We start from the raw sequence: 461,373 nt of genomic DNA, 5'->3' as shown, positions 1-461,373 counted from the left end.
TGCTGAACCGCGGCGTTTCTGTGGTCGTTATCCCGGGCGATGTGGCCCTCAAAGCTGCGCCTGAAGGGGCCAGCACGCACTGGTACCACGCGCCGCAGCCGGTGGTTACGCCTGCCGAAGAAGAGCTGAAAAAACTGGCGCAGCTGCTGCGATACTCCAGCAATATCGCCCTGATGTGCGGCAGCGGCTGCGCGGGCGCCCACAAGGAGCTGCTTGAATTTGCCGGTAAGCTGAAATCGCCGATTGTCCACGCCCTGCGCGGCAAAGAGCACGTCGAGTACGATAACCCTTACGACGTGGGAATGACCGGGCTGATCGGTTTCTCCAGCGGTTTCCACACCATGATGAACGCCGACACGCTGATCCTGCTCGGCACCCAGTTCCCGTATCGTCCGTTCTATCCGGCGGATGCCAAAATCATTCAGATTGATATCAACCCGGCCAGCATCGGCGCGCACAGCAAGGTCGATATGGCGCTGGTGGGCGACATCAAATCTACCCTTGCCGCCCTGCTGCCGCTGCTGGAAGAAAAAACGGACCGCAAGTTCCTTGATAAGGCGTTGAGCGACTATCGCGATGCCCGCAAGGGGCTGGACGACCTCGCCAAACCGAGCGACAAAGCCATTCACCCGCAGTATCTGGCGCAGCAGATCAGCCATTTCGCCGACGACGATGCCATCTTTACCTGCGACGTGGGCACGCCAACCGTCTGGGCGGCCCGCTATCTGAAGATGAACGGCAAACGCCGCCTGCTCGGCTCGTTCAACCACGGCTCGATGGCCAACGCCATGCCGCAGGCGCTGGGCGCAAAAGCGACAGCCCCGGAGCGTCAGGTGGTGGCGATGTGCGGCGACGGCGGGTTCAGCATGCTGATGGGGGATTTCCTCTCGGTGGTGCAGATGAAGCTCCCGCTGAAAATCGTGGTCTTTAACAACAGCGTGCTGGGCTTCGTGGCAATGGAGATGAAGGCCGGTGGTTACCTGACGGACGGCACCGAGCTGCACGATACCAACTTCGCGCGCATCGCCGAGGCCTGCGGCATCACCGGTATTCGCGTGGAGAAAGCCTCAGAGGTGGATGAAGCCCTGCAGCGCGCCTTCTCCATCGACGGTCCGGTGCTGGTGGATGTCGTCGTCGCCAAAGAGGAGCTGGCGATCCCGCCGCAGATCAAGCTGGAACAGGCCAAAGGCTTTAGCCTGTATATGCTGCGCGCCATCATCAGCGGGCGCGGTGACGAGGTGATCGAACTGGCAAAAACCAACTGGCTCAGGTAAAACATCTGGCATCGCCTTTTTAATAATAAGGACATGCCATGATCGATTTACGCAGTGATACCGTAACCCGCCCGAGCCGCGCCATGCTCGAAGAGATGATGGCCGCCCCGGTCGGGGACGACGTCTACGGCGATGACCCGACGGTCAACGAACTGCAACGCTACGCGGCTGAACTGAGCGGCAAGGAGGCCGCCCTGTTCCTGCCAACCGGTACGCAGGCTAACCTGGTCGCGCTGCTCAGCCACTGCGAGCGCGGGGAAGAGTATATCGTCGGCCAGGGCGCACATAACTATCTGTATGAAGCAGGCGGTGCCGCAGTGCTCGGCAGCATTCAGCCGCAGCCGATTGACGCCGCGCCGGACGGCTCCCTGCCGCTCGATAAGGTCGCGGCGAAAATCAAAGCCGACGATATTCACTTCGCCCGCACCAGGCTGCTCAGCCTCGAAAACACCCACAACGGCAAAGTGCTGCCGCGCGAATACCTGAAAGCCGCATGGGAGTTTACCCGCGAGCGTAAACTCGGCCTGCACGTGGACGGCGCGCGCATCTTCAACGCCGTGGTGGCGTACGGCTGCGAACTGAAAGAAATTGCGCAATATTGCGACTCGTTCACCATCTGCCTCTCTAAAGGTCTGGGCACGCCGGTGGGCTCTCTGCTGGTCGGTAATGCAGACTACATCAAGCGCGCCAACCGCTGGCGCAAAATGACCGGCGGCGGCATGCGTCAGGCAGGTATTCTGGCGGCTGCCGGGTTGTATGCCCTGAAAAACAACGTGGCGCGCCTGAAGGACGATCACGACAACGCCGCGTGGATGGCTACGCAGCTGCGCGAAATTGGCGCCGACGTGATGCGCCATGATACCAATATGCTGTTTGTTCGCGTGGGCGATGACCACGCCGCTTCGCTGGGTGAATTTATGAAAGCGCGTGGCGTACTGATCAACGCCTCACCTGTCGTGCGCCTGGTCATGCATCTCGACGTGAGCCGCGAACAGCTGGCGGACGTGGTGAAACACTGGCAGGCTTTTTTACAGCGTTAAGGAGCATCACGTGCCGCAACGAATTCTGGTGCTCGGTGCCAGCGGGTATATCGGTCAGCATCTCACCGCGGCGTTAAGCCAGCAGGGACACCAGGTGCTGGCAGCGGCACGCAATACCGAACGGCTGCAAAAACTCAGCTTGCCCGGCGTCACCTGCCACAGCGTTGACCTCAACTGGCCGAAGGAGCTTCCCGCGCTGCTGGATGGGGTCGACACGCTTTACTATCTGGTGCACAGCATGGGTGAAGGCGGGGATTTTATCGCCCACGAGCGGCAGGTGGCGATGAACGTCCGCGATGCCCTGCTGCAAACGCCGGTGAAGCAGGTGATTTTTTTAAGCTCGCTCCAGGCGCCCGAGCATGAGCAGTCCGATCACCTGCGCGCCCGCCAGCTGACGGCTGACACCCTGCGCGGCGCCACCATTCCCGTCACCGAACTGCGCGCCGGAATTATCGTCGGCGCAGGCTCCGCCGCCTTCGAAGTGATGCGCGATATGGTCTACAACCTGCCGGTACTCACGCCGCCGCGCTGGGTCCGTTCGCGCACCACGCCGATTGCGCTGGAGAATTTACTGCATTATCTGGTGGCCCTGCTGGATCACCCGGCGGAGCGACACCGCGTGCTGGAAGCCGCTGGCCCTGAAGTCCTGAGCTATCAGGAGCAGTTCGAACATTTCATGCGCGTCAGCCGCCGCCGCCGCTGGCTGATCCCCATCCCCTTTCCAACCCGCTGGATTTCGGTGTGGTTTTTGAACGTGATCACCTCCGTGCCGCCAACGACAGCCAAAGCGCTGATCCAGGGGCTGAAGCACGATTTGCTGGCGGACGATCGCGAACTCCGGGCACTCATTCCCCAGGATCTGATCCGCTTTGATGATGCCGTGCGCAATACGCTGAAAGAGGAAGAGCAGCTGGTGAACTCCAGCGACTGGGGCTACGACGCCCAGGCGTTTGCCCGCTGGCGGCCGGAGTACGGCTATTACCCAAAACAGGCGGGCTGCACGGTGAAGACTTCCGCCAGCCTTGCAGATCTGTGGGAGGTCGTGAACCAGATTGGCGGCAAAGACGGTTATTTCTTCGGCAACATCCTCTGGCAAACGCGCGGGGCAATGGATCTGCTGGTGGGGCACAGGCTGGCAAAAGGCCGCCCGGCTCGCCCGTATCTTGAGGTGGGCGATGCGGTCGACAGCTGGAAGGTGATCATCGTCGAGCCGGAAAAACAGCTGGCGATGCTGTTCGGTATGAAAGCGCCGGGGCTGGGCCGACTCTGCTTTACCCTCAAAGACAAAGGCGATCATCGTGAACTGGACGTCCGCGCCTGGTGGCATCCGCACGGAATGCCGGGTCTGTTCTACTGGCTGTTGATGATCCCCGCCCACCTGTTTATCTTCCGGGGGATGGCGAAACGCATTGCGCAACGGGCAGAACAAAAGATGAAAATAAGTTAATAAAACTCTTTTTCTTTCACCTTTCCCATTGCATAGCGTCGTAATTCACGAAAGAATGCGCACGAAATTCTTTTCAACACAGTGGATAGCTATGAAGGTACTGGTTACCGGGGCGACCAGCGGCTTAGGCCGAAATGCGGTCGAATTTCTGCGCAACAAGGGCATCAGCGTCAGGGCTACCGGTCGCAACGAAGCGATGGGAAAACTGCTGCAAAAAATGGGCGCAGAGTTCGTCCATGCTGACCTGACGGAGCTGGTCTCCTCTCAGGCGAAAGTGATGCTCGCCGGTATCGACACGCTGTGGCACTGTTCCAGTTTCACCTCCCCGTGGGGTACCCAGGAAGCCTTCGATCTCGCCAACGTGCGGGCAACCCGCCGTCTGGGCGAATGGGCCGTTGCCTGGGGCGTGCGTAACTTTATTCATATCTCGTCACCGTCACTCTATTTCGACTATCACCACCATCGTGACGTGCAGGAAGATTTCCGCCCGGCTCGTTTTGCCTGTGAATTTGCCCGCAGCAAGGCGGCCAGCGAAGAGGTGGTTGACCTGCTGGCACAGTCGAACCCGCATACCCGCTTTACCGTGCTGCGCCCCCAGAGCCTGTTTGGGCCGCACGACAAAGTCTTTATTCCCCGTCTGGCGCAGATGATGCACCACTATGGCAGCGTGTTGCTACCGCGCGGCGGTGATGCGCTGGTGGATATGACCTATTACGAAAACGCCGTTCACGCCATGTGGCTGGCAAGCCAGCCGGACTGCGACAAGCTGATTTCTGGTCGTGCGTACAACATCACCAACGGCGAACCGTGCACGCTGCGCAGCATTGTGCAGCGGCTGATCGACGAGCTGCAGATCGACTGCCGTATCCGTTCTGTACCCTATCCGATGCTGGATATGATTGCCCGCAGCATGGAGCGCTTTGGCAGTAAATCGGCTAAAGAGCCTGCGCTGACGCATTACGGCGTATCGAAGCTTAACTTTGATTTCACGCTAGATATTTCGCGGGCGGAGAACGAGCTGGGGTATAAACCGGTTGTGACGCTGGATGAAGGGATTGTGCGCACGGCGGCGTGGCTGCGGGATCACGGGAAGCTTCATCGCTAGCCTTTTTGCCCGGTGGCGGCTTCGCCTTACCGGGCCTACAACTGCACCGTACTGTTACCTCGCTCCTTTGGGGAGAGGGTTAGGGTGAGGGGAAAGAGCAAACACTAAAACGGCAACCCGAGGGTTGCCGTTTGCTTTTACAGAGCCGTCCAGGCGTCCGACCATGCCAGGCCTGCCCCCGGTTCATAGTATGCCGGGGCGTTGTTACACCAGCCGCTGTACGGGAACGGTTTGCACTGGAACAGTTTACCGTGGTTGTTCACGATATCACCTGCGTTGTACTTGCTGTTCGCGCTCCACGCCGGGTAAGCACCGTCGTCCTGAGAAGGTGTTGATGCTTTCGCCTTCACGTTCAGAAGATAAGACGTGGTACTGCTCAGTTCGCCATCGCTAACGGTGAGGCTGATTTCAACCTGCTGAGCCGTCGCCGCTTCTGGCGCCTTGAAGGTCACCACCGCTTTATCCTGACCGGTGACAGTCTGACCATCCTGTGAACGCCAGGTGTAGGTCAGCTTGTTGCCATCCGCATCCGTAGACCCTTCCGCGCTCAGAGAAACCTGTGCACCGGCGTCAACCGCACCGATTGGACCGGCAATATGGGCAACCGGTGCATGGTTAACTGCGACAGGTTCGGCCGGGGTTTCATCCGGAACGGGCGCTGGCGTGACCGGGGTTTCGTCCGGCTTAGTGGCAGAACCATCGTCGTTGATGATGTTCACGTTATAGAATTTCTTAACGCAGTTGGTGTAATCCCCCTCTTTGAACGCGCTGAATGGCGTCTGGTAGCCCACCAGCTGGCAAGAGTAGGTCTTGCCGTCTGGCGTGTCGGCACTCCATCCCCAGTCCTGTTCCCAGTAGATCTTCAGCGCGCCAGCGCCGCCTTCATCGAACTGTTTCATGTTGGCGCAGCCCAGCACTTCATTTGCCGGAACAGGCACTTTCAGGTAGTTCGCGAACTCTTTGTAGTACTTGATGCGGTTCTGAGACTGCGCAATTTCAGTCGGGCCGCCGCACTCTACGCCGCCGTTGATAATCTGGGTGGTCACACCAAAGCCCGGAACCAGACCGTTGGCTTTATCGCGATCGTTCGGCTGCCATGTACCGTCAATCACCTGCAGCATGCTTGGTTTTGGCGGCTGCGGGTAGGCGAAGAAGAAAATCGCACTCGCCAGATTCAGCCAGGTATCCGCCACCAGCTCAGGTTTGTCGAGCAGGGTGCGAACGGTACCGAACATCGCCTCAGAGAATGGACCGTAGTTGTAGTTGTAAGACAGCTGTTTCGCCCCGCGGCCAAAGTAGCTTACGAAATCGCCATCTTTGTCTTTACCGCACGGCCAGGTCTGCCCCTGCCAGATATCTGGATTACATTCGCCGTTGTAGCCGCCCTTCTGGCCTTCGGTCCAGCCCATTTCACGCACGTGAACCAGCGCCTGACGCCACTCGGCCTCCGGACGCCAGCTTTCGTGGCCGCCGGTTTCCTGGGCAAAGTGGGCAAACATGGTTGCCAGTTCTTTACGGCAGATAACGTCGCTGTCGCGACCGTCGTTGTAGGTCTTACACAGCGCCGGGAATTTACCTACCGCCTTCAGGAAGTTGCTGTAGGTGTACGCCTGCGCGCGCAGTGGGAAGAGATATTCCCAGTCGCTGGCCTTGACGATCCCTTCCACGCGCTTCACGTTTGCAGGGTTCGCCGCGCGGCCTGGCTCAATCATTTCTACCTGAGCATTGTCCAGCGTCTGGATGGTCTCTTTTACCGAGGCCATCAGCGGGAAGCTGGTCAACTCTTTTTCTTTTTTCGCCAGATCGCTGGCTTTCATGGTGTACGGCTCACTGGGGGTCGCTTGCAGCGAGGCAGCCTGCGCCATAAACGGGGCGACGCATGCGCCGGCAACGAGTACACTCAGTAACGTCCTTTTGTTCATTTCTGTATTCCTGTTAATAGAAGTTAAATTATAAAATCCCGGCTTATGTATTAATCCGTTAATAAATAAACCACAGACAGCTGTTTTCACTTTTCGAAGAACACCCTCGGGAATTCTTCAAAAATAAAAAACCTTAATAACGTGCCGCTAATTTCAATTGCTGATATTTTGCCCAGACTTTATGGGCATATTTCATACGTTGCGGATAATTCTCTTTTTTTAACCCGGCGTTATACGCGCCAACTGCCTCCCAGTTATACCCATAGACCTTAATCATCCCGGACAGGATGGAAGCGCCGACCATGATGGAGGTACAGGGCTCGGTCATCAGCCGGTATTCATCGATCCCCCTGCTCCCAAGCTCCGCAAAATGGGAGCTGTTAATTTGCATTAGCCCGACATCACGGGTGCCGTCGTGGTTTTTCCCAACCGCATACGGGTTCATCCCGGATTCAACGTTAGCAATGGCATACAATAAATAGGGATCGACATGATAATAATGCGCCGCTTTATCCCAACAGTTTGCCAGTGCGCTTTGGCTTATTATCAATAGCAACAATATTAACTTTTTCATTTTCACCTGCTGACAGTTTCGGTTATTTCTCCTTGCCCACATCCTGTAAAATGATTTTGAATCGCTCACCACCCTCTCAAGAGAGCGGTGAGCGTTTTATCGGGTAAGATTATTTGCAGTCTGTTGCTGCGCCTTCTTTCACCCATACGTCACTGTTCGCCGGGTTATCACCGCGGGTCCACCATTTGGCACGGTAAACGTTGCCCTGGTAAGTGGTAGTTTCACCGCCGTTGTAGACCAGGTCAGAGCGCCAGTTCATCTTCACGTTGCTCGCCAGTTCCCATGCATCCACACCGAATCCAGGCTTGTTGCCCTGCGTCCAGTACTTCGCTCTCCACACCAGGTGGTCGGCACTTACGGTGTCGCCATTGTTGTAGATTTTGCTGGCATCCCAGGCGGCATATTTGCTGGCGTTAGCATCGACAGGATTGTCGCAGCTACCGGTTGCCGTTCCTTCGTCAGATGGCGGAGTGACGTCATCTGACGGAGGGGTTACTTCGTCAGTGGGTGGGGTGACATCGTCAGCAGGCGGCGTGACGTCAGCCGGTTTCGGGTTCACGGTCACCTGGACGTTAGACTGCACGCTGGTTTTGCCGTCGCTCACCACAACGCTCAGGGTGTAGGAAGAGGCAGAGCTCACTTCCGGCGCGGTGATGTTCACGTTCGCCGTGTCGGTACCAGTCGCGTGCATATCCGCTGGAACGCTCCAGGCGTAGGTCAGCGCATCGCCGTCTGGATCCGCAGCCTGCGCATGCAGGGCGTAGGTTTCACCCGCCTGTAGCGTTACCGCTTCCATCTGGTTCACAACCGGTGCCTGGTTGGCTTTCGGTGCTTTGTTCACAACCTGAACATCAATCGCGTTGCTCAGGCCTTTAGCGTCCGTCACCGTCAGGCGGAACGCCAGGGTCTGGTCGGTGGTTACTGCCGCAGCGTTGAAGGTCGCTTTCGCTTTGGAGCTGTTGGTAAGGGTCACCGATGGGCCCGAAATCTGGGTCCATTTGTAGGTGATGGCATCGCCATCCGGGTCGGTAGAGGCAGAGCCATCCAGCGTAACGGTGGCCGGACCGGAGATGGTCTGGTCTACCGATGACGCGATTGGCGCGTGGTTAGTCACTACAGGTTCAACTGGCGTAGAGCTACCCAGCAGGCTTTCGTTCATGGCGTTCAGAATGTCGCCGTTGTCAGAGTCAATAGACCAGGAGAACAGACCGCCCAGTTTATTGGCCAGAACGTATTTACCTTTCGCCGCCGCGGAGCGCGCATCTTCATAGGAAATTAGATCGCCCGTTGATTTGTTAAATACGTAAGGCGCTTCCGCAGTCGCATCGTAGCCATACTCCCAACCCGGCTTGCCTTTGTACTCATTTACGATCTGGCGATAGTCGACAACCCCCGATTCCCAGGTCCCTTTCACTGGACCGGTTGCGGTACCGGTGAACGGGTTGTCGCCCGTCTGACCGTGTACGCCGGTCCAGCCGCGACCGTACATGCCCGCACCCACCACAATTTTGCCCGGCTGTACGCCCTGCTGGAGCAGCGCATTCACGCCGTTTTCGGTGGTGTAGTCGGTATCAGGTCGCCATGCAGGTGCATGCAGCGCCGCCTGGTGACCCAGTACCGTGTTGCTCCACGCGCCGTAGAAGTCGTAGCTCATCAGGAAGATATGATCGAGGTACTGCTGCGCGGTGGTGTAATCCACATCTTCAATCTTGTCTTTACCGGAACCAATCGCGGTGGTCAGTTCGTAGGTACGGCCCGTCTGCGCAGACAGTTCATCCATCATCGCGCGCAGGTCGTGCATCAGCGCGGTGTAGGTTGCCTTATCCTGCTGCGGGTTGCCCAGCGCCGCGTTCTCACCGCCGCCGCCCGGGAATTCCCAGTCGATATCCACACCGTCGAAGAATTTCCAGGTCTGGAGGAACTCTTTCACGGAGGAGACAAAGCGTGCACGAATGGCCGGGTCGTTCATCTGATAGAACGGGTCAGACAGGGTCCAGCCGCCGATAGACGGCAGAACTTTCAGACCTGGATGCGCTTTTTTCAGCGCCATCAACTGACCAAAGTTGCCTTTGTACGGGTCGTCCCAGTTAGAAACGCCGGACTGCGGTTTTTGCAGGGCTGCCCACGGATCGTGGATCGCCACGGTGTAGTCCTGACGACCATTACAGGCGCGCTTCAGGGCTTCAAAGCTATTGCCGCCTTCGATGGATTTCAGGCTGTCGTTGATGCCGTCACCGCCGCAGATTGGAATGAAGCCGTACAGAATGTGGTTCAGGTTAGCAGCAGGGATTTTATCAACCGGGAAGTTACGACCGTACACGCCCCACTCAGGGAAATAAGCACCGACCACTTTATCGGTGTGCTTCGCGAAGGCTTTGTTGTTTTCCAGCAGCGGGGTGTTCAGCGGCAGCAGGTGGCTTCCGTCGGTGTCCGCAACGATAATCAGCTTGCTGGGGCTTTTGCTACAGCCACTGGCATTACAGAGTTCAACCTGTTCCTGGTAGCGTCCGCCTTTTTTCACCTTGAAGGTAGCAGAGCCGGCCGCGCTGCCCGCGCCCGACCAGACCGTGGTGCCGTCCAGCAGCACTTTCGCTGAGGTTGGTGCATCACCGCTCCAGACATTCCACTCAACCTTCACGTCCACGCCGTCAGGGTGAACTTTGACAAGGCTGTTATAGTCCTGTGCCGCCTGGTCTACTTCTACCAGCGCAAATTTGTCATTACCGCTGCTAATAGTCGGCGTACCCGGTGCCGCTGCAAATACTGAGCTTGTTGCGGCTGCAACAAAAAGCGCCAGATATTTAGGCTTCATAAATTTCATTTTTATTTCCTGATAAATTTACTTATAACGTTAATAACCATGTCTTCCGTGAGAGCATGGGTGCGAATTTAACCAACCTGAAAACCGTGACAAAAAAATGTGTTGCTGCGCTGTATTCCTCCATAAAAAGATACAAGCCCAAATTCCGTATAGCTTATATCCCTTACAATACACAGAGCGCAAAGAGACGTCCTTCTCTTCCACCGTCGAAAAAATCTATAAAAAAACTTGACCTGAACATTTAAAATATAAAAAAAACTGCTGCGCACTAAACACCACTATTCCAGCAAATGAGAGATACGGTCCAAAAGAAATAATGAGGTTATTTTTATTTAAATGAGTTAACGCGAAATAACCGACAATACCACTTAACGCGGCGATTAATTCCAGCGAGGGCAATGCCTGCCAGCCGCACCATGCGCCTAAAGCCGCCAGCAGCTTAAAATCGCCATATCCCAGCCCTTCCCGCCCGGTGGTCAGTCGAAACGCCCAGTACAGCAGCCAGAGAGACAGATAGCCCGCCACGGCGCCGAACAGCGCATCACGTAGCGGCAGCGTATGGTCAAACGCATGGAGCAGTAATCCAGCCCACAGCAGGGGCTGGGTCAGGCAGTCCGGCAGCAGCTGTTGCCGCCAGTCGATCATGGCAAGGGGCAATAAAAATACCGCCAGCAGCCACAGGGAGAACAAGGCCTGGACATTCGGCATACACCAGGCAGTGATGCCAAAAAACAGCGCGGAAAAAAGTTCGATTAAAAATATCCGCAATGGAATCGCGGTACCGCAGCGGCTACAGCGTCCGCGTAAAACAAGCCAGCTGACCAGCGGGATATTCTCCCAGGCGGCAAGCGTATGCTGACACGCCGGGCAGTGCGAGGCCGGGAACAGCAAATTGCCGCCACCCTCGTCGTCCATCACCATGCCCGGTACGCGCTCGGCGACGACGCCCAGAAAGCTCCCCACAATGCCGCCCAGGATCGCACTCATCACCGGGAACCCCACCGGATAGACCTCCCGCATTAGCGCGAAGGTATTCATGCGCTTTTGCTCCAGGTAAGCTGTACCTCTGCTTTCACGTCGCTGAGATGATCGACCGGGGTGAGATTCATTTTTTGCAGCCTGACGCCGGAGGTCTGGTTAATTTCCCGCAGCCAGCTCTTTAGTTCATACACGTTTACGCGATTTACGATGAACGATAATGTTTGCCCATCCTGACGCACATCCGTCAGACGCAGATTAATTTCCTGCGCGCTGCTCTCTACCACCGTGCGCGGGTTATCCGTTTTGAGCAGCTGAACCTGGAGATGGTTTTTATCTATTTCACTGCGCATCCAGTTCAGCGTCTCTTTTTGTCTGATCAGCGTGGCTTTACTGTTTTGAATCATATTATCCAGAGGGATCACGCCTGCGTAATAGATGGCCGCCCCCGCCAGGGCCGCGGCACATATTTTAATAATGACTTTTTCCCTGGCGCTGTAATTCTGATAACGAGACTTAAGCTGCGCGATTCGCTCTTTCATTTATATTTCCCTGCGATCATGGCGGTATAAGGTGCAGCGGTGGAAACAGGCTGCAGGGTGAAATCAAAACTCTCACCGGCCTGATTCACAAACGTCTGCAACGCGGTTTGGTTTTGCGAACTGACGCTCAGCGTCAGCGTGTTCTGCTGGGCGTCGTATTCCAGCAGATCGATTTCCATTGCCGGCACGGCCTGTCTGGCTTTCTCCAGCTCTTCAAGCTGCAAAAAGCCCCCTTTGGTCTGCTTCTTCATGTTTTGCCCAAAGTGATATTTGATGTTGGTCTGCTGGCGCATGCTGGGGAAATGGTGCTGATAAACCTGAAGGATCTCCTGCTGTACCTGATTTTCCTGCTGCACGAGCATCCAGGCCATGGCGATACGCGGCCCCAGCAACAGACCGAGAGACAGCAGCCCCGCGGTGGCCATCGCCACTTTCATACCCTTCGCTGCACGGCCATTCCCCGCTTTGGGGCTAAACTCACCGTGCAGGAGCGTGACGCGGCAGGCGTGCCACTGCGGCTGGATCAGGACCAGCGGATGCTGCCAGGGGTGCCCGACGTCAACGTCGACGCCAGCAGGCGCGTCGCCGTAGCAGCACACGTCCCCCTCTCCGGCTTTCTGCATCAGCAGCGGCAGCAGGCTCGCCTCCATTTCGCTGGCGACATGCGGCGATAAACGCAGCCAGTAGCCGTCGTCCAGAGCGACAAGCGTGCTTCCGCCCGCCGTCACGGGCAGCAGCCAGGCATCCGGCAGCGCCTGAATCACCTTCAAACCGGCCTCCTGACAGTAGCTTAACCACCCGCGCAGGCAATCGGCGTCGATGGCCACCGCGTCAACCTCGGCGCCCTTTTTGTTGAGCACCGTCCAGTGAAGGTTATCCACGTCACCAATCAGCGTCTCTTCCGCCATCCACGAGAATGCCGTCGCCTGCGAGGCAATTTTCTTCGGCAGCGTAAAGTGGCGGAAGATCATGCTGCTGGCGGGCAGCAGCAGACAAACACGGGCGGCCAGAGGATGGTCCGCCAGCGCGTCCAGGCTCTCCAGCACCTCAACCTGCTCGCTGCCGGAGACACACCACATTATTTTCCCGCTCTCGCGGCTGTCGGGACGAACAAAAAGGACCTGTTTCATAGCGTTCTACTTTTCTTATTCAATCATTCGGTAACGACGTTGCCACGTCACGATCTCACCGGCTTCGTTATTCACCTGAAGCTGACTCACCACGCGAAGCGTTAATTCATCGGTATTGCCGGTATAGTTCACGCGGAAATACCGGCTATTAATGGAGAGATAGTCGGCCACCTGCGGGAGGTCGTCTTTTAACTGCGGGAAGGCCTGCTCCAGCGCTTTGCTGAAGGTTTCCATATTTTCCCAGCCGGTTTCAGGACGCGATTCAATCAGGCGAACGGCATCATCTTCATTGAGTTTTCCGGGGAACAGGGCGGCCAGTAAGGCGGCCTGCTCTGGTTTCAGGGTGTTCACATCCACCTTACTGGCGGAGTCCGGCAGCGCGCACAGCAGCTTGCTCACCTTCGGATAAGCGGCAGCCGGGAACGCAGGCAGCAGCGTGATCTCGGCAATGGTGCGCATCATCTGGTTCGCCGGCGGGCGGGCGGGTACCACGCCTGCCCAGGCATCGGTCTCGGCGCCCTCTTTGGCCGTCGTCGTGTCGCCATCGAGATAGTCCACCAGTTGCAGATACACCTCTTCCGCGTTGGTCTGGCTCAGGCCGCTCTCCGTCAGAAGCCGTTCAACAATCTGCTCTCTGTGCGGCTTTTCCGGCACCGTCGGAGCGCTTTGCCCCTGGGCCATTTTTTCGACCGCCAGCAGGTTGTTGACGTTAAAGCAGTCCTGCGCGTCCTCCACCTGGCTGACCACCGTGTAGTCTTCGCCCCGGGTTTCCAGCGGCTGATGCCAGTCGCCGTCGAGGGTGAGCGCTTTGCTTTCCCCGCTGGCGTCGGCCTGCAGCCGGTCTTTCACCACCTTTTCCTGGGCCTGCATCGCCCAGCGCAGCTGCTGCTGGCTTACCTGGTAATGCGTTTTTTGCAGGTTGCGGCAGAACTGCTGGCTGATTTTGGCGGCCAGCGCCGACATCATCACCAGCAGGATCAGCACCACCAGCAGGGCAACGCCTTTCTGTTTCTGTAATCGGCTCATGGCTTCACTTCCGGTGCAGGCTGCGGCGCAGGCGCTGGCGCTGGCGCAGCGGCCTCAGGCAGATCGCCCGGGGTCGTAAACACCCAGCGCCAGGTATCACCGTTTTCCATGGTCAGCGTCAGCTCTACGCCGTCCGGCAGGTGCGCCGGGTCGCTCCAGCTTTTCTGCCAGCCCTGACGGTAAAAACGCCACTGGAGTGATTTTACCTCGCTGACAATCGGCACCTCGTCGGGTTTGGCGTCCGCCGGGCCGTCAATCACCGGCCAGACGTCGCGATACAATCGCCCCGCGTCCAGCCGCCAGCGCACGCGCTCCAGCTGGACCGTTCCGCTCACGCCGTTCAGCGTAGTCAGCTCAAGCGCATCGCCCACCTGGCGGAACAGATCCGGCTCGTTGCGCGGCGCGCGCGCCTGCAGCTGGTAGAAATCGCGCTCCATCAGGTTCCAGGCCCGCTGGAGCTGATTGAGCTTCGCCGCGCTGGCATCGGTGGCCGAACTGGTGCGCATCGCGCCGTCCAGAATTTGCCAGGCCAGGGTGCTGATCACCGCAAAGATGGTCAGCGCAATCATGATCTCCAGCAGGGTAAAACCGCGCTGGCGTCGGGTGTTCTTCACTTGCTCTCTCCCGGCGGAGCGATCTGCAGCGCGATGACCGGCTGGCTGTCATCGCCTTCCGCATACACGCGGATGGCGTTAGCCCAGCCGCTGTCGGCAGTTTTGACCCGCTGCTTGCGCCAGTTCCAGCTGCGTCCGCCCATAATTTCCGTTCCCTGCTGCTCAGCATCCGGGAAGTCGGTTTTCGCGAGCTGCGCTTCTGCCAGCTGATTTTCCGCCACCCAGCTCGCCTGCAGCGTGTCGGCCAGTCCGTGGGTGAAACGCACGTTCAGGGAGACGGAGTTCATCAGCGCCAGCGCGGCGGTGGAGAAGATCGCCAGCGCGACCATCACCTCCAGCAGGGTCATCCCCGTTTGCTTTTTCTTGCCGTTAGCCATCGTTTTCTACCGATACCGGGGCCGCGCCTTGCGACACCACGCGGAAATGGTGCTGTTTGTCGTAGCTTTGCAGCGCCAGCGTGAAGCGGCTGATTTCGCCGTCAGGCAAAAAGAGCACCTGCGGGTCGGACGTTACCGTGGCGGCCAGACGCTGCGGTGAGAGCGAAATGTGCATCTCCTCAGGGAAATCGCCTTTGGTGGTAATACGCCCCGCGGATAACGGCACCCAGCGGCGCTCGCCGTTTTTATCTTCAAGCGTCACCAGCTGATAGTTATCCGTGGTCAGCACCAGCCCCACAATATTTCCGTCCATCACCGCGCGGTCAGAACCATAATCAACGAGGGCTTTTAATTGCTGGCCAAATATATCCGCACCGCTGCGCGAGGGTATTGTTGACACCACCATCATGGCGCAGCTGGCAAATATCACCAGCGCCAGAATAATTTCCAGCAACGTAAAGCCGCGTTGATTTTTCATTATTTCTCTTTCTTATCCAGAGACCAGTTCGTAATATCGTCAGCGGTATTGGCTTCACCGTCCGGACCGGCAGAGAAGACGTCAACCGCACCGTGTTCGCCCGGGCTCACCAGGATATAATCCCCGCCCCACGGATCCTGCGGCAGGCGGCGAATATAGCCGTCGGCGCGGTAACCGTTCGGGATGGGCGCGATTTCAGGCTTGGTCACCAGCGCCTGCATGCCTTGTTCGGTGGTTGGGTAACGGTGGTTATCCAGCTTGTACATATCCAGCGACCCTTCGAGCGCGACAATATCGCTGGTCGCTTTTTGCATATCCGCTTTTTCTTTATTACCCATTAAGTTTGGCACCACCATACTCGCTAAAACGCCGAGAATAACGATCACCACCATTAATTCGAGCAACGTGAAGCCCGCCTGGCGAGCCAGGTGTTTTCTTTTTATAGCCATGATTTAACCTACCATATTATTAAGTTGCAGAAGCGGCTGTAATATTGACAGCACGATGAATAAAACAATCGTCGCCATGGATACCACCAGCGCCGGTTCAAATACCGACAGCGTTAACGTAATGCGATGTTGTAATGCCGATTCCTGGTTTTCCGCCGCGCGGTCCATTAAATTACCCAATTCCCCGCTCTCTTCGCCGGAGGCAATCATGTACAGCATGGTCGGCGGGAATAGCTTCGCCTGCTCCAGCGCCGCGTAAAGCGATGCCCCCTGGCGCACGGTATCCGCGGCCTGCTCCAGCACCTGCCGGGCGTAGAGGTTTTCGATACCGTCCATGGCGATATACATCCCCTCCAGCAGCGGCACGCTGCTGGCCTGCAGAATGCTCAGGGTGCGGATATAGCGGGCGCTGTTGATGGCGCACACCAGCTTTTTAATCGGCGCGCCGTTCACCAGCCAGCGGTTCCAGCGAAAACGGTTTTTGGCATTTCTGAGCCAGGTTTTAAAACCGACAACCCCACCGCCCAGAAGCCCGACAATATAGATGCCGTACGCCTGCAGGAAATCGCTCACCGCAATCAGCGTGCGGGTAGTGAGCGGCAACTGTTGCTTCATGTGGGTGAACTGCTCGATCACCTGCGGCACCACCGCCACCAGCAGAATGCTGATCACCGCGATGGCCACCACCGTCAGGGTAATCGGGTAGACCATCGCCTGCGTCAGCTTGCTTTTCATCTTCTGGCGCTGCTCGTTGTACTCCGCCAGCTTCTCCAGCACGTCGCCCAGGTGGCCAGTCTTTTCACCGGCCATCACCAGCGTGCAGTAGAGCTTGTCGAAGGTCCGCGGGAACTGGCTAAAGGCGTCGAAGAGCGTATGCCCTTCCACCACCTTTTCACGAATTTCCACCACCATTGTCGCCAGCTTTTTGTCTTCCGTCTGCTTCGAGATCGCCTTCAGCGCGCTCTCCAGCGGCAGCGCGGCGTTGACCAGCGTGGAGAGCTGACGGGTAAACATCGACAGCACCGGCGTGGAGAGCTTTGCCCCGGTTTTTGCTTTACCGGACGCCGCCGCCTCGCAGGTTTCGGTGATGCTGACGGGCATCAGCTTTTGCTCGCGAAGCATCTGGCGAACCTGCTTTTGCCCCTCGGCCTGCAGGGTGCCGCGCTGGGTTTTGCCCGCCGCATCCGTCGCCGTCCAGACGTAGAAGGCCATTACGCATCCCCCCCGCGCTCGGCGGTGACGCGCATCACCTCTTCCAGAGAGGTTACGCCGCTAATCACCTTCAGCAGCCCGTTTTCGCGCAGGCTGTAGGCCTGCTTAAAGAGCTGCGTTTCGATGAACATTTCGTCCTTATCTTCATGAATGGCGCGGCGCATGGTGCTGTCCACGACGAGGAACTCATGAATACCTGCACGACCCTGATAGCCGCTCTGGCGGCAGTGCTCGCCGCCCACCGCGCGGTAAATCGCTTTGGGCGGCGCGTCCATAAAGCTGAACAGCGCTTTTTCATTGGCGTCCAGCGGACTGGTGGTCCGGCAGTGGGTACACAGCCGCCGCACCAGACGCTGGGCAATGACACCGAGCAACGATGAACCGATTAAAAAGGACTCCAGCCCCATATCGCGCAGACGGGTAATCGCCCCTGCGGCGCTGTTGGTGTGCAGCGTAGACATGACCAGGTGACCGGTGAGCGACGCCTGCACCGCGATTTGCGCGGTTTCGCCGTCGCGAATTTCCCCGATCATCACCACGTCCGGATCCTGACGCAGAATGGCGCGCAGCCCGCGGGCAAAGGTCATGTCCACGCGCGGGTTAACCTGCGTCTGCCCCACCCCTTCCAGCTCGTATTCAATCGGGTCTTCAACGGTCAGGATGTTGCGCTCGTGGCCGTTCAGCGCCGAAAGAATGGCGTACAGGGTGGTACTTTTACCGGAGCCCGTGGGCCCGGTGACCAGGATAATGCCGTGCGGGTGGTCAATCAGCCCTTTCAGCTTCTCCAGCTCTTCATCAATCAGGCCCAGCTTGTTGATGTCGGGCTTCAGGTTGCTTTTGTCGAGCAGGCGCATGACTACGCGCTCGCCGTACTGGGATGGAATGGTCGACACGCGCACGTCGATCGCCTTGCGGCCAATGCGCAGAGAGATACGACCATCCTGCGGCAGGCGCTTCTCGGCGATGTCGAGTTTTGACATGACCTTGATGCGCGACACCAGCAGCGGCGCGAGCTTACGCGCCGGCTGCAGCACCGGGCGCAGCACGCCGTCAACGCGAAAGCGGATGCTCAGCGTGCGCTCGAAGGTTTCGATATGAATATCCGACGCGCCGTCTTTTACCGCCTCGCCGAGAATGGCGTTGATCAGGCGGATAACCGGGGAGTTTTCGTCGTTATCGAGCAGATCCTCGTTGTCCGGGATCTCCTCGGTTAACGCCATCAGGTCGATATCGGCGTCCATATCGTCCACCAGCTGCTGCGATACGCCGCTGCTCTGCTGCCAGATTTTGGCCAGCAGCTCGTCAAAGGCTTCAGGCGTAAGGGTGACCGGGACGAATGCGCGTCCCAGCACCCGGCGCACCTCCAGCAGTGCAAACGCCGGGGTGTCTTCACGGATATAGACGTCGTTGTTGTAAAACAGAACGCCGTTATCTTTTGCGTAGCTGCTGCTACACAGGGTTTTAGTCAGTTCGTCCACGGTGCCCTCTCCGCCTTAGTGTTTAAACGGATTGCGCGGTGCGCTGGCGCTGGTTTTTACCGGCGCGGCGCTGGCGTCAACGGGAAACGCGGGCAGTACCGCGTTATCCGCTGGCTCAATAATCCCGAGCTTTTTCTCCTCCACGCGCTGCTGCTGGCGGGCGCGGATCTGGTCATATTTCTCTTTCGACGCCGCGCTGTAGTTGTCGTCGTCGCGCAGGACGGTAGTATGGATAAACACCATCAGGTTGCGTTTCGACGTATCCTGCGAGGTGTAGCGGAACAGCTGACCAACCAGCGGGATATCGCCCAGCAGCGGCACTTTGGAGACCGACTGCTTGGTAACGTTTTCCATCAGGCCGCCGAGCACCACCGTCTGCCCGCTGTGCACCATCACTTCGTTGTTGATGGTGCGCGTGTTAAAGGTTGGGCCGAGGCTGGCGTCTTCCGTCGCGCTGTTGTCGACGCTGGAGACTTCCTGCTCAATCTTCAGGTGGATCATGTCGCCGTCGTTGATTTGCGGCACAATTTTCAGCTTGGTACCAACCGTCTTACGCTCAACGGAGTTGAAGACGTTGTCGCCGCTGGTGGTCTGGGAGCCGGAGAGCACCGGCACGTCCTGACCCACTTTGAACGATGCCTCTTTGTTATCCAGCGTGACTACGCTTGGCGTGGAGAGAATGTCGTTTTTGCCGTCGGTCGAGAGCGCGGTCATCAGGGCACCGAAATCGCCGTTAAAGAAGCCGGTCGCCAGGCCAGTGAAGCTCGCCCCCTTCATGGTGCCGTTCTTAATCTGGCTGATTGGCAGGCCGGTAGAGCCGAACTGCACACCACCGTGCTTGCTGGTCCACTGCACGCCGAGATCCAGGCCGTTACCGTCCTGCACTTCAGCAATGATCGCTTCCACCAGCACCTGCGGACGGCGGATGTCGAGCTTGTCGATCACCTTCTCCAGAGAGTTCATCACGTTAGGCTGGGCGGTGATCACCAGCGAGTTGGTTGACTCGTCGGCGCTGATGTTCAGATCGCTGGACGCAGTGGCGGTTTTCGCCTTCGGCGTGCCGGCTTTGTCTTTCAGCTGTTCGCCGATCCCGGTGAGAACCGGCACCACCTTCGTGGCGCTGGCATATTTGAGGTAGAAGACGCGGGTATTCCCCTCGTTGTTCTGCTCGCGATCCAGCTGATGGATCAGGGAGCGGGTACGCATGCGCGCATCTTCCGAGCCGCTGATCACCAGGCTGTTGGTTTCGTCATCCGCCACCACTTTGGTCGCCAGCTGCGGCGCGTTCTGCCCCTTCTGCTCTTCGTTGTTGAGGTTGTTCAACATGTCCGAGAGCTCTTTAGCAGAGGCAAAGCGCAGCGGCACAATCTCGCGGCGCTGAGTACCGTCTTTATCGACGCGCTGCACCAGATCCACCAGGCGGTTCACCACCGAGGCTTTACCGGTCAACAGCAGCACGTTGGAGGGCTCGAAGTGCACCACATTGCCGATGCCGGTGGCATCGTTGAGCTGACGCAGCAGCGGAGCGAGTTCGCGTACCGGCACATTTTCCATGCGCACCACGCGGGTGATGATCTCATCACCTTTGCCCGGGTTTTTGCTGTCTGCCAGCGGCGCGCCGGCAGTGCGGGCGACGCTGGAGCGCACCACTTTCACCATGCCGTTATCCATCGGGATCACCGACAGACCGTACAGGTCCAGCACGCTCAGGAAGAACTGGTAATACTCATCTTCCGTCAGCACGTTGTAAGTTCGCACCGACACCGAGCCCTGAACGGACGGGTCGACGAGAATGGTTTTATTCAGATTGCGGCCTACCGTATCGATAAACTCGCGGATATCGGTATTTTTAAAGCTCGCGCTAAAGTTGGCTGCAAGCAGCGAACTTGAATATAACGACAATGCGGTCAGCGCCACGCACGCCCAGGGAAATTTCTTCATGTCTGTACACTTGTTAATTGTTTAGAACATTAATCCGAATATTTTCAAGGTGAGCGTGACGTCTGACGACGACCTCCGCTTCTTTCATTTTCGACCAGTTGGCAATAATATTTTTTGCCTTTGCTTCGTCGGTCATATCGACAGAGTTGACTTCTACTGCCACGTCACCCTTTTTCAGCCCTGAATGGCTGTAGAAGGAGGAGGCATTCCTTGGATTAATGTTGTAGCCTTCCAGCTGGCCCTTTTCGATTAACGGCTTTAACACCAGATAATCATTCAGATGCACGCTTTCCGCGCCTGCATCTTTCATCGATTTGGTCACCGGACCGCTGTCAACGCCGCCCTTAAAATAATCAGGTTTATTTAACGCCAGTACCTGCGTAGCACCTTCGTAATTAACCACCACATTGCCTTTGTTTATTTCCTGAATAATGGCATCGTTGAAACCGGTTAGCGACTCGCCCTCACGGTAGCTCTTCTGACCACCCGGCGTTTTGATAACGGCGAAGGAAAGCCAGGCCTCATCGCTGCGCACGATACCTTCGATCTCCGCTGCCAGCGGGGCGTTTACCGCCGTTGCCGTGTTGTCCTGACGTACCGCCGCCGTGAAAAGGGTGAATATCTTTTCGTCACGACGATTTTTCAGCGGCTGCGCATCAGAATTAGCCAACTTATTCGTAACTTTTTTATAATCTTTAAACGTCAGATATCCTTGCTGGCCGCAAAAAATTAACAGCGCAAACATAATGCAAGGTGTTATCCACCGTGACAGAAATGAGAACCTCATTTTTCATCTGGCCTTTAACAAAGCGAAAATAAGCAGCATCGTGCTGCGCCAATATGTGAGCAAAGAGTAATTTCCCGCTGTAAAAACGACCACTGACTTTGCCGCTAACTTTCATACCGAAAAATATTGACCGTATAAAATCCAGATGTTAGGCCTCCCCGGCAGGATATTTTTACCCTGTGCGCAAATTGACCACCCTATAGCGTTGCTTTACTTTCTCGTCCTGTTGCTATTCCTAATCAGAGACGGTAAGTCGTTATGTATCAGAGCCACTTTAATTTTAAAAATCCGCCCTTTCGGAAAATAACCCGTGTATCCGGGGATTTTCTGGTGCCTTATCATCAGGACGTGTTCAACCTGCTGAAAGAGAAAACCCAACGGGCGGGGATTACTGGGCTCTTTGCTGACGATGCCCCGCTGCTGGGCCAGTTCAGCGATGCCCTGAAGTCCGCGAGTCCTGGCGCGCTTGCCATCAACGCGTTTCCAAAACTGAGTGCCAGTAGCCTGCTGTACAAACTCAACCCGGGAACGAAAGAGAGCAAGAACCGGCTTCAGGCGGTGGATGCCGTGTTGCGTCAGTGGCAGGAAGGGAAAGCCAAAGTGCTGGCGATCACCCATACCGAAGCGATGAAAGACAACTGCCGGGAAGTGCTGGCGATGCTGCTCACCCGCGCTCACGAGCTGGATTTCCGGTTATCCGTGGTGTTGATGGGCACGGCAGATCAGGAAGCCGTCCTGATGCAGCAGCCTGAGCTGCGCGAATACACGCACACACATCATGTCTTGCGTCCCCTGACCTGCCGCGAATTCCTGAGCTATGTTCAGGCGCAGTGTGAAGAGCACGGGTGCGAGACTTCGCCGTTAACGCCGGCGCGCGTGCGCAAGATGCATGCCCTGACCAAAGGGAATATCAGCAAGCTGAACGAGCTGGCGCACCTGTCGTTGCTGGCGGCCTGGACCGAACGTGCAAGACAGGTCAGCCCGCGTCATTTACGCCTGGCGGCGGGCGAGACGCTGCCCGAGAAAAAACACGGCAAGCGCCTGACTACCGTCGGTTTATTCGCGTCCGTGCTGTTTGCCGCCTGCGGCTGGTATTTCACCTCTTCGATAGGTGCAAAACTTCCGGTTCCGCTCCCGGTACCTGTGAGCTGGAAACAGCAGACGCCACACGTTCAGGCGCCGGTGGTGCCTGTTATCGACAACGAGGTGGTGAATCAGCCGGATGCGATGCATCAGCTCTATCTGATGTGGGGGTATGACGCCTCAGCGGACGATGCCCTGTGTCAAAACGCCGCGAAGGTGAGCCTGATGTGTAAGCAGGGGAACGCCTCACCGGACGCGCTGGCGCAGGAAGGCTATCCGTGGGTTAGCGAACTGAAAACCGGTAACCACCTCAACTATGCCGTGGTCGCCCGCATCGGGGATAACTCGCTCGACCTGCTGATGAACAACCGTACCTGGCAGGTAAGCCGCCGCTGGTTTAACCAGCATGCCACCGGGAACTATACCCAGTTGCACCGCCTGACGCCGGAAGGCAAAGACGCCATCAGCGCCGCCAGCGATGCGAAAGACATGGGGTGGCTTGACCAGCAGCTGAGCGTGGCCCTTAACCAGCCGGAAACCCATGCCCGGACCTGGACAACGGAGATGATGAAACGCACCCGTGAGTTCCAGCAACAAATGCATCTGCATGTGGATGGCATTCCAGGGGAAGATACGCTGATGCAGTTAATGCGTGAAACCCATTCCACGCCGAGCGTAGTAATACAGGCCTCGCGTTCCACACCGGACGCTAAAAAGCAGGAGAAGCATTCCTGATGTCTACCATCTGTCTTGCTGCCCAGCGCAGTTACACTACCGGGGAAGCGGTCTGGTTTTCGTACCGCCTCCCCAGCCTGAAAAAAATCTTCGGCAACGCCTTTTTATGGACCTTGGGCCTTTGCGCCATGCTGATGGCGGGCGTGTATGCGCATACTTACTGGAGCCTACGCCATCCTGCGCCGGAACTGGTAAAAAAAGCGAGCGTCGCGAAACCCGAAACGCAGCTTTCCGATATGCATTATGTGTATGTAAGCAAGCCGTTCCCGCATCCGCATCCAAAACCGGCACTGGTGCAGGCCGACGTCCCTGCCATGCAGGATCTGCCGATTAACAGCGACGATGCCGACTGGCAGCAGGCTCCCGACGGCGCCGAATCGCACGATACGTCGCGGGATACGTTACCCGGCACCGAAGCGCATGATGTCGCTCCCGCCAGCGCAGGCAGTGAGGATACCTCGTTAACCGAGTTGTTTAAGCAGGCGTTAAAAGAACAGGAGCAAGATTATTCGCAAGGCAAAATTCCCGCACCGCCGGTGGACGAAACGCAGGATAATTCACAGTCGAGGGTGCTACATAAGGCGGATAACCGATCGCCTTTGAGTCAGAAAGGCGACCAGCTGGAGTAATTAATATTTTTCAGGCAACGTTGTCAGGTTAAGGAGTCGTCCTTTTTCCACAACAATATATTGACCTTTTTTCAGATCGGAGAGGATTTTAATAATGGTACTGCGCGCCAGGTTGGTGTATTCCTGAATATAATCGTAAATATTAATATCACGCTGATGATGAACAATCAGTTCATTAATCTCGTACAAGAATTCACGCACAACGGCGTAAGCGCTACGGGCAACCAGTACATCGTCACGTTTGCTCAGCATGCAGATGTACCAGGAGAGCACTTTGGTCAGTTCAGGCCATAAATTGTTGTCCGTCATCAGCTGCGCGAAGACCTCTTTCTTGATCGAGCGTACCACGGTGGTGGCGCGAACGAGGCCGTACATATGAGTTGCGTTATAGTACATAGACGAGAGACCAAAAATGCACTGGCCCGTCACCGTGAACATACATAGTTCGTCGGATTCGCGTCGGAATTCAACTTCACCGCTGACGATAATATGAATATATTTTGAATCAGAGGTGGATATTTTCTGCCATTTCTTTAAGGTTTTCTCTTCAAACCCTGACGTTGCAGAAATAATGGCTTCCATTTCATGTTGTGGACGTAATTTTTTTGCATAGATGCTTAACATTGTTATACCCGATTTAAGATGTGAAATTTAAAAATGCAGGCGCAAGGCAAAATAAAACCTTAAACCTGGAATATTTTCCTGATGAAGTTCTCAAGGAGAAAATAAAGAATCAGTGCGATATATTTATTTGCCGCATTACTTAGCAAGCTATGTGTCTATCTTAAATCCGGATAATTTTAAGTCAATTAACTAAAAATGAATTGAGTTTGTACTTGAGATTAATCTGAAGAGAGTCAGGATGAGCTAAGGCATTCGGGGGCGTCCGAAGGATCACCCCTGCCCGTATTTCTCCAGAAGGGCTTCGGCAATGGCCATCGTTTCGACGTCGGCGACGCCGTTCCACAGGTCAGGCCGGAAATGCATCTGGAACGCCGTGATGATGCGCTTTTGCTGCGCCGGCGTGCTGTCAACCGGCACCTCATAGCCATACCGCGCGAGGAGATCGAGTAATGCTCCGATATCCACCTGCTGATAGCGCGGACGACCGTTTATATAGAACGCGACGCGCGCCGGATCGGGCCACGCGCCAATGCCCTGCAGAGCAAGCTGGTGCCACGGGAACAGCGGACCAGGGTCGTCTTTGCGCTGCGGGGCGATGTCCGAATGGGCCACCACGTTTTCAGGTTTGATGTTGTAGCGGGTAATAATGTCTTTGGCGAGCGGCACCAGCGCCGCAATTTGCGCAGGCTCAAACGGGGTAAAGCGCTTTACGCCCGACGTTTTTTGCCAGCCGCGGTTCTCCAGCTCAATGCCGACAGACGTATCGTTGATGCGGTTGGTACCGCGCCAGAAGCTGATGCCCGCATGCCAGGCCAGCTCGCTTTCGGGTACCAGCTGCCAGATGCGCGGTTTACCGTCCGGTGCCGGGGGTTTAGCCGGAATCAAATAGTGAGAGCTGACGTTCTTATCCGTCAGCGTGGCCAGCGAGCTGTCAAAATCATCCGCGGTGTAGTGGATAACCAGCACCTTGATGCGCGGGTAAGCCGCCTGCGCCTGATGACGCGTGTCCAGTTCGTAGGCACCTTTGTCGATGATCCCTTTTTCGGTGGCACACCCTGCCAGCAGCAGCGCCAGCAAGATTGTGGCAAACGAACGCGTCATCGGAGGGTTTTCACCGCCGTACCGCTTACGCTCACCATCAGCATGCTGGCATCTTTCCCGACCGTTTCGTAGTCGATATCAATCCCCACAACCGCATCAGCGCCGAGGGCTTCCGCCTGCTCGCCAAGCTCTTTAAAGGCGATTTCGCGCGCTTTCCGCAGCTCTTTTTCGTATGCGCCCGATCGGCCGCCAACGATATCGCGGATACCGGCAAAAAAGTCGCGGAAAATATTGGCGCCGAGAATCGCTTCGCCGGTAACCACACCGCAATACTCGGTTATTGTCTGCCCTTCCAGGGTTGGCGTTGTTGAAAACTGCATGGTTTCTCTCCTTCTTTAGCGTTCAATGCCTTAGGCACGGCATTATCGGTTCGTTACGCTATGATTGAAAGGATAGTTAATAAATAAGGAAATCAACATGCGCTATTCTGCTTTAACACTTTTCGTGCCCTGCGCGCTGGTGCTCAGCGCCTGTACCACCACGGTCACGCCAGCCTTTAAGGATATCGGTACCCGCAGCGGCCCCTGCATCGAGGGCGGCCCGGACACCGTGGCGCAGCAGTTCTTTGATTATCGCATTCAGCACCGCAGCAACGATCTCACCGGCCTGCGCCCGTATCTTAGCGACGGTCTGGCAAAACTGCTTAACGACGCCACCCGCGATCCGCAGCATAACGCGCTGCTGAAATCCGACCCGTTCTCCAGCCGCGCCACGCTGCCAGACAGTGCCGAAGTGGCCAGCGCGTCAACCATCCCGAATACCGATGCCCGTAATATTCCGCTGCGCGTGAAGCTGACGCAGGGAACCCAAACCTGGCAGGATGAAGTGCTGATGATCCGTGAAGGTCAGTGCTGGGCGGTAGACGACGTGCGCTACGTTGGCGGCAGCGTTCATGCCCCGGCAGGCACGCTTCGCCAGTCGATTGAGAATCGCTAAACCCGCCGATACAACCTGGTAACCCCCGTAAAATGTGCGGCATTTCATGCGGAATGCCGACATTTATACTCGCCGACCTTACCGTTCGCTATTTTGTGCTATGTTTAAGAGGAAATACGGGTTATATTTAACTTTTAACGCATAAATATTGCATAACTATTCTGTCAACGGTACTATCTGCGGCCTCAATTGCTATAGATTGCCTGGATGAGTAAAGACTGCCCCGATGAGTATTAAACTAAACGGCATTAACTGCTTCTACGGCGCACACCAGGCGCTGTTTGACATCACGCTGAACTGCCCGGAAGGCGAAACGCTGGTTTTGCTTGGCCCAAGCGGTGCAGGCAAAAGCTCCCTTCTGCGCGTCCTTAATCTGCTTGAAATGCCCCGTTCAGGTACGCTGGCGATTGCCGGTAACCATTTTGATTTCGCGAAAACGCCGTCCGATAAAGCGATTCGCGAACTGCGTCAAAACGTCGGTATGGTCTTCCAGCAATACAATCTCTGGCCGCATCTGACCGTCCTGCAAAACCTGATTGAAGCGCCGTGCCGCGTGCTGGGGTTAAGCAAAGATCAGGCGATCGCCCGTGCCGAAAAGCTGCTGGATCGTCTGCGTCTTAAGCCTTACAGCGACCGCTATCCGCTGCACCTTTCCGGTGGTCAGCAGCAGCGCGTGGCCATTGCCCGCGCGCTGATGATGGAGCCCGCAGTACTGCTGTTTGATGAACCCACCGCGGCGCTGGACCCGGAAATCACTGCCCAGATCGTCAGTATTATTCGCGAGCTGGCGGAAACCAATATTACGCAGGTTATCGTCACCCACGAAGTGGAAGTGGCGCGTAAAACCGCCAGCCGTGTGGTCTACATGGAAAACGGTTATATCGTTGAGCAAGGTGATGCGAGCTGCTTCGCGAACCCGCAAACCGATGCCTTCAAAAACTATTTATCTCATTGATTGTGTCAGGGGAAATATAATGAAAAAAGTATTACTTGCCGTGCTGCTTGCTGGCGTTACCCTTTCCGCTACCGCAGCCCAGACCATTCGTTTCGCCACGGAAGCCTCTTACCCTCCGTTTGAGTCCATTGATGCGAACAACAAAATTGTTGGCTTCGACGTGGACCTGGCTAACGCCCTGTGTAAAGAGATCGATGCGACCTGTACCTTCAGCAACCAGGCGTTCGACAGCCTGATCCCAAGCCTGAAGTTCCGCCGCATCGACGCCGTGATGGCCGGTATGGATATCACCCCGGAGCGTGAAAAGCAGGTGCTCTTCACCACCCCTTACTACGACAACTCCGCCCTGTTCATTGGTCAGAAAGGTAAATTCACCTCTGTCGATCAGCTGAAAGGCAAAAAAGTTGGCGTGCAGAACGGCACCACGCACCAGAAATTCATCATGGATAAACATCCGGAAATCACCACCGTTCCGTATGACAGCTACCAGAACGCGAAGCTGGATCTGCAAAATGGCCGTATCGACGGCGTATTTGGTGATACCGCGGTCGTGACCGAGTGGCTGAAAGCGAACGACAAGCTGGCGCCAGTGGGCGACAAAGTGACCGATAAGGATTACTTCGGTACCGGTCTGGGGATTGCCGTTCGTCAGGGCAACACTGAGCTGCAGCAGAAATTCAACGCTGCGCTGGAAAAAGTGAAGAAAGACGGCACCTACGAAACCATCTACAAAAAATGGTTCCAGAAGTAATTCCTGATGAATGAAATTTTTCCTTTAGCAAGCGCCGCCGGGATGACCGTCGGCCTTGCCGTTTGCGCACTGATTATCGGCCTCGTGCTGGCGATGTTCTTTGCGGTGTGGGAATCCGCGAAATGGTTCCCCGTCGCCTGGACAGGTTCCGCGCTGGTCACCGTGCTGCGTGGGCTACCGGAAATTCTGGTGGTCCTGTTTATCTATTTCGGCTCTTCGCAGCTGCTGCTCACGCTGTCAGACGGCTTCACCCTCAATCTTGGTTTTGCGCAGATCCCGGTGCAGATGCAGATTGAAAACTTCGACGTCAGTCCGTTCCTGTGTGGCGTGATTGCCCTCTCCCTGCTCTACTCCGCGTACGCGTCGCAAACCCTGCGCGGTGCGCTGAAGGCCGTGCCGCAGGGTCAGTGGGAGTCGGGTCAGGCGTTAGGCCTGTCGAAGTCAGCCATCTTCTTCCGTCTGGTCATGCCGCAGATGTGGCGCCATGCCCTGCCGGGCCTCGGCAACCAGTGGCTGGTGCTGCTGAAAGATACCGCGCTGGTGAGCCTGATCAGCGTTAACGATCTGATGCTGCAAACCAAAAGCATCGCCACCCGTACCCAGGAGCCCTTTACCTGGTACATTGTGGCGGCGGCTATCTACCTGGTGATCACGTTGCTCAGTCAGTACATCCTCAAGCGTATTGACCTGCGTGCGACGCGCTTTGAACGGAGACCAGGCTGATGCTTGAATATTTCCCCGAGTTGATGAAAGGGCTGCACACCAGCCTGACGCTGACCGTGGCGTCCATTATCGTGGCGCTGATCCTGGCCCTTATCTTCACCATCATCCTGACGTTAAAAACGCCGGTGCTGGTGTGGATTGTGCGAGGTTACATCACCCTGTTTACCGGTACGCCGCTGCTGGTGCAGATCTTCCTGATTTACTACGGCCCGGGCCAGTTCCCGTCGCTGCAGGAGTATCCGGTTATCTGGCATCTGCTTTCTGAACCGTGGCTGTGTGCCCTGATTGCCCTTTCGCTCAACAGTGCGGCCTATACCACCCAGCTGTTCTACGGGGCGATCCGCGCCATTCCTGAAGGTCAATGGCAGTCCTGCGGGGCGCTGGGCATGAGCAAGAAAGATACGCTGGCGATCCTGCTGCCGTACGCCTTTAAGCGCGCACTCTCCTCCTACTCTAACGAAGTGGTGCTGGTGTTCAAGAGTACCTCTCTGGCCTACACCATCACCCTGATGGAAGTGATGGGTCACGGACAGCTGCTGTATGGACGCACCTATGACGTGATGGTGTTCGGGGCGGCGGGTGTGGTTTACCTGGTGGTTAACGGTCTGTTGACGCTGATGATGCGCCTGATCGAGCGTAGAGCGTTAGCGTTTGAGCGCAGAAATTAACTACGCGAGTGCATAAAACGGTATTTATGGAGCGGGTAACCTGATGGGTTATCCGCTTTTTTTTTGCCATCAAATAATATTTAATCATTTTTATTGCATATAAATTCATTAAATGGCATTGTACATCCATGCCGCAGACACGGCGCATAAATAAGACAGACGGGAGCATTACAATGAAAAAGTTAGTTCTGGCCGCATTACTCGCCACCTTCGCCGCTGGCGCATCCGCAGCTGATAAAATCAATTTTGGCGTTTCCGCCACCTATCCGCCGTTTGAATCGCTGGATGCCAGCAACCAGATCGTCGGTTTCGATATCGATCTGGCGAAAGCGCTGTGCAAACAAATGCAGGCCGACTGCACCTTTACCAACCATGCCTTCGACAGCCTGATCCCGTCGCTGAAATTTAAAAAATACGATGCGGTGATCTCCGGGATGGACATCACGCCTGAGCGCAGCAAGCAGGTTGCGTTTACCGACCCGTACTACGCCAACTCGGCGGTCGTGATCGCGAAGAAAGGTGCTTATACCTCTTTCGATCAGCTGAAAGGCAAACGCATCGGGATGGAAAACGGCACCACGCACCAGAAGTACCTCCAGGACAAGCATCCTGAAGTGAAAACCGTAGCCTATGACAGCTATCAGAACGCGATTATCGACCTGAAAAATGGCCGCATCGACGGCGTGTTCGGCGATACCGCCGTGGTGAACGAATGGCTGAAAACCAACCCTCAGCTGGGCACCGCAACGGAAAAAGTGACCGATCCACAGTACTTCGGTACGGGCCTCGGCATCGCGGTACGTCCGGATAACAAAGCCCTGCTGGAAAAACTGAACGGCGCGCTGAAGGCGATTAAAGCGGACGGTACGTACCAGAAAATCAGCGAGCAGTGGTTCCCGCAGTAACCCTTTTTGCCGGGTGACCTGGCCTACGGGGGTGGTAGTCTATAGGTCGGGTAAGGCGAAGCCGCCACCCGGCAATTTCTTAAAGCGGCACAAAGAACCTGAACCGTGCCCCACTCACCGACTCCATCAGCCTGATCCCGCCCCCGTGCAGCTCCAGCATTCGCTTCACAATCAGCAGCCCTAACCCGCCACGATTCTCCCGCGATGCCTGGGTATTCAACGCCGACGGCCGCTGGAACAGATCGTCGCGCAGCGCGGCATCGACGCCCGTTCCGCTGTCTGCCACTTCGACCTGGAGCCGTTCATTCTCCTGCCAGACCGCCAGACGAATTTCCCCGCCAGAGGGCGTATGGCGCATCGCGTTATCGAGCAGGTTGGTCACCACGCGTTCGATCATCGACACATCGGCGTTAATCAGCGGCAGCGGTCCCGGCACGTCAATATGCAGATTCACCTCGCGTGTGCGGGCGGTGAGCTCAAACTTCTGCGCCACGTCGGAAATCAGTTCCCCCATCGCGAAACGCTCGCGCTGCGGCTTAATGCCGCCGTGTTCAAGGCGCGCCAGCTCAAACAGCTGCTGCGAAAGATGACGGACTTTTTGCCCCTGACGCAGCGCGGTGGCGAGATACTGCTGGTGCTCCTGCGGCGTCAGCGTGGCGGATTTTAGCGAAAGGGTTTCCAGATAGCCCAGCAGCGAGGTCAACGGCGTACGGAGATCGTGGGAAATGTTGGCGATAAACTCCCGGCGCTGGCGATCGCTGTCGGCCAGCTGGTCCCACTGGCGGGTGATTTTGCGCGCCAGCTCGATAAAGCTGTTGCGCAGGATCGCCACTTCATCCTTTGCCGCCGCGTCCGACGGCTGAGCCGCCAGCTGCCTGATAGCGCTTATGCTGTCCTGCTCCAGCCCGGCAACGTCGACCGTCAGCTGTCTTACCGGGCGCGTGACCCAGTACCAGACCAGTAAACCTGCCAGCAGGCCAAACAGCGCAACCCACAGCAATGACCACAGCACCGTGCTCCACAGCGCCTTATGCCAGGCCATCTCCGCCAGCGCGTTGGACTCCTCACCCTGCAAAATAATGTACAGATAGCCTTTTAGCTCGCCGTCCTGCCGCAGCGGCGTGGCGCTAAAGACCTTTTTATTTTGACTGCGCGGGTCGTCGCCCAGGATCGGTATGGCGGTACCGCTCAGGAAAGTCTGAACCGGCGCCAGGTCGATTTTTTGCCGCTGAATATGCCCCGGCGGTGCGGCATCGGCCAGGATATCGCCGTCCGGGGAGACGACGTACAGCTCAACGCTCGGATTAAAGGTCATCAGCCGGTCAAACAGCGGCTTGAGTGCCGCTCGGTCGACCCTGCCCTGCGCGTCCAGAATCGGTTCACGCTGGACTATCTGCTGCGCCAGCCCGCCCGACAGCCGCTGCACCATCGCGTTACCGTACTGCGTACTGCTGTAGAGCTGTACCGCACAGGCAACGGTGGCGCAGAGCATCATCAGCAGAATGAACAGCAGCGTCAGGCGCTGGCTCAGGCTAAAGCGGCGCATCATGATTTGGCTCCGCAAATTTATAGCCCTTGCCCCAGACGGTGCGAATCATCTCCGGCTCGGCTGCGTCCTTCTCAATCTTGATGCGCAGACGGTTGATATGGGTGTTAACGGTGTGCTCATAGCCTTCGTGCTGATAGCCCCAGACCTGCTCCAGCAGCGCCAGACGCGAAAAGACCTCGCCAGGATGACGAGCAAAGAAGTAGAGCAGCTCGAATTCGCGCGGGGTGAGATCCACCACCTGACCGTGAAGCAGCACGCTGCGCGCCAGCGGATCGATGGTCAGACCGTGGGCCTGAATTTGACCGTCGGTTTGCGCCTGCCCCATCGCCTGCTGGCGGCGGAACAGCGCTTTGATGCGCGCAATTAATTCCTGCACCGAAAACGGCTTAGCCAGATAATCATCGGCGCCGGTTTCCAGCCCGGTAATGCGGTCGATTTCGCTGCTGCGGGCGCTGATGATGATCACCGGCAGGTAGCGCGTCATCTGACGGATGCGGCGGCAAATCTCCAGACCGTCAACGTTGGGCAGCATCAGGTCGAGGATCACCGCATCCCACGGCTGTTTTTCAAGGCGCAGTAAGGCATTGCCCCCGTCGGGCTCGTGGGTGATGGCGTAGCCTTCGTCTTCTAAATTGAGTCGCAGAAGCGCCGCGATATCGTGGTCGTCTTCCACCAGCAGGATCTGCTTCATGGGTAAGCCTTCAATCATTTCTTATGACGTAAGCTTACCTGATTTCGAGCGGGGGAAGAGTTCACATTTTGTTGAACATTGTGCGGGGTTCATGCCGGGTGGCGGCTACGCCTTACCCGGCCTACGGGTTAACAACGTCAACACTTCATAATGCGCGGTATGTGGGAACATATCGAAAAGCTGCACGCGTTCAATGCGGTAGCCCGGAAGATGAGCGATATCTTTCGCCATGGTCTGTGCGTTACAGCTGGAATAGACGATGTACTCCGGTGCCATCTGGCTCAGGTAGTCGCACAGCGCGTTCCCGATGCCGCGGCGCGGCGGGTTCACCAGCACCAGCTCCGGCACGTTGCCCTGGCCGGTCGCAAACTGCGTGGAGTCCAGCGCCTGGAAGTGCAGATTCGTTAACCCCAGCTCGGCGGCGGACTGTTTCGCGCAGGCAATCGCTTCGGCAGAGATCTCAATTCCGGTGAGCTGCATTTCTGGCGTGGCGCAGTGCAGGCCAAAGCCGCCCACGCCGCAGAAGAGATCCCACATATGCTGGATGTTTAATGCACGAACCCAGTCGCGGGCGGTGGCGTACAGGCTGCTTGCCACGGTCGGGTTGGTCTGGAAGAAGCTGTGCGGGCGGATCCACAGCGGCACGCCGTTGAAGCTTTCGGCCAGCGCATGCTGTTCGGTGAAGAAAACCTCTTTCTCCCCTTCCATGATTGCCATATGCACCGGCTGAATATTCGCCGTAATCACCTTAAGTTGCGGCAGCTGTTCCTGCAGCCACGGCAGCGCCGCGCGCAGCTGCTCCAGCTTGGCTTCCGAACGCAGCACGAAGCGCAGCATCATGCCGCCGTCTTTCTGGCTTTCGGTCAGCAAAAGGTATTTCAGCTCGCCGCGCCTGCGGGCGACGTTGTAAGGCGTTAACCCTGCACGCGCAATAAACGGTTTGAGCGCGGCAAAGACGGGCTCAAAGGAGGCGGGATACAGCGGGCAGTCGGTTAAGTCTTCCGGCGTGCCGTCGCGGTGCAGCATCCCCAGCAGCGGTTTTTCAACGCTGCCGCTGACCACCATTTTGGCTTTGTTGCGAAAGCCCTGCTCCGGGCCGCTGACGGGTGCGCACCACTCGCCCACCGCGTGCGCTGCCAGCAGCTGTTGCAGGTCGGCCATTTTGGCGGTGAGTTGTTGAGAGACCGGCTGTTCTATCCACTGACAGGAGCGGCAGCGTCCGGCGTCATAGAGTGCGCACTGCATATGAAAACCTTAAGAATCACGAGGGCTGCGATTATACACATTATTGCAGGCGGAAGAACCGTCGACTGGAGGCGGGGATAAAAAGCAGGAACAGAACCAGCATGTCCGGGAGTTTTTGCATAAACAGCGCGCGCAGGATCTCGCGTTTGGATTCACCGGCAATGCTGAACAGCTCCGGGTAGCCGTATCCCAGCGAGGCGGCCCACAGATAGCTGGCGGCGGTAATTTGCGTCAGCAGATAGACCCAGCGCGCCCAGTTGCGCCCTTTGACCAGCGAAAACGCGCAGTAGATCTCGATAAACACCAGCACCAGGCTGCTCAAAAAGACCAGCGTCAGATTCCACGTCTGCACGCTGCGGTGAATGAATTCACCGATGCCGCGCACGCCCAGGGTGTTCAGAATCATCAGCACGTCCAGGCAGCGGATCATAATAATGGCGAGCGCCGCCACCTGAACCAGTGCAGGTACGTTAGGTCGCGCGTGCGTAGTACGTGATTTTTTTAATAATCCCAATGTTTTACTTCCCTGAAAAACAGTGCCGCGTCATGCGCGGCACATCACTGGAAATTTTAAATCCTTCAGCCGCGTCTTGCACGCTGGATATCGCGCACGCGCTGTTTTTCCGCGCGCGCCATCAAATACCAGGCGATAAATCCGACAATTCCGACCACGCCGAGGATGATAGAGGCCAGGGCGTTAATCTCCGGGTTGACCCCCATGCGCACGCTGGAGAAGACCAGCATCGGCAGCGTCGTCGCGCCCGGTCCGGAGACAAAGCTGGCGATAACCAGATCGTCCAGCGACAGCGTAAACGCCAGCAGCCAGCCGGAGATCACCGCCGGCATAATCATCGGCAGGGTGATGATGAAAAAGACCTTCAGCGGCGTCGCGCCAAGATCCATCGCCGCCTCCTCAATGGAGCGATCCAGCTCGCGCAGGCGCGAGGAGATCACCACCGCCACGTACGCCGTACAGAAGGTGACGTGCGCCAGCCAGATGGTGAGCATGCCGCGATCCGCTGGCCAGCCGATGGCGTGCGCCAGGGCCACGAACAGCAGCAGCAGCGCGAGACCGGTGATCACGTCCGGCATGACCAGCGGCGCGGTGATCATAAAGGCGAACCCGTTCGAGCCGCGAAAACGCCCGAAGCGCACCATCACCAGCGCGGCGATCGTGCCCAGCACGGATGCCATTGTCGCCGCCAGGGCGGCAATGGTCAGGCTCAGTCCCACCGCGCTCATCATCGCATCATCGTGGAACAGCTCGCTGTACCAGCGCGTGGACCAGCCCGCCCAGACCGTCACCAGTTTAGAGCTGTTGAAGGAGTAGATCACCAGCATCAGCATCGGCGCATACAGGAAGGTAAAGCCGACAACGAGGATCGCTATCCGCCACGGGGAGCGCACTACCGGTAAGTTGTTCATCCGTGATCTCCCATCTGTTTCTGCTGATGCTTGTGGAACCACATAATCGGCACGATCAGCAGCAGCAGCATCACAATCGCCACCGCCGAGGCCACCGGCCAGTCGCGGTTATTGAAGAACTCCTGCCACAGCACGCGGCCAATCATGATGCTGTCCGGCCCGCCGAGCAGTTCCGGGATCACAAACTCCCCGACCGCCGGGATAAAGACCAGCATTGACCCGGCGATAATGCCGCCTTTGGTCAGCGGGACAATGACGCTGAAGAAGGTTTTTAACGGGCGGGCGCCGAGATCAAGCGACGCTTCCACCAGCGAGTAATCAATGCGCGTCAGGGCCGTGTAGATCGGCAGCACCATAAACGGCAGATAGGCGTACACAATGCCGATATAGACCGCGAGGTTGGTGTGCAGGATCGTCAGCGGCTGATCGATAACCCCGAGCCACATGAGAAAGTTATTCAGCACGCCGTTGTTTTTCAGGATCCCCATCCAGGCGTAAACGCGGATCAGGAACGAGGTCCACGACGGCAAGATCACCAGCAGCAGCAGGATGTTACGCGTCGATGGCTTGCTGTGAGCCACCGCCCACGCCAGCGGGTAGCCCATCACCAGGCAGCAGAGCGTCGAAATTGCCGCCACCTGCAGCGACTGCAGATACGCTTCGAAATAGAGCGGATCGTCGGTGAGCTGCAGGAAGTTGCCGAGATTAAGCGTCAGCGTCAGCTGCCCGTCGGCCCAGTCCAGCAGGTTGGTATAGGGCGGGATCGCCCGCGCCATTTCCGCCAGGCTTATCTTGAAAACAATCAGGAACGGCAGCAGAAACAGCAGGATCAGCCACACGTACGGCATGGCGATCACCAGCTTGCGGCCGTGTTTCATCTGCATGCGCGTCAGAAAACCGGCAAAGGCGCCCGGCTTTTCTGCGCGGGCTGGAGGTTCAAGTGTGCTCATGATCGCTCCTTATACCGTCAGCACGACGCAGCTGTCAGCATCCCAGCACAGGCGCACTTCGTCACCCCAGGTCGGCTGCCCCTTGCGATAGCGATGTTCGTTCTGTAGCTGCGCGCTGAGCATCTGCCCGCTTTTCAGGCGCACGTGATAGATGGACAGATCGCCCAGATAGGCAATGTGCACCACTTCGCCCACGGCAAAGTTATAGCCATCGGCAGGCGGATCCTCACAGAGCATGATCTTCTCCGGACGCAGCGCGACGTAGACCGGCACGTTATCCACCACCGAGTTATCAGGATCGACCTTAAGCGGATGCTGCAGCCCCGGCGATTCAATGACCAGCCCATCCTCCTGACGATCTTTCAGCAGCCCTTCGAAAACGTTAACCGAGCCAATGAACTCCGCACTGTAGCGGGTGGTCGGGTGCTCATAAATCTCTTCCGGCTCGCCAATCTGCACGAACTTGCCGCGGTTCATGATCGCAATACGACCGGCCATGGTCATCGCTTCTTCCTGGTCGTGGGTGACCATCACGCAGGTCACCCCCACGCGCTCGAGGATATCCACCACTTCGAGCTGCATACGGTCACGCAGTTTTTTATCCAGGGCACCCATCGGCTCATCGAGCAGCAGCAGTTTCGGGCGTTTCGCCAGGCTTCTTGCCAGCGCCACGCGCTGCCGCTGGCCACCAGAAAGCTGATGCGGTTTACGCTTCGCGAACTCCTGCATGTGTACCAGACTGAGCATCTCAGCCACGCGCGCGGTAATTTCGGCCTTCGGCAGCTTGTCCTGCTTCAGGCCAAAGGCGATGTTCTGCTCCACCGTCATGTGCGGAAACAGCGCGTAGGACTGGAACATCATGTTAATCGGGCGCTGATACGGTGGCACGCTGGAGAGATCCACGCCATCGAGCATGATTTGCCCGGCAGTAGGCTGTTCAAAACCGGCCAGCATGCGCAGCAGCGTCGATTTACCGCAGCCAGAAGCTCCCAGAAGGGCAAAAATTTCGCCTTTATAGATAGTCAGGCTGACGTCGTCCACGGCATGTTGACCGTCGAAAGATTTGGTGAGGTTACGAATTTCAAGAAGCGGGGTCAGCGCTTTACGGACTTTCGCCTGCGGGCGGGGGATCGCGTCATTCACGGGGTGTTCTCCGGTAGAGATCAAATCATGGTGCAGGCGCACCAGAGCGGTGCGCCTGTTGCCGGGTGCGCTAACGCTTGCCCGGCCTACGACTCACGGTAACTTATTTACCGCTTTTCACCTTGGTCCACGCGCGGGTACGCACGCGGTCAATTTTTGGATCCTGAACTTTCAGGGTGAAGAGCTTGGCGAACACATCCGCTGGCGGATAGATAGCCGGGTTGTTACGGATTTCTTCGCTTACCAGCGGCACGGAGGCCTTGTTACCATTCGCGTAGTAAACGTGGTCGCTGATGTGGGCGATCACCTCAGGACGCATCAGGTAGTTGAGGAACTGATAAGCTTCGTCTTTGTTTTTTGCGTCAGCCGGCATCGCGAAGACGTCGAAGAACGCCAGCGCCCCCTCTTTCGGAATGAAGTAAGAGACGTTCACGCCGTTTTTCGCCTCTTTCGCGCGGTTAGCCGCCTGCCACACGTCCCCTGCCCAGCCGATCGCGACGCAGATGTCGCCGTTCGCCAGGTCGTTGATGTACTGAGACGAGTGGAAGTAACGAATGTTAGGACGCAACTTCAGCAGCAGATCGGTCGCCGGGCCGGTGTAATCATCGGCTTTACTGCTGTTCGGGTCTTTGCCCAGGTAGTTCAGCACGGTGGCGAAAATCTCTTCCGGCGCATCGAGGAAGGAGACGCCGCAGCTTTTCAGCTTCTCAAGGTTTTCCGGCTTCAGCACCACGTCCCAGCTGTCCAGCTTGACGTCCGGGCCCAGCACCGCTTTGACTTTATCAACGTTGTAGCCGATACCGGTAGTCGCCCACAGGTAAGGCATGGCGTATTTGTTGTCCGGGTCATGCTTAGCCACCAGCTTCAGCACTTCGGGATCGAGGTTTTTCCAGTTCGGTAACTTGCTCTTATCCAGAGGCTGGAAGACGCCTGCCGTCAGCTGACGCTCCAGGAAGCTTGCGGAAGGCACCACGAGATCAAACCCGGTGCTGCCCGCCATCAGTTTTCCTTCCAGCACTTCGTTGGAATCGAAAACGTCGTAGACCACTTTAATGCCGGTCTCTTTCTCAAAATTTGCCACCGTGTCCGGCGCGATATAGTCAGACCAGTTGTAAACGTGCAGCGTTTTTTGTTCCGCAGCGAGCGTGCCGGCAGAGACGGCCATCAGAGCACCCGCAACCAGACCCGATAACCATTTTTTATTCAAGGCGATCATAGTGTTATTCCTTCTGAAAGCTCGTTAACAAACGAACTAAAACTGTGCAATCTGGATATATGCAAAAATCATGCATAGTTTGTCGCTCTGCCCAAAATAAAAAGAAACCTCTTTACCCGGCAGTTTCCGCTCGCTTTTTTAAGCACCGCAAGAATAACTGTAGCCCGTGTCTCCGGCTATAGCCCAGACGAAAAAACGCCTTTTATCAATTTTTTATGCAGGTTATGTCTACGTGATAAGCCGAAACGGCCTTCAGGGAGGTGAAAAATTCTTTAAAGAAAGGTTAAAAGCAGCAGAAAAAATGGCCTTCTGCAGCCGCTATGGCAGCGACTGCGCAAAAGTCAGACAGGCTTAGTGAAGAAAATTGGGAGATGCATCATTATTCTCTGCATCATCTTCCGTGTTATACAGCAGATGGTGTGCATTGGCTTCCATCATGACCATGGAAATTTGCTCTTCACTCAAGCGCATAAACCAGGAGAACTGCTTGAACGACAGCCCGGCACCGGAGAATAAAGACTGGCAAACAACCAGTTTTGGCAGATTATCATCCTGTATGTCGAGAAATGCTTTCACCGTCAAAGAACTGGCGTTGATCGCTGACAGGTCGGAGGCCAGCGCCAGCAGCGCAGACGGCTTCACTTCGGCCAGCGCGGAGAAAAGGATCACGTCGTTAATGAGATCGATTTTGGCATCGAAAATGCCGTCGAAATTCTGCATATGAGGCAGATGCAGCGCCTGGCAGGAATCACATTCGAAGAACGTAATTCCGGCATCATCAAGCCATTGACGTAATGTATCCAGTGTAGGAACGACCTGTAAATCCATCGCTGTGCAGCCTCTTCAATATAATCTGTGCATAGGGTACGCAAAAAGTGCGTTCAATACCATTTAACCGCCCGTTTTCAGACAGTAGCCTGGGGTCGCATGACGCTCGATCCATGAGATCATTTTACCCGCAATATCGACGCCTGTGGTTTTTTCCACGCCTTCCAGCCCCGGCGAGGCATTCACCTCCATGACCAGCGGCCCGCGCGTCGCCCGCAGAAGATCTACGCCCGCTACGTCCAGCCCCAGGGTTTGCGCCGCTTTGACGGCAATTTCCCGCTCCCGGTCGCTGATATCAGCGATTCTCGCAATGCCGCCCCGGTGAAGGTTAGAGCGGAAGTCGCCCTCTTTCGCCTGGCGCTCAATGGCCGCCACCACTTCATTGCCGACCACGAAGCAGCGAATGTCGCATCCTTTAGCCTCTTCGATATACTCCTGCACCAGAATGTGGGCATTCAGTCCCCGAAAGGCGTCAATCACGCTCTCCGCCGCCTGACGCGTCTCCGCCAGCACCACGCCAATGCCCTGCGTGCCTTCCACCAGCTTGATCACCAACGGCGCGCCGCCCACCATGTCGATAAGATCGCTGGTGTCGTCAGGTGAATGGGCAATACCCGTGACGGGGAGATCGATCCCCTGACGGGCGAGCAGCTGCAGCGAGCGCAGCTTGTCGCGGGCGCGGGATATGGCGACGGATTCATTGAGCGGATAGCTGCCCAGCATCTCGAACTGGCGCAGCGCGGCGGTGCCGTAATAGGTGATCTGGGAGCCGATGCGCGGGATCACCGCATCAAAGTGCGGCAGCTTGCGGCCTTTGTAGTGAATCGACGAGGCGGCCGGGTCGATGTTCATATAGCAGGACATCGGGTCGAGGATCTCAACCTGATGCCCGCGTTTCGCCGCCGCGTCTCGCAGGCGTTTACATGAATAGAGCGTTCCATCCCGGGACAATATGGCAATTTTCACCCTGCACCTCTCTGAAGACATGGAAAAAGCCTGCGTATCATATACGCAGGCAAGCGCAGGAGGAATGGACTATCGCGTCGCCCATCCCTGTTTGTGGAGGTAATCAAGAATAAACGGGCGATTTTCTTTAATGATGGTGCGACGAATATGGTCAGTCCAGGTATCACGGCGGTTATTGCTGCCGCGCGTCATGTAGTAGTTCGCCAGCTCTTCATCATATTGATTCAGGACGTCCTGATCGACCGGCTGGTAGTGGTTTTCGTGCACCAGCATCGCCGCAGGAATGCGCGGCTTCAGGTCCGGGTTATCCGCAGGCCAGCCGAGGCACAGGCCGAACAGCGGCAGCACGTGTTTTGGCAGCTTCAGCAGCTCGGTCACGCTTTCGATGTTGTTACGCAGGCCGCCGATGTAGACGCCGCCTAACCCCAGCGACTCCGCCGCCGTGAAGGCGTTTTGCGCCATCAGCGCGGTATCCACCACGCCCAGCAGCAGCTGTTCGGCCAGCCCCAGCTCGGCCTCAGGGCAGATCTGCAGGTGGCGGTTAAAGTCGGCGCAGAACACCCAGAACTCTGCCGCCTGAGCCACATGCTTCTGCCCGCCGGTCAGCGTGACCAGTTGCTCGCGCATGTCCGGGTCGGTGATGCGGATAATGGAACTGCACTGCAGAAAGCTGGAGCTGGAGGTCGCCCTGGCGCTGTCGATAATCGCGGCACGCTGCGCCTCGGTAATCGGCTCATCGGTGAAGTGGCGAATGGAACGGTGGGAACGGAGCAGGTCAATCGTTGGTGTCATCTTGTCTCTCTTTGTCTTGCTTAAACCTTATGCCAGCCAGTATAGGCAATGATTTGCGCGGTGTAATTGGCGAAACATAGCCTGACTGTATCAAAGCGACAGGCGAAACCTTCTTTAATGGCGGCAGGTTATCGGGCACTATATGTCCTATTCGCCGTCAGGCTTGTTTTTTGAGGAGAGAGAAATGTTTGCAGTAATTTTTGGTCGTCCAGGGTGCCCTTACTGTGTGCGCGCGAAAGAGCTGGCTGAGAAACTGACCGAAGAGCGCGATGACTTCAACTTCCGCTACGTGGATATCCACGCGGAAGGCATCACCAAAGCGGATCTCGAAAAAACCGTCGGCAAGCCGGTTGAAACCGTACCGCAGATCTTCCTCGATCAGAAACACATCGGCGGCTGCACTGACTTTGAAGCTTACGCCAAAGAGCATCTGGGCCTGTTTGCCGCTCAGTAATGCTAAGACGCCCTCACACTGAGGGCGTTTTTAATTGTGGTGCCGCCGATGTTTAATCAGACTGCACACAAACAAATAGCACAGCGCGCCAAGGGCGCACCAGAAGACGCCGCTCAGCAACCACGCCAGCTCCTGCCAGAAGCTTCTCGTCGACACATACAGCAAGCGCATCAGCAGCAGACACAGCGGTGCGGCCAGCATGGCGCCCAGCAGCGGTTTCGCCACCTCCCCTTTACGGGAGAGAAAACTGGCTGCGGCACCCGGCAGCGTAAAAAAGAGCAACCCCAGCTCCGGATGGCCCGACGCCCTGAATGCCCCTTTCACATTAAAAGCGAGCGACATGCACACGACAGTGAACAGCAAAAAGCAGCTGATCACCCCCGCCCAGTTTCGTTTAATGTTCAAACTATCCTCCTGACTTATCTCTATCAAATACACCTTCGTCGGGTAGACGCCCAGTCAGATAAAGCAGTGCGGCAATCCTTGCCAAAGTACGCACAGGGTGATGCGATAATCAGTAGCTGTCAGTAGCTAATGCGATTAAACTACACGCCAGCTAATGTTTTAGGGAATAAAGCAGGAAACAGGGAGCGTTAACGCCTTTCCCTGACCCAGAAAACAGTAGCCCAAAAAGCCCTTTCATTCAACAACTTACTGGTAAACAAGAAGTTAGCCTCCGTGAATATAAACGTCGCAGACTTGTTAAATGGGAATTACATCCTGTTATTATTTGTGGTACTGGCGCTGGGCCTTTGCCTGGGTAAATTGCGCCTGGGTTCAGTTCAACTTGGTAATTCCATTGGCGTTTTAGTCGTCTCCTTATTATTAGGCCAGCAGCACTTCAGCATTAACACGGACGCGCTCAACTTAGGTTTTATGCTGTTTATTTTTTGTGTTGGCGTGGAAGCGGGACCGAACTTTTTTTCAATTTTCTTCCGCGACGGCAAAAATTATCTGATGCTGGCGCTGGTGATGGTCGGCAGCGCGCTGCTGATCGCCTTAGGGTTGGGTAAACTGTTTGGCTGGGATATCGGGTTAACGGCCGGTATGCTGGCAGGCTCCATGACCTCCACCCCCGTGCTCGTGGGTGCCGGTGATACCCTACGCCATTCCGGCATGGCCGGCGCGCAGCTCTCTACCGCCCTCGACCACCTGAGCCTGGGCTACGCCCTGACCTATCTGATTGGTCTGGTGAGCCTGATCGTTGGCGCACGCTACCTGCCAAAACTGCAGCACCAGGATCTGCAAACCAGCGCCCAGCAAATTGCCCGCGAGCGCGGTCTCGATACCGATTCCAAACGTAAAGTCTATCTCCCGGTGATCCGCGCCTATCGCGTCGGGCCAGAGCTGGTGGCATGGGCAGACGGCAAAAACCTGCGCGAGCTGGGGATTTACCGCCAGACGGGCTGCTATATCGAACGTATCCGCCGCAACGGCATTCTGGCGAACCCGGACGGCGACGCGGTGCTGCAGATGGGCGACGACATCGCGCTGGTGGGTTACCCGGATGCCCACGCCCGTCTCGACCCGAGCTTCCGTAACGGCAAAGAGGTGTTCGACCGCGACCTGCTCGACATGCGTATCGTCACCGAAGAGATCGTGGTGAAAAACCATAACGCCGTGGGCCGCCGTCTGGCGCAGCTGAAGCTGACCGACCACGGCTGCTTCCTCAACCGCGTGATCCGCAGCCAGATTGAGATGCCAATCGACGATAACGTCGTACTCAACAAAGGCGACGTTCTGCAGGTCAGCGGCGACGCGCGACGCGTGAAAACCGTTGCCGACCGCATCGGCTTTATCTCCATTCACAGCCAGGTCACCGACCTGCTGGCCTTCTGTGCCTTCTTTATCGTCGGCCTGATGATCGGGATGATCACCTTCCAGTTCAGCAACTTTAGCTTCGGCATCGGTAACGCCGCCGGGCTGCTGTTTGCCGGGATCATGCTGGGCTTCCTGCGAGCCAACCACCCGACCTTCGGCTACATTCCGCAGGGCGCGCTGAACATGGTGAAAGAGTTCGGTCTGATGGTCTTTATGGCGGGCGTCGGATTGAGCGCGGGCAGCGGTATCGGCCACAGCCTGGGCGCCGTCGGCTGGCAGATGCTGGTGTCCGGACTTATCGTCAGCCTGGTGCCGGTGGTGATCTGCTTCCTGTTCGGCGCCTACGTGCTGCGCATGAACCGCGCCCTGCTCTTCGGGGCAATGATGGGCGCGCGTACCTGTGCGCCTGCGATGGAAATCATCAGCGATACCGCGCGCAGCAACATCCCGGCGCTGGGGTATGCAGGCACGTACGCTATCGCTAACGTACTGCTCACGCTGGCGGGTACGCTGATCATCATCATCTGGCCGGGACTCGGATAAGTCCTAAGTTTGCGCGTGGTGGAAAATATTTTCGTTACGCGCAGAACTTTTTTATCAGGGGGCAGTCATAACTAGTGCCACTGCTTTTCTTTGATGTCCCCAATTTGTGGAGCCCATCAACCCCGCCGTTTTGGTTCAAGGTTGATGGGTTTTTTGTTGCCTGAATTTGATAAACTAGCCATTACACAACGATATGCAGCATTAATACTTCGTCTGTCCCTGACACTGTAATGAGCCACTGATATGAGCCACATCACTATCTACCACAACCCCGCCTGCGGCACCTCGCGCAACACGCTGGAGATGATCCGCAACAGCGGCACGGAGCCAGAGATTATCCTCTATCTGGAAACCCCACCGTCGCGCGATAAGCTGACCATCCTGATTGCCGATATGGGCATTTCAGTGCGGGACCTGCTGCGTAAAAACGTGGAGCCCTATGAACAGCTCGGCCTGGCGGAAGATACGTTCACCGACGACCAGCTTATCGATTTTATGCTGCAACACCCGATCCTGATTAACCGTCCGATCGTGGTAACGCCGCTGGGCACCCGCCTGTGCCGCCCGTCTGAAGTCGTCCTCGACATCCTGCCTGATGCGCAAAAAGGGGCGTTTACGAAAGAGGATGGCGAAGCCGTCGTGGACGCCAGCGGGAAAAAAAACTCGCCAAAGTAACCCATTGATAATGGCGCAGTAAGGCCTGTCAACCGCATACCGCGCCCACCGGCCGAGTTGCAACAGTCGAAACCCGGCACATACTTCTGAGGGTTAATCCTGGTGAGGGTATGCAGGTATGGGCTTGAAAAACAAAACCGCCGTCATCTTCGGCGGCAGCGGTGCCATCGGGAGTTCAGCGGCATACGCTCTGGCGCGTGAAGGGGCGGATGTGTACCTCGCCGCACGCGACCACGCCAGGCTGGAGCAGGTCGCCAGCCGTATTCGCGCCTCCGGAGGGTCTGCCAGCACGTTCATGTTTGATGCGCTCGATGACTCCTCGCAGCTCCCGGACCTTGCCCGCATAGATATTGTCGTCAACGCCACGGGCTTTATGCACGATCAGGGTAAACGCCTTGCGGCATTAACGCTCGGCGAATTCCGTCAGGGCTTCGACCCTTTCCTGGCCGCGTACTTTAACATTGCAAAAGCCGCGTCGCCCCGCATGGGCGGCGAGCATGGCGGGACCATAATTACCGTCGTCGCCCCCGCCGCAAATATGGCGATGGCGGGCCACCTCGGGCATATCGTTGGCTGCGCGGGAACGGAAGCCTTGACCCGGGCGCTCGCGGCTGAGCTGGGGGCACAAAATGTTCGGGTACTCTGCGTGCGTTCACACGCGATAGCCGACGCGGTGCAGGCGGGTTCGTATGTGGGGACCATTTTCGCCGCCAAGGCGCAGGCGATGGGCATCACGGTCGAGCAGTTTCTCGGCGGTGCCGCGCACAGTACCCTGACGCATCGCCTGCCGACGCTGGCGCAGGTGGCAGACACGATTACGTTTCTGGCCTCAGATGCGGCAGGCGCCATCACGGGAACTACCGTCAATATGACCGCGGGCGCAACCTAGCAGCCGCCCTCGCCCGCAATCCTGCCCACCATCGCCCGGATCTCTTCGCGGGTTAACGGCGCCCGGTCGGTGACATAGTGCAGCGTCATCCCTTCGATAAACGCGTCCAGCGCGCGGGTGGTGACCGGGTCGAACCACTGCTCCAGCGTGGTCTGGCTCATCTTCATCCAGTCCTGCATCACCGTTTTGAGCGCCGCGCTGCGGTGCATAAAGGCGTAGAGCTGATACATCAGCGCCATGTTGTGCGGCGTGGTCACCTGGGAGCTGTGGATCAGCGTGGTGATGGATTCGCACGCCATTTCCGGCCCGGTGACGCCCGCAAAGAATTCCCGGTACTGCTGCGACATCTGCCGGGTAAACCACGTGAAGGCCTCCTCCAGCAGCGGCTCCATGCCGTCGAAATAGTAGGTCATCGACCCCAGCGGCACGCCCGCACAGGTGGCGATTTTACGGTGCGTGACGGCGTGAATACCGTGCTCGGCGATGGTATCGAGCGTTGCCTGCAGGATCTTCTCCCGGCGATGCGGATCGTTCGGTGGTCTGCTCATAAATTCCTCACGTGGTTTGTGTACAAATGTACACAAACTTGCTAGTGTTGTCGCTATTGTTGTACTTCTGGTGCTACCCCAATGACGCTGACCTCTCCCCGTAAAGCCCTGCAGCGACGCATGTGGGCGCTGTTTATGTTCTTCTTTATTCCCGGTCTGCTGATGGCCTCCTGGGCCACGCGCACCCCCGCCATTCGCGATATTTTGTCTGTTTCTACCGCTGAGATGGGCATCGTGCTGTTCGGCCTGTCGATAGGCTCCATGAGCGGCATTCTTTGCTCCGCGTGGCTGGTAAAACGCTTCGGTACGCGGGCGGTGATCCGCACCACCATGTGTGTTGCCGTGTTCGGGATGGGGATACTGAGCGTGGCGCTGTGGTTTGCCTCGCCGCTGCTGTTCGCCCTGGGCCTGACGGTATTTGGCGGCAGCTTCGGTTCGGCTGAAGTTGCCATCAACGTTGAAGGGGCGGCGGTCGAACGTGAGATGAACAAAACCGTGCTGCCGATGATGCACGGTTTTTACAGCCTCGGCACGCTGGCCGGTGCGGGCGTGGGGATGGCGCTGACGGCCACCGGTGTGAGCGCGAATCTGCATATCCTGCTGGCGGCGCTGGTGTGCATCATTCCTGTTCTGACCGGCATCCGGGCGATCCCGGACGGCACCGGTAAGAACTCCGCTGACGAGCAGCACTCAACCGAAAAAGGGCGGCCCTTCTACCGCGACTTCCAGCTGATGCTGATCGGCGTGGTGGTGTTGGCGATGGCGTTCGCTGAAGGTTCCGCCAACGACTGGCTGCCGCTGCTGATGGTGGACGGTCACGGCTTTAGCCCGACCTCCGGCTCGCTGATTTACGCCGGGTTTACGCTTGGGATGACCGTGGGTCGCTTCACCGGCGGCTGGTTTATCGACCGCTACAGCCGCGTGGCGGTGGTGCGCGCCAGCGCCCTGCTGGGCGGCCTGGGTATTGCGATGATCATCTTTGTCGACGTGGACTGGATTGCCGGGGTCTCGGTGATCCTCTGGGGACTGGGCGCGTCGCTCGGCTTCCCGCTGACCATTTCAGCCGCCAGCGATACCGGCCCGGATGCCCCGACGCGCGTCAGCGTGGTGGCAACCACGGGCTATCTAGCCTTCCTGGTCGGGCCGCCGCTGCTCGGCTTCCTCGGCGAGCACTACGGGCTGCGCAGCGCCATGCTGGTGGTGTTAGGGTTGGTCATCATCGCGGCGCTGGTGGCGCGCGCGGTGGCAAAGCCGGAAACGAATCAAACGACACTGGAGAAGGGATATGAGCGTTAAACTGATCGCCGTCGACATGGATGGCACTTTTCTGAGCGATGCCAAGACCTACAATCGCCCGCGCTTTCTGGCGCAGTACGCCCGCATGAAGGCGCAAGGCATTCGCTTCGTGGTTGCCAGCGGCAACCAGTACTACCAGCTCATCTCCTTTTTCCCGGAGATTGCGCATGAAATAGCGTTCGTCGCCGAAAATGGCGGCTGGGTCGTGAGCGAAGGTGAGGACGTCTTTAACGGTGAACTGTCGAAAGCCCATTTCGACACCGTCGCGAACTTGTTAAGCGACGTGCCGGGTATTGAGATCATCGCCTGCGGAAAAAGCAGCGCGTACACGCTGAAATGCTATGACGAAGGCTTTAAGGATATCGCGGCGAAGTACTACCACCGCCTCGAAATGGTCAGCGACTTCGACAACCTGAACGATATTTTCTTCAAGTTCGGGCTCAACGTTTCTGACGATGAAATTCCGCGGATTCAGGCGCTGCTGCATGAAAAGCTGAGCGACATCATGGTGCCCGTCACGACCGGTCACGGCAGTATCGACCTGATCATCCCCGGCGTGCATAAAGCCAACGGTCTGCGGATCCTGCAAAAGCGCTGGGGCATTGACGACAGCGAAGTGGTGGCCTTCGGCGACAGCGGCAACGACGTGGAGATGCTGCGTCAGTCCGGGTTCAGCTTTGCGATGGCGAATGCCAGACCGCATATTAAAGCGGCGGCGCGTTTTGAAGCGCCGCACAATAACGATGAAGGCGTTTTAGACGTGATTGAGAAGGTGTTGAACGGGGAGGCGCCGTTTAATTGACCGCGGGCGGTCTGGTGCCCTCGCCCCTCACCCTGGCCCTCTCCCCAAAGGGGAGAGGGAAAAAAGATTATGGTTGCAGGGCGTTTCCGACGCGTTTGTCTTTCAGGAACACCACCATCAATCCAACCCACAGCACGCCGTTGGCGAGGTTAAACAGGCTGAACAGCCCGTTGCCGCCCATCGCGTAGGCATGCTTGCTCACTTCGATACCGACGGTAAAAATCAGCATCTGCAGCATCCCCATCGCCGCTGAGACCGTGCCTTTACTCATCTCGCTGGCAAACAGCGTCAGGCGCACCAGCCCGGCGTTAGCCACGCCAATTCCGAAGGCATAGAGGCTCAGCCCCGCCGTCATCCACAGGTAGGCGTGGGATGACGCGACGGTCGCCACCGCCGCCAGAATCAGCCCTGCCGCAATCGGCCAGCCGCCCATGATAATCAGTGAACGCACGGTGCGGCGTGACGTCAAACGTGCCAGAACCAGGTTCCCGATAATCAGCGCGCCAAAGATCGGCACCTGCAGCAGGCCATACTCGTAGCTGCTGAGCTTTTCACCGCTGATGATAATGACCGGCGACTGCGCGATCCACGCCAGCAGCGGCAGGCTAACGAACCCGGTCGCCAGCGCACCCGCCACAAAGCGGCCATTCTTCAGCACCTCTTTGTAATCCCGACCCAGCTCTTTCAGCGAGAGTTTCTCGCCGATGCGGGTGGCCGTTTCCGGCATCGCACGGTGCAGGCCAAAGAACGCGAAGGCGGCGAGAAGCGCAAAGAGCACAAACATCCCTTCCCACGGCGCAACGTGCACCCACGCGGCCCCCACCAGCGGCCCGAGTAAGGGGGCGATCAGCGCGACGTTCGCCATCAGCGCGGTAATTTTGATACACACCGCCTCTTCAAACGACTCCTGAATGGCGGCATACCCCACGGCGCCGATAAAGCACAGGCTCACCCCCTGCAGGAAGCGCAGCAGGGTAAATTGTTCAATGTTTTGCGCCAGCAGCGTGGCGAGACAGGTGACGATGAACCACACCACGCCCGTCAGCATCACCGGACGGCGGCCAATACGATCCGACAGCGGGCCTAACAGCCACTGCAAAAACATGCCGCCGGCCAGATAGGCGGTCATGGAGGTCGGTACCCACTCGATTCCCGCGTTGTACTGCGCCACAACGGTCAGCATACCGGGCTGGATCATATCGTTGCCGATATAGGTAGAGAATTCGTAGAGCACCAGACACAGAGGGAAAAGCAACGCCTGACGACCCAGACGTGAACCAGAAGAAGAACGGTTTAACATGCAATCTCTTTTTAATGACAAAATCGCGACGAGTTTAATGAAATGCCGCAGCCTGAGATAGTGATTTATCGAGGATAAACAGAAATAAAGCACATATCGTCTTCGTTTAAGGTTTCCTTAATTTGACAGATTTATGATAGCCCGATTACTCGTCAACGACCCCAAATTATGGCACTCACTTCCAGCCGTTCAGAATTGTCTAACTTACAGACAAATAAGACAAAACGACTTTACCGCTTGCCGGGCCGCTTTTATGGTTATCAGCTTTTCGTACTGATCGCCCTTGCCGTGCTTTTCACGTGGCTATCGCGCAATGAAGCGCTCGACAGATGGATCACCGGTTTTTGGTATGACGCGGCAACGCAGAGCTTTCCGCTGCAGAAAGATCATCTGCTGGATCTGCTGAACCACCGTCTGGCGAAGTACATTGCCATCGCCTTAGGTGCCGTGGCGCTGTTTTACGGCGCTTACAAGCGTAACGCAAGGCTGGTCACCGCGGCGCTGCTGATGGGCGTTGGCGCGCTGGTGGTGGGCATATTGAAAAGCGTGAGCCATCACAGCTGCCCGTGGGATCTGGTGGAATATGGCGGGAAAGCTATGTCTTATCCCCTGTTCAGTTCCCCCCCTGCAGACAGCGGCCCTGGGCGCTGTTTCCCCGGCGGTCATGCCTCCAGCGGCTTTATGGTGATGGGGCTGTTTTTTGCCTTCTGGCGCGAGCGTCCGCGTATCGCCTGGTGCTTCGTTGTGCTGGGCGTGGTGTTAGGTCTGGCGATGGGTTACGGCCAGGTCATGCGCGGGGCACATTTTTTCTCTCACAACCTGTGGGCCGGGTGGTGGGTCTGGTTTTCCCAGGTGGTGGTCTACGGACTTGTTTCCACCCGGTTTGCTAAAGAGTGATAACGCTATGTTAGAGAATCTGAATTATCAGCTGTTTTATCTGATCAACGCCACGCCAGCCTCGCCTGAGTGGTCGATCGATTTTGCCACCTTTCTGGCAAAAGATCTGATCAGTATCGTGCCTGCACTGGCTGCGATTCTCTGGCTGTGGGGCCCCCGCAGCCAGGTGAAGGCGCAGCGCCAGCTGGTGATTAAAGTGGCGATGGCACTCGGGGTAAGCGTACTGCTGAGCTACATTCTGGGTCACGCCTTCCCGCACGATCGTCCTTTTGTCGATCATGTCGGCTATACCTTCCTGCACCACGCGCCGGATGACTCGTTCCCGAGCGATCACGGTACGGTGATCTTCACCTTCGCCCTGGCTTTCCTGTTCTGGCATCGCCTGTGGTCTGGTGCGGTCCTGATGGTGGCGGCCCTGGCAATCGCCTGGTCTCGCGTTTACCTGGGCGTTCACTGGCCGCTGGATATGGTGGGCGGTTTCCTGGTGGGGCTGATTGGCTGCGTGAGCGCGGCTATCCTGTGGAGCCTCTTCGGTGAAGCGCTCTACCGCACGCTGTCTTCACTCTATCGCGCCATTTTCGCTATCCCGATCCGCAAAGGCTGGATACGTGACTAACCCCAACCTGACAGGTTACACTTGAACCCCCGCCCTGCGGGGGTTCACTTTTTTTATCCCGAGGAATTATGGAAACACGTCGCGATGACCGCATTGCTCAGCTGCTACAGGCGCTGAAGCGCAGCGATAAGCTGCATCTTAAGGAAGCCGCCAACCTCCTCGGCGTCTCAGAGATGACCATTCGTCGGGATCTGAACAGCGAAAGCGCCCCCGTCGTGCTGCTGGGCGGGTATATTGTGCTTGAGCCGCGTAGCGCCAGCCATTATCTGATCAGCGACCAGAAGACGCGCCTGGTGGAAGAGAAACGCAAAGCCGCCCGGCTTGCGGCCTCACTGGTACAGCCACACCAGACGCTGTTTTTTGACTGCGGAACGACCACGCCGTGGATTATTGAAGCCATCGACAGCAGCATTCCTTTCACCGCCGTGTGCTACTCCCTGAACACCTTTCTGGCGCTTCAGGAGAAACCCGAGTGCCGGGTGATCCTCTGCGGCGGCGAGTTTCACGCCAGTAACGCCATCTTTAAGCCGCTTAACCTGCAGGACACGCTCAGCAATTTATGCCCGGATATCGCGTTTTATTCCGCCGCAGGCGTCAACGTGCGTCAGGGCGCGACCTGCTTTAACCTGGAAGAGCTGCCGGTGAAACACTGGGCGTTAAGCGCGGCGCAGTATCATGTGCTGGTGGTCGATCACAGCAAGTTTGGTAAGGTGCGTTCGGCAAGAATGGGCGAGCTGGCGCAGTTCGATGCCATCGTCAGCGACTGCCGCCCGGACGACGAGATCGTGGCCCATGCGAAGGCGCAACAGGTGAAGTTGATGTATTGAGGTTATGCCGGGTGGCGGCTTCGCCTTACCCGGCCTACAGCGGCTCAAACGTAGGCCGGGTAAGCGCAGCGCCACCCGGCAAAAAACTTAGCTGAACCAGCTGCCAAACCACCCGTGGAATTTCATCATCACGAAATCCCACATCCGGCTGAAGAAGCCACCCTCTTCCACCGCTTCCATCACAATCAGCGGACGCTGTTCAATTGATTTACCGTTTAGCTGGAAATCGATCGTCCCGACCACCTGACCTTTTTTCAGCGGCGCGGTGAGCTGCGGGTCGGTCAGGGTATAGCTGGCCTTCAGGTTTTTCAGCTGACCGCGCGGAATGGTTACCGAGCCGCCTTCACCTGCGCCCAGATTCACTTCGCTCTTGTCACCAAACCAGACGCGCTGGCTGATGAACGTGGCATCCGGTTTAATCGGCGTAACGGTTTCATAGAAGCGGAAACCCCAGGTTAGCAGTTTTTCTGACTCATTAAAGCGAATACGGTCGGTTTTGGTGCCCAGCACCACCGAAATCAGGCGCATGTCGCCCTGGGTCGCAGAGGCCACCAGGTTATAGCCTGCGCCCGCCGTGGTGCCGGTTTTCATTCCGTCCACATTGACGTTGCTGCTCCACAGCAGGCGGTTGCGGTTCGGCTGGCGGATTTTATTGAAGGTAAACTCTTTCTCTTTATGGATGGCGTATTCATCCGGCACGTCGTGGATCAGCGCTTTCCCCAGCAGCGCCATGTCGCGCGCGGTACTGAACTGTCCAGGCGAATCCAGACCGTGAACCGTTTTGAACGTGGTGTTGGTTAAGCCCAACTTCTGCGCATAGCCATTCATCAAACCAATGAAAGAATCCTGGCTGCCGGCAACGTAATCGGCCAGCGCGATACATGCATCATTTCCCGACTGAATAATTACCCCTTTGTTCAGATCGGAAACGGAGACCTGATCTCCTGGCTTCAGGAACATCACGGAAGACCCGCGCAGCGCCGGGTTGCCGGTGGCCCAGGCATCCTTCCCGATGGTGACCATATCGTCCAGCTTGATCTTGCCCGCTTTCAACGCCTGGCCTACCACATAGCTGGTCATGATTTTGGTCAGGCTTGCCGGATCGAGTTTCTCATCCGCATTCCCTTCCGCCAGCACTTTACCGCTGGAATAATCCATCAGGATCCAGGCGCGCGCATCCACAGGCGGCGCTTCGGGCGCAGCCTGTTCAGCTGCGTAGAGAGTTGGTGCAAACAGGAAAAGGAGCGCAGAGCCTGTCGCCAGGCTGCGCAGAGAAGTCATTTTACGCGTCATAAATGCCACCCGAGTGTCCATTCAAAAATTACGTCACATCACCGTGTCGCAAGAAGCGATGAGTAATAGCGCACTAAAACGGTTAAAGAAACCCAACGAGGGTAAAGTTATTAAAGTTTATGCAATAACATTCAGATACGCTTTGATTCAGACGATTTTTTTGTCTTCTGTTGCGTAATTGTTAGGTTTATCTCACCATGGCGAATGCTGACCCGGATTCACATCTCATCAGGAGTAAATATGATTACGCTTTGGGGCAGGAACAACTCGACCAACGTTAAGAAAGTGCTCTGGACGCTCGAGGAGCTGGATTTACCGTTCAATCAAATCATGGCTGGCATGTCGTTCGGCGTAAACAAAGAGGCCGACTATCTGGCCATGAACCCGAACGGCCTGGTGCCGCTGCTGCGCGATGATGAAACCGACGCGACGCTTTGGGAGTCCAACACCATTGTCCGTTACCTCGCCGCCCAGTACGGTCAGGGCCGCCTGTGGGTTGAAAGCCCGGCCCGTCGCGCTCAGGGCGAAAAGTGGATGGACTGGGCGAACCAGACGCTATCGCCAACCCACCGCGTGATCCTGATGGGGCTTATCCGTACGCCGGAAGCCGAGCGCGACTATCCGGCCATTCATGCCGCTCAGGACGCGTGCGAAAACCTGTTTGCGATGATGGATGACGAGCTGGCGAAGCACGCCTGGTTCTCCGGTGAGGCCTTCGGCACAGGCGATATCGCCGTGGCGCCGTTCGTCTGGAACCTGACCAATATGGGTCTGAAGTGGACGCCGCGCCCTCACCTTGAGCGCTGGCTAAAACAGCTGAGCGATCGCCCGGCATACCGCAACGTGGTGATGATCCCGGTCACCTGATTACGCACCGGACGGGCTGACTTTTAACAGCTGCCCGTCCGTCTCGTCGGTCAGCACATATAAATAGCCGTCCGGCCCCACCCGCACATCGCGAATACGTTGATTCCGATCGCCCAGGATTCGCCCGTCTTCCGTCACCTTATTGCCCTCCACGCTCAGCATAATAACGTCCTTTTCCTTCAGCGCCCCAATAAACAGCTTGTTTTTCCACTGCGGGAAAGCGTCGCTGTTGTAGAACGCCATGCCGCTCACGGCAGGTGATACTTTCCAGACGAACAGCGGTTTTTCGGTTCCCTCAACGTGCTCGCCTTTGGCTTCCGGAATTTTCAGACCGCTGTAGTTAATGCCGTGCGTCGCCAGCGGCCAGCCGTAGTTCTTTCCTTTCTCCGGGATGTTGATCTCATCCCCGCCGCGCGGGCCGTGCTCGTTCAGCCACAGCGTGTCGCTCCAGGGGTTCATCGCCATCCCCTGCGGATTGCGAATGCCGTAGGACCAGATTTCGGGTCGCGCGCCGGGGATATTCACAAAGGGGTTATCCGGCGGCACTTTTCCGTCTTCGGTGAGGCGCACCACTTTACCCTGCAATTTATCCAGATCCTGCGCCGTCGGACGCTGGTTGTTCTCGCCGAGTCCGATAAAGAGCGCGCCTTTGCCGTCGAACACCAGTCGCCCACCAAAATGGTTTCCGGTGGAGAGTTTCGGCATCTGGCGGAACACCACCTGGAAGGCTTCAATGCGCGTCAGATCGTCGCTCAATCGGCCATAGCCCACCGCCGTTCCGGCTTTGCCGTCACTCCCTGCTTCGGCGAAGCTCAGCCAGATGCGGCGCGATTTTTCAAAATCCGGGGCGAGGACCACGTCCAGCAATCCTCCCTGACCGTTTGCCCAGACCTTCGGCACGCCGACAATCGGATCGGACAGCCCTTTTCCGGCCTGCCAGCGTTTGAGCTGACCGTCCTTCAGAGTCACCAGCAGGCCTTTATTGTCCGGCAGAAACGCCAGGGACCAGGGGTGATCGAGTTTATTTTGCAGCACCTCAACCTTGACCGCCTCTGGCGCAGCAAGAAGCGAAAACGGAATGAACAACGCAGGCAGGGAAATTAGCGAGGATCGAGGCATAACGCGCTCCTTTATCGGCATATGGCATAAAGGTTAGCCACTGCATCCGGGCGCGTTACCACTTTTACAAAAGCTTAATCAGAAGGGGGAGTTGCCTCCCCCTGGGTTCAGTGCTGTTCAAGCTTCTCGTGCTCGTTCAGGCACATGATGCATAGAGAGAGCGTCGTCAGGCAGTTTTCAAGCTTCTCCGCGTTCACAGCGATAAAATTCGGGCAGTCGTGGCGTCCATTCATCAAACATACCCCAGCGATGGAAAGCACCTCAGCGGCGCGGCGCAGGGCGATTAGCTCACTTTCGCCGTATTTCGCCTTCAGGGTCGGTGCTTTTTCACGCATGAAATTGCAAAGTTCAAACAGGTTATCACGCAGATGTTCGCTTTCGCTGACTGACATATACCCTTTTGCCTTCCTCAACTGCAGGTACGCGGCCAGGTCGATTCGGGCGTTGATCAGCTTGTTAAGCAGATCGCGTTTTAGTCTGTCAACGGTCATGCTCTTTCCTCCTCTGTCAGCCATTGTGCATAATCAGGATAAGTACATTTTTTGTACAGTTTAATGCCTGGGATCAATTTTTATTAACTGATTAACATTATTTACAATGTTACAACGTCTGCCCGGCGCATCCGCCTTGCAAAGAGTGTATAAATCCCCCGCGATACGCTGTAAAATCCCGCCCTGACAACTCCATAATTGATGAATTTTTAACCTATGAGCAATGTTACGCACCAGCCGAAAATCGGCTTCGTCTCCCTGGGCTGCCCGAAAAACCTGGTGGATTCAGAACGCATCCTGACCGAACTGCGCACCGAGGGCTATGACGTGGTGCCAAGCTACGACAACGCCGATATGGTGATCGTTAACACCTGCGGGTTTATCGACAGCGCGGTTCAGGAGTCACTGGAAGCCATCGGTGAAGCCCTGACGGAAAACGGCAAAGTGATTGTTACCGGCTGTCTGGGCGCGAAAGAAGACCAGATCCGCGAAGTGCACCCGAAGGTGCTGGAGATCACCGGTCCGCACAGCTATGAGCAGGTGCTGGAACATGTTCATCACTACGTGCCAAAACCAAAGCACAACCCGTTCCTGAGTCTGGTGCCGGAGCAGGGCGTGAAGCTGACGCCGCGCCACTACGCTTACTTAAAAATTTCCGAAGGCTGCAACCATCGCTGCACCTTCTGCATCATCCCGTCCATGCGTGGCGATCTGGTGAGCCGTCCCATTGGCGAAGTGCTGGCGGAAGCTAAACGTCTGGCCGACGCGGGCGTGAAGGAGCTGCTGGTCATCTCCCAGGACACCTCGGCCTACGGCGTGGACGTCAAACACCGCTCCGGTTTCCACAACGGCGAACCGGTGAAAACCAGCATGGTCGGCCTGTGCGAGCAGCTGTCCAGGCTCGGTATCTGGACGCGTCTGCACTACGTCTACCCGTACCCGCACGTTGACGACGTGATCCCGCTGATGGCGGAAGGCAAAATTCTGCCGTACCTGGATATCCCGCTGCAGCACGCCAGCCCGCGTATCCTGAAGCTGATGAAGCGTCCTGGCTCCGTTGACCGTCAGCTGGCGCGCATCAAGCAGTGGCGCGAGATCTGCCCGGATCTGACCCTGCGCTCCACCTTCATCGTCGGCTTCCCGGGTGAAACCGAAGAAGACTTCCAGATGCTGCTCGACTTCCTCAAAGAAGCGCGTCTGGACCGCGTAGGCTGCTTCAAGTACAGCCCGGTTGAAGGCGCAACCGCCAACGAGCTGGCGGACCAGGTGCCGGAAGAGGTGAAAGAAGAGCGCTGGAACCGCTTCATGCAGCTGCAGCAGCAAATCTCTGCCGAGCGTTTGCAGGAAAAAGTGGGCCGCGAGATCATGGTGATCGTTGACGAAGTGGACGAAGAAGGCGCGATTGGCCGCAGCATGGCGGATGCCCCTGAGATCGACGGCGCGGTGTACCTGAACGGCGAAACCAGCGTTAAGCCAGGTGATATTATTCGCGTGAAGGTTGAAAACGCGGACGAGTATGACCTGTGGGGTAGCCGGGTTTAATCTCCCCACTCCGCTTTTGTAGATACTGTTATGCCACGCAAGCATTTTCCTGATGTAATGTGGCATCGAACGGGCGTCCTGATTTCAGGACGCCATACGCCACCTGCGCCAGCTTGCGCATCATCGCTCCGATTATCAGCTTCGCTCCCTTGCCGTTCTTTTCCAGACGCGTCCTGAACGCTTTTCCCCACTCCGTTTTGTACAGCGCCACCATCGCGGGCATATACAGCGCCCTGCGAAGCGAGACATGGCCAGCCTTACTCATCCTGCTTGCCCTGTGTACGCTGCTGCCGGATTCATGCTGCCGCGGTGTCAGTCCTGCGAAAGCCGCGAACTGCCGCGCCTGACCGAACCTGTCCTTCAGCCCCACATACGCCAGCAGCACCGCGGATGTCTTTTCACCGATACCCGGTATGCTGTCCAGCAGTTTTCGCCGGTGCTTCAGGTCCGGGTCATCATCCGTCAGGTCCTTTATCTGTTTCTCCAGCCGCTTCAGCTCCGCTTCCAGCCACAGAAGGTGCGCATCAATACTCGGCATCTGCACCTCCCGCGCCGTCTCACGACGGTTCAGCTCCTGCGTGTGCATGTCTGTCAGGGACTGGTGACGCAGCACCAGCGCCCGCAACGCGCGCTCCAGCGGATGAGGTGCCTCCCAGGCTACCGGACGCTTCTGCCGGCAGAACTCTGCCAGCATACGGGCATCAACGGCATCGGTTTTACTGCGCAGGCCTTCGCTCTGCGCAAAGGCTTTACCAAGAGCCGGGTTGATGATGGATACGGTGAAACCGGCATCGCTGAGGGATGCTGCTGCGTCTTCCATATAGGTGCTGGTCGCTTCCATGCAGACATGTGCTGGCGCCACATTATGGCTGCGGAGCCAGTTGAGCAGCTCATCGTGACCTTTAGGTGTGTTAGTAAACTTTTTGCTGCGGTGACGGCCATCAGGTCGCAACACATCGACATCCAGCTTAGCTTTGGAGACATCGATACCAATAAAGTGAAGTTCCTGTTCCATAGTGAAACCAACCTTGTGAATGCGGATTACCGGGAAAACCGGTCCATGATACTGTCCGGTTTGTCACTTGTGGAGAAGGTGCAGTCCACTGCAGGGATCTACAACACAGGCTCGTGGCCTAAGGCCGGGTACGGCATGTGGACTGCATGGCAGAAAGAACAGGCCGGTTCTTTCTGCACGGAAGGATAATACAAGGCCGGGTAAGGCGTAGCCGCCACCCGGCACATTTCACTGCACTACCCTTTAATCCTCGGATCCAGCGCGTCGCGCAGCCCATCTCCCAGCAAATTAAACGCCAGCACGGTCAGAAAAATCGCCAGACTCGGGAAGATCGCCACGTGCGGTGCAATCACCATATCTGCCCTCGCCTCGTTCAGCATCGCGCCCCACTCCGGCGTGGGAGGCTGCGCCCCTAACCCCAGAAACGACAGGCTGGCCGCCGAGATAATCGATACGCCGATACGCATGGTGAAATAGACCACGATGGACGACACCGTACCCGGCAGAATATGGCTGAACAGGATCGTGGCGTCGCTGGCCCCCATGCTGCGGGCGGATTCGATGAAGGTCTGCTGTTTCAGCACCAGCGTGTTGCCGCGCACCAGGCGAGCGAACGCCGGAATCGAAAAGACCGCCACCGCAATGATGACGTTTGCCATGCCGCTGCCCATTATCGCCACCACCGCTATCGCCAGCAGAATGCCCGGAAAAGCAAACAGCACGTCGCAGATGCGCATGATAATGCGGTCCCACCAGCCTTCATAATATCCGGCAACGAGACCCAGCACGGTACCGATGGCCGCGCCGATAAGCACCGCGACCACCCCGGCGGCAAGCGAGATCTGCGCCCCCACCAGCACGCGGCTAAAGATATCGCGCCCGAGGGAGTCCACGCCGAACCAGTGCAGCATCGACGGTCCGTCGTTCAGACGGTCGTAGTCAAAATAGTTTTCCGCATCAAACGGCGCTACCCACGGCGCAACGATCGCCACCGCAATCAGCAGCAGCACAAACAGCCCCGCGGTCATCGCGACCGGCTGACGGCGAAAACGCCGCCAGAATTCAGACCACGGGGTGCGGACGTGGTCCGGTTTTAGCCCCGGCATGGCGTTTAAAACGGCCTGACGTCGCCAGTTCAACAATCGCATCTTACTTGTACCTGATGGCCGGGTTAATGGCGGCGTAGAGCACGTCCACCACTAAGTTGATAAGAATAAACTCCAGCGAGAAAAGCAGGACTTCCGCCTGAATCACCGGGTAGTCGCGCATCTCGACGGAATCGACCAGCAGGCGTCCCAGCCCCGGCCAGTTGAAGACCTTTTCCACGACGATCGAGCCGCCGAGCAGGAAGCCAAACTGCAGCCCCATCATCGTCACCACCGGGATCATCGCATTGCGAAACCCGTGCTTGAGAATGACCCACTTCTCGCTGACCCCTTTCGCCCGGGCGGTGCGAATATAATCTTCGCTCAGCACGTCAACGAACGAGGCGCGGGTAAAGCGGGCCATTACCGCAGACACGGCAGCGCCCAGCGTCATGGAAGGCAGGATGTAATGCTTCCAGGTATCGGCCCCGACGGTCGGCAGCCAGCCCAGTTCGACGGAGAAGATCTGCATCAGCAGCATCCCCAGCGCGAACGCCGGGAAGGAGATGCCGGTCACCGCCAGCGCCATGCCGAGTTTGTCCGGCCAGCGGTTGCGCCAGACGGCCGCGACAATCCCGGCGCCAAGCCCAAACACCACCGCCCAGCTCATGCTGGCAATCGTTAACCAGAACGTCGGCATAAAGCGGCTGGCAATTTCCTCCGACACCGGACGGCGCGACACCATCGAGATACCAAAATCGCCCTGCAGAACGTTGCAAATGTAATGGATGAACTGCATATACAGCGGCTGGTCGAGGCCAAGCTGCTTACGCACCAGGTCAATGACGGTGGCATCCGCTTCAGGCCCGGCAACCAGACGCGCCGGATCGCCCGGCAGCATATGGACAAACAGAAACACCAGGACCGCCACAATCAGCAGCGTCGGGATAAGCCCCAGCAGGCGTTTACAAACATAATTCAGCATGAGGTTTATTTTAAATCCGCATCGTCAAAGCTAAAGCCCGTGTCCGGCATGATGTAGAACCCGGTCAACGCTTTGTTATGGGCTGACACCAGTTTCTCCACCACCAGCGGCACCCACGGTGACTCTTTCCAGATAATATCCTGCGCGTCTTTGTAGAGGTGCGCTTTCTCTTCCGGTTTGGTGGTTTTCAGGGCATCGGCCAGGTCTTTGTCCACCTGCGGATTGCTGTAAAACGCGGTGTTGAACAGGGTTGGCGGCCAGTTCTGAGAGGCGAACAGCGGCGACAGCGCCCAGTCGGCTTCACCCGTCGAGGCCGTCCAGCCGGTATAGAACATCCGAACCCCGCTCTCTTTCTGCCCTTTCCCCTCCACTTCTGCCGCACGCTGTCCGGCATCCATCGCGGTCACCTGCGCTTTAATGCCGACCTGCGCCAGCTGCTGCTGGGTAAACTGCAGCACCTTCTGGGCGGTACTGTGATTATGCGAGGACCACAGCGTGGTGCTGAAACCGTTCGGGAAGCCCGCCTCTTTCAGCAGCTCGCGCGCTTTGGCCGGATCGTAGGGCCATGGCTGATAGCTTTGCGCATAGGCGATAGCCGGCGGCAGAACGCCGGTCGCCGGAGTGGCATAGCCGGCAAAGGCGACCTTCACCAGCGCCTGACGGTTAATGGCGTAGTTGATGGCCTCACGCACCTTCGGGTTATCGAACGGCTTTTGCGTGACGTTCATGCTGATGTAGCGCTGCATGATCGACGGGCTGGCGACCAGCTCCAGCTTGCTGTTTTTCTGCAAAATGGCGGCCTGCTCATAGGGGATCGGGAAGGCAAACTGCGCCTCACCGGTTTGCAGCATCGCCGCGCGGGAGTTATTGTCCACCACCGGGCGCCAGGTGATGGTGTCCAGCTTCGGCAGCCCCTGCTGCCAGTATCCGGTGAATTTCTTCACCTTCACAAAATCGGTCTGGTTCCAGGTCACCAGTTCATACGGGCCGGTGCCCACCGGGTGGAAACCGATCTCTTTACCGTATTTTTTCAGCGCGGCAGGGGAAATCATCGCCGTTGCCGGATGCGCCAGAATATTGATAAACGCGGAGAACGGCTCTTTAAGAGTGATTTTTACCGTCGCCGGGTCGACCACTTCGGTGCTGGCGATATTTTTATACAGGTTATAGCGCTTGAGGCTATTTTCCGGATTGCTGGCGCGATCGAGGTTAACCTTCACCGCCTCCGCATTGAAATCTGTCCCATCCTGGAACTTCACGCCGGTTCTGAGCTTAATGGTATACACCAGCCCGTCGTCGGACACGGTGTACCCCTCCGCCAGCACGTTTTTGAGCTTCATCTCTTTATCCAGGCCGAAAAGGCCCTGATAGAACGATTTCGCCACCGCCTGAGAGAGCGTGTCGTTGGCGTCATACGGATCGAGCGTGGTGAAATTGGAGCCGACGGCAACCACCACATCTTTGGCAGCGAACGCGGGGGCAGCGGCCAGGGCTGCCGTCACGCTCGCGGCTAACAACCATCTACGCGCTACAAAAGTAACCATTGTGTTCTCCTGCCTGTTGTAAGTTATAACCGCGAAAACGCATTGTCCTGACGCGGGGGAGCGACGAAATGGCCCGGCCCGACCTCGCGCAGCGTCACGCGCTCCACGGCCTCGCCGCGTTTACGAATATTGCTCGGCATTTCATCCTGCAGCAGCACGCGCTGGCCGTGACGATGCGCCGGATCGGCAACCGGAACGGCCGCGATAAGCTTGCGGGTGTACGGGTGCTGCGGGTTTTCAAAAACTGCCCTTCGCGGCCCAATCTCCACGATCTGCCCCATAAACATCACCGCCACGCGATGGCTGATGCGCTCGACCACGGCCATATCGTGCGAGATAAACAGGAAAGCAATCCCCATATCCCGCTGTAAATCCAGCAATAAGTTGATGATTTGCGCCCGGATAGAGACATCCAGCGCCGAGACGGACTCATCGGCAATCACCACTTTCGGGTTTAACGCCAGCGCACGGGCGATGCAGATACGCTGCCGCTGTCCGCCGGAAAACTCGTGCGGATAACGCCAGGCGTGCTCCGGCTTCAGGCCGACGCGCTCCAGCAGCCAGGCCACGCGTCGCTGTGCCGCTTCACCGTCGAGCAGGTTATGTACCCGCAGCGGCTCCATGATCGAATACCCCACCGTGTGGCGCGGATCGAGGGAGGCATACGGATCCTGGAAAATAAACTGAATATCTCGCCGCACCGCCTGCAGCTTGCTGTCCGACAGGGTATCAATGCGCTCACCGTTAAAGGTAATGCTGCCTTCCTGTGATTCCACCAGACGGAGCAACGCGCGCCCGGTGGTGGATTTACCGCAGCCGGACTCCCCCACCAGCGCCAGCGTTTCGCCCGGCCAGAGATCGAAACTGACATTTTCCACCGCGTGCACTTCGCGCTTTACGCGGTTCAACACGCCGCTGCGCAGCGGAAAACGGGTGACCAGATCGCGCACTTCCAGAATGGGCTTACCCGGCACCACGGTGTTCTGCTCGCGTTTATCCTCCTGCTGCCCAGACGCCCCGAGAGAGATCAGGGGGAAGCGGCGCGGCAAATCGCTGCCGTTCATCGCCCCCAGGCGCGGAACCGCCGCCAGCAGCGCTTTGGTGTAAGGATGCACGGGCGCGTGAAAAATCTGCTCGACCAGGCCGGTTTCCACCGCGCTGCCCTTGTGCATCACCAGCACCCGATCGGCGATATCGGCGACCACGCCCATATCGTGGGTGATGAAAATCACCCCCATCTCCATCTCCTGCTGCAGCACTTTGATGAGCTGCAGGATCTGCGCCTGAATCGTCACGTCCAGCGCCGTCGTCGGTTCATCGGCAATCAGCACCGCCGGACGACAGGAGAGCGCCATGGCAATCATCACCCGCTGGCGCATGCCGCCGGAAAGCTGATGCGGATAGCGCCCCAGAATGGCCTGCGCCTCCGGAATGCGCACCAGCTCCAGCATCCGTCGGGCCTCGTTGAGCGCTTCATCACCGCTCAGCCCCTGATGCAGGCGGATGGACTCGGCGATTTGTTCCCCGACCGGAAAAACCGGGTTCAGGGAGGTCATCGGCTCCTGGAAGATCATCGCAATATCCGCCCCGCGTACGCCCTGCATCTGCGAACCGCTTAGCTCATTTAAATCAATAACCTGACGGTTACGGCGGCGCAGGAGCATTTTCTCGCTGCTGATTTGCCCGCCCGTCTGTTCCAGCAGGCGCATCAACGCCAGCGCGGTGACCGATTTACCGGAGCCGGACTCACCAACAATCGCCAGCGTCTCGCCGCGCCTCAGCGTGAACGATAAATTCTGTACTGCGGGGATGAACTGCCGCTCTTCCTGAAACGCAATATTGAGCTGGTGGACAGCCAGCACTTCGCGGTTGTCCAGTTCTTCACTGTGCGGCACGCGCTGCCCCCTTATTCACGATAGATACCCGTGCTCGGTTCATCACCGGCATAACCCCAGGCGCGATACATGCCTTCGCTGTTGAACGGCAAAGCCACGTTGCCCTCACGATCCACCGCAATGAGTCCGCCGACGCCGCCCAGGGCAGGCAGTTTCTCCATCACCACGCGCTCGCAGGCTTCACTGAGGCTTAAACCGCCGTAATCCATCAGCGCGGTGATGTCGTAGGCCGCGAGGGCGCGGATAAACACTTCCCCGGTTCCGGTACACGACACCGCTGCCGTCGCGTTATTGGCATAGCAGCCAGCGCCCGGCAGCGGGCTATCGCCGACGCGCCCGGGCAGCTTGTTGGTCATCCCGCCCGTTGACGTCGCCGCCGCGAGGTTTCCGGCCTTATCCAGCGCCACCGCGCCGACCGTGCCCATTTTGGTGGTTTCATCCAGCGGCGCACTGTGGTCAAGCTGCGTCATCCCCGCCGAACGGGCTTCCAGCAGCTGCTGGAAGCGCTCCTCGGTGGAAAACAGATCCGGCGATACCGGTTCCATCCCGTGCTCGAAGGCAAACGCCTCTGCCCCGGCCCCCGTCAGCAGAACGTGCGGGCTCTCCTCCATCACCAGACGCGCGGCCAGCACCGGATTGCGCAGATGACTCACGCCCGCCACGGCGCCCGCTTTCAGGGTGACGCCGTCCATTACGCAGGCATCCAGCTCGTGCGTTTCATCCCGGGTAAAGACCGAACCGATCCCCGCATTAAATAACGGACACTCTTCCAGCAGGCGCACCGCCTCGGTGACCACATCCAGCGCGCTTTCACCCGCTTCCAGCATTCTCTGGCCCGTTTCCACAATGGCGTACAGCGCGTCGATATAGCGCTTTTCCTGCTCGGGGCTGAGCTGTGCTCGGGTGATTGCCCCGGCGCCACCATGAATTGCGATTACCGCATTAACCATTCGCATCACCCGTTAGCCTGATTTGCGGCTTTTTCTATAAATATCATTATCGTCGATGAAACTTCAGATGATTTTTGAATATAGAAAGACGTAACTGTGATGTAAAGCGTACACCCATCGGGTCATACAGTTAGCCGCACTTTTCTGCCATAATGAGCGCTTTCGTTGTTACTGTGCAGGAGCCCACCATGGATTTTACCGCCGGACTGATGCCGCTTGAGACGGCACTCACGCAGATGCTTGACCGAGTTTCCCCGCTGCATGACGTTGAGACGCTGCCTCTCGTGCACTGTTTTGGCCGTATTGCCGCGCGCGATATCGTCTCTCCGCTTAACGTGCCGGGGTTTGATAATTCCGCGATGGACGGTTATGCGGTACGCCTGGCGGATCTCCAGACGGGTAATGCCCTGCCGGTGGCAGGTAAAGCCTTTGCGGGTCAGCCGTTTAGCGGTGAATGGCCTGCGGGCACCTGCGTGCGCATCATGACCGGCGCGCCGGTTCCGGCCGGTTGCGACGCCGTGGTGATGCAGGAAGAGACCGAGCAGACCGATGACGGCGTGCGTTTTACCGCGAACGTTAAAGCGGGCCAGAACATCCGCCGCACGGGCGAAGATATCACGCTTGGCGCAACGGTCTTTGCCGCCGGACAGAAGCTGACGGCAGGTGAGCTGCCGGTGCTGGCCTCGCTTGGCGTTGCGGAAATCGACGTGTTCCGTAAAGTGCGCGTTGCCGTTTTCTCCACCGGCGACGAGCTGCAGCTTCCGGGCCAGCCGCTGCGGGACGGCCAGATTTACGATACCAACCGTCTGGCGGTACACCTGATGCTGGAGCAGCTGGGCTGCGACGTGATTAACCTCGGCATTATTCCTGACGATCCGGAAAAACTGCGCGCCGCGTTTATCGAGGCGGATAACGCTGCCGACGTGGTCATCAGCTCCGGCGGCGTCTCCGTGGGCGAAGCGGATTACACCAAAACCATCCTTGAAGAGCTGGGCGAAATCGCCTTCTGGAAGCTGGCGATCAAGCCGGGCAAACCGTTCGCGTTTGGCAAGCTGCAACACAGCTGGTTCTGTGGCCTGCCGGGTAATCCGGTCTCGGCGGCACTCACCTTCTACCAGCTGGCGATCCCGCTGCTGGCGAAGCTTTCCGGCAACAGCGCCAGCCCGCGGCCTGAACGCCAGCGCGTGCGTGCCGCCACGCGCCTGAAAAAATCCCCGGGCCGTCTCGATTTCCAGCGCGGCATTCTGGCGCGCAACGCGGACGGTGAGCTCGAGGTGAGCACCACCGGGCACCAGGGATCACACATTTTTAGCTCCTTCAGCCAGGGCAACTGCTTTATCGTGCTGGAGCGCGAGCGCGGCAATGTTGAAGTGGGCGAATGGGTTGAGATCGAGCGTTTTAACCACCTGTTCGGAGGCTGACATGACGGTGGAGCTGAGCGACCCGGAGATGATGCGCTACAACCGCCAGATTGTGCTGCGCGGGTTTGACTTCGAGGGCCAGGAAGCGCTTAAGGAAGCAAGCGTGCTGGTTGTCGGTCTGGGCGGTCTGGGCTGCGCCGCCGCGCAGTATCTTGCGGCGGCGGGCGTGGGCAGGATGACGCTGCTGGATTTCGATACCGTATCGGTGTCCAACCTGCAGCGCCAGACGCTGCACAGCGACGCGACGGTTGGACAGCCGAAAGTGGACTCTGCCCGCACGGCGCTGGCGCGCATCAACCCTAATTGTGAATTCACCCTGATTGACGCGATGCTGGATGACGACGCGCTGTCGGCGCAGATTGCGCAGCATGAACTGGTGCTGGACTGCACCGATAACGTCGCCGTCCGTAACCAGCTGAACGCAGGCTGTTTTGCCCACAAAATCCCGCTGGTCTCCGGCGCAGCGATCCGCATGGAGGGGCAAATCAGCGTCTTCACGTACGCGGAAGGCGAACCCTGCTACCGCTGCCTGAGCCGCCTGTTCGGCGAGAACGCGCTGACCTGCGTTGAGGCGGGCGTGATGGCACCGCTGGTCGGCGTGATTGGCTCACTGCAGGCGATGGAAGCGATCAAAGTCCTGGCGCACTACGGCACGCCTGCCGCGGGTAAAATAGTGATGTATGACGCGATGACCTGCCAGTTCCGCGAGATGAAGCTGATGCGTAACCCGGGGTGTGAGGTGTGTAGCAAATAAAAAGTCGGGTGGCGGCTCCGCCTTACCCGACCTTGTATTATCCTTCCGTGCAGAAAGAACCGGCCTGTTCTTTCTGCCATGCAGTCCACATGCCGTACCCGGCCTTAGGCCACGAGCCTGTGTTGTAGATCCCTGCAGTGGACTGCACCTTCTCCACAAGTGACAAACCGGACAGTATCATGGACCGGTTTTCCCGGTAATCCGCATTCACAAGGTTGGTTTCACTATGGAACAGGAACTTCACTTTATTGGTATCGATGTCTCCAAAGCTAAGCTGGATGTCGATGTGTTGCGACCTGATGGCCGTCACCGCAGCAAAAAATTTACTAACACACCTAAAGGTCACGAGGAGCTGCTCAGCTGGCTCCGCAGCCATAATGTGGCTCAGGCACATATCTGCATGGAAGCGACCAGCACCTATATGGAAGACGCAGCAGCATCCCTCAGCGATGCCGGTTTCACCGTATCCATCATCAACCCGGCTCTTGGTAAAGCCTTTGCGCAGAGTGAAGGCCTGCGCAGTAAAACCGATGCCGTTGATGCCCGTATGCTGGCAGAGTTCTGCCGGCAGAAGCGTCCGGTAGCCTGGGAGGCACCTCATCCGCTGGAGCGCGCGTTGCGGGCGCTGGTGCTGCGTCACCAGTCCCTGACAGACATGCACACGCAGGAGCTGAACCGTCGTGAGACGGCGCGGGAGGTGCAGATGCCGAGTATTGATGCGCACCTTCTGTGGCTGGAAGCGGAGCTGAAGCGGCTGGAGAAACAGATAAAGGACCTGACGGATGATGACCCGGACCTGAAGCACCGGCGAAAACTGCTGGACAGCATACCGGGTATCGGTGAAAAGACATCCGCGGTGCTGCTGGCGTATGTGGGGCTGAAGGACAGGTTCGGTCAGGCGCGGCAGTTCGCGGCTTTCGCAGGACTGACACCGCGGCAGCATGAATCCGGCAGCAGCGTACACAGGGCAAGCAGGATGAGTAAGGCTGGCCATGTCTCGCTTCGCAGGGCGCTGTATATGCCCGCGATGGTGGCGCTGTACAAAACGGAGTGGGGAAAAGCGTTCAGGACGCGTCTGGAAAAGAACGGCAAGGGAGCGAAGCTGATAATCGGAGCGATGATGCGCAAGCTGGCGCAGGTGGCGTATGGCGTCCTGAAATCAGGACGCCCGTTCGATGCCACATTACATCAGGAAAATGCTTGCGTGGCATAACAGTATCTACAACGGCTCGGACGTAGGCCGGGTAAGCATAAGCGCCACCCGGCAACAGCGATGCGAACGTAGGCCGGGTAAGCGCCAGCGCCACCCGGCAACCGCATCAGATCGACGTCCGTCCAAACGCCCCCTGCCAGTCCTGCTCAAACTTCACAATCGCCGCATCCACGGCGGGTGATGTAATAAACTGCTGCGCCACGTCCAGCGGCAGCGTGATGGACTCACAGCCTGCCAGCAGGCAGTCCAGCGCCTGACGCGGGGTTTTAAAACTCGCTGCCAGCACTTTTGACTGCGGGGCGTGCAGCGTCAGCAGCTGCTGTAATTCTACTACGGTCTGGATCCCGTCCCCGCCCTGCGCGTCCACGCGGTTAACGTAAGGCGCGACATACTCCGCCCCCGCCAGCGCGGAGAGCATTCCCTGCGCGGCCCCATACACCGCCGTGCCCAGCGTCGGGATCCCTTCCGCTTTCAGCATCTTGATTGCCGCCAGCCCTTCTGCGGTCACCGGCACTTTCACTACCAGGTCGTTAATGATGGCGCGCAGCTTACGTGCGTCCTCCACCATCCCTTCGGCGGTGGTCGCCATCACCTGGGCGAACAGACGGCCTTTGCCGCCCATTGCGTCATGCAGCGCGGGCAGCAGTTCGTCGAGCGACGTTTTACCGGCAGCAACGATGCTTGGGTTGGTGGTCACGCCCGCCAGCGGGAAGATACGCGCCAGCTTTTTGACTGCCGCAACGTCAGATGTGTCGAGATAAAGTTCCATGATGTCACCCTCAAAATTAGCCTGCACTTACCCTATCACGACAAAACCTGCTCAGTAGTTGACCTGCATCAAGATAACTTTCATTCGAAAGTCATTTAATCTTCATATGCAATACGAGAGGCAAAAACATGATCTTCAATATTCAGCGTTACTCTACCCACGACGGCCCCGGTATTCGAACCGTGGTGTTCCTGAAAGGCTGCTCGCTGGGCTGTCGCTGGTGCCAGAACCCGGAAAGCCGCTCCCGCAGCCGGGACGTGCTGTTTGATGCGCGTCTGTGCCTGGACGGCTGCGACCTGTGCCAGCAGGCGGCACCGGGCTGCATCGAACGCGCGCTGAACGGGCTGGTCATCCATCGTGAGAAGCTTGATGAAGCCACGCTCGCTGTCCTTACCGACTGCTGCCCGACGCAGGCGCTGACCGTCTGCGGTGAAGAGCAGCAGGTCGAGGAGATCATGGCGACCGTACTGCGTGATAAACCCTTCTACGACCGCAGCGGCGGGGGGATCACCCTCTCCGGCGGCGAGCCGTTTATGAACCCTGAGCTGGCGCACGCCCTGTTTAAAGCCAGCCACGAACAGGGGATCCACACCGCCGTGGAAACCTGCCTTCACGTACCGTGGCACTACATTGAGCCGTCATTGCCCTACGTCGATCTGTTCCTTGCCGACCTGAAGCACGTCGATGGCGAGGTCTTCAAACAGTGGACGTACGGCTCAGCCAAACGCGTGCTGGATAATCTGAAACGCCTTGCCGCTGCCGGGAAAAAAATCACCATTCGCGTGCCGCTGATCCAGGGCTTCAACGCCGATGAGGCCTCCATCACCGCCATAACCAATTTCGCCGCCGACGAGCTTGGCGTCGAGGATATTCATTTTCTGCCGTATCACACGCTGGGCATGAACAAATACACCCTGCTCGGCCAACCCTACTCTGCCCCTGACAAACCGCTGGATAACCCTGCCCTGCTGGACTTCGCGCAGCAGTACGCCTGCCAGAAAGGGTTAACCGCGACCTTACGAGGATAAACCTATGACAACCCTGAATCTCAATACCCTCAGCGAGCGAATTAAAGCGCACAAAACGGCCCTGGTGCATATCGTCAAGCCGCCCGTCTGTACCGAGCGCGCGCAGCATTACACCGAAATGTACCAGCAGCACATGGACAAGCCGATCCCGGTACGCCGCGCCCTGGCGCTGGCGCATCACCTGGCTGAACGCACCATCTGGATCAAACACGACGAGCTGATTATCGGTAACCAGGCAAGCGAAGTGCGCGCCGCGCCGATTTTCCCGGAATACACCGTCTCCTGGATTGAGAAAGAGATCGACGATCTGGCGGATCGCCCGGGCGCGGGCTTTGCGGTGAGCGAAGAGAACAAGCGCGTGCTGCATGAGATCTGCCCGTGGTGGCGCGGACAGACGGTGCAGGATCGCTGCTACGGCATGTTCACCGACGAGCAAAAAGGCCTGCTGGAAACCGGCATTATCAAAGCCGAAGGCAACATGACCTCCGGCGACGCGCACCTGGCGGTGAACTTCCCGCTGGTGCTGGAAAAAGGCCTCGACGGCCTGCGCGCCAAAGTGGCCGAGCGCCGCTCGCGCATCAACCTGACGGTGCTGGAAGACCTGCACGGCGACCAGTTCCTGAAGGCGATTGATATCGTGCTGGAAGCGGTGAGCCTGCACATCAAACGCTTTGCCGACCTGGCGCGTGAAATGGCGTCTATCGAGACCCGCGAAAGCCGCCGCGACGAGCTGCTGGCGATGGCGGAAAACTGCGACGTGATTGCTCACGAGCCGCCAAAAACCTTCTGGCAGGCGCTGCAGCTGTGCTACTTCATTCAGCTGATCCTGCAGATTGAGTCCAACGGCCACTCCGTCTCCTTCGCGCGTATGGACCAGTATCTCTATCCGTACTACCGCCGCGACGTGGAGCTGAACCAGAGCCTCGACCGCGAACACGCCATCGAGCTGCTGCACAGCTGCTGGCTGAAGCTGCTGGAAGTAAACAAGATCCGCTCCGGCTCGCACTCGAAAGCTTCCGCCGGTAGCCCGCTGTACCAGAACGTCACCATCGGCGGCCAGAAGCTGGTCAACGGTGAGCCGATGGACGCGGTGAACCCGCTCTCCTACGCGATTCTGGAATCGTGCGGTCGCCTGCGCTCCACCCAGCCGAACCTGAGCGTGCGTTACCACGCGGGCATGAGCAACGACTTCCTCGACGCCTGCGTGCAGGTGATCCGCTGCGGCTTCGGCATGCCGGCGTTTAACAACGATGAAATCGTGATCCCGGAATTCATCAAGCTCGGCGTCGAGAAGGACGATGCCTATGACTACGCGGCGATTGGCTGCATCGAAACCGCAGTCGGCGGCAAGTGGGGCTACCGCTGCACCGGCATGAGCTTTATCAACTTCGCCCGCGTGATGCTGGCGGCGCTGGAAGGCGGGCGCGACGCCACCAGCGGCAAAGTGTTCCTGCCGCAGGAAAAAGCGCTCTCTGCCGGTAACTTCGACAACTTCGAGGAGGTGATGGCGGCCTGGGATAGCCAGATCCGCTACTACACCCGCAAATCCATCGAGATTGAGTACGTGGTGGACACCATGCTGGAAGAGAACGTCCACGATATTCTCTGCTCGGCGCTGGTGGACGACTGCATCGAGCGCGCGAAAAGCATCAAGCAGGGCGGCGCGAAGTATGACTGGGTCTCCGGCCTGCAGGTGGGCATCGCCAACCTCGGCAACAGCCTGGCGGCGGTGAAGAAGCTGGTGTTCGAACAGGGCACTATCGGTCAGCAGCAGCTGGCGGCGGCGCTGGCGGATGACTTCGACGGACTGACTCACGAACAGCTGCGTCAGCGTCTGATCAACGGTGCGCCGAAGTACGGTAACGACGACGACAGCGTGGACATGCTGCTGACGCGCGCCTATCAGACCTACATCGAAGAGCTGAAGCAGTACCACAACCCGCGCCACGGCCGCGGCCCGATTGGCGGTAACTACTACGCGGGCACCTCTTCCATTTCCGCGAACGTCCCGTTTGGCGCGGCGACAATGGCCACCCCGGACGGACGTAAGGCGCACACCCCGCTGGCGGAAGGGGCAAGCCCGGCTTCCGGTACGGACCACCTCGGCCCGACGGCGGTGATTGGCTCGGTGGGTAAACTGCCTACCGAGGCGATTCTCGGCGGCGTGCTGCTGAACCAGAAGCTGAACCCGTCAACGCTGGAAAACGACAGCGATCGCCAGAAGCTGATGGTGCTGCTGCGCACCTTCTTCGAGGTGCATAAAGGCTGGCATATTCAGTACAACATCGTCTCGCGCGAAACGCTGCTGGAAGCGAAGAAACATCCTGACCAGTATCGTGACCTGGTGGTGCGCGTGGCGGGCTACTCGGCGTTCTTCACCGCCCTGTCGCCGGATGCGCAGGACGATATTATCGCCCGTACTGAGCATACGCTGTAAAAAAACGCCCGGTGGCGCCAGGCTTACCGGGCCTACATTGTCCCCCCGTAGGCCGGGTAAGGCGAAGCCGCCACCCGGCTTTCTGACTTTCATTCGAAATTAAATTTGTGCTCCCCGTCACCTTGTTATTAGAATGTTTCAAAACGCAGTGACCCAGGAGCACAGTATGACCGTTAAAGTTATCGTCACCGATATGGACGGAACTTTCCTTGATGATGCCAAGCAGTACGATCGTGACCGCTTCCAGGCACAGTTTGATCAGCTTAAAGCCCGCGACATTGAATTCGTTGTCGCCAGCGGCAACCAGTATTACCAGCTCATCTCCTTCTTTCCGGAGCTGAAAGAGCGAATCTCCTTCGTGGCGGAAAATGGCGCGCTGGTGTTCGATCGCGGCGAACAGATTTTCCACGGCGAGTTGACGCGTCATGAATCGCAGATCGTGATTGGCGAACTGCTGAAAGACAAAGGGCTAAACTTTGTGGCCTGCGGGCTGGAGAGCGCCTACGTCAGCGACCAGGCCCCTGAAGAATTCGTCGCGCTGATGTCAAAGCACTATCACCGCTTAAAGCGCATCAGCGATTACCGCGACATTGACGACGTGCTGTTTAAGTTCTCCCTGAACCTGCCGGACAGTGATATCCCGACACTGGTTGATAAACTGCACGTCTCCCTGGACGGCATCATGAAGCCGGTCACCAGCGGCTTTGGTTTTGTCGATTTGATTATCCCCGGCCTGCACAAGGCCAACGGCATCAGCCGTCTGCTGAAACGCTGGAAAATCTCCCCGCAGGCGTGCGTGGCCATTGGCGACAGCGGCAACGATGCCGAGATGCTGAAGCTGGTGAAATATTCCTTTGCGATGGGTAACGCGGCGCAGAGCATCAAAGAAATCAGCCGCTACAGCACCGACGACAACAACCATCAGGGCGCGCTGAACGTCATTCAGGCCGTACTCGACAACCACTCTCCGTTCGACGCCTGATCCTCTCCTCGCCGGAGCCTTGCTCCGGCAGCCTCACTCTTTTTCCATCCTGTGGCTTGCGTCAAGTTTTTAAACTTGCATTAACTTATTTTTAACTTAAAGTATCACTTGTAGACACTTTTACTTTCGAATGAAAGATGCGAGGCAGTTATGACCTTTACCAGTGAAACCTTGCCGGCGGATCACAAAGCGGCAATCCGTCAGTTAAAACGTGAGTTACGCGCGCAGATCGGCGACGTGCAGGCGGTGTTCAATAAGCTCAGCGATAAAATCGCCACCCGCGTGGCGGAGATCAACGCCCTTAAAAATAAAGGCGAATCCGTCTGGCCGGAGATCCCGTTTGCGGACGTGAAAAACGGCACCATTACCGACGCACAGCGCGAAGCCGTTAAACGCCGCGGCTGCGCGGTGATTAAAGGTCATTTCCCGCGCGAGCAGGCGCTGGCGTGGGATCAGTCGATGCTCGACTACCTCGATCTGAACAAATTTGACGAAGTGTACAAAGGGCCAGGTGATAACTTCTTCGGCACCCTAACGGCCTCTCGTCCGGAGATTTACCCGATTTACTGGTCGCAGGCGCAGATGCAGGCGCGCCAGAGCGAAGAGATGGCGCAGGTGCAGTCGTTCCTGAACCGTTTATGGACATTCGAGAGCAACGGCAAGCAGTGGTTCAACCCGGACGTGAGCGTGATTTACCCGGACCGTATCCGCCGCCGTCCGCCTGGAACTACCTCGAAAGGGCTGGGCGCGCATACCGACTCCGGCGCGCTGGAGCGCTGGCTGCTTCCGGCTTATCAACAAGTTTTCGCCCGCGTGTTTGACGGCAACGTCGATAAGTACGATCCGTGGAACGCCGCGCACCGTACCGAAGTGGAAGAGTACACCGTCGATAACACCACCAAATGCTCGGTGTTCCGCACCTTCCAGGGCTGGACGGCGCTGTCGGACATGATCCCCGGTCAGGGGCTGCTGCACGTGGTGCCGATCCCGGAAGCGATGGCCTATATCCTGCTGCGCCCGCTGCTGGACGACGTGCCGGAGGATGAGCTCTGCGGCGTAGCGCCGGGGCGCGTGCTGCCGGTTTCCGAGAAGTGGCACCCGCTGCTCATCGAGGCATTAAGCAGCATTCCGGCACTCGAGGCGGGCGATTCCGTGTGGTGGCACTGCGATGTGATCCACTCCGTCGCGCCGGTGGAAAATCAGCAGGGCTGGGGCAACGTGATGTACATTCCTGCCGCGCCGATGTGCGAGAAAAACCTCGCCTATGCGAAAAAGGTCAAGGAAGCACTGGAAACCGGCGCGTCGCCGGGAGACTTCCCGCGCGAGGATTATGAAAAGAGCTGGCAGAACCGCTTTACCGTGAACGATCTCAACATCCACGGCAAGCGCGCGCTGGGCATGGTCTAACTGTCGTACAGCCCTTCCCGCTCCACGGCGGTGCGTCGTTTCCCCTGACGTATCCGCCGTACGGATCCCCGTACGGTCAGGGTTCCATTAAGCAACAGCGTGCCCACCGGCGCGTCCGGGCGCATCAGCCGCTGCTGGAGCATATATACCGCTTCTGTTCCCAGCTCATCGCGCGGAACGTGCACCGCCGTTAAGGGAACATCCTGAATCGCCGCCAGGTTAAAGCCGTCAATGCTCATCACCGACACGTCCTGCGGCACGCGCAGACCGTGGTTTTGTAATGCGCTAATAGTGCCCGCCGCCATAAAGTCGCCGCCAACCAGAAACGCCGTCGGCAGGTCTTTTCCCTTCTGCTGGTTAAGCCACTCGCTGACCATCTGTTCCGTTTCACGCGCGCTGAAGCTGGGCACCACCAGCAGATCGCGTTTATCGTTGAACGTCAGGTTATGAGACTGCCACGCATCGCGGATCCCCGACAGGCGCAGCTCCATGGTGTAGCGACGCAGGCACAGCACGTTCATCACCTCGCGGTGTCCCATCTCGAACAGGTACTCCGCCGCCCGCTCGCCAATGGCGCGATGATCCGGCGCGACGGCAGGCAGACGCATGTGGCGGTCCCGGCAGTTAATCAGCATGCAGGGTTTACCCACGTCCACTGCCAGATCGTGAATGTGCGGATCGTCGATGCCAAGAAGAATCGCAGCCTGGGTGTCCGCTTCGTTCATGCGCGCCAGAAACAGCTGGGCGTCGCTGTCGTTCTCTTCCAGCGCACAGTAGCGAAGTCGCACATCGTGGGACGCCAGGCCTTTACTCACGCTCTGAATCACACGGTAGTAAAAGATGTCGGACCGCTCGTCGAAGGCGCGCTGGGGGGCAAAAACCACCAGGCTATTGAGCAGCAAGCGCCCCGCCGCCATGCCCTCCATCACCCCCAACTCCCGCGCGCACGCCAGCACCTTTGCGCGCGCTTTTTCACTGGTATTCGCTTTCCCCGCCAGCACCCGCGACACGGTGCTGATCGAGAGCTGCGTACGGGCGGCGATTTCAGTGATTTTTAGCCTTTTGTCCATTTTGTGATCTGGCTCCATTTGCGAAATGAAAAATTTTTCATAGCGTATTGGTCAGGCAATAACTGACATAAATGCCATCATGCCAGAGGCTTTTCGTCAGTTATGAGAAATTTTGCACAAAATCCACTATTGCCCACTCATTTTCTCCCTTAAGGTGAACTTGTCACACAACTTCCATACTAGTTGTATACCAACTTAAGCAATTTAAACGGATAGAAATCAAAGCCATAACAATCCGTGTGACACCTGAACCTCCGTCCCCTTACCGTCCGTCTTGTGGAGAGTAAAATGAGTCAGGACATCAATAACACCGTTGCGACAAGCAAAACCCGTCGCGTCATCAAGAACCTGCGCTGGTACGTGCTGGTGCTGTTCTTACTTGGCGTCACCGTTAACTACATCACCCGAAATTCGTTAGGCATTCTTGCCCCCGAGCTGAAAGAGAGCCTCGGGATCACCACCGAGCAATACTCCTGGATCGTCGGCGCGTTTCAGATCGCCTACACCATTTTCCAGCCCCTGTGCGGCTGGCTGATTGACGTTATCGGCCTGAAGATTGGCTTTATGGTCTGCGCCGGGATCTGGGCGCTGATGTGTATTTTCCACGCGGGCGCCGGAAGCTGGCTGCACCTGGCGATTCTGCGCTTCTTTATGGGTGCTTCTGAGGCCGCCGCCACCCCGGCGAACGCCAAAACCATCGGCGAATGGTTCCCGAAATCAGAGCGCCCCGTTGCCGCAGGCTGGGCGGGCGTGGGCTTCTCCATCGGCGCGATGCTGGCCCCGCCTATCATCTACTTTGCTCACGCCTCGTTCGGCTGGCAGGGCGCGTTTATGTTTACCGGCGTGCTGGCGCTGCTGTGGGTGATCCTGTGGTGGGCGTTCTACCACAACCCGGAGCAGCACCCGAACCTGAGCAAGGACGAGCTGGCGTTTATCAAGCAGGATAACGAACCGCCTGCGGTGAGACTGCCCTTCCTGACCGCGCTGAAAACCGTTTCGAAAAACAAACGCTTCTACGGTATCGCCATCCCGGCCTTTATGGCGGAACCGGCCTGGGCGGTGCTGAGCTTCTGGGTACCGCTGTACCTCGCCAAAGAGCACGGCATGGATCTGAAGCAGATTGCGATGTTTGCCTGGCTGCCGTTCCTCGCCGCCGACCTCGGCAGCGTGGCGAGTGGCTACCTGACGCGTCTGTACACCCGTCTGTTCGGCTGCTCCCGCGTTAACTCGGTCGTTGCGAGTTCCGTGACGGGCGCGTTTCTGATGATCTCGCTCGGCATCGTGGCCATCACCCGCGACCCGTATATCACCATCGTGCTGATCTCCATCGGCGGCTTCGGGCATCAGATCATCTCCTGCATGCTGAGCGCCCTGGTCGTGGAGTCGTTCGACAAAGGCCAGATGGCGACCGTCAACGGCATGCGCGGCTCGGCGGCGTGGATCGCCAGCTTCCTGTTCTCGCTGTTAATCGGTGTGACCGCCGACAAAATCGGCTTTAACCCGCTCTTTATTGCCATGGGCTTCTTTGACCTGATTGGCGCTGTCTTCCTGGTAGCATTTATTGCTGAACGTCGCGCCAAGCGCGCCTGATAGTGGATGTATTGCATATGAAAACCCTGAAAAACTGGATCGTAGATAAGCAGTCGGCAAACCATCTGGAACTGCTGGTCGATAACCAGCACCGCCTGTGCCTGTATGTGCTGGAAGAGAACCTGTTCCGCGTGCTGATTAAGCGCAAAGGCGAGCTGGCGCTGGACCGCACCTGGAGCATCGCGCCGGAAACAGACGTGCCCTGGGAAGGCCGCCGTCGTGAAGACATAAGCGGTTTCTCCTGCCCGGCCTGGACCCTGACGCAGCAGGGCGAGACGCTAACCGTGGCCACCGAACAGCTGCGCGTGACGGTCCACCAGCCGCTGTGGCTGGAGTGGCACTACCGCAATGAGGCGGGCGAGTGGCAGCCGCTGGTCAATGACCGTCCGACCAGCGCCTACCTGCTGAACGCCCACGGCGACGGCGTGGCGCACTATCTGAGCCGTCGTAAGGACGAGCGTTTCTATGGTCTGGGCGAGAAAGCGGGCGATCTGCAGCGCAACGGTAAGCGCTACGAGATGCGCAACCTCGACGCGATGGGGTACAACGCGGCCAGCACCGACCCGCTCTACAAGCACATCCCGTTCACTATCGCCCGCCGCGATGACGTCAGCTACGGCCTGTTCTACGACAACCTGAGCAGCTGCTGGCTGGATCTGGGCAACGAGATCGACAACTACCACACTGCCTACCGCCGCTGGCAGGCGGAAGCGGGCGACATCGATTACTACATCTTTACCGGCAAACGCGTGCTGGACGTCACCAAAGCCTTCGTGCGCCTGACCGGGAAAACGCTGTTCGGACCGAAGTGGAGCCTGGGCTACAGCGGCTCGACCATGCACTACACCGATGCGCCGGACGCGCAAAACCAGCTGATGAATTTCATCCGCCTGTGCGAAGAGCACGCCATTCCGTGCGACTCGTTCCAGCTCTCCTCCGGCTATACCTCCATCAACGGCAAGCGCTACGTCTTTAACTGGAACTATGACAAGGTGCCGCAGCCGAAGGTGATGAGCCAGGCGTTCCACGACGCGGGGCTCAAGCTTGCGGCCAACATCAAGCCGTGCCTGCTGCAGGATCATCCCCGCTATAACGAAGTGGCGGAGAGCGGCCTGTTCATTCGCGATTCAGAAACCGATGCACCGGAACGTTCCAGCTTCTGGGATGACGAAGGTTCGCACCTCGACTTTACCAACCCGCAGACGGTGCAGTGGTGGCAGAACGGCGTCACCACGCAGCTGCTGGAGATGGGTATCGACTCCACATGGAACGACAACAACGAATATGAAGTGTGGGACGGGGAAGCGCGCTGCTTTGGCTTCGGCAAGGAGATCGCCATCAAGCACATTCGCCCGGTGATGCCGCTGCTGATGATGCGCGCCTCGCTGGAAGCGCAGCAGCGTTTCGCGCCGGAAAAACGTCCGTATCTCATCTCCCGCTCCGGCTGCGCCGGGATGCAGCGCTACGTCCAGACCTGGAGCGGCGACAACCGCACCAACTGGGACACCCTGCGCTATAACATCCGCATGGGGTTGGGCATGAGCCTGTCCGGCCTGTTCAACGTCGGTCACGACGTCGGCGGTTTCTCCGGGGATAAGCCGGACGCCGAGCTGTTCGTGCGCTGGGTGCAGAACGGCGTGATGCATCCGCGCTTTACCATTCATTCGTGGAATGATGACCGCACCGTGAACGAACCGTGGATGTACCCGGGCGTCACGCCAGCCATTCGCGGCGCGGTGGAGTTGCGCTACCACCTGCTGCCGTACCTCTACACCCTGCTCTGGCAGGCGCACGCCGACGACGAGCCGATGCTGCGCCCGACCTTCCTTGACCACGAGCACGATGCGCAGACGTTTGAAGAGTGCGATGACTTCCTGCTGGGCCGCGACCTGCTGGTCGCCAGCGTCGTCGAAGCCGGGCAGCGCGAGCGCCGCGTCTGGCTGCCGGATAACGAAACCGGCTGGTACGATTTTTACACCCACGCGTGGTATGCGGGCGGCCAGTCGATTGTTCTCGACGCGCCGCTGGAAAAACTGCCGCTGCTAGTGCGCGCCGGTGCCGGTCTGCCGCTAAGCGAGCGCATTACCCACGTGTCCGCTGAAAAAGACAACACCCGTGAGCTGAAGCTGTTCCCGGTGAAAGGCGTCGGGACGACCTCTGGCATGCTGTTTGAAGATGACGGAGAAAGCTGGGGCTATCAGAACGGCAATGCGCTGTGGGTGGACTGGGAAATGGTGTGCGACGGCGCAACCATCAATCTGAAGGTCAACGCGCGCGGGGATTACCGTCCGGCGTGGAAAGCGCTGAAGGTGTCGCTGCCTGTAGGGGAAAAACGTACGCTGCTGGTGAACGGGGTTGAAGGGGGCGAGTGGGTGCTTTGAGCATTGCCGGGTGGCGGCTTCGCCTTACCCGGCCTACAAACTGACCCGTAGGCCCGGTAAGCGCTAGCGCCACCGGGCAAGGTTTTTAGCCGTCGATACCTTTACTGCGCAGGTAATCTTCGTAGTTACCGGTGAAGTCCACCACGCGCTCTGGCGTAATTTCGATCACGCGGGTCGCCAGCGAGCTGACGAACTCGCGGTCGTGAGAGACGAAGATCAGGGTGCCCTGATACATCTCCAGCGCCATGTTCAGGGATTCGATAGATTCCATGTCCAGGTGGTTAGTCGGTTCGTCCATCACCAGGATATTCGGTTTTTCCATCATCAGCTTGCCAAACAGCATGCGGCCCTTCTCGCCACCGGAGAGCACTTTAGCCGGCTTCTTGATGTCGTCCTGGCTGAACAGCAGACGACCCAGGATGCTGCGCACCGCCTGCTCGTCGTCGCCTTCCTGCTTCCACTGGCTCATCCAGTCGAAGACGGTCAGATCGTTTTCGAACTCGTATTCATGGTCCTGCGCGTAGTAGCCAATCTGCGCGTTTTCAGACCACTTCACGGTGCCGTTGTCCGGCTGCAGTTCGCCGACCAGGGTTTTCAGCATGGTGGATTTACCTACGCCGTTGGCACCGAGGATGGCAATCTTCTCGCCCACTTCCAGCAGCAGGTTGAATTTTTTAAACAGCGGGCCGTTCTCAAAGCCTTTTGCCAGGGCTTCCACTTCCAGCGCGTTACGGAACAGCTTCTTGTCCTGCTCGAAGCGGATGAACGGGTTCTGACGGCTGGAGGCTTTGACTTCGTCCAGCTTGATTTTGTCGATCTGACGCGCACGCGAGGTCGCCTGACGCGACTTAGAGGCGTTAGCGCTAAAGCGGCTGACGAAGGACTGCAGGTCAGCAATCTGCGCTTTCTTCTTGGCGTTATCCGCCAGCAGACGTTCACGCGCCTGGGTGGCCGCCGTCATGTATTCGTCGTAGTTACCCGGATAAACGCGCAGCTCGCCGTAGTCCAGATCCGCCATGTGCGTACAGACCATGTTCAGGAAGTGACGGTCGTGCGAGATGATGATCATGGTGCTGTCGCGGTCGTTCAGCGTCTGCTCCAGCCAGCGGATGGTGTCGATGTCCAGGTTGTTCGTCGGTTCGTCGAGCAGCAGGATGTCCGGGTTAGAGAACAGCGCCTGTGCCAGCAGCACGCGCAGCTTCCAGCCTGGCGCAACTTCGCTCATCGGACCGTAATGCTGTTCAACCGGAATGCCTACGCCCAGCAGCAGCTCGCCCGCGCGCGCTTCCGCAGAGTAACCGTCCATCTCGCCGTACTGCGTTTCCAGCTCGGCCACTTTATAGCCGTCTTCTTCGCTCATTTCGGCCAGCGCGTAGATGCGATCGCGCTCCTGCTTCACTTCCCACAGTTCCCCATGCCCCATGATCACGGTGTCCAACACGGTGAACTCTTCGAAGGCGAACTGATCCTGACGCAGCTTACCGATACGCTCGTTAGGGTCGAGCGATACGTTGCCGAGCGTCGGCTCCAGGTCACCGCCGAGGATCTTCATAAAGGTGGATTTTCCGCTACCGTTGGCACCAATCAGGCCGTAACGGTTGCCGCCGCCAAATTTGACGGAAATGTTTTCGAACAGCGGCTTACTGCCAAACTGCATAGTGACGTTGCTGGTAACTAACACGGGGAGATTCCTGCGAAAAGTGTGATAAACACGGCATTATGCCACAATTCCGAATTGAGATCCCGTGTTGCGGCAATCCACTAAACTTTAACAAAATCGAAAAAAATGTGATTTCGTACACATCTGAATTCCCTGTTAGCGGGAATGCACATATAATGCGCTCCCATCACAGATTCAGACTTATCAACTCATCGCCTGAATGGCTTAGATACCTCGCACAACATGAACATGAAATTGACAACGCTTTTTGCGGCAGCGTTAGCCGTAGTAGGTTTTTGCAAGACCGCTTCTGCGGTGACGTATCCCCTGCCAACAGACGGTAGCCGTCTGGTGGGCCAGAACCAGGTTGTGACGGTACCAGAAGGTAACTCTCAGCCGCTGGAGTATTTTGCTGCGCAGTACCAGCTGGGCCTGTCTAACATGCTGGAGGCGAACCCGGGCGTTGACCCGTATCTGCCGAAAGCGGGTACGGTGCTGAATATTCCTCAGCAGCTGATCCTGCCGGATACCGTTCATGAAGGTATCGTGATTAACAGCGCCGAAATGCGTCTGTATTACTACCCGAAAGGCACCAACACCGTTATCGTGCTGCCAATCGGTATCGGCCAGCTGGGTAAAGACACCCCAATGAACTGGACCACCAAAGTTGAGCGTAAGAAAGCGGGCCCAACCTGGACGCCGACTGCCAAAATGCACGCGGAATACATTGCTGCGGGCGAACCGCTGCCAGCCGTTGTGCCGGCAGGCCCGGATAACCCAATGGGTCTGTACGCGCTGTATATTGGTCGTCTGTACGCTATCCACGGTACCAACGCCAACTTCGGTATCGGCCTGCGCGTAAGCCACGGTTGCGTGCGCCTGCGTAACGACGACATTAAGTTCTTGTTCGAAAACGTGCCGGTCGGTACCCGCGTGCAGTTCATCAACGAACCGGTGAAAGCGACCTCTGAGCCAGACGGCAGCCGCTACATCGAAGTGCACAACCCGCTGTCCACCAGCGAAGACCAGATCAACAATAACGAAATCGTCCCTGTTACGCTGAACAGCGCGGTGCAGGCGGTGACTTCTCAGCCAGACGTAGAAACGGCGATTGTTGACCAGGCCGTGCAGAACCGCTCCGGTATGCCGGTGCGTTTGAACTGATAAAGAAGCATTAAAAAAGCGGGCCTCGTTGCCCGCTTTTTTTTACCCGTTATTCACGATCACGATCCCGCCGTGGTCGTAACGATAGTGGCAGTGGGCATACTCCAGCGGCGTGCCGTCCTCCAGATAAATCACCTGCTCTACTTCCAGTACGGGATCGGTCTGCTCGCAGACCAGATGCTCCCTGTCCAGCGCGTTGGGCTTAAGCGCCCGCACCACCCGATACGACCCCATAATTTTCAGCCCCAGCGTTTCCTGCACGTACTGGAACACTGAACCTTCAAGATGGTTTTTCGTCAGGCCCGGCACCAGATTCATCGGCATCACCGTGGCATCCAGCGACATCGGTTCGCCGTTCAGCAAACGGAGTCGAATGAAGTCATAGATCGGCGCATCGGCGTTAATCATCAGCGACGCCTGCTCTTTTTCGTTCGGGAAGCGCAGCTCGAAATGCACCACCCGGCTAGTCACCGTGCCCAGATGTTCCCAGGTTTTGGTCGCACCAAAGTAGTCACTGCCGGAGAGATCCCACTGCGAGAGCTGAAGAAAGTTTTTGCGGATGAACGTACCCTGCCCCTGACGGGTATAGACCAGACCTTCGACGATCAGCTGGCGCATCGCTTGCTGAATGGTCATCCGGCTGGAGCTGAATTCCGCCGCCAGCGCAAACTGGTCCGGCAGGGGTTCGTTGGCGGCGTACTGCTGGCTGATAATGCGTTTCTTAATTTCCCGCGCTATGGTGATGTACTTCGCCGCCATCGTTCTTCCTTTCAGTTAGTTTTCTATCCCGCTGTTTTTCAACGCCACTCTCTCGGCAATCTTGAGGAAAGGCAGGTAGAAGAATACACCAAATACGATGATTGCCAACTGCACCACCACCGCCCGCCAGTCCCCCGCCGTGGCAAGCCAGGCGCTGAGAATTGGCGGCGTGGTCCACGGGATCATTACCACGCAGCGCGACATTAGCCCCAGCGTGGTACAGAGCCAGGCGAAGTAAATGCCGATGGCGGGCAGCAGCACAAACGGGATCATCAGCGGCAGGTTAAACACGATCGGCAGGCCGAAGATCACCGGCTCGTTGATGTTGAACAAACCGGGCGCCAGCGACAGACGCGCCACCTGCTTCGCCGATTTTTGACGGGAGAAGATAAAGATGGCGATCAGCAGCGAGATCGTGCTGCCCGTGCCGCCCACCATGCCAAACGTCGGCACGAAGATGTTATTGATGATATGCGGGATCGGCTGACCGTTGGCGAAGGCCAGCATGTTCTCGTTGGTGTTAATCAGCAGGAACGGCTCCAGCACCACGCTGTTCACCACCGACTGATGAATACCCAGCGTGAACAAGAAGTTACCGAAACTGTAGATGAAAATCGTCCCCGGTAGGCTGGTGTTGATCAGCCGCAGCGGCTGCTGGATAAAGGTGGTAATAAGATGGATCAGGTCCGTGTGCAGCACGTTTGCCAGCACTGCCGCCAGCACCGCGAACAGAGAGAGCGTGAGGATGGTCGGAATCAGCGCGGTAAAGGATTTGCTCACCGCCGGAGGTACGTTTTCCCCGAGGGAAATGTGCAGCGCCTTCAGGCGCGAAATAGCGATAAACAGTTCCGTTGAAAGCAGCCCGATCAGCACCCCGGCGAAAATCCCGGTTGAGCCAATATTGGCGAACGTCAGCACCTGGGTGACGTTCACCGCGGTATCGCTGCCGACGGGCGTAAGCTGCAGGCGCATCGGCATCATGATGATGAAGCTGCTGACGGCGATAACCACTGCCGAGACCGGATTGTCAAAATCTTTGTTGCGCGCCAGCGACCAGGCAATCATCGGCGCCAGCAGCAGCGCGGCGATGTTCAGCGTGCCGTTGATAATCGCCTCGCCCCACACTTTGAAGTGTGCGAGCGTGTCGCCGTGAAAAATCCACGGAAACACCACGTTGTTCACCAGCACCGCCAGACCGGCGAGGATGAAAATGGGCATCACCGTGGCGAAGGCGTCGCGCAGGGAGCGCAGGTGCACCTGGTTTGCCAGGCGCGCCGAAAACTCGACAAATTTATCGACAAAAGACTGCATGTGCGGTGTTATTTTTGTTTCAGACATAGCGGATAGTTCCCATCAATCAGTCACAAAAACGGCCCGGCAGCGTACGGCTTACATCTCGCGCCCGTTGGTATGGATAACCTGCTTTAACCACGCATAGCTCTTCTTCGGCACGCGCTTCAGGTCTTTCAGGTCGTGATTTTCACGGTTGACATAGACCACGCCGTAGCGCTTACGCATGTCGCCCTGAGAGCTGAGAATGTCGATCAACCCCCAGCCGAGGTAGCCGATCACCTCCGCCCCATCCTCGAACATCGCCTCCTTCATGGCCTCGATATGCGCCCGGTGGTAGTCGATACGGTAGGTGTCATCAATCGGGTTCACGCCGTCCCATGACTCAATCACCCCAATGCCGTTCTCGATCGGGAATACCGGCAGGCGCCAGTCGTTGGCGTAGCGGGTGATGATGGTGCGAAAGCCCAGCGGATCGATCTGCCAGTTCCACTCGGTGGCCTTCAGGTACGGGTTGTTTTTCTCGCCGTGCAGCAGGTAATAGTTCACCGGCGTGCCTGCCGGGATCGCATCGCTGTCCAGCGTTTTGCTGGCGTAGTAGCTGAAGGCCATATAGTCGTTTCTGGTGCGCGCCAGCAGCGCTAAATCCTCTGCGCGATAGATATCACCAAAGCCCTTCTGCTCCACCACCGCCATTACCGCCGGGCTGTAGCCCTGCCCGGCGAAGACGCGTAGCAGGTTCTGGTTGAGGAATTCGTCATACTGCTGGGCGCAGAAGATATCGCGCGGTTTGCAGGTAGCCGGGTAGATCAGCTGGTGCGCCAGCATGCCGCCCATCAGCTGGCCCGGTTTGGTCTGGTGCAGATACTCGGTCAGCGCCATGTGCGCCACCATCGTATGGTGCTGCAGCTCGTACAGCTCACGAAGGGTTTTCTCGCCTTTCATATAGCCCGAGATACGAAACGCTTCCGGCATATGGAAGATGTTCTGCTCGTTGAAGGTCAGCCAGTACTTCACGCGGTCGCCATAGCAGTCGATCATCTTTTTGCCGTAGCGGATAAAGGCGTCCATCACGCGGCGGTCGTTGAAGCCGTTGTACTCCTGCGCCAGCGCCAGCGGCATATCGAAATGGTAAAGACAAACCATCGGCTCGATGCCGCGGGCGCTCAGATCGTCGATAAAACGGTCGTAAAAGGCGATGCCCTCGTTGTTAAAATCGCCGTCACCCTGCGGGCAGACGCGGCTCCATGAAATCTGGAAGCGGTAGCAGTTCATGCCCAAATCCTGCATCAGGTCGAAATCATCCCGGTAGCGGTGGTAGGAGTCGGTGGCGACTTTCCAGTCGGAGATGTTTTCCCCGGCTTCACGAATGTCGTACACCGACATCCCCTTCCCGCCCTCATTCCAGGCCCCTTCTGTCTGCATGCTGGACACGGAGTTGCCCCATAAAAAGTTGGCCGGCAGCTGATTGTTCATGTTTCCCCCTATATGACTAGTCATTTAAAATTTCATGACTAGTCATATAGGCGAAGATGAAAGGACGATCAAAGAGGAGGATCGTTTTTTGTGAGATGGATTGAAATAATGACCAGGGAAAGTAGCCCCGGTAAGCGAAGCGCCACCGGGGAAGAAGGGGTATTACTGTACGAGCTGATTACGGCGATACTCTCCCTGCCGCTCCAGCATCCAGCCGGGATACTCGCGCGGCAGCGCGCTCACCGCATCGAGCTGCTTAAGCTCATCTTCGCTTAAGCGGATCCCGGTCGCGGCGATATTGTCGTCCAGCTGATCGACGCGTTTGGCACCAATAATCACGCTGGTCACCGCTTTCTGGTGCAGCAGCCAGGCCAGCGCGATTTGCGCGACGGAGACGCCCTTGCTTTCGGCGATAGTGCGCATTACGTCCACGCAGTCGAAGGCGCGATCTTTATTCACCGGCGGGAAGTCGAACTCCAGGCGGCGACCACCGGCTTCACTCTGCCCGTCGCGGCCATATTTTCCGCTCAGCAGGCCGCCCGCCAGCGGGCTCCAGACCATCAGCCCGACGCCTTCGCTCTGCATCATCGGCACCAGCTCGCGCTCCAGATCGCGCCCGGCAATGGTGTAATACGCCTGCAACGACGCGAAACGCGCCAGCCCAAGACGTTCAGAAATACCGAGCGCTTTGGCAATCTGCCACGCCGCCCAGTTCGAGACGCCGATGTAGCGCACGTGGCCGTGCTGCACCAGGTTATCCAGCGCGTAGAGCGTCTCTTCAATCGGCGTTGCAGGGTCAAAGCCGTGAAGCTGGTAGAGATCGATATGATCGAGCTGCAGGCGGCGCAGGCTCTCCTTCACGCTGCTGACGATGTGATAGCGCGAGCTGCCGCGCGAGTTCACCCCTGCCGTTCCCGTTTCGCCGAACACTTTCGTGGCGACCACCACGTTCTCGCGCGGGATTTTCAGGTTTTTCAGCGCCTGACCGGTGATCTCCTCCGAGCGCCCTTCCGAGTAAACGTCCGCGGTGTCGATAAAGTTGATCCCGGCATCCAGCGCGCGGCCCACCAGCTGCTCGGCTTCACTTTGCTGGAGCTGGCCAATCTTGCCCCACATGCCGCCCTCACCGCCGAAGGTCATGGTGCCGAGGCACAGTTCAGAAACGAACAGACCGGTGTTGCCCAGTTTTTGATAACGCATATGTTATTCCTCGCATGTCGATTGGGTACCCGATAGTTATACCCGCCCCTCAGCCATCGCGAATGTGGCGTTCCTGTCCGTTTCTTGCCCAATCCTCTGAATTTATCCGCGCGGGGCGTCGCCAAAGACGCTGTAGTCCGGTAATTGCACCTGCTGATACGGCTCCCAGCCGCCGCCGAGGGCCTTGTAGAGCGCCACCAGATCGAGCGCGCTCTGCACCTGCGCCTGCGCGCGCTGCTGCTGGGCCTGCGCCAGCTGTCGCTGGGCGTCCAGCACGTCGATAAAGCTGGCGATCCCCTGCCGGTAGCTGTCGCTTGCCAGGTCAAAGGCGTTTTGCAGGGCGTCGATCGTTTTTGCGAGACCCGCTTCACGCTGCTGGTCGGTGCGATAACTCACCAGCGCGTTTTCAACATCGCCGAGCGCGGTCAGCACCGTCTGGCGATAGTCCAGCACCGCCGCCCCCTGCTGCGCGCGCGCCACCTTCACGCTGGAGACCAGTCGACCGCCCTGGAAGATGGGAATAGAGACCTGCGGGCCGAAACTGTAGAAGTGGCTGCTCCAGTCGGTCAGCCAGTTAGTTTCGCTGTTGCGCAGGCCAAACTGCCCGGAGAGCGTAAAGCTCGGGAACAGCTCCGCCACCGAGACGCCGATTTGCGCCGTCGCGGCGTGGAGGTTCGCCTCCGCTTCGCGCACGTCCGGACGGCGGCGCGCCAGCGTGGACGGAATGCCCGTTTGCACAATATCCGGCAACGCGGGCATCGGCTGAGCAGACTGAAGTTCGCCATCCAGCGCCCCCGGCGGCTTGCCGAGCAGGATCGCCAGGCCGTTCATCGCCTGTCGCTCCTGCGCCTGATATTGCGGAAGCTGTGCTTCAAGGTTGCCTAACTGCGCCCGGGCGTTTTCCACGTCCATCTGCGGCGACAGCCCGCCCCGCTGGCGGCTTTCGGTCAGATCCAGCGTCTGCTGCGCGCTTTTAATCTGGGTATTCAGCGTGGCGATAATGCTCTGCGCCCCACGCAGCTGTAGCCACGCGCGCGCCACTTCGGCTTCCAGCGACACCAGCGCGTCGTTACGCTGCTCGATGGCCGCTTTCTGCTGTGCTTCAGCGGCCTCCACCTGACGGCTCACCTTACCCCACAGGTCGATTTCCCACTGGGCGTCGAAGCTCCCCTGGTAGAGGTTAACCGGCTGCGTCAGCGGCCCCAGCGCGCCTTTCAGGTTGGGATCGATGCTGTCCACCTGGTCGTACACGCCGTGGGATTTCAGCTCCCCTTCCAGCCCAAGCTGCTGGCGCGTCGCCTGCAGATTGCCGTTCACCGACGGATAAAACGCCCCGCCCGCCTGGTTAATCTGTTCACGCGCCCCGGCGATACGCAGCACCGTCTGCTGCAGCGTCAGGTTTCCGGCGATGGCGCGCTCAACCAGGCTGTCGAGCTGCGGCGAGCCGAAGGTTCTCCACCAGCGCGGGTTGGTCGCGGCGGAGGTGGTTTGCGACTTCACCGCGCTGTCGCCCTTGTCGTTCCAGTGCGTAACGGCGGGCGGTGCGGGCTGCTGGTAGTCCGGCCCGACGGCGCAGCCCGCCAGCAGCATCATTATTATCAGAGGGTGTAAACGTCTGTGTATCATCAATGTGCTCCTGCACTCCCCTCGCTCTTAACCGGCGAGAGCAACAAACAAAACGGAATCAGTAACAAGGCCACCGCGCTCAGGATGGTGAAGACGTCGATGTAGGCCAGGATGCGCGACTGCTCAATCATGGTCTGGTACATGCGCCCGGTGGCGATGCCGGTGGGATCGCCCACCTGGGTGGTGAAGTTCTGGATCGCCTGGGCGCTTTCACGAATCGCCAGCTGGAACTGCTCGTTAAACGGCGAGGCGTGGTACGCCAGATGGGCACTGTGCGCCTGCGAGCGCTCGGTGATGGCCGCCGTCGAGAGCGATATGCCAATCGAACCCGCGACGTTACGGAACATGGTGAACAGCGCCGCCGCATCGGCGTTGAGCCGCCTCGGTATCGAGATGAAGGCAATGGTGGTCAGCGGCACAAACAGGAACCCGAGACCTATCGACTGGGCGCTGCGGAACAGGACCAGCGTTTCGAAGTCGATATCCGGCGTCAGCGTGCGCGACCAGAAGAACGACACCGCCAGACAGGTAAAGCCAAAGGCAATAATCCAGCGCGTCTGCACCACCGGCATCAGCTTCAGCACCAGCGGGATAGTTAATACAATCAGCACCGCCCCAGGCGACAGCACCAGCCCGGACCAGGTGGCGGTATAGCCCAGGTCCTGCTGCGCCAGCTGCGGGATCACCACCGAACTGCCGTACAAAATCATCGCCATCCCCGCCATCAGCAGGCTGGAAATGGCAAAGTTGCGGTCCTTCATGCAGTGCAGATCCACCACCGGTTTTTTGGCATACATCAGCCAGTAAATCGCACCAATGATGCCGATCAGCGTTAATACCGCGAAAGTGCGGGTAAAGTTCGAGTTAAACCAGTCTTCGTCTTCTCCCCGGTCGAGCATCACCTGCAGACAGCCCAGCCCCAGCGCGATCAGGCCGATCCCCGTCCAGTCGATACTCAGCTTCTCTTTCGATTTGCTCTCCCACGGCGGATCTTCCAGCAGCTGGTAGATCGCCAGCACCGTCACAATCCCCACCGGAATGTTGATAAAGAACACCCAGCGCCACGAGTAGTTGTCGGTGATCCAGCCGCCCAGCGTCGGGCCGAGGACCGGCGCAACGATAATCGCAATGGAGGACAGACCAAACGCTTTGCCCCTGTCTTCGGGTTTGAAGTAGTCGAGCAGCACAGACTGCTGCGTGGGCTGCAGCCCGCCGCCAAAAAAGCCCTGCATTACGCGGAACAGGATGATCTGCCACAGCTCAGTGGCGATCCCGCACAGGAACGAGCAGACGGTAAACATCACGATGCAGATCAGGAAGAACTGCTTGCGCCCGAACACCCGGCTCAGAAACGCCGAGATGGGCAGCACGATGCCGTTCGCGACCAGATAGCTGGTTAATACCCAGGTGGATTCGTCATAGCTGGACGAGAGCGAGCCTGCAACGTGCGGCAGCGCCACGTTGACGATAGTGGTGTCCAGAATTTCCATAAACACCGCCAGGGTGACGACAATCGCCACCGCCCACGGATTACTGGCGGGTTTCCAGCTGTCGTGGCTGTGATCCGTCATTCCACCGTCACCTTCGGTGCAACCGAGAGCCCCAGCGGCAGCGGTTTGTTCGGATCGAGGCCTTTATCAATCACGATTTTGACCGGCACGCGCTGCACAATTTTGACGAAGTTACCGGTGGCATTTTCTGCCGGGAAGGCGGAGAAGCGTGAGCCGCTGCCCTGCTGAATACTGTCTACGTGGCCCTCAAGCTCCATATCCGGCCAGGCGTCGACGGACACGGTGACCTTATCGCCCGGCTTCATGCGCTCAAGCTGCGACTCTTTAAAGTTCGCGACTACCCATACGTTCGGGGAAACCAGCGAGAACAGCGCCGTTCCCGCCTGCACCAGCGTGCCGGGCTGCACGTTGCGTTTGGTGACAACACCGTCGAACGGGGCGCGGACTTCGGTGTAAGAGAGGTTAAGGTTGGCGGTTTCCAGCTGCGCTTTAGCCTGATCGACCTGACGCTCGCGCGCTTCGACGTTGGTTTCCTGCTGGCGGATTTGCAGTTGAACCTGCTCCGCCACTTCCAGCTGCGCCTGGGCGCTCGCCAGCCCTGCCTGTGCGCTACGCAGCTGTGCGTTCGCGGAATCAATGCTTTGCTGGGTGGTTGCGCGCGGGTCGACGCCGCGCTGACGGCGGTACTCCGCCTGGGCGTTTGCCAGATCGGCCTGCGCTTTCAGCACCTGCGCTTTGGCTTCGTCACGCTGGGCGGGATATTGCACCTTCGAGAGCGCCAGCTGTGCCTGCGCCTGATGCAGCTGAGCAAGCGCCAGCCCAAGCTGCGCCTGAGCCTGATCGCGCTGTGCGGTGGTATCGCGAGGATCGATAACCACCAGCAGATCCCCTTTCTTCACGCGCTGATTATCGCGCACGCGCAGCTCGGTGACGTAGCCTGCCGTCTTGGGGGCAATCGTCACCACGTCGCCGTCGGTAAAGGCGTCGTCGGTCGTCTCTTCGTTACGGGTTAAAAACCACCAGACCAGCGCCACGACGACCATTACCACCACGACAATACCGAGGATAATTAACGGTTTCTTGCCCGGGCGCTTACGCTCATTATTGTTTTTGTCCTGCTCGTCAGCAGGCGGGTTTTGATCTTCAGCCATAGGTCAGCAACGGTCCTGTCAGTGAGCGGCATCACACTATGCCGTTCACTAAAGCTAGGACGTTGCTATACGTTTGCCAGGAAAAACTGACAAATTGCGCACTATATGAGAAGGAATATTCCGAAACCGATCGCCGCGGCCCAAACCAGCATCGGAATCGACCAGACGTGGAAACGCCACCAGATACGACGGTCGTTGGCCATACGCAGAGCAATCAGGTTTGCCAGCGAACCGGGCAGCAGCCCAAACCCGCCGATGTTCACCGCCCAGGCCAGGAGCGTATCGGGCGGAACATAGTTGAGCAGCAGAATGGTGGACGGCACGTTGCTGATAAACTGCGACAGGCCAATCGCCGTCAGCCACAGTCCCGGCTGAGACAGCGTGCTGACGCTGTGCAGTACGTTTTGCAGCACCGGAAGCTGGATAAGGAGATGCACATCAATAAACATCGCCATAAAGACCAGCAGCAGCGTCCAGTCCACGCTCACCAGCACGCGACGCGCCAGGACGACAAAGCCCGCGGCAACGAGCAGGACGCCCGCCAGCTCATACTTCAGTTCCAGCGCGAACAGAAAGACGATGTATAACCCGAGACAGCTCCACACCAGACGCGGCTGCCACTGCGGGCCCGTTGTGCCGCTGTGGTACTGCAGCTTTTTATCCGGAAACGCAAACCAGCACACCGCCATCAGCGACAGCATCATCACCAGCGCCAGAGGGGCCATCTGCCAGGTAAAAGCGGCGAACGACAGACCGGACCGTCCCCAGAGAAGGATATTTTGCGGGTTGCCGATTGGCGTCAGAAGTGAGCCTGCATTGACGGCCAGCGCTTCAAAGATGATCAAGCGGCTTACCGGGATCTCGCACAGCTTACGCAGGGTAAGCGTGAGGGGCACGATGATAAACAGCGCCACATCGTTGGTCAGAAACGTCGACAGCACCGCGGCGGAGAACACCATAAACAGGGACAGCCTGCGTTCGGTGGCAAAGCGACGCACCATTTTACGTCCCAGGACGTCAAAATAGCCGCTCAGCTCAACCCCTTTGGTGAGCATCATCAAGCCGCTCAGGGTAATAATGGTGCGCCAGTCAATCGCGGCGGGCCAGGCGTGTGGGGCAAACGGCACAAAGAGGCTTAACGCTGCGCCAATGAGTAATAAGAGATGGAAAAAACGATCGCGTGCCAGGGCCTGCAGTCCAGGGATTTTCATTCAGCGGAGGGACCATATTTAAGGGTAAATTCACGAAACTTCACCAGCGTCTCTTCACTCACGTGGTGTTCCATTCCTTCCGCATCCCGGCGGGCGATCTCCGGGCTGACGCCCAGCACCAGTAAAAAATTCTCGACAAGCTGATGGCGCTCGCGGCTCTCCTGCGCGAGTTTCTCCCCTTCCGGCGTCAGAAAAACACCGCGCCAGGGGATCATTTCAATTAAGCCCACGGAGGCCAGGCGTTTTAACATTTTAGCGACTGTTGGCTGTGAAACCCCCAGCCTGGCGGCCATATCGACCTGGCGCGCTTCACCGACCTCACGGATCAGATCGGAAATGAGTTCAACATAATCATCAATGAGTTCACGCCGGTGCGCTTCACGGACCTGGCGAAAACCTTCGACATGTTCTTCAACATTCACCAGTTGCGTCGTTTTCCTCATTGTCGGATGACCTGCGCGACGGTTCATTGTACTTCCTCAGTGGGGTGACGCTTCCAGCGCCCGGTTTCGAGAGCGCACATTGTAAACCATAGCTCCGCAAGCACAAAAAATTAACGAAATAGCCATAGCTATACAATATAGCCTGTGCTATATCTGTATGTAATGCAGTCACCCTTCACGGATCGAAGGGATCAAAACTCAGGAGGTCTTATGAACGAATTCAAGAGGTGCATGACCGTGTTTACCCACTCTCCCTTTAAAGTGCGCTTAATGCTGTTGAACATGCTGTGCGATATGTTTAACAACAAACCGCACCAGGACGACAAACCTTCCCACTAAGCGGCGTTGCGGTACGCCGCTTCATTTTCCCGTCACAATCTCGCGGTAAACTGGCTTCCAGCCGCCTTATTCCCGATCTTTTTTACGGATTTGCAATCCCCTTCGCAAAACATCTGCGTAGCAACTGTTGATATTATTTAGCGCTCGCACTATCTTCTTGCAGCCCTGCACAATTTGCGGCTCGCTGAAGCGGACCCTCATTCCCTCTCCACGCACTGTCAGGCAGGTTATGACCCTTGACGCCAGGGTGAGCACATGGCGTTTTCATCCATGATAGTGACCTATGAATGTAACCCTGATAGATACCGTTGTGACCCGCAGTCGGGCCTTAAGCCCGTGGACGGGTTTTTACTTTTTGCAGTCATTACTGATTAACTTTGCGCTGGGTTACCCCTTTAGTCTGCTCTATGCGGTGGCGTTCACCTGCGTTCTGCATGTGCTGTGGCGAGCCGCACCGCGCGTGCAAAAAGCGTTAATCGGGATCTGTTCGCTGGTTGCTGCACTCTATTTCCCGTTTGGTCAGGCTTACGGCGCGCCAAACTTTAATACCCTGCTGGCGCTGCACTCTACCAACATGGAAGAGTCGACAGAGATCCTGACAATCTTCCCGTGGTACAGCTACGTGGTCGGGATCTTTATCTTCGCGTTGGGCGTTATCGCCATCCGCCGTCAGTCGGGCGAAAAAAAATCCTGGGGTAAGATCGAAATACTCTGTCTGGTGTTCAGCATTGCCGTGGCCTTTGTCGCCCCTATCCAGAATATTCCCTGGGACGGCAAGCTAAGGCTCATCAATATCGGCTATCCGGTTTTCCGCTTCGTGAAAGACGTCGTTGTGAATAATAAAGAGGTTCTCGACGAACAGGCCCGCATGGCTGAGCTTTCCAATATGAAAGACACCTGGAACGTGCTGGCCGTTAAGCCGAAATATCACACCTATGTGGTGGTGATTGGCGAAAGTGCACGTCGCGATGCAATGGGAGCCTTCGGCGGACACTGGGATAACACACCGTTTGCCAGTTCGGTCAAAGGCACACTGTTTACCGATTATGTCGCGGCCAGCGGCTCGACGCAGAAATCGCTCGGCCTGACGCTTAACCGGGTCGTCGACGGCAAACCTCAGTATCAGGATAATTTTGTCACCCTGGCAAACCGCGCGGGTTATCAGACCTGGTGGTTCTCCAATCAGGGGCAAATTGGCGAATACGATACGGCCATCGCCAGTATCGCCAAACGTGCCGACGAAGTGCAGTTCCTGAAGAACGGCGACTTTGAAGCCGACAAAAACACCAAAGACGAAGCGCTGTTGAAAATGACGGCACAGGTCTTCGCCACGCCGCGCACCCAGCCTCAGCTGATCGTACTGCACCTGATGGGGTCGCACCCGCAGGCCTGCGATCGGACCGGCGGGAAGTACGCGGAGTTTGTGCAGTCCAAAGAGACGTCTTGCTATCTCTACACCATGACGCAAACTGACGACCTGCTGAGCAAACTGTACGATCAGCTACGCAATACGGGCGACAGCTTTTCCATGGTCTATTTCTCGGATCACGGGCTGGCGTTTAAAGAGCGTGGTAAAGAGGTGCAGTACCTGGCGCACGATGACAAGTTCCAGCAGAACTTCCAGGTGCCGTTCATGGTGCTGTCGAGTGATGATAAAACGCATCGCGTTATAAAAGCGCGTCGTTCGGCAAATGATTTCCTGCAGTTCTTCGCGCAGTGGACGGGGATAAAAGCCGAGCAGATAAAAACTGCTTACCCGTTTGTCTCAAACAAGAAAGCTCCCCCAGTGTACGTTACCAACTTCAAGTTACAGAAAGTTGAATATAACCATCTGGGTACGGATATTTTTGATATTAAGAGTAAGTAGCGGTCTGATGGCCCTCAGCCCTGCGGGAGAGGGAAAAAGACAAAAAAAATCCGCCACATTGGGCGGATTTTTTATTAGCTCACCGGAGTGATTAGAAGCGGTAACCTACGCCCGCGATCCAGGTGCCAACGTCAACGTTGCGGATACGGCTCTGCTCATAGGAGAAGTCCAGAGCAACGTCCTGGATTGGGTTGAACTGCAGGCCTGCGCCATAGGAGAAACCGTAGTCGCTGTTGCTTGCAGTGCGGCTTTCGCTCTGGTTTTCAGTCTGCTGGAATTTACCGTAGCCAACACCTACAACACCGTAGATGCTCGCCCAGTCATTCAGACGGTAAGCTGGACCAGCGGTGATACCGTAGTACTGGCCTTTGTTGTATGCGCCGTTTTCAGAACGATCTTTCTCGGTGTAGGTGAAAGAACCGATCACGCCCAGTGGGTTGTTATCCTGCTCGTAGCGATACTTCAGGTTGAAACCGTTAGCTTTGTTCATCACGCCCTGATAGTCGCTCTGAGCGTAACCACCAGTAACAGTAGAAGTAGCAGCTACAGCGGTACCTGCGGAAACAGCCAGTACAGCGGCCAGTGCTGAAAGACATGCAATTTTTTTCATAACCACCTCAAATGTGATCCAAGTAAGTCCGTAAGTTTTAAATATATCAAAAAAATTTGCGAAACTCTTTGTGATTCGTGATGTCTAATGAAATCTTTCCTGTAACAGAACGTTTCCAGCGTCAGCTATCTCTTTCAAATCACATGCAATTTTCACTACTAAATGCGCATAGTGCGCGCTCGCGCCGTTACATTCATCCAGATTATTCCTAATCTATCAGGCGATAAATCCACCAGCGCTTAACCATTTTACGGATTTGACGAGGTTTTTTTTCAACAGCGCCTCAACCGTTGCCGCTTATTTCCTTTACACTGCAACCTTTACCTCATTTGACATAAGCTGACAGGAGAAAGGATGCCTGGGTTATCCCGCACGTCGTCGGTCTGGTTGCCGGTCGCAGTCATACTCATTGCCATGCTGTCCATTCAAAGCGGTGCTTCTCTTGCAAAATCGCTTTTCCCGCTGGTTGGCGCGCCTGGGGTCACCGCCCTGCGTATCGTGCTGGGCACGGCGATACTGGTGGTCATTTTCAAACCCTGGCGTCTGCGCTTCAAAAAGGAGCAGCGTTTACCTCTGCTGTTTTATGGGCTCTCCCTGGGGGCAATGAACTATCTGTTCTACCTCTCTATTCAGACGATACCGCTGGGGATCGCCGTCGCGCTGGAGTTTACCGGCCCGCTGGCGGTGGCGCTTTTCTCCTCGCGACGTGCGGTCGATTTTATCTGGGTCGTGTTAGCCGTTCTGGGATTATGGTTCCTGCTTCCCCTGGGCCAGAGTGTCGCTGAGATTGATCTGACGGGCGCCGCCCTGGCGCTGGGTGCAGGCGCCTGCTGGGCCGTCTATATACTCACGGGCCAGCGTGCAGGAGAAGAGCACGGTCCGGCGACCGTCGCATTGGGGTCACTGATCGCAGCCATCGTCTTTGTGCCTATCGGCATGGCGCAGGCCACCGAAACTATCTGGCAATGGTCCGTCATGCCCATCGGGCTGGCGGTCGCGATTCTCTCTACCGCACTCCCCTATTCTCTGGAGATGATTGCCCTTACGCGTCTGCCGACACGCATATTTGGCACCCTGATGAGCATGGAGCCTGCGCTAGCCGCCATTTCCGGGATGGTGTTTCTCGGCGAAACCCTCACATTGACCCAGACGCTGGCGCTCTGCTCGATTATCGCGGCATCAATGGGCTCGACGCTCACCATGTGCCCTGAACCTAAAGTTGAGAAGATTGATATCAGCTAAGGCCATATATTCTGCATGGCTTCCACACCATGCAGAATAAAGGCCAGAAAGGAAAATGTTATAATTTCTTACACACCTTACGCTATTTTCGAAATATCTCTCTGCATTTACATCCCTATCCGGCAATTAAGATTGATCTGTATCAACTTAAAAATTATCCATTAATTTCAATAAATTAAATTCTCAACCGCTTTCTCACTATTAAACCGATAGGCACAGCCAAACCGCAGACAAAAAATCCGGTGCTATACTTAGTTCCGTAATTACCTGGGACATAAACATCAAGAGGATATGAGATTATGAGTACCGCTAAACTGGTGAAAACGAAAGCGTCTAATCTGCTTTATACCCGTAACGATGTATCGGATAGCGACAAAAAAGCGACCATTGAGCTGCTGAATCGCCAGGTGATCCAGTTCATCGATCTTTCGCTAATCACCAAACAGGCCCACTGGAATATGCGCGGTGCAAACTTTATTGCCGTTCATGAAATGCTGGATGGCTTCCGCACAGCACTGGTTACCCACCTCGATACGATGGCTGAACGTGCCGTTCAGCTAGGCGGCGTGGCGCTGGGTACTACGCAGGTGATCAACAGCAAAACGCCACTGAAGAGTTATCCGCTGGATATCCATACCGTTCAGGATCACCTGAAAGAGCTGGCGGACCGCTACGCGATTGTGGCAAATGACGTGCGCAAAGCGATTGGCGAAGCCAAAGACGAAGATACCGCAGACATTTTCACCGCCGCGTCCCGCGACCTGGATCAGTTCCTGTGGTTTATCGAATCTAACATCGAATAATTTATACGTTTTTTCTATCAAACCCTCGCCCTCCGGTGAGGGTTTTGCACATCTATGGTGCACAGTTTTTGTCTGCACACCTGCAAAAGTGAACGAAATGTAATAATCACTTCACACAACCGTTAACGGAAGATTGTTTTTTCGTCAGAATTTACGCTAAATATCTCCCCGTCAGTTGAGCCAAACGAAGCGCACCAAAACAGTGCTTCACTTTGGTGCAATAAAAGCTCATTGCCCCATTTATTGTGCAATGCATGACATCATCCCCTTTGCAAAACAATAGCTTGTAAAGTTGGCACGATTTTTTCATTGTGCCACCTGTTCTCGCAGGGGATCGCCCCGTGGATATAAAAGGAAATGCTATGAAGTCTGTATTAAAAGTTTCACTGGCTGCACTTACCCTGGCTTTTGCAGTGTCCTCTCAGGCTGCCGACAAACTGGTTGTGGCGACCGACACGGCGTTCGTTCCGTTTGAATTCAAACAGGGTGATAAATACGTTGGTTTTGATGTGGATCTGTGGGCCGCTGTCGCAAAAGAACTCAAACTGGATTACACCCTGAAGCCTATGGATTTCAGCGGCATCATCCCGGCACTGCAAACCAAGAACGTTGATCTGGCGCTGGCCGGCATCACCATTACCGATGAACGTAAAAAAGCGATCGACTTCTCTGACGGCTACTACAAAAGCGGCCTGCTGGTCATGGTCAAAGCCGATAATAACGACGTAAAAAGCGTGAAAGATCTCGACGGCAAAGTGGTGGCAGTGAAGAGCGGCACCGGTTCTGTTGATTACGCGAAAGCAAATATCAAAACCAAAGACCTGCGTCAGTTCCCGAACATCGACAACGCGTATATGGAACTTGGCACCAACCGTGCTGACGCTGTTCTGCACGATACGCCTAACATCCTGTACTTCATCAAAACAGCCGGTAACGGCAAGTTCAAAGCCGTGGGTGAGTCTCTGGAAGCACAGCAGTACGGTATCGCCTTCCCGAAAGGCAGCGACGACCTGCGCACGAAAGTTAACGGCGCGCTGAAAACGCTGAAAGAGAACGGCACCTATAACGAAATCTACAAAAAATGGTTCGGTACCGAGCCTAAATAATAAGACGTAAAAATGACGTTCACTCGGGGGCGACCTTTCGCCCCTGCTATTTTTGAAACACGGTAACAGTAACAGGAAATTATCATGCAGTTTGACTGGAGCGCCATCTGGCCTGCCATTCCTATCTTGCTTGAAGGCGCAAAAATGACCCTGTGGATTTCGGTCCTGGGTCTGGTTGGTGGGTTGATTATCGGTCTTGTCGCCGGTTTCGCTCGCACCTACGGCGGCTGGATCGCAAACCACATCGCACTGGTTTTCATCGAAGTGATCCGCGGCACGCCTATTGTCGTGCAGGTCATGTTCATCTACTTCGCCCTGCCAATGGCGTTCACCGACCTGCGCATCGATCCGTTCAGCGCAGCCGTCGTCACCATTATGATCAACTCAGGCGCCTATATTGCGGAAATCACCCGCGGTGCGGTGCTGTCGATTCATAAAGGTTTCAGTGAAGCCGGTCTGGCGTTAGGTCTTTCTCGTCGCGAAACGATCCGCCACGTTATTCTGCCGCTGGCGCTGCGCCGCATGCTGCCACCGCTCGGTAACCAGTGGATCATCAGCATCAAAGATACGTCGCTGTTCATCGTTATCGGCGTGGCCGAGTTGACCCGTCAGGGTCAGGAGATCATTGCTGGCAACTTCCGCGCGCTGGAAATCTGGAGTGCGGTAGCCGTTGTCTACCTGATCATTACTCTGGTTCTGAGCTTCGTTCTGCGTCGTCTTGAAAGAAGGATGAAAATCCTGTGATTGAATTTAAAAACGTTTCCAAGCACTTTGGCCCAACCCAGGTGCTACACAATATCGATCTGAACATTAAACAGGGTGAAGTGGTGGTGATTATTGGGCCATCCGGCTCCGGTAAATCCACCCTGCTGCGCTGCATCAACAAGCTGGAAGAGATCACCAGCGGCGATCTGATCGTCGACGGCCTGAAGGTGAACGACCCGAAAGTGGATGACCGTCTGATTCGCCAGGAAGCGGGCATGGTGTTCCAGCAGTTCTACCTGTTCCCGCACCTGACGGCGCTGGAAAACGTGATGTTTGGCCCACTGCGCGTGCGCGGAGCCAGCAAAGCGGCGGCGGAAGCCCTGGCAAAAGATCTGCTGGCAAAAGTTGGTCTGGCAGAACGTGCGCACCACTACCCTTCCGAGCTGTCCGGTGGTCAACAGCAGCGTGTGGCGATTGCCCGCGCCCTGGCGGTCAAACCGAAAATGATGCTGTTTGATGAACCTACGTCCGCACTCGACCCGGAGCTGCGTCACGAGGTGCTGAAAGTCATGCAGGATCTGGCAGAAGAAGGGATGACGATGGTGATCGTGACCCACGAAATCGGCTTTGCTGAGAAAGTGGCGTCCCGCCTGATCTTTATTGATAAAGGCCGTATCGCGGAAGACGGTAACCCGCAGGAGCTGATTGCGAACCCGCCGAGCCAGCGTTTGCAGGAGTTCCTGCAGCACGTCTCCTGATCGTTAGCTTCTCACATAAGCCGGGCATGCCCGGCTTTTTTACGCCAGATTGTTCCCAAAAATCCTCCTCCTCGCCTCGACTTCTATACTTATCATTTTGTTCGACATTTTCACCGGAGGACGCCGTGCCGTGGATCCTGTTGCTGTTGATTAGCCTGTTTAGTGCGCCATCGTTCGCCGTCGCGATCCCCGGTGTGACCACCGGAACAACCGCCAGCCAGCAAAGTACGCCGCCGCCGGAGCCGGATGTTAAACAAAAAAAAGCGGCCTATAGTGCGCTGGCCGACGTCCTTGAAAACGACACGTCCCGACAGGAACTCATAGGTCAGCTGCGCAAAGCCGCCGCCACGCCGCCTCAGGAGTCGGTGCCAACCCTCACCCCTTTGCAGGTGGAGGAGCAAAAAACGGTGCTGGAAAACGTCACCGACGTGAGCCGCCACTACGGGGAAGCGCTCTCCTCGCGCTTCGCTCAGCTTTACCGCAACCTGATCGGCTCGCCGCATAAGGCATTTAACCCGCAAACGTTTACCGCCGCCGCCACGCAGTTCCTGATGCTGGCGGGTGCGGTATTTCTTTTTTACTGGCTGGTGCGCCTGTGCGCGTGGCCGCTGTACCGCAAAATGGGGCAATGGGGACGCAGGAAGAATCAGCAGAAAAGCAGCTGGCTGCACCTGCCGTTGATGATCGCCTCAGCGTTTATCATCGATTTACTGCTGCTGGCGTTGACGCTGTTTTTAGGCCAGATGCTGGCCGACAGGCTGAATGCAGGCAACAAAACCATCGCCTTCCAGCAGTCGCTTTTCCTGAATGCCTTTGCCCTGATTGAGTTCTTCAAGGCGCTGCTGCGGCTACTCTTTTGTCCGCACGTCCCGGAGCTGCGTCCTTTCTCTATTCGGGATGCGAGCGCGAAGTATTGGGCGCTGCGTCTGAGCGTGCTCAGCGGATTGATTGGCTACGGCCTGCTGGTTGCCGTGCCGATCATCTCCAACCAGGTGAACGTCCAGTTCGGGGCGCTGGCAAACGTGCTGATCATGATCTGCATTACCGTCTGGTCGCTGTACCTTATCTTCCACAATAAAAAAACAATTACCCAAAGCCTGCTGAATCTGGCCGATCGCTCCCTCTCGTTCTTTAGCCTCTTTATTCGCGCGTTCGCCCTGGTGTGGCACTGGCTGGCAAGCGCTTACTTCATCGTACTGTGCTTCTTCTCGCTGTTTGATCCGGGCAATAGCCTGAAATTTATGATGGGGGCGACGTTCAAAAGCCTGGCCATTATCGGCATCGCGGCATTCGTGTCGGGGCTGCTGTCGCGCTGGATCTCGAAAACCATCACCCTGTCGCCGCAGGTCCAGCGTAGTTACCCGGAACTGCAAAAGCGGGTAAACGGCTGGATGTCGGTATCGCTCAAAGTGGCGCGCATTCTCACCGTCTGCGTGGCGATTATGCTGCTCCTGAATGCGTGGAGCCTTTTTGATTTCTGGAACTGGCTGCACAACGGTGCGGGTGAAAAAACGGTTGATATCCTGATTCGCATCGCGCTGATCCTGTTCTTCTCCGCCGTCGGCTGGACGCTGCTGGCGAGCCTTATTGAGAACCGTCTGGTCTCGGATATTCACGGCAGGCCCCTGCCCAGCGCGCGGGCAAGAACGCTGTTAACCCTGTTCCGCAACGCGCTGGCGGTGATTATCAGCACCATCACCATCATGATCGTGCTGTCGGAAATCGGCGTGAATATCGCCCCGCTGCTGGCGGGTGCCGGTGCCCTGGGGCTGGCCATCTCCTTTGGTTCGCAAACGCTGGTGAAGGATATTATTACCGGCATCTTTATTCAGTTTGAGAACGGGATGAACACGGGGGATCTGGTGACTATCGGGCCGTTAACCGGCACCGTGGAGAGGATGTCCATCCGTTCGGTTGGCGTGCGTCAGGACACCGGGGCGTACCACATCATTCCCTGGTCTTCGATCACCACCTTCGCCAACTTTGTGCGCGGCATTGGTTCCGTTGTGGCGAACTACGATGTGGATCGCCACGAGGATGCGGACAAAGCAAAGCAGGCGCTGCGCGCTGCGGTAGAAGAACTGATGGAGATGGAGGATATTCGCGGGCTGGTGATCGGAGAGCCGTCATTTGCCGGCATCGTCGGGCTGACGAACACGGCATTTACCCTGCGCGTGTCGTTCACCACCCAGCCGCTGAAGCAGTGGACGGTGCGCTTTGCGCTCGACAGCATGGTGAAGAAACACTTTGATCTGGCGAACGTGCGGATGCCCGTGCAGACCTATCAGGTATTGCCGCCGCCCGCATCGCCGCTCCCTCCGCAGGAGCCGACGCTGTAACCGAGCCGGGTGGCGGCTTCGCCTTACCCGGCCTACGACGGAGTGCTATTTGCGACGCTTGTTGTTGTCCATAAACGACCATGCGATAAAGCGGCTCTGTTTCTGGCCCTGCGCCATCTCTTTTTTCACCACTTTTACGGCGCCCGCTTCGGTCAGCGCGCGATAGAGCGGTGGCAGGTTATCCCCCCGGGAAACCAGCGTCGTGAACCACTTCACCTGACGGCCAAACTGTTTGCTTTCCGCAATCATGCGCAGGATAAACGCCACTTCGCCCCCTTCACACCAGAGCTCCTGCTGCTGACCACCGAAGTTCAGCGCGGCGTCTTCAGCCTGGCCCAGGTTACGGCGCTTGCGCTCGCTGCCCGCACGGGCTGATGCCGCCGAATCATGGAACGGCGGATTGCACATCGTGGCGTCATAGCTTTCGTTTTTGTGAATAATGCCGTTGAAGATCGACGCCGCGTCTTTCTGACGACGCAGGCGAATGGCGCGGCTTAATCCCGGGTTAGCGCTGATAATCGCCTGGGCACTCGCAAAGGCCTCGTCACCGATTTCGCTACCGGTAAAGCGCCACTGATATTCATGCGCGCCGATCAGCGGGTAAATCAGGTTCGCCCCGGTGCCAATATCCAGAATGGTGGCCTGCTGCGGAACGACACCCTCATTGCCTTCGGCAAGAAGGTCGGCAAGGTGATGAACGTAATCAGCGCGACCCGGCACAGGTGGACAGAGAAAGCCTTCCGGAATATCCCAGTGAGCCACACCGTAAAAATGCGCCAGCAGGGCTTTGTTCAGCATTTTAACCGCCTGCGGGTCAGCAAAGTTGACCGAGGGTTCACCCGCTGGGGTCTGAACAAGATACTCCTGCAGCGGCGGGCAGCTCAGGCACAACGCGTTCATGTCGTAGCGGCTGCGGTGGCGATTTCGCGGGTGCAATCCCGGCTTTTGGGCAGTCATGGCATTCTCCTTTAAACAGCGGCGTAAGATACCCTTTGCAGGCCCCACGGTAAATCTTTCTCTGCGACGCTCAAAAATTCGCCATAAATCAAATACCTTTATGTCTATGATCCGTCAGCGAATTGTCAATTTACATCGTTCAAAAAATAAGCAGATCATCATCAAATATTTGCGCTAAGTCACACTCGTCAGGCTTCTAAACTTAAAGGGAATCACCTGATGTTTCCTCATGAGGATGTGATTATGAAAAAGTACCTGACCCTTGCTGTTATCGCAGCCGCCCTGGCGACCGCGTCCTTCTCTGCCATGGCCGTTCAGTCACTGACCCAGAATACCGATACGAGCCAGCTACGTCCTGCTGGCACCGTTTCGGTAAGCCGTGCCAGTAACCTTGACGATCTACAGGCTAAGCTCGCCGAAAAAGCCCGTCAGGAAGGTGCAAAAGGATTCGTGGTGAACTCCGCTGGCGGAGATAACCATATGTACGGCACTGCGACCATCTATAAATAACTGTCTCTTCTGCAAGACTGCATCTGCCCAACGGGTGCAGTTCTCTTCTCCCTTCGCCTTGATTGTTCATTTTTTAACCCCATAGTAAACGTATGGCCTAAACCGATTTCAGGAGGATGCTATGGCTTCCGGCTGGGCAAATGACGACGCTGTTAACGAACAGATCAACAGTACTATTGAAGATGCGGTTGCGCGTGCCCGCGGTGAAATTCCGCACGGCGAAAGCTTAACTGAATGCGAAGAATGTGGAGACCCCATTCCGGAGGCGCGCCGAAAAGCCATTCCCGGAGTGCGGCTTTGCATTACGTGCCAACAGCATAAAGATTCAAAAAATGCTTCACACTCGGGATATAATCGCAGAGGTTCGAAAGACAGCCAGTTACGTTGACTTTGCTTTACCAAAACTAACCGGGCACGCGCCTTCCTTTACGCTCACGATTTTTAGCCAGACGCGTAGCAAAACGTGCCCTTCATATCGCTTCTGTAAAGCGCATCCGCAAGAAGTGTAAAGCGGTGTTGTGAATTTATTAATATTCAATAAGTTATTTGTCATTCAATTTTTTTGAGAAACCACGTCAATTCTCTTCGATTTTATCACTCGCGAAAAACCGTGATACTTATCACATCGACGGAACATCGTCCCCTTAACAGAAACACCTGCGAGAGATTAATTATGAAAACCATCAAATATGCTGTAGCTGCTGTTGCCCTGTCCGCTCTGTCCTTCGGCGCTTTCGCTGTGGAGCCTGTCTCTTCGACTCAGGCACAGAACATGAACAAAGTCGGTGTGGTCAGTGCTGATGGCGCAACCACCCTTGACGGCCTGGAAGCCAAACTGGCTGAGAAAGCCGCTTCTGCCGGTGCTAGCGGATACACCATTACCTCCGCTAACGGCAATAACAAGCTGAGCGGTACTGCGGTTATCTACAAATAATCGACTGAATAAATGTTGTACCCTCGCCATACCCTCTGGTGAGCTGCTCCACCCTCATTGACCCTGTTGTTGTTACCCTTGCTTGCCCGTCCGCCACTGGACGGGCTTTTTTTTGCCTAAAATGCCTGCGCCACACGTTCAAGCCCGGCCTGGAGGGATTCCACTTCTCCGGTTGCCAGCAAACAGCAGGCCATCTGCAACTTGATCGAATGTGGAACAGGTACATTTCCGGCAAGGCACTGCTCAATCCAGTGGGCTGTAGTATGGGGGTCTTTTGCCTCAGGCAATATCACACCGGTATTCTCTTCCCCGCGTTCCAGAATGGCGCGCGTACCTGCAGAATCGATCAGCATCACCTGCGGGCAGCGCTGGGGGTTCGCATAAACCTCACCTTCCGTGCCGTGCATCAGCAACGCCCTTCCGCCAATAGCCTCAAAGAACTGCCCCACTCGCGCCACGTATTCCGGATGCGAAACGCTGGAAAGACGCAGGGCGGCATCTTCGCCAAACGGCGTGGCCAGTTTCGCCAGGGTGTGCGCGCTGTTACGCACGCCCATGCGCCAGCGCATATCGAGCTGCTTTTCCAGCGGCGGGCAGAGTGTGCCGACCGGGATATACACAGGTTGATGGCCATCCAGCTTCGCCTGCGCCTGACCGGCATGACGCGTTGGCTCAATGCCCAGCATCCCGAAAATGGTTTCCGTCAGCACGCGGGTGGGATCTTCGCTTACGCCGTGCACCACCACCGGGAACCCCAACTTGTGTAATAAGATAGCGAGCAACGGGGTTAAGTTTGCCTGCTTGCGCGCGCCGTTATAGCTTGGGATCACGATCGGCATGGGCTTTGCCACGGGCGGCATTAAGCGCAACGTTTGCGCCTGCATGGCTTCATAGAACCCGCGCATCTCCGCCTCACCTTCCCCTTTGATACGCAGCGCGATCAGAATGCCCCCCATTTCCAGATCGGGTACGTCACCCTCAAGCATCCTGGTATAAAGTGCACGCGCAGTTTCATGGTCCAGATCGCGGGCATGATTTTTCCCGCGCCCTACCTCTTTGATAATTTTGCGGTAATCCACGACTTCTCTCCTGACATCATCATCTTGTTAACAATATAGCCCTGATGATTGCCTGGCCGTTAGTGTTTTATCCCCTAACCCAACGCGCTGTTTTAATGAAAAAAAATAAACACAAGCAATTTTTCAATTATTTGTGATTTCTATAGAAGATTCTTGGTCATACATTTTTTGATTAAATAACCAGCGGAAAGTCATTAAGGGTCAACGGTGAAAACGTCCAGGCAACGTTCGCACCAGTCACATACCAGGATTTACTATGAACAAGGTTGCTTTAGGTTTATTCATCGCCGCAGCGGTGGGATGTTCTGCATCCGCAATTGCGGCAACAAACGGTGAAGGTCAGATCAACTTCACTGGGGAAATTATTGATTCAGCGTGTCAGGTGGTTAATGGGTTAAGCAACCCGTTAAACGTTCAGTTAGGCAAAGTCTCTAAAACGGTATTTACCGGTGCAGGCTCTACCAGCACGTTAACGAAGTTCGATATTCAGTTAAAAGACTGTCCGGAAACCGTTACCTCCGCCGCGATTAACTTCGGTGGAACGCCGGATGCGAATAACAACGCTACGCTGGCATTAACGCCGGATGTGGATGCGGCAACGGGTGTCGCCATCCAGTTGGTTGACGCGTCTGAGCAACCGGTGAGTCTTTACACCCCTTCTCAGCAATATCCGTTGGCCTCCGGTACGGCGGTTAACGACCTGATATTCGGTGCACGTTATATTCAAACCGGGGCCGCAATTACCGCTGGTCCGGCTAACTCCGTTTCGACCTTCACCGTTATCTATAACTGATATTATCAATCCTGAGATATTAACGCGTTTATACGCGTTAATATCTCTTCTATTATTGAGAAATATTTATGCGCCACGGTTATTTACTGAGCACGCTTTTACTGGCGGCCGCCAGTGCACATGCAGGTGTCATTATTAATGGCACACGTCTGGTCTACCAGGGAGATAAAAAGGAATCGTCTCTTGGTCTTTCAAACCCGGATGCAACGGATTATCTGGTACAGTCCTGGGTCGACTCTGGCGGTAAAAACCTGGCCAAAGCCCCTTTCCTGATCACCCCCCCGCTTTTTCGCCTTGATGCGAAAGAGGATAACGTTCTGCGCGTGGTGCGCACCGGCGGTAATTTACCGGAAGATCGTGAATCCTTGTACTGGCTGAATATTAAAGCCATCCCTTCGTCTAGGCACGTTGACGGGATGAATACCCTGCAAATTGCCATTAATACGCGCATTAAATTGTTGTACCGCCCATCGGCGGTTAAAGGCAAACCGGAAGATGTCGCCAATAAACTTGAGTGGCATCGCGAGGGTAACGATCTGGTCGTTAATAACCCGACGCCTTTCTATATGAATTTCCAGAAGGTGACGCTGAACGGCCACAAACTGGATAAAGCCACGTGGGCAATTCCGAAAACGGAAACGCATTTTGCCTTACCTGGCAACGTCAGCGGTTCAACCGTCGCGTATTCCATTATTACGGATTACGGCAGCATCAGCCAGACCTGGTCGAAATCAGTCCACTAATATCACACCCAGACAATTACGATAATCATGTACAGCCATAAAAAGCCGCTCACCTGCCGAATTTCATCCCTGCTGGTCATTCTCTGTGGCCTGGCACTGGCGATCTTTGCGCAGCAGGTTATGGCTGATGATTATTTTAACCCGGCGCTGCTGGATATTGATAATCCGCAGCAGGGTAAGACCGACCTGTCGGTTTACGAAAAAGGGCCAGGGCAGGCACCGGGTAAATATCAGGTCGCCATCTTTATCAACAATAATAAAATTGATACCCGCGACGTCACGTTCACATTGCAAAAAGATTCACACGGCAACAGTTCACTTCAGCCCTGCTTTAGCCTGAGCGATTTAAAAAGCCTGGGTATCAAAACCCGAAAATATCCGGCGCTGATGGCAAAAGGTCAGTGCGCTGATTTAACCGCCATCCCGGCAGCCTCCGCGTGGTTTCACGTTCGCAACCAGCAGCTGCTGCTCAGTATTCCTCAACTTGCCCTGGGCCAGGTTCCACGCGGCTATATCGACCCGAAAGAATTCGACGAGGGGATCACCGCAGGCATTCTTAACTACAGCGCGACCGCCAGCCAGAGCCATGCGCGTCAGCCGGGCGAGGAGAATAACAGCAGCCAGTACGTTAACCTGCGTCCCGGTTTTAACGTCGGTGCCTGGCGCGTACGCAACTACTCCACGTGGAATCGCAGCACCCAGGGCAAGGAAGAGCAGCAAAAATTCTCCTCCGTTTATACCTATGCCCAGCGCGATATCGTGGCGATGAAGAGCGACCTCACCGTTGGGCAAAGCTCTTCGCCTTCTGATGTTTTTGACAGCGTGCCCTACACCGGCGTGGAGCTGAAATCCGACAGCGACATGCTGCCGGACAGCGAGAAAGGCTATGCGCCGATCATCCGCGGCACCGCACACAGCAATGCGCTGGTGATGGTTCGCCAGAACGGCTACGTCATTTATCAGAATACAGTCGCCCCCGGCGCGTTTGAAATAAACGATCTCTACCCTACCGGCAGCAGCGGCGATCTGCAGGTCACCGTAAAAGAGACCGACGGCAGTGAAAGCCATTTCGTGGTGCCGTATGCCTCCGTACCGGTACTGCAGCGCGAAAAAAACCTGCGCTACAGCGTGACCGCCGGGCGGTACCGTTCTTACGACAAAGACGTCGAGAAGACGCCGTTTGCCCAGGGCAGCGCGATTTACGGCCTGCCCTTTGGTTTTACCGCTTACGGCGGCATACAGCAGAGCAGCCACTATCAGTCCCAGGCGCTCGGCGCTGGGAAAAACATGGGCGATTTAGGGGCATTCTCCATCGACGTCACCCGCGCGAAAGCCCTGCTGAAAAATCAGCAGGCCAGCAAGGGTCAGTCCTGGCGCGTGCGCTACAGCAAAGATTTTGCCGGTTCAGGCACCAACTTCTCGCTCGCGGGCTATCGCTACAACAGTAAAGGGTTTTACACCCTGGAAGACACCATGGAGTCATATACCCGCTCTGACGACTGGTCTGCCCCCCAGCAGCGCCGCGCCCGAACCGAGGCCACCATCGACCAGACGCTGCCTGAAGGCTGGGGGTCCGTCACCCTGAGCATGGTGAAAGAGACTTACTGGAGCCAGAACCAGGACATGACCTCCATGAGCGTCAGCTACAACAACAGCTGGCACGGGGTGAGCTACAGCCTGAGCTACAGCATGAACAAGAACACCCAGGACAGCGATGAGAACGGCGACGAAGTGACGAACGATAACCAGTTCTCGCTGAGTGTCTCCGTTCCGCTGGACCACTGGATGCATAACACCTGGGCCACCTACAACCTGAACAATACCAAAGACGGTACCACACAAAATATCGGCCTGAACGGCACGGCGTTGAAGGAAGACAACCTGAACTGGAATATCCAGCAGGGGCTGAGCAGTACCGGCAGCGGTAACTCGACCAGCATGAACGCCGATTACAAAGCGACCTATGGCGAAGTGAGCGCAGGTGTCAGTCAGGATAAATATCAACAGACCGTCAACGTCGGTTTGCAGGGCGGCGTGGTTGCCCATGCGAACGGCATCACCCTGAGCCAGCCGCTCGGTGAGACCATCGCGCTGGTGAAGGCGCCGGGAACGCACGGGACGCATATCACCAACCAGACGGGCGTTGAGACCGATTTCCGCGGCTACACCGTCGTACCGTTTGTTACCGCGTATCGCCATAACACCATTGCGCTGGACACCGAAACGCTGCCGGATGATGCCGACGTGACGCACGCGGCGCAGGTAGTGACCCCTACACGAGGCGCCGTAGTTCGCGCCAGCTTTACTACCCGTGTGGGCAATCGCGTGCTGATGACGCTCATGCACAACGGTAAACCGCTGCCCTTCGGCGCAACGGTGACCACTGAGGATAAGGACAGCGAATTTATCGTTGGCTCAGATGGCCAAACGTACCTCTCCGGCCTTCCCGCACGCGGAAAACTCTCCGTAGCGTGGGGTGAAAATGCCAGTGAACAATGCATCGTGCAGTACGCGCTGGCTGAAGAGACAGATAAATCCGGCATTATTACCACTGCCGCAACATGTCAGTAATGTACTGGCTGAGACGAAAGATGATGCAAATCGTTAAACAGAGTTTTTTATTGTTAGTGCTGGGAATATCCGCATTATTCATGCCGCACGCGAAAGCGTCATGCACGTCACCGGATATGCCAAAGATGATTGATGTGGCCTCCATCTCTGTTCCCACCTCGCTGGCCGTTGGCGCGACCATTCCGGGTTCAGAGCAGACGGTACACATTGCCGGAAATTGCTCCAGTACCTACAGCCCGGGGATGGAAATAGTGGCCTGCTATTATGGTTCCGGTTCAGAAATATCGGGCCTGCCGGGCGTATACGAATCTGGTGTCGCCGGGATTGGTATCGCCCTGATGAACGATCAGGGGCAACGCATCCAGGGGGCCGGTGGCGTCCACTGTGATTCCCGGAATACGCCAGTGGGGTATCTTTCGTCAGACGGGCAGCTCTCGTTCAACTTTGACGTGACTCTGGCGCTGGTGAAAACCAGCTCTACGGTGTCCTCTGGCTCACTTTCTCAGGCTCAGACGGAGTTCGGGCTTGGCGTTTACAATCACGAAGGAATAGGCAGTCCGAACACCATTTCCTATTCAGGAAATATCACGTTTAACGAAGTCACCTGCTCCGTTTCTCCAAAAAGCCTCACCGTGACGCTGGGCAATTTCCCTGTCAGCGACTTCACCGGGACAGGAACCCTGACGTCGCCTCAGACGTTCGACGTTACCGTTAACTGCAATGACACCGTGCAGCCTCAAGTGATGATCACCAGTGCAAACGGCTATGAAACGGATTTCCCTGGCGTCGTAAAACTGACTCAGGAGAGTGGCGTGGCAACCGGCGTGGGAGTGCGCATGATGTTCGACGGGGAAATTGCCAACTTTGATACTTACAAGAATACGGCGGCAGTTGCGCAAGCGAACGTTCCTCTGGCGATCCCGTTTGAAGTCGCCTACCAGCAAACGGCAGCCAGCGTCACTCCCGGCACGGCAAACAGCATTGCCACGATTACGTTGGGATATAAATGAAAAAAATCACCTTACTCCTACTGGCAGGCTTTATCGTGCAGACGCATGCTGATGAGATCGAGATCCAGATGAGAGGCAATATCATCGCCAATACCTGCTCCGTTGACAGCGCCAGCCAGGATCTGTTGGTTGACCTGGGGCAAGCCGCCTCAAGTGATTTTAAGGATGTGGGGGATACCGGGGAGTGGAAGAATTTCGATCTGACGCTGTCCAAATGCCCGTCCACTACCACGCTCGCCACCGCGACCTTTAACGGTCAGGCAGACAGCGCGCACCCGACAAAATTTGCCAGTACGGGCAGCGCTGGCGGGCTGGCGCTGGAGCTGGCAGACCGCCTGGATCGCATTACGATTGCCCCACAGGCAAGCTTCAGTGCCCTGGTCAATCAAAGCGATCATACCGTCGACTTCCCTATGTCGGCACGCTATTACGCCACCTCAATGCCGGTCACCGCAGGCACATTCAACAGCGTGGTGCAGGTGACCTTCACTTACCAGTAGGACCGCGCCCCTTAGCACGAATGCTTTTTTTACGCCCGGTGGCAAGCGTAGCCGGGCGTTTTTTTACCTCCGGCACTTCAGGTTGTTCGATCGGGAAGATCGGCAGCGCGTTGAGCAGCCGTTGGCCATAATTTTTGGTGAGCAGACGTTTGTCATAAATCACTACCTCACCCCAGCAGCTGTGGCTACGAATCAGACGCCCGACCTGCTGAATCAGGTTAAACGACGCCGCAGGTAAACTCTGCACCTCAAACGGATAGCGGTTGAGGCTTTTCAGCCACTCCCCTTCGGTGATCACTACCGGGCTGTCGATGGGCGGAAAGGCAATTTTATGGATGTGCACCTGCGTCAGATAGTCCCCTTTCAGATCCAGACCTTCGGCAAACGACTGCAGCCCCACCAGCACGCTGCGCTCGCCGCTATCAATGCGCTTGCGGTGGGTTTCCACCAGCCGGTAGCGAGGCTGATCGCCCTGTACCAGCAGAAGCAGACGCAAATCGGTGACGTGCTCCAGGAAGCGCTGCATGGCGCGCCCGCTGGCAAACAGCACCAGCATACCGGGGTACTTTTTACTCTCGACCTGTTCGCGGAAATAGGCCGCCATCTCCGCAATGTGCTGCTCTTCGTTGTCGATAAGCGGCTCGAAATTCATGCGCGGAATAACCAGCTTGCCCTGCTCGCAGTGGTTAAACGGCGAGTCCAGCGCCACAAAACGGTCGCCCGCTTTCTCTTTTAGCCCGCTCATCTCCTGCAGCCTTGCGAAACTGTTCAGGGAGCGCAGCGTGGCAGAGGTGACCACCACGTGCGGCACGCTGCGCCAGATCAGCTTTTCCAGCTGATCGGCCACGCGGATGCCCACGCAGTGGAAAAAGAGGTGAACCTGCCCGTCGCGCACGTCGCGGGTGGCCCATTTGGTGACCGGCGCGCCGGACGCCTGCGCCATCGAGGCCAGCCGCCAGAGCTTGCTCTGCGCTTCGAACATCCCCAGCGCGCGGTTCATCTGCAGCAGAATGCGGTGCAGACGCACCACATCATGCGAGCCGGTTTTCTCGCTCAGATCGTTTAAGAACATTTCCGCCAGCCCGCGCAGCTTTTCCAGATGCTTCGCCAGCTGCTGGCAGATCTCCATCACCTCTTCCGGTAGCTCTCCCATCGCAAAGCGGTGTTCAGCTTCCTGGGTTGCCGGAAGATAAAGATTCAAAATAGTGTTGAGCGATGAGATCAGGCCGTAGACCTCTTCGCAGTGGTCGCTCAGCCGCTCGGGCACCGCCAGCGGCGGCGTGGTTTTCGGGCGGAACTGCTCCATGCAGGTCGCCACCAGCTTGCAGAAGAGATCCAGCTGCAGGCGGAACCACGGGGCGGTAATTTCGGCGCTCATCTCCAGCGCATCCCGCGCCACGTCCGGCAGATGATGGCCCTCATCAAGCACCAGCAGCAGGTTTTTAGGCTCCGGCAGCACCGCTTCGCTCTCGAGCGCGGCCATCACCAGCGCGTGGTTAGCCACAACCACTTCCGCCTCCTGAATTTCGCGCCGGGCGACAAAGAACGGGCACTCGCGGTAGTAGTGACAGTTGCGGTTCAGGCAGCTGGCTTTGTCGGTGCTGAGCCTGCGCCACAGGTAGTCGCTGATGGCCTGGCTGGTGTGATCCCGCAGGCCGTCCCACTTATAGCCGTCGAGCTCGGCTTTAAGTTTTGCACACTGCTCCTGCTCGGCCTTATTGTTTGGCGTCAGCTCGTCATCCAGAAACGCGAGCAGGTCCTGCTGATTCGGCTCGCTGCTGGCAAGCGCTGCCAGGTTACGCGGACACACGTAACGCCCGCGCCCAAAGGCTGCCGTAAACCGCAGGTCGGGGATGATTTTGCGCAGCAGCGGTAAATCTTTGCTGAAGATCTGATCCTGCAGCGCCACGTTGGCGGTGCTGACCACCAGCGTTTTGTCCTCTTCCCGCGCAATCGCGATGCCGGGAATGAGATACGACAAGGTTTTCCCGACGCCGGTCGGCGCTTCAATCGCCAGATGTCGCCCGTCGTCCCCGGCGAGCGTTTTTGCCACGTCGGCAATCATCTGCCGCTGCGGCGCTCGGGGGATAAAGTCGGGGATCTGCTGCTGTAGCGCCTTGTACCATGCGCCAATTTGCGCTTTGAGCGCAGCGGTTAAAGCCATTGGAAAACCTGAAATACTGTATAAACAGCCACTATTGTGGCACTTTCTCTTCGCTGCCGCAAAAAGAAAAGCCCGGCTTTACGACCGGGCTTCCAGATTACTGCGGGTTAGCAGGTTTACGCGGGCGGCGTCGACGCTGACCTTCCCCTGCCGGTTTCCCTTCGCCGCTGCGCCATGGGCTTTCACCCGCCGGTTTGCTGTCGTTGGTGCGACGCGGCGGTTTGCCGGATGATTTCGGCGCGCCGCCTTCGGCACGACGCGGCTGCTGACCGCGACCGCCGCCGCCCTGACCGCGTCCACCGCCGCCCTGACGACCGTTCTGAATCGGCTCGGCTTTGATCGACGGATCCACTTCGTAACCCGGGGTTTCGATGCGCGGGATCTCTTTCTTCAGCAGACGCTCGATGTCACGCAGCAGCTTGTGCTCGTCCACGCAGACCAGAGAAAGCGCTTCACCGGTTGCCGCCGCGCGGCCGGTACGACCGATACGGTGAACGTAATCTTCCGGCACGTTTGGCAGCTCGTAGTTCACCACGTGCGGCAGCTCTTCAATGTCGAGGCCACGGGCGGCGATGTCGGTCGCCACCAGCACGCGGATGTCGCCGGATTTGAAATCCGCCAACGCACGGGTACGCGCGCCCTGGCTCTTATTGCCGTGGATCGCCGCGCTGCGGATGCCGTCTTTATTCAGCTGTTCCGCCAGGTGGTTGGCGCCGTGCTTGGTGCGGGTAAAGACCAGTACCTGCTGCCAGTTACCCTGACCGATCATCTGGGAGAGCAGTTCCCGCTTGCGCTTTTTATCAACAAAGTGAACGTGCTGGGTCACCTGCTCGGAGGCGGTGTTGCGACGCGCCACTTCCACTTCCAGCGGGTTATGCAGCAGCTTTTCCGCCAGCGCCTTGATCTCGTCGGAGAAGGTCGCGGAGAAAAGCAGGTTCTGACGACGTGCAGGCAGCTTCGCCAGCACGCGGCGAATATCGTGAATAAAGCCCATGTCGAGCATGCGGTCGGCTTCGTCCAGCACCAGAATTTCAACCTGGTCCAGCTTAACCGCGTTCTGATGCTCCAGATCCAGCAGGCGACCTGGGGTAGCAACCAAAACGTCAACGCCGCTGCGCAGCTTCATCATCTGCGGGTTGATGCTGACGCCACCGAAAACCACCAGCGAGCGAATGTTGAGATAGCGGCTATAGTCACGCACGTTCTCACCAATCTGCGCCGCCAGCTCGCGGGTTGGGGTCAGGATCAGGGCACGAACCGGACGACGGCCTTTGGCGTGCTGCTGGTTTTTTACCAGCAGCTCTAACAGCGGCAGCGTAAAGCCCGCGGTTTTACCGGTACCGGTCTGGGCGCTGGCCATCAGGTCACGGCCCTGCAGGACGGCAGGAATAGCCTGCTGCTGGATTGGGGTTGGCTCAACGTAGCCCTGTTCTGCGATCGCGCGCAGAATTTCCGGGTTCAGGCCAAGGGAATCAAAAGACATAAAAACTCCGAACCGCCCCGACCATCACAGGTGTAGTTTTCAGGGAGATATAACGAATAGGGGAGGACAAAAACCACAATGTCGCGAAGGAGCGGAGTGTAGCAGCTTTTGTGACGTGGCGCATAAAATATCCCTCAGCATTCCCTCGACGTTAGCGAGAATCAGGCATAATCTTAATCAATCGATTGATTAACTCTTAATGCCGCCATGAATACGACACCCACAACAACCAAAGGTGAACAGGCCAAAAATCAGCTTATCGCCGCCGCGCTGGCGCAGTTTGGTGAGTACGGGCTGCATGCAACCACGCGCGATATTGCCGCGCTGGCCGGGCAGAACATTGCGGCTATTACCTACTATTTTGGCTCAAAAGAGGATTTATACCTCGCCTGCGCCGAGTGGATCGCCGATTTTATCGGCACGCAGTTTCACCCGCACGTTGAGGAAGCCACCGCGCTGCTCGGCCAGCCGTCGCCCGATCGCACCGCCGTTCGCCAGCTTATTCTCAATGCCTGCCACGATATGATCCGCCTGCTGACGCACGACGATACGCTTAACCTGAGCAAGTTTATCTCCCGCGAGCAGCTCTCCCCCACTGCCGCCTACCAGCGGGTACACGATCGGGTGATTGACCCGATGCATACCCACCTGACCCGGCTGATCGCCGCCTATACCGGGCGGGATGCCAGTGATACCGAGACAGTTTTGCATACCCACGCCCTGCTGGGTGAAATTCTTGCCTTCCGTCTGGGCAGGGAAACCATCCTGTTACGCACCGGCTGGACACAATTTGATGAGGATAAAGCCGCGCAGATTAGCCAGGTCATCGCCTGTCATCTCGATCTGATCCTGCAAGGCTTAACGCAAAGGAGCCTGAAGTCATGAAAAAACCTGTCGCCATCGTTCTGGTGGTTGTTGTTTTGCTTGCCGCCGGAGTCGGTGGATGGCTGTGGTATCAGAGCCATCAGGATAAAGGCCTGACGCTGTACGGTAACGTGGATATTCGCACGGTGAACATGAGCTTCCGCGTGGGCGGTCGTCTCGCCTCGCTGAGCGTTGACGAAGGCGATGCCATTAAAACCGGGCAGACGCTGGGGATGCTGGATAAAGCGCCCTATGAGAATGCGCTGCTGCAGGCCAAAGCAGGCGTGTCCGTCGCCCAGGCGCAGTATGACCTGATGCTGGCAGGCTATCGTGATGAAGAGATCGCTCAGGCCGCCGCCGCCGTTAAGCAGGCGAAAGCCGCCTATGACTACGCGCAGAACTTCTACGCCCGTCAGCAGGGGCTGTGGAAAAGCCGCACCATTTCCGCCAACGATCTGGAAAATGCGCGCTCGTCCCGCGACCAGGCGCAGGCCACGCTGAAGTCTGCGCAGGATAAATTAAGCCAGTACCACACCGGTAACCGCCCGCAGGATATCGCCCAGGCGAAAGCCAGCCTTGAGCAGGCGCAGGCGCAGCTGGCTCAGGCAGAGCTGGATCTGCACGACACTACCTTAATCGCGCCGTCTGACGGCACGCTGATGACCCGCGCCGTGGAGCCGGGCAGCATGCTCAGCGCGGGCAGCACCGTCTTGACGCTCTCCCTGACCCGGCCGGTGTGGGTGCGCGCCTACATTGACGAGCCGAATCTCGGGCAGATGCAGCCGGGCCGCGAGCTGCTGCTCTATACCGACGGCCGCCCGGACAAGCCGTATCACGGCAAAGTGGGCTTTGTCTCCCCTACCGCCGAATTCACGCCGAAAACCGTTGAAACACCGGACCTGCGTACCGACCTCGTATATCGCCTGCGCATCATCGTGACCGATGCGGACGACGCGCTGCGTCAGGGCATGCCTGTCACCGTAAAAGTGAACAACGGGGAACGACATGAATGACGCGGTTATCCAGCTCAACAATCTGGTCAAACGCTTCGCGGGAATGGACAAACCGGCCGTCGCGCCGCTGAACTGCACCATCCAGAAAGGCTATGTGACCGGGCTGGTCGGCCCGGACGGCGCGGGGAAAACCACGCTGATGCGGATGCTGGCGGGGTTGCTCAAACCGGATGAAGGCTCGGCCAGCGTGCTCGGTCTTGACCCCATAAAAGACGACGGTGCGCTCCACGCCATGCTCGGCTATATGCCGCAGAAGTTTGGCCTGTACGAAGACCTGACGGTGATGGAAAACCTCAACCTGTACGCCGACCTGCGCAGCGTCACCGGCGAAACGCGACAGAAAACCTTCGCGCGTCTGCTGGAGTTTACCTCCCTCGGCCCGTTCACCTCCCGGCTGGCGGGCAAGCTCTCCGGTGGGATGAAGCAGAAGCTGGGTCTGGCCTGTACGCTGGTCGGCGAGCCGAAAGTACTACTGCTGGATGAACCCGGCGTCGGCGTTGATCCGATTTCGCGCCGTGAATTGTGGCAGATGGTGCACGAGCTGGCGGGCGACGGGATGCTGATCCTCTGGAGCACCTCCTACCTCGACGAAGCGGAACAGTGCCGGGACGTGCTGCTGATGAACGAAGGCGAACTGCTTTATCAGGGCGAGCCGACGACGCTAACGCAGAGCATGGCCGGACGCAGCTTCCTGCTGCACAGCCCGCAAGAGTCCAACCGCAGGCTGCTGCAGCGGGTGCTCAGGCTGCCGCAGGTCAGCGACGGGATGATCCAGGGCCGCTCTGTACGACTGATCCTCAAAAAAGAGGCCACCGTCGACGATATACGCCAGGCGCCCGGCATGCCTGAGATCGAGATAGAAGAGACCGCACCGCGCTTTGAGGACGCGTTTATCGACCTGCTGGGCGGCGCGGGCACCTCAGAGTCACCGCTTGCCGCCATTCTGCATACGGTGGAAGGCACGCCGGGCGAAACGGTGATCGAAGCGAAATCGCTCACCAAAAAGTTCGGGGATTTCGCCGCCACCGACAACGTCAATTTCGAGGTTAAACGCGGCGAAATTTTTGGCCTGCTCGGGCCGAACGGCGCGGGAAAATCAACCACCTTTAAGATGATGTGCGGTCTGCTGGTACCAACGTCCGGCAAGGCGCTGGTGCTGGATATGGACCTGAAGGTCAGCTCCGGCAAGGCGCGCCAGCATCTGGGCTATATGGCTCAGAAGTTTTCGCTGTATGGCAACCTGACGGTCGAGCAGAATCTGCGCTTTTTCTCCGGCGTGTATGGCCTGCGCGGGCGCGCGCAGAACGAGAAAATCCTCCGCATGAGCGACGCCTTCGGCTTAACCAACATTGCCTCCCACGCCACCGACGAGCTGCCGCTCGGCTTTAAGCAGCGGCTGGCGCTGGCCTGCTCGCTGATGCACGAGCCGGATATTCTGTTTCTGGATGAACCGACCTCGGGCGTTGATCCCCTCACCCGCCGAGAGTTCTGGCTGCATATCAATAGCATGGTGGAAAAAGGGGTGACCGTGATGGTGACCACCCACTTCATGGACGAGGCGGAGTACTGCGACCGCATCGGGTTGGTGTATCGCGGCAAGCTGATTGCCCACGGTACCCCGGACGACCTGAAAAACCAGGCCGCCGACGATGAGGTCCCGGACCCGACCATGGAACAGGCGTTTATCACCCTCATCCACGACTGGGATAAGGAGAATGCCCATGCGCAGTAAAGTCCTTTCCTGGCGCAGGGTGCGCGCGTTATGCATTAAAGAGACGCGGCAGATCGTGCGTGACCCCAGCAGCTGGCTGATTGCGGTGGTGATCCCCCTTCTGCTGCTGTTTATCTTTGGCTACGGCATTAATCTGGACTCCAGCAAGCTGCGGGTCGGTATTCTGCTGGAGCAGCAGAGCGAAGAGGCGCTGGACTTCACTCACGCCATGACCGGTTCGCCCTACATTGACGCCACCATCAGCGACAGCCGGCAGGAGTTGATCCAGAAAATGCAGGCCGGGAAAATTCGCGGTCTGATCGTCATTCCGGTGGATTTCGCCGCCAATATGGCGCGTGCGAATACCGATGCCCCGATCCAGGTGATCACCGACGGCAGCGAGCCGAACACCGCGAACTTTGTGCAGGGCTACGCGGAGGGGATCTGGCAGCTCTGGCAGATGCAGCGCGCGGAAGACCGGGGCGAGACGTTTGAACCTCTGATCGACGTGCAGACGCGCTACTGGTTTAACCCGGCAGCCATCAGCCAGCACTTTATTATCCCGGGCGCGGTGACCATCATCATGACGGTGATTGGCGCGATTCTGACCTCACTGGTGATAGCCCGCGAGTGGGAGCGCGGCACCATGGAGGCCTTGCTTTCAACCGAAGTGACGCGCGTCGAGCTGCTGCTGTGCAAGCTCATCCCCTACTACTTCCTCGGCATGCTGGCGATGCTGCTCTGTATGCTGGTGTCAGTCTTTATCCTCGGCGTGCCGTATCGCGGCTCACTGGTCGTGCTGTTCTTTATCACCAGCCTGTTTTTACTCAGCACGCTGGGCATGGGGCTGCTCATCTCCACCATCACCCGCAACCAGTTTAACGCCGCGCAGGTGGCGCTGAACGCCGCTTTTCTGCCGTCGATTATGCTGTCCGGGTTTATCTTCCAGATAGACAGCATGCCTGCGGTGATCCGCGCCGTGACCTACATTATCCCGGCACGCTACTTCGTGAGCACGCTGCAAAGCCTGTTTCTGGCGGGGAATATTCCGGTGGTGCTGATTATCAACACCCTGTTTTTAATGGCGTCAGCGGTGATGTTTATCGGGTTGACGTGGATGAAAACCAAACGCCGGTTAGATTAAGGAGCGCACATGTTTCACCGTTTATGGACACTGATCCGCAAAGAGCTGCAATCCCTGCTGCGCGAGCCGCAAACCCGCGCCATTCTGGTCTTGCCGGTGCTGATCCAGGTTTTACTGTTTCCGTTTGCCGCCACCCTTGAAGTGACCAACGCCACCATCGCCATTTACAATGAAGACAACGGCAAACACGCCGTCGAGCTGACGCAGCGTTTTGCCCGTGCGAAAGCCTTTACCCACATCCTGCTGCTGAAAAGCCCGCAGGAGATCCAGCCCACTATCGACACGCAAAAAGCGCTGCTGCTGGTGCGGTTCCCGGCGGATTTCTCCCGTAACCTGGACACCTTCCAGACCGCACCAATGCAGCTGATCCTCGACGGACGTAACTCCAACAGCGCCCAGATAGCGGCCAACTATCTGCAGCAGGTGGTGAAGGATTACCAGCAGGAGCTGATGGTCGGCAAACCGAAGCCCAACAACAGCGAACTGGTGGTGCGTAACTGGTACAACCCGAATCTGGACTACAAATGGTTTGTGGTACCGTCGCTGATCGCCATGATCACCACCATCGGGGTGATGATCGTGACTTCTCTTTCCGTCGCCCGCGAGCGCGAACAAGGCACGCTGGATCAGCTGCTGGTCTCACCGCTCGCCACCTGGCAGATTTTCGTCGGCAAAGCGGTGCCGGCGCTGATTGTCGCCACCTTCCAGGCCACCATCGTGTTGGGCGTAGGAATTTGGGCCTATCAGATCCCGTTCGCCGGTTCGCTGGCGCTGTTTTACTTCACGATAGTGATTTACGGGCTGTCGCTGGTGGGATTTGGACTGCTGATTTCGGCGCTCTGCTCGACGCAGCAGCAGGCGTTTATCGGGGTATTCGTCTTTATGATGCCCGCGATTTTGCTCTCGGGTTATGTTTCCCCCGTCGAGAATATGCCGATGTGGCTACAGGATCTGACGTGGGTAAATCCGATTCGGCACTTTACGGACATCACCAAGCAAATCTATCTGAAGGATGCGAGTCTGGATATTGTCTGGGGAAGTTTGTGGCCGCTACTGGTCATCGCGGCCACGACGGGTTCAGTGGCGTACGCGATGTTTAGACGCAACATTGCGTAGCTTTTTCTCTTTGGTCAGCAACGAGACGACCGCAGGCCCTGCGAGGATAGCCATACCCGCCAGGGCCAGCAGCAGGTTGTTTTGCAGCACGCGTGACAGCAGCCACAGGACAATCATCGCTGCACCAAAATACCAGGTGGTGGTGAGCTCTTCGAGCACATCACCCACCCCGCGCCAGCGCGCGTCATGGTGGCGCTGTAAGAACAGCATCGACAGCACGGTGACGCCATAAAGGACGCATAGCCCCAGGCCAACACGCACCAGCGTGCCGCTCATCCAGCCCATCACCAGTACGGCCACGACCAGTAAATGCAACATTATCTGCCAGCAACTCAGGCCAGTTGCGACACGAACACGTTGTTGCCACTTCATGGCTTCTCTCCTGAAGGATTTTTCTCTGCTTAATCAGACTACCGCACTTTACGGAAAATTCCGTAACGCCGCATCTTTTTGTGACGCCGACTACACTTTATTTTCATTGGGATAGTCACTCAGGAAGGAGCTTATGACTCAAAAAATGCAGCATTTCTCGCTTAAGGTGCTGACGATAAACATTCATAAGGGCTTCACAGCATTTAATCGCCGCTTCATTTTACCGGAGCTGCGCGACGCGGTTCGCACCGTCAGCGCGGATATTGTCTGCCTGCAGGAGGTGATGGGCGCACACGAAGTGCATCCGCTCCACTTTGAGAACTGGCCCGACACGCCGCACTATGAATTTCTGGCCGACACCATGTGGAGTGATTACGCCTACGGCCGCAACGCGGTCTACCCGGAAGGACATCATGGCAACGCGGTGCTGTCCCGTTACCCCATTGAACATTACGAAAACCGCGACGTTTCCGTCGGGGAAAGCGAAAAACGCGGCCTGCTTTACTGCCGTATTACCCCGCCCGACCTCGAGCGACCTGTGCATGTCGGCTGTGTTCATCTGGGTCTTCGCGAAGCCCATCGTCAGGCGCAGCTGAAAATGCTGGCCGAATGGGCCAACGCCCTTCCCGAAGGTGAACCGGTGGTCGTGGCAGGCGATTTCAACGACTGGCGACAGCGGGCAAACCATCCGTTGAAGGTGGATGCCGGACTGGAGGAGATTTTTACTCGCGCCAACGGCAGGCCTGCGCGCACCTTCCCTGTCCGTTTCCCGCTGCTTCGGCTTGACCGCATCTACGTGAAAAATGCTCACGCCAGCAGCCCGACCGCTCTGGCGCTCCTTAACTGGCGACATCTTTCCGACCACGCGCCGCTCAGCGCGGAGATCCACCTATGAAATGTTCCTGGCAGGAAGGCAACCGAATCACGCTGCTGGTCAACGGGGACGAGTATTACCCGGCCGTGTTTAAGGCGATTGATAACGCTCAGCAGAAGGTGATCCTCGAGACCTTTATCTGGTTCGAAGATAACGTCGGCAAGCAGTTGCACAGCGTGCTGCTGCGCGCCGCCCAGCGCGGCGTCACAATTGAAGTGCTTCTTGATGGCTATGGTTCGCCGGATCTCAGCGATGCGTTTGTCAATGAGTTGACCTCCGCGGGCGTGGTGTTCCGCTACTACGATCCCGGCCCTCGCCTGTTCGGCATGCGTACCAATCTTTTCCGCCGGATGCACCGCAAAATTGTGGTGGTGGACGAGACGGTGGCGTTTGTCGGCGGCATTAACTACTCCGCTGAGCATATGTCCGACTACGGCCCGGAGGCAAAGCAGGACTACGCCATTCGCATAGAAGGCCCGGTGGTGCAGGACATCTTACTGTTTGAGCTGGAGAACCTGCCGGGTAAAGAGGCCGTTCGCCGCTGGTGGAGACGCCGCCATCGCCCGGAAGAGAACCGGAAGCCCGGCGAAGCGCAGGCCCTTTTCGTCTGGCGGGATAACGGCGAGCACCGAGACGACATTGAACGTCATTATCTCAAGATGCTCGCCAACGCGAAGCGCGAAGTGATTATTGCTAACGCCTACTTTTTCCCGGGCTATCGTCTGCTGCACGCCATGCGCAATGCGGCCCGGCGCGGGGTACGCGTGAAGCTGATTGTGCAGGGCGAGCCGGATATGCCGATAGTCAAAGTCGGCGCGCGGCTGCTGTATAACTATCTGGTGAAGGGCGGCGTACAGATCTACGAATATCGCCGCCGACCGCTGCACGGCAAAGTGGCGCTGATGGACGATCACTGGGCAACCGTGGGCTCCAGTAACCTCGATCCGCTGAGCTTATCGCTCAACCTTGAAGCCAACCTGATCATTCACGATCGCCAGTTTAACCAGACCCTGCGGGATAACCTGCAGGCGTTGATCGTTAACGACAGCGTGCGCGTGGACGAATCCATGGTCCCCAAACGTACCTGGTGGAACCTGGGCATCAGCGTGGTGGTGTTCCACTTTCTGCGCCATTTCCCGGCCATGGTCGGCTGGCTGCCAGCGCATACGCCTAAGCTTGCGCAGGTCGACCCACCGGTACAACCGGAAATGGAAACCCAGGACCGTATTGAAGCGGAAGATGGAGGCAAACCCTGATGTCGAAATCGCATCCGCGCTGGCGGCTGGCAAAAAAGATCCTGACCTGGCTGTTTTTTATTGCGGTCGCGGTTCTGCTGGTGGTCTACGCGCAGAAAGTTGACTGGGAAGAGGTGTGGAAAGTCATCCGCAACTATAACCGGATGGTGCTGCTGGGCGCTGTAGGGCTGGTTATTGTGAGCTATCTGATGTACGGCTGCTATGACCTGCTGGGCCGAGCTTACTGCGGCCACAAGCTGGCCAAACGTCAGGTGATGCTGGTGTCGTTTATCTGCTACGCCTTTAACCTGACGCTGAGCACCTGGGTCGGCGGCATTGGCATGCGCTATCGCCTTTATTCGCGGCTCGGCCTGCCGGGCGGGACCATCACGCGCATTTTCTCATTGAGCATCACCACCAACTGGCTGGGTTATATTCTGCTCGGCGGGGTGATCTTCACCATCGGCGTGGTGCAGCTGCCCGCGCACTGGTATATCGATGAGGCCACGCTGCGCATTCTGGGCATCGTACTGCTACTGATCATCGCCGTTTATCTTTGGGCCTGCGCGTTTGCCAGACGCCGTCATATGACCATTAAAGGGCAAAAGCTGGTGCTGCCCTCATGGAAGTTTGCGGTGCTTCAGATGACCGTCTCCAGCGCCAACTGGATGGCGATGGGGGCCATTATCTGGCTGCTGATTGGCGAGGACGTGAACTACTTCTTCGTGCTGGGCGTGCTGCTGGTGAGCAGTATTGCGGGCGTGATTGTGCATATTCCGGCGGGGATCGGCGTGCTGGAAGCGGTATTTATCGCCCTGCTGGCCGGGGAGCATGTCTCTCAGGGCACGATTATCGCGGCCCTGCTGGCATACCGCATGCTGTATTACTTCCTGCCGCTGGCGCTGGCAACGGTCTGTTATCTGGTGCTGGAGAGTCGGGCGAAGAAATTACGGGCAAAGAATGAGAGGATGTTAGCGAAGTGAATAAGTCGGGTGGCGGCTTCGCCTTACCCGACCTACGGTTCGCGTTTCGTAGGCCGGGTAAGGCGAAGCCGCCACCCGGCAAAACAACCCTAGCGACGGTTGCCGAAAATACGCAGCAGCATCAGGAACAGGTTGATGAAGTCCAGATACAGCGTCAGCGCGCCCAGGATCGCGTATTTGCGCAGGTTTGAACTATCGCGTACGTCAATCTGCTCGCCGATGTTTTTCAGCTTCTGGGTGTCATACGCCGTCAATCCAACGAAGATCACCACCCCGATGTAGGTCACGGCCCACATCAGCGCGTCGCTCTTCAGCCACAGGTTCACCAGCGACGCCAGCACAATCCCAATCAGCCCCATAAACAGCATGCTGCCTAAACCGCTCAGATCGCGCTTCGTGGTGTAACCGTAGAGACTCATCACGCCGAACATCCCGCCGGTCACCACAAAGGTGCTGGCTATGGAGGAGTAGGTGTAGACGATGAAAATACTGGAAAGCGTCAGCCCGGTCAGCGCCGAATAGAGCATAAACAGCGTGGTCGCCATTCCGGCACTCAGCTTTTGCACCAGACCCGAAAGCACAAACACCAGCGCCAGCTGCGCGATAATCAGCCCAAAGAAGGTGATTTTGCTGGAGAAGATAAACATCATCAGTTCAGGCGTGTTCGCCGCATACCACGCGATAAACGCGGTAAGCAGCAGGCCAACCGTCATCCAGCCGTACACCTGAGCCATATACGTCTGCAGGCCGCTACGGGTCTGCTGTACTATTGAATCGGAACGCGGAAATCGGTCCATGATTCACTCCTGATTAAGTTTAAGTAGACACACACGTTAAGATTAACACATCCACGTAAACCGACTACCAACGGCTGGCGGCTTGTTTATCGCTGTCGCGAGATTCAACCCAGCGGTCACCTTCCGGCGTGGCTTCGCGCTTCCAGAACGGCGCTTTGGTTTTGAGGTAATCCATAATGAACTCCCCTGCCGCAAACGCGCTGCCGCGGTGTGCGCTGGTCACCCCGACGAAGACAATCTCCTCGCCGGGCCACATCTCGCCGATGCGGTGAATCACCGTGATGCGGCCAAGCGGCCAGCGGCCCCGCGCCTCGTCGACAATCTCCGCCAGCGATTTCTCGGTCATCCCCGGATAGTGCTCCAGCGTCAGTGCCTTCACGCTGTCGCCGAGGTTGTGGTTGCGCACCTTGCCGGTGAAGGTGACGACCGCGCCGTCTTCATCTCGTTCCGCCAGCCAGCTGTATTCGGTCCCCACGTTAAAACGCTCGGGGCTCACCAGAATTCGGGTTTCAGCCATCTTAGCCCCCCGTCACCGGCGGGAAGAAGGCCACTTCATCCCCTTCAGCCAGCGGGTGAGTGAACTCCACCAGCGTCTGGTTAACGGCGGCCAGCAGCTTGCCTTCGTCCAGCGCCAGCGCCCAGCGGTCGCTTTGTGCCGCCAGATGCGCACGCAGGGCAGCGACGTTTTCAAAGGACGCATCCAGCGTCAGGCTGTCGGTATTCACCAGCTCGCGCACCTGGGCAAAAAAGAGCACCTTAATCATGGCTGTCCACCTTAAAATCACCGGATTTGCCGCCGCTTTTTGCCAGCAGGCGAACCGGGCCAATGACCATATCTTTCTGCACCGCTTTGCACATGTCGTAGATGGTTAGCGCGGCAACGGAAGCCGCCGTGAGTGCTTCCATCTCCACGCCGGTTTTGCCGGTTAAGCGGCAAAGTGACTCAATGCGCACGCGGCTCTGCTCCGGCTGCGCCTGCAGGTTCACTTCCACCTTGCTCAGCATCAGCGGGTGGCACAGCGGAATGAGATCCCAGGTGCGCTTGGCGGCCTGAATACCCGCGATGCGCGCGGTGGCAAAGACGTCGCCCTTATGGTGGCTGCCGTCGATAATCATCGCCAGCGTTTCCGGCAGCATAGTGACGAACGCTTCCGCGCGCGCCTCGCGCACCGTTTCGGCTTTGGCGGAAACATCCACCATATGCGCTTCGCCGGCGGCGTTAATGTGGGTCAGTTGTGACATAGCTTATTTCTTTAAATGGGGATGAAAATTACACGGACGGGTACGGGCATCCAGCTGCGGGGCAATGATGTTTTCCCACGCGGTGCGGCAGGCTTTGGTCGAACCCGGCATGGCGAAAATCAGGGTTTTGTTAGCCACCCCGGCCACCGCGCGCGACTGGAGCGTGGAGGTACCAATCTCTTCAAAGGAGAGCATGCGGAACACCTCGCCGAAGCCTTCCACCTCGCGGTCAAACAGCGGGATAAGCGCTTCGGGGGCCTGATCGCCTGCGGTAAAGCCGGTGCCGCCGGTGATCAGCACCACCTGCACCTCATCGCTGGCAATCCACTGAGAAACCTGAGCGCGAATGGCGTAGCGGTTCTCCTTCACGATCGCTTTATCGACGATGTGATGCCCCGCGTCATGGGCCGCCTCGCGCAGCCAGTGGCCGGAGGTATCATCCTCTTCGCCGCGGCGGTCGGAAACGGTAAGGATAGCAATGCGTGTCGGGATAAATTCTGCGTTTACCTGACTCATCTTCTGATTCCTTCTTAAGCCTGATTACCCGCCGATGTAGGACAGGTTCTGAGTAATACCGGTATTGCCCTGATGCAGGAAGTGGGTCTGTTTTTTATGCGTCAGCGCTTCAGAAATACGTGCTTCAAGCGCGTCCTGCTGCGCATCGTCTTCCAGCAGATCGCGTAGGTCCACGCCGCCGTCGCCGAACAGGCAAAGATGGAGCTTGCCAACGGAGGAGACGCGCAGGCGGTTGCAGCTGGCGCAGAAGTCTTTCTCATAGGGCATGATAAGCCCTATCTCACCTTCGTAATCCGGGTGGCAGAAGACCTGCGCCGGGCCATCGCTGCGCTGGCGGATCTGGTGGATCCAGCCGCGTCTCAGCAGCGCGTCGCGCAGCACCATGCCGGAGATGTGATGGCGACGGAACAGCTCGCTGCCCTCGCCGGTTTCCATCAGCTCGATAAAACGCAGCTGTATAGGGCGGGATTTGATCCACGCCAGGAAGGTATCGAGCTGATGATGGTTCACATCACGCATCAGAACCGTGTTGACTTTGACCTTCTCGAACCCGGCCGCAAATGCCGCGTCGATGCCGTCCATAACCTGCTGAAATTTATCCTGGCCGGTAATGGCGTGGAACTGACGGGCATCGAGGCTATCGACGCTGACGTTGATCGCCGTCAGTCCCGCATCGCGCCAGTTCGCCACGTCACGCGCCATGCGGTAACCGTTGGTGGTCACGGCAATCTGGCGGATACGTTCGTTTTCACGCACGGCGGCGATGATGTCGGGAAAATCACGGCGCAGAGAGGGTTCACCGCCGGTCAGACGCACTTTTTCGGTGCCGAGCTCAGAGAAGGCGCGCGTGACGCGGCGCACTTCATCCACGGAGAGAAAGCCGTTATTGGTAACGCTGCCCGGTTTGTAGCCGTCGGGCAGGCAGTAGGTGCAACGGAAGTTGCACACATCGGTAATCGACAGACGTAAGTAATAAAACTTACGCGCGAAAGCATCAGTAAGTTGTGAAGCCATGTACACCTTTCCAGATCGGGAGGCACAGTCATTTCTTTCTGTACCCTGGTGGCAAATTCGCCACGGCCAGAGCGCCATATCTTTCGACACAGGCACAAGGGCTAGAGTGTATGTTTTCAATTTTGAAAACGTGGTTAGGGCGATAGTAGCGCGGAAATTCTGACGACGCCATTATCGCTTTTCGCTATATAATTAGCTATATAGCGATTCAATCCTGCATTTTCGCTACAGAATACCTAAAAACCACATTTTCACATTGATATACGTCATTTTGCATCGGGTGAGGCATCGTCTTTTAGGGGTAGTTAGGTTACTGTTACGCGATCGAACGTGATAAGGAATACCTATGCGCAATCGCACTTTTGCGGATCTTGACCGAGTGGTCGCTCTTGGCGGAGGCCACGGCCTGGGCCGCGTCATGTCCTCATTGTCGTCACTTGGCTCAAGGCTGACAGGGATAGTGACCACCACCGATAACGGTGGCTCAACGGGGCGGATCCGGCGTGCCGAAGGCGGGATTGCCTGGGGAGATATGCGCAACTGTCTGAACCAGTTAATTACCGAGCCAAGCGTCGCGTCGGCGATGTTTGAGTACCGTTTTGGCGGTAATGGCGAACTTTCCGGGCATAACCTCGGAAATCTGATGTTAAAGGCGCTTGATCACCTGAGCGTGCGGCCTCTCGAAGCCATCAACCTGATCCGTAATCTGCTAAAAGTGGATGCATTCCTGATCCCCATGTCTGAACAACCGGTCGATTTGATGGCTATCGACGCTGAAGGGCATGAAGTTTACGGCGAGGTGAATATTGACCAACTCCTCCTGCCGCCGACGGAGCTAATGACCTATCCGAGCGTACCCGCCACGCGCGAAGCGGTGGAGGCTATCGGGGAAGCGGATCTTATCCTGATCGGTCCAGGCAGTTTTTACACCAGCCTGATGCCCATTCTGCTGGTGAAAGAGCTGGCGCAGGCGCTGCGCCGCACCCCTGCCCCGATGGTTTACATCGGTAACCTGGGTCGTGAACTGAGTCCGGCGGCGGCGAGCCTGTCGCTGGCGGACAAGCTTGAATTAATGGAGCATTACGTCGGCAAGAAGATCATTGACGGCGTAGTCGTGGGCCCGAAAGTGGATGTGTCAGGGATTGGCGATCGTCTGGTGGTGCAGGAGCCGCTGGAGGCCAGCGATATCAAGTATCGCCACGACCGTCACCTGCTGCGCGAGGCGCTGGAGAAGGCGATTCAGGCGCTGGGTTAGCAAAAACCCCCCGGTGGCGCTGCGCTTACCGGGGCTACAAAAGACGCAACCCCGTAGGCCCGGTAAGCGCAGCGCCACCGGGCAAGAAACTACGATGCCGCGATGAAAAGATCCCGCAGCTGATGAAGCTGGTCGCGGATCTGCGCCGCCTCTTCGAACTCCAGATTCTGCGCGTGCTGCATCATCTGCCCTTCCAGCTCGTGGATTTTCTGCTGCAGCGCTTTCGGCGTCAGCACGACGGTATCTTCTTCCACCACTGAACGAGCCTTCCCGCGGCCTTTCGCTTTGGTTTTGGCAATGTTCTGACCCAGCGCCAGAATATCCACCACCTTCTTGTTCAGCCCCTGCGGCGTAATGCCGTGCTCTTCGTTGTAGCGCTGCTGCTTCTCGCGGCGGCGCTCCGTTTCGCCAATCGCTTTCGCCATCGACGGGGTGATTTTGTCACCGTACAGAATCGCTTTACCGTTGACGTTACGCGCCGCACGGCCAATGGTCTGGATCAGCGAACGCTCGGAACGCAGGAAGCCCTCTTTGTCCGCATCCAGAATCGCCACCAGCGAGACTTCCGGCATATCCAGACCTTCTCGCAGCAGGTTGATCCCCACCAGCACGTCAAACTCGCCCAGACGCAGATCGCGGATAATCTCCATGCGCTCCACGGTATCGATATCCGAGTGCAGATAACGCACCTTCTCGCCGTGCTCTTCGAGATACTCGGTGAGGTCTTCCGCCATGCGCTTGGTGAGCGTGGTCACCAGCACGCGCTCATTGATGGCGGAACGGGCGCGGATCTCCGAGAGCAGATCGTCCACCTGCGTGGCCACCGGACGCACCTCGATAATCGGGTCGAGCAGACCCGTTGGACGCACAACCTGATCGACAACGTCTTCACCGGATTTCTCCAGCTCGTAGTTGCCTGGCGTGGCCGAGACGTAAATGGTTTGCGGCGCGAGCGCCTCAAACTCTTCAAATTTCATCGGGCGGTTATCCAGCGCCGACGGGAGGCGGAAGCCGTACTCCACCAGCGTCTCTTTACGCGCCCGGTCGCCGCGGTACATCCCGCCGATCTGCGGGATCGTGACGTGGGATTCGTCGATCACCAGCAAACCGTCTGCCGGAAGGTAGTCAAACAGCGTCGGCGGCGGCTCGCCCGGCCCGCGCCCGGAGAGGAAGCGCGAGTAGTTTTCAATGCCGGAGCAGTAGCCCAGCTCGTTCATCATCTCAAGGTCGAACTGGGTACGCTGGCTCAGGCGCTGCTCTTCCAGCAGCTTATTGTTCGCCAGCAGCACCTTACGGCGCTCGGCCAGCTCCACTTTGATCTCTTCCATCGCCTGCACGATACGCTCGCGCGGCGTCACGTAGTGCGTTTTCGGGTAGATGGTGAAGCGCTGGATCACAGACTCAACGTGTCCGGTCAACGGGTCGAAGAGCGACAGGCGTTCAACCTCTTCGTCAAACAGCTCGACGCGCAGCGCCATATCGTCTGATTCCGCCGGGAAGATGTCGATCACCTCACCGCGTACGCGGAACGTCCCGCGCTGGAACGCCTGATCGTTACGGGCATACTGCAGCTCCGCCAGACGACGAACGATGGCGCGCTGGTCGATGATCATCCCCTGCGTCAGGTGCAGCATCATCTTGAGATAGAGATCCGGATCGCCCAGACCGTAGATCGCGGAAACCGATGCGACAACGACCACGTCGCGACGCTCCAGAAGTGCCTTCGTGGCCGACAGTCGCATCTGCTCGATGTGTTCGTTCACCGAGGCGTCCTTCTCGATGAAGGTGTCAGAGCTCGGCACATAGGCTTCAGGCTGGTAGTAATCGTAGTAGGAGACGAAATACTCCACCGCATTTTCCGGGAAGAACTCTTTCATCTCGCCGTAAAGCTGCGCGGCCAGGGTTTTATTGGGTGCCAGCACCATCGTTGGGCGCTGGAGATCCGCAATCACGTTGGCGATGGTGAAGGTTTTACCCGAGCCGGTTACCCCCAGCAGCGTCTGGTGCGCCAGCCCATCTTCCAGCCCCTCTTCCAGACGACGGATCGCCTCAGGCTGATCGCCAGATGGACGGAAAGCAGAATTCAATTTGAACGGTTTACTCATGGGCGACAACCTGATGACGTTATAAGCGGCAGGTGAGTAATTTTACTCGTTGTTGCCAGGAATGCCAGTAAAAAACACTGGATGAAAAACCAGTGGCATGTCAGGATATTTAGCATAGCGCCTTAAGGATTGGTGCGATATCGGCCAAAATTTAGGCTGTGACAATATAAAACACCAGTCAGGTCAGGTTATCCCCAGAACTTTTTCTTTTTTAACATTTGTCAAGCCAGGTAATGATAGTTTTGTGGCAACGGGTGACACTTTCATGACGGGAATTGCTTTTATCTAAGCAGTTAAATAATAAACGATATTTTCTAAAGCCGCGTTTCGCGTCAATTTGGGCGTAAGCCGCGTCTTCTCTCGCTTATCGCGTGTTTTCTAACTCTAATGCACATGGTTATCCACAGGAATAGTGGATAACTGCTTCCAGCCCATACAGCGTGGCGCTCGGCAAATTCCCGGATTTTCCCACGAGACGGCAGTAAAAAATTTTTATAGCTATTTTTTGATGATTAACAGTTGTGTCATTCATAACCAACTGATGAGATCTTGCTCACATTTTCATCATTTCGGGCACTGCACCACAACTCAACACCGCCAGCACCGTCGATGTGCAATCCCCTTTTTTCTCAGCCCCTCTCCGGTGACTTATTCCTAAAAAAGCCGTTTTTTTAAACACTTTTCGGTTTCTGGCAGGGGTTTTGCAGTCTCAAACTCGAGCCTCACCCACACACATTTTTAAGGAGAGAAAGATGTTGAGTCTGCGTGCTGTGAATCAGTTTTACGGAAGCCAACATACGCTATGGAACGTGAATTTGGATTTTCCGCAAGGGATGTGTACAGGCGTTGTTGGCCTGCCGGGAATGGGGAAAACCACCCTCATGAATTGCATCGCCGGGAGAGTGCCCGTCGAAAGCGGGAGCATCATCTGGCATGAAGCGGGCGCGCCGCCGCGTGATTTGCTTAACCTGCCGCCAGAACAGCGGTCAGGACCGGGGATAGGCTATGTCCCGCAGGACAGGCGGATCTTCTCCCAGTTAACAATTGAGGAGAATCTGCATATCGCCATGCGGGCGATGGGGAAACCCAACCCGGAAGCGAAAAGTGACGTTTACGATTTGTTTCCGGCGCTCTACGCATTGCGGCAGACCCGCGCCAACACGCTCTCTCCGGACGACCAGTACCAGCTGGCGCTGGCTAATGCGCTGGTGAACCGTCCTCACCTGCTGATCCTCGATGAGCCCCTGCACGGCGCAGGACACAGCTTCGCCCAGAAGCTGGGGCAGCTGCTGGTGCGCTTAAACCGGGAGTTAGGTATGACGGTGCTGTTAGCGGAGCAGCAGCTGTCGTTCATCCGCCGGGTTGCGGACCGTTTCTGTATGCTCTATCGCGGGCGTAACGTGGCGCAGGGCCACGTTAACGAACTGGATGACGAGCTTATCGCGCACTGGATGTCGCGGGAAGCAAGACGCTGAGATCGAGATAACGCCCGGTTTCGGCATTTTCCGCGCCGTCAGCAAGCCAGGGAATTTCTCCGAGGCACGGGTCGGGAAGGACGCGCCTGAGCGTCGCCAGATACTCCTGGTGTCGTTTACCCGGCGCAACCACGTCGTTGGCTATCCAGCCCGCCAGCGTCAGCCCGGCCTGCTGTACGGCCTGTGCGGTCAACATGGCGTGATTGATGCAGCCCAGTTTGACACCGACGACCAGAATGACCGGAAGCTGCTCGGCCTGCACCCAGTCAGCAAACGTCTGCGTGTCCGAAAGCGGCGTAAACCAGCCCCCTGCACCTTCCACCAGCACCCAGTCGGCCTGGCCTTCCAGCGTCCGTAACCCGGCAGACAGCACCGCGAAATCGATCGGACGACCTTCGTCAGCGCTGATAATGTGCGGCGAGGTTGGTTCGGCAAAGGTGTACGGATTGACCGCTGAATAGGCGAGTTCAAGCGTGCTGTTACGCTGGAGCGCCAGCGCGTCGGTGTTGCGTAACCCTTCCGCCGTCATCTCGCTGCCGGAAGCAACGGGCTTATATCCGGCGGTGTGTTTTCCAAGCTTCCGTGCCGCCTGCAGCAGCGCCGCGCTGGCAACCGTTTTGCCCACTTCCGTGTCCGTGCCGGTAACAAAATAACGTTCAGTCACGTTCGATAATCCCATGAAAAAGTTGATAAGAGAGCGGGAAATGTCCCCGCTGCTGCGGCCAGGCCAGTTCCAGACGCTGCAGCTGTCCCCGGGTCAGCGGTTTTCTCTCCCGCCCGGCATGCAGGTGCGTGGCCCCAATGCCCTTCAGCGAGCGCATGGCGCTGAGCGCATCGCTAAAATTGAGGGTGATGGTCTGCACCACGCTGCGATAGCGCCAGCCTGCCAGCGCCTGCGACACCTGGTCATGCGATAAAAAGCGGTTAGCGTGCGGCTGCTCATCCACCGCTTTCCACGCCTGATTCAGCTCCGGCAGCGAACTTTCCAGCAGGGTGGTAAAGGCCACCTGCCCGCCCGGTCGCGCCACGCGATAAAGCTCGCGCAGGGCCTGCGGCAGGCTGCTGCACCACTGTACCGCCAGATGACTCCAGACCAGATCGAACTGCGCATCCGCCAGCGGGATCGCCTCGATATCGGCCAGCAGATAGCGATCCGCTGCCTGCCGCTGACGCGCCTCGTCGAGCATCTGCTCTGAGAGGTCGATAGCCGTGACCTGGCTTCCCGTCCCGCGCCAGTAGCGGCTGTTGCTGCCGGGACCACAGCCCGCGTCCAGCACCTGCGGAAAGCGGTTGTCGCCAAGCGCGGCCAGAAGCCCCTGCGCGCTCTGACGCTGCAGTTCATCGTGCTTCGAATAGCTCTGCGCGGCCCGGCCAAATGCCGCCGCAACGGCCTGCTTATTCACCGGCATCATGGAGCGCCTCCAGCAGCGTCTGGATATCCCGTGCTTCATGCGCCGCCGTCAGGGTTAAGCGCAGCCGTGCGGTACCCGGCGGGACCGTTGGCGGGCGGATGGCGGTCACCCACATGCCCCGCTCGCGCAGCGCCTGTGCCTGCGCCAGCGCGCGGCCGTTTTCGCCGACAATCACCGGCTGGATGGCGCTCTGCGAATCGGGGCTGTGGAAGGGCAGCGCAGCTAGCCCCTGGCGGAAGCGAGAGATATGCTCCGCCAGCCGCTGACGACGTTCATCCCCATCTGCGCTGCGGATCACCGCCAGCGACGCAGACAGCGCCACGGCCTGCGCCGGGGGCATGCTGGTGCTGTAGATCAGGTGTCGGGCAAACTGCAGCAGATAGTCGGCGACGGACTCGCTGCACAGCACGGCGGCGCCGCTGACGCCAAAGCCTTTGCCGAAGGTGACAATCAGCAGCTCCGGCTTCACGTTTTGCTGATGCGCACTGCCGCGACCTTCGTTGCCCATTACGCCAATCCCGTGGGCATCGTCCACCAGCAGCCAGGCGTTTTGCCGCTTTGCGGCCCCGTGCAACGCGGCAAGCGGCGCGCTGTCGCCGTCCATGCTGAACACCCCTTCGGTGACCGCCAGCTGCTGTCCGTCGCAGGGTTTATCCAGCAGCGCAGCGAGCTGCCCCGCATCGTTATGGGCGAAGCGGCGCAGCTGCGCCGGGCTTAAACTTGCCGCCTCCAGCAGCGAAGCGTGGCTCAGGCGGTCAGCGACAATGCGGTCCTCTTTTTCCATCAGGGCGGTAATAACCGCCTGATTGGCGGCAAAGCCGGAGATAAACAGCAGCGCACGCGGGTAGCCCAGCCAGTCGGCAAGCGCCTCTTCCAGCGCCTGATGCGCCGTGGTGTATCCGCTGACGTGTCCCGAGCCGCCGCTGCCTACGCCAAACCGCTCTGCCCCCTGCTGCCAGGCGCGGATGATGGCCGGATGCTGGCTCAGCCCGAGATAATCGTTGCTGGAGAAATTACAAAACTGCCGCCCCTCGCGGGTAAGAAAACGACCCGCGCCGTTTTCCACCACCCTGCGAACGCGAAACGCCTCTGCCGCCCGGCGTTCGTCCAGTGCGGTATTCACTCGTGCCTGCCAGGTCATACGGCTGCCGCGTTGTAGAACTGGTCGGTGTCGGCGTTGAAAATCTGCTGCTCCAGCTGCTGCTGTTGCTCGTTATCGCCCGTCAGCACCTCGGTCTGATGCGGGTTAAGCCCCAGCTTGCGGAACAGCTGAACGTCTTTATCCTCTTCCGGGTTCGGCGTGGTCAGCAGCTTGCAGCCGTAGAAGATGGAGTTGGCTCCGGCCATAAAGCACATCGCCTGAGTTTGCTCGTTCATCTGCTCGCGACCGGCGGAGAGGCGCACGAAAGAGGTCGGCATCATGATGCGCGCCACCGCGATGGTGCGGATAAAATCAAACGCATCCACGTCGTCGTTGTCCGCCATCGGCGTGCCCTTGACCTTCACCAGCATGTTGATCGGCACGCTTTCCGGCGGGGTCGGCAGGTTAGCCAGCTGCAGCAGCAGGCCCGCGCGGTCTTTCACCGTCTCACCTAAGCCCACGATACCGCCGGAGCAGACCTTGATCCCGGCATCGCGCACTTTATCCAGGGTATCCAGACGCTCCTGATAGGTACGCGTGGTGATGACGTTGCCGTAAAACTCCGGCGAGGTGTCGAGGTTATGGTTGTAGTAGTCCAGCCCCGCCGCGGAGAGGCGTTGCGCCTGCTCGTCGTTCAGCGTGCCGAGCGTCATACAGGCTTCGAGGCCCATCTCCTTCACGCCCTTCACCATCTGCTCCAGATACGGCATGTCGCGATCGTGCGGGTTCTTCCACGCTGCGCCCATGCAGAAGCGGGTCGAGCCGGCGTTTTTCGCCTTGCGCGCCGAGTCGAGCACCTGCTCAACTTCCATCAGCCGTTCGGACTCCAGGCCGGTTTTGTAGCGCGCGCTCTGCGGGCAATATTTGCAGTCTTCAGGACAGGCACCGGTTTTGATCGACAGCAGCGTGCTGACCTGAACATGGCGAGGATCGAAGTGCTGACGATGCACCTGTTGGGCTTCGAACATCAGCTCAAGGAAAGGTTTGTTGAATAATTCAGTAACTTGCGACATCGTCCAGCGTGCGTGGTGAGCCATTGGGCTTCTCCAAAGGGTTTTGTTAATTTTCGGTTCGGTTTATACTCGTAAACCTAAAACTTTTCAAAATGGTTTACAAGTCGATTATGACCCAGGACGATCTCGCCTTCGACAAGCAGCATATCTGGCACCCTTACACCTCCACCACCCGCCCCCTTCCCGTCTATCCGGTGGCCTCGGCCCACGGCTGCGAGCTGCACCTCGCCAGCGGCGAGCGGCTCGTTGACGGGATGTCCTCCTGGTGGGCGGCCATTCACGGTTACAACCACCCGCGCCTGAATGCGGCGATGAAGGCGCAGATTGACCAGATGTCGCACGTGATGTTTGGCGGGATCACCCATCAGCCCGCGGTGGATTTATGCCGTCGCCTGGTGGCGATGACGCCTGACTCACTGGAGTGCGTGTTCCTGGCCGATTCCGGTTCCGTGGCGGTGGAAGTGGCGATGAAAATGGCGCTGCAGTACTGGCATGCGAAGGGCGAAACGCGCCAGCGCTTCCTCACCTTCCGTAACGGCTATCACGGGGATACCTTCGGGGCGATGTCGGTGTGCGATCCGGACAACTCCATGCACAGCCTGTGGAAGGGCTATCTGCCGGAAAACCTGTTTGCCCCGGCCCCGCAGAGCCGCTTCGACGGCGAGTGGAACGAGATGGACATGGTCGGCTTCGCGCGGCTGATGGCGGTGCATCGCCATGAAATCGCCGCCGTGATCCTGGAGCCGATTGTGCAGGGCGCAGGCGGAATGCGGATGTACCACCCGGAATGGCTGAGGCGTATTCGCAGGATGTGCGACCGCGAAGGCATTCTGCTGATTGCCGATGAGATCGCTACCGGCTTTGGCCGCACCGGCAAGCTGTTTGCCTGCGAACATGCGGGTATCGCCCCGGATATTCTGTGTCTGGGCAAGGCGCTGACCGGCGGCACCATGACGCTCTCCGCCACGCTCACGACCCGTCAGGTTGCCGACACCATCAGCGACGGCGAGGCGGGCTGCTTTATGCACGGCCCGACGTTTATGGGTAATCCGCTGGCCTGCGCCGTCGCAAGCGAAAGCCTGGCCATTCTGGAGAGCGGCGAGTGGCAGACGCAGGTGGCGGCGATTGAGGCGCAGCTGAAAGAGGCGCTGAGCGCCGCCTCAGGTGCGAATTTTGTGGCGGACGTTCGCGTGCTGGGCGCCATCGGGGTGCTTGAAACCACCCATCCGGTGAATATGGCGGCGCTGCAGCGCTTCTTCGTTGAGCAGGGCGTCTGGGTGCGGCCTTTCGGCAAGCTTATCTACCTGATGCCGCCGTACAGCATTACGCCGGCGCAGCTGCGTAAATTAACCGACGCGGTCGTAACAGCCGTTAACATTCCCGCGCATTTCACGATGTAACCCTATGCATTACACTTGCTGAACGAGCGATCAACGAGGGTAAACCGTATGAAAATCATCAGTAAAGATCTGCGCGACGGTGAAAAGCTGCCGGAACGCCACGTATTCAACGGCATGGGGTATCAGGGAGACAACATCTCCCCGCACCTGGCGTGGGACGAGGTTCCGGCCGGAACCAAAAGCTTTGTCGTGACCTGCTACGACCCGGATGCGCCTACCGGCTCCGGCTGGTGGCACTGGATTGTGGCGAACCTGCCAGCCGACACGCGCGTCCTGCCGCAGGGCTCCGGTTCAGACCTGGTTGCCCTGCCTGAAGGCGCCATTCAGACGCGCACCGATTTTGGTAAAGCGGGCTACGGCGGCGCGGCGCCGCCAAAAGGGGAAACCCACCGCTATATCTTCACGGTGCACGCGCTGGATGTGGAGAAGATTGAGGTCGATGAAGGGGCGAGCGGCGCGATGGTCGGGTTTAACGTGCACTTCCATTCGCTGGGCAGCGCGTCGATTACGGCGATGTATTCATAAAAAAAACCGGGTGGCGGCTATGCCTTACCCGGCCTACATTTCGCACGCGTAGGCCCGGTAAGCGCAGCGCCACCGGGCAAAAAATCACAGCACCGGCGGCAACAGCCCCACCAGCCGCCCTTCTTCCAGAAGCTGCATCGCCTTATCAATATCCGGCGCAAAGAAGCGGTCGTCATCGTAGTGCGATACATGCTCGCGCAGCGCATGACGCGCCTGCTCCAGCAGCGGGCTGGATTTTAGCCCTTCTCGCAGATCGACACCCTGACTTGCCGCCAGCCATTCCACCGCCAGCACGCCGCGGGTGTTGGAGGCCATTTCCCAGAGACGACGCCCGGCAGCCGGTGCCATCGAAACGTGATCTTCCTGGTTCGCTGACGTTGGCAGGCTGTCCACGCTGTGCGGGTGCGACAGGGCTTTGTTCTCGCTCGCCAGCGCCGCTGCGGTCACCTGGGCAATCATAAAGCCCGAGTTGACTCCGCCGTTACGCACCAGGAACGGCGGCAGCTGGGACATATGTTTATCCATCATCAGCGCAATACGGCGCTCGGACAGCGCGCCGACTTCGGCAATCGCCAGGGCGATGTTATCCGCCGCCATCGCCACCGGCTCGGCGTGGAAGTTGCCGCCGGAAACCACCTCGTTTTCCTGGGCGAACACCAGCGGGTTATCGGACACCGCGTTGGCCTCCACCAACAGGACCTCTGCCGCCTGGCGCAGCTGCGTCAGGCACGCGCCCATCACCTGCGGCTGGCAGCGCAGGGAATACGGATCCTGCACCTTTTCGCAGTTATGGTGTGAATCGGCAATTTCGCTGGTGTCGGTAAGCACGTGACGGTACATCGCGGCGGCATCAATCTGCCCGCGCTGACCGCGCACCTCGTGGATGCGGGCATCGAACGGGCGACGCGAGCCCAGCACGGCTTCGGTGGTCAGCGCACCGCACACTACCGCCGAGGCAAACAGATCTTCCGCTTCAAACAGGCCGCGCAGCGCGAAAGCGGTCGATGCCTGTGTGCCGTTCAGCAGCGCCAGCCCCTCTTTCGCCGCCAGCGTGATCGGATTTAACCCGGCTTTTTTCAGCGCCTCTTTCGCAGGAAGCCACTCGCCCTGCCAGCGCGCTTTGCCTTCGCCCAGCAGCAGCAGCGACATGTGCGCCAGCGGCGCAAGATCGCCGGAAGCACCAACGGAGCCTTTTGCCGGGATCCACGGATAGACTTCTGCATTCACCAGCGCCATCAGCGCCTGAATCACGCTCAGGCGAATACCGGAAAAGCCGCGCGCCAGGCTGTTGATTTTGAGGACCATCATCAGACGGACAATCTCATCGTCCAGCGGCTGACCCACGCCCGCGGCATGCGACAGCACCAGCGAACGCTGTAAGTTTTCCAGATCGTGTGTCGCGATGCGGGTCTGCGCCAGCAGCCCAAAGCCGGTGTTAATCCCGTAGGCGGTGCGCCCTTCGGCAACGATGGCTTCGACGCAGGCGACGCTGTCGTTAATGGCGGCATGGGCACTTGCATCCAGCGAAAGGGTGACCGGTTTACGCCAGACGTTACGCAGCTGTTTGAGCGTCAGCGAGCCGGGAGTCAGTGTTAATGCGTTCATTAATGCGTTCATTAATGCTTTCCTTGTGTGGCAGGGATCATCGGCAGGTTAAGGCCCTGCTCTTTGGCACAGTCAATGGCAATTTCGTAACCCGCATCCGCGTGACGCATCACGCCGGTGGCCGGGTCGTTGTGCAGCACGCGAGCGATACGCGCGGCGGCTTCATCGGTTCCGTCGCAGACGATGACCATCCCGGAATGCTGGGAGAAGCCCATCCCCACGCCGCCGCCGTGGTGCAGCGACACCCAGGTCGCGCCGCTGGCGGTATTCAGCAGAGCGTTCAGCAGCGGCCAGTCGGAGACCGCATCCGAGCCGTCGCGCATGGCTTCCGTTTCGCGGTTCGGGCTGGCGACGGAGCCGGAGTCAAGGTGGTCGCGGCCAATGACGATCGGCGCGGAGACTTCACCGCTGCGCACCATTTCGTTGAAGGCGAGGCCCAGTTTTTGCCGCCACTCCAGCCCTACCCAGCAGATACGCGCCGGCAGGCCCTGGAAGTTAATGCGCTCGCGGGCCATGTCCAGCCAGCGGTGCAGGTGTTCGTCATCGGCGACGATCTCTTTCACTTTGGCATCGGTTTTGTAGATGTCCTCCGGGTCACCGGACAGGGCAACCCAGCGGAACGGGCCGATACCGCGGCAGAACAGCGGGCGGATATAGGCAGGAACGAATCCCGGGAAGTCGAACGCGTTACTTACGCCCATCTCTTTCGCCATCTGGCGGATGTTGTTGCCGTAGTCAAAGGTCGGAATGCCCATCTGGCTAAAGGCCAGCATGGCGGAGACGTGTTCTGCCATAGAGCGTTTTGCGGCAAGCACCGTGCCTTCCGGGTCGGTTTCCGCTTTTTGCTGGTATTCTTCCCACGTCCAGCCTTTTGGCAGGTAACCGTGCAGCGGGTCATGGGCGCTGGTCTGGTCGGTGACCAGATCCGGACGCACGCCGCGGGCGACGAGCTGCGGGAGAATGTCCGCCGCGTTGCCGCACAGGGCAATCGACACCGCTTTGCCTTCGGAGGTGTATTTTTTGATACGCGCCAGCGCATCGTCCAGATCGGTTGCCTGTTCATCGACGTAGCGGGTGCGCAGACGGAAATCAATGCGGCTCTGCTGGCACTCAATGTTGAGCGAGCACGCGCCGGCAAGCGTGGCGGCCAGCGGCTGCGCGCCGCCCATGCCGCCGAGACCCGCGGTCAATACCCAGCGGCCTTTCAGCGAGCCGTTATAGTGCTGGCGACCGGCTTCCACGAAAGTCTCGTAGGTGCCCTGCACGATCCCCTGGCTGCCGATGTAGATCCAGCTCCCCGCGGTCATCTGGCCATACATCGCCAGCCCTTTCGCGTCCAGTTCGTTGAAGTGTTCCCACGTGGCCCAGTGCGGCACGAGGTTAGAGTTGGCGATCAGCACGCGCGGTGCGTTTTTGTGCGTTTTGAACACGCCCACCGGCTTGCCGGACTGCACCAGCAGGGTTTCGTCGTGTTCGAGTTCGGTCAGGGATTTTACAATTGCGTCATAGCATTCCCAGTTGCGCGCGGCGCGGCCTATGCCGCCGTAGACCACCAGCTCGTGGGGGTTCTCCGCTACCTCAGGATCGAGGTTGTTCATCAACATGCGCAGCGGGGCTTCGGTGAGCCAGCTTTTGGCGGTGAGTGTGGTGCCGCGCGCGGCGCGGACATCCTGCTGGCGGTATTTACCTGACGACATTGTGTGCTCCTCATACGGGACAGTGATGCATTTAGATATACTTGTATAGACAAGCACACACAAGGTCAGATTTAACAAAAAAGATACAATTTTGTTATATTGCGTTAGCTATCACGCTTTTAAAACTTATGACATAAAGTGGCCCTGCAGCCGGTAGCGGTTACCCGGGAAAAGCAGCCGGGCATGCGACACGATGTGCGACGAGGACCAGGTCCGACGGCGGATCAGCAGGCACGGATCGTGCTCTTTAATACGCAGCCGCTCACACTCCTGCGGCGTGGCGCGCACGGCTTCCACAATGTGCTCCCCTTCCGTCAGCGGTGCGACGAGCGAGAGATAGGCGTGCGGCGTGGTCTGGGTGTAATCCTGATTCAGGTAGTCCGGTATCCGCTCAGCGTTAACGCAGCGATCTTCAATCTGCACCGGAATGTCGTTCTCAAAATGCACCATCACGGAATGGAAGATACGGCTGCCTTCTTTGACATTCAGCTCTACGGCCTGCTCGGCGCTGGCCTGGGTCTCTTCGAGCACCAGCACCTCACAGCGGTGCTGATGATTTCGCGAGGTTATCTCATCGGCAATGCTGCGGATTTCAAACAGGGCGGATTGCCCTTTCGGTTCCGCCACAAACGTCCCCACGCCCTGCAGGCGCACCAGAAGCCCTTCGTCGGTCAGTTCGCGCAGCGCCCGGTTGACGGTCATCCGGCTAAAACCAAACTGCGCCACCAGCTCGGCCTCCGAGGGGATACGATCGTGCGGGCGCCAGACGCCGGTAGCGATTTTTTCGCTGATCGCCTGCTTCACCTTTTCGTAGAAAGGCGCAGGAGGGCTCGACGGCGGCAGAGGTGAGCGTGAAAACATCGTGACTCCTTGAATAGTGTTATGCCCACCAGTGAGCAATTTGCCAGGCCAGACGGGCGGCAAGCTTTGCGCCCTGTCCGTCCCGATCGTACTGCGGGTTAAACTCTACCAGATCGGCGGCCTGTAGCTTACCGCTGCGGCAGATTTGTTCGATAACCGGCAGAAGATCCAGCGCCGGTATGCCTAACGCAGCCGGGGCGGACACGGCAGGCATTTCGCTGGCGGGCAGGACGTCCAGATCGATCGTCAGATAGATACGATCGGCCTGCGTCAGCACCTTTTCCAGCGCGGATAGCGCATCGCGCCTGAAATGGAGATCTTCCACCAGCGTGACGTCCAGGCGTTCGGCCTCATCCCACAGCGCCAGCGTGTTCGCCGCCCGGCTCACGCCAAAGCAGGCGTACTGAAATTCCCGCCCGCGCTCATCGCAGTAATGCGCCAGCTGGCGAAACGGGGTGCCGGATGTGGCATGGTCGGCCTTGCGCAGGTCAAGATGGGCATCAAGGTTGATCACCGCCACGCGCTCGTTCGGGAACGCATCCAGAACGCCCCGACCGTGCGCCCAGGCGGTTTCGTGCCCGCCGCCAAAGACCAGCGTGCGCATCCCGGACCGCTGGCAGATCGTGACGGCATCGCTTAAAGCCTGCTGCGCCGCTTCCAGCTCGTGGCCTTCAACGTACACCGAGCCCATATCCGCCAGCCGTTCATGCCCCTGATGACTTGCCATATTCGCCAGCGCTTTTCGCAGCATATCCGGTGCCTGCATGGCGCCGGGCCTGCCCTGATTGCGTTTTACCCCTTCATCACATTCAAAGCCGATCAGCGCGATGCCGGATGCAAGCGGCGTGAACTGTCCCTGCTGCTTTATCGTCTGGAAAATGCGCGTTGCATTGCTGGCCTCGGCGCTGTCGTCGCGCCCCTGCCAGACCGTTTCGGCTACCGGCCGCCATAACCTCATACTGCCTCCCCACGGAAAATACGTTGATACAGCGGATTGCGTCCCGGCTCGTAGACCATCTCTACCGGATGGCGAGCATCCCAGACGATGAAATCAGCGACAAACCCTGCCCTGAGCTGCCCGTGGGTTGCGCCACGGCCCAGCGCCTGCGCGGCATGCCGCGTGACGCCAGCCCAGGCTTCTTCAGGGGTCAGACCAAACTGGACGCAGGCCATGTTCATCGCCAGGTGCAGGCTGGCAAACGGGCTGGTGCCGGGGTTATAGTCGGTCGCGACGGCCATCGGGACACCCTGTTTTCTGAGCCGTTCCACCGGCGGTCGCTGGCGCTCCTGAAGAAAATAGAACGCACCCGGCAACAGGACGGCAACCGTGCCGCTTTCCGCCATCGCCTGAACGCCTGCGTCGTCGAGATACTCAATATGATCGGCGGAAAGCCCCTTATACTGGCTGACCAGCGCCGCGCCGCCCTGATTAGACAGCTGCTCGACATGCCCTTTCACCGGAATACCGAGCGCGGTGGCAGCCTTAAAGAGGCGCTCGGTTTGCGACGGGGTGAAGCCGACGTTTTCACAAAACACGTCTACTGCTTCATATAACTCTTTCTGCCACAGCGTGGGCAATATCTGCTCGCAGACCAGCGTGAGATACGCATCGGGATCCTGCCGGTATTCCGCAGGAACTGCATGTGCGGCCAGCAGCGTTGGGCTGATATCGATCGGATTATTAAGGCTCAGCTGGCGCGCAACCTGCAGCATCTTCTCTTCGGCCTCGGGGTTTAGACCGTATCCCGACTTGATTTCAACCGTGGTGACGCCTTCATTCATCAGTCGCTGAAGCCGCTGCTGCGCCAGTTGAAGCAGGGTTTCGGGTGAGCTGCTGCGCGTCGCCGTCACGGTAGCGTTAATCCCACCCCCCTGGGCGCTGATGGTTTGATATGAGACGCCGTTCAGACGCTGCTCCCACTCCGCCGCGCGATCGCCGCCAAATACCAGGTGGGTATGGCAGTCAATCAGGCCAGGCGTGACCAGACGCCCCTGAAGATCGACACAGCGAGGGTGTCCGGCAGGAATATCAGATTCAGGGATCACGGCCAGAATAGTGTGGCCGCGCACGACCAGGGCATGTTGCTCTTTCAGTCCATAAGGCGCAGATACGTCCGGCACCATCGTAGCCAGTCGCGCATTTCGCCATATTACATCGTCGGGATGAATCTGCTGCATGGGGCGTTCCACTTGTCTTAGATTGTATAGACATTTATTTTCATCTGTTGTCTGCTGTCAACCGACTTTGCGGAAAATGTTATTTATTTGTGATCACTTACCTGCCGCTCCGGGGCTAAAAATGCAACTTTTACCCTTTTTATCTTCCCGTTTCGCTCAACTTAGTATAAAAAAGCAGGCTATTTCGTCTATCCCGTAAAGACTTGCATACCCAGGAGCTTCACCTTGAACATTTCCAGGATTTCCCGTCTGGCGTTAGCACTCGCCTTTGGCGTGACCTTATCCGCATGCAGTTCAACTCCACCGGATCAGCGACCTTCTGAGCAGGCTGCGCCCGGTACCGCCTCCCGCCCGATTTTGTCCGCTGATGAAGCGAAGAACTTCGACCGTGCGCACTACTTCTCAGCGATGGATCCTAACGCTGCGCCGTGGACCCCGTCGTCTATTAACCTGCCTAAACAGCCTGACTTCGTGGTTGGCCCGGCAGGTGCGCAGGGCGTAACGCACACCTCTATTCAGGCTGCGGTTGATGCTGCCATCACTAAACACAGCGCGTCTCGACAGTATATCGCGATCCTGCCGGGTGAATATGAAGGCACCGTATATGTTCCGGCGGCTCCAGGCAGCGTTACGCTTTACGGTCTGGGCGAAAAAGCGATCGACGTAAAAATTGGCCTGGCGATTGATTCCGAAATCGACAGCAACACCTGGCGTCACCTGGTGAACCCGGCCGGTAAATATATGCCGGGTAAACCGGCGTGGTACATGTTTGATAACTGCCAGAGCAAGCGTTCCGCCACCATTGGCGTGATGTGCTCAGCGGTGTTCTGGTCTCAGAATAACGGTCTGCAGCTGCAGAACCTGACCATTCAGAATACCCTGGGCGACAGCGTTGATGCCGGTAACCACCAGGCCGTTGCGCTGCGTAGCGATGGCGACCAGGTGCAGATTAACAACGTCAACATTCTGGGCCGACAGAACACCTTCTTCGTGACCAACAGCGGCGTGCAGAACACCCTGCAGAATAACCGCCTGACCCGTACCCTGGTGACCAATAGCTACGTTGAAGGTGACGTGGATCTGGTGTCCGGGCGCGGTGCGGTGGTGTTTGATAACACCGATTTCCGCGTGGTGAATTCACGTACTCAGCAGGAAGGCTACGTGTTTGCTCCGGCAACCCAGTCTAACCTCTTCTACGGCTTCCTGGCCGTGAACAGCCGCTTTAACGCTGCCGGTGACGGCGTGGCGCAGCTGGGACGCTCCCTGGACGTCGACTCTGCCACTAACGGCCAGGTCGTGATCCGCGACAGCGTGATCAACGAAGGCTTCAACATGGCGAAGCCGTGGGCTGATGCCGCGATCTCCAAACGTCCGTTCTCCGGCAATACCGGTGCGGTGGATGATAAAGGAAACGTGCAGCGCAACCTGAACGACGCTAACTTCAACCGCATGTGGGAATACAATAACCGCGGTCTGGGTAGCAAAGTGGTTGCTGAGCCGAAGCAGTAAGATGAGAGTAAAAGGGGGATGTTAATCCCCCTTTTTACTGCGACTGGATACGTCAGGCACCAAACTTAAGATACGCATCCAATAGTTGCATAATCGCAACCATGAGTTGCAGGAACAGAATTGCCCATTCCACACCGCTCATACGCCACTCCTTTGGTATAGAGCACTTCTCCTCTGATTTACCTTTCCGCTGCCTGTCACCAGAGGTGTGTTGGTTATGTTTTGATGTGCTCCGCAGTTTAGGCACCGTCGGCACCACCCGACAGCCAGGACTTAAAAAGGATCCTGAATTGCGGAACTGCAACACATCAAACCAACGGACAGAATAATATCAGACCATTACTGTACATAAAAACAGTTAAAGGGAGTTTAGGAATTTATAAAGAGAACATAAATAACTCACTGATTATATTAAATATTGATATCTACCATCGTCTCATAATCTCTTTTCTTCGTTGACGATGAATTTACATCACCTTAAGCCAATATTATGATGGACGTGTTGGTTACGTTTTGATGTGCACACCCGGCTACCACCGGGCATAAAAAAACCTCGCATTCGCGAGGTTTTTTGTTTTTAGCCGCTTAGTGAGCGTTTACCACGACCCACATTGGCCCCTGGCCGACGGCGTAACGTCCTTTCTCTTCCAGCAGCCCCTGCTCACCTTTAATTTCATACAGCGCGATGTGGTGGGATTTCTGCCCCGCCGCAATCAGGTATTTACCGCTGTGATCGATATTAAAGCCGCGCGGCTGGGTTTCCGTTGGCTGGAACCCTTCAATGGCCAGCACGCTGCCATCCTCGGAGACGCTAAACACGGTAATCAGGCTGGAGGTACGGTCACAGGCGTACAGATGGCGGCCATTTGGCGTAATGTGGATATCCGCCGCCCAGCGGGTGTCGGAGAAGTCAGACGGCATCATATCCAGCGTCTGCACGCACTCAATCTGGCCGTTAGGATCTTTCAGCTCCCAGACGTCCACAGAGCTGTTCAGTTCATTGACCACGTAGGCGTACTGCTGGTTCGGATGGAAGACCATATGACGCGGACCCGCGCCTTCAACGGTAGTCACTTCGGCAGGATGCTGCGCCACCAGGTGACCATCGTCGCTCAGGGTGAACAGGCAGATACGATCCTGCTTCAGCGCAGGCACCCACAGCGTGCGGTTATCAGGCGTGATATTCGCCGAGTGGCAACCTTCAAGCCCTTCCACCACATCCACGGTTTCGACCGGAATGCCATTTTCCAGACGCGTTACGCTGACGCAGCCCGCGTTATAAGAGCCGCTGAAGACAAAGTTGCCTTTACGATCGGTAGAGATATGGGTTGGGCTGCCCGGCAACGGGGCTTCGGCAGTGTACGTCAGCGCGCCATCGTCCGGAGAAATGCGATAGGCCAGCACGCGGAACTCCGGGCGCACACCCACGTACAAGAAACGTTTATCCGGGCTGATGACCATCGGCTGCACCTGGCCTGGCACGTCAACAACCTGAACCAGCGTGAGTGTCCCTTCGGTATTTAAACGCCAGACGTGGATCTGCTGGCTTTCAGGACTGGCGGTATAAACGGTTTGTTTCATGAATATTCACTCCTCACTGCGCATGAAAGTAGTTAACTTTTGACGGTGAATGCTGAATTGTCGACAGGAATTTTGAAGCGTTCGCCTCTCGGTGTACCATCCCATCAAAACGTAAATTCAATATTAACCCGGGAAAACAGATGACCTCGCGTGTGATTGCTCTGGATTTAGACGGTACCTTACTGACGCCGCAAAAAACCCTTCTCCCCTCCTCCCTTGAGGCGCTTAAACGCGCGCAGGAAGTGGGATATCAACTCCTTATCGTAACGGGTCGACATCACGTTGCCATTCACCCTTTTTATCAGGCACTGGCGTTAGATACACCTGCAATTTGTTGTAATGGCACTTATTTGTATGATTATCAGGCAAAAAAGGTTTTAGCCTCCGACCCGCTGCCGGTTCCCCAGGCGCTGCAGCTGATTGATCTGCTGGATGAGCATGCCGTTCACGGCCTGATGTACGTGGATAACGCGATGGTGTACGAGCGCCCTACTGGCCATGTGGTGCGCACCAGCAACTGGGCGTTGTCTCTGCCGGAAGCGCAGCGTCCGGTCTTTACCCAGGTTTCCTCCCTGCGTCAGGCCGCCCAGGACGTTGAGGCTATCTGGAAATTCGCCCTGACGGATGAAGACACCACCAAACTGAACACTTTCGCAAAACACGTGGAGCAGACGCTGGGGCTGGAGTGCGAATGGTCCTGGCATGACCAGGTGGATATTGCCCGTAAAGGCAACAGCAAAGGCAAGCGTCTGACGCAGTTTGTGGAATCTCAGGGCTGGTCGATGCAGGATGTGATCGCCTTTGGTGATAACTACAACGACATCAGCATGCTGGAAGCCGCCGGTACCGGCGTGGCGATGGGCAATGCCGACGACGCGGTCAAAGCCCGCGCCAACGTGGTGATTGGCGACAACACTACCGACAGCATCGCGCAGTACATTTATACCCACCTGCTGTAATCAGGCGGTAATCGAGACGCTCTTAATTTGCGCGTAAAGCCACAGGCCGGGTTTGATCCCTAACTCATCCCTGGCCCACGGGCTGATGCGCGCCCAGAGCGTCCTGCTGCCCACTTCAAGCTTCACTTCCACCTGCCCGTTATCATCAAAACATTCCGCGACTTTGGCGCGCAGAATATTTCGAATACTGGTTTGCAGCGGCGGCTGCAGCACCAGCGAGACGTCCGACGCCTGGATGCGAATTCTCAGCGCGGACTGTAACGGTTTGTCGATCTTATTGACCCAAAGATGCTGGTCACCCAGCGCCAGGGCGGTCATCGCGTAGTGTGGATGGTGTTCCAGAACGCTCACTTTCAGGATGCTGCTCTGCTGCTCCCTGGGTAACCACGGGTGCATGGCGCTGCTGCCCCACACCTCTTCCAGGTTGCCAAACGCCTTAACGCTGCCCTCTTCCAGCACCAGCACCTTGTCGGCCAGATGGAGGATCTCATCCAGCGAATGGCTGACGTAGAGCATCGGAATATTAATTTCGCGCGTCAGGCGCTGTAGATAAGGCAGAAGTTCGCGTTTACGCGGAATATCGAGCGAGGCCAGCGGTTCGTCGAGCAGCAGCAGTTCGGGTGCGGTCAGCAACGCGCGGCCAATGGCCACACGCTGTTTTTCTCCACCGGAGAGCGAGGAGGGTAGCCTGTCGAGCAGAGGTTCAATGCCTAACAGCGTCACCAGCTTATCAAACTGCCCGGCCATGCTTTTCGCCATGCCGTAACGCAGGTTGCCGCGCACGCTGTAGTGCGGGAACAGGCGTGCGTCCTGGAAAACATAGCCGATGCGGCGTTTATCCGGCGAGAGGTAAACCTTATTCTCTACGTCATTCAGGACGCGGTCATTCAGGACAATACGGCCAGACTGCGGGCGGGTCAGGCCGCTGATGGCATTAATCAGCGATGTTTTTCCCGCTCCCGACACGCCAAAGATGGCGGTGATTCCGCTTGCCGGCAGCGTTTCGTTAAGCGTCAGGGTATGATTTCCCAGCGTCTGGGTAAAATGGAGTTCCAGCATGCTTATTTCCCCATCCGCTCGCGGCTGATCCGCGCCAGCCATTCAGACACCATTAGCGATGCCAGCGCCAGCACAATTGAAATAATACACAGCCGCGCCGCCGCGCCTTCACCGCCCGGCGTTTGAATCAGGGTGTACATTGCCGACGGGATGGTTCGCGTCTCGCCGGGGATGTTCGACACAAACGTGATCGTCGCGCCAAACTCGCCCAGCGAGCGGGCAAAGGCCAGCACCGTACCGACAATAATGCCGGGTAACGTCAGGGGTAGCGTGATGGTGAAAAAGACGCGCCAGCGCCCTGCGCCCAGCGTGCGGGCCGCCTGTTCGAGCTTCATGTCCACGCCTTCCAGTGCGAGACGTATCGCCCTCACCATCAGCGGGAATGACATCACCGCCGCCGCCAGTACCGCACCGCGCCAGCTAAACGCAAACGTCAGCCCAAACCAGTCGTAAAGCTTCTCGCCGATAAAACCGCGTCGCCCCATCGAAATCAGCAGCAGATAACCGACCACTACTGGCGGCAAAACGAGCGGAAGATGAAGCACGCTGTCGAGCAGCGTTTTGCCGGGAAACTGGCAGCGAACCAGTAGCCAGGCAAAGAAGATCCCAAAGGGCAAACTCAGCGCAACCGCCAGGGAAGAGACTTTAAGGCTCAGCAGAACAGCCTGCCATTCAGGATCGGTCAATATCATCAGTGAGTCGTAAATCCATAACGTTTAAAGATTGTGGACGCCTCCGGGCCCTTCAGGTAATCGCGGAAGGCCGTCACGGTCGCATTTTTATGTCCATCAACAATCGCAACAGGATATTCCACTTTCTTGTGGGAATCTTCCGGGAACGTTGCGACCACTTTTACCCCTTTACTGGCAACGGCATCCGAGCCATACACAATGCCCAGCGGGGCTTCGTTGCGCTCAACCAGCGCCAGCGCGCCGCGTACATCTTCCGCCGGGGCCAGCTTCGGTGACAATGTCTCCCATGCGCCCAGCTTTTGCAGCGCTTCTTTGGCATAAATACCGGCCGGAACGTGCTCCGGATCGCCCACCGCCAGACGGCCGCCGTTCAGCAGGCTCGTCCAGTTAGTCTCTTTACTGATGGTGATGTCCGCCTGCGCGCTGGCTTTGGGCGCCACGACAACCAGGCTATTCCCCAGCAGCGTTTCGCGGGTTGTCGCATCAATCGATTTCTTCTCCGCCGCGTAGTCCATCCACTTCTGGTCAGCCGAGATAAACAGATCCGCCGGTGCGCCCGCTTCTATCTGACGCGCCAGCGTCGAGGAAGAGGCAAAAGAGGAGACCACCTCGACATTTTTCTCTTTTTTATACGCCGCCGCGATGTCCTGCAGCGCGTTGGTCAGCGACGCCGCCGCAAAGACCGTGATTTTACCCTCGTCCGCCAGCGCGTGTCCGGTAAGTGAAAGCGTCAGCATTGCCCCTGCGAAAAGGCGTACCCATGAACGTGCCATCTGTAACTCCTGTGAGTAGCGTTATATACATATTAATATAACGGTAACGTCAGGGAGATCCCAGCGTTTAATCTTACCGCTGAAGGGGTAAATCGGTGTGATGCGTTAAATATTATCGGCGAAAACGGGAAAATCTTGAGAGCAAAACGCCCGGGCTAGCCGGGCGTTTTGTGGGGAATCAATGCTGCTTTTTAGCCTGGTCTCTGTGACCAATGTTCGAAAAGACGTTGAACACTTCACCCAGGCCGTAGATGGCACCGAGGATGATGGCCATCACTACTGGTACCATGATCACGGCGAATACCAGACTTTTCAACAACTCTAACATGGTTTTCTCCAGATATTGTGAACAGCTTATTCTACCCTTTCAAGTGAGAAAAACATCCCCTTTTGTGCGGTACCCTTTGCGCCCTGCACCATTTGGGTCACAATACTCTTTTTGCCAGGACACTGTTATGCAGGCCGAAATTCTTCTCACTCTACGACTTCAGCAAAAGCTTTTCGCCGATCCGCGACGTATCGCCCTGCTTAAACAAATAGAACAAACGGGCTCGATTAGCCAGGGGGCGAAAAACGCGGGCATCAGCTACAAAAGTGCCTGGGACGCCATCAATGACATGAACACCCTGAGCGAGCATCCGCTGGTGGACAGAGCCACTGGCGGAAAAGGGGGTGGAGGTGCGGTCGTCACGCGCTACGGCCAGCGACTGATTCAGCTTTACGATCTGCTAGCCCAGATCCAGCAAAAAGCGTTTGACGTTTTGAGCGACGACGATAACGTTCCACTGGACAGTTTGCTGGCCGCCATTTCCCGCTTCTCGTTACAAACCAGCGCCCGCAACCAGTGGTTTGGAACGGTGACGGCGCGCGACAATCTCCAGGTACAGCAGCATATTGAGATCCTGCTTGCCGATGGCACCACCCGTCTGAAAGCCGCAATAACGGCACAGAGCGCAGAGCGCCTTGAGCTGGATGAAGGTAAAGAGGTGCTGGTGCTGCTGAAAGCACCGTGGGTCAATATCACGCGCGATCCCGACACCGCAAAGGCAGCCGATAACCAGCTCCAGGGCGCAATTAGCCATATCGAACGCGGCCAGGCGCACTGCGAAGTGCTGATGACCCTGGCAGACGGGCAACAGCTTTGCGCGACGATACCGCTTAGCGAAGCGGACAGTTTAGAAGAAGGTACTGTCGTCACCGCCTGGTTCAACGCAGACCGGGTGATTATCGCCACATTGTGCTGAGCGCATTGACAATCGCGCCGACAGTGCGTATCCCTGATATCTATTGCTGCAAAAACAGGGATAAATCATGTCATCATTGCATATTTCGCAAGGCACGTTTCGTCTTAGCGATACCCGAACGCTGACGATTGCTGATTTGACGATACGCGCGGGTGAAAGCTGGGCGTTTGTCGGCACTAACGGCAGCGGTAAATCCGCGCTGGCCCGCGCGCTGGCCGGCGAGCTTCCCCTCCTCAAGGGCGAATGCCAGGGCGATTTTACGCGCCTGACGCGCCTGTCATTTGAACAACTGCAAAAGCTGGTGAGCGACGAGTGGCAGCGCAACAACACCGATTTACTCAGCCCTGGCGAAGAAGATACCGGCCGTACGACGGCGGAAATTATTCAGGATGAGGTGAAAGATCCCGCCCGCTGTCAGCGCCTGGCAGAACGGTTCGGCATCACCGCCCTGCTGAACCGGCGCTTTAAATACCTTTCTACCGGCGAGACGCGGAAAACGCTGCTCTGCCAGGCGCTGATGAGCGAGCCTGAGCTGCTGATCCTCGACGAACCGTTTGACGGCCTTGACGTGCAGTCCCGTGCGCAGCTGGCGGCCCTGCTGGAGTCGCTTAATCAGCAGGGATATACCCTGGTGCTGGTGCTTAACCGCTTCGATGAAATTCCGGATTTTATCCAGCACGCAGGCGTACTCGCTGACTGTAACCTGACCGAGACCGGTGAAAAGACAGCGCTGCTTAAGCAGGCGCTCATTGCCCAGCTCGCACACAGTGAACAACTCGACGGTATTACCCTTCCGGAACCTGACGCCCCTGCGGCCCGCCACGCGCTTGATCCCCACCAGCCGCGCATCGTGCTGCGGGATGGGATGGTCTCTTATGACGATCGCCCGATCCTTAACCGTCTAAGCTGGACGGTCAATCCTGGCGAGCACTGGCAGATTGTCGGCCCTAACGGCGCGGGAAAATCCACGCTGCTGAGCCTGATAACCGGCGATCATCCGCAGGGCTATAGCAACGATCTTACGCTGTTCGGTCGGCGTCGCGGCAGCGGCGAAACCATCTGGGATATTAAAAAACATATCGGCTACGTCAGCAGCAGCCTGCATCTGGATTACCGGGTCAGTACCACGGTACGCAACGTGATCCTTTCCGGCTATTTTGATTCCATCGGGATTTATCAGGCGGTGTCGGACAAACAGCACAAGCTGGCCCAGCAGTGGCTGGATATCCTGGGCATAGACACCCGGATCGCTGACGCGCCGTTTCATAGCCTGTCGTGGGGGCAGCAGCGTCTGGCCCTGATCGTTCGCGCGCTGGTGAAACACCCTACGCTTCTGATCCTCGACGAACCGCTGCAGGGACTCGATCCGCTGAATCGACAGCTTATCCGCCGCTTTGTGGACGTGCTGATTAGCGAAGGTGAAACGCAGCTGCTGTTCGTTTCACACCATGCCGAAGATGCCCCCTCCTGCATCACGCATCGCCTGGAGTTTGTTCCGGACGGTGAGCACTATCGTTATCTGCAAAGCAAAATCGATTAACCCCCGGAGGGTACTGCCCTCCGTTTTTCAGATAACCTGCACTAAGCCATCGCTATCCCTTTGATCTACAATGCCCTAAAGCGGCTGAAAATCGGATTTTAAAAACAGTGTAAACGATTCCACTATTTTATCCCATGTCACACTTTTCGCGTCTCTGTTATGCTATGGTTATTACATACCATAAGCCCAATGGAGCGAAATATGCGAGTTCTGGTAACAGGTGGTAGCGGTTACATAGGTAGTCATACCTGCGTGCAACTGCTGCAAAACGGTCACGACGTCATCATTCTCGACAACCTGTGCAACAGTAAGCGCAGCGTGCTGCCTGTGATTGAACGTCTTGGCGGTAAACAACCCACTTTCGTGGAAGGCGACATCCGCAACGAAGCGCTGATGACCGAGATCCTTCACGACCACGCCATCGAAGCGGTGATCCACTTTGCGGGTCTGAAAGCGGTCGGTGAATCCGTTGCGAAACCGCTCGAGTATTACGACAACAACGTCAACGGTACTCTGCGTCTCATCTCCGCCATGCGTGCGGCCAACGTCAAAAACTTCATCTTTAGCTCCTCCGCCACCGTCTACGGCGATCAGCCCAAAATCCCTTACATTGAAAGCTTCCCGACCGGTACACCGCAAAGCCCGTACGGCAAAAGCAAGCTGATGGTGGAGCAGATCCTGACCGACCTGCAAAAAGCGCAGCCGGAGTGGAGCATCGCGCTGCTGCGCTACTTCAACCCGGTCGGCGCGCATCCGTCCGGCGATATGGGTGAAGATCCGCAGGGCATCCCGAACAACCTGATGCCGTATATCGCCCAGGTTGCCGTGGGTCGCCGCGACTCGCTGGCAATTTTTGGCAATGACTACCCTACCGAAGACGGCACCGGCGTGCGCGACTACATCCACGTCATGGATCTGGCCGACGGCCACGTTGCCGCGATGCAGCAGCTGGCCAACAAGTCGGGCGTGCATATTTACAACCTCGGCGCCGGAGTCGGCAGCAGCGTGCTGGACGTGGTTAACGCCTTCAGCAAAGCCTGCGGTAAGCCGGTGAGCTACCACTTCGCCCCGCGTCGTGATGGTGACCTGCCTGCTTACTGGGCCGATGCCACCAAAGCCGACAAAGAGCTTAACTGGCGTGTGACGCGCACGCTTGATGAAATGGCACAGGATACCTGGCACTGGCAGTCACGCCACCCGCAAGGCTATCCGGACTAAGGATCCGTCATGACGCAATTTAATCCCGTCGATCATCCGCATCGTCGTTTTAACCCGTTAAGCGGGCAATGGATTTTAGTTTCTCCGCATCGCGCCAAGCGCCCCTGGCAGGGGGCGCAGGAGACGCCTGCAAAACAGACGCTGCCACAGCACGACCCGGACTGCTTCCTCTGTCCGGGCAACACGCGCGTCACCGGGGATAAAAACCCGGACTACAAAGGCACCTTCGTCTTCACCAACGATTTTGCCGCTCTGATGACCGACACCCCGGACGCGCCGGAAAGCCACGATCCGCTGATGCGCTGTGAAAGCGCGCGCGGAACCAGCCGCGTGATCTGCTTCTCGCCCGATCACAGCAAAACGCTGCCGGAGCTGAGCGTGGACGCGCTGAAAGAGGTCATCAGCACCTGGCAGGCGCAAACCGCAGAGCTGGGGCAGAGCTATCCGTGGGTGCAGGTGTTCGAAAACAAAGGCGCGGCGATGGGCTGCTCTAACCCGCACCCGCACGGCCAGGTCTGGGCGAACAGCTTCCTGCCTAACGAAGCCGAGCGTGAAGACCGTCTGCAGAAAGCGTATTACGCGGAAAACGGTTCGCCGATGCTGGTGGATTACACGCAGCGCGAGCTGGCCGACGGCAGCCGCACCGTGGTGGAAACTGAACACTGGCTGGCCGTCGTCCCTTACTGGGCCGCCTGGCCGTTTGAAACGCTGCTGCTGCCGAAAGCGCACGTGCAGCGCATCACCGATCTCAGCGACGCGCAGCGCGACGACCTCGCCCTGGCGCTGAAAAAGCTGACCAGCCGTTACGACAACCTGTTCCAGTGCTCCTTCCCGTACTCCATGGGCTGGCACGGCGCCCCGTTTAACGGCGAAGAGAATCAACACTGGCAGCTGCACGCCCATTTCTATCCGCCGCTGCTGCGCTCTGCGACGGTGCGTAAATTCATGGTGGGCTATGAAATGCTGGCGGAAACCCAGCGTGACCTGACGGCGGAGCAGGCGGCAGAACGTCTGCGTGCCGTTAGCGACGTCCACTATCGCGAATCAGGAGTCTAAAAAATGAGTCTGAAAGATAAAACACAATCCCTGTTTGCTGAGAAATTTGGCTACCCTGCCACCCACGTTATCCAGGCGCCTGGCCGCGTTAACCTGATCGGTGAACACACCGACTATAACGACGGTTTCGTGCTGCCGTGCGCCATCGATTACCAGACCGTCATCAGCTGTGCAAAGCGCGACGACCGTAAGGTCCGCGTGATTGCGGCGGATTACGATAATGAGGCGGACGAGTTTTCCCTCGATGCCCCGATTGTGACGCACGACAGCCAGCAGTGGTCTAACTACGTGCGCGGCGTGGTGAAGCATCTGCAGAAGCGTAACAAGAACGTTGGCGGTGCCGATTTAGTCATCAGCGGCAACGTGCCGCAGGGTGCGGGCTTAAGCTCCTCTGCGTCTCTGGAAGTCGCCGTGGGAACCGTGTTTCAGCAGCTTTATCATCTACCGCTGGACGGCGCGCAAATCGCCCTGAACGGTCAGGAAGCAGAAAACCAGTTCGTGGGCTGTAACTGCGGCATTATGGACCAGCTGATCTCCGCACTGGGCAAAAAAGAGCATGCCCTGTTAATTGATTGCCGCTCGCTCGGTACCAAAGCCGTTCCCCTGCCGAAAGGCGCGGCCGTGGTGATTATCAACAGCAACTTTAAGCGCACGCTGGTGGGCAGCGAATACAACACCCGCCGCCAACAGTGCGAAACCGGCGCCCGCTTCTTCCAGCAGCCTGCCCTGCGCGACGTAACGCTCAATGAATTTAACAAAGTGGCGCACGAGCTGGATCCGGTCGTCGCCAAACGCGTTCGTCACGTGCTGACGGAAAATGCCCGTACCGTTGAAGCCGCGTCCGCACTGGCGAAAGGCGATCTGAAACGTATGGGTGAGCTGATGGCGGAATCTCACGCCTCCATGCGCGATGATTTTGAAATCACCGTTCCGCAGATCGACACCCTGGTGGACATCGTCAAAGCCACCATCGGCGACAAAGGCGGCGTGCGCATGACGGGCGGCGGCTTTGGCGGCTGTATCGTTGCGCTGGTGCCTGAAGAACTGGTCCCTGCCGTACAGGAGGCCGTGGCGAAGCAGTACGAAGCGAAAACGGGTATCAAAGAAACCTTCTATGTTTGCAAAGCATCACAAGGAGCCGGACAGTGCTAAACGAAACACCTACCCTTGCACCGGATGGTCTGCCGTATCGCCTGTTAACCCTGCGCAACAGCGCGGGGATGGTCGTTACGGTGATGGACTGGGGGGCAACCCTGCTTTCTGCCCGCGTACCGATGCCGGACGGCAGCGTGCGAGAGACCCTGCTCGGCTGCGCCTCGCCTGAGCAGTACATCAATCAGTCCGCCTATCTGGGCGCGTCCGTTGGGCGCTATGCTAACCGCATCGCGAAGAGCCGTTTTGAGCTCGACGGCGTGCAGTACGCCCTGCTTCCAAGCCAGGGTGAGAACCAGCTGCACGGCGGACCGGACGGGTTTGATAAACGCCGCTGGAAGATTGTTCGTCAAAACGACGGCGAAGTGCTGTTCTCGCTGGATTCGCCTGACGGCGATCAGGGCTTCCCGGGGAACCTTACCGCGTCCGCGCGCTTTACGCTGACCGACGACAACCGTATCGCCATCGAATACCGTGCGACGGCCGATAAGCCGTGTCCGGTCAACCTGACCAATCACGCGTATTTCAACCTGGACGGTAACCAGTGCGACGTTCGCAACCACAAGCTGCAGATCCTGGCGGATGCGTATCTGCCGGTTGATGAGATGGGCATTCCGCATCAGGGCCTCAAAGACGTGAGCGGCACCAGCTTTGACTTCCGCAGCGCGAAATCCATCGCCCAGGATTTCCTGAGCGATGACGATCAGCGTAAGGTAAAAGGCTACGATCACGCTTTCCTGCTGCAGGCCAAAGGCGATGTGAAACAACCTGCCGCGCAGGTCTGGTCTGCGGATGAGAAGCTGCAGATGACGGTTTATACCACCGCCCCTGCTCTGCAGTTTTACTCAGGCAACTACCTCGGCGGCACGACGGCGCGCGAACACGATGAGTACAGCGACTGGCAAGGCCTGGCGCTGGAGAGCGAGTTCCTGCCGGACAGCCCGAACCATCCGGAATGGCCACAGCCGGACTGCGTGCTGCGCCCGGGTGAAGAGTACGTGAGCGTTACCGAGTATCATTTCATTCCGCGCGCTTAATGCCCGGCGGCGCTACGCTTGCACGGGCCTACGGGTAGGCCGGATAAGCGAAGCGCCATCCGGCAAAAAACGCCAGCCCTCACAACGAGGGCTTTTTTCTGCGCGTCTTGCTGAAAATAGCGCCGATCGCAGACAAAATCATAACCCTGGATTCACAAGCATCTTACACTCAGAGACTATTTTCGCTATGGTTAGGGTTAAGCGTTGCTGGTGGCACCGCCACGGCAATATAATGAGAATTGTTATCATTCTAAAAATGCTTGAGGAGTAAGAGATGGCTATTACTAAGCTGGTCCTGGTGCGTCACGGCGAAAGCCAGTGGAACAACGAAAACCGCTTTACCGGTTGGTACGACGTTGATCTGTCTGAGAAAGGCGTAAGCGAAGCAAAAGCAGCAGGTAAACTGCTGAAGGAAGAAGGCTTCAGCTTTGATTTTGCTTACACCTCTGTGCTGAAACGTGCCATCCACACCCTGTGGAATGTGCTGGACGAACTGGATCAGGCCTGGCTGCCGGTTGAGAAGTCCTGGAAACTGAACGAACGTCACTACGGTGCGCTGCAGGGCCTGAACAAAGCGGAAACCGCTGAGAAATATGGCGACGAGCAGGTTAAACAGTGGCGTCGCGGCTTCGCAATCACCCCACCAGAGCTGACCAAAGATGACGAGCGCTACCCGGGCCACGACCCGCGTTACGCGAAGCTGACCGACGCTGAGCTGCCAACCACCGAGAGCCTGGCGCTGACCATCGACCGCGTTGTGCCTTACTGGAACGAAACCATTCTGCCACGCCTGAAAAGCGGTGAGCGCGTGATCATCGCTGCTCACGGTAACTCCCTGCGCGCGCTGGTGAAATACCTGGACAACATGGGTGAAGACGAAATTCTCGAACTGAACATCCCAACTGGCGTACCGCTGGTGTATGAGTTCGACGAAAACTTCAAGCCAATCAAACACTACTATCTGGGTAACGCAGAAGAGATCGCAGCGAAAGCAGCGGCTGTTGCGAACCAGGGTAAAGCGAAGTAATTTTCGCCAGACATAAAAAAAGCGCGGAGCCTTCCGCGCTTTTTTATTTGTGCATTCGAATTAACCGCGACGCGCTTTTACCGCATTCGCCAGCTGACGCAGGATGGTATCGGTATCGTCCCAGCCAATGCAGGCATCGGTCACGCTTTTGCCATACACCAGCGGTTCACTGCCTTCCAGGTTCTGGTTCCCTTCAACCAGATGGCTTTCGATCATCACCCCAATCACCGCCTTCTCACCGCCGGCAATCTGCTGACAGACGTCGGCACCCACTTCCATCTGCTTTTTAAACTGCTTGCTGGAGTTGGCATGGCTGAAATCGATCATCACCTGCGGTGGCAGCCCGGCTTTTTCCAGCCCGACTTTTACCTCTGCCACGTGTTTCGCACTGTAGTTTGGCTCTTTGCCGCCGCGCAGAATGATATGGCAGTCGCCGTTGCCGCTGGTGTTAACGATGGCGGAATGGCCCCATTTGGTCACCGACAGGAAGCAGTGCGGCGCGCCCGCTGCGTTGATGGCGTCGATAGCCACCTTAATGGTGCCGTCAGTGCCGTTTTTGAACCCCACCGGGCAAGAGAGACCGGACGCCAGCTCGCGGTGCACCTGAGATTCAGTTGTACGGGCACCAATTGCGCCCCAGCTCATCAGGTCTGCCAGGTATTGTGGCGTAATCATGTCGAGGAATTCACCGGCCGCTGGCAGGCCGCTGTCGTTGATCTCCAGCAGCAGCTTGCGCGCAATGCGCAGACCGTCGTTGATCTGGAAACTGTTATCCATATGCGGATCGTTAATCAGCCCTTTCCAGCCCACGGTGGTGCGCGGTTTTTCAAAATAGACGCGCATGACGATTTCCAGCTCTTCCTTCAGCTCTTCACGCAGAGTGAGTAGACGGGCTGCGTACTCTTTCGCGGCTGCAGGATCGTGAATGGAACACGGGCCAATCACCACCAGAAGACGATCGTCATTACCTTTCAGGATCTTATGGATCGCTTTACGAGCATGAGAAACCGTGTTTGCGGCATTTTCAGTGGCGGGGAATTTCTCAAGGAGCGCTACAGGAGGTAATAACTCATTGATCTCTTTAATGCGTAAATCGTCGTTCTGATAATTCATTTTCTTTCCAGCTCTGCCATATCTTTAGTAATGAAAGCAATCCTTTCAATCTATCTTGTCGACCAGGAAGTGTAAACACGGTTTTACACTTCACGCAGATAATTCCTGGAATTCGCCTAAAAATCGCCACAAAATAGCGAAAAATGAGATCTAACCTAAGCTTTTTAACTGTAACAACCAATTTTACACGCTTAAACGCGATTCCCTACTGACGAAAGTCCGTAAGGCGGAATCTTTCGCCTCTGAAAAAGATGCACTGTTGGAGAATGTTATCCAGCGTAACGACAAGAACAGGAGCACCATGATGAAAATGACAAAACTGGCAACCCTCTTCCTGACCGCCACACTCACTCTGGCCAGCGGCAGCGTCCTGGCTGCGGAAACGGGCACATCAGACAGCAACGGGGATGCGAATGCGGCTGCGGCAGCAGGCCAGCCCGCCCCTGATGCGAAACAGAATATTGCCCCGAATAATGTAGACAACAGCCAGATCAATACCGGCAACACCAACACCGGTGGCACGATGCTGCATCCTAACGGCAGCGGTTCCGGCACCATGAATCATGACAATATGAGTTCGGATGAGGTTCATAAGAACTCGATGTGTAAGGACGGCAAATGCCCCGATCCTAATGACAAAGTCGGAAACGACGCGAATACTAAAACCGACGGCACAACCCAGTAATGGGTTGTGAACGGGAATAAAAAGGAGAGCTCTGGCTCTCCTTTTTTTTGGAGTAACCTATTAAAAACGCTACACTAAAAACAATAACACATCAGGAAAGCAGACATGGCGCACTCCCATTCCCACTCGCACTCTCCCGGCAACGACAACGCTAAACGACTGATGCTGGCCTTTGGCGTCACGGCAACGTTTATGGTTATCGAGGTCGTTGGCGGCCTGCTTTCCGGCTCGCTGGCGCTTCTGGCTGATGCCGGACACATGCTGACCGATGCCGCAGCGCTGCTCTTCGCCCTGCTGGCGGTACAGTTTTCGCGTCGTCCTCCGAATGCGCGCCATACCTTCGGCTGGCTGAGGCTGACAACCCTGGCCGCGTTTGTTAACGCCATTGCGCTGGTGGTCATTACCGTTCTTATCGTCTGGGAGGCCGTACAGCGTTTCAGACACCCGCAGCCTATCGCCGGGGCGACAATGATGGTGATTGCCGTGGCGGGGCTGCTGGCAAATATCCTGGCCTTCTGGATTTTGCACCGCGGCAGCGGGGAAAAGAACCTCAACGTGCGCGCGGCGGCTCTCCATGTTCTGGGTGATTTGCTCGGCTCAGTCGGGGCGATTGTCGCCGCGCTGGTGATCCTCTACACCGGCTGGACGCCTGTCGATCCGATTCTGTCCGTACTGGTGTCGTGTCTGGTCTTGCGCAGCGCCTGGCGGCTGCTGAAGGAGAGCGTGAATGAACTGCTTGAAGGGGCACCGGCATCGATGGATATTGACGAGCTGAAGCGCAACCTGCGCCGTTCAGTCCCCGAAGTACGCAACGTTCATCACGTGCACGTCTGGCTGGTAGGGGAGAAGCCGGTCATGACGCTGCACGTCCAGGTGATCCCGCCTCACGACCACGATGCGCTGCTTGAGCGCATCCAGCATTTTCTTGAACATCACTACGAAATTGGCCACGCCACCATCCAGATGGAGTATCAGCCCTGTAACGGGCCGGACTGCCACCTTAACGAGGCGCAGTCCGGACATTCAGATCATCACCACCACTAGCTGGAAAGCGCGTGAGAGCCTCGCTCACGCGCGCTGTTAATCCACATCCGGCTGCCGTTCAGCGCGATAAAGGTCAGCAGCAGATATTCCAGCGACATCGCATAGACGCCCTGCAGGGCGAAGATCGCCACGCTAATCACGTTGATGATGACCCACAGCAGCCAGTTCTCAACGTATTTACGGGTCATCAGGATCATCGCCGCAATCGACAGCACCATCATGCAGGAATCCCAGAACGGGAAAGCATCCGGCTGGAGGACAGGCATCGTCACGTTCAGGCCGAAACCGGACATGACCGAAACGGCAACGCGGGTCAGGAACGCAAATACCGGGTTGATATAGACGGTCATTAAGCCAATGGCAACCACGCAGGCGACAAACCAGGCGATGGCTTTAGGCAAGGGCAGCCAGCGGATCTGCAGCTCTGCCTCCTGCTGACTGTTCTGACGCGACCACGCGTACCAGCCGTAGATATTGGCGGCGAAGAAGAACAGCTGTAAAAGCAGGCTGGCGTACAGCTGGATCTGGAAGAAGATAATCGCAAACAGCGTAACGTTAATCAGCCCGAACGCATAGTTGCTGATCTTCTCCAGGCTTGCGAGCCAGATACAGAGTAACCCCGCCAGCGTGCCAACGGCCTCAATCCATGACAGGTCATAGCCACCTGCACCAATCGGTATATGAACCAGAATGTTCTGTGTGCTAAAAAAATCCATCTTTTCCCCGGGGCGTGTTGAATTACGTACGTAGTGTAGCTGCAAAATCCAGCATGCGGTTAAGCGGAATTAACGCACCTTCACGCAAAGCAGCATCCACATGGATTTCATGTGCTGCACCGCCTGTTTCGAGCCCTTCGGCAATGGCCTTCAGGCCGTTCATCGCCATCCACGGGCAATGCGCGCAGCTGCGACACGTTGCGCCCTCACCCGCCGTTGGCGCTTCAAGGAGCTCTTTCTCCGGCACGGCCTGCTGCATCTTATAGAAGATACCGCGATCGGTTGCCACGATGAGCTGCTTGTGAGGCAACGTCCTGGCCGCGTTGATAAGCTGGCTGGTTGAGCCCACGGCATCCGCCATGTCGACTATCGCCTGCGGTGATTCAGGATGCACAAGGATCGCGGCGCCAGGATAAAGTGCCTTCATGCGCGCCAGCGCCTGGGTTTTGAATTCGTCGTGCACAATGCAGGCGCCCTGCCAGCAGAGAACGTCAGCCCCCGTCTGCTTCTGGACATAATTTCCAAGATGGCGGTCAGGCGCCCAGATAATCTTCTCACCCAGGCTGTCCAGATGTTCAATCAGCTCAACGGCGATGCTCGACGTGACTACCCAGTCTGCCCGCGCTTTTACCGCCGCAGAGGTATTGGCGTAAACCACCACGGTCCGGTCAGGGTGGGCATCACAGAAGGCCGTGAATTCGTCAATCGGGCAACCCAGATCCAGCGAACATTCCGCATTAAGCGTCGGCATCAGAATGGTTTTTTCAGGGCTCAGGATCTTTGCCGTTTCGCCCATAAAACGCACGCCAGCAACCAGTAGCGTGGAAGCGGGATGTCTTGCACCGAAGCGAGCCATCTCCAGTGAATCAGAAATACAACCCCCGGTCTCTTCCGCCAACTGCTGAATTTCCGGGTCGGTGTAGTAATGGGCCACCATCACCGCATCGCGTTCTTTGAGAAGACGTTTGATCTTCTCGCGATAGAATTGCTTTTCGTCCTGGCTCAGCGGGACAGGCTTAGGCGGAAACGGATAGATTGCAGCTTCAGGATCAAACATCACACTCATTATGGCTTCTCGTTTTACTGGCTTAACAATATTGCCTTTCTTTTGCATGACATAGCAAAACGCGTGGCAATTGTGTTTTGTATACTAAACAAGATAGCGAATATGAGCGGAAAAGTCACCGGAAATAGGTGCGGAAAGCATTTGTCGGGTGGCGGCTTCGCCTTACCCGACCTACAAAAACTGCAGATAGCAAAAAGGCGCCTTTAGGGCGCCTTTCTACACTGGTGGGTCGTGCAGGATTCGAACCTGCGACCAATTGATTAAAAGTCAACTGCTCTACCAACTGAGCTAACGACCCCTTGCGGGATTTTTTTCTTCGAAGTGGTGGGTCGTGCAGGATTCGAACCTGCGACCAATTGATTAAAAGTCAACTGCTCTACCAACTGAGCTAACGACCCATTCGGGTGCTGACTTCGAAGATTTTTACTCGGTACCACCGGAGAGTGGTGGGTCGTGCAGGATTCGAACCTGCGACCAATTGATTAAAAGTCAACTGCTCTACCAACTGAGCTAACGACCCGAGTGGTGGGTGATGACGGGCTCGAACCGCCGACCCCCTCCGTGTAAAGGAGATGCTCTACCAACTGAGCTAATCACCCACTCTGTACTGCCGATATGCGTTAAGTGGTGGGTCGTGCAGGATTCGAACCTGCGACCAATTGATTAAAAGTCAACTGCTCTACCAACTGAGCTAACGACCCACTTTTACGCTGTTTTCACGTTGTTTGATATCCCGTGGCAACGGCGGCATATATTACTGATTTAAGAATTCAGCGCAACAAAAATTTCGATGAAGATCACTTAACTGCTTACGAATCATGCTGCACGACCAGAAATAACGCGATTTCTGGTCATGCGGTAATCATCCCATCGAATTCAGACGTTTTTGCGCCTGCTTAGCACCTTCGGTACCCGGGAATTTAGAGACCACCTGCTGATAAACCGCTTTGGCTTTCGCAGTGTCGCCTTTGTCCTGCATGATGACGCCCACTTTATACATCGCATCAGGCGCTTTTGGCGATTTCGGGTAATTTTTTACCACGGAGGCAAAATAAAACGCCGCATCGTCCTTTTTACCCTTGTTGTAATTCAGCTGACCGAGCCAGTAATTCGCATTTGGCTGATAAGTGGAATCAGGGTATTTCTTAACAAAGCTCTGAAACGCAGCAAGCGCCTCATCCTGACGAGATTGATCCTGCACCAGGGCGATGGCCGCGTTGTAGTCCGTATTCGCGTCACCGCTCTGTACAGGCGCACCTGTTGAAGCAGATGCATCCGCTGCCGGCGCAGATGTCGCCGCACCGCTCTGATCGCCCGCGGCTGGCTGCGCTTGTGCTGCACCACCACCGCTGCTCAGACTATCCATCTGCAGCAAAATCTGCTTCTGACGTTCCACAACCTGGTTCAACTGATACTGGCTTTCCTGAATCTGGCCGCGAAGAGAGTCAATATCGTTTTGGTTATCGGAAAGTTGTTGCTGGAGTTGGGTTAAAAGCTGGCTGTGAGCGTTAGAAATACGCTCGAGTTGAGTGACCCGGTCTTCTACCGAGCCTGAGCCGACACTACTGATTGGTGCCTGAGCAAAAGCGGCCCAGGGGGCCGCTATTCCAACCAGTAACGACAGACTCAACAGATGATGTCTGAAGTTACTGCTCATGCAATTCTCTTAGTAAACCAGTACGGCACGACGGTTTTTGGAGTAAGCCGCTTCGTCGTGACCCAGTACTGCAGGTTTTTCTTTACCGTAAGAAACGATGGAGATCTGGTCAGCAGAAACGCCTTTACCCTGCAGGTACATTTTAACAGCGTTAGCACGACGTTCACCCAGGGAGATGTTGTACTCTGGAGTACCACGTTCGTCCGCGTGACCTTCTACGGTGACTTTGTAAGATGGGTTGCTACGCAGGAAGTTAGCGTGCGCATCCAGCATCGCAGCGAAGTCAGAACGGATGTCGTATTTATCCAGATCGAAGTAAACGATGTTGTTCTGCTGCAGCTGCTGCATCTGAAGACGCGCTTGCTCTTCAGAAGACATGTTGCCATTGCCGTTCGCGTCCATACCGGTGCCGGCACCCATCATGCCTTCGCCGCTCTGGTCATTGCTGGCGTTCTTGTTAGAAGAACACGCTGCGATTGCCATTACAGGCAGAGCGATCATCAGCCCCTTCAGCACTTTGTTCAGTTGCATTTCTATGATTCCTTTAGTAATCAATTAATTATTATTTACAGATACGGCGACCAGGCAGGTGATTTTACCTGTCCATCAGTTGCCGGAATACGCGCTTTGAAACGCCCATCTGTAGAAACCAGATTCAGCACAGATCCCATCCCCTGAGAAGAGCTGTAGATTACCATCGTGCCGTTAGGTGCCAGACTTGGCGTTTCATCCAGGAACGTTGACGACAGAACTTGAACGCCACCCGCTACCAGATCCTGTTTGGCAATGTGTTGCTGCCCACCGTTGGAGCTCACCATTACCATAAATTTACCGTCGCTGCTCACGTCTGAGTTCTGGTTCTGCGAACCTTCCCAGGTAATACGCTGCGGAGCACCGCCGTTGACGTTGACTTTATAGATTTGTGGACGGCCAGCCTGGTCAGAGGTAAATGCCAGGTTTTGACTGTCCGGGAACCATGAAGGTTCGGTGTTGTTGCTACGACCGTCGGTCACCTGACGGATCTGGCCAGAGCCAATGTCCATCACGTACAGGTTCAGGCTACCGGTTTTTGACAGCGCAAAGGCCAGTTTAGACCCGTCCGGAGAGAACGAAGGCGCACCGTTGTGACGTGGGAAAGATGCAACCTGACGAACAGCACCGTTTGCCAGCGTCTGGATAACCAGCGCTGAACGGCCGCTTTCGAAGGTAACATAGGCCAGTTTAGAACCGTCCGGAGACCAGGCTGGAGACATCAGCGGCTGTGAAGAACGTTTCACCAGGAACTGGTTGTAGCCGTCGTAGTCAGATACGCGCAGCTCATACGGGAACTGACCACCGTTGGTCTGCACCACATAAGCAATACGGGTACGGAACGCCCCTTTAATACCGGTCAGTTTTTCAAATACCGCATCGCTGGCAGCGTGTGCCGCATAGCGCAGGTACTGCTTAGTGACCTTGTAAGAGTTCTGTGCCAGAACGGTACCCGGTGCACCGCCGGTATCCACCAGCTGCCAGGCCACGTTGTAAGAGCCGTCCGGGTTAGGCGTAACCTGACCCACAACCACGGCATCAATACCCAGTGCAGACCACGCTGCAGGCTGTACTTCCTGCGCACTACCCGGCTGCTGAGGCAGACGAGAACGATCTAACGGGTTGAATTTCCCGCTGTTACGCAGGTCAGCCGCCACGATGCCACCGGCATCTTCAGGTGCAGCGCCAGGACCGGCCCACTGGAACGGAACAACGCCGATTGGGCGTGCCGAGTCCACCCCCTGGGTGATCTCGATACGTACTTCTGCGTGCAGTACTGCTGCCCACAGCATTAAAAAACCAAATGCTACACGTAATGCCTGCTTCATCATATCTCCCTTATCCGGGTAACCTTACCCACGATAATTTAGCAGAATGTTAACAAACTCAAATAGACAAAACTACCAGAACCCTGTGACTAAACCTGGTCTATTTTTCCCCGTTTGCACGGGGAAAATGTAACTTAAGGTTTGAAGTCCAGCGGCGCATTTTTAAAGACTTCGTAAACGGCCTGAGACGGCGGTTTAGGCATCTTCGCCTGACGCGCTGCTGCCAGGGCCGCAGTACATAAAGCCGGGTCGCCACCTTCAGACTTAATATCCAGCAGCATGCCGTCCGGTGCCAGTTTTATACGCAACGTACACGTTTTACCGGTATAGGAAGACGCATCATAGAATCGGCTTTCAATAGCGGATTTAATCTGCGCGGCATAACCGTTGATTTCAGCCCCGCTTGCACCGTTACTCTTAGTGTTACCACTTCCGGTCGGCGCTGCGTTGTTTCCTTTCGCCCCACCGCCCGCTTTCGGTGCATTCTTACCGGAGCTCAAATCGCCCAGCAGATCGTCAACGCCTGCGGCGGCGGCGGCTTTTTCAGCGGCGGCAGCCTTCTTCGCAGCGGCTTTTTCAGCTGCTGCTTTCTTATCGGCAGCGGCCTTCTCAGCTGCAGCTTTTTTATCAGCAGCGGCTTTTTCTGCGGCTGCTGCTTTTTCTGCTGCCGCTTTCTCAGCTGCAGCCGCTTTCTTAGCAGCCTCGGCAGCAGCTTTCTTCTCTGCGTCCTGAGCGGCTTTCTTCGCGGCTTCGGCTTCCGCTTTCTTCTGAGCATCAGCAGCGGCTTTTTTCGCAGCTTCCGCTTCGGCTTTCTTCTGAGCATCGGCAGCGGCTTTCTTCGCGGCTTCCGCTTCAGCTTTCTTCTGGGCATCAGCCGCGGCTTTCTTCGCAGCTTCTGCTTCAGCTTTCTTCTGAGCATCAGCAGCGGCTTTCTTCGCCGCTTCTGCCGCTAATTTTGCCTGGGCATCAGCCTGCGCTTTCGCGTCTGCTGCGGCTTTTGCTGCCGCCTCTTCCGCCTGCTTTTGCTGTTCCTGGGCTTTCTTCGCGGCCTCTTCGGCTTGTTTCTGCTGTTCCGCCTGCTCTTTCGCGGCTTCCTGCGCCTGCAAACGTTCTTTCTCAAGCTGCTTCAGACGCTCCTGCTCTGCGGCCTGCTTTTCACGCAGTTCTTCCGCCTGCTGTTGCGACTGTTTTTCACGCTGCTCTTCAGCCCGTTTGGCACTCGCCTTCTGCTGCTGTTCGCGATTATAGTTCTGTACTACCGCACCAGGATCCACCATCACGGCGTCAATGGAAGACCCTCCACCGCCGCCGGCTGATGCATCAATATGCTCGTCGAACGAACTCCAGATCAGCGCTGCAAAGAGAATAACGTGCAGCACTGCGGAGACGATTATCGCTCGCTTAAGCTTGTCGTTCTGTTCGGTTGCCTTTGACACTATCGGTTCCCAAAAACTACGCGGATGATCAAATAGGTTGGGTCATTAAGCCAACTGACTTAACACCCGCACTATGTAGCAAGTTCAGCGCTTTAATAATTTCATCGTAGGGTACGTCTTTCGCGCCACCGATTAAGAAGACCGTTTTCGGATTTGACTCCAGGCGACGCTGCGCTTCAGCAATCACCTGCTCAGGCGGCAGCTGATCCATACGATCTTTCTCGACCACGACGCTGTATTGCCCTACGCCGGAAACCTCAATGATAACCGGAGGATCGTCATTGGTGCTCACCGCCTGTGATTCTGTCGCATCCGGCAGATCCACTTCCACGCTCTGGGTAATGATTGGCGCTGTCGCCATGAAGATCAGCAGCAGTACCAACAGGACGTCCAGCAGTGGAACGATATTGATTTCGGACTTGAGCTCGCGACGACCTCGTCCACGCGATCTGGCCATGGTTTACCCCTTGTTGCTCTCGGTGCTGGTAAACGCCTGACGGTGCAGAATCGCAGTGAACTCTTCCATAAAGTTGTCGTAGTTCAGTTCCAGTTTGTTCACGCGCTGGTTCAGACGGTTGTAAGCCATAACCGCCGGAATTGCCGCAAACAGACCGATAGCGGTCGCAATCAGTGCTTCAGCGATACCCGGTGCAACCATCTGCAACGTCGCCTGCTTCACCGCGCCCAGCGCGATAAAGGCGTGCATGATCCCCCACACGGTACCAAACAGGCCGATATACGGGCTGATGGAACCGACAGTGCCGAGGAATGGAATGTGCGTTTCGAGATTTTCCAGCTCGCGGTTCATAGAGATGCGCATCGCACGCGAGGCACCTTCCACCACCGCTTCCGGCGCATGATTGTTTGCACGATGCAGACGGGCAAACTCTTTGAAACCGCTATAAAAAATTTGCTCGGAGCCTGTAAGGTTTTCACGGCGTCCCTGGCTTTCCTGATACAGACGAGAAAGCTCAATACCCGACCAGAACTTATCTTCAAACGCTTCGGCTTCACGGCCAGCGGCATTGAGAATACGCGTTCTCTGGATGATGATGGCCCAGGATGCGATTGAAAAACCAATCAAAATCAACATGATAAGTTTAACCAGAAGGCTTGCCTTCAGGAACAAATCAAGGATATTCATGTCAGTCACTGCTTAAACTCCGCGACAATAGACTTAGGAAGCGCACGAGGCTTCATTATGGTTGGATCAACACAAACAATCAGTACTTCAGCTGAGTTCAGTACGGTATTCTCTGCGTTGACTATCCGCTGCGTGAAAACCAGTGAGGTCCCGCGCATTGATGTAATTTCAGTTTGGACTTCGAGCATATCGTCGAGTCTGGCAGGCGCAAAATACTCAAGCGTCATCTTGCGAACCACGAAGGCAACTCGCTCAGCCAACAGTACCTGTTGACTAAAGTGATGATGGCGCAGCATCTCTGTGCGTGCCCGTTCATAAAAAGCAACGTAGCTGGCGTGGTAAACCACACCACCGGCATCGGTATCTTCGTAATAGACACGAACCGGCCATCGAAACAGCGTTGTATTCACTTTACATCCCGGTAATGCAACAAAAGTTAATGCTTTTAAACTTCGCTACTATACGCGCGGGAAAGAGGGTTGGGAATGGGAGAAAGTAAACGGAGAGTAAATTTTTATGGGCCAGGGTAAGCCCATAACGTTAACGGACATTTCTTATTCAGAAGAAGAAGAAAATCAAACCGGCGAGAAGCACCAGATCGGCAATCAGCGGGAAAAAAATTCCCTGCCAGTGAACGGCTTTCGGACGAAAGCCCACGCCGTGGATCACACCTGCACACACCGCCCACATAATGAGGAAGCCGTGCCAGATTTCAAGCTCGCTGGTTTTCGCTGCAAAGCGCGAAGGGTCCCAGAAGATACAACCTGCCAGCAGTAATGCCATCACTAAAGAAAGCGCCCGTAACGGGCGCTTATCCATTACCGCGTAAAGTTTCGCGATAATATTCATCAGTGTTTTTCTTCACCCGCTTTGGTCGCTTCGACGTGCTCAAGCGCCAGGGCAGTGATGACACCAAATGCACAGGCAAGAAGCGTCCCTAAAATCCATGCGAAATACCACATATTCAGCTCCTTACTTAGTACATAGAGTGGGTGTTGCTTTCGATATGTTCTTTCGTGATGCGACCGAACATTTTCCAGTAACACCAGATGGTGTAGGCCAGAACAATCGGAACGAACACGCAAGCAACATACGTCATCAGGTTCAGCGTCATATGGCTGGACGTTGCATCCCACATGGTCAGGCTAGCATTCAGCATGGTGCTGGATGGCATGACGAATGGGAACATCGCAATACCCGATGTCAGGATGATGCACGCCAGGGTCAGTGATGAGAACACGAACGCCAGAGCGCCTTTCTCCAGACGAGACGTCAGCACGGTCAGCAGCGGCAGCAATACGCCCAGAGCCGGGATAGCCCACAGCGCAGGAGTATTGTTAAAGTTAACCAGCCATGCACCTGCCTGACGCGCCACTTCTTTGGTCAGCGGATTAGACGGCGCAGTATGGTTGATTGCAGACGTCACCACGTAGCCATCAATGCCGTACACCACCCACACACCGGCCAGTGCGAAGCAGACCAGCGTGACCAGTGCCGCAACCTGAGCCGTCGCGCGAGAACGCAGGTGCAGTTCACCAACCGTACGCATCTGCAGATAGGTTGCGCCCTGAGTGATGATCATCGCCACGCTCACCACGCCTGCCAGCAGACCAAACGGATTCAGCAGCTGGAAGAAGTTACCGGTGTAGTAAAGACGCATATATTCGTCCAGGTGGAACGGTACGCCCTGCAGCAGGTTACCGAACGCCACGCCGATCACCAGCGGTGGAACGAAGCTACCGATGAAGATGCCCCAGTCCCACATGTTGCGCCAGCGGGTGTCTTCAATCTTGGAACGGTAGTCGAAACCGACCGGACGGAAGAATAAAGAGGCCAGCACCAGAATCATCGCCACGTAGAAACCGGAGAACGCAGCCGCGTAGACCATCGGCCAGGCAGCGAACAGTGCGCCACCTGCGGTGATCAGCCACACCTGGTTACCGTCCCAGTGAGGGGCGATGGAGTTGATCATGATTCGACGCTCGGTGTCATTACGACCGAGGAAACGGGTGAGCATCCCCACCCCCATGTCGAAACCATCCGTGACGGCGAAACCGATCAGCAGAACGCCGATCAACAGCCACCAGATAAAACGCAATACTTCATAATCGATCATTTGATGACTCCTGTCTTAGCGTGCCGGCTGAGTAGTCGCGGTGGACTGCTCGTAGTGATAGCGACCGGTTTTCAGGCTGCTTGGGCCAAGGCGCGCGAACTTGAACATCAGGAACAGTTCAGCCACCAGGAACAGGGTGTACAGACCACAAATCAGCAGCATGGAGAAGATCAGATCGCCCGCTGTCAGGGAGGAGTTCGCTACCGCCGTTGGCAGTACCTCACCAATCGCCCATGGCTGGCGGCCATACTCCGCAACAAACCAGCCGGATTCGATAGCGATCCACGGCAGTGGAATACCGTACAGCGCGGTGCGCAGCAGCCATTTTTTCTCACCGATGCGGTTGCGAATCACGGACCAGAAGGACGCCGCAATGATCAGCAGCATGATGATGCCGCAGCCCACCATGATACGGAATGCGAAGTACAGTGGCGCAACGCGTGGAATCGAGTCTTTGGTGGCCATCTGGATCTGCGCTTCTGTCGCATCAGAAACGTTCGGGGTATAGCGTTTCAGGAGCAGACCGTAACCCAGATCTTTCTTCACGTTGTTGAACTGGTCGCGAACGGCCTGATCGGTAGAACCGGCACGCAGCTGTTCCAGCAGCGAGTAGGCTTTCATACCGTTACGGATACGCTCTTCGTGCTGAACCATCAGCTCTTTCAGACCGGTCACCTGCTTATCAACAGAACGGGTGGCGATGATACCCAGCGCGTAAGGGATCTGAATAGCGAAGCGGTTTTCCTGCGCGTCCTGATCGGGAACACCGAACAGCGTAAAGGCAGCAGGCGCCGGTTGGGTTTCCCATTCGGCTTCAATTGCGGCCAGTTTGGTTTTCTGCACGTCACCCATTTCGTAACCGGATTCATCACCCAGAACGATAACAGAGAGGATTGCAGCCATACCGAAGCTTGCAGCGATAGCAAAGGAGCGCTTAGCAAACGCGAAGTCACGACCGCGCAGCATGTAGTAAGAACTGATACCCAGGATAAACATCGCGCCGCACACATAGCCAGAAGCAACGGTGTGAACGAATTTAACCTGCGCAACCGGGTTCAGGACCAGCTCGGCAAAGCTGACCATCTCCATACGCATGGTTTCGAAGTTGAAATCAGACGCGATAGGGTTCTGCATCCAGCCGTTCGCCACCAGGATCCACAGCGCGGACAGGTTCGAACCTAATGCCACCAGCCAGGTCACCGCCATATGCTGGACTTTACCCAGACGGTCCCAACCGAAGAAGAACAGACCTACAAAGGTGGATTCGAGGAAGAATGCCATCAGACCTTCAATGGCCAGCGGCGCACCGAAGATATCCCCTACATAGTGGGAATAGTAAGACCAGTTAGTCCCGAACTGGAACTCCATGGTCAAACCGGTTGCCACGCCCAGTGCAAAGTTGATACCAAACAACTTGCCCCAGAACTTGGTCATATCTTTATAAATCTGTTTGCCGGAGAGAACGTATACCGTTTCCATAATGGCCAGCAGGAACGCCATACCGAGCGTCAGTGGCACAAACAGGAAGTGGTACATCGCGGTCAAGGCAAACTGTAAGCGCGACAGTTCGACTATATCTAACATCATGACTCCTTGCTCATCGCATGAAGACTCCGAGAGTGAACCCCGTCAGAGAGAGATCCACACGCATGCCCCAATACAAATTATTCGCATCCTTGTCGTCGTTATTACCCTGAAGAAGGATAAAAACGATGACGTGAGGTTACAAATACGTTAATAAAAAACTCAAATTGATCCCGCAAATATAATACGCTGCAAAACCCTTACAATAAACAGGTTTTTATTGAATCACATTTACGTTTTTCGACGGTGATCAATTTATAGCAAAATTACCACTTTTCGGCCATTTTGATCGGGGACAATTTAGCGCTTTTCAGCGTCTTTTTCCAAGGATTAAACTTTGATTTAAATCAAAAACAATCATTGATGTTAACCATGTTTAATCATAGTGAGAATAGTAAAAACCATGTTAATGATATGTGCATGCAAAGATGAGATTGGTTATCGAAGACGGGGAAGAATATAAACAGAAGTGATTTTAATTAACGCTAAAGAGAGCAACATTTTAGTGAAGGACAAACAATAAAGCGTAGTCGGTCCAGGTTATTTTTCCATTGCATTTATGCAACCCTTCGAAATTACATTTAATTTACTTTTAATGCCTCATAAGTTAACACCGCTGTGTGACTATTTAATGAAAAAAGGCTGCTCTCTGCAGCCTTTTTTCGTATCACGGTGCTCAGGCGATAAGAATGCTAAAGGTTCGCGACTGCCCCGGTCTGAATGCCCCGACAATGCCCTCTTCTTCACACCGAGCCATTATCCGTTCGTTCATGTCCGTTTCGCACCACCGTTTCACCGTCGGATTCATCGATAGCGTTGTGTCACATGCGCTGGACGCCGAAGGGTTGAACAGGCGGAGAATGAGCTCATCACGATCTTCAGCCTTTTTGAGCGTACTGAGCACGCATCCCGTTGGCGAAAGTGCTAACAGACTGTAACTTTCCGGCGTGATAAACGACGCGCGATTCAGTTTCATCGCATCCCAGGGAATTTTGTTATAGCACTGCACCGGCGTTAACCACGATTTAGCCTGCTGTGCGACGCCCGCGTTTTCTGGCGTACCGCTGAAGCTGAAGAGGCTAAAGCGACAGGTTAACGGCCCGCGCACCTGAGAGTCAGGAACAGGCATTTTGATCCCAGAAGGTCTGCCTGGACGCAACAGCAAATCTTCTTTCCCGAGCAGCCCCACGCCGCGCAGCAAGGTTAAGGCAAATGCTTTTTTGTCATCGCCCACCACTTCAAACTCACGCAGTCCCTCGGTGAAGAGCGCCAGCCCGTTGCGCTTTTCCTGCAGGACGGCATAGTTGAGTAAATTCCAGACGGGAACCGGCGCTTCTTTCCAGCCCTCCTCCTGCCAGGTCGCCATCGCCGCGTCCTGCACCGGGCGGGTGAGCGAGCCAAACTGCGTATCCGCTAACACTTCCTCTGTCATAAACGGCGTAGGGATCAACACGCGAACGCGGTGGTCGTTAGCCTGGTTATCCAGACGCACGGCCACATCAATACGCCTGCTGTTATGGTTAAGCGTGACGTCAAACTCCACGTTGAGGGAGCCGTTTCGCTGGCGCGCCGCGCGTTCGGCCAGATTTGCCGGAACGGCGATCCGATGGCGTATCGCCGCCCTGCTCTGCCAGCCTTCTTGCGTGACCTCAACCTCATGTTCGCCCTGCGCTGAAGTGAGTCTCCACTCTTCCCGGGAAGGTGAATAGTCGTACTCATCGCCATCGTCCGAACTCTCTTCGATTTCCAGTACGCGGTCATAAATAAGCCCGGTTTCTTTGTCGCGCAGGCGCAGCGTGCCGTCATCGTTTAAATCAATCTGCCAGAAGGCATTTTCAAGTAAGGATTCGGTATTTTTCACCGCCGGGAGCGCCTTCCCGGCCACGTTCGGTTCGATATACAGCGTACGGTAGCCCATCGACGGCAGTATCTGGCTGAGTTGAATATCAAACTCCATAAACGGCTCGTAATTGCCGTAGTGAACAATCTGCCGGTCAATGATACCCGGGTCGAGCTCGCGCGCGCTGCGGATGAAATACGGGATCTCATTGCCTTTTTCATCGCGCAGTCGGAACTGGCTGGCCCGCAGCCGAATCGTGGTGTTCATTACCTCTTCACGCGGCCAGGGCATCAGGTTGAACATCACCAGCTTATCGGCGTCGCTTTGCGGCATGTTGTCGGCAATCTTGCGCATATAGAAACGCACCAGGTTGTCCGCCATGTCCTCAGCCAGCTCAAAGCGGGAGACAATCTCGCGGTGCACCTTATCGCTACAGCAGCAGCCGATGCTGTCGTGAGCGTGGTTTTTGAGGATCTCTTTCCACATCTTCTCCAGCAGGCCGTGGTGGTAGTCGAAGCCCAGCGTCCAGGCAAGCGCCGCCAGCGGCTCGAGGATATTGACAATTTTATTCTCAATACGCGCATGGGCGATTTTGATATCCATGCGCGTGGAGCCGATGGTCCGGTGGACGCGCATGTATTTCCCGTCGATAAACTCCCCTTTTAGCGTCGCCAGCTCATCGCGGTGCGCGTCGATATAATCAAACACCTCTTCGAACCGACTCATCACGAATTGACGCTGGGGATAGATTTCACGAAGCTTATCCATCACCGCGAAAATGTTCTGCTGCAGCGGCATCTGGTCGTGGCCGTTGGGCAGCAAAATCTCTTTGGTGACGGAGGCGTTTTCCAGGACCTCGAAATAGCTGTCGAGCCGTTTTCGCAGCCCTGCTTCGTCCTCCGGTAAGTACTTACCAATCGCGTAGCCCAGCGGCAGCACCTGCGCCGCCACTTCACTGCCGTCCTGGCTCTGCCAGAGAAACTCGGTTTTGTCGGTCCCGTGTCGTTCAGAACAGCCGCGCCAGAACATCGTGCGGGTAATGCCAAACCCGTTATAGATATGCGGTAGCTGGCCGGACATACCAAACGAATCCGGCAGATAGCCGATCTTCATCGGCTCGCCGAACGCCATGCAGTCGCGCATGCCGTACATCAGGTTGCGGACAATCGACTCGCCGCTGACAATCGTGGTATCGGTCTGGGTATACCAGGGGCCGATAATCAGCTTTCCGCGCTCTACAAGCGCTTTCACCCGAGAGCGGTTTTCAGGCACGACGGCGAAATAATCCTCCAGCACCGCCGTCTGTCCATCGAGGACATAATATTTATACTCGTCATCCTGCTCCAGACGGGTCAGGATCTCTTCCATATTATTGACCAGAAGAATACGCGACTCTTCGGTGGTGAAGTACCACTCACGGTCCCAGTGCATATGCGGCGTGATATGAACGCGAGATACAGCTTTCATCTTCGTTTCCTGTTTGTGCGTTGTTACGGTATGGCGTCTTCAGTGACGTAACTGCCCTTTTTCACCGCCTGGCGTCGCCAGAGCAGCAGAATAAAGGTGGAGATAGCGGTACCCACCAGCGCCGCGCCAAACCAGCCCGCCGCCGCAACCACACCGCTCAACCCGGCATCGTGAAGTAAAAAGAGAGAGAAAATACCGGCCCCCGGCGTGGACAACCCGATCCCCATCGCGCCGACAATTGCGCCTGTTACCATGGAGCCGAGCACAAATGAACCAATGACGCGAAGCGGATCCTCAATCGCCATCGGAATCGCCCCTTCGGTAATGCCCGCGAGGCCGAGCAGCCAGGTGGATTTACCGGTTTCAATTTCAAACGGTTTAAACAGTTTCGGTGCCAGCAACGTTGACGCCGTGACGGTAAAGGCCGACACCATTTTGACGGAGGCAAAGATCGCATAGGGACCGTATACCCCGTTAGCCATCGCACCCAGACAGAACGCGTAAGAGGCTTTGTTGACCGGGCCACCCAAATCGAATGAACACATAAACCCGAGGATCGCCCCCAGGAGCAGCGCGTTCGCGCCGGACAGACCATTAAGCCAGGCGGTGAGCGTAGTATTAAGCCAGGCCACCGGCTCACCGATCACGAACAGCATCAGGCTGCCCGCCCCCAGTACGCCAATAACCGGATAGAGATAAAAGGTTAAAAAGCCGTTGAAGCGGCTACTCAGGCGAATGTGATTTTTCACCCAGCGCATCAGGTAACCCGCGATCAGCCCGCCGACGATAGCGCCCAGAAAACCTGAGCCGATCATATTGGCCGCCAGACCGGCCGCAAAGCCCGGGGTCAGCGCAGGTTTATCCGCCAGCGAGTAAGCGGTATAGGCCGCCAGAACAGGGACCATCAAAATGCCGAGCATGCCGCCGCCAAGCTTGCGGTACATCCACAGCCATGAGTTTTCCTGGTCGAACAGATGCTGCAGGCCGAGGATTTGCGCCAGCAGTACCGACACGGCAAGCACCGTCCCGCCGGCGACGATCAGTGGCACCGCAAAGGAGATACCGCTAAGGAGCGCCTGCTTAAGCTCAGTTTTAACGCTCTTTTTCATTTCCGTATCGCCATGCGCATGATTCGCATCGGTAGAAGGCTGTAGCGCCAGAGCGCGCTCGATGAGCGCTTCAGCATGGCGCAGGGGTTCCGCGACGGGTACGAAGATGGCGGGGATCCCCTGAAAACGCTCGCTCTCTTTGATCGCCACTTCCGCCGCAAAGATGCACGCTTTGGCCTCCTGCAACTGCTGCGCGGTGATGCGCCCCTCAATGCCGTTCGCTCCCTGCTTTTCGACCACCACGTTGACGCCCAGCTTACGTCCCGCTTTTTCCAGGTACTCAGCTGCCATATAGGTATGGGCGATCCCGGCCGGACAGGCGGTGACGCAGATGACGGTTGGTGCGTTCACCAGTGTGGCAACCTCGTCTTCCTGCGAGACACCGTTCAGCGCATCAAGCAGATCTTCTGCCGTCGCTGCAGCCATAACGCGCTCCCGGAGTGCATCATCTGCCAGGCGAGACGTCAGCGCCGTCAGCACCTGGATATGCGTGGATCCCGCTTCAGCAGGCGGGATGGCTAGCAGGACGATCAGCTCAACGTTTTCAGGGCCGTCCACCCCCTCCCACTCCAGCGGTTCGCTCAGCGTAGCAACAGCAAAAGCCGCTTCGTTCACCACGCTCGATTTACCATGCGGGACAGCCAGCCCTTCTCCCAGTGCGGTTGGCCCCTGCGATTCGCGACGATAGACCTCCGCCAGAAATGCATCGCCATCGGTAATTTTGCCCAGCACCACCAGTCGCATCGTAAGCTGGCGAATTGCCTCATCACGGCTGGCATAGTGCGCCTGCACGCAGACAGCGCTGGGGTGGGTCAGAGTCGTCAGGTTCATAAGATCCTCACACGTAAGTTGTTATTGTCTGGCGGCAATTGTGGCAGGCCACACAATACATTTATGTGATCATTTTCACTAACGGCGCTAATTTGTATTTAAATTGTATTATTTACAAATTTTACGCTGAAGGCATAATTCCGTGAAAAGGTATTAGAAAGGCAGATTCTATGGGTAACAAACCGATGTACCGGCAGATAGCCGATGCCCTTCGCGAGAAAATCAATGCGGGTGAGTTAAAACCCGGCGATGCGCTACCGACGGAATCCAGCCTTCAGGAGGCGTTCAACGTTAGCCGTGTAACGGTGAGACAGGCGCTGAAGCTGCTTACGGAAGAGCAGATCGTCGAGAGCATTCAGGGCAGCGGCACCTACGTAAAAGAAGAACGCGTTAACTACGACATTTACCAGCTCACTGGGTTTTACGAAAAGCTGGCGGACCGAAACGTCGACACGCACAGCGACGTCAGCGTCTTCGAAGTGGTGAAAGCCAATGAGAGACTCGCAGCAAGGCTGGCGATCAACCCGGATGATAAAGTCTGGCACGTCAAACGAGTCCGCTTTATCAAACAAAAACCGGTGAATCTCGAAGAAACGTGGATGCCGCTGGCAATGTTCCCCGATCTTACCTGGGAAGTGATGGAGAATTCGAAATACCACTACGTTGAGCAGATCAAAAAGCTGGTTATCGATCGCAGCGAGCAGGAGCTGGTGCCGATCATGCCGTCAGAAGAGGCGATCGCCGCTTTGGGGCTCGCTCCGACAAAACCGATCCTGGAAAAAGTCTCCCGCGGGTTTCTGAAAGACGGACGGGTATTTGAATACAGCCGCAACGTGTTCAATACCGACGATTACAAGTTCACTCTCGTCGCCAAACGCAGGCAATAAAAAAGGCCGCTTTACAGCGGCCAACCATGTCGAAACGGACATTTTTATACTTCAACGCCCCCTTCCGGGGAGCAGAGAGGACTTACTTAATGATGGATTTCAGTGCTTCGCCGATATCCGCCAGGCTGCGAACGGTCTTCACGCCTGCGGCTTCCAGCGCTGCGAATTTCTCATCAGCCGTACCTTTACCACCGGCGATGATCGCGCCTGCGTGACCCATACGCTTGCCTTTCGGCGCGGTCACACCCGCGATGTAGCCCACAACCGGCTTGGTCACATGTTCTTTGATGTAAGCAGCTGCTTCTTCTTCCGCGCTACCACCGATCTCACCGATCATCACGATCGCTTCGGTCTGTGGATCTTCCTGGAACAGCTTCAGGATGTCGATGAAGTTAGAGCCCGGGATCGGGTCACCGCCGATGCCCACACAGGTGGACTGGCCGAAGCCGTAGTCGGTGGTCTGCTTAACGGCTTCATAGGTCAGGGTACCGGAACGGGACACGATGCCCACTTTACCCGGCTTGTGAATGTGGCCCGGCATGATGCCGATTTTGCATTCGCCCGGGGTGATAACGCCTGGGCAGTTCGGGCCGATCATGCGCACGCCTGCTTCATCCAGCTTCACCTTCACGGTCAGCATATCCAGCGTCGGGATGCCTTCAGTGATGGTGATGATCAGTTTGATACCTGCGTCGATCGCTTCCAGAATGGAATCTTTGCAGAATGGAGCCGGAACGTAGATCACGGTCGCGGTTGCGCCCGTCGCTTCTACGGCTTCACGCACGGTGTTGAACACCGGCAGGCCCAGGTGCGTGGTGCCGCCTTTACCTGGCGTTACGCCGCCAACCATCTGCGTGCCGTAGGCAATCGCCTGTTCGGAGTGGAAAGTCCCCTGGCTACCGGTGAAGCCCTGGCAGATAACCTTGGTATCTTTATTAATTAAAACTGACATTATTTCCCCTCCACTGCGGCAACAACCTGCTGAGCTGCATCCGTCAGACTTTTCGCTGCAATAATATTCAGGCCGCTGTCAGCCAGTTTTTTCGCGCCGAGTTCAGCGTTGTTACCTTCCAGACGTACGACAACCGGAACGTTAACGCCCACTTCTTCTACCGCACCAATGATGCCGTCAGCGATCAGGTCGCAACGTACGATACCGCCGAAGATGTTCACCAGAACAGCTTTCACATTGTCGTCAGAGAGGATGATTTTGAACGCTTCAGTGACGCGCTCTTTAGTTGCGCCACCGCCTACGTCGAGGAAGTTCGCTGGCTCACCGCCGTGCAGCTTAACGATGTCCATGGTGCCCATTGCCAGGCCCGCGCCGTTAACCATGCAGCCGATGTTGCCATCGAGCGCAACGTAGTTCAGTTCCCACTGTGCAGCCTGCGCTTCACGCGGGTCTTCCTGAGACTGGTCGCGCATTTCGCGCAGATCGGACTGGCGGAACAGTGCGTTGCCGTCAGCGCCCAGCTTGCCGTCGAGGCAGATCAGGTCGCCCTGGGTGGTGATCACCAGCGGGTTAATCTCGATCAACGCCAGGTCGCGCTCCAGGAAGATGTTCGCCAGACCCATGAAGATCTTGGTGAACTGCTGAACCAGCTTGCCTTCCAGACCCAGTTTGAACGCCAGCTCGCGACCCTGGTAAGGCATTGGGCCTGCCAGCGGATCGATAGCCACTTTGTGGATCAGGTGCGGGGTCTCTTCCGCTACTTTTTCGATTTCCACGCCGCCTTCGGTAGACGCCATGAACACCACGCGACGGGAGCTACGGTCAACAACCGCGCCCAGGTACAGTTCTTTCGCGATGTCGGTTGCCGCTTCCACCAGGATCTGGTTAACCGGCTGGCCGTTTGCATCTGTCTGGTACGTTACCAGACGCTTGCCGAGCCAATGTTCAGCAAACGCACGAATCTCTTCTTTGCTCTTAACGACCTTCACACCGCCCGCTTTACCACGGCCACCAGCGTGAACCTGACATTTAACTACCCAAGGGCCGGCACCGATTTTAGATGCAGCTTCTTCTGCTTCACGCGGGGTAGTACAGGCATAACCCACCGGAGCCGGTAAGCCATACCGGGCAAACAGCTGTTTGGCCTGATATTCATGTAAGTTCATGTGTTCTATCCATCCTTCAGGTAATCGTTAGGTATTGCTTTTGTAGGCCCGGCAAGCAACGCGCCGCCGGGCAAGACTGCAAAAACTAGACGTCCAGCAGCAGACGCGTTGGATCTTCCAGCAGCTCTTTAATCGCTACCAGGAAGCCCACGGACTCGCGGCCGTCGATCAGGCGGTGGTCGTAAGAGAGCGCCAGGTACATCATTGGCAGGATCTCAACTTTACCGTCTACCGCCATCGGGCGATCTTTAATGGCATGCATACCCAGGATCGCGCTCTGCGGCGGGTTAATGATCGGGGTAGACATCAGCGAGCCGAATACGCCGCCGTTGGTAATGGTGAAGTTACCGCCGGTCAGATCGTCTACGGTCAGCTTGCCGTCGCGGCCTTTAACAGCCAGCTCTTTAATGTTTTTCTCGATGTCAGCCATACCCAGGGTATCCACATCACGCAGAACCGGCGTTACCAGGCCGCGTGGGGTAGAAACCGCCATGCTGACGTCGAAATAGTTGTGGTAAACCACGTCATCGCCATCAATGGACGCGTTCACTTCCGGGTAGCGTTTCAGCGCTTCAACTACCGCTTTCACGTAGAAGGACATAAAGCCCAGACGGATACCGTGACGTTTTTCAAACGCGTCACCGTACTGCTTACGCAGGTCCATGATTGGCTTCATGTTCACTTCGTTGAAGGTGGTCAGCATCGCGGTGGAGTTTTTCGCCTCCAGCAGACGCTCGGCCACGCGCTTACGCAGGCGAGTCATTGGCACGCGTTTTTCGCTGCGGGCGCCCAGAGCAGGCTGTGCTGCCGGTGCCGCCGCAGGGGCTTTCGCTTCTGCCTGAGCAGGCGCTTTCGCCAGGTGCTTGTCGATGTCTTCGCGGGTCAGACGACCGCCCACACCGGTACCTTTGATGGCTGCCGGGTCAAGGCTGTGTTCAGCCAGCAGGCGACGGATCGCCGGGCTGAGGGCATCGTTAGACTGCTCTTCCAGAGAAGCCTGCTGGCGCTGAGCCGGCGTAGAGGCTTTCTCTTCAGATTTCGCGCTGGACTCTTTGCCCGCGCTGTTGCCTTCACGCAGGCGACCCAGGATCTGACGAGAGGTGACGGTGGTACCTTCATCTTCCAGCACCGCGTCCAGAACGCCATCCGCCGAAGCCGGTACTTCCAGTACCACTTTGTCAGTTTCGATTTCTACCAGCACTTCATCGCGCTTAACGGCATCGCCTGGTTTTTTGTGCCAGGTAGCGACGGTCGCATCTGCTACAGATTCAGGCAGGTCGGGAACAAGAATATCTACGCTACTCATTTTGTATCCTTTAATTAATCGACGTTCAGCGCGTCATTGACCAGATCTTGTTGCTGCTTCTGGTGAACGGACATATACCCTACCGCCGGAGAGGCGGAGGCCGGGCGACCTGCATAGCGCAGGGCTGACCCAAATGGAATCACTTCACGGAAATGATGCTGGCTGCAGTACCATGCGCCCTGGTTGAGCGGCTCTTCCTGGCACCAGACAAAATCATGTACGTGAGCATATTGTTTCAGCACGTCCTGCATCGCCTGATGCGGGAACGGATAAAGCTGTTCGATACGCACGATGGCGACATCTTTCTGATCGTTCTTACGGCGCTGTTCCAGCAGGTCGTAATAAACCTTACCAGAACACATCACCACACGCTTCACGGCCTGCGGATCCAGCTCGTCAATTTCGCCGATGGCCGGCTGGAAGGTACCGTTCGCCAGTTCTTCCAGGCTGGACACCGCCAGCGGATGACGCAGCAGGGATTTCGGCGACATCACCACCAGAGGACGACGCATACCGCGCAGCGCCTGACGACGCAGCATGTGGTACACCTGAGCCGGGGTGGACGGTACGCAGACCTGCATGTTCTGCTCGGCGCAGAGCTGCAGATAACGCTCCAGACGCGCGGAGGAGTGCTCCGGACCCTGGCCTTCATAACCGTGCGGCAGAAGCATCACCAGGCCACACATACGGCCCCATTTCTGCTCGCCGGAGGAGATGAACTGGTCGATAACTACCTGCGCACCGTTGGCGAAGTCACCGAACTGTGCTTCCCAGATGGTCAGGGTGCGTGGTTCAGCGGTGGCGTAACCGTATTCGAAAGCCAGCACCGCTTCTTCAGACAGCACGGAGTCCCAGACCTTGAACTGGCCCTGACCGTTGTGCACGTGCTGCAGCGGGGTGTAGGTTGAACCGTTGGACTGGTTGTGAACCACCGCGTGACGGTGGAAGAAGGTACCACGGCCCGCATCTTCACCGGACAGACGAACAGGAATCCCTTCGTCAACCAGCGTTGCGTAGGCCAGCGTTTCCGCACCGCCCCAGTCAAACAGCTTCTCACCTGCCGCCATGGACTGACGGTCAGCGTAGATTTTCTGCACGCGAGACTGCATCTCGATAGCGTCCGGTACGGTGCTGATACGTTTAGCCAGCTCCTGCAGGCGCTTCATCTCAACCTTGTTCGGGTAGCTCTCATCCCACTCGTGGTTGAGGTACGGCGACCAGGTAAAGGAGTGCATGTTCATCGGACGCAGTTCTTTCACCACGCATTCACCCGCATCCAGCGCGTCGCGGTAGAGGTTGACCATTTCGGTCGCATCTTCCAGCGTCGTCACTTTGTCGCTCTCCAGCTTGTCAGCATAGATTTTGCGCGGGGTTGGGTGTTTTTTGATTTTCTGGTACATCAGCGGCTGGGTTGCACTTGGCTCATCCGCTTCGTTATGGCCGTGACGGCGGTAGCAGAAGAGGTCAATGAACACATCGCGTTTAAAGGTATTACGGAAGTCCAGCGCCAGACGGGTAACGAAAGCAACCGCCTCCGGGTCATCCGCATTAACGTGGAAGATTGGCGCCTGCACCATCTTACCGATGTCGGTGCAGTACGGGGTAGAACGCGCATCCAGCGGGTTAGAGGTGGTAAAGCCCACCTGGTTGTTGATCACGATGCGAACGGTACCGCCCACTTCATAACCACGCGCTTTCGACATGTTCAGGGTTTCCTGAACTACGCCCTGCCCTGTTACCGCCGCATCACCGTGGATGGTGATTGGCAGAACTTTGTTGCTGCTTGGTTCGTCCAGACGATCCAGACGCGCACGCACGGAACCGATAACCACCGGGCTAACGATTTCCAGGTGTGATGGGTTAAACGCCAGCGCCAGGTGAACCAGACCGCCTTCGGTTTCGATATCCGACGAGAAGCCCATGTGGTACTTCACGTCGCCGGTGCCGAGGTGTTCTTTATGTTTGCCCGCGAATTCGTCGAACAGGTCCTGCGGTTTTTTACCCAGCACGTTGACCAGCACGTTCAGACGACCGCGGTGCGCCATACCCAGCACCACTTCACGGGTGCCGCTCTTGCCTGCGTGACGAATCAGCTCTTTCAGCATCGGCACCAGCGCGTCACCGCCTTCCAGCGAGAAGCGTTTTGCGCCCGGGAATTTCGCGCCCAGATAGCGCTCAAGCCCTTCCGCTGCGGTCAGTTCGTTCAGGAAGCGTTTTTTCTCGTCAGCCGAGAAGGTCGCGTGGCCCGCTACGGATTCGATACGCTGCTGGATCCAGCGTTTCTCTTCGGTAGAGGTAATGTGCATGTATTCCGCGCCGATGGAGCCGCAGTAGGTTTGCTTGAGCGCGTCAATCAGATCGCCCAGCTTCATCGTGTCTTTGCCGATGGCAAAGGAACCTACGTTAAAGCTTTCCTGGAAATCGGCCTCGGTCAGATCGTGATATGCCGGATCGAGATCGGCCACACGGTCTTGCTGCCACAGTCCCAGCGGATCGAGATTCGCATGCTGGTGACCGCGGAAGCGATAAGCGTTGATGAGCTGCAGGACTTTAACCTGCTTCGCATTGGTGTCAGGGTCGGAAATCGCAGAAGAGTAACGTGAGGCATCCTTCGCCAGACGACGGAAATAATCACGTGTTTTGGAATGGAATTGATCCGGTTTGACCCCTGTGCCAGGCAACTGCTGGAACATGGAACGCCAGTTTGCGTCCACTGAGTCAGGATCGGTTAAGAAGTCTTCATAGAGCTGTTCAATCCAGCTCTGGTTTGCACCAGAAAGGAAAGAAGAGTCCAGCCAGGCTTTCATTGCGCCGTTCTGCATCGTGATCCCTTAAGCATTTTTATGCTTACTTTCGCCGTAGAAACTACCACGCACACCACGTGTACGTGCCGGGGTTCACCTGCGAGCTCTTTTCATTTGGCCCGCGAAGGAACCTTTAGAAACTGTCTAGACTTCAGGGCAGTTTTTAAAGGTTTCTGCAATTTGCCCGGTGGCGCTACGCTTACCGGGCCTACTGTTACGTAGGCCGGATAAGCGCAGCGCCATCCGGCGTTTTTACTTACGCACTGCGCTGCAGCAGCATCGACTTAATATGGCCGATGGCGCGCGTCGGGTTCAGCCCCTTCGGACACACACTGACGCAGTTCATGATGCTATGGCAGCGGAATACGCTGAAAGCGTCACTCAGTCCTTCCAGACGGCTGTCGGTTTCGGTGTCGCGGCTATCGATCAGGAAGCGATAGGCAGCCAGCAGACCGGCCGGGCCGATAAACTTGTCCGGGTTCCACCAGAACGACGGGCAGGACGTTGAACAGCATGCGCAGAGAATACACTCGTACAACCCATCGAGTTTTTCACGCTGCTCAGGAGACTGTAAGTGCTCGCGAGCGGGTGGATTTTGCCCATTATTCAATAAGTAAGGCTTAATCTTCTCATATTGTGCATAGAATTGCCCCATGTCTACCACCAAATCACGTACGACCGGCAGGCCTGGCAGAGGACGGATAACAATTTTCTGACCAGGACGCTGCAACGCTGAAATTGGCGTGATGCAGGCCAGGCCATTTTTGCCGTTCATGTTCACCCCGTCAGAGCCACAAACCCCTTCACGGCAGGAGCGGCGGAACGACAGCGTTGGATCTTTTTCTTTCAGCTGGATTAACGCATCCAGCAGCATCATGTCGCGACCTTCTTCCGCTTCCAGGGTGTAGTCCTGCATACGCGGAGCGTCATCAACATCCGGGTTATAACGATAAACTGAGAATTCGAGTTTCATTATCCTGTCTCCGCATTAGTAAGTACGAATCTTCGGCGGGAACGCCGGACGCAGTTTCGGTTCCATATTGACGCTACGACGCGTCATGGATTCCGATTCTGGCAGATACAGGGAATGGCACAGCCAGTTTTCGTCATCACGATCCGGGAAGTCGAAGCGGCTATGCGCGCCACGGCTTTCGGTACGGAAGTTTGCCGACATCGCCGTCGCGAACGCGGTTTCCATCAGGTTATCCAGCTCCAGGCACTCAACGCGCTGGGTGTTGAACTCGCTGGAGGTGTCGTCCAGACGGGCATTTTTCAGACGCTCGCGGATCGCTTTCAGCTGCTCAAGACCTTTGGCCATCGCGTCGCCTTCACGGAATACCGAGAAGTTGTGCTGCATGCACTCCTGCAGCGCTTTACGGATTTCCACCGGATCTTCGCCGTTACGGTTACCGTTCCAGCGGTTGAGGCGCTCAAGAGAGGCATCAATTTCGTCATCGGTTGCATCACGCAGCGCGCCCTGCTCGGCAATGGACTCCTGCAGATGCAGACCCACTGCGCGACCAAACACCACCAGGTCCAGCAGAGAGTTGCCGCCCAGACGGTTTGCGCCGTGTACGGATACGCAGGCAATTTCGCCTACCGCGAACAGGCCCGGGATGACCACGTCTTCGCCCTGCTCGTTCACGGTCAGCGCCTGACCGGTCACTTTGGTCGGAATACCGCCCATCATGTAGTGGCAGGTTGGGATAACCGGAATCGGCTCTTTCACCGGGTCGACGTGTGCAAAGGTGCGGGACAGTTCCAGGATGCCCGGCAGACGGGATTCCAGAACTTCTTTACCCAGATGGTCGAGCTTCAGCTTCGCGTGTGGACCCCATGGGCCGTCACAGCCGCGGCCTTCACGGATTTCGATCATGATGGAACGCGCCACCACGTCACGACCCGCCAGGTCTTTCGCATTCGGGGCATAACGCTCCATGAAGCGCTCGCCGTGTTTGTTCAGCAGGTAACCACCTTCACCACGGCAGCCTTCCGTCACCAGAACGCCCGCGCCGGCGATACCGGTCGGGTGGAACTGCCACATCTCCATATCCTGCACCGGCACGCCCGCGCGGATAGCCATACCGACGCCGTCACCGGTGTTGATATGGGCGTTAGTGGTGGACTGATAGATACGGCCTGCGCCGCCGGTCGCCAGCACGGTAGCGCGGGCTTTGAAGTAAACCACTTCACCGGTTTCGATGCACAGCGCGGTACAGCCAACGACTGCGCCATCGGCATTTTTCACCAGATCCAGCGCGTACCACTCGGAGAAGATGGTGGTATGGTTTTTCAGGTTCTGCTGATAAAGGGTGTGCAACAGCGCGTGACCGGTACGGTCAGCCGCCGCCGCGGTACGTGCCGCCTGCTCGCCGCCGAAGTTTTTCGACTGGCCGCCAAACGGACGCTGATAGATAGTGCCATTTTCCAGACGGGAGAACGGCAGACCCATATGGTCCAGCTCCAGAATCGCTTCCGGGCCGGTTTTACACATATATTCGATGGCATCCTGGTCGCCGATGTAGTCGGAACCTTTTACCGTGTCATACATGTGCCATTCCCAGTTGTCTTCATGGGAGTTACCCAGCGCAACGGTGATACCGCCCTGCGCAGACACGGTGTGGGAACGGGTCGGGAAAACTTTAGAGAGCAGCGCACAGGTCTGGCCGCTCTGGGAAATTTGCAGTGCGGCACGCATACCTGCGCCACCGGCACCAATCACAACAGCATCAAATTCTCTGACTGGCAGTTTCATTACACACCCCACACCACAACGAATCCATAAATAACGTAAACCACCAGTGCAACGACAATGGCCAGCTGCAGCGGGAGGCGAATCGCCAGCGGTTTAACGTAATCGGTCAACACCTGCCACATGCCAATCCAGGCATGAATAAGGATGGAGAACAGAGCCAGCAGGGTGAACACTTTGGTGAAGGCGGAGCCGAAGAACCCACTCCAGATTTCCCACGTCAGCGTGCCGCTGGTCGCGAAGAAACCGATCATATAGATGATATAAAGCGTGAGAACGATGGCGGTAGCACGGACCAGGATGAAGTCATGTACGCCGTTGCGTCCTAATGCGGAGGCGTTGCTTACCATACGAGAACTCCTGCGAGAAGTGAAAGCACGACTGTAATCACAAATGAAATGTTAGCGGAGCGTTTCCCGGCTTCGAAAGTCTCTTCCAGGTAGCCAAAGTCCATCAGCATATGGCGAACACCCACGACGACGTGGTACGCCAGCGCGGTCAGAATGCCCCACATGATGAATTTCACGAAGAAGCTGTTCATGATGGCAGAGGCCTGGAGGAATCCTTCAGGAGAAGAGAGGCTGGTCCCCAGCAACCACAGCAGAATACCGACCGCCACAAACGTAATCACACCGGACACACGGTGCAGAATGGACGCTATTGCTGTTACAGGGAACCGGATCGTTTTGAGATCCAGATTGACAGGTCTTTGTTTTTTCACATTTCTTATCATGAATAACGCCCACATGCTGTTCTTATTGTTTCCTTCCTCCGGACTGCGATGCGGGTCAAGCAGCGTTCCTTTTCTATAACTGCGCGTCATGCAAAACATTGCTTCCAGATGCTAAAACGACACGTTACAACGCTGGGTGGCTCGGGATTGCAGGGTGTTCCGGAGACCTGGCGGCAGTATAGGCCGTTCACAAAATCATTACAATTAACCTACATACAGTTTGTCGGGTTTTCTCTGGAACAGTGATCAGGGTCACGATAACAACATCTTTTTAATTTTTAATCATCTGATTTGACAAATGTTAAACAATATTGTTACAAACGTCATCAGAAAAGGCATATAATGCGCAAAAGTTATGAGGTCTCACTTTCACCTGACAAATAGTTATGTAACAGTGTGATGGTATTGACCGAAGTTATCAGGACAGTTATTAGTGATATACAGGTTTGAATAATTCGGACTGCAAAAACGCTGATTTGCTGTTGTTTCACTGATATTTCATTCGTTTACCTGCAAGGCGCCATAGCTCTGTACCCTGGTTTGTCCTCGTGAGCTGAGCGGTAAGCCAAATAACAATCTGGTAACGGTGATCTACAGCTGAAAGCAAATCCGGTGAAGCGCAGTCTTAAGCATAAGGCGCTAAGGAGACCGTAAATGGCTGATACAAAGGCAACGCTCACCCTAAATGGTGACACTGCTATTGAACTGGATGTGCTAAAAGGCACGCTCGGTCAGGATGTTATTGATATCCGTACACTGGGTTCTAAAGGTGTGTTCACCTTTGACCCTGGATTTACCTCTACCGCATCTTGCGAATCCAAAATCACCTACATTGACGGTGACGAAGGTATCCTGCTCCATCGCGGCTTCCCCATCGATCAGTTAGCCACCGAATCCAACTATCTGGAAGTGTGCTACATCCTGCTGAACGGCGAAAAACCGACGCAGGCACAGTACGATGAATTCAAAACCACCGTAACCCGTCACACCATGATCCATGAGCAGATTACCCGTCTGTTCCATGCGTTCCGCCGTGACTCTCACCCAATGGCGGTGATGTGCGGGATTACCGGTGCGCTGGCGGCGTTCTACCACGACTCCCTTGACGTGAATAACCCGCGTCACCGTGATATCGCGGCGTTCCGCCTGCTGTCCAAAATGCCTACCATGGCGGCGATGTGCTACAAATATTCCATCGGCCAGCCGTTTGTGTATCCGCGCAACGACCTCTCCTACGCGGGTAACTTCCTGCGCATGATGTTCTCCACGCCGTGCGAAGAGTACGAAGTGAACCCGGTACTGGAACGTGCGATGGACCGTATTCTGATCCTGCACGCTGACCACGAACAGAACGCCTCTACCTCTACCGTCCGTACCGCGGGCTCTTCAGGCGCGAACCCATTCGCCTGTATCGCTGCGGGTATCGCCTCCCTGTGGGGACCGGCGCACGGCGGCGCGAACGAAGCGGCACTGAAGATGCTGGAAGAGATCAGCACCGTTGAGCACATTCCTGAGTTCGTGCGTCGTGCGAAAGACAAGAATGACTCCTTCCGCCTGATGGGCTTCGGTCACCGTGTTTACAAAAACTACGACCCGCGCGCCACCGTCATGCGTGAGACCTGCCACGAAGTGCTGAAAGAGCTGGGTACCAAAGATGACCTGCTGGAAGTGGCGATGGAGCTTGAACACATCGCGCTGAACGACCCGTACTTCATCGAGAAGAAACTCTACCCGAACGTCGATTTCTACTCTGGCATTATTCTGAAAGCGATGGGCATTCCGTCTTCCATGTTCACCGTCATCTTCGCCATGGCCCGTACCGTAGGCTGGATTGCGCACTGGAACGAGATGCACAGCGAAGGCATGAAAATCGCCCGTCCTCGTCAGCTGTATACCGGCTACGAGCAGCGTGATTTTAAGTCTGATATTAAGCGCTAATAAACACGCCCGGCGGCGCTTCGCTTGCCGGGCCTACAAGTGCGAAATGTAGGCCGGGTAAGGCGTAGCCGCCACCCGGCTTTTTTATTTCTGACAGTGCGGGCACCAGTAAAAAGGTCTTGAAGAGAGCATAATCCTGTCGATAATCCCGCCGCACCGCTCGCACTTTTTCCCCGCCCGATGAAACACCTTGAACCGGAACAGCGCCCCGTGATGCTTGTTCTCATCCACCACGCCGCGCGTGTTGTACGACAGCCGCGGAATATCCAGCAACGCGTGGGATAGCGCCTCCAGCTGTTCATCATTCAGCTGAGACGCTTTATGCTGCGCCGCCAGCCCGACTTCCCAGAGGATCTCTACCCGCAGGTAGTTACCCAGCCCGGCCAGAAAGGCCTGGTCGAGGAACAGACCGGAAAACTGTCGGTTACGGAATTTAGGTGATAACAGCCGGGCCTTCACGTCGCTCGCCGTCAGGCGCATGTCCAGCACGTCCGGTCCGACCCGCTGCAGAAACGGATGCGTCAGCAGCTGCTCCGGCGTTAACATTTCGATATCCGACGCGCTGTAGAGCAGGATCGCCTTATCCGCCGTTTGCAGCCTGACGCGCAGCACGCGGGTGGTTTGCGGCTGCTCGTCCGCTTCCACCACTCGCCAGACGCCGTAAAGCTGGTTATGGCTATATAACGTCAGGTTATGGGAAAAGTGCGTAAGCAAGGCCTTGCCGCGCGTTTCAATATGGGTCACCGACTGCCCCAACAGCTTTGATTCAAACGGTTTTAGCTGAGGAAAAGCAAACCAGACATCCGTCAACGGTTTGCCCTTTATCGCCGCCTCCAGGCTATCCGCCGCGCGGCGGATCTCCGGACCTTCAGGCATGTTATTGTCCTTTCATGATTATTCTGCGCTGACCAGAATGCCCTCTTCAGAGAACGCCGCCCGCAAGCGGCGCGCGAACTGGAGCGCATGCTCACCGTCGCCGTGTAAACACACCGTATCGGCCTGCACGTTTGCCGGTGTTCCGTCCACGGCAATCACCCGCCCGGCGCGCACCATCTCCAGCGTCTGCGCCAGCGCTTTAGCTTCGTCGGTAATCAGCGCCCCGGCCTGCGTACGTGGAACCAGGCTGCCGTCCGGCAGGTATCCCCGATCGGCAAACACTTCCTGACGGGTAGTCAACCCCAGCCGTTCTCCGGCGCGAATCAGCTCGCTGCCCGCAAGGCCTACCAGAATCAGCTGCGGATTACAGTCCCGCACCGCGCGGGCAATTGCCTCCGCCAGCGCCGGATCTTTCGCCGCCTGGTTATAGAGCATGCCGTGCGGCTTTACGTGGCGCAGCACACCGTTCTCGGCGCGCACCATCGCCTCCAGCGCGCCGATCTGGTAGAGCACCTGAGCGTAGACCGTCTCCGGCGGCAGATCCATCGCCGTGCGGCCAAAGTTTTCCCGGTCGGGGAAGCTCGGATGAGCGCCTATCGCGACGCCATTTTTAATGGCATTACGCACGCTCTCCAGCATGGTTTGCGCATCGCCCGCGTGAAAGCCACAGGCGATATTGACCGAGGTGACCAGCGTCATCAGCGCCAAATCGGCACTGCTGCCCTCCCCCAGATCGGCATTCAAATCAATCTTTACCATCAAGCCTCCACGCCAGCTGTTCGAGATAACGCTGCTGATCCTGCCGCGCCTTAAGCGCCTCCTCCAGCGAACACTGCACGAAGTGAATCGGCTGACCGAGGGGAATTTGCGCCAGATGGTAGCGATCGGCTTCAATGATGCAGGCAATTCGTGGATAACCGCCCGTTGTCTGCGCATCGTTCATTAACACGATGGGCTGACCGTTGCCCGGCACCTGAATGACCCCCGGCAATAACCCATGGGAGAGCAGTTCCCGGTCCGTCGTGCGGGTCAGCGGCTGCCCCTGCAGGCGGTAGCCCATGCGGTTACTCTGCGGGCTGAGCTTCCACGGCGAGCGCCAGAAGGACTCTTTAGACGCCTCGTCAAACTCATGATATTCCGGCCCCGGTAAGGCACGGATCTGGTTTCCCCACAGCAGCTGTTTTATGCCCTGCGTGGTGGAGAAATGGCGCGCGGAGGGCTTGAGTGCCAGCCGATCGCCGTCGCGCAGCAGGCGTCCTTCGTGACCGCCGATCCCGGCTTTCTGATCGGTACTGGATGAGCCCAGCACTTCCGGCACGTCGATGCCGCCCGCCACCGCGAGATAGCTACGTACACCGTGCAAAGGACGCTTTAAGGTCAGACGCTGTCCGGCTTTGGCCCGCAGCCGCCAGCCGGTCCACACCGCTTTGCCGTCCAGCGTCGCGTCACACCCTGCGCCGGTTAAGGCAAACCAGGTCTCCTGACTAAACTCAATGACGCACTGGCCGAGTGTAATTTCGAGTGCGGCCGTATTGCCGGGGTTGCCCACCAGCACGTTAGCAATCTCCAGCGCAGGCCTGTCCAGTGCGCCACAATAGCTCACGCCAGACTGGCGCATACCAAAGCGGCCGACATCCTGTACGGAGGTATAAAGCCCGGCGCGAATAAGCGTTAACATACCCCCTCCTTCTGCGGGATAAAGCGTAGGGTATCGCCGGGACGCAGGAGTATTGGCGTCTCCAGCCCCGGGTCAAATAACGCGGTAGCCGTATGCCCAATAAGCTGCCAGCCGCCAGGCGATGTCAGCGGATAAACGCCGGTCTGCTCGCCGCCGATAGCCACCGTCCCCGCCGGTACGCTCAGGCGCGGTTCGGCACGGCGTGGCGTATGCAGCTGAGGAGACAATCCCCCCAGATACGGGAATCCGGGCTGAAACCCCAGGAACCAGACCACGTAGTCAACCGAGCTGTGCAGCTCAACAACCTGCTTCTCTGTTAATCCACAGTGGTCTGCCACCACGCCGAGATCCGGCCCACCCGTACCGCCATAAACGACCGGGATCTCAATGGCACGCGATTCCGGCTCCAGGGCCTCACTCTCTTCCCACCAGCGCTGCAAACGTTCGATGGCGTCCAGCGCCAGGGTATGCGGGCTACGCAGCACCACGGTGATGTTATTCATCCCCGGAATGGCTTCAACCACCTCCGGTAGATCGACCAGACGCTGTGTTAGCCGCCAGATACGCTTTTGCGTGGCAAGGGTCACCGGTGGCTCGAGCTCCAGTACCACTGCCGTTTCTCCCAGAAGATAACAACGCGCTCGCTGCACTCAGGCACCTCTCATCAGGCCGGGTTAGGGATATCAATAAAGGTCACATCCAGATCGGTATTTTCCGTCAGCCACTCGCTGAGGGCGCGAATGCCGCCGCGCTCGGTGGCATGATGGCCTGCCGCGTAAAAATGCAGTCCCTGTTCACGCGCCGAATGAATGGTCTGCTCGGAAACCTCGCCGGTGATAAAAGCATCGACGCCGAAACGCGCGGCGCTGTCGATAAAGCCCTGACCGCCCCCGGTACACCAGGCAACACGCTTCACCGTATCCGGACCGGTATCGCCGCTCCACAGCGGACGACGCCCCAGGCGCGCTTCAATCCACGATGCCAGCTCCAGCCCCGGAACCGGCATCGCCAGTTCGCCCCACGGCACCAGCGGCTCAATTTCGCCCATCACGGTAATCCCCAGTAGCTGCGCCAGCTGGACGTTGTTGCCGAGCTCCGGGTGCGCATCCAGCGGCAGATGGTAACCGTACAGGTTGATGTCATTTGCCAGCAGCGTTTTCAGGCGGTTGCGCTTCATCCCGCGAATAATCGGCGATTCGTTTTTCCAGAAGTAACCGTGATGGACAATCACCGCATCAGCGTTCTGACGAACGGCCTCGTCCAGCAGCGCCTGGCTTGCCGTCACGCCGGTGATAATTTTTTGCACCGTCTCGCGACCCTCAACCTGGAGCCCGTTCGGGCCGTAATCGCTGAAGGACGTGCTGTTCAGTTTTTCGTTAATCAGGCTTTCCAGTTCGCTGTTTTTCATCATCACTCTCTTATGCTTTGCGGGCAGCTTCGTACGCCGCCAGCGTGGCGACGCGCGCCTGTTTATGGTCGACAACCGGACGAGGGTAATCCAGCTTTACACGCTGTTTATCCGCCCATGCCCACGGTTCGTGGATCGCTTTAGCAGGTATACCGTTAAGCTCAGGCACCCAGCGGCGAATAAACTCGCCGTCCGCATCAAATTTTTGTCCCTGAGTGGTCGGATTAAAAATCCGGAAATAGGGCGCGGCATCGGTGCCGGTAGAAGCCGCCCACTGCCAGCCGCCGTTATTCGCCGCCAGATCGCCATCGATCAGCTGAGAGATAAAATAGCGCTCTCCGATACGCCAGTCGATAAGCAGATCCTTCACCAGAAAGCTGGCGGTAATCATCCGCAGGCGGTTGTGCATCCACCCCGTCTCGTTAAGCTGACGCATGGCGGCATCGACTATCGGGTAACCCGTCTGCCCTGTTTGCCAGGCTTTCAGCAGCCGATCGTTCGATTGCCACGCCACTTTTTCCGTCCAGTTGATGAAGGGACGATGTTTACATAAATCAGGGTGATACGTCATCAGATGGCGGTAGAACTCGCGCCAGATCAGTTCATTCAGCCAGACGGACCCTGCGCCCCCCTCCAGCGCCTGCGGCTGCTCCGCCAGCAGGCGATGTAAACACTGGCGAGGAGAGATCGCGCCCTGCGCCAGACAGGCCGACAGGCGGCTGGTGCCCTCGATGGCGGGAAAATCCCGACGCGCGTCGTAACAGGCCGCGTCCTGTTTGCAGAACTGGCGCAGTTGGGCGATAGCCGCTTTCTCGTCGGCGGGGAACAGCGTTTCATCAAACGGCTGCTGAGGGTAATCAAACGTCAGTTCAGGCAGATTCTTTATGGCTTCGCCTCTCACGGCAGGCGCGGCAACGCACTCCGGCAGCGCCTCTTTCAGACGTTTGATAAAGGCATTTTTGAACGGCGTAAAAACTTTATACATCTCGTGGTTGCCGGTCATCACGCTGCCCGGTGCCAGCATCACGCTGTCATCAAACCCTTCGCAGACCACCTCTTCCAGCATCTTCTCCAGCTGACGGTCGCGCTGCTGCTCGTTGAATTCGTACTGATAGTTGTAAAAAAGATGCGTGACGTTGTGCTGCTTACAGATCTCCTGCACCGTCTGAAGCTGCGCGGCAAAATCACCCACCTCTTTATAGAGAAGCGGTATGCCTTTTCCGGCGAGCGAGTGCTGCAGGTCGGTCAGATACGCACGCAGCAAGGCCGCCTGGCGGGGGGCCATATTGTGCTGCCGCCACTGCTCGGGCGTGGCGATAAACAGAGCCAGTACGTTAGCGTCTTTGGCGCGACAGGCCGCCGCGAGTGCGATGTTGTCATGTACGCGCAGATCCGCGCGAAACCAAACCAGATGGGTGGGCATAAAACTCCAGGCTATTGTCCATTATGTCCATAAGGGCATGCCGTAAAAGGAAAAAGCATGCATTGAACTACTTTGCCATGAAGTGTAGACGGGATGAAATAAAAAAGGCCGCCCGAGGCGGCCTTAACGCTACTTGTCCTGCGCTATCGTGGTTAAAGCGACAAACACATTCGGTTCATCGCTCTTTACAACGAGTACGCTGGCGACAATGAACGCGATGCAAAAATAGCGTTTCATTATGCGGTCCCTGCAGCTAACCGCTCCACCGTTCACCACCGGTGATAAGTCGGTGGACACAAGCCCTGACGAGAGCCTGATTTACGGTTGTGGTGACGCCTTTCCCGGGACCGGTGCCCATGTGCGAGATGGCGGAAAGGGACGCTGCATAGTAGTTGGCCCTCGCGTAAAAGGTAATCCACTAAAATGATTTTTAAGAATCTATTTAGGGATTTGCCGTTTGATTACTTAAGGACCCGAGATATTCTTGTAAGCCTCTGACGAGGGCTTGAAGACCACCCAACGGACCGCGAATCCCGAGGGACAAAAAAACCGCCACATTGCTGTTGGCGGTTTTTTTATTGCTGTGTGTAATCTTAGTATCAGTAAAAATCGCAGGTCGCTTTCTCTGCCTGATCCATCCACACCGGCTTCTCGCTGGTTTTCGCCCAGACGCGGTGCAGATAGCTGTAAAAACGTGCACGATCTTTCCAGAACAGCATCACCGGCAGAGCCAGCACACCAGCCACTACGGCGAAAGTGCGACGCATGAACACGATATGAGCCGGATACTCTTTATAAAGATCCATATTTTCTCCCCTATAGTTGGCCGGAAACGTCATCCGGAAAATTCAAAATCTGTGACCTGGCTAAAATAATATCGCTTTATTTGTAATTTTACTACTCATCCGACCACTTATTTTTATCCATTTAGTGAATATTTACATTCACGCCGTAACTAAGTTACAAAAAAGTTAACAATTTACTTATCAATAGTTAAATTGTGGACTTTGCCATTTTTATACTTTTTTTACACCCGCCCTCCCCATTTTTGCGAAATCTTTGCGCCGGAAATCCTACCGTTAGCACAACAACGAAAGTCACCCGGAGGTGAATTGTGAGTGCAGGTCTTATTGCCGGCATCGTGCTGGTGTTCCTGTTATTGGGTTATCTGGTCTATGCCCTGATTAATGCGGAGGCCTTCTGATGGCTGCTCAGGCGTTTCTGCTTATTGCCAGCTTCTTAGTGGTACTGTTCGTTCTGGCAAGGCCACTGGGATCGGGACTGGCACGATTGATCAACAACGTCCCCCTGCCCGGCACGGGAAGCGTTGAAAAAGGGATCTGGCGCGTACTGGGAATAGACGATCGGGAGATGAACTGGCGTCAGTATCTTATCGCCATTTTGTTGCTGAACATCGTTGGGCTCGTTGCGCTTTTTGCCATGCTGATGCTGCAGGGCAGTCTGCCGCTGAATCCGCAACAGTTACCGGGCCTGTCCTGGCATCTTGCGCTGAACACGGCAGTCAGTTTTGTCACCAACACGAACTGGCAGTCCTATTCCGGCGAAACCACGCTCAGCTACTTCAGCCAGATGGTCGGGTTAACCGTGCAGAACTTCCTCTCTGCCGCGAGCGGTATTGCGGTGATCTTCGCGCTGACGCGTGCGTTTGCGCGCCAGAAAGTGAGCACGCTGGGTAACGCGTGGGTGGATCTGACGCGCATTACGCTATGGATCCTGCTGCCGATTGCGCTGCTGATCGCGCTGTTCTTTATTCAGCAGGGCACCCTGCAAAACCTGATGTCTTACGCGCCTTATACCTCGCTGGAAGGTGCAAAACAGCTCCTGCCGATGGGGCCAGTGGCGTCACAGGAAGCCATCAAAATGCTCGGGACAAACGGGGGTGGTTTCTTCAACGCCAACTCGTCGCATCCGTTTGAAAATCCTACCGCGTTAACTAATTTTGTGCAGATGCTGGCGATTTTCCTGATCCCCGCCGCGCTCTGCTTTGCCTTTGGCGACGTGGTCAACGATCGCCGTCAGGGCCGTACCCTGCTCTGGACGATGTCGCTTATCTTTGTGGTCTGCGCTGCGCTGGTGATGTGGGCCGAGTGGCAGGGTAATCCGCACTTCCTCTCGCTGGGTGCCGATAGCGCAATCAACATGGAAGGTAAAGAGAGCCGCTTTGGCATTCTCGCCAGCAGCCTGTATGCGGTGGTCACCACGGCGGCCTCGTGCGGGGCGGTCAACGCCATGCACGATTCCTTTACGGCGCTGGGTGGCATGATCCCGATGTGGCTGATGCAGATTGGCGAAGTGGTGTTTGGCGGCGTGGGCTCGGGTCTGTACGGCATGCTGCTGTTCGTACTGCTGGCGGTGTTTATTGCCGGTTTGATGATTGGCCGCACCCCGGAATACCTCGGTAAAAAAATCGACGTTCGCGAGATGAAATTAACCGCGCTGGCGATTCTGGTCACCCCGGCGCTTGTGCTGCTCGGCACCGCTCTGGCCCTGATGACCGAGACCGGACGCAGCGGCATCTTTAACCCCGGCATTCACGGCTTTAGTGAAGTGCTGTATGCCGTCTCCTCTGCCGCCAACAACAACGGCAGCGCCTTTGCAGGCTTAAGCGCCAACTCACCGTTCTGGAACTGCCTGCTGGCGTTCTGCATGTTTGTGGGTCGCTTCGGGATCATTGTGCCGGTTATGGCTATTGCCGGATCGCTGGTGAATAAAAAAATTCAACCGACCACCACCGGGACATTACCGACCCACGGCGCGCTGTTTATCGGCCTGCTGACGGGCACCGTGTTACTGGTTGGCGCCCTGACCTTTATCCCCGCCCTCGCGTTAGGCCCGGTCGCGGAATACCTCTCTTTACGCTGATTTTGCGGAGAAATTGTCATGAGTCGTAAACAACTGGCCCTGTTCGAACCGTCTTTAGTTCGCCAGGCGCTCATGGATGCGGTGAAAAAGCTGAGCCCGCGCGTGCAGTGGCACAACCCGGTGATGTTTATTGTCTGGGCGGGAAGCGTTTTGACCACCACCCTGGCGATTGCCATGGGAACGGGCCATATGCCGGGAAATGCGATGTTTACCGGCGCCATCAGCCTGTGGCTGTGGTTTACCGTGCTGTTCGCCAACTTTGCGGAAGCGCTGGCGGAAGGCCGGAGTAAAGCCCAGGCCAACAGCCTGAAAGGGGTGAAAAAAACCGCCTTCGCGCGCAAGCTACGTGAACCGAAATACGGTGCGCAGATGGACCACGTTCCGGCGGATGGACTACGCAAAGGCGATGTGGTGCTGGTCGAGGCCGGTGACATTATCCCTTGCGACGGAGAAGTCATCGAAGGGGGGGCCTCGGTGGATGAAAGCGCCATTACCGGGGAATCCGCGCCGGTTATCCGTGAGTCCGGCGGCGATTTCGCCTCCGTGACCGGCGGGACGCGCATTCTCTCCGACTGGCTGGTGATCCAGTGTAGCGTTAACCCGGGGGAAACCTTCCTCGACCGGATGATCGCCATGGTGGAAGGCGCACAGCGTCGTAAAACGCCGAACGAAATTGCTCTGACCATCCTGCTGGTGGCCCTGACCATCGTCTTCCTGCTGGCAACCGCGACGCTGTGGCCGTTCTCCGCCTACGGCGGCACCGCGGTCACCATCACGGTGCTGGTAGCGCTGCTGGTCTGCCTGATCCCAACCACCATTGGTGGCCTGCTGTCAGCCATCGGCGTGGCCGGCATGAGCCGTATGCTCGGTGCCAACGTCATCGCCACCAGCGGACGTGCGGTTGAAGCCGCCGGTGACGTGGATGTCTTACTGCTGGATAAAACCGGGACTATTACCCTCGGTAATCGCCAGGCGTCAGATTTCTTACCCGCCCCGGGCGTGGATGAAAAAACGCTGGCAGATGCCGCGCAGCTCTCTTCGCTTGCCGATGAAACCCCGGAAGGCCGCAGTATCGTTATCCTCGCCAAGCAGCGCTTTAACCTGCGCCAGCGCGACGTTCAGAGCCTGCACGCCACTTTCGTGCCCTTCACGGCGCAAACCCGCATGAGCGGCATTAACATTCAGGATCGCATGATCCGTAAAGGCTCTGTTGACGCCATCCGTCGCCACATTGAGGCTAACAACGGCCACTTCCCACCGGAAGTGGACAGCCTGGTAGAGAGCGTGGCCCGACAGGGGGCAACGCCGCTAGTCGTGGCCGAGGGCGCGCGCGTGCTTGGGGTAATTGCTCTGAAGGATATCGTTAAGGGCGGCATCAAGGAGCGCTTTGCCCAGCTGCGTAAAATGGGGATCAAAACGGTGATGATCACCGGGGATAACCGTCTTACCGCCGCGGCGATTGCCGCCGAAGCGGGGGTGGATGATTTTCTTTCTGAAGCCACACCGGAAGCGAAACTGGCGCTGATTCGTCAGTATCAGGCGGAAGGCCGCCTGGTGGCGATGACCGGTGACGGTACCAACGACGCCCCTGCTCTGGCGCAGGCTGACGTGGCAGTGGCAATGAACTCCGGTACCCAGGCAGCAAAAGAGGCGGGCAACATGGTCGACCTCGACTCTAACCCGACCAAGCTGATTGAAGTGGTACACATTGGTAAGCAGATGCTGATGACGCGCGGGTCGCTGACCACGTTCAGTATCGCCAACGACGTGGCGAAATATTTCGCCATCATTCCGGCCGCGTTTGCTGCGACCTATCCGCAATTAAACGCCCTGAACGTGATGCACCTGCACTCCCCGTCCTCGGCCATTCTGAGCGCAGTGATCTTTAACGCCCTGATTATTGTCTTCCTGATCCCGCTGGCGCTGAAAGGCGTGAGCTATAAGCCGCTCACGGCCGCCGCCATGCTGCGCCGCAACCTGTGGATTTACGGCCTGGGCGGGCTGGTGGTGCCCTTCATCGGTATCAAGGTTATCGACTTGCTATTGACGCTGTTCGGCCTGGTTTAAAAGGTGATTCAAATGACGATGTTACGCCCCGCTATACTTCTGTTTATTCTGCTGTCTCTTATTACCGGCGGGCTGTACCCGCTGGTGACCACCGCGCTGGGCCAGTGGTGGTTTAAGGATCGGGCCAACGGCTCGCTGATTATTCAAAACGGTGAAAACCGCGGTTCGCGTCTGATTGGCCAGAATTTTACGGATGCCCGTTACTTCCAGGGACGCCCTTCCGCCACTGCCGAAAGCCCGTATAATCCGATGGCATCCGGCGGCAGCAACCTGGCAGGCAGCAACCCTGAGCTGGACAAAGCCGTCGCCGAACGTGTGGCAGCCCTTCGCGCCGCCAATCCGCAGGCCAGCCGTGACGTTCCCGTGGAACTGGTCACCGCCTCGGCCAGCGGGCTGGACTACAGCATGACGCCAGCAGCAGCGGCATGGCAAATCCCGCGCGTCGCCGCGGCCCGTCAGCTGACTGTCGAACAGGTTAGCCAGCTGGTTGCAGAGCACACGCAAAAACCGCTGGTCAGCTTCATCGGCACGCCCGTGGTGAATATTGTTGAGCTGAATCTGGCGCTGGACGCGCTAAGGAAAAACTAAATGACCGACGAGCCCATGCGCCCGGATCCGGACAGGCTGCTTGAACAGACGGCTGAAGCCCATCGCGGCAAACTGAAAATTTTCTTCGGCGCCTGCGCAGGCGTCGGGAAAACCTTCGCCATGCTGACGGAAGCCCAGCGGCTTCGGGCGCAGGGGCTCGATATTTTGATTGGCGTGGTTGAAACCCACGGGCGTAAAGAGACGGCATCGCTGCTGAAGGGGCTGGCTACCCAGCCGCCCCGCCGCATCAGCCACCGCGGTCGGTTAGTTACCGAATTCGATCTTGATGCCGCCCTCGCCCGCCGTCCCGCCCTTATCCTGATGGACGAACTGGCGCACAGCAATGCGCCTGGCTCACGCCATCCAAAACGCTGGCAGGATGTTGAAGAGCTGCTTGAAGCCGGCATCGATGTTTTCACGACGGTTAACGTTCAGCATCTTGAAAGCCTGAACGACGTGGTGAGCGGCGTCACCGGCATTCAGGTGCGCGAGACGGTGCCCGATCCCTTCTTTGATTCCGCGGACGAGGTGGTGCTGGTCGACCTGCCACCCGATGATTTACGCCAGCGCCTGCATGAAGGCAAAGTCTACATCGCCGGCCAGGCCGAACGCGCTATCGAACATTTCTTCCGAAAAGGTAACCTGATTGCCCTGCGCGAGCTGGCCCTGCGTCGTACTGCCGATCGCGTCGACGATCAGATGCGCGCCTGGCGTGACCTGCAGGGTCAGGAACGCGTCTGGCATACTCGGGATGCCATCCTGCTGTGCGTGGGCCACGGCAGCGGCAATGAAAAGCTTGTCCGCACCGCCGCTCGCCTGGCGGCCAAATTTGGCAGCGTCTGGCATGCGGTATATGTCGAAACGCCGCAGCTGCATGCTCTGCCCGAAAACCAGCGTCGCGCTATCCTGAGTTCGCTTCGCCTGGCGCAGGAGCTGGGTGCCGAAACCGCCACCCTTTCCGATCCTCAGGAAGATAAAGCCATTCTGCGCTACGCCCGTGAGCACAATCTGGGGAAAATCGTGATTGGCCGTCGCCAGCATCGCCGCTGGTTTAGCCGCGAATCGTTTGCTGACAAACTGGCCCGCCGCGCACCGGATCTGGATCTGGTGATCGTGGCGCTGGACGACAAACCCACGCCCTTACCCAATCGCGCACCGGACAGCCGCACCTTCAGCGATAAATGGCGCATTCAGCTTCGCGGCTGTCTTGTCGCCGTCGTGCTCTGCGCCCTGATTACCATCATTGCCAGCCAGTGGCTGATTGCGTTTGATGCCGCCAACCTGGTGATGATCTACCTGCTCGGCGTGGTGGTGGTGGCGCTCTTCTACGGACGCTGGCCGTCCGTGCTGGCGACGGTCATCAACGTCATCAGCTTCGATCTGTTCTTTATTGCCCCGCGCGGAACGCTTGCCGTGTCCGACGTGCAGTACATTCTCACCTTTGGCGTGATGCTCACCGTCGGGCTGGTTATTGGTAACCTGACGGCGGGCGTGCGCTATCAGGCGCGTATCGCCCGCTATCGCGAACAGCGCACGCGCCATCTCTATGAGATGTCGAAATCGCTGGCGGTGGGCCGCACGCCGCTGGATATTGTGCAGACCAGCGAGCAGTTTATTCGCTCGACGTTTCATGCCAGCAACCTGATTTTACTCCCGGACGAACACGGCAAGCTGCGCCCGCTGACATCGGCCTCAGGCATGACGCCCTGGGACGAAGCTATCGCGCGCTGGAGCTTTGATAAAGGGCTGCCTGCGGGCGCAGGGACCGACACCCTGCCCGGCGTGCCCTATCAAATTCTGCCGCTGCGCAGTGCCGATAAAAATCAGGGGCTGGTGATTGTTGAGCCCTCCAACCTGCGCCAGCTGATGATCCCCGAACAGCAGCGGCTGCTGGAGACCTTTACGCTGCTGGTTGCCAGCGCGCTGGAGCGGCTGGCCCTCACCGCCAGTGAAGAGCAGGCCCGGCTGGCGAGCGAGCGTGAAAGCATTCGTAACTCGCTGCTGGCGGCGCTCTCTCACGATCTGCGGACCCCGCTCACCGTCCTGTTTGGTCAGTCAGAAATCCTGACGCTGGACCTGGCGGCGGAAGGCTCTAAACACGCCCTTCAGGCCAGCGAGATCCGCCAGCATGTGCTGAATACCACGCGCCTGGTGAATAACCTGCTCGATATGGCGCGTATCCAGTCAGGCGGTTTTAACCTCAAAAAAGAGTGGCTCACGCTTGAAGAGGTGGTGGGCAGCGCCCTGAAAATGCTCGAACCCGGTCTGGGTGGGCGACATATCGCGCTGAACATGCCCGAGCCCCTGACGTTAATTCATGTCGATGGTCCGCTGTTTGAGCGGGTGCTGATTAACCTACTGGAAAATGCCGGCAAATATGCGGGCGCCAGTGCTCAAATTGGGGTGGATGCGACGGTGGACGATGGCACGCTTCGCCTTGACGTCTGGGATACCGGACCGGGCATTCCTGTCGGGCAGGAGTTGGCTATTTTCGAAAAATTCGCGCGCGGCAATAAGGAGTCGGCCATTCCGGGCGTCGGGCTGGGGCTGGCCATTTGCCAGGCGATCATTGACGTTCACGGCGGGTCCATCTCCGCAGAGAATCGCCCGGAAGGCGGCGCGCGGTTTTGTGTTACACTTCCTCTGGAAACCCCGCCAGAACTTAATGAATTACCAGAGGATTTGTGATCAACGTCCTGATTGTTGAAGATGAGATCGCCATTAGCCGTTTTCTGCGCGCTGCGCTGGAAGGAGACGGTCTGCGCGTTCATGATGCGGGTACGCTTCAGCGGGGGTTAATTGAAGCCGCCACCCGCAAGCCGGACCTGGTAATCCTCGATCTTGGTCTACCGGACGGTGACGGCATCGACTTTATCCGTGAAGTGCGTCAGTGGAGCCAGATGCCGATCCTCGTGCTCTCCGCTCGTACGGAAGAGACAGATAAAATCGCGGCGCTGGATGCCGGTGCGGATGACTATCTGATTAAACCTTTTGGTATCGGCGAGCTACAGGCTCGCCTTCGCGTGGCGCTGCGTCGCCACAGCGCCACCACGCCTGCTGACCCAACCTACACGTTTGGAGATATCCGGGTTGACCTGGCCGCGCGCCGTATTGTGCGCGGCGATGAGGAAATTCACCTCACGCCAATAGAATTTCGCCTGCTCGCCGTACTGCTCAACAACCACGGCAAGGTACTCACCCAACGCCAGCTGTTAAGTCAGGTGTGGGGACCCAACGCTGTGGAACATAGTCATTATTTACGCATATATATGGGACATCTTCGTCAGAAACTCGAAGTCGACCCCGCTCGCCCTCGCCATTTATTAACTGAAACCGGCATCGGTTATCGGTTTATGCTTTGAATAACTATTCATTTTATTTTTAAATAAAAATAAACCCCCTCAGAAAATATTTCCAAAATAACCTATACGTTAATTTCACGGGTTATTTTCGCTCATTTAAAACATTGATAGCACAACCCATTAACGCATCACCAACAAATCAGAATTTTGATCTGAGATATTCATCAAAAACGAATATTTATTTCTGATTTGATCGGTTAACGGTGATCTCCTTCACAGTTAATCGCTTTTTCCTGGATAAAATGACCATGCTTTCAATTACTGAAAGGAAAATGAAACATGGAAAACAACAATCGCTTAATGCCCCATATAAGGCGGACAACACATATCATGATGTTTGCCCACCGAAACTGCTTTGACTTTCATCTCTTTAATGCCCGGTAGTCCTTCGACTTCTGGCGCACTCGCTTACAGGTTATCCTTAAACACCTTATTTTACAGGTTATTGCCTGTAATCTCGTGCGCCCATTCATCTTGATTCAGACTCATCCGCTCCGGTCGGACTGAATTTCAATCATCAAAAAAGCAATTCACTGATTTTAATCAGCGGCCACCCTTTGCTTTTTTTTCCGGAAAATTATCGATTTCTTTCTTGCAAGAAATCGAGGGACACTTATTACCTAAAATAAAGAGAGAAGAATGAAAAGTTTAAAAATCGCAGCCAGCCGTGCATGTCCGGACTGCTTTACTACCCAGCGTGAACTGGTGGATGTCCGCGTTTCTGATTATATTGATGTTGCCGCCATTGTTCTGGCGGTCACGGATATTGCCAGCGGCATCCTGGACGAAATTGAAGCCACTGGTTTTGGCATTCCTGTTTTTGTCGCGACGCACAAAGAAGAGTTCATCCCGGCAGACTATTTATCCCGCATTCATGGCGTATTTGAGTATTCAGACACCAGCAACGACTTTTACGGACGCCAGCTGGAAGCGGCAGCCCTGAAGTATGAAACCCAGCTGCGCCCACCGTTTTTCCGCGCGCTTGTCGACTATGTGAAGCAGGGCAACAGCGCGTTTGACTGCCCGGGGCATCAGGGTGGCCAGTTCTTCCGCCGCCATCCTGCCGGCAATCAATTTGTCGATTTCTTTGGTGAGACGCTTTTCCGCTCCGATCTGTGCAACGCCGACGTGGCAATGGGCGATCTGCTGATCCACGAAGGCGCGCCGTGCATCGCCCAGCAGCATGCGGCAAAGGTCTTTAATGCCGATAAGACCTACTTCGTACTGAATGGCACCTCGTCATCCAACAAAGTGGTGCTTAACGCCCTGCTTACACCGGGCGACCTGGTGCTGTTCGATCGTAACAACCACAAATCTAACCATCACGGTGCCCTCCTCCAGGCGGGCGCAACGCCGGTCTATCTCGAAACCGCGCGCAACCCGTACGGCTTCATTGGCGGCATTGACGCGCACTGCTTCGAAGAACGTTATCTGCGCGAGCTGGTGGCAGAGGTGGCGCCTGGTCGTGCACGCGATGCGCGTCCGTTCCGTCTAGCGGTGATCCAGCTCGGTACCTACGATGGCACCATCTATAACGCCCGTCAGGTGGTGGATAAGATTGGGCACCTGTGTGATTACATCCTGTTTGACTCAGCATGGGTGGGTTACGAGCAGTTTATCCCGATGATGGCCGACTGCTCTCCGCTGCTGCTGGAGCTGAACGAAAACGATCCGGGGATCCTGGTCACCCAGTCCGTGCATAAACAGCAGGCCGGCTTCTCGCAGACCTCGCAAATCCACAAGAAAGACAGCCATATCAAAGGGCAACAGCGCTATGTCCCGCACAAGCGGCTGAACAATGCCTTTATGATGCACGCCTCCACCAGCCCGTTTTATCCGCTGTTCGCTGCGCTGGATATTAACGCCCGTATGCATGAGGGCCAGAGCGGCCGCAACATGTGGATGGACTGCGTGGTGAACGGTATCGAAGCGCGCAAGCTGATCCTGGAGAACTGCCAGTATCTGCGCCCCTTCGTGCCGGAAACGGTGGATGGCCGCCCGTGGCAAAGCTGGGACACGGCGGAAATTGCGACCGATCTGCGCTTCTTCCACTTCGTGCCGGGTGAAAACTGGCACGCTTTTGAAGGCTACGCTGAGCATCAGTATTTTATCGACCCGTGCAAGCTCCTGCTGACCACGCCGGGTATTAACGCCCGCACCGGGGAGTATGAGAACTTCGGCGTGCCCGCCACTATCCTCGCCAACTTCCTGCGTGAAAACGGCATCGTACCGGAAAAATGCGACCTCAACTCGATCCTGTTCCTGCTCACGCCTGCGGAAGATATGGGCAAACTGCAACAGCTGGTGGCGCAGCTGGTGCGCTTCGAAAAACTGCTCGAGAGCGATGTTCCACTGAAAGAGGTCCTGCCTTCTCTCTACAAACAACATCCGGAACGTTACGCGGATTACACCCTGCGCCAGATCTGCCAGGAAATGCATGACCTGTACGCCCGCCACAACGTGAAACAGCTGCAGAAAGAGATGTTCCGCAAGTCACACTTCCCACGCGTGATGATGAACCCGCAGGACGCGAACTACGCCTATCTGCGCGGTGAAGTTGAGCTGGTCTCCCTGCGCGACGCGGAAGGCCGTATCGCCGCCGAAGGCGCCCTTCCTTATCCGCCAGGGGTGCTGTGTGTTGTCCCGGGGGAAGTCTGGGGCGGATCCGTGCTGCGCTACTTTGCCGCGCTGGAAGAAGGCATCAACCTTCTGCCGGGCTTCGCGCCGGAGCTGCAGGGTGTGTACGTCGAAGAGTGTGAGGGTCGCAAACAGGTTCGCTGCAATGTCATCAAACAACCCGCCGCTCAGCCCGCGCTGCTGAAAGGAGAGAAATTATGAGTAAGTCCAATAAGATGGGCGTGGTGCAGTTGACCATCCTCACCATGGTAAACATGATGGGCTCCGGGATTATCATGCTGCCCACCAAACTGGCAGAAGTGGGTACCATCTCTATCATCTCCTGGCTGGTAACGGCAGTCGGTTCAATGGCGCTGGCGTGGGCGTTCGCCAAGTGCGGGATGTTCAGCCGTAAGTCAGGCGGCATGGGGGGTTATGCCGAATACGCTTTTGGCAAGTCGGGCAACTTTATGGCCAACTATACCTACGGCGTGTCGCTGCTGATCGCCAACGTGGCGATTGCCATCTCCGCGGTGGGTTACGGTACGGAGCTGTTTGGCGCGACGCTCAGTCCGGTACAAATTGGGCTGGCGACCATCGGGGTTCTGTGGATCTGCACCGTGGCTAACTTTGGCGGCGCGCGTATCACCGGACAGCTCTCCAGCATCACCGTCTGGGGCGTGATTATTCCGGTTGTCGGCCTGTGCATCATCGGCTGGTTCTGGTTCAGCCCGACGCTGTACGCGAATTCCTGGAACCCGCACCATGTGCCGTTCTTTACCGCTGTTGGATCATCCATCGCCATGACGCTGTGGGCCTTCCTGGGTCTGGAATCCGCCTGCGCGAACGCGGAAGTGGTAGAGAATCCGGAAAAGAATGTGCCGATTGCGGTCCTCGGCGGCACGCTGGGCGCGGCGGTGATCTATATCGTCTCGACTAACGTGATTGCGGGCATCGTACCGAATATGGATCTGGCTAAGTCTACGGCGCCGTTCGGGCTGGCCTTCGCGCAGATGTTCACCCCGGAAGTCGGGAAAGTGATCATGGGTCTGATGGTCATGTCCTGCTGCGGCTCGCTGCTCGGCTGGCAGTTTACCATCGCACAGGTGTTTAAATCCTCGGCTGATGAAGGTTACTTCCCAAAAATCTTCTCCCGCGTGAGCAAAGCCGATGCGCCGGTGCAGGGTATGCTGGCGATTGTCATCTTCCAGAGCGGATTGTCGCTGATGACCATTAGCCCGTCGCTGAACAGCCAGTTCAACGTGCTGGTCAACCTGGCGGTAGTGACAAATATCATTCCGTATATTCTGTCGATGGCAGCGCTGGTGATCATTCAGAAGGTGGCGAAAGTGGATCCGCGCAAAGCGCGTGCGGCCAATATTGTGGCGCTGATTGGGGCAATCTACAGCTTCTATGCGCTCTACTCATCCGGCCAGGAAGCGATGCTGTATGGCGCGATGGTGACCTTTATGGGCTGGACGCTGTACGGTCTGGTGTCACCACGGTTTGAATTGAAGAACAAGCATAGTTAAAAAAAAAGCCCGGTGGCGCTAGCGTTTACCGGGCTACGATCGTTGTTATAGGCCGGGCAAACGCAGTGCCGCCCGGCACACAAACCGCACTTATGCGTTTTTCAGCACTTCACTGACAATCTCTACCGCTTCTTTCTCAATCTGCTGACGGTGCTCAGCGCCGAGGAAGCTTTCGCAATAGATTTTGTACGCATCTTCCGTACCGGACGGACGCGCGGCGAACCAGCCGTTCTCGGTCATCACTTTCAGACCACCAATGGATGCGCCGTTGCCCGGTGCTGCCGTCAGACGGGCAGTGATCGGATCGCCCGCCAGGGTGCTTGCGCTGACCATCTCCGGAGAGAGTTTGGACAGGGCTGCTTTCTGAGCTGACGTTGCGCTAGCCTGAATACGGTTATAGCTTGGTGCACCAAAGCGTGCCGCCAGGTCATTGTAATGTTCCTGCGGGTTCTTACCGGTGACCGCGGTGATTTCCGCCGCCAGCAGGCACATGATGATGCCGTCTTTATCGGTTGACCATGGCGTGCCGTCGAAACGCAGGAAGGATGCCCCCGCGCTCTCTTCACCACCAAAACCGAAGCTGCCGTCGTGCAGACCATCTACGAACCATTTGAAGCCCACCGGCACTTCCACCAGCTTGCGGCCCAGCGCCTCGACCACGCGATCAATCATCGCGGAGGAAACCAGCGTTTTACCGACAGCCACCTCTTTGCCCCACTGCGGGCGGTGCTGGAACAGGTAGTTAATCGCAACGGCCAGATAGTGGTTCGGGTTCATCAGCCCTGCAGGGGTGACGATACCGTGACGGTCATAATCCGGGTCGTTAGCAAACGCCAGATCGAATTTATCACGCAGCGCCAGCAGGCCCGCCATCGCACACTCGGAAGAGCAGTCCATGCGGATCGCACCGTCTTTGTCCAGGTGCATAAAGCGGAAGGTCTGATCGACGTGATCGTTCACGATGGTCAGATCAAGCTTGTAATGCTCGGCGATACGTTTCCAGTATTCGATACCGGAACCGCCCAGTGGATCCACGCCCAGCTTCAGGCCGGCTTTCTGAATGGCCGCCATATCGACGATATCGGCCAGCCCTTCCACGAACGGCTGAACAAGATCCTGCTCTTTCACGTGACCGGATGCCATAGCAGCATCCAGAGAAATGCGCTTCACACCTTTCAGACCGTCAGCCAGCAAGGCGTTCGCACGATCTTCCACCACTTTGGTGACGTTGGTGTCTGCCGGGCCACCGTTAGGCGGGTTGTATTTGATACCACCGTCTTCCGGCGGGTTGTGGGATGGCGTGATAACGATACCGTCAGCCAGCGCGCCACCTTTTTTGTTGTGCACCAGGATGGCGTTAGAGACCGCAGGCGTTGGGGTGAAGCCGTTGTTCTCCTGAACAATCACATCGACGCCGTTTGCTGCCAGCACTTCCACAACAGAGATGAACGCCGGTTCAGACAGGGCATGGGTATCTTTCCCCACGTAGCACGGACCGGTAACGCCGTTTTTAGCGCGCTCTTCCGCAATGGCCTGAGCAATGGCCAGAATGTGCGGTTCATTAAAGCTGTGGCGCGCCGCGCTGCCGCGGTGACCAGATGTACCAAACTTCACTGCGTGTTCTGCGTTGCCCACGACCGGTTTCAGCACGTAATACTGCGCGGTCAGCTGAGCGACGTTAATCAAATCGCTTTGTTGTGCAGGTTGGCCTGCACGGCTGTGATTTGCCATTACCGGGTCCTTCTGATGCAAGGGTTAAATTGTACCGCAAACCTTTTCAATCAATTCCGCCGGGAACTGCATGGACTGCATGATGTGTTCAATCATGCTGCACTTGCGGCCCGTATTGGTATTGGTGATCACCCAGTACGGGGTGCCAGGAACATGTTTGGGTTTGGTTTGATTGCCATTTTGCAGCAGCGTCTGCTCGTCGCCCGCGAAATAGACGCGAGTACGGCCGTGAAGCGACTCGGTCGCTTCAGCAAACGCTTTGTTATCCAGTGAATAAAGTGTAGACAGCACCAGCATAAAGCGGTTAACCGCCTTTTTCTGCTCCGCATATTCATCGGAGAGCAGCAGCTCGCGCATCGCGCGCACTTTATCTTTTGCCGGTGTCACGGCAGGTTTTGCTTGCGCAACAACGCTCGGCTGAGACACGACATCTTTAGTGACTGGGGTAGCAGGCTGTGAAGCGGCGGAAATTTTAAGCATACGCCGTAAAATGTCGGACGCGCTCTCCCCGATATGCCGCGTCTGGCTGGCAATATAGTGATAGAGTTCGTCATCAACTTCGATTGTTTTCATCTTAATCCAGTGCGATATCTTATCTGAATACAAGTCATTGGGATTATAAGGTCAAATCCCAACAGCGGATAGCGTCAAACCAGGTTGGCAGCAAAAGTCAGATTAAACTGGAACCTTGCAGCCGGGCGGCAGAATGGTCAACATGATACCCTAACCTGACATACGTAAAAAAAGAACTTTGCCATGAAATTGAATACCCGAGCGCAAACTGCACAATCGCCGAACAATAATTCTCCCATCGTACTGGTTCACGGGCTTTTTGGCAGCCTGGATAACCTGGGCGTGCTGGCGCGCGATCTGGTTACCGACCACGATATTTTACAGGTCGATATGCGCAATCACGGTCTTTCCGGGCGTTCCGACGAGATGACCTACGCGGCGATGGCGCAGGATCTGCTGGATACGCTGGATGCACATAGCCTGCAAAAGGTAACGCTGATCGGGCATTCAATGGGTGGCAAAGCAGTGATGGCCCTGACGGCGCTGGCCCCGGAGCGTATTAGCGGCCTGGTGGTGATTGACGTCGCGCCCGTGGATTACGACGTCCGCCGTCATGACGAGATTTTTGCCGCCATTAATGCGGTCACAGAAGCAGGTGTTGCGACACGCCAACAGGCGGCTGCCGTCATGCGTGAACATCTTGATGAAGAAGGCGTCGTGCAGTTCCTGCTGAAGTCGTTTGTTGACGGGCAATGGCGTTTTAACGTGCCGGTGCTCTGGGACCAGTACAACAACATCGTGGGCTGGGAAACCGTCCCGGCCTGGCCACACCCTAACCTTTTTATTCGCGGCGGAAACTCGCCTTACGTTACCGACGCGTTCCGCGACACGCTGCTGGCCCAATTCCCGCAGGCTCGCACCCACGTGATTGCCGGTGCCGGGCACTGGGTGCATGCGGAAAAACCGGATGCTGTGCTGCGCGCCATTCGACGCTATCTCGCTGATACTGCAAATTGATTAAAAAGAAAGCGACTGGAAGGCTGCGGGCTTCCAGTCGTTGGCGTGCCGTTTTTGGTGATGTATGATGGCGCGCTTATCGCCCGGGCATTAGCAGGGCGGCGTGTTTCCCCCGAAGTCTCAGAATCATGGCCAAAGAACAAACGGACCGTACGACACTAGATCTGTTCGCGAATGAGCGTCGCCCGGGACGACCCAAGACGAATCCGCTTTCGCGCGATGAACAGCTGCGTATCAATAAACGCAACCAGCTTAAACGCGATAAAAATCGTGGGCTTAAGCGTGTCGAACTGAAGCTTAACGCCGACGCCGTCGATGCGCTGAACGAACTGGCTGACGCGCGAAATATCAGCCGCAGCGAGCTCATTGAAGAGATGTTGATCGCCCAGCTTGAGACCTTACGCAGCCAGGCATAAGTCTGAAAATCCCCTTTATCGCCCTTTTCATGTAGCACAGAGTGCAGTCCTGCGCGATAGCTGTTTCCGCAGGGTTGCCAGTTCTGCTATTATTGCCCTTATCCGTGGCCAAATTGCGCCACCATACTATTAAGTTTCAAGAGGTTATTTTACTCATGGCAATCATCGGCATTTTCTTTGGCAGTGATACCGGCAATACCGAAAATATCGCAAAAAACATTCAAAAACAGCTCGGTAAAGACGTTGCTGATGTGCATGACATCGCCAAGAGCAGCAAAGAAGATCTGGAAGGCTATGACATTCTGCTGCTGGGTATCCCAACCTGGTACTACGGTGAAGCCCAGTGCGACTGGGATGATTTCTTCCCGACGCTGGAAGAAGTGGACTTCAACGGTAAGCTGGTGGCCCTGTTTGGCTGTGGCGATCAGGAAGACTACGCCGAATACTTCTGTGACGCGCTGGGTACCATCCGCGATATCATTGAGCCGAATGGCGCGGTTATCGTAGGCCACTGGCCGACTGCCGGTTACCACTTTGAAGCGTCTAAAGGCCTGGCCGATGACGATCACTTCGTGGGTCTGGCCATTGACGAAGACCGTCAGCCAGAGCTGACGGCAGAGCGCGTTGAGAAATGGGTGAAGCAGATTCGCGAAGAACTGCACCTGGACGATATTCTTAACGCCTGATTTTATCGCGGCGCAGCGGCGACTGCGCCCGTGCTCCAGGTCAAACCGATTAAATTAATCGCTACAATCTTTTAACTTTTTCGCCCAGACCTGTACAATGTCTCCCTGATAAAATGTGGTTTTCCATTGAGCAAGTTTGTTGGTGATACCCCATTTTTATAAGCATATTTTGCCTGAGACTTGCAGTTTTCATTTAGCCATGGCAGTTCTATAATGAGACGCATTATCCCAGGTGCATTTTCTGTCACTTCCTACAGAAGTGAATCGTTTAGCAACAGGACAGATTCCGCATGACTGACAACAATACCGCATTAAAGAAGGCTGGCCTGAAAGTTACGCTTCCTCGGTTAAAAATCCTGGAAGTGCTTCAGGGTCCAGACAATCACCATGTCAGTGCGGAAGACCTCTACAAACGTCTTATCGACATGGGTGAAGAGATTGGGCTGGCTACCGTCTATCGCGTGCTGAACCAGTTTGATGACGCGGGCATTGTTACCCGTCATAATTTCGAAGGCGGTAAATCTGTTTTCGAACTGACCCAGCAGCAGCACCACGATCACCTGATCTGCCTTGATTGCGGCAAGGTCATTGAATTCAGCGATGATTCTATTGAATCACGCCAGCGTGAAATCGCGGCGCGTCATGGCATCCGCCTGACGAACCACAGCCTGTACCTTTACGGTCACTGCGCTGAAGGCGACTGCCGCGAAGATGACCACGCGCACGACGCGAAATAAGCGAGTATTCATACTCTGAGCCAGCCGCAAGGTTGGCTTTTTTTTGCCTATAAAAAGCCCGGTGGCGCTGCGCCACCGGGCGTAAAACACTTATTTATTGTTATTGCGGATCTCTTTCCAGATCTGGTCGCAACGCTTCGCCACTTCCTGATCGTTACCGGTTTTACGCGCCTGAATGCAGGCCTGGTAATCCATCACGCGGACGTTCTCCTGCGTTGCGAACTGTTCATGCGCTTTCTCTTTTTTCAGCACATTCAACACGCTCTGACAGGCTTCAATCTTCTCCGGCGATCCTTCCGCAGTATTAATGCAGGCGCTATACGCCTCCTTCAACCGGGAGTCTTCTTTAGGTGCCTGAGTCTGAGCACACGCCACCAGCCCCGACGCCAGCAGCGCGATAATTACGATTTTTTTCATCATGTGCAGTCTCCGGTCCGGCGGGCGCTTACCCGCCGGACGATTCATCAGAAGATGGTGAATGGGGCGATAACCATGAATTTGACGTCACGTTCATCCTGGAAGATGTTGCCGTAGCCGCCCGCATAGCTCGGGATATCGGAGTGGTTGTCATACTGGGTGAAGTGCAGTTTGAACATCGTGCCTTTCGCGCGACCATCCTGCAGGGTATAGATAGCATCCAGGCTGTAGGAAGACTCTTTCAGGCGATAGTTTGGATCGTAGTATGCGTCTGGTGTTGCCATATCGGCAGGTTTTGCGTCCCAGGCGTAAGCGTAAGAAGCGCCCACCGCCCAGCCAGGCAGGTTCCAGTTTTTCAGGTCATACATTGCGCCGAAGAAGACCGCTTTCTCGCCGTCGGCGTTGAAGTCGGAACGGTTATCCCACCAGATATCAAGACGACCGTTGGAGGAGGCGTAGGTCGGGGTCATACGCTGCAGGAAATACCCCTGCTGCCCTTCCGCTTTTACCCATGTCCCTTCCAGGCGTAAATCAACCTGACCCACTTTGTAACCAAAGGTCAGCGCCTGCAGCCATGCAGTACCATCATAAATATCGTTAACGGTGCCATTGCTTGCTTTATCACGCGTGCCGTAGAACTGGTAGCTGGTGCTTAACGGCCCCCCAACGATATCGAATTTGTAGCTCGCTTTCGCAAAATACTGATCGATATACCCTTCAGCCTGACCAAATGCAGCTTCGAGCACCAGATCGTTTTTGAAGTCGTATTTCGCACCCAGCGAGTGCAGGTAATCGACTTTGGTTTTTTTATCGTTCTGGTAGAACTTGTCCATCTCGATGTGCCACGGTGCTTTATATTCGTTGGTCCACATATAGGAGAAGCTCAACGCACCCGCATCACCGTAATCAAAGTTAGCCCCGGCTTCCGCCCCCTGATAGGTGCCCGGCATAAAGCTCCAGTGCGGTGCTAACAGGGTCTGGCCAGTTGGCTGAATATAACCACCGCGCGCCCAGACCGGGCCGTATTTAAATTTCGCTGCGGCCTTATAAAGGCTGATGCCGCTCTTATCCCCGGACCAGTCTTCTTTATACGCTTTGTTGCTGGAGGAGAAGGCAATTTCGTTCGGGTGGGCGCTGTCGCCGTTTTCCGCCATTTCGATCGCGGTGAACGCAGCAATATCCAGACCGAACATATCCGCGGCATAGCCTGACTGGAAGTCCAGGTTGGCATTCCAGGTGGAGTGTGAAAGGTTGGTTTTATATTTGTCTTCAGTGACGTCTTTACGGTCACGTTCACGCTGCCAGTAATAAATACCGCCCGTGAGGGTCGAATCGTCGATAAAGCCCGCCGCCTTCGCCTCTGGTGTCACCACCAGGCCCGACATTGCTGTCACACCGGCGATAGCCAGCGCCAGCGCACTACGTTTGCCACTGAACGTACGCATAGATTATTCCTCTTTGACGAATTAAAACGCCTGAAACGGCGTAAATAAAAAAGACCAAATGGTCAGGGGTAGTTTTAAATACCCTCGAATTAACTACCGTCTTTAGGTTATTTTTCGCGACGCGAATTATCAATGCTTTTTAGCGGACAAAAGTCAGGATTATGACGAAGTGCACATAATTGGTAGTGATTTGTAACATTTACAGGGAGATGAGCTGTGACGGGAAATTATCAGGTATTTCAGTGGCTAGACGTGGGTTCTCTTTCCTTTTTTATAACCTTTTTGATTTTCATAATGACACAAACTTTTTTTTAAAAAATAAGTAGCACCTCATTGACCTGATATTTTCATGACACACCTTGAGGCCCTGGCTTAATACCCTGATCGTTAAATAAAAAAACGCCGCATAATGCGGCGTTTGTCTCTCATTGACCAGAGCAGCAATATTATTCGCCGATCTTCGTCCAGGTATCACGCAAACCTACGGTACGGTTAAATACCGGTTTTTCCGCCGTGCTGTAACGGCTGTCCAGGCAGAAGTAACCTTCACGTTCAAACTGGAACGCTTTGCCCGCTTCAGCGGCTTTCAGAGATGGTTCCGCATAGCCCTGCTTGATCACCAGAGATTCCGGGTTGATGGTCGCCAGGAAATCTTCCGCGGCACCTGGGTTAGGCACGCTGAACAGACGATCGTACAGACGAATTTCTACCGGCAGCGCGTGGGAAGCGCTCACCCAGTGAATAACGCCTTTCACCTTGCGGCCATCAGCAGGATCTTTGCTCAGGGTTTCTGCATCATAAGAACAGAAGATGGTGGTGATATTCCCTTCTGCATCTTTCTCTACGCGCTCGGCTTTGATCACGTAGGCATTACGCAGACGCACTTCTTTACCCAGCACCAGACGCTTGTACTGCTTGTTGGCTTCTTCGCGGAAGTCAGCACGGTCGATCCAGATTTCGCCGCTGAACGGCACGTCGCGAGTTCCCATCTCCGGCTTGCTCGGATGGTTAGGCATTGCAACCAGTTCGCTCTCGCCCTGCGGATAGTTTTCGATAACCAGCTTAACCGGGTCGATCACCGCCATCGCGCGCGGGGCGTTTTCGTTCAGGTCTTCACGAATGCAGGACTCCAGAGAAGCGATCTCAATGGTGTTGTCCTGCTTGGTGACACCAATACGTTTACAGAACTCGCGGATAGACGCGGAGGTATAACCACGACGGCGCAGACCGGAGATGGTCGGCATACGCGGGTCATCCCAACCTTCAACGTGCTTGTCGGTCACCAGCAGGTTCAGCTTTCGCTTGGACATCACGGTGTATTCCAGATTCAGACGAGAGAACTCGTACTGGCGCGGATGCACAGGAATGGTGATGTTATCCAGCACCCAGTCGTACAGACGACGGTTGTCCTGGAACTCCAGCGTACACAGGGAGTGCGTAATGCCTTCCAGCGCATCGCTGATGCAGTGGGTGAAGTCGTACATCGGGTAGATGCACCACTTGTTACCAGTCTGGTGGTGTTCTGCGAACTTGATGCGGTACAGCACCGGATCGCGCATCACGATGAACGGAGACGCCATGTCGATTTTGGCACGCAGACACGCCTTGCCTTCTTCGAAGCCACCTGCACGCATTTTTTCAAACAGCGCCAGGTTCTCTTCCACGCTGCGATCGCGGAACGGGCTGTTTTTGCCCGGCGCTGTCAGCGTACCGCGATATTCACGAATTTCATCAGCAGACAGTTCGTCAACATACGCCAGACCTTTGTTGATCAGTTCAACCGCGTAGGCGTACAGCTGATCGAAATAGTCAGAGGAGTAGCAGATATCGCCAGACCAGTTGAAGCCCAGCCATTGCACGTCATTCTTGATGGACTCAACGTATTCGATGTCTTCTTTTACTGGGTTGGTGTCATCGAAACGCAGGTTGCACTGTCCCTGGTAGTCTTGCGCAATACCAAAGTTCAGGCAAATGGACTTCGCATGCCCGATATGCAGGTAGCCGTTCGGCTCCGGCGGGAAGCGGGTATGAATTGTGGTGTGCTTACCACTGGCCAGATCTTCATCGATGATCTGACGAATAAAGTTACTCGGGCGGGCTTCTGCCTCACTCATCGTGGATTCCTCAAAGCGTAAACAACGTATAACGGCGTATGATCTTATAAGCCGGACGTAGTGACAACCCTTAGTTACGGAAAATACGTATCTGATGAAAATAATGGAGGCATTTGCTGCAAAAAAAAGCGGCGGAGGATATCCCCCGCCGCTTAAGGCATGACTCTACTCAGGAGCGATTACTTGCCTTTAATCTCATACAGCGGTGTTTGACCCGCAACAACCTGACCTTTCGCCTGAATGACCAGGCCACTGAAGTCATCGATATTGCTGCAAACGACCGGGCTTATCATGGAGCGCGCGTTGGCGTTCAGGAAGTCCAGATCCATTTCCAGAATCGGCTGCCCGGCCACCACTTCAGCGCCCTCTTCCACCAGGCGAGTAAAGCCCTGACCGTTTAGCGCAACGGTATCGATACCCATATGGACAACGATCTCCGCGCCATTTTCGGTTTCGAGGCAGAACGCGTGGTTAGTGTTGAAGATTTTCACGATAGTACCGGCAGCAGGGGACACAACGGTTTTTTCCGTTGGTTTCACCGCCACACCGTCACCAACCGCTTTGCTGGCGAAGGCTTCGTCAGGTACTTGCTCAAGGTCAACCACGTCACCCGTTACCGGAGAGACCAGCGCGGCCACCGTCACGGCGTTAGGCACGGCCTGCGGCTTCGCTACCGGGGCAGTCGTCGACGCAGGCGCGCTGTCGGCTGATGCCGCCGCTACCGGGCCACGGGCAACCACTTTCTTCATTTCGTCACCGATGGATTCCGCTTTGGCGCCCACGATAACCTGGATAGTTTGTTTGTTCAGTTTAACCACGCCCGATGCGCCAAGGCGTTTACACATTGCATCGCTTACGCGCGCAGAGTCACCCACCGTTAGACGCAGACGGGTGATACAGGCATCAATGGCTTTCAGGTTGTCAGTCCCTCCGACGGCAGCGATATAGCTGGTCGCCAGTTGGGTCAGCCCCTCCTCGGTATTGCTGTTGGCTTCGCTGGTTACCATTTCGTCGCTGGTATCTTCGCGGCCCGGCGTTTTGAGGTTAAACATACGAATAACCGCAGTGAACAGCACGAAGTAGATGACGAAGAAGACCAGACCCATTACCACCAGCATCCAGACGTTCTTGCTTGCCGCCGGCAGGTTGTACATCAACACGTAGTCGATCGCGCCTGCAGAGAAGGAGAAGCCAGCATGGATACCCAGCAGGGTTGCCACAAACAGGCTGATACCGGTAAGCACCGCATGCATGAGATACAGCACCGGAGCCAGGAACATGAACAGGAATTCCAGCGGCTCGGTAACACCGGTCAGGAACGCGGTAATCGCAACGGACAGCAGCATACCGCCAACCATTGGACGACGCGCTTTTGGCGCAGCCAGGTACATTGCCAGCGCAGCGCCAGGCAGACCAAACATCATGATTGGGAAGAAGCCAGACATGAACATGCCTGCGGTGCCGTCACCTGCATAGAAGCGGTTAATATCGCCGTGGAATATGGTGCCTGCGGCATTGGTGAACTCGCCAATCTGGAACCATGCGATAGTGTTCAGCACCTGATGCAGACCGGTTGGGATCAGCAGACGGTTGATAAAACCAAAGATACCTGAGCCAACTGCACCCGCTGAAACGATCCACTCACCACCCGCATGGATCGCATGCTGCACCGGTGGCCAAACGTAGCCAAAGATGGCGGCCAGAACCAGACAGAAGAAGCCCGTCGCGATCGGCACGAAACGTTTGCCGCCAAAGAAACTCAGGAAGTCTGGCAGCTTAATGTTTGCCCAGCGGTTGTACACTGCACCACCGACCAGACCGGTAATGATACCTGCCAGCACACCCATGTTGATTTCTGGGTTAATCGTTACCATCGCTTTCGTCAGGATGAAATAACCGACTGCCCCTGCCAGCGCTGCAGCACCCGCGCTGTCTTTTGACCAGCTTGAGGCCACACCGATGGCGAAAATCAGCGCCAGGTTGTCAAAAATAGCACCGCCAGCCTGGGCAATAAACGGTACGTTAAGAAGATCGGGTTGCCCGAATCGCAGCAGCAGCGCTGCAACCGGTAGCACGGCGATAGGGAGCTGCAAAGCCCTACCGAGGCGCTGGAAAAAACCTAAAATATTCATCCTATTCCCCCTACGAGACCCTTTTTTCAGGCTCGCGCATAAACTATGTTTTTATTGTGTCACGAACGATACATACCGTTGATAATTCACTGGCAGTCTGAGTGTGTGAAAAATTAATTCGTATCGCAAATTAAATGCGTATTTTTTGTGATTTTTGTCACCAAATATCGTTATCACCCCTCCCTTACACTGGCTAACAGCGAAAACTTATTTTATCATTCAAAAAATCAAGACGGATTGATCCGGCCTGAAAGTTTCCAGGTTACGCTTAAGTATCAGGTTCCGAAGCCATCCGCCCACTCTTCTACTTAAACTTTGAGGTGAACAATGAGACTGATTCCCCTGGCAACTGCTGAACAAGTCGGTAAATGGGCCGCTCGCCATATCGTAAACCGTATTAACGCGTTCAAACCGACCGCCGATCGTCCTTTCGTCCTTGGTCTTCCGACAGGCGGCACGCCGCTGACCGCCTACAAGGCGCTGGTTGAGATGCATAAAGCAGGCCAGGTTAGCTTCAAACATGTTGTAACCTTCAATATGGATGAATACGTTGGCTTACCAAAAGACCACCCGGAAAGCTACCATAGTTTTATGCACCGCAATTTCTTTGATCACGTTGATATTCCATCTGAAAATATTAACCTGCTGAATGGAAACGCGCCGGATATTGACGCAGAATGCCGTCAGTATGAAGAAAAAATCCGTTCTTACGGTAAGATCCACCTGTTCATGGGCGGTGTAGGTAATGATGGTCATATCGCGTTTAACGAACCGGCGTCATCTCTGGCTTCCCGTACCCGTATTAAAACGCTGACCCATGACACACGCGTGGCAAACTCCCGCTTCTTTGACGGCGATGTTAACCAGGTTCCAAAATACGCCCTGACCGTTGGCGTAGGCACCCTGCTGGATGCCGAAGAAGTGATGATTCTGGTCCTGGGCGGCGTGAAAGCGCAGGCGCTGCAGGCTGCCGTTGAAGGCAACGTGAACCATATGTGGACCATCAGCTGTCTGCAGCTGCATCCTAAGTCGGTCATCGTCTGTGACGAGCCGTCCACGATGGAGCTGAAAGTAAAAACGCTGAAATACTTCAACGAGTTAGAAGCTGAGAACATCAAAGGTCTGTAATTGAATAACCGCCTCTTCATCAAGAGGCGGCCGCTTTTTTTAACCGGGGGTCGTTATGTACGCTTTAACCCACGGTCGGATTTATACCGGCCATGAAATTCTGGATGACCACGCGATTGTTATCGCGAATGGCCTGATTGAACGTGTTTGTCCGCTGGCAGAACTGCCGCCGGAGATTGAACAGCGCTCACTCAATGGAGCAGTAATCTCCCCCGGTTTCATCGACGTACAGCTCAACGGCTGCGGCGGTGTGCAATTCAATGATACCGCCGATGCGGTAACGGTAGAAACACTGGAGATCATGCAGAAAGCCAACGAGAAATCGGGCTGCACCAGCTATCTGCCAACGCTCATCACCAGCAGTGATGACCTCATGAAACAGGGTATCCGCGTGATGCGCGATTACCTGGCCAAACACCCTAATCAGGCGCTGGGTCTGCATCTTGAAGGGCCATGGCTGAATATGGTCAAGAAAGGAACGCATAACCCGGATTACGTGCGTAAACCTGATGCGGAGCTGGTTGACTACATGTGTGCGAACGCCGATGTGATCACCAAAGTGACGCTGGCGCCTGAGATGACGGGTACGGAGGTCATCAGCAAACTGGCCGGCGCCGGGATTATCGTTTCAGCAGGCCACTCAAACGCGACGCTGAAAGAAGCGAAAGCCGGTTTCCGTGCGGGCATTACCTTCGCAACGCACCTTTACAACGCCATGCCGTATATCACAGGCCGTGAACCGGGTCTGGTCGGGGCAATTCTGGATGAACCAGACGTCTACTGTGGCATTATTGCTGACGGCTTACATGTCGATTACACCAACATTCGCAATGCTAAGCGGCTGAAAGGTGACAAGCTTTGTCTGGTGACGGATGCCACCGCACCGGCAGGTGCAAATATTGAGCAGTTCATTTTTGCCGGTAAAACAATATACTACCGCAATGGACTGTGTGTGGATGAAAACGGTACGCTGAGCGGTTCCTCTTTGACCATGATTGAAGGGGTGCGTAACCTGGTTGAACATTGCGGGATTGCGCTTGATGAGGTCCTCCGTATGGCAACCCTTTATCCGGCTCGCGCAATGGGCGTGGATAAACAGCTCGGCGGAATTGCACCAGGTATGGTTGCAAACCTGACGGCATTCACACACGATTATAAAATTATTAAGACCATCGTTAATGGTAACGAGGTCGTCACTGAGTAAGTAAAAGTATGACACCTGGCGGACAAGCTCAAATCGGTAATGTCGATCTCGTTAAACAACTTAACAGTGCGGCGGTGTACCGCCTGATTGACCAACACGGCCCCATATCGCGAATTCAGATAGCCGAACAAAGCCAGCTTGCACCTGCCAGCGTGACAAAAATTACCCGCCAGCTCATTGAGCGCGGTCTGATCAAAGAAGTCGATCAGCAGGCCTCCACCGGGGGCCGCCGCGCAATCTCCATTATCACCGAAACCCGAAACTTTCAGGCAATTGGCGTCCGTCTGGGCCGCCATGACACCACGCTCACGCTGTACGATCTGAGCAGTAAAGCCATTGCGGAAGAACACTACCCTCTTCCGGAGCGCACCCAGGAGACGCTGGAGCATGCGCTGCTGAATACCATCGCGCAGTTTATTGAAAGCTGTCAGCGCAAGATCCGCGAACTCATCGCCATCTCCGTGATTCTGCCCGGTCTGGTCGACCCGGAAAGCGGCGTGATCCGCTATATGCCGCACATTCAGGTTGAAAACTGGGGGCTGGTCGATGCGCTGGAAAAGCGTTTTAAAGTGACCTGCTTTGTGGGCCACGATATTCGCTCGCTGGCGCTGGCAGAGCACTACTTTGGTGCGAGCCAGGACTGTGAAGATTCTATTCTGGTGCGCGTTCACCGCGGAACGGGCGCGGGCATTATCTCTAACGGCCGTATTTTTATTGGTCGCAACGGTAACGTCGGTGAGATTGGCCACATTCAGGTTGAGCCCCTCGGGGAGCGCTGCCACTGCGGCAACTTCGGCTGTCTTGAAACCATTGCCGCCAACACGGCCATCGAGCAACGCGTTCGCCATCTCCTTGAACAGGGTTACCAAAGCCGCGTCACGCTGGACGATTGCAAGATAGGCACCATCTGCAAAGCCGCTAATAAAGGCGACGCGCTGGCCTGCGAAGTGATCGAGCAGGTAGGACGCCACCTGGGGAAAACCATCGCCATCGCCATTAACCTGTTTAACCCACAAAAAGTGGTGATCGCCGGTGAAATTGTGGAAGCGGAAAAGGTGCTGCTCCCCGCCATTGAAGGCTGTATTAACACCCAGGCGCTGAAAGCATTCCGCCAGAATCTCCCGGTGGTTCGTTCAAAGCTTGACCATCGCTCGGCGATTGGCGCGTTCGCGCTGGTCAAACGCGCCATGCTCAACGGAATTCTGCTGCAGCATTTGCTGGAAAGTTGATCGGACCTTATAGTAACGCCTTCTTTTTTTGATGTCGGACTGTCCATGACCATTAAGAATGTAATTTGTGATATCGACGGCGTGCTGATGCACGACAACGTTGCCGTGCCGGGTGCTGCGGAGTTTCTTCACCGCATCATCGACAAAGGAATGCCTCTGGTTCTGCTCACGAACTACCCTTCTCAGACCGGTCAGGATCTGGCAAACCGCTTTGCCACGGCGGGTGTCGACGTCCCGGACAGCGTGTTTTATACCTCGGCGATGGCCACGGCGGATTTTCTGAAGCGTCAGGAAGGGAAAAAAGCCTATGTGGTAGGTGAAGGTGCGCTGATCCATGAGCTGTATAAAGCAGGCTTTACCATCACCGATGTAAACCCTGACTTTGTGATTGTCGGCGAAACGCGATCCTTTAACTGGGAGATGATGCATAAAGCTGCATACTTTGTCGCCAGCGGCGCGCGCTTTATCGCCACCAACCCGGATACGCACGGCCGTGGTTTTTATCCAGCCTGCGGCGCGCTCTGCGCCGGTATCGAGAAAATCTCTGGCCGTAAGCCGTTTGTGGTCGGGAAACCTAGCCCGTGGATCATTCGTGCCGCGCTGAACAAAATGCAGGCCCACTCTGAAGAAACCGTTATTGTCGGCGACAACCTGCGCACCGATATTCTGGCCGGTTTCCAGGCGGGTCTGGAGACGATACTGGTCCTCTCTGGCGTCTCTCAACTTGATGACATTGATTCGATGCCGTTCCGGCCAAGCTGGATTTACCCCTCCGTCGATGAAATTGACATTATCTGATACCGAACCACGCCTCAGGGCGTGGTTTTTTATTTTCTCGCCTGTAAAACACAACTGTATCTAACGAAAAATCACTTTCATTGCACAATCATCAATAAAACCACTCCTGACATACGTATTTTTCACCGATCCACAACCACCATTGCACTATTTCCGTTTTCATCCGTAAAACGCTTGCGCGCCCTGCCCCTTTGCGGCATTTTCATAAGCAAGCAACATTACAAAGCAACAGGGTTAACGGAGAAGGTTATGTGTTCAATTTTTGGCGTACTGAATATTAAAACTGACGCGGGCGAACTGCGTAAAAAGGCACTCGAACTGTCCCGCCTGATGCGCCATCGCGGACCGGACTGGTCAGGCGTTTACGCCAGTGATAAAGCAATTCTGGCTCACGAACGTCTGTCTATTGTTGACGTCAACGCCGGCGCACAGCCGCTGTATAACGAGAAAAAAACGCACGCGCTGGCTGTCAACGGTGAGATCTACAACCACCAGGCGCTGCGCGCCGAATACGGCGACCGCTACGCGTTCCAGACCGGTTCTGACTGTGAAGTGATCCTGGCGCTGTATCAGGAGAAAGGGCCCGAGTTCCTGGACGACCTGCAGGGCATGTTCGCCTTCGCCCTGTACGACAGCGAAAAAGACGCTTACCTGATTGGCCGTGACCATATCGGCATTATCCCGCTGTACATGGGCCACGATGAACACGGCAACTTCTATGTTGCCTCTGAAATGAAAGCCCTGGTACCGGTCTGCCGCACCATTAAAGAGTTCCCGGCGGGCAGCTACCTGTGGAGCAAAGACGGCGAGATCCGTCAGTATTATCAGCGTGACTGGTTCGATTTCGACGCGGTAAAAGACAACGTCACGGACAAAGCCGAGCTGCGTCAGGCGCTGGAAGATTCCGTGAAAAGCCACCTGATGTCCGACGTACCGTACGGCGTGCTGCTCTCCGGCGGTCTGGACTCCTCCGTGATCTCCGCGATCACCAAGAAATTCGCGGCCCGTCGCGTGGAAGATCAGGAGCGCTCAGAAGCCTGGTGGCCACAGCTGCACTCTTTTGCCGTTGGCCTGGAAGGCGCACCGGATCTGAAAGCCGCGCAGGAAGTGGCGAACCACCTCGGCACCGTGCACCATGAGATTCATTTCACCGTGCAGGAAGGTCTGGATGCGATCCGCGATGTGATCTATCACATTGAAACCTATGACGTGACCACCATCCGGGCTTCAACCCCGATGTACCTGATGTCGCGGAAGATCAAAGCGATGGGCATCAAGATGGTGCTCTCCGGTGAAGGTTCTGACGAAGTGTTTGGCGGCTATCTGTACTTCCACAAAGCGCCTAACGCCAAAGAGCTGCACGAAGAGACCGTGCGTAAGCTGCAGGCGCTGCATATGTTTGACTGTGCGCGTGCCAACAAAGCGATGTCCGCCTGGGGCGTGGAGGCGCGCGTGCCGTTCCTGGATAAGAAATTCCTCGACGTCGCGATGCGTATCAACCCGCAGGACAAGATGTGCGGCAATGGCAAAATGGAAAAACATATCCTGCGCGAATGTTTTGAATCCTACCTGCCGGCGAGCGTGGCATGGCGTCAGAAAGAGCAGTTCTCTGATGGCGTAGGTTATAGCTGGATCGACACCCTGAAAGAGGTCGCGGCGAAACAGGTTTCTGACCAACAGCTGGAAACCGCAAGCTTCCGCTTCCCGTACAACACGCCGGGCTCGAAAGAGGCCTATCTGTACCGTGAAATTTTTGAAGAGCTGTTCCCGGTACCGAGTGCTGCGGAGTGCGTACCGGGTGGCCCATCCGTCGCCTGCTCTTCTGCCAAAGCGATTGAATGGGATGAATCTTTCAAATCCATGAACGATCCATCAGGACGCGCGGTAGGCGTTCACCAGTCAGCCTACAAATAATCACTCAGATCGCAATCGGGCCCCTCTGGGGCCTGATTTTTTTGCCTCACATTTCACCGTCTAAATCTGATTAATAACCAATAATTGCCGAATATTCGGTCACGCTGTTCGCAACCTAACCAAACAGTCACATTCCGGCTATTTTCGTTGAAAAAGGTGTTGACGCTGCAAGGGTCTATACGCATAATGCGCCCCGCAACGCCGATAAGGTAACGCGAAAAAAGATGGCTACGTAGCTCAGTTGGTTAGAGCACATCACTCATAATGATGGGGTCACAGGTTCGAATCCCGTCGTAGCCACCATCTTTTTTGCGGGAGTGGCGAAATTGGTAGACGCACCAGATTTAGGTTCTGGCGCCGCAAGGTGTGCGAGTTCAAGTCTCGCCTCCCGCACCATTCCCAGGTAAGCGTTGCACGGATGGGGTATCGCCAAGCGGTAAGGCACCGGTTTTTGATACCGGCATTCCCTGGTTCGAATCCAGGTACCCCAGCCATATTTCTTCGATTTTGCGGTTCTCCGCGGTATTGGGGTATCGCCAAGCGGTAAGGCACCGGTTTTTGATACCGGCATTCCCTGGTTCGAATCCAGGTACCCCAGCCATCGAAGATTGCAGTACTGGCTACGTAGCTCAGTTGGTTAGAGCACATCACTCATAATGATGGGGTCACAGGTTCGAATCCCGTCGTAGCCACCAAATTAGTAATCTGTCGAATTATTCGATAGACTAGAAAAAATTGTTGGGGTATCGCCAAGCGGTAAGGCTCTGGTTTCTGATACCAGCATTCCGAGGTTCGAATCCTCGTACCCCAGCCAATTTAAAAAGTCGTTAAGCAGTTTGTTTAACGCAATTGGGGTGTCGCCAAGCGGTAAGGCTCTGGTTTCTGATACCAGCATTCCGGGGTTCGAATCCCTGCACCCCAGCCACTTAAGTAACAAAAAAGCCCGCTCTGCGGGCTTTTTTTGTTTTTGTTGCTCAGAATTGTGTGGCCTGATGCCCTCTCCCACATGGAGAGGGAATAATGATTAGAGTCCTAAGGCGTATTTAAGCGCCTGGCGCTTCAGACCACCGGCACGCTCCGCTGCCATCAATCCAATATTACGCAGAATGCGCACCGGGGCCAGGTCATTGCTGAACCCGGCATAGAACAGATCCATCCCCGACTGCATAATGAAATTGTCCGCCATGCGCCGCGTCTGGTAACGCTTCAGGACCTGATGGCTGGCCCAGTTTTCCGCGTGCCCGCGGGCGCTGCCCAGCACATCCAGTAACGCATCGACATCACGATACCCCAGGTTGACACCCTGCCCGGCCAGCGGATGAATGGTGTGTGCCGCATCGCCCACCAGCGCCAGCCCTTCACGGGCATACTGCAAAGCGTGACGTCGCGTGAGGGGAAACGCCCCGGCAGCGACCGGTGTAACGTTGCCCAGACGGCTCGGGAAATGCAGGCGGATTTCCCGCTGCAATTGTTCCATTGAGAGCCCCTGCAGCTGGCGAATGCGCGCCGGTTTGTCATACCACACCAGCGACGCCCAGTTATCGAAGAGTGGTAAAAAGGCATGCGGGCCATTCGGCGTAAAGTGCTGCCAGGTGCTTTCTCCCGGCGCATTCTCACACTCAACGGTAATCAGCATGCAGGATTGCTCATACTGCCAGGCATGAACCCCGATACCCGCCATCTGTCTGACCTGCGAGTTAGCGCCGTCCGCCCCAACAACCAGCTTCACGGCCAGTTCATCGCCGCTGTCGAGCGTCAGTAAATAGCCGCTCTCGTAAGGATGCAGTGCCTTAAGCGACGCCGGAACACGCAGCGTCACCTTTGGATGCGTCTCCAGCGCCTGCCAGAGCGCCAGCTGGAGCACGTTGTTTTCCACCATATAACCGAGGCGCGGCAGCTTCAGCTCAGCGGCATCAAACGCAACGTGGGCATTTTCCCACTCCCAGGTTTCAAGACGGCTGTAAGGATGGGCGCGCATCGCCAGCACCGCCTCCCAGACGCCCAGCCCGCGCAGCAGATCGACGGACGCCGCGCTGATCGCGGAAATGCGCACATCCGGTTTGCTGGCCGGATCGAAGGCCGGAGGGGCAGCCTGTTCAATTACCGTTACCTCAAATCCCTGCTGCGCCAGCCCCAGCGCCAGCGCGCCGCCGACCATACCGCCGCCGACAACGGCAACTTCGGTGTGTAGGAGTGTCATGGTCATTTTTCCTTATTGGAGAATCCCTTAAGTTTACCGGATTTTTGCGGTCCTGAGACACATAACCTTCATACTGGTCACAACCCCACCAAAGCATTACAATACGCGGCTTGCAATCCTGAGCTGAGCAAGTCGATGACTAAAAAACTCCATATAAAAACCTGGGGCTGTCAGATGAACGAATACGATTCATCCAAGATGGCCGATCTGCTGGATTCAACCCACAGATACCAGCTGACAGAAAATGTGAAAGAAGCGGACGTGCTGCTGCTGAACACCTGTTCGATTCGTGAAAAAGCGCAGGAAAAAGTCTTTCACGTGTTAGGCCGCTGGAAGCTTCTCAAGCGAAAAAATCCGGACCTGATCATCGGTGTGGGTGGCTGCGTTGCGTCGCAGGAAGGCAAGCTGATCCGCCAGAGAGCCCCGTATGTGGATATTGTCTTTGGTCCTCAGACCCTGCACCGCCTGCCAGAGATGATCAATCAGGTTCGCGGCAACCGCAGCCCGGTTGTTGACGTCAGCTTCCCGGAGATCGAAAAGTTTGACCGTCTGCCGGAGCCGCGCGCCGATGGCCCAACCGCCTTCGTCTCCATCATGGAAGGCTGCAACAAATACTGCACTTACTGCGTGGTGCCTTACACCCGCGGTGAAGAAGTCAGCCGTCCGGCAGACGATATTCTGTTTGAAATCGCACAGCTTGCCGCCCAGGGCGTTCGCGAAGTGAACCTGCTGGGCCAGAACGTTAACGCCTGGCGCGGGGAAAACTACGACGGCACCACCGGCAGCTTTGCCGAGCTGCTGCGTCTGGTGGCCGCGATTGACGGTATCGACCGCATTCGCTTTACCACCAGCCATCCGATGGAGTTTACCGACGACATCATTGACGTGTATCGCGATACGCCAGAGCTGGTGAGCTTCCTGCACCTGCCGATTCAGTGCGGCTCTGACCGCGTGCTGAACCTGATGGGCCGCCCGCATACGGTGCTGGAGTACAAATCCACCATTCGTAAGCTGCGTGAAGCGCGTCCGGATATCCAGATCAGCTCCGATTTTATCGTCGGCTTCCCTGGCGAAACCGCTGATGACTTCGAGCGCACCATGAAGCTCATCGGCGAAGTGAACTTTGACGTCAGCTACAGCTTCATCTTCTCTGCGCGTCCTGGAACACCTGCGGCCGATATGGTTGACGATGTGCCGGAAGAGGAGAAGAAGCAGCGTCTGTACATTCTGCAGGAGCGTATCCTTCAGCAGGCCAACGCCTGGAGCCGCCGCATGCTTGGCACCGTGCAACGCATTCTTGTGGAAGGCACTTCGCGCAAGAGCATTATGGAACTCTCCGGCCGTACCGAAAACAACCGCGTGGTGAACTTTGAAGGCACCCCGGACATGATCGGTAAATTTGTTGACGTCGAGATTGTCGACGTGCTGACCAACTCGCTGCGCGCGAAGCTGGTACGCACCGAGGACGAGATGGGCCTGCGTATTGCCGAGTCACCGGAGTCCGTGATCTCTCGTACCCGCAAAGAAAACGATTCTGGCGTGGGGATTTACCAGCCTTAATCCTCCTGGCCTGCCTTTCCGGCAGGCCTTGTATTTCCTCTCATCGTCCCCAATATCTTCCGCAACGCTTGCGCCTTTATTCTGTGGCGTGAATAATTTCGGTAATGACCGTTTTATTACGCTCTATCGCAATGGGTCAGTTAACCAATTAAAGAGGAACAGTTTGAATATAGATACGCGTGAAATTAGCCTTGAGCCAGCAGACAACGCTCGCCTGCTGAGCCTGTGCGGGCCGTTTGATGACAACATCAAACAACTGGAGCGACGTCTGGGTATCGAAATCAATCGTCGCGATAATCATTTCAAACTTACCGGACGCCCTATCTGCGTCAACGCCGCTGCGGATATTCTGCGTAGCCTGTATGTTGATACCGCCCCAATGCGCGGCGAAACGCAGGATATCGAACCGGAACAAATTCACCTCGCCATTAAAGAGGCGCGCGTGCTTGAGCAGAGCGCGGAAAGCGTGCCGGACTACGGCAAGGCCATTAACATCAAGACCAAACGTGGCGTTATTAAGCCGCGTACGCCAAACCAGGCGCAGTACATCGCCAATATCCTCGACCACGACATCACCTTCGGGGTGGGCCCTGCGGGTACGGGTAAAACCTATCTCGCCGTTGCCGCTGCGGTAGATGCGCTGGAACGCCAGGATATCCGTCGTATTCTGCTGACCCGCCCGGCCGTTGAAGCGGGCGAAAAGCTGGGCTTCCTGCCGGGCGATCTGAGCCAGAAGGTCGACCCGTATCTGCGTCCTTTATACGATGCGCTGTTCGAAATGCTGGGCTTTGAGAAGGTCGAGAAGCTCATTGAGCGTAACGTTATCGAAGTTGCCCCGCTCGCCTACATGCGCGGTCGTACGCTGAACGATGCGTTCATTATTCTTGATGAGAGCCAGAACACCACCATCGAACAGATGAAGATGTTCCTGACGCGTATCGGCTTTAACTCGAAAGCGGTCATTACCGGTGACGTCACCCAGATCGACCTGCCGCGCAGCACCAAATCCGGCCTGCGCCACGCCATTGAGGTGCTGGCCGAGGTCGACGAAATCAGCTTTAACTTCTTCCACAGTGAAGACGTGGTACGCCACCCGGTGGTTGCGCGTATCGTTAACGCCTATGAAGCCTGGGAAGAGGCGGATCAGAAGCGTAAGGCCGAACTGGCCGCAGAACGTAAGCGCGAAGCGCAGGAGCAAGAACAGAAATGAGTCAGGTGATCCTCGATTTACAGCTGGCCTGTGAAGACAATTCCGGCATGCCAGATGAGGCACAGTTTCAGAAATGGCTGGATGCCGTTATTCCTCAGTTTCAGGAAGAATCAGAAGTTACGATTCGACTGGTGGATGAAGCAGAAAGCCATGAGCTTAACCTGACCTATCGCGGGAAAGATAAGCCGACCAACGTGCTCTCTTTCCCGTTCGAAGCACCGCCGGGCATTGAGATGCCGCTGCTGGGCGATCTGATCATCTGCCGTCAGGTGGTTGAGCAGGAAGCCAAAGAGCAGCAAAAGCCGCTTGAGGCCCACTGGGCGCATATGGTGGTACACGGCAGCCTGCACCTGCTCGGCTACGATCATATAGAAGATGACGAAGCGGAAGAGATGGAGTCCCTCGAGACAGAGATAATGCTTGCTCTGGGCTATGAGGATCCGTACATTGCCGAGAAAGAATAGTCCGTCACCTGACTGACTCACATGCCGCCACGAAAGGACATCGCGTGGCGGTAAACGTTGAACTAACAAGAGAACCCTTAACAAACGCCATGAGCGACGACAATTCACACAGTAGCGACACGACAACCAGTAAAAAGGGATTTTTCTCCCTCATTCTGAGCCAGCTTTTCCACGGCGAACCCAAAAACCGTGATGAACTGCTGGAGCTGATTCGTGATTCCGGGCAGAACGACCTTATCGATGAAGATACGCGAGAAATGCTCGAAGGGGTTATGGACATCGCCGACCAGCGCGTTCGCGATATCATGATCCCCCGCTCGCAGATGATCACCCTGAAACGTAACCAGACGCTGGACGAGTGCCTCGATGTGATCATCGAATCCGCCCACTCGCGTTTCCCGGTCATTAGCGAAGACAAAGATCACATCGAAGGGATTTTGATGGCCAAAGATCTGCTGCCGTTTATGCGCAGCGATGCCGAAGCCTTCAGCATGGAAAAAGTGTTACGCCAGGCGGTGGTTGTGCCGGAAAGTAAACGTGTGGATCGGATGCTGAAAGAGTTTCGCTCTCAGCGTTACCACATGGCGATTGTTATTGATGAATTTGGTGGCGTTTCCGGTCTGGTCACGATCGAGGATATTCTTGAGCTGATCGTGGGTGAAATCGAAGACGAGTACGACGAAGAAGAAGATATCGACTTCCGTCAGCTTAGCCGCCACACCTGGACCGTGCGTGCGTTGGCCTCGATTGAGGACTTTAACGACGCCTTCGGTACCCACTTCAGCGATGAAGAGGTCGATACCATTGGCGGGCTGGTGATGCAGGCCTTTGGCCACCTCCCGGCGCGCGGTGAGACCGTTGACATCGACGGTTACCAGTTCAAAGTGGCAATGGCCGACAGCCGACGTATTATACAGGTTCACGTCAGAACGCCGGACGACTCACCGGTGCCAAAACTGGAAGATTAATGTAAATGGCATTTGCCCCACTGCTTGAACGCCAGCGCGTCCGTTTGCTGCTGGCGCTGTTACTTGGAGCCAGCGGTACGCTGGCTTTCTCTCCTTACGATATCTGGCCTGCGGCCATACTCTCCCTGATGGGGCTTCAGGGCCTGACCCTGAATCGTCGTCCGGTACAGGCCGCTGCCATCGGTTACTTCTGGGGACTGGGGCTGTTTGGCTCAGGCATCAACTGGGTCTATGTCAGCATCGCCCAGTTTGGCGGTATGCCTGGCCCGGTAAACGTCTTCCTGGTGGTATTGCTCGCCGCGTATCTCTCGCTCTATACCGGTCTGTTCGCCGGCATCCTTTCTCGCCTGTGGCCAAAAACCACCTGGCTGCGCGTCGCTATTGCCGCGCCGGTGGTCTGGCAGGTCACCGAGTTCCTGCGCGGCTGGGTGCTGACGGGCTTCCCGTGGCTGCAGTTCGGCTACAGCCAGATTGACGGCCCCCTGAAAGGCCTGGCGCCGGTAATGGGTGTTGAAGCCATCAACTTCCTGCTGATGGTGGTGAGCGGCCTGCTGGTCCTGGCGCTGGTCCAGCGCTGCTGGAAACCGCTGGCCGTGGCGCTGGTGCTGTTCGCCCTGCCCTTCCCGCTGCGCTATATCCAGTGGTTCACGCCTGAGCCCGATCGCGCCATGCAGGTTTCCATGGTGCAGGGGAATATCCCGCAGTCCATGAAGTGGGATGAGAAAGAGCTGCTGAATACGCTGAAGATCTACGCCAATGCCACCGAAGAGGTGATGGGTAAATCCCAGCTGATTATCTGGCCGGAGTCTGCAATCCCCGATCTGGAAATTAACCAGCAGCCGTTCCTCAACATGATGAACGACCTGCTGCTGGCGCGCGGCAGCACGCTGATCACAGGGATTGTCGATGCGCGTCTGAATCAGCAGAACCGCTACGACACCTACAACAGCATCATTACGCTCGGGAAAGACAGCGAGTACAGCTACCACTCCACTGACCGGTACAACAAGAACCACCTGGTGCCGTTTGGTGAATTTGTCCCGCTGGAGTCGATTCTGCGCCCGCTGGCCCCGTTCTTTGACCTGCCGATGTCCTCTTTCAGCCGCGGCCCGTACGTACAGCCTCAGTTGCACGCGCACGGCTTTGCCCTGACGGCAGCCATCTGCTACGAAATCATTCTCGGCGAGCAGGTGCGCGATAACTTCCGCCCGGATACTGACTATCTGCTGACCATCTCCAACGACGCCTGGTTTGGTAAGTCAATCGGCCCGTGGCAGCACTTCCAGATGGCACGTATGCGCTCCCTGGAGCTGGCGCGTCCCCTGCTGCGCAGCACCAACAACGGCATCACCGCTGTGATTGGTCCACAGGGTGAAATTCAGGCGATGATCCCGCAGTTTACCCGTGAGGTACTGACCGCTAAAGTCACGCCAACCACGGGGCTGACGCCATACGCTCGTACCGGCAACTGGCCGCTGTGGATACTGACCGTGCTGTTCGGCTTTGGCGCGGTTCTGATAAGCCTGCGTCAGCGCCGTCGATAATCTCACCTCTTCCTGCCGGGTGGCGGCTACGCCTTACCCGGCCTACATTCTACATTTCCGTTCCCGTAGATACTGTTATGCCACGCAAGCATTTTCCTGATGCAATGTGGCATCGAACGGGCGTCCTGATTTCAGGACGCCATACGCCACCTGCGCCAGCTTACGCATCATCGCTCCGATTATCAGCTTCGCTCCCTTGCCGTTCTTTTCCAGACGCGTCCTGAACGCTTTTCCCCACTCCGTTTTGTACAGCGCCACCATCGCGGGCATATACAGCGCCCTGCGAAGCGAGACATGGCCAGCCTTACTCATCCTGCTTGCCCTGTGTACGCTGCTTCCTGATTCATGCTGCCGCGGTGTCAGTCCTGCGAAAGCCGCGAACTGCCGCGCCTGACCGAACCTGTCCTTCAGCCCCACATACGCCAGCAGCACCGCGGATGTCTTTTCACCGATACCCGGTATGCTGTCCAGCAGTTTTCGCCGGTGCTTCAGGTCCGGGTCATCATCCGTCAGGTCCTTTATCTGTTTCTCCAGCCGCTTCAGCTCCGCTTCCAGCCACAGAAGGTGCGCATCGATGCTCGGCATCTGCACCTCCCGCGCCGTCTCACGACGGTTCAGCTCCTGCGTGTGCATGTCTGTCAGGGACTGGTGACGCAGCACCAGCGCCCGCAACGCGCGCTCCAGCGGATGAGGTGCCTCCCAGGCTACCGGACGCTTCTGCCGGCAGAACTCTGCCAGCATACGGGCATCAACGGCATCGGTTTTACTGCGCAGGCCTTCACTCTGCGCAAAGGCTTTACCAAGAGCCGGGTTGATGATGGATACGGTGAAACCGGCATCGCTGAGGGATGCTGCTGCGTCTTCCATATAGGTGCTGGTCGCTTCCATGCAGATATGTGCCTGAGCCACATTATGGCTGCGGAGCCAGCTGAGCAGCTCCTCGTGACCTTTAGGTGTGTTAGTAAATTTTTTGCTGCGGTGACGGCCATCAGGTCGCAACACATCGACATCCAGCTTAGCTTTGGAGACATCGATACCAATAAAGTGAAGTTCCTGTTCCATAGTGAAACCAACCTTGTGAATGCGGATTACCGGGAAAACCGGTCCATGATACTGTCCGGTTTGTCACTTGTGGAGAAGGTGCAGTCCACTGCAGGGATCTACAACACAGGCTCGTGGCCTAAGGCCGGGTACGGCATGTGGACTGCATGGCAGAAAGAACTGGCCGGTTCTTTCTGCACGGAAGGATAATACAAGGTCGGGTAAGGCGTAGCCGCCACCCGACAATTCCCTCCAAATGCCCATTCTGGCACGCCTATTGCTTTGTTTATTCAGGTAAACGCAGTTTGGCTTAACGTGCAACTTTGTCGCACCAGCGTAGATCATCGGTAGCACCGAAACGGTGCAACGAGAGATATTTGCCTCTGAATGGTGCGGCGCGCTTCGCAAAAATAAACAATAACGCAGCAAAATCTTTACATTAAGCCAGACTAAATGTTAACAAGCTTGCATAACACTGCACTCGCATTGCGCGAGATATAACAACATCACAATGGGTATCAAAGCGTCTCTGGCGCTGATAAAAAAGGAGTTGGGTATGCAATTACGTAAACTGGCCACAGCAATGCTGGTTATGGGAATGTCTGCAGGCGTGGTTCACGCTGAAGATGCGCCGGCAGCAGGCAGCACTCTCGACAAGATTGCCAAAAACGGCGTCATCGTGGTCGGCCACCGTGAATCTTCTGTCCCGTTCTCTTACTACGACAACACGCAAAAAGTCGTGGGCTATTCACAGGATTACTCCAACGCCATCGTTGAAGCTGTGAAGAAAAAGCTGAACAAACCTGACCTGCAGGTGAAGCTGATCCCAATCACTTCACAGAACCGTATTCCACTGCTGCAAAACGGCACCTTTGACTTCGAGTGTGGCTCCACCACCAACAACCTCGAGCGTCAGAAACAGGCGGCCTTCTCTGACACCATCTTTGTCGTGGGCACCCGTCTGCTGACGAAGAAAGGCGGAGAGATCAAAGACTTCGCTGACCTGAAAGGCAAAGCGGTTGTTGTCACCTCCGGTACCACGTCAGAAGTGCTGCTGCACAAGCTGAACGACGAGAAGAAAATGGATATGCGCATTATCAGCGCGAAAGACCATGGCGACTCCTTCCGTACCCTGGAAAGCGGTCGTGCCGTCGCGTTTATGATGGATGACGCACTGCTGGCGGGCGAACGTGCGAAAGCGAAAAAACCAGACAACTGGGATATCGTCGGTACCGCACAGTCGAAAGAAGCCTACGGCTGTATGCTGCGTAAAGACGATCCGCAGTTCAAAAAGCTGATCGATGACACCATCGCTCAGGTGCAGACCTCCGGCGAAGCCGAAAAATGGTTCGATAAGTGGTTCAAGAACCCGATTCCACCAAAAAACCTGAACATGAATTTTGAACTGTCTGAAGACATGAAAGCGCTGTTCAAATCTCCAAATGACAAGGCTCTTAACTAATTAGAACAACAGGGGCGGGATCTCCTGCCCTCTCGATTGTCGGGAAGCATGGACAGACTATACGTTGAGTGGTCGTTCCCCACTCAGCGCGAAAAATGAGCTTCTCACCAATCTTCGAGGGTAGCGCTGCTACCCTTTTTTTTCTGGAGTTTATTATGTCAATAGACTGGAACTGGGGCATATTCCTGCAACAAGCCCCGTTCGGCAACACAACCTATCTTGGCTGGCTGTGGAGCGGCTTTCAGGTCACCGTGGCATTATCGATAACGGCGTGGATCATCGCGTTTCTTGTCGGTTCTTTGTTCGGTATTCTGCGCACCGTCCCAAACCGTTTTCTTTCAACACTTGGCACCCTGTATGTGGAACTGTTCCGTAACGTTCCGCTGATCGTGCAATTCTTTACCTGGTATCTGGTCATCCCGGAACTGCTGCCGGAAAATATTGGCATGTGGTTCAAGTCGGAACTGGATCCGAACGTACAGTTCTTTGTCTCCTCCATGATGTGTCTGGGGCTGTTTACCGCTGCGCGCGTTTGCGAGCAGGTGCGTGCCGCCATTCAGTCATTACCCCGTGGACAAAAAAATGCGGGTCTGGCGATGGGGTTGACCCTGCCGCAAACCTACCGCTATGTGCTGCTGCCAAACGCCTACCGCGTTATCGTTCCACCGATGACCTCTGAGATGATGAACCTGGTGAAAAACTCGGCCATCGCCTCGACTATCGGCCTGGTCGACATGGCTGCACAGGCGGGCAAGCTGTTGGATTACTCCGCCCACGCGTGGGAATCCTTCACCGCGATCACGCTCGCATATGTTCTGATTAACGCTTTCATCATGCTGGTGATGAACCTGGTTGAACGCAAAATCCGCCTGCCGGGTAATCTGGGGGGCAAATAATGTACGAATTTGACTGGAGTTCTATCGTTCCATCCATGCCGTACCTGCTTGATGGCCTGGTGATTACCTTAAAAATCACCGTTATCGCCATCATCATTGGTATCGTCTGGGGTACCCTGCTGGCCGTCATGCGCCTGTCGAGCTTTAAACCGTTCGCCTGGTTTGCGACCGCCTACGTTAACGTGTTCCGCTCCATCCCGCTGGTGATGGTGCTGCTGTGGTTTTACCTGATTGTACCCGGCTTCCTGCAGAACGTGCTGGGGCTATCGCCGAAAACCGATATCCGTCTGATCTCCGCCATGGTGGCGTTCTCTATGTTTGAGGCCGCTTACTACTCAGAGATTATCCGCGCGGGCATTCAGAGTATCTCCCGCGGGCAATCCAGCGCCGCGCTGGCGTTGGGAATGACGCACTGGCAGTCCATGCAGCTCATTATTCTGCCGCAGGCGTTTCGCGCCATGGTTCCGCTCCTGCTGACTCAGGGTATCGTGCTGTTCCAGGATACCTCACTGGTCTATGTGCTGAGTCTGGCAGACTTCTTCCGTACCGCGTCAACCATCGGTGAACGTGATGGTACACAGGTCGAGATGGTGCTCTTTGCGGGTGCGGTCTATTTTGTGATTAGTTTAAGCGCGTCGCTGTTGGTCAGTTGGCTGAAGAAAAGGACGGTATAATGATTTCCCTGAAAAATGTTTCTAAATGGTATGGGCACTTTCAGGTGCTGACCGACTGCTCCACTGAAGTCAAAAAAGGCGACGTGGTGGTGGTGTGTGGGCCGTCCGGCTCCGGTAAATCAACGCTGATCAAAACCGTCAACGGACTGGAGCCGGTGCAGCAGGGTGAGATTGTCGTCAACGGTACCAAAGTCAACGACAAGAAAACCAACCTCGCCCAGCTTCGCTCTCACGTTGGCATGGTGTTCCAGCATTTTGAGCTGTTCCCTCACCTCTCCATTATTGAGAACCTGACGCTTGCGCAGGTAAAAGTGCTTAAGCGTGATAAAAAAGCATCGCGCGAGAAGGGTCTAAAGCTCCTGGAACGCGTTGGACTCTCGGCACATGCCGATAAGTTCCCGGCACAGCTTTCTGGCGGCCAACAGCAGCGTGTGGCGATCGCCCGCGCGCTGTGCATGGATCCGGTGGCAATGCTGTTTGATGAGCCAACGTCGGCGCTCGATCCTGAGATGATCAATGAAGTGCTGGACGTGATGGTCGAGCTGGCGCACGAAGGGATGACCATGATGGTGGTGACCCACGAAATGGGCTTTGCCCGTAAAGTGGCCAACCGCGTGATCTTTATGGACGAAGGGAAAATTGTCGAAGACTCACCGAAAGAAGAGTTCTTCGCTAACCCGAAATCAGAACGTGCAAAAGATTTCCTCGCGAAAATCCTGCACTAATCTTCTCGGTGCGCAATCTGCGGATTGCGCACTGCTTCACGCTTTCACTCACTTCCTCTCGTCGGCGTCACATTGCAGCGTTAACCTTGTCACAAAATAACGCTACGTATGGAGAACGCTATGGCACAGCCTATTATTCTCGATTGCGATCCGGGTCATGATGACGCGATCGCACTCGTCCTTGCACTTGCCTCCCCTGAACTCGACGTGAAAGCCGTCACCTCGTCCGCCGGAAACCAAACGCCTGAAAAAACCCTGCGCAACGTGCTGCGCATGCTCACGCTGCTCAAACGCACCGATATTCCTGTCGCCGGCGGGGCCGTGAAGCCGCTGATGCGCGAGCTGATTATTGCCGACAACGTTCATGGCGAAAGCGGGCTGGACGGTCCGGCACTGCCGGAGCCGGGCTTCGCGCCGCAAAACTGTACCGCTGTCGAGCTGATGGCAAAAGTGCTGCGCGAAAGTGCAGAGCCGGTAACGCTGGTGGCTACCGGACCGCAAACTAACGTTGCGCTGCTGCTGAACAGCCATCCTGAGCTGCATAATAAAATTGCCCGTATTGTGATTATGGGTGGCGCCATGGGGCTCGGTAACTGGACGCCAGCGGCGGAGTTCAACATCTTTGTCGACCCGGAAGCCGCTGAGATTGTCTTCCAGTCCGGCTTACCGATTGTGATGGCGGGACTGGACGTTACCCACCGCGCGCAGATTATGGCGGACGATATTGAGCGTTTCCGCTCGGTGGGCAACCCGGTTGCGACAACCGTGGCCGAACTGCTCGACTTCTTTATGGAATATCACAAAGCCGAGAAGTGGGGCTTCCACGGCGCGCCCCTGCACGACCCGTGCACTATTGCCTTGCTACTGAAGCCTGAGATGTTTACCACGGTGGACAGATGGGTTGGCGTCGAGACGCAGGGAAAATACACCCAGGGAATGACGGTGGTGGATTATTACTCGCTGACGGGAAATAAACCGAATACCACGGTGATGGTGGACATCGACCGGGAGGCGTTTGTGGATTTGCTGGCGGAAAGGCTGGCTTACTATTCTGCGGCCTGATGCCCTCGCCCCGGCCCTCTCCCACCGGGAGAGGGTGCAAACAGTTTTGCTTTTACCTAGGGCTCAAACGGTCGACGCTGGAACTGATCGTGGCCGCATTTCGGACACTGCGGCAGGACATCCGGCGTATACACCGCAATATGATGGTGGCAATTCTCGCAGACCAGATTTCCCAACCCAACCACCTCACCACTGTGATACACACCGTGATGGTTCAAATCCTGAAAGACCTCGCGCCACTCCAGCTGCGTTTTATCCGTGATATCGGCCAGCTCTTGCCATAAGCTCTCTTTAATCACCCGCATAAAAACGCTGTCCGTGACCTCCTCCTGGCTCTCCTGGTAGCTGCGCGCGAACTCTTCCAGATCGCGACGCACGGCGCGCGTCACCTCTTCCACTTCGGTTCGCGTTAACTCACCCGTTTGCGTCACGCGGGCACGCGCTTGCTCCACCAGCACGTCGATATCTCGCTCGCCGTTACGCAGCCGTTCCGTCAGTGTCGCCACCAGTTCGCGGTAAAATTGAGCAACCTTGTTCATCATTTTGCCTCCCGGGTAAGTAACTATTTCTAATAATAGACCTTATTTCATCGCCGCTTTGTCAGGTGAAGCACAGACCCAGTAAATTCCTGCAAAGCGCATTTGTGCGAAAGGCTGTTTTGACGCGGGCGTTTGGGCTATGCTATGCGGATCTGAATTACCACATCCATTGGCTACATTTGTAGCTGTATTGAAAACAGGACCACTGGCTGCCATGCAAGAGCAATACCGCCCGGAAGAGATAGAATCAAAAGTCCAGCAACACTGGGACGAGAAGCGCACCTTTGAAGTAACCGAAGACGAGAGCAAAGAGAAGTATTACTGCCTGTCGATGCTTCCCTATCCTTCTGGTCGACTACACATGGGCCATGTGCGTAACTACACCATCGGCGATGTGATTGCACGCTACCAGCGCATGCTGGGTAAAAACGTTCTGCAGCCTATCGGCTGGGATGCGTTCGGTCTGCCTGCGGAAGGCGCGGCGGTCAAAAACAACACCGCACCGGCGCCGTGGACGTACGACAACATCGCGTACATGAAAAACCAGCTCAAAATGCTGGGCTTTGGCTATGACTGGAGCCGCGAGCTGGCAACCTGTACCCCGGAATACTATCGCTGGGAGCAGAAGTTCTTCACCGAGCTGTACAAAAAAGGCCTGGTGTATAAGAAGACCTCTGCCGTTAACTGGTGTCCGAATGATCAGACCGTTCTCGCGAACGAACAGGTTATCGACGGCTGCTGCTGGCGCTGCGACACCAAAGTTGAGCGTAAAGAGATCCCACAGTGGTTTATCAAAATCACCGCTTACGCTGATGAGCTGCTGAACGATCTGGATAACCTGGACCACTGGCCAGATACCGTTAAGACCATGCAGCGCAACTGGATCGGCCGTTCTGAAGGCGTAGAAATTACCTTCAACGTCGAGAACTACGACCAGACCCTGACTGTCTATACCACCCGTCCGGACACCTTCATGGGCGCGACCTACCTGGCTGTGGCCGCTGGTCACCCGCTGGCGCAGAAAGCGGCAGAGAACAATCCGGAACTGGCTAGCTTCATCGATGAATGCCGCAACACCAAAGTGGCCGAAGCCGACATGGCGACGATGGAGAAAAAAGGCGTTGCAACGGGCTTCTATGCCAAACATCCACTGACTGGCGAAGCCATTCCAGTGTGGGCGGCCAACTTCGTTCTGATGGAGTACGGTACAGGCGCAGTAATGGCCGTACCGGGCCACGATCAGCGCGACTACGAGTTTGCCACCAAATACAGCCTGCCGATTAAAGCCGTCATTCTGGCCGCCGATGGTTCTGAACCAGACCTGTCCGAACACGCGCTGACTGAAAAAGGCACCCTGTTCAACTCCGGTGAATTTAGCGGTCTGAGCTTCGAAGAGGGCTTCAACGCCATCGCCGATAAGCTGGCCTCTCTGGGCGTAGGCGAGCGTAAAGTGAACTTCCGTCTGCGCGACTGGGGCGTGTCCCGTCAGCGTTACTGGGGTGCGCCAATCCCGATGGTGACGCTGGAAGATGGCACCGTGATGCCAACGCCAGAAGATCAGCTCCCGGTGATCCTGCCGGAAGACGTGGTCATGGACGGGATTACCAGCCCGATCAAAGCCGATCCTGAGTGGGCAAAAACCACCGTCAACGGTCAGCCTGCGCTGCGTGAAACCGACACCTTCGATACCTTTATGGAATCCTCCTGGTACTACGCGCGCTACACCTGCCCGCAGTATCAGGACGGTATGCTTGATTCCGATGCGGCAAACTACTGGCTGCCGGTAGACATCTACATCGGTGGTATAGAACACGCCATCATGCACCTGCTCTACTTCCGCTTCTTCCACAAACTGATGCGCGATGCGGGTATGGTGAACTCTGACGAACCAGCAAAACAACTGCTGTGTCAGGGCATGGTGCTGGCAGATGCGTTCTATTACGTCGGTGCCAACGGCGAGCGTAACTGGGTTTCTCCGGTTGATGCGATCGTTGAGCGCGACGAGAAGGGCCGTATCGTTAAGGCGAAAGACGCCGCAGGTCATGAACTGGTCTACACCGGCATGAGCAAGATGTCCAAGTCGAAAAACAACGGTATCGATCCGCAGGTGATGGTTGAGCGTTACGGTGCGGACACCGTGCGTCTGTTCATGATGTTTGCCTCTCCGGCCGACATGACCCTGGAATGGCAGGAGTCCGGCGTGGAAGGCGCAAACCGCTTCCTGAAACGCGTCTGGAAACTGGTTTACGAACACACCGCATTGGGCGATGCCCCGGCGCTGAACGCTGCTGCACTGACTGAAGATCAGCAGGCGCTGCGTCGTGATGTTCATAAAACGATTGCGAAAGTGACCGATGATATTGGTCGTCGTCAGACCTTCAATACCGCAATTGCGGCTATTATGGAACTGATGAACAAGCTGGCGAAAGCTCCGCAGGACGGCGAGCAGGATCGTGCCCTCATGCGTGAAGCGCTGCTGGCCGTCGTTCGCATGCTGAACCCGTTCACTCCGCACGTTAGCTTTACCCTGTGGCAGGAGCTGAAAGGCGAAGGCGATATCGACAACGCGCCGTGGCCGCAGGCTGACGAATCAGCGATGGTGGAAAACACGACGCTGGTTGTGGTCCAGGTAAACGGCAAAGTCCGCGGTAAAATTACCGTGGCGGTCGATGCAACCGAAGAACAGGTTCGCGAGCGCGCGGGCCAGGAACCTCTGGTCGCAAAATATCTTGAGGGCGTTACTGTACGTAAAGTGATCTACGTACCGGGTAAACTGCTCAATCTGGTCGTTGGCTAAGCGCGGGAGGAAACGTGCGACAACTGGCAACAATACTCTTATCACTGGCGGTGCTTGTCACCGCTGGCTGTGGCTGGCACCTGCGCAATACCACGGCAGTGCCTGCCGAGATGAAAACGATGATTTTCGACTCATCAGATCCGAATGGCCCACTCAGCCGGGCAATTCGTAATCAGCTGCGTCTGAACGGCGTTGAACTTGTAGAAAAACAAACGCTGCGCCAGGATGTACCGTCTCTGCGTGTTATAGGAAGTGGTCTGTCGAGAGATACAGCCTCTATCTTCCAGGATGGCCGTACCGCAGAGTATCAGATGGTGCTGACGGTTAACGCGGCAGTCCTGATCCCGGGTAAAGATATCTACCCGATCAGCGCTAAAGTGTATCGTTCGTTCTTTGATAACCCGCAGACGGCGCTGGCAAAAGATGCCGAACAGCAGATTATCATCAACGAAATGTACGACAAGGCGGCGGAACAGCTGATCCGTAAACTGCCAGGTATTGCAGCGTCGACTAAACAAGGATCTGACATTGTTGAAAAACCGGTTGCCGGCACGCTTCCTGCAGCTACCTCTCTGGGTAAATGATGATCAGGCTGTATCCTGAACAACTCCGCGCGCAGCTCAATGAAGGGCTGCGCGCGGCATATCTGCTTCTTGGAAACGATCCGCTATTACTTCAGGAAAGCCTGGATGCCGTACGACACGCGGCAGCCACTCAGGGCTTTGATGAACACCACACCGTCCAGTTGGACAACAATACCGACTGGAACGCTCTCTTCTCGCTTTGTCAGGCGATGAGCCTTTTTGCATCGCGCCAGACCATTCAGATCCTGCTGCCGGAGAACGGTCCTAACGCGGCCATGAATGAGCAACTCGCCACGCTGGTCAGCCTGTTACACAGCGATCTGCTTTTTATTGTGCGTGGCAACAAGCTCACCAAAGCCCAGGAAAACGCGGCGTGGTTTACCCAGCTCGCAGCCCACGCGGTGCAGGTCACCTGTCAGACGCCTGAGCAGGCGCATCTGCCCAAATGGGTGGCCGCGAGAGCGAAGCAGAACAACCTTCAGCTGGATGATGCGGCGAATCAACTGCTCTGCTACTGCTATGAAGGAAACCTGCTGGCCCTGGCGCAGGCGCTGGACAGACTCTCCCTGCTCTGGCCGGATGGCAAGCTGACCTTGCCGCGCGTCGAGCAGGCTGTTAACGACGCGGCGCACTTCACGCCGTTCCACTGGGTGGACGCGCTGCTGTCGGCGAAGAGCAAGCGCGCCCTGCATATTCTGCAGCAGCTGCGTCTCGAAGGGAGCGAACCCGTTATTCTGCTGCGTACGCTGCAGCGCGAATTGCTGCTGCTGATTACGCTCAAGCGTCAGTCTGCCCATACGCCGCTGCGTTCGCTGTTTGATAAACACCGCGTGTGGCAAAATCGCCGGGCTTTGACCACGGAGGCCGTCAACCGCCTGAGTCATGAACAGCTTCGTCAGGCTGTACAGCTTCTGATGCGCGCAGAGCTCACCTTAAAACAAGATTACGGCCAGTCGGTCTGGACGGAGCTGGAAAGCCTTTCTCTGCTCCTCTGCCACAAGCCGCTGGCAGACGTTTTTATTGATGGATAGTATGCATTCTTTACAGGCCTTGTATGGCGGCACCTTCGACCCGGTACATTACGGGCACCTGAAGCCGGTTGAAATTCTGGCGAATCTGATCGGCCTTCAGTGCGTCACCATCATGCCCAACAATGTCCCGCCCCATCGTCCACAGCCCGAGGCGACCAGCGAGCAGCGAAAAGAGATGCTTGCCCTTGCCATCGCAGATAAACCGCTCTTCCGACTTGATGAGCGTGAACTGCGTCGCGACACGCCCTCCTGGACATCCCAGACGCTTCAGGAGTGGCGCGCCGAACAGGGGCCAGACCAGCCGCTGGCGTTTATCATCGGCCAGGATTCCCTGCTGAATCTCCCCACATGGCATCAATATGAAACCATTCTGGAGAGCAGCCATCTGCTCGTCTGCCGCCGTCCTGGCTATCCGCTGACTATGCGTGAAGAGCAGTACCAGCAGTGGCTGGAAGATCATCTCACCGATAATGTTGAAGATCTTCACAATCAGCCTGCCGGGAAGATCTATCTGGCGGAAACGCCGTGGTTCGATATTTCTGCGACCCTCATTCGTGAGCGTTTACAGCAGGGTTTAGCGTGTGACGATCTGCTGCCGACCCCGGTGCTGGCCTATATCTATACGCACGGTTTGTATCAGAAAAGCGCAGATGAATAGCCGGAGGGCATAAAAAGCGGCTTATTGTTTATCCTGCCTTGACAGGGTAAGCCATACTGTTATTCTCCGCTGCCAGACATTCCCGCCGAACATTGCTTTACAGAAATTGTTTTACAAAAATGGCGATGCAATCTCAGGCGGAGGGTGGGATGATACCCGCCTTCAAAAGCCCGGCCGGAGACATTTGTCCCGACACAGGCGTGAGTTCAGGTATACTGTCTGGCTACGAATTCAACGTTTTACAATCTCATTCACCCCAGGGGGAAAACTTGCAGGGTAAAGCACTCCAGGATTTTGTTATTGACAAAATTGATGATCTGAAAGGTCAGGACATCATCGCTATCGACGTTAAGGGTAAATCCAGTATTACCGACTGCATGATCATCTGCACCGGTACATCGACGCGTCATGTTGTTTCGATTGCCGATCACGTGGTTCAGGAATCGCGTGCAGCAGGGCTATTACCGCTGGGCATTGAAGGTGAAGCGACGGCTGACTGGGTGGTGGTCGACCTCGGCGATGTGATTGTCCACGTCATGCAGGACGAGAGCCGTCGCCTGTATGAGCTGGAAAAACTCTGGGGTTAATGCGTGAAGTTGCAGCTGGTCGCTGTCGGCACCAAAATGCCGGACTGGGTACAAACCGGTTTTACTGAATATCTGCGTCGCTTTCCAAAAGACATGCCGTTCGAACTGGTGGAAATTCCCGCCGGGAAGCGCGGCAAGAACGCGGATATCAAACGTATTCTCGATAAAGAGGGCGAACTGATGCTGGCTGCCGCAGGCAAAAACCGCATCGTCACCCTCGATATTCCAGGAAAACCCTGGGATACGCCGCAGCTGGCGCTCGAACTGGAGCGCTGGAAGCAGGATGGCCGTGATGTCAGTCTGTTGATTGGCGGACCAGAAGGGTTATCCCCCGCCTGCAAAGCAGCGGCTGAACAAAGTTGGTCCCTCTCCGCGCTGACGCTTCCCCACCCGCTCGTCCGGGTACTGGTGGCAGAAAGCCTGTATCGCGCGTGGAGCATTACTACCAACCACCCCTATCACCGCGAGTAATGACTGACCAGGGTAGATTAAGCAGCGGATGAAACTACAGAATTCTTTTCGCGACTATACGGCTGAGTCCGCGCTGTTTGTGCGCCGGGCGCTGGTCGCCTTTACCGGGATTTTGCTGCTTACCGGCGTGCTGATCGCCAACCTTTATAATCTGCAAATTGTCCGCTTTACCGACTACCAGACGCGTTCAAACGAAAACCGTATTAAGCTGGTGCCTATCGCCCCCAGTCGCGGCATTATTTACGATCGTAACGGCACCCCGCTGGCGTTAAACCGCACCATCTATCAAATCGAGATGATGCCGGAAAAAGTCGATAATGTTCAGGATACGCTGGAAGCGCTGAAAAGCGTTGTCGACCTTAACGATGACGATATCGCGGCGTTCAAAAAAGAGCGCTCCCGCTCTCATCGTTTCACCTCCATTCCGGTTAAAACCAATCTGACGGAAGTTCAGGTCGCCCGCTTTGCAGTGAATCAGTACCGCTTCCCCGGCGTGGAAGTGAAGGGGTATAAGCGTCGCTACTATCCCTACGGCTCCGCGCTGACGCATGTGATTGGCTATGTCTCCAAGATTAACGACAAAGACGTCGACCGCCTTGATAAAGACGGCAAGCTGGCTAACTACGCTGCAACGCACGATATCGGTAAGCTGGGGATCGAACGTTACTACGAAGACGTTTTGCACGGGCAAACCGGCTATGAAGAGGTTGAAGTTAACAACCGCGGCCGCGTGATTCGCCAGTTGAAAGAAGTGCCGCCTCAGGCGGGGCATGACGTCTATCTGACGCTCGATCTTAAACTTCAGCAGTATATCGAAACCCTGCTGGCGGGCAGCCGTGCAGCCGTTGTGGTCACCGATCCTCGTACCGGCGGCATCCTGGCAATGGTCTCCATGCCTAGCTATGACCCTAACCTCTTCGTTGACGGCATTTCCAGTAAAGACTATTCCGGACTGCTGAACGATCCGAACACGCCGCTGGTGAACCGCGCGACGCAAGGGGTTTATCCGCCGGCATCAACGGTTAAACCGTACGTGGCGGTCTCTGCGCTGAGTGCCGGCGTCATCAACCGTAATACCAGCCTGTTTGACCCGGGCTGGTGGCAGCTGCCGGGTTCAGATAAGCGCTATCGTGACTGGAAAAAATGGGGCCACGGTCATCTGAACGTCACCAAATCGCTGGAAGAATCTGCGGATACCTTCTTCTATCAGGTGGCGTATGACATGGGTATCGACCGCCTGTCAGAGTGGATGAGTAAATTCGGCTACGGGCATTACACCGGCGTTGACCTTTCAGAAGAACGTTCTGGCAACATGCCAACGCGTGAATGGAAGCTTAAGCGCTTTAAAAAACCGTGGTATCAGGGTGACACCATTCCGGTGGGTATCGGCCAGGGCTACTGGACGGCGACGCCGATTCAGATGAACAAAGCCATGATGATCCTCATCAATGACGGCGTGGTTAAAGTGCCTCATCTGCTGCAGAGCACGGTTGAAGACGGCAAAAAAGTACCGTGGAACCAGCCGCACGAGGCCCCGGTGGGCGACATTCATTCCGGCTTCTGGGAAATTGCGAAAGACGGTATGTACGGCGTGGCAAACCGCCCGAACGGTACCGCACATAAGTACTTCACCGGTACGCCGTACAAAGTGGCCGCAAAGTCCGGTACTGCACAGGTGTTTGGTCTGAAAGCCAACGAAACCTATAACGCGCACCGCATTGCTGAACGTCTGCGTGACCATAAGCTGATGACGGCGTTTGCCCCTTATGATAACCCGCAGGTCGCGGTGGCGATGATTCTGGAGAACGGCGGTGCCGGGCCAGCAGTAGGGACCATCATGCGCCAGATCCTTGATCACATTATGCTGGGTGATAACAACACCGAACTGCCGGCTGAAAACCCGGCCGCCGCTGCGGTGGAGGACCAATAATCATGACGGATAATCCAAATAAAAAATCGCTGTGGGACAAAATCCACATCGACCCAGCTATGCTGCTGATCCTGCTGGCTCTGCTGGTTTACAGCGCCCTGGTTATCTGGAGCGCCAGCGGCCAGGACATCGGCATGATGGAGCGCAAAATCGGCCAGATCGCCATGGGTCTGATCATTATGGTGGTGATGGCGCAAATCCCGCCGCGCGTCTACGAAGGCTGGGCGCCCTACCTCTATATATTCTGTATTATTTTGCTGGTTGCGGTAGATGCGTTTGGCGCCATTTCAAAAGGGGCGCAGCGCTGGCTGGATCTGGGCGTTGTCCGCTTCCAGCCTTCGGAAATCGCCAAAATCGCCGTTCCATTGATGGTGGCACGCTTTATCAACCGCGACGTCTGTCCGCCGTCGCTGAAAAATACCGCCATCGCGCTGGTGCTGATTTTCCTGCCGACGCTGCTGGTTGCGGCGCAGCCTGACCTCGGAACCTCAATCCTGATCGCCCTCTCCGGCCTGTTTGTCCTTTTCCTGTCGGGGCTGAGCTGGCGTCTGATTGGTATCGCGGTGGTGCTGATTGCGGCGTTCATTCCTATCCTCTGGTTCTTCCTGATGCATGATTACCAGCGCCAGCGCGTCATGATGCTGCTCGATCCGGAAACCGATCCGCTGGGCGCGGGCTATCATATTATTCAGTCCAAGATTGCGATTGGCTCCGGCGGGCTGCGCGGTAAAGGCTGGCTGCACGGCACGCAGTCGCAGCTGGAATTCTTACCGGAACGCCATACCGATTTTATCTTTGCCGTACTGGCGGAAGAGCTTGGGCTGGTCGGTATCCTGATACTCCTGGCGCTGTACGTTCTGCTGATCATGCGGGGATTGTGGATTGCAGCGCGTGCCCAAACCACCTTTGGTCGCGTCATGGCTGGCGGGTTGATGCTGATTTTATTCGTTTATGTCTTCGTAAATATTGGTATGGTGAGTGGTATTCTGCCGGTGGTAGGCGTACCGCTGCCGCTGGTGAGTTACGGAGGCTCGGCACTGATCGTGTTGATGGCCGGGTTTGGTATCGTGATGTCGATCCATACCCACAGAAAAATGTTGTCAAAAAGCGTATAAAAATAAGGGGATCGGAATGCGTAAGCAGTGGCTGGGGATCTGCATTGCGGCAAGTTTACTTGCGGCCTGCACAAGTGATGATGGTCAGCAACAGGCAACCGTCGCGCCGCCGCAGCCTGCGGTGTGTAATGGCCCAATCGTTGAAATCAGCGGTGCCGATCCCGTTTATGAACCGCTGAATGCCAGTGCCAATCAGGATTACGAGCGCGACGGCAAAAGCTATAAAATTGTTCAGGATCCTTCCCGTTTCAGTCAGGCGGGCTTTGCCGCTATTTATGATGCCGAGCCGGGCAGTAACCTGACGGCTTCCGGGGAAGCGTTCGACCCAATGCAACTGACGGCGGCACACCCAACGCTGCCGATCCCGAGCTACGCCCGTATCACCAACCTGGCTAACGGCCGCATGATCGTCGTGCGTATCAACGACCGCGGTCCCTACGGGAATGACCGGGTGATTTCTCTGTCGCGCGCGTCAGCCGATCGTCTGAACACCTCCAACAACACCAAAGTCCGTATTGACCCGATTATCGTCGCGCAGGATGGTTCGCTCTCCGGGCCGGGTACCGCGTGTACGACGGTGGCAAAACAGACCTATGCCCTTCCTGACCGCCCAAATCTTGACGGCGGAATGGGAAGCGTCTCGTCTCCGGCAGAGCCTGCTCAGCCGGGGGGAGAAATACGCCCGATCAGCAATGATACGCTGCAAAGCGAGGATGCTACCGGCGCGCCGGTAAAGAGTAGCGGCTTTCTTGGCGCACCGACGACCTTAGCCTCGGGCGTGCTGGAAGGCAGTGAGCCCACTCCAGCGCCTGCTCCCGTAGCTGCGCCAGCCGCCCAGCCAGCTCCCGTAACGGCGCCAGCGGCCACGCAAAGTGCGGCGGCGGCGACTCCGGCAGCGGCCAGCGGTAGCTATGTGGTTCAGGTAGGCGCAGTGAGCGATCAGGCCCGGGCCAAACAGTATCAACAGCGTCTGAGCCAGCAGTTTGGCGTACCAGGACGCGTTGAGCAGAACGGCGCGGTCTGGCGCATTCAGATGGGGCCGTTTGCCAGCAAATCGCAGGCAGCATCCCTTCAGCAGCGGCTGCAAAATGAAGCTCAACTTCAGTCATTTATCGCTGTTGCGAAATAATGAACCGGCGGCATCTGAATTGTCAGTTAGTGTAAAATACATTCACAAACTCATGCTTAAAGTCGGATGCCTGCCTGAATAGCATTTGCTATAGTAAGGCACTTTTTTTAATTCCATCACGGATGTCGTAGTTCTGACCATGAAGACCACTTTTTCTGCTCGTTTTGTGCAGCGCATGGCGCTGACCACGGCCCTTTGCGCTGCTGCGCTCTCTGCAGCTCACGCCGATGACCTGAATATCAAGACCATGATCCCTGGCGTTCCGCAAATCGACGCGGAATCCTACATCCTGATCGATTACAACTCTGGCAAAGTGCTGGCAGAACAGAATGCCGATGCCCGCCGTGACCCGGCCAGCCTGACCAAAATGATGACCAGCTACGTTATCGGTCAGGCGATGAAGGCAGGTAAATTCAAAGAATCGGATCTGGTCACCATCGGTAACGATGCGTGGGCAACCGGGAACCCTGTCTTCAAAGGTTCATCTCTGATGTTCCTGAAGCCGGGTATGCAGGTTCCTGTTTCCCAGCTGATTCGTGGTATCAACCTGCAGTCGGGTAACGATGCCTGCGTGGCGATGGCCGATTTCGCCGCCGGTAGCCAGGATGCCTTCGTGGGCCTGATGAACAGCTACGTAACCGCGCTGGGTCTGAAAAACAGCCATTTCCAGACCGTACACGGCCTGGACGCAGACGGTCAGTACAGCTCCGCACGTGATATGGCCCTGATTGGTCAAGCGCTGATCCGCGATGTCCCTAATGAATACTCTATCTATAAAGAGAAAGAGTTCACCTTCAACGGTATTCGTCAGACCAACCGTAACGGCCTGCTGTGGGATAACAGCCTGAATGTTGACGGCATTAAAACTGGTCACACCGACAAAGCGGGCTACAACCTGGTGGCCTCTGCCACTGAAGGTCAGATGCGTCTGATCTCTGCCGTGATGGGAGGCCGCACCTTTAAAGGTCGTGAAACCGAAAGTAAGAAACTGCTGACCTGGGGCTTCCGTTTCTTCGAAACCGTGAATCCACTGAAAGCAGGCAAAGAGTTTGCTTCTGAACCCGTCTGGTTCGGCGACAACGACCGTGCTTCTCTCGGCGTTGATAAAGACCTCTACCTGACCATTCCGCGCGGTCGCATGAAGGATCTGAAAGCCAGCTACGTGCTGAACAGCACCGAGCTGCATGCCCCACTGCAGAAAAACCAGGTTGTGGGCACCATCAACTTCCAGCTGGATGGAAAAACGATCGATCAGCGTCCGCTGGTTGTTCTGCAAGAAATTCCTGAAGGCAATTTCTTCGGCAAAATCATTGATTACATTAAATTGATGTTCCACCACTGGTTTGGTTAAAAATTGAACACTTGAAAGTGTGATTTTGATCCCCATATACTAAGTATCCTGATAACTCCCACCTGACGTGGGAGTTATTATTTTTTGACGTTACGCCGGAGCTGACATGAAAACCAAACTTAACGAACTGCTTGAATTCCCTACCTCATTTACCTACAAAGTAATGGGTCTGGCGAAACCTGAGCTGGTTGATCAGGTGGTTGAAGTGGTACAGCGCCATGCGCCGGGTGACTACTCTCCGTCAGTAAAACCAAGCAGCAAGGGCAACTACCACTCGGTTTCTATTACCATCACTGCGACACACATTGAGCAGGTGGAAACGCTGTACGAAGAGCTCGGCAATATCGAAATCGTTCGTATGGTGCTGTAGTCCCTTTGCGGTTACCCGGTTTGCCGGGTAACCCCTCTCCCCGCTGTGATATACTCCCCCACACCTTTTGTCCCTCGTCTTCGGAGACGCAGTTTTGTATCAGGATAAAATTCTGGTCCGTCACCTCGGGCTGCAACCTTATGAGCCTGTCTCCCAGGCCATGCATGACTTCACCGATTCACGCGATGACAGCACCCCAGATGAAATCTGGCTGGTCGAACACCTGCCGGTATTTACGCAGGGTCAGGCGGGTAAAGCAGAGCATCTATTAATGACGGGAGATATCCCGGTTATCCAGAGCGATCGCGGCGGTCAGGTCACTTACCATGGGCCAGGGCAGCAGGTGATGTACGTCCTGCTAAATCTGAAACGCAGAAAGCTGGGCGTGCGTGAACTAGTGACCCTGCTGGAACAAACTGTCGTCAACACGCTAGCGGAATATGGTATTGACGCGCATCCACGCGCCGATGCGCCGGGTGTCTACGTTGGGGAAATGAAGATCTGCTCTCTGGGGCTGCGTATTCGTAAAGGCTGCTCATTCCATGGCCTGGCCTTGAATATTAATATGGACCTCGCGCCATTCCAGCGCATAAACCCCTGCGGCTACGCCGGCATGGAAATGACGCAAATGTGCCAGTGGGTCGAAACCGCTACGCCAGAAAATATTCGTCCCGTGCTTTTGAAGAACGTGTTAGCACTACTTAACAATCCACCGCACGAATATATCCCTGCTTAATATATCGTACAACAGGGCTCGATAATTTGACGGGCCGCTGTTTATTTACCGCTTTTGCACTTTACAATAATCCATAGATTCTATATTTTCGAAGCGCCCGAATATTACCGCTACATATTATTTAGCCTCCAGCAAGCACGGCAAACACGGCATAAGTAACGTGAGCAATTATCACACAACTGTTTGCTTTTGATAAACAAGTGAAACAAAACCAACACTTTACGAATCTCTACAAGCATAATAAATAAATTCAACTATCATTCATATTGTGAATGTATACGGAGTGAAAGCGTGGAGTATAATAATTTACCAGCCAAACGACTGAATGAACCTGGTGGCGAAGACAAGCCGCAAATTTTTCGGACTTTACGTAATATTGATCTCAATTTACTGACTATTTTTGAGGCAGTATATGTCCACAAGGGTATCGTTAACGCTGCGAAAATTCTTAATCTCACGCCATCAGCAATAAGCCAGTCAATCCAAAAGCTACGCGCTATATTTCCTGACCCGTTATTTATCCGCAAGGGCCAGGGGGTAACGCCGACGGCTTACGCCACGCATCTCCACGAGTACATCAGCCAGGGGCTGGAGTCGATTCTGGGCGCACTGGATTTAACCGGGAGCTATGATAAGCAAAGAACCATCACCATCGGCTGCTCCCCTTCTGTGGGCGTGCTGGTGATGCCGGCGATCTTCCAGGCCGTGAAAGAGCATGCTCCGCAGCTCCTGCTTCGCAATGTGCCGCTCAATGAACCTGACATTCAGCTTGCGCAGTTCCAGACGGACCTGATTATTGAAAGCGGCAGCTTCAGTGCCAGAGCGCTGGGGCAAAATGTGCTTTATGCAGATAATCTGGTGCTGGTTTGCCGGCAGCAGCATCCGGTTCTCAGCGAACCGCTGACCATCGAAAACCTGCGCAACTACGACCACTCTTCTTTCATGACCGAAGGGCAGTCTAACCATGCGCTTCGTCAGCGTATTGATGAAATTTTCCCGGAACGTCAGATCAGCTTCAGCAGTTACAATATGTTCACCACCGCATCTCTGATTGGCAGCAGCGACATGCTGTGCGTTATGCCATCACGCCTGTATAGCCTGCTACGAAAATGCTGGCCGCTGGAGAGCATTCCGCTCAGTCAGCTTAATGCGGAATCTATCGAGATTTCACTGCATTACAACAAGCTGAGTTTGCGCGATCCGGTCCTGGAAAACGTCATCCGCATCATCCGTCAGGCCTTCTGACAGGTTTAGCCAGCACAAGTCCCTGCAACCCGCAGGGCAAAAGGCACAAAACAACAACTATTTTACAAATTGGCGATCTGGCAGGCTGCTTTAACGACCGTTTCAATGATATACTGCCTGTCGTTCGTTCAAAAATAGTTGATAAATACAACATTCCCTTGAATTGAAACGCTTTCCTTCGATATTCGCAACTGGAACACGCACGCTATGAGTAAACCCATTGTGATGGAACGCGGTGTTAAATACCGCGATGCCGATAAAATGGCCCTTATCCCGGTTAAAAACGTGGCTACAGAGCGCGAGGCGCTGTTAAGAAAACCGGAATGGATGAAAATCAAACTTCCGGCCGACTCTTCGCGTATCCAGGGGATCAAAGCGGCGATGCGCAAGAATGGCCTTCACTCCGTGTGTGAAGAAGCTTCTTGTCCGAACCTTGCTGAATGTTTCAATCACGGTACCGCGACGTTTATGATTCTGGGTGCTATCTGCACCCGCCGCTGCCCGTTCTGCGATGTTGCTCATGGCCGTCCAGTCGCACCTGATGCTAACGAACCCCAGAAACTGGCGCAGACCATCGCCGACATGGCGCTGCGTTATGTGGTGATCACCTCCGTTGACCGTGACGATCTGCGTGACGGCGGTGCTCAGCACTTCGCCGACTGTATTACGGCCATTCGCGAGAAAAGCCCTAGTATCAAAATCGAGACGCTGGTGCCTGACTTCCGTGGCCGTATGGACCGCGCGCTGGATATCCTCACCGCAACGCCGCCAGATGTGTTTAACCACAACCTGGAGAACGTGCCGCGTCTCTACCGTCAGGTCCGCCCGGGAGCTGACTATAACTGGTCTCTGAAACTGCTGGAGCGTTTCAAAGAAGCGCATCCGCATATTCCGACCAAGTCGGGTCTGATGGTGGGTCTGGGTGAAACCAATGACGAAATCATTGAGGTGATGCGCGATCTTCGCCGACACGGTGTAACCATGTTGACCCTGGGACAGTATCTGCAGCCAAGCCGTCACCACCTGCCGGTGCAGCGCTACGTGAGCCCGGACGAGTTCGATGAAATGAAAGCCGAAGCGATGGCGATGGGCTTCACCCACGCTGCCTGCGGCCCATTCGTTCGTTCCTCATACCATGCCGATATGCAGGCAAAAGGCGAAGAAGTTAAATAATGCTGTAATATTCTTTTACAGTAATACAAAAAAACCGGCCTCATGAGCCGGTTTTTTTTCGCAAGCCCTCAGGCGTTGCTGTCACTCTTTGTGAGAAAGCTTGTCTGCCGGGACGTCATCCTCGGCGCTTTTCTTCGCCGCTGCATCATCGTCGTTCATCGCTTTCTTAAAGCCTTTGATGGCAGCCCCCAGGTCACCACCCAGCGTGCGTAACTTCTTGGTACCAAACAGCAGGACGACCAGTGCGGCAACCACCAGCAGTTTGGTAATACTAATCTCACCCATAGATACCTTCTTTACTTAAAACAGGCTGCATTCAGCGCCAAAACCTGACTGTATTAACGGTCATTTAGCGCGTGCACACAATAGCAATCTGTAACAAGGTGAATCAAGCGTTGTTGAAAAAAACATCACAATAATTGCGGTGGCGCAAACCGACGATTGCGAAGAACAGGTAATTGCTGGCGCGCAAGCGCAATTCTTTCTAAGTTTATCTCCGCCACCAGCAAATGCGGGGCTTCAGCGGCGGCGGCGATCGTCACCCCCAGCGGATCAACCACCCTGCTTTGCCCGATGTTTTTCGTGCCACATTCCCCTGCGGCAACAACATAGCAGGTTGTATCCAGCGCGCGCGCCGCAAGCAGCGTTGCCCAGTGGTGCTCTTTTAACGGCCCTCTGACCCACGCGGCAGGCAGTACCAGTACGTCCGCCCCCTGCAGCGCCAGATGCAGCGCCAGCTCGGGAAAACGCAGGTCATAGCACGTCATTAACCCGATCTTAAATCCCTCAATCTCCAGCAGCGGGGGGATACTGTCTCCGGGGTCAACACGACGCGACTCCTGAATGCTGAACGCATCATAGAGATGAAGCTTGGCGTAGCGTGCGACAATGACCCCGCTACGGATAGCCACAAGCGTATTGACTGCTCGACCCGGCGTTGAGGGAACATGGATCGTTAAAATCGTCGTCATGGTATTACCCGCGCTCTGGGCGAGCAGTTGCTGTAAAAATTCGCCGTCCAGCGGCTGCGCCGACTTCACGGATAAATCCGGGTCATTATCATCCCTGGCCAGCAGCGCTTCAGGGAGAACCAGCAGCGACGCACCGTTCTGCCGGGCCTGTATCATCAGGTTGACACACGTGAGCGCATTTTTATGCCAGTCAGGCGTGACCACAAATTGCCCTACCGCAACATACATATTTGTCCCCTCATCATAAACGGCGTTAAACTCGCTTCTCTTACACATCAAATAGCAGGTATTTAGCGTGTTACAACTACTTTTAGCCGTTTTTATTGGTGGGGGAACGGGTAGCGTTGCGCGATGGTTTCTGAGTATGCGGTTTAACCCCCTGCATCAGGCGATTCCCATGGGGACGCTTGCCGCTAACCTGATTGGTGCCTTTATCATCGGCATGGGGCTGGCCTGGTTTAACCGAATGACGCACATCGACCCCATGTGGAAGGTATTGATTACCACCGGATTCTGCGGCGGTTTGACAACCTTCTCAACCTTCTCTGCGGAAACGGTTTTTCTCTTTCAGGAAGGCCGTATCGGCTGGGCACTGATGAATATGGCGATCAATATGTTCGGCTCCTTTGCGATGACGGGGATCGCATTTTGGCTATTTTCTTCCGCAAGCGCGCATTAACAGCCGAACCGTTAATGTTGGCTTAATTTTTCTCTGTCACTCTGGATGCAGTACTGAACGAGGGTGACAGAATGAAACAGAGTCTGATGAGCGCAGGAATGGTGTTGTTGAGCGTGCTGATCGTTGCCAGCTTCCTGAAAATGTATTTGCTTGGCTGATTCAAAACGAAAAAAAACCCGCTCAGTGAGCGGGTTTTGAAATTCTTGCTGACGCGTCTGAATTACAGAGCGATTACGTTAGCAGCAGAAGGGCCTTTGGCACCGTTAGTGATTTCGAACTCTACACGCTGACCTTCAGCCAGAGTTTTGAAACCATTAGTCTGGATTGCAGAGAAGTGTACGAACACATCTTTGCTGCCATCTTCAGGAGTAATGAAACCGAATCCTTTGGACTCATTAAACCACTTAACGTTACCTTTAATCTTAGACATCAAAATTACCTTTACATTAAAAAACGACACAAATGCTGTGTCGGTTACCAGTACATCAATTGTGGGACCTTTTGTCCAGCGGTTCTTTGATAAAAAGTGACTAAAGTCGCGTTAATTTTCACTGACAGATTTTTATCGCTTATGAATCAACACCTGCACGTTTTTTCACCGCCATGTAACGTTTTGTCAGTTAAAACTGAAAACGCATCCAGGCGAAGTAAACGTTTCCGTTGTTGTAAGTCCCCGGGATGTAGGTCATCTGGAACGTTGCAGGGCCATAGCCAATAGAAGCCAAAGGCAACAGCACCGGTATCGGGATGTATTTCCAGTTGTCACGTGCAGTGACCCCGGCGGTATAGCCCAAACCGATGTGGAAGTTCTCGTCCGCTAGCGGACGCCAGGTTTTCTCCCAACCATAACCCCCAATCGGCTCCCATTTATTAAACGAGTCTTTGAAGGCCATCAGATAGATGCCATTCCAGTTTCCGTTTTCATCCCAGCGAGACTGGCCAAAACCCGCGCCCCACGGACGCTCGTTGTATTTATCGGTTTTCTCTTTGTCATAAGCAAAACGCGCATGCCACGTTATTGCCGGAACATAGAGATCATAATGTTCAGGTGCCGTCCATGTCTGGGAAACATTATCCGTAAAGGTTGAAAACCAGCCTTTATCCGCCTCGTTGCCTTCTGCCTGTGCAACAGAAGAAAACGTTAACTGCCCAAAAATAAACAACAAAATAGAGAAAAATGTATTACGTGCGCTCACAATGCAATTACCATTCTTAGTATTCGAGGCAAAGTTTACCATAAAATAGTTGAATCAAGGCTTAACGGCATCGGCGTTATTCCTAATTATTCGGCCTCTTTCCGGGAATATTCTTAAAGAAAGCGAGAGATACGCACAAATAAGCCCACAAAGAGTGCGGTTTTCCACATTAAGCCTTGTTAATCAGCGACATGAAAAACCACACAAAATATTAACAATTTGTTATCATTAATAGGACATATTGCGCTATTTCTGATGGTCAAGGGCCTCATGACATAAATGTATGGACCATGGCAAAACACGGTGGTTCGGTTCTCTAGTCGTCTGTTTATTGATTTTAATCAGCAAGAACAGGCCAATTATTCGGCACATTTTCATCCTTCTTTTTTTATTGATTTTTTGTGCTCCATTGCAGCAGAGATACAGGGGAAATCATGCTTACGTTATTCGAGCTCCTTATTGGGGTCGTCGTCATTGTCGGCGTCGCTCGCTACATCATAAAAGGCTACTCGGCCACGGGCGTATTATTTGTTGGCGGTTTAACACTGCTGATTATCAGCGCAATAATGGGGCACCAGGTGTTACCTGCCAGCGCGACCAGCACCGGTTACACCGCTACAGATATTGTTGAATACATTAAAATATTGCTCATGAGCCGCGGCGGCGATCTGGGCATGATGATCATGATGCTGTGTGGTTTTGCGGCCTACATGACCCACATCGGCGCCAACGACATGGTCGTTAAGCTTGCCTCCAAACCCCTGCAGTACATCAACTCGCCGTATCTCCTGATGGTCGCGGCCTATTTCCTCGCCTGCCTGATGTCGCTTGCCGTTTCGTCGGCTACCGGACTTGGCGTACTGCTCATGGCGACGCTGTTCCCGGTCATGGTGAACGTCGGTATCAGCCGTGGCGCGGCCGCGGCAATTTGCGCGTCTCCGGCGGCCATTATTCTCTCCCCGACCTCCGGCGATGTTGTGCTGGCGGCAAAGGCGGCTGAGATGTCACTCATCGACTTCGCCTTTAAAACCACGTTACCGATCTCGATTGTTGCCATCGTGGGCATGGGTATCGCGCATTTCTTCTGGCAGCGCTATCTCGATAAGAAAGAAAATATCAGCCATGAAATGATGGACGTGAGTGAAATCACCACTACCGCTCCCGCGTTCTATGCCATTCTGCCGTTCACCCCGATCATCGGTGTGCTGATTTTTGACGGCAAATGGGGTCCACAGCTGCACATCATCACCATTCTGGTCATCTGTATGCTGCTGGCCGCCGTGCTGGAGTTTGTGCGCGGTTTTAACACGCAAAAAGTCTTCTCAGGTCTGGAAGTGGCGTATCGCGGTATGGCGGATGCCTTCGCTGGCGTAGTGATGCTGCTGGTTGCGGCAGGCGTTTTTGCCCAGGGTCTGAGCACGATCGGCTTTATCCAGAGCCTGATTTCTATCGCCACCTCGTTCGGCTCGGCCAGTATTATCCTGATGCTGGTTCTGGTGGTGCTCACCATGCTGGCGGCCATGACCACCGGTTCCGGTAATGCGCCTTTCTATGCTTTCGTTGAGATGATCCCAAAACTGGCCCACTCATCCGGTATTAACCCGGCCTATCTCTCCATTCCCATGCTGCAGGCGTCAAACCTGGGCCGTACCATTTCGCCGGTGTCGGGCGTGGTCGTTGCCGTTGCCGGGATGGCGAAAATCTCGCCATTCGAAGTCGTCAAACGCACATCGGTGCCCGTTATGGTTGGCCTGATTATCGTGATTATCGCCACGGAAGTGCTGGTACCCGGCGCGGCCTAAGCTAAATTAGGGATATCCAAAAAGCGCCTGCGGGCGCTTTTTGTGCTTTAATAACTTCCAGAAATTAATTGTGCTCATTCGATCAGGAAATCATATGTTCAGGAAGGATATCGTCATCCCGTCTGGCGCAATGGCGCTTGCACTCTGTCTCTTCTCCGCACAGGCGGAACCGCTGAAGGCAACACAGTATGGCGACTTCGATCGCTATGTGCTGGCGCTGTCCTGGCAAACCGGCTTTTGCCAGAGCATGGTCGAGCGCAACCGTAATGAACCTGACGAGTGTCGCCTGCAAAAAGAGCGCGAGAATAAAGCCGATTTTCTGACCGTTCACGGGCTATGGCCTGGCCTGCCGAAATCTATTGCCTCACGAGGCGTGGATGAACGTCGATGGATGCGTTTTGGCTGCGCCACGCGCCCCATTCCGAACATGCCGGAAGTGAAGGCCAGCCGAAAATGTAATGCCGCCGAAACCGGGCTGTCGCTTTCCGCTGCCGCAAAGCTCAACGACGTGATGCCGGGTGCGGGCGGGAATTCCTGCCTAGAACGCTACGAATATGCCAAACATGGTGTCTGTTTTGGTTTCGATCCGGATGCCTATTTCGGCACGATGGTGCGGATGAATCAGGAAGTTAAAAGCAGCGCAGTCGGTAAATTCCTCGCCGAGAACTACGGGAAACCCGTCAATCGCAGTGACTTTGACAGTGCCGTTGCCAAAAGCTGGGGCAAGGAGAACATTAAAGCGTTCAAGCTGACCTGCAACGGTAACCCGGCGTATCTCACCGAGATGCAGATTTCACTGAAGGCAGACGCCATTAACAACCCGCTTTCTGCGGCATCATTTGCACCGCAGCCACACCCGGGTAACTGCGGAAAACAGTTCGTGATTGATAAAGCTGGTTACTGATCCGCGCCCGGGCGCACCATATCAAACCGGTTTTCGTCACTGATGCCATAGTACGCCGTCGGCCCACCCGCACGCAGGATGGGCTGCGCTTTTGCCGTCTGGTATATCCCCTCTTCCAGCAGCGTTTCGGCAATATGAATACCGACCACCTCCCCCAATACCAGCCAGGTATCGACCGGCGTGCCGTCGGCACCGGTAAGCTGAATGCACTGCGACAGGCGGCACTCAAAATTCACCGGGCTTTCTGCGACGCGGGGGGCGTTAACCAACTGGCTGGCCGCAGGCGTTAGCCCGGCGAAGCTAAATTCATCCCGATCGTGGGGAAGCATTGCTGAGGTTTGGTTCATCGCTTGCGCGAGACCGCGCGTCGCCAGGTTCCAGACAAACTCACCCGTTTCGGTAATATTCCGCACACTGTCCTTCCAGCCGTTGCTGGAAAAGCCGATGATTGGCGGACGATAGTTAAAGCAGTTAAAGAAGCTATACGGTGCGAGGTTCAACTGACCGGCCCTATCGCATGAGGAGATCCAGCCGATCGGACGTGGACCAATAATGGCGTTCAGCGGATCGTGCGGCAGGCCGTGACCCTGAGACGGTTGGTAAAAGTACATAGTTATCTCTCGTTGGTGGGCAGACGCCCTGGTTCAGGATCTCAGCGTAACGTATTCCTCCCGGAATGAAGACTGAATAAATTTCAGCGAAAATTCATATGGACCATGAATGTGACCTTCATCACTTCAAACTTGTGCGCTCAGCCAGTATCATCGGGAGAGTTAAACCCTCGCTGCCAGACGGCGAGGGTTTTCTTTTGGATCGGTTTCTGCGTTACACGCAGCATTAACGACATGGAGTAAAAATGTCCAGACCTACAATTATCATCAATGAGCTCGACGCAGAACGTATCGACAGGCTGCTGGAAAAAGCAGAGTTTGCCTCACTTCCCGTGGCCGACGCCCTGAATGAGGAGCTCGACCGGGCACAGATGTGCACGCCTGAGTCGATGCCGCATGACGTGGTCACCATGAACAGCCAGGTAAAATTCCGCAATCTGACCACCGGTGAAGAGCTGACCCGCACACTGGTTTACCCGGCTCAGATGACCGACAGCAGCGCACAGCTTTCTGTTCTTGCACCTGTGGGTGCCGCACTGCTGGGACTTCGCACGGGCGATACCATCCACTGGGAATTGCCAGGCGGCGCCTCTGCCCACCTGGAAGTGCTGGCGTTGCTTTACCAGCCGGAAGCCGCGGGCGATTACCTGCGTTAACCTCTTCTGAACAAGCGCTTCCGCGTTGCACAGAGGATGCAGCCGCATCCTCTTTCCGCAAATTCACCCCATTTTCCTATATCGCGCTAAGCGGCCTTAATCCACGCTTAATCTGTTTTGGTGCCGCGGGGACGGTCATGAGTGAGATACTGGTTATCACACTTATTTTTCTGATTTTTGTGGCGATTATCGTCACGGCCGTGCTCTACCTTGAACGCCACAGGTAAGCGAGCCTTCTTATACAAACCCACCCGGAAAACCTCCACCAGCCCCTTAATGGTCTACTCAGCGGCAATTTATCCTGGCGAGAGAAGAAAACTGACGGGGTGCTTACAGAAACCATTAATATTTTGTGGTTGAATAAGTTCAGCGTTTATAAACAAGGAGAAACGGGTATGTATCAGAGAATCATTATGCCGGTTGATGTTTTTGAGATGGAGCTGAGCGACAAGGCCGTTCGCCATGCGGAGTTCCTGGCGCAGCAGAACGGTGTCATCCATCTGTTGCACGTACTGCCGGGCTCCGCCAGCCTGAGCCTTCACCGCTTTGCCGCCGATGTGCGTCGCTTCGAGGAGCATTTGCAGCATGAAGCGGAAACCCGTCTGCAGACCATGGTCAGCCACTTCAGCATCGACCCTTCACGGATCAAAACGCACGTCAGATTCGGCAGCGTACGCGATGCGGTAAACGAACTGGCGAACGAGCTGAAAGCAGATGTGGTGGTCATCGGTTCGCGCAACCCTTCCATTACCACGCACCTGCTGGGCTCTAACGCCTCCAGCGTGATCCGCCACACCCACATACCGGTGATGGTCGTAAGATAAAAAAAGAGGCCACCTTTCGGTGGCCTCTCGCTATTGCAGGTGTAACCTTACTTTCTTCTATTATGCGGTTTTGGTGCGGATCAGATAGTCAAACGAACTCAGCGACGCCTTCGCCCCTTCGCCCGTGGCGATGATGATCTGTTTGTACGGTACGGTAGTACAGTCGCCCGCCGCAAACACGCCTTTCACGCTGGTTTCACATTTCGCATCGATGATGATTTCGCCCATGCGGTTGCGCTCAATCGCACCTTCCAGCCAGGTGGTGTTTGGCAGCAGACCAATCTGCACGAAGATCCCTGACAGCTGAATGCTGTGAACGTCGCCGCTCACGCGGTCGCGGTATTCCAGGCCGGTCACTTTGCTGCCGTCGCCCTTCACTTCCGTGGTTTGCGCATTCAGTACGATGTCGACGTTTTTCAGGCTGCGAACTTTATCCTGCAGAACCTGATCGGCCTTCATCTCTGGAGCGAACTCCAGAAGCGTAACGTGTTCAACAATCCCCGCCAGGTCGATAGCCGCTTCCACGCCGGAGTTACCGCCGCCGATCACCGCCACACGTTTACCTTTAAACAGCGGGCCGTCGCAGTGCGGACAGTAGGTCACGCCTTTGGTACGGTACTGATCTTCGCCCGGGACGTTCATGTTGCGCCATTTCGCGCCAGTGGCAATGATAATGCTGCGCGCTTTCAGCACCGCGCCGGACGCAGTTTCAATCTGGTGTAAACCACCCTCGACCGCTGCCGGAACCAGCTTGCTGGCGCTCTGGCTGTCGATCACGTCCACGTCGTAGTCGCTGACGTGCGCCTTCAGCGCCCCCGCCAGCTTCTGGCCTTCGGTCTTCGGTACGGAGATGTAGTTTTCGATGTCCACGGTATCCAGCACCTGGCCGCCGAAGCGTTCGCCCATCAGGCCGGTACGAATACCTTTACGCGCGGAGTACACCGCCGCCGCCGCACCCGCAGGGCCGGAACCGACGATCAGCACGTCGTAGGCATCGCGTTTGTTCAGCTCTTCCGCCGCACGTTTTTCTGCGCCGGTATCCACTTTGGCAACGATTTCGGTCAGCGTCATGCGGCCCTGGCCGAACTCTTTGCCGTTCATGTAGACCGCCGGAACGCCCATCACGTTGCGATCGGTGATTTCATTCTGGAAGGTACCACCGTCAATCGCCGTGTGCTTAATGCGCGGGTTCAGGACTGACATCAGGTTCAGCGCCTGCACCACGTCCGGGCAGTTGTGGCAGGAGAGCGAGTAATAGGTTTCAAACTCGAAATCACCGTCGATATCGCGGATCTGCTCCAGCAGCGCCTGCGCCTCTTTTGACGGATGACCACCGGTCCACAGCAGCGCCAGCACCAGTGAGGTAAATTCGTGACCCAGAGGAGAACCGGCAAAGCGTGGTCCCTGGTCGGAGCCTGGGTTAGTAATCAGGAAAGAGGGCTTACGGACCGGCAGCGCGTTGTCTTCTTTGAAGGTCACCTTCGGCGACAGTTCGGCGATCTCCGCCAGCAGTTCCTTGATCTCTGCCGATTTGGCGCTGTCGTCAAGCGTAGCAATCAGCTCAACGGGTTTGGTCAGTTTCTCAAGGTAGGCCTTGAGCTGGGTCTTCATATTTGTGTCGAGCATTGTTCTTCCCTCTCTTAAGACGTCATCATGCAAGCTGCCTTAATCGGGCGGCCTGAATGCAACTTGCATCATGGTGCTGGAATGAAATGGGCGCGGGTGCGCCCATTGATTACCGGGTGGCACTTCGTTTACCCGGCCTTGTATTATCCTTCCGTGCAGAAAGAACCGGCCAGTTCTTTCTGCCATGCAGTCCACATGCCGTACCCGGCCTTAGGCCACGAGCCTGTGTTGTAGATCCCTGCAGTGGACTGCACCTTCTCCACAAGTGACAAACCGGACAGTATCATGGACCGGTTTTCCCGGTAATCCGCATTCACAAGGTTGGTTTCACTATGGAACAGGAACTTCACTTTATTGGTATCGATGTCTCCAAAGCTAAGCTGGATGTCGATGTGTTGCGACCTGATGGCCGTCACCGCAGCAAAAAATTTACTAACACACCTAAAGGTCACGAGGAGCTGCTCAGCTGGCTCCGCAGCCATAATGTGGCTCAGGCACATATCTGCATGGAAGCGACCAGCACCTATATGGAAGACGCAGCAGCATCCCTCAGCGATGCCGGTTTCACCGTATCCATCATCAACCCGGCTCTTGGTAAAGCCTTTGCGCAGAGTGAAGGCCTGCGCAGTAAAACCGATGCCGTTGATGCCCGTATGCTGGCAGAGTTCTGCCGGCAGAAGCGTCCGGTAGCCTGGGAGGCACCTCATCCGCTGGAGCGCGCGTTGCGGGCGCTGGTGCTGCGTCACCAGTCCCTGACAGACATGCACACGCAGGAGCTGAACCGTCGTGAGACGGCGCGGGAGGTGCAGATGCCGAGCATCGATGCGCACCTTCTGTGGCTGGAAGCGGAGCTGAAGCGGCTGGAGAAACAGATAAAGGACCTGACGGATGATGACCCGGACCTGAAGCACCGGCGAAAACTGCTGGACAGCATACCGGGTATCGGTGAAAAGACATCCGCGGTGCTGCTGGCGTATGTGGGGCTGAAGGACAGGTTCGGTCAGGCGCGGCAGTTCGCGGCTTTCGCAGGACTGACACCGCGGCAGCATGAATCAGGAAGCAGCGTACACAGGGCAAGCAGGATGAGTAAGGCTGGCCATGTCTCGCTTCGCAGGGCGCTGTATATGCCCGCGATGGTGGCGCTGTACAAAACGGAGTGGGGAAAAGCGTTCAGGACGCGTCTGGAAAAGAACGGCAAGGGAGCGAAGCTGATAATCGGAGCGATGATGCGTAAGCTGGCGCAGGTGGCGTATGGCGTCCTGAAATCAGGACGCCCGTTCGATGCCACATTGCATCAGGAAAATGCTTGCGTGGCATAACAGTATCTACGATACTGTAGGCCTGTGCAAGCGCAGCGCCGCCAGGCTTTACAGACTTAGATCTTACCGACCAGGTCCAGGGATGGAGCCAGCGTCGCTTCGCCTTCTTTCCATTTCGCCGGGCACACTTCGCCTGGGTGAGAAGCCACGTACTGAGCGGCTTTCACTTTACGCAGCAGGTCAGAAGCATCACGGCCGATACCTTCAGCGGTAACTTCGATAGCCTGGATAATGCCCTGCGGGTCAACAACGAAGGTGGCGCGGTCAGCCAGGCCTTCATCTTCACGCATGTTGTCGAAGTTACGGGTCAGGGCGCCAGTCGGGTCGCCGATCATCGCGTATTTGATTTTTGCGATGGTTTCAGAGCTGCTGTGCCATGCTTTGTGGGTGAAGTGGGTATCGGTAGAGACAGAGTAAACGTCTACGCCCAGCTTCTGCAGCTCGTCGTAATGATCTGCCACGTCACCCAGTTCAGTCGGGCAAACGAAGGTAAAGTCAGCCGGATAGAAGAAGAAGACGCTCCAGCGGCCTTCGGTATCTTTCTCGGTAACTTCGATGAACTCACCGTTTTTGAACGCCTGGTTTTTGAAAGGTTTAATTTTGGTATTAATCAAAGACATCTGTACTTCCTCCGTGTTTTCGTTGAGATGTAAGGTAACCAACTTTATTCATCGGGGCTAATGCGTATGCTTTATCAAATCAATCAGCCAAACCTTACAACGTCGACAAGACAACAAGATGAACCTTTTACAGGAAAGCCTGAAAGTAAAAAGGCCGCCTCAACGGGCGGCCCTGATACCTGAATTCCCCGCAGGTACATTCAGTGCCAGCCGTAACTGGCGTTGCGTTGCGCTCTACAACCCTTTATATCAAGGCGGTAACAGCCTTTTGATTACACCACCCGCGCAGGGATTGAGCAATCCATAAGAGAGGTATTCCTGCCTATGGCTGTGATAGGTTGTGTCGAACATCATTCCGGAGCGTTATAAATTTATTTTTATTATAAAACTATCGCAATATATAAATGACAATTGTCATTCTACGTGCTCCCTCTCACTTCTAAGATAAAAATATTTTAATCATCTTTGAAGCGCTATTTCAATAATCTGATAGCGTGATATATTTAGATGAATTTAATTTAAAATTAAGAGAGTTAACCGAAAGGATTGTAAATGGTTAACTTCAAACTATAGTTATCAGTGATGTGATAACCACAGCAAACACAGCATCCTCAGGACGTAACATGGCAAATCTCTACGACCTTAAGAAATTCGACCTCAACCTGTTAGTCATTTTTGAATGCATTTATCAACATCTGAGTATCAGTAAAGCAGCAGAGACGCTGTATATCACGCCCTCTGCCGTCAGCCAGTCACTGCAACGCTTGCGCAATCAGCTCAACGACCCCCTGTTTATCCGTTCTGGTAAAGGGATCACTCCAACCACTGTAGGCGTCAACCTACATCAGCACCTGGAACAGAATCTCAACCAGCTTGAGCAAACCATTAACATTATGCACAGCAGCGGGCTGAAGAAAAATTTTGTCATTTACTGCCCGCAGTTTATGACGCCTAAAATCATGCTTGACCCGATGAAAATCTTAATGGAGAAGCATAACTATCAAATTGAGCTGCATGATGTTTTTCTCGCTCCCGACTCAGCAGAAGACCTTCTGGCGTACCGAAAAGCAGATCTTGTCTTTTCTTTCGCGCCGCTCAATAGCCGCTCGACGGCCTGCAGCCTGTTTTATGATATGCCTTTTACGCTGGTGTGCCGCCAGGATCATCCCCGCCTGGGTTTGCATGCGACGCGTGACGAAATTCTTCAGGAAAAATTCACGGCCTACCTGAGTAATGAACTGAGCGTGAAGAATTATCAGGAGAATACGGAGCAACTGCTTCCCGAACGAAATATCCTTTTCCGCAGCGACTCATTTATCTCCTTACTGTCGATAATTAGCTATTCTGATATTATTGGATTAGTCCCCATGCCAGCCTTTGAACAGTACGGTCCGGCATTAAACCTGCGCAAGATCGAGACCACATTCACCTTGCCGACAATTCCAATTCATATGATGTATAACCGTTCGGCACTGAATAGCTCTGCATTCTCCAGTTTTATTGAAGAAGTCACCTTACCGCGATAATAATGTCCGATTATTATCGCGCAGTAGGATATTCTTTAATACATTCACTGAATTAATGTTATCAAACAATTACATTATACATTTTTATCTATAATCATTGACACACTGAGGGTATGCCCCCTAATTTATGCCGCAACCTGTTAATTATTACTCAGCAGGAGATTGAGATGTCAATTTACAAATACCCATTGGCTCAAAATGTACTTCATGCCACGCAAGAACGAATAGAATGGACTCTGGAAAATTTATCCAGGGTCTGTGTCTCTTTTTCAGGCGGGAAAGATTCCACCGTCATGTTACATTTGACGGCATTACGCGCCCGCAAGATGAAACGCAAAATAGATGTTCTCTTTATTGACTGGGAAGCACAGTTTACTTACACCATAAACCATGTCGAACATATGCGCGTCTTATACAACGATGTCATCGATCATTTCTGGTGGGTCGCGCTTCCCCTTACTACGCAAAATTCCCTGTCGCAATTCCAGCCGGAATGGCAGTGCTGGGAACCCAATACCACGTGGGTGCGGCAACCTCCCGCCGATGCCATCACCGATCCCAGTTTTTTTCCGTTTTACCAGACGGGTATGACCTTCGAGACCTTTGTGCGCAGTTTCTCCGACTGGTTTTCTCACAATCGCCCGGCTGCCGTGATGATTGGTATCCGCGCCGATGAGTCTTACAACCGTTTTCTGGCTATCGCGTCAGCGCGTAAGCAGCGGTTTGCCGATGATAAACCCTGGACAACCGTCGCCCCGGGCGGGCATACCTGGTATATCTATCCTCTCTACGACTGGAAAACAGCCGATATCTGGACCTGGTTCGCCAGATCGGGATGTTGCTATAACCCGCTCTATGATCTGATGTTCCAGGCCGGCGTGCCGCCCCGCTATATGCGTATTTGTGAGCCCTTCGGCCCGGAGCAACGTCAGGGATTATGGCTCTACCACGTTGTTGAGCCCGATCGCTGGGCGGCCATGTGCGAGCGTGTGAGCGGCGTGCGCAGCGGGGGGATTTACGCCGGACACGATAACCATTTTTACGGCCACCGGAAAATCCTGAAACCCGAACACCTCTGCTGGCGAGAATATGCCATGCTGCTTCTCGACAGCATGCCGCAAAATACCGCTGAGCATTACCGCAATAAAATCGCCATTTATCTGCACTGGTATCAGAAGAGAGGCATAGAGGATATTCCCGATACGCAGGACGGTGATATCGGTGCCAAAGACATTCCCTCCTGGCGCCGTATTTGCAAGGTTCTCCTTAACAACGACTACTGGTGCAGAGCGCTATCGTTCAGCCCAAATAAACCCAAACATTATCAGCGCTACAGCGAAAGAGTGAAGGCGAAACGCAAGGAGTGGGGCATTTTATGCGACAAAGACTAATTACCGAGATGGAAACGTACCTTCAGTCACTTTCCGAAGAGGATCGCATTAACGCCATAAATGCTTTTCGGGAAGCGCTCCATAAAAACAGTCCTTTTCGTGAGCAACCGATAGACTGCGTCCTCTGGATCAGACAGGACGCTATTACCGCTAACGACTACAACCCCAATAACGTTGCCCCACCAGAAAAACGTCTGCTCAGTAAGTCGCTGGAACTCGATGGATTCACCCAACCTATCGTTGTGACAGAAACTGAACCGCAACACTATGAAATTGTGGATGGTTTTCATCGCCATGAAATCGGCAAAAATCGGGCGGCGTTGAAGCATCAGCTTAAGGGATACCTCCCCGTCACCTGCCTGCGCCAGAACCGACAGGATAAACATGACCGTATGGCTGCCACTATTCGTCACAACCGGGCGCGGGGTCGACACCAGATTAACGCCATGTCGGAGATCGTTCGCGAGCTTGTGCAGCTTGGCTGGAATGACGAGAGAATAAGCAAGGAGCTGGGAATGGACAGCGATGAAGTCTTGCGCCTTAAGCAAATCAACGGCCTGCTGGAACTATTTGCAGACCGCCGTTACTCAGAAGCCTGGACGGTGAAATAATCAGAGCGTGTTCAGACGTTCTGCCGCCGCCAGCAGCGTCGATTCCTGTTTCGCAAAGCACAGTCGGATCAGCTTATGCGGGAAGGGATCGGCGCAAAACACTGACAGCGGAATGGCGGCTACGCCCACCTCTTTTGTCAACCACTGGCAAAAGCTGACGTCGTCGAGATCGGAAATGGCGCTGTAGTCTGCCAGCAGGAAGTAGGTCCCTTCCGAAGGCAAGATCTCCAGACGGCTTTTACTCAGCGCAGACACAAACAGGTCCCGTCGTTCGCGGTAGAAACGCGGCAGCTCGCGATAGTGCTCGGGTTCCGCGCGCAGCATATCCGCCAGCGCCAGCTGGGCGGGTGTGTTCACGGCAAAGGTCAGGTACTGGTGCACCTTGCGAAGCTCGGTGCTAATGGCGGTCGGGGCGACGCAGTAGCCCACTTTCCAGCCGGTCATATGGTAAGTCTTACCGAATGACGAGACGGCGATAGCACGCTCGCGAAGCTGCTGATGGGCCAACACGCTGGCGTGCCCTTCTTCTGCAAAGCAGATGTGCTCGTAGACTTCATCGCTCAGCACGTAAATTTCGCGTTCCGCAATCGCCTGCCACAGCGCGGCGAAATCGGCTTTCTGCCATACCGTCGCCGACGGATTGTGCGGCGTATTCAGGATCACCAGCCGGGTTTTGTCGCTCAGCAGCGCAGCAAATGCCTGCCAGTCAGGACGAAAATGCGGCGGCTGCAGCGCCACGCGCTTCACCAGGCCGCCGGAGAGTTCAACCGCAGGCGCATAGCTGTCGTAGCTCGGGTCAAAGCAGATGACTTCATCGCCCGCACGCACCAGCGCGGTGATGGCCGCAAACAGCGCTTCGGTCGCCCCTGCCGTCACCGTGATGTCGCTGTTCGCATCGGGCTTAAAGCCATACAGCTCCGCCGTTTTATCCGCAATGGCATCCCGCAGCGCCTGCACGCCCGTCATTGGCGCATACTGGTTTGCCCCCTGCGCCACGTGGTACGCCAGACGCTCCTGCAGATAGGTCGGGCCGTCGAAATCCGGGAACCCCTGCGAAAGATTAATGGCGTTGTGCTGCTGCGCCAGGGCGCTCATCTGCGTAAAGATGGTGGTCCCGAGATTGGGAAGCTTACTCTGCGGAATCAATGCGTTATTGCTCATTGTGTCGTGCCTGCTTGTAATACTTATGTTGCTGCCACTATAACACGATGTTAGTCTTTGGCAATCAAGACGCTTAGACGTCTAAACCATATGAATATTCCTGGCTGCGAGGGTAAAAGGAAATGACAGACAACCTGCAACTCACACATCTGGTCGACGCCTGCCGCTGGATTGGCGCCAAAGGCTGGGCCCCCGCCACCGGCGGCAACATGTCGGTGCGCCAGGACGAACGCCTCTGCTGGCTCAGCGAATCCGGCAAAGACAAAGGCAGCCTGACGACGAAGGATTTTCTACAGGTTGAAATCGCCACCAACCGCGCGCCGTCTGGTCGTAAGCCATCAGCCGAAACAGGGCTACACACCCTCATCTATCGTCTGTTCCCGGAAGCCAATGCCGTCCTGCACGTACATACCGTCAACGCCACGGTGCTGTCGCGTCTGGTGAAAGAAGCCGAGCTCAACATCAGCGGCTTTGAAATGCAAAAATCCCTCTCCGGGCAGACCACGCATCTGGATACGGTGGCTATCCCGGTCTTTGATAACGACCAGGACATCGACGCCCTCGCCTCGCGTATCGCCCATTACACGCAGGAACGCCCGCTTAATTATGGTTTTCTTCTTCGCGGTCATGGCTTAACCTGCTGGGGACGCGATGTGGCCGAGGCCCGCCGTCATCTGGAAGGATTAGAATTCTTATTTGAATGCGAAATGCGTTTACGACAACTGGAGAGAGTATGATTCGCGCAATTGTGACGGATATTGAAGGAACCACCAGCGATATCCGTTTTGTCCATAATGTTTTGTTCCCCTACGCGCGTGAGCGGCTGGCGGCCTTCGTGACCGCGCAGCAGTACGCCGAGCCGATCAAATCCATTCTGGACAACCTGCGTGATGAAATCGGTCACCCGCACGCCAGCGTCAGCGAACTTATCGACGCCCTGTTTGCCTTTATGGATGAAGATCGCAAATCCACGGCGCTCAAAGCCCTGCAGGGGATCATCTGGCATGACGGCTACGTGAACGGCGACTTTACCGGCCACCTCTACCCGGACGTACTGCCTGCGCTGGAAAAGTGGAAAGCGCAAGGGATTGATCTCTATGTTTATTCCTCTGGCTCCGTCGCCGCGCAGAAACTGTTATTTGGCTACAGCGACGAAGGTGATATTACTCATCTGTTCAGCGGCTATTTTGATACCCACATCGGCGCCAAGCGCGAGGTGCAGTCTTATCAAAACATTGCGGCACAAACGGGCATCGCCCCATCGCAGATCCTGTTCCTGTCCGATGTTCATCAGGAGCTGGACGCGGCTGAACAGGCAGGTTTTCGCACCCTGCAGCTGATTCGCGGCGATGATGACGGCGCAAGCCATCACCATCAGGTCCACCAGTTTGACGAGATTAATCCGGAGCAGATCCCTTCATGAGCGCATTGACCATTTATTCCGATAAAGACGCCAGTCAACACCAGTGGCACAGCACCGACGCCGCCGAGATCGCCCAACAGCTCAACGCTAAAGGGGTGCGCTTCGAACGTTGGGCGGCTGACCGTGATTTAGGCCACGATCCCGCGCCTGAAGCCGTGATCGAGGCGTATCAGCATGCGATCGACAAACTGGTGGCGGAGAAAGGCTATCAGAGCTGGGATGTGATCAGCCTGCGCGCCGACAACCCGCAGAAAGAGGCGCTGCGCGCGAAGTTCCTGAACGAGCACACCCACGGCGAAGACGAAGTGCGCTTCTTCGTGGAAGGCACTGGGCTGTTCTGCCTGCACATTGGCGATGAGGTGTATCAGGTGCTGTGTGAGAAAAACGACCTGATTTCCGTGCCTGCGGGCACGCCGCACTGGTTTGATATGGGCTCAGAGCCGAACTTTACGGCGATTCGTATTTTCGATAACCCGGAAGGCTGGGTGGCGCAGTTTACGGGTGATGCGATCGCGGATGCGTATCCAAGGCTGGCATAAACTTTTCTCCCTCTCCCGGTGGGAGAGGGCCGGAGTGAGGGCATCCGCGCACGTTACACCTTCAACCCCTTCACATACGCCACCAGCTGATCCACCACAACCCCCCACCCTTCGTGGAAGCCCATCTGCTCATGCTGCTCGCGGATTTCCTTCGTCGGATGGCGCGCTATCGCCGTGTAGCGGGTTTTGCCCTCGCCCACATCCTCAAGCAGCAGGATCGCCGTCATAAACGGTTTCTCAGCAGGCTTCCAGTCTTCCCCGTAACCGTCGGTAAAGACCAGCTTTTTTCCGGGATCGATTTCAAGAAATACGCCCCGGTTATCCATCCGCTGCCCGTCCACATCAAACACGGTGTTGAACCGCCCGCCCACGCGCAGGTCGAGGTCGCATTCGGTCACTTTATGGGGAGCAGGAATGAAGAAGTTTTTGATGTGCTCTGGCGTGGTCCAGCAGAGCCACAGCAGGTCGCGCGGTGCGTCCACCACGCGCTCCAGTTTTAAGTCTGTTTCAGGATCGAGCGTCACGATGTTGTCCTCTTAAGGGAACCCCTTAAAGGATAGCCGGACTCAGGCGAATTTGCCGCTTGCCACCGCTTCCGGCGTGACCACGCCCGTATCCAGCACCCAGCCGCTAATCAGCGAGGCAGGCGTAACGTCAAACGCCGGGTTATAGACCTGCGCGTTTTCCGGCGCCCACTGCACCGCGCCAAAGCGTCCGGCAACGCCCGTCACCTCGCTGGCGGCGCGTTGTTCAATGGGGATAGCGTCACCGTTCGGGCAGTCCGGATCGAGGGTCGTTTGCGGCGCGGCAACGTAGAACGGAATGCCGTGGAATTTCGCCAGCACCGCCAGAGAATAGGTGCCGATCTTGTTCGCCACGTCGCCGTTAGCGGCAATACGGTCTGCGCCCACCCACACGGCGTCCACTTCCCCTTTCGCCATCAGGCTGGCGGCCATGGAATCAGTAATCAGCTGGTACGGCACGCCCAATTCGCCAAGCTCCCACGCGGTCAATCTACCGCCCTGCAGCAGCGGACGAGTTTCATCCACCCAGACGTTGCTGACATTACCGTCCCGATGCGCGCGGGCAATCACCCCCAATGCGGTGCCAACGCCCGCCGTTGCCAGCCCGCCGGTGTTGCAGTGGGTCAGCAGACGGCTGCCGGGCTTCACCAGCGCGCTGCCGGATTTCGCAATGGCGTCACAGAGTCGTTTGTCTTCGTCAATCAGACGCAGCGCCTCCGCCACCAGCGCCGGAACATACTCTTCCTGCCACAGCGCCAGCTTCATGCGGTCAAGGTTGTTCATCAGGTTCACCGCCGTCGGGCGGGATGCGCGCAGGGTTTCCAGCGCCGCCGCCAGCTCGTCGCGGCTTTTGCCGTTTTCTGCCAGCAGCGCCAGCAGCAGGCTTGCAGAGAGACCAATCAGCGGCGCGCCGCGCACCCGCAGGGCATGAATGTGTCCAACCAGCGCCTCTACGGTCGAGGCATCCAGCCAGCGTTTCTCCTGCGGAAGCGCCTGCTGGTCGAGAATAAAGAGCTGATTATTCGCCACCCGCAGGCTGGTCGTCTGTAATGTCTGCATGTCGTTAATTCCCTGTTGCGTTGTTGTAGCACATTGTGTCAGGATGAAATCCAGATGTATAGACGTCTACATGTCTTTATTAGCAAACCCGTGAGGAACAGGCCATGTCGCAATACCGTACCTTTACCGCTCAGGACGCCGTGGAATATGCCAGGCAGTTCGGTGGCCTTGATGACCCATCATCGCTGGTGGAGGCGCATGAGGTAGGCGACGGCAACCTCAATCTGGTATTTAAAATTTTCGACAGCGCGGGCGTGAGCCGCATCATCGTCAAGCAGGCGCTGCCCTACGTGCGCTGCGTCGGGGAGTCCTGGCCGCTGACGCTGGACCGCGCCCGTCTTGAGGCGCAAACGCTGGTCGAGCACTACCAGCACAGCCCGCAGCACACCGTAAAAATCCACCACTTCGACCCGGAGCTAGCGGTGATGGTGATGGAAGATCTCTCCAGCCATCGCATCTGGCGCGGCGAGCTGATCAACAACATTTACTACCCGCAGGCGGCGCAGCAGCTGGGCGAATACCTCGCGCACGCGCTGTTCCACACCAGCGATTTCTACCTGCACCCGCACGAGAAAAAAGCGCAGGTGGCGAAATTCATCAACCCGGAGATGTGCGAGATCACCGAAGATCTGTTCTTCAACGATCCGTATCAGATCCACGAGCGCAACAGCTACCCGGCCGAGCTGGAAAATGACGTAGCGGCCCTGCGCGACGACGCCCAGCTAAAAATTGCCGTAGCCTCGCTGAAGCACCGTTTCTTTTCTCAGGCTGAAGCCCTTTTGCACGGCGATATTCACAGCGGGTCGATTTTTGTGGCCGACGGCAGCCTGAAGGCCATCGACGCCGAGTTCGGCTATTTCGGGCCGATTGGCTTTGACGTCGGCACCGCCATCGGCAACCTGCTGCTGAACTTCTGCGGCCTGCCGGGACACCTGGGCATTCGCGATGCCGCCGCCGCGCGCGAGCAGCGCCTGACCGATATTCAGGAGCTGTGGAACACCTTCGCGGAACGCTTCCAGGCGCTGGCAAACGAGAAAGCCCGCGACGCCGCGCTCAGCGCACCGGGCTATGCCTCCGCGTTCCTGAAAAAGGTCTGGCATGACGCCATCGGGTTCTGCGGCACCGAGCTCATTCGCCGCAGCGTCGGGCTTTCCCACGTGGCGGATATTGACACCATTCAGGACGAGGCGATGCGCCACGAATGCCTGCGCCACGCGATAACGCTCGGTAAAGCGCTGATTGTCATTGCCGACCGTATCGACAGCGCGGAAGAGCTGGTGGCAAGGGTTCGTCAGTACAGCTGAGTGCTTTTGCCGGGAGGCGGCTTCGCCTTACCCGGCCTACGATCCGCGTGTAGGCCCGGTAAGCAAAGCGCCACCGGGCAAAACTTACCCCAAATACTCAATCACCGACAACCCGCCGTTATAATCCGTGCTGTAGATAATCCCCTGCGCATCCACAAACACGTCGCACGACTGGATCACCTGTGGACGATTCGGCCGTGTGTCCATCATCCGCTCAGGTGCCGCTGGCACCAGCGCGCCGGTTTCAACCGGTCGATACGGATTGGAAATGTCATACGCGCGTACGCCCGCGTTCTGCCAGGTCGCAAAAATCAGCGTCGAGCTGACGAAGCTCCCCGGCCGGTTCTCGTGCAGGTTGTGCGGGCCGAAATGCGCCCCTTTCGCCACGTAGTCGGTTTCATCCGGCTGCGGGAAGGTCGAGATGCTCACCGGGTTCGACGGCTCGCGGATATCAAACAGCCAGATGAGCTTTTCGCCGTCCTCCTGGTTATCCAGCACCGCTTCGTCCAGCACCACCAGCAAATCGCGGTCCGGCAGCGGCAGCGCGGTGTGCGTGCCACCCCCAAACGGCGGGCTCCAGCTGCGGTGGCTAATGAGCTTCGGCCGGGTGCGGTCCTTCACGTCCAGCAGCGTCAGGCCGCCGTCGCGCCAGCTGCCGTACGCGGTATCCCCCGCGATAATCGCGTGGTGCAACGCGTAGCGCTTCCCTTCCGGCCACTCCGGCTTCTCCCCTTCGGCCTGGTTCATCCCCGGCAGCCACCAGCGCCCCGCCACTTCGGGCTTACGCGGGTCTGCCAGATCGATGGTCAGGAAGATGTAGTCGGTAAAGCCGTCGATCAGCGCTGAAACGTAGGCCCAGCGGCCGCCGACGTACCAGATGCGGTGAATGCCGATGCCGCTCAGCGACAGAAAGCCGATTTCGCGTGGCCTGTCCGGCGTGGAGATATCAAAGACGCGCAGCCCGGCGCTCCAGCCTTTGTCCTGCACGTCGCTGACGGTCTCCCCCACCTGGCGGGTGTAGTAGACCTTCTCGTCGGCAAAGCGGGCATCGGCAAACAGATCCCGGGCGTTAATCACCAGCAGCAGGTCGTCATGCGCCTGCAGATGCACGTTCCAGGTGCCGGGCGGCGCGGGCACGTAGCCTGCCGCTTTCGGGTTCTTCGGGTCACGCACGTCGACAATCGAAAAGCCCTGCGACACCATGTGGCCGATATAGGCGTAACCGCGGTGCACCATCAGCTGCACGCCGTCCGGACGGCCGCCCTGGTCGCTGTGGCCAATCAGCCGCATATTGCGGCTGTATTCAGGTTGAGGTAATGCAGACATATTGGAATCCTTTCGCCGGATGGCGGCTGCGCCTTATCCGGCCTACAACACCGTAGGCCCGGTAAGCGAAGCGCCACCGGGCATTATTTTGACCTGGCTTCCAGCGTCGCAAACCACGGGGCGATAAAATCTTCCGTCTGGCCCCAGCCCGGAATGATTTTCCCCAGAGACGCCACGTTCACCGGGCCCGGCTGAGCGGTCAGCAGCGCCTGTGGAATAGCTGCCGCTTTGAAATCGTAGGTCGCAGGCGTCGCTTCCCCGGCAATCTTGTTCGCCACCAGACGCACGTTGGTCGCGCCAATCAGCTTCGGATCCACCGCCACACTCACCTTCCACGGGCTGCCGGACTCGCGCATCAGCTGCAGATCCTGGTTGGAAATGTCGATGCTGTAGAGCTTGATTTCGGTGCGGCCGTTCTCCTTCAGCGCCTTATACGCGCCCTGGCTGAAGGCGTCCCAGGTGCCCCAGATGGCGTCGATTTTGCCTTTCGGGTATTTCGCGAGGATCGCACCCACCTTGTTGGCGGTATCACCCTGCACGTCAGAGGAGACTGCGCCGATGGACTCCAGCTCTTTGATGTCCGGATACTGCTTTTGCAGCACTTTATAGGCCGCCTGACGACGCTCCATCGGCGGGAAGCCCGCCACCCACAGCTTGACGATATTGGCCTTGCCGTTGAAATCTTTCGCCAGCTGGCCGAAGGAGAGGTTGGTCAGGGAGGCATCGTCCTGCTGGGTGACGGTCACGCCCGGGATCTCGCCGTTAACGGCAGTATCAAAGACGGCGACTTTAATCCCGGCATCCACCGCCTTCTTCACCAGCGCGGTGGAGTACGGATCGCGCCCCTGAGAGAGAATAATCCCGTCATATTTCTGGCTGATCGCCTGGTTCACGAAGTCCTGGAATTTGGCGTCATCCCCGTTGCTTAAAAACGTGCTGACCTTAAAGCCGAGCTTTTTACCTTCCTGAATTGCGCCAGCAATAAATTGCGTGGTGTTGTCGTCTGAGCCAAGGTTACGGATCACCGCGATGCGGATCGGGCCGTCATGGTTCGCAATGGCAGCCGGAAGCGGCGCGGGCGTAGCCGCGAAGCCTGGCAGCGCCGTGAGCAACCCAAGTGCCACCAAAGAGAGTGCAATCTTTTTCATTTTTTATCCCGTTGTGTTGTCAGCGTTTTTGTATGTAAGTAATCGCCAGTGCCACCGCGAGCACCAGCCCTTTTATAATGTCCATGGCGTAATACGGCACCGAGAGCATCACCAGCCCGTTCGACAGCACGCCAAGAATAACCGCCCCGACCAGCGTCCCCAGCGCGTTTGGCTTGCCGGACCCGGCCAGCGAGAAGCCAATCCAGGCCGCCGCCACCGCGTCCATCAGGTATCCGCCGCCCGCATTCACCTGCGACGAACCGATGCGCGACGCCAGCAAAATCCCGCCCAGGCCCGCCAGCAGCGAGGCGATTACGTAGGCCGCCACCTTGTAGCGCGTGGTGCGAATGCCGGAGAGACGCGCGGCTTCGGGGTTGCCGCCGATGGCGTACATCCGGCGTCCGTGAGTGGTCAAAGACAACCCCAGCTGCGCCAGCACGGTCACCACCAGCATGACGATCACAATGGTCGGCACCTGCCCCAGCAGGCTGAACGCCGCCGGAATGGTCCCTTCCGCCATGTCGCCGCTCGGCAGCACCATGTTCTCGGTAATCGACCCGCCGTAGCTGTAGGTCATCGCCACGCCCTGGATCACAAACAGGCTGGCAAGGGTCGCGAGCATGTCCGGAATACGCAGGATGACGATCAGAAAGGCGTTAAACAGCCCCACCAGCGTGCAGAGTGCAAGGGTGATCAGAATCGACTCGGTGGTACCAAAGCCGTGCCAGACGAAAAGGGAAATCACCAGCGCGTTCGCCAGCGAGGCGGTGGACCCGACAGAGAGATCGAACCCGCCGATGGTCAATGAAATCGACACGCCAATGGCAATCACCGTCACGATGGCAATCGAGCGCAGAATATTGATGATGTTGTTCGGATCGAGGAAGCTGTCCGACGCCAGGCCAAAGACGGCCACCAGCGCGACGACGGTCAACAGCATGCCCCACTTGTAGAGAAAATCGAAAATCTGCTGACGGCCAGACGCCGCCGCGTTCACTGAAAGGGCCTTGCTCACGACGCCGTTCCTCCGGTTGAATAATAAAGTAGTGTCTCTTCTCGGGCCTCGGCCCCGGCGATTTCCGCCACGATGCGCCCGTCCCACAGCACGCAGATGCGGTCGCACAGCCCGACCAGCTCGGCAAACTCGCCCGAGGCGTAAATAACCCCTTTGCCCTCGCGCGCCAGGCCGTCGATCAGCTGAAACAGGTCGGTTTTGGCCTTCACGTCCACGCCTTTGGTCGGCTCGTCGAATATCAGCACGCGGGCGTCATTGCGCAGCCATTTACCGATGGCGACCTTCTGCTGGTTGCCGCCAGATAAGCGGCGCAGCACCTGCCCCGGCCCACGGGCGCGCACGCCGACGCGGGCAATCACCTCTTCCGCCCAGCGCCACGCCTGACGATGGCCAAACAGGCTCCAGCGCGAAAAGCTGTTATCGGCGCACACGGCAAGGTTCATGCTCACCGGCTCGTCGATAAAAATGCCCTCTTTCCGCCGCTCCTCCGGCACCAGCGCCAGACCGCGCAGCACGGAGTCGGCCGGGTCGCGCGGCTGCCAGGATTGATGATTCAGCTCACCGCGCGCCACGCGGCTTTTGGTGGCGCCAAACAGCGCCTTGCAGAGTTCGGTTTTCCCAGCGCCCGCCAGCCCGGCAATTCCGAGGATTTCGCCTTTGCGCAGGTGCAGGGAGATATCTTTCAGCAGCGCGTCGTCGTGAAGCCCCTCAACACGCAGCAGCGTTTCGTCGCCGTGCGGCGGCCGCGCGGGCGGATAGATATCGCTCAGCACGTGTCCGAGCATCTTCTCGACGATCGCTTCGCCGCTAAGATCGGCCATCGGGCCGGACTCGATCAGCTTGCCGTCGCGCAGCACCGTTAAGGTGTCGCAAATGGCCTTCAGCTCGTGAATACGGTGGGAGATAAACACCACGCCGATGCCCTGCTGCTTTAAACGTCTCACCACCGCAAAAAGACGCTCGCTCTCGTGCGCATCCAGCGGCGCGGTGGGTTCATCAAGAATCAAAAAACGGCAGTGGTGGGACAAGGCGCGTGCCAGCAAAATCTGCTGCTTTTCGGCCAGCGAACAGCTGTCGATGGAACGGCGAACGTCCAGCGTAACGTCAAGCTGCGCCAGCGCCTGTCTCGCCTGCTGGCGGGTCGCGCGCCAGTTGAAGCGATGCCCCGGCTGCGCCAGCTGGTCGAGCATGATGTTTTCGGCAATGCTTAACCCCGGGATCAGCGCCACGTCCACCTCCTGCTGTACGAGGTGGATCCCCAGCCGTTTGGCGTCAAGCGGTTCGCGGATCGTCACCGGCTGGTTGTTAATGCTGATCTCGCCCTCATAGTGGTCGTGCGTGCCGCACAGCACCGCCATCAGGGTCGATTTCCCCGCGCCGTTGGCACCGGTCAGCGCATGCACGGATCCGCCGGTTAAGGTGAAATTCACGCGCGACAGCGCCTGAAAGCCGGAAAAGGCCAGGCTGATACCGCGCATCTCAAGGCGACTGGAAACCATCCGCGTAAATCCTTCATTACTCTTCTGATTTATCGAATTTTTCACAGCTCCGGTTGACTGACAACGACGGAAAAGGCATAACTTAAAGCGAAATATTATTAGCCATCCGGATGTCCAGACATAACATCGGGTTAGCGCTTGCTAAAAAAGGACAACACCATGAGCAACACCGATATCCGCGTCGTGCCTGGCCCGGCGAACTACTTCTCTCACCCCGGAAGCCTTGCGCAGCTGGATAATTTCTTTACCCCGGAACAGCTTTCCCGCGCGGTGTGGATCTACGGCGAGCGTGCTATCGAAGGCGCGCGCCCTTTCCTGCCGGAGAGCTTTAACGCGCCGGGGGCGAAGCACCTGCTGTTTAAGGGCCACTGCAGCGAGCGCGACGTCAGCCATCTGGTAAATGAATCCGGCAGCGATGCCAGCGTGGTGATTGGCGTCGGCGGCGGTGCGGTGATGGATACGGTGAAAGCCGTGGCGCGTCGTTTAGGGGTGCCGTTCGTGGGTATCCCCACCATTGCCGCCACCTGCGCGGCGTGGACCCCGCTCTCCGTCTGGTACAACGATGCCGGTCAGGCGCTACATTTTGAGATCTTCGACGACGCTAACTTCCTGGTGCTGGTGGAGCCGCAGATCGTCCTTAACGCCCCGGCGGAATATCTGCTGGCGGGCATCGGCGATACGCTGGCGAAGTGGTACGAAGCCGTGGTGTTGGCACCTGAGCCGGAGAACCTGCCGCTGACCGTGCGGCTGGGCATCAACGGCGCGCTGGCGATCCGCGACGTGCTGCTGGAACGCAGCGAAGAGGCGCTTGCCGACCAGCAGCGCGGTGACCAGACGCAGGCGTTCCGGGACGTGGTAGATGCGATTATCGCCGGTGGCGGGATGGTCGGCGGCCTGGGTGAACGCTATACGCGCGTTGCGGCGGCGCATGCGGTACACAACGGCTTAACCGTGCTGCCGCAGACGGAAAAATACCTGCACGGCACCAAGGTAGCCTACGGCATTCTGGTGCAGAGCGCCCTGCTCGGCCAGGACGACGTGCTGGCGCAGCTGGTGACGGCGTACCAGCGTTTTAACCTGCCGACCACGCTTCGCGAGCTGGACGTCGATATCAATAACCGGGAAGCGCTGGATAAGGTCATTGCCCACACCCTGCGCCCGGTGGAGTCGATTCACTATCTGCCGGTTGCGCTAACGCCTGACGTTCTGCGCGCCGCGTTTGAGAAAGTGGAATCCTTCAGCCGTTAATCGCGTCGACAGGCTATACCTAATGATGATTCTTACCACTCTCGTAACGAGGTCATCATGCAGATCGATTTAACAGGTAAAAAGGCGCTGGTTACCGGCGCCAGCCGCGGGTTGGGTCGGGCAATTGCACTCTCGCTGGCGCGCGCCGGTGCGGATGTGATTATTACATATGAAAAATCGGCCGATAAAGCCCAGGCGGTCGCCGATGAGATTAAGGCGCTGGGACGACACAGCGAAGCCGTGCAGGCGGACAGCGCCAGCGCGCAGGCGATTCAGGATGCCGTCACCCATGCGGCGCGTTCCCTTGGCGGGCTGGACATTCTGGTCAACAACGCCGGGATCGCGCGCGGCGGCCCGCTGGAGTCCATGACGCTGGCGGACATTGACGCCCTTATCAACGTCAACATCCGCGGCGTGGTGATCGCCATTCAGGAAGCGCTGGTGCATATGTCCGACGGCGGGCGCATCATCAACATCGGCAGCTGTCTGGCAAACCGCGTGGCGCAGCCGGGGATCGCGGTTTACTCGATGACCAAATCGGCCCTTAACTCCCTCACCCGAGGGCTGGCCCGTGATTTAGGGCCGCGCGGCATTACCGTTAACCTGGTCCATCCCGGACCGACCAACAGCGATATGAACCCGGAAGACGGCGAACAGGCTGACTCTCAGCGTCAGCTTATTGCCCTGGGCCATTACGGCCAGCCGGAAGACGTCGCGGCGGCGGTCACGTTTCTTGCCAGCCCGCTTGCCGGGCAAATCTCCGGAACCGGTCTGGACGTGGACGGCGGTTTGAACGCCTGATCGCATATTTCCTGCAAGCCTCTGTCGCCCGACAGAGGCCTTATCGAGCGCCCTCGACGGTTCACGTTTTGTCGCTTTCTCCCGTTTTTTCTCCGCTCTACATTACCCCATAAGAAATTCGGAATTTATCTAATAGTCTTATTATTTCCTTATATTTTGTGTGGGCGTACAGTGGAGGTACGGATGAAGATTGTCTGGTCGAATGGTGCAAAGAAGGCGTTTTCAAAGATTGACGAGCGGTATCAGCGTCGTATTGAGGTAAAGCTTGCTGAGCTGGATGACCGCTCGGCTCCCCGGCCCGATATCAAAAAAATATCGGCGACAGAAGATCATTTCCGGCTACGCATTGGCGATTACCGCATCATCTATACGCTTCGGGACGATCCCGATGACCATTGTTATGTTTTCGCCGTCAAGCGCAGAACTTCAACGACTTACCTGCATGAGGAGAGTGCCAACTATGGCTGTACAGCTAATCAAGGACGATAACGGGAAAACGCAGTATGTCGTTATTCCCTATCACGAATATTTTCGTATGCTCTTACAGATGGCAGAAATTGACGACGAAACCGACGACGATCTGGAGGATATTGAAGTTGAACACGATAGCCTGGATGACGTTGAATTGCCGGGAGAAGTATGCAGCATCATGACCTGGCAGAACGTCAGCCTGCAGGCCGCGTGGCGTATCCTGCGCGGCATGTCCCAGCAGGAGGTGGCGGAAAAACTCGGCATAACCCAGTCCGCCGTGTCACAGCTTGAGGCCCTGGACTCCCGTCCGCAAAAACGCACCCGTGAAAAGCTGGCGGCAATTTATGGCTGCAAGCAGGAACAGATCAGCCTCTATTTACCGAAAGAGGGTTAACAGCACTTCGCCCCGCCCTTGCCGCCGTAGCGGGCGTCCTGACGGTCGCGGAAAAATTCTTCGTAGGTCATGGGCGTCTGGTCCGGATGGTTGACGCGCATATGCTCGACGTAGTTGTCGTAGTCCGGCACGCCAATCATCATTTTGGCGGCCTGGCCCAGGTACTTACCTGCTTTGGAAAGGGTGTCGAACATAATTCTGGTCTCACAGGAAATGTAGGCCGGGTAAGCGCTAGCGCCACCCGGCACACAGGTTAATGCGCCCCTTTGGCCTGGGTGACAATTTCTTCCAGGTTTTCAGGCATCGGCTCGTACGGCGTCTCTTTCGCCGTTGGCTTATCGTTTTTCAACGCCGCCAGCGCGGTCTTGAGAGAATACAACGCCAGCACCACGACCACCACCATAAAGAAGATAGTCAGCCCGGCATCCAGACGGTTGTTAAACACCAGCTGCGACAGCTGGGACTCGGTGTACTGCGCCGGGATCTTGCCGCTGTCGATCATGGCCTGGAACTTGTTGGCGATTGCCAGGAAGCCCACCTTGTTGTCCGGGCTGAAGGCTTTCTGCCAGCCCGCCGTCAGGGTACAAATCAGCAGCCAGGCGGTTGGCACTAATGCCACCCAGGCGTAACGCTGGCGCTTCATCTTGAACAGCACCACCGCGCAGAGCATCAGCGCCATGCCCGCCAGCATCTGGTTGGCGATACCGAACAGCGGCCACAGGGTGTTAATCCCGCCCAGCGGATCGACCACGCCCTGATGCAGGAAGTAGCCCCACGCCAGCACGCACAGCGCCGTTGCCAGCAGGTTCGCCGGGAGCGAATCGGTACGCTTCAGGTTCGGGGAGATCACGCCAAGCAAATCCTGGAGCATAAAGCGCGCCGCACGGGTTCCCGCATCCACCGCCGTCAGGATAAACAGCGCCTCGAACAGGATGGCGAAGTGATACCAGAACGACACGTCCATCAGCCCGCCCAGCGCGCCGTGAAGAATGTAGGCCATCCCCACTGCCAGCGTCGGCGCCCCGCCCGCACGGGAGATAATCGACTGCTCGCCCACTTCACTGGCGATGCTCGTCAACGTATCAGGGGTAATCGCAAAGCCCCAGCCGCTCACCACCTGTGCAGCAGATGCCACCACGTCAACGGTTCCGGCAGGCGCCAGCACCGCCATCGGGCTGTTCATCGCGAAGTACACGCCCGGGTCGATGATACAGGCCGAGACCAGCGCCATGATGGCGACAAAAGACTCCATCAGCATGCCGCCGTAGCCAATCAGGCAGGCCTGATTTTCATTCGCCAGCATCTTCGGCGTAGTGCCAGAGGCAATCAGCGCGTGGAAGCCAGACACCGCGCCGCAGGCGATGGTGATAAACAGGAACGGGAACAGGTTACCGGTCCAGACCGGGCCGGTGCCGTCGATGAACTTGGTTAACGCAGGCATGGTCAGGGTCGGGCGCATAATCAGAATGCCGATCGCCAGCCCGATGATGGTACCGATTTTCAGGAAGGTGGAGAGGTAGTCGCGCGGGGCCAGCAGCAGCCACACCGGCAGCACCGCCGCCACAAAGCCGTAGCCCACCAGCATCCAGGTCAACTGAACGCCGGTAAAGTCGAAGAGCGGCGCCCAGGTCGGGCTTTCCGCCACCCAGCCGCCGGAGATAATGGCGAACACCAGGAATACCAGACCAATCACCGACACTTCACCAATGCGCCCCGGGCGCAGATAGCGAATGTAGACCCCCATAAACAGCGCCAGCGGAATGGTGAAGGCAACGGTATAGGTTCCCCACGGACTATGGGTCAGCGCTTTCACCACGATCATCGCCAGCACCGCAAGGATGATCACCATGATCATAAAGGTCGCCACCAGCGCAATCACCCCGGCGGTTGCCCCCATCTCCTCTTTGACCAGCTCACCCAGCGAACGCCCGTCGCGGCGGGTAGAGACGAACAGCACCATAAAGTCCTGCACCGCGCCCGCCAGCACCACGCCCGCGAGGATCCAGATCATCCCCGGCAGATAGCCCATCTGCGCCGCCAGCACCGGCCCCACCAGCGGGCCCGCCCCGGCAATCGCCGCAAAATGGTGACCGAACAGCACTTTTTTGTCGGTCGGCACATAGTCCAGCCCGTCGTTATGGCGGACGGCAGGCGTCATGCGCGTGGCATCAACCCCTAAGACGTTCTTCGCGATATAGCGGCCATAAAAACGGTATGCGATCAGATAAATGCAGACGGAGGCGACAACAATCCACAGCGCATTGATCTGTTCCCCCCGGTTGAGGGCGATATAGCCCAGGGCAAAGGCTCCCACAACGGAGAGCCCTGCCCATGTAAGGTATTTCCCTGAGTTGTTCATCGTGGTTATCCGTTGTTGTGAAACAGTGAGATGTTACATTTTGTTTCTAGAACAACGACGAAAATTTAACAACTATGAAACGCAATAATGCGTGGTCAAACCAGAGATTTACACCACATTGTTAAGCCGATCACTTTCAGCAGAATCACTTAGCCCAACACCATCGTACTCAACCGGCAGGTGCAGCACCGCCGCCCCTGCTCGTCGAATACCACAATCTCCCAGCTCTGGCTGGACCGCCCCAGATGCAGCGGCTGGCACACCCCGCGCACCTTTCCGTGAGAGACCGCGCGGTGGTGCGTGGCGTTCAGCTCCGTGCCCACCACGCTCTGCCCGTCGCGGGTCATCAGAAAACCGGCCATTGAGCCCAGCGTTTCCGCCAGCGCCGCGGAGGCCCCACCGTGCAGCAGGCCAAACGGCTGGTGGGTACGCGCATCCACCGGCATCTCCGCTTCCAGCGTGTCGTCCCCGATGCGGGTATAGACGATGCCGAGATGCGCCACCAGGGTGTTCAGGCTGGTCGCGTTCAGCTCCTCGAGCGGTACATGACGTTTCCAGATCATCTACGCCCCCAGCGTGGAGCCGCCGTCCACCACGATATCCTGCAGGGTGATATGGCTGGCGGCATCGGAGGCGAGGAACAGCACCGTACTGGCAATCTCCTGCGGGCGGGCGATTTTGCCGAGCGGAATGCCGAGCTTAAACTGCTCGCCAAAGCCGCGAATACGCTGCTGCTCCGCATCGTCGCTTTTCCACAGGGTGCGCTGCATGTCGGTATCCGTTGAGCCGGGTGACACCAGATTACAGCGCACGCCGCTGCCTGCCAGCTCCAGCCCGACGGTCAATGCCAGGCTTTTCAGCGCCGCTTTCGACGCGCCGTAGGCGCTCATGCCGATGCGCGGCGTGTGTGCCGCATCTGACGCTACCGTCACAATCGCGCCGCCCTGCTGACGACGGAACTGGCCCATCGTCTGCTGGAACAGGTTGAACGCGCCGCCGACGTTGACCGCGAAGGTCTGCTGCCAGTCCTCCAGCGAGAGCTGGTCCGTCGCCCCCATGCGCAGAATACCCGCCGCGTTGACCAGCACGTCCAGACGCTCAAGGCTATTAAGCAAACGGCCACACACCTCGCTGACCTGCGCATCATCCGCCACGTCCAGCGTTTCAGTGGTAAACGGATAATCACCCAGCGGAAACGCCAGATCGAAGCCGGTCACCTGCGCGCCCGCCTCAGCGAACGCCAGCGCCGTCGCATAGCCAATGCCTTTACCCGCCCCCGTCACCCAGACGGTTTTACCGGTGAAATCAAATCCCATTACTTCACCTCGCGGGAGAGCAGCGCCCACCAGGCGTCGATTGTTGGATTTTTTGCCAGCATCACGAAGTCGATATCGCCATGCACTTTTCGCCAGCGGGCGGCCAGGGCCATCATGCGCACCGAGTCCAGACCGTAGTCGATCAGGTTTTCGCCATCCATCGGCTCGTCGGACTCGTCCAGCAGCGGCAGGATCAGCTCGCGCAGCGCCACCTTTGAGGCAGGAACGGACGGCAGCAGCTCGTCGGTCATCACCACGCGGCCAGAGCGCCCGGCCACGTAGTTAAGGGACATCAGGTGCTCGTCGCGGGTGAAATCCGCCAGCGCGTCGGCAATAAAGAACGGTTTAATGTCGCGCATAAAGGCATCGGTGGCGGTGGTCATGCAGCCGATGTGGGCATACACGCCGGTAATCAGCAGCTGGTTGCGACCCGTCTCTTTCAGCATCTGCTCCAGCGGCGAGCGGTGAAACGCGCTGTAGCGCCACTTCACCAGCACGGTGTCCGCTTCGTCCGGCGTCAGCTGAGCGACGATACGCTGCTGCTCCGGCGATCGGGTCAGGCCCGGCCCCCACATGTCGTTGAGCAGGGCGCGGTCTTCGTCGCTCTGTTCTTTCGGCTGGGCGGTGTAGTAAACCGGAATGTTATGTTCTTTGCAGTACGCGCGCAGTCTGGCGATGTTCGCCACCACCTGCTGCATCATCGCGCTATTTTCGCCCCAGAAGTTCAGGAAGTATTCCTGCATATCGTGGATCAACAGCGCGGCACGTTCAGGCTCAAATGCCCAGTTCACTTTATTAGTCGGCAGCTCTGCGGCGGTCGGCAGCGCGTAAGCGGTTAATTTTGGAATGGTCATACTCTGTTCCTCAGCCCCGGGCGCGTTCAGCAAGCCACAGGCGCAACTGTTTCTTATCGACTTTGCCGACCGGCGTCAGCGGGAGCGCATCCACGCTCTCCACGCGGTCCGGCAGCTTGAATTCGGCAACGCCCTGCTCGCGCAGGAAGCGACGCACCTCGACCGCACGCAGGGGCTGTTTCACCACCAGATACGCGCAGCTTTTTTCGCCCAGCAGGCTGTCCTCCATGCTCACCAGCGCGGCGTGGATCACCGCCTCGTGGCGCAGCAGCAGGTTCTCGATCTCCTCGGCGGCGATCTTCTCGCCGCCGCGGTTGATCTGATCCTTCTCGCGCCCCTGCACGGTGATGTAGCCCTGCTCGTCAATGGCAATTAGGTCGCCAGAGCAGTAAAAGCCGTCGGCGTCAAAGGCGCTGGCGTTGTGTTCCGGGCTGTTGAAATAGCCGCGGAAGGTATAGGGTCCGCGCGTCATCAGACGCCCGACCTCTCCGCGCGGCAGCGGGTTGCCGTGCTCGTCCGCCACCCACACCTCGTCGTCCGGGCACATCGGGCGGCCCTGGGTGTTGATGATGCGCTCCGGCGCGTCGTCGAGCGCGGTGTAGTTCACCAGCCCTTCCGCCATGCCGAACACCTGCTGAAGCTGGCAGCCGATTTCCACCGGAATGCGCGCCGCGAGCGTGGCGGAGAGGCGTGCGCCCCCCACCTGTAGCAGCTTGAGGGAAGTGAGCTGCGCGCTCCCCGCGCCGTCGGCAATCGCCTGCAGCCACAGGCTGACCGCCGGGGGGACCAGCGAGGTAACGTTGATCTGATGCCGTTCAATCAGCGGGAAGCAGAGCGTGGCGCTCGGATCGTTCGCCAGCACCACGCAGCCGCCCGCGGTGAAAACGCCTAACGATCCCGGCGAGCTCATGGCGTAGTTATGCGCCGCGGGCAGCGCGTTCAGGTAACGCGTTTCAGCGGTAATGCCGCAAATTTCGTTGCTGCGGCGAATGCTGTAGTCGTAATCATTATGCGTGCGCGGGATCAGCTTCGGCGTGCCGGTGCTGCCGCCGGAAAGCTGGAAGAAGGCCACCTCGTCGGCGGGCGTCGGGTTCGGGATGAAGTTGTCCGCCGGACGCGCAATCGCAGCTTCCAGGGCGTGGTCAGCCTTATCGCCGCGCAGGAGTACGACGCGTGCCGAGCGGTGCGCATCCACAAAGGCGTTGAGAAAGTCATCGCCCGCAAACAGCGCGTGGTCGCGATCGGCAATCAGCACGGCGGGTTTGATCTGCTCCGCGTAAGCGTTCAGCTCGCTGCGCTGATGGCTAAAGAGCGCGTTGACCGGCGCGACGCCGATTTGCAGCAGCGCGAAGAAGGTGATGTAGAACTCGGCCACGTTGCCGAGCTGCACCAGCGCGGTCTCGCCGCGGCGCAGCCCCTGCGCCTGAAGGGCGGACGCGAGGTTGTTCACCGCCTGATTAAACGCGCGGTAGGTGATGTGCCGCTCGCCGTCGATTATCGCCACGGCATCGCTGTCCGCGCGATCCGTCAGGATGTGGGTCAGCGGCAGATCCTGCCAGTAGCCTTTTTCACGGTAGCGGCGGGCAAACGCCTCAGGCCAGCGGGTAAAAGGGATGGTCATGAGTCTTCCTTAGTGCAAACCAAACACGTTGAGCATGGTGGAGAGCTTCACGCCCGTTTCGCGCCACTCGCCCACCGGCGAGGAGGCGGGCACAATGCCCGCACCGGCAAACAGGCGAACGGTATTTTTATGCAGACGCGCACAGCGGATGGTCACCACCCACTCGCCGTTGCCTTCGCTGTCGCACCAACCGACGATGCCGCCGAACAGCTCGCGGTCGAACGGCTCCAGCTCGGCAATCAGATCTTTTGCCGCCTGATGCGGGAAACCGCTCAGTGCCGGCGTCGGGTGCAGCAGGCAGGCCAGCGTCAGGGCGTTTTCGTTTTCACGCGCCTCGCCTTCTACCGGCGTCGCCAGATGCCACAGCGTCGGGGTGGTGATCAGCTGCGGAGAAGACGGCATGCTGAGGTGATGACTGCGCGGTTCCAGAATCGTTTTCATCGCCTGGGTCACCAGGTCGTGCTCGTGACGGTCCTTTTCGGAGGCCAGCAGCTTATTGCCCGCTTCGCGATCTAATACGTCGTCCGGCTGACGACGCGCCGAGCCTGCCAGCGGCAGCGAGCTAAAGTGCGCGCCCTCTTTGCGCAGCAGCAGCTCCGGGCTTGCGCCCAGCAGCACGCCGCCGTCTTCCAGCGGCACGTGGAAGTTAAAGCTCGCCGGGTTCTGAGCGATCAGGCGCTCCATCAGCGCACCGCTATCCATGTTTTTGTCGGTCGCAATGTCAATCAGGCGCGACAGCACGACCTTGTTCACCTGCGGCGTGGCGGTCAGCGACGCGGCGCGGGCGACCATCTCTTCGAACACGGGCTGCGGGGGGATCTCGGTACGTTTTTCGATATTCAGTGACTGCGCACGGGAGAAATAGCGTGAAGACTGCTGACGCGCCGGGCGAGAAAACGTCTGCCAGCGTTCGGGAATAAAGAGCGACGACGGCTTGCGGGTATCGAACGGGATAGCCCCTACCATCACCGGGTGAGCAATACCGCTGGCTTTAGCATTCCGGAAGGCCTGAGCTAATTTCTGCTGGAAGTGCCCCGCCGGATCGTCGCCGCCGACGGCGGGTTCATTGAAGCGGGCAAAGCAGCCGGACGTGGTAAAGCTGCGGTAAGGCGACATAAAGAAAAAGCTGTCTGATTGCAGCGTGGTTGCGGTGTGCTGAACTTCCTCAGCCAGGGACGTATCCATATCATCCTCCTCAAAATGATAAAAGAAGCAATAATGATTATCATTTATATTTTCGTCGGCTAACCTAATCCCACATCGCTTCGCTGTCAACCGTCGGGCAAATAACTTGTGCGACAAAAGCTTGCATCCCTTCGCGGTAGCCATGAAAATGAGAAGCATTATCTTCAACGAAAACAGGATGTCGCGCTGTGAAATTCCCTGCCCTATTCCGTAATACCCTGCTTTTACCTGGACTTTTTGTTTTAGGACTTGCCTCAGCCGCTGCCGCCGAGTGGCCGCGTCAGGTGACCGACAGCCGCGGCGCTCACACGCTTGAGAGCAAGCCGACGCGCATTGTCTCCACCAGCGTGACCTTAACCGGCTCCCTGCTGGCGATTGACGCCCCGGTCGTCGCCAGCGGCGCCACCACGCCGAACAACCGCGTGGCGGATAAGCAGGGTTTTCTGCGCCAGTGGGGGGATATCGCTAAACAGCGCAAGGTCGCGCGGCTGTACATCGGCGAGCCGAGCGCCGAAGCGGTTGCCGCCCAGATGCCGGACCTGATTTTGATCAGCGCCACCGGCGGGGATTCCGCGCTGGCGCTGTACGATCAGCTCTCCGCCATCGCGCCAACGCTTATCATCAACTACGACGATAAGAGCTGGCAGGCGCTGCTGACCCAGCTGGGTACCATCACCGGTCAGGAAAAACAGGCCGCAGAGCGCATTGCCGCCTTTGATAAACAGCTCGCGCAGGTGAAAGAGCAGATGAAGTTGCCGCCGCAGCCGGTGAACGCCATCGTCTACACCGCCGCCGCGCACAGCGCCAACCTGTGGACTGCGGAATCCGCGCAGGGCAAGCTGCTGCACCAGCTGGGCTTTACGCTGGCGGAGCTGCCCGCCGGGCTGCAGACCTCCAAAAGCCAGGGCAAACGCCACGACATTATTCAGTTGGGTGGGGAAAGCCTGGCGACGGGGCTGAACGGCGAAGGGCTGTTTGTGTTTGCCGGCGACCAGAAAGACGTGGATGCGATTTACGCCAACCCGCTGCTGGCGCATCTGCCTTCAGTGAAGAACAAGCGCGTCTGGGCGCTGGGAACGGAGACGTTCCGTCTGGATTATTACAGCGCGATGTTGGTGTTGCAGCGTTTAAATTCAATTTTTAAATAAGTGGCACGTTCCCCGTAGGCCCGGTAAGCGCAGCGCCACCGGGCGTTTTGTCGGGTGGCGGCTACGCCTTACCCGACCTACAAGGTCAAGACGCTCTCCTGCCTGAATCGGCGCAATTCTGCCAATACCGCCAACAAAATCACGCCCACCATCGCTAACGCAAACCCGCTGCTGCTCGCCGAGGCCACCGGGGTCATTATCGCCCCCAGCCCGCCGAGGATCGCCGCGCCAATCGCATCCCCCGTGACGTTCTGCGCGGTCCACAGGCCGTTGATGCGCCCGAGCATCCCTTCCGGGGTCTGGGTCTGGATCAGCGTGTACTGCAAAAGCGAGCTGATCGCGCTCAGCCAGCCGAAAATCACCAGGCACAGCACCCCGAGCGCCCACATCGGCATCAGGCTGAAGAACCCAATGGCGACAAACGAGGCCAGCGTGGCAAGCAGCATAATCAGCCCCGGACGCGCGCTCTGCGCCAGGTTGCCGCTGGTCAGCGCCCCGCACGCCGCGCCGAGCGGAATGGCGGCGTAGAGAATGCCAATCTCCGAGGCGCTCATCTGCCACTCTCCCGCTAATGCCGGGTACAGCACGCGCACGGCGCTCGCCATGGTCAGCAGGCCGCCGAGCAGTGCAATGCCGCCAATCAGCGGGTTGCTGAACAGAAAACGAATGGCCGCCATCAACGATTTCAGCGGATGTTCGCGCGGCTGCGGCGGAGGCGGCAGCAGCGGCAGGCGCAGCAGGGTCAGCGTGGTAATGAAGGTTCCCGCCGCCGCCAGTCCGTAGTTCCACGCCACGTTGCCGGTCGCCAGCAGCAGGCCGCCCACCATCGGCGAAATCACCGAGCCGAGGCGCACGGTGAGCATGGTGATCGCCCCCGCCTGCATCAGGTTCTCGCGCCCGACCAGCGCGGGCGTTGCCGCCAGCAGCGCCGTCACGCCCAGCGAGGCGAAGAAACCGTCCCACAGCCCCAGGGCATAAATCGCAATCAGCGACGGCTCCGGCAGCATCGCGTTCAGACACAGCCCGATAAACCCCACGCCGCAGGTGCCGCGCGCCAGCAGGATCAGCTTTTTACGCTCGTAGCGGTCCGCCAGCACGCCGCCGACCATCAGGCCGATAAACATCGCCCCGCCGGTTAAGGTGACGGATAACCCCACCAGCCAGCTGGAGTGCGTCATGATCTGGATCTGTACCGGCACGGCCACGCCGAGCAGCCCGAGGGACAAAATGGAGATAAAGCGAGCGATAAAAACGGCGCGATACGCCGGGTGCGTTTTCAGCAGGCTGAGATTGAGCAGCCAGGATTTTTGATTCATGACAAAGCCTTGAGTCTATTTCTACCCTTTCCATGGGCGCACATGCTAACATAGCCAAATAAGATAGATAACGATAATCACTATCATTATCAAATCATGGATGTTGCTATGTCGTTTTCCTCTTCTGCGGTGCGCGCCGTTGCCGTGCCCGTTTTACTGCTGCTCCTGAGCCTTGCGGTTGCACTCAGCCTGCTGGTCGGCGCGAAGCCGCTGCCCGCGTCCGTTATCGTTGATGCGCTCTCCGGCACCTGCCAGAGCGCTGACTGCATTATCGTGCTCGACGCCCGACTGCCCCGCACGCTTGCCGGATTGCTGGCAGGTGGCGCGCTCGGCCTTGCCGGTGCCCTGATGCAAACCCTTACCCGTAACCCGCTGGCGGACCCCGGTATTCTCGGCGTTAACTCCGGCGCCAGCTTTGCCATCGTGCTCGGCGCGGCGCTGTTCGGATTGACCTCTCCGTCCGAGCAGCTGGTCATGGCCTTTTGCGGCGCGCTGGCCGCCTCGCTGGTGGTGGCCTTTACCGGCAGCCAGGGCGGCGGGCAGCTGAGTCCGGTACGTTTAACGCTGGCGGGAGTGGCGCTCGCGGCGGTGCTGGAGGGCTTGTCCAACGGCATCGCCCTGCTCAACCCGGACGTCTACGACCAGCTGCGCTTCTGGCAGGCCGGTTCGCTGGATATCCGCACCCTTGAAACCCTAAAAGTGGTGGCGATCCCAGTCATCATGGCTGCCGCCGTGGCGCTGTTTTTAAGCCGATCGCTCAACAGCCTGAGCCTCGGCAGCGACACCGCGACTGCCCTCGGCAATCGGGTAGCGCGCACGCAGCTGATTGGTCTGCTCGCCATCACCGTACTGTGCGGCAGCGCGACCGCGGTGGTCGGCCCGATCGCCTTTATTGGCCTGATGATGCCGCACATGGCGCGCTGGCTGGTGGGGGCGGATCACCGCTGGTCGCTGCCGGTGACGCTGCTGGCCACCCCTGCCCTGCTGCTGTTTGCCGACGTTCTGGGCCGCCTGCTGGTTCCCGGCGAGCTGCGCGTCTCGGTGGTCAGCGCCTTTATCGGCGCGCCGGTGCTGATCTTCCTGGTTCGCCGTAAACGCGGAGGTGGCGCATGATGGCCCCGTCCCGTCGTTTACTCACCAGCGTCTCGCTGCTGCTTATCGCCATTCTGCTGCTGGCAGTCTGGAGCCTGCGCAGCGGCGCGGTGACGCTCGATTTTGCGCAGGTGTTTAACGCCCTGCTCGGCAGCGCGCCGCGCAATATCACCATGGTGGTGACGGAGTGGCGACTGCCGCGCGTGGCGATGGCGATTCTGGTCGGCGCGGCGCTCGGCGTGAGCGGTGCGATATTCCAGTCGCTGATGCGCAACCCGCTCGGCAGCCCGGACGTGATGGGCCTCAACACCGGGGCCTGGAGCGGCGTGCTGGTGGCGATGGTGCTGTTTGGTCAGCACCTGACGGCCATTACCTTTACGGCAATGGCGGGCGGCATTCTGACGTCCTTACTGATCTGGGCGCTGGCCTGGCGCAACGGCATCGACACCTTCCGCCTGATCATCATCGGGATCGGCATCCGCGCCATGCTGATGGCCTTTAACACCTGGCTTTTACTGCAGGCCTCGCTGGAAACCGCGCTCTCTGCCGGGCTGTGGTACGCCGGTTCCCTCAACGGCCTGACGTGGGGCAAAACCTGGCCCGCCGCGCCGCTGATTTTGCTGATGTTTATTGGCGCGCGGCTGCTGGTGCGGCGTATGCGTCTGCTGGAGATGGGCGACGACAGCGCCTGCGCGCTGGGCGTGGGCGTCGAACGCTCGCGCCTGATGCTGATGCTGGTCGCCGTACTGCTGACTGCCGCCTCCACCGCCATCGCCGGGCCGATCTCGTTTATCGCCCTCGTGGCACCGCACATCGCCCGTCGTCTTAGCGGGACGGCGCGCTGGGGCTTAACCCAGGCGGCGCTGTGCGGCGCGCTGCTGCTGCTGGCCGCCGATCTTTGCGCCCAGCGGCTGTTTATGCCTTATCAACTGCCGGTGGGCGTGGTGACCGTCAGCCTCGGCGGGATTTACCTCATCGTCTTGCTCGTTCAGGAGTCACGCAGGAAATGACAGATTCAACCACCCGCTTGCGCGGCGAAAACCTTACCCTCGGCTACGGCAAAAAAATCATTGCCCGTGATTTAACCGTTGCTATACCCGACGGCCACTTTACGGCAATCATCGGGCCGAACGGCTGCGGTAAGTCGACCCTTCTGCGCACGCTGAGCCGCCTGATGACGCCGGTTGAGGGCAGCGTTTTCCTCGACGGCGAGCAGATCCAGCGCTTCGCCAGCAAAGAGGTGGCGAGGCGCATCGGGCTGCTGGCGCAGAACGCCACCACGCCGGGGGACATCACGGTGCAGGAGCTGGTCTCGCGCGGACGCTACCCGCACCAGCCGCTGTTTACCCGCTGGCGCAAGGAAGATGACGAGGCGGTCAGCCGCGCGATGGTAGCAACGGGGATTACCGATCTGGCCCAGCAGAGCGTGGACACCCTCTCCGGCGGGCAGCGCCAGCGCGCGTGGATCGCGATGGTGCTGGCGCAGGAGACCGCCATCATGCTGCTGGACGAGCCGACGACCTGGCTCGACATCAGCCATCAGATTGATCTGCTGGAGCTGCTGAGGGAGCTGAACCGCACGCAGGGGTATACCCTGGCGGCGGTGCTGCACGATTTAAACCAGGCGTGCCGCTACGCCACGCATCTGATTGCCTTGCGAGACGGTGAGATTGTGGCGCAGGGTGCGCCGAAAGAGATTGTGACGCCGGAGCTTATCGAGCGGATCTACGGCATGCGCTGCATGATTATTAACGATCCGGTGGCGGGCACGCCGCTGGTGGTGCCGTTGGGTCGGCGGTAATTGCCGGGTGGCGGCTACGCCTTACCCGGCCTACATTCTATTCTGCGCCCGCCATCCGGCGCTTTTGACGTTATCCCAATAACTCTCTCAACACCGGCCCTATCTTCTCAAACGCCTGCGGTGAAATGATATCCACGTGGGCGCAGTCCTGGCTGTACACCTCAAGCTCCGCCACCCACGGCGCCCAGGCGACCAGCGGATCCATCGTTCGGGTGCGCTCGGCGACAAACAGCGTCGCTTTGCCGTCAAACCGCGCGCTGTGCGCCGTGGTGAGCAGCCGTACCGCGTCGGCGTAGTTGCCTTCGATAGCGTTAAACAGCTCGCTGGAGCCCTGCCCCTGCTGGGCAGCGATAAACGCCTGACGCTCGCGCTCGATTTCCACCAGCACCTCCGGGTCGAGACCGTTGGCCTCTTTCTCCGCCCAGTTCTGGGTTTCGGGCGGCCAGGTATCCAGCAGGCCGAGGAACGCGACCTCTTCACCCTGCGCGCGCAGACGCGCCGCAATGCCCTGCGCCAGCGTACCGCCGAGGGAATAGCCGAACAGATAATACGGCCCCTGCGGCTGCTGCTGACGCAGCGTAGCCAGGTGGTGCTCAATGACTCCATCCAGATCCGCACGCTGCTGCATCGGCCCGTCCGGGCGCGGCGACTGAATGCCGGTAATCGACCAGCGCGGGCTGAGGTAGCGCGCCAGCACGCTAAACTGCCAGGCAAAGCCGGACGCCGGATGGAAGCAGAACAGCGTCGGGCCGTCGCCTTCCCTCAGCGGAAGAAGTGTTTCATACCCCAGACGCTGCGCCTGCTCGTCGCTCATCTGCGAGTCCAGCAGCGCGCTGAGCTTACTCACCGTCGAGGCGACCATAATCTGCCCCGGCGTCACCTTACGCTCGAACGCGCGGCTAAGCTGTGCCGCCAGGCGCATCGCCAGCAGCGAGTGGCCGCCGAGGGCAAAGAAGTCGGCCTCAACGTCGTTGACCTCGCAGCCCAGCAGCGCCGCAAACGCCTGCGCGACGACGGCTTCGGTTTCCGTCTCCGGCGCGCGGCCGGAGGTTTTACTCGTCAGCTCCGGCAGCGGCAGCGCCTTGCGGTCGAGCTTGCCGTTCGCGCTGAGCGGCAGCGCGCTGATTTGCAGCAGCACCACCGGCACCATGTGCGGCGGCAGCTGAGCTTTAAGTGCTTCCAGCAGCGTGTCGCGATCCAGCGGTAAGCCGGATTCGGAAACCACGTAGCCCACCAGCTGGCGGGCATCGCCGCCGGTGGCCGCCGCCTGGTTGAACACGCAGGCGTGCGCCACGGCCTGGGCCACGTCCGGCAGCGACAGCATCGCCCGGTCGATTTCGCCCAGCTCGATGCGCTGGCCGCGAATTTTCAGCTGATCGTCGCTGCGGCCGAGATATTCCACCGCGCCGTGGTCCAGCCAGCGGGCAACGTCACCGGTGCGGTACATGCGCTCGCCGGGGGCAAACGGGTCGGCAATAAAGCGGCTGGCGGTGAGGTCCGGACGGCCCAGATACCCCTGCGCCAGCTGAATGCCGGTGAGATAAAGATCGCCGGCCACGCCGAACGGCACCGGGCGCATCATCGCGTCCAGAATGCGCAGCCCCGTGTTCCACACCGGGAAGCCGATCGGCACGCTGTTGCCCTCCACCGCCGCCAGCTCGGGGCCAAACGCCGGATACCAGCTCACGTCCACCGCCGCTTCGGTTGGACCATAGAGGTTGTGCAGCGGCGCATGAGTCAGCTCTTCCCACTCGCGGCACAGCCCGGTAGGCAGCGCTTCGCCGCTGCAGAACACCTGCTTTAGGGTTTTGCAGCACGCCGCGTTTTCCGGCGTCAGCGAGGCGACAAAGGCGGCCAGCATCGACGGCACGAAGTGGGTGGTGGTCACGCCGTACTGCGCGAAGAAGCTCTGCATCGCCTGCGGATCGCGGTGCGCGTCCGGCTCCGCCATCACCAGCTTCGCCCCGGCGATAAACGGCCACCAGAACTCCCACACCGACACGTCAAAGCTGCACGGCGTTTTCTGCGCCACCACGTCCGTCGCGTCCAGCGGGTAATGGTCCTGCATCCACTTCAGGCGGTTAACGATGGCGGTATGGCCGACCATGACCCCTTTCGGCCGACCCGTCGAACCGGAGGTAAAGATGATGTACGCGGTCTGCTCCGGCTTCGCCAGCCGCAGCGGTTCCGCATCCGCAGCCGGTAACAGTGTGTTGTAACTAAACGAACTAATCGGCAGATCGCTAAAGCGCGAACGCTGTTCGTCGGTGGTAATGAGCAACGAAGGTTTGGCATCTTCCAGCATCATCCGCAGACGGTCGTCCGGGTAGCCGGTGTCGAGCGGCAGCCACGCGGCGCCGGCCTCAACGATGCCGTGCAGCGCCAGCGTCAGGAACACCGAGCGCGGGAGTGCCACCGCCACGCTGTCGCCCGGCTTCACGCCGCGCGCGCGCAGCAGGTTTGCCAGCGCGACCACCTGCTCGCGCATCTGACGATAGCTAAGTTCAATATGCGCATCCGCCAGCGCGGGGGCGTCCGGCGTTTTGCTCGCCTGCTCCGCCACCAGATCCGCCAGCGTGGTGGACGGCAGCGCCAGCCCGGTATCATTGATGCGGGCCAACTGAGCGTATTCCTGCTCCGAAACGGTTTCCACTTCGCCGCAGCGCAGGTCAGGGTTGGCCGCAAACTGCAGCAGCATCGCGTTCAGACGCGCGACGTGACGGGAAAGCGTCGCTTCATCGTAACGCTGTTTATTGGCGAGGATCTCAATGCTCAAGCCACCCTGCTCGTCCGGGAACAGCGCCAGCTCCAGATCGTTCACCGGGCCGGTTGCCAGCGTGTGGGTGATGGCCTCCACGCCGTCGATATCGAGCTGATAGTCGAACACCTTGACGTTCAGCACCGGGCCAAACAGCGCTTCGTCGCCTGCGGCACGCCCGCCGTCGCGCACGATTTGCTCGGCGTCGTAGCGCTGGTGACGGCGCATTTTTTTCAGCTGGTTCGCCAGGCGCAGCGCCAGCTCCGGCAGGCTCTCCTGCGGGTTGATATTCACCGCCAGCGGCAGGACGTTGAGCACCGGCCCGGTCGCGGTGAGCGCGGCGGAGCCCATGCGGCGCATAAAGATAAACCCGGCGGCGTAGTCCAGCCGTCCGGTGAGGCGGCCCAGCCACAGCGCCACCAGCGCAAGCGCCAGATCGGTGCGCTGCGCCTGCCCTGCCGCCTGTGCAAGCTGGCTAAAGGCCCGGCCGTCCATTGCAATTTTCAGGCGCAGAATGTCGGTAGTGGCGGCGCGTCCCGGCAGCGGCGCGGAAGAGAGCGAGACCGGAGAAGGAAGCTGCTTGCGCTGCTCTGCCCAGAAGGCACCGTCGCGCGCGTATGCCTCGCTGTCGCGATAGCGCTGATACTCATCCACTACTTCGGCAAACGGCGTAAACGGGGATGCAGGCGTCGGTTCACCCTTTTTCCAGGCGGTATAAATCACGGCGATCTGGCGGGTAATGGCCGGGAAGCTAAAGCCATCCACCACCAGATGGTGATAGCGCTGATACCAGTACCAGTGGTTTTCCCCCACCTGAATCAGCTGGTGAAACGCCAGCGGCTGCCCGCTGTCGACGCGCAGGTTCTGGTTAAGATCGGCCTCCATCAGCGCCACGGCGTCGTCGTGAGAGGTAGCGCGAACGATGGACGGCTCCGCCAGAACGAAGGTGTCATCCACCCACTGCCACACCTCGCCGTTATCCTCGGCAAAACGCATCCGCAGGGTATCGGCCTGCATCATGCCTTCAGCGATGGCTTTTGCCAGCAATGGCGCGTCGATATCGCCTTTCAGTTCGGTGTAGTGCGCCACGCTCCAGGCGTTTGGCAGGGAGGACAGCTGTTCCGCCATCCAGATACCCGGCTGGGCGGCGACGAGAGGAAGACGGTTCATGCGCTCCCCTCCGCAAAATGGGACGGTTCAAGCGTGTGCCAGTGCCCGGCCAGCCACTGCTGGCACGCCTCCTGAGACTGCGCTTCGCACACCACGCGCCACCCCGCCGGCAGTTCGCACTGCTGCGGCCACAGGCTGTACTGCCCCTGGTCGTTTTGCAAAATGGCGAACTGTCCCTGCGGATTATCGAAAGGATTGCTGAATTCCATACAGACTCCGTTATTGAATGAGCGGCTGCCAGAGGGTCATCAGCCCCTGCGTCAGCCCACCGCGCCAGCAAAGCGCATCGTGTCCACCGTCAACCTGACGCCAGGAAACCTGCTGCTGCGCGCGTAGTTCGGCGTAAATCGCCTGATTGGCATTGAAAATCAGCGGCTCGTTGCGCCCGGCCTCAAGAACGATACGTAGCCCGCTCGCGGCTAGCTCACCCGCTCTGAGCTGTTCGATGAGGCACCCGTCCTGCTGCCCGCCGCGGTGCGGCCACCAGTACGAGCCGGACTGGCTCAGCACGCAGCCAAAACGCTGCGGCCAGTTGAGGCCAGCATAAAGCGAAGAGAGTCCGCCAAAGCTCTGGCCCGCCACTACGGTACGGTCGGCGCGGTCGCTAAATGGCGCGAGATTTTTTACGAGCGGGAGAAGTTCTTCCTGCACCGCCAGCCAGAAATCGGGATTACAGGGCAGTTCCCGGCTGCGGTGTTCTGTGTCGATCGCATCAATTAATACGTAGACCGCAGGCGGCAGTTTGCGCTCGGCGGTAAGCGAGGCCAGCGCGGGCCAGACCGGCATGCTTTCGGCCCAGAACTGCCCGTCGAGCAGCACCGCCAGCGGGCGCTCGGGGTCGTCATCGCCGGTGGTAAAAATCCACACGCGGCGGCGGTTGTTCAGACGCGCGCTGTTCCACTCAATGCAGACAGGCGGCTGATACGGCGTATCGGGACGCTCCCAGCCGGGCTGAACGGGCGCGTCCGGCATCTCCAGCGCCGAGACGGCGTGACCGCGCCCTCCGCGCCAGCTCAGCGGATTCAGCGGGTCGGAGACCGCGTGCGGCAGCAGCTTGCGCCAGCCCTCGCGTAGCGCCATGCGGTCCGGCTGCGCGCCTTCAAACACTGCGCTGGCAAAATCATTTTCATTCACAGAAGGGATAAAACAGTAGCTCCCGCGCCACTCGGGGCTGAACTCGCCCTGCCACTGCCAGACGTCGGTGTCCGGGATGCGCTCAAGGGACTGCGGGCGGGCATTTTGATGGTGATCGGTCACGCCGGTAACGTAGAGCCAGACGCGTTTAACTGCTGACGTTTTCTGCGTTCCTGCCGGGTCACGCCACCAGAAGGTGACGCGATAGCTCGCCTTCAGACGTTCCCATTCTGGCCCGTTTTTCGACTGCCACCAGGCTTCACTTCCCGTTGTTAACGCCGTCACCCTTATAACCTCATGTTTAACAGACTTTTTTGTTTCAGGACAAATTTTATTGATAATATTATTGATAACTATTTGCATTTGCAATAGCGTAATGCCCGCGCTGTGGGAAGCGCGCTCATTAAATAACCATAAAAGCGGGACGTACAATGAATAAGAAGATTCACTCTCTGGCCTTGCTGGTCAATTTAGGGATTTATGGTGTCGCGCTGCCCGCTATGGCAGACGACAAGACCGCCTCTGCGCAGCACGAAGATACGATGGTGATCACCGCCGCCGAACAGAATTTACAGGCGCCGGGCGTGTCAACCATCACCGCCGATGAGATCCGCAAAAACCCGCCCGCACGGGACGTGGCTGAAATCATCCGCACCATGCCGGGCGTTAACCTGACCGGAAACTCCACCAGCGGCCAGCGCGGGAATAACCGTCAGATTGATATCCGCGGCATGGGGCCGGAAAACACGCTGATCCTGATCGACGGCAAGCCGGTAACCAGCCGTAACTCCATCCGTCTGGGCTGGCGCGGCGAGCGCGACACCCGCGGTGATACCGGCTGGGTGCCGCCGGAGATGATCGAACGCATCGAAGTGATCCGCGGCCCGGCGGCCGCGCGCTACGGCAACGGTGCGGCAGGGGGCGTGGTGAACATCATCACCAAAAAATTCGACGACCAGTGGCACGGTTCCTGGAACACCTACCTGAACGCGCCAGAACACAAGGACGAAGGCTCCACCAAACGCACCAACTTCAGCCTGAGCGGGCCGCTGGGCGGCGACTTCAGCTTCCGCATGTTCGGCAACCTGGACAAAACCCAGGCCGACGCATGGGACATTAACCAGGGCCATCAGTCTGACCGTACCGGCGCCTACGCCGACACGCTGCCGGCGGGCCGTGAGGGTGTGGAAAACAAAGACATCAACGGCGTGGTGCGCTGGGACTTTGCGCCAATGCAGTCCCTGGAGTTTGAAGCCGGCTACAGCCGCCAGAACAACCTCTACGCGGGCGATACCCAGAACACCAACAACGACAACAGCTCCAGCGGACTGGTGAAGAAAAACTACGGCAAAGAAACTAACCGTATTTATCGTCAGAACTTTGCGGTGACCTGGAACGGCGGCTGGGATAACGGCATTACCACCAGCAACTGGGCGCAGTACGAACACACCCGCAACTCGCGTCTGGGCGAAGGGCTGGCGGGCGGTCTGGAAGGATTGTTCAACAGCAATAAATTCACCGACACCGACCTGGCCGACGTGATGCTGCACAGCGAAATCAACCTGCCGATTGATTTCATCGTCAACCAGAACCTGACGCTGGGCACCGAGTGGAACCAGCAGCGCATGAAGGACTCGACCTCCTTTACGCAAACCCAGCAGGGCGGCACCATTCCGGGCATGAGTAACGATCGTAGCCCGTACACCTCAGCGGAGATCTTCTCCCTGTTCGCTGAAAACAACATGGAGCTGACCGACAGCACCATGCTGACCCCGGCGCTGCGCTTCGACCATCACACCATCGTCGGCAACAACTGGAGCCCGTCGCTCAACCTGTCGCAGGGTCTGGGCGATGACTTTACGCTGAAGATGGGGATCGCGCGCGCCTACAAAGCGCCAAGCCTGTACCAGACCAACCCGAACTACCTGCTGTACAGCAAAGGCCAGGGCTGCTACGCCAGCGGTGACGGCGTGGGCTGCTACATGATGGGCAACGACGACCTGAAAGCGGAAACCAGCATCAACAAAGAGATTGGTCTGGAGTGGAAACGCGACGGCTGGCTGGCGGGCGTGACCTGGTTCCGCAACGACTATCGCGACAAAATTGAAGCGGGCTACGCGCCGATTGGTCACACCTCTTCCGGTAAAGTGCAGACGGATATCTACCAGTGGGAAAACGTGCCGAAAGCGGTCGTCGAAGGGCTGGAAGGCTCCCTGAACGTGCCGGTCAGCGACACGATCAACTGGACCAACAACATCACCTGGATGCTGCAGAGCAAGAACAAGGAGACCGGCGACCGTCTGTCGATCATTCCGGAGTACACGCTGAACTCAACCCTGAGCTGGCAGGTACATCAGGACGTATCGCTCCAGTCGACCTTTACCTGGTACGGCAAGCAGCAGCCGAAGAAGTACAACTACAAAGGCCAGCCTGTGACCGGGTCTGAGAAAGACGAAGTCAGCCCGTACAGCATCGTTGGCCTGAGCGCGACGTGGGACATGACCAAAAACGTCAGCCTGACCGGCGGCGTGGACAATGTCTTCGACAAGCGCCAGTGGCGCGCGGGTAATGCCCAGACAACCGGAAATGCCACCACCGGTGCGTATATGTACGGTGCGGGTGCGTATACGTATAATGAACCGGGTCGCACCTGGTACATGAGCGTGAATACGCGTTTCTGATACAGGCAGGAACTCCCCCCTCTCCCTGTGGGAGAGGGCCGGGGTGAGGGCATCAGGCCGTACAATTAAAGAGGAAAAACATGCACACCACCCACAGCACGTTCATTCTCGCCGGCCACACCGTCCATCGCGTCACCTTTGATCCCACGACCTTCACCGACGCCGATCTCTTCTGGCTTCCCCACCACGCGCAGCTGGCTGACGCCGGACGTAAACGCAAAGCCGAACATCTTGCCGGACGCATCGCCGCCGCGCATGCCTTACCCGATCGCACCGTTCCCGGCATCGGCCCCAGCGGCGAACCGCTCTGGCCGGAAGGGGTTTCGGGCAGCATCACCCACTGCGGCACGCAGGCGATGGCGCTTGCCGTCCGTCATCCAGATGCGCTGGTGGGTATTGATTGCGAAGCCATTCTTCCAGACCCTGAAGCCCGCGAAATCCAGGACGGCATCGTTGATGCACAGGAAGCGATCTGCCTGAAGCGCTCGGGCTACCCTTTTGCGCTGGCGTTGACGCTCGCTTTTAGCGCCAAAGAGAGTTTGTTTAAGGCGCTCTACCCGCGGGTGAAGATTTACATGGGTTTTGAGTGTGCGAGAGTCACAGAGGTAACGGAAAAAACCATCACGCTGGCGCTTTCGCGCCCGGCTGGAGAATATCCTGAGGGTAACCGCTTCACCCTCGTCTGGCAGAATAATGATGGGAACGTGTGGACGCTGCTAAAAGCCTGATGGCGCTGCGCTTATCAGGCCTACGGTAAAGCGGTTGTGTAGGCCGGGTAAGGCATCTCCGCCACCCGGCTTGAGGGCGACGGTGATGCCTTTATAGGTTATTCAGCTCAAATCTCAAACATCCGGGAACATCACGCTATTCCCCGGCGCTTCCCTGTGCAGATGGATAAAGTTCAGGTGCCGTTCATACTGGTCCAGAATGTCCGTAATCACCTGCTCCTTGCTGTAGTCCATCAAATCATTCCCCTGGCTCCCTTCAAGCAGGAAGGTCTCAAGCCGGTAGTAGGTCGACTTCCCGCTGCGCGCCCGGTAGGTAAACCCGGGTACCGAATACTGCTGCGGCCAGATCTGATAAACAAAGTTCTGCTCGTCGCCCATGTGCACCAGCAGGTCCAGGTGCCCCAGGGTCTCGCCCTCCTCCGGCGGCAGGTTTTTCAGCTCCACGTACGCGCCGCGCAGCTTCAGCTCCTGCGCGACCTCTTCCATCGCCGGGAAGCAGACCGTCTCCATCATCTGTTTGGTGTAGCGCGTGCCCGGGTAGTTCATCAGCCGCGAGAGACGTTTCTTCCAGCTCAGCCTGTCCTGCGTGCCCATCGGACGCGGCGCGGTGTCGCGGCTGGCGCTGACGCGGCGGTAGTCTTCCACCTTGAGCGATTTATACAGCCCGGCCATCACAAAGAAGATCACGAAGCTGAACGGCAATCCCATGATCACCGTGGTGTTCTGCAGCGCCGAAATGCCGTTGGTCATCAGCATGCCGAGCGTCAGCAGGCCAATGGCGACGGACCAGAAGATACGCAGCCAGTTCGGCGCGTCGCTGTTGATGTCTTTGAGCTTCGAGGTGAAGTTGCCCAGCACCAGCGCGCCGGAATCCGCCGAGGTGACGTAAAAAAGCAGGCCGGTGATGGTCGCTACCGAGGCGCTAAAGGTAAACGCCGGGTACTGCGCCAGCAGGCTGTAGAAGCCGCGCTCCGGGTGCGCCATCGCTTCTTGCGCGAAGGTTGCATTGCCGTGGATGATCTCGTGCAGCGCGCTGTTGCCGAACACCGACAGCCACAGCAGGGTAAAGGTGAACGGGATAATCAGCGTGCCCATCACAAACTGGCGGATGGTGCGGCCACGCGAAATACGCGCCAGGAACAGGCCAACGAACGGCGACCACGCCACCCACCACGCCCAGAAGAACAGCGTCCAGTTGTTCATCCACTCGACCGGGCGATCGAAGGCGAAGCTGTTCAGCGTCATGCCCATAAAGCGATTTACGTAGTCGCCTACGTTGAGCACTAAGGCATTGAGCAGGAACGAGGTATCGCCCATAAACAGCACGAACAGGATCAGGCCCAGCGCCAGCGCCACGTTCAGCTCGGAGAGCACGCGGATGCCCTTATCAACGCCCGACGTCACCGAGATGGTGGCGATAATGACGGAGAGCGCAATCAGCGCCGCTTTGGCCGCCATCGAATCCGGGATATCAAACAGCACGCTCAGCCCGTAGTTGAGCTGCACCACGCCTATCCCGAGCGTCGTCGCAATACCGAAGATGGTGCCGATCACCGCCGCGATATCGACGCTGTGGCCAATCGGGCCGTTGATCTTTTTACCGAAAATCGGGTACAGCGCGGAGCGGATGGTGAGGGGTAAATTATAACGATAGCTAAAGTATCCGAGCGCCATGCCCATCAGGGCGTACATCGACCAGCCCGTCAGGCCGTAGTGGAACAGCGTCCAGACCATCGCCTGACGCGCGGCCTCCATCGTCTGCCCTGCCCCTTCCGGCGGCTGCATATACTGCGTGACCGGTTCCGCCACGGAGAAGAACATCAGGTCGATGCCGATGCCCGCGGCAAACAGCATCGCGGCCCAGCTCAGCAGGCTGAATTCGGGCTTGGACTGCTCCGGCCCGAGCTTCACCGAACCGAAGCGCGAGCAGGCAATGCAGACAACAAAAACAATATAGAGCGTTGCCGCCAGCAAATAATACCAGCCGAAGGTCTTCGACACCCAGTTGAGGGTGCGCCCAATCCACTCGGCAGAAAAATCACGAAAGAAGATGGTCGTCAGGGAAAACAACAAAATCAGCCCGGCGGAAGTATAAAAAACGACCGGGTTGATTTTGTCTTTTTCTCTGTCCTGTGAAAGGTCTGTCATCCAGTATCCCCACTGTTTTTGTAACTATTAAAATCCAAATCCGCAACAATTAAGACACATTTTATATTGAACGTCCAATCAAAAACCGCTTTAATGGTTAACCAACGCTGATGAATGGAGTGGCAAAAATGCCCAAAGTGGGGATGCAGCCGATCCGGCGCAGGCAGCTTATCGACGCCACGCTGGAAGCAATAAATGAAGTGGGAATGCACGACGCAACGATCGCGCAGATCGCCCGTCGGGCGGGCGTTTCCACGGGGATCATCAGTCACTACTTCAAAGACAAAAACGGTCTGCTGGAAGCGACCATGCGCGACATCACCGGCCAGCTGCGCGACGCGGTATTAAGCCGCTTACGCGCCCTGCCTAACGGCAGCGCGGAGCAGCGCCTGCAGGCAATTGTCGGCGGCAATTTTGATGAAACCCAGACCAGCGGAGCGGCCATGAAGGCCTGGCTGGCCTTCTGGGCGAGCAGCATGCACCAGCCGATGCTCTACCGCCTGCAGCAGGTGAGCAGCCGCCGCCTGCTGTCGAACCTGGTGTACGAGTTCCGCCGCGAGCTGCCGCGCGAGCTGGCGCAGGAGGCGGGCTACGGGCTGGCGGCGCTGATTGACGGGCTGTGGCTACGCGCCGCGCTGAGCGGCAAGCCGCTGGATAAGACCCTGGCGCAATCGCTTACCAGCCACTTTATCAGCCAGCATTTACCGACCGAATAACCGAGGAGAATTTATGTCCCGAATGGCAGAACAGCAGCTTTATATCAATGGTGGTTATACATCCGCCACCAGCGGTCGCACCTTCGAGACCATCAACCCGGCCAACGGTGAAGTTCTGGCGAGCGTACAGGCCGCCGGGAGAGAAGACGTCGATCGCGCCGTGGAAAGCGCAAAACGCGGGCAAAAAATCTGGGCAGCGATGACCACCATGGAGCGCTCGCGCATCCTGCGTCGCGCCGTCGATATCCTGCGCGAGCGCAACGACGAGCTGGCGAAGCTGGAAACCCTCGACACCGGTAAAGCGTTTTCTGAGACCTCAACCGTCGACATCGTCACCGGCGCGGACGTGCTGGAGTACTACGCGGGGCTGATCCCGGCGCTGGAAGGCAGCCAGATCCCGCTGCGCGACACCTCATTCGTCTACACCCGCCGCGAGCCGCTGGGCGTGGTGGCGGGCATCGGCGCGTGGAACTACCCGATCCAGATCGCCCTGTGGAAATCCGCCCCGGCGCTGGCGGCGGGCAACGCGATGATCTTCAAGCCGAGCGAAGTGACCCCGCTCACCGCCCTGAAGCTTGCCGAGATCTACACCGAAGCGGGCGTTCCGGACGGCGTGTTTAACGTCCTGCCGGGCGTGGGCGCGGAGACCGGCCAGTACCTGACCGAGCATCCGGGCATCGCGAAAGTTTCCTTCACCGGCGGCGTCGCCAGCGGCAAAAAGGTGATGGCCAACTCGGCGGCCTCGTCCCTGAAAGAGGTGACGATGGAGCTGGGCGGCAAATCCCCGCTGATTATTTTCGACGACGCGGATCTCGATCTCGCGGCGGACATCGCGATGATGGCGAACTTCTTCAGCTCCGGTCAGGTGTGCACCAACGGCACCCGCGTGTTCGTGCCTGCGAAGTTTAAGGCCGCGTTTGAGCAGAAAATCGTCGAGCGCGTGGGCCGCATCCGCGCGGGCGATCTGTTCGATGAACGCACCAACTTTGGCCCGATGGTCAGCTTCCCGCACCGCGACAGCGTGCTGCGCTACATCGCCAAAGGCAAAGAGGAAGGCGCGCGCGTGCTGTGCGGCGGCGATGCGCTGAAGGGTGACGGCTTTGACAACGGCGCGTGGGTCGCCCCGACCGTGTTCACCGACTGCACCGACGAGATGACCATCGTGCGCGAAGAGATCTTCGGCCCGGTGATGTCCATCCTCACCTATGAATCCGATGAAGAAGCCATTCGCCGCGCCAACGACACCGACTACGGTCTGGCGGCGGGCATCGTGACTGCCGACCTGAACCGCGCGCACGGCGCCATTCAACAGCTTGAAGCGGGCATCTGCTGGATCAACACCTGGGGTGAATCCGCCGCAGAGATGCCGGTCGGCGGCTACAAACACTCCGGCATTGGCCGCGAGAACGGGGTGATGACGCTCCAGAGTTACACCCAGGTGAAGTCCATCCAGGTTGAGATGGGTAAATTCCAGTCCATATTTTAACCGGGAGGTTTATTTGCAATTTGACTACATCATTATCGGGGCCGGCTCTGCCGGCAACGTGCTGGCAACGCGACTGACTGAAGATCCGAACACCACCGTCCTGCTGCTTGAGGCGGGCGGGCCGGATTACCGCTTTGACTTCCGCACCCAGATGCCCGCCGCGCTGGCGTTTCCGCTGCAGGGCAAGCGCTACAACTGGGCGTATGAAACCGAGCCAGAGCCTTACATGAACAACCGCCGCATGGAGTGCGGACGCGGCAAAGGGCTGGGCGGCTCGTCGCTGATCAACGGCATGTGCTACATCCGCGGTAACGCGATGGATCTGGACAACTGGGCGAAAGAAACGGGTCTGGAGCACTGGAGCTACCTCAACTGCCTGCCCTACTACCGCAAGGCAGAGACGCGCGACGTGGGGCCGAACGACTATCACGGCGGCGACGGTCCGGTGAGCGTCACCACCTCGAAACCGGGCGTGAACCCGCTGTTTGAGGCGATGGTCGAAGCGGGCGTGCAGGCGGGCTATCCGCGCACCGACGATCTTAACGGCTATCAGCAGGAGGGCTTCGGCCCAATGGACCGCACGGTCACGCCGCAGGGCCGACGCGCCAGCACCGCGCGCGGCTATCTGGACCAGGCCAAAAAGCGCCCGAACCTGACCATCCGTACCCACGCCATGACCGACCGCATCCTCTTCGAAGGCAAGCGCGCGGTGGGCGTCGAGTGGCTGGAAGGCGAAAGCACCATTCCGTCCAAAGCAACGGCGAAGAAAGAGGTGCTGCTGTGCGCAGGCGCGATTGCCTCCCCGCAGATCCTCCAGCGCTCCGGCGTGGGCAACGCGGAGCTGCTGAAGCAGTTCGATATTCCGCTGGTGCATGACCTGCCCGGCGTGGGCGAAAACCTACAGGATCACCTGGAGATGTATCTCCAGTACGAATGCAAAGAGCCGGTTTCCCTCTACCCTGCCCTGCAGTGGTGGAACCAGCCGAAGATTGGCGCCGAGTGGCTGTTTGGCGGCACCGGCGTGGGGGCGAGCAACCACTTCGAGGCGGGCGGGTTTATCCGCAGCCGCGAGGAGTTTGAATGGCCGAACATTCAGTACCACTTCCTGCCGGTGGCGATTAACTACAACGGTTCGAACGCGGTAAAAGAGCACGGCTTCCAGTGCCACGTCGGCTCCATGCGCTCCCCGAGCCGCGGCCACGTGCGCATCAAGTCCCGCGATCCGCACCAGCATCCGGCGATCCTGTTCAACTATATGTCCCACGAGCAGGACTGGCAGGAGTTCCGCGACGCGATTCGCATCACTCGCGAGATCATGCACCAGCCCGCGCTGGACAAGTATCGTGGGCGTGAAATCAGCCCGGGCATTGAGTGCCAGACCGACGAACAGCTGGACGAGTTCGTGCGCAACCACGCCGAAACTGCCTTCCATCCGTGCGGCACCTGCAAGATGGGTTACGACGAGATGGCGGTAGTCGACGGCGAAGGCCGCGTTCACGGGCTGGAAGGGTTACGCGTGGTGGATGCGTCGATTATGCCGCAGATCATCACCGGCAACCTGAACGCCACCACCATTATGATTGGCGAGAAGGTTGCCGACGCCATTCGCGGTCGCGAGCCGCTGGCGAAGAGCACGGCGGCGTATTATGTGGCGAACGGCGCACCGGTTCGCCAGGTAATGCAGAAAGCATAATTGCCAAACCCTCTCCGTAAAAGGAGAGGGTTTTCAACACCCCACGTCATTTAGATAATATTTTCTGTTATCTATAAGAATTAAATATTAACCCTGCAATGAATTTAATTATTTAAAACAGTGTTGACACTCTCTCCTGAACTCCATTAAGTTTTAATCTAAGATTATCCAGCCCGACATATACAATATATTCAAAATCAGAATGAAAGAATTTGTCATTATTCTTACATTCTTTCCTGCCTTTTATTTTTTGAATCACACAACAGTGAGATAAGATCATGAATAATAGTGCAAACAAAGTTGTCGTTATCACCGGAGCCAGCAGCGGGATTGGTGAGGCCATTGCCCTCCATTTAGCGAATAACGCGTATTCGCTGGTCCTGGTGGCGCGCCGTCAGGACAAAATTAATGCCCTCGTGGACAGGATAATCCAGCAAGGCGGCAAGGCCATCGCCGTCAAGGCCGATGTGACCCTTCAGGAGGAGGTCCAGCGCGCCATTGAGGCCGCCATCGCCGCATACCAGCGCGTGGACGTGCTGATCAACAACGCTGGCTTTATGGCTATCGCCCCCCTCAGCGAGCTGAAAACCGACGAATGGGACAAGATGATTGATACCAATCTGAAAGGGGTACTGTACGGCGTCGCGGCCGCATTACCGGTGTTCCAGCGCCAGGGAAGTGGACACTTTATTAACGTTGCCTCGGTGGCGGGCATCAAGGTCCTTGCCCCCGGCGGCGTGGTGTACAGCGCGACAAAATTCGCCGTTCGCGCGCTAAGCGAGGGTCTGCGCCTGGAAGCAGGTAAAACGATACGCACCACACTTATCTCTCCCGGCGCGGTCGAAAGCGAGCTGCAGTTCGGCAGCTCAGACGAAGAGAGTAAAAAATTTCTCCATGAGTTTTATAAGCAGGCTATTTCGGCTGATGCGATTGCCCGCTCCGTTTTATTTGCCATCGAACAGCCAGGCGACGTTGATATTAATGAAATTGTTGTACGTCCGACGCAGGAAGAATTTTAGCATGCCTTAAATAATACTGAATGAGGTGTCATTATGATTAAATCATTAACGTCCTTATCAGATTTAAATATGCGCTCCGGCGCCGATATTCTCCTGGAGGTGCTGGAGAGTGAAGGCGTGGAATATATTTTTGGCAATCCCGGCACCACCGAACTTCCGCTCATCGATGCTCTGCTTCGTCATGAAAATATTCACTATGTTCTGGCGCTCCAGGAGAGCAGCGTGGTCGCCATTGCCGACGGCTACGCAAAAGCCTCCGGCAAAACCGGCTTTATCAATTTGCATACCGCCAGCGGTCTGGGGCACGGCATGGGGAATCTGATTAATTCACGGATCATGAAAACCCCGCTGGTGGTCACCGTCGGACAGCAGGACACGCGGCACTACGTCCGCGACCCGCTTCTGTATGATGACATTGTCTCCATTGGTTCTCCGGTCATGAAGTGGGCGCAGGAGGTTACCAGCGCCGACCAGCTCCCGGTGCTGGTGCGACGCGCGTTTCACGCGGCCAGCTACCCTCCGGGTGGCCCGGTCCTGCTCTCTCTGCCGATGAACGTCATGGAAGAGCTGAGTGACGCCGGGATACAGACGGCGTCCAGAGTGGACTATCACAACGTCGCGGGCTCGCTGGACGAGCTCGCGCAGGCGCTCAGCGCGGTTCCCCCCGGCAGGGTTATGATTGTGGCGGGCGATGAAGTTCACTCCAGCGGCTCGACGCAGGAGATTGTCCAGCTTGCAGAAGCGCTCGGTGCCCACGTTTACGGCTCCTCCTGGCCGTTGAACCTCCCCTTTCCCACGCAGCACGCGCTCTGGCGCGGCAATATGCCCACCACCGCCAGTGAAATCGCCAGCGTCATCAATGCCTACGACGCGGTGTTTATCATCGGCGGCAGAAGCCTGATCACCATTCTGTACAGCGAAGGGGACGCTATCCCGGGGACGTGCGCGGTTTACCAGCTTTCTGCAGACATGAACGAGCTGGGTCGCACCTACGCCACCCGCCTCTCGGTAATGGGGGATATCAAACTCTCCCTGAAGGAATTGTTACCGAAGCTTGAGCAACGCCGGGTGGCAAGCAAATTGACGCATCAGCGGCTGCTCAAAACGGCACGCGCTGAACGTGAAAAAGAGTGGAAACAGCAGGAAGAGCGTCTGGCTGCCGAGCGGCTACGCCCGGCGATTTCGCCGATGGTCGCGGCCTACGAGGTGATAAAGTCCATTCCGCCGGGCACCACGATTGTCGACGAGGCGATTGCAACGGCCAGACACGTTCGCCGGTTTATTTCCGACCAGCAGCATCCGCGCTACTACTTTATGCGCGGCGGCGGTCTGGGCTGGGGGATGCCTGCGGCGGTGGGACACTCGCTGGGGCTGGGCCGCGAGCCGGTAGTGTGCCTGATGGGCGACGGCGCTTCACTGTATTCCCCGCAGGCGCTCTGGACGGCGGCGCACGAAAATCTCCCCGTGACCTTTATCGTTATGAATAACCTGGAGTACAACGTCCTGAAAAACTTTATGAAGAGCCAGCCCGCCTATAGTTCAACGCAGCTGGGACGCTTTATCGGAATGGATTTGGTTAACCCGCACATCGATTTTCAGTCGCTGGGCAGCGCCATGGGCATCCGCTGCTGCCGGGTTACCCAGGCGGCGGACATCGCCACGGCGGTGGCTCACGGGCTGCAATCCGGCAAAACCAACTTAATTGAAATCGTGATTTCGGCAGATTAATCACAGAATGTCGCTGTACCCTACATAAACGCTCTTATAACCGAAATGCCTCAAGCCTTTTAATCTGCCGCCCTTCCCCGTCAAAATTCTCCGCCGCCAGCCAGGCGCGCAGTTCGGCGTCTCTTTGCGGCCATTCGCCGTCAATAATAGAAAGCATATCGCTGTCGCGGTTGCGCCCCTTGCGCACCAGCTTCTGGCGCAGGCGTCCTTCCCAGACAAACCCCAGCCGCTCCGCCGCCCTGCGCGACGCCACGTTCATGGAATCGCACTTCCACTCGAGGCGCCGGTAGCCGTGCTCAAACGCATTTTTCAGCAGCAGCCACACCGTTTCGGTGCCCATTCGGGTCCCTTTCATCCTGCGCGACCAGGTCACGTGACCAATTTCCACCGACCCCAGCAGCCGCTCGTTAGCCATATAGCTCACCAGCCCCACCGCTCGTTCGGTGCGTAAATCAATGACGGCAAACGGCACCAGCTCATCGTCCATAACCTTAGCCATGATCCAGTGCGCGGTGGCTTCCACGCTCGCTGGCTGCGTGCTGGCAAGCCACGTCCAGTCGCTGTCGTCGCCCAGCGCGTAGGCCTCATAGAGATCGGCCGCGTGACGATCGGCGTCCAGCGGTTCCAGGCGGCAATACTGGCCGAACAGCGGCGTGCGGGTTAAGACACGCGCGCCTTTCCAGTCGGGAACGATATCGTTAACGGTTTGACCATGTTGATTGATTTCGGGCACGGCGGTGACTCCCTGAAAGGTAAGGAGTTTGTTATAGCAGGTTAAAAAGCGGGCGAAAAGCAGCGTATTCTAATAGCCCGAGCGCATGCGATATTCCCGGAAGATATAAGCAAAGCTAAATTTCGACTTTGCGGAATTTAAGAGTCGACCTAACGTAGCGGAGCATAAAACAATCACAATATATTCTTCTCAGGGATCGCTATGACGAAAAAACTGTTGCCGTTACTGGTGCTGGCTGCGCTCTCAAGCGCTGCCCACGCCGCTACTCCGCCCAACACGCTGGTTGTTGCCCAGGGGCTTGATGACATCGTAAGCCTCGACCCGGCTGAAGCCAACGAGCTTTCCAGCATCCAGACCGTGCCGAGCCTGTATCAGCGCCTGGTACAGCCGGACCGCGATAACCCTGAAAAAATCACCCCGATTCTGGCAGAAAGCTGGGAAGCGGACGCGGCAGCAAAAACGCTGACGATTAAACTAAAGCCCGATGCCAAATTCGCCTCCGGCAACCCGCTGCGCCCGGAAGACGTGATTTTCTCGTACACCCGCGCCGTAACGCTGAACAAATCCCCGGCATTCATCCTGAACGTGCTGGGCTGGGACGCGAGCAACATCGCCAGCCAGCTGAAAAAGGTGGACGATCATACCCTCACGCTTCACTGGACGGCGGACGTTAGCCCGTCGGTGGCGCTGAATATTCTCTCCACGCCGATTGCCTCCATCGTCGATGAAAAGCAGGTCGCGGCGAACGTGAAGGATAATGACTTCGGCAACGCCTGGCTGAAAATGCACTCGGCGGGCAGCGGCGCGTTCAAAATGCGCGTCTACCAGCCGCATCAGGCCATCGTGCTGGAAGCCAACGAGTCAGCGCCCGGTGGCGCGCCGAAGCTCAAAAGCATCATCATTAAAAACGTCCCCGACCCGGCTTCACGCCGCCTGCTGATCCAGCAGGGTGATGCGGACGTGGCGCGCGATCTGGGTGCAGACCAGATTAGCGCCCTGGACGGCAAGCCGGGCGTGAAGGTGCTGAGCATTCCGTCCGCCGAGCAAAATTACCTGGTGTTTAACACCGGCAACAGCGCCAACCCGCTGCTGAACAACCCGGCGTTCTGGGAAGCCTCGCGCTGGCTGGTCGATTATGAAGGCATCACCAAAAACCTACTGAAAGACCAGTACTTTGTTCATCAGAGCTTCCTGCCGGTCGGCCTGCCGGGCGCGCTGGAAGACAATCCATTTACGTTTGACCCGGCAAAAGCGAAAGCCATTCTCGCCAAAGCGGGCATTAAAGACGCGCACTTCACGCTGGACGTGGAGAACAAGCCGCCGTATATCACCATCGCCCAGTCGATGCAGGCGAGCTTTGCTCAGGGCGGCGTGAAGGTCGATCTGCTGCCTGCCGCCGGGAGCCAGGTCTATGCCCGCGTGCGCGCGAAGCAGCATCAGGCGGCGATTCGTTTGTGGATCCCGGACTATTTTGACGCGCACTCTAACGCCAGCGCCTTTGCGTGGAACGACGGTAAGTCCAGCACCGTGGCCGGGCTGAACGGCTGGAAAATTCCAGAGCTGAACAAAGCCACGCTGGCAGCAGTAGCCGAGCCGGATCCGACGAAGCGTCTGGATCTTTACAAGAAGATGCAGGAACAGCTTCAGCAGAATTCGCCGTACGTGTTCGTCGATCAGGGTAAAACCCAGATCGTGGTACGCGATAACGTGAAGGGGTATCAGCAGGGGCTGAACGCGGATATGGTCTGGTACGATCGCGTCACGAAGTAGCCCTTGTTGCCGGGTGGCGCTGCGCTTACCCGGCCTACGTTCTCGGTTTTTGTAGATACTGTTATGCCACGCAAGCATTTTCCTGATGTAATGTGGCATCGAACGGGCGTCCTGATTTCAGGACGCCATACGCCACCTGCGCCAGCTTGCGCATCATCGCTCCGATTATCAGCTTCGCTCCCTTGCCGTTCTTTTCCAGACGCGTCCTGAACGCTTTTCCCCACTCCGTTTTGTACAGCGCCACCATCGCGGGCATATACAGCGCCCTGCGAAGCGAGACATGGCCAGCCTTACTCATCCTGCTTGCCCTGTGTACGCTGCTGCCGGATTCATGCTGCCGCGGTGTCAGTCCTGCGAAAGCCGCGAACTGCCGCGCCTGACCGAACCTGTCCTTCAGCCCCACATACGCCAGCAGCACCGCGGATGTCTTTTCACCGATACCCGGTATGCTGTCCAGCAGTTTTCGCCGGTGCTTCAGGTCCGGGTCGTCATCCGTCAGGTCCTTTATCTGTTTCTCCAGCCGCTTCAGCTCCGCTTCCAGCCACAGAAGGTGCGCATCAATACTCGGCATCTGCACCTCCCGCGCCGTCTCACGACGGTTCAGCTCCTGCGTGTGCATGTCTGTCAGGGACTGGTGACGCAGCACCAGCGCCCGCAACGCGCGCTCCAGCGGATGAGGTGCCTCCCAGGCTACCGGACGCTTCTGCCGGCAGAACTCTGCCAGCATACGGGCATCAACGGCATCGGTTTTACTGCGCAGGCCTTCGCTCTGCGCAAAGGCTTTACCAAGAGCCGGGTTGATGATGGATACGGTGAAACCGGCATCGCTGAGGGATGCTGCTGCGTCTTCCATATAGGTGCTGGTCGCTTCCATGCAGACATGTGCTGGCGCCACATTATGGCTGCGGAGCCAGTTGAGCAGCTCATCGTGACCTTTAGGTGTGTTAGTAAACTTTTTGCTGCGGTGACGGCCATCAGGTCGCAACACATCGACATCCAGCTTAGCTTTGGAGACATCGATACCAATAAAGTGAAGTTCCTGTTCCATAGTGAAACCAACCTTGTGAATGCGGATTACCGGGAAAACCGGTCCATGATACTGTCCGGTTTGTCACTTGTGGAGAAGGTGCAGTCCACTGCAGGGATCTACAACACAGGCTCGTGGCCTAAGGCCGGGTACGGCATGTGGACTGCATGGCAGAAAGAACAGGCCGGTTCTTTCTGCACGGAAGGATAATACAAGGCCGGGTAAGGCGAAGCCGCCACCCGGCATGAAGAGATTTCCCATGCCACATCTTTCCACCCGCGTGCTTCAGGGTCTGCTGACCCTGCTGCTCACGCTCTTCGGGCTGCTGCTCGTCACGTTTGCGCTCTCGGCGTTTTCACCTGTCGATCGCGTGCTGCAGATCGTCGGCGATCACGCCAGCCAGTCCACGTACGATCAGGTTCGCCACCAGCTTGGGCTGGATCGCCCCCTGCCCGTGCAGTTCTGGCACTACCTGCAAAACCTCGCCCACGGTGATTTAGGCACCGCCAGCGCCACCGGGCAGCCGGTGCTGCAGGATCTGCTGCACGCCTTCCCCGCCACGCTGGAGCTGGCGACTTTGGCGTTAATCATCGGTGCCGTACTCGGCGTGATTGCCGGGGTGCTGTGCGCCCGCTACGCCGGTTCGCCTCTCGATCTCGCCATCAGAACGCTTACCCTGCTCGGCAACTCGGTGCCGATCTTCTGGCTCGGCCTGCTGATGCTGGCCCTGTTCTACGCGAAGCTGCAGTGGAGCGCGGGCCCCGGCAGGCTGGACGACATCTGGCAGTTTACCGTCGAGCCGCGCACCGGCTTTGCGCTTATAGATACCTGGCTTTCCGGCGACCGCGAGGCGTTCCGCAACGCCCTCAGCCACCTGGTGCTACCGGTGCTGCTGCTGGCCTATTACACGCTGGCGAGCATCACCCGCCTCACGCGCTCGGCCTGCCTGAGCGAGATGAACAAAGAGTACATCCTGCTCGCCCGCGCCAAGGGTGCCGGGGAGATGACCATCCTGCTGCACCACGTGCTGCCGAACATTCACGGCACCCTGCTGACGGTGATTGCGCTGGCCTACACCAGCATGCTGGAAGGTGCGGTACTGACCGAAACCGTCTTCTCGTGGCCGGGCATCGGGCGCTATCTCACCACCGCCCTGTTCGCTGGAGACACCACCGCCATCATGGGCGGCACGCTGCTGATTGGCGTCTGCTTTGTGCTGATCAATAACCTTACCGACCTGCTCGTGCGGGCAACCGATCCCAGGGTGCGCTAATGCCGTTTTATCTTTTCTTACGCCGCCTGCGCCGCTCCCCTGCCGCGTTTTGCGGGCTGGTTGCCATCGTACTGCTGGTGCTTATCGCCCTGTTCGCGCCGTGGCTCGCGCCGCTTGACCCGAACTGGCAGGACGCGGCCGCGCGCCTGCAGGCACCGAACGGCCAGCACTGGCTGGGCACCGACAGCTACGGGCGCGACCTGCTTTCGCGCCTGATTTACGGCACGCGACCGGCGCTCGGGCTGGTGGCGCTGGTCACCGTTATCACCCTGCCCGCCGGGCTGCTGGTGGGGATTTTGTCCGGCTACTACGGCGGCTGGATGGAGCGCATCCTGATGCGCTTTACCGACGTGGTGATGTCGATGCCGCGCCTGATCCTCGCCTTCGCGTTTGTGGCAATGCTTGGCCCGGGGCTGGTCAACGGCGCGCTGGCGCTGGCCTTAACCACCTGGCCGGCCTACGCGCGTCAGGCGCGGAGTGAAATTCAGCGCCTGCGCCACAGCGACTACCTGGCCGCCGCCGAGATGATGGGCATTCGCGGCCCGCGCCTGCTGGTCGGCCATATTCTGCCCCTGTGCCTGCCGTCCGCGATTGTGCGGCTGGCGCTGGATCTGGCAGGCATTATTCTGGCCGCCGCCGGTCTTGGCTTTCTCGGCCTTGGCGCACGCCCGCCAATGGCCGAATGGGGCGCGATGATTGCCGACGGCATGCAGGTGATTTTCGACCAGTGGTGGATTGCTGCCATTCCGGGCGGGGCTATTCTGTTTGCCAGCCTGGCCTTTAACCTGCTGGGCGACGGCCTGCGCGACGTACTGGAGCCACAGCATGACTGAACACCGCGTTATCGTCGATGCGCTGAATATCGACTACCCCGCCGCGCGCGTGGTCAACAACCTGAGCTTCACGCTTGGCAACGAGCGGCTGGCGCTGGTGGGGGAATCCGGCTCGGGCAAGTCGATGTCCGCCCGTGCCCTGATGGGGCTGGTGCGTAAGCCCGGCATCGTGAGCGCGAACCGGCTTAACGTGCTCGGCAACGACCTGCTGACCCTGAGCACACGCCGCTGGCAGGCGCTGCGCGGCAACGGGATTGCGATGGTCCTGCAGGACCCGCGCTACGCGCTGAATCCGGCGAAAAATGTCGCCGCTCAGCTTGATGAGGCGCTGACCCTGCATCAGCGCCTGCCCCGCACTGAACGCCGGGTGCGCATTCACGACATCATCCGCGCCGTCGGACTCAACGAACATGTCCTCCAGCGCTACCCCGGCGAGCTCTCCGGGGGCATGGGCCAGCGGGTGATGATTGCGATGGCGCTGATCAACAACCCGCAGGTGCTGATTGCCGACGAACCCACCTCCGCGCTGGACGCCCGCCTGCGCAACCAGATCCTCGAACTGCTGGTGCAGCAGTGCGAAGAACGCCAGATGGCGATGCTGTTAATCAGCCACGACCTGCCGCTGGTGGCGGAACACTGCGACCGCGTGCTGGTGATGTATCAGGGCGAAAAGGTCGATGAGATGGCGGCGAACCGGCTGCCGCAGGCGACGCATCCGTACACGCGCACCCTGTGGACCTGCCGTCCGAACGCCAACACCTTCGGCCAGATGCTGCCGACGCTGGACCGTTCGCAGCCGTGGAAGGAGACCGATAATGACGCTCGTTGACGTTAAGGATCTCCAGGTGAGCTTCGGTGAGAAAACGGCGGTGTCCGCCGCCAGCTTTGCCATCGAGAAAGGCGAAACCTTCAGCCTGATAGGTGAATCCGGCTGCGGGAAATCGACTATTCTGCGCGTGCTGGCGGGGCTGCAGCGCGAGTGGAACGGCCGCATTTCGCTCCTGGGAGACGCGCTACGGCCAGGATGGCGTTTTGAAGGCGAGCTTCGCCGCAATGTGCAGATGGTGTTTCAGGATCCGTGGGCGTCGCTGCACCCAAACCACACAGTTGCACGCACCCTGTCGGAGCCGTTAAACATCCACGGCGAAACGCAGGTTGCTGAAAAGGTGGCGGATGCGCTGCAGCAGGTGGGGCTTTCCGCCGACGCGGGCAAGCGTTATCCGCACCAGCTTTCCGGCGGCCAGCGTCAGCGCGTGGCCATTGCCCGCGCGCTGCTGCTGCGCCCGCAGCTTCTGCTGCTGGACGAGCCCACCTCGGCGCTGGATATGTCGGTGCAGGCGGAAATCCTGAACCTGCTTAACCGTCTGAAAGCCGAGCACGGCATGACCTATCTGCTGGTGAGTCACGACGCGGATGTGGTTGCGCACATGTCTGACCGGGCGGCGTTTATGGCGCACGGGGAGATCCAGCAGGTGTTTGACCGGGAGGCGATGCTCAGGGGTGAGCACAGGATGGGCTAAGTGCGTGCGGCTGTGCCCGGTGGCGCTGCGCTTACCGGGCCTACGTTTCGTGCCGCGTTGATGGTTTTTCGTAGGCCGGGTAAGGCGCAGCCGCCACCCGGCAAACAATCACTTCAGCAGCTTCACCGTGGCATCGATGTCGATCTCATCTTCGGTGAAGATCAGCGTCGTATTCTGGAAGGTGGTGATCGCCAGCTTCTTCACCGTGCGCATTTCGCCCGGCTTTTTCTCGGATTTCGGCTTGATGCTGTTCATCAGCAGCCCCACCGACAGCACCGCGTTCTCTTTGTCGATTTTGGTATCAACCGGTTCTTCTTCGTTAAACACCACGAAGGATTTGATAGAGGAGAGCTTCACGCGCTCGCCCGCAATAAAGAGATGTTTGCTTTCCGGGATCACCTTCACCGCGTAGGCGGAAAGGCCTTTGTTGTTGGTGGTTGGCTCAAAGGTCACCGCGGCATCTTTCTTAATCAGATCGGGGTTCGCGACCTTAATCACATGAAAATAGCGGTTGTCGCCGTTTTCATCTTTGATAAATCCAAAGCCTTTATCTTTAAACCACGTTGTGATTGTACCGTTCATCGCTGTTACCGCCTGTCAGATCGTAATGACTAAAGTTTTGCAGCGCGCAGTGTAATGCACAATGACGGAGGAGACAAAAAAAAGCCCCTGCACGGGTGCAGGGGAAAACTCATGTCAGAGCTTATTAGAATTTAATTAAACACCATTCCACCATCAATTAAGAGCGACTGGCCGGTCATGTAGTCGGAATCCGGGCCTGCCAGGTATGAGACGCAGGCGGCCACATCTTCCGGCTCGGACAAACGGCCAAGCGTAATGCGTTTGGCAAAGGTTTCAGTCCCGTAGCCGAGCGGTTTACCCGCCGCCTCGGAGACCTGACGGTCGATTTCCGCCCACATCGGCGTATTGACGATGCCCGGGCAGTAGGCGTTAACGGTGATCCCCAGTGGCGCGAGATCCCGTGCCGCGGTCTGGGTTAAGCCGCGCACCGCGAACTTGCTGGAACTGTAGACCGCCAGTTCAGGGTTGCCGGTATGGCCCGCCTGGGAGCAGGCGTTGATGATCTTGCCGCCGTGCCCCTCTTTGCGGAAGGCGGCAATCGCGGCCTGGATCCCCCAGATCACCCCTTTCACGTTGATGTTGTAGACCTTGTCGACAATGTCCGGCGTGATGGATTCGATGGGGGTGGACGGCGCGATCCCGGCGTTATTCACGATCACGTTGAAACCGCCCAGCGCGGTGCGCGCTTTCTCCACCGCCGCAAATACCTGTTCGCGGTCAGAGACATCGACCTTCACGGCGACGGCGTTGCCGCCGTTACGGATGATTTCATCGGCGACGGCTCTTGCCGTTTCAACGTTATAGTCGGCGATGGCGACGGCAAAACCATCTTTCACCAGGCGAAGCGCGATCGCTTTACCAATCCCCTGGCCTGAACCTGTTACGAGAGCAACTTTTTGCATTTCTCTGTCCTTATCGTGAGTCACAAAATCTGGCTGAGATGGAGCTGGCCCATCAGCAGCGGGTTATCGCTGTAGTCGACGGGAATGGCCACCACGGCCGGGCCATCCACATCCATCGCCGCGCGCAGCGTGGGTTCCAGCGCCTCGGCGCTCTCCACGGCAAAGCCTTTCGCACCGAAGGCGTCGGCATACACTTTGAAATCGACCGGGCCGAACTCCACGCCGGAAAGCCGCTGGTATTTTTTCTCTTCCTGAATGGCAACCATGTTGTAGGCGTTATCCACCCAGATGATGTGCAGCACGTTGGCGTTGAGGCGCACCGCGGTTTCCAGTTCCATACTCGACTGCAGGAAGCCGCCGTCACCGGAGACCGACACCACCTTGCGGCCCGGGTTGACCAGCCATGCGCCAATCGCCCACGGCAGGGCAACGCCCATGGTCTGCTGACCGTTGGAGATCATCACCTGACGCGCCCGGAAACTGTAGAGGTAGCGGGCGATCCAGATGTGGAAGCTGCCCATGTCCACGGTGAGCGTGACGTCGTTATTCACGATGTCCTGCATGGCCCGCACGATACGCAGCGGGTGCAGGGCAAACTGGTTGAGCGAGGCGCCGCGGCGATCGAGCAGATCGCGCTGATGCTGGCGATCGACCAGAATTTCGGAGGCCCGCTGGCTCAGCTCGAGCTTATGGTCGATGCGGCTGGCAAGCAGGTTCAGCGTTTCGGCGATGTCCCCCACCAGCTCCAGATCCGGCACGTAGTTACGTTCTTCATAAGCCGGCAGCACATCAATGTGCACCAGCGTCGCGTCGCCGCTGTTCCACATGGACGGCTCGTACTCCACCGGGCTGTAGCCAACGCAGATAATCAGATCCGCCAGATGCAGCAGCCTGTCGCCCGCCTGGTTATTGAACAGCCCCACGCGTCCGGCAAAGCGGGTGAAGTGCTCCTGGTTTACCGCACCGGCGGCCTGATAGGTGCTGGTAACCGGAATGCGGCTTTTCTCCAGCAGCTTGCGCAGCGCGGCGCTGTTCGCGGGCTGGCTGGCCATCAGGCCGAGTAAGATGACCGGATTTTTGGCGTTTTCGATAAGCTTCGCCACGTCGTTAATCGCTGACTCCGGTGCCGGGCCCATCAGCGCCGGACCGCTGGAGGGTAAAATCGCGCCCGTCGCGGGCTGGTCGACAATATCCTGCGGCAGGCTGACAAACGCGCCCCCCGGCCTGCCGTGCTCGGCCGCGCGAAACGCGTTCGATACCACCTCGGCAATCGCGTCCGGTGAACTCACCTCCACGGCGTATTTGGTAACCGGGCTGAACATGGCAACGGTGTCCATGCTCTGGTGCACCAGCTTGGCTTTATCCGCGCGCTTCACCGCCCCGCCCAGCGCCACGACCGGGTCGCCTTCGCTGTTGGCGGTGGCGATGCCGGTGATCAGATTCGAACAGCCCGGCCCGGAGGTGACCAGCGCTACCCCGGCCTTGCCGGTCAGCCGCCCTACGGCCGCCGCCATAAACGCCGCGTTGGCCTCATGGCGCACCGGAATGATCTCAATGGAAGAGTCCAGCAGGGAGTCAAAGACCTTGTCGATTTTCGCACCCGGGATCCCGAACACCTGCTTCACGCCCTGCGCTTCCAGCTGGCCGACAACCATATCGGCGCCGTGCGCCCACTGACGTGACTGTTTCTCACTGTTCACGGTAGTTCTCCTGTTAGTTTTCGACGGAACGGATCGCTGCATCAAGATTGCTGGGGTGAAGGTTGGCCTGTAAAAACGCGCTGTCCGCGGGCAGGTCAATCATTAGCTTGTGAATTTCACCGAAGGTGAGCACACCGCTCTCCAGCTGGTAGTCGAGCAGATGGCCCCCGCCCTGACGGTCGTCGGTGATGAAGTGTTCGTGATAGCCCGCCACGTTAATGCCCTGCATATGCTGCGGCGTGCGGAACCCGACCAGCACACCCTCGCGCTGGTTGAAGCGGAACACCGGCTGGTCGTCCAGCACGTCGGTCATCGCGCGGTACGGCGGCTTCTGGCGCGGTACGGTGCGGGTGTGGGCGTGACGGAAGTTGCCGTCAATGCGCAGCGCGCAGAACAGGTTGTCGGAGGGGATCTGACGGTCGATCGCGTCGTGGATCTGCTGGCGGCTGACCGGCGCATCGAAGGTGATACGATACTGCGGCTGGAACCAGGTCATCACCGCGAACGGCGTTTTCTGCTCTGGCTTCGCGGCCCGGGCGCTGCCGTCGGCGCGCAGCTGGTACACCTGGCTGCTGAAGGCGATCATTTCGCCGTCCAGCTCGTTGAAGGTGCCCAGACCAAAATCACCGTGTGCCAACAGATCGGCGATGGTGGTCTCTCCTTCGTACACGCCGCTTAGCAGGGCGCTCATTAGCGATGTCTGATAGATCACGCTGTCAGGATGCTGGGCGGAGAACCCACGCAGGGTCTCGCACAAACTGGCCTCACAGTCGCAGGCAGATGAATGCATCATCGTGCTCGTCCTCTTCAACTTTATTTAGAAAGGTTAAATAAATGTTGACCCGATTCAGCATAGAGTTCCAATATAGAAACCATGCTGGTTTGAGACGTTTTAGATATGGAACTTCGTTATCTGCGGTATTTTGTCGCGGTTGCACGCGAGCGACACTTCACCAGGGCGGCCGAAGCGCTGGGTATTTCACAGCCTCCTCTGAGTCAGCAGATCAAACGGCTCGAAGAGGAAGTGGGTACGCCGCTGTTCAGGCGCCTGACGCGGGGCGTAGAGCTGACCGAGGCGGGAGAAGCGTTCTATGAGGATGCCTGCAAGATTCTGGCGTTGAGCGATGCCGCGCTGGAAAAGGCCCGCGGCATCGCGCGCGGGCTGAACGGCAACCTGTCAATTGGCATCACCAGCTCCGACGCTTTTCATCCCAAAATTTTCGCGCTGATTCGCCAGTTTCAGGTGCAGAACATGGCGGTGCAGGTTCACCAGGTGGAAGCCAATATGTCCTCGCTGACGACGATGCTGGCGGAGGGTGAACTGGATATTGCCTTCGTGCGCCTGCCGTGCGAGAGCAGCAAAGCGTTCGAGTTAAAAGTCCTCGACCGGGAGCCGATGGTGGTGGCGCTGCATCGCGATCATCCGCTGGCGGCGTGCGATTCGCTGGCGTTAGAGCAGCTTCGGGATACGCCAGTGGTGTTGTTCCCGCAGGAGGTCGCGCCGGGGCTGTACGATCGGGTTCACGGCTGCTGCGAGCAGGCCGGAATTAACGTGCAGCGCGCGCTGCAGTCGTCACAGCTTTCGTCGTCCCTGAGCATGGTTTCCGCGGGCGGTGGCTTCGCGCTGGTACCGAAATCGATGGCGGCCATTTCCCCGCCGAATGTGACCTATCATGCGCTAAGCTCACCGGAGCTCTATACCGATATCGCGCTGTGCTGGCGGCGTTTTGAACGTTCGCGAACGGTGAAGCGATTTTTGACGATGATGAGCGAGGGTAGCGGCCTATAGGGGTTTTGTAGGCCGGGTAAGGCGCAGCCGCCACCCGGCAACATAGCCTCCGTCGTCAAATCCAGACGTCGTTCTCTGCGGTGCGCTCTCCGCCTTCGTGTCCGGTATTCAGGACCCCACAAGGTTCTATCATCATCATTTTTACCGTCGTTTCAGCAGACGTTTTATGCTCAACGCCTTTTGGCACAACGTACATTTCCCCTGGATTGACGAGCACATGCCCATCACGAAAATCAATACGTAACACGCCCTCGACCACGATGAATGCTTCATCGGTTTCAGGGTGCGCGTGCCATATAAAATCACCCGATATTTTGACGATTTTAAACTGATAGTCGTTCATCTGGGCGATGACTTTCGGCTGCCAGTGCGCGTCGAAGAGAGAGAATTTATTGTCTAAATTAACAGGACTATACATTGCGACACTTCCTATGGTTGAGAAGCGTCCAGGATAGAATAAGGTCGGCGTGTCGGTCTTGAACGATCGTGCAAATCAGGCAGGATGACCTTTAATGAATTTTTGCCAGCGCCCCGGCGACATCCCCAGCGTTTTGATGAACTGACGGGTCATGTGGCTTTGATCTGAAAACCCCGCTGCAGCGGCAGCCTCAGCAAGCGACAGGCCCGCCTGAATCAGGCGTCGACAGTATTCAAGTCGGCGCATGGTCACATAGCGATAAGGACTCGTTCCATAAAGCGCACGAAAATCCCGACTCAGGCTCCAGCGATCTCTGCCACTTACGGCAGATAAAATATCCAGCGTAATGTTCTGAATGAATTCAGCATGTATATATTCGCGCGCGCGTTCCGCGGATTGATAATCCACCCGATTCCGGTGAAAACGTTGCCCTCCCACGACGGCCAGCGTGTGGGCGAGATCGTAGAGCGCATCGTCTTCTTCCAGCGTATCGAACGATTCTTCTGGCGCTTTTAACAGCGGTTCGGTCGCTGCAAAAAGCCGGGGATCGGATGTAATTCCGCCAGGAATAAACGGCAAAGGCTTTCCGCCCAGAATTTTTTGAATTAACGCCGGATCGATATACAGCATCCGATACTGGAATCCGTCGTTCGTTCCCGCCTCTCCGTCATGGATTTCGTCAGGGTGCAGGACCATTGTCCCGCCCGGCAAGCTATGTTGTTTACTCCCCCGATAGTGAAAACTCTGCACCCCGGATAAGGTCCGGCCTATGGCGTAAGTGTCGTGACGATGCGGCTCATAGCCATGCCCGCTGAAATACGCCTCAATACGCTCTATTTTCCCGGGTTGCTGCGCCAGTCTGACCCAGTCTTTGTTGGCTTTTGCATTCGACATAGATGACACCTGATGCCCTGTGAGGGTGAAACAACACCATAAACGCTTAGGGTGCGGTTTGGAAAGTCGTCATTGGCTACGCGGGGGGCGGGCCCGGGATACCGCTGAAGGTAAGGACGGATAAACGGGACTCCTCCGCCCTAACATTCGCCAGACCAGGAATGCGCAAAGCACGGTGATGACGGCGAGGAGACGAAATAACCAGACATAGGCCGAGTCATAACTTTCCCTGAGTAATGGATGAGAAAGACCCGGCAAGAGAGCAGCGGCCCGTTCAATATTGCCACTTCCCAGCCATGAAGCGGCGCTATCAATACTTTCTGACGCATAACCGGAGAGGTTTTTTCTGAGATTGAGCGCGTTCATTTCCACTAAAAATGCTGACACCATAGCAAGCGCAATGCCCTCCCCCGCAACGCGAACAGTATTAAACAGGCCTGCTGCCATACCGGATTTTTCGACAGGCACGGAGGAAATGGCCAGGCCATCCATCAGCCCCCAGGGAAGTGCGGCACCTGCGCCGGTTAAAACCAATGAAAACACTAAAAGGCTGCTACTGGTGCTCTGTAAAGCCTGCCCGAGGATGAGCAATCCGGCTGCAGATAACATCAGTCCGGCGGCAGAAACAGCCCCAGGATTAAACCACCGGGTCAGTAAGGCGGCGAGCGAGGGAACGATCAGCATCGGCGTCGTCAGCGCCATGAGATAAAACGCACTCTGTGTCTCGCTCAGGCCGTCACCCCCCATGAAATGCAGCGGGAGGATAATCAACAGCACAACATAGCAATAGCAGGTTGCTACCGGCAGTAACAGGACGCCGGCAAAGCGCGGCGCGCGTACAAGAGATAAGTCGAATACAGGATTTTCGACGTTCAGGCAGCGCGCCACAAACGCGATAAAAAGCAGTAAAGCGGTAGCAAACAGAGCAAAGTTGGGAAGGGATAAGAATCCCCAGACAGGCACCAGCATTATCCCCGCAGTAAACAGAACCAGCGCAGCGGTAAACAGTGCTAAGCCTGCGTAATCCACCAATCTGTGCACGTTTTTTTCCGACACGGGAATAAACAACGTGCCCGCCAGCATGACCGTTCCGGAGATCAGCGCCATCAAGGCATATACCCACCGCCAGCCCAGAACATCAGTGATAAAACCAATCACCAGAGGGCCGAAGGCTAATCCTGCGCCAAACATCGTCCCCAGGATGCTGAATGCCCGGGTTCGGGCAACGCCCTCATAGAGTTGAGCCAGTACAGCACTCCCGCCCGCTAAAGTCATCGCTGCTGCGATACCCTGTACTGACCTGAGCACGCCGATTAAGGAGAGATTATTGGCTAAGAATATGAGCGAACTGCTAAGGCCAAAGATGACTAACCCGAGGATGAATACCCGTTTTCTGCCTGCTGCATCGGCCATTACGCCTGCTGACAGGAGAAAACTACCGAACGTCAGCATGAATCCATTCGTCAGCCATGAGAGTGCCGCAGCGGAACCGCCCAGTGCATGGCTGATTGCCGGGGTGGTCACCACGCCACCGGTAAAACTGACCGGCAGCAGTATGGCCGCCACGAAGATTGAGGCGGCGGCCGGGCTTCCGGCAGGCCGAAGAAATGACGTTATGAAAGAGCGCATCTGATTACCCTGGTTCGCGTGAAATACGTGAGCCATGTTATTGCGGACAATTACTAAGATAAATAGACTGAAAATACCAACTGAATAGAGATAAAGTTCATAATCAATGGATAGTTTGACGTCACTCACCTCGTTTGTCAGGACCGCGGAAACGCTGAGCTTTGTTCAGGCAGCAAGACTGCTTGGCATTTCAGCGTCAGCGGTTGGCAAAAATGTTGCCAGGCTTGAACAAAAACTGGGCGTAAGGCTTTTCAATCGCAGCACCCGGAGCGTAAGCCTGACGGCAGAGGGGGCGGTATTACTGGTTCGCTGCCAGCAGATCCTTGAACAATTGCAGGATGCAGAGGCAGAGCTGACCCGCCATATTGCCCTGCCCTCTGGTAAACTCAGGGTTTCTCTTCCGGTAACAGGCTATCGATTACTGCTTCCTCTTCTTCCTTCCTTCACCCTCCGCTACCCGGATATTGAGCTGGAGCTGGACTTCAGTGACCGGCTGGTAAACATCATTGATGAAGGGTTCGATGTGGCGATACGCAGCGGTGAAATTGCGGACTCCAGGCTCACCTCGAAGACGCTCGGCAGCTTCCGTTTTGTTCTCTGCGCCAGCCCTGCTTATCTGCTGGAGTATGGTTCACCGGCGTCCCCGGAGGATTTAAACAACCATAAGTGCATTCTCTACCGCTTTCCCTCGACAGGGTTACTACAGCCCTGGGAGCTACAAGGTGCGGATGGGGTAAGTAACTTCACACCAGTTTCTGTCTTAACCGCCAACAATATTGAAGCCGTGATCCGCATGAGCTCTGCGGGTATGGGTATCAGTTATGTCCCTGATTTTGTCGTCCGTGAAGCACTGGAAAAGGGAGATCTGAGAGATGTTTTACCGGGTGCGTGTGTCCGACAAGGGCAGTTTTCTGCGCTGTGGGCAACCCGACGCCACCTTTCTCCGAGAATTCGCTGCTTTATTGATTTCATGTCTGAGAACGGGCTCTTAAAGTCGTAAAGGTTTTATTGATGCGCGCTTCGGTACTACGTTTTCCTGGTAATTGTCTGCCGCAAACCATCTGTTACTCTGGCTGTGCTCACAGGAGGGAGGTTTTGATGACTAAGCGTTTTATTGCCTATTTGCTCTTAGTATGTGCATTTGCTGCAAATGCTGCGGATGGCGGTAATGGTGGGGACGGCGGTAATGGTGGAGATGGCGGAAACGGTTCGGATGGCACCGCCTCAACGCCGGGCCGCGCGGGTTGTCCGGGCGGAACAGATCCGGACCCGTCGGGAAAATTTTATCTTCCCGGAACAAAACAGCAGTGCAATCCGGGGAAGCAGGATGCAGTGAAAAGCGCCAGGCAATCAGATGCAGAGTGACAGTATGCTTACGCATCCTGATTCCACATCCTCACCTGCCTCCTGCTTCAGGCATTAATTGTTGCGCCGGAATACGCAGAACTAGACTTTCGCCTCCGCATGCAATGCGGCCTGAACAGCGGGACGGGCATTGATTTTTGCCCTGTACGCCAGTAGCGCGGGCCAGTCGTTGAGTTCAATTGAGAAGAACGAGCACCACCCCAGCACGGTGAAAAGATAGGCATCCGCCACGCTGAAAGACGCTCCCATCAGATAAGCGCTTGTGGAGAGCCTTTTCTCAAGAAAATCGAACCGCCTGAACAGCTTCTCGCGAAAAATAGTTTTGACCTCTTCGGGCAGCGCGCGGTTGAAAAGAGGTGCCGATCCCGAGTGTATTTCGCTGGTGATAAAGTTTAGCCATTCCTGAAGCCGCACTCGCTCCCAGCTGTCTGCACGCGGTGCCAGCTCCCTCTCCGGCTTGAGATCTGCCAGGTACTGCAAAATCGCTGGCCCCTCGGTCAGGATATTTCCGTCATCCAGTTCAAGCGCAGCGACATACCCTTTAGGGTTGATGGTCAGGAAGTCGCGCCCATCAGCGGTAAGCTTGCTCCTGTTGTCCACTTTAACCAGTTCAAACTCAATCGCCAGTTCGCGAAGCACGATATGGGGTGAGAGTGAACAGGTGTCCGGGGCGTAATAGAGTTTCATAATCTCTCCGTTAAAGCGGCTAAGTGATAAAGATTCGGTTTGCCTACACTGTGCTTAAAGCCGCTCTCACTGTAAAATTAATGATTCATAAATTAACTATTAGCTGAGCTACTGATACCCATGATGAATCTTTTGCACTGGCGCCTGGTGGTTGCCGTGGCGGACGCGAGTAATATTTCGCGTGCTGCTGAAGAGGTCGGCATGACGCAGTCGGGCGCCAGCCAGGCGATCGCGCAGTTAGAGGCCGCACTAGGATTTGCGGTATTCACGCGTGAGCGACGCCACATTGGTGTAACAGCCCTGGGCGAGCAGGTGGTCAAAGAGGCAAGGAGCATGCTGGCGCGACTGGACGCCATCCGTGTACTGGCGGATGAGAGCCGGGGGTTAAGTGGCGGACGCATTCGTCTTGCCAGTTTTCCTTCGGTGACATCCGCATTTTTGCCTGGGCTGCTGCGCGACTTTAAGCGCCTGCATCCTGAAATCGAGGTGGTGGTACTGGAAGGGACGGACCAGGAAGTCGAGGAATGGATTGCAGCAGATACGGTTGATCTGGGCGTGGTCCTGAACCCTGTTCCTGGGCGTGCTGAAGCGATCTTAGGGCAGGATGCATGGGTCTCGGTGTTGCCGGCCAGCCACCGTCAGGCTCGTTATGCACGTACGCGCGGCATCACCCTTGAGGAACTGGCAGACCAGCCCTTCGTGCTCGCAACCGGCGGTTGTGCCGTTAACGGAAAAAGCCTGATGGAACAGGCAGGCTTGCAGCTGTCTGACGTACGGGTGTCCGTCCGCGACTGGATCAGCGCCTGCCTGCTGGTACGCGAAGGTATGGGCGTTGCGCTGATACCTGAATCCGCCCTGCCGGATGAATTACGCGGCTTGTGCGTCGTGCCCGTTACGCCTTCCCTATATCGGGAGTTTGGGATGGTTTGTTCGCAGGCGGGCAAATCCTCCCACGCGACGCAGGCGTTATTAGAAGGATTGAAAATGAAAAGGTCTGCGTAAGGAGTTACGGCGGTGCAAACTGTGCCCGGCGGCGCTGCGCTTGCGCGGGCCTACGGTTCGTGTCGCGGGTAGGTTGGTTGGCAGTTTTGTAGGCCGGGTAAGGCGTAGCCGCCACCCGGCAATGCCCTTCTGGAAGCCGCCTCGCAAATCTGCAAACAACCTTATGTAATTCAGGGGGATCCCTTTTCATCCCTTCTTTGCGGTCGTAAAGTGCCTGCGTTGCGGCACATCCGTAACCGGGCATAGGAACCCGTTAGCATAACATGACGTTTTTTTAGACAAAGAGGATGCTAAATGGCGACTACTCCTGGATTTTCTTACGCGCTCTCTGAGGAAAGCGCAGTTCATCACCTCATCAACACTTCAATTTCCGATTCTGCGGATCTCTTCGAACTGGCCGATGCCTGTACTGCGTATGTCAGCGTGCTGGTGGAAACTGACGACGCAGTGACGTTTGCTACACTCTGTAAGCGATTGCTGGCTGCGCTTAAGCGACTGCGGGAGTGCTGTGATGCCGAACTCCCGCCGTATCTGGTTGAACAGTTGATTGCGGGGGAAAAGATTACCTCCTGTGTACCGGACTGCTGGCAGGAGACGACGTTGCAAGTGGACTATACTGTGGCGTTAACACTGGCGGTGATTGGCGGGACACTGCCTGCAAGCGTGGCGAAAGAACTCACCGGGCTGCTGCATGATATGGTCTGGCTGCTGGCGGAGTTTGTGAAGGAGCCTTATATCCAGGCGCACTGAGGCGGGTGATGGGAGGCCGGGGTTCTGTTGGATAAAAATCAGGATTTCGGCCTTACGCAAAGTACAACGTTGTTTGTTGAATGTCCGTTAAGAGCGAAGAGCAGACATCCTTGTTGCATGTCATCCATGAAACACAAAAACCCGCTCAGGGCGGGTTTTTTATCACATTCACTTATCTGCTCAGGCCAGTGCCGTCATCGCTGTCGTAAGCGTCTGTGTCATTATCGGCAATTAAAGCGTGACAACATTTCCTGCAGCCGGGCCTTTGGCACCATTCTCAATCGAGAACTCAACCTTCTGACCTTCGTCGAGCGTTTTGTAAGCGTTGCTCTGAATGGCAGAGAAATGAACAAAAACATCTTTGCTGCCGTCAGTTGGCGTAATGAAGCCGAAACCTTTTTCAGAATTAAACCATTTTACTAAACCAGTCATTTTATTTGACATAGATACTTCCTTTAATTTTCTTGAGCCACACGTTGTGGCGAACATGGCCTGCTTGCAGATGAGGACTTATTGGGCACTTAGGAGGAGGCTCATGCAGAAGAGTATCTAAGGATAACGCTTGAAATGAGGACTGCTTTACTAAAACTGCTTTCATAAGGTCTGTATGCCAAACCGATGACGCATCGTGGACTCATATGAGTTGATAAGCAAGATTATTTTTGTCAGCAATCTGGTAGGAAAACTTACAATTCAAAAGGGCAGTAATATTAAAAGCCCCGACCATTGCAGCCAGGGCTTTTAAGGTACTACAGACTTCAGATTTAACATTAATGGACTTAATAAAGTGATACTGCTATTTAAACTGCTTTCAAATGTACCCGTTCACTACAGATAATATTGGGCATTAATACTAAAAAGCCTCCCTCTATTTATCTCGTTATACACCGCCTACGCTTTCAAAAGCTAAGCGTGGCAACTTAAACAAGCACATCCCCCATCGCGACATATACACTTTGATGCGTTGCCCTTTACTGATACGGTTGCCATCAAAAAACGAAACCGCCAGCATAAACTAAAAAAAACAAGGCCTTACATCGTCGCGCTAACACTACCATTTTGCGAATCAGCACAATCACTACGAGGCATGAAAGCTAACTACATCCCAAACAACAAACTTCCTGGCCTGTAAAGCAAAATGGCTTAACCCAGAACTTCTTTCTATTCACTAACTGACTAACCACTTTCATTGTGCTGCTAAGTACTAATTTACTTATTTGAGATTTGCGGTCAATACTGTTTTTTAAAACATGTTTTTATTAACAGCGATAGTGACTGTGCTGCATCCCGCTATTCATTGTATCGATGCTTCTGGCACAGGACTGCCGTTGCAGCTCCCACCACCGGTTTATTCAGTCTTGCGCCTATCTGCCGCGATGCAGCATTTGTATTTGGAATGCAGCAACTCGACTTAACCAGTATTCATCCGGTACTTCTCAGTCCACTTGTCCGGTACTCCGCCGCTTTCCGCTAAGCCGAATTGCCACTCTGTATTGGTATATCGCGGTCTACTTTAACTACTGCGCCATGAACCTGCTAAGAGATCATTTTTTAAGTAACTTGCATTTTGATAGTTACTATGTCACTTTGCTTCTGAAAGCCACCAATTCATTCAGGTCTGCCCATGAAAAATGAACCGCTTTTTCACGCTCCCTGCCCCATCGCCCGTAGTCTTGGCCGCATCGGTGATAGTTGGAGCATAATGATCCTGCGCGACGCCTTTGCGGGCTTTACCCGCTTTGACGAGTTCCAGAAAAGCAGTAACGTCGCGCCCAATATTCTTTCGCGCCGCCTGAAGGCATTGGTAGACGATGGACTACTGGAGAAGATTTGCTACAGCAGCACACCGCCTCGTTACGAATACCTCCTCACGCAAAGCGGCCGCGATTTTCGCATGGTGCTGCTGGCGCTGGCGGAATGGGGTAACCGCAACTTCGCACCCGAAGGCCGTCAGATGCAATTGGTGGAAAGTGAAACCCAGCGGCACGTGGAGCCGATCCTGGTCGATAAAGCGACCGGTGAAGAGATTATCCCGGATAAATACACCATGGTGCCGGGACCCGCAGCCTCGCCGATGATGAAATACCGTCACGAATATTTGCAGCGCAAACGCGAAGGTTATAGTGGGCAAAAATTCCAACCCGAGTCTTATAGAGATGCCAGCGATGAATCCGGCCAGTAAAAAAAGAGCCTTCATTATGATCGTTTTTTGATTGCCGCTCTGCTGGTTCTATTGATGGAAATACCGCCGGAACACTAATATTACAGGAGAGTTGATTATGGGCGTTTCAGTTAAACGCATTGTCATAACCGGGATGGGGATTGTCAGCCCTCTGGGGTGCGGCGTACAGCATGTCTGGCAATCTCTGCTGGCAGGGAAGTCAGGTATTACAAAGCTTAGCGAGCAGTTGGTCGCGGATATTCCCTGCAAAGTGGCTGGACTGGTTCCGTCCATCGAACGCGATGCGTTGCACGGCTTCGATCCACTAGCGATCATCCCGGCCAAAGAGCGCAAAAAGATGGATCGCTTTATCGAGTTTGCGCTGGTTGCCGCGCATGAGGCTCTGACGCAAGCCAGGTGGTCGCCTGAATCAGCGGCAGAACAAGAACGCACCGCAACGGTCATTGCCACCGGGATCGGCGGGTTCGGCGAGATCGCCAATGCGGTACATACGACTGATGAGCGCGGGCCGCGTCGCCTGTCTCCATTCACCATCCCCTCTTTTCTTGCCAACCTGGCCGCCGGGCATGTGTCTATCGCCCACGGTTTCCGTGGCCCCATAGGCGCGCCGGTAACCGCCTGCGCGGCAGGCGCGCAGGCCATTGGCGATGCTGCACGGATGATCCACAGCGGCGAGGCAGATATCGCCCTCTGCGGTGGTGCAGAAGCGGCAATTCACCGTGTTAGTCTTGCCGGGTTTGCTGCAGCAAAGGCGCTTTCCAGCTCCTCCAACGACCAGCCGGAAGCAGCTTCCCGCCCCTTTGACCGCGACCGCGATGGTTTTGTAATGGGAGAAGGTGCCGGGCTTATCGTGATTGAGTCGCTGGAGCACGCGCTAGCGAGAGGCGCCACGCCGCTGGCCGAGCTTGTCGGCTACGGCACCAGCGCTGATGCTTATCACTTGACCGCTGGCCCGGAAGATGGTGATGGTGCACGTCGAGCCATGGAAATGGCCATTCGTCAGGCGGGGATCTCAGCAGAAGAGATTGATCATATCAACGCTCACGCCACCTCGACTCAGGTTGGAGACAAAGGTGAACTTGCGGCGATTAAAAAACTGTTTGGCGCGCATCCCGTCGCCATTACCTCGACGAAATCAGCAACCGGCCATCTATTAGGCGCAGCTGGCGGGATTGAGGCTATTTTCACCATTCAGGCGTTGCGCGACCAGATGGTGCCGCCGACGCTGAACCTGCATCACCCCGATGAAAAAGCGGAAGGTCTGAACCTGGTGGCGCTGGTGGCCCGCCCACAGAAGATGCGTTATGCGCTTTCGAACGGTTTTGGTTTTGGCGGTGTCAACGCCAGCCTGCTGCTGAAACGTTGGTAATAATAGTTCAGCTCCCCCTCTGAAAAGGTCGGTGGGGGACTTCCACCAGAGCAAAATATTCAGTCACTGATTTCCAACTAATACTCAGAAATGTATCCTTGAGAAGACATAAAGAAGTTCGCCTGACCAACTGGCGACAGGTAGCTAAGATCATTTGATGAGTACATTACGATCCCCTCGTCAAAACAGACAGGCATTCGTCCTGTCGAGACATGCTTCAGTGCATTGACAAACCTATTGAAACAATCATTTTTCATTTTTAGAGAAAGGACATTTATGAGTCATTCCACAGATATATCAATCGGTCTGCTCCTGTTCCCTGCTCTTACTCAGCTTGATTTGACCGGTCCGTATGAAGTCTTTACACGGGCTCCAGATACAAAGGTTCATCTCATCTGGAAAAACCTGGACCTTGTGGTTTCAGATCGTGGTATGGCGATTCAACCAACCACCACATTCAATGCATGTCCCGCACTGGATGTAATTTGTGTCCCCGGAGGGCCTGGCCAGATAAACCTGATGGAGGATGAAGAAGTCCTTTCATTTATCCGGGCTCAAAGTAAACAAGCAAAGCTAATAACCTCAGTTTGCACCGGAGCGCTTGTGCTGGGCGCCGCAGGGCTTCTGGATGGATATAAAGCGACGACGCACTGGGCTTCACTGGGGCAGCTGGAGTTGTTGGGCGCAGAGCCGGTAAATGAGCGCGTAGTACGTGACCGCAACCGTATCACGGGCGCAGGTGTGACTTCAGGTATCGATTTTGCCCTTAATGTCGTATCAGAAATATTCGGATCTGATATTGCACAAAATATTCAGTTGCATATGGAATATGACCCAGCCCCTCCCTTTAACTGTGGCTCGCCCCGCTCCGCATCTGAAGAACAGCTAAAAAAAGCCCAGCAACAAGTTGCGCCATTTATTGAAAAGAGGCTACAGGCTACGTTGAAAGCAGCAGCCAAACTTCATAAATAAGGGAGTAGCAAAAGGCGTTTCCCTTTTCATTTTCAACGTCTGCTTCTGGCACAAAGTGGACGTATCTTTCACACGCTTGCATATAATCTAGTTAGCAAAACTATCATCCACTACACTCCTTCTCAGCAAACAATTCCTGAATACGCTACGCAAATCAAACAAATACCCAAAACCGAGCCATACCATCCACTTTAATCTCTCATCACCACCTCTTAAAGTGTCCGCACTCAATACATGAGCGCCGTAATCACGAGCATATGGAAACTGCTGCTCATTACAGTTTCCACATTGTCAACTCACCACCCACTATCTATAATGTTTCCATTCTGGAAACAAGGGGCAAGGATGCACGTAGTCCCAAGAGCGCCTTTCGACACGGCCACCAGACAATTTCCTAATCAAGCACTCGCTCTGGACGATCTTTACCGGGTGCTAAAGAAGGAACACTACCCGTCACCGGACGATATGAGAAAGCGCTTCCCCAGCCTGGACAGGATGAAATACCGGGAAAAATGGTGGGTCATTGATGTGGGTGGCGGGCATTTAAGAGTGATGTTTTTTGCTGATTTTGAGCGTGGAAAGATCTTCATCAAACACATCAGCACTCACGCAGATTATGACAAGCTCACGGACCTCTACCGGAGAACGAAAGAATGAACTATGCAGCAGCTATCAAAGCGGCAAACGATCTGACCAACGCGCTCCCTTTCCTCGGCTCAAGCCCGTCGCGACAAGATTACGAGGATGCTCTGGGGTTGGTGGAGTATCTGATTGAGCATGACCCCGATAGTCCGCTGGTAGAGATGCTCACCGCGAAAATCGATAAATACGAAAACGAGTCTCAGGAGTTTGCAGAATTTAACGCGCGTGTTGCCAGCATTCCGTCAGGCGTTGCGTTATTGCGAACGCTGATGGACCAGTACCAACTCACTCAGAGCGACTTCGAGAGCGAGATTGGTAAAAAGTCTCTGGTGAGTCGGATCCTCAACGGACAGCGTACGTTGACCCTGGATCATATGCGTGCGCTGGCGAAGCGTTTTGGTTTACCGGTGAGTGCGTTTGTGGGGAATTGATTGATAGCAGGCTCTGTGCACCCAATCCGTGATAATGAGTCGTTTACATACAAGAACAAAGAGATGCTTATGAAAACAATTGAAGAACTGCGAAACGAGCTTCTAAAAATAGGTGAGCAATTAGGGGGAGGCACAAGGCCAAATCATTACTTCTTTATCCCTGACCAACCTGATGGGGTTGCAACGCCCTATCTTGAAATTCATGGAAAAGAATATCATTTTATCGTCAGTGAAAGAGGCCTTGAGATACAGCGAAAAGTAACGCTCAGTGACGATGAAATTCTTTATTGGTTTGCGGAGAGTGCCGTAGCGGGGCTGGCCTCAACTTATGCAGCAAACCATTCATCTGAACGAGAATTCAGAGAGGTTTATTTCAGAAGGCAATATAGTTTAATGCTCTCTATCAAGCCTGAATGGGCAACAAGAAAGCGCAAAGAAATCACTGAGCTTCTCCATTCGCAAAGAAGCGAACGTCGTTAACCCAACCGACTTGTTACATTCACTGCCCTCTTCCCCTATCTTTTCCTGGTAATTGCCTGCGACATACCATCTGTTATTCTGGCTGGACGTAAGGGATGACAAGGAAGAGAGATGCTGAACCCTGGATTCGTTACCCGCAAAGCGCTTGCTCAGTGGCAGGATGCTCCCGCTTTTCTCCCCCAGTTCCAGTTTCATGAAAAACACCTAACGGTCATTCACACTACCTACCCTGAAAATATTCTGCCGTTGATTGCTAACTTTGACGTCCGGCAAGATGCCGTGATTCGGCGGTTAATGTCTTTGCGTCAATTACCGCAAAAATTACTACGCAATCAGCAGCCTGGCTCGATCGACAACTTTGGCCTGCACAGTTTTACCCTTCTGAAAAACTCTGCATCTGAGCTTTGCTATGGCTTAAGGGGGCAATTCTGGCGTACCGATTTCGGTCTGGAAAACGTTCCGGATGCCAGCGCTTTTCAGACCCCAGCCGCGCCGGGCAGCGCGAAACTGTTGCTGCGCTACAAGGTAACGGAGCTGGCACCCGGCAAGCATGAACTCTCTACGGAAACATTCATCTATTGTCCGGACAGTCGCACTCGGCTAAAAATGTTAGCTTACTGGCTGATAATACGGGCGGGCAGCGGCTGGATCCGCAAAAGGACTCTGAAAGCAGTTAGGGCAAATATTGAAGGGCTGGGGTGAAATGCAAAAGAGAACGTTATGGCGTTCAGCGTTAGCACTTGACTTTAAATATCCGTTTCCGGAAGGTTTCTGTCGGAATGGAATGTCTGAGAAACAGCTATTAGCAAAGAGCGCCCCCTGGAAACCGCCTTTAAAAATGAATACCTTTATTGCGAATAGTCACCCTTAACACAAATTTAAGCGAAAAATTACCTGTATAGCATACTTATTTACCGGCCAGTTGCGTTTGCAACATACTTAGTTTAATCTATTGTTAATTATAAAATATGACAAAGGTCCATCTATGGAATGGGGATGTATAAAATGCGGGGTAGAAATACCTCAGGACAGAGAATTTTGCGATAGCTGTGAAGATAAAAACTTCAGGAAAATTGGAGGATTTCTCTTCTTACCTCTTATAGGTTTAGTGGTCACCGCTGCTTCCTATCTATTTGCAATGACTGATGCATTTAAATTTACGATAGAAAATTATTCGCATCTGAATACACATGCAAAAATATTCTTCATGCTTTCCCTCGCCATTTACATTGGCGAATTTTTATTTACAGTCACAGTTCTTTCATTTTTCATAAGAAAGAAAAAATCGCTACCAAAGCTTTATATTTTGTTTCTGATATCAGTCGTAACGTCGATGTCATTAAATACCTACCTGCTTTACGCGTTAATTCCTGGCGCTGAGATTGGATATAATGAACTTGTACCTATCTTTAGAAATGTGATAACAGCGTTAATTTGGATTCCCTATTTCATTATATCAGTTCGTGTAAAAAGAACGTTTATTCGATAAAAAGTACGAGTGGCTTCACCATTTTGATGATTAATCAGTCAGAGTTCTATTGATCCACCTCATGTCATCAAAACCGAGCGGACGGTGTCACCGTCCGCTTTTGGCACAAAACAGACATTCATACTCACATCTATCCCCCCACCGCCACGCTCGCCGACAGCCCCGCCACCAGCTCAACCCCCTCCGGTAACCTGTCGATATGAATGCGCACCGGCACGCGCTGTGCCAGCCGGACCCAGCTAAAGGTGGGCTCGACGTTGGGCAGGCCAAGCCCGCCCGTTTCATCGTTGCTGTCCCCAATCCCATGCCCGATGCTCTCCACGTGACCCGTGATGACCGGCTCATACCCCATCAGCACAACCTGCGCGGCATCCCCGACGCGAATATGGCGCAGCTTGGTCTCCTCAAAGTACCCCACTACCCAGAAGCTGCGGGCATCGACGATGGCGACCTTTGTCTCCCCCGCCGTCGCGTAGTCTCCGGGGCGAAGCCGTAGGTGCGTAACGTACCCCGAAACCGGCGCACGCACGGTGGCGTGCGCCAGATTCAGCTCTGCCAGATCCAGCGCGGCCAGCGCGCCGTGATAGTTGGCCGCCGCGACGTTCGCCGCGCTGCCGGTTTGCTGCAAATCCTCGCTCGAAATGGCGTTTTTAATCAGCGTGCGGCGGTGGGCCGCGTCCTGGCGCATCAGCATCTCATGGCGTTTCGACTCGACGTCCGCCTGCGCGCTGACCACCGCCAGCTTAAGCCAGCGCGGATCGATGGTGTAGAGCACATCGCCCCGGTTCACCCACTGATTGTCCCGCACGGCCACGCTGATGACCGGCCCGGAGACATCCGGCGCTATCTGCACCACGTCCGCCCGCACGCGGCCGTCGCGGGTCCACGGCGTTTGTGCGTAGTGTTTCCACATCATAAACGCCAGAAGCGTGGCCGCCGCGACGACGCTCAGCGTCAGCGCATAGCGAGCCAGTAAAGAGAGCAGTGATTTCATGACAATAACCCCAACGCGGTCAGGCCCTGCATTAGCAGGAAAAAGGTGACAATCCAGGTTGAAACATCCATCAGCGGGCGAAACGGCAATCGCCGGTAGAGCCTGCTGAGAGAGAAAAGCGCGACGAGGCTTAGCGTGCAGACCAGCACCGCGAGGGCGACCGTCAGCAGCCCCGGAATAAAAACCCCGCCGATATTGAGATCGTTAACCATGGTCTGGCTCCCGTAATGCACAGTGCAGATCCACCAGCCTGAAGACAAACTGGCGCGTATGTTCATCTGCCGCAGGCAGATGGCGTTCGATAAGGGTGACGATGCGTTCGCGTAAGGCGTGGCGGTCTGCGGCGTTTATCCGATGAAAAAGCGCGTCAACCTCACTGCCGGGCGGTGCGTCACTGCGGCGTAAATGCATGACCGAAAGCCCCAGGCGCAGCGCGTGTAGCAGCCGATCGAGCGCCTGCTCCGGCGCGCGCTCGCTGCGCTGCAGGCGCGGCAGCAACAGCGCGGTTCGGTCCATCATCAGGTTGATCCAGTGCGTTTCGTCGACCCGCAGCGTGCCCTTCAGGCTGCGGCGAATGTCGCGCTGGCAGAGGTTCAGCAGACGGTTGATGGCGCCATCCGCCTGCACGGTTTGCAGCAGGCTCATGCTGACGACGGCATAGCCGGTGGCGGCAAAGAGCGCGATGGCGGTGTTGGCCGCAACGGCGAAGTCTCCGCTGTAGCGCGCCCCCAGCTCGCACAGAATGGGCAGCGTCAGGGTAATCCCCATCGCCATAAACGTGGTGGGCGGACGCGCCTGAAGCGACCCGGCCAGCAGATATGCCGGGGCAAGCACCGCCACCAGCACCGGGAAATCGCTCACCAGCGGCAACAGCGCAAAGCTGTAGAACAGGCTAATGACCACGCCCCAGAACGAGCCAATAATGTATTTCACGATGTGCGGTGCCGGGATGTCGAAACTGCCAAACAGCGTGCAGCAGACCCCCAGGATAGACACCGCCGTACCGCCATCCGGCCACGCTGAGAAGATCCAGACCAGGCATCCGCTCAGGATGATGGCGAAAGCCCCCAGCGCCGTGCGGGCCGCGGTAAGAGGATCGCGGTGGAAAACGTAGCCTTTCGCCGCGCGGGTTTGCATCTCCCCAAAGACGGGTTTGGCGTGGAGGATAGCCCCGGAAAGACGTTCGCACTGCTGCAGAAGCGCGATAGCCTCCGAGAGGGAGCGAATAAAACTGACCTGCAGCGCGTCGTCAAACGTCTGCGCCTGCGCGGCATACCGATCGATGAGAAGCGCGCAGCGGAGCCGCAGCGCTTCTGCCGTGCTGCTGGCACCCGCGCCTTCAGCGGCAAGCCAGGCCTGAACGTCCTCCAGCAATGTCTGCGCGTCGGCGGGCAGGGTTCCGATCGCTGGCAGGCGATCGTGCAGTTCACAGTTGACGATAACCAGCCGCGCCAGCCGATCGTGGATCGCTTTTCTGGCCTGCCGCACCGGGGCAGAAAGGGCAAAATCGTACGGAATATGGTGGCTGATGCCCTGCAGGAACTGCAGCGCCAGGGCCAGATGCAGGGGGCCGGAAGCCGCGTCGGGTTTACCGGCTAAGGTATCCGCCACCCGCCCGCGCGCGACCTGTAGCGTCTGGGATAACTTAGCGTTGAACAGCCCTGATACGCGCGCGGGCAGCACATAGCGGTGAATCAGCGCCGCGCAGAAAATCCCAATCGCGATCTCCTGCACGCGGACAACGGCGACGTTAAAGATGCCGCCGGGATCGGACACCGCCGGAAAACCAATCAGGCTCGCGGTGTAGCCTGCCAGCACAAAGGCGTATGCCCGGGGCGTGCGTTCCAGCAGGGAGAGCCACAGGCAGAATGCGATCCAGCCCGTCAGTACCGCGCTGCACAGGACTGGCGTATTCGCGAAGGTGGGCACAATCAGAACGGTCGCGCTGGCACCTACCGCGGTACCGGCCAGCCGGTAGAGGCTTCGGCTCAGCGATGCCCCGACCGACGTCTGCGACACGATGTAAACCGTAATAATGGCCCACGAGGGACGCTCAAGGCCGATCGACAGCGCGAGGTAATAAGCCAGCATCGCCGCGGCAAAACTCTTCGCGGAATAGATCAGCGCCCCCGCATCGTTTCGCAGCGCGGCGGGGAGATGCACGTGATGAGAGAAGATGTTTTTCATGCCGGGATTATTACCGGCTTGCAGACCCGCTTAAATACTCTATTCTGTCAAAAAATACCTAAATGTTGCCAGAATCGTGAAGCCTCAATCTGCTACTACGCTGTATGACCCTGACTCTACCGCCAGCCCGGCGGTGGCGCGTCATCTGGACTTCGTGGATTACGCCGCGGAAGTGCCGGTACATACCCACCGCAAGGGGCAGCTGATTATTGCCCGATACGGTGCGGTCAGCTGTTACGCGGAGAATGACATCTGGATCGTGCCGCCGGACTGCGCCGTCTGGATCCCCGGCGGGATCCCGCACAGCGCCAAAGCGACCTGGAACGCGCATCTCAATTATCTGTTTATTGAGCCCGGCGCGGCGGCGCTGCCGGAAAAGTGTTGCACGCTCGCGATCTCGCCGCTGATTAAGGAGCTGGTCGATCGCCTAACCCGCGAGGGCGTGGAGTATCCGCCCGATGGCCACGTCGCCAGGCTAATCAGGGTCACGCTTGATGAGCTTGCCAGCATGCCGCAGCAGAAGCTGAGCCTGCCGGTCTCATCCGACCCGAAAATTCGCGCCATGGCCGACGCGCTGGTCAGCCGACCTGAGGACAGAAGCACCCTGAAGGAGTGGGCGAAACGGCTTGCCCTCAGCGAGCGCTCGTTTGCCCGCCTGATGCAGCGCGAGACCGGGCTGAGCTTCGGGCGATGGCGCCAGCAGCTGCATTTGATTATTGCCCTGCGGGAGCTGGCAAGCGGCGTACCCGTCCAGAACGTGGCGACAACGCTCGGGTACGAATCCGTGAATGCGTTTATCACCATGTTCCGAAAAGCGATGGGCAGCACGCCCGCCCACTACTTTGCCGAACGGAAAAACAACGGCCGTTAGCCCGGCCCCTCGCTCCCCGCCGCCAGCAGCGGCACCACCACGTCGCTGATGGGCACCGCAATACCGTGTTTGCGGCCGTAGCGCTGGATCACGCCGTTGCGGATATCCCACTCCATCGGACGATCGGCCTGACGGTCGGCAAGGATCGAGGTGCCCAGGTCCTCAGGCGCGCGCTGGAAGTTCGCCAGAATCTCCTGGGCCACAGCATCGTCCAGCTTCGCCCCTTCGGCGCGGGCGACGTCAAGTCCCTCGCGCAGGTAGGCCAGCGCAAGTTCGCTGACATCCTCACGCCTGAACATCCCGGCGCGGCGGTTGGCCAGCACCATCAGCCCGGCCACCGCATTTTGCAGCAGCTTGCGCCAGGCGACGGTGGCGAAATCTGTTGAGAGCTCAACTTGACAGCTCGTACCGCGAAGCGCCTCCACTACCCGCTGCGCCTGCGGCACGTCCGGCAGCGTCAGGCGCGGTTTGGCGCGCAGCCACACGGAAGCATCCGGTTCGCGCTGCGCGGGGAACCAGACTACCGACGGCAGCACCGTTGTGCCGTTAACCCACGCCTCAAGCTGGGCTTTTTGCTCCACGCCGTTTTGCAAGGCGCAGACCACGGTGTTTTCATCGCACAGCGCGCGCAGCCACCCGGCGCTGTCGGCATTTTGCGTCGTTTTTACCGCCACAAACACCAAATCGACAGGGCGCGTGATAACGGCCGGATCGGTTAATACCGGACCGGGCACCACGGTTTCACCCTCGTCGTGGCGCAGGCGTAATGCCGGATGCGCGGTGCGTCCGCACAATAGCGGCGTACGGCCCGCGTCATGCAGCACCGCGGCGATAGTGGTCCCAATTGCGCCAGGCCCAATCAGCGCAATCACTGGATTGTCAGACATGGTTAACTCCCCTTTTCGCTAAGCCTGCTAACAGTTATACCACCCTGAAAAGTGAGCGCCACGTCGTTGTCTATACTCAACACACAACAGTCAACGGAGTGCGCCATGCCTTTACCCGATTTTAAGTCCTCTGAACCTTTCACCCTCGGCATCGAACTCGAACTGCAGGTGGTTAACCCGCCGGGCTACGATCTGAGCCAGGACTCCTCCGCGCTTATCGCCGCCGTCAAAGACGACATCAAAGGCGGCGAGGTCAAACACGACATCACTGAAAGCATGCTCGAAATCGCCACCGGCGTGTGCCAGAACATCGACCAGGCGGCGGCGCAGTTCTCGGTGATGCAGCAGAGCATCCTGCGCGCGGCGGCGGAGCAGCATATCCAGATCTGCGGCGGCGGGACGCATCCGTTCCAGAAGTGGCAGCGGCAGGAGGTGTGCGACGACGAGCGCTATAACGTCACGCTGGAGCGCTTTGGCTATCTGATTTTGCAGGCAACGGTGTTCGGCCAGCACGTGCATGTGGGGTGTCGAACCGGGGACGACGCGATTTACCTGCTGCACGGCCTGTCGCGCTTCGTGCCGCACTTTATCGCCCTGGCGGCCGCCTCGCCGTATATGCAGGGCACGGACACGAAATTCGCCTCGTCGCGACTGAACATTTTTTCGGGGTTCCCGGATAACGGCCAGATGCCGTGGGTCAACAGCTGGCAGGAGTTCGAGGGGCTGTTCCGCCGCCTGAGTTCGACCAGCATGATCGACAGCATTAAGGATCTGCACTGGGACATCCGCCCCAGCCCGCACTTCGGCACCGTCGAGGTGCGGGTGATGGATACGCCGCTGACGCTCGGCCACGCCATTAACATCGCCGGGCTTATTCAGGCGACGTCCCACTGGCTGCTGACCGCGCGGCCCTATAAGCATCAGGAAAAAGATTTTCTGCTGTACCGCTTTAACCGTTTTCAGGCCTGTCGCTACGGGCTGGAGGGGATCCTGACGGACGTGCACACCGGCGAGCACAAAACCGTGGCGGAAGACATTTCGTGGCTGCTGGAGCAGGTTGCGCCGTCGGCTGAGAAGCTCGGCGCGACGAGCGCAATCAATGAAATCGCCCTGCTGTTAAAACAGGGCAAGAGCGAGGCGCAGCGCATGCGGGAGTTTATCGCCGACGGCGGCTCGCTGATTTCTCTGGTGCAGAAGCACTGCGAGCTGTGGGCGACGAGTCCGTAAGGCCGTGGCCCCACTCGCGCAGGCGCTGGAATAGCACGAACAGCGCGGGGATGAACAGGATCCCCACCACGGTCGCCACCAGCATGCCGCTGAACACCGTGGTGCCGATGATGCGGCGGCTTTGGGCACCTGCCCCGGTCGCCAGCATCATGGGCAGGACGCCGATAATGAACGACACGGCGGTCATCATCACCGCGCGGAAGCGGCGCGAGGCCCCTTCACGTGCGGCATCAACAATCGCCATCCCGTCCATGCGCCGCGCGCGGGCGAACTCCACGATAAGAATGGCGTTTTTAGCCGCTAGCGCGATCAGCAGCACCAGACCTATCTGCACGTACACGTCGTTGGCGTAGCCCGCCAACCACAGCCAGACCAGCGCCCCGCCGATGGCGAACAGCACCGAGAGCATCACGCTCGCCGGGAGCGTCCAGCTCTCGTACTGGGCAACGAGGAACAGCCACGCCATCACCACCGCCGCCAGCACGATCCATATCGCCTGATTGCCGGTCTGCTGCTCCTGATAAGACATGCCGCTCCAGGCGTAGTCGTATCCCGCTGGCAAATTCTCCGCCAGAAGTTCGCCCATCGCCGCCATCGCGGTGCTGCTGCTCACCCCAGCCGCCGCCGAGCCGCTCACCGACACGGACGGGAACTGGTTGTACTGCTGCAGGAACGGCGCGCCGACGGTCGGCGTAATGGTGACCAGATTGCTCAGGCGCACCCGCTCGCCGCTGTTGCTGCGCACGAACAGCTCGCTGATTTGCCCGGCGCGCTCGCGCCACTGCATCTCGTTTTGCATCACCACGTGGTAGACGCGGTTGTTGACGCTGAAATCCCCGGCGCGCGTGCCGCCAAAGGCGGTTTGCAGGCTGCTGAAGATGCGCGACACCGGCACGTCGAGGTGCGCGGCGCGCTCGCGGTCAACGGTCAGCGTCAGCTGCGGCACGTTGCTGCTCCAGGTGGTGAACACGCGGCTCAACTGCGGATGCTGGTTAGCTTTCGCCAGCACCTCACGCGTGACGCGCTCCAGCTCCGCCGGGCTCTGCCCCGCCTGCGCCTGGATGCGCAGGTCGAAGCCGGAGGCGTTGCCCAGCCCCGGCAGCGTCGGCGGCGCGAAGGTCATGATGGTCGCCTCCGGCAGGGCCAGCAGCTGGCGCTGCAGGGTGCCCATCACCTCGTCCATCGGCGGACGCTCGCTCCAGTCTTTGAGCATGATGGAGATAAACCCGCCGTTGGAGGCGCTGGTGCCGTTGAGAATGTTAAACCCGGAGACCTGAATCACGTCCTCCACCGCCGGGTTTTTGGCGATGAGTTCACGCGCCGTGGTCATCACCGCCTCGGTGCGCTCCAGCGAGGCCGCTTCCGGCAGCTGGACGCTGGCGAAGAAGTAGCCCTGGTCCTCCTGCGGCAGGAAGCCTTTTGGCATCGACATAAAGCTGAACGCCACCACGGCCGCCGCGCCCGCGGTAGCCAGCAGCGCCAGCCACGGACGCTGGTTTAAGACATGCACGATGCGGGTGTAGAAACCGCGCGTGGCGTCCAGCCCGCGGTTAAAGGCGCGATAGACTGCCGCAGGTTTCTCCGGGCGCGGACGCAGCAGCATCGCGCACAGGGCGGGCGTCAGGGTCAGCGCCACGAGGCTTGAGAGCGTGACGGCGGTGGAGAGCGTCACCGCGAACTGGCGGTACAGCTCGCCGACAATCCCCGGCAGGAGCGCCACCGGCACAAACACCGCCAGCAGCACCAGCGTCGTTGCGATGACCGGCCCGGCAATCTGGCGCAGCGCCAGCGCGGTCGCCGCCGTGCGGCTCTGCCCTTCCGCCATCAGCGTTTCGACGCTCTCCACCACCACGATGGCGTCATCCACCACCATGGTCAGCGCCAGAATGATGGCGAACAGGCTGAGGGTGTTGGCGGAGTAGCCGAGCGTGTAGAGCACCGCGAAGGTGCCCACCAGCGACACCGGAATGGCGAGCGCCACAATCAGCGTCGCGCGCCAGCTCTGCAGGAACAGGGAAACGACCACCACAACCGCCAGCATCGTCAGCGCCAGCGAGACGCCGATCTCCTTAATGGTGGAGGCAACAAAAGAGGTAGTGTCGAATTTCACCTCGTAGACCAGGTCGTCCGGGAAGCGCGTCGAGAGGCGCTCCAGCTCCGCGCGCACCGCGTCGGCCACGCGCAGGGCGTTGGCGGACGGCGTCGGGTAGATGCCGAGGTAGGCGGAGTCGTGCCCGTTCAGCTGCGCGCCCGAGCTGTAGCTGCGCGAGCCGAGTTCAATGGTGGCGATGTCCTTCAGGCGCACCAGTTGGCCCATCTCCCCGGCGCGAATAATGATGTTGGCAAAGTCGTCGGCCTGGCTTAAGCGCCCCAGCCCGTTGATGGTCAGCGTCTGCTGCTGGCCGTTAAACACCGGCGGCGTGCCGACCTGGCCTGCCGCCCCCTGCACATTCTGCTCGCGCAGCGCCTGCGCCACGTCGTCGGTGGTGACGTTCAGGGCGTTCATGCGGTCCGGACGCAACCAGATGCGCATGCTGTAGTCGCGCGCACCGAACATCTGCACCTGTCCGACGCCCGGCAAGCGAGACAGCGCCTCGCGCACCTGGGTGCTGGCGTAGTTGCTGACGAACAGCGGCGTGTGGGTGTTATTCGGTGAGTAAAGACTTACCCCCATCATCAGGTTGGTGGCCCGCTTGCGTACCTGCACGCCATTTTGCTGCGCCTCGGTCGGGAGCTGCGCCACGGCCTGCGCCACGCGGTTTTGCACGTCGATGGCGGCGAGGTCCGGATCGGTGCCCGCCGCAAAGGTAATGTTCAGGCTGTACGTGCCTTCGTCCGAACTGGTCGACTCCATATAGAGCATGTGATCCACGCCGTTCAGCTGGGTCTCCAGCGGCGTGGCGATGGCCTCCGCCACGTCGGCCGAGCTGGCGCCCGGCCAGCTGGCCGACACATTCACCACCGGCGGCGTGATCTGCGGGTACTGCTCCACCGGGATAATCCTCAGCGCGATGGCCCCCAGCAGGGTAATGACCAGCGCAATCACCATCGCGAAGCGCGGGCGTTTGATGAAAAACGTCAGCATGATGGCTCCTTAATTCAGTATCTGGACGGCGGCACCGGGCTGCACGCGCTGCGCGCCGTCAGTAATCGCTCGCTCACCGGGCTTCACGCCGGAGGTAATCTGGAACTGCTGGCCAATCTGCCCGGCAATTTTCAGCGGGCGCATTTCGGCTTTGCCGTCGGCGTTAACCACCCAGGCAAAGAACCCGTCGCCGTTCTGCTGGACCGCGGCGGCGGGCAGGGTCAGGACCGGCTGCTCGCTGGCCGGGCGCAGGATCACGTTCACGTTGCCGCCGGGCAGGAGCTGATGGCGCGGGTTGGCGAACTCGGCGCGCAGCATCACGCTGGCGGTGCGCGGATCGATGCGGTTGTCCACGGAGGTCAGCTCACCGCTGACGCGCTGGCCGTTGCTGTCAATTAACGCCTGCCAGGCCTGCTTCATGGCGCTGATATCCGCATGCTGTCCGGCTTTGGTCGCAAACGCCCCCTCTTCCAGCGCAAAGGCGATGCGGATGGGGTCGAGCTGCACGACCTCCACCAGCACGCCGCTGGCAGGGTTGACCAGGCTGCCGACGTGGAACTGGCTGTGCCCCACGCGACCGTCAATCGGCGAGGCGATGCGGGTGTAGTTCAGGGTGACGCTGCGAGTGTCGAGCCGGGCTTTGGCCTGCTCCAGCGCGGCGCTGGCGACGTCCCGTTGCATGCGGGCGTTATCCACGTCGTGACGGCTGATGGCGTTACTGCTGCCCAGGCTTTCAAAGCGGGAAAGCTGCTGCTGCGCCTGACGCAGCGTGGCTTCGGCGCTTCTCACCTCGGCCTGCGCCAGGCGCAGGGCGGCGCGCGGCTCGGCGTCGTCCAGCTCGAACAGGACGTCGCCTTTTTTCACGTACTGCCCGTCGCGGAAGTGAATTTTGGTAATCACGCCTTCCGTACGGGCGCGCAGCTCAACGGTGTGGATGGCTTCGATGCGGCCCGGGATCTGGCGCTCGGCGGCATGGGCGGTTTGCTCCACGGCGGCGACGCGAACGGGGATAGCGGCAGCGAATACGGGTTGCAGGGTGCAGGCGAGGAGCGCGAACAGGAGTGGGAGTTTCATGGGTGTACCTCAGATGTGTTCCCCTCACCCCGGCCCGTACACCCCAAAGGGGCGAGGGAGGTCAGAGTCCCCTCTCCCCATAGGAGAGGGTTAGGGTGAGGGCAAAAGGTTATGCAGCCTTACGGAACCTGCGGGTCAGTCGCTTCTCGATTTCGACGACGAAGAACATCACGCCTGCAACGGCCAGGGTCACAAACCAGTAGCGCAGCGGCAGGGCTTCGGTGCCGAACAGCATCTGCATAAACGGCAGGTAGATAATCGCCGCCTGGAGCAGGAACAGCACGCCCGTCACCAGCCAGATCCCTTTGTTCGCCAGCAGGCCACGGTTCAGGGAGAACCCTTCGGTGTTGCGGCAGTTAATCATGTACACCCACTGGGCGCAGACCAGCATCTGCAGCAGCACGGTGCGGATGAACTCCGCGCTGTGGCCGCGCGGGGCCAGCCAGGCTTCCAGCGCAAAGGCGGCGATGGCAATCATGGTGCCGACGAAGGCCACGCGCCATACGGCGTAGGCGTCCATCACGTGCTGCCCGGTCTGACGTGGCGGACGGCGCATGATGTTGCGCTCGGCGGCCTCAAAGGCCAGGCCGAAGGAGAGCGTGGCGGAGGTGGCCATGTTCATCCACAGAATCAGCACCGGCGTCAGCGGAATGATGTTGCCCGCCAGCAGCGCGATCACAATCAGCAGCCCCTGCGCGAGGTTGGTCGGCATGATGAACAGAATGGTCTTCTTCAGGTTGTCGTAAACGCGACGCCCCTCTTTCACCGCGCTGGCGATGGTGGCGAAGTTATCGTCCGTCAGGACCATGTCCGCCGCCTCTTTGGTTACTTCCGTGCCCTTGATGCCCATCGCGATGCCCACGTCAGCCTGACGCAGCGCCGGGGCATCGTTCACGCCGTCACCGGTCATGCCGACGATTTCACCTTTATCCTGCAGCGCTTTCACCAGGCGCAGCTTATGCTCCGGGCTGGTGCGGGCGAAGATGTCATACTTCACCGCGGCTTCCGCCAGCGTAGCGTCGTCCATCTTCTCCAGCTCGTAGCCGGTGACCGCCTGCTCGCTGTTGGTGATCCCCAGCATCTGGCCGATGCTCATCGCCGTCTGCGGGTGATCCCCGGTGATCATCTTCACGCGGATCCCCGCCTGCTGGCAGGCGTTAATCGCATCAATCGCTTCCGGACGCGGCGGATCCATCATCCCGGCGATGCCGAGGAAGATCAGGCCGTGGCTCAGGTCGTCGTGCGTCAGCTCCTGCTCGCCGCTCGCTGGCTTAAACGCCGCGGCAACCATGCGCAGCCCCTGACGCGCATAGCGCTCCATTTCGGTTTCCCAGTACGCGCGGTTGAAGGCTTCCGCACCGTTACGGGTCTGCTGCTCGGCGCACAGGGCGAAAATCACGTCCGGCGCACCGGTGATCAGGATCTGCTCCTCACCGCCAATCTGGTAGTGGGTGCTCATGTACTTGTACTGCGAGTCGAACGGGATCTTGTTAACCAGCGTGGTCATGACCGGCTCAAGGCTGGCCTTCGCCGCCAGCACCTTCAGCGCGCCCTCGGTCGGCCCACCAGTAATGCCCCACAGGCCGCGCTCATCCTGAATCATCTGGCTGTCGTTGCACAGGTCGATGGTGCGCAGGTACTGCTCCAGCACGGTGCCCGGCTGGATATGGACCGGCTCGTCGCTTCCTTCCAGGTAGATGTTGCCCACCGGCTCGTAGCTGTTGCCGTCCACGCGGTAGCAGGCGTCGGCGGTGATGATGGCTTTCACCGTCATCTCGTTCATGGTCAGGGTGCCGGTTTTATCCGAGCACACCACGGTCATCGCGCCCAGGGTTTCGACCGTCGGCAGCTTGCGGATAATTGCCCGCTTGCGCGCCATCGCCTGCACGCCCAGAGAGAGGATGATGGAGATAATCGCCGGCAGGCCTTCCGGCACGGAGGCCACCGCAAGGCTAATCAGGGAGAGCAGCAGCTCGCCCATCGGGATTTCGCGGAACACCAGGCTGAAGACAAACAGCGCGGCCATCATTGCCAGGATAATGGCGAAGATCGCTTTACCCAGCTTGTCCATCTGCACCAGCAGCGGCGTGCGGTGCTTTTCGATGCCCGCCATCATCTGGTTAATGTGGCCAAGCTCCGTATCCTTACCGGTCGCGGTGACCACGCCGACGCCACCGCCCGCGCTGACGGTCGTCCCGGAGAAGACCATATTGGTGCGGTCGCCCAGCGGCAGTTCACCGCTCAGCGGATTAATGTGCTTATCCACCACGGTGGATTCACCGGTCAGAATCGCTTCTTCCACGCGTAAATTATGCGCTTCGATTAAACGCATATCCGCCGGAATACGATCCCCCGCGCGTAATACAATAATATCGCCCGGGACTATTTCAGTTGTGGGTATCGTTTCGTGGTTACCGTTACGAATAACGCGCGCCTCGCTGGAGAGCATATTGCGAATACTCTTCAGGGATTTTTCCGCGTTGCTTTCCTGAATATGGCCAATTAAGGCATTGATTACCGCGACGCCCAGAATAACCAGCGTATCCACCCAGTGGCTCATTACTGCCGTTAATACGGCGGCGGCCAGCAGGACATAAATCAGCACATCATTAAAATGAGCCAAAAAACGCAGCCAGGCGGGTTTACCTTTTTTCTCCGGCAGCGCGTTCGGACCTGATTTTTGCAGACGCGCCTGCGCCTCTGCACGATCCAGACCGCTGGTCTGGCTCTGCTGGTGCGTAAGCACCTGCTCTGCGGTCTGCTGGTATGCCAGCCCGCCGGAAGGCGGCACGTTTGGGGACATTTTTTTTTCGGTCATCGTATTTTTCCTTCAATATCCGGTGAACAGAAGCCTGAATTCCTTTCTGGCTTAAATAAATTCATTTTTAAGTCTTGCGGGTAAAATTGATCTACCGCAATATAATGACTTCTCGGTTATTCAAAACTGATTAAAACTATTTCGATGACCTGATTTTTACAAAATATTTCTAAACCAACATTAAACGAGGGGGAACCATGTTTGGTATTTATCGCGGACGACGCCTGGCGTTATACATTGTCGCAGCCATTGTTATTGCCACGTTAATTGGTTATAGCACCTATACATTTGTAAAATTATTTTCCTGATACGGACATTTATTTACATAACGCGATATTAATATGAACACCGGGTCGTATAGTGTTATTTATTCGCATTAATAATGTCTTTGTTTTATTCAAAAAGGCCAGCGGGGCTGATATTGCTTTACGTTACAGAATGCCGGACAATGACATTTTTAACTGACGATTAACATTACGATGAAACACCCGTTAGAATCGCTGCTTACGGCGGGGGGCATTTTATTGCTGGCCCTGATCTCTTGCCTGCTGTTACCCGCGCCGTCGCTGGGTCTGGTGCTGGCGCAGAAGCTGATGACGACCTTCCATATGGTCGATCTGAACCAGCTCTACACCATTCTGTTCTGCCTGTGGTTTTTGGCACTCGGCGCCATCGAATTCTTTATCCTGCGTTTCGTCTGGCGCCGCTGGTTTTCACTGGCGTCGTAAGCCGGTGAAGTCACGCATGCCGTGGATCAGCGCTTCACACCAGGCCGCGTAATCGTGGCCGCTGGATGAGGGATGGAAGCTGACGCGATACCCTTTCTCCCTCAACGCGCGTTCGAAATCCTGCGTAGTGCGATAAATTCCCCCGCCCGGCCCCGTGGTTTCAAACTTTCCGGCCTGCAGCCAGAAGCGCACCGGATACGGCGGCGACTGCTGATATTGCCGCGTCAGCCAGCCGGGCGCTTCGCCTTTCGGTGCCCACCAGTACGAACCTGAAAGACTCAGCACGTTACCAAACAGGCGCGGATAGCGCAGCGCGACCCATGACGACGCGATTCCCCCGTAGCTCGACCCCGCCAGCACCGTTTTCTGCCGCTGCATCGCAATGCCCTGCCCGCGCAGCCACGGCAGCAGTTCATGCGCCATAAAGTCGGCGAAATCCGGGTTCGGCGGCAGCTCGTTGCCGCGTCGGGCGTGATCGAGGCTGTCGATAAACACCACGTTAATCGGCGGAAGATGATGGCGGGCGATCAGACCGTCCAGCACGTTAGCGAAATGGTACTCGTCCTGATAAATCTGCCCGTCGAAGAGGATGAGCGTCCAGCGTGCAGGCTGTGCGCCGCGCGGTTTATAGATCATCACCTGGCGGGAATTACCGAGGATATTGCTCGTGATGCTCTGGCGGCTTAATGACTCGTGGACCAGCGGCTGGGCCGTGGCCTGCACGGAGCAATAGCGTGCCGGGCTGAGATCGAGCAGCGAATAGCGGTTCCAGCGATCCGTCTTTTGTTCACCAAAGGTATTCGGGTTGAGCGGATCGACCTGGGCGCTCACCAGGATCGCGCGACGTTGATCGCGTGAGGAACCCTCGACGATCGGCACATCGGGCGCGAGCTTGTACTGCATCACCGTGTCGGCGGGCACCACATAGCTGCGGAACCAGACGTCGCTGTTGCCCAGGCGGAACAGCGGGTCGTGATCCCCCGCCGGTGAGCCGAGAATAAAGACGTTATCCCGCGCGCCGCGCCACAGGAAGGTGACGCGCTTATGTTCTGCGTCTACCGGCTCCACCATCGGCGTTCCCTGCCGAATCTGCGTCTGCCAGAACGCGTCGGTACGCCCTCCGGCAGCAATCTCTTTTGCCAGCGCCTGAAGCGTCGGGCTTTCAGGTGCCAGCATCTGTACGCGCGGTAGCGCAGATGTCTCTTTCATCCGCCACTGAAAACGCCAGGGTTTACCCGCTTCGCCGTGCAGGACCAGCGAGGCGCTCTGCTTTTCCGGCAGGGCAAAAAGCAGCGTGTGTTCGCCATCGGCGGGCCCATTTTCAATCAGCGTACGAATGCGGCGGTTTTGCCCGTCCAGCAGGCGGGCATCCGTCACGCCATGCAGCCTGGCGGAGACATAATTTTCAGCAAGCTCTGGCAGCATAAAACAGACTTCACCGCTGGCATCAAACTTCCCCTGGACGTCTCCCTGCCGGGAAGAGTGTTCGCAGGTTGCCGCCACCGCAGGCAGCACACCTATCCCGAGTAATAATCCGCTCCATACCCTCTTCATTACCGCTTGTTCCCTGACGAAATTTGTTATCAACGCTAATGCAAATGGTAATAATTTGCAATATCATCTAACGCGTTTTAACGGTGTATTTATGGCGATAGCAACCAAGGACGAGTGGAAAAAATGTTTAAGAATAATAAGATAATGCAACTGTGGCTGCTGAGTCTGGCGACGACCAGCGTGGCGGCTCAGGCTGAAACGAGAGAAGAAACCATAATGGTGACGCAGGGCGTGAGTGAAGAACCTACCGCCCCGGTAAAAGGGATTGTGGCAACCCAAACGCTCTCCGCGACCAAGACCCGCGCGGAGATCGTGAAAACGCCGCAGTCGGTATCGGTGATCACCCGCGATCAAATGCAGATGCAGGACGTGACGTCCGTGTCGCAGGCGCTGCGCTACTCGGCGGGCGTGTTTACCGAGTACCGCGGCTCGTCGAACCGTAACGACGAGGTGTTCGTGCGCGGCTTTAGCTATGTGCCGAAATTCCTCGACGGCCTGAGCTTCGGCGCTACGGCCTCGTCCCAGACGGGTACGATTGACCCGTGGTTACTGGAGCGCGTGGAGCTGGTGCGTGGCCCGGCGTCGGTTCTGTTTGGTCAGGTCAATCCGGGCGGGTTAATCAGCATGACCAGCAAACGGCCGACCGCGGAATCCATCCATAACGTGCAGTTCCGCACCGGCAATAACGATCTGGCAGAAGGCGCGTTTGATTTCGGCGGCAAGCTGAGCGACGACGGCCGCGTGCTGTATCGCGTCAACGGTATCGCCCGTACCCAGCATAATCAGGTGGATGATTATAAAGAGACGCGGATGGCGATCGCGCCTGCCATCACCTGGTACCCGAACGACCAGACCCGCTTTACGCTGTTGACCAGCTACCAGAAGGATCCGGATGCGGGCTACCGCAACTTCCTGCCCGCCTACGGCACGGTCAAAAGCGTCGACGGGAAATACATCCCGCGCGACTTTAACGTCAGCGATCCGAATTACAATCAGTCCTGGCGCGAGCAGACGACGATCGGCTACGAGCTGGAACATCAGTTCGCCGACGACCTCACCTTCCGCCAGAACGCGCGTTACGCCGCCATCAAACAGAATTACCGTTACCTCGTCTACGCCAGCAGCGCGGCCAACAGCACGGTATTAACGCGACGCGCGCAGCATGAAGAGCGCACCACCAACGAATTTGGCCTGGATAACCAGCTTGAGTATCTGCTGGAGACCGGCAGCGTCAGCCACACCCTGCTCGGCGGGTTCGACTACAAGACCAGCAAAGATAAACAGCTGCTGGCACGCGGGAGCGGTTCACAGTATGACCTCGACTGGACGAACCCGGTGTACGGCGTGAACGTGGATGAGAGCACCTTCAAAACCGCCAGCGACGAGCAGCAAAATCTCGACCAGATGGGCCTGTATTTGCAGGATCAAATGAGCTGGAACAGCTGGGAATGGCTGGTCTCCGGGCGCTACGACTGGAGCGAAGTGCGAACAAACGACTTCACCGACGGCAGCGTGACCCAGCAGAACGACAGCAAGTTCACCTGGCGAACCGGACTGCTGTACGCGTTCGATTCTGGCCTGTCGCCGTACGTCAGCTACAGCACCTCGTTTGAACCGAACCTGCAAACCAACCGCGCGCCGGGCGTTGCGCCTTTCAAGCCAACCACCGGGGAGCAGACCGAGATTGGCCTGAAGTATCAGCCGGTCGACAGCACGCTGATGACCCTCGCGCTGTACGATTTAACCCAGGACAACGTGGCGACCTATAACAGCGCCGAAGGCTGGTTCGAGAACGCGGGCAAGGTGCGTTCGAAAGGCGTTGAGGCGGAAATCCATTCCACGCTGATGGACAACATCAACCTGATCGGTTCGTATACCTACACTGATGCAAAAACCAAAAGTACGACGGTGGCGGGAACAGAAGGCAAAACGCCTGCGCGCATTCCGGCGCATATGGCATCGGCGTTTGCCAGCTATACCGTTCCGGGCGGCGCGCTGAAGAGTCTGACCGCTGGCGTGGGGATGCGCTACATCGGCACCAGCTACGGCGATGCGAAGAACACCTTCAAGGTGCCGTCGGTGGATCTGTATGACGCGATGCTGAGCTACGATCTGGGCGAGATGAACCGCAGCCTGAAAGGGGCGAGCGTGCAGTTCAACGTCAATAACGTGGCGGACACCAAGTATGTGGCGTCGTGCGCAAGCGATACGGCGTGCTTCTACGGGATTGGCCGTACGGTGACGGCAACGGTGAATTACCGGTGGTAAGTTACCTGTAGGCCCGGTAAGCGCAGCGCCACCGGGCAACTTACGGACATTGTGCCAATAAAAAAGCCGGGTGGCGGCTACGCCTTACCCGGCCTACACGCGACATGTTAATGTGTCTGGCTATGGTTCTCTTTACGATACGCCCCCGGCGGCTGGTTGAACGTACGGGTGAAGATGCGGGTAAACGTCTGCTGCGAGTCAAACCCATAACGCAGACAGATATCGTACACCCGAGCGTCGGATTCACGCAGATCGCGCGCCGCCAGCAGCAGCTTGCGTTCACGGATATAACGCCCCAGGCTCTCCCCTTTGTACTGCATAAACAACCGCTGCAGATGCCACTTCGAGTAACCCGCATGGCGGGCAATCTCTTCTATACGTAATGGCTGGTGCAGATTGTCGTCGATCCATTCGACGATAGTGTCGATGACTTGAGCGGAAATGGTCATACAGCTGTCCCCCTCTGCTTCTCGCTTAAACATTATTCCCACCACTCGCGAAATGCCTGAGTGGTATCACTCACCCGCACGGGCTCACCCAGTTCCGGCGTCAGCAGCCGATAATTTTTATCCTTGCTGGCGCGCGCCAGTTGGATCAGCGGATCGTTCCAGGCGTGTTTCGCCAGCACGAATCGTCCGTTGTGCCCCGGCACCACGGCTTTCGCGTTCAGATCCGCCGAGGCCTGCGCCGTTTCATCCGGCAGCATGTGGATGTACTTCCAGTCCTGGTCGTACTGGCCATTTTCCATGATGGCCAAATCCACCTCACCAAACTGTTCGCCGATGGTCTTAAAGTGCGGGCCGTAGCCGGAATCCCCGCTGTAATAAACCTTCTGCTCTGGCGTGACGAACATAAAACTGCCCCACAGGGTCCGATCGCGCTTGATGCCGCGCCCGGAGAAGTGACGCGCTGGCAGAACATGCACCGCCAGTTCATCGCTGATGCGCACCGACTGGTTCCAGTCACGCTCGTCAATAATCTCAGGCTTCATTCCCCAGTAGCGCAGGTGGGATCCCACGCCCAGCGGCGTCACCACGCGCTTCACCTTCGGCAGTAGCGCCCTGATGGTGGCGTAATCCAGATGATCGTAGTGATCGTGCGAGATAATCAGCAGGTCGATTTCCGGCATGCTTTCCGCGCGCCACGGATAATCGCCGGCAAAGGCTTTATTGAGGAACGAGAACGGCGCGGCATAGTTGCCAAGCACCGGGTCAATCAGGATGCGTTTACCCGCGAGCTGCAGGTACCACGAGGAGTGACCCAGCCACACCAGGGTGTCCTGCTCCAGCGGCAGGCTCGTAAGATCGGTTTTCACCAGCGGCAGCGGCTGGGCCGGGCGCGCGTTTTCGGTTTTTTGGGTCAGAAAATCCCACGTCGCGACCAGCATATTTTTGTCGCCGTTATAACCCGGCGTCGGCAGCGTATTGTGGAATTTTCCCTCGCGATACTGAGGGGAGGCCTCCACTTCAGTGAGCTGCTCACCCTGCGGTGGCTGGCCGAATCCGGCATTCAGAACAAACGGTAAACTCGCAGCTGAAGCTATGATCATGATTAACACCACGCAGATGAAGAGAGGTTTTTTCATATCCTGACCCGAAAACGCGCCCTATCCGATAGTTTGCGCGGGGTAAACTTGATTATGAGTGAGTAAGCACTCATTATAGATATGATGATAAAGTCGTCAAGACGTTTTCGATCTTTGACATTCCGCGTTGCAGCGTGTCAAAGCACGTGTTTCAATCAGGTTTTTTACAATTGACAGGGGGAAAAATTTAGTGGCACGTCCGAAGAGTGAAGATAAAAAACAGGCCTTACTGGAAGCCGCAACGGCGGCATTTGCACAGTCAGGTATCGCCGCCTCAACGGCGCTCATTGCCCGTAAGGCGGGCGTCGCCGAAGGTACCCTGTTTCGCTACTTTCCGACTAAAGACGATCTGCTAAATGCCCTCTATCTGCACCTGAAGCAGGATCTCTGCCAGGCTATGCTGGCAAACCTCGATCGCACCATCACGCTTCCTAAAGAACATACCCGCAATATCTGGAACAGCTACGTGGACTGGGGTATTCGTAACCCCGTTTCTCATGCGGCTATCCGCCAGATTGGCGTCAGTGAAAAGCTGAGCGCCGAAACGGAACAGGCGGTGAAAGAGATGTTCCCGGAACTCCATGAGCTGTGCCGCCGCTCGGTGCGCCCGGTGTTTATGTCGGATGAATTTAAAACGTTTGGCGATGCGCTTTTCTTATCGCTGGCGGAAACCACCATGGAGTTTGCCACCCGCGATCCGTCACGCGCCGTCGATTTTAAAGCGCTGGGTTTTGAGGCCATGTGGCGCGGGCTGGCTCAGGAGGATAGCGATGGACAGTAAATCCTTGCAGGAACACGCAATGCGCGTGGCCCTTGAGTTGCCCTTCACCGATCACTGCTGGCCGTTTGGGCCGGAGTTTGATGTGTTTAAAGTGGGCGGAAAGATTTTCATGATCGTCGCGGTCGCGCACGGGCGGCCGCACGTCAGCCTGAAGTCAGACCCGGAAAAATCACTGTTAAATCAGCAGATCTATCGCGGGATAGAGCCGGGCTACCATCTGAGTAAAAAGCACTGGATTTCCCTTTACGGCACTGACGACGTGACGCCGGAGCTGGTTACCGATCTCATCAATGATTCCTGGAATCTGGTGGTGGATAAGCTGCCGAAAAAAGACCAGAAGTGGATCCGGCCGGTCTGATTGTTCGTCTGAGACGAACAGATTAAGCGCTCGAATTGCACTTATCTTTTGCCGCTTCGCGCGGTAATCTGCTTTCCTTTCGCGCCCGCGAGCGGGCGAATTTCATCACCAGGAGTTGTTATGGATATCATTTCTGTCGCCCTGAAACGCCACTCTACCAAGGCGTTCGACGCAAGCAAAAAACTGACCGCGGAAGAAGCGGAAAAAATCAAAACCCTGCTGCAGTTCAGCCCGTCCAGCACCAACTCCCAGCCGTGGCACTTCATTGTGGCCAGCACCGAGGAAGGAAAAGCGCGCGTGGCGAAATCCGCCGCGGGCACCTATGTGTTCAACGAACGCAAAATGCTGGATGCTTCTCACGTGGTGGTGTTCTGCGCGAAAACCGCGTTGGACGATGCCTGGCTGGAGCGCGTCGTGGATCAGGAAGAGGCCGATGGCCGTTTCAACACGCCAGAAGCCAAAGCGGCGAACCATAAGGGCCGTACCTATTTCGCCGACATGCACCGTGTGGATCTGAAAGATGACGACCAGTGGATGGCGAAGCAGGTTTACCTGAACGTCGGTAACTTCCTGCTGGGCGTGGGCGCAATGGGTCTGGACGCGGTACCGATTGAAGGTTTCGACGCCGCTATTCTCAACGAAGAGTTTGGCCTGAAAGAGAAAGGCTTTACCAGCCTGGTGGTGGTACCGGTTGGGCACCACAGCGTAGAAGATTTCAACGCCACGCTGCCGAAGTCACGCCTGCCGCTGAGCACGATTGTGACCGAGTGCTGATCCTTAGTGGCACGCTGGGTTCCGGCGTGCCTGTTTTCAATAAAGCGTAATCTGCGGGTGTTTAACCCCGCACACCAGCGCATAACGCGTTAACGTATCAAGGCTCGCACGGGTAATATTGGCTTCCATTCTTGATACGGTGGGTGCGCTGACGCCCATTCGCTCCGCCACCTGCGCGCGCGTCAGACCAGCATGGTCGCGCCACTGCGCTAGCATCTCCCGCAGGCGTTCCTTGCGCTCTTCTGCATCAAAAGAAGCCTGTACCTCTGAATTGCTTAACAGTTCAGATCTGAGTTCATCCCAGTCAATAATCTTCTTGCTCATCCAACATCTCCTGTTGTCGTTTCAATGCCAGACGGAGTTCAGCTGTGGGCGTTTTTTGCGTTTTCTTGATAAACACCCGCAGCAGAAAAATTGTCTTTTCCCGCTGATACACGTAGATCCCACGAGTGTTAATCAGCCCGACGGTTCTGATTTCAAACAAACCATAGGGTAAGGGTTTGCTGTTGGGTTCTCGTAGTGCTGTCGGGTTAGTGCGTAATTTATCAAGCTGGCGAATCAGCTTCGCCTGTACCCCAGAAGGCAGTGAGAGAATCTCTTCCCTGACCGCCTCATGAACAATAAGTCTGAACACGGTTTCTCATCCCTGATGATATTAGCATATAAGGCAATTTGCATTAAAGGCTAATTTAGCCTTTCGTGTCTTACCTTATCCGCTTTAAACAGGCAGAACCGGATCCGCGTTGATTCCCTGAAAGCGTCTCGCAAAAAACTTATTTCCCCTGCTCCGCCAGCCATTCCATCGCCCGCTCCCCCGCCTCATCCACCGGCAGATACACCAGCAGCCGCGACCCGTTTCGCGGCGCGGAGTACCAGTACATCTGCTGCAGCGTAAACTCCCCCAGCTCGGGATGGGTAAACAGCTTGAGCTGGTTCTCCACGCCGCGCACATCGTTGCGCTGGTGCCACAGGGTTTTGAACTCTTCGGACACCGCAAAGAAGCGCGCCAGCTTCGCTTCCCACAGCGGGTCGCCCCGGTGTTCGGCCATCGCCGCGCGGAAATAGGAAACAAATATCGGCAGCACATCGTCACGTCTGCCGAGCCGCGCGCGCCACGCCGGGTGGGTGAGGAACAGGTAAATACAGTTGCGATCTTCCGGCGGGATTTCATTAAAATCGACGCCCATCAGATGACCAAAACTGTCGTTCCACGCCACGATATCGAAATTGGGTTTCTGAATGCTGGCAGGTTTTGGCAGCAGGGTATCAAGCAGGCGGCGCGTGCCTTCGCTGATCCCCTCGCAGCAGACTGCCTGCGGCGCTTCGCCCGGCGGCAACCCGGCTAACACAAAAAGGTGCCGGGCTTCGGTCGGCGTACACTGCAAGGCTTTCGCCACGGCCGCCATCACCGCGCTCGACGGATTCACGTCCCTGCCCTGCTCAAGCCAGGTGTACCATGTCACGCCCACGTCAGCGAGCATCGCCACCTCTTCCCGGCGCAGACCCGGCGTGCGGCGACGGCCGCTGCGCGGCAGGCCGAGACGCTGCGGATCGAGGCTTTCACGGCGTGCGCGTAAAAATGCCCCCAGCTGTTTTCGGGTGTCATCCTGAAGTGAGACGACGGGTTCAGACATCAGCGCCATAAATCCCCCTGCATGGTAGTGCCAGTACCAGTATAAGCAAGAACTGGTACCCGTTTATCAGATGGTTGATGCTACGACCATCTGATGAATGACGCAATGGAGATCCCATGAATACGTCAGTTGTTTCACCGGGCCGCGCAGGCCTGATATTGCTCTTAACCGGCCAGATGCTGCCGATGATTGATACCTCAATCACCAACGTGGCGCTGGATGCCATCACCCACTCGCTGCACGCCACCGCCACCGAGCTGGAGCTGATTGTCGCCCTCTACGGCGTGGCCTTCGCCGTCTGCCTGGCGCTCGGCAGCAAGCTGGGGGATAACTTTGGCCGTCGGCGTCTGTTTATGTGGGGCGTCGCGAGCTTTGGACTGGCCTCGCTGCTGTGCGGGATGGCGGGGAACATTGAACAGCTGCTGGCCGCGCGCATCGTTCAGGGTGCGGGAGCCGCACTGATCATGCCGCAAATTCTTGCCACGCTGCACGTGACGCTGAAAGGTACCGCCCACGCCAAAGCCATCAGCCTGTTTGGCGGCATCGGTGGGATTGCGTTTATCGTCGGGCAAATGGGCGGCGGCTGGCTGGTATCGGCGGATATCGCCGGGCTGGGCTGGCGTAACGCTTTCTTTATCAACGTGCCGATCTGTCTGGTGGTGCTGGCGTTGAGTCGCCATTTCGTACCCGAAACCCGTCGCGAGATGCCGTCACGCATCGACTGGCCGGGTACCGTGCTGCTGGCGATCGTGCTTTGCTGCCTGCTGTTCCCGATGGCGCTCGGCCCCCAGTGGCACTGGTCGTGGCCGCTAAAGGTGATGCTGCTCGCCATTATCCCGCTGGCCTGGCTGATGGCGCTGAACGCGCGCAAAAAGGAGCGTGAGAATGCCCACCCGCTGATCCCGCCGCGCCTGCTGCAGCTTCGCAGCGTTCGCTTTGGCATTCTGATTGCGATGCTCTTTTTCAGCGTCTGGTCCGGGTTTATGTTCTGTATGGCGCTCACCATGCAAACCGGTCTGGGGATGGCACCGTGGCAGTCAGGGAACAGTTTCATCGCCCTTGGGGTAACTTATTTTATCTCAGCATGGTTCGCGCCGCGTCTGATTGCTCGCTACAGCACCAGTACCATTCTGCTGACCGGTCTGGCGATCCAGATTGCCGGCCTGCTGGCGCTGATCGCCACGTTCCGCGTCTGGGGAATGGAGAATACTGCGCTGACGCTGGCACCCGCGACCGGGCTGGTCGGCTACGGGCAGGCGCTGATCGTGAACAGCTTCTACCGCATCGGGATGCGCGATATTCAGCCTGACGACGCGGGAGCCGCGAGCGCCATTCTCAGCACGCTGCAGCAGGCGGCGCTGGGGCTTGGCCCGGCTATTTTTGGCGCAATTTTGCTCCACGCGCTGCAGAATCATCGCGGGGATTACACCCAGGCGGTGAACGTCTTCCTGATGGTGGAAACGGCGATGATGGTGGCGCTGGCCCTGGCGACGCTGCGCATCCGCCATCGCCTGTGCCTGCCGGTGGTAAAGGTCTGCCAGGCCACCAAATAAGCCCGTGAATTTGCATAATAGATCCGCAGCCGCCATTATGGGGCTGCATCAATACAGGAGACGTTATGCAGGAATTAATTGCTCAGGTTGAAGAGTTAGGCATTGAAATTAATCACACCACCTCTTTAGTGATTATCTTTGGTATTATTTTTCTTACCGCCATCATCGTTCATTTTATTCTGCACAAAGTGGTGCTTCGCGCGTTCGAAAAACGCGCGCAGGCCAGCAGCCATTTGTGGTTGCAGATCATTACCCAGAATAAATTATTTCACCGTCTGGCCTTCACCCTTCAGGGGATAATCGTCAACGTCCAGGCGGTACTGTGGCTGCAAAAGGGCAGCGAAGCAGCGGAAATGCTCACCACCTGCGCAAAGCTGTGGGTGATGGTGTATGCCCTGCTTTCCTTCTTCTCGCTGCTGGACGTGATTTTCAATCTGTCGCAGAAAATGGCCACCGCATCGCAGCTGCCGCTGAAAGGGATCTTCCAGGGCATCAAGCTGGTGAGCGCCATCCTGGTGGGGATTTTGATTATCTCCCTGCTGATCGGCCAGTCCCCGGCGATTCTGATAAGCGGTCTGGGCGCCATGGCCGCCGTTCTGATGCTGGTGTTTAAAGACCCGATACTCGGACTGGTGGCGGGAATTCAGCTTTCCGCCAACGATATGCTGAAGCTCGGCGACTGGCTGGAAATGCCGAAATACGGTGCCAACGGCACGGTGACGGACATCGGCCTGACCACCGTAAAAGTGCGCAATTTTGATAACACCATCACCACCATTCCGACGTGGGCGCTGGTCTCCGACGCCTTTATCAACTGGAGCGGTATGTCGGCGTCCGGCGGTCGACGCATTAAGCGCAGCCTGAATATCGATACCACCAGCATTCATTTCCTCGACGAGCAGGAGCAGCAGAAGCTGATTCAGGCGAAGCTGCTGAAGCCTTATCTGGCCGCGCGACATGAGGAAATTAACCTGTGGAATCAGAAGAACGGTGAAGGGGCCTCGGTATTAAACCTGCGTAAGATGACCAATATCGGCACCTTCCGCGCCTACCTGAATGAATATCTGCGCAACCATCCCCGTATTCGCAAAGATATGACGCTGATGGTGCGCCAGCTCGCGCCTGATGCGAATGGTTTGCCGATTGAAATATATGCCTTCACCAACACGGTGGTCTGGGCAGAATATGAGGAGATTCAGGCTGACATCTTCGACCATATTTTCGCGGTGGTGGATGAATTTGGGCTGCGTATTCACCAGTCGCCGACAGGGAATGATATTCGCTCCCTGGCGGGCGTTATCGCCAATTAATTCGTTTGTAGGCCCGGTAAGCGAAGCGCCACCGGGCGTGAAGGCAGGTGCGGTCTGGTGTGGTGCGGTCTGGTGCCCTCACCCCGACCCTCTCCCACCGGGCTGAGGGTTCCCCAAAAAAATGAAAAGCACGATGAAGTGTGATCTACTGGTTGCGCTAACAAATCAGAAGAGACCTCATCGTGCCTTTACAGACAGTCTGCCAGAAATTTTTCTCCGCGTCTTTACCTGACATTCACAGCTTCCGGGTCAATGTCCTTGTTTCCATGGCCGTCGCCCTCACGCACGGTGCCAGTCTGACCCTGACCAGCCTGGGACGTACCCTTCCCGGCAGGGCGCACGTTAAAAATAAAATCAAACGTGTTGACCGTGCCCTGGGCAATACCGCCCTTCACCGTGATATTCCCCGTATTCAGCACCTGCTCACACATACCATCACCTCCCTGATGCCCTTCTGTGTTATCGCTGTCGACTGGACCGGCTGGCATGACAGGAACTGGCATCTTCTGCGGGCAAGCCTGGTCTGTAATGGCCGCTCACTTCCGCTTATGAGTGAAGTTGTCCCCGCAGAGCTGGCGCAGAACAGCGGTGTACAGTGCCGCTTCCTTGACCGCCTGCATGACGCCATCCCGAAAGACAAAGCCGTTACCATCATTACGGATGCAGGCTTCCGGACAGACTGGTTCCGGCATGTCAGCCAGCTGGGCTGGCGCTTCACCGGCAGGGTCAGGGGCTGTATCAGCTTCCGGCTGGACGGAGATAAAAAGTGGATGAAAATCAGCGAGCTTGAGGCTACCGGACAACCGGTCTGCGTGGGTTACGGTGTCCTGTCCCGTAAACCACGAGCGCCCTGTTACGGCCGGTTCTATCTGCATAAGCGCCCTGACGCAGGGCGTCAGGGAAAAGGGGGAATGCCAAAAACACAGCGGGAACACCGCAGTAGCGCCCGTGAGCCCTGGCTGCTGTTCAGTAATGCAGAGGGGCTGGAGCCGCACCAGATAATGGCGCTGTACAGCCGCAGAATGCAGATAGAACAGAACTTCCGGGACGACAAAAGTCCCCGCTTCGGGTTCGGTCTGAGGCTGAGCCGGAGTCAGGGAAAAGGGCGGCTGGAAGTGCTGAATCTGGTCGCAGCGATGGCAAGTCTGGTGCTGTGGCTGGCAGGTTACAGGGCAGAAAGGCAGTGCTTACACAGGCATTATCAGGCAAGCAGTATCAGACACAGGCGGGTCCTGTCTTACCTGAGTCTGGCAGAAGAAGTCATCCGGCATGAGCCTGGAAAAGTGAGGCGGCTGAATATAGGTAACGAGATAAAAAAGCTGGGAAAAGAGTACAGTAATATGGTCATGGTGGTATGACCATATTACTGGGGATCCCTCAGCCCACAAGGAGAGGGAGAAAACCGCGCTACTTTTTGCGCGAGAGCTTAAAGGCAATAAACAGGAACACCACCCACACCGGCAGCAGCATCGCCGAAAGGCGCATCTCATCCATGGTGCACATCAGCACCAGAATCAGCCCCAGGAACGCGATACAGATGTAGTTCCCCGCAGGATAAAGCAGCGCTTTGAACTGCGTCTCGCGTCCTTTGCGGCGCATCGCGGCGCGAAAGCGCAGGTGCGCCAGGCAGATCATGATCCAGTTCAGCAGCAGCGTGGCGACAACCAGCGCCATCAGCAGGCCAAAGGCCTCTTTCGGTAGCAGATAGTTGATCAGCACCACCAGCGAGGTGATAGCACCAGAAAGGAATAGCGAATTCACCGGCACGCCGCGACGGCTGACGCGGGTGAGGAACTTCGGCGCGTTGCCCTGTACGGAGAGGCCAAACAGCATGCGGCTGTTGGAGTAAACGCCGCTGTTATAGACCGAAAGAGACGCCACCAGAATGACGAAGTTCAGCGCCGAGGCCACCAGGTTGCTGTTCATATCGTGGAAAATCATTACGAACGGACTGCTGTCGGACTTCACTTCCACCCACGGATAGAGCGCCAGCAGCACCACCAGCGAGCCGATGTAGAACAGCAGAATCCGGTACACCACCTGGTTGACCGCTTTTGGAATGCTTTTATGCGGGTCGCGCGCTTCCGCGGCGGTAATACCTATCAGCTCTAATCCACCGAAGGAGAACATGATCACTGCCAGGGAGAGAATCAGCCCTTTCCAGCCGGTCGCCAGGAAGCCGCCGTGCTGCCACAGGTTGTCGAAAGTGGCCCGCTCGCCGCCGTGGCCGGAGAACAGCAGCCACAGGCCAAAGCCGATCATCCCGATAATCGCCAGCACCTTGATCAGCGCAAACCAGAACTCGGTTTCGCCATACAGGCGCACGTTGACGAGGTTAATGGCGTTAATAATGATGAAGAAGGCCGCCGCCCAGATCCACGTCGGGACATCCGGCAGCCAGTACTGCATGTAAATGCCTGCGGCGGTCAGCTCCGCCATCCCCACCAGCACGAACATGACCCAGTAGTTCCAGCCGGACAGGAAGCCTGCAAACGGGCCCCAGTATTTATAAGCAAAGTGCGCGAAGGAGCCTGAAACCGGCTCTTCAACGACCATCTCGCCAAGCTGGCGCATGATCAGGAAGGCAATAATCCCGGCGATACCGTAACCCAGCAGAACCGCCGGGCCAGCCATCTGAATAGCGGGGCCGATGCCGAGAAACAGCCCGGTACCGATCGCGCCGCCAAGGGCAATTAACTGAATATGTCGATTTTGCAAACCACGTTGCAGCGTTGGATTCTGATCCGACGAGGCTTCAGCGCTACCATGGCCTGAAGCGGATGACGCGTCTTTCACGTCCTACCCCTGTCTCTTTTTTAGAAGGGGCACGTTTTAACACTTCATGCTGGAGGTAGCAAGGGATTGGGGCATCCCTGCCCCGGATAACGAGATGGGACGCTTAAAACGCGTAGCCAACAGAGACCTTAAAGGTGCGCGGTTCGCCCTGCGTAATATAGGTACCGGAATCGTCCACGCTGGCCCAGTAGTTTTCATTGGTCACGTTGTCGATGCCCGCGCGAACCGTCATCTGGTTTTCATTGTGGTTCACCGCGAAGCGATAGCGCATCCCCAGATCCAGCGTGGTGTAGCTGTCCAGCTTTTTGGTGTTTGCCAGGTCAGCGTACTGCGCGCCGGAGTGGTTCACGCGAGCGGTGGCGGTCAGGCCGTCAATCGGCTTGATGTCGTACTCTGCGCCCAGCACGGCGTAAAAGTTCGGAATACCGATCGCATCGTTGCCCTGATTCACACCATTTTTGGTTTTGGTCAGCTCGGCCTGCAGCCAGGTGGCGCTGGCGTTCAGACGCATCCCCAGCATCGGCTCACCGAAGACGTTCAGCTCCACGCCACGGTTACGCTGTTCAGCGTCAAGGCCGTAGTGACCGCTGTCGTCGAGGATCGCCGACGGCATTTTGATTTCGAACAGCGCAAGCGATCCGCCCACGCGGCCAAAGTCCGCCTTCACGCCCACTTCGTTCTGCTTAGAGTGAACGATACCGGTGCTCTGGCCGTAGTTGGTGGCGGTGTTAGGCGCGGTTTTGCCCGGCTGCAGCGCTTCGGTGTGGTTAGCATAGAGGGAGATCGCCTCCCACGGCTTGTAGACCACGCCGTAGGTGGGCATCCAGCGGCTGCCGTCGAAACCGTCCGCCGCGTTTTCCACACCGGTGACTTTATTATACCCGCGAATGACCACCTTCTGGTGGCGCGCGCCCGCGGTGAACAGCAGCTTGTCGTCCAGCACGCCCAGCGTATCGCTCAACAGCCAGCCCTGCGTACGGGTGCGCCCGCTGGTCAGCGGATCGCTGTACTTCCCGCCAGAGCCGTTGAAGTTGGTACTGTCCGGCATATCGACGCCGGTATTGTGATAGATGTTGGTGGTCGGGTTATCCTTCGCCGCCGACATTTTCCACGCAATTTTTTCGCTTTTGGTCATCGCCGAATAGCCAACGTTGACCTTGTGCGAGACGAAGCCCGTAGTGAAGTTACCGCGAACGCCCGCCATGCCGCTGACGGAATCGCTGATGCGGTTGGTATCCAGACGGCTGACCGTTGCCTTGCCGCTTTTATCCACCAGCTTCGGCGCGCTGTAGACGCCTTCCTCGTGCGCGTGCTGCGCGCCCAGACCGGTATAGGCGGTCCAGCCGTCGGCGATGTCGTACTCGCTGCGCCACATCCCAAATTCGTTTTCGATGTTGCTGTAGGCCCACTTCTGCGAGAAGTTGCGATCGTTTTTCGGCGGCTCGGGCACGAAATCCACCGCGGAAATATTGACGCTAGTCGGGCTGCCGTGGAAGGTTTTCTTCTGATAGCCGAGATCCAGCGAGGTGCGGAAGCGGTCGCCTGTGTAATCGAGACCGGTTGAGAGCAGCGTGGTGCGGCGGCGGTCATTCGCAATGCCGGTTTCCCCTTCGCGGTGAACCAGGTTCACCCGCGCGCCAAACTGGTCGCTGTCGCCGTAGCGACGTCCCGCGTCCAGCGTGGTGCCAATCTGGGAATCCGAGGTGTAGTCGACCCCGACTTTCGCCTGCGGGAGTTCGCCCGCGTGTTTTGGCTCAAGGTTGATCATCCCGCCCACGCCGGAGCTTGCCGCACCGTTCATCAGCGAGTTGGCCCCTTTGAAGATCTCAATGCGGTCGACCATCTGGGTATCCACCACCTGGCGCGGCAGCACGCCGGACAGCCCGCCAAAGGTCATATCGTCGCCGTCAAACTTCAGGCCACGGATGCGGTAGGTCTCCGCGCTGTTGCCGTACCCCTGAACGAACTGCACGCCCGCGTCGTTCGCGACGACATCGGCAATGGTTTTCGCCTGCTGATCTTCCACCAGCTTCGAGGTGTAGCTGATGATGTTGAACGGCACGTCCATAGCGTTCTGCTGGCCCAGCATCCCCATGCGCCCGCCATTCGCCACCTGTCCGTCAAGAAAGGCCGGTACCAGCTGGTCGCCACCGGGCTTAAAGTTGCTGGCAGGCGCTGACTGCACAACAATGGTGTCCTCTTTTTTTTCCTCCGCCGCGTGAGCGGAATGTGTCGCCGCGCCAACGGCGAGCGCCAGCAGCGTTTTGTGCATGATGGTGTTGTTCATAGTTAACTCATTTTAAAGTGCGCGCAAAAATGACCCGTTGTCGGGCCTTAGAATGTATTGGGTGCAATGCAAATGAGAACTATACGCATTATCTATGTGTTAGCAAGTGTAACCGCGTACATAAGGGGGCGTGACGGGAAAAAAGGGGGGAACAACCACCCCGTTGCGGGGCGGTGACTATCACAAAACGCGCGCGATACCTGCAACATCAATGCGCACCGCCGCGCCCGGGTTCCATCCTGGCTGGCTTACGGTCTTCAGAATCACGGGCTGCTGCTGCCCGGCTAATCCCAGGGTGAGCGTCGACAGCTGGCCGGTGAAGTCCACATCAAGAATTGAGATCGGGCTTTCATGCGCTGCACATGCCGTCACGCGTAATTGTTCAGGGCGCATCATTACTCTGCCCTCTCCTGTCGCATGCGCGTTGTCCGTCGGCACTTCACCCAGCGCGCACACCGCATACCCGGCAGCGAGCTGAGCAGGCAAGATCACGGCATCGCCAAGAAACAGCGCCGTCTCTTCGTCAACGGGCCGGGTGTAGACATCATAAGGCGTACCGACCTGTGTGAAGCGTCCGGAGCGCATCACGGCGACCTGCGTGGCAAAGGACAACGCTTCGTTTTGATCGTGGGTAACCAGAATCGAGGCCACACCCGCTTCGGCCAGCAGATCGGCCGTTGCCTTACGCGTCATGGCGCGCAGGCCGGTATCCAGCGCCGAGAACGGTTCATCCAGCAGCATCAGTGAGGGACGCTGGGCCAGCGCACGGGCAAGCGCCACGCGCTGCTGCTGTCCGCCGGAAATCTCGTGGGGCCAGTGCGTTGCGAGCTGCCTGTCCAGAGAAACCATCTCCATCAGCGCCTCAACGCGCTGGCGCTTCTCGTGGCGGGTGCCGTCCAGCCCCCAGGCAATATTGTCTGCCACGTTGAGGTGCGGGAACAGCGCGCCCTCCTGAGGCACGAAACCGATCCGGCGCAGGTGGGCGGGAACAAAACTGTTTTCATCAAACAGCGCTCTTCCCTGCATGACAATGCGCCCGGTGTCAGGCGTTTCGAACCCGGCAAGAATACGCAGCAGCGTGGTTTTCCCCGACCCGGACGGCCCGACAATCGCCGTCCTGCTCCCCGGCGCAACGCTCAGGTTTAAGCTGTCGAGCACCTGCACATCAGAAAACGATTTAGAAATGGCGGTTAATTCAAGCATGTCATAGCCCTGCAATTTTTTTCGACTGCATATAGAGAATGGCGGTCAGCGGGAGTGAAATCAGGATCATCAGCATCGCGTAAGGCGCGGCGGCCACATAGTCAATTTCACTGGTCAGCGCCCAGAATCCGGTGGAAAGCGTGCGCGTGCCCAGTGGAGAGAGCAACAGCGTGGCGGTCAATTCGTTGCTGACGCCGAGGAAAACCAGCGCGGCCCCCGCTGCCGCACCCGGCGCGGCCAGCCGCATCGTGACGCTCCAGAGTGCCTTCGCGGGCGTGCTGCCCAGGCTGCGCGCCACGTTTTCCAGCTCGACCGGCGCCTGCGCAATCCCCGCTCGCAGGTTGATGAGCGCACGGGGCATAAACATCAGCAGGTAGGCCAGGAACAGGGTGATTTCCGTCTGGTAAACAGGACGGGCGTAATGAATGGTGACGGTGACCAGCGCCAGGGCCGTGACAATGCCCGGCAGTGAACTGGTGATATAGATGCACCCTTCCAGCATCCGGAAGATACGGCGTGGATAGCGGATACCGAGCCACGCGATGGGGATCACGCACGCCGTTGTCAGGAGCGCACCGCCCACGCCGAGCATCAGCGTCTGGCGCAGGGAGTGCCAGAGATCGGGACTCATCCAGTTTTGCACGCCGCCGAGCCAAATCCAGCGACACAGGACAATTAGCGGCACGCCCAGCGCCAGCACGATCAGCACGATGAAAAACAGCTGGCCCAGCGCAGCAGCCGCGGGCTTCAGCGGCCAGCGTTTCTGTTCACGCGCGGCCCCGGCGCCAATGCGCGCGTAGCGTGCTTTGCCGCGCGTTACGCCTTCCAGCATCAGGATAGCCAGACAACACAAGGCCAGCACGCCCGCCAGCATGTTCGCCGCCGGGCCGCTGAAGGTAGACTGGAACTGGTCATAAATTGCCGTGGTGAAGGTATCAAAGCGGATCATCACGTACAGGCCATATTCCGCCAGCAGGTGCAGCGCTACCAGCAGCGCGCCGCCACAGATAGCCAGCTTGAGCTGGGGTAGTACCACGCGGAAAAAGACCCGCCACGGCGGCGTACCGAGCGAAGCGGCGACATCTTCAAGCGTCGGGTCAAGACGACGCAGCACCGCCGCAACCGGCATATAGATAAACGGATAGTAGGCTAGAACGGAGAGGAACACGCCCGCGGAGAGCCCATGCATGGACGGGACAGCGCTCACCCAGGCGTAGCTTTGCACAAACGCGGGGATCGCCAGCGGGGCGACCGCCAGTGCAGACCAGATCCCTCGCCCGGCAAGCTGCGTGCGCTCTGTGAGCCAGGCGATTGCCACACCCGTCACGATACACAGCGGAACCGCTAAAGCCGTCAGCCACAGCGTGTTGCTGAGTAGCTCAGCAACACGCGGGCGAAACACCAGCACCTTAATGGTTTCCCAGCCGGTCTCAATGCCAATGGCAATGATAAAACCCAAAGGCAGAAGCGCCATTAATGAAAACAACACAGCTAACGCAACCATCGGCAGTGCAGGACGCCTGCGGGCAGGCTCCTGCACTCTGTTTTTTCCGATGTCGAGACTCAGACCAGACATAAGGCGTTCACTTCACTCTCAGGATCACAGCAGACCGGCTTGCGTCATCAGCTCGATAACTTTTTTACTGTTGAGCGTTGAAGGTTCAACTTTCGGCGCATCAAGATCTTTCAGCGGGACCAGTTTCGGGTTGGAGGCCGCGTTCACGCCCACCGCATACTCAAAGGCATTGTTGGTACGCAGACTTTCCTGACCTTCTTTACCGGTAATGTATTTGATGAAGGCCTGCGCCTGCGCTTTGTGTTTGCTGGACGCCAGCACGCCACCGCCGGAGAGGCTTACGAACGCGCCCGGATCCTGGTGTTTGAAGTAATAGAGCTGGGTGTTTTTGCTGTTTTCACCGGTTTTGGACTGATCGACAAAACGGTAGTAGTGATAAATCACGCCGCCATCAATCTGACCGGCATTGACCGCTTTCATCACGGTGCTGTTGCCTTTATAGGCAACGAAGTTGGCTTTCATCGCCTTGAGCCATTCCAGAGTGGCCTTCTCGCCTTTCAGAGCCAGCATCGCGCTCACGATGGCCTGGAAATCCGCGCCTGACGGTGATGCCGCCCAGCGGCCTTTCCACTCTGGTTTTGCCAGATCCATCAGTGAGTTAGGCAGCTGCTGTTCGTTCAGCTTCTCCGGGTTATACACAAACACCGTGCTGCGGGCGGCTATGCCGATCCAGCGACCATGCGCCGGACGATATTCTGCCGGTACCTGCTTCAGGGTGTCTGCATCCAGCGGCGCAAACAGGTTGGCATTATCCACCAGCACCATGGACGGCGAGTTTTCCGTCAGGAACACGTCGGCCGGTGACGCGCTACCTTCCTGAACCAGCTGGTTACCCAGCTCGCTGTCATCACCATTACGCAGAGTGACTTTAATACCGGTTTCTTTAGTAAAACCGTCAACCCACGACTTCACCAGGTTTTCGTGCTGCGCGTTATAAACAACGATACCTTCGTTGTTATCAGCAGCAACTGATTGTGTGGAAAGGAAAAGGGATGAAGACAACAAGGCAAGCGAGAAGCAGGACAGCAGGCGAGAATTCATGAACATATCCTTTATAGGCCAACGGGATTAACGACTCATAGCTTTGTGGGACAGGATTAAAGCATACAACAACGCTAATGATAATTAGTATCAATCCAGTTTACGCGTAAAAGTGTAAAATTTCATTATCACGGGATTTGGAATGATAAAAATCCATATGGGAAAGGCAGTTCAATTCAAAATTAAGAAAACCTTAAGACTGGACGGAAGAAAAATTCCTTAGCCTTCTATTTATTATTGCGACATTAATGCCCAGGTTAACAACTCTCCCGCCAGAGAAGCGGGAGAATTTAATGCAGGATGTTATTTATCGATTAAATTAAAATCACTCTGGTTATATCTTTGCCCCTGGATATTGTCAGGCGTAAAGAGATGGTCAACGAACTTAATATCTGAATCGGAAAGGTTCAGGCTGACCGCCCCCGCATTATCCCGTAAATGCGCTATTTTTCGAGCACCCGGAATGGGAACAATGTCATCTCCTTTACTCATCACCCACGCGAGAGCTAGTTGTGCGAGGGAACAATGGTATTTATCCGCGACATCCTGGAGTTGAATGAGCAACTGTTGGTTTTTCTGCATCGCTGCTTTCTGGAAGCGAGGCAGGTTTCGCCGAAAATCATCCTCACCGAAGCTGGAGCTGTCTGTAATTTTCCCGGTTAAATAGCCGCGACCCAACGGACTATAGGGCACAAACCCAACGCCTAACTCGCGGCAAGCGTTGAGAATGCTCTCCTCCGGCTCGCGAGTCCAGAGCGAATATTCAGTTTGAACGGCGGTAATCGGATAAATTTTGCAGGCCCGGCGTAACGTGTCGGCTGACACCTCTGAAAGCCCGATATGGCGAATTTTCCCTTCCTTGATTAAATCAGCCATTGTTCCCACAACGTCTTCAACAGGCACAGACGGGTCGACGCGGTGCTGATAAAGCAGATCGATAGTATCTATATTGAGACGTTTAAGTGAACCTTCTACCGCTTCACGAATATGTTCAGGGCGGCTGTCAACACCTGCCATACGCTCAAGCCCCTGCCCGGAAGGAAGGATGCGAAAACCAAATTTAGTCGCAATCTGTACCTTATCGCGAATGCCTTTAATCGCTTTTCCGACCAGGACTTCATTATCATAGGGGCCATAGACTTCCGCGGAGTCAAGGAAGGTGACGCCCAAATCCACCGCAGCGTGAATGGTCTTGATCGCCTCCGATTCTTCGGCGCCACCATAGGCAAAACTCATCCCCATGCAGCCCAGCCCCAGTGCTGACACCTGGAATTTATTTTTTCCCAGATAACGTGTTTTCATCTTATATTTCCTCTTTTGACAAATCTCAGGAAATATATACTTCCATTCTTAACGCATAACAATTAGTATATTTTTAATGCAGTATTTTATGAGAATTAACAATGAAAAATGCACCAGAGTTGCAACATATAGAAATATTACTTCTTATTGTAAAACATGGGAGTTTTCGTAAAGCCGCAAAAGAATTAAATGTTTCAGCGCCGACGTTAACGGTTACCATAAATAATCTTGAAGAAAAGCTTGGGGTTAGACTTTTAAATCGTTCCACGCGAAGCTTGTCTTTGACTGCCGTCGGTAAAGCGTTTCTTGACGACATGATGCCCGTCCTGAATGACTACAAGCGTGTCATTGATAATCTTAATGACTACAAAGAAAAACCAGAAGGCGTCATCAGAGTCAACTTACCCCGGATCGTGGTTGATCTCTTTTTTCAAAGCCACTTCGTTAAGTTCAAAAATGATTTCCCGAATATTAACCTGGCGTTATTCACCACTGACAGAAAAATAAACATTATCGATTCAGGTTTCGACGCTGGAATACGTTATACACAAGATGTTCCTAAAGATATGATTGCCATTCCATTTGGAGGCAAAATGTCTCTTATTCCTGTCGCCAGCCCTGATTTTCTGGAGAAATCCGGCAAGCCTGACTCACCAAAAGATCTGGTAAAATTCAGGTGTATAAATCGCTGTTTTCCTGATGGACAGCTGTATCGCTGGGAGTTTATGGATCCACAAGGGGAAACAATGGAAGTATCTGTTCATGGCGATCTGGTTGTAGATTCAGACGCGGCAATGATTCAGGCTGCTGAATATGGGTTAGGGATTGCGTTTGTTTATGAGAATCTGGTTGAGGATAAAATTAGCGAAAACAAACTTGTCCGTTTGCTACCTGACTATACCTATCCTGCTGATAATTTTTGTGTTTACTACCCGAGCCGAAAACATCTGCCAGCACCGCTGAGAACCTTCATAGCATGGGTTATGTCGATGAACAGAGACGTGCGTTGAGATGAAATGGCACGCCCTGTAGGATTCGAACCTACGACCTACGGCTTAGAAGGCCGTTGCTCTATCCAACTGAGCTAAGGGCGCACTGAGAAGCGTGAACTTCGCGGTGGTGAAACGCGAAGAATTATACGGTCAATGACAGGTGAGTCAATGCCTTTTCCGTTTTCCACGGCAATTACCGCTAGCCGATTGTAAATACGGCTATTTTCTCAACATCTCCCCCTGTTTCCCCGTAAAATTTAGCGCTGCGAAAAGGCTTAGTTGCATTTAAGTAACGCCTGCTGTTTTCCTGAACGTCAGCTCGTCACACTAGAGCCAGGTATCCCGGCCGCCTGGAGGCTGACAGACAACAGGACAATGGAGTGACAGCGCAAAACCCGATCGATACGCCCCCCCGGTTACAGTACATTTCTCAGGACATCGTCGGCATTAAGCTTGAGCCCATCGTCGCCCTTTCTTCCATGCGCCAGGTTGGCGTGGAGGTACTTAGCGTTCTGTCCGACACGCGGCACAGCGAGGACTTTTTTTGCGATCGGTCCGCAGACTGGTCGATAGCGCTACTTGAAGCCCAGCTTGCCGCGTTAAAAAATACGCCGCACGGTCATAACCTTTTTATTAATCTGCCGATAACCGTCCTGACAGAGCCTGCGTCTTTTCAGCGACTTATCCGGTTGGCTGGCGTGCCGCTCAATATTGAGATTGTCGATCTCGCGTCATTTTTGGCGCTGCCCGTCGCGCAAAAGCAGCATGTGGTTCAGAATCTGCAGCAACTTAGCAGACAAGGAAACGCTATCTGGCTGGATGACGTGGATGACGTCCTGGTGCAGTCGTTTTTATCCTGTCGACTCCCGTTAAGCGGCGTCAAAATAGATAAGGAAGCATTCTGGCGTTTACGCGACACCCCTGCGCTGAAGCAACTGGTTTCCCTTTGCTTTCAGCTGGCCGGGAAAGTGCTTATCGAAGGTATTGAGACTGAACGCGATCGTACCTGGGCACTGCAGGCAGGCGCAGGCCTCGGCCAGGGATATTACTGGCCGTCCTGGACATGGCCGGAGGATTAAAAAGCCATTTCCAGGAGGGAGACCATGCGAATGACAGTGCGCCGTTACCGGCGGCGGCGTACAGGAAGTGATGCACTGGGATTTACGCGCTCACCTTTTGCTCCCCCCTTTTTCGACCGGCTCGAATTTTTGAGCCAGTCCATCAGCCAGCCCCGCAAAACAGATGCCCCGTTTATCCTTCTGGTGACGGAGGATCACTACCTGCGCACCGGTTTTCTCAACGGGCAGTTTCCCCTGAGCAGCTGCTGCGACTACGTCACACTGGACGACGCCCTTATCGCTCAGACACAGTGGCCCTCAGCCCGTCTGGTCGTGGATATAGAAAGCCGGTCCACGGGGCTGCTGGAGAGACTGGATCAGTTGAGACGGCATAGCCTGTTTCCCCCGTTCCTGACACCCTGGCTATTAGTCCGGGCCGATAATTACGACACCCGCCTCTTCTGCAAAGCGGCAGGTCCCTTTCATGTGCTCGAACGTCAGCTGAACGCCGCCGCGCTCCAGCACAGCCTGCTGGATACCCGCCCCCCGCAGGGTTCCGATAAAGACTGGTTCTCGCGCAATGAATGGCCCATCCTGCAGGAGCTCTCACACGGCAAGACGCTGCGTCAGATTGCCCTGATGCAGAATCGCCCCTATAGCCGCATTATCTATCGTCTCAGCTGCATCCTGCTGAAGCTGGGGCTAAGCCATCGCCAGGAATTGCTGCATCTTCTTAATAACCTCTCAGACTGCACGTTTTCACTCACGTCCTAACCCCTTATTTCCTAAAGCGGTTTAGGAATTTACTTACCAAATGCGTTACATAAATGTTAATTTTTAACAATAAAATCGAATTTATAACTATTCCTAATTTATGGGCGTAAACCTTGTGAAATGCCACAAATTGAATGAACGGCAGCACTTTCCTCCATCCGTTAAGTGAATGCAGATGGCGTTAACAAGATGATAATGATGTAAAAACAAGCAGCTTAGCGACCCCTCCCAGGAGTAAAAACCGAAGCGGATAGCATGTTCTCCTGTACACAAGATGCCGTTATCCGGTTTAACACCATTACTTTCAGATGAAGGTCTGACGGGCTGCGAGGGCAATTTTTAACTTCACCGTCGCGGGTTCGCCCCCTGAAATGATGTCTCTTTTTGTTAACAACTGATCAACATACAGAGATATCTGTTATTTTTTGTTATTACATAAAGATGAAAATATGCGGTAAATGAGATAATAGGATATTTCCGCTAATTTTAAAAAAATAGCGATTCAGATCCAGAAGATAATACAAACCCATACGCGGATATTAATTTACAGGGTTTTCGGAAAAAACTTACCCTGTATAATAAGATGCGTACCAAATTTGAATAAGAAAAACCTTTTTGCCAACACCAGCCAAATGAGATGACCGCGCTGAGGCATAGTTCTTTTCATTACGTAAACAAGGATGCTTTCGCTCTTTCCAGGGAAATACTACGGTATAGGGATCTGCACATTATATCCTTCCGGCATTTCGAGAGTTTTACAAAACTCTGCATAACGCTTTTAACAATCTGAGGCATTAAAAATGAAACCGGCATCCGTTATCATTATGGACGAACATCCTATCGTCAGAATGTCGATAGAAGTCCTGCTACAGAAAAATAAGAATATCACAGTCAAGCTCAAGTCTGGCGATAGCCATGAAGTCCTTGACTGTATCCGCAATCACCCTATCGATCTGGTGATCCTTGACATAGAACTCACGGGCACGGATGCTTTCGCTTTACTTAAGAGAATCAGAAACTTAAACAAAAACATTAAGGTTCTGTTCCTCTCGTCTAAATCAGAGTTATTTTACGCAGGCCGCGCTATTCGCGCCGGGGCAAATGGCTTCGTCAGTAAACGAAAAGATTTAGGGGAGATCTACAACGCCGTAGAAATGATCCTGATGGGCTATTCTTTTTTCCCATCGGAAACGCTGAACTTTATAAACCATTTGGGTTCAGGAAAAGGGATGGCAGTGGATATGCCATTATCGAATCGCGAGGTTACGGTATTACGGTATCTGGCGAATGGATTATCCAACAAGGAAATTGCTGAACAGCTACTATTAAGCAACAAAACCATTAGCGCGCATAAATCCAATATTTATTCCAAGCTGGGCGTGCAAAGCATCGTGGAATTAATTGATTACGCCAAAGCCCACGAACTGCTATAACCTGAATTCACTCCCTGCAGCTTATCTGAGCTGCAGGGAGTGCGGTCAGTGCTAATTATAGTTAATCATGAAGGTGGCATCCGCATCGGCACGTCCGGGCTGAGGGTTATCGGCAGTGGCAATATAATTGGCATAAAACGACAGAATCGCATTCCCCTGCGCATCAACCGAGACCGGCTGGCTGGCCTGCTGGAGAGCCAGACGCGTTTTATCCGCATCCCTGATCTCAACGGCGACATGACTTGCTGTACTGGCGTCATTCAGCGCCAGCAAGCCGTTATTGCTCCCGTCGGCTTTCCCCGAAAACGTAATGGACGCCGCGCCCGGCGGACAGCCGGTCAGCTTCAGCGAAAACGGCATGGGCTGCGTGCGGCTCCCGGTGGTGCTGAGCTGTTTCGTGGGCCAGGTGCCCAGCGTGACGGTCTTGTCGCTGTCGCTGCCCTCGGCCACGCAGGTGAAATCGACAATATTGCCGTAGAGCCGAATGTTGATCTCGCCCAACGCGGTATCTGCCTGAGTCTGTGTGCAAAGCGCCAAGAGCGCCACGGTGATAAAACGGATCCCGTTTCGCATATCGGCTCCTTAGTCGTAATCCACGCGCAAATACCCGCGCGAGGTGAAGCGCCCTTCCGCTGGCTTATTGCCCGTCACGCTCACCGGCCAGACCCGGATCCCCACCTGCGCCTGCGCGCTGTCGTCGAGGCGGAACGGAATTTTGCTCGTCAGGTTGTTAGGCGTAAGCGGCGCCCCGCTTTCGTTGGCAATGATGAACCCCACATCCGGGTTATCTGACACCAGCACATTATCAGAGACTTTTTCCGCCTCGACACGCATCGTCAGCATGGCGTTCGCCTCCACGTTGGTGCATTTGATCGCGATGGTTTTACTTTGCGATGATACCCCCTCCGGCTTGTTACCCACGCCCGCTTTGCTGAACAAGGAGGCGCCAATGTCACCGAAATCAAACTCCACCACGTTACCGGCGTTAATGGCGCAGCTTTGCGGCACCTGAATGGTTCCGCTGTAGCTGATGGTATAGACCGGCGTGGTTAACGGATCGGATGAAGTTGTGGTGACGTAGACGCGGAACATGGTGGCACGCGGGATCACCACCATGTTGATAAAACGCCGGGTCACCTTAAGACGGAAGACCAGACTGGAGTCCTGAACGCCAAACGGTTTGTTTTTGGAGACGTTAGGATGGCTCCCCATCTGGATATAGCTTTTTGGCGGGTAAAACACGCCCGCATAGCTGTCCGTGATTTTCATGGCCCCGTCCAGATAGTCGTTAAGCTTCAGATACTGGTAGCCATCGCTGGTCCCGGTGATCGGGTAATCCGTCATATAGCTGCGCTTGGTGGTATTCCCGATCGTCCCCTTCGGGCAGACAGCATTCACCCCTACCCACTGTGACTTCTCGCTGAGCGTCACGATCTGCCCAATCTGGTTATTTGAGCTATTGAATTTATCCGTCAGATCGTAATGCACTTCCGTCGGCACGCCTTTTTCATTGACGCACACGGTCGCTAATGCGTTTGTTGCGGGCAGTAACGCCAGCAGCGGCAGGGCAAAGATTTGGGTTTTAATCACAGCTAATCCCCTTAAGTGTGATTGCCTGTTGCAGGCTCTGTTCAGACAAGCTGTAAGGTGCGCGACACTGGGACTGCGCCCCGTCGCCCCACTGGATCAGCAGTTCGCCTTCCAGCGGCAGCCCACTCAGGTAAATTTGTCCGTCATCCCCCACCATGCTGGTCACGCCGCTTCGGGTTTCACGGACCACCGCGCCGAACGGCACGGGCTGGTTGCCGCGCATCACCGTCAGCAGGGCGCGCACGCCAATGCGGGTATCAAAGCTGGCGCGCACCAGCGCGCCTTTGGTCGGTACCACGCTGCTCACGTTGTTTTCGATATCGGTGTTGTTGCTCATGGTGTTGGTATCCAGCGCCACGCGGTTGTAGCGGTAGACGGTGGCATACGGCATCACCGCGTAGCCTCGCCAGTCGGTTTTCACACCGGTCTGGTTTTCAATACTGACGCCTGATGCCCCAGGCGCTTTGATCAGCACGTTGGTGTCGCCCAGCGGCTGGCTGAAGGTCACGCCGTCGGCGTGGCCGACTACCCCGCCGGAGAGCTGCCAGTTGAGATCGTGCTGGTCGCGGGAGTAGTTGTAGCCCACGCCCAGCGTGCCGTAGGTCGCCTGCCAGTTGGCGCTGGCGCTTCCGCTTGAGCCGTTGGTGCTGGCGTGTCCCTGAGTCACGCTGTAGTTCAGGTTGCGGTCCTCCAGCAGCGTTCCGCTGACGCCGGTTTGCCAGCTTGTGTCGCCATCGCTGTTTCGACTGGCGGATGCCGTAGCGTAGGCGCGGTCAATCGCGCTGTCCCGGCGATAGCCCTGACGGGTAAAGAGGCTGAACGGCACGGAGACGTTAAACGACGCGATCCGATCGGTGCCGTCTATCCCTACAGATTTGTTCCACGACCACGAGACGGAGTAGTTGATCCCCTTCACGCCCCCCGCATAGCCCAGCTGGTACCAGAGGTTCGTCTCGTCTGTTCCCCAGTAGGTCTGCTCGCTACCGGAGATATAGACCGAGCCGTAGTCCCCCAGCGACTGAGAAACGTTGAGCTGGAAGCGGCCTTTTTTATTCCACGTCAGGTTGTGATAGCTCTGCACGTCCGGCACATCGTTATCGTTCTGGCTATCGGCATACTGATAGCCCTCCATTGAGCGCCAGGCGACATCGTCGAGGGTGTAAAATCCTTTTGTGGAGTAGCGATAGCCCAGCAGCTGGAAGTTGGTGCCGAAGCCGTTAAGGGATTTCGCGTAGAGGAAGCGCAGAGACTGACCTTCATGCTTGCTGTCGTCCGCGAGCTGGCTGCGGGCGTGAGTGATATCGAGCGAGACCGCGCCCCAGTCACCCAGGTTTTTCCCGGCCCCGACGGCCACCGCGGTATAGCGTGACGCCAGTTGCGTCCCGCCGTAGAGCGTGTAACCGCTGGCAAGACCGGTAATCAGGGTGCCCTGGGTGAAGAATGGCGTATCCTGATCGCTGTTACCGCTGCGGTAATCCCCCGCAACGAGGTCGTACTTCCAGCGCCCTTCACGCTGCAGGAGCGGTACGGTGGAGTAAGGCACGGTATAGCGCTGCTGGGTGCCGTCTTTCTCTTCGACCGTGACTTCCAGGTCACCGCTTGAGGAGGTCGGGTTAAGATCGGTAATCGCAAATGCGCCCGGCTGGACATAGCTTTGATAGATAACGTAGCCATTCTGACGCACCACCACTTTGGCGGGGGTCCGGGCAATCCCGCGCACGGTCGGTGCGTAGCCCTGCAGGCTGTCCGGGTACATGCTGTCAGACGAGAAGAGCCGCCCGCCGCGAAAACCCATGCTGTCGAAGACGTCATTCCCGGTATTGCTGTCGCCCAGCACCAGTTCGCTTTTAAGCGGGATGACGGTGCGCTGCGCCCAGGTGCCAATATTCTGCCACTCGCTGTGCCGCTGCCCGTTATTCTGCGTGTACCGCCATGCGCCGTTGTTACGTAAACGCCAGGCACCATAGTTCAACCCGCTTTGCAGGTTGAGGTAATAGCTGTCGTCTTCGCTTCCCCGGTTACCGGAGAAGCTGTAGTTCACCAGCGCGGCGGGGATGCCTTCATCCCACTGTTCGGGTGGAATATAGCCCCGGGCGCTGTTTTGCAACGCCACCTGCGGCAGGCTGACGTCCAGACGCTGTGAGGCAAAGTTGAATACCGTTTCGCTGCCGGGTATACCCGTGGTCAACGGAACGCAGGTCTCGCCCTGTACCTTAGCCAGCTCGGGGAACGCCGCGACGTTGACGCCAAAGCGATCGAGCATCGCGCGCGTAATGCAGGCCGACAAACCGCCCGCCACCGGCGGCGTGTTTTCGGCCTGCTCAAAACGCACGTCCTGGGTACCGATAAACTCATCGTTACGCCAGATATCCACGCGATAAACGCCGGGTGCCTGCTGATGTCCTTGTTCAAAACGCGACAAATCCGCCACGCTGGCGGTGTCGTCGGACAAGAAAGCCGGGTTGAAATAACTTTCGCTCCAGCCAGCCTGCGGCCAGAGCGCAGCCATCAGCGCCAGTGCAACCGGGCAGTAACGTCTCTGGTGGTTTTTCATCGCCCTGACTCTGCTCACAGGTTGACGCTACGCGCCGGGGTGATGGCACCATAGTCATTCACGCTCTGCCAGGAAAGCGTACCGCTGGCACCGGCTGGCAGCACCTGCTGAGCCGAGCTTTTCGGCGCAACCATCAGGTTATCCAGCTGCTGCCCGCCGAGCTTCAGATTGACGAGGGTGATGTAATACGGGGAAGCGTTGCTGACTTTGAGATGGTTGCCCGCGCGCTCAAACCGCAGCTGGGAAAGCGCTTCTTCCGGCTGCATCGCCAGGTTGTTCGGGCGCACAAACAGCTTGATGCGTGAGAGGATCGCCAGCTGCAGCACGTTATTGTTTTCCGTTTTCGCTTTGTTCACTGACGGGATCGCCTTCACGTTCATGTAAAAGAGCGATTCGCGATCGGCAGGCAGTGCCGGTCCGGCGTAAATAATACGCAGCGTGTTTTCACTGTTCGGCTCGCTGACAAACAGGGGCGGGGTGACGGCAAAAGTTTTTTCTTTTTGCCCGCTCGCATTTTCGATCCACGCGTTAATTAAATAGCGTTCCTGTTTGTTGCTGTTGGTGATCGCCAGCGACGTTTGTTTCGCCTCTGCCGGATAAATAACGCGCGTGGCCCCCAGCGCAATACCGCCGGAAGCATTTGCGCAGGCAGAAACCATCATCAAAATAAACGATAAAAAAAGTCCTGGTTTAATTAGGGTATTCATCACAACCGTACCTTTAATAATGTGTTCGCAGGTGTTATGGATAAATCAACGTAAACCAGACATCCGACTGAATTTTGCCTGGCTCGAGGTGTTCGGAAATAGCCCGATAGCGGGCGCTAAAATGGAACGCGAGCTCGCGGGTATCGATCGGCAGCCAGCTAACGGCTGTGGCATTTGGGATAATCTGACGCTGCTGTTCGTCAAAGAGCGCCAGCCCAACGCCGCTGCTGACAGGGGTTTCCCCCGGCCGCGATGTCGCCAGAAAGACCTGCGGATCCTCTGCGGGTGTGACACCCTGAAACTGGATCCCCACGGTGCGCGAAACATCAACGCTGCAGTCCAGCAGGCGCACGGTGAAAGGCACATTCACCGTGGAAAAACTGCCCACACCGGAAAATGAATTGGTTCGGTACTGCCCCATGTCGATGCGCATATTCTGGCTGTCAGGCGCCACGGCGCAGCCACCGTTCACCAGTTCACCCCGGAGATGAACCTTGCCACCTTCGATCACCACGGTATGCGCCGATGCCGGGCAAGCCATCGCAAGCGTTAACAGCAGTAGTGTTCCAGTCCTTGTCATCCTTCGTTCCTGGCAGTAGCGTATGACGGGCCTCGTCCGTGAGGCCTGAACATCCCTGTGCGGAGGAATTACTCGTATTTCATTACGAAGGTGGCGTCAGCGTTCGCCTGGCCAGGCTCAGTGGTGGCAGCCGTTGATTTGTAACGCGCGGTGAACTTCAGGGTGTTGGTCCCTTCGATCAGGTTCTGCGCAGCAGAGAAGGTCGCGCCGTCTGGGGTCAGAACGCTGGATTTGCTGTCGAGGATCTCGATACCCACGCCTTTCGCGGTGTTGTCGTTGTTACCGGAGGTCACGGCCAGCAGGGTTTTGTCGGTTGGGTCGATCTGACCGGTGAACGCAACAGCTGCAGTTTTGGCAACCAGCGGATCGCAATCGTTCAGTTCAATGTTGAATGGAATATTAGAGGTAGTGTCGCCCACTTTGGTGAATTTCGCGGTACGATACTGACCCAGATTAACGGTCTGCTCGGAAGAATCAGTATTTACAGAACAAGCCGCATTAACCAGCTCACCTTTAAAATGTACGGTACCGCCATTTACGGAAACCGGCGCAGCAGGATCTGCTGCATTTGCGGCACCCGCAACCAGGGCCAAAGTTGCAATAACAGTAGAAGCAATGTTGCTGAGTTTCATGTCTATTCCTTTAAAATGTAAATAACCCTTCCCGCGAATAATCGGGAATAAGAAATACGTTCAATTGAGTAATTGAAAGCTTATTTCGGAGGAGACAAAGTAGCTCAGGAAGCGATTTTTAAATATGTCAAAACGCTGCCATTTCGCCAGGTCACATCCTAATCCCGCCTAAGAAATTGACCATCCGCTAAGAAGGGTTTTTGCGTCTCACTGATAAAAACGCGTAAAGGGTGACTGACAGCGACGCTCGCTTCTGACAAAATACACGCCATCCCCCCTATCAAACGTTACAGACGGAATCTTCTCTCTGATGGCAGCAAAGATTATTGACGGTAAAACGATTGCGCAGCAGGTGCGCTCTGAGGTCGCGGAAAAAGTGAAGGCGCGTAAAGCGGCAGGATTTCGCGCCCCTGGGCTGGCCGTTGTGCTGGTTGGCAGCAACCCGGCATCGCAGATTTATGTCGGCAGCAAGCGCAAAGCGTGTGAAGAGGTGGGTTTCGTCTCCCGCTCTTACGATTTGCCGGAAACCACCAGCGAAGCAGAACTGCTGGAACTTATTGACACCCTGAATGCCGATAAAGAGATCGACGGTATTCTGGTTCAGTTGCCGCTGCCTGCGGGTATCGACAACGTGAAGGTGCTGGAGCGTATCGCACCGGATAAGGACGTGGACGGTTTCCATCCGTACAACGTTGGCCGTCTGTGCCAGCGCGCGCCGCGTCTGCGCCCGTGCACGCCGCGCGGGATTGTGACGCTGCTGGAGCGTTATAACATCGACACCTACGGCCTGAACGCCGTGGTTATCGGTGCGTCCAACATCGTGGGCCGCCCGATGAGCATGGAGCTGCTGCTGGCCGGCTGCACCACCACCGTGACCCACCGCTTCACCAAGAACCTGCGTCACCACGTCGAGAACGCCGATCTGCTGATCGTCGCGGTCGGCAAGCCGGGCTTTATTCCGGGCGAGTGGATTAAAGAGGGTGCGATCGTTGTGGACGTGGGCATCAACCGTCTGGAAAGCGGCAAAGTGGTCGGCGACGTGGTGTACGAAGATGCCGCCGCGCGCGCCTCTTACATTACCCCAGTACCGGGCGGCGTAGGCCCGATGACCGTGGCAACGCTGATTCAGAATACGCTGCAGGCGTGCGAAGAATATCACGACGTAGAGGACGCGTAAGATGGCGACGTTTTCATTAGGTAAACACCCGCACGTTGAGCTGTGCGATCTGCTGAAGCTGGAAGGCTGGAGCGAAAGCGGCGCGCAGGCGAAAATTGTTATCGCCGACGGGCTGGTAAAAGTCGACGGCGTGGTAGAAACGCGCAAGCGCTGCAAGATTGTCGCGGGCCAGACCGTGAGCTTTGAAGGACAGAGCGTAACCGTTACGGCCTGAGCCGTTTGATGCCCGGTGGCGCTGCGCTTACCGGGCCTACGTACTGCCTCCGTTTGTAGGCCGGGTAAGGCGAAGCCGCCACCCGGCAATTTCTCTCACAATCCCCTCACACCCATCGCGGTTATTTATCGATCAACTTCAAATAATCACTATTTCATCTGTTGAAACGTGAAAATTCAGTTGCGCGTTTTTCACTCTTTGCCCACGATAAGTAGAACGTTCTACTAAAACGTTCTACTTACAATAACAGCGCCAAAAAAGCGCTACTCGGGGGAAATCAGCATGAGTCTGATATCAGGGTTTGTTAAATCGCTGTCTAAGTTATCGATGATTGGTCGCGCCTTAATGCTGCCAATTTCACTGCTTCCCGCTGCGGGCCTGCTGCTGGCCTTCGGCGATAAGTTCCATCTACCGCTGATGATGAACGCGGGCGGGGTTATTTTTGATAACCTGCCGATGCTGTTTGCCATTGGCTCCGCCGTGGGTCTGGCGTCAGAATCCGGTATTGCGGCGCTGTCCGCGGCCGTTTCGGTGTTTGTCACCAATATCACCATCAGCACCGTGCTGAGCATCACGCCGGAAATGGCCTCCCAGGGCGGGAAATACGCCATGGTAGTCGGCATCCCGACGCTGCAGATGGGCGTCTTCGGCGGCCTGATCTGCGGTATTCTCGCGGCCTGGTGCTATAACCGCTTCCACACTATGCAGTTGCCTGAGTTCCTGGGCTTCTTCTCCGGTAAGCGCTTCGTGGCCATTGCAACGGCGTTCCTCTCGTTCCTGATGGGGCTGCTGCTGCCGTACGTCTGGCAGCATATTCAGGCCGGTATCGACGCGCTCTCCGTAGTGGTGAACGGCGATAATCAGGCGGCGTCGACCTTTATCTTCGGTCTGGTGGAACGCGCGCTGATCCCACTCGGCCTGCACCACATCTGGTATCCGTCTTTCTGGTATTCGTTCGGGGATTACACCACCCAGGCAGGCCAGGTGATCCACGGCGACCAGACCATCTGGTTCAAGATGCTGGAAGAAGGGGTGAAATCCTTCAGCAGCGACACCTACCAGAACGCCGGTAAGTTCATGCAGGGTGAATTCCCGCTGATGCTGTTCGCGCTGCCCGCAGCGTGCCTGGCGATGTATCACGAAGCCCATACGAAGAATAAGAAAATCGCCGCCGGTATTCTGTTCTCTGCGGCGCTGACCTGCTTCCTGACGGGGATCACCGAACCGGTTGAGTTTACCTTTATTTTCGTGGCGCCGATCCTGTACGTCTTTAACGCCATCATGGCGGGTCTGGCCTACATGACCATGTATCTGCTGCATGCGCATATCGCCAAGTCGTTCTCCGCTGGCTTTATCGACTATCTCTCATTCGGGATCCTGCCGTCCTTTAACGGTTACAAGACCAACTTCCTGAACGCCATTATCATCGGCATTCCAATGGGCCTGATTTATTACTTCACGTTCCGCTTTGTGATCCGTCGTTTCGACGTGAAAACGCCGGGCCGCACTGAAGTGACCGCCAACGCGGATGATAAGTCTGATTCAGAACTCGCGACCGAAATCATTTCCCTGCTGGGTGGGGCGCATAACATCCACTCCGTCGGTTCCTGTATCACCCGTCTGCGTCTGGAAGTGGCAAAAAGCGAGGTGGTTGATAAAGACGGCCTGAACGGACTCGGCGCGCGCGGCGTGGTCTTCGTTGGCGACAACGGTATTCAGGTGATTTTCGGTGCCAGAGCACAGTTTATCGCCCAGACCATGTCCACCATGATCGGCAAATAATAAGATGCCTGAGCGACACGTCTCCTGTACGCTGGGAGACGTGTTTTATCTGGCTGATAATCGGCAAATTTCAGGGAGCGGTTTTGAAGAAAGTCAGCATTATTGATGTCGCAAAGCACGCGGGCGTGTCGGTCTCAACCGTATCGCTGGTTTTGCGCCAGAAAGGGAAAATCTCAGAGGCAACGATCGAGAAGGTCAACGCTGCCATCAATACGCTAGGCTATGTTCATAACGTCGCCGCTGCCAACCTCCGCGCCAATACGTCCAATCTGATTGGCCTGATCCTCCGTGACTTTAGCGACAGCTTCTCCATCAAGGTGATGGCGAGTATCGTCCAGGATCTTGAAAAACAGGGGTATATGGTTTTTCTCGGCCAGCCGCAGAACGACGCTGACCATCTTGAGCGCTGCCTGCTGTCGTTTAAGCAGCAGGGCGTCGCCGGGGTGATCTATCTGGCCTCGGATACCCGCACATCCACCCTCCCGGAACAGATTCGGCGCTGCCCGCTGCCGCTGGTAGTAGTCTCTCAGTCGCTGCTGGATGAAAAATGCAATCTGGTGATGCGCGACAACCGCCAGGCGGCAAACCTGGCGGTGCGTTATCTTATCGAGCGCGGCCATCGCAATATCGCCTACATTGGCGGACGTGAAGGCTGCCTTATCCGCGAGCAGCGCCTGCTCGGTTTTCGCAGCGCGATGACGCAGAACGGGCTGGTCTGGCGCGATGAATACTCTCCGGCCTGCAGCGATGACACCCTGGCCGCGGGTTTCGCCACCCGCCAGCTGCTGGAAAAAAACAACACCATCACCGCCCTGCTCTGCCACTCGCCGGATGCCATGATTGGCTCCATCTCCGGTATTCACCAGGTAGGACGAACGGTGGGCAAAGATGTGTTTCTGACACAGCAGGTCGCGCTGGTCGGTTTCGAAGATATGCTCCACGTTAATCTCACCTCGCCATCGTTTACCTACGTGTCGTCCGCCAGCGAAGAGACGGGGCGTCAGGCGGCCGGGCTGATTATTCGCACGCTGAAGGAGCCGACGCTGCAAACCCAGCGCATTACGCTTTCCGGGCAGCTTATCGCGCGCGAATCGGCGTAAAATCAGAATTTATCACAGGTTTGTAAAAGCGAATTCGCTGCTATATTTCCATGATTTGCCATGGATAATTGCAATGCCTACCGTTATTACGCACGCTGCTGTTCCGCTTTGTCTGGGCTTAGGCCTGGGAACCAAAGTGATTCCTCCCCGCCTGCTGTTCGCCGGAATTGTCCTCGCCATGCTGCCGGATGCCGACGTGCTGGCGTTCAAGTTCGGCGTCGCGTACGGCAATGTATTCGGCCATCGCGGCTTTACCCACTCCCTGCTGTTCGCCTTTGTGGTGCCGATACTTTGCGTGCTGATTGGCCGACGATGGTTCCGGGCCAGCCTGACGCGGTGCTGGCTGTTTTTGACGGTGTCATTGCTGTCGCACAGTCTGCTGGATTCGATTACCACGGGCGGGAAAGGCGTCGGTTGGCTGTGGCCATGGTCAGATGAACGCTTCTTTGCGCCGTGGCAGGTCATAAAGGTCGCGCCGTTTGCGCTGTCGCGCTACACCACGCCGTACGGGCATCAGGTGATCGTTTCAGAACTGCTGTGGGTGTGGCTGCCGGGAGTAGTGCTGATGGGGTTGCTGTGGTGGAGGCGGAGGTAAAAGAAAAGCCGGGTGGCGGCTACGCCTTATCCGGCCTACTGTCGTGATTTTGTAGGCCCGGTAAGCGTAAGCGCCACCGGGCGTTACAGACCTATTTACGACGCCAGGTGGTGCCCTGTGGGCCATCTTCCAGAATGATACCCATCTCGGTCAGACGGTTGCGCGCCGCATCTGCCGCCGCCCAGTCTTTTGCCTGTCGCGCTTCCAGACGCGCTTTGATCAACGCTTCAATTTCCGCCACTTCACCGTCGTCCGCCTGCGCACCACTCTGCAGGAACACGTCCGGATCCTGCTCCAGCAGGCCGATCACGGAAGAAAGCTTACGCAGATGGGACGCCAGCGCATTCGCCGCGGCCATATCTTCTGACTTCAGGCGGTTCACTTCGCGCGCCATGTCGAACAGCACGGAGTAGGCTTCCGGGGTGTTGAAGTCGTCGTTCATCACCTCAACAAAGCGTGCTTCGAACGCTTCGCCGCCTGCCGCAGGAACAGACCTGTCGGTACCACGCAGCGCGGTGTACAGACGCTCAAGCGCCGAGCGCGCCTGTTTCAGGTTCTCTTCGCTGTAGTTCAGCTGGCTGCGATAGTGGCCGGACATCAGGAAGTAGCGCACGGTTTCCGCGTCGTAATACTTCAGCACGTCGCGCACGGTGAAGAAGTTACCCAGCGATTTAGACATCTTCTCGCGGTCAACCATTACCATCCCGGAGTGCATCCAGTAGTTCACGTACTCGCCGCCGTGAGCGCAGGTGGACTGCGCGATTTCGTTTTCGTGGTGCGGGAACATCAGGTCCGAACCGCCGCCGTGAATGTCGAAGTGCTTGCCCAGTTGCTTGCAGTTCATCGCGGAACACTCAATGTGCCAGCCCGGGCGGCCTTCACCCCACGGGGATGGCCAGCTTGGTTCGCCCTCTTTGGACATTTTCCACAGCACGAAGTCCATCGGGTTACGCTTCACGTCAACCACGTCAACGCGCGCGCCGGCCTGGAGCTGATCCAGATCCTGTCGGGAAAGCACACCGTAGGTTGGGTCCGTCGGCACGGAGAACATCACGTCGCCGTTGTCCGCAACGTAAGCGTGACCGCGTGCGATCAGCTTTTCGGTGATCTCGATGATTTCGTGAATATGATGGGTCGCGCGCGGCTCGCTGTCCGGACGCAGAATATTCAGGGCGTCGAAATCTTTGTGCATTTCGACGATCATACGGTCCACCAGCGCAACGAAGCTTTCGCCGTTTTCATTAGCGCGCTTGATGATTTTGTCGTCGATATCGGTGATATTACACACGTATTTCAGGTTATAGCCCAGAAAACGCAGGTAGCGTGACACCACGTCAAAGGCGACAAAGGTACGGCCATGGCCAATGTGACAGAGATCGTAAACCGTAATACCACACACGTACATGCCGACTTCCCCGGCATGGATAGGTTTAAATTCCTCTTTTTGGCGCGTCATTGTATTAAAGATTTTTAACATCGAAGATTCCATGTAAACACGTGTGTGGTTGAAAGCCAGCTATTCTACCCGTAATTCAAACCCGAAGCAGCACACAATGCAAGGTGATCGCATCCTGTGGTTATGCTATAACAAGCCCCTATAGATGACCCGAACGCGGGTCGACGTACCACAATAACGGAACAGGATGCAAAAATGGTTACTTTCCACACTAATCATGGCGATATCGTAATCAAAACCTTTGATGACAAAGCGCCTGAAACAGTTAAAAACTTCCTGGACTACTGCCGCGAAGGTTTCTACAACAACACCATTTTCCACCGCGTGATCAACGGTTTTATGATCCAGGGCGGCGGTTTTGAACCCGGCATGAACCAGAAAGCCACCAAAGAAGCGATCAAAAACGAAGCAAACAACGGCCTGAAAAACACCCGCGGCACGCTGGCGATGGCCCGTACTCAGGCACCACACTCTGCAACCGCGCAGTTCTTCATTAACGTGGCTGACAACGACTTCCTGAACTTCTCCGGCGAAAGCCTGCAGGGTTGGGGCTACTGCGTATTCGCAGAAGTGGTTGAAGGTATGGACGTGGTTGACAAGATCAAAGCCGTCTCTACTGGCCGCAGCGGTATGCACCAGGACGTTCCTAAAGAAGACGTTGTGATTACCAGCGTGACCGTCAGCGAGTAATTCGTGGCGACACTCTTTATTGCGGATCTGCATCTGCAAACAGAAGAACCGGCGATAACCGCCGGTTTTCTGCGTTTTTTACGCGGTGAAGCGAAAAGCGCCGATGCGCTGTACATCCTGGGCGACCTCTTTGAAGCCTGGATTGGCGACGATGATCCTAACCCGCTGCACCGTGAAATGGCCGCCGCCATTCACGCGCTGGTAGATTCCGGCGTCCCCTGCTACTTCATTCACGGCAACCGTGATTTCCTGATCGGCAAGCGCTACGCCCGCGAAAGCGGCATGACGCTGCTGCCGGAAGAGCAGGTGCTCGACCTCTATGGCCGCAAAGTCCTGATCATGCACGGCGACACGCTCTGCACCGACGATATCGGCTACCTGGCGTTTCGCGCCAAAGTCCACACTCCGTGGATCCAAAAGGTGTTCCTTGCGCTCCCGCTGTTTATCCGCAACCGTATCGCCGCCAGAATGCGCGCGGGCAGTAAAGCCGCCAACAGCAGCAAATCCATGACCATCATGGACGTGAACCCGCAGGCCGTGGTGAGCGTGATGGAGAAGCATGGCGTTCAGTGGTTGATCCACGGTCATACGCATCGTCCTGATGTACATTCTCTGCTGGCCAACGGCGAGCCCGCCCATCGTGTGGTATTGGGGGCCTGGCACACTGAGGGTTCGATGGTCAAAGTCACCCCGGAAGGTGTCGAACTGATCGCTTTTCCGTTTTAACGTTTTCTCATCGTTTCGCTTATTTCTCAGCCACGCAACCGTTTTCCTTGCCCTTATAACATGCTATTCTCTGTGCCCTCGAAAGCAGTGTGTTTCGCACCACAGGAGTTTTAAGACACATGTCTTCCCGCAATAATCCGGCGCGTGTCGCCATCGTGATGGGGTCCAAAAGCGACTGGGCTACCATGCAGTTCGCCGCCGAAATCTTTGAAATCCTGAATGTTCCGCACCACGTTGAAGTGGTCTCCGCGCACCGTACACCGGACAAACTGTTCAGCTTCGCCGAAAGCGCCGAAGAGAACGGTTATGAGGTGATCATTGCCGGTGCGGGCGGCGCAGCACATCTGCCGGGCATGATTGCCGCCAAAACCCTGGTGCCGGTTCTGGGCGTCCCGGTACAAAGCGCCGCGTTAAGCGGTGTGGATAGCCTCTACTCCATCGTCCAGATGCCGCGCGGTATTCCTGTCGGCACGCTGGCGATTGGTAAAGCGGGCGCAGCGAACGCAGCCCTGCTCGCGGCGCAAATTCTTGCGACGCACGATAAAGCATTGCATCAACGTCTGGCGGAGTGGCGTAAAGCCCAGACCGACGAAGTGCTGGACAATCCGGACCCGCGGGGTGCGGCATGAAGCAGGTTTGCGTCCTCGGTAACGGTCAGTTAGGCCGCATGCTGCGTCAGGCCGGTGAGCCGCTGGGTATTGCCGTCTGGCCCGTCGGGCTGGATGCTGAACCTGAAGCCGTACCGTTCCACCAGAGCGTGATTACCGCCGAGATCGAACGCTGGCCGGAAACCGCGCTGACCCGCGAGCTGGCGCGTCATAACGCCTTCGTTAACCGCGACGTCTTCCCAATCATCGCCGACCGTCTGACGCAAAAGCAGCTGTTCGACAAGCTCGGTCTGCCGACCGCGCCGTGGCAGCTCCTGTCCGATAAAAGCGAATGGAATGATGTTTTCGCGATGCTGGGCGAGCTGGCAATCGTGAAGCGCCGCGTGGGCGGTTACGACGGCCGCGGCCAGTGGCGTCTGCGCGCGAACGATACCACCGAACTGCCGGACGACTGCTACGGCGAGTGCATCGTTGAGCAGGGCATCAACTTTAGCGGTGAAGTATCGCTGGTTGGCGCGCGCGGGCACGACGGGCATACCGTCTTTTATCCGCTGACGCATAACCTGCATCAGGACGGCATTTTGCGCACCAGCGTCGCCTTCCCGCACGCCAATGCTGACCAGCAGGCGCAGGCGGAAGAGATGCTCTCTGCCATCATGCACGAACTGGGCTATGTGGGCGTCATGGCGATGGAGTGCTTTATCACCCCGTCCGGCCTGCTGATCAACGAACTTGCGCCGCGCGTGCACAACAGCGGCCACTGGACGCAAAACGGCGCGTCCATCAGCCAGTTCGAGCTGCACCTGCGCGCGATCACCGACCTGCCGCTGCCGCAGCCGGTGGTGGACAGCCCGTCGGTGATGATCAACCTGATCGGCACCGATCTGAACTACGACTGGCTGAAGCTGCCGCTGGTGCATCTGCACTGGTATGACAAAGAGGTTCGCGCGGGTCGTAAGGTCGGTCACCTGAACCTGAACGACAGTGATACCGATCGCCTGAGCGCGACCCTGGAAGCAATGATCCCTCTCCTGCCGCCGGAATATGCGAGTGGTATTGTCTGGGCACAATCAAAGCTCAAGTAAGACATCTGCGCCGGGGAGTTGACCTTCCCCTTCCCCGGCGTACAATCCCCGCCCATTGCTGCTGAGTTTTCTTCTGGAATAACCATGAACGATGGAACGGACTATCGCGCGATCCTCGCGTCTGATACCCCTTTAATCGACGTTCGCGCGCCGATCGAATTTGCCCAGGGCGCGATGCCTGCGGCGTTCAACCTGCCTTTAATGAATGATGACGAGCGCGCTGCCGTCGGCACCTGCTATAAGCGCCAGGGCCCCGAGGCCGCGCTGGCGCTCGGCCATAGTCTGGTGAGCGGCGAGACGCGTGAGGCACGCATCAACGCCTGGCGCCAGGCCAGCCTTGCCCATCCTGAGGGCTTTCTCTGCTGCGCGCGCGGCGGCCAGCGCTCGCATATCTCTCAGGCCTGGCTGAAAGAGGCGGGCATCGACTACCCGCTGATCCGCGGCGGCTATAAGGCCCTGCGTCAGACGGCGATTCAGGTGACGATTGAGCAGTCACAAAAGCCGATGGTGCTTATCGGCGGCTGTACCGGAAACGGTAAAACGCTGCTGGTGAAGCAGCACGCGCAGGGCATCGATCTCGAAGGGCTGGCGCACCACCGCGGTTCGTCGTTTGGCCGCACGCTCACGCCGCAGCTTTCCCAGGCCAGCTTTGAAAACCACCTTGCGGTTAAACTGTTGAAAAAAGACGCCGCGCGCTGGGTGCTGGAAGATGAAGGCCGGATGATTGGCTCCAACCACCTGCCGGAGTGCCTGCGCGACCGCATGGTTGAAGCCCCGATCGTTGTTGTCGAAGACCCGTTTGACGTCCGCCTGGAGCGCCTGCGCGAAGAGTATTTCGACCATATGTGGGCAGATTTTTCTGCTGCCTACGGTGAAGAAGCGGGCTGGAAGGAGTACAGCGAGTATCTGCACCACGGCCTGTTCGCCATTCGCCGCCGTCTGGGGCTGCAGCGGTATGCAGAATTCACCGCGCTGTTAGATTCCGCGCTGTTGGAACAGCAACGCTCTGGCAGCACTGACGCGCACTTCAACTGGCTTGCGCCGCTGCTGAAGGACTATTACGACCCGATGTACGGCTATCAGTTGGAGAAAAAGGCGGAGAAGATTATCTATCGCGGGACGTATGGCGAGGTCGCTGACTGGCTTAATCGCTAAAAGAAAGCCGGGTGGCGGCTACGCCTTACCCGGCCTACATATGCTTTTGTAGCCCCGGTAAGCGCAGCGCCACCGGGGAACAGACGGCTTAGAAGTCGTAACGCAGACGCACCAGGTTCATGTCGCCCAGGTTGTCGGTGCTGGAAGTGAACACGTGTTCGTAATCCACGCGGAAACCGTAATCCAGCTGGAAGCTAATACCCACGCCGTTGTCGATGCGCTGGTAGTTGCGGCCGTTCACGTACTCAATACGGTCGCCCATGAAGTAAGGCTGGATGGATTTAACCGCGTACTGGCCGATTGGGAACTTGTAGCCCGCAAAGTATTCAATACCCCATGCATCACCGGCGAAGTAGTCGTTAACAGACACTTTTTTGGTGGTCAGGAAGTTCTGGTACCAGCCGCCGCCTGCGGAGAAGGTCCAGTTGTCCGGGGTCCAGCTCAGCGCGGTACCGAGGATGTTCTGGTCGTAGGTTTTGCTGTCGCCGTTGTCCGGGTTACGCATGTCCGCACGGGTGTAGTTCCACGCGGCGCCCCAGGTCAGATCGGTGGTCAGGTGATAATCCAGACCCAGCGAGCCGCCGCCTTTACGCTTGTAGCGCAGGCCGTTGCCCGGCAGGTATTCGCTGTCTTCAAACAGGTAAGATGCGTAGATGTCGGCATCGCCCACGGTTTTCTTATATTTCAGCATCTGGCGTGAACGGTAAGAACCGTCGTAATCGCCGTTGATACCGTTACCCGGAGCCTGGCCGATCATGTCGTAGTCCCAGATATCGGTTTTCGCGCCCACCACATCATAGTAAACGCTGTTCTGTTGACCGAAGGTCAGCGTACCCCAGGTATCGCTCTTCAGACCGGTGTAGAGCATACGACGCGTGGTGTCGTGTGCGCCGTCGGCGTAGTGGTGATCCCAGTTAAACTGCGCGGGAATATTGACACCCAGCTCGTAGTAGCTAATCCAGCTGATGTCATCAAACAGGTAGTAATCAGCCGCGAAACGGAAACGGGTGCCGCCGTCAAAGCCGTTACGCTTGTAGCTGTTTTTACCGTCGTCGCCGGTCATGTTCTGGAACTGAGGACGGATACTGCCGCCAACGGTGAAGTTCAGGCGGCTCAGCGGGTTACCCGCCTGAGGATCCTGCTTAAGAACGGTGATTTCCGCCTGAGAAGCGAAGGTAGTCAATGCCACTGCCGCGCCGATCGTTGCCGCCAGCGCTGATTTTTTTATAGTCATTATCTTTCCTTAATAGACACGCTGCTAAATATTTAGCGGGTGAATATTAACTGGAAATAATCGGGCTGTGTGGTCGGGTTTTTAATGTTTTGTGCTACTAAATGAGTGGGTATTATCACTTTGTGCTATTTAAATACTGCACACCGGCATTAAAACCCGGTGCGCAACTATCACTGTTCTAAATCAACTCGCAAACTGACGGAACAGGGCTTTGCCCTTTAACAGCCGCGTGCCGAGCCAGCCTCCGCAGAGAGAAAGCAGCACCGCGCCACAGAGAGGCAGGATCAACCAGAGGCGCCAGTCAGGCTCCCAGGGGAAGTCGAAGACCTTTGTCTGCAGCACCGCCAGCGCCGTCTCTGCACCAATGGCCGCCACCAGACCCGCCACCAGCCCCAGCAGCGCAAACTCGCTCCAGAGCGTCATCCGCAGCAGCCGCTTTCCAGCCCCCAGCGTGCGGTAGACCACCAGCTCCTGATGGCGCTGGCGCATGCCCACCTGCACCTGGGCCAGCAGCAACAGCACGCCGCAGATCGTCACCAGCACCACCATCACCTCCAGCGCGCGGCTCACCTGCTCCAGCACCTGACTGACCTGCTTCAGGATCGCGCCAATATCCAGCAGGCTAACCGTTGGAAACTCCCGGTTTAGCTGGGTCAGCATGCCGTTGCCGTTTTCCCAGCGGAAGCTGGTCAGCCAGCTCTGCGGCTGCCCGTCCAGCGCGTCCGGCGGGAAGATAAAGAAGAAGTTTGGCCGCAGGCTTTCCCAGTCCACTTTACGCAGGCTGGTGACTTTGGCGCTGAAATCCTGGGTATCGCCGGTAAAGGTCACGCTGTCCCCAAGCTTCACGTTCAGGCGCGTCGCCAGCCCCTCCTCCATCGACACTTCCCCCGCTTTTGGCGGCCAGGTGCCGTCGGTTATCGGGTTGTGGTCAGGGCGTTTCTCCTGCCAGGTCAGGTTCAGCTCGCGGTTCAGCGACTCGTCCTTGTTCCCCTCCGTTGGCTGACCGTTGATCTGCGTCAGACGCGCGCGAACGATGGGATAGAACGACTCAGGGATAATGTGATGCTCCGACAGGAAGCCCTTCAGCGGCGTCACCTGCTCAGGCGCGATATTGATCAGGAAATAGTTCGGGCTTTCCGGCGGAAGCTGCTGCTGCCAGCGTTCGAGCAGATCGCCGCGCAGCACTAAAAGCAGCGCCAGCAGCATAAACGACAGCGAAAAGGCCGACAGCTGGCTGAGCGTTGACCACGGCTGATGCAGCAGGCGGTTGACCGCCAGGCGCATGGGCAGGGATTTTACCGTCAGTCGTTTCAGGACGTTAAGCAGTATCCAGCCCAGCACGCCGCACAGCAGCGCCAGCACAACCGCCCCGGCCAGTACCGCCCACAACAGCGTGCTGCCCCCCATCAGCCAGGCCAGCAGCCCCACCGCCACCGCAATAATCACCGGAAGGTAGAACTTCAGCGACCAGACGTTCGCCACCACATCGTTACGGAGCACGCGCAGCGGCTGCGTCGCGAGCAGCAGTCGGTACGGGCGTAGCCCTACCAGCAGCGAAATCACCGTCATCGCGCCGATTGCCCATAGCCAGGGCCAGAGGCTGGCCGGCGGCAATGCGGCCGGGAGCACCGGTTTCAGCATCACCATCAGCAGTTTTTCAAACAGCAGCCCCATTATTCCGCCGGTCAGCGCGGAGAGGACCAGCACCATCAGCCACTGGCCGACGATCAGCTTGCGCAGCTGCGCCCGGCCTGCGCCGAGGGTTTTGAGGATCGCCACCAGGTCGTAGCGGCTGCGGCAGTAGTGCCCCATCGCCACGGCAACCGCCGCCACCGCCAGCAGCAGGGTCAACAATGCCGACAGCAGCAGGAACTGCTGAGAACGCTCCAGAGATTTACCCAGCGCCCCTTCGTCCTGCTCCAGACCATACCAGCGGTGTTCCGGTTTTAACTGCGGCAGAAGCCACTTTTCATACGCGTCAAGCTGGGCAGGCGTGCCGCCAAACTTATAGCGCCAGGTGACGCGGCTTCCCGGCTGAACGGCATGGGTTGCCGCAACATCCGCGGTGTTCATCAGCAGGCGCGGCGCAAGCTGGAAGGGGTTAAAACCGCCGTCGGGCTCCTGCACCACTTCCCCGGCAATTTTGAGGGTGGCGTCGCCGACGTCGATACTGTCGCCGGGCTTTAGGTTCAGAAGCGCCATCAGACGAGATGCCAGCAGCACCGTACCAGGCGTCGGCTTTAACCCGGGCGGGCTGGTTTGTAAGTCACCGTACATCGGGTAGATGTCATCCACGGCCTTCACGCTGGCAAGCTGCGGCGTGTCGCCCGCAAAGGTCATGGTCTGGAAGGTTATCTGCTCCCCCAGCTTCAGCCCTTCTTTGCGCGCTTTTTCAATCCAACCCGACGGTACCGGGCGGGAGCTTTGCAGCGTCCTGTCCCCCGCCATAAACTCCCGGCTCTGCTGGCTGAGCCCTTTTTCCATGCGGTCGCTGACGCTGCCGAGCGCCAGCACGCAGGCCACCGCCAGGCTGAGCGCCAGCCAGACGATCAGCAGCGAGGGGGAACGCCACTCGCGCCAAAACCAGCGGGTAATCATGCCTCCTCCTGAAGAATACCGTTGACCAGCCGCAGGCGACGGTCGCAGCGGGCGGCGAGCTGAGGATCGTGGGTCACGAGGATCAGGGTGGTGCCGTGCTCGCGGTTGAGCGAAAACAGCAGGTCCGCAATTCGGTCTCCGGTTTTACGGTCAAGGTTACCGGTGGGCTCATCGGCAAACAGCACTTCCGGGCGGCCGTTAAACGCCCGCGCCAGCGCCACGCGCTGCTGCTCCCCGCCGGAAAGCTGCGCGGGAAGATGGTCGAGACGTTTCCCCAGACCGAGCTGTTCCAGCAGCGCCTTCGCATGCGTGCGGCTTTCACGGCTATTTTCACCGCGCAGAAGCGCCGGGAGTTCGACGTTTTCCAGCGCGTTCAGGGTCGGGATCAGCATAAAAGATTGAAAAACAAAACCAACGTGACGCGCGCGCAGCGCGGCCCGCGCCTCTTCATCAAGCTGATGCAGCGGCTGCCCGACAAGGTGGACCTCGCCGCTGCTGCCGTCGTCCAGACCGGCTAAAATCGCCAGCAGCGTGGACTTACCAGAACCGGATTCGCCAATCAGCGCGATGGTTTCAGCGCGTTTGACAACGAGTTCAACTCCAGTAAGGATGGAAAGCTCGTGTTCCCCCTGACCGACGGACTTCTTAAGATGATGAACTTCAACACTGTTTTCCGCTGGCATTTGCCCTTCCTGTTTTTGATTCTGATGACCTTCCGCGCGGCGGCAGCGGACACGTTACTGGTTCTCGGCGACAGCCTGAGCGCAGGCTATCGCATGGCGGCCAGCGCGGCCTGGCCCGCCCTGCTTAATGACAAATGGCAGAGCAAGACGTCGGTAATCAACGCCAGCATCAGCGGTGATACCTCGCAGCAGGGCATGTCGCGCCTGCCTGCGCTGCTCAAACAGCACCAGCCGCGCTGGGTGCTGGTGGAGCTTGGCGGTAATGATGGATTGCGCGGTTTCCAGCCTCAGCAAACCGAGCAGACGCTGCGCACCATTTTGCAGGACATTAAGGCGGCAAACGCTCAACCGCTGCTGATGCAAATTCGCCTGCCCGCCAACTACGGTCGTCGGTATAATGAAGCCTTTAGCGCGATCTACCCTAAGCTTGCCAAAGAGTTTGATATTCCGCTGCTGCCATTTTTCATGGAAGAGGTCTATCTCAAACCCCAGTGGATGCAAGACGACGGGATCCACCCCAATCGCGATGCTCAGCCGTTTATTGCCGACTGGATGGCAACGCGGCTGGCTCCTTTAGTTAAACATGACTCCTGATTAAGCGGAGATCCTGACAGGTAAAGTTATGCAAAAATCGGTCTTAATTACAGGATGTTCCAGTGGAATCGGCCTGGAAAGCGCGCTTGAACTGAAGCGCCAGGGGTTTCGGGTCCTGGCGGCCTGTCGCAAACCCGACGATGTCGAACGCATGAACGGACTGGGCTTTACCGGCGTGCTGCTGGATATGGACTCGCCGGAGAGCGTTGAACGCGCCGCCGATGAAGTGATCGCGCTGACCGACAATCGTCTGTACGGGCTCTTTAACAATGCCGGCTACGGCGTGTATGGCCCGCTGGATACGCTCTCCCGAGAAACGCTGGAGAAACAGTTTTCGACCAATTTCTTCGGCGTGCATCAGCTCACCATGCGTCTGCTCCCCGCGATGCTGCCCCACGGTGAAGGGCGCATCGTGATGACATCGTCAGTGATGGGGCTGATTTCCACCCCGGGCCGCGGCGCCTACGCCGCCAGCAAATATGCGCTGGAGGCCTGGTCCGACGCCCTGCGCATGGAGCTGCGCCACAGCGGCATTAAGGTCAGCCTGATTGAACCCGGCCCGATCCGCACCCGCTTTACCGAAAACGTGAACCAGACCCAGGCGGATAAACCGGTCGAGAACCCCGGTATTGCCGCACGTTTTACCCTCGGGCCAGAGGCGGTGGTGGCCAAAGTGCGCCATGCTTTTGAAAGCGAACACCCCAAAATGCGCTATCCGGTGACGCTGGTCACCCACGCCGTAGGCTGGTTAAAACGCCTGCTGCCGGGCCGGATGATGGACAAAATTTTACACGGCTGAGTTGAAGCGACGACGCGCATCCCCATGTAAAGAACAAACCGACAAAAGAGAAAGCCGCATGTCCGTACAGAATATCGTCAATATTACAGAAGCTAACCTGCAACAGACCCTTGAACAGTCGATGACCAAACCGGTCCTGTTCTACTTCTGGTCTGAACGCAGCCAACACTGCCTGCAGCTGACGCCGGTGCTGGAGAGCCTTGCCGCCCAGTACAACGGTCAGTTCATTCTCGCTAAGCTGGACTGTGACGCCGAGCCGATGGTGGCGTCCCAGTTTGGTCTGCGCGCCATTCCTACCGTCTATCTGTTCCAGAACGGCCAGCCTGTTGATGGCTTCCAGGGGCCGCAGCCGGAAGAAGCTATCCGCGCCCTGCTGGATAAGGTGCTGCCGCGCGAAGAAGAGCTGAAAGCGCAGGAAGGTATGGCGCTGATGCAGGAAGGCAAATACGACGAGGCGCTGCCGCTGCTCAAAGACGCATGGCAGCTGTCGAATCAGAACAGCCAGATTGGCCTGCTGCTGGCGGAAACGCAGATCGCCCTGCACCGTTCAGAAGACGCGGAAGCCGTACTCAAAACGGTTCCGCTGCAGGATCAGGACACCCGCTATCAGGGGCTGGTCGCACAAATTGAGCTACTGAAACAGGCGGCGGATACCCCGGAAATTCAGCAGTTGCAGCAGCAGGTCGCCGACAACCCGGCCGACGCCGCGCTGGCAAGCCAGCTGGCGCTGCAGCTACACCAGGTGGGCCGTAACGAAGAGGCGCTGGAACTGCTGTTCAGCCATCTGCAAAAAGACCTCGCCGCCGCAGACGGTCAGGCGCGCAAGATGTTCCAGGAGATTCTGGCTGCGCTGGGCACCGGAGACGCGCTGGCGTCGAAGTATCGTCGTCAGCTGTACGCGTTGTTATATTGATGCACTTTGCCCGGTGGCGGCTTCGCCTTACCGGGCCTACAAAAGCCGATGTTATCCCGTCTTTTTCAACTGCGTCACCACCAGCTGGTGGCGCGCGTTGTAGAACTTCCGATAGGTCAGGTAACAGGCAATGATGGTGGACAGGCTTGCCGTAGAAAGCAGCATAAACGTCACCATGATCTGATACTTAATCGCTTTTACCGGATCGATACCGGCAAAAATCAGCCCCGACATCATGCCCGGTAGGCTCACCAGTCCCACCGTTTTGGCTGAATCTACCGTCGGGATCAGCGATGAGCGAATGCTCTCACGAATCAGCCGCGCCGAGGCCACTTTAGGCGTCGCCCCCAGGCTTAATTTCTCCTGTAGCTGCTGCTGTTCACTGCTGAAACGCTGGCCGAGATTGTTATAACACAGCCCAACGGCCACCATGGCGTTCCCCGCAATCATCCCCGAGATGGGGATAACCTGCATCGGCGTAAACGCAATCGAGCCGGAGAGCACCAGCACCGCCAGCGTGAGCGCCGTCCCGGTGGTAATGGCGATAAACGACGAGATAAACGCCTTATCAATGTATTTACTGCGCTTTTTCGCATTCCACGCCGCGTTGAAACAGATAAAGAGCACCATCAGCAGCGTCAGCACCGCGTGGTTAACGTTGAATATATACTTCAGCACATAGCCGACGATGATGAGCTGAATCACCGCGCGGCAGATACTCCACACAATATCTTTTTCCAGCCCAAGCTTTTCCCGGTAGCTGACCACAATCGCAATCAATACCAGCACCATCGAAAACGCCAGGGATTCATTAGTAATATTATGTTCACCCACGGTTAGCCTCCTGCATTTTCCCGCCGTGCGGCTGAAGCGTAATCACGTCATCCGCATGGGTAATTTCGTTAGCGTCGTGCGTCACCCACAGCACGGCAATATTCTGCTCCCGGGCGTAGCGATGAATAATCTCGTTGACGTTGCGTTTGTTGGCGTCATCAAGCGCGCTGGTAATTTCGTCCAGCAAAAGCACCTTCGGTAAAAATTGAAGATTACGGATCAGCGAGACGCGCTGCTTTTCTCCTCCCGACAGCGCATTGATGGATTTGGTTAACGTCTCCTGCGCCAGGCCAAAGCGGGCCAGATCACTGATAAATTTTTCCGGCTCCGGCGTTTTATTGCGGATTTGCCACGGGAAAATCAGGTTGTCATAAACCGTATTGCCAAAAAGCGCGGGGGTTTGCACGCAATAGGAGACCTGCTGGCGGTAGCTTTCCGGGGACAGTGCTGCGATATCCTGTCCTTCAAACTGAATGGTTCCCTCCGTCGGGCTGAGGAGTGAGGCCACAATCTTCAGCAGCGTGCTTTTACCGCAGCCCGAAGGTCCCGTGATTAATTTAAACTCGCCCGGTGACAGGCTAAACCCGACGTGCTGCAGGATAATGTTTTCCCCGACACGAAATCCGATATCCCTGAGATGTAATAGCTTTTTTTTATCGTTCATTACGCTTCCGTTAACCGCTTATTGTAAGAAACGTCTGTAGCATAATCCTTTCGCCTGCACAGAGCGAATAGCCTCACGCTAAAGCAAGTGTTAAACTTTTTGTTTGTTATTTGTCACTACCATCACTACAGGAAGTAAGCAGCATGGCACATATCTTTTATGAGTTTCCTTCCCTGAAGCCTGGTGTTCCTGATGTCGAAACATTAATGGAAGTCATCAAATCGTCGGAACTCACGCGTTTTGTCATTGGTGCAGAGGTGGTGGATTTTGTTAAGAAGGCGCTCATCGTGAACACCACGATCGGCAGTTTCAAAAATTGCTATTTCGCCTTCGACAACGGGACACACTTCCTGGAATTTGACGGTAAAGGAAAATCAAAACGTTTCAGTGAGGTACCCGACTGGTTCGTCTCTCCGGCTGAATTTTCCCGTACCCAGTGGCTTATCAACCACAATCTTGCGGATGTGAAAGCCACCCGGTTCATTGACGTGCTGATGTCCTACCCGCTGAAAGAGCGCCGCGCGCACTGTAATTTGTTATTCGGGCTGGAGCTGGAAAAGGTGAATGCGGTTTCGGCCGCAGCGTCGAAGGCAGGTAAAATCGGCAATAAGAACGGTAAAACCACCAAACCGCGCGTGACCGATCTGGGATCGTTTGAATTGTTCAGCCAGTTCTTTGCACGCATGAAAACTGCCGTGCTGGCCGATGAGTTTCCGACTCTGCAGGTCCTGACGGGCATGGATAACCTGACAAAAGCACCGCATAATTTAAAGCAGGGTATCAGAACGTGGTTCAAAGCCATCGCGGGCGACCTTCCACCGAATAACAAACGCGTAGAAGCAGGGAATGCGGTTCTGTTCTGCGCCCCTGTCCGCGAACAGATCCAGCGTATCGAAGCGCTGGGGCTGGAGAAGTACTACCAGGGATTATCCAAAGCCATTGCCGAAGCGGGTGATGGATTCATCTCTGACTTTACCTATACTTACGAGCAATAAACACACACATCTCTCGTCACAGCATGCAAAACAGGAGGTTTTTATGCTTATCGTTGTTCCTGTCCTTATTTTCGTTGCGCTGGTTATTGTGGGCGCAGGCGTCAAAATTGTCCCTCAGGGTTATCAGTGGACCGTTGAGCGTTTCGGTCGATACACCAACACTCTCCAGCCGGGCTTAAGCCTGATTGTTCCGTTCATGGACAGAATTGGTCGCAAGATCAACATGATGGAACAGGTGCTAGACATTCCTTCTCAGGAGATCATCTCCAAAGATAACGCCAACGTCACCATCGACGCCGTCTGCTTTATTCAGGTGATTGATGCGCCGAAAGCGGCCTATGAGGTCAGCAACCTGGAGCTGGCGATTGTCAACCTGACGATGACCAACATCCGTACCGTGCTCGGCTCGATGGAGCTGGACGAAATGCTTTCCCAGCGCGACAGCATCAATACCCGTCTGCTGCACATTGTCGACGAGGCAACGAACCCGTGGGGGATCAAGGTCACCCGTATCGAGATCCGCGACGTGCGTCCACCGGCGGAGCTGATTGCCTCCATGAACGCCCAGATGAAAGCCGAGCGAACCAAGCGCGCCTACATTCTGGAAGCCGAAGGGGTGCGTCAGGCGGAGATCCTCAAAGCGGAAGGGGAAAAACAGTCGCAGATCCTGAAAGCGGAAGGCGATCGTCAGTCCGCATTTTTACAGGCGGAAGCGCGTGAACGTTCGGCAGAAGCGGAAGCCCGTGCGACGCAGATGGTCTCCGAGGCGATTGCCGCCGGTGATATCCAGGCCGTGAACTACTTTATCGCGCAAAAATATACCGACGCGCTAAAACAGATCGGCTCCGCGAACAACAGCAAAGTGGTGATGATGCCGCTGGAGGCCAGCAGCCTGATGGGCTCTATCGCCGGTATTGCCGAACTGATTAAAGACAGCGGAAACGAGCGTAAAAAATGATTGAGCTGATCGTTGCACATCCTCATGCCTTCTGGCTAAGCCTCGGTGGCTTATTGCTGGCGGCGGAGATGCTGGGCGGCAACGGCTACCTGCTCTGGAGCGGTGTTGCCGCTGTCATTACTGGCCTTCTGGTCTGGATCCTTCCGCTGGACTGGGCGTGGCAGGGCGCACTGTTTGCCGTGCTCACGCTGGTGGCCGCGTGGCTGTGGTGGCGCTGGCTAAACCGGCGGGTTAACGAGCAGAAGCCGCTGGACGCGCATCTCAACCAGCGCGGACAGCAGATTGTCGGTAAGCGTTTTACGCTCGACACCGCGCTGGTGAACGGACGCGGGCATATGCGCGTGGGCGACAGCTCGTGGCCGGTGGTCGCCGACGACGACCTCAGCGCCGGCACGCGGGTTGAGGTCATTGCGGTGGAAGGCATTACCCTGCGGGTGAAAGCCTGTTAGGCAGAAGCCTTACGATGACAGCAGCCGGCAAGATTGTCGATAATCGGGCAGTCGGCGCTGTCATCCCCCGGACAGGATTCCGCAAGCTGCAGCAGCTGTTCCCGCATCGCCTGCAGCTCGATGATGTGGCGTTCGATCTCGGCCACTTTTTCCAGCGTGCGTTTTTTCACGTCGGCGCTGTGACGCTTCGGATCGTTAAACAGGTTAACCAGCTCGCCGCACTCTTCCAGATTAAAACCGACCTGCCTTGCCTGGCGCAGTAGCGTCAGTTCATCAATATGCAGTTTCGTATAGCTGCGGTAGCCGTTTTCGCTGCGCAGCGGTGGCGTCACTAGCCCCTTCTCTTCATAAAAGCGGATTGCCTTGCTGGTTAAGCCGGTTTTTTTTGCCACGTCACTGATATTCACATTTCCCCCTTGACCTTCCCCTTGATGGAAGGTTTAACCTTCATAACAGTTAGCGAAAAGCGTTACTCCGGTCAACTACTGACCAGTTCATTATACGGGAGTTTTGTTATGTCTCACACTATCGACCTGACGCTGGACGGCCTCTCCTGCGGCCACTGTGTCAAACGCGTTAAAGAAAGCCTGGAACAGCGCCCTGACGTTGAAAGCGCTGATGTGAGTATCGATCATGCCGCCGTGACCGGCAGCGCCAGCGCGGATGCGCTGATCGATACCATCAAGCAGGCCGGCTACGGGGCGGAGTTAAGCCACCCAAAGGCTAAACCGCTGGCAGAGTCATCATCCCCGTCGGAAGCGCTGACAGCGGCCACTCCTGAGCTTCCGGCAACTGATGATATTGATGACAGCCTACAGCTGCTGATCAACGGCATGAGCTGCGCCAGCTGCGTCTCCCGGGTACAAAACGCCTTGCAGGCCGTACCGGGCGTCGCGCAGGCACGGGTCAATCTTGCGGAGCGTACTGCGCTAGTGATGGGCAGTGCCTCCGCCGCAGATTTAGTGCAGGCCGTTGAGAAAGCGGGCTACGGGGCGGAGGCCATCGAAGATGATGCCGAGCGCCGCGAGCGCCAGCAGGAAACGGCTATCGCCACCATGAAACGCTTCCGCTGGCAGGCGATTGTCGCCCTGCTGGTGGGTATTCCGGTGATGGTGTGGGGCATGATGGGTGACAACATGATGGTCACCGCTGACAACCGCACGCTGTGGCTGGTGATTGGTCTGATTACCCTTGCGGTGATGGTATTTGCAGGCGGGCATTTTTACACCAGCGCCTGGAAGAGCCTGAAAAATCGCACCGCGACGATGGATACGCTGGTGGCGCTCGGTACCGGCGCGGCGTGGCTCTATTCGATGAGCGTGAACGTCTGGCCCCAGTGGTTCCCGATGGAGGCGCGCCATCTCTACTATGAAGCGAGTGCGATGATTATCGGCCTGATTAACTTAGGCCATATGCTGGAAGCCCGCGCCCGTCAGCGCTCCTCGAAAGCGCTGGAACGATTGCTCGATTTAACCCCGCCGACGGCACGCGTGGTTACGGACGAGGGGGAGAAAAGCGTCCCGCTGGCGGAAGTTCGGCCCGGCATGACGCTGCGCCTGACGACGGGCGATCGCGTTCCCGTTGACGGTAAGATAACCCAGGGCGAAGCCTGGCTGGATGAAGCGATGCTGACCGGCGAGCCTATCCCTCAGCAGAAATCAGACGGCGACGCCGTTCATGCCGGGACGGTGGTGCAGGACGGCAGCGTGCTGTTTACCGCCAGCGCCGTCGGCAGCCACACGACGCTGTCGCGTATCATCCGCATGGTGCGCCAGGCCCAGAGCAGCAAGCCGGAAATTGGCCAGCTTGCCGACAGAATCTCGGCCATTTTTGTGCCGGTGGTGGTCGGTATTGCCCTGCTGAGCGCGGCGATCTGGTATTTCTTTGGCCCCGCACCGCAGATTGTTTACACCCTGGTGATCGCTACCACGGTGCTGATCATCGCCTGTCCTTGCGCCCTTGGCCTGGCGACGCCGATGTCGATTATCTCCGGCGTAGGCCGCGCGGCCGAATTTGGCGTACTGGTGCGGGATGCGGACGCGCTGCAGCGAGCCAGCACCCTCGACACGCTGGTGTTTGATAAAACCGGCACGCTGACCGAAGGCAAACCTCAGGTGGTGGCCGTCACTACCGCAGGCATTGCGCAAGAGGACGCGCTGCGTCTCGCCGCCGCGCTGGAGCAAGGCTCCAGCCACCCGCTGGCCCGCGCCATTCTCGATAAAGCCAATGACGCTACCCTGCCGCAGGTCAGTAACTTCCGCACCCTGCGCGGGCTCGGGGTGAGCGGCGAAGCCGACGGCCACACGCTGCTGCTGGGGAATCAGGCGCTGCTCAATGAAAACGGCATTGATACCACCGCGCTGGAAAGCGAGCTGAAAGCGCAGGCGTCTCAGGGTGCCACGCCGGTTCTGCTGGCGGTGGATGGCAAAGCCGCCGCGCTGCTGGCCGTGCGCGATCCGCTTCGTCAGGACAGCGTGGATGCCCTGCAGCGCCTGCACCGCGCCGGCTACCGTCTGGTGATGCTGACCGGGGATAACCCGACCACCGCCAACGCCATCGCGAAAGAAGCCGGAATTGATGAGGTGATTGCAGGCGTACTGCCGGACGGTAAAGCGGACGCCATCAAGAAACTGCAAATTCAGGGTCGCCAGGTGGCGATGGTCGGCGACGGCATCAACGATGCCCCGGCGCTGGCCCAGGCGGACGTGGGGATTGCCATGGGCGGCGGGAGCGATGTTGCCATTGAAACCGCTGCTATTACCCTGATGCGCCATAGCCTGATGGGGGTTGCCGACGCGCTGGCCATTTCAAAAGCCACGCTGCGCAACATGAAGCAGAACCTGCTGGGGGCATTTATCTATAACTCACTCGGTATCCCGATCGCGGCCGGTATTTTGTGGCCGCTGACCGGCACGCTGCTTAACCCGGTGGTCGCGGGTGCGGCGATGGCGCTCTCCTCCATTACCGTGGTGAGCAACGCCAACCGGCTGTTGCGCTTTAAACCGAAAGATTGAACCTTGTACCCGTACGCGCTAGCATGAACTTTTCCGTTCATGGAGCGCGTATGGGTCTGTTTCATCGTATAAAAGCATCGTTTCGCGCCCTCTTTCCTCGCCGTTACGCCTGGCCCGGTCTGGATATCTCGCTCCCCGGCGGGCAACACCTGCACCTGGTCGGCAGCATCCATATGGGTACGCAGGATATGTCTCCCCTGCCACCCGGCCTGATAAAACGGCTGAAACACGCCGATGCGCTGGTCGTAGAGGCGGACATTTCGGGTCAGGAGTCACCGTTTGCCGGGCTCGAGAGCGATCTCACCCTGGCGGAACGTCTGGATGATGCCCAGCTTGCGGAACTGACGCGCGTCGCGGATGAAACCGGCGTGTCACTCTCCATGATTGACCCCCTGCCGCTCTGGCAAATTGCGATGGTGCTGCAGGCCACGCAGGCTCAGCGTCTTGGCCTGCGCGGTGACTACGGCATTGATTACCAGTTGCTGAACGCGGCAAGGGCGCGCAGCCTGCCCATCATCGAGCTGGAAGGGACGGACAGCCAGATTGCGCTTCTGCGTCAGCTTCCCGACGACGGTCTGATGCTGCTGGATGATACGTTGACCCACTGGCACACCAACGCGCGCCTGCTGCAGACCATGATTGGCTGGTGGCTGGATGCACCGCCCGAGGACGGTAAGCTGGCGTTACCGTCGACGTTCAGCGAATCGCTGTATGATGTGCTGATGAACGCGCGCAACAAAGCCTGGCGGCAGACGCTGCATGCGTTACCTGCCGGGCATTACGTGGTGGCGGTTGGGGCGTTACATTTGTACGGAGAAGGGAATTTGCCGTCGTTGCTGAAATAAAAAAATGGCCAATATTTCTATTGGCCCGTCAAAGAGGAATTTCATCGTTTTTATTATGCCGAAGGAGACCTTCGGTTGAGCCGATTGTCGCTCAAAGTGACCATCACTGCCAATACTATTGCGCAAGATGGTGCTATTTTTTAGACAAACGTCAGGCGTATGCTGTTGGCATGATTTGTCTGTCGTAAGAAGGATAGCTATGACTCCCGCCGTTAAATTACTCGAAAAAAACAACATTTCTTTCCGGATCCACACTTACGATCACGATCCGAATGAGACTAACTTTGGTGATGAAGTGGTGCGCAAGCTGGGGCTGAACGCGGACCAGGTTTATAAGACGCTGCTGGTTGCGGTGAATGGCGATATGAAACACCTCGCCGTCGCGGTCACTCCGGTGGCGGGACAGCTGGATCTTAAGAAAGTCGCCAAAGCCCTGGGGGCGAAGAAGGTGGATATGGCGGATCCGATGGTGGCGCAACGCACCACGGGCTACCTGGTGGGCGGGATCAGTCCGCTCGGGCAGAAAAAACGCCTGCCGACGCTGATCGATGCGCCTTCCCAGGAGTTTGAAACTATCTTTATATCCGGCGGCAAACGCGGGCTGGATATCGAACTGGCGGCGGGCGATCTGGCGAAAATGCTGGACGCGAAGTTTGCAGATATTGCGCGCCGGGATTGAGAAAATTGCCCGGTGGCGCTACTGTATGACCGGATACATAGGTGACAGATCAGACCGGGAACATAGGTAACACTTTTAGTCTATCCGGAGCACACTCTGGGTTCTTCGGTCATAGTACGCAAGCGTTATTCCGTTAAAGATGATGGCCTCAAGGCCATCATCTTGTTCTTCCAGCATGATGTACTCATCAGTCAGCGCTTCACTCAGGAACACCGTCCCCTTTTTCCCCATGTAGAGTGTCCCCCTCGATTTCACCCTGTAGACCGTACCGCCTTCCGGATAAGCATATTCAGGAACCCTGCCATCCCAGTGACGGCCTGAGGGCTTCCACACCGTTCCGGGCGTTGCACCCGCCAGGGCTTCATGCGGTCTTTCGTGGTTAAATTCTTCCCGGTAGTCACTGAACCACCGCTGTTGTTCTTCCATCGTCATGAAGGTGTTGCCCTGTTTCACTGCACTTTTCAGCGAGCGGTGCATTCGCTCATGACGGCCGTTTTCTTCCGGATGCCCCTTTCTGATACGTTCCGGTCTGATGCCCAGCTTTATCAGCCAGACTGCAAGGCGACTTAACCCGGCAATACCTGTTCCCGCGAACGGCTGACCATTATCCGTTCTCAGGACTTCCGGCAGACCGTACTCCAGGAACGCATCCGTCAGGCACTGCCTGACGAAGGGCTCGCTCTCCCGGTCCGTTCCCCGGCAGCTCAGAAGATACCGGCTGTGATTGTCGGTCAGGGTGAAGGGATGGCAGTATTCCCGGCTCAGCAGCCTGAACTTGCCTTTAAAATCAGCGCTCCAGACCTGATTGTTCTCACTGATGATGGTCAGGGGCTGGCGATTGCCCGGGGTTCTGCGTTTTCGCTTTTTATCCGGAACCAGGCCTTCACGCTTGAGGATATCGCCGATAGTGCTGGCAGCAGGGACGGTAAAATCGACGTGATGATTGAGCAGCCACATCCGCAGTTTTTTGGGACCCCAGTCAGGGTATTTTTGCCTCAGGGCCGTAAGCTGTCCGGCGATATCATCAGGAACCGTCCGGGAGTGGGAGTGTGGCGCGCGCGACCGGTCAGAGAGAGATGACAGGTCAGAGGGATCAAAACGCTGAAGCCATTTATAGCCGGTTTTACGGCTGATGCCAAAAAGACGGCAAAGAGCGGAGAAGGAGTCCGTACCTGCATGGCAGGCACGGATAAAATCAAGGCGTTGCATAGGTCGGGTCTCAGTCCAGGGCATAGCGAGTCTCCTCTTCTATGCCAGTTATAACTGTTACCCATGTATCCGGTCTAAAGTGTTACCCATGTTTCCGGTTCATACCCTACGCTTACCGGGCCTACGTTTCAAATGTAGGCTGGGTAAGGCGAAGCCGCCACCCGGCAAAACCCCCGCACTACTGCCAGCTCACCTCACCTTTCGGCTCATACGCATTCACGTCAATCGGCGAATTTTGCTCGATAAACTGCTTCAGCACTTCCGCATCGATAAAGCCGGTATTCACGTATCCCGGTTTATTATCAATATGCGGATAACCGTCACCACCGGTGGCGTTGAAACTTAAGGTCGCCAGACGGTACGTCTTCGCCGGGTCAACCGGTTCGCCCTTGATCTTCAGGTCGTTAAGCTTGCCGTCTTTCGCGACGAAGCTAACGTTAGCAAACTGCGGATAGGCCCCGGAATCCGGCTTCATCTGCGCCACGGCGGTCAGGTACTCAATCACCTCTTTCCCGCTCATATCCGCATAGACCACCAGGTTGCCGAACGGCTGCACCTTGAGGACGTCTTTATAGGTAATATTTCCACCTTCGATGGAATCACGAATACCGCCGCCGCTCATTACGCCAAAATCAGCGCCGGTGCGCGCCATTTGCGCCGCCAGCACCAGGTGGCCCATGTTGGTCTGCACGAAGCGAACTTTACTGCGATCCCCCTCAAGACGACCGTTCAGCGTGCCGATTTTCACGTCCAGCTGCGCCTTGCCTTTGTTCTGGAACGGCGTCAGCAGAGAGAGCATCTGCTGGTTTTCAGCGATCTCTGGCGTGTAAAGTACGCGCTCACTTTTCCCGTCCGGGTAGGTAACTTTCTTCTTCAGGTTGATGGGGATAAGCTGATAATGAACCAGCTTCATCTCGCCGTTACGGAACTCGAAATCCGCCCGGCCCACATATTTACCCCACTCGTGCGCCTGCACTATCCAGATACCGTTCTGACGGTCTGGCGCGCACGGCGTGCCCGGCACGTAGTCCACCTGTTTTTTGTTTTCGGAAGCCATACACACTGGGTCTTGTGAGTGACCACCCACAATCATCGCCAGCGAGCCCGCAGGCAGGCTGCGCGCCATCTCCACGTCGCCGGGGGCATTGGAGCCGTGCTCACCGTTGTCGTAGTGCCCCATATGCGTGGTGGCGATAATCACGTCCGGCTTTTCGTTTTGCTGCAGCTCCTGAATCACCAGCTTCGCTTCGTCTGCCGGTTTGCGGAATTCGATATCGGTAAAGAACTCGGGGTTACCAATTTTCGCCGTATCGTCAGTGGTTAAGCCGATGACCGCGATCTTCAGATCCTGACGCTTAAACAGCGCCCACGGCTTAAACAGGCGTTCGCCGGTGCTTTTCTGGTAAATATTGGCGGAGAGGAAGGGGAATTTGGCCCATTTTTCCTGCTGGCGCAGCACGGTCAGGGGATTATCAAACTCATGGTTACCCACGGCCATCGCGTCGTAGCCAATCAGGTTCATGCCGCGAAAATCAGGTTCCGCGTCCTGTAAATCGGATTCCGGCACGCCGGTATTGATATCGCCCCCCGACAGCAGCAGCACGCTGCCCCCCTGGGCCGCTACCTCTTTACGAATGCCGTCCACCAGCGTTTTTTGTGCCGACAGGCCATATTCGCCGTATTCACTGCGCCAGAAATGACCGTGGTGATCGTTGGTATGCAGAATGGTGATTTTATAGGTTTTGTCTTTTTCATACGCCTGCGCGGGCAGGCTTACCAGGCCCCATGCGGCGATGAGCGCCAGCGCGACGCCCCGCTTCATTAACTTCATCTTCTCTCTCCCTGACCAATAGACAAAGGCAAAAATTACAGTGACTAACAAGAATAGACAAATAAGTTTTCAGAATTGCGACTTTCTTCAAATGTCCCGGGCGGGTATGTTAGTCGGATAATAATTACACCCTGCATCTCTAATAACTAAAGACGTGGTACTTCTCTCTATGGCAATCAGTGAATCAACCCAGCCCGTTCCGGGCGCACCGGCGTCGCGCACATCCTTTAAAGTCTTAGGCGCAATCAGTCTCTCGCACCTGCTCAACGACATGATCCAGTCGTTGATTCTGGCCATTTATCCGCTGCTGCAGTCCGAGTTCTCACTCACCTTCGTCCAGATCGGGATGATCACCCTGACCTTCCAGCTGGCTTCCTCACTGCTGCAGCCGGTGGTGGGCTACTGGACGGATAAATACCCGATGCCGTGGTCGCTGCCGATTGGCATGTGCTTTACCTTAAGCGGGCTGGTGCTGCTGGCCATGGCGGGAAGTTTTGAAGCGGTGTTGGTTGCCGCCGCGCTGGTGGGCACCGGATCGTCCGTCTTCCATCCGGAGTCCTCGCGCGTGGCGCGTATGGCTTCAGGGGGGCGTCACGGGCTGGCGCAGTCGCTCTTCCAGGTAGGCGGCAACTTTGGTAGCTCTCTCGGCCCGCTGCTGGCCGCGGTGATTATTGCCCCTTATGGTAAAGGCAACGTGGCATGGTTTGTGCTGGCCGCGCTGCTGGCGATTATCGTGCTGGCGCAGATCAGCCGCTGGTATGCCGCTCAGCATCGCGTGAATAAAGGGAAACCTAAAGCGAAGGTTATCAATCCCCTGCCGCGCAATAAGGTTATCCTGGCCGTTTCTGTACTGCTGGTACTGATTTTCTCGAAATACTTCTATATGGCGAGTATCAGCAGCTATTACACCTTTTATCTGATGCAAAAATTCGGATTATCGGTACAGAATGCGCAGATCCACCTGTTTGCCTTCCTGTTCGCCGTTGCGGCCGGTACGGTCATTGGTGGGCCTGTGGGGGATAAGATTGGGCGTAAATACGTTATTTGGGGCTCTATCCTCGGCGTAGCGCCGTTTACCCTTATTTTGCCGTACGCGAGCCTTGAATGGACGGGGATTTTAACCGTGATTATTGGTTTTATCCTCGCTTCCGCCTTTTCCGCCATTCTGGTTTATGCCCAGGAGCTGCTGCCTGGCCGTATCGGTATGGTTTCCGGACTCTTTTTCGGTTTCGCCTTCGGCATGGGAGGGCTTGGCGCAGCGGTGTTAGGGATGGTTGCGGATCACACCAGCATCTTCCTGGTTTATAAAATCTGCGCTTTCCTGCCGCTTCTTGGGATGTTAACCATATTCCTGCCTGATAACCGTCATAAAGCCTGAATTACGGGTAGCCAAAGTTTTACTTTGGCTATCTAATACCCTGATGCCATAAGGGTTTCTTCTTCATCCCCTCGCTGAATTTATCAAAATGCGCTTTTTTACGTGCATATTGCTGTTTTATTCAAACTTCAACAATTATTCATAAACATAAGGGTAAAAATTGTCATAAACTATTACTCGGTTTTTTGGTTTACGCCAAAAAGGAACACCCACAACGAAAGGAGACGGAATGCACCACGCCACACCGCTTATCACCACCATTGTTGGTGGACTTGTGCTCGCTTTTATCCTCGGCATGATTGCCAATAAACTGCGTATTTCTCCTCTTGTCGGCTATCTGTTAGCGGGTGTACTGGCGGGACCGTTTACGCCAGGCTTCGTGGCGGATACCAAACTGGCCCCTGAGCTGGCGGAATTGGGCGTGATTCTGCTGATGTTTGGCGTCGGCCTGCACTTCTCCCTGAAGGATTTGATGGCGGTAAAGTCGATTGCCATACCGGGAGCGATCGCCCAGATAGGGGTGGCGACGCTGCTGGGGATGGCGCTTTCGGCGGTACTGGGCTGGTCGTTAATGACCGGTATCGTTTTTGGGCTGTGTCTCTCAACCGCCAGTACCGTGGTGCTACTGCGCGCGCTTGAAGAGAGACAGCTGATAGACAGCCAGCGCGGGCAAATCGCGATTGGCTGGCTGATTGTGGAAGATCTGGTGATGGTGCTGACGCTGGTGCTGCTGCCTGCCGTCGCCGGGATGATGGAAAAAGACAACGTCGGCTTTGCCTCGCTGGCGCTGGATATGGGCATCACCATCGGTAAGGTTGTGGCGTTTATCGCCATCATGATGCTGGTGGGCCGCCGTCTGGTACCGTGGATCATGTCCCGCAGCGCGGCAACCGGCTCGCGCGAGCTGTTTACCCTCTCCGTGCTGGCGCTGGCGCTGGGAATCGCGTTTGGTGCGGTTGAGCTGTTTGATGTCTCCTTTGCCCTGGGCGCGTTCTTCGCCGGGATGGTGCTGAACGAGTCCGAGCTGAGCCACCGCGCGGCGCACGATACTCTGCCGCTGCGCGACGCCTTCGCCGTGCTGTTCTTCGTCTCCGTCGGGATGCTGTTTGATCCGATGGTTCTGATTCACCAGCCGCTGGCCGTGCTGGGCACGCTGGCGATCATCATCTTTGGTAAGTCGCTCGCCGCCTTCTTCCTGGTGCGGATGTTTGGCCACTCGCCGCGGACGGCGCTGACCATCGCCGCCAGCCTGGCGCAGATCGGTGAGTTCGCCTTTATTCTGGCTGGTCTGGGCATGGCACTTAACCTGCTGCCGCAGGCGGGGCAAAACCTGGTACTGGCGGGGGCGATTCTGTCGATTATGCTGAACCCGGTACTGTTTGCCCTGCTGGAAAAATACCTCGATAAAACCGAAACGCTGGAAGAACAGACGCTCGAAGAGGCCATCGAAGAAGAGAAGCAGATCCCGGTGGATATTTGCAATCATGCCCTGCTGGTCGGCTTTGGCCGCGTGGGCAGCCTGCTCGGTGAGAAGCTGATGGCGCAGGGCATTCCGCTGGTGGTGATTGAGACCTCACGCACCCGCGTCGACGAGCTACGCGAGCGTGGTATTCGTGCGGTGCTGGGCAATGCGGCAAACGAAGAGATCATGAATCTGGCGCATCTGGACTGCGCGCGCTGGCTGCTGCTGACCATACCGAACGGCTATGAAGCGGGTGAGATTGTGGCTTCCGCACGCGAGAAGTGCCCAACGATTGAGATTATCGCCCGGGCGCATTATGACGACGAGGTGGAGTACATTACCGAGCGCGGTGCGAATAAGGTGGTGATGGGCGAGCGTGAGATTGCGAATACGATGCTGATGCTGCTGGAGAAACCGCCGGTTGAAGAGGCGGTGACGGGTTAAAAAAAGCCTGCTGGCGCTACGCTTAGCAGGCCTACAAGTAGCCCCGGTAAGCGTAGCGCCACCGGGGTTTTCTTTTAGCAATCAACGATCCCAATAAGCCTCTTCGAGACTGTCTTCCCGCTCCGGCAGACCACGCGTTAAGCGCGGTGAGTGCTGGTTCAGCACCTGATAACTCACGCGGTTCGCGTATTTGCACACCTGCGCCAGCGACGAATAGGTCAGCCAGCTGAACTTATGCTTGCTGGAGTTCGGCACGTTGGTTTTGTGGTAGGCGTTAGCGGTGATGTCGTGCAGCAGCGCGGCCAGCGCGCCGTCGCCCGCACCGTTGGTGTTCATGATCTTCTCCGGTCCGCCCATGTATGGCGCGATGTGAGAGTAGATCCGCAGCGGGTTGATGCAATCCTGATGGCGCATGCCCCGGCTGAACTCGTACTGGTTGAATTCGGCAATCGCACCGGGCAGCAGCGGGTGCTGAGTTTTGCGTTTGCTCTCTTCTTCCGTGAAGCCTGCCATATACAGCCCAACCGGGCCAGCGGTGCAGAGCACCAGATCCACCCAGTCCAGCGCTTTGTCAGACGCCAGCAGCGGATCGCTTTCGCCGGTCAGCGCTTCGGCCTCTTCTTCGTTCATCGCCAGAATCGAGACGTGCTCTTTCAGGAAGGCCTGCCACCACTCCGGGTTATCGGCGATAACGAATTTCGTGCCCAGCGTCAGAACGACCGGCACGTTGTATTTCTTCGCGTACTCAATCGCCTTCATGGTCGCTTCCGGCATCGGCTCGCCCGGCTTACAGCGCACCAGATACGACGTCAGCACCAGCGCCGAGGCGCCCGCGATCACCTCTTCAGGAATACTCTCGGCGCGCAGCTTGTTCATGTGGCCAGGGCTGATGGCAAAAGTACGCTCGCCGGACTCACCAATGAGGGTAAAGCAGCGGCCAATCGGCCCGTCAACACCCTGAAGGTAGTTCAGATCGGTACGGCTGGAGGTGTTGCAGAGATAGCGGTAGGCATAGCCACCGATTTCGATATTGCTGCACATCACGCCGAGCAGCACCGAGCGGTCGTCTGCCAGCACGGAGTAGTTATGCATGGTATTGCCGATGGTGCCACCGGCGAACTGATGGGTAATCAGGTTTTCGCGCACCAGCTCCTGGTACAACGCTTCGGCAACGTCGTCTTCAATCACCAGCGAATGCCCGGCGCTCAGACCGTAACGCGCAACAAACGCATCATCCACTTTGGCTTCGATATCCACCAGCGTCTGATCGATACCTACCACCCATGCGGCACAGGTTTCATTTTCAGGCTGGATTTGCTGCAGGAGCGGATCGCGAGCGTTAACGGGGAAGTAGTGTTTTGATTTACGTTTACCGGGAAATTTCATGGTCTGAACTGTGCAAGGAATCGAAGCCGGGAATGGTAGCACAAACCCGGCCTCAAGCGCGATCAGCGGCTTTTCGTCACCAGCGAGACCATCATGTCGATATGCTCAGGGGAGTCGTTAAGCGCCGGAATGTACTCGTACTTTTCGCCGCCAGCTTCCAGGAAAAATTCCCGGTTTTGTACCGCGATCTCCTCCAGCGTTTCCAGACAGTCGGCCGAGAAGCCCGGCGACATCACCTGAATGTGCTTCACGCCCTTCTCGCCCAGCATTTTGAGGGTTTCATCGGTGTACGGCGTCAGCCACTGCTCGCGACCGAAGCGCGACTGGAAGGTCATCATCACCTTCTCCGGCGGCAGGCCAAGGGCGGAGACCAGCTCGCGCGTGGTATCGCGGCAGCGCTGCGGATAATCATCCCCTTCATTGGCGAAACGCTGCGGGATCCCGTGATAGGAGAGCAGCAGCAGATCCGGCTCGCCGTGCTTTTCAAACGATGCGCGCGCGCTGTTGGCAAGCGCCTGGATGTAGAGATCGTTATCCGCGTAGTCGCGAATAAAGGTCACGCCCGGAATGCGGCGGCGGGTCGCCAGGATGCGGGCCAGCTCGTCCCAGACGGCGGCCACCGTCGAGCAGGAGTATTGCGGGTAGAGCGCCAGCACGACGATATGGTCCACGCCCTGCGCCAGCAGTGATTCCACCGCGCTTTTCAGGGAGGGTTTTCCGTAGCTCATGCCGAGCGCGACGGGCATATCCGGCAGGCGGGCGGCCAGCGCTTTTTCCTGGCGACGGCTGTAAACCATCAGCGGCGAGCCCTCTTCCATCCAGACAGACTGATAGAGTTTGGCGACGCGCGGAGAACGAATCGGCAGAATGACGCCACGCAGCAGCGGCCACCACAGCAGTTTCGGGAAATCCACGACGCGCGTGTCACTTAAAAATTGTCGCAGATAGCGTTTTACCGCGTCTGATGTAGGTGCTTCTGGAGTGCCCAGATTGGCAAGCAGGATGCCGGTTTTCGCCTGACTCATTCACGCCTCTTAACCATTTGATAGGTTGTCAATTGTAGCGGAAATGCGTTTAAACGAAACCCATTGCTGTAATAGGTAAGATGAGAATATTTCTCACCCGGGAGCCCGGGTGAGAGGCGCGCGATTAGCCGAGGATTTTTTCCAGCTCTGCACGGACGTCAGCCACGGCTTTGGTGCCGTCAACTTTGGCGTATTTGGTGTTACCCGCCTGGGCTTCTTTGGTGTAGTAGCCGATCAGCGGCGCGGTCATCTGATGGTATTCCACCAGGCGTTTACGCACGGTCTCTTCCTGATCGTCTTTACGGGTGGTCAGCTCTTCGCCGGTCACGTCGTCTTTACCTTCAACCTTAGGTGGGTTGAATTTGATGTGGTAAACGCGGCCAGAAGCAGCGTGTACGCGACGACCAACGATACGGTCAACGATCAGCTCGTCCGGCACATCGAACTCCAGAACGTAGTCCACGTTGATGCCCGCTTCTTTCATGGCGTCAGCCTGAGGAATGGTGCGTGGGAAGCCGTCCAGCAGGAAACCGTTACGGCAGTCTTCCTGAGCAATGCGCTCTTTGACCAGCGCGATAACCAGCTCGTCGGTCACCAGCTTGCCTGCGTCCATGATGTCTTTCGCTTGTTTACCCAGCTCGGAGCCAGATTTAACAGCGGCGCGCAGCATGTCACCGGTGGAGATTTGCGGAATACCGTATTTCTCCATGATGAACTGAGCCTGAGTTCCTTTACCCGCGCCCGGAGCGCCAAGCAGAATAATACGCATTGCGAAAATCCCCTCAAAAGTCGTTTCAATTTTTCAAAAGCGCTAAACAATACCACCAGAACGGGCATCGCTCAAGGAAGGCGGGAAGGCTGAAACGGTTAACGGGGGGAGATTATTTGGGAGGGTGCGGTCTGGTGCCCTCACCCCGGCCCTCTCCCACGGGAGAGGGAGAAGACCAGGGAGACGTGGTCAATTACGCCAGCAGCAGCGCATTCACACGTTTAATGAACAGGTTAGGATCTTCCAGCGTACCGCGCTCGGCCAGCAGGCACTGATCCAGCAGCAGTTCAACCCACTCGGCAAAGCGGGCGTCGTCCTGGGTATCCGCCGCGCGTTTCACCAGCGGATGATCCGGATTAAGCTCAAAGATATATTTCACTTCCGGCATCGCCTGGCCCGCCGCCGCGAACAGTTTCGCCATCTGAGTGCCCATTTCGTCGGCATCGGTGGTGACAATCGCCGGGGTGTCGGTCAGACGGTGCGTGAAGCGCACCTCTTTCACGCGCTCGCCCAGCAGGGTTTTCACGCGCTCAACGAACGGCTCCAGCGCCTTCTCGGCTTCTTTCGCGCTTTCGTCCACTTCATCCGCCAGCTTGTCGATGGACTCGTCGGCTTTGGCCACAGACTGGAAGGATTTACCGTCGAACTCGGTCAGGTAGTTCATCATCCACTCGTCGATGCGGTCAGAAAGCAGCAGCACTTCGATGCCTTTCTTACGCAGCAGCTCCAGGTGCGGGCTGCTCTTTGCCGCCGCGTAGCTGTCGGCAGTGATGTAGTAGATCTTCTCCTGCCCTTCTTTCATGCGGGAGACGTACTCTTCCAGCGACACAGTCTGCGCGGAGGAGTCGGTATGCGTAGAGGCGAAGCGCAGCAGTTTGGCGATCGTTTCAACGTTCGCGGTGTCTTCTGCCGGGCCTTCTTTCAGCACCAGGCCGAACTGTTTCCAGAAGGTCTGATATTTTTCCGCATCGTCTTTCGCCAGTTTTTCCAGCATCTGCAGCGCACGTTTGGTCAGGGCGTTGCGCAGGTTACGGGTGACGGTGCTGTCCTGCAGAATTTCACGCGAGACGTTGAGCGGCAGATCGTTGGAATCTATCAGACCGCGCACAAAGCGCAGGTAGTTCGGCATGAACTGCTCGGCGTCGTCCATGATGAACACGCGCTGCACGTACAGCTTCAGGCCGTGCTTGTGATCGCGGTTCCACATGTCCCACGGTGCCTGCGCCGGGATGTACAGCAGGCTGGTGTACTCCTGCTTACCTTCCACACGGTTGTGGCTCCAGGTCAGCGGGTCGGTAAAGTCGTGGGCGATATGCTTGTAGAACTCGTTGTATTCGTCGTCTTTAATTTCAGACTTGTTGCGCGTCCACAGCGCCTGCGCCTTGTTGATCTTCTCCCAGGAAACCACGGTTTCGCCGTCTTTCTCTTCCTGTTTTTCAATCTCTACCGGCAGGGCGATGTGATCGGAATACTTGCTGATGATGGAGCGCACGCGCCAGTCATTCAGGAAATCGTCTTCGCCTTCGCGCAGGTGCAGGGTGATTTCGGTCCCGCGATCCGCCTTGGTGATGTCACCAACGGTGTATTCGCCTTCGCCTTTGGATTCCCACAGCACGCCGTTCTCGGCGCTGTCGCCCGCCGCGCGGGTGCGCACGGTAACTTTGTCGGCCACGATAAACGCCGAGTAGAAACCGACGCCGAACTGGCCGATGAGCTGGCTGTCTTTCGCCTGGTCAGAGCCCATGGACTCGAGGAACGCTTTGGTGCCGGATTTGGCGATGGTGCCGAGGTGGTCGATCACCTCGTCGCGGTTCATCCCGATGCCGTTATCGGCGATGGTCAGAGTGCGGTTCTCTTTATTGAACGAGACGCGCACGCGCAGCTCGCCGTCGCCTTCGTACAGGTCCGGGTTGGACAGCGCGCGGAAGCGCAGCTTGTCCGCCGCGTCCGAGGCGTTGGAAATCAGCTCACGCAGGAAAATTTCTTTGTTGGAATACAGGGAATGGATCATCAGGTGCAGAAGCTGTTTTACTTCTGACTGGAAACCACGGGTTTCTTGTCCTTTCATCTAAGTCGACCTCAACAATGCCATTTAATGGGGTTGTAAAACGTTGAGTGAGAGATGGGGATAAGGGGGGAAATTTTCAAGCGGAGGCCGCGCGCGCAGCCTCCGTTTGGTCAGAAAATAATCTTGTGACGTCCGGCCAGAGAGTGTGACAGCGTGGTGCCGTCCACCATTTCCAGCTCGCCGCCCACCGGCACGCCGTGGGCGATGCGGCTGGCGTCAACGCCGTACTGCGAGCACAGTTCAGCGATATAGTTGGCGGTTGCCTCCCCTTCCACCGTCGGGTTGGTGGCGAGGATCACCTCTTTGATGGTTTCGGACTCAAGACGCTGTTCAAGGCGGTCAAGACCGATATCATCCGGGCCAATGCCGTCCAGCGGGGAGAGATGCCCCATCAGCACGAAGTAGCGGCCGGAAAACTGCCCGGTTTGTTCGATGGCGTAGATGTCCGCAGGACTCTCCACCACGCAAATCTGACCGTTTTCCTGACGACGCGGGTTCGTACAAATGTTACACACGTCCTGCTCGGTAAAGGTGCGGCAATCCGCACAGTGACCAATTTCTGACATGGCGCGGGTTAAAGCCTGCGCCAGGCGCATCCCGCCGCTGCGGTCGCGCTGCAATAGCGTAAACGCCATGCGCTGCGCCGACTTCGGGCCAACGCCCGGCAGGCAGCGCAGTGCTTCCATTAACTGCGTGAGCAGCGGACTGGTTTGCATCAGAATGGCATCTTGAAGCCAGGCGGCAGCTGCATACCGCTGGAAACAGAGGCCATTTTCTCTTTCTGAGTTTCGTCGATACGGCGAGCGGCATCGTTAAACGCGGCTGCAACCAGATCTTCCAGCATCTCTTTGTCGTCTTCGAGCAGGCTCGGGTCGATTTCCACGCGACGGCAGTTGTGCGCACCGTTGATGGTCACTTTGACCAGACCGGCACCGGACTCACCCGTGACTTCCAGCTGAGCAATCTCTTCCTGCATCTTCTGCATTTTTTCCTGCATCTGCTGAGCCTGCTTCATCAGGCCACCCAGACCGCCTTTTCCACCAAACATAGGCTTCTCTCTTTTTCACGTTTAAGGATTACAACCGTAAGTCAGACTCACGATCAAATGGGGCGAATACTCTCTTCATCCAGATCGGCGTCGAAGAACCGGCGCAGGGTCTGAATGTTGTTATCCGCAATAATCGCCTCGCGCGCTTGCGCGAGCTTTTCTTCATAAATGGCCTGGCGCCACTCGAGCGGCGTTTTCACTGCCGGATTATCATCTTCAATGATAGTCAATTCAACCGGCGCGCCCTGCAATGCGGTGAGCGCCTCAGCCAGCGCCTTTTGCGCGCCAGGGGAATTGAGGTGCCGCTGACCCGGACGCAGGTGTAAACGCACCTGATTGCCATCCTGCTCTTTCCAGGCATTCAGCGCGACCTGCTCGACCAGCTTCGGCAACTGGAGTTTGCTGACCTCGGCGGCCCAGGCGTCGCGCGCAATGGACTCTTCGGCAAGTTTCGCGGAAAGCTCCGGCGTTTTCTCATGCTCCAGCGCCTTTTTCAGCGCTTTCGGCGTGGCGACCTCTTCCTTCACCTCTTCGGTGATGGTGGTTGCCTTCCAGCGGTAAGCCTCTTCTTTCACCGGGGCTTTCTGCTCGAGCGCGGACGGTGCCGGACGCGACTGTACGCGCTCCGTTACCGAGGCCAGACGTTCAAGCGCGGCGTTATTCACCGGCCGCGCTCTTCCTGGCGCTGCCGGTTCACTCTTTTTTGGTTTGGTTACTCCCTGCGCACGCTGCAGCTGGCTGCGTGCGGCAAGCACCGAACTGGTGGCATCCGACAGCGGCACGTTCTGCTGCGGCGGCGGTGTCGGCTGCGGTGGCACCTGCTGCGGCGACATCACCGCCGTAGGGGCGACCGGCGCAAAGGACTGCCGAGGCACTTCCGGCTCCGGCAATGGCATGCGCGGGTGGAACGCCAGCGCGCGCAGCAGCGTCATTTCAACGCCCATCCTGGGGTCCGGCGCGAACGGTAACTCTTTGCGGCCAATAAGCAGCGTCTGGTAATACAGCTGCACGTCGGCAGGTGGCACGGTGCGGGCAAGCTCACGCATCCGCTGTTCAATGGCGGCCATATCCGCGCCGATGGCGGACGGAGAAAGCTGCAGCATCGCCACGCGGTGCAGCAGGCTGAGCATCTCAACCAGCAGCCCTTCCCACTCAATACCCCGGGCAGCGGCGGCATTCACCTGCGACATCACGCGTTCACCGTTGGCGGCAATCATCGCTTCGATAAGCGACAGCGCCTGATCGTCATCCAGCGTGCCGAGCATGGTGCTGACCGCTTCGGTGGAGAGTTTGCCGTCACCGCTGGCAATCGCCTGATCGGTCAGACTGAGCGCATCACGCAGGCTGCCGTCTGCCGCGCGGGCCAGCAGCTGCAGGGCGCGCGGTTCGTGGACAATTTTCTCTTCATCAAGAATATGCTCAAGCTGCGCGCGGATCTGCTCAACGTCCAGCGCCTTCAGGTGGAACTGCAGGCAGCGCGACAGGATCGTGACCGGCAGCTTTTGCGGATCGGTGGTCGCCAGCAGGAACTTCACGTGCGCGGGCGGCTCTTCCAGCGTTTTCAGCAAGGCGTTGAAGCTGTGGCGCGACAGCATGTGCACTTCATCGATCAGGTAGACCTTGAAGCGGCCGCGCGCCGGGGCGTACTGCACGTTATCGAGCAGATCGCGGGTATCTTCCACTTTGGTGCGCGAGGCGGCGTCGATCTCGATCAGATCGACAAAACGCCCCTGCTCGATCTCCCGACAGTTATCACATACGCCGCACGGCGTGGCGGTGATCCCGGTTTCGCAGTTGAGACCTTTTGCCAGCAAACGGGCAATAGAGGTCTTACCGACGCCGCGGGTGCCGGAGAAAAGATAGGCGTGATGGATGCGACCTAGCGACAAGCCGTTCGCCAGGGCCGTCAGCACATGTTCCTGACCGACAACGTCAGCAAAGGTTTGTGGTCGCCATTTACGGGCTAACACCTGATAACTCATGGGCAGGCTCTGCAACGCTGGAAGGTGAATTTATGGAGGGGAATGCTATCACAACCTCACCCATTGAGCGAGGTTGTGAAAACCGGGATTAATGACCCGGGAAAGGCACCAGGCTGTAGCTGGTAATACCCTGTTTTTCCAGGCGCTGTTCACCGCCGAGATCGAACAGGTTGATGATGAATGCCGCGTCGGTCACTTCACCACCCAGACGACGGATCAGCTTGACGGTCGCTTCAATGGTACCGCCGGTTGCCAGCAGATCGTCGACCACCAGCACTTTGTCGCCAGGCTTGATCGCATCAACGTGGATCTCCAGCTGATCGGTGCCGTACTCCAGTTCGTAGCTCTCTGCGATGGTTTCACGCGGCAGCTTGCGCGGCTTACGCACCGGCACAAAACCCACGCCCATTGCCAGCGCAACCGGTGCGCCAAACAGGAAGCCACGGGCTTCGGTACCTACTACTTTGGTGATCCCGGCGTTTTTATAACGCTCGACCAGCAGTTCAATGCTGAGCGCGTACGCTTTCGGGTCTTCCAGCAAGCTGGTGACATCACGGAAAAGAATGCCAGGCTTTGGATAGTCCTGGATGCTTTTGATGCTGTTTTTCAGATATTCAAGCTGCTGTGCAGTTGCGGTCATCGGTTTTGCCTAAATAAAACAGTGTTACTCACAGCGCGCAACGAGTCGGCCAAGGCAACAATTGTTTAACCTTTGACCAAGCGCACCTGTGCTCGAAAACGGTCGAATTTACTGGCTGCGCGTGATAATTGCAACAGCCTTGATGAGGCTTCAGTGCTTTTGTTGCTTTTCATCAACCACGGGGATCCGCCACATAAAGAAAAGCAGGCAGGTCAGGATCGCCAGTAGCAGAATGCGTACCCACATCATTTTCACCAGCCATAATGAAATAGCGAAGGTGATGAGGATCACTGCGATCGCGCGCGGCTTCGCGCCGGGCGGCATGGCCCGGTGTTTTTGCCAGTGCCGCAGATAGCCGCCAAACCATGAGCGGTAGAGCAGCCAGTGGTGAAAACGCGGCGACGAGCGGGCGAAGCACCAGGCCGCCAGCAGGATAAACGGTGTAGTCGGCAGTAAGGGTAAAAACACACCCAGCGTGCCAAGCACTACCGCGAGCCAGCCAATGATGATTAAAATAGTACGCTTCATAATGCGAATCGTTATCAAACTGAACGGCTACTTTACCACTGGAGAGCGCCTTGAAAACAGCACTGCTTCTTGAGAGGCTGCAAAATCAGCTGATTGCTCTGCGGGAGCAAGCTACACCGCTAATGGGGCACGCTACGCTGAAGCCGCGCTTTGACCGTCAGCTTTTTCGTACCCGCAGCACCGTTATTCAGGATTACCTGGCGGAAGCACAGACGAACCTCGACGAGCTTCGCCATGCGGTTGAGAGTGAACAGCAGGAACAGGTGGCGTGGCTGGCGGAGCATCTCACTGAGCAGATCACCGCTCTGCATCGCGAAATCGCCGCCTGGCCGCTGCGAGCCTGGGACAGCGCCTCGCCAGGGCTCGGTAAATGGCAGCGCAAGCGGCTGGAGAACCAGGAGTTTGAGCGCCGGCTGTTTGAGATGAAGCGAGAACGCGAAGTGCGGCTGAACAACAGCGAAACGCTGGAAGAGCAGCAGCTATTGATGCGCGAGATCAGCGCGCTGGAAGGTCGCATCGTCCGCTGCCGTCAGGCGCGGGATGAGATTGAGCGCGTCATTGAACGTTTGACCCGTTAACAGGAGCCACACCCATGTCGCTGGAAAATGCACCCGATGAGGTCAAGCTGGCCGTCGATTTGATTATGCTGCTGGAGAATCATGAGATCCCCGCCGAAACGGTGCTTAAGGCACTGGAGATTGTACGGCGAGATTTCGAGGCAAAGGTGAAGGCCTGTTGCCCTCACCCTAACCCTCTCCCACAAGGAGAGGGAAAATAATAGATTAAGCCGGAGTCGGATCGTCACCCTTAATCTCGCGCTTCACTTCCGTATGCTCATCACCTTTCTCGTTACGCAGGTGAACCTCAAGCTGGTTGAAGGCGATATTAATATCGTTTTCACGACACAGACGATCGATAGAGCGGTTAAGTTCATCCACCGTGTAGCTGCGGTCGCGCAGCTCGCGCACGTATAAACGCAGCTCGTGATCCAGCGTACTCGGCCCAAAGGTGGTGAAGAAGACCGCCGGAGCCGGATCGTGCATCACTTTCGGATGTTCTGACGCCGCCTTGAGCAGCACCTCTTTCACCTTCTCCAGATCCGATCCATAGGCTACGCCCAGGCGGATCACCACGCGCGTTACCGTATCCGAGAGCGACCAGTTGATCAGACGCTCGGTCACGAACGCTTTGTTCGGGATGATCACCTCTTTGCGATCGAAGTCGGTGATGGTGGTGGCACGAATGCGGATCTTGCTGACCGTACCGGAGAAGGTGCCGATAGTGACGGTATCGCCGATGCGTACCGGACGTTCGAACAGGATGATCAGGCCGGACACAAAGTTACCGAAGATCTCCTGCAGGCCAAAACCAAGACCGACCGAGAGGGCTGCCGCCAGCCACTGCAGTTTATCCCACGAGACGCCAAGCGAGCCAAAGACCGTCATCGCCCCGACAATAATGATGACGTAGTTGAGGATCGTGGTAATGGCGTAGGATGCCCCCTGGCGGAGATTCAGGCGTGACAGAAGCAGCACTTCCAGCAGGCCTGGCAGGTTGCGAATCAACGCCCAGGCCACCACCGACGACACCAGCGCAAACAGCAGGCTGCCCATGGTCACGCTTTTCATGACCGCAGCGCCCGCTTCGGTACCGTTGTATTGCCAGAGGGTAATGCTGTCGAGATAGGCGAAAACGGTAATAAGATCGGACCAGATAGCCCAGAACATCACCGCAAACAGGGCGATCATCACCAGCATGGTAATACGCAGCGTCTGCTGGTTAACCTGCTCCAGGGCGATGGTCGGCTCTTCCTGCGGCTCCGCGCCTTCGGCCCCCTCTTTCACCTGATGCTGACGACGTGCGATAGCACGACGATAGGCGATGCGGCGGGCCGCCACGCTCAGGCCGCGCAGCACGGTCTGATAGAGCAGGTTCCAGACGATCACCAGATAGACCGTTTCAATCCAGCGCCCGGACAGGCGCAGCGTGGTATAGAAGTAGCCCGTTGCCGTCAGCACCATCAGCGCCAGCGGAATAATCGCCAGCACCGTCACGGTGGCCAGACGAATATTGTGGGACTCTTTATCACGCCAGCTGTCGCGGCACATCGGCCACATCAGGATCGCAATCAGCAGCAGGTTCAGCAGGATGACTAGCTGGCCCAGCACGTCATCCATCAGATGCAGCGGGGAAAGCTCAGAGACAACTGACCAGAAGTGCAGAGGCAGGAGCGCCAGGCTGATGCGCACAATCTGACGACGCCAGTGGCTGGTCAGCTGCGCAGGCATGTTGAAATGACGCACCGCCACGCCGTCTTTTTCCAGCACCTTCCAGCACACGCCAAACACCAGCCAGAACAGCGCCAGTTTTTTACTGAACGCCCACAGCAGATCGCTGACGTTGAGCTGCATGGTGAGCAGAATCAGGCCCACGGCCAGAATAATCAGGCACACCGGCAGGGCGCGAATGAGATCGATCAGAATCGCTTTTGGCGTATGGAGCTGGCTATCGTTGCGCAGCTGCCCCACTTCGGACGCCAGCTTCGCCTGGTATTTTTTCAGCCAGCCCAGACGCCAGCGAATAAGACCGGCAATCAGCAGCAGCGGTAAACCGGCCAGAAAAGCAATCATTACCGCAGGCCAGGCTTTCTCCCAGTTTACGGTGATCTTCATGCTCTTAATCTGCGTTTTCAGCGTCTCCGGGAAGGATTTAATCCAGTCCCAGTCCATCGGCTTGTTGCTGTTCACCCAGAAAATCTGCTGGGTCAGGATCTCCTGCAGACTTTTCGAAACGCTCACCAGTTGCTGCTGGTTGATTTGCAGGTTAATGGCCATCATCAGCTGGTTACCCAGCTGTTTGTTGAGCTGGTCCAGCAGCTCACGACGCATATCGACGACCTGGAGCAGCGCGTCGTGCACTTCCGGGTTAACGTCGCTGGAATGCCCCTCTTCAATTTTGGCGACAAAGGTATCGCTCTGGAAAAGAGCATCGCGCTGCTGGTTAACATCAAACTGTTCCAGACGTAAATCCGCAATGCGGTTGGTCATGTCCTCCAGCTCATCGGCGGACGGGAGCGTCTGCTGCTGCTGATAGAGAATACGCGACAGCAGGAGGCTACCCTTCAGGACCGCGATCTGCTCTTTGATGTTGCGCTCAGCCTGCAGCGCGCGATCCAGCCAGTTCTTCACTTTGATATTTTGCTGAACCAGCGAGTTACCGTTTTCCGTCGCCAGTATCAGGCGCTGGCTAAGCTGGTGGTTGGCCTCGAGCTCCTGTTTCACCAGCGGATTCGCCTGAATGCGGGCGGTTTCGTCAGGCGATACGGCCTCCTGGGCGGTTTTTTCCGTCAGGGTCAGGCGCTTGCTGTTTACCGCCTCCTGCAACAGCTGAAGCTGGTGTTCCAGGCGATTAATGTTCGCGGTGACATAATCACGCTGTTTCTGAAGCGTGTCCTGCAGCACCGTATTCCCTTCCAGGCTTTTACGCTGCTGTTCAATCTGTGCATTGAGCAAGGTCTGCTGAACCAGCAGCAGGGTTTGCTGCGTCGGACGCAGCGTACCCTCTCCCACCGTTGTGCCGTTCAGGCGGTTGCGGATCTGCTGCAGCTGCTGAGACGCGGAGTACATCAAGTTTTGCACGCGTTCCGGCTGGGTCTGCAGGGAGACAAGCTGGCTGTTATAGGTCGCGAGATCGGACTGCGCGGTTTGCAGGTCGTCGAGCAGTTGCGCGACGCGCGACTCCAGCTGACGCAAAGAGAGCGTCGAGAGCGTCTTACGCGTCTCGTCGTCGTTATCCACATCGCTGAGGGCATTCAGCGCTTCAGTGGCCTTACGCATGTTTTCAGGGGCCTGCGCCACCTTCTGACGAAGCTGGGCGGTTTCAGCTTTGATGCGTTCAATTTTATCCAGCGTTTCCAGCGTTTCCGTTAGATCCTGCTGGATGAGCTTATCCTGAGGAGAGAGCTCTTTTTGTTTGTTCAGCGTGTCGAGCTGCGACTGAACATCGCCGCGCGAGGGAATGTCATTGCTGTTATCGGCGCGGGCCCAGGTCAGCGGCGCCGTGGCGAAGAAAAACAGCATCGCAAAGAGCAATGCAAATACAGGATGTTGCGAGCGATTGATGGGCAGCATAGTTGTGAATGATGTCAGAAGATGACCGAAAATAGTCCGACGTGAAGAATATCACGCTCGCCGGAAGCAGAATAGCGCGAACGTTATCCTCTGAGATAAATCCTGGAAAGGGATCAGGCCATTAGCGAAGGCGCGTCGCCGCGCAGCGTGGGGCAGAGCTGTAGCATTTCCAGTAAAATCGCCACGTAGCTGCGGGCTTCCTCTTTGAGGTCAAAGGATTGCGGCGCAAAAAGCCAGTTTTCCATCAGACCGGAGATGTAGCCGCGCATCAGGATAGCCGCCCGGCGGGTCAAGAGGTTGGCCGGTAACAGCTTTGCCTGCATGCACAGGTTCAGGTTCTGCTCAATACGGTCATAGCTCTCGAGGCTGAGGCTGCGTTGCGCCTGCTGCACCACCGCCATTTCGCCGACAAACTCGCATTTATGATAAATTATTTCCATCATTAATCTGCGACGTTCTTCAACTACCGTTGCTTCAAGGATATATACTAATATTTCTCTCAATACTGAGAGTGGATCGTCGGGGAATTTTGCCCGATACTCACTCTCGAGATCGCTAATGCTGGACTCTGAAAGCTCCCAGATTTCACCGAACAGATCTGACTTGTCTTTAAAATGCCAGTAAATCGCTCCTCGCGTCACACCGGCAGCCTGAGCAATTTGTGCCAGCGAGGTGGATGAAACACCCTGCTGGGAGAACAAACGTATTGCCACATCCAGTATGTGTTGTCGGGTTTCCAGCGCTTGTTGTTTAGTTTTTCGTGCCATAGGTGGGTGAATTTACAGGAGTCAGATTTACATACATTTGTGAATGTATGTACCATAGCATGACGATAATATAAACGCAGCAACGGGTTTTAGACTCAGGACCCTTGATCAATTTGAAATCGGACACTCGAGGTTTACATATGAACAAAAACAGAGGGTTAACGCCTCTGGCGGTCGTTCTGATGCTCTCAGGCAGCTTAGCGCTTACAGGATGTGACGACAAACCAGCTCAACAAGGAGCTCAGCAGGCGCCAGAAGTCGGCGTCGTGACGCTCAAATCTGAACCTCTACAAATCACCACCGAATTACCAGGCCGTACAAATGCTTACCGCATTGCGGAAGTGCGTCCTCAGGTTAGCGGCATTATCCTGAAGCGTAACTTCACCGAAGGTGGTGATGTGAAAGCCGGTGAGTCTCTGTATCAGATTGATCCAGCAACCTATCAGGCATCGTATGAAAGCGCGAAAGGCGACCTGGCAAAAGCGCAAGCCGCAGCCAAAATCGCCCAGCTGACGCTGAACCGCTACCAAAAACTGCTCGGCACTAAGTACATCAGCCAACAGGATTACGATACCGCCCTGGCAGATGCACAGCAGGCTAACGCGGCCGTGGTGGCAGCCAAAGCGGCTGTCGAAACCGCGCGTATTAACCTGGCCTATACCAAAGTGACCTCCCCTATCAGTGGTCGTATTGGTAAGTCTTCCGTCACGGAAGGGGCGCTGGTGCAGAACGGTCAGACCACGGCGCTGGCGACCGTGCAGCAGCTCGATCCGATCTACGTTGACGTGACACAGTCCAGCAACGATTTCCTGCGCCTGAAACAGGAGCTGGCTAACGGCACCCTGAAACAGGAAAACGGCAAAGCCAAAGTGGAGCTGATTACCAACGACGGTATCAAGTTCCCGCAGGAAGGTACGCTGGAATTCTCTGACGTGACGGTCGACCAGACCACCGGTTCCATCACCTTACGTGCGATTTTCCCGAACCCTGACAAAAATCTGCTGCCAGGTATGTTCGTTCGCGCGCGTCTGGAAGAAGGAACGAATCCAACCGCACTTCTGGTTCCACAGCAGGGTGTGACCCGTACGCCACGCGGCGATGCGAGCGCGCTGGTTGTTGGGGCTGATGACAAAGTCGAAACGCGCAATATCACCGCCACCCAGGCGATTGGCGATAAATGGCTGGTGACGGAAGGTCTGAAAGATGGCGATCGCGTGATTGTTACTGGTTTGCAAAAAGTTCGTCCTGGCGCGCAGGTTAAAGCACAGGAAGTGAAATCTGACGATAAACAACAAGCTTCGGCCGCTGGCCAGTCAGAACAAACCAAGTCTTAACTTAAACAGGAGCCGTTAAGACATGCCTAATTTCTTTATCGATCGCCCCATATTTGCGTGGGTGATCGCCATTATCATCATGCTGGCCGGGGGACTTGCGATCCTGAAGCTGCCTGTCGCGCAATATCCAACGATTGCGCCACCGGCGGTAACAATTTCCGCAACCTACCCGGGGGCTGATGCGAAAACGGTGCAGGACACCGTGACCCAGGTTATCGAACAGAACATGAACGGTATCGATAACCTGATGTACATGTCCTCAAACAGTGACTCCACCGGTACAGTGCAGATCACCCTGACCTTCCAGTCAGGTACGGATGCTGACATTGCGCAGGTTCAGGTGCAGAACAAACTGCAGCTGGCAATGCCTTTGCTGCCGCAGGAAGTACAACAGCAGGGTGTGAGCGTCGAGAAATCGTCCAGTAGCTTCCTGATGGTTGTCGGCGTTATCAACACCAACGGCACCATGACGCAGGAGGATATTTCCGACTACGTGGGCGCCAACATGAAGGACGCTATCAGCCGTACTTCCGGTGTGGGTGACGTGCAGCTGTTCGGTTCCCAGTACGCGATGCGTATCTGGATGGATCCGAACAAGCTGAACAACTTCCAGCTGACGCCGGTTGACGTGATCAGCGCGATTAAAGCGCAGAACGCCCAGGTAGCGGCCGGTCAGTTAGGCGGTACACCGCCAGTGAAAGGCCAGCAGCTTAACGCCTCGATCATCGCGCAGACCCGTCTGACCTCTGCCGATGAGTTCAGCAAAATTCTGCTGAAAGTGAATCAGGACGGTTCGCAGGTTCGCCTGCGCGACGTGGCAAAAGTTGAGCTGGGCGGTGAGAACTACGACATCATCGCGAAGTTCAACGGTAAACCAGCTTCCGGTCTGGGTATCAAACTGGCGACAGGCGCTAACGCCCTGGACACCGCCACGGCGATCCGCGCAGAGCTGAAGAAAATGGAACCGTTCTTCCCGTCAGGTCTGAAAATCGTTTACCCGTACGACACCACGCCGTTCGTCAAAATCTCGATTCACGAAGTGGTTAAGACGCTGGTTGAGGCGATCATCCTGGTATTCCTGGTGATGTACCTGTTCCTGCAAAACTTCCGCGCGACGCTTATCCCAACGATTGCCGTGCCGGTTGTTCTGCTCGGGACCTTTGCGATCCTGTCGATATTTGGCTACTCGATAAACACCCTGACGATGTTCGGGATGGTGCTCGCCATCGGCCTGCTGGTGGATGACGCCATCGTGGTGGTAGAGAACGTCGAGCGCGTGATGGCGGAAGAAGGGCTGCCGCCGAAGGAAGCGACCCGTAAATCAATGGGGCAAATCCAGGGCGCGCTGGTCGGTATCGCGATGGTGCTGTCTGCGGTATTTATCCCGATGGCCTTCTTCGGGGGCTCTACCGGTGCGATTTACCGTCAGTTCTCTATTACCATCGTTTCCGCGATGGCGCTGTCGGTGCTGGTGGCGTTGATCCTGACCCCTGCCCTGTGTGCCACCATGCTGAAGCCCATTCAGAAAGGCGGTCACGGCGAGCATAAAGGGTTCTTCGGCTGGTTTAACCGCATGTTCGATAAGAGCACGCACCACTACACCGACAGCGTGGGTAACATCCTGCGCAGCACCGGTCGTTACCTGCTGCTCTATATCATCATCGTGGTGGGCATGGCTTTCCTGTTCGTTCGTCTGCCAAGCTCGTTCCTGCCAGATGAAGACCAGGGCGTGTTCCTGACGATGGCACAGCTTCCGGCGGGAGCCTCGCAAGAGCGTACCCAGAAAGTGCTGGATGAAGTGACGGACTACTATCTCACCAAAGAGAAAGACAACGTTGAATCCGTGTTTGCGGTTAACGGCTTTGGCTTTGCGGGTCGTGGTCAGAACACCGGTATTGCCTTCGTTTCTCTGAAAGACTGGTCTGAACGTCCGGGCGAAAAGAACAAGGTTGAAGCCATTACCGGCCGTGCAATGGGCACCTTCTCGCAGATTAAAGATGCGATGGTCTTCGCCTTTAACCTGCCAGCGATTGTTGAACTGGGTACCGCGACCGGCTTCGACTTCCAGCTGATTGACCAGGGTGGTCTGGGCCACGAAAAACTGACGCAGGCGCGTAACCAGCTGTTTGGTGAAGTCGCTAAACACCCTGACCTGCTGGTCGGCGTGCGTCCAAACGGCCTGGAAGATACGCCGCAGTACAAGATCGATATCGATCAGGAGAAAGCCCAGGCGCTGGGCGTATCCATCAGTGACATCAACACCACGCTGGGCGCAGCCTGGGGCGGTAGCTACGTTAACGACTTCATCGACCGCGGTCGCGTGAAGAAAGTGTACGTGATGTCAGAGGCGCAATACCGTATGTTGCCGAACGATATCAACAACTGGTTCGTACGCGGCAGCAATGGTCAGATGGTTCCGTTCTCGGCGTTCTCAACGTCACGCTGGGAATACGGTTCACCGCGTCTGGAACGCTATAACGGTCTGCCGTCTATGGAGATCCTGGGTCAGGCAGCGCCGGGCCGAAGCACCGGTGAAGCCATGAACCTGATGGAAGAGCTGGCGAGCAAACTGCCTGCGGGTATCGGCTATGACTGGACCGGTATGTCCTATCAGGAACGTCTGTCCGGTAACCAGGCCCCTGCTCTGTACGCCATTTCACTGATTGTGGTCTTCCTGTGTCTGGCGGCACTGTACGAGAGCTGGTCGATTCCGTTCTCCGTTATGCTGGTGGTTCCACTCGGGGTTATCGGTGCGCTGCTTGCGGCAACGTTCCGTGGACTGACCAACGACGTTTACTTCCAGGTAGGCCTGCTGACAACCATTGGCTTGTCGGCGAAGAACGCGATACTTATCGTTGAATTCGCCAAAGATCTGATGGAGAAAGAAGGCAAAGGTCTTATTGAGGCGACGCTTGAGGCGGTTCGTATGCGTCTGCGCCCAATCCTGATGACGTCGCTGGCGTTTATCCTCGGCGTACTGCCGCTGGTTATCAGCTCCGGTGCGGGCTCCGGCGCGCAGAACGCAGTAGGTACAGGTGTGATGGGCGGTATGGTTACCGCGACCGTACTGGCTATCTTCTTCGTACCGGTGTTCTTCGTGGTGGTTCGCCGCCGCTTTAGCCGAAAGAATGAAGATGTTGAACACAGTCATTCGGTAGAACCTCACTGATACCGGTTTCACATGATAAAAAGGCCGCATTAGCGGCCTTTTTCATTTTCAGAAAAAATCATAAATTACGCTTATTGTAGTTCTATTTATTTTCTGCCATCTTAAATAGACATATCATAATTAACTGATAACTTAATCGGTGAATTCAGGATTTTTTTAATTTCATTTCCCCGCTTAAGTTATTAGGAACATTCCTAATAAGAAGTTCTTACAAAGATAAGTCTGAATCTGAACTTTTCTCATCATTTCTGCTAAGCCAATGAAACGTAAGGAAGCGATAAAGCACCCTCCTTAATTTGGATAAAAAAGTTGAGTCCAGGATGACCATTTGCGTAGGTGCTCGCAGTCTGCGGTTTTAATTGTAATTTTTCGTAATAGCGCGATGAAATCCAGGAAGGAGTGGCTTATAGTTAGGTTATCAGGAACACAGCACTCATGTAGCTAAGTCAGTTGTATCCATCCCGACAATGATGTTCGGTGAGTAAGAAATCACTCAGAAGGGGATGCGCTATGGACGAGTACTCGCCAAAAAGGCATGATATCGCGCAGTTGAAATTTCTCTGCGAATCCTTGTACCATGACTGCCTTGCCAACCTTGATGAAAGCAACCATGGCTGGGTAAACGATCCAACGTCTGCTATCAATTTACAGTTGAATGAGCTGATAGAGCATATCGCAACCTTCGCACTTAATTATAAAATTAAGTACAATGAAGATAATAAGCTCATTGAGCAAATTGATGAATACCTGGACGACACCTTTATGTTGTTCAGCAGTTACGGCATTAACGCCCAGGATTTGCAAAAATGGCGTAAATCGGGAAACCGGCTATTCCGCTGTTTCGTCAACGTGAGCAGAGCTAACCCGGTTAGTCTTTCCTGTTAAAATTATTACAATTACTAAGGTGAATTTATGTCTGATAAACCACTCACAAAGATCGATTATTTGATGCGCTTACGACGTTGTCAGTCAATTGACACGCTGGAGCGCGTCATTGAAAAGAATAAATACGAGCTTTCGGATAATGAACTGGCGGTATTTTATTCAGCCGCTGACCATCGTCTTGCTGAACTGACAATGAATAAGCTGTATGACAAAATCCCTACTTCTGTGTGGAAATTTGTCCGTTAATCTTTGAAGGGTGTCTGTAGAGTTCTACGCCTCGTTCTCAGTATTTACCTATCCCGTTATGCTCCCTGTGCGTAAGCCAGGTCTCCGTGTAAAACGCGTTCAGCAGCAGCAATGTTGTGACGCCAGTCACATCGGCTTTTCGGGAACGTTCCCCTCCTGGCCTGTTCCGATTACCCTGCGGTAATCACATCCAGCGAGGTTTCCAATGAGCTTAGAAAAACAGAAAATGATTGCCGGTGAACATTACCGCCCCGGCGATGAGACGTTACGGGCCGACCGACTGCGCGCCCGCCATCTGGTTTACCGCTATAACCACACTGCGCCTGATGAAAAAACAGAACGCCAGGACATTCTGGCGGAACTACTGGGACAAAGCGAAGGCGCTTATATAGAACCGAGCTTCCGCTGCGACTATGGATATAACATTTATTTGGGCAAAAACTTTTACGCTAACTTCGACTGCGTAATGCTTGATGTCTGCCCTGTTCATATTGGCGATAACTGCATGCTCGCGCCGGGTGTTCATATTTATACGGCCACCCACCCGCTGGACGCGGAGGAACGGAATAGCGGCGTGGAGTTTGGAAAACCCGTCAGGATTGGCAATAACGTCTGGATTGGTGGCCGGGCGGTCATTAACCCTGGCGTCACCATTGGTGATAATGTGGTGGTGGCCTCCGGCGCCGTCGTGACGAAAGACATCCCGGCTAATGTTGTGGTTGGCGGCAATCCGGCAAAAATCATTAAAACGCTGTGAGGTTGCGGGGAGCCAACTGTTATGGTCTTTTAGCGCCAGACTGTTACTTTTTTAAGCCTGATGGCTCCCCTAAAATTGGCAGACACCCTGTATTGTCAACTCTCATGAAGGCAAATAATGACCGAGATACAGCGCCTGCTTACCGCCACCATCGACGATCTTAACCTCCGCGAAAAGCGCGACAATCGCCCGCGCTTTAGCATTAGCTTTATTCGCAAACATCCTGGACTGTTTGTCGCCATGTATGCCGCCTGGCTGGCGACGCTTATTGTGATGCTGACATCCGAAACGCTGGTGGACTCTGTCTGGCTGCTGGTTGTACTGTTTGTCGTCTTTAACGCCTTTTTCTTTTTCGACGTGAATCCGCGCTACCGTTACGAAGATATCGACGTGCTCGATTTCCGGGTCTGCTACAACGGCGAATGGTACAACACGCGTTATGTGCCAGAAGAGCTGATCGAAAACATCATGCACTCTCCGGCGGTTGAAGCCGGGCAAAAAGAGAAGCTGCAAAAAATGGTCTCCACCAAAGGCCAGCTCTCTTTCTATGATGTCTTTACCCTTTCCCGCCCTGCTGCTGCGTAATTAACGCCTGCAGACGTCGGATCCCCGGCGTAAACTGAGAAGCAGAGGTATTGCCGTAACCTAAAACCAGACCGGTTTGCCCCTGCTTCGCCTCCAGGTAGTACCCGCTCAGTGCAGCGGGTGCCAGTTGAAACGCCCTCGCCTGTTCCACCAGCCTCTGGTCGTCAATACCGTCTATCGCCAGCGTCAGATGCATTCCCCCTTCGCCTGCCAGAATACGGTGCGGAGAATGAAGCTCTGCGCTCAGCACCTCCCGCAGTTGGCGGTAGCGTTTACGGTAGAGCCGACGCATGGCGGCAAGATGACGGGCATAATGACCTTCTTCAATAAAAAGTGCCAGGGTACGCTGCTCCGCACGATGCCCACCGCGCAACAGCGAGCCGATGGCCGGGCGAGCCGCTTTCGCCAGCGCTGGTGGTAACACCATGAACCCCATTCTGAGCGACGGAAACAGCGTTTTACTGAACGTTCCCAGATACACAACCGGCGCATTGTTGACCATTCCCAGCATCGCCGGTACGGGTTCACCGGCATAACGGAACTCGCTGTCGTAATCATCTTCAATGATCCACGCGTTGTGCTTCCGGGCCAGTTCCAGCAGCGCCAGCCGCCGCCGCGCGCTGAGCACGCTCCCGTAAGGGAACTGGTGCGAAGGTGAGGTAAAAATCAGCGAGGGCGCAGGCGCATCCAGACCTTCCCAGCACATACCCTCGTCATCAACCGGTATTCCCGTCATTGCCAGGCCGGTTTTAACAAACGCGCTCTTTGCCCCGCTATAGCCGGGGTTTTCCACCCAGGCGACATCGCCAGGCTCGCTTAACAGCATCGTGCAGAGATTGACGCCTTCAAGCGCGCCTTCCGTGATCACAATCTGGCTGGCGTCACAGTCAATACCGCGGGACAGGGCGAGATGTCGGGCAATCGCGGCCCGCAGCGACGGCTCGCCGGCCGGGTCGCCATACCCTAGCAGAGCATTTCCCTCCTCCCGCATCACGCGGTCGTACAATCGCCGCCACAGCGGCAGAGGAAAATAGTTGATGGCCGGCGTGCCTGGGGTAAACGCCAGAACCGGCGTGTCCCGGGGCACTGGCGCAGGCAGAAGCCCGACCCGTTTGGCGAGCGTGATGGCAGGGTCCGACATTGTCCGGGTGACGGAACGGTGAGCTAACTGTGCCACCCGCGTTCCCTGGCGATTACGCTGTAAATACCCTTCGAGGGTGAGCTGGTCCAGCGCCGCATTGACGGTATTCCGGGAAAGGGAGAGCTGCTGAGCCAGCGTTCGCGAACCGGAAAGCTGACTGCCGGATCGTAGCCTTCCGCACAGTATGGCCTCCCGCAAAGCAAGATAGAGCGCGCGCTGGAGCGTCTCTTCCCCGCGTGTTTTCAGGGCTGCATGGAGCAAGGTATAAAATTCATCACCCGGTATATTCATCTCACCTCCTCGTGGCACCATCAAAACATAGCGCAGTGGTTCTTTTTAAGGAACCAGCAATTCACTAGTCTGAAGCTCTTTTCAACGTCACGGAAATTAAGATGAAGACATTCAATCAGTTCGGACAGCCAGTGGGCGAAGCGCTTACCGACTGGCAACCTCGTCAGCCCCCGTCCCGGGTAGTCCTTCAGGGTCACTATTGTCGGCTTGAGCCGCTGCGCGTGGAGCATGCCCACGCGCTGTTCTCTGCGTATTCCCTGGCCGAAGATACCCGCAGCTGGACGTGGCTCCTGCGTGAACCCGATGCCACCGCAGAGGAGTTTGCCGAATGGGTAGCGAGCGTAAGTGAGTTAGCCGATCCCATCCACTTTACCGTGATGGATAACCGGACCCAGTCCCCCGTCGGGACGCTGTCCCTGATGCGGATCGATCCTAAAAACGGGGTCGTGGAAGTGGGGCACGTTCACTTCTCACCTCTTTTAAGCCGTACGCCCATGTCGACAGAAGCGCAGTATCTGCTGATGCGGTACGTGTTCGATACCCTGGGCTATCGGCGTTATGAATGGAAGTGCAATAGCCTGAACGAACCTTCCCGTAAGGCGGCACTGCGTCTGGGTTTCCAGTTTGAGGGGCGCTTTCGCCAGGCGCTGGTCATAAAAGGCCACAACCGGGATACCGACTGGTTTTCGATACTCGACAAAGAGTGGCCGGCGCTGGCGGTCGCCTTTGAAAGCTGGCTTGCCACCGACAATTTTACTGCCGATGGCAAACAGAAAAGATCCCTGGAAAGCTGGCGAGAAACGCGCGTCTAGCGTCTTTTTTTACGTCCCTGAACCGCCTTAAAGCGCGGATTGGTTTTGCAAATCACGTATAAGCGTCCCTTGCGTTTGACTATCTGGCAATCCGGGTGACGCTGCTTTGCACTGCGTAATGAGTTAAGTACCTGCATGGTTAGCCCCGCTTCGCATTGAGAAAGCCGCCAAAACGCTTGCGGAAGCGCGCTGCGCTGCCGTCCGTAGAGAACGTTTTCTGCTTACCGGTATAAAACGGGTGCGATTTTGAAGAAACCTCGATGGTGATGTACGGATATGTTTCACCGTCGAGTTCAATTTCGCGGTCGGTCTTAATGGTTGAGCCAACCTTGAAGTATTCATTCGCGCTGGTGTCGTGGAATACCACGGTGCGATAGGCCGGATGGATATCGGGTTTCATCGTAAATCCTTTGTGTTTTGTTATAACATAACAAAATAATATCCAGACCAGGTTGAAAAAACAACCCCTCTCTTCTGACGTTATTTTCTGGTTTACCTTAGATAAAATGAAAACCACGCCACCCACGTGCTATAACTATATCATTTCGCGGTAAAATCTTTCTCTTCAGGCAGGGAACTCAGCGCCCAGGAACGGGTATACGAGGAAGGACACGACAGAATGAAAACCCGACATCTGGTCAGTCTGGTGACTGGCGTACTTATCTTTTCTGTGCTGGTCCCCATTTGCCTGAGCATCTGGCTGGCCCATCGCCAGGCGGAAGATAAATTTGTCGATGCCCTGGAAAACTATGCCTCACGCGTGCTGGTACGAACCGACCGGGTTGTCGATCAGGCTAAAGAAGCGCTCGATCACCTGCAGGCCTTTGAGGGTGTGCCGTGTAGCCCTTTGCAATTAAGGGAGATGCGACGAGTTGCTTTCTCGTGGCGATACGTCCAGGAAGTCATTTATATCGACAACCTTCGACCGCTCTGCTCCTCCCTGGAGCAAACCAGTCATGCGGCCCCTTTCCCTCCTCCGATGCGCATTACCGAAGATGGTTACAGCGCCTGGCTGACCACGCAGAACGATCTTGGGTTTAACCGCTACATGGCGGTGCTGGGAAAAGGCCACTACCTTGTGATGGTCGATCCTGCCTCGCTGGTGGACGTGATCCCTTTCGGTGAGATAGCGATTGATGCCGCCCTGGTAGGAAGCACAACGCACCGCATATTCGCCAGCAGCAATAAGCTCGATTCTCACATCCGCGACATGATTCAGGAGCGGCGTGCCGGCAGCGTGCAGTACAACGGTTCAATGTACGTCATGAAGCCAGTACCTGAGCTGGGTTTTACCGTCATCGCATGGGCAACGCTTAAACCGCTGGCTGAAACCTGGCACCGGCAGCTGCTTTTTTGGTTACCGTTCGGCATGTTGATAAGCCTGCTCGCCGCGCTCTTTGTCCTGCGGATACTGCGCCGTATCCAGTCGCCGCGCAATCGCCTGCTTGACGCCATTAACAGCCGCGATTTTGTGGTTCACTATCAGCCTATCGTGGCGCTATGCAGCGGTAAAATCGTAGGCGCTGAAGCGCTGACGCGCTGGCCCCAGCCAGACGGAAGCAGTCTGTCGCCTGAAATCTTTGTTCCCCTTGCCGAGCAAACGGGGCTCATTTCGCAGCTCACGCAGCTCGTCATCGAAAAGGTGTTTGAAGATATGGGCCACTGGCTGCAACGCTACCCGGATCAGCATATCTCCATCAACCTCGCGCCTGCCGATTTAACCTCCGGCATCCTGCCGCCTCTGCTGAGTCAGCTACTGAATAAGTGGCAAATCCATCCCCGACAAATCGCCCTTGAACTCACCGAGCGCGGCTTTGCCGATCCCAAAATAAGCGCACCGGCTATCGCGGCATTCCGCCGTTCGGGCCACCCTGTCTATATTGATGATTTTGGCACGGGCTATTCCAGCCTGAGCTATCTGCAGGATCTGGACGTCGACACGCTAAAAATCGATAAGTCGTTCGTGGATGCACTGGAATATAAAAACGTGACGCCACACATCATTGAAATAGCGAAGTCGCTGAAGCTGGCGATGGTGGCGGAGGGTGTCGAAACCGCAGGGCAGCTCGCCTGGCTGCACCAACACGGCGTGCAGTACGGGCAGGGGTGGTACTACAGCAAAGCGCTGCCAAAAACGGAATTTATTCTCTGGGCAGAAAATAACCTCGGCACGCACGCTACTTGAGATAGGATTTCATCACCCGCAATACCACGCCAAGATCGGCTTCACGCTGCGCTTCTTCAGGCTCTTTCACTACATGATCGGTTAAATGCCCTTCGATCACCTGCATCATCATGCCATTGACCGCCCCGCGGATCGCCGCCAACTGCTGTAACACCTCAGCGCATTCGTGATCGCTGTTAAGCATTTTTTCCAGGGCATTACTCTGCCCCTGAATTTTCTTCAGGCGAGTCAGTAACATTTTTTTGTCGCGAACGGTATGTGACATCTCTGTATCCCTTGTTTTTAGCTTTTAAAGCATATCACGCTCTACTCCCCCTGAGTATTTTTCTACTGGGGGGTAGTATTTAACTACTGGGGGGGAGTAGTATTTCCGCACGCTTTCCACTCCGGATTTTCCCATGACCGATTTTGCTTCACTCCTTCAGCAGGGCAATGCCTGGCTGTTTGTTCCCAGCGCTATCCTGCTCGGTGCGCTACATGGCCTGGAGCCGGGCCACTCAAAAACAATGATGGCCGCCTTTATTGTGGCCATCCGCGGCACGCTGAAACAGGCGGTACTGCTCGGCCTGGCGGCCACGCTCTCCCATACGGCGGTGGTCTGGCTCGTTGCGATGGCGGGACTGTGGTTTGGTCGGGGCTGGGATGCGCATACGTCCGAACCCTGGTTCCAGCTGATCTCCGGGGTGTTGATCGTTGCGATCGCCCTGTGGATGGCGTGGCGAACCTGGAAAGAGAGCCAGCCGCACGATCATCATCATGACCATGATCACCACCATGACCATGACCACCATCATGATCATCACCACCACGAGCACACGCTGATTGAAGAAGAGTGGCAGGACGCCCACCAGCGCGCGCACGCGCAGGACATCAACCGCCGCTTCAGCGGTCAAAATGTCACCACCGGACAGATCGTGATGTTTGGCCTAACCGGCGGGCTTATCCCCTGCCCGGCGTCCATCACCGTTCTGCTAATCTGCCTGCAGCTAAAGCATTTTGCCCTCGGTGCGACGCTGGTATTCAGCTTCAGTATTGGTCTGGCGTTAACGCTGGTCGCTTCCGGCGCGATTGCCGCCTTAAGCCTCAAACATGCGGCAAAACGCTGGCCCGGGTTTAGCGAATTTTCCCGTAAAGCGCCGTGGATCTCCGCAACGCTGATTACCGTAGTAGGAATTTATATGAGCCTGCATGGTCTGAACGGCATTCTGGGATAAGCGTGCGGCCACGCCCGGTGGCCGCATCTCCGGGGCAGTTAAGGGTTCTGCTGCCAGCTGAAGGTATAGCGAAGCTGACGTGTCTGCAGAATGAATTCCGGCGAGACGCTGGGGCTCCAGGAGTCGTCGCCGCCCACGCCCATATGGAATGCATCGAGGTTGAGCCAGCATCCCGGCTCTTCCCGCAGCAGGTGATGATGGGTTGTCTCTCGTAGCTGCTGCTGGCTATAGCGGCTCACCGAGAAGTGGAAATGGCCGTTCAGTTGATGCGTTCCCAGCACCAGTTTGCGGGTATCGCAGCGCAAACCATTTTCCGTCGGGAATATATACGGCGTGTGCATGGCTCCGAGAGGTAACGTCCAGCGCCCCTGCTCTGCCGCCAGCTTTCTGTCCGGGTAGTTTTCATGCGGCCCCAGCCCCAGCCAGTGAACGTTTTCCGGCGTTTCGGCGAGATGAATGCTCAGTCCAATGCGCGCAGGCTCCGGAATATCGGACGCAATATCGACCTGAATATCCCCGTGTAGCCTCCCCTGATCGTCCACCCGCCAGGTTTTACGGCTCAGGAACAGCGCTTTGCCGTGATACTCCCCGACGTGCAGGGTGGTGACCACGACGTCGCCCGCGTGCTGCTCTGCCTCACAGTGCAGAACGCGCGAGGTGAAATCGTACATGCCCGCCGCTTTCCAGCGTTCAACCCACGCGTTCGGATCGATGTGCGTCGCTTCACTCACGCCAATGTCATTGTCCAGCGGTGCACGGCTCAGACTATCCGTCACCGGGGCGAGCAGCGTTTCAACGCCCTCGTGCCACCATTGCGTCAGGTTGCCTGAGGTGCAGTCGAACTGCCAGCGCTGTTGACGATGCGTGACCTCCAGCATGCGCTCGTTTTGCATCAAAACCGGAGGTTCGCCCGCAGACACTGGTGACGCAATAAAGAGCGGAGCCGGAAGCGGCCACTGCTCCCACGCGCAGCGGTGGTCTGCCGGTGACCACGGCGTTGCCCGCGGCTGGCGCACTTCAACGTTTAGCCAGACCTCACCCGGCCCGGCGTTCAGCTCCGGCAGGGCAATCTCCAGACGCTGAGTGCCTTCAGGCGCCATCGCCAGCGTCACCTCGCCCGCAGCGAACACGTCCCCGTCGCAGGCAACCGTCCAGTTCAGCACTTCGTTATCGGTGTGGCGGAACAGGTAGCCGCTTTGCACCTCAATCACCAGCGGAGAGGTGCTGACCCGGGTAAAGGTAAAGAACTGCTGAGCGCGCTGCGCCTCGTACAGCGCCGGGTGCGGCGTGCGATCGGGGAACACCAGCCCGTTAAGACAGAACTGCCGGTCGTTCGGCTTATCGCCAAAGTCTCCGCCGTACGCCCAGAACGTATTGCCATCTTCGTCCCGTTTCGTCAGGGCCTGATCGACCCAGTCCCAGACAAACCCACCCTGCAGGCGAGGATGGCTGCGAAACGCCTGCCAGTATTTTGCAAACCCACCGAAGCTATTTCCCATCGCGTGGGCGTATTCACAGAGGATCAGCGGACGCGTTTCGTCCGGCATGCCGATCCATTTCTTGATTGACCATTTAGGCACTGCCGGGAACGGTTGATCCCAATCGACCCGGGCGTACATCGGACAAACAATATCGGTCGCCGCCGTGTTCGCGCCGCCGCCTTCATACTGCACCGGACGCGTAGGATCGGTGGTTTTCAGCCAGCGGTACAGCGCATCGTGATTCGCGCCGTGGCCCGACTCATTGCCCAGCGACCAGATAATAACCGAGGGATGATTACGATCGCGCTGCACCATGCGGGTCACACGCTCGCTCATGGCGGGCAGCCAGCGCGGATCGTCAGCGAGGCGGCTCATCGGCACCATGCCGTGTGTTTCGATATTGGCTTCGTCAACGACGTACAGCCCGTAGCGATCGCAAAGTCGGTACCACAGCGGATGGTTCGGGTAGTGCGAGCAGCGCACGGCGTTGAAATTGTGCTGCTTCATGATTTCGATATCGCGACGCATCGTCGCTTCGTCCATCACCTGGCCGTTTTCCGGGTGATGCTCGTGCCGGTTAACCCCGCGGATCAGCAGCGGTTTACCGTTGAGCTTCAGCAGGCCATTACTGATATCAACGCGGCGGAAGCCCACGTCGCACGCCTCAATCTCCAGAATCTCGCCCTGCGGGTTAAGAAGTGCCATCGTCAGGCGATACAGTTCTGGCGTTTCAGCGCTCCAGAGCGCGGGCTGGTCGACGAGGATCGTTGCCGTCAGCCGCTCGGCCCACCTGCCGCGTTCGTCAACAATGGCAGACCTCGGCTGTCGGGAAACGCTGGCGCATTTTTCCCCCTTGCGCCACAGGGTAAAGACCACCTCGCCGCCCGCAAAACCAGCGCCTGCCAGCGTGACATCAACCTTCAGCACCGCGCGGTCCAGCTCCGCATTCAGATCCGTCACGACGTGATAATCGGCAATCTGCGTCTCGGGTTTATGCAGCAAGGTCACATCGCGGAAGATGCCGCTCATGCGCCACATGTCCTGATCTTCCAGATAGCTGCCGTCGCACCAGCGCAATACCATGACCGCCAGGCGGTTCTGTCCGGGGCGTAGTGCCGCCGAGAGGTCAAATTCGGCGGGCAACCGGCTGTCCTGGGAATAGCCCATCCACTGACCGTTGCACCACAGATGAAACGCCGAGTTCACGCCGTCAAAGATGATGCGCGTCTGCCCGCTCTGAAGCCAGGCGTCATCCACCTCAAATGTGAGCGAGTAACAACCGGTCGGGTTTTCCTGCGGCACAAAAGGTGGGTTAACGGGGATGGGATAGGTGACATTGGTATAGATGGGCGTGTCGAACCCCTGCATCTGCCAGTTAGACGGCACGGGCATCGCAACGGCATCCGCGCAATCTTCTGTTACCCATGCCTGAGGAACCTGCTCCGGCGCGGTAAAGTAGCTAAACCGCCATAGTCCGTTGAGAACGTGCCTGCTGACGGATCCGGCGTCATCTCTGGCCGAAGGCTCATTGCGCCAGCTGTGCAACGGCGCGTGTGCGGCCAGGCGGTTCCACTGGGTAACTACGGGGTTTTCCCAGTCCCGACGGGCCAGGAGGGCGCTGAGGGTCAGCGAGGGAGTGGTAGACATGTTAACCTCTTTGCGAAGCGCTCACAATTTTGGTTAACATGCCCTGGCACCCTGCGACGGTAAAGCACGCGATCGCAGGGTAGCGAGTCAGATCACAAAAGTCTTATTTGCGGGCAAGCTGCTCGGCCAGGAGTGCCAGGCTTCTGAGCTGCTGCGCCAGATCCTCGCGTTCGGCCTGCTGCGGCGCGCGGCGGGCGCTGGAATGACGGGTAACCAGCGTCACCGGCAGCTGAACCTGCCAGCACGCCTCGTCCCCGGAGGGGTCAAGCAGCCACTCCACGCTGCGTTCGCCCGCCTCGCGAAACGCCTGGCGAATGGTCGTCAGCGGCGGAGAAAACCAGGCGCTGTCAGCCGTATCGTCGAACCCAACCACCGATATCTGGCCCGGAACCGCTACCCCTTTTTCCGCGCAGGCGCGCATCACCCCGAGCGCCATTTGATCGTTCGCCACCAGAATCGCGTCCGGTAATGTCGCCGCAGACAACAGCAGATGTCCCTTCTCATATCCGCTGGCCGCGCTCCAGTCACCGCAGGCCACCGCAGCGGCTTCAAGCCCCGCGAATGCCAGAGCGGCTTTCCATCCCGCCAGGCGCGCCCGTGCAGAGACCGAACTTTCCGGCCCGCTCAGCAGAGCAATGTGCTGATGCCCCAGCGACAGCAGATGCTCAACGCCCAGATGCGCCCCCTGCTCTGCGTCAAACACGAGGCTGTGTACCCGTGCTGAGAGGGATACATCGAGGAACAGCACCGGAACAGGCGACGCCAGCGCCCTGAGCTCTTCGGCGTGCGGATCGTCAAGCGGTACATTCACCAGCATCGCCTCCACCCGCTGTGCCAGCAGCGCCTGAAGCGCGGCCTGACACTGCCGGGGTTGCTCCACCATGGAGATAAGGACGCTCGCCCCCTGTTCCGCCGCGCGCGATTTTACCGCCGACACAATTTGTGAAGGCGCGTGCAGGGCCAGGTCGGTAGTGATGAGACCCAGCGTACGGGTGCGTTTACCCGCCAGCTGCTGTGCCCGAAGGTTTGGAACGTAGTGTAGCTCCGCCATCGCCTGCTGCACCTTTTCTCGCGTGCGGGCAGACACATGTTCCGCGTTGTTAATGACGCGGGAAACGGTCTGATAAGAAACCCCCGCAAGGAGGGCGACATCATAGAGAGTGATAGCTTTCATGCATTCTGGCATCGCGTTTATCGTGCCCCTATTCTGGCACAGCGACGCCCTTAAAACATGTGAGCGCTTCGCAAAATTAAACAACCCGCTCCGGCTGGGGTATTTCCTCAATGCGCGGCTTCTGGCGGAACCAGGGCAGACAGAGCTGAATAAGCGGGCCAATGGTCAGGGCATACAGTACGGTTCCCACCCCAAACGTGCCGCCAAGCACGCACCCAATCAGCAGGACGGAGACTTCAATTGAGGTGCGCACGCTGCGAATGGACCACCCCAGACGGGCATGAATGCCGGTCATCAGGCCGTCGCGCGGGCCAGGCCCGAAGCCGGCGCCGATGTACATGCTGGTCGCAATCGCGTTCATTACGATGCCCGACACCAGGAAAGCGATTCGAACGGGTAACGAATCCAGTTCCGGGATAAGCGCCATGCTGGCGTCCGCCGCCAGACCGATACAAATCACGTTGCTGATCGTGCCAAGGCCCGGCATCTGACGCAGTGGGATCCACAGCAGCAGCACCGCAGCACCGACTAAAATGATTACTGTCCCGATAGTCATCCCCAGTTGCATCCCCACCCCAAGGTGAAAAACATCCCAGGGGTCGACACCCAAATCGGAACGAATAAACATTGCGGTGGAAAGACCATACAGTCCTAAACCGACATAGAGTTGTAGCAGACGACGTACCATTTTTATCTTCTCCAGTGAACCAGACTTTCATCCTGACCTAAAATGGCACTATGATTAATGTCCAGTTTTCAAATAGTGGACTGCATATGTCATCACGTCGCTTCGGAAGCCAGTCTCTGGTACGCCTTTTAGGCCACTGGCAGCAAGCCTCATCCCGCACCCCGATCTGGCGACAGCTGGCCGACGCGCTGCGTCTGTTAATCCTTGATGGACGTCTTGCACTGAATACGCGTCTACCGGGCGAGCGCGAGCTGGCCTCTGCGCTGGACGTGAGCCGGACCACCATCAGCAGCGCCCTCGCCCACCTGCGCGAGGAGGGTTACCTTGAAAGCCGCCACGGCAGCGGGTCACGCGTGCTCCTCCCGGATACGCGCGCCGTTCCCACCCTTTCAGCGGCAAGTGCCGCACTGGATCTCTCTACGGCCGCCCTCAATGCCGGGCCGGAGATCCATCAGGCTTATTCCCATGCGCTCACGGCTATTACGCAGCATCTCTCGCTGACGGGCTACGATCAGCTAGGGCTGCCGACGCTGCGGGAGGCCATCGCTGCGCGCTATACCGCGCGGGGTCTTCCCACCCGCGCAGACGAAGTCATGGTGGTCAATGGCGCCGTCAGCGGCTTTGCGCTGGTTCTGCGGATGATGACCGGGCCGGGGGATCGCGTCGTGGTCGATCATCCCACCTATCCGCTGGCGATTGCCGCCATTCAGGGCGCGCAGTGTCGGCCCGTGGGGGTGTCGCTGCCGGAAACCGGCTGGGATACGGATGGCTTCGCGGCAACGCTTGCCCAGACGGCACCGCGCCTGGCCTATCTGATGCCTGATTTTCATAACCCCACCGGGCGCTGTATGGATATCGCCACCCGTCGGGCCATTACGGATATCGCTGCCCAAACCCGCACGGCGTTGGTGGTGGATGAAACGATGGTGGATCTCTGGTTTGATGCGCCTCCCCCGCCACCGCTGGCCGCCTTTAACCCGCAGGCCACCGTCATCACCTTAGGCTCTGCCGGAAAAAGCTTCTGGGGAGGGCTGCGTCTCGGCTGGATCCGCGCCTCCTCGCGCACTATCGCCACGCTTGCCCAGACGCGGGATACCCTGGATTTAGGCTCGCCGCTGCTGGAACAGCTGGCGATGCAGTGGCTCATTAATAACAGCGAGACGTTTCTGCCCGCGCGCCGGAAGATGCTGGCGGAACGACGCGATCGATGCGGTGAACTGTTGCGCGAACATTTTCCGGACTGGAAATTCCATGAAGCGGAAGGCGGGCTCTCTTACTGGATAGAGCTCCCGGGCATGCTGGCGACACAGCTTGCCGCGCGGGCTGAGATTCTGGGGATCAATCTGGGGACCGGTACACGGTTTGGTTTATCCGGCGCGTTTGACCGCTATTTGCGGATGCCCTTCTCGCTCGAATCGACAGAACTTGAGCAGGCGTTGCTGAGGATCAAACCGCTATGGCTCGCCCTGAATAAAAACGTGCCAGCGTTAAAACGCAGCGTGATCTAATAATAAAATTTTTGAAGCAGATCATAAAAAATAAAAACTGCTGACTGTCACGGATACAGTCAGCAGTTTTCACCGGTCAGGAGTTAATGCTGAGCAGGAATAGGAAAACCTTTCAGTGAAATAACGAAGCTTTCACCGTCTTTCTTTATTTTTGCGCCGGTATCACACCAGTCAGACGCAATACGAAAGAACTCATCACTTCCAACATTCCAGCCAAGACGTACATGCTTCACGTAGCCTGAACGCAACAGATCGCAGGCCTCTTTGTAGTCACTGGCGGTTGACAGTTGTTGTTTCATTTTCTCTTCTTCAGAAGTTTGCGTAGAGCTTTGATTTCTTTAGGAGTAAAAGGAGAAACACTCTCTTCTTCCGTATGCTGATTATCAATATCCTCTTCCGATACTCCCGCCTCTTCTACTGCTTCGAACGCCAGCAGCAGCAGTTTCTCTGTCGTCACGCTTAAATTCTCGTTATTGACTTCCGCATAGTGGCGAAGCCTTTCTTTTAGCGCGTCATCAATCTTAACGTTTAATACCGCTGTAGCCATGTTTGTCACTTCCCTTCGGAACAAGTACTTTATTTAATACACGAAGTTAACAATGTTATCCAGATATATATTTTTTTGAGTTATGGAAGAAAACAACCGTCCAATTATAAAATGACAGTCTATTATTACAGGTTTATGACAATAATATTTCAGTACAATGAAATATATATTACACGATATAGGCACAATATAATTGTGGGATAGGGATTTAAGTGGAGAGGTGAAGCAGGAAGATCTTATGAGGGCATAAATGGGTGGGGGCCCTGCCAGCTACATCCCGGCACACACGTCGTCTGCCCTGGCTGCTTCCTTCCGGACCTGACCTGGTGAACAGAGTAGCGTTGCGGGAGAACCAACAGAGCCCCCATTGAGAGCGTTGATAACCAACGCGCTGGCGCATTATCCCTGTGCTCAAGCCCAATTGCAAGCGACCAGGAACCGGATGCTGGTTTCTTGCGCAAACAGACGCAGCAATCATGAAGATCTTCGTTTACCATAGCTTCCCAGAAACTCCCCACAGGTGACGGTATGGACGAACACGACTCCTTTCCACAGCGCGTATGGCAAATCGTGGCCTCAATCCCGGAAGGCTACGTCACCACCTATGGTGATGTCGCACGCCTGGCCGGTTCACCGCGCGCGGCGCGACAGGTTGGCGGCGTCCTGAAACGGCTGCCGGAAGGAAGTACGTTGCCCTGGCATCGGGTGGTGAATCGTCATGGCGCCATTTCGCTCACCGGGCCGGATCTCCAGCGTCAGCGTCAGGCGTTACTTTCAGAAGGGGTGCAGGTGTCAGGGTCGGGTCAGATCGATTTGCAGAAATTTCGCTGGGTATATTGACCCCTCCCCCGGAGGAGAGGGGCAATGCAGGCATTACATCTGAGTCGGTGGGGTTGGCAGGGACGGCTGATTGGTCTGCGGTGCGACCGGTACTTCGGTCTGCTGCACCGGCACCAGGTTCAGGTCGACTTTGGTCCCGCCGTTGTTAATCGCTTCCTGGACCGTATCGGTGATAAAGACCAGCTTACCGTTGATGGTTACCGCAGCGCTCAGCAGGATACGGGCGTTAGGCTGCACGTCCGACGGGTTATACGGCAACACGAAGCTAAACGGCGCCTGCTTGCCTTCAGTACGAACGGCGCGCTGAGCCACGACTTTCGACGGCGCGTCGGCCAGAGAAGCATCAGAAAGCGTTACCGTTAATACCGCATCCGGCGGCAGCGCAACTTTCTGTTTAATCCAGATGGTACCGGAAACGTTAGGCTGCTGAATGGATTGCTGGGAAAGGGTATTAATCCCGTTCGGGTCTGCTGCTGGCACTGGCACCTGGGCGCTCTTACCGGCACAGGCGGACAACGCCACCGCAATAGCTACACCACTTAGCATGGGCACGAGTTTCATTGAAGTCTCCTTATCAATGCACCAGCGGGATCGATCCCATCCGATGTCGTTTCAATCACATAACGTATTTAAGTGTGGCACAACTCACTGATTAATGCCTGAAATCATCCCGATATTCAGATTATTCTACCCATCGGACCACTTTCATTTCTGCGTTATACTCTGCCTATCTTTCGCTACGGCGTTTATTGAGGACAACTATGAGTCAGGCACTGAACAATCTGCTGACATTACTGAATCTGGAAAAAATTGAGGAAGGACTCTTTCGCGGACAGAGCGAAGATCTCGGCTTACGCCAGGTCTTCGGGGGGCAAGTCGTTGGACAAGCGCTGTACGCTGCAAAGGAGACTGTCCCGGCAGACCGTCTGGTGCATTCGTTCCACAGCTATTTCTTACGCCCTGGCGATAGCGCGAAACCGATCGTGTATGACGTTGAGGTCCTGAGAGACGGCAACAGCTTCAGCGCTCGCCGCGTAGCGGCCATTCAGAACGGCAAGCCGATCTTTTACATGACCGCCTCTTTCCAGGCACCGGAACCCGGCTATGAGCATCAAAAAGTGATGCCGCCAGCACCCGCGCCAGACGATCTCAAATCAGAGACCGATATCGCCCGTGCCCTGGCGCATCTGCTTCCGCCGCAGGTCAAAGAGAAGTTTCTCTGCGATAAACCGCTGGAGATCCGCCCGGTTGAGTTCCATAACCCGATGAAAGGCCACCCCGCCGAGCCGAAGCGTCAGGTCTGGATCCGGGCTAACGGCACCGTCTCTGAGGACTTCCGCGTTCATCAGTATCTGCTGGGTTATGCGTCAGATTTCAACTTCCTGCCGGTGGCGCTGCAGCCGCACGGCGTTGGGTTCCTTGAAAAAGGGATGCAGGTCGCGACGATCGATCACTCCATGTGGTTCCATCGTCCCTTCAACATGAATGAGTGGCTGCTCTACAGTGTGGAGAGTACGTCAGCGTCGAGCGCTCGCGGGTTTGTGCGCGGGGAGTTTTATACCCAGGACGGCGTGCTGGTGGCTTCTACTGTGCAGGAAGGGGTGATGCGTAACCGAGGTTGATGTAAAAAGCCCGGTGGCGCTACGCTTACCGGGCCTACGTTTTGTGCTTTTATAGGCCGGGTAAGGCGAAGCCGCCACCCGGCAAAACACTCAGATCATGCGTTATACGCATTCTCGCCGTGGCTGTTGACGTCCAGACCTTCGCGTTCCTGCTCTTCAGGGACACGCAGACCGACTGTCATGTCCGCCAGTTTGTAGCCAATGAAAGCGACAACGGCAGACCACACAACGGTGAGAGCAATACTTTCCAGCTGCACCAGCAGCTGATGAACCATGGTGACGCCTTCAGCGTAGCCCACACCACCAAGCGATTTCGCGGCGAAGATACCGGTCATGATACAGCCGACGATGCCGCACACGCCGTGGACACCAAACACATCGCATGGGTCGTCAACGCGCAGCACACGTTTCAGTGCGGTAACGCCCCACAGACCCGCCAGACCGGACACCAGGCCGACCAGCAGCGCACCGCCTACGCCGACATAACCACACGCCGGGGTGATGCCAACCAGGCCGGCAATGGCACCCGAACAGGCACCCAGCAGAGAAGGTTTACCGCGTACCGCCCACTCGCCAAACACCCAGGAGAGGATTGCACCCGCCGTGGCCACAACCGTGTTCACGAAGGCCAGCGCGGCGATTTCGTTTGCTGCACTCGCTGAGCCGGCGTTGAAGCCAAACCAGCCAAAGTAGAGGATAGCCGTACCGGTAAACACCATCGGCAGGTTGTGCGGTTTAAACGCTTCTTTACCGAAGCCCACGCGTTTGCCAATCAGGTAGGCACCCACCAGACCCGCTACCGCAGCGTTGATGTGTACAACGGTACCGCCCGCGAAGTCCAGCGCACCGTGCGTTGCCAGCAGACCGCCCCCCCAGACCATGTGCGCAATCGGCACATAGGAGAGCGTCAGCCAGACCACCACGAAGATCAGTACGGCAGAGAAACGAATACGCTCGGCGAGCGCACCCACAATCAGCCCGACGGTAATACAGGCGAAGGAGCCCTGGAACGCAACATGGATATACTGATAGAAACTGCCCATTAGCGCGGTCAGCTCAATATTTTTCAGCATCACCCAGTCGAAGTTACCAAAGAACGCGTTGCCCGTGCCGAATGCCAGCGAGTAACCGTAAACCACCCACAGCACGCAGACCAGTGCGAACGTCACGGCAACCTGCGTCAGCATGGAGAGAACGTTTTTGCCACGGATCAGGCCGCCGTAGAACAGCGCAATGCCCGGAATTGACATGAACAGCACCAGCGCGGTGCTGATCATCATAAAGGCGTTATCGGCTTTGTCGACCACCGCAGGGGTAGCAGCCAGCGCCAGGCCCGGCAGCAGTGCCAGCGAACCCAGACCCGTTTTGAGTGTTGCTATCTTCATTTTCTCGATCCCTATCACTGTGTGCCAGGAGTTACTTACAGAGCCGCTTCGTCAGATTCGCCGGTACGAATGCGAATGACGCGCTGCAGTTCGGCAACGAAAATTTTGCCGTCGCCAATTTTGCCGGTATAGGCCGCTTTGCTAATGACATCAATGACTTCATCAAGCTGATCGTCAGCAATCGCGACATCAATTTTTACTTTTGGCAGGAAGTTAACGCTGTATTCCGCCCCGCGATAAAGCTCGGCATGACCCTTCTGACGACCAAAGCCTTTCACTTCGGTGACAGTCAGTCCCTGAATACCCATTGAAGACAACGCTTCACGCACGTCTTCGAGTTTGAATGGTTTGATTACAACCGTAACCAGCTTCATAGATCCCCTCCAGTCAGAATTCGGTAATGGCCGTAGCTTACGCAGAAGGTATTGCAAGGGGTGTGCCAGAAATGAAAACCGGGGGGAAGAGCGGTGCGATGAGCGTTACGCGCTCCTTATAAACGCACCTGCGAAAAAAAACGCACCATGCCGGTGCAGGGTGCGTTTCAGTTTTGCACCAACAGGAATGACTGTTAGCGCGTCGCCTCATTTTAGTGCATCAGGCGCTAAGCGACTCTTCATCACGCACGCTGGCCGCCAGCTCTTCACCCGCCAGCTGCAGCTGGTACATCTGCCAGTAGCGCCCTTTTGCTTCCAGCAGTTCACGGTGCGTACCGCGTTCAACGGCCTGTCCGCGATGTAGCACCAGAATGGTATCGGCATCGACGATGGTGGAAAGACGGTGGGCAATCACCACCAGCGTCGTATGGTCGCGTACCGCCTCCAGCGCCTGCTGGATGGCTTGCTCGGTGCCGGAGTCAATACTGGCGGTCGCTTCATCCAGAATCAGTATCTGCGGCGTTTCAATCAGCACCCGCGCCAGCGCCAGGAGCTGCTTTTGCCCGACGGAGAGATTGTTCCCCTGCTCGCCCAGTTTGGTATTGATCCCATCGCTAAACCCGCGAGCCAGCTCTGCCAGCTGCACTTTTTCCAGCACGTCCCAGACCTGCTCCTGGGTGTAGTCTCGGCCAAGGGTCACGTTGGCGTAGAAGGTATCGGCCAGCACGACCGGATCCTGCTGCACCATCGCAACGCCTTTGCGTAACACTGTATGGCTGAGAGACGCAAGCGGGCGTCCGTCGAGGCGGATTTCACCTTGCGTGACCGGGTAATAGCCCATCAACAGGCTGGCAAGCGTGCTCTTACCGCTGCCGGTATGCCCCACCAGCGCCACGAAACCGCGTGATGGAACGTCGAGCGTGATGTCCTGCAACACCAGCCGGTCTTCGCGATAGGCAAACGAGACGTTATCAAAGGCGATAGTCCCGCTTTGCAGAGGCCGCTCATCATTACCGTAGGCCTGGCGCGGCCTGTCCATCAGCTCAAACACGCGCTCACCGGCGACTACCGCCTGTTGCAGCATAGATTGCTGGGTGGTGAGCTCGATCAGCGGCTCGTTAAGACGTCCCAGATAGCTAATAAAAGCGTACAGCACGCCCACTTCAATCGTACCGTTTGAACTCAGGCCAAAGAGCATCAGCAGCCCGCAAAGCACCAGCGCAGAGAAAAGGCTCAGCAGCGGACGCAGCAGAAAACCGTCGAGGCGCAGCGTCTGCATACGCGCCATATAGTGCGAACGGCTGGCTTCGCCCATGCGCTCGCCAAAACGTGCCTGCTGGCGGAACTGCTGGATGACGCTCATGCCGTTGATCACTTCGTTGAAGCCATCATTGATGTCGGCCAGGTAGGCGCGCACCCGACGCACAATCGGCGTGCTGTAATGTTGGTAGATAACCATGACAATCAACACCGCCGGGAAGATAGTGATTGCCACCAGCGCCATACGCCAGTCGAGGCTGAACATTGCCACCAGCATTGCGCCAATCAGCGCTGCGCTGCGCAACACGGTCGCCACCACGGTAACGTACAGATCGCGGATTACCTCGGTATCGTTGGTCACGCGCGAAATCACCTGCCCGACAGGCTGGATATCAAACTCACTGAGCGGCTGGCGAAGCGCCGCGTCCATCACATCCGTACGCAGCTGCTGAACAACGCCCACAGCTGCACGGTTGAACAGCAACGACTGAGCATAGTGCAACCCTGCTGCCGTCAGCTGTAAGCCAACGTAGGCCACGCCTAAGCCCGCCACCAGCCCCAGCGGCAGATAGCTTTTGGCGACCATGTTGTCGATAAAATAGCTGATGAGCAACGGACCGCTCACCTCAGCAATCGCCGCAATCCAGAGTAAAAGCACGGCCACGGAGAGCGGTTTACGCCACGGCGAGCCGTAGGCCAGCAGACGTTTGAGCGTCGGCCACATCGTTCCGAGCTTACGCATTGGCGGCCTCCTCATTCTGCTCCGGCGCATCGTCCAGCGCCGCCTCAAGCTGTTGATAGCGGT

428 protein-coding genes, 13 tRNA genes, 1 other RNA gene, 1 pseudogene, 1 riboswitch and 1 other annotated feature (2 of these 445 running past the window's edge) are annotated in these 461,373 nt (G+C 56.8%); of the genes and pseudogenes, 219 read left to right on the top strand and 224 right to left on the bottom strand.

The window, feature by feature from the left end; translation table 11 throughout:
- From poxB to V1566_RS10220, 4 genes are all read left to right on the top strand, one after another.
- Positions 1–1,274, top strand: partial view of a ubiquinone-dependent pyruvate dehydrogenase gene (gene poxB, locus V1566_RS10235; protein WP_047346936.1) — the 3' portion only. It extends 445 nt beyond the left edge of the window; 1,274 of the gene's 1,719 nt are visible here — the last part of the coding sequence; its start codon lies off the left edge, out of view; the stop codon is at positions 1,272–1,274.
- Between the two features lie 38 nt (positions 1,275–1,312).
- Positions 1,313–2,314 (top strand): low-specificity L-threonine aldolase, encoded by a 1,002-nt coding sequence (gene ltaE, locus V1566_RS10230; RefSeq protein WP_395305782.1) that lies wholly within the window; start codon positions 1,313–1,315, stop codon positions 2,312–2,314.
- A gap of 10 nt (positions 2,315–2,324) precedes the next feature.
- Positions 2,325–3,761: a DUF2867 domain-containing protein gene (locus V1566_RS10225; RefSeq protein ID WP_395305781.1), complete on the top strand. Its 1,437-nt coding sequence runs from the start codon at positions 2,325–2,327 to the stop codon at positions 3,759–3,761.
- Between the two features lie 91 nt (positions 3,762–3,852).
- Positions 3,853–4,866: an NAD-dependent epimerase/dehydratase family protein gene (locus V1566_RS10220; protein WP_395305780.1), complete on the top strand. Its 1,014-nt coding sequence runs from the start codon at positions 3,853–3,855 to the stop codon at positions 4,864–4,866.
- Between the two features lie 137 nt (positions 4,867–5,003).
- Here the strand turns inward: V1566_RS10220 and V1566_RS10215 are convergent, their stop codons facing one another.
- The 15 genes from V1566_RS10215 to gspC form a co-directional block, all read right to left on the bottom strand.
- On the bottom strand, positions 5,004–6,788 hold the full coding sequence (locus V1566_RS10215; RefSeq protein ID WP_395305779.1) for a glycoside hydrolase family 19 protein: 1,785 nt from the start codon (positions 6,786–6,788) through the stop codon (positions 5,004–5,006).
- Between the two features lie 133 nt (positions 6,789–6,921).
- Positions 6,922–7,362: a type III secretion system invasion protein IagB gene (gene iagB / locus V1566_RS10210; protein WP_395305778.1), complete on the bottom strand. Its 441-nt coding sequence runs from the start codon at positions 7,360–7,362 to the stop codon at positions 6,922–6,924.
- A 109-nt stretch (positions 7,363–7,471) separates the two neighbouring features.
- Positions 7,472–10,183: a glycosyl hydrolase family 18 protein gene (locus tag V1566_RS10205; RefSeq protein WP_395305777.1), complete on the bottom strand. Its 2,712-nt coding sequence runs from the start codon at positions 10,181–10,183 to the stop codon at positions 7,472–7,474.
- A 216-nt stretch (positions 10,184–10,399) separates the two neighbouring features.
- Positions 10,400–11,221, bottom strand: coding sequence for a prepilin peptidase (locus V1566_RS10200; RefSeq protein WP_395305776.1), 822 nt, complete (start codon positions 11,219–11,221; stop codon positions 10,400–10,402).
- The gene (gene gspM / locus V1566_RS10195) at positions 11,218–11,703 is read right to left on the bottom strand and encodes a type II secretion system protein GspM (RefSeq protein ID WP_395305775.1); all 486 of its coding nucleotides are present in this window, start codon (positions 11,701–11,703) and stop codon (positions 11,218–11,220) included. Before gspM ends, V1566_RS10200 begins: the two co-directional genes overlap by 4 nt.
- Positions 11,700–12,833, bottom strand: a complete 1,134-nt coding sequence (gene gspL / locus V1566_RS10190; RefSeq protein ID WP_395305774.1) for a type II secretion system protein GspL — start codon at positions 12,831–12,833, stop codon at positions 11,700–11,702. The genes gspM and gspL overlap by 4 nt, the downstream gene beginning before the upstream one ends.
- Positions 12,834–12,848: 15 nt before the next feature.
- Positions 12,849–13,859 carry a type II secretion system minor pseudopilin GspK gene (gene gspK / locus V1566_RS10185; protein WP_395305773.1) on the bottom strand — a complete coding sequence of 337 codons (1,011 nt, stop codon included), beginning with the start codon at positions 13,857–13,859 and terminating at the stop codon, positions 12,849–12,851.
- Positions 13,856–14,473: a type II secretion system protein GspJ gene (locus V1566_RS10180; protein WP_395305772.1), complete on the bottom strand. Its 618-nt coding sequence runs from the start codon at positions 14,471–14,473 to the stop codon at positions 13,856–13,858. Before V1566_RS10180 ends, gspK begins: the two co-directional genes overlap by 4 nt.
- Entirely contained in the window at positions 14,470–14,850 is a 381-nt protein-coding gene (gene gspI / locus V1566_RS10175; protein WP_395305771.1) for a type II secretion system minor pseudopilin GspI, read from the bottom strand. Before gspI ends, V1566_RS10180 begins: the two co-directional genes overlap by 4 nt.
- Positions 14,843–15,328, bottom strand: coding sequence for a type II secretion system minor pseudopilin GspH (gene gspH / locus V1566_RS10170; protein WP_395305770.1), 486 nt, complete (start codon positions 15,326–15,328; stop codon positions 14,843–14,845). Before gspH ends, gspI begins: the two co-directional genes overlap by 8 nt.
- Positions 15,328–15,777 carry a type II secretion system major pseudopilin GspG gene (gene gspG / locus V1566_RS10165; protein ID WP_395305769.1) on the bottom strand — a complete coding sequence of 150 codons (450 nt, stop codon included), beginning with the start codon at positions 15,775–15,777 and terminating at the stop codon, positions 15,328–15,330. The genes gspH and gspG overlap by 1 nt, the downstream gene beginning before the upstream one ends.
- A gap of 3 nt (positions 15,778–15,780) precedes the next feature.
- Positions 15,781–16,989 (bottom strand): type II secretion system inner membrane protein GspF, encoded by a 1,209-nt coding sequence (gene gspF / locus V1566_RS10160; RefSeq protein ID WP_395305768.1) that lies wholly within the window; start codon positions 16,987–16,989, stop codon positions 15,781–15,783.
- The gene (gspE, locus tag V1566_RS10155; protein ID WP_395305767.1) at positions 16,989–18,467 is read right to left on the bottom strand and encodes a type II secretion system ATPase GspE; all 1,479 of its coding nucleotides are present in this window, start codon (positions 18,465–18,467) and stop codon (positions 16,989–16,991) included. Before gspE ends, gspF begins: the two co-directional genes overlap by 1 nt.
- Before the next feature lie 15 nt (positions 18,468–18,482).
- Positions 18,483–20,408: a type II secretion system secretin GspD gene (gene gspD, locus V1566_RS10150; RefSeq protein WP_395305766.1), complete on the bottom strand. Its 1,926-nt coding sequence runs from the start codon at positions 20,406–20,408 to the stop codon at positions 18,483–18,485.
- Between the two features lie 13 nt (positions 20,409–20,421).
- Complete coding sequence (gene gspC / locus V1566_RS10145) at positions 20,422–21,153, bottom strand: type II secretion system protein GspC (protein ID WP_395305765.1); 732 nt, start codon at positions 21,151–21,153, stop codon at positions 20,422–20,424.
- 300 nt (positions 21,154–21,453) lie between these two features.
- On the opposite strand from gspC, the gene V1566_RS10140 reads away from it, so the two are divergent.
- Together V1566_RS10140 and V1566_RS10135 are read left to right on the top strand one after the other, a co-directional pair.
- Positions 21,454–23,013 carry a peptidoglycan-binding protein gene (locus tag V1566_RS10140; protein ID WP_395305764.1) on the top strand — a complete coding sequence of 520 codons (1,560 nt, stop codon included), beginning with the start codon at positions 21,454–21,456 and terminating at the stop codon, positions 23,011–23,013.
- Complete coding sequence (locus V1566_RS10135) at positions 23,013–23,642, top strand: hypothetical protein (RefSeq protein WP_395305763.1); 630 nt, start codon at positions 23,013–23,015, stop codon at positions 23,640–23,642. The genes V1566_RS10140 and V1566_RS10135 overlap by 1 nt, the downstream gene beginning before the upstream one ends.
- Here the strand turns inward: V1566_RS10135 and V1566_RS10130 are convergent, their stop codons facing one another.
- The 3 genes from V1566_RS10130 to V1566_RS10120 all read right to left on the bottom strand — a co-directional run bounded on the left by V1566_RS10130 (position 23,643) and on the right by V1566_RS10120 (position 25,687).
- Entirely contained in the window at positions 23,643–24,266 is a 624-nt protein-coding gene (locus V1566_RS10130; RefSeq protein ID WP_395305762.1) for a helix-turn-helix domain-containing protein, read from the bottom strand.
- A 270-nt stretch (positions 24,267–24,536) separates the two neighbouring features.
- Positions 24,537–25,367 carry an N-acetylmuramoyl-L-alanine amidase gene (locus V1566_RS10125; protein ID WP_395305761.1) on the bottom strand — a complete coding sequence of 277 codons (831 nt, stop codon included), beginning with the start codon at positions 25,365–25,367 and terminating at the stop codon, positions 24,537–24,539.
- The gene (locus V1566_RS10120; RefSeq protein WP_023310944.1) at positions 25,364–25,687 is read right to left on the bottom strand and encodes a heavy metal-binding domain-containing protein; all 324 of its coding nucleotides are present in this window, start codon (positions 25,685–25,687) and stop codon (positions 25,364–25,366) included. Before V1566_RS10120 ends, V1566_RS10125 begins: the two co-directional genes overlap by 4 nt.
- A gap of 97 nt (positions 25,688–25,784) precedes the next feature.
- Between V1566_RS10120 and V1566_RS10115 the strand changes: the two genes are divergently transcribed.
- The 6 genes from V1566_RS10115 (at position 25,785) to artJ (ending at position 30,305) form a co-directional block, all read left to right on the top strand.
- On the top strand, positions 25,785–26,303 hold the full coding sequence (locus V1566_RS10115; RefSeq protein ID WP_395305760.1) for a lipoprotein: 519 nt from the start codon (positions 25,785–25,787) through the stop codon (positions 26,301–26,303).
- 226 nt (positions 26,304–26,529) lie between these two features.
- Complete coding sequence (artP, locus tag V1566_RS10110; protein WP_023310942.1) at positions 26,530–27,258, top strand: arginine ABC transporter ATP-binding protein ArtP; 729 nt, start codon at positions 26,530–26,532, stop codon at positions 27,256–27,258.
- Between the two features lie 19 nt (positions 27,259–27,277).
- Positions 27,278–28,009 carry an arginine ABC transporter substrate-binding protein ArtI gene (gene artI, locus V1566_RS10105; RefSeq protein ID WP_008500032.1) on the top strand — a complete coding sequence of 244 codons (732 nt, stop codon included), beginning with the start codon at positions 27,278–27,280 and terminating at the stop codon, positions 28,007–28,009.
- A 6-nt stretch (positions 28,010–28,015) separates the two neighbouring features.
- A complete protein-coding gene (gene artQ / locus V1566_RS10100; protein ID WP_025756069.1) occupies positions 28,016–28,732 on the top strand; it encodes an arginine ABC transporter permease ArtQ in 717 nt (238 codons plus the stop codon).
- Positions 28,732–29,400, top strand: coding sequence for an arginine ABC transporter permease ArtM (artM, locus tag V1566_RS10095; protein ID WP_029739452.1), 669 nt, complete (start codon positions 28,732–28,734; stop codon positions 29,398–29,400). Before artQ ends, artM begins: the two co-directional genes overlap by 1 nt.
- Positions 29,401–29,573: 173 nt before the next feature.
- Positions 29,574–30,305 (top strand): arginine ABC transporter substrate-binding protein ArtJ, encoded by a 732-nt coding sequence (gene artJ / locus V1566_RS10090; RefSeq protein ID WP_021240923.1) that lies wholly within the window; start codon positions 29,574–29,576, stop codon positions 30,303–30,305.
- A gap of 79 nt (positions 30,306–30,384) precedes the next feature.
- Here artJ and V1566_RS10085 read toward each other — a convergent pair whose 3' ends face one another.
- The 11 genes from V1566_RS10085 to nfsA all read right to left on the bottom strand — a co-directional run bounded on the left by V1566_RS10085 (position 30,385) and on the right by nfsA (position 41,110).
- Complete coding sequence (locus V1566_RS10085) at positions 30,385–31,854, bottom strand: sensor histidine kinase (RefSeq protein WP_395305759.1); 1,470 nt, start codon at positions 31,852–31,854, stop codon at positions 30,385–30,387.
- On the bottom strand, positions 31,838–32,545 hold the full coding sequence (locus V1566_RS10080) for a response regulator transcription factor (RefSeq protein ID WP_395305758.1): 708 nt from the start codon (positions 32,543–32,545) through the stop codon (positions 31,838–31,840). Before V1566_RS10080 ends, V1566_RS10085 begins: the two co-directional genes overlap by 17 nt.
- Positions 32,546–32,650: 105 nt before the next feature.
- On the bottom strand, positions 32,651–33,790 hold the full coding sequence (gene rlmC, locus V1566_RS10075; RefSeq protein ID WP_395305757.1) for a 23S rRNA (uracil(747)-C(5))-methyltransferase RlmC: 1,140 nt from the start codon (positions 33,788–33,790) through the stop codon (positions 32,651–32,653).
- A gap of 40 nt (positions 33,791–33,830) precedes the next feature.
- Positions 33,831–34,304, bottom strand: a complete 474-nt coding sequence (locus V1566_RS10070) for a YbjO family protein (RefSeq protein WP_029739448.1) — start codon at positions 34,302–34,304, stop codon at positions 33,831–33,833.
- 65 nt (positions 34,305–34,369) lie between these two features.
- The gene (gene potI, locus V1566_RS10065) at positions 34,370–35,215 is read right to left on the bottom strand and encodes a putrescine ABC transporter permease PotI (protein WP_047648224.1); all 846 of its coding nucleotides are present in this window, start codon (positions 35,213–35,215) and stop codon (positions 34,370–34,372) included.
- Positions 35,212–36,165 carry a putrescine ABC transporter permease PotH gene (potH, locus tag V1566_RS10060; RefSeq protein ID WP_023335064.1) on the bottom strand — a complete coding sequence of 318 codons (954 nt, stop codon included), beginning with the start codon at positions 36,163–36,165 and terminating at the stop codon, positions 35,212–35,214. The genes potI and potH overlap by 4 nt, the downstream gene beginning before the upstream one ends.
- A 9-nt stretch (positions 36,166–36,174) precedes the next feature.
- Positions 36,175–37,308: a putrescine ABC transporter ATP-binding subunit PotG gene (potG, locus tag V1566_RS10055; RefSeq protein WP_024907855.1), complete on the bottom strand. Its 1,134-nt coding sequence runs from the start codon at positions 37,306–37,308 to the stop codon at positions 36,175–36,177.
- A 103-nt stretch (positions 37,309–37,411) separates the two neighbouring features.
- The gene (potF, locus tag V1566_RS10050) at positions 37,412–38,524 is read right to left on the bottom strand and encodes a spermidine/putrescine ABC transporter substrate-binding protein PotF (RefSeq protein WP_023335062.1); all 1,113 of its coding nucleotides are present in this window, start codon (positions 38,522–38,524) and stop codon (positions 37,412–37,414) included.
- A gap of 351 nt (positions 38,525–38,875) precedes the next feature.
- Positions 38,876–39,352: a YbjN domain-containing protein gene (locus V1566_RS10045; protein ID WP_395305756.1), complete on the bottom strand. Its 477-nt coding sequence runs from the start codon at positions 39,350–39,352 to the stop codon at positions 38,876–38,878.
- Between the two features lie 63 nt (positions 39,353–39,415).
- Positions 39,416–40,318: a 30S ribosomal protein S6--L-glutamate ligase gene (rimK, locus tag V1566_RS10040; RefSeq protein ID WP_395305755.1), complete on the bottom strand. Its 903-nt coding sequence runs from the start codon at positions 40,316–40,318 to the stop codon at positions 39,416–39,418.
- 69 nt (positions 40,319–40,387) lie between these two features.
- Positions 40,388–41,110: a nitroreductase NfsA gene (nfsA, locus tag V1566_RS10035; protein ID WP_219324208.1), complete on the bottom strand. Its 723-nt coding sequence runs from the start codon at positions 41,108–41,110 to the stop codon at positions 40,388–40,390.
- A 184-nt stretch (positions 41,111–41,294) separates the two neighbouring features.
- Between nfsA and V1566_RS10030 the strand changes: the two genes are divergently transcribed.
- Entirely contained in the window at positions 41,295–41,564 is a 270-nt protein-coding gene (locus V1566_RS10030) for a GrxA family glutaredoxin (RefSeq protein ID WP_006809455.1), read from the top strand.
- A gap of 30 nt (positions 41,565–41,594) precedes the next feature.
- Here V1566_RS10030 and V1566_RS10025 read toward each other — a convergent pair whose 3' ends face one another.
- Positions 41,595–41,969 carry an inner membrane protein YbjM gene (locus tag V1566_RS10025; RefSeq protein ID WP_213328420.1) on the bottom strand — a complete coding sequence of 125 codons (375 nt, stop codon included), beginning with the start codon at positions 41,967–41,969 and terminating at the stop codon, positions 41,595–41,597.
- A gap of 273 nt (positions 41,970–42,242) precedes the next feature.
- On the opposite strand from V1566_RS10025, the gene V1566_RS10020 reads away from it, so the two are divergent.
- The 3 genes from V1566_RS10020 to V1566_RS10010 all read left to right on the top strand — a co-directional run bounded on the left by V1566_RS10020 (position 42,243) and on the right by V1566_RS10010 (position 45,492).
- Positions 42,243–43,928 (top strand): aspartate:alanine antiporter, encoded by a 1,686-nt coding sequence (locus V1566_RS10020; RefSeq protein WP_014169303.1) that lies wholly within the window; start codon positions 42,243–42,245, stop codon positions 43,926–43,928.
- A 243-nt stretch (positions 43,929–44,171) separates the two neighbouring features.
- On the top strand, positions 44,172–44,603 hold the full coding sequence (gene arsC, locus V1566_RS10015; protein WP_395305754.1) for a glutaredoxin-dependent arsenate reductase: 432 nt from the start codon (positions 44,172–44,174) through the stop codon (positions 44,601–44,603).
- A 118-nt stretch (positions 44,604–44,721) separates the two neighbouring features.
- Complete coding sequence (locus V1566_RS10010) at positions 44,722–45,492, top strand: SDR family NAD(P)-dependent oxidoreductase (RefSeq protein WP_395305753.1); 771 nt, start codon at positions 44,722–44,724, stop codon at positions 45,490–45,492.
- On the opposite strand, the gene V1566_RS10005 is transcribed toward V1566_RS10010, so the two are convergent.
- Positions 45,489–46,040 (bottom strand): TetR/AcrR family transcriptional regulator, encoded by a 552-nt coding sequence (locus V1566_RS10005; protein ID WP_370733544.1) that lies wholly within the window; start codon positions 46,038–46,040, stop codon positions 45,489–45,491. The two genes, V1566_RS10010 and V1566_RS10005, sit on opposite strands and share 4 nt — an antisense overlap.
- An 81-nt stretch (positions 46,041–46,121) precedes the next feature.
- Here V1566_RS10005 and V1566_RS10000 point away from each other — a divergent pair, with 81 nt between their 5' ends.
- The gene (locus V1566_RS10000; protein WP_395305752.1) at positions 46,122–47,336 is read left to right on the top strand and encodes an MFS transporter; all 1,215 of its coding nucleotides are present in this window, start codon (positions 46,122–46,124) and stop codon (positions 47,334–47,336) included.
- Complete coding sequence (locus V1566_RS09995; protein WP_395305751.1) at positions 47,326–48,138, top strand: Cof-type HAD-IIB family hydrolase; 813 nt, start codon at positions 47,326–47,328, stop codon at positions 48,136–48,138. The genes V1566_RS10000 and V1566_RS09995 overlap by 11 nt, the downstream gene beginning before the upstream one ends.
- A 67-nt stretch (positions 48,139–48,205) precedes the next feature.
- Here V1566_RS09995 and V1566_RS09990 read toward each other — a convergent pair whose 3' ends face one another.
- Entirely contained in the window at positions 48,206–49,438 is a 1,233-nt protein-coding gene (locus V1566_RS09990) for an MFS transporter (RefSeq protein ID WP_159513726.1), read from the bottom strand.
- A gap of 168 nt (positions 49,439–49,606) precedes the next feature.
- Between V1566_RS09990 and V1566_RS09985 the strand changes: the two genes are divergently transcribed.
- From V1566_RS09985 to deoR, 3 genes are all read left to right on the top strand, one after another.
- On the top strand, positions 49,607–50,335 hold the full coding sequence (locus V1566_RS09985; protein WP_395305750.1) for a phosphatase PAP2 family protein: 729 nt from the start codon (positions 49,607–49,609) through the stop codon (positions 50,333–50,335).
- 7 nt (positions 50,336–50,342) lie between these two features.
- Complete coding sequence (gene ybjG, locus V1566_RS09980) at positions 50,343–50,951, top strand: undecaprenyl-diphosphate phosphatase (protein ID WP_033145031.1); 609 nt, start codon at positions 50,343–50,345, stop codon at positions 50,949–50,951.
- A 68-nt stretch (positions 50,952–51,019) separates the two neighbouring features.
- Positions 51,020–51,778, top strand: coding sequence for a DNA-binding transcriptional repressor DeoR (gene deoR / locus V1566_RS09975; RefSeq protein ID WP_008503427.1), 759 nt, complete (start codon positions 51,020–51,022; stop codon positions 51,776–51,778).
- Between the two features lie 87 nt (positions 51,779–51,865).
- On the opposite strand, the gene dacC is transcribed toward deoR, so the two are convergent.
- A complete protein-coding gene (dacC, locus tag V1566_RS09970; protein ID WP_335244332.1) occupies positions 51,866–53,071 on the bottom strand; it encodes a serine-type D-Ala-D-Ala carboxypeptidase in 1,206 nt (401 codons plus the stop codon).
- A gap of 240 nt (positions 53,072–53,311) precedes the next feature.
- Between dacC and V1566_RS09965 the strand changes: the two genes are divergently transcribed.
- The gene (locus V1566_RS09965) at positions 53,312–53,938 is read left to right on the top strand and encodes a glutathione S-transferase family protein (protein WP_121425685.1); all 627 of its coding nucleotides are present in this window, start codon (positions 53,312–53,314) and stop codon (positions 53,936–53,938) included.
- Here V1566_RS09965 and V1566_RS09960 read toward each other — a convergent pair whose 3' ends face one another.
- Together V1566_RS09960 and bssR are read right to left on the bottom strand one after the other, a co-directional pair.
- A complete protein-coding gene (locus tag V1566_RS09960) occupies positions 53,939–55,057 on the bottom strand; it encodes a PQQ-dependent sugar dehydrogenase (protein WP_395305749.1) in 1,119 nt (372 codons plus the stop codon).
- 107 nt (positions 55,058–55,164) lie between these two features.
- Complete coding sequence (bssR, locus tag V1566_RS09955; RefSeq protein ID WP_023310914.1) at positions 55,165–55,548, bottom strand: biofilm formation regulator BssR; 384 nt, start codon at positions 55,546–55,548, stop codon at positions 55,165–55,167.
- Between the two features lie 216 nt (positions 55,549–55,764).
- Here bssR and rimO point away from each other — a divergent pair, with 216 nt between their 5' ends.
- The gene (gene rimO / locus V1566_RS09950) at positions 55,765–57,090 is read left to right on the top strand and encodes a 30S ribosomal protein S12 methylthiotransferase RimO (protein ID WP_395305748.1); all 1,326 of its coding nucleotides are present in this window, start codon (positions 55,765–55,767) and stop codon (positions 57,088–57,090) included.
- A gap of 28 nt (positions 57,091–57,118) precedes the next feature.
- On the opposite strand, the gene V1566_RS09945 is transcribed toward rimO, so the two are convergent.
- From V1566_RS09945 to iaaA, 6 genes are all read right to left on the bottom strand, one after another.
- Positions 57,119–58,105, bottom strand: coding sequence for an IS110 family transposase (locus tag V1566_RS09945; protein WP_395304094.1), 987 nt, complete (start codon positions 58,103–58,105; stop codon positions 57,119–57,121).
- 236 nt (positions 58,106–58,341) lie between these two features.
- On the bottom strand, positions 58,342–59,253 hold the full coding sequence (gene gsiD / locus V1566_RS09940) for a glutathione ABC transporter permease GsiD (RefSeq protein WP_395305747.1): 912 nt from the start codon (positions 59,251–59,253) through the stop codon (positions 58,342–58,344).
- Between the two features lies 1 nt (position 59,254).
- A complete protein-coding gene (gene gsiC / locus V1566_RS09935) occupies positions 59,255–60,175 on the bottom strand; it encodes a glutathione ABC transporter permease GsiC (RefSeq protein WP_116343413.1) in 921 nt (306 codons plus the stop codon).
- 5 nt (positions 60,176–60,180) lie between these two features.
- Positions 60,181–61,719: a glutathione ABC transporter substrate-binding protein GsiB gene (gsiB, locus tag V1566_RS09930; RefSeq protein ID WP_395305746.1), complete on the bottom strand. Its 1,539-nt coding sequence runs from the start codon at positions 61,717–61,719 to the stop codon at positions 60,181–60,183.
- Positions 61,720–61,742: 23 nt separating this feature from the next.
- Complete coding sequence (gene gsiA, locus V1566_RS09925) at positions 61,743–63,614, bottom strand: glutathione ABC transporter ATP-binding protein GsiA (RefSeq protein ID WP_395305745.1); 1,872 nt, start codon at positions 63,612–63,614, stop codon at positions 61,743–61,745.
- Positions 63,615–63,625: 11 nt separating this feature from the next.
- The gene (gene iaaA, locus V1566_RS09920; protein WP_395305744.1) at positions 63,626–64,564 is read right to left on the bottom strand and encodes a beta-aspartyl-peptidase; all 939 of its coding nucleotides are present in this window, start codon (positions 64,562–64,564) and stop codon (positions 63,626–63,628) included.
- 188 nt (positions 64,565–64,752) lie between these two features.
- Here iaaA and moeA point away from each other — a divergent pair, with 188 nt between their 5' ends.
- The 3 genes from moeA (at position 64,753) to V1566_RS09905 (ending at position 67,952) form a co-directional block, all read left to right on the top strand.
- Positions 64,753–65,985, top strand: coding sequence for a molybdopterin molybdotransferase MoeA (moeA, locus tag V1566_RS09915; RefSeq protein WP_395305743.1), 1,233 nt, complete (start codon positions 64,753–64,755; stop codon positions 65,983–65,985).
- A gap of 1 nt (position 65,986) precedes the next feature.
- On the top strand, positions 65,987–66,739 hold the full coding sequence (gene moeB / locus V1566_RS09910) for a molybdopterin-synthase adenylyltransferase MoeB (RefSeq protein ID WP_395305742.1): 753 nt from the start codon (positions 65,987–65,989) through the stop codon (positions 66,737–66,739).
- A 226-nt stretch (positions 66,740–66,965) separates the two neighbouring features.
- On the top strand, positions 66,966–67,952 hold the full coding sequence (locus V1566_RS09905; protein WP_395303481.1) for an IS110 family transposase: 987 nt from the start codon (positions 66,966–66,968) through the stop codon (positions 67,950–67,952).
- 106 nt (positions 67,953–68,058) lie between these two features.
- Here the strand turns inward: V1566_RS09905 and fsa are convergent, their stop codons facing one another.
- The gene (fsa, locus tag V1566_RS09900) at positions 68,059–68,721 is read right to left on the bottom strand and encodes a fructose-6-phosphate aldolase (protein ID WP_395305741.1); all 663 of its coding nucleotides are present in this window, start codon (positions 68,719–68,721) and stop codon (positions 68,059–68,061) included.
- Between the two features lie 128 nt (positions 68,722–68,849).
- Between fsa and V1566_RS09895 the strand changes: the two genes are divergently transcribed.
- The 4 genes from V1566_RS09895 to V1566_RS09880 all read left to right on the top strand — a co-directional run bounded on the left by V1566_RS09895 (position 68,850) and on the right by V1566_RS09880 (position 74,575).
- A complete protein-coding gene (locus V1566_RS09895) occupies positions 68,850–69,749 on the top strand; it encodes a glycyl-radical enzyme activating protein (RefSeq protein ID WP_395305740.1) in 900 nt (299 codons plus the stop codon).
- Between the two features lie 4 nt (positions 69,750–69,753).
- Positions 69,754–72,186, top strand: coding sequence for a formate C-acetyltransferase/glycerol dehydratase family glycyl radical enzyme (locus tag V1566_RS09890; RefSeq protein ID WP_395305739.1), 2,433 nt, complete (start codon positions 69,754–69,756; stop codon positions 72,184–72,186).
- Positions 72,187–72,352: 166 nt separating this feature from the next.
- The gene (locus V1566_RS09885) at positions 72,353–73,168 is read left to right on the top strand and encodes a Cof-type HAD-IIB family hydrolase (protein WP_395305738.1); all 816 of its coding nucleotides are present in this window, start codon (positions 72,353–72,355) and stop codon (positions 73,166–73,168) included.
- Positions 73,169–73,318: 150 nt separating this feature from the next.
- Entirely contained in the window at positions 73,319–74,575 is a 1,257-nt protein-coding gene (locus V1566_RS09880) for a DUF1479 domain-containing protein (protein WP_395305737.1), read from the top strand.
- On the opposite strand, the gene V1566_RS09875 is transcribed toward V1566_RS09880, so the two are convergent.
- Positions 74,572–75,645, bottom strand: coding sequence for a LacI family DNA-binding transcriptional regulator (locus tag V1566_RS09875; protein ID WP_395305736.1), 1,074 nt, complete (start codon positions 75,643–75,645; stop codon positions 74,572–74,574). The genes V1566_RS09880 and V1566_RS09875 overlap by 4 nt on opposite strands.
- A 288-nt stretch (positions 75,646–75,933) precedes the next feature.
- On the opposite strand from V1566_RS09875, the gene V1566_RS09870 reads away from it, so the two are divergent.
- Entirely contained in the window at positions 75,934–77,235 is a 1,302-nt protein-coding gene (locus tag V1566_RS09870; protein WP_023335029.1) for an MFS transporter, read from the top strand.
- A 17-nt stretch (positions 77,236–77,252) separates the two neighbouring features.
- Positions 77,253–79,616: a TIM-barrel domain-containing protein gene (locus V1566_RS09865; protein ID WP_395305735.1), complete on the top strand. Its 2,364-nt coding sequence runs from the start codon at positions 77,253–77,255 to the stop codon at positions 79,614–79,616.
- 85 nt (positions 79,617–79,701) lie between these two features.
- Here the strand turns inward: V1566_RS09865 and V1566_RS09860 are convergent, their stop codons facing one another.
- Positions 79,702–81,297, bottom strand: a complete 1,596-nt coding sequence (locus tag V1566_RS09860; protein ID WP_032661296.1) for an ABC-F family ATPase — start codon at positions 81,295–81,297, stop codon at positions 79,702–79,704.
- A gap of 222 nt (positions 81,298–81,519) precedes the next feature.
- Here V1566_RS09860 and ldtB point away from each other — a divergent pair, with 222 nt between their 5' ends.
- Positions 81,520–82,440 (top strand): L,D-transpeptidase, encoded by a 921-nt coding sequence (gene ldtB / locus V1566_RS09855; protein WP_029740604.1) that lies wholly within the window; start codon positions 81,520–81,522, stop codon positions 82,438–82,440.
- A 42-nt stretch (positions 82,441–82,482) separates the two neighbouring features.
- Here ldtB and V1566_RS09850 read toward each other — a convergent pair whose 3' ends face one another.
- The 9 genes from V1566_RS09850 to mntR form a co-directional block, all read right to left on the bottom strand.
- Positions 82,483–83,199 carry a GntR family transcriptional regulator gene (locus tag V1566_RS09850; RefSeq protein WP_395305734.1) on the bottom strand — a complete coding sequence of 239 codons (717 nt, stop codon included), beginning with the start codon at positions 83,197–83,199 and terminating at the stop codon, positions 82,483–82,485.
- A 15-nt stretch (positions 83,200–83,214) separates the two neighbouring features.
- Positions 83,215–84,537, bottom strand: coding sequence for a PTS sugar transporter subunit IIC (locus tag V1566_RS09845; protein WP_395305733.1), 1,323 nt, complete (start codon positions 84,535–84,537; stop codon positions 83,215–83,217).
- Between the two features lie 51 nt (positions 84,538–84,588).
- Positions 84,589–85,965 (bottom strand): glycoside hydrolase family 1 protein, encoded by a 1,377-nt coding sequence (locus tag V1566_RS09840; protein ID WP_395305732.1) that lies wholly within the window; start codon positions 85,963–85,965, stop codon positions 84,589–84,591.
- Between the two features lie 162 nt (positions 85,966–86,127).
- A complete protein-coding gene (locus V1566_RS09835) occupies positions 86,128–87,165 on the bottom strand; it encodes an aldo/keto reductase (RefSeq protein ID WP_395305731.1) in 1,038 nt (345 codons plus the stop codon).
- A gap of 102 nt (positions 87,166–87,267) precedes the next feature.
- The gene (locus V1566_RS09830; protein WP_395305730.1) at positions 87,268–88,791 is read right to left on the bottom strand and encodes an efflux transporter outer membrane subunit; all 1,524 of its coding nucleotides are present in this window, start codon (positions 88,789–88,791) and stop codon (positions 87,268–87,270) included.
- Positions 88,791–90,362 carry a DHA2 family efflux MFS transporter permease subunit gene (locus V1566_RS09825; RefSeq protein ID WP_219323813.1) on the bottom strand — a complete coding sequence of 524 codons (1,572 nt, stop codon included), beginning with the start codon at positions 90,360–90,362 and terminating at the stop codon, positions 88,791–88,793. Before V1566_RS09825 ends, V1566_RS09830 begins: the two co-directional genes overlap by 1 nt.
- Positions 90,359–91,453: an HlyD family secretion protein gene (locus V1566_RS09820; protein WP_214579145.1), complete on the bottom strand. Its 1,095-nt coding sequence runs from the start codon at positions 91,451–91,453 to the stop codon at positions 90,359–90,361. The genes V1566_RS09825 and V1566_RS09820 overlap by 4 nt, the downstream gene beginning before the upstream one ends.
- Positions 91,454–91,554: 101 nt before the next feature.
- On the bottom strand, positions 91,555–92,664 hold the full coding sequence (locus V1566_RS09815) for an anion transporter (RefSeq protein WP_252043801.1): 1,110 nt from the start codon (positions 92,662–92,664) through the stop codon (positions 91,555–91,557).
- Positions 92,661–93,134: a manganese-binding transcriptional regulator MntR gene (mntR, locus tag V1566_RS09810; protein WP_023310887.1), complete on the bottom strand. Its 474-nt coding sequence runs from the start codon at positions 93,132–93,134 to the stop codon at positions 92,661–92,663. The genes V1566_RS09815 and mntR overlap by 4 nt, the downstream gene beginning before the upstream one ends.
- Positions 93,135–93,317: 183 nt before the next feature.
- Between mntR and mntS the strand changes: the two genes are divergently transcribed.
- Entirely contained in the window at positions 93,318–93,446 is a 129-nt protein-coding gene (gene mntS / locus V1566_RS09805) for a manganase accumulation protein MntS (protein WP_014831181.1), read from the top strand.
- Between the two features lie 283 nt (positions 93,447–93,729).
- Positions 93,730–95,313: a phosphoethanolamine transferase gene (locus tag V1566_RS09800; protein ID WP_395305729.1), complete on the top strand. Its 1,584-nt coding sequence runs from the start codon at positions 93,730–93,732 to the stop codon at positions 95,311–95,313.
- A 91-nt stretch (positions 95,314–95,404) separates the two neighbouring features.
- Here V1566_RS09800 and ompX read toward each other — a convergent pair whose 3' ends face one another.
- Positions 95,405–95,923: an outer membrane protein OmpX gene (ompX, locus tag V1566_RS09795; protein ID WP_023310884.1), complete on the bottom strand. Its 519-nt coding sequence runs from the start codon at positions 95,921–95,923 to the stop codon at positions 95,405–95,407.
- Between the two features lie 354 nt (positions 95,924–96,277).
- Between ompX and rhtA the strand changes: the two genes are divergently transcribed.
- The 6 genes from rhtA to ybiO all read left to right on the top strand — a co-directional run bounded on the left by rhtA (position 96,278) and on the right by ybiO (position 102,876).
- Positions 96,278–97,165 (top strand): threonine/homoserine exporter RhtA, encoded by an 888-nt coding sequence (rhtA, locus tag V1566_RS09790; RefSeq protein ID WP_395305728.1) that lies wholly within the window; start codon positions 96,278–96,280, stop codon positions 97,163–97,165.
- Positions 97,166–97,464: 299 nt separating this feature from the next.
- Entirely contained in the window at positions 97,465–97,968 is a 504-nt protein-coding gene (gene dps / locus V1566_RS09785) for a DNA starvation/stationary phase protection protein Dps (RefSeq protein ID WP_010428924.1), read from the top strand.
- 362 nt (positions 97,969–98,330) lie between these two features.
- Complete coding sequence (glnH, locus tag V1566_RS09780) at positions 98,331–99,074, top strand: glutamine ABC transporter substrate-binding protein GlnH (RefSeq protein ID WP_023310880.1); 744 nt, start codon at positions 98,331–98,333, stop codon at positions 99,072–99,074.
- Between the two features lie 84 nt (positions 99,075–99,158).
- On the top strand, positions 99,159–99,818 hold the full coding sequence (gene glnP / locus V1566_RS09775; RefSeq protein WP_014169254.1) for a glutamine ABC transporter permease GlnP: 660 nt from the start codon (positions 99,159–99,161) through the stop codon (positions 99,816–99,818).
- Positions 99,815–100,537: a glutamine ABC transporter ATP-binding protein GlnQ gene (glnQ, locus tag V1566_RS09770; RefSeq protein WP_023310879.1), complete on the top strand. Its 723-nt coding sequence runs from the start codon at positions 99,815–99,817 to the stop codon at positions 100,535–100,537. Before glnP ends, glnQ begins: the two co-directional genes overlap by 4 nt.
- Before the next feature lie 125 nt (positions 100,538–100,662).
- Positions 100,663–102,876: a mechanosensitive channel protein gene (ybiO, locus tag V1566_RS09765; protein ID WP_395305727.1), complete on the top strand. Its 2,214-nt coding sequence runs from the start codon at positions 100,663–100,665 to the stop codon at positions 102,874–102,876.
- A gap of 45 nt (positions 102,877–102,921) precedes the next feature.
- Here ybiO and rlmF read toward each other — a convergent pair whose 3' ends face one another.
- Complete coding sequence (gene rlmF / locus V1566_RS09760; RefSeq protein WP_395305726.1) at positions 102,922–103,833, bottom strand: 23S rRNA (adenine(1618)-N(6))-methyltransferase RlmF; 912 nt, start codon at positions 103,831–103,833, stop codon at positions 102,922–102,924.
- Between the two features lie 243 nt (positions 103,834–104,076).
- Between rlmF and mcbA the strand changes: the two genes are divergently transcribed.
- From mcbA to ybiJ, 3 genes are all read left to right on the top strand, one after another.
- Positions 104,077–104,343 (top strand): DUF1471 family periplasmic protein McbA, encoded by a 267-nt coding sequence (gene mcbA / locus V1566_RS09755; protein WP_121425390.1) that lies wholly within the window; start codon positions 104,077–104,079, stop codon positions 104,341–104,343.
- Between the two features lie 121 nt (positions 104,344–104,464).
- Complete coding sequence (locus tag V1566_RS09750) at positions 104,465–104,731, top strand: DksA/TraR family C4-type zinc finger protein (RefSeq protein ID WP_395305725.1); 267 nt, start codon at positions 104,465–104,467, stop codon at positions 104,729–104,731.
- Between the two features lie 285 nt (positions 104,732–105,016).
- The gene (ybiJ, locus tag V1566_RS09745; protein WP_395305724.1) at positions 105,017–105,277 is read left to right on the top strand and encodes a DUF1471 family protein YbiJ; all 261 of its coding nucleotides are present in this window, start codon (positions 105,017–105,019) and stop codon (positions 105,275–105,277) included.
- 116 nt (positions 105,278–105,393) lie between these two features.
- On the opposite strand, the gene ybiB is transcribed toward ybiJ, so the two are convergent.
- Positions 105,394–106,356, bottom strand: a complete 963-nt coding sequence (ybiB, locus tag V1566_RS09740) for a DNA-binding protein YbiB (RefSeq protein ID WP_395305723.1) — start codon at positions 106,354–106,356, stop codon at positions 105,394–105,396.
- A 256-nt stretch (positions 106,357–106,612) separates the two neighbouring features.
- Between ybiB and V1566_RS09735 the strand changes: the two genes are divergently transcribed.
- The 5 genes from V1566_RS09735 to V1566_RS09715 all read left to right on the top strand — a co-directional run bounded on the left by V1566_RS09735 (position 106,613) and on the right by V1566_RS09715 (position 111,973).
- A complete protein-coding gene (locus V1566_RS09735; RefSeq protein WP_395305722.1) occupies positions 106,613–107,149 on the top strand; it encodes a fimbrial protein in 537 nt (178 codons plus the stop codon).
- 68 nt (positions 107,150–107,217) lie between these two features.
- On the top strand, positions 107,218–107,892 hold the full coding sequence (locus V1566_RS09730; RefSeq protein WP_395305721.1) for a molecular chaperone: 675 nt from the start codon (positions 107,218–107,220) through the stop codon (positions 107,890–107,892).
- Between the two features lie 27 nt (positions 107,893–107,919).
- Positions 107,920–110,463, top strand: a complete 2,544-nt coding sequence (locus V1566_RS09725) for a fimbria/pilus outer membrane usher protein (protein WP_395305720.1) — start codon at positions 107,920–107,922, stop codon at positions 110,461–110,463.
- Between the two features lie 23 nt (positions 110,464–110,486).
- Entirely contained in the window at positions 110,487–111,473 is a 987-nt protein-coding gene (locus tag V1566_RS09720) for a fimbrial protein (protein ID WP_395305974.1), read from the top strand.
- Positions 111,470–111,973, top strand: coding sequence for a fimbrial protein (locus V1566_RS09715; protein ID WP_395305719.1), 504 nt, complete (start codon positions 111,470–111,472; stop codon positions 111,971–111,973). Before V1566_RS09720 ends, V1566_RS09715 begins: the two co-directional genes overlap by 4 nt.
- Here the strand turns inward: V1566_RS09715 and dinG are convergent.
- Positions 111,960–114,137: an ATP-dependent DNA helicase DinG gene (dinG, locus tag V1566_RS09710; protein ID WP_395305718.1), complete on the bottom strand. Its 2,178-nt coding sequence runs from the start codon at positions 114,135–114,137 to the stop codon at positions 111,960–111,962. The genes V1566_RS09715 and dinG overlap by 14 nt on opposite strands.
- A 97-nt stretch (positions 114,138–114,234) precedes the next feature.
- Positions 114,235–115,620 (bottom strand): ATP-dependent RNA helicase RhlE, encoded by a 1,386-nt coding sequence (gene rhlE / locus V1566_RS09705; protein WP_395305717.1) that lies wholly within the window; start codon positions 115,618–115,620, stop codon positions 114,235–114,237.
- A 207-nt stretch (positions 115,621–115,827) separates the two neighbouring features.
- On the opposite strand from rhlE, the gene cecR reads away from it, so the two are divergent.
- Genes cecR through V1566_RS09680 form a run of 5 tightly spaced genes read left to right on the top strand, consistent with a single transcriptional unit; the run spans position 115,828 to position 121,468 of the window.
- Positions 115,828–116,505, top strand: coding sequence for a transcriptional regulator CecR (cecR, locus tag V1566_RS09700; RefSeq protein ID WP_395305716.1), 678 nt, complete (start codon positions 115,828–115,830; stop codon positions 116,503–116,505).
- The gene (hlyD, locus tag V1566_RS09695; protein ID WP_395305715.1) at positions 116,502–117,497 is read left to right on the top strand and encodes a secretion protein HlyD; all 996 of its coding nucleotides are present in this window, start codon (positions 116,502–116,504) and stop codon (positions 117,495–117,497) included. The genes cecR and hlyD overlap by 4 nt, the downstream gene beginning before the upstream one ends.
- Positions 117,490–119,229: an ATP-binding cassette domain-containing protein gene (locus V1566_RS09690; RefSeq protein WP_395305714.1), complete on the top strand. Its 1,740-nt coding sequence runs from the start codon at positions 117,490–117,492 to the stop codon at positions 119,227–119,229. The genes hlyD and V1566_RS09690 overlap by 8 nt, the downstream gene beginning before the upstream one ends.
- Positions 119,219–120,352, top strand: a complete 1,134-nt coding sequence (locus V1566_RS09685) for an ABC transporter permease (RefSeq protein WP_395305713.1) — start codon at positions 119,219–119,221, stop codon at positions 120,350–120,352. Before V1566_RS09690 ends, V1566_RS09685 begins: the two co-directional genes overlap by 11 nt.
- A gap of 9 nt (positions 120,353–120,361) precedes the next feature.
- Positions 120,362–121,468 (top strand): ABC transporter permease, encoded by a 1,107-nt coding sequence (locus tag V1566_RS09680; protein WP_395305712.1) that lies wholly within the window; start codon positions 120,362–120,364, stop codon positions 121,466–121,468.
- On the opposite strand, the gene V1566_RS09675 is transcribed toward V1566_RS09680, so the two are convergent.
- Positions 121,430–121,840 (bottom strand): YbhQ family protein, encoded by a 411-nt coding sequence (locus V1566_RS09675; RefSeq protein WP_395305711.1) that lies wholly within the window; start codon positions 121,838–121,840, stop codon positions 121,430–121,432. The two genes, V1566_RS09680 and V1566_RS09675, sit on opposite strands and share 39 nt — an antisense overlap.
- 133 nt (positions 121,841–121,973) lie before the next feature.
- On the opposite strand from V1566_RS09675, the gene V1566_RS09670 reads away from it, so the two are divergent.
- The 3 genes from V1566_RS09670 to V1566_RS09660 are packed head-to-tail and all read left to right on the top strand — an operon-like array spanning position 121,974 to position 124,932.
- The gene (locus tag V1566_RS09670) at positions 121,974–122,735 is read left to right on the top strand and encodes an endonuclease/exonuclease/phosphatase family protein (RefSeq protein WP_023334979.1); all 762 of its coding nucleotides are present in this window, start codon (positions 121,974–121,976) and stop codon (positions 122,733–122,735) included.
- On the top strand, positions 122,732–123,970 hold the full coding sequence (gene clsB / locus V1566_RS09665; RefSeq protein ID WP_063143110.1) for a cardiolipin synthase ClsB: 1,239 nt from the start codon (positions 122,732–122,734) through the stop codon (positions 123,968–123,970). The genes V1566_RS09670 and clsB overlap by 4 nt, the downstream gene beginning before the upstream one ends.
- A complete protein-coding gene (locus V1566_RS09660) occupies positions 123,970–124,932 on the top strand; it encodes a YbhN family protein (protein WP_159513692.1) in 963 nt (320 codons plus the stop codon). The genes clsB and V1566_RS09660 overlap by 1 nt, the downstream gene beginning before the upstream one ends.
- A gap of 89 nt (positions 124,933–125,021) precedes the next feature.
- On the opposite strand, the gene V1566_RS09655 is transcribed toward V1566_RS09660, so the two are convergent.
- The 6 genes from V1566_RS09655 to moaA all read right to left on the bottom strand — a co-directional run bounded on the left by V1566_RS09655 (position 125,022) and on the right by moaA (position 128,501).
- A complete protein-coding gene (locus V1566_RS09655; RefSeq protein WP_029742164.1) occupies positions 125,022–125,729 on the bottom strand; it encodes a Bax inhibitor-1/YccA family protein in 708 nt (235 codons plus the stop codon).
- A 64-nt stretch (positions 125,730–125,793) separates the two neighbouring features.
- Positions 125,794–126,246: a molybdopterin synthase catalytic subunit MoaE gene (moaE, locus tag V1566_RS09650; protein ID WP_395305710.1), complete on the bottom strand. Its 453-nt coding sequence runs from the start codon at positions 126,244–126,246 to the stop codon at positions 125,794–125,796.
- 1 nt (position 126,247) lies between these two features.
- The gene (gene moaD / locus V1566_RS09645; RefSeq protein ID WP_032649449.1) at positions 126,248–126,493 is read right to left on the bottom strand and encodes a molybdopterin synthase sulfur carrier subunit; all 246 of its coding nucleotides are present in this window, start codon (positions 126,491–126,493) and stop codon (positions 126,248–126,250) included.
- Positions 126,486–126,971 (bottom strand): cyclic pyranopterin monophosphate synthase MoaC, encoded by a 486-nt coding sequence (gene moaC, locus V1566_RS09640; RefSeq protein ID WP_023292962.1) that lies wholly within the window; start codon positions 126,969–126,971, stop codon positions 126,486–126,488. The genes moaD and moaC overlap by 8 nt, the downstream gene beginning before the upstream one ends.
- Positions 126,972–126,974: 3 nt before the next feature.
- The gene (gene moaB, locus V1566_RS09635; protein ID WP_121425405.1) at positions 126,975–127,487 is read right to left on the bottom strand and encodes a molybdenum cofactor biosynthesis protein B; all 513 of its coding nucleotides are present in this window, start codon (positions 127,485–127,487) and stop codon (positions 126,975–126,977) included.
- Positions 127,488–127,511: 24 nt separating this feature from the next.
- On the bottom strand, positions 127,512–128,501 hold the full coding sequence (gene moaA, locus V1566_RS09630; protein ID WP_059346371.1) for a GTP 3',8-cyclase MoaA: 990 nt from the start codon (positions 128,499–128,501) through the stop codon (positions 127,512–127,514).
- Positions 128,489–128,622: riboswitch (molybdenum cofactor riboswitch) on the bottom strand. It overlaps the preceding gene by 13 nt.
- Before the next feature lie 225 nt (positions 128,623–128,847).
- Here moaA and yvcK point away from each other — a divergent pair.
- Positions 128,848–129,756, top strand: a complete 909-nt coding sequence (gene yvcK, locus V1566_RS09625) for a uridine diphosphate-N-acetylglucosamine-binding protein YvcK (RefSeq protein WP_048992088.1) — start codon at positions 128,848–128,850, stop codon at positions 129,754–129,756.
- An 89-nt stretch (positions 129,757–129,845) separates the two neighbouring features.
- Here the strand turns inward: yvcK and uvrB are convergent, their stop codons facing one another.
- Complete coding sequence (gene uvrB, locus V1566_RS09620) at positions 129,846–131,861, bottom strand: excinuclease ABC subunit UvrB (RefSeq protein WP_029742168.1); 2,016 nt, start codon at positions 131,859–131,861, stop codon at positions 129,846–129,848.
- A gap of 752 nt (positions 131,862–132,613) precedes the next feature.
- Here uvrB and V1566_RS09615 point away from each other — a divergent pair.
- Positions 132,614–133,336 carry an ABC transporter ATP-binding protein gene (locus tag V1566_RS09615; protein ID WP_121425407.1) on the top strand — a complete coding sequence of 241 codons (723 nt, stop codon included), beginning with the start codon at positions 132,614–132,616 and terminating at the stop codon, positions 133,334–133,336.
- Here the strand turns inward: V1566_RS09615 and bioD are convergent.
- The 4 genes from bioD to bioB are packed head-to-tail and all read right to left on the bottom strand — an operon-like array spanning position 133,299 to position 136,926.
- Positions 133,299–134,000 (bottom strand): dethiobiotin synthase, encoded by a 702-nt coding sequence (gene bioD / locus V1566_RS09610; protein ID WP_395305709.1) that lies wholly within the window; start codon positions 133,998–134,000, stop codon positions 133,299–133,301. The genes V1566_RS09615 and bioD overlap by 38 nt on opposite strands.
- A complete protein-coding gene (bioC, locus tag V1566_RS09605) occupies positions 133,993–134,748 on the bottom strand; it encodes a malonyl-ACP O-methyltransferase BioC (protein ID WP_193940194.1) in 756 nt (251 codons plus the stop codon). The genes bioD and bioC overlap by 8 nt, the downstream gene beginning before the upstream one ends.
- Positions 134,732–135,889 (bottom strand): 8-amino-7-oxononanoate synthase, encoded by a 1,158-nt coding sequence (bioF, locus tag V1566_RS09600; protein ID WP_395305708.1) that lies wholly within the window; start codon positions 135,887–135,889, stop codon positions 134,732–134,734. The genes bioC and bioF overlap by 17 nt, the downstream gene beginning before the upstream one ends.
- Entirely contained in the window at positions 135,886–136,926 is a 1,041-nt protein-coding gene (bioB, locus tag V1566_RS09595) for a biotin synthase BioB (RefSeq protein WP_121425411.1), read from the bottom strand. Before bioB ends, bioF begins: the two co-directional genes overlap by 4 nt.
- Positions 136,927–137,012: 86 nt before the next feature.
- On the opposite strand from bioB, the gene bioA reads away from it, so the two are divergent.
- Positions 137,013–138,302: an adenosylmethionine--8-amino-7-oxononanoate transaminase gene (gene bioA, locus V1566_RS09590; protein WP_395305707.1), complete on the top strand. Its 1,290-nt coding sequence runs from the start codon at positions 137,013–137,015 to the stop codon at positions 138,300–138,302.
- A 48-nt stretch (positions 138,303–138,350) separates the two neighbouring features.
- Complete coding sequence (locus V1566_RS09585) at positions 138,351–138,827, top strand: kinase inhibitor (RefSeq protein ID WP_008501131.1); 477 nt, start codon at positions 138,351–138,353, stop codon at positions 138,825–138,827.
- Positions 138,828–138,911: 84 nt separating this feature from the next.
- Here the strand turns inward: V1566_RS09585 and hutH are convergent, their stop codons facing one another.
- The 5 genes from hutH to hutI all read right to left on the bottom strand — a co-directional run bounded on the left by hutH (position 138,912) and on the right by hutI (position 145,168).
- A complete protein-coding gene (gene hutH, locus V1566_RS09580; RefSeq protein ID WP_257258319.1) occupies positions 138,912–140,432 on the bottom strand; it encodes a histidine ammonia-lyase in 1,521 nt (506 codons plus the stop codon).
- Positions 140,433–140,443: 11 nt separating this feature from the next.
- The gene (gene hutU, locus V1566_RS09575; RefSeq protein WP_395305706.1) at positions 140,444–142,129 is read right to left on the bottom strand and encodes a urocanate hydratase; all 1,686 of its coding nucleotides are present in this window, start codon (positions 142,127–142,129) and stop codon (positions 140,444–140,446) included.
- A gap of 126 nt (positions 142,130–142,255) precedes the next feature.
- A complete protein-coding gene (locus tag V1566_RS09570; protein ID WP_159513684.1) occupies positions 142,256–142,990 on the bottom strand; it encodes a histidine utilization repressor in 735 nt (244 codons plus the stop codon).
- 19 nt (positions 142,991–143,009) lie between these two features.
- Positions 143,010–143,948: a formimidoylglutamase gene (hutG, locus tag V1566_RS09565; protein ID WP_395305705.1), complete on the bottom strand. Its 939-nt coding sequence runs from the start codon at positions 143,946–143,948 to the stop codon at positions 143,010–143,012.
- Positions 143,945–145,168 carry an imidazolonepropionase gene (gene hutI, locus V1566_RS09560; protein ID WP_395305704.1) on the bottom strand — a complete coding sequence of 408 codons (1,224 nt, stop codon included), beginning with the start codon at positions 145,166–145,168 and terminating at the stop codon, positions 143,945–143,947. The genes hutG and hutI overlap by 4 nt, the downstream gene beginning before the upstream one ends.
- A gap of 225 nt (positions 145,169–145,393) precedes the next feature.
- Here hutI and V1566_RS09555 point away from each other — a divergent pair, with 225 nt between their 5' ends.
- A complete protein-coding gene (locus V1566_RS09555) occupies positions 145,394–146,677 on the top strand; it encodes a putative acyl-CoA thioester hydrolase (RefSeq protein WP_159513681.1) in 1,284 nt (427 codons plus the stop codon).
- 52 nt (positions 146,678–146,729) lie between these two features.
- Here V1566_RS09555 and tisB read toward each other — a convergent pair whose 3' ends face one another.
- Both tisB and pgl read right to left on the bottom strand, forming a co-directional pair.
- Positions 146,730–146,819, bottom strand: a complete 90-nt coding sequence (gene tisB, locus V1566_RS09550; RefSeq protein ID WP_023332440.1) for a type I toxin-antitoxin system toxin TisB — start codon at positions 146,817–146,819, stop codon at positions 146,730–146,732.
- Positions 146,820–147,262: 443 nt separating this feature from the next.
- A complete protein-coding gene (gene pgl / locus V1566_RS09545) occupies positions 147,263–148,258 on the bottom strand; it encodes a 6-phosphogluconolactonase (RefSeq protein ID WP_121425420.1) in 996 nt (331 codons plus the stop codon).
- A 140-nt stretch (positions 148,259–148,398) separates the two neighbouring features.
- Between pgl and V1566_RS09540 the strand changes: the two genes are divergently transcribed.
- The gene (locus tag V1566_RS09540; RefSeq protein WP_121425421.1) at positions 148,399–149,217 is read left to right on the top strand and encodes a pyridoxal phosphatase; all 819 of its coding nucleotides are present in this window, start codon (positions 148,399–148,401) and stop codon (positions 149,215–149,217) included.
- Here the strand turns inward: V1566_RS09540 and modC are convergent, their stop codons facing one another.
- The 4 genes from modC to V1566_RS09520 form a co-directional block, all read right to left on the bottom strand.
- Entirely contained in the window at positions 149,218–150,276 is a 1,059-nt protein-coding gene (gene modC, locus V1566_RS09535; protein ID WP_121425422.1) for a molybdenum ABC transporter ATP-binding protein ModC, read from the bottom strand.
- A gap of 2 nt (positions 150,277–150,278) precedes the next feature.
- On the bottom strand, positions 150,279–150,968 hold the full coding sequence (gene modB, locus V1566_RS09530; RefSeq protein WP_032661182.1) for a molybdate ABC transporter permease subunit: 690 nt from the start codon (positions 150,966–150,968) through the stop codon (positions 150,279–150,281).
- Positions 150,968–151,741: a molybdate ABC transporter substrate-binding protein gene (gene modA / locus V1566_RS09525; protein ID WP_332982738.1), complete on the bottom strand. Its 774-nt coding sequence runs from the start codon at positions 151,739–151,741 to the stop codon at positions 150,968–150,970. Before modA ends, modB begins: the two co-directional genes overlap by 1 nt.
- Positions 151,742–151,919: 178 nt before the next feature.
- Positions 151,920–152,069, bottom strand: a complete 150-nt coding sequence (locus V1566_RS09520; RefSeq protein ID WP_008501118.1) for an AcrZ family multidrug efflux pump-associated protein — start codon at positions 152,067–152,069, stop codon at positions 151,920–151,922.
- A 127-nt stretch (positions 152,070–152,196) separates the two neighbouring features.
- Between V1566_RS09520 and modE the strand changes: the two genes are divergently transcribed.
- The 7 genes from modE (at position 152,197) to gpmA (ending at position 160,015) form a co-directional block, all read left to right on the top strand.
- Positions 152,197–152,985 carry a molybdenum-dependent transcriptional regulator gene (gene modE, locus V1566_RS09515; RefSeq protein WP_395305703.1) on the top strand — a complete coding sequence of 263 codons (789 nt, stop codon included), beginning with the start codon at positions 152,197–152,199 and terminating at the stop codon, positions 152,983–152,985.
- 67 nt (positions 152,986–153,052) lie between these two features.
- Positions 153,053–154,525 carry a molybdate ABC transporter ATP-binding protein ModF gene (gene modF / locus V1566_RS09510; protein ID WP_395305702.1) on the top strand — a complete coding sequence of 491 codons (1,473 nt, stop codon included), beginning with the start codon at positions 153,053–153,055 and terminating at the stop codon, positions 154,523–154,525.
- A 201-nt stretch (positions 154,526–154,726) separates the two neighbouring features.
- Positions 154,727–155,743, top strand: a complete 1,017-nt coding sequence (gene galE / locus V1566_RS09505) for a UDP-glucose 4-epimerase GalE (RefSeq protein ID WP_259387084.1) — start codon at positions 154,727–154,729, stop codon at positions 155,741–155,743.
- Positions 155,744–155,752: 9 nt separating this feature from the next.
- Positions 155,753–156,799, top strand: a complete 1,047-nt coding sequence (gene galT / locus V1566_RS09500; RefSeq protein WP_395305701.1) for a galactose-1-phosphate uridylyltransferase — start codon at positions 155,753–155,755, stop codon at positions 156,797–156,799.
- Between the two features lie 3 nt (positions 156,800–156,802).
- Positions 156,803–157,951 (top strand): galactokinase, encoded by a 1,149-nt coding sequence (gene galK, locus V1566_RS09495; RefSeq protein WP_213821331.1) that lies wholly within the window; start codon positions 156,803–156,805, stop codon positions 157,949–157,951.
- On the top strand, positions 157,945–158,988 hold the full coding sequence (galM, locus tag V1566_RS09490) for a galactose-1-epimerase (RefSeq protein WP_395305700.1): 1,044 nt from the start codon (positions 157,945–157,947) through the stop codon (positions 158,986–158,988). The genes galK and galM overlap by 7 nt, the downstream gene beginning before the upstream one ends.
- Positions 158,989–159,262: 274 nt before the next feature.
- The gene (gene gpmA / locus V1566_RS09485) at positions 159,263–160,015 is read left to right on the top strand and encodes a 2,3-diphosphoglycerate-dependent phosphoglycerate mutase (RefSeq protein WP_023310804.1); all 753 of its coding nucleotides are present in this window, start codon (positions 159,263–159,265) and stop codon (positions 160,013–160,015) included.
- Between the two features lie 60 nt (positions 160,016–160,075).
- On the opposite strand, the gene aroG is transcribed toward gpmA, so the two are convergent.
- Positions 160,076–161,128, bottom strand: a complete 1,053-nt coding sequence (aroG, locus tag V1566_RS09480) for a 3-deoxy-7-phosphoheptulonate synthase AroG (RefSeq protein ID WP_252034821.1) — start codon at positions 161,126–161,128, stop codon at positions 160,076–160,078.
- Between the two features lie 304 nt (positions 161,129–161,432).
- On the opposite strand from aroG, the gene V1566_RS09475 reads away from it, so the two are divergent.
- Together V1566_RS09475 and zitB are read left to right on the top strand one after the other, a co-directional pair.
- Positions 161,433–161,813, top strand: coding sequence for a protein YbgS (locus V1566_RS09475; RefSeq protein WP_032661161.1), 381 nt, complete (start codon positions 161,433–161,435; stop codon positions 161,811–161,813).
- A 105-nt stretch (positions 161,814–161,918) separates the two neighbouring features.
- Entirely contained in the window at positions 161,919–162,857 is a 939-nt protein-coding gene (gene zitB, locus V1566_RS09470; RefSeq protein ID WP_395305699.1) for a CDF family zinc transporter ZitB, read from the top strand.
- Here the strand turns inward: zitB and pnuC are convergent.
- The 20 genes from pnuC to mngA all read right to left on the bottom strand — a co-directional run bounded on the left by pnuC (position 162,854) and on the right by mngA (position 179,682).
- Positions 162,854–163,573 carry a nicotinamide riboside transporter PnuC gene (gene pnuC, locus V1566_RS09465; protein ID WP_213330563.1) on the bottom strand — a complete coding sequence of 240 codons (720 nt, stop codon included), beginning with the start codon at positions 163,571–163,573 and terminating at the stop codon, positions 162,854–162,856. The two genes, zitB and pnuC, sit on opposite strands and share 4 nt — an antisense overlap.
- Positions 163,574–163,595: 22 nt before the next feature.
- Positions 163,596–164,639 (bottom strand): quinolinate synthase NadA, encoded by a 1,044-nt coding sequence (gene nadA / locus V1566_RS09460; RefSeq protein ID WP_395305698.1) that lies wholly within the window; start codon positions 164,637–164,639, stop codon positions 163,596–163,598.
- A gap of 222 nt (positions 164,640–164,861) precedes the next feature.
- A tRNA-Lys gene (locus V1566_RS09455) sits at positions 164,862–164,937 on the bottom strand.
- A 24-nt stretch (positions 164,938–164,961) separates the two neighbouring features.
- Positions 164,962–165,037, bottom strand: a tRNA-Lys gene (locus V1566_RS09450).
- 46 nt (positions 165,038–165,083) lie between these two features.
- Positions 165,084–165,159: transfer RNA gene (locus tag V1566_RS09445), tRNA-Lys, on the bottom strand.
- Between the two features lie 3 nt (positions 165,160–165,162).
- Positions 165,163–165,238 (bottom strand) — tRNA-Val (locus V1566_RS09440).
- 26 nt (positions 165,239–165,264) lie between these two features.
- Positions 165,265–165,340 (bottom strand) — tRNA-Lys (locus V1566_RS09435).
- A 161-nt stretch (positions 165,341–165,501) separates the two neighbouring features.
- Positions 165,502–166,296: a cell division protein CpoB gene (gene cpoB / locus V1566_RS09430; protein ID WP_395305697.1), complete on the bottom strand. Its 795-nt coding sequence runs from the start codon at positions 166,294–166,296 to the stop codon at positions 165,502–165,504.
- Positions 166,297–166,305: 9 nt separating this feature from the next.
- Complete coding sequence (gene pal, locus V1566_RS09425; protein ID WP_003858578.1) at positions 166,306–166,827, bottom strand: peptidoglycan-associated lipoprotein Pal; 522 nt, start codon at positions 166,825–166,827, stop codon at positions 166,306–166,308.
- A gap of 35 nt (positions 166,828–166,862) precedes the next feature.
- On the bottom strand, positions 166,863–168,155 hold the full coding sequence (gene tolB / locus V1566_RS09420) for a Tol-Pal system beta propeller repeat protein TolB (RefSeq protein WP_063143146.1): 1,293 nt from the start codon (positions 168,153–168,155) through the stop codon (positions 166,863–166,865).
- 134 nt (positions 168,156–168,289) lie between these two features.
- Complete coding sequence (tolA, locus tag V1566_RS09415) at positions 168,290–169,591, bottom strand: cell envelope integrity protein TolA (RefSeq protein ID WP_159513669.1); 1,302 nt, start codon at positions 169,589–169,591, stop codon at positions 168,290–168,292.
- A 28-nt stretch (positions 169,592–169,619) separates the two neighbouring features.
- The gene (tolR, locus tag V1566_RS09410; RefSeq protein WP_003858589.1) at positions 169,620–170,048 is read right to left on the bottom strand and encodes a colicin uptake protein TolR; all 429 of its coding nucleotides are present in this window, start codon (positions 170,046–170,048) and stop codon (positions 169,620–169,622) included.
- Between the two features lie 3 nt (positions 170,049–170,051).
- Entirely contained in the window at positions 170,052–170,744 is a 693-nt protein-coding gene (tolQ, locus tag V1566_RS09405; RefSeq protein WP_008501101.1) for a Tol-Pal system protein TolQ, read from the bottom strand.
- Positions 170,741–171,145: a tol-pal system-associated acyl-CoA thioesterase gene (ybgC, locus tag V1566_RS09400; protein WP_003858593.1), complete on the bottom strand. Its 405-nt coding sequence runs from the start codon at positions 171,143–171,145 to the stop codon at positions 170,741–170,743. Before ybgC ends, tolQ begins: the two co-directional genes overlap by 4 nt.
- A 148-nt stretch (positions 171,146–171,293) precedes the next feature.
- Positions 171,294–171,584: a cyd operon protein YbgE gene (ybgE, locus tag V1566_RS09395; RefSeq protein ID WP_395305696.1), complete on the bottom strand. Its 291-nt coding sequence runs from the start codon at positions 171,582–171,584 to the stop codon at positions 171,294–171,296.
- Positions 171,584–171,697: a cytochrome bd-I oxidase subunit CydX gene (gene cydX / locus V1566_RS09390; RefSeq protein ID WP_003858598.1), complete on the bottom strand. Its 114-nt coding sequence runs from the start codon at positions 171,695–171,697 to the stop codon at positions 171,584–171,586. The genes ybgE and cydX overlap by 1 nt, the downstream gene beginning before the upstream one ends.
- A gap of 14 nt (positions 171,698–171,711) precedes the next feature.
- Entirely contained in the window at positions 171,712–172,851 is a 1,140-nt protein-coding gene (gene cydB / locus V1566_RS09385; protein WP_023334940.1) for a cytochrome d ubiquinol oxidase subunit II, read from the bottom strand.
- A 15-nt stretch (positions 172,852–172,866) separates the two neighbouring features.
- The gene (cydA, locus tag V1566_RS09380) at positions 172,867–174,435 is read right to left on the bottom strand and encodes a cytochrome ubiquinol oxidase subunit I (protein ID WP_395305973.1); all 1,569 of its coding nucleotides are present in this window, start codon (positions 174,433–174,435) and stop codon (positions 172,867–172,869) included.
- Between the two features lie 676 nt (positions 174,436–175,111).
- The gene (mngB, locus tag V1566_RS09375) at positions 175,112–177,742 is read right to left on the bottom strand and encodes a mannosylglycerate hydrolase (protein WP_395305695.1); all 2,631 of its coding nucleotides are present in this window, start codon (positions 177,740–177,742) and stop codon (positions 175,112–175,114) included.
- A gap of 23 nt (positions 177,743–177,765) precedes the next feature.
- Positions 177,766–179,682: a PTS 2-O-a-mannosyl-D-glycerate transporter subunit IIABC gene (gene mngA, locus V1566_RS09370; RefSeq protein WP_395305694.1), complete on the bottom strand. Its 1,917-nt coding sequence runs from the start codon at positions 179,680–179,682 to the stop codon at positions 177,766–177,768.
- Between the two features lie 170 nt (positions 179,683–179,852).
- On the opposite strand from mngA, the gene V1566_RS09365 reads away from it, so the two are divergent.
- Positions 179,853–180,569, top strand: coding sequence for a GntR family transcriptional regulator (locus V1566_RS09365; protein WP_395305693.1), 717 nt, complete (start codon positions 179,853–179,855; stop codon positions 180,567–180,569).
- A gap of 82 nt (positions 180,570–180,651) precedes the next feature.
- Here the strand turns inward: V1566_RS09365 and sucD are convergent, their stop codons facing one another.
- From sucD to sdhC, 8 genes are all read right to left on the bottom strand, one after another.
- Positions 180,652–181,521 carry a succinate--CoA ligase subunit alpha gene (gene sucD / locus V1566_RS09360; protein WP_008501094.1) on the bottom strand — a complete coding sequence of 290 codons (870 nt, stop codon included), beginning with the start codon at positions 181,519–181,521 and terminating at the stop codon, positions 180,652–180,654.
- Entirely contained in the window at positions 181,521–182,687 is a 1,167-nt protein-coding gene (gene sucC, locus V1566_RS09355; RefSeq protein ID WP_047347067.1) for an ADP-forming succinate--CoA ligase subunit beta, read from the bottom strand. The genes sucD and sucC overlap by 1 nt, the downstream gene beginning before the upstream one ends.
- Before the next feature lie 85 nt (positions 182,688–182,772).
- Positions 182,773–183,993 (bottom strand): 2-oxoglutarate dehydrogenase complex dihydrolipoyllysine-residue succinyltransferase, encoded by a 1,221-nt coding sequence (gene odhB, locus V1566_RS09350; protein ID WP_008501093.1) that lies wholly within the window; start codon positions 183,991–183,993, stop codon positions 182,773–182,775.
- A gap of 14 nt (positions 183,994–184,007) precedes the next feature.
- Positions 184,008–186,815 carry a 2-oxoglutarate dehydrogenase E1 component gene (gene sucA / locus V1566_RS09345; protein ID WP_395305692.1) on the bottom strand — a complete coding sequence of 936 codons (2,808 nt, stop codon included), beginning with the start codon at positions 186,813–186,815 and terminating at the stop codon, positions 184,008–184,010.
- A gap of 238 nt (positions 186,816–187,053) precedes the next feature.
- Positions 187,054–187,770 (bottom strand): succinate dehydrogenase iron-sulfur subunit SdhB, encoded by a 717-nt coding sequence (gene sdhB, locus V1566_RS09340; RefSeq protein ID WP_008501090.1) that lies wholly within the window; start codon positions 187,768–187,770, stop codon positions 187,054–187,056.
- Between the two features lie 15 nt (positions 187,771–187,785).
- Positions 187,786–189,552, bottom strand: a complete 1,767-nt coding sequence (gene sdhA, locus V1566_RS09335; RefSeq protein WP_014883036.1) for a succinate dehydrogenase flavoprotein subunit — start codon at positions 189,550–189,552, stop codon at positions 187,786–187,788.
- Positions 189,552–189,899 carry a succinate dehydrogenase membrane anchor subunit gene (gene sdhD / locus V1566_RS09330; RefSeq protein ID WP_008501088.1) on the bottom strand — a complete coding sequence of 116 codons (348 nt, stop codon included), beginning with the start codon at positions 189,897–189,899 and terminating at the stop codon, positions 189,552–189,554. Before sdhD ends, sdhA begins: the two co-directional genes overlap by 1 nt.
- A complete protein-coding gene (sdhC, locus tag V1566_RS09325; protein ID WP_020684965.1) occupies positions 189,893–190,297 on the bottom strand; it encodes a succinate dehydrogenase cytochrome b556 subunit in 405 nt (134 codons plus the stop codon). Before sdhC ends, sdhD begins: the two co-directional genes overlap by 7 nt.
- Positions 190,298–190,936: 639 nt before the next feature.
- On the opposite strand from sdhC, the gene V1566_RS09320 reads away from it, so the two are divergent.
- Positions 190,937–192,220, top strand: a complete 1,284-nt coding sequence (locus V1566_RS09320; protein WP_023334930.1) for a citrate synthase — start codon at positions 190,937–190,939, stop codon at positions 192,218–192,220.
- A gap of 84 nt (positions 192,221–192,304) precedes the next feature.
- Here the strand turns inward: V1566_RS09320 and nei are convergent, their stop codons facing one another.
- The 7 genes from nei to V1566_RS09285 all read right to left on the bottom strand — a co-directional run bounded on the left by nei (position 192,305) and on the right by V1566_RS09285 (position 198,411).
- Entirely contained in the window at positions 192,305–193,096 is a 792-nt protein-coding gene (nei, locus tag V1566_RS09315; RefSeq protein ID WP_395305691.1) for an endonuclease VIII, read from the bottom strand.
- Between the two features lie 18 nt (positions 193,097–193,114).
- Positions 193,115–193,855 carry a 5-oxoprolinase subunit PxpA gene (gene pxpA, locus V1566_RS09310; protein WP_395305690.1) on the bottom strand — a complete coding sequence of 247 codons (741 nt, stop codon included), beginning with the start codon at positions 193,853–193,855 and terminating at the stop codon, positions 193,115–193,117.
- Positions 193,842–194,774: a 5-oxoprolinase subunit PxpC gene (gene pxpC / locus V1566_RS09305; protein ID WP_395305689.1), complete on the bottom strand. Its 933-nt coding sequence runs from the start codon at positions 194,772–194,774 to the stop codon at positions 193,842–193,844. The genes pxpA and pxpC overlap by 14 nt, the downstream gene beginning before the upstream one ends.
- Positions 194,768–195,424: a 5-oxoprolinase subunit PxpB gene (pxpB, locus tag V1566_RS09300; protein WP_395305688.1), complete on the bottom strand. Its 657-nt coding sequence runs from the start codon at positions 195,422–195,424 to the stop codon at positions 194,768–194,770. The genes pxpC and pxpB overlap by 7 nt, the downstream gene beginning before the upstream one ends.
- A gap of 14 nt (positions 195,425–195,438) precedes the next feature.
- A complete protein-coding gene (locus tag V1566_RS09295) occupies positions 195,439–196,182 on the bottom strand; it encodes a type 2 GTP cyclohydrolase I (protein WP_023310783.1) in 744 nt (247 codons plus the stop codon).
- A gap of 10 nt (positions 196,183–196,192) precedes the next feature.
- Positions 196,193–197,605 (bottom strand): deoxyribodipyrimidine photo-lyase, encoded by a 1,413-nt coding sequence (gene phrB, locus V1566_RS09290; RefSeq protein ID WP_395305687.1) that lies wholly within the window; start codon positions 197,603–197,605, stop codon positions 196,193–196,195.
- Between the two features lie 599 nt (positions 197,606–198,204).
- Complete coding sequence (locus tag V1566_RS09285; protein ID WP_014069366.1) at positions 198,205–198,411, bottom strand: YbfA family protein; 207 nt, start codon at positions 198,409–198,411, stop codon at positions 198,205–198,207.
- A gap of 308 nt (positions 198,412–198,719) precedes the next feature.
- Here V1566_RS09285 and kdpF point away from each other — a divergent pair, with 308 nt between their 5' ends.
- The 9 genes from kdpF (at position 198,720) to potE (ending at position 210,653) form a co-directional block, all read left to right on the top strand.
- A complete protein-coding gene (gene kdpF, locus V1566_RS09280; RefSeq protein ID WP_014069365.1) occupies positions 198,720–198,809 on the top strand; it encodes a K(+)-transporting ATPase subunit F in 90 nt (29 codons plus the stop codon).
- On the top strand, positions 198,809–200,488 hold the full coding sequence (gene kdpA / locus V1566_RS09275; protein ID WP_395305686.1) for a potassium-transporting ATPase subunit KdpA: 1,680 nt from the start codon (positions 198,809–198,811) through the stop codon (positions 200,486–200,488). The genes kdpF and kdpA overlap by 1 nt, the downstream gene beginning before the upstream one ends.
- A gap of 18 nt (positions 200,489–200,506) precedes the next feature.
- Complete coding sequence (gene kdpB / locus V1566_RS09270; RefSeq protein WP_395305685.1) at positions 200,507–202,555, top strand: potassium-transporting ATPase subunit KdpB; 2,049 nt, start codon at positions 200,507–200,509, stop codon at positions 202,553–202,555.
- Positions 202,556–202,567: 12 nt separating this feature from the next.
- Positions 202,568–203,143, top strand: coding sequence for a potassium-transporting ATPase subunit KdpC (kdpC, locus tag V1566_RS09265; RefSeq protein WP_395305684.1), 576 nt, complete (start codon positions 202,568–202,570; stop codon positions 203,141–203,143).
- The gene (kdpD, locus tag V1566_RS09260; protein ID WP_395305683.1) at positions 203,144–205,831 is read left to right on the top strand and encodes a two-component system sensor histidine kinase KdpD; all 2,688 of its coding nucleotides are present in this window, start codon (positions 203,144–203,146) and stop codon (positions 205,829–205,831) included. It begins immediately after the preceding gene.
- Positions 205,828–206,505 (top strand): two-component system response regulator KdpE, encoded by a 678-nt coding sequence (gene kdpE, locus V1566_RS09255; RefSeq protein ID WP_024908812.1) that lies wholly within the window; start codon positions 205,828–205,830, stop codon positions 206,503–206,505. Before kdpD ends, kdpE begins: the two co-directional genes overlap by 4 nt.
- 279 nt (positions 206,506–206,784) lie before the next feature.
- On the top strand, positions 206,785–206,889 hold the full coding sequence (gene speFL, locus V1566_RS09250; protein ID WP_003858645.1) for a leader peptide SpeFL: 105 nt from the start codon (positions 206,785–206,787) through the stop codon (positions 206,887–206,889).
- A 255-nt stretch (positions 206,890–207,144) separates the two neighbouring features.
- Positions 207,145–209,343 (top strand): ornithine decarboxylase SpeF, encoded by a 2,199-nt coding sequence (speF, locus tag V1566_RS09245; RefSeq protein ID WP_395305682.1) that lies wholly within the window; start codon positions 207,145–207,147, stop codon positions 209,341–209,343.
- Positions 209,340–210,653, top strand: a complete 1,314-nt coding sequence (potE, locus tag V1566_RS09240) for a putrescine-ornithine antiporter (RefSeq protein ID WP_119935064.1) — start codon at positions 209,340–209,342, stop codon at positions 210,651–210,653. Before speF ends, potE begins: the two co-directional genes overlap by 4 nt.
- Before the next feature lie 90 nt (positions 210,654–210,743).
- Here the strand turns inward: potE and pgm are convergent, their stop codons facing one another.
- Both pgm and seqA read right to left on the bottom strand, forming a co-directional pair.
- Positions 210,744–212,384 (bottom strand): phosphoglucomutase (alpha-D-glucose-1,6-bisphosphate-dependent), encoded by a 1,641-nt coding sequence (gene pgm / locus V1566_RS09235; RefSeq protein WP_032649535.1) that lies wholly within the window; start codon positions 212,382–212,384, stop codon positions 210,744–210,746.
- A gap of 24 nt (positions 212,385–212,408) precedes the next feature.
- Entirely contained in the window at positions 212,409–212,957 is a 549-nt protein-coding gene (seqA, locus tag V1566_RS09230) for a replication initiation negative regulator SeqA (protein ID WP_395305681.1), read from the bottom strand.
- Between the two features lie 183 nt (positions 212,958–213,140).
- Between seqA and ybfF the strand changes: the two genes are divergently transcribed.
- From ybfF to fur, 4 genes are all read left to right on the top strand, one after another.
- Entirely contained in the window at positions 213,141–213,914 is a 774-nt protein-coding gene (gene ybfF, locus V1566_RS09225; RefSeq protein ID WP_395305680.1) for an esterase, read from the top strand.
- 128 nt (positions 213,915–214,042) lie between these two features.
- The gene (gene ybfE / locus V1566_RS09220; RefSeq protein ID WP_023334913.1) at positions 214,043–214,330 is read left to right on the top strand and encodes a LexA regulated protein; all 288 of its coding nucleotides are present in this window, start codon (positions 214,043–214,045) and stop codon (positions 214,328–214,330) included.
- Positions 214,331–214,485: 155 nt separating this feature from the next.
- Entirely contained in the window at positions 214,486–215,016 is a 531-nt protein-coding gene (gene fldA, locus V1566_RS09215) for a flavodoxin FldA (RefSeq protein ID WP_008501067.1), read from the top strand.
- A 290-nt stretch (positions 215,017–215,306) separates the two neighbouring features.
- On the top strand, positions 215,307–215,753 hold the full coding sequence (fur, locus tag V1566_RS09210; protein ID WP_023310771.1) for a ferric iron uptake transcriptional regulator: 447 nt from the start codon (positions 215,307–215,309) through the stop codon (positions 215,751–215,753).
- A gap of 90 nt (positions 215,754–215,843) precedes the next feature.
- On the opposite strand, the gene chiQ is transcribed toward fur, so the two are convergent.
- From chiQ to nagE, 4 genes are all read right to left on the bottom strand, one after another.
- Positions 215,844–216,170: a ChiQ/YbfN family lipoprotein gene (chiQ, locus tag V1566_RS09205; RefSeq protein WP_395305972.1), complete on the bottom strand. Its 327-nt coding sequence runs from the start codon at positions 216,168–216,170 to the stop codon at positions 215,844–215,846.
- Between the two features lie 47 nt (positions 216,171–216,217).
- Positions 216,218–217,615, bottom strand: coding sequence for a chitoporin (chiP, locus tag V1566_RS09200; RefSeq protein ID WP_395305679.1), 1,398 nt, complete (start codon positions 217,613–217,615; stop codon positions 216,218–216,220).
- A gap of 446 nt (positions 217,616–218,061) precedes the next feature.
- Entirely contained in the window at positions 218,062–219,729 is a 1,668-nt protein-coding gene (gene glnS / locus V1566_RS09195; RefSeq protein ID WP_395305678.1) for a glutamine--tRNA ligase, read from the bottom strand.
- A 179-nt stretch (positions 219,730–219,908) separates the two neighbouring features.
- Positions 219,909–221,861 (bottom strand): PTS N-acetyl glucosamine transporter subunit IIABC, encoded by a 1,953-nt coding sequence (gene nagE, locus V1566_RS09190; RefSeq protein ID WP_395305677.1) that lies wholly within the window; start codon positions 221,859–221,861, stop codon positions 219,909–219,911.
- A gap of 327 nt (positions 221,862–222,188) precedes the next feature.
- On the opposite strand from nagE, the gene nagB reads away from it, so the two are divergent.
- The 12 genes from nagB (at position 222,189) to V1566_RS09130 (ending at position 229,059) form a co-directional block, all read left to right on the top strand.
- The gene (gene nagB, locus V1566_RS09185; protein WP_023310765.1) at positions 222,189–222,989 is read left to right on the top strand and encodes a glucosamine-6-phosphate deaminase; all 801 of its coding nucleotides are present in this window, start codon (positions 222,189–222,191) and stop codon (positions 222,987–222,989) included.
- A gap of 55 nt (positions 222,990–223,044) precedes the next feature.
- Positions 223,045–224,193, top strand: a complete 1,149-nt coding sequence (nagA, locus tag V1566_RS09180) for an N-acetylglucosamine-6-phosphate deacetylase (protein WP_395305676.1) — start codon at positions 223,045–223,047, stop codon at positions 224,191–224,193.
- 8 nt (positions 224,194–224,201) lie between these two features.
- Positions 224,202–225,422, top strand: a complete 1,221-nt coding sequence (locus tag V1566_RS09175; RefSeq protein WP_021242995.1) for an N-acetylglucosamine repressor — start codon at positions 224,202–224,204, stop codon at positions 225,420–225,422.
- Between the two features lie 45 nt (positions 225,423–225,467).
- Positions 225,468–226,220 (top strand): ribonucleotide monophosphatase NagD, encoded by a 753-nt coding sequence (nagD, locus tag V1566_RS09170; RefSeq protein WP_063143173.1) that lies wholly within the window; start codon positions 225,468–225,470, stop codon positions 226,218–226,220.
- A 249-nt stretch (positions 226,221–226,469) separates the two neighbouring features.
- Complete coding sequence (gene asnB, locus V1566_RS09165) at positions 226,470–228,134, top strand: asparagine synthase B (protein WP_395305675.1); 1,665 nt, start codon at positions 226,470–226,472, stop codon at positions 228,132–228,134.
- A gap of 226 nt (positions 228,135–228,360) precedes the next feature.
- Positions 228,361–228,437 (top strand) — tRNA-Met (locus V1566_RS09160).
- A gap of 8 nt (positions 228,438–228,445) precedes the next feature.
- Positions 228,446–228,530 (top strand) — tRNA-Leu (locus tag V1566_RS09155).
- A gap of 23 nt (positions 228,531–228,553) precedes the next feature.
- Positions 228,554–228,628 (top strand) — tRNA-Gln (locus V1566_RS09150).
- Positions 228,629–228,660: 32 nt separating this feature from the next.
- Positions 228,661–228,735: transfer RNA gene (locus V1566_RS09145), tRNA-Gln, on the top strand.
- 17 nt (positions 228,736–228,752) lie between these two features.
- A tRNA-Met gene (locus V1566_RS09140) sits at positions 228,753–228,829 on the top strand.
- A gap of 44 nt (positions 228,830–228,873) precedes the next feature.
- Positions 228,874–228,948: transfer RNA gene (locus V1566_RS09135), tRNA-Gln, on the top strand.
- Between the two features lie 36 nt (positions 228,949–228,984).
- A tRNA-Gln gene (locus V1566_RS09130) sits at positions 228,985–229,059 on the top strand.
- A gap of 99 nt (positions 229,060–229,158) precedes the next feature.
- Here V1566_RS09130 and ubiF read toward each other — a convergent pair.
- A complete protein-coding gene (gene ubiF / locus V1566_RS09125; protein WP_395305674.1) occupies positions 229,159–230,334 on the bottom strand; it encodes a 3-demethoxyubiquinol 3-hydroxylase in 1,176 nt (391 codons plus the stop codon).
- Between the two features lie 135 nt (positions 230,335–230,469).
- Here ubiF and miaB point away from each other — a divergent pair, with 135 nt between their 5' ends.
- From miaB to lnt, 5 genes are all read left to right on the top strand, one after another.
- Positions 230,470–231,894, top strand: coding sequence for a tRNA (N6-isopentenyl adenosine(37)-C2)-methylthiotransferase MiaB (gene miaB / locus V1566_RS09120; protein ID WP_395305673.1), 1,425 nt, complete (start codon positions 230,470–230,472; stop codon positions 231,892–231,894).
- A 163-nt stretch (positions 231,895–232,057) separates the two neighbouring features.
- Entirely contained in the window at positions 232,058–233,104 is a 1,047-nt protein-coding gene (locus V1566_RS09115; protein WP_029740142.1) for a PhoH family protein, read from the top strand.
- Positions 233,101–233,568 carry an rRNA maturation RNase YbeY gene (ybeY, locus tag V1566_RS09110; RefSeq protein WP_008501052.1) on the top strand — a complete coding sequence of 156 codons (468 nt, stop codon included), beginning with the start codon at positions 233,101–233,103 and terminating at the stop codon, positions 233,566–233,568. Before V1566_RS09115 ends, ybeY begins: the two co-directional genes overlap by 4 nt.
- Before the next feature lie 89 nt (positions 233,569–233,657).
- A complete protein-coding gene (corC, locus tag V1566_RS09105; protein ID WP_395305672.1) occupies positions 233,658–234,536 on the top strand; it encodes a CNNM family magnesium/cobalt transport protein CorC in 879 nt (292 codons plus the stop codon).
- A gap of 5 nt (positions 234,537–234,541) precedes the next feature.
- Positions 234,542–236,080, top strand: a complete 1,539-nt coding sequence (gene lnt / locus V1566_RS09100) for an apolipoprotein N-acyltransferase (RefSeq protein ID WP_395305671.1) — start codon at positions 234,542–234,544, stop codon at positions 236,078–236,080.
- 75 nt (positions 236,081–236,155) lie between these two features.
- Here lnt and V1566_RS09095 read toward each other — a convergent pair whose 3' ends face one another.
- Complete coding sequence (locus V1566_RS09095) at positions 236,156–237,142, bottom strand: IS110 family transposase (RefSeq protein ID WP_395303481.1); 987 nt, start codon at positions 237,140–237,142, stop codon at positions 236,156–236,158.
- 535 nt (positions 237,143–237,677) lie between these two features.
- Between V1566_RS09095 and V1566_RS09090 the strand changes: the two genes are divergently transcribed.
- The 5 genes from V1566_RS09090 (at position 237,678) to rihA (ending at position 241,940) form a co-directional block, all read left to right on the top strand.
- Positions 237,678–238,583, top strand: a complete 906-nt coding sequence (locus V1566_RS09090; RefSeq protein ID WP_023334902.1) for an amino acid ABC transporter substrate-binding protein — start codon at positions 237,678–237,680, stop codon at positions 238,581–238,583.
- Positions 238,584–238,738: 155 nt separating this feature from the next.
- Positions 238,739–239,479, top strand: a complete 741-nt coding sequence (locus V1566_RS09085; RefSeq protein WP_023310756.1) for an amino acid ABC transporter permease — start codon at positions 238,739–238,741, stop codon at positions 239,477–239,479.
- Entirely contained in the window at positions 239,479–240,153 is a 675-nt protein-coding gene (gene gltK / locus V1566_RS09080; RefSeq protein ID WP_023334900.1) for a glutamate/aspartate ABC transporter permease GltK, read from the top strand. The genes V1566_RS09085 and gltK overlap by 1 nt, the downstream gene beginning before the upstream one ends.
- Positions 240,153–240,878: an amino acid ABC transporter ATP-binding protein gene (locus V1566_RS09075; RefSeq protein ID WP_014883001.1), complete on the top strand. Its 726-nt coding sequence runs from the start codon at positions 240,153–240,155 to the stop codon at positions 240,876–240,878. The genes gltK and V1566_RS09075 overlap by 1 nt, the downstream gene beginning before the upstream one ends.
- 120 nt (positions 240,879–240,998) lie before the next feature.
- Entirely contained in the window at positions 240,999–241,940 is a 942-nt protein-coding gene (rihA, locus tag V1566_RS09070; RefSeq protein ID WP_395305670.1) for a pyrimidine-specific ribonucleoside hydrolase RihA, read from the top strand.
- A 56-nt stretch (positions 241,941–241,996) separates the two neighbouring features.
- Here the strand turns inward: rihA and V1566_RS09065 are convergent, their stop codons facing one another.
- A complete protein-coding gene (locus V1566_RS09065; protein WP_395305971.1) occupies positions 241,997–242,479 on the bottom strand; it encodes a zinc ribbon-containing protein in 483 nt (160 codons plus the stop codon).
- A gap of 214 nt (positions 242,480–242,693) precedes the next feature.
- On the opposite strand from V1566_RS09065, the gene leuS reads away from it, so the two are divergent.
- From leuS to lipA, 14 genes are all read left to right on the top strand, one after another.
- Positions 242,694–245,276 (top strand): leucine--tRNA ligase, encoded by a 2,583-nt coding sequence (gene leuS / locus V1566_RS09060; protein ID WP_395305669.1) that lies wholly within the window; start codon positions 242,694–242,696, stop codon positions 245,274–245,276.
- Positions 245,277–245,290: 14 nt separating this feature from the next.
- Positions 245,291–245,860, top strand: a complete 570-nt coding sequence (gene lptE / locus V1566_RS09055; protein WP_395305668.1) for an LPS assembly lipoprotein LptE — start codon at positions 245,291–245,293, stop codon at positions 245,858–245,860.
- A complete protein-coding gene (gene holA / locus V1566_RS09050; RefSeq protein ID WP_395305970.1) occupies positions 245,860–246,891 on the top strand; it encodes a DNA polymerase III subunit delta in 1,032 nt (343 codons plus the stop codon). The genes lptE and holA overlap by 1 nt, the downstream gene beginning before the upstream one ends.
- On the top strand, positions 246,884–247,549 hold the full coding sequence (gene nadD, locus V1566_RS09045) for a nicotinate-nucleotide adenylyltransferase (RefSeq protein ID WP_395305667.1): 666 nt from the start codon (positions 246,884–246,886) through the stop codon (positions 247,547–247,549). The genes holA and nadD overlap by 8 nt, the downstream gene beginning before the upstream one ends.
- Positions 247,550–247,818: 269 nt before the next feature.
- The gene (gene rsfS / locus V1566_RS09040; RefSeq protein ID WP_395305666.1) at positions 247,819–248,136 is read left to right on the top strand and encodes a ribosome silencing factor; all 318 of its coding nucleotides are present in this window, start codon (positions 247,819–247,821) and stop codon (positions 248,134–248,136) included.
- Between the two features lie 3 nt (positions 248,137–248,139).
- Complete coding sequence (gene rlmH, locus V1566_RS09035; RefSeq protein ID WP_038159501.1) at positions 248,140–248,607, top strand: 23S rRNA (pseudouridine(1915)-N(3))-methyltransferase RlmH; 468 nt, start codon at positions 248,140–248,142, stop codon at positions 248,605–248,607.
- 28 nt (positions 248,608–248,635) lie between these two features.
- A complete protein-coding gene (mrdA, locus tag V1566_RS09030; protein WP_395305665.1) occupies positions 248,636–250,537 on the top strand; it encodes a peptidoglycan DD-transpeptidase MrdA in 1,902 nt (633 codons plus the stop codon).
- A gap of 2 nt (positions 250,538–250,539) precedes the next feature.
- Positions 250,540–251,652 (top strand): peptidoglycan glycosyltransferase MrdB, encoded by a 1,113-nt coding sequence (gene mrdB, locus V1566_RS09025; protein WP_023310746.1) that lies wholly within the window; start codon positions 250,540–250,542, stop codon positions 251,650–251,652.
- 16 nt (positions 251,653–251,668) lie between these two features.
- A complete protein-coding gene (gene rlpA, locus V1566_RS09020) occupies positions 251,669–252,781 on the top strand; it encodes an endolytic peptidoglycan transglycosylase RlpA (protein ID WP_395305664.1) in 1,113 nt (370 codons plus the stop codon).
- A gap of 139 nt (positions 252,782–252,920) precedes the next feature.
- Positions 252,921–254,132 (top strand): D-alanyl-D-alanine carboxypeptidase DacA, encoded by a 1,212-nt coding sequence (dacA, locus tag V1566_RS09015; protein ID WP_014069323.1) that lies wholly within the window; start codon positions 252,921–252,923, stop codon positions 254,130–254,132.
- 106 nt (positions 254,133–254,238) lie between these two features.
- Positions 254,239–254,502 carry a DUF493 family protein YbeD gene (ybeD, locus tag V1566_RS09010; RefSeq protein WP_006177135.1) on the top strand — a complete coding sequence of 88 codons (264 nt, stop codon included), beginning with the start codon at positions 254,239–254,241 and terminating at the stop codon, positions 254,500–254,502.
- Between the two features lie 94 nt (positions 254,503–254,596).
- Complete coding sequence (lipB, locus tag V1566_RS09005; RefSeq protein WP_213328704.1) at positions 254,597–255,238, top strand: lipoyl(octanoyl) transferase LipB; 642 nt, start codon at positions 254,597–254,599, stop codon at positions 255,236–255,238.
- 291 nt (positions 255,239–255,529) lie between these two features.
- Positions 255,530–256,483 (top strand): YbeF family transcriptional regulator, encoded by a 954-nt coding sequence (locus tag V1566_RS09000; protein ID WP_063143188.1) that lies wholly within the window; start codon positions 255,530–255,532, stop codon positions 256,481–256,483.
- Between the two features lie 207 nt (positions 256,484–256,690).
- Entirely contained in the window at positions 256,691–257,656 is a 966-nt protein-coding gene (lipA, locus tag V1566_RS08995; RefSeq protein ID WP_181594597.1) for a lipoyl synthase, read from the top strand.
- Between the two features lie 81 nt (positions 257,657–257,737).
- Here lipA and tatE read toward each other — a convergent pair whose 3' ends face one another.
- Both tatE and V1566_RS08985 read right to left on the bottom strand, forming a co-directional pair.
- Positions 257,738–257,941, bottom strand: coding sequence for a twin-arginine translocase subunit TatE (tatE, locus tag V1566_RS08990; protein WP_023310742.1), 204 nt, complete (start codon positions 257,939–257,941; stop codon positions 257,738–257,740).
- 125 nt (positions 257,942–258,066) lie between these two features.
- Positions 258,067–258,855: a deaminated glutathione amidase gene (locus V1566_RS08985; RefSeq protein WP_395305663.1), complete on the bottom strand. Its 789-nt coding sequence runs from the start codon at positions 258,853–258,855 to the stop codon at positions 258,067–258,069.
- Positions 258,856–258,922: 67 nt separating this feature from the next.
- Between V1566_RS08985 and crcB the strand changes: the two genes are divergently transcribed.
- Positions 258,923–259,306 (top strand): fluoride efflux transporter CrcB, encoded by a 384-nt coding sequence (crcB, locus tag V1566_RS08980; protein WP_023310740.1) that lies wholly within the window; start codon positions 258,923–258,925, stop codon positions 259,304–259,306.
- A gap of 220 nt (positions 259,307–259,526) precedes the next feature.
- Here crcB and cspE read toward each other — a convergent pair whose 3' ends face one another.
- Both cspE and pagP read right to left on the bottom strand, forming a co-directional pair.
- Positions 259,527–259,736, bottom strand: coding sequence for a transcription antiterminator/RNA stability regulator CspE (gene cspE, locus V1566_RS08975; RefSeq protein ID WP_000034825.1), 210 nt, complete (start codon positions 259,734–259,736; stop codon positions 259,527–259,529).
- Between the two features lie 190 nt (positions 259,737–259,926).
- The gene (pagP, locus tag V1566_RS08970; RefSeq protein WP_395305662.1) at positions 259,927–260,544 is read right to left on the bottom strand and encodes a lipid IV(A) palmitoyltransferase PagP; all 618 of its coding nucleotides are present in this window, start codon (positions 260,542–260,544) and stop codon (positions 259,927–259,929) included.
- A 392-nt stretch (positions 260,545–260,936) separates the two neighbouring features.
- On the opposite strand from pagP, the gene dcuC reads away from it, so the two are divergent.
- Together dcuC and rna are read left to right on the top strand one after the other, a co-directional pair.
- On the top strand, positions 260,937–262,304 hold the full coding sequence (dcuC, locus tag V1566_RS08965; protein ID WP_021242585.1) for an anaerobic C4-dicarboxylate transporter DcuC: 1,368 nt from the start codon (positions 260,937–260,939) through the stop codon (positions 262,302–262,304).
- Between the two features lie 94 nt (positions 262,305–262,398).
- Positions 262,399–263,208 carry a ribonuclease I gene (rna, locus tag V1566_RS08960; protein WP_395305661.1) on the top strand — a complete coding sequence of 270 codons (810 nt, stop codon included), beginning with the start codon at positions 262,399–262,401 and terminating at the stop codon, positions 263,206–263,208.
- Here the strand turns inward: rna and V1566_RS08955 are convergent.
- Positions 263,202–263,819 (bottom strand): flavin reductase family protein, encoded by a 618-nt coding sequence (locus V1566_RS08955; protein ID WP_395305660.1) that lies wholly within the window; start codon positions 263,817–263,819, stop codon positions 263,202–263,204. The genes rna and V1566_RS08955 overlap by 7 nt on opposite strands.
- Positions 263,820–264,064: 245 nt before the next feature.
- Between V1566_RS08955 and rnk the strand changes: the two genes are divergently transcribed.
- The 3 genes from rnk (at position 264,065) to uspG (ending at position 265,299) form a co-directional block, all read left to right on the top strand.
- Positions 264,065–264,475, top strand: coding sequence for a nucleoside diphosphate kinase regulator (rnk, locus tag V1566_RS08950; protein ID WP_023334880.1), 411 nt, complete (start codon positions 264,065–264,067; stop codon positions 264,473–264,475).
- A gap of 137 nt (positions 264,476–264,612) precedes the next feature.
- Positions 264,613–264,702, top strand: a complete 90-nt coding sequence (gene yldA / locus V1566_RS08945) for a small membrane protein YldA (RefSeq protein ID WP_283771125.1) — start codon at positions 264,613–264,615, stop codon at positions 264,700–264,702.
- A gap of 168 nt (positions 264,703–264,870) precedes the next feature.
- Positions 264,871–265,299: a universal stress protein UspG gene (uspG, locus tag V1566_RS08940; protein ID WP_331413031.1), complete on the top strand. Its 429-nt coding sequence runs from the start codon at positions 264,871–264,873 to the stop codon at positions 265,297–265,299.
- A gap of 60 nt (positions 265,300–265,359) precedes the next feature.
- Here the strand turns inward: uspG and ahpF are convergent, their stop codons facing one another.
- The gene (gene ahpF, locus V1566_RS08935; RefSeq protein ID WP_395305659.1) at positions 265,360–266,925 is read right to left on the bottom strand and encodes an alkyl hydroperoxide reductase subunit F; all 1,566 of its coding nucleotides are present in this window, start codon (positions 266,923–266,925) and stop codon (positions 265,360–265,362) included.
- A 332-nt stretch (positions 266,926–267,257) separates the two neighbouring features.
- Here ahpF and V1566_RS08930 point away from each other — a divergent pair, with 332 nt between their 5' ends.
- Positions 267,258–268,244: an IS110 family transposase gene (locus tag V1566_RS08930; protein WP_395303481.1), complete on the top strand. Its 987-nt coding sequence runs from the start codon at positions 267,258–267,260 to the stop codon at positions 268,242–268,244.
- Between the two features lie 56 nt (positions 268,245–268,300).
- Here V1566_RS08930 and ahpC read toward each other — a convergent pair whose 3' ends face one another.
- The gene (gene ahpC, locus V1566_RS08925; RefSeq protein WP_008501015.1) at positions 268,301–268,864 is read right to left on the bottom strand and encodes an alkyl hydroperoxide reductase subunit C; all 564 of its coding nucleotides are present in this window, start codon (positions 268,862–268,864) and stop codon (positions 268,301–268,303) included.
- Positions 268,865–269,487: 623 nt separating this feature from the next.
- Here ahpC and V1566_RS08920 point away from each other — a divergent pair.
- From V1566_RS08920 to V1566_RS08910, 3 genes are all read left to right on the top strand, one after another.
- Positions 269,488–270,390, top strand: coding sequence for a LysR family transcriptional regulator (locus V1566_RS08920; RefSeq protein ID WP_395305658.1), 903 nt, complete (start codon positions 269,488–269,490; stop codon positions 270,388–270,390).
- A gap of 167 nt (positions 270,391–270,557) precedes the next feature.
- Entirely contained in the window at positions 270,558–271,781 is a 1,224-nt protein-coding gene (locus V1566_RS08915; protein ID WP_395305657.1) for a phosphoadenosine phosphosulfate reductase, read from the top strand.
- On the top strand, positions 271,766–272,392 hold the full coding sequence (locus tag V1566_RS08910) for an IbrB-like domain-containing protein (RefSeq protein WP_395305656.1): 627 nt from the start codon (positions 271,766–271,768) through the stop codon (positions 272,390–272,392). The genes V1566_RS08915 and V1566_RS08910 overlap by 16 nt, the downstream gene beginning before the upstream one ends.
- Here the strand turns inward: V1566_RS08910 and V1566_RS08905 are convergent, their stop codons facing one another.
- Positions 272,393–273,553, bottom strand: a complete 1,161-nt coding sequence (locus tag V1566_RS08905; RefSeq protein WP_395305655.1) for a pyridoxal phosphate-dependent aminotransferase — start codon at positions 273,551–273,553, stop codon at positions 272,393–272,395.
- 122 nt (positions 273,554–273,675) lie between these two features.
- Here V1566_RS08905 and V1566_RS08900 point away from each other — a divergent pair, with 122 nt between their 5' ends.
- Genes V1566_RS08900 through V1566_RS08890 form a run of 3 tightly spaced genes read left to right on the top strand, consistent with a single transcriptional unit; the run spans position 273,676 to position 275,515 of the window.
- Positions 273,676–274,290 (top strand): methylthioribulose 1-phosphate dehydratase, encoded by a 615-nt coding sequence (locus tag V1566_RS08900; RefSeq protein WP_395305654.1) that lies wholly within the window; start codon positions 273,676–273,678, stop codon positions 274,288–274,290.
- Positions 274,287–274,976, top strand: coding sequence for an acireductone synthase (mtnC, locus tag V1566_RS08895; RefSeq protein ID WP_395305653.1), 690 nt, complete (start codon positions 274,287–274,289; stop codon positions 274,974–274,976). The genes V1566_RS08900 and mtnC overlap by 4 nt, the downstream gene beginning before the upstream one ends.
- Positions 274,973–275,515, top strand: a complete 543-nt coding sequence (locus V1566_RS08890; protein ID WP_395305652.1) for a 1,2-dihydroxy-3-keto-5-methylthiopentene dioxygenase — start codon at positions 274,973–274,975, stop codon at positions 275,513–275,515. Before mtnC ends, V1566_RS08890 begins: the two co-directional genes overlap by 4 nt.
- A 53-nt stretch (positions 275,516–275,568) precedes the next feature.
- Here the strand turns inward: V1566_RS08890 and V1566_RS08885 are convergent, their stop codons facing one another.
- Together V1566_RS08885 and mtnA are read right to left on the bottom strand one after the other, a co-directional pair.
- On the bottom strand, positions 275,569–276,039 hold the full coding sequence (locus tag V1566_RS08885) for an SRPBCC family protein (protein ID WP_395305651.1): 471 nt from the start codon (positions 276,037–276,039) through the stop codon (positions 275,569–275,571).
- A 42-nt stretch (positions 276,040–276,081) separates the two neighbouring features.
- Positions 276,082–277,098: an S-methyl-5-thioribose-1-phosphate isomerase gene (mtnA, locus tag V1566_RS08880; RefSeq protein WP_395305650.1), complete on the bottom strand. Its 1,017-nt coding sequence runs from the start codon at positions 277,096–277,098 to the stop codon at positions 276,082–276,084.
- Positions 277,099–277,202: 104 nt separating this feature from the next.
- On the opposite strand from mtnA, the gene mtnK reads away from it, so the two are divergent.
- Complete coding sequence (gene mtnK, locus V1566_RS08875) at positions 277,203–278,402, top strand: S-methyl-5-thioribose kinase (RefSeq protein ID WP_395305649.1); 1,200 nt, start codon at positions 277,203–277,205, stop codon at positions 278,400–278,402.
- Positions 278,403–278,486: 84 nt separating this feature from the next.
- On the opposite strand, the gene V1566_RS08870 is transcribed toward mtnK, so the two are convergent.
- From V1566_RS08870 to V1566_RS08855, 4 genes are all read right to left on the bottom strand, one after another.
- Positions 278,487–279,728, bottom strand: coding sequence for an LVIVD repeat-containing protein (locus V1566_RS08870; RefSeq protein ID WP_395305648.1), 1,242 nt, complete (start codon positions 279,726–279,728; stop codon positions 278,487–278,489).
- An 83-nt stretch (positions 279,729–279,811) separates the two neighbouring features.
- Positions 279,812–280,876 carry a sugar ABC transporter substrate-binding protein gene (locus tag V1566_RS08865; protein ID WP_395305647.1) on the bottom strand — a complete coding sequence of 355 codons (1,065 nt, stop codon included), beginning with the start codon at positions 280,874–280,876 and terminating at the stop codon, positions 279,812–279,814.
- A gap of 19 nt (positions 280,877–280,895) precedes the next feature.
- Positions 280,896–281,891, bottom strand: coding sequence for an ABC transporter permease (locus V1566_RS08860; protein WP_039024441.1), 996 nt, complete (start codon positions 281,889–281,891; stop codon positions 280,896–280,898).
- Positions 281,888–283,390 carry a sugar ABC transporter ATP-binding protein gene (locus V1566_RS08855; RefSeq protein WP_395305646.1) on the bottom strand — a complete coding sequence of 501 codons (1,503 nt, stop codon included), beginning with the start codon at positions 283,388–283,390 and terminating at the stop codon, positions 281,888–281,890. The genes V1566_RS08860 and V1566_RS08855 overlap by 4 nt, the downstream gene beginning before the upstream one ends.
- A gap of 159 nt (positions 283,391–283,549) precedes the next feature.
- On the opposite strand from V1566_RS08855, the gene V1566_RS08850 reads away from it, so the two are divergent.
- From V1566_RS08850 to V1566_RS08835, 4 genes are all read left to right on the top strand, one after another.
- A complete protein-coding gene (locus V1566_RS08850) occupies positions 283,550–284,638 on the top strand; it encodes an oxidoreductase (protein WP_395305645.1) in 1,089 nt (362 codons plus the stop codon).
- 57 nt (positions 284,639–284,695) lie between these two features.
- On the top strand, positions 284,696–285,439 hold the full coding sequence (locus V1566_RS08845) for an SDR family NAD(P)-dependent oxidoreductase (RefSeq protein ID WP_259386652.1): 744 nt from the start codon (positions 284,696–284,698) through the stop codon (positions 285,437–285,439).
- A gap of 183 nt (positions 285,440–285,622) precedes the next feature.
- The gene (locus V1566_RS08840; protein WP_395305644.1) at positions 285,623–285,928 is read left to right on the top strand and encodes a type II toxin-antitoxin system RelE/ParE family toxin; all 306 of its coding nucleotides are present in this window, start codon (positions 285,623–285,625) and stop codon (positions 285,926–285,928) included.
- Positions 285,900–286,304, top strand: a complete 405-nt coding sequence (locus tag V1566_RS08835; RefSeq protein ID WP_029740113.1) for a helix-turn-helix domain-containing protein — start codon at positions 285,900–285,902, stop codon at positions 286,302–286,304. Before V1566_RS08840 ends, V1566_RS08835 begins: the two co-directional genes overlap by 29 nt.
- Here the strand turns inward: V1566_RS08835 and V1566_RS08830 are convergent.
- The 7 genes from V1566_RS08830 to entC form a co-directional block, all read right to left on the bottom strand.
- Complete coding sequence (locus tag V1566_RS08830; RefSeq protein ID WP_006809671.1) at positions 286,301–286,498, bottom strand: YbdD/YjiX family protein; 198 nt, start codon at positions 286,496–286,498, stop codon at positions 286,301–286,303. The two genes, V1566_RS08835 and V1566_RS08830, sit on opposite strands and share 4 nt — an antisense overlap.
- Positions 286,499–286,557: 59 nt before the next feature.
- Positions 286,558–288,663, bottom strand: coding sequence for a pyruvate/proton symporter CstA (gene cstA / locus V1566_RS08825; protein WP_395305643.1), 2,106 nt, complete (start codon positions 288,661–288,663; stop codon positions 286,558–286,560).
- Between the two features lie 149 nt (positions 288,664–288,812).
- Positions 288,813–289,226, bottom strand: coding sequence for a proofreading thioesterase EntH (gene entH, locus V1566_RS08820; RefSeq protein WP_395305642.1), 414 nt, complete (start codon positions 289,224–289,226; stop codon positions 288,813–288,815).
- Positions 289,227–289,979: a 2,3-dihydro-2,3-dihydroxybenzoate dehydrogenase EntA gene (entA, locus tag V1566_RS08815; protein ID WP_395305641.1), complete on the bottom strand. Its 753-nt coding sequence runs from the start codon at positions 289,977–289,979 to the stop codon at positions 289,227–289,229.
- On the bottom strand, positions 289,979–290,833 hold the full coding sequence (locus V1566_RS08810) for an isochorismatase family protein (RefSeq protein ID WP_395305640.1): 855 nt from the start codon (positions 290,831–290,833) through the stop codon (positions 289,979–289,981). The genes entA and V1566_RS08810 overlap by 1 nt, the downstream gene beginning before the upstream one ends.
- A 10-nt stretch (positions 290,834–290,843) precedes the next feature.
- Complete coding sequence (gene entE, locus V1566_RS08805) at positions 290,844–292,454, bottom strand: (2,3-dihydroxybenzoyl)adenylate synthase EntE (protein WP_395305639.1); 1,611 nt, start codon at positions 292,452–292,454, stop codon at positions 290,844–290,846.
- Between the two features lie 9 nt (positions 292,455–292,463).
- Positions 292,464–293,639 (bottom strand): isochorismate synthase EntC, encoded by a 1,176-nt coding sequence (entC, locus tag V1566_RS08800; RefSeq protein WP_395305638.1) that lies wholly within the window; start codon positions 293,637–293,639, stop codon positions 292,464–292,466.
- A 188-nt stretch (positions 293,640–293,827) separates the two neighbouring features.
- On the opposite strand from entC, the gene fepB reads away from it, so the two are divergent.
- Positions 293,828–294,787, top strand: a complete 960-nt coding sequence (gene fepB / locus V1566_RS08795) for a Fe2+-enterobactin ABC transporter substrate-binding protein (protein WP_395305637.1) — start codon at positions 293,828–293,830, stop codon at positions 294,785–294,787.
- 77 nt (positions 294,788–294,864) lie between these two features.
- Here the strand turns inward: fepB and entS are convergent, their stop codons facing one another.
- On the bottom strand, positions 294,865–296,103 hold the full coding sequence (gene entS, locus V1566_RS08790) for an enterobactin transporter EntS (protein ID WP_395305636.1): 1,239 nt from the start codon (positions 296,101–296,103) through the stop codon (positions 294,865–294,867).
- A 108-nt stretch (positions 296,104–296,211) separates the two neighbouring features.
- Here entS and fepD point away from each other — a divergent pair, with 108 nt between their 5' ends.
- From fepD to fepC, 3 genes are read left to right on the top strand one after another with little or no spacing between them, the layout of a single operon-like run.
- Positions 296,212–297,216 carry a Fe(3+)-siderophore ABC transporter permease gene (gene fepD, locus V1566_RS08785; protein WP_395305635.1) on the top strand — a complete coding sequence of 335 codons (1,005 nt, stop codon included), beginning with the start codon at positions 296,212–296,214 and terminating at the stop codon, positions 297,214–297,216.
- The gene (gene fepG / locus V1566_RS08780) at positions 297,216–298,205 is read left to right on the top strand and encodes an iron-enterobactin ABC transporter permease (protein ID WP_395305969.1); all 990 of its coding nucleotides are present in this window, start codon (positions 297,216–297,218) and stop codon (positions 298,203–298,205) included. The genes fepD and fepG overlap by 1 nt, the downstream gene beginning before the upstream one ends.
- The gene (gene fepC, locus V1566_RS08775; RefSeq protein ID WP_395305634.1) at positions 298,202–298,996 is read left to right on the top strand and encodes an iron-enterobactin ABC transporter ATP-binding protein; all 795 of its coding nucleotides are present in this window, start codon (positions 298,202–298,204) and stop codon (positions 298,994–298,996) included. The genes fepG and fepC overlap by 4 nt, the downstream gene beginning before the upstream one ends.
- Before the next feature lie 70 nt (positions 298,997–299,066).
- Here fepC and entF read toward each other — a convergent pair whose 3' ends face one another.
- The 3 genes from entF to fes are packed head-to-tail and all read right to left on the bottom strand — an operon-like array spanning position 299,067 to position 304,343.
- On the bottom strand, positions 299,067–302,924 hold the full coding sequence (gene entF, locus V1566_RS08770; protein ID WP_395305633.1) for an enterobactin non-ribosomal peptide synthetase EntF: 3,858 nt from the start codon (positions 302,922–302,924) through the stop codon (positions 299,067–299,069).
- Positions 302,921–303,133: an MbtH family protein gene (locus V1566_RS08765; protein ID WP_395305632.1), complete on the bottom strand. Its 213-nt coding sequence runs from the start codon at positions 303,131–303,133 to the stop codon at positions 302,921–302,923. Before V1566_RS08765 ends, entF begins: the two co-directional genes overlap by 4 nt.
- 10 nt (positions 303,134–303,143) lie before the next feature.
- Positions 303,144–304,343 (bottom strand): enterochelin esterase, encoded by a 1,200-nt coding sequence (gene fes, locus V1566_RS08760; RefSeq protein ID WP_395305631.1) that lies wholly within the window; start codon positions 304,341–304,343, stop codon positions 303,144–303,146.
- 146 nt (positions 304,344–304,489) lie between these two features.
- Here fes and V1566_RS08755 point away from each other — a divergent pair, with 146 nt between their 5' ends.
- Positions 304,490–306,739 carry a TonB-dependent siderophore receptor gene (locus V1566_RS08755; protein ID WP_395305630.1) on the top strand — a complete coding sequence of 750 codons (2,250 nt, stop codon included), beginning with the start codon at positions 304,490–304,492 and terminating at the stop codon, positions 306,737–306,739.
- Between the two features lie 80 nt (positions 306,740–306,819).
- Positions 306,820–307,467, top strand: a complete 648-nt coding sequence (gene entD / locus V1566_RS08750) for an enterobactin synthase subunit EntD (protein WP_395305629.1) — start codon at positions 306,820–306,822, stop codon at positions 307,465–307,467.
- A 114-nt stretch (positions 307,468–307,581) separates the two neighbouring features.
- Here entD and betT read toward each other — a convergent pair whose 3' ends face one another.
- On the bottom strand, positions 307,582–309,615 hold the full coding sequence (gene betT, locus V1566_RS08745) for a choline BCCT transporter BetT (protein WP_179367507.1): 2,034 nt from the start codon (positions 309,613–309,615) through the stop codon (positions 307,582–307,584).
- A 128-nt stretch (positions 309,616–309,743) separates the two neighbouring features.
- Here betT and betI point away from each other — a divergent pair, with 128 nt between their 5' ends.
- The 5 genes from betI to V1566_RS08720 all read left to right on the top strand — a co-directional run bounded on the left by betI (position 309,744) and on the right by V1566_RS08720 (position 316,257).
- Positions 309,744–310,331 carry a transcriptional regulator BetI gene (gene betI, locus V1566_RS08740; protein ID WP_395305968.1) on the top strand — a complete coding sequence of 196 codons (588 nt, stop codon included), beginning with the start codon at positions 309,744–309,746 and terminating at the stop codon, positions 310,329–310,331.
- A gap of 13 nt (positions 310,332–310,344) precedes the next feature.
- Entirely contained in the window at positions 310,345–311,817 is a 1,473-nt protein-coding gene (betB, locus tag V1566_RS08735; protein WP_395305628.1) for a betaine-aldehyde dehydrogenase, read from the top strand.
- 13 nt (positions 311,818–311,830) lie between these two features.
- The gene (betA, locus tag V1566_RS08730; RefSeq protein ID WP_395305627.1) at positions 311,831–313,510 is read left to right on the top strand and encodes a choline dehydrogenase; all 1,680 of its coding nucleotides are present in this window, start codon (positions 311,831–311,833) and stop codon (positions 313,508–313,510) included.
- A 278-nt stretch (positions 313,511–313,788) separates the two neighbouring features.
- The gene (locus V1566_RS08725) at positions 313,789–314,529 is read left to right on the top strand and encodes an SDR family oxidoreductase (protein WP_395305626.1); all 741 of its coding nucleotides are present in this window, start codon (positions 313,789–313,791) and stop codon (positions 314,527–314,529) included.
- Positions 314,530–314,562: 33 nt separating this feature from the next.
- On the top strand, positions 314,563–316,257 hold the full coding sequence (locus tag V1566_RS08720; protein ID WP_395305625.1) for a thiamine pyrophosphate-binding protein: 1,695 nt from the start codon (positions 314,563–314,565) through the stop codon (positions 316,255–316,257).
- Positions 316,258–316,291: 34 nt separating this feature from the next.
- On the opposite strand, the gene V1566_RS08715 is transcribed toward V1566_RS08720, so the two are convergent.
- A complete protein-coding gene (locus tag V1566_RS08715; protein WP_395305624.1) occupies positions 316,292–316,990 on the bottom strand; it encodes a GNAT family N-acetyltransferase in 699 nt (232 codons plus the stop codon).
- Between the two features lie 201 nt (positions 316,991–317,191).
- Between V1566_RS08715 and V1566_RS08710 the strand changes: the two genes are divergently transcribed.
- Positions 317,192–318,760 carry an ABC transporter substrate-binding protein gene (locus V1566_RS08710; RefSeq protein ID WP_395305623.1) on the top strand — a complete coding sequence of 523 codons (1,569 nt, stop codon included), beginning with the start codon at positions 317,192–317,194 and terminating at the stop codon, positions 318,758–318,760.
- Positions 318,761–318,821: 61 nt separating this feature from the next.
- Here the strand turns inward: V1566_RS08710 and V1566_RS08705 are convergent, their stop codons facing one another.
- Positions 318,822–319,808, bottom strand: coding sequence for an IS110 family transposase (locus V1566_RS08705; protein WP_395304094.1), 987 nt, complete (start codon positions 319,806–319,808; stop codon positions 318,822–318,824).
- Positions 319,809–320,046: 238 nt separating this feature from the next.
- Here V1566_RS08705 and V1566_RS08700 point away from each other — a divergent pair, with 238 nt between their 5' ends.
- From V1566_RS08700 to V1566_RS08685, 4 genes are read left to right on the top strand one after another with little or no spacing between them, the layout of a single operon-like run.
- Positions 320,047–321,060, top strand: a complete 1,014-nt coding sequence (locus V1566_RS08700; RefSeq protein WP_395305622.1) for an ABC transporter permease — start codon at positions 320,047–320,049, stop codon at positions 321,058–321,060.
- Entirely contained in the window at positions 321,060–321,893 is an 834-nt protein-coding gene (locus V1566_RS08695) for an ABC transporter permease (RefSeq protein WP_395305621.1), read from the top strand. Before V1566_RS08700 ends, V1566_RS08695 begins: the two co-directional genes overlap by 1 nt.
- Positions 321,886–322,722 (top strand): ABC transporter ATP-binding protein, encoded by an 837-nt coding sequence (locus V1566_RS08690; protein WP_395305620.1) that lies wholly within the window; start codon positions 321,886–321,888, stop codon positions 322,720–322,722. Before V1566_RS08695 ends, V1566_RS08690 begins: the two co-directional genes overlap by 8 nt.
- Positions 322,709–323,413: an ABC transporter ATP-binding protein gene (locus V1566_RS08685; protein ID WP_395305619.1), complete on the top strand. Its 705-nt coding sequence runs from the start codon at positions 322,709–322,711 to the stop codon at positions 323,411–323,413. The genes V1566_RS08690 and V1566_RS08685 overlap by 14 nt, the downstream gene beginning before the upstream one ends.
- 108 nt (positions 323,414–323,521) lie before the next feature.
- Here V1566_RS08685 and V1566_RS08680 read toward each other — a convergent pair whose 3' ends face one another.
- From V1566_RS08680 to budA, 4 genes are all read right to left on the bottom strand, one after another.
- Positions 323,522–323,995 (bottom strand): cold-shock protein, encoded by a 474-nt coding sequence (locus V1566_RS08680; RefSeq protein WP_063145236.1) that lies wholly within the window; start codon positions 323,993–323,995, stop codon positions 323,522–323,524.
- A gap of 131 nt (positions 323,996–324,126) precedes the next feature.
- Positions 324,127–324,897, bottom strand: a complete 771-nt coding sequence (locus V1566_RS08675; protein ID WP_395305618.1) for a (S)-acetoin forming diacetyl reductase — start codon at positions 324,895–324,897, stop codon at positions 324,127–324,129.
- Between the two features lie 20 nt (positions 324,898–324,917).
- Positions 324,918–326,639, bottom strand: a complete 1,722-nt coding sequence (gene alsS, locus V1566_RS08670; RefSeq protein WP_395305617.1) for an acetolactate synthase AlsS — start codon at positions 326,637–326,639, stop codon at positions 324,918–324,920.
- On the bottom strand, positions 326,611–327,390 hold the full coding sequence (gene budA / locus V1566_RS08665; RefSeq protein ID WP_395305616.1) for an acetolactate decarboxylase: 780 nt from the start codon (positions 327,388–327,390) through the stop codon (positions 326,611–326,613). The genes alsS and budA overlap by 29 nt, the downstream gene beginning before the upstream one ends.
- A gap of 105 nt (positions 327,391–327,495) precedes the next feature.
- On the opposite strand from budA, the gene V1566_RS08660 reads away from it, so the two are divergent.
- Complete coding sequence (locus V1566_RS08660; RefSeq protein ID WP_395305615.1) at positions 327,496–328,386, top strand: LysR family transcriptional regulator; 891 nt, start codon at positions 327,496–327,498, stop codon at positions 328,384–328,386.
- 55 nt (positions 328,387–328,441) lie between these two features.
- Here the strand turns inward: V1566_RS08660 and V1566_RS08655 are convergent, their stop codons facing one another.
- The 3 genes from V1566_RS08655 to V1566_RS08645 form a co-directional block, all read right to left on the bottom strand.
- Entirely contained in the window at positions 328,442–328,804 is a 363-nt protein-coding gene (locus V1566_RS08655; protein ID WP_023334817.1) for a cupin domain-containing protein, read from the bottom strand.
- Positions 328,805–328,879: 75 nt separating this feature from the next.
- Entirely contained in the window at positions 328,880–329,698 is an 819-nt protein-coding gene (locus V1566_RS08650; RefSeq protein WP_395305614.1) for an AraC family transcriptional regulator, read from the bottom strand.
- 69 nt (positions 329,699–329,767) lie between these two features.
- Positions 329,768–331,327, bottom strand: coding sequence for an MFS transporter (locus V1566_RS08645; protein WP_395305967.1), 1,560 nt, complete (start codon positions 331,325–331,327; stop codon positions 329,768–329,770).
- A 106-nt stretch (positions 331,328–331,433) separates the two neighbouring features.
- Between V1566_RS08645 and V1566_RS08640 the strand changes: the two genes are divergently transcribed.
- Positions 331,434–332,327 carry a LysR family transcriptional regulator gene (locus tag V1566_RS08640; RefSeq protein WP_395305613.1) on the top strand — a complete coding sequence of 298 codons (894 nt, stop codon included), beginning with the start codon at positions 331,434–331,436 and terminating at the stop codon, positions 332,325–332,327.
- A 98-nt stretch (positions 332,328–332,425) separates the two neighbouring features.
- Positions 332,426–332,692 (top strand): hypothetical protein, encoded by a 267-nt coding sequence (locus V1566_RS08635; protein ID WP_395305612.1) that lies wholly within the window; start codon positions 332,426–332,428, stop codon positions 332,690–332,692.
- Positions 332,693–332,773: 81 nt separating this feature from the next.
- Here V1566_RS08635 and gstA read toward each other — a convergent pair whose 3' ends face one another.
- Positions 332,774–333,379 (bottom strand): glutathione transferase GstA, encoded by a 606-nt coding sequence (gene gstA, locus V1566_RS08630; protein WP_395305611.1) that lies wholly within the window; start codon positions 333,377–333,379, stop codon positions 332,774–332,776.
- 120 nt (positions 333,380–333,499) lie between these two features.
- On the opposite strand from gstA, the gene V1566_RS08625 reads away from it, so the two are divergent.
- A complete protein-coding gene (locus V1566_RS08625; RefSeq protein ID WP_395305610.1) occupies positions 333,500–334,381 on the top strand; it encodes a LysR family transcriptional regulator in 882 nt (293 codons plus the stop codon).
- 294 nt (positions 334,382–334,675) lie between these two features.
- Positions 334,676–335,131 carry a hypothetical protein gene (locus V1566_RS08620; RefSeq protein WP_395305609.1) on the top strand — a complete coding sequence of 152 codons (456 nt, stop codon included), beginning with the start codon at positions 334,676–334,678 and terminating at the stop codon, positions 335,129–335,131.
- 231 nt (positions 335,132–335,362) lie between these two features.
- On the opposite strand, the gene cspA is transcribed toward V1566_RS08620, so the two are convergent.
- The gene (cspA, locus tag V1566_RS08615) at positions 335,363–335,575 is read right to left on the bottom strand and encodes an RNA chaperone/antiterminator CspA (protein WP_395305608.1); all 213 of its coding nucleotides are present in this window, start codon (positions 335,573–335,575) and stop codon (positions 335,363–335,365) included.
- 1,180 nt (positions 335,576–336,755) lie between these two features.
- On the opposite strand from cspA, the gene V1566_RS08610 reads away from it, so the two are divergent.
- From V1566_RS08610 to V1566_RS08575, 8 genes are all read left to right on the top strand, one after another.
- On the top strand, positions 336,756–337,313 hold the full coding sequence (locus tag V1566_RS08610; RefSeq protein ID WP_395305607.1) for a winged helix-turn-helix transcriptional regulator: 558 nt from the start codon (positions 336,756–336,758) through the stop codon (positions 337,311–337,313).
- A 97-nt stretch (positions 337,314–337,410) separates the two neighbouring features.
- Entirely contained in the window at positions 337,411–338,682 is a 1,272-nt protein-coding gene (gene fabF / locus V1566_RS08605) for a beta-ketoacyl-ACP synthase II (RefSeq protein WP_395305606.1), read from the top strand.
- Between the two features lie 276 nt (positions 338,683–338,958).
- A complete protein-coding gene (locus V1566_RS08600) occupies positions 338,959–339,654 on the top strand; it encodes a DJ-1/PfpI family protein (protein WP_049085678.1) in 696 nt (231 codons plus the stop codon).
- 345 nt (positions 339,655–339,999) lie between these two features.
- A complete protein-coding gene (locus V1566_RS08595) occupies positions 340,000–340,311 on the top strand; it encodes a type II toxin-antitoxin system HigB family toxin (RefSeq protein ID WP_395305605.1) in 312 nt (103 codons plus the stop codon).
- Positions 340,308–340,727, top strand: coding sequence for a type II toxin-antitoxin system HigA family antitoxin (locus tag V1566_RS08590; RefSeq protein ID WP_395305604.1), 420 nt, complete (start codon positions 340,308–340,310; stop codon positions 340,725–340,727). The genes V1566_RS08595 and V1566_RS08590 overlap by 4 nt, the downstream gene beginning before the upstream one ends.
- A 69-nt stretch (positions 340,728–340,796) precedes the next feature.
- On the top strand, positions 340,797–341,207 hold the full coding sequence (locus V1566_RS08585; RefSeq protein ID WP_395305603.1) for an Imm63 family immunity protein: 411 nt from the start codon (positions 340,797–340,799) through the stop codon (positions 341,205–341,207).
- 111 nt (positions 341,208–341,318) lie between these two features.
- On the top strand, positions 341,319–341,909 hold the full coding sequence (locus V1566_RS08580) for a hypothetical protein (RefSeq protein WP_395305602.1): 591 nt from the start codon (positions 341,319–341,321) through the stop codon (positions 341,907–341,909).
- Between the two features lie 283 nt (positions 341,910–342,192).
- Entirely contained in the window at positions 342,193–342,696 is a 504-nt protein-coding gene (locus tag V1566_RS08575; protein ID WP_395305601.1) for a DUF2569 domain-containing protein, read from the top strand.
- A gap of 130 nt (positions 342,697–342,826) precedes the next feature.
- Here the strand turns inward: V1566_RS08575 and V1566_RS08570 are convergent, their stop codons facing one another.
- Genes V1566_RS08570 through V1566_RS08560 form a run of 3 tightly spaced genes read right to left on the bottom strand, consistent with a single transcriptional unit; the run spans position 342,827 to position 345,877 of the window.
- Positions 342,827–343,690, bottom strand: coding sequence for an efflux RND transporter periplasmic adaptor subunit (locus V1566_RS08570; protein WP_395305600.1), 864 nt, complete (start codon positions 343,688–343,690; stop codon positions 342,827–342,829).
- Positions 343,687–343,902, bottom strand: coding sequence for a DUF1656 domain-containing protein (locus tag V1566_RS08565; RefSeq protein WP_395305599.1), 216 nt, complete (start codon positions 343,900–343,902; stop codon positions 343,687–343,689). The genes V1566_RS08570 and V1566_RS08565 overlap by 4 nt, the downstream gene beginning before the upstream one ends.
- Positions 343,895–345,877: an FUSC family protein gene (locus tag V1566_RS08560; RefSeq protein WP_395305598.1), complete on the bottom strand. Its 1,983-nt coding sequence runs from the start codon at positions 345,875–345,877 to the stop codon at positions 343,895–343,897. The genes V1566_RS08565 and V1566_RS08560 overlap by 8 nt, the downstream gene beginning before the upstream one ends.
- Before the next feature lie 76 nt (positions 345,878–345,953).
- Here V1566_RS08560 and V1566_RS08555 point away from each other — a divergent pair, with 76 nt between their 5' ends.
- Entirely contained in the window at positions 345,954–346,748 is a 795-nt protein-coding gene (locus V1566_RS08555) for an AraC family transcriptional regulator (protein ID WP_395305597.1), read from the top strand.
- On the opposite strand, the gene V1566_RS08550 is transcribed toward V1566_RS08555, so the two are convergent.
- A complete protein-coding gene (locus tag V1566_RS08550; RefSeq protein ID WP_395305596.1) occupies positions 346,745–347,635 on the bottom strand; it encodes an oxidoreductase in 891 nt (296 codons plus the stop codon). The two genes, V1566_RS08555 and V1566_RS08550, sit on opposite strands and share 4 nt — an antisense overlap.
- Positions 347,636–347,740: 105 nt before the next feature.
- Here V1566_RS08550 and V1566_RS08545 point away from each other — a divergent pair, with 105 nt between their 5' ends.
- The gene (locus V1566_RS08545) at positions 347,741–348,862 is read left to right on the top strand and encodes a YbdK family carboxylate-amine ligase (RefSeq protein WP_395305595.1); all 1,122 of its coding nucleotides are present in this window, start codon (positions 347,741–347,743) and stop codon (positions 348,860–348,862) included.
- Here V1566_RS08545 and V1566_RS08540 read toward each other — a convergent pair.
- The 3 genes from V1566_RS08540 to V1566_RS08530 all read right to left on the bottom strand — a co-directional run bounded on the left by V1566_RS08540 (position 348,792) and on the right by V1566_RS08530 (position 355,839).
- Positions 348,792–351,947 (bottom strand): efflux RND transporter permease subunit, encoded by a 3,156-nt coding sequence (locus V1566_RS08540; RefSeq protein WP_395305594.1) that lies wholly within the window; start codon positions 351,945–351,947, stop codon positions 348,792–348,794. The two genes, V1566_RS08545 and V1566_RS08540, sit on opposite strands and share 71 nt — an antisense overlap.
- Before the next feature lie 9 nt (positions 351,948–351,956).
- Positions 351,957–353,021 (bottom strand): efflux RND transporter periplasmic adaptor subunit, encoded by a 1,065-nt coding sequence (locus V1566_RS08535; protein ID WP_213328769.1) that lies wholly within the window; start codon positions 353,019–353,021, stop codon positions 351,957–351,959.
- A gap of 109 nt (positions 353,022–353,130) precedes the next feature.
- The gene (locus V1566_RS08530; RefSeq protein ID WP_395305593.1) at positions 353,131–355,839 is read right to left on the bottom strand and encodes a cation-transporting P-type ATPase; all 2,709 of its coding nucleotides are present in this window, start codon (positions 355,837–355,839) and stop codon (positions 353,131–353,133) included.
- 479 nt (positions 355,840–356,318) lie between these two features.
- On the opposite strand from V1566_RS08530, the gene V1566_RS08525 reads away from it, so the two are divergent.
- On the top strand, positions 356,319–356,567 hold the full coding sequence (locus V1566_RS08525; RefSeq protein ID WP_010428319.1) for a DUF1158 domain-containing protein: 249 nt from the start codon (positions 356,319–356,321) through the stop codon (positions 356,565–356,567).
- On the opposite strand, the gene V1566_RS08520 is transcribed toward V1566_RS08525, so the two are convergent.
- Positions 356,553–358,121: an alpha/beta hydrolase-fold protein gene (locus tag V1566_RS08520; RefSeq protein ID WP_395305592.1), complete on the bottom strand. Its 1,569-nt coding sequence runs from the start codon at positions 358,119–358,121 to the stop codon at positions 356,553–356,555. The two genes, V1566_RS08525 and V1566_RS08520, sit on opposite strands and share 15 nt — an antisense overlap.
- A gap of 123 nt (positions 358,122–358,244) precedes the next feature.
- Between V1566_RS08520 and V1566_RS08515 the strand changes: the two genes are divergently transcribed.
- Positions 358,245–360,389, top strand: coding sequence for a TonB-dependent siderophore receptor (locus V1566_RS08515; RefSeq protein WP_395305591.1), 2,145 nt, complete (start codon positions 358,245–358,247; stop codon positions 360,387–360,389).
- A 107-nt stretch (positions 360,390–360,496) separates the two neighbouring features.
- Here the strand turns inward: V1566_RS08515 and V1566_RS08510 are convergent, their stop codons facing one another.
- Together V1566_RS08510 and V1566_RS08505 are read right to left on the bottom strand one after the other, a co-directional pair.
- Positions 360,497–360,838 carry a RamA family antibiotic efflux transcriptional regulator gene (locus V1566_RS08510; RefSeq protein WP_010428317.1) on the bottom strand — a complete coding sequence of 114 codons (342 nt, stop codon included), beginning with the start codon at positions 360,836–360,838 and terminating at the stop codon, positions 360,497–360,499.
- Positions 360,839–360,870: 32 nt separating this feature from the next.
- Complete coding sequence (locus V1566_RS08505; RefSeq protein WP_395305590.1) at positions 360,871–361,974, bottom strand: MBL fold metallo-hydrolase; 1,104 nt, start codon at positions 361,972–361,974, stop codon at positions 360,871–360,873.
- 190 nt (positions 361,975–362,164) lie between these two features.
- Between V1566_RS08505 and V1566_RS08500 the strand changes: the two genes are divergently transcribed.
- From V1566_RS08500 to nfsB, 3 genes are all read left to right on the top strand, one after another.
- Complete coding sequence (locus tag V1566_RS08500) at positions 362,165–362,755, top strand: TetR/AcrR family transcriptional regulator (RefSeq protein ID WP_395305589.1); 591 nt, start codon at positions 362,165–362,167, stop codon at positions 362,753–362,755.
- Positions 362,745–363,113: an MmcQ/YjbR family DNA-binding protein gene (locus tag V1566_RS08495; RefSeq protein WP_395305588.1), complete on the top strand. Its 369-nt coding sequence runs from the start codon at positions 362,745–362,747 to the stop codon at positions 363,111–363,113. The genes V1566_RS08500 and V1566_RS08495 overlap by 11 nt, the downstream gene beginning before the upstream one ends.
- 120 nt (positions 363,114–363,233) lie before the next feature.
- A complete protein-coding gene (nfsB, locus tag V1566_RS08490; protein WP_395305587.1) occupies positions 363,234–363,887 on the top strand; it encodes an oxygen-insensitive NAD(P)H nitroreductase in 654 nt (217 codons plus the stop codon).
- Positions 363,888–363,923: 36 nt separating this feature from the next.
- Here the strand turns inward: nfsB and V1566_RS08485 are convergent, their stop codons facing one another.
- The 3 genes from V1566_RS08485 to V1566_RS08475 all read right to left on the bottom strand — a co-directional run bounded on the left by V1566_RS08485 (position 363,924) and on the right by V1566_RS08475 (position 365,530).
- On the bottom strand, positions 363,924–364,211 hold the full coding sequence (locus tag V1566_RS08485) for a helix-turn-helix domain-containing protein (protein ID WP_221550537.1): 288 nt from the start codon (positions 364,209–364,211) through the stop codon (positions 363,924–363,926).
- Positions 364,192–364,521, bottom strand: a complete 330-nt coding sequence (locus V1566_RS08480) for a type II toxin-antitoxin system RelE/ParE family toxin (RefSeq protein WP_395305586.1) — start codon at positions 364,519–364,521, stop codon at positions 364,192–364,194. The genes V1566_RS08485 and V1566_RS08480 overlap by 20 nt, the downstream gene beginning before the upstream one ends.
- A 139-nt stretch (positions 364,522–364,660) precedes the next feature.
- Entirely contained in the window at positions 364,661–365,530 is an 870-nt protein-coding gene (locus tag V1566_RS08475) for a helix-turn-helix domain-containing protein (protein ID WP_213821175.1), read from the bottom strand.
- Positions 365,531–365,637: 107 nt separating this feature from the next.
- Between V1566_RS08475 and V1566_RS08470 the strand changes: the two genes are divergently transcribed.
- The 3 genes from V1566_RS08470 to V1566_RS08460 all read left to right on the top strand — a co-directional run bounded on the left by V1566_RS08470 (position 365,638) and on the right by V1566_RS08460 (position 369,742).
- Positions 365,638–367,074 carry an MFS transporter gene (locus V1566_RS08470; RefSeq protein ID WP_395305585.1) on the top strand — a complete coding sequence of 479 codons (1,437 nt, stop codon included), beginning with the start codon at positions 365,638–365,640 and terminating at the stop codon, positions 367,072–367,074.
- A gap of 65 nt (positions 367,075–367,139) precedes the next feature.
- Entirely contained in the window at positions 367,140–368,384 is a 1,245-nt protein-coding gene (locus V1566_RS08465) for a mechanosensitive ion channel family protein (protein WP_395305584.1), read from the top strand.
- 182 nt (positions 368,385–368,566) lie between these two features.
- Complete coding sequence (locus V1566_RS08460; RefSeq protein WP_395303820.1) at positions 368,567–369,742, top strand: IS4 family transposase; 1,176 nt, start codon at positions 368,567–368,569, stop codon at positions 369,740–369,742.
- 49 nt (positions 369,743–369,791) lie between these two features.
- Here V1566_RS08460 and pheP read toward each other — a convergent pair whose 3' ends face one another.
- The 6 genes from pheP to V1566_RS08430 form a co-directional block, all read right to left on the bottom strand.
- Positions 369,792–371,180: a phenylalanine transporter gene (gene pheP, locus V1566_RS08455; protein ID WP_395305583.1), complete on the bottom strand. Its 1,389-nt coding sequence runs from the start codon at positions 371,178–371,180 to the stop codon at positions 369,792–369,794.
- Between the two features lie 103 nt (positions 371,181–371,283).
- Entirely contained in the window at positions 371,284–373,467 is a 2,184-nt protein-coding gene (locus V1566_RS08450) for a TonB-dependent receptor (protein WP_395305582.1), read from the bottom strand.
- A gap of 180 nt (positions 373,468–373,647) precedes the next feature.
- Positions 373,648–374,670, bottom strand: coding sequence for an ABC transporter ATP-binding protein (locus V1566_RS08445; protein ID WP_395305581.1), 1,023 nt, complete (start codon positions 374,668–374,670; stop codon positions 373,648–373,650).
- Position 374,671: 1 nt separating this feature from the next.
- A complete protein-coding gene (locus V1566_RS08440) occupies positions 374,672–376,246 on the bottom strand; it encodes an ABC transporter permease (RefSeq protein ID WP_395305580.1) in 1,575 nt (524 codons plus the stop codon).
- A 24-nt stretch (positions 376,247–376,270) separates the two neighbouring features.
- Positions 376,271–377,287, bottom strand: coding sequence for an iron ABC transporter substrate-binding protein (locus V1566_RS08435; protein ID WP_395305579.1), 1,017 nt, complete (start codon positions 377,285–377,287; stop codon positions 376,271–376,273).
- Between the two features lie 303 nt (positions 377,288–377,590).
- A complete protein-coding gene (locus V1566_RS08430) occupies positions 377,591–378,589 on the bottom strand; it encodes an aldo/keto reductase (RefSeq protein WP_395305578.1) in 999 nt (332 codons plus the stop codon).
- A 101-nt stretch (positions 378,590–378,690) separates the two neighbouring features.
- On the opposite strand from V1566_RS08430, the gene V1566_RS08425 reads away from it, so the two are divergent.
- Positions 378,691–379,599, top strand: a complete 909-nt coding sequence (locus V1566_RS08425) for a LysR family transcriptional regulator (RefSeq protein ID WP_395305577.1) — start codon at positions 378,691–378,693, stop codon at positions 379,597–379,599.
- 7 nt (positions 379,600–379,606) lie between these two features.
- Here V1566_RS08425 and V1566_RS08420 read toward each other — a convergent pair.
- Positions 379,607–379,683, bottom strand: a tRNA-Arg gene (locus tag V1566_RS08420).
- 278 nt (positions 379,684–379,961) lie between these two features.
- Between V1566_RS08420 and V1566_RS08415 the strand changes: the two genes are divergently transcribed.
- From V1566_RS08415 to fimZ, 3 genes are all read left to right on the top strand, one after another.
- The gene (locus V1566_RS08415) at positions 379,962–380,660 is read left to right on the top strand and encodes an EAL domain-containing protein (RefSeq protein WP_395305576.1); all 699 of its coding nucleotides are present in this window, start codon (positions 379,962–379,964) and stop codon (positions 380,658–380,660) included.
- 24 nt (positions 380,661–380,684) lie between these two features.
- On the top strand, positions 380,685–381,413 hold the full coding sequence (locus V1566_RS08410) for a helix-turn-helix transcriptional regulator (protein WP_395305575.1): 729 nt from the start codon (positions 380,685–380,687) through the stop codon (positions 381,411–381,413).
- Between the two features lie 800 nt (positions 381,414–382,213).
- Entirely contained in the window at positions 382,214–382,846 is a 633-nt protein-coding gene (gene fimZ, locus V1566_RS08405) for a fimbria biosynthesis transcriptional regulator FimZ (RefSeq protein WP_033144828.1), read from the top strand.
- A 51-nt stretch (positions 382,847–382,897) separates the two neighbouring features.
- On the opposite strand, the gene sfmF is transcribed toward fimZ, so the two are convergent.
- The 6 genes from sfmF to fimA all read right to left on the bottom strand — a co-directional run bounded on the left by sfmF (position 382,898) and on the right by fimA (position 388,909).
- Positions 382,898–383,419, bottom strand: a complete 522-nt coding sequence (gene sfmF / locus V1566_RS08400; RefSeq protein ID WP_395305574.1) for a fimbria assembly protein — start codon at positions 383,417–383,419, stop codon at positions 382,898–382,900.
- Positions 383,420–383,428: 9 nt separating this feature from the next.
- Complete coding sequence (fimH, locus tag V1566_RS08395) at positions 383,429–384,436, bottom strand: type 1 fimbria D-mannose specific adhesin FimH (RefSeq protein WP_395305573.1); 1,008 nt, start codon at positions 384,434–384,436, stop codon at positions 383,429–383,431.
- Positions 384,429–386,990: a fimbrial biogenesis usher protein gene (locus V1566_RS08390; protein WP_395305572.1), complete on the bottom strand. Its 2,562-nt coding sequence runs from the start codon at positions 386,988–386,990 to the stop codon at positions 384,429–384,431. Before V1566_RS08390 ends, fimH begins: the two co-directional genes overlap by 8 nt.
- Before the next feature lie 14 nt (positions 386,991–387,004).
- The gene (gene fimC / locus V1566_RS08385) at positions 387,005–387,697 is read right to left on the bottom strand and encodes a type 1 fimbria chaperone FimC (protein ID WP_126329072.1); all 693 of its coding nucleotides are present in this window, start codon (positions 387,695–387,697) and stop codon (positions 387,005–387,007) included.
- A 34-nt stretch (positions 387,698–387,731) separates the two neighbouring features.
- Positions 387,732–388,277, bottom strand: coding sequence for a type 1 fimbrial protein subunit FimI (gene fimI / locus V1566_RS08380; protein ID WP_023310642.1), 546 nt, complete (start codon positions 388,275–388,277; stop codon positions 387,732–387,734).
- A 68-nt stretch (positions 388,278–388,345) separates the two neighbouring features.
- Positions 388,346–388,909, bottom strand: a complete 564-nt coding sequence (fimA, locus tag V1566_RS08375; protein ID WP_395305571.1) for a type 1 fimbrial major subunit FimA — start codon at positions 388,907–388,909, stop codon at positions 388,346–388,348.
- A gap of 310 nt (positions 388,910–389,219) precedes the next feature.
- On the opposite strand from fimA, the gene folD reads away from it, so the two are divergent.
- The 5 genes from folD (at position 389,220) to V1566_RS08350 (ending at position 393,777) form a co-directional block, all read left to right on the top strand.
- Positions 389,220–390,086: a bifunctional methylenetetrahydrofolate dehydrogenase/methenyltetrahydrofolate cyclohydrolase FolD gene (gene folD / locus V1566_RS08370; protein WP_395305570.1), complete on the top strand. Its 867-nt coding sequence runs from the start codon at positions 389,220–389,222 to the stop codon at positions 390,084–390,086.
- 1 nt (position 390,087) lies between these two features.
- Positions 390,088–390,300 carry a ribosome-associated protein YbcJ gene (gene ybcJ / locus V1566_RS08365; RefSeq protein WP_023334767.1) on the top strand — a complete coding sequence of 71 codons (213 nt, stop codon included), beginning with the start codon at positions 390,088–390,090 and terminating at the stop codon, positions 390,298–390,300.
- Between the two features lie 282 nt (positions 390,301–390,582).
- Positions 390,583–392,082, top strand: coding sequence for a PTS transporter subunit EIIC (locus tag V1566_RS08360; RefSeq protein ID WP_395305569.1), 1,500 nt, complete (start codon positions 390,583–390,585; stop codon positions 392,080–392,082).
- Positions 392,083–392,165: 83 nt separating this feature from the next.
- On the top strand, positions 392,166–393,182 hold the full coding sequence (malI, locus tag V1566_RS08355) for a Mal regulon transcriptional regulator MalI (RefSeq protein ID WP_395305568.1): 1,017 nt from the start codon (positions 392,166–392,168) through the stop codon (positions 393,180–393,182).
- Positions 393,183–393,255: 73 nt separating this feature from the next.
- Complete coding sequence (locus tag V1566_RS08350) at positions 393,256–393,777, top strand: metal-dependent hydrolase (protein ID WP_047648510.1); 522 nt, start codon at positions 393,256–393,258, stop codon at positions 393,775–393,777.
- 91 nt (positions 393,778–393,868) lie between these two features.
- Here the strand turns inward: V1566_RS08350 and cysS are convergent, their stop codons facing one another.
- Complete coding sequence (cysS, locus tag V1566_RS08345) at positions 393,869–395,254, bottom strand: cysteine--tRNA ligase (protein WP_395305567.1); 1,386 nt, start codon at positions 395,252–395,254, stop codon at positions 393,869–393,871.
- A gap of 174 nt (positions 395,255–395,428) precedes the next feature.
- Here cysS and ppiB point away from each other — a divergent pair, with 174 nt between their 5' ends.
- From ppiB to mnmH, 5 genes are all read left to right on the top strand, one after another.
- The gene (gene ppiB, locus V1566_RS08340) at positions 395,429–395,923 is read left to right on the top strand and encodes a peptidylprolyl isomerase B (RefSeq protein ID WP_023334762.1); all 495 of its coding nucleotides are present in this window, start codon (positions 395,429–395,431) and stop codon (positions 395,921–395,923) included.
- A 3-nt stretch (positions 395,924–395,926) separates the two neighbouring features.
- Positions 395,927–396,649, top strand: a complete 723-nt coding sequence (lpxH, locus tag V1566_RS08335; protein WP_395305566.1) for a UDP-2,3-diacylglucosamine diphosphatase — start codon at positions 395,927–395,929, stop codon at positions 396,647–396,649.
- Positions 396,650–396,768: 119 nt separating this feature from the next.
- A complete protein-coding gene (purE, locus tag V1566_RS08330) occupies positions 396,769–397,278 on the top strand; it encodes a 5-(carboxyamino)imidazole ribonucleotide mutase (RefSeq protein ID WP_014882834.1) in 510 nt (169 codons plus the stop codon).
- Complete coding sequence (gene purK, locus V1566_RS08325; RefSeq protein WP_395305565.1) at positions 397,275–398,342, top strand: 5-(carboxyamino)imidazole ribonucleotide synthase; 1,068 nt, start codon at positions 397,275–397,277, stop codon at positions 398,340–398,342. Before purE ends, purK begins: the two co-directional genes overlap by 4 nt.
- 84 nt (positions 398,343–398,426) lie before the next feature.
- Positions 398,427–399,497, top strand: a complete 1,071-nt coding sequence (mnmH, locus tag V1566_RS08320; RefSeq protein WP_395305564.1) for a tRNA 2-selenouridine(34) synthase MnmH — start codon at positions 398,427–398,429, stop codon at positions 399,495–399,497.
- A gap of 88 nt (positions 399,498–399,585) precedes the next feature.
- On the opposite strand, the gene V1566_RS08315 is transcribed toward mnmH, so the two are convergent.
- The 3 genes from V1566_RS08315 to ybbA form a co-directional block, all read right to left on the bottom strand.
- Entirely contained in the window at positions 399,586–400,731 is a 1,146-nt protein-coding gene (locus V1566_RS08315; RefSeq protein ID WP_023310628.1) for a porin, read from the bottom strand.
- Between the two features lie 183 nt (positions 400,732–400,914).
- Positions 400,915–403,329 (bottom strand): putative ABC transporter permease subunit YbbP, encoded by a 2,415-nt coding sequence (gene ybbP / locus V1566_RS08310; protein ID WP_395305563.1) that lies wholly within the window; start codon positions 403,327–403,329, stop codon positions 400,915–400,917.
- Complete coding sequence (gene ybbA, locus V1566_RS08305; protein WP_032642011.1) at positions 403,326–404,012, bottom strand: putative ABC transporter ATP-binding protein YbbA; 687 nt, start codon at positions 404,010–404,012, stop codon at positions 403,326–403,328. Before ybbA ends, ybbP begins: the two co-directional genes overlap by 4 nt.
- Here ybbA and tesA point away from each other — a divergent pair.
- From tesA to V1566_RS08290, 3 genes are read left to right on the top strand one after another with little or no spacing between them, the layout of a single operon-like run.
- Positions 403,983–404,606: a multifunctional acyl-CoA thioesterase I/protease I/lysophospholipase L1 gene (gene tesA, locus V1566_RS08300; protein ID WP_395305966.1), complete on the top strand. Its 624-nt coding sequence runs from the start codon at positions 403,983–403,985 to the stop codon at positions 404,604–404,606. The two genes, ybbA and tesA, sit on opposite strands and share 30 nt — an antisense overlap.
- Positions 404,607–404,634: 28 nt before the next feature.
- On the top strand, positions 404,635–405,405 hold the full coding sequence (locus V1566_RS08295; protein ID WP_014882827.1) for an SDR family oxidoreductase: 771 nt from the start codon (positions 404,635–404,637) through the stop codon (positions 405,403–405,405).
- A 58-nt stretch (positions 405,406–405,463) separates the two neighbouring features.
- Positions 405,464–406,318, top strand: coding sequence for a co-chaperone YbbN (locus tag V1566_RS08290; RefSeq protein WP_024906867.1), 855 nt, complete (start codon positions 405,464–405,466; stop codon positions 406,316–406,318).
- Between the two features lie 51 nt (positions 406,319–406,369).
- Here the strand turns inward: V1566_RS08290 and fetB are convergent, their stop codons facing one another.
- Both fetB and fetA read right to left on the bottom strand, forming a co-directional pair.
- Positions 406,370–407,152, bottom strand: a complete 783-nt coding sequence (fetB, locus tag V1566_RS08285; protein ID WP_047650470.1) for an iron efflux ABC transporter permease subunit FetB — start codon at positions 407,150–407,152, stop codon at positions 406,370–406,372.
- Entirely contained in the window at positions 407,145–407,816 is a 672-nt protein-coding gene (gene fetA, locus V1566_RS08280; RefSeq protein ID WP_395305562.1) for an iron efflux ABC transporter ATP-binding subunit FetA, read from the bottom strand. The genes fetB and fetA overlap by 8 nt, the downstream gene beginning before the upstream one ends.
- Positions 407,817–407,959: 143 nt before the next feature.
- Here fetA and V1566_RS08275 point away from each other — a divergent pair, with 143 nt between their 5' ends.
- The 3 genes from V1566_RS08275 to V1566_RS08265 are packed head-to-tail and all read left to right on the top strand — an operon-like array spanning position 407,960 to position 410,218.
- Entirely contained in the window at positions 407,960–408,811 is an 852-nt protein-coding gene (locus V1566_RS08275) for a hypothetical protein (RefSeq protein ID WP_395305561.1), read from the top strand.
- Positions 408,812–408,854: 43 nt separating this feature from the next.
- Complete coding sequence (locus tag V1566_RS08270) at positions 408,855–409,769, top strand: SPFH domain-containing protein (protein WP_395305560.1); 915 nt, start codon at positions 408,855–408,857, stop codon at positions 409,767–409,769.
- A complete protein-coding gene (locus V1566_RS08265) occupies positions 409,766–410,218 on the top strand; it encodes an NfeD family protein (protein ID WP_032661457.1) in 453 nt (150 codons plus the stop codon). The genes V1566_RS08270 and V1566_RS08265 overlap by 4 nt, the downstream gene beginning before the upstream one ends.
- On the opposite strand, the gene cueR is transcribed toward V1566_RS08265, so the two are convergent.
- Entirely contained in the window at positions 410,215–410,625 is a 411-nt protein-coding gene (cueR, locus tag V1566_RS08260) for a Cu(I)-responsive transcriptional regulator (protein ID WP_032661458.1), read from the bottom strand. The two genes, V1566_RS08265 and cueR, sit on opposite strands and share 4 nt — an antisense overlap.
- 108 nt (positions 410,626–410,733) lie before the next feature.
- Here cueR and copA point away from each other — a divergent pair, with 108 nt between their 5' ends.
- The 3 genes from copA to ybaK all read left to right on the top strand — a co-directional run bounded on the left by copA (position 410,734) and on the right by ybaK (position 414,756).
- On the top strand, positions 410,734–413,232 hold the full coding sequence (copA, locus tag V1566_RS08255; RefSeq protein WP_395305559.1) for a copper-exporting P-type ATPase CopA: 2,499 nt from the start codon (positions 410,734–410,736) through the stop codon (positions 413,230–413,232).
- A 50-nt stretch (positions 413,233–413,282) separates the two neighbouring features.
- Positions 413,283–414,077, top strand: coding sequence for a TraB/GumN family protein (locus V1566_RS08250; RefSeq protein ID WP_395305558.1), 795 nt, complete (start codon positions 413,283–413,285; stop codon positions 414,075–414,077).
- A gap of 199 nt (positions 414,078–414,276) precedes the next feature.
- Entirely contained in the window at positions 414,277–414,756 is a 480-nt protein-coding gene (gene ybaK / locus V1566_RS08245) for a Cys-tRNA(Pro)/Cys-tRNA(Cys) deacylase YbaK (RefSeq protein ID WP_023310615.1), read from the top strand.
- Between the two features lie 75 nt (positions 414,757–414,831).
- Here ybaK and V1566_RS08240 read toward each other — a convergent pair whose 3' ends face one another.
- Both V1566_RS08240 and ushA read right to left on the bottom strand, forming a co-directional pair.
- Entirely contained in the window at positions 414,832–415,989 is a 1,158-nt protein-coding gene (locus tag V1566_RS08240; RefSeq protein WP_395303785.1) for a DDE-type integrase/transposase/recombinase, read from the bottom strand.
- A gap of 154 nt (positions 415,990–416,143) precedes the next feature.
- Positions 416,144–417,796: a bifunctional UDP-sugar hydrolase/5'-nucleotidase UshA gene (gene ushA, locus V1566_RS08235; RefSeq protein WP_395305557.1), complete on the bottom strand. Its 1,653-nt coding sequence runs from the start codon at positions 417,794–417,796 to the stop codon at positions 416,144–416,146.
- A 169-nt stretch (positions 417,797–417,965) separates the two neighbouring features.
- Between ushA and V1566_RS08230 the strand changes: the two genes are divergently transcribed.
- Together V1566_RS08230 and ybaL are read left to right on the top strand one after the other, a co-directional pair.
- Positions 417,966–419,174: an MFS transporter gene (locus V1566_RS08230; protein WP_064673428.1), complete on the top strand. Its 1,209-nt coding sequence runs from the start codon at positions 417,966–417,968 to the stop codon at positions 419,172–419,174.
- Between the two features lie 229 nt (positions 419,175–419,403).
- The gene (ybaL, locus tag V1566_RS08225) at positions 419,404–421,080 is read left to right on the top strand and encodes a YbaL family putative K(+) efflux transporter (RefSeq protein WP_395305556.1); all 1,677 of its coding nucleotides are present in this window, start codon (positions 419,404–419,406) and stop codon (positions 421,078–421,080) included.
- Between the two features lie 81 nt (positions 421,081–421,161).
- On the opposite strand, the gene V1566_RS08220 is transcribed toward ybaL, so the two are convergent.
- The 9 genes from V1566_RS08220 to V1566_RS08180 all read right to left on the bottom strand — a co-directional run bounded on the left by V1566_RS08220 (position 421,162) and on the right by V1566_RS08180 (position 430,526).
- Complete coding sequence (locus V1566_RS08220; RefSeq protein ID WP_395305555.1) at positions 421,162–422,466, bottom strand: inosine/guanosine kinase; 1,305 nt, start codon at positions 422,464–422,466, stop codon at positions 421,162–421,164.
- Between the two features lie 62 nt (positions 422,467–422,528).
- A complete protein-coding gene (gene hemH / locus V1566_RS08215; RefSeq protein WP_395305554.1) occupies positions 422,529–423,491 on the bottom strand; it encodes a ferrochelatase in 963 nt (320 codons plus the stop codon).
- Positions 423,492–423,615: 124 nt separating this feature from the next.
- Positions 423,616–424,260: an adenylate kinase gene (gene adk, locus V1566_RS08210; RefSeq protein ID WP_006809841.1), complete on the bottom strand. Its 645-nt coding sequence runs from the start codon at positions 424,258–424,260 to the stop codon at positions 423,616–423,618.
- Positions 424,261–424,453: 193 nt separating this feature from the next.
- A complete protein-coding gene (gene htpG, locus V1566_RS08205; protein ID WP_395305553.1) occupies positions 424,454–426,328 on the bottom strand; it encodes a molecular chaperone HtpG in 1,875 nt (624 codons plus the stop codon).
- A gap of 110 nt (positions 426,329–426,438) precedes the next feature.
- Complete coding sequence (gene recR, locus V1566_RS08200; protein ID WP_008499298.1) at positions 426,439–427,044, bottom strand: recombination mediator RecR; 606 nt, start codon at positions 427,042–427,044, stop codon at positions 426,439–426,441.
- Positions 427,044–427,376, bottom strand: coding sequence for a YbaB/EbfC family nucleoid-associated protein (locus tag V1566_RS08195; protein WP_003858972.1), 333 nt, complete (start codon positions 427,374–427,376; stop codon positions 427,044–427,046). Before V1566_RS08195 ends, recR begins: the two co-directional genes overlap by 1 nt.
- 53 nt (positions 427,377–427,429) lie before the next feature.
- On the bottom strand, positions 427,430–429,358 hold the full coding sequence (gene dnaX, locus V1566_RS08190) for a DNA polymerase III subunit gamma/tau (RefSeq protein WP_395305552.1): 1,929 nt from the start codon (positions 429,356–429,358) through the stop codon (positions 427,430–427,432).
- Positions 428,036–428,100: a sequence feature (DnaX frameshifting element), on the bottom strand. Its footprint overlaps the gene before it by 65 nt.
- Before the next feature lie 88 nt (positions 429,359–429,446).
- Positions 429,447–429,998 (bottom strand): adenine phosphoribosyltransferase, encoded by a 552-nt coding sequence (gene apt, locus V1566_RS08185; RefSeq protein ID WP_000127359.1) that lies wholly within the window; start codon positions 429,996–429,998, stop codon positions 429,447–429,449.
- Positions 429,999–430,148: 150 nt separating this feature from the next.
- Positions 430,149–430,526: a DUF454 family protein gene (locus V1566_RS08180; RefSeq protein ID WP_024906851.1), complete on the bottom strand. Its 378-nt coding sequence runs from the start codon at positions 430,524–430,526 to the stop codon at positions 430,149–430,151.
- Between the two features lie 50 nt (positions 430,527–430,576).
- Between V1566_RS08180 and priC the strand changes: the two genes are divergently transcribed.
- Complete coding sequence (priC, locus tag V1566_RS08175) at positions 430,577–431,104, top strand: primosomal replication protein N'' (protein ID WP_047648533.1); 528 nt, start codon at positions 430,577–430,579, stop codon at positions 431,102–431,104.
- A gap of 14 nt (positions 431,105–431,118) precedes the next feature.
- Positions 431,119–431,304 carry a pleiotropic regulatory protein RsmS gene (rsmS, locus tag V1566_RS08170; RefSeq protein WP_023310604.1) on the top strand — a complete coding sequence of 62 codons (186 nt, stop codon included), beginning with the start codon at positions 431,119–431,121 and terminating at the stop codon, positions 431,302–431,304.
- Between the two features lie 4 nt (positions 431,305–431,308).
- On the opposite strand, the gene mscK is transcribed toward rsmS, so the two are convergent.
- Complete coding sequence (gene mscK / locus V1566_RS08165) at positions 431,309–434,656, bottom strand: mechanosensitive channel MscK (protein ID WP_395305551.1); 3,348 nt, start codon at positions 434,654–434,656, stop codon at positions 431,309–431,311.
- Between the two features lie 113 nt (positions 434,657–434,769).
- Positions 434,770–435,423, bottom strand: a complete 654-nt coding sequence (gene acrR / locus V1566_RS08160; RefSeq protein ID WP_395305550.1) for a multidrug efflux transporter transcriptional repressor AcrR — start codon at positions 435,421–435,423, stop codon at positions 434,770–434,772.
- Between the two features lie 140 nt (positions 435,424–435,563).
- On the opposite strand from acrR, the gene acrA reads away from it, so the two are divergent.
- The 6 genes from acrA to V1566_RS08130 all read left to right on the top strand — a co-directional run bounded on the left by acrA (position 435,564) and on the right by V1566_RS08130 (position 442,399).
- Positions 435,564–436,757 carry a multidrug efflux RND transporter periplasmic adaptor subunit AcrA gene (acrA, locus tag V1566_RS08155; protein ID WP_023310601.1) on the top strand — a complete coding sequence of 398 codons (1,194 nt, stop codon included), beginning with the start codon at positions 435,564–435,566 and terminating at the stop codon, positions 436,755–436,757.
- Between the two features lie 22 nt (positions 436,758–436,779).
- Complete coding sequence (gene acrB, locus V1566_RS08150) at positions 436,780–439,926, top strand: multidrug efflux RND transporter permease subunit AcrB (protein ID WP_063145542.1); 3,147 nt, start codon at positions 436,780–436,782, stop codon at positions 439,924–439,926.
- Between the two features lie 510 nt (positions 439,927–440,436).
- Positions 440,437–440,811, top strand: a complete 375-nt coding sequence (gene tomB, locus V1566_RS08145; RefSeq protein WP_008499288.1) for an Hha toxicity modulator TomB — start codon at positions 440,437–440,439, stop codon at positions 440,809–440,811.
- A gap of 27 nt (positions 440,812–440,838) precedes the next feature.
- Positions 440,839–441,057 (top strand): HHA domain-containing protein, encoded by a 219-nt coding sequence (locus V1566_RS08140; protein ID WP_008499287.1) that lies wholly within the window; start codon positions 440,839–440,841, stop codon positions 441,055–441,057.
- 205 nt (positions 441,058–441,262) lie between these two features.
- A complete protein-coding gene (gene maa, locus V1566_RS08135; protein WP_395305549.1) occupies positions 441,263–441,814 on the top strand; it encodes a maltose O-acetyltransferase in 552 nt (183 codons plus the stop codon).
- Positions 441,815–441,931: 117 nt separating this feature from the next.
- Positions 441,932–442,399, top strand: a complete 468-nt coding sequence (locus V1566_RS08130) for a YlaC family protein (RefSeq protein WP_395305548.1) — start codon at positions 441,932–441,934, stop codon at positions 442,397–442,399.
- Here the strand turns inward: V1566_RS08130 and V1566_RS08125 are convergent.
- The gene (locus tag V1566_RS08125) at positions 442,371–443,831 is read right to left on the bottom strand and encodes a PLP-dependent aminotransferase family protein (RefSeq protein WP_395305547.1); all 1,461 of its coding nucleotides are present in this window, start codon (positions 443,829–443,831) and stop codon (positions 442,371–442,373) included. The two genes, V1566_RS08130 and V1566_RS08125, sit on opposite strands and share 29 nt — an antisense overlap.
- Positions 443,832–443,932: 101 nt before the next feature.
- Between V1566_RS08125 and V1566_RS08120 the strand changes: the two genes are divergently transcribed.
- Positions 443,933–444,643: a GNAT family N-acetyltransferase gene (locus V1566_RS08120; RefSeq protein ID WP_395305546.1), complete on the top strand. Its 711-nt coding sequence runs from the start codon at positions 443,933–443,935 to the stop codon at positions 444,641–444,643.
- Here V1566_RS08120 and ykgO read toward each other — a convergent pair.
- Entirely contained in the window at positions 444,640–444,780 is a 141-nt protein-coding gene (gene ykgO / locus V1566_RS08115; RefSeq protein ID WP_005125190.1) for a type B 50S ribosomal protein L36, read from the bottom strand. The two genes, V1566_RS08120 and ykgO, sit on opposite strands and share 4 nt — an antisense overlap.
- Positions 444,781–444,782: 2 nt before the next feature.
- Positions 444,783–445,043 (bottom strand): type B 50S ribosomal protein L31, encoded by a 261-nt coding sequence (locus V1566_RS08110; RefSeq protein ID WP_010428154.1) that lies wholly within the window; start codon positions 445,041–445,043, stop codon positions 444,783–444,785.
- Between the two features lie 219 nt (positions 445,044–445,262).
- On the opposite strand from V1566_RS08110, the gene V1566_RS08105 reads away from it, so the two are divergent.
- Complete coding sequence (locus V1566_RS08105) at positions 445,263–446,828, top strand: EAL domain-containing protein (protein WP_395305545.1); 1,566 nt, start codon at positions 445,263–445,265, stop codon at positions 446,826–446,828.
- Here V1566_RS08105 and V1566_RS08100 read toward each other — a convergent pair.
- Positions 446,821–447,093, bottom strand: a complete 273-nt coding sequence (locus V1566_RS08100; RefSeq protein WP_063144750.1) for a metal-sensing transcriptional repressor — start codon at positions 447,091–447,093, stop codon at positions 446,821–446,823. The genes V1566_RS08105 and V1566_RS08100 overlap by 8 nt on opposite strands.
- 133 nt (positions 447,094–447,226) lie before the next feature.
- Here V1566_RS08100 and V1566_RS08095 point away from each other — a divergent pair, with 133 nt between their 5' ends.
- Positions 447,227–448,042 (top strand): nickel/cobalt efflux protein RcnA, encoded by an 816-nt coding sequence (locus V1566_RS08095; RefSeq protein ID WP_395305544.1) that lies wholly within the window; start codon positions 447,227–447,229, stop codon positions 448,040–448,042.
- A 38-nt stretch (positions 448,043–448,080) separates the two neighbouring features.
- Here V1566_RS08095 and V1566_RS08090 read toward each other — a convergent pair whose 3' ends face one another.
- From V1566_RS08090 to V1566_RS08080, 3 genes are all read right to left on the bottom strand, one after another.
- On the bottom strand, positions 448,081–451,170 hold the full coding sequence (locus V1566_RS08090; RefSeq protein ID WP_395305543.1) for a beta-galactosidase: 3,090 nt from the start codon (positions 451,168–451,170) through the stop codon (positions 448,081–448,083).
- A gap of 103 nt (positions 451,171–451,273) precedes the next feature.
- Positions 451,274–452,344: a LacI family DNA-binding transcriptional regulator gene (locus tag V1566_RS08085; RefSeq protein ID WP_395305542.1), complete on the bottom strand. Its 1,071-nt coding sequence runs from the start codon at positions 452,342–452,344 to the stop codon at positions 451,274–451,276.
- 76 nt (positions 452,345–452,420) lie between these two features.
- Positions 452,421–453,032, bottom strand: coding sequence for a YitT family protein (locus tag V1566_RS08080; protein WP_213328813.1), 612 nt, complete (start codon positions 453,030–453,032; stop codon positions 452,421–452,423).
- 86 nt (positions 453,033–453,118) lie between these two features.
- Here V1566_RS08080 and V1566_RS08075 point away from each other — a divergent pair, with 86 nt between their 5' ends.
- Entirely contained in the window at positions 453,119–454,540 is a 1,422-nt protein-coding gene (locus V1566_RS08075) for a PLP-dependent aminotransferase family protein (protein WP_395305541.1), read from the top strand.
- Between the two features lie 83 nt (positions 454,541–454,623).
- On the opposite strand, the gene V1566_RS08070 is transcribed toward V1566_RS08075, so the two are convergent.
- The 3 genes from V1566_RS08070 to ffs all read right to left on the bottom strand — a co-directional run bounded on the left by V1566_RS08070 (position 454,624) and on the right by ffs (position 455,445).
- Complete coding sequence (locus V1566_RS08070) at positions 454,624–454,839, bottom strand: hypothetical protein (protein ID WP_023334722.1); 216 nt, start codon at positions 454,837–454,839, stop codon at positions 454,624–454,626.
- Positions 454,836–455,087, bottom strand: a complete 252-nt coding sequence (locus V1566_RS08065) for a hypothetical protein (protein ID WP_023310587.1) — start codon at positions 455,085–455,087, stop codon at positions 454,836–454,838. Before V1566_RS08065 ends, V1566_RS08070 begins: the two co-directional genes overlap by 4 nt.
- A 261-nt stretch (positions 455,088–455,348) precedes the next feature.
- Positions 455,349–455,445: signal recognition particle sRNA small type (ffs, locus tag V1566_RS08060), an RNA gene on the bottom strand.
- An 84-nt stretch (positions 455,446–455,529) separates the two neighbouring features.
- Between ffs and V1566_RS08055 the strand changes: the two are divergent.
- Positions 455,530–455,927: pseudogene (locus V1566_RS08055) on the top strand (MGMT family protein).
- 33 nt (positions 455,928–455,960) lie between these two features.
- On the opposite strand, the gene V1566_RS08050 reads toward V1566_RS08055, so the two are convergent.
- Positions 455,961–456,488 carry a YbaY family lipoprotein gene (locus V1566_RS08050; protein ID WP_029741632.1) on the bottom strand — a complete coding sequence of 176 codons (528 nt, stop codon included), beginning with the start codon at positions 456,486–456,488 and terminating at the stop codon, positions 455,961–455,963.
- A 200-nt stretch (positions 456,489–456,688) separates the two neighbouring features.
- On the opposite strand from V1566_RS08050, the gene tesB reads away from it, so the two are divergent.
- Positions 456,689–457,549, top strand: coding sequence for an acyl-CoA thioesterase II (gene tesB / locus V1566_RS08045; RefSeq protein ID WP_335245675.1), 861 nt, complete (start codon positions 456,689–456,691; stop codon positions 457,547–457,549).
- Positions 457,550–457,644: 95 nt separating this feature from the next.
- Here the strand turns inward: tesB and amtB are convergent, their stop codons facing one another.
- From amtB to V1566_RS08025, 4 genes are all read right to left on the bottom strand, one after another.
- Positions 457,645–458,934: an ammonium transporter AmtB gene (amtB, locus tag V1566_RS08040; RefSeq protein ID WP_063144758.1), complete on the bottom strand. Its 1,290-nt coding sequence runs from the start codon at positions 458,932–458,934 to the stop codon at positions 457,645–457,647.
- A 35-nt stretch (positions 458,935–458,969) separates the two neighbouring features.
- Positions 458,970–459,308: a P-II family nitrogen regulator gene (gene glnK / locus V1566_RS08035; protein ID WP_008503304.1), complete on the bottom strand. Its 339-nt coding sequence runs from the start codon at positions 459,306–459,308 to the stop codon at positions 458,970–458,972.
- A 220-nt stretch (positions 459,309–459,528) separates the two neighbouring features.
- Complete coding sequence (locus V1566_RS08030) at positions 459,529–461,310, bottom strand: SmdB family multidrug efflux ABC transporter permease/ATP-binding protein (RefSeq protein ID WP_395305540.1); 1,782 nt, start codon at positions 461,308–461,310, stop codon at positions 459,529–459,531.
- Positions 461,303–461,373 carry the 3' end of a SmdA family multidrug ABC transporter permease/ATP-binding protein gene (locus tag V1566_RS08025; RefSeq protein WP_395305539.1) on the bottom strand. Its footprint extends 1,702 nt past the window's final position, so 71 of the gene's 1,773 nt are visible here — the last part of the coding sequence; the start codon falls outside the window, past its right edge; it ends in the stop codon at positions 461,303–461,305. The genes V1566_RS08030 and V1566_RS08025 overlap by 8 nt, the downstream gene beginning before the upstream one ends.

Origin of the sequence: Enterobacter sp. ECC-019, assembly GCF_043974075.1 — a bacterium.
GTDB classification, from domain to species: domain Bacteria; phylum Pseudomonadota; class Gammaproteobacteria; order Enterobacterales; family Enterobacteriaceae; genus Enterobacter; species Enterobacter asburiae_D.
Note: the sequence above shows the minus strand (reverse complement) of the source record. Positions and strands in the feature narration are given on the sequence as shown.

Bases quoted from the DNA above. Each gene is read 5' to 3' on its own strand.
- V1566_RS10205 (WP_395305777.1), bottom strand. From the start codon at position 10,183: ATGAAATTTATGAAGCCTAAATATCTGGCGCTTTTTGTTGCAGCCGCA.
- V1566_RS10085 (WP_395305759.1), bottom strand. From the start codon at position 31,854: ATGATGCGCCGCTTTAGCCTGAGCCAGCGCCTGACGCTGCTGTTCATT.
- V1566_RS08570 (WP_395305600.1), bottom strand. From the start codon at position 343,690: ATGAAATCACTGCTCTCTTTACTGGCTCGCTATGCGCTGACGCTGAGC.
- fimI (WP_023310642.1), bottom strand. From the start codon at position 388,277: ATGACAAGGACTGGAACACTACTGCTGTTAACGCTTGCGATGGCTTGC.
- hutG (WP_395305705.1), bottom strand. From the start codon at position 143,948: ATGAGGTTATGGCGGCCGGTAGCCGAAACGGTCTGGCAGGGGCGCGAC.
- tolB (WP_063143146.1), bottom strand. From the start codon at position 168,155: ATGAAGCAGGCATTACGTGTAGCATTTGGTTTTTTAATGCTGTGGGCA.
- V1566_RS08560 (WP_395305598.1), bottom strand. From the start codon at position 345,877: ATGAAAAACATCTTCTCTCATCACGTGCATCTCCCCGCCGCGCTGCGA.
- ahpF (WP_395305659.1), bottom strand. From the start codon at position 266,925: ATGCTCGACACAAATATGAAGACCCAGCTCAAGGCCTACCTTGAGAAA.
- V1566_RS09570 (WP_159513684.1), bottom strand. From the start codon at position 142,990: ATGTTTTCACGCTCACCTCTGCCGCCGTCGAGCCCTCCTGCGCCTTTC.
- V1566_RS09095 (WP_395303481.1), bottom strand. From the start codon at position 237,142: ATGGAACAGGAACTTCACTTTATTGGTATCGATGTCTCCAAAGCTAAG.
- V1566_RS09660 (WP_159513692.1), top strand. From the start codon at position 123,970: ATGTCGAAATCGCATCCGCGCTGGCGGCTGGCAAAAAAGATCCTGACC.
- ubiF (WP_395305674.1), bottom strand. From the start codon at position 230,334: ATGACACTCCTACACACCGAAGTTGCCGTTGTCGGCGGCGGTATGGTC.
- V1566_RS08590 (WP_395305604.1), top strand. From the start codon at position 340,308: ATGAACTATGCAGCAGCTATCAAAGCGGCAAACGATCTGACCAACGCG.
- glnP (WP_014169254.1), top strand. From the start codon at position 99,159: ATGCAGTTTGACTGGAGCGCCATCTGGCCTGCCATTCCTATCTTGCTT.
- V1566_RS08425 (WP_395305577.1), top strand. From the start codon at position 378,691: ATGAAAAATGCACCAGAGTTGCAACATATAGAAATATTACTTCTTATT.
- V1566_RS09730 (WP_395305721.1), top strand. From the start codon at position 107,218: ATGCGCCACGGTTATTTACTGAGCACGCTTTTACTGGCGGCCGCCAGT.
- V1566_RS08465 (WP_395305584.1), top strand. From the start codon at position 367,140: ATGCAGGAATTAATTGCTCAGGTTGAAGAGTTAGGCATTGAAATTAAT.
- V1566_RS09520 (WP_008501118.1), bottom strand. From the start codon at position 152,069: ATGTTAGAGTTGTTGAAAAGTCTGGTATTCGCCGTGATCATGGTACCA.
- V1566_RS08690 (WP_395305620.1), top strand. From the start codon at position 321,886: ATGACTGAACACCGCGTTATCGTCGATGCGCTGAATATCGACTACCCC.
- V1566_RS08685 (WP_395305619.1), top strand. From the start codon at position 322,709: ATGACGCTCGTTGACGTTAAGGATCTCCAGGTGAGCTTCGGTGAGAAA.
- gsiB (WP_395305746.1), bottom strand. From the start codon at position 61,719: ATGGTTACTTTTGTAGCGCGTAGATGGTTGTTAGCCGCGAGCGTGACG.
- V1566_RS08585 (WP_395305603.1), top strand. From the start codon at position 340,797: ATGAAAACAATTGAAGAACTGCGAAACGAGCTTCTAAAAATAGGTGAG.
- V1566_RS10220 (WP_395305780.1), top strand. From the start codon at position 3,853: ATGAAGGTACTGGTTACCGGGGCGACCAGCGGCTTAGGCCGAAATGCG.
- V1566_RS08095 (WP_395305544.1), top strand. From the start codon at position 447,227: ATGACCGATTTTGCTTCACTCCTTCAGCAGGGCAATGCCTGGCTGTTT.
- rlmF (WP_395305726.1), bottom strand. From the start codon at position 103,833: ATGACTGCCCAAAAGCCGGGATTGCACCCGCGAAATCGCCACCGCAGC.
- gspF (WP_395305768.1), bottom strand. From the start codon at position 16,989: ATGGCCTTCTACGTCTGGACGGCGACGGATGCGGCGGGCAAAACCCAG.
- modC (WP_121425422.1), bottom strand. From the start codon at position 150,276: ATGCTGGAACTCCATTTTACCCAGACGCTGGGAAATCATACCCTGACG.
- miaB (WP_395305673.1), top strand. From the start codon at position 230,470: ATGACTAAAAAACTCCATATAAAAACCTGGGGCTGTCAGATGAACGAA.
- hlyD (WP_395305715.1), top strand. From the start codon at position 116,502: ATGAAAAAACCTGTCGCCATCGTTCTGGTGGTTGTTGTTTTGCTTGCC.
- V1566_RS09725 (WP_395305720.1), top strand. From the start codon at position 107,920: ATGTACAGCCATAAAAAGCCGCTCACCTGCCGAATTTCATCCCTGCTG.
- kdpD (WP_395305683.1), top strand. From the start codon at position 203,144: ATGACCGACGAGCCCATGCGCCCGGATCCGGACAGGCTGCTTGAACAG.
- entF (WP_395305633.1), bottom strand. From the start codon at position 302,924: ATGAACCGTCTTCCTCTCGTCGCCGCCCAGCCGGGTATCTGGATGGCG.
- kdpA (WP_395305686.1), top strand. From the start codon at position 198,809: ATGGCTGCTCAGGCGTTTCTGCTTATTGCCAGCTTCTTAGTGGTACTG.
- nadA (WP_395305698.1), bottom strand. From the start codon at position 164,639: ATGAGTGTGATGTTTGATCCTGAAGCTGCAATCTATCCGTTTCCGCCT.
- clsB (WP_063143110.1), top strand. From the start codon at position 122,732: ATGAAATGTTCCTGGCAGGAAGGCAACCGAATCACGCTGCTGGTCAAC.
- V1566_RS09735 (WP_395305722.1), top strand. From the start codon at position 106,613: ATGAACAAGGTTGCTTTAGGTTTATTCATCGCCGCAGCGGTGGGATGT.
- ybeY (WP_008501052.1), top strand. From the start codon at position 233,101: ATGAGTCAGGTGATCCTCGATTTACAGCTGGCCTGTGAAGACAATTCC.
- gsiD (WP_395305747.1), bottom strand. From the start codon at position 59,253: ATGCGATTGTTGAACTGGCGACGTCAGGCCGTTTTAAACGCCATGCCG.
- tesA (WP_395305966.1), top strand. From the start codon at position 403,983: ATGAACTTCAACACTGTTTTCCGCTGGCATTTGCCCTTCCTGTTTTTG.
- phrB (WP_395305687.1), bottom strand. From the start codon at position 197,605: ATGCCCACCCATCTGGTTTGGTTTCGCGCGGATCTGCGCGTACATGAC.
- V1566_RS09885 (WP_395305738.1), top strand. From the start codon at position 72,353: ATGACCGTTAAAGTTATCGTCACCGATATGGACGGAACTTTCCTTGAT.
- V1566_RS08085 (WP_395305542.1), bottom strand. From the start codon at position 452,344: ATGAAAGCTATCACTCTCTATGATGTCGCCCTCCTTGCGGGGGTTTCT.
- V1566_RS08090 (WP_395305543.1), bottom strand. From the start codon at position 451,170: ATGTCTACCACTCCCTCGCTGACCCTCAGCGCCCTCCTGGCCCGTCGG.
- V1566_RS09615 (WP_121425407.1), top strand. From the start codon at position 132,614: ATGTTGAGTCTGCGTGCTGTGAATCAGTTTTACGGAAGCCAACATACG.
- tesB (WP_335245675.1), top strand. From the start codon at position 456,689: ATGAGTCAGGCACTGAACAATCTGCTGACATTACTGAATCTGGAAAAA.
- V1566_RS09655 (WP_029742164.1), bottom strand. From the start codon at position 125,729: ATGGACCGATTTCCGCGTTCCGATTCAATAGTACAGCAGACCCGTAGC.
- entE (WP_395305639.1), bottom strand. From the start codon at position 292,454: ATGACCATCCCTTTTACCCGCTGGCCTGAGGCGTTTGCCCGCCGCTAC.
- V1566_RS09990 (WP_159513726.1), bottom strand. From the start codon at position 49,438: ATGTTAAACCGTTCTTCTTCTGGTTCACGTCTGGGTCGTCAGGCGTTG.
- htpG (WP_395305553.1), bottom strand. From the start codon at position 426,328: ATGAAAGGACAAGAAACCCGTGGTTTCCAGTCAGAAGTAAAACAGCTT.
- V1566_RS08295 (WP_014882827.1), top strand. From the start codon at position 404,635: ATGCAAAAATCGGTCTTAATTACAGGATGTTCCAGTGGAATCGGCCTG.
- cpoB (WP_395305697.1), bottom strand. From the start codon at position 166,296: ATGAGCAGTAACTTCAGACATCATCTGTTGAGTCTGTCGTTACTGGTT.
- mrdB (WP_023310746.1), top strand. From the start codon at position 250,540: ATGACGGATAATCCAAATAAAAAATCGCTGTGGGACAAAATCCACATC.
- nagD (WP_063143173.1), top strand. From the start codon at position 225,468: ATGACCATTAAGAATGTAATTTGTGATATCGACGGCGTGCTGATGCAC.
- mrdA (WP_395305665.1), top strand. From the start codon at position 248,636: ATGAAACTACAGAATTCTTTTCGCGACTATACGGCTGAGTCCGCGCTG.
- V1566_RS08110 (WP_010428154.1), bottom strand. From the start codon at position 445,043: ATGAAACCCGATATCCATCCGGCCTATCGCACCGTGGTATTCCACGAC.
- V1566_RS09960 (WP_395305749.1), bottom strand. From the start codon at position 55,057: ATGCCTCGATCCTCGCTAATTTCCCTGCCTGCGTTGTTCATTCCGTTT.
- V1566_RS09965 (WP_121425685.1), top strand. From the start codon at position 53,312: ATGATTACGCTTTGGGGCAGGAACAACTCGACCAACGTTAAGAAAGTG.
- modE (WP_395305703.1), top strand. From the start codon at position 152,197: ATGCAGGCCGAAATTCTTCTCACTCTACGACTTCAGCAAAAGCTTTTC.
- V1566_RS08905 (WP_395305655.1), bottom strand. From the start codon at position 273,553: ATGAGCAATAACGCATTGATTCCGCAGAGTAAGCTTCCCAATCTCGGG.
- V1566_RS08360 (WP_395305569.1), top strand. From the start codon at position 390,583: ATGAGTCTGATATCAGGGTTTGTTAAATCGCTGTCTAAGTTATCGATG.
- rna (WP_395305661.1), top strand. From the start codon at position 262,399: ATGTTCAGGAAGGATATCGTCATCCCGTCTGGCGCAATGGCGCTTGCA.
- V1566_RS08580 (WP_395305602.1), top strand. From the start codon at position 341,319: ATGCTGAACCCTGGATTCGTTACCCGCAAAGCGCTTGCTCAGTGGCAG.
- ybaK (WP_023310615.1), top strand. From the start codon at position 414,277: ATGACTCCCGCCGTTAAATTACTCGAAAAAAACAACATTTCTTTCCGG.
- ybcJ (WP_023334767.1), top strand. From the start codon at position 390,088: ATGGCGACGTTTTCATTAGGTAAACACCCGCACGTTGAGCTGTGCGAT.
- V1566_RS08520 (WP_395305592.1), bottom strand. From the start codon at position 358,121: ATGAAGAGGGTATGGAGCGGATTATTACTCGGGATAGGTGTGCTGCCT.
- speF (WP_395305682.1), top strand. From the start codon at position 207,145: ATGAAAAGTTTAAAAATCGCAGCCAGCCGTGCATGTCCGGACTGCTTT.
- V1566_RS08475 (WP_213821175.1), bottom strand. From the start codon at position 365,530: ATGGCGCTGATGTCTGAACCCGTCGTCTCACTTCAGGATGACACCCGA.
- mcbA (WP_121425390.1), top strand. From the start codon at position 104,077: ATGAAAAAGTACCTGACCCTTGCTGTTATCGCAGCCGCCCTGGCGACC.
- V1566_RS08725 (WP_395305626.1), top strand. From the start codon at position 313,789: ATGAATAATAGTGCAAACAAAGTTGTCGTTATCACCGGAGCCAGCAGC.
- V1566_RS09295 (WP_023310783.1), bottom strand. From the start codon at position 196,182: ATGAAAAACAGCGAACTGGAAAGCCTGATTAACGAAAAACTGAACAGC.
- V1566_RS08710 (WP_395305623.1), top strand. From the start codon at position 317,192: ATGACGAAAAAACTGTTGCCGTTACTGGTGCTGGCTGCGCTCTCAAGC.
- cspA (WP_395305608.1), bottom strand. From the start codon at position 335,575: ATGTCAAATAAAATGACTGGTTTAGTAAAATGGTTTAATTCTGAAAAA.
- V1566_RS08050 (WP_029741632.1), bottom strand. From the start codon at position 456,488: ATGAAACTCGTGCCCATGCTAAGTGGTGTAGCTATTGCGGTGGCGTTG.
- leuS (WP_395305669.1), top strand. From the start codon at position 242,694: ATGCAAGAGCAATACCGCCCGGAAGAGATAGAATCAAAAGTCCAGCAA.
- V1566_RS08240 (WP_395303785.1), bottom strand. From the start codon at position 415,989: ATGCCCTGGACTGAGACCCGACCTATGCAACGCCTTGATTTTATCCGT.
- V1566_RS09475 (WP_032661161.1), top strand. From the start codon at position 161,433: ATGAAAATGACAAAACTGGCAACCCTCTTCCTGACCGCCACACTCACT.
- V1566_RS08565 (WP_395305599.1), bottom strand. From the start codon at position 343,902: ATGGTTAACGATCTCAATATCGGCGGGGTTTTTATTCCGGGGCTGCTG.
- V1566_RS08030 (WP_395305540.1), bottom strand. From the start codon at position 461,310: ATGCGTAAGCTCGGAACGATGTGGCCGACGCTCAAACGTCTGCTGGCC.
- V1566_RS10030 (WP_006809455.1), top strand. From the start codon at position 41,295: ATGTTTGCAGTAATTTTTGGTCGTCCAGGGTGCCCTTACTGTGTGCGC.
- V1566_RS08600 (WP_049085678.1), top strand. From the start codon at position 338,959: ATGAGTCATTCCACAGATATATCAATCGGTCTGCTCCTGTTCCCTGCT.
- V1566_RS08675 (WP_395305618.1), bottom strand. From the start codon at position 324,897: ATGCAAAAAGTTGCTCTCGTAACAGGTTCAGGCCAGGGGATTGGTAAA.
- V1566_RS08265 (WP_032661457.1), top strand. From the start codon at position 409,766: ATGATTGAGCTGATCGTTGCACATCCTCATGCCTTCTGGCTAAGCCTC.
- V1566_RS10080 (WP_395305758.1), bottom strand. From the start codon at position 32,545: ATGAAGCAGATCCTGCTGGTGGAAGACGACCACGATATCGCGGCGCTT.
- ybfF (WP_395305680.1), top strand. From the start codon at position 213,141: ATGAAATTGAATACCCGAGCGCAAACTGCACAATCGCCGAACAATAAT.
- pgm (WP_032649535.1), bottom strand. From the start codon at position 212,384: ATGGCAAATCACAGCCGTGCAGGCCAACCTGCACAACAAAGCGATTTG.
- pal (WP_003858578.1), bottom strand. From the start codon at position 166,827: ATGCAACTGAACAAAGTGCTGAAGGGGCTGATGATCGCTCTGCCTGTA.
- chiQ (WP_395305972.1), bottom strand. From the start codon at position 216,170: ATGAAAAAAATCGTAATTATCGCGCTGCTGGCGTCGGGGCTGGTGGCG.
- gpmA (WP_023310804.1), top strand. From the start codon at position 159,263: ATGGCTATTACTAAGCTGGTCCTGGTGCGTCACGGCGAAAGCCAGTGG.
- V1566_RS09800 (WP_395305729.1), top strand. From the start codon at position 93,730: ATGAATGTAACCCTGATAGATACCGTTGTGACCCGCAGTCGGGCCTTA.
- moaD (WP_032649449.1), bottom strand. From the start codon at position 126,493: ATGATTAAGGTGCTCTTTTTTGCCCAGGTGCGCGAGCTGGTGAATACC.
- entH (WP_395305642.1), bottom strand. From the start codon at position 289,226: ATGATCTGGAAACGTCATGTACCGCTCGAGGAGCTGAACGCGACCAGC.
- V1566_RS08515 (WP_395305591.1), top strand. From the start codon at position 358,245: ATGTTTAAGAATAATAAGATAATGCAACTGTGGCTGCTGAGTCTGGCG.
- speFL (WP_003858645.1), top strand. From the start codon at position 206,785: ATGGAAAACAACAATCGCTTAATGCCCCATATAAGGCGGACAACACAT.
- V1566_RS09850 (WP_395305734.1), bottom strand. From the start codon at position 83,199: ATGGCGGCGAAGTACATCACCATAGCGCGGGAAATTAAGAAACGCATT.
- betB (WP_395305628.1), top strand. From the start codon at position 310,345: ATGTCCCGAATGGCAGAACAGCAGCTTTATATCAATGGTGGTTATACA.
- V1566_RS08180 (WP_024906851.1), bottom strand. From the start codon at position 430,526: ATGAAGCGTACTATTTTAATCATCATTGGCTGGCTCGCGGTAGTGCTT.
- fepG (WP_395305969.1), top strand. From the start codon at position 297,216: ATGGCCCCGTCCCGTCGTTTACTCACCAGCGTCTCGCTGCTGCTTATC.
- galE (WP_259387084.1), top strand. From the start codon at position 154,727: ATGCGAGTTCTGGTAACAGGTGGTAGCGGTTACATAGGTAGTCATACC.
- pgl (WP_121425420.1), bottom strand. From the start codon at position 148,258: ATGAAACAAACCGTTTATACCGCCAGTCCTGAAAGCCAGCAGATCCAC.
- gltK (WP_023334900.1), top strand. From the start codon at position 239,479: ATGTACGAATTTGACTGGAGTTCTATCGTTCCATCCATGCCGTACCTG.
- ahpC (WP_008501015.1), bottom strand. From the start codon at position 268,864: ATGTCTTTGATTAATACCAAAATTAAACCTTTCAAAAACCAGGCGTTC.
- betT (WP_179367507.1), bottom strand. From the start codon at position 309,615: ATGACAGACCTTTCACAGGACAGAGAAAAAGACAAAATCAACCCGGTC.
- moaE (WP_395305710.1), bottom strand. From the start codon at position 126,246: ATGGCTGAAACCCGAATTCTGGTGAGCCCCGAGCGTTTTAACGTGGGG.
- V1566_RS08290 (WP_024906867.1), top strand. From the start codon at position 405,464: ATGTCCGTACAGAATATCGTCAATATTACAGAAGCTAACCTGCAACAG.
- bioB (WP_121425411.1), bottom strand. From the start codon at position 136,926: ATGGCTCACCACGCACGCTGGACGATGTCGCAAGTTACTGAATTATTC.
- V1566_RS09175 (WP_021242995.1), top strand. From the start codon at position 224,202: ATGACACCTGGCGGACAAGCTCAAATCGGTAATGTCGATCTCGTTAAA.
- mtnA (WP_395305650.1), bottom strand. From the start codon at position 277,098: ATGCAGACATTACAGACGACCAGCCTGCGGGTGGCGAATAATCAGCTC.
- pagP (WP_395305662.1), bottom strand. From the start codon at position 260,544: ATGGTAAACTTTGCCTCGAATACTAAGAATGGTAATTGCATTGTGAGC.
- V1566_RS08410 (WP_395305575.1), top strand. From the start codon at position 380,685: ATGCGAATGACAGTGCGCCGTTACCGGCGGCGGCGTACAGGAAGTGAT.
- V1566_RS09320 (WP_023334930.1), top strand. From the start codon at position 190,937: ATGGCTGATACAAAGGCAACGCTCACCCTAAATGGTGACACTGCTATT.
- glnK (WP_008503304.1), bottom strand. From the start codon at position 459,308: ATGAAGCTGGTTACGGTTGTAATCAAACCATTCAAACTCGAAGACGTG.
- arsC (WP_395305754.1), top strand. From the start codon at position 44,172: ATGAGCCACATCACTATCTACCACAACCCCGCCTGCGGCACCTCGCGC.
- mnmH (WP_395305564.1), top strand. From the start codon at position 398,427: ATGAACGATGGAACGGACTATCGCGCGATCCTCGCGTCTGATACCCCT.
- V1566_RS10200 (WP_395305776.1), bottom strand. From the start codon at position 11,221: ATGAATACCTTCGCGCTAATGCGGGAGGTCTATCCGGTGGGGTTCCCG.
- V1566_RS08120 (WP_395305546.1), top strand. From the start codon at position 443,933: ATGAAGACATTCAATCAGTTCGGACAGCCAGTGGGCGAAGCGCTTACC.
- V1566_RS08865 (WP_395305647.1), bottom strand. From the start codon at position 280,876: ATGAAAAAGATTGCACTCTCTTTGGTGGCACTTGGGTTGCTCACGGCG.
- V1566_RS08100 (WP_063144750.1), bottom strand. From the start codon at position 447,093: ATGTCACATACCGTTCGCGACAAAAAAATGTTACTGACTCGCCTGAAG.
- budA (WP_395305616.1), bottom strand. From the start codon at position 327,390: ATGATGCATTCATCTGCCTGCGACTGTGAGGCCAGTTTGTGCGAGACC.
- V1566_RS08915 (WP_395305657.1), top strand. From the start codon at position 270,558: ATGTCAATTTACAAATACCCATTGGCTCAAAATGTACTTCATGCCACG.
- mscK (WP_395305551.1), bottom strand. From the start codon at position 434,656: ATGCTGCCCATCAATCGCTCGCAACATCCTGTATTTGCATTGCTCTTT.
- V1566_RS08535 (WP_213328769.1), bottom strand. From the start codon at position 353,021: ATGAAACTCCCACTCCTGTTCGCGCTCCTCGCCTGCACCCTGCAACCC.
- nagE (WP_395305677.1), bottom strand. From the start codon at position 221,861: ATGAATATTTTAGGTTTTTTCCAGCGCCTCGGTAGGGCTTTGCAGCTC.
- V1566_RS09880 (WP_395305737.1), top strand. From the start codon at position 73,319: ATGACCTTTACCAGTGAAACCTTGCCGGCGGATCACAAAGCGGCAATC.
- acrR (WP_395305550.1), bottom strand. From the start codon at position 435,423: ATGGCACGAAAAACTAAACAACAAGCGCTGGAAACCCGACAACACATA.
- fimA (WP_395305571.1), bottom strand. From the start codon at position 388,909: ATGAAACTCAGCAACATTGCTTCTACTGTTATTGCAACTTTGGCCCTG.
- sucA (WP_395305692.1), bottom strand. From the start codon at position 186,815: ATGCAGAACGGCGCAATGAAAGCCTGGCTGGACTCTTCTTTCCTTTCT.
- yldA (WP_283771125.1), top strand. From the start codon at position 264,613: ATGAGTGAGATACTGGTTATCACACTTATTTTTCTGATTTTTGTGGCG.
- apt (WP_000127359.1), bottom strand. From the start codon at position 429,998: ATGACCGCAACTGCACAGCAGCTTGAATATCTGAAAAACAGCATCAAA.
- V1566_RS09085 (WP_023310756.1), top strand. From the start codon at position 238,739: ATGTCAATAGACTGGAACTGGGGCATATTCCTGCAACAAGCCCCGTTC.
- ushA (WP_395305557.1), bottom strand. From the start codon at position 417,796: ATGAAGTTAATGAAGCGGGGCGTCGCGCTGGCGCTCATCGCCGCATGG.
- V1566_RS09680 (WP_395305712.1), top strand. From the start codon at position 120,362: ATGTTTCACCGTTTATGGACACTGATCCGCAAAGAGCTGCAATCCCTG.
- ybfE (WP_023334913.1), top strand. From the start codon at position 214,043: ATGGCCAAAGAACAAACGGACCGTACGACACTAGATCTGTTCGCGAAT.
- glnS (WP_395305678.1), bottom strand. From the start codon at position 219,729: ATGAGTGAGGCAGAAGCCCGCCCGAGTAACTTTATTCGTCAGATCATC.
- V1566_RS09720 (WP_395305974.1), top strand. From the start codon at position 110,487: ATGCAAATCGTTAAACAGAGTTTTTTATTGTTAGTGCTGGGAATATCC.
- moaC (WP_023292962.1), bottom strand. From the start codon at position 126,971: ATGTCACAACTGACCCACATTAACGCCGCCGGCGAAGCGCATATGGTG.
- nagB (WP_023310765.1), top strand. From the start codon at position 222,189: ATGAGACTGATTCCCCTGGCAACTGCTGAACAAGTCGGTAAATGGGCC.
- V1566_RS09870 (WP_023335029.1), top strand. From the start codon at position 75,934: ATGAGTCAGGACATCAATAACACCGTTGCGACAAGCAAAACCCGTCGC.
- iaaA (WP_395305744.1), bottom strand. From the start codon at position 64,564: ATGGTTAATGCGGTAATCGCAATTCATGGTGGCGCCGGGGCAATCACC.
- moeA (WP_395305743.1), top strand. From the start codon at position 64,753: ATGGATTTTACCGCCGGACTGATGCCGCTTGAGACGGCACTCACGCAG.
- gspL (WP_395305774.1), bottom strand. From the start codon at position 12,833: ATGAAACAGGTCCTTTTTGTTCGTCCCGACAGCCGCGAGAGCGGGAAA.
- V1566_RS08640 (WP_395305613.1), top strand. From the start codon at position 331,434: ATGGATAGTTTGACGTCACTCACCTCGTTTGTCAGGACCGCGGAAACG.
- V1566_RS09890 (WP_395305739.1), top strand. From the start codon at position 69,754: ATGACAACCCTGAATCTCAATACCCTCAGCGAGCGAATTAAAGCGCAC.
- asnB (WP_395305675.1), top strand. From the start codon at position 226,470: ATGTGTTCAATTTTTGGCGTACTGAATATTAAAACTGACGCGGGCGAA.
- V1566_RS09865 (WP_395305735.1), top strand. From the start codon at position 77,253: ATGAAAACCCTGAAAAACTGGATCGTAGATAAGCAGTCGGCAAACCAT.
- V1566_RS08545 (WP_395305595.1), top strand. From the start codon at position 347,741: ATGCCTTTACCCGATTTTAAGTCCTCTGAACCTTTCACCCTCGGCATC.
- V1566_RS08625 (WP_395305610.1), top strand. From the start codon at position 333,500: ATGATGAATCTTTTGCACTGGCGCCTGGTGGTTGCCGTGGCGGACGCG.
- mngA (WP_395305694.1), bottom strand. From the start codon at position 179,682: ATGAACCTGACGACTCTGACCCACCCCAGCGCTGTCTGCGTGCAGGCG.
- hutI (WP_395305704.1), bottom strand. From the start codon at position 145,168: ATGCAGCAGATTCATCCCGACGATGTAATATGGCGAAATGCGCGACTG.
- modF (WP_395305702.1), top strand. From the start codon at position 153,053: ATGTCATCATTGCATATTTCGCAAGGCACGTTTCGTCTTAGCGATACC.
- V1566_RS08930 (WP_395303481.1), top strand. From the start codon at position 267,258: ATGGAACAGGAACTTCACTTTATTGGTATCGATGTCTCCAAAGCTAAG.
- ldtB (WP_029740604.1), top strand. From the start codon at position 81,520: ATGAACATGAAATTGACAACGCTTTTTGCGGCAGCGTTAGCCGTAGTA.
- fsa (WP_395305741.1), bottom strand. From the start codon at position 68,721: ATGGAACTTTATCTCGACACATCTGACGTTGCGGCAGTCAAAAAGCTG.
- uspG (WP_331413031.1), top strand. From the start codon at position 264,871: ATGTATCAGAGAATCATTATGCCGGTTGATGTTTTTGAGATGGAGCTG.
- ybiJ (WP_395305724.1), top strand. From the start codon at position 105,017: ATGAAAACCATCAAATATGCTGTAGCTGCTGTTGCCCTGTCCGCTCTG.
- rlpA (WP_395305664.1), top strand. From the start codon at position 251,669: ATGCGTAAGCAGTGGCTGGGGATCTGCATTGCGGCAAGTTTACTTGCG.
- V1566_RS08850 (WP_395305645.1), top strand. From the start codon at position 283,550: ATGAGCAACACCGATATCCGCGTCGTGCCTGGCCCGGCGAACTACTTC.
- fimC (WP_126329072.1), bottom strand. From the start codon at position 387,697: ATGAATACCCTAATTAAACCAGGACTTTTTTTATCGTTTATTTTGATG.
- V1566_RS09845 (WP_395305733.1), bottom strand. From the start codon at position 84,537: ATGTCTGAAACAAAAATAACACCGCACATGCAGTCTTTTGTCGATAAA.
- dinG (WP_395305718.1), bottom strand. From the start codon at position 114,137: ATGGCTTTAACCGCTGCGCTCAAAGCGCAAATTGGCGCATGGTACAAG.
- sfmF (WP_395305574.1), bottom strand. From the start codon at position 383,419: ATGCGAAACGGGATCCGTTTTATCACCGTGGCGCTCTTGGCGCTTTGC.
- gspK (WP_395305773.1), bottom strand. From the start codon at position 13,859: ATGAGCCGATTACAGAAACAGAAAGGCGTTGCCCTGCTGGTGGTGCTG.
- amtB (WP_063144758.1), bottom strand. From the start codon at position 458,934: ATGAAGATAGCAACACTCAAAACGGGTCTGGGTTCGCTGGCACTGCTG.
- V1566_RS10135 (WP_395305763.1), top strand. From the start codon at position 23,013: ATGTCTACCATCTGTCTTGCTGCCCAGCGCAGTTACACTACCGGGGAA.
- V1566_RS10125 (WP_395305761.1), bottom strand. From the start codon at position 25,367: ATGACGCGTTCGTTTGCCACAATCTTGCTGGCGCTGCTGCTGGCAGGG.
- nfsA (WP_219324208.1), bottom strand. From the start codon at position 41,110: ATGACACCAACGATTGACCTGCTCCGTTCCCACCGTTCCATTCGCCAC.
- potF (WP_023335062.1), bottom strand. From the start codon at position 38,524: ATGATCGCCTTGAATAAAAAATGGTTATCGGGTCTGGTTGCGGGTGCT.
- V1566_RS08510 (WP_010428317.1), bottom strand. From the start codon at position 360,838: ATGACCATTTCCGCTCAAGTCATCGACACTATCGTCGAATGGATCGAC.
- cspE (WP_000034825.1), bottom strand. From the start codon at position 259,736: ATGTCTAAGATTAAAGGTAACGTTAAGTGGTTTAATGAGTCCAAAGGA.
- fimZ (WP_033144828.1), top strand. From the start codon at position 382,214: ATGAAACCGGCATCCGTTATCATTATGGACGAACATCCTATCGTCAGA.
- V1566_RS08350 (WP_047648510.1), top strand. From the start codon at position 393,256: ATGCCTACCGTTATTACGCACGCTGCTGTTCCGCTTTGTCTGGGCTTA.
- V1566_RS08755 (WP_395305630.1), top strand. From the start codon at position 304,490: ATGAATAAGAAGATTCACTCTCTGGCCTTGCTGGTCAATTTAGGGATT.
- V1566_RS09995 (WP_395305751.1), top strand. From the start codon at position 47,326: ATGAGCGTTAAACTGATCGCCGTCGACATGGATGGCACTTTTCTGAGC.
- mtnK (WP_395305649.1), top strand. From the start codon at position 277,203: ATGTCGCAATACCGTACCTTTACCGCTCAGGACGCCGTGGAATATGCC.
- mntR (WP_023310887.1), bottom strand. From the start codon at position 93,134: ATGAACCGTCGCGCAGGTCATCCGACAATGAGGAAAACGACGCAACTG.
- odhB (WP_008501093.1), bottom strand. From the start codon at position 183,993: ATGAGTAGCGTAGATATTCTTGTTCCCGACCTGCCTGAATCTGTAGCA.
- potE (WP_119935064.1), top strand. From the start codon at position 209,340: ATGAGTAAGTCCAATAAGATGGGCGTGGTGCAGTTGACCATCCTCACC.
- V1566_RS08840 (WP_395305644.1), top strand. From the start codon at position 285,623: ATGAAGATTGTCTGGTCGAATGGTGCAAAGAAGGCGTTTTCAAAGATT.
- sdhA (WP_014883036.1), bottom strand. From the start codon at position 189,552: ATGAAACTGCCAGTCAGAGAATTTGATGCTGTTGTGATTGGTGCCGGT.
- gsiC (WP_116343413.1), bottom strand. From the start codon at position 60,175: ATGCTGAATTATGTTTGTAAACGCCTGCTGGGGCTTATCCCGACGCTG.
- nei (WP_395305691.1), bottom strand. From the start codon at position 193,096: ATGCCTGAAGGTCCGGAGATCCGCCGCGCGGCGGATAGCCTGGAGGCG.
- V1566_RS08550 (WP_395305596.1), bottom strand. From the start codon at position 347,635: ATGTCTGACAATCCAGTGATTGCGCTGATTGGGCCTGGCGCAATTGGG.
- cydB (WP_023334940.1), bottom strand. From the start codon at position 172,851: ATGATCGATTATGAAGTATTGCGTTTTATCTGGTGGCTGTTGATCGGC.
- dcuC (WP_021242585.1), top strand. From the start codon at position 260,937: ATGCTTACGTTATTCGAGCTCCTTATTGGGGTCGTCGTCATTGTCGGC.
- bioC (WP_193940194.1), bottom strand. From the start codon at position 134,748: ATGATGCCGGTGAATAAGCAGGCCGTTGCGGCGGCATTTGGCCGGGCC.
- artP (WP_023310942.1), top strand. From the start codon at position 26,530: ATGAGTATTAAACTAAACGGCATTAACTGCTTCTACGGCGCACACCAG.
- pnuC (WP_213330563.1), bottom strand. From the start codon at position 163,573: ATGGATTTTTTTAGCACACAGAACATTCTGGTTCATATACCGATTGGT.
- V1566_RS08720 (WP_395305625.1), top strand. From the start codon at position 314,563: ATGATTAAATCATTAACGTCCTTATCAGATTTAAATATGCGCTCCGGC.
- ppiB (WP_023334762.1), top strand. From the start codon at position 395,429: ATGGTTACTTTCCACACTAATCATGGCGATATCGTAATCAAAACCTTT.
- V1566_RS08870 (WP_395305648.1), bottom strand. From the start codon at position 279,728: ATGTCTGCATTACCTCAACCTGAATACAGCCGCAATATGCGGCTGATT.
- copA (WP_395305559.1), top strand. From the start codon at position 410,734: ATGTCTCACACTATCGACCTGACGCTGGACGGCCTCTCCTGCGGCCAC.
- dacC (WP_335244332.1), bottom strand. From the start codon at position 53,071: ATGACGCGTAAAATGACTTCTCTGCGCAGCCTGGCGACAGGCTCTGCG.
- V1566_RS09875 (WP_395305736.1), bottom strand. From the start codon at position 75,645: ATGGACAAAAGGCTAAAAATCACTGAAATCGCCGCCCGTACGCAGCTC.
- gspD (WP_395305766.1), bottom strand. From the start codon at position 20,408: ATGAAGAAATTTCCCTGGGCGTGCGTGGCGCTGACCGCATTGTCGTTA.
- V1566_RS10000 (WP_395305752.1), top strand. From the start codon at position 46,122: ATGACGCTGACCTCTCCCCGTAAAGCCCTGCAGCGACGCATGTGGGCG.
- V1566_RS09685 (WP_395305713.1), top strand. From the start codon at position 119,219: ATGCGCAGTAAAGTCCTTTCCTGGCGCAGGGTGCGCGCGTTATGCATT.
- acrB (WP_063145542.1), top strand. From the start codon at position 436,780: ATGCCTAATTTCTTTATCGATCGCCCCATATTTGCGTGGGTGATCGCC.
- cydX (WP_003858598.1), bottom strand. From the start codon at position 171,697: ATGTGGTATTTCGCATGGATTTTAGGGACGCTTCTTGCCTGTGCATTT.
- nfsB (WP_395305587.1), top strand. From the start codon at position 363,234: ATGGATATCATTTCTGTCGCCCTGAAACGCCACTCTACCAAGGCGTTC.
- V1566_RS09830 (WP_395305730.1), bottom strand. From the start codon at position 88,791: ATGATACACAGACGTTTACACCCTCTGATAATAATGATGCTGCTGGCG.
- V1566_RS09985 (WP_395305750.1), top strand. From the start codon at position 49,607: ATGGCACTCACTTCCAGCCGTTCAGAATTGTCTAACTTACAGACAAAT.
- V1566_RS08700 (WP_395305622.1), top strand. From the start codon at position 320,047: ATGCCACATCTTTCCACCCGCGTGCTTCAGGGTCTGCTGACCCTGCTG.
- ybbA (WP_032642011.1), bottom strand. From the start codon at position 404,012: ATGCCAGCGGAAAACAGTGTTGAAGTTCATCATCTTAAGAAGTCCGTC.
- V1566_RS08650 (WP_395305614.1), bottom strand. From the start codon at position 329,698: ATGTCGAATGCAAAAGCCAACAAAGACTGGGTCAGACTGGCGCAGCAA.
- V1566_RS08645 (WP_395305967.1), bottom strand. From the start codon at position 331,327: ATGCGCTCTTTCATAACGTCATTTCTTCGGCCTGCCGGAAGCCCGGCC.
- rlmC (WP_395305757.1), bottom strand. From the start codon at position 33,790: ATGCAGTGCGCACTCTATGACGCCGGACGCTGCCGCTCCTGTCAGTGG.
- fepC (WP_395305634.1), top strand. From the start codon at position 298,202: ATGACAGATTCAACCACCCGCTTGCGCGGCGAAAACCTTACCCTCGGC.
- V1566_RS08635 (WP_395305612.1), top strand. From the start codon at position 332,426: ATGACTAAGCGTTTTATTGCCTATTTGCTCTTAGTATGTGCATTTGCT.
- hemH (WP_395305554.1), bottom strand. From the start codon at position 423,491: ATGAGTCAGGCGAAAACCGGCATCCTGCTTGCCAATCTGGGCACTCCA.
- V1566_RS08540 (WP_395305594.1), bottom strand. From the start codon at position 351,947: ATGCTGACGTTTTTCATCAAACGCCCGCGCTTCGCGATGGTGATTGCG.
- V1566_RS08140 (WP_008499287.1), top strand. From the start codon at position 440,839: ATGTCTGATAAACCACTCACAAAGATCGATTATTTGATGCGCTTACGA.
- gspI (WP_395305771.1), bottom strand. From the start codon at position 14,850: ATGGCTAACGGCAAGAAAAAGCAAACGGGGATGACCCTGCTGGAGGTG.
- folD (WP_395305570.1), top strand. From the start codon at position 389,220: ATGGCAGCAAAGATTATTGACGGTAAAACGATTGCGCAGCAGGTGCGC.
- V1566_RS10140 (WP_395305764.1), top strand. From the start codon at position 21,454: ATGTATCAGAGCCACTTTAATTTTAAAAATCCGCCCTTTCGGAAAATA.
- alsS (WP_395305617.1), bottom strand. From the start codon at position 326,639: ATGCAGCGATCCGTTCCGTCGAAAACTAACAGGAGAACTACCGTGAAC.
- V1566_RS08955 (WP_395305660.1), bottom strand. From the start codon at position 263,819: ATGTACTTTTACCAACCGTCTCAGGGTCACGGCCTGCCGCACGATCCG.
- V1566_RS09540 (WP_121425421.1), top strand. From the start codon at position 148,399: ATGACCTCGCGTGTGATTGCTCTGGATTTAGACGGTACCTTACTGACG.
- V1566_RS08125 (WP_395305547.1), bottom strand. From the start codon at position 443,831: ATGAATATACCGGGTGATGAATTTTATACCTTGCTCCATGCAGCCCTG.
- V1566_RS09670 (WP_023334979.1), top strand. From the start codon at position 121,974: ATGACTCAAAAAATGCAGCATTTCTCGCTTAAGGTGCTGACGATAAAC.
- V1566_RS08450 (WP_395305582.1), bottom strand. From the start codon at position 373,467: ATGAACAACACCATCATGCACAAAACGCTGCTGGCGCTCGCCGTTGGC.
- galK (WP_213821331.1), top strand. From the start codon at position 156,803: ATGAGTCTGAAAGATAAAACACAATCCCTGTTTGCTGAGAAATTTGGC.
- deoR (WP_008503427.1), top strand. From the start codon at position 51,020: ATGGAAACACGTCGCGATGACCGCATTGCTCAGCTGCTACAGGCGCTG.
- V1566_RS09675 (WP_395305711.1), bottom strand. From the start codon at position 121,840: ATGAAGTGGCAACAACGTGTTCGTGTCGCAACTGGCCTGAGTTGCTGG.
- V1566_RS08485 (WP_221550537.1), bottom strand. From the start codon at position 364,211: ATGAGCAAGAAGATTATTGACTGGGATGAACTCAGATCTGAACTGTTA.
- ybjG (WP_033145031.1), top strand. From the start codon at position 50,343: ATGTTAGAGAATCTGAATTATCAGCTGTTTTATCTGATCAACGCCACG.
- V1566_RS08810 (WP_395305640.1), bottom strand. From the start codon at position 290,833: ATGACCATTCCAAAATTAACCGCTTACGCGCTGCCGACCGCCGCAGAG.
- V1566_RS08575 (WP_395305601.1), top strand. From the start codon at position 342,193: ATGGAATGGGGATGTATAAAATGCGGGGTAGAAATACCTCAGGACAGA.
- V1566_RS08065 (WP_023310587.1), bottom strand. From the start codon at position 455,087: ATGGCTACAGCGGTATTAAACGTTAAGATTGATGACGCGCTAAAAGAA.
- V1566_RS08070 (WP_023334722.1), bottom strand. From the start codon at position 454,839: ATGAAACAACAACTGTCAACCGCCAGTGACTACAAAGAGGCCTGCGAT.
- V1566_RS10215 (WP_395305779.1), bottom strand. From the start codon at position 6,788: ATGAACAAAAGGACGTTACTGAGTGTACTCGTTGCCGGCGCATGCGTC.
- tomB (WP_008499288.1), top strand. From the start codon at position 440,437: ATGGACGAGTACTCGCCAAAAAGGCATGATATCGCGCAGTTGAAATTT.
- bssR (WP_023310914.1), bottom strand. From the start codon at position 55,548: ATGACCGTTGACAGACTAAAACGCGATCTGCTTAACAAGCTGATCAAC.
- ybbP (WP_395305563.1), bottom strand. From the start codon at position 403,329: ATGATTACCCGCTGGTTTTGGCGCGAGTGGCGTTCCCCCTCGCTGCTG.
- ltaE (WP_395305782.1), top strand. From the start codon at position 1,313: ATGATCGATTTACGCAGTGATACCGTAACCCGCCCGAGCCGCGCCATG.
- cydA (WP_395305973.1), bottom strand. From the start codon at position 174,435: ATGTTAGATATAGTCGAACTGTCGCGCTTACAGTTTGCCTTGACCGCG.
- mntS (WP_014831181.1), top strand. From the start codon at position 93,318: ATGAACGAATTCAAGAGGTGCATGACCGTGTTTACCCACTCTCCCTTT.
- chiP (WP_395305679.1), bottom strand. From the start codon at position 217,615: ATGCGTACGTTCAGTGGCAAACGTAGTGCGCTGGCGCTGGCTATCGCC.
- ybgE (WP_395305696.1), bottom strand. From the start codon at position 171,584: ATGAATATTATCGCGAAACTTTACGCGGTAATGGATAAGCGCCCGTTA.
- potH (WP_023335064.1), bottom strand. From the start codon at position 36,165: ATGAGCACACTTGAACCTCCAGCCCGCGCAGAAAAGCCGGGCGCCTTT.
- V1566_RS08270 (WP_395305560.1), top strand. From the start codon at position 408,855: ATGCTTATCGTTGTTCCTGTCCTTATTTTCGTTGCGCTGGTTATTGTG.
- moaB (WP_121425405.1), bottom strand. From the start codon at position 127,487: ATGAGTCAGGTAAACGCAGAATTTATCCCGACACGCATTGCTATCCTT.
- V1566_RS10045 (WP_395305756.1), bottom strand. From the start codon at position 39,352: ATGGATTTACAGGTCGTTCCTACACTGGATACATTACGTCAATGGCTT.
- tolR (WP_003858589.1), bottom strand. From the start codon at position 170,048: ATGGCCAGATCGCGTGGACGAGGTCGTCGCGAGCTCAAGTCCGAAATC.
- ybeD (WP_006177135.1), top strand. From the start codon at position 254,239: ATGAAAACCAAACTTAACGAACTGCTTGAATTCCCTACCTCATTTACC.
- V1566_RS09690 (WP_395305714.1), top strand. From the start codon at position 117,490: ATGAATGACGCGGTTATCCAGCTCAACAATCTGGTCAAACGCTTCGCG.
- fur (WP_023310771.1), top strand. From the start codon at position 215,307: ATGACTGACAACAATACCGCATTAAAGAAGGCTGGCCTGAAAGTTACG.
- aroG (WP_252034821.1), bottom strand. From the start codon at position 161,128: ATGAATTATCAGAACGACGATTTACGCATTAAAGAGATCAATGAGTTA.
- V1566_RS08845 (WP_259386652.1), top strand. From the start codon at position 284,696: ATGCAGATCGATTTAACAGGTAAAAAGGCGCTGGTTACCGGCGCCAGC.
- yvcK (WP_048992088.1), top strand. From the start codon at position 128,848: ATGCGCAATCGCACTTTTGCGGATCTTGACCGAGTGGTCGCTCTTGGC.
- ompX (WP_023310884.1), bottom strand. From the start codon at position 95,923: ATGAAAAAAATTGCATGTCTTTCAGCACTGGCCGCTGTACTGGCTGTT.
- kdpC (WP_395305684.1), top strand. From the start codon at position 202,568: ATGACGATGTTACGCCCCGCTATACTTCTGTTTATTCTGCTGTCTCTT.
- hutH (WP_257258319.1), bottom strand. From the start codon at position 140,432: ATGAACGCATTAACACTGACTCCCGGCTCGCTGACGCTCAAACAGCTG.
- kdpB (WP_395305685.1), top strand. From the start codon at position 200,507: ATGAGTCGTAAACAACTGGCCCTGTTCGAACCGTCTTTAGTTCGCCAG.
- V1566_RS08430 (WP_395305578.1), bottom strand. From the start codon at position 378,589: ATGAAAACACGTTATCTGGGAAAAAATAAATTCCAGGTGTCAGCACTG.
- iagB (WP_395305778.1), bottom strand. From the start codon at position 7,362: ATGAAAAAGTTAATATTGTTGCTATTGATAATAAGCCAAAGCGCACTG.
- V1566_RS08900 (WP_395305654.1), top strand. From the start codon at position 273,676: ATGACAGACAACCTGCAACTCACACATCTGGTCGACGCCTGCCGCTGG.
- rhtA (WP_395305728.1), top strand. From the start codon at position 96,278: ATGCCTGGGTTATCCCGCACGTCGTCGGTCTGGTTGCCGGTCGCAGTC.
- V1566_RS08985 (WP_395305663.1), bottom strand. From the start codon at position 258,855: ATGTATGTTGCGGTAGGGCAATTTGTGGTCACGCCTGACTGGCATAAA.
- V1566_RS09090 (WP_023334902.1), top strand. From the start codon at position 237,678: ATGCAATTACGTAAACTGGCCACAGCAATGCTGGTTATGGGAATGTCT.
- nadD (WP_395305667.1), top strand. From the start codon at position 246,884: ATGGATAGTATGCATTCTTTACAGGCCTTGTATGGCGGCACCTTCGAC.
- entC (WP_395305638.1), bottom strand. From the start codon at position 293,639: ATGGATACGTCCCTGGCTGAGGAAGTTCAGCACACCGCAACCACGCTG.
- dacA (WP_014069323.1), top strand. From the start codon at position 252,921: ATGAAGACCACTTTTTCTGCTCGTTTTGTGCAGCGCATGGCGCTGACC.
- rimO (WP_395305748.1), top strand. From the start codon at position 55,765: ATGAGCAATGTTACGCACCAGCCGAAAATCGGCTTCGTCTCCCTGGGC.
- V1566_RS08855 (WP_395305646.1), bottom strand. From the start codon at position 283,390: ATGGTTTCCAGTCGCCTTGAGATGCGCGGTATCAGCCTGGCCTTTTCC.
- fldA (WP_008501067.1), top strand. From the start codon at position 214,486: ATGGCAATCATCGGCATTTTCTTTGGCAGTGATACCGGCAATACCGAA.
- moeB (WP_395305742.1), top strand. From the start codon at position 65,987: ATGACGGTGGAGCTGAGCGACCCGGAGATGATGCGCTACAACCGCCAG.
- gspH (WP_395305770.1), bottom strand. From the start codon at position 15,328: ATGAAAAATCAACGCGGCTTTACGTTGCTGGAAATTATTCTGGCGCTG.
- V1566_RS08695 (WP_395305621.1), top strand. From the start codon at position 321,060: ATGCCGTTTTATCTTTTCTTACGCCGCCTGCGCCGCTCCCCTGCCGCG.
- betI (WP_395305968.1), top strand. From the start codon at position 309,744: ATGCCCAAAGTGGGGATGCAGCCGATCCGGCGCAGGCAGCTTATCGAC.
- rnk (WP_023334880.1), top strand. From the start codon at position 264,065: ATGTCCAGACCTACAATTATCATCAATGAGCTCGACGCAGAACGTATC.
- acrA (WP_023310601.1), top strand. From the start codon at position 435,564: ATGAACAAAAACAGAGGGTTAACGCCTCTGGCGGTCGTTCTGATGCTC.
- maa (WP_395305549.1), top strand. From the start codon at position 441,263: ATGAGCTTAGAAAAACAGAAAATGATTGCCGGTGAACATTACCGCCCC.
- fetA (WP_395305562.1), bottom strand. From the start codon at position 407,816: ATGAACGATAAAAAAAAGCTATTACATCTCAGGGATATCGGATTTCGT.
- artM (WP_029739452.1), top strand. From the start codon at position 28,732: ATGCTTGAATATTTCCCCGAGTTGATGAAAGGGCTGCACACCAGCCTG.
- ybaL (WP_395305556.1), top strand. From the start codon at position 419,404: ATGCACCACGCCACACCGCTTATCACCACCATTGTTGGTGGACTTGTG.
- V1566_RS08835 (WP_029740113.1), top strand. From the start codon at position 285,900: ATGGCTGTACAGCTAATCAAGGACGATAACGGGAAAACGCAGTATGTC.
- V1566_RS09285 (WP_014069366.1), bottom strand. From the start codon at position 198,411: ATGGATCTTTATAAAGAGTATCCGGCTCATATCGTGTTCATGCGTCGC.
- V1566_RS08470 (WP_395305585.1), top strand. From the start codon at position 365,638: ATGAATACGTCAGTTGTTTCACCGGGCCGCGCAGGCCTGATATTGCTC.
- holA (WP_395305970.1), top strand. From the start codon at position 245,860: ATGATCAGGCTGTATCCTGAACAACTCCGCGCGCAGCTCAATGAAGGG.
- V1566_RS08220 (WP_395305555.1), bottom strand. From the start codon at position 422,466: ATGAAATTTCCCGGTAAACGTAAATCAAAACACTACTTCCCCGTTAAC.
- V1566_RS08525 (WP_010428319.1), top strand. From the start codon at position 356,319: ATGAAACACCCGTTAGAATCGCTGCTTACGGCGGGGGGCATTTTATTG.
- tatE (WP_023310742.1), bottom strand. From the start codon at position 257,941: ATGGGTGAGATTAGTATTACCAAACTGCTGGTGGTTGCCGCACTGGTC.
- V1566_RS08505 (WP_395305590.1), bottom strand. From the start codon at position 361,974: ATGAAAAAACCTCTCTTCATCTGCGTGGTGTTAATCATGATCATAGCT.
- artQ (WP_025756069.1), top strand. From the start codon at position 28,016: ATGAATGAAATTTTTCCTTTAGCAAGCGCCGCCGGGATGACCGTCGGC.
- sdhC (WP_020684965.1), bottom strand. From the start codon at position 190,297: ATGTGGGCGTTATTCATGATAAGAAATGTGAAAAAACAAAGACCTGTC.
- V1566_RS08890 (WP_395305652.1), top strand. From the start codon at position 274,973: ATGAGCGCATTGACCATTTATTCCGATAAAGACGCCAGTCAACACCAG.
- dps (WP_010428924.1), top strand. From the start codon at position 97,465: ATGAGTACCGCTAAACTGGTGAAAACGAAAGCGTCTAATCTGCTTTAT.
- V1566_RS10120 (WP_023310944.1), bottom strand. From the start codon at position 25,687: ATGCAGTTTTCAACAACGCCAACCCTGGAAGGGCAGACAATAACCGAG.
- sdhB (WP_008501090.1), bottom strand. From the start codon at position 187,770: ATGAAACTCGAATTCTCAGTTTATCGTTATAACCCGGATGTTGATGAC.
- V1566_RS10115 (WP_395305760.1), top strand. From the start codon at position 25,785: ATGCGCTATTCTGCTTTAACACTTTTCGTGCCCTGCGCGCTGGTGCTC.
- bioA (WP_395305707.1), top strand. From the start codon at position 137,013: ATGACCCAGGACGATCTCGCCTTCGACAAGCAGCATATCTGGCACCCT.
- bioF (WP_395305708.1), bottom strand. From the start codon at position 135,889: ATGACCTGGCAGGCACGAGTGAATACCGCACTGGACGAACGCCGGGCG.
- V1566_RS10005 (WP_370733544.1), bottom strand. From the start codon at position 46,040: ATGAGCAGACCACCGAACGATCCGCATCGCCGGGAGAAGATCCTGCAG.
- V1566_RS08765 (WP_395305632.1), bottom strand. From the start codon at position 303,133: ATGGAATTCAGCAATCCTTTCGATAATCCGCAGGGACAGTTCGCCATT.
- V1566_RS08610 (WP_395305607.1), top strand. From the start codon at position 336,756: ATGAAAAATGAACCGCTTTTTCACGCTCCCTGCCCCATCGCCCGTAGT.
- V1566_RS08620 (WP_395305609.1), top strand. From the start codon at position 334,676: ATGGCGACTACTCCTGGATTTTCTTACGCGCTCTCTGAGGAAAGCGCA.
- V1566_RS08315 (WP_023310628.1), bottom strand. From the start codon at position 400,731: ATGACTATAAAAAAATCAGCGCTGGCGGCAACGATCGGCGCGGCAGTG.
- sucD (WP_008501094.1), bottom strand. From the start codon at position 181,521: ATGTCAGTTTTAATTAATAAAGATACCAAGGTTATCTGCCAGGGCTTC.
- gspG (WP_395305769.1), bottom strand. From the start codon at position 15,777: ATGGCTATAAAAAGAAAACACCTGGCTCGCCAGGCGGGCTTCACGTTG.
- mngB (WP_395305695.1), bottom strand. From the start codon at position 177,742: ATGAAAGCTGTATCTCGCGTTCATATCACGCCGCATATGCACTGGGAC.
- mtnC (WP_395305653.1), top strand. From the start codon at position 274,287: ATGATTCGCGCAATTGTGACGGATATTGAAGGAACCACCAGCGATATC.
- cstA (WP_395305643.1), bottom strand. From the start codon at position 288,663: ATGAACAACTCAGGGAAATACCTTACATGGGCAGGGCTCTCCGTTGTG.
- seqA (WP_395305681.1), bottom strand. From the start codon at position 212,957: ATGAAAACAATCGAAGTTGATGACGAACTCTATCACTATATTGCCAGC.
- V1566_RS09825 (WP_219323813.1), bottom strand. From the start codon at position 90,362: ATGACGGATCACAGCCACGACAGCTGGAAACCCGCCAGTAATCCGTGG.
- nagA (WP_395305676.1), top strand. From the start codon at position 223,045: ATGTACGCTTTAACCCACGGTCGGATTTATACCGGCCATGAAATTCTG.
- V1566_RS08910 (WP_395305656.1), top strand. From the start codon at position 271,766: ATGCGACAAAGACTAATTACCGAGATGGAAACGTACCTTCAGTCACTT.
- lnt (WP_395305671.1), top strand. From the start codon at position 234,542: ATGGCATTTGCCCCACTGCTTGAACGCCAGCGCGTCCGTTTGCTGCTG.
- fepD (WP_395305635.1), top strand. From the start codon at position 296,212: ATGTCGTTTTCCTCTTCTGCGGTGCGCGCCGTTGCCGTGCCCGTTTTA.
- V1566_RS08105 (WP_395305545.1), top strand. From the start codon at position 445,263: ATGAAAACCCGACATCTGGTCAGTCTGGTGACTGGCGTACTTATCTTT.
- V1566_RS09835 (WP_395305731.1), bottom strand. From the start codon at position 87,165: ATGCGTTATCAAAAACTGGGCAACACCGGTCTGTTCGTTTCTGAACTG.
- V1566_RS08530 (WP_395305593.1), bottom strand. From the start codon at position 355,839: ATGACCGAAAAAAAAATGTCCCCAAACGTGCCGCCTTCCGGCGGGCTG.
- V1566_RS10010 (WP_395305753.1), top strand. From the start codon at position 44,722: ATGGGCTTGAAAAACAAAACCGCCGTCATCTTCGGCGGCAGCGGTGCC.
- V1566_RS08495 (WP_395305588.1), top strand. From the start codon at position 362,745: ATGGACAGTAAATCCTTGCAGGAACACGCAATGCGCGTGGCCCTTGAG.
- V1566_RS08595 (WP_395305605.1), top strand. From the start codon at position 340,000: ATGCACGTAGTCCCAAGAGCGCCTTTCGACACGGCCACCAGACAATTT.
- pxpC (WP_395305689.1), bottom strand. From the start codon at position 194,774: ATGTTAACGCTTATTCGCGCCGGGCTTTATACCTCCGTACAGGATGTC.
- tisB (WP_023332440.1), bottom strand. From the start codon at position 146,819: ATGAGCGGTGTGGAATGGGCAATTCTGTTCCTGCAACTCATGGTTGCG.
- hutU (WP_395305706.1), bottom strand. From the start codon at position 142,129: ATGTCGTCAGGTAAATACCGCCAGCAGGATGTCCGCGCCGCGCGCGGC.
- artJ (WP_021240923.1), top strand. From the start codon at position 29,574: ATGAAAAAGTTAGTTCTGGCCGCATTACTCGCCACCTTCGCCGCTGGC.
- V1566_RS09715 (WP_395305719.1), top strand. From the start codon at position 111,470: ATGAAAAAAATCACCTTACTCCTACTGGCAGGCTTTATCGTGCAGACG.
- sdhD (WP_008501088.1), bottom strand. From the start codon at position 189,899: ATGGTAAGCAACGCCTCCGCATTAGGACGCAACGGCGTACATGACTTC.
- V1566_RS08130 (WP_395305548.1), top strand. From the start codon at position 441,932: ATGACCGAGATACAGCGCCTGCTTACCGCCACCATCGACGATCTTAAC.
- rhlE (WP_395305717.1), bottom strand. From the start codon at position 115,620: ATGTCTTTTGATTCCCTTGGCCTGAACCCGGAAATTCTGCGCGCGATC.
- uvrB (WP_029742168.1), bottom strand. From the start codon at position 131,861: ATGAGTAAACCGTTCAAATTGAATTCTGCTTTCCGTCCATCTGGCGAT.
- V1566_RS09065 (WP_395305971.1), bottom strand. From the start codon at position 242,479: ATGAACAAGGTTGCTCAATTTTACCGCGAACTGGTGGCGACACTGACG.
- V1566_RS09895 (WP_395305740.1), top strand. From the start codon at position 68,850: ATGATCTTCAATATTCAGCGTTACTCTACCCACGACGGCCCCGGTATT.
- V1566_RS08655 (WP_023334817.1), bottom strand. From the start codon at position 328,804: ATGTATAGTCCTGTTAATTTAGACAATAAATTCTCTCTCTTCGACGCG.
- ykgO (WP_005125190.1), bottom strand. From the start codon at position 444,780: ATGCAGGTACTTAACTCATTACGCAGTGCAAAGCAGCGTCACCCGGAT.
- V1566_RS09820 (WP_214579145.1), bottom strand. From the start codon at position 91,453: ATGGCTGAAGATCAAAACCCGCCTGCTGACGAGCAGGACAAAAACAAT.
- purK (WP_395305565.1), top strand. From the start codon at position 397,275: ATGAAGCAGGTTTGCGTCCTCGGTAACGGTCAGTTAGGCCGCATGCTG.
- entA (WP_395305641.1), bottom strand. From the start codon at position 289,979: ATGGGATTTGATTTCACCGGTAAAACCGTCTGGGTGACGGGGGCGGGT.
- gspM (WP_395305775.1), bottom strand. From the start codon at position 11,703: ATGAAAGAGCGAATCGCGCAGCTTAAGTCTCGTTATCAGAATTACAGC.
- V1566_RS08080 (WP_213328813.1), bottom strand. From the start codon at position 453,032: ATGGTACGTCGTCTGCTACAACTCTATGTCGGTTTAGGACTGTATGGT.
- potI (WP_047648224.1), bottom strand. From the start codon at position 35,215: ATGAACAACTTACCGGTAGTGCGCTCCCCGTGGCGGATAGCGATCCTC.
- entS (WP_395305636.1), bottom strand. From the start codon at position 296,103: ATGAATCAAAAATCCTGGCTGCTCAATCTCAGCCTGCTGAAAACGCAC.
- V1566_RS08075 (WP_395305541.1), top strand. From the start codon at position 453,119: ATGTCATCACGTCGCTTCGGAAGCCAGTCTCTGGTACGCCTTTTAGGC.
- artI (WP_008500032.1), top strand. From the start codon at position 27,278: ATGAAAAAAGTATTACTTGCCGTGCTGCTTGCTGGCGTTACCCTTTCC.
- gspC (WP_395305765.1), bottom strand. From the start codon at position 21,153: ATGTTTGCGCTGTTAATTTTTTGCGGCCAGCAAGGATATCTGACGTTT.
- V1566_RS09905 (WP_395303481.1), top strand. From the start codon at position 66,966: ATGGAACAGGAACTTCACTTTATTGGTATCGATGTCTCCAAAGCTAAG.
- gstA (WP_395305611.1), bottom strand. From the start codon at position 333,379: ATGAAACTCTATTACGCCCCGGACACCTGTTCACTCTCACCCCATATC.
- dnaX (WP_395305552.1), bottom strand. From the start codon at position 429,358: ATGAGTTATCAGGTGTTAGCCCGTAAATGGCGACCACAAACCTTTGCT.
- moaA (WP_059346371.1), bottom strand. From the start codon at position 128,501: ATGGCTTCACAACTTACTGATGCTTTCGCGCGTAAGTTTTATTACTTA.
- V1566_RS08250 (WP_395305558.1), top strand. From the start codon at position 413,283: ATGGGTCTGTTTCATCGTATAAAAGCATCGTTTCGCGCCCTCTTTCCT.
- modA (WP_332982738.1), bottom strand. From the start codon at position 151,741: ATGGCACGTTCATGGGTACGCCTTTTCGCAGGGGCAATGCTGACGCTT.
- V1566_RS08390 (WP_395305572.1), bottom strand. From the start codon at position 386,990: ATGAAAAACCACCAGAGACGTTACTGCCCGGTTGCACTGGCGCTGATG.
- V1566_RS08830 (WP_006809671.1), bottom strand. From the start codon at position 286,498: ATGTTCGACACCCTTTCCAAAGCAGGTAAGTACCTGGGCCAGGCCGCC.
- V1566_RS09815 (WP_252043801.1), bottom strand. From the start codon at position 92,664: ATGAAAATCCCTGGACTGCAGGCCCTGGCACGCGATCGTTTTTTCCAT.
- V1566_RS08445 (WP_395305581.1), bottom strand. From the start codon at position 374,670: ATGCTTGAATTAACCGCCATTTCTAAATCGTTTTCTGATGTGCAGGTG.
- fabF (WP_395305606.1), top strand. From the start codon at position 337,411: ATGGGCGTTTCAGTTAAACGCATTGTCATAACCGGGATGGGGATTGTC.
- V1566_RS08275 (WP_395305561.1), top strand. From the start codon at position 407,960: ATGGCACATATCTTTTATGAGTTTCCTTCCCTGAAGCCTGGTGTTCCT.
- V1566_RS09750 (WP_395305725.1), top strand. From the start codon at position 104,465: ATGGCTTCCGGCTGGGCAAATGACGACGCTGTTAACGAACAGATCAAC.
- purE (WP_014882834.1), top strand. From the start codon at position 396,769: ATGTCTTCCCGCAATAATCCGGCGCGTGTCGCCATCGTGATGGGGTCC.
- cysS (WP_395305567.1), bottom strand. From the start codon at position 395,254: ATGTTAAAAATCTTTAATACAATGACGCGCCAAAAAGAGGAATTTAAA.
- entD (WP_395305629.1), top strand. From the start codon at position 306,820: ATGCACACCACCCACAGCACGTTCATTCTCGCCGGCCACACCGTCCAT.
- V1566_RS08435 (WP_395305579.1), bottom strand. From the start codon at position 377,287: ATGAATTCTCGCCTGCTGTCCTGCTTCTCGCTTGCCTTGTTGTCTTCA.
- sucC (WP_047347067.1), bottom strand. From the start codon at position 182,687: ATGAACTTACATGAATATCAGGCCAAACAGCTGTTTGCCCGGTATGGC.
- corC (WP_395305672.1), top strand. From the start codon at position 233,658: ATGAGCGACGACAATTCACACAGTAGCGACACGACAACCAGTAAAAAG.
- pxpA (WP_395305690.1), bottom strand. From the start codon at position 193,855: ATGGTAAAGATTGATTTGAATGCCGATCTGGGGGAGGGCAGCAGTGCC.
- adk (WP_006809841.1), bottom strand. From the start codon at position 424,260: ATGCGTATTATTCTGCTTGGCGCTCCGGGCGCGGGTAAAGGAACTCAG.
- glnH (WP_023310880.1), top strand. From the start codon at position 98,331: ATGAAGTCTGTATTAAAAGTTTCACTGGCTGCACTTACCCTGGCTTTT.
- recR (WP_008499298.1), bottom strand. From the start codon at position 427,044: ATGCAAACCAGTCCGCTGCTCACGCAGTTAATGGAAGCACTGCGCTGC.
- lipA (WP_181594597.1), top strand. From the start codon at position 256,691: ATGAGTAAACCCATTGTGATGGAACGCGGTGTTAAATACCGCGATGCC.
- V1566_RS09945 (WP_395304094.1), bottom strand. From the start codon at position 58,105: ATGGAACAGGAACTTCACTTTATTGGTATCGATGTCTCCAAAGCTAAG.
- galT (WP_395305701.1), top strand. From the start codon at position 155,753: ATGACGCAATTTAATCCCGTCGATCATCCGCATCGTCGTTTTAACCCG.
- V1566_RS08440 (WP_395305580.1), bottom strand. From the start codon at position 376,246: ATGTCTGGTCTGAGTCTCGACATCGGAAAAAACAGAGTGCAGGAGCCT.
- rihA (WP_395305670.1), top strand. From the start codon at position 240,999: ATGGCACAGCCTATTATTCTCGATTGCGATCCGGGTCATGATGACGCG.
- V1566_RS08230 (WP_064673428.1), top strand. From the start codon at position 417,966: ATGGCAATCAGTGAATCAACCCAGCCCGTTCCGGGCGCACCGGCGTCG.
- V1566_RS08705 (WP_395304094.1), bottom strand. From the start codon at position 319,808: ATGGAACAGGAACTTCACTTTATTGGTATCGATGTCTCCAAAGCTAAG.
- zitB (WP_395305699.1), top strand. From the start codon at position 161,919: ATGGCGCACTCCCATTCCCACTCGCACTCTCCCGGCAACGACAACGCT.
- rsmS (WP_023310604.1), top strand. From the start codon at position 431,119: ATGTCGCTGGAAAATGCACCCGATGAGGTCAAGCTGGCCGTCGATTTG.
- V1566_RS08920 (WP_395305658.1), top strand. From the start codon at position 269,488: ATGGCAAATCTCTACGACCTTAAGAAATTCGACCTCAACCTGTTAGTC.
- cecR (WP_395305716.1), top strand. From the start codon at position 115,828: ATGAATACGACACCCACAACAACCAAAGGTGAACAGGCCAAAAATCAG.
- V1566_RS08660 (WP_395305615.1), top strand. From the start codon at position 327,496: ATGGAACTTCGTTATCTGCGGTATTTTGTCGCGGTTGCACGCGAGCGA.
- V1566_RS09840 (WP_395305732.1), bottom strand. From the start codon at position 85,965: ATGAACAATCAGCTGCCGGCCAACTTTTTATGGGGCAACTCCGTGTCC.
- V1566_RS08195 (WP_003858972.1), bottom strand. From the start codon at position 427,376: ATGTTTGGTGGAAAAGGCGGTCTGGGTGGCCTGATGAAGCAGGCTCAG.
- V1566_RS10130 (WP_395305762.1), bottom strand. From the start codon at position 24,266: ATGTTAAGCATCTATGCAAAAAAATTACGTCCACAACATGAAATGGAA.
- modB (WP_032661182.1), bottom strand. From the start codon at position 150,968: ATGATATTGACCGATCCTGAATGGCAGGCTGTTCTGCTGAGCCTTAAA.
- V1566_RS09585 (WP_008501131.1), top strand. From the start codon at position 138,351: ATGAAAATCATCAGTAAAGATCTGCGCGACGGTGAAAAGCTGCCGGAA.
- V1566_RS09365 (WP_395305693.1), top strand. From the start codon at position 179,853: ATGGGTAACAAACCGATGTACCGGCAGATAGCCGATGCCCTTCGCGAG.
- V1566_RS08680 (WP_063145236.1), bottom strand. From the start codon at position 323,995: ATGAACGGTACAATCACAACGTGGTTTAAAGATAAAGGCTTTGGATTT.
- V1566_RS09075 (WP_014883001.1), top strand. From the start codon at position 240,153: ATGATTTCCCTGAAAAATGTTTCTAAATGGTATGGGCACTTTCAGGTG.